The 461,373-nt window shown below is 57.5% G+C and carries 324 protein-coding genes, 1 tRNA gene and 2 pseudogenes (1 of these 327 cut by a window edge); 146 read left to right on the top strand and 181 right to left on the bottom strand.

Features of this window, described 5'->3' with window-relative positions:
* From Poly24_RS15390 to Poly24_RS15380, 3 genes are all read left to right on the top strand, one after another.
* Window positions 1–415, top strand: partial view of an alpha/beta hydrolase gene (locus tag Poly24_RS15390; protein WP_145097062.1) — the final stretch only. It extends 482 nt beyond the left edge of the window; 415 of the gene's 897 nt are visible here — the last part of the coding sequence; its start codon lies off the left edge, out of view; its stop codon occupies window positions 413–415.
* Window positions 416–545: 130 nt separating this feature from the next.
* Window positions 546–3,425, top strand: a complete 2,880-nt coding sequence (locus Poly24_RS15385) for a c-type cytochrome domain-containing protein (protein ID WP_145097060.1) — start codon at window positions 546–548, stop codon at window positions 3,423–3,425.
* A gap of 69 nt (window positions 3,426–3,494) precedes the next feature.
* Entirely contained in the window at window positions 3,495–5,066 is a 1,572-nt protein-coding gene (locus Poly24_RS15380; protein ID WP_145097058.1) for a sulfatase family protein, read from the top strand.
* Window positions 5,067–5,148: 82 nt separating this feature from the next.
* Here Poly24_RS15380 and Poly24_RS15375 read toward each other — a convergent pair whose 3' ends face one another.
* Together Poly24_RS15375 and Poly24_RS15370 are read right to left on the bottom strand one after the other, a co-directional pair.
* Entirely contained in the window at window positions 5,149–5,463 is a 315-nt protein-coding gene (locus Poly24_RS15375; RefSeq protein WP_145097056.1) for a hypothetical protein, read from the bottom strand.
* 5 nt (window positions 5,464–5,468) lie between these two features.
* Entirely contained in the window at window positions 5,469–6,419 is a 951-nt protein-coding gene (locus Poly24_RS15370) for a ferredoxin--NADP reductase (RefSeq protein WP_231753162.1), read from the bottom strand.
* Window positions 6,420–6,815: 396 nt separating this feature from the next.
* Here Poly24_RS15370 and Poly24_RS15365 point away from each other — a divergent pair, with 396 nt between their 5' ends.
* On the top strand, window positions 6,816–7,973 hold the full coding sequence (locus Poly24_RS15365; protein ID WP_145097051.1) for a hypothetical protein: 1,158 nt from the start codon (window positions 6,816–6,818) through the stop codon (window positions 7,971–7,973).
* A gap of 49 nt (window positions 7,974–8,022) precedes the next feature.
* On the opposite strand, the gene Poly24_RS15360 is transcribed toward Poly24_RS15365, so the two are convergent.
* The 3 genes from Poly24_RS15360 to Poly24_RS15355 all read right to left on the bottom strand — a co-directional run bounded on the left by Poly24_RS15360 (window position 8,023) and on the right by Poly24_RS15355 (window position 10,227).
* Window positions 8,023–9,312 (bottom strand): class II aldolase/adducin family protein, encoded by a 1,290-nt coding sequence (locus Poly24_RS15360; RefSeq protein ID WP_145097049.1) that lies wholly within the window; start codon window positions 9,310–9,312, stop codon window positions 8,023–8,025.
* A gap of 137 nt (window positions 9,313–9,449) precedes the next feature.
* Window positions 9,450–9,602, bottom strand: coding sequence for a hypothetical protein (locus tag Poly24_RS27095; protein ID WP_197451931.1), 153 nt, complete (start codon window positions 9,600–9,602; stop codon window positions 9,450–9,452).
* Window positions 9,603–9,651: 49 nt separating this feature from the next.
* The gene (locus Poly24_RS15355; RefSeq protein WP_145097047.1) at window positions 9,652–10,227 is read right to left on the bottom strand and encodes a Dps family protein; all 576 of its coding nucleotides are present in this window, start codon (window positions 10,225–10,227) and stop codon (window positions 9,652–9,654) included.
* Between the two features lie 493 nt (window positions 10,228–10,720).
* Between Poly24_RS15355 and Poly24_RS15350 the strand changes: the two genes are divergently transcribed.
* The 6 genes from Poly24_RS15350 (at window position 10,721) to Poly24_RS15325 (ending at window position 13,770) form a co-directional block, all read left to right on the top strand.
* Complete coding sequence (locus tag Poly24_RS15350) at window positions 10,721–10,927, top strand: CsbD family protein (RefSeq protein WP_145097044.1); 207 nt, start codon at window positions 10,721–10,723, stop codon at window positions 10,925–10,927.
* A 113-nt stretch (window positions 10,928–11,040) separates the two neighbouring features.
* The gene (locus Poly24_RS15345) at window positions 11,041–11,619 is read left to right on the top strand and encodes a PRC-barrel domain-containing protein (RefSeq protein WP_145097042.1); all 579 of its coding nucleotides are present in this window, start codon (window positions 11,041–11,043) and stop codon (window positions 11,617–11,619) included.
* Between the two features lie 336 nt (window positions 11,620–11,955).
* Complete coding sequence (locus Poly24_RS15340) at window positions 11,956–12,393, top strand: CsbD family protein (protein ID WP_145097039.1); 438 nt, start codon at window positions 11,956–11,958, stop codon at window positions 12,391–12,393.
* 137 nt (window positions 12,394–12,530) lie between these two features.
* Window positions 12,531–12,950 carry a hypothetical protein gene (locus Poly24_RS15335; RefSeq protein WP_145097037.1) on the top strand — a complete coding sequence of 140 codons (420 nt, stop codon included), beginning with the start codon at window positions 12,531–12,533 and terminating at the stop codon, window positions 12,948–12,950.
* Window positions 12,947–13,177 carry a hypothetical protein gene (locus Poly24_RS15330; RefSeq protein WP_145097035.1) on the top strand — a complete coding sequence of 77 codons (231 nt, stop codon included), beginning with the start codon at window positions 12,947–12,949 and terminating at the stop codon, window positions 13,175–13,177. The genes Poly24_RS15335 and Poly24_RS15330 overlap by 4 nt, the downstream gene beginning before the upstream one ends.
* Window positions 13,178–13,266: 89 nt before the next feature.
* Window positions 13,267–13,770 carry a phage holin family protein gene (locus tag Poly24_RS15325; RefSeq protein ID WP_145097033.1) on the top strand — a complete coding sequence of 168 codons (504 nt, stop codon included), beginning with the start codon at window positions 13,267–13,269 and terminating at the stop codon, window positions 13,768–13,770.
* 74 nt (window positions 13,771–13,844) lie between these two features.
* Here Poly24_RS15325 and Poly24_RS15320 read toward each other — a convergent pair whose 3' ends face one another.
* Window positions 13,845–14,192 (bottom strand): Hpt domain-containing protein, encoded by a 348-nt coding sequence (locus Poly24_RS15320; RefSeq protein ID WP_145097031.1) that lies wholly within the window; start codon window positions 14,190–14,192, stop codon window positions 13,845–13,847.
* A gap of 626 nt (window positions 14,193–14,818) precedes the next feature.
* Here Poly24_RS15320 and Poly24_RS15315 point away from each other — a divergent pair.
* Window positions 14,819–18,244 carry a WD40 repeat domain-containing serine/threonine protein kinase gene (locus Poly24_RS15315; protein WP_145097029.1) on the top strand — a complete coding sequence of 1,142 codons (3,426 nt, stop codon included), beginning with the start codon at window positions 14,819–14,821 and terminating at the stop codon, window positions 18,242–18,244.
* Window positions 18,245–18,319: 75 nt separating this feature from the next.
* Here Poly24_RS15315 and Poly24_RS15310 read toward each other — a convergent pair whose 3' ends face one another.
* The 4 genes from Poly24_RS15310 to Poly24_RS15295 all read right to left on the bottom strand — a co-directional run bounded on the left by Poly24_RS15310 (window position 18,320) and on the right by Poly24_RS15295 (window position 26,190).
* Complete coding sequence (locus tag Poly24_RS15310) at window positions 18,320–18,763, bottom strand: hypothetical protein (protein WP_145097026.1); 444 nt, start codon at window positions 18,761–18,763, stop codon at window positions 18,320–18,322.
* A gap of 13 nt (window positions 18,764–18,776) precedes the next feature.
* Window positions 18,777–19,775, bottom strand: coding sequence for a DUF1559 domain-containing protein (locus Poly24_RS15305; RefSeq protein WP_145097023.1), 999 nt, complete (start codon window positions 19,773–19,775; stop codon window positions 18,777–18,779).
* Window positions 19,776–19,938: 163 nt separating this feature from the next.
* Window positions 19,939–25,284, bottom strand: coding sequence for a DUF11 domain-containing protein (locus tag Poly24_RS15300; RefSeq protein ID WP_145097020.1), 5,346 nt, complete (start codon window positions 25,282–25,284; stop codon window positions 19,939–19,941).
* A gap of 168 nt (window positions 25,285–25,452) precedes the next feature.
* On the bottom strand, window positions 25,453–26,190 hold the full coding sequence (locus Poly24_RS15295) for a 3-keto-disaccharide hydrolase (RefSeq protein WP_145097017.1): 738 nt from the start codon (window positions 26,188–26,190) through the stop codon (window positions 25,453–25,455).
* Between the two features lie 345 nt (window positions 26,191–26,535).
* Between Poly24_RS15295 and Poly24_RS15290 the strand changes: the two genes are divergently transcribed.
* Both Poly24_RS15290 and Poly24_RS15285 read left to right on the top strand, forming a co-directional pair.
* Window positions 26,536–27,087, top strand: a complete 552-nt coding sequence (locus Poly24_RS15290) for a carboxypeptidase-like regulatory domain-containing protein (protein WP_145097014.1) — start codon at window positions 26,536–26,538, stop codon at window positions 27,085–27,087.
* A 221-nt stretch (window positions 27,088–27,308) separates the two neighbouring features.
* A complete protein-coding gene (locus tag Poly24_RS15285) occupies window positions 27,309–30,113 on the top strand; it encodes a hsp70 family protein (RefSeq protein WP_145097011.1) in 2,805 nt (934 codons plus the stop codon).
* Between the two features lie 18 nt (window positions 30,114–30,131).
* Here the strand turns inward: Poly24_RS15285 and Poly24_RS15280 are convergent, their stop codons facing one another.
* The gene (locus Poly24_RS15280; RefSeq protein ID WP_145097008.1) at window positions 30,132–31,508 is read right to left on the bottom strand and encodes a hypothetical protein; all 1,377 of its coding nucleotides are present in this window, start codon (window positions 31,506–31,508) and stop codon (window positions 30,132–30,134) included.
* Between the two features lie 82 nt (window positions 31,509–31,590).
* Here Poly24_RS15280 and Poly24_RS15275 point away from each other — a divergent pair, with 82 nt between their 5' ends.
* Window positions 31,591–32,709: a saccharopine dehydrogenase family protein gene (locus tag Poly24_RS15275; protein WP_145097005.1), complete on the top strand. Its 1,119-nt coding sequence runs from the start codon at window positions 31,591–31,593 to the stop codon at window positions 32,707–32,709.
* A 65-nt stretch (window positions 32,710–32,774) separates the two neighbouring features.
* Here the strand turns inward: Poly24_RS15275 and Poly24_RS15270 are convergent, their stop codons facing one another.
* The 5 genes from Poly24_RS15270 to Poly24_RS15250 all read right to left on the bottom strand — a co-directional run bounded on the left by Poly24_RS15270 (window position 32,775) and on the right by Poly24_RS15250 (window position 37,861).
* On the bottom strand, window positions 32,775–33,230 hold the full coding sequence (locus tag Poly24_RS15270) for a hypothetical protein (protein ID WP_145097002.1): 456 nt from the start codon (window positions 33,228–33,230) through the stop codon (window positions 32,775–32,777).
* Window positions 33,231–33,407: 177 nt separating this feature from the next.
* Entirely contained in the window at window positions 33,408–34,253 is an 846-nt protein-coding gene (locus Poly24_RS15265; RefSeq protein ID WP_145096999.1) for a tetratricopeptide repeat protein, read from the bottom strand.
* A 143-nt stretch (window positions 34,254–34,396) separates the two neighbouring features.
* Entirely contained in the window at window positions 34,397–35,188 is a 792-nt protein-coding gene (locus Poly24_RS15260; RefSeq protein ID WP_145096996.1) for a glycosyltransferase family 2 protein, read from the bottom strand.
* The gene (locus Poly24_RS15255; protein WP_145096993.1) at window positions 35,181–36,770 is read right to left on the bottom strand and encodes an ArnT family glycosyltransferase; all 1,590 of its coding nucleotides are present in this window, start codon (window positions 36,768–36,770) and stop codon (window positions 35,181–35,183) included. Before Poly24_RS15255 ends, Poly24_RS15260 begins: the two co-directional genes overlap by 8 nt.
* Window positions 36,767–37,861: an NAD-dependent epimerase/dehydratase family protein gene (locus Poly24_RS15250; RefSeq protein ID WP_145096990.1), complete on the bottom strand. Its 1,095-nt coding sequence runs from the start codon at window positions 37,859–37,861 to the stop codon at window positions 36,767–36,769. Before Poly24_RS15250 ends, Poly24_RS15255 begins: the two co-directional genes overlap by 4 nt.
* A gap of 299 nt (window positions 37,862–38,160) precedes the next feature.
* On the opposite strand from Poly24_RS15250, the gene Poly24_RS15245 reads away from it, so the two are divergent.
* Window positions 38,161–40,335, top strand: coding sequence for an alpha-amylase/4-alpha-glucanotransferase domain-containing protein (locus Poly24_RS15245; RefSeq protein ID WP_145096987.1), 2,175 nt, complete (start codon window positions 38,161–38,163; stop codon window positions 40,333–40,335).
* Between the two features lie 79 nt (window positions 40,336–40,414).
* On the opposite strand, the gene Poly24_RS15240 is transcribed toward Poly24_RS15245, so the two are convergent.
* The 5 genes from Poly24_RS15240 to Poly24_RS15220 form a co-directional block, all read right to left on the bottom strand.
* A complete protein-coding gene (locus tag Poly24_RS15240; protein WP_231753647.1) occupies window positions 40,415–41,425 on the bottom strand; it encodes a sigma-54 interaction domain-containing protein in 1,011 nt (336 codons plus the stop codon).
* Window positions 41,426–41,559: 134 nt separating this feature from the next.
* Window positions 41,560–44,079, bottom strand: coding sequence for a hypothetical protein (locus tag Poly24_RS15235; protein ID WP_145096981.1), 2,520 nt, complete (start codon window positions 44,077–44,079; stop codon window positions 41,560–41,562).
* Between the two features lie 205 nt (window positions 44,080–44,284).
* Window positions 44,285–45,661, bottom strand: a complete 1,377-nt coding sequence (argH, locus tag Poly24_RS15230) for an argininosuccinate lyase (RefSeq protein ID WP_145096978.1) — start codon at window positions 45,659–45,661, stop codon at window positions 44,285–44,287.
* A gap of 179 nt (window positions 45,662–45,840) precedes the next feature.
* Entirely contained in the window at window positions 45,841–46,701 is an 861-nt protein-coding gene (gene hisG / locus Poly24_RS15225; RefSeq protein ID WP_145096975.1) for an ATP phosphoribosyltransferase, read from the bottom strand.
* A gap of 175 nt (window positions 46,702–46,876) precedes the next feature.
* Entirely contained in the window at window positions 46,877–47,230 is a 354-nt protein-coding gene (locus Poly24_RS15220; RefSeq protein ID WP_145096972.1) for a phosphoribosyl-ATP diphosphatase, read from the bottom strand.
* Between the two features lie 288 nt (window positions 47,231–47,518).
* Here Poly24_RS15220 and miaA point away from each other — a divergent pair, with 288 nt between their 5' ends.
* The gene (gene miaA / locus Poly24_RS15215; RefSeq protein ID WP_145096969.1) at window positions 47,519–48,565 is read left to right on the top strand and encodes a tRNA (adenosine(37)-N6)-dimethylallyltransferase MiaA; all 1,047 of its coding nucleotides are present in this window, start codon (window positions 47,519–47,521) and stop codon (window positions 48,563–48,565) included.
* A 29-nt stretch (window positions 48,566–48,594) separates the two neighbouring features.
* Here miaA and Poly24_RS15210 read toward each other — a convergent pair whose 3' ends face one another.
* From Poly24_RS15210 to groL (Poly24_RS15165), 10 genes are all read right to left on the bottom strand, one after another.
* The gene (locus Poly24_RS15210) at window positions 48,595–49,419 is read right to left on the bottom strand and encodes a haloacid dehalogenase type II (RefSeq protein ID WP_145096967.1); all 825 of its coding nucleotides are present in this window, start codon (window positions 49,417–49,419) and stop codon (window positions 48,595–48,597) included.
* Between the two features lie 120 nt (window positions 49,420–49,539).
* On the bottom strand, window positions 49,540–50,289 hold the full coding sequence (locus Poly24_RS15205) for an SDR family oxidoreductase (protein WP_145096964.1): 750 nt from the start codon (window positions 50,287–50,289) through the stop codon (window positions 49,540–49,542).
* A 290-nt stretch (window positions 50,290–50,579) separates the two neighbouring features.
* Window positions 50,580–51,149, bottom strand: a complete 570-nt coding sequence (locus Poly24_RS15200) for a carboxymuconolactone decarboxylase family protein (protein ID WP_145096961.1) — start codon at window positions 51,147–51,149, stop codon at window positions 50,580–50,582.
* A gap of 342 nt (window positions 51,150–51,491) precedes the next feature.
* Window positions 51,492–52,538, bottom strand: a complete 1,047-nt coding sequence (locus tag Poly24_RS15195) for a zinc-dependent alcohol dehydrogenase family protein (protein ID WP_231753161.1) — start codon at window positions 52,536–52,538, stop codon at window positions 51,492–51,494.
* Between the two features lie 62 nt (window positions 52,539–52,600).
* Window positions 52,601–52,906, bottom strand: a complete 306-nt coding sequence (locus Poly24_RS15190) for an FmdB family zinc ribbon protein (protein WP_145096958.1) — start codon at window positions 52,904–52,906, stop codon at window positions 52,601–52,603.
* Between the two features lie 119 nt (window positions 52,907–53,025).
* Window positions 53,026–53,604 (bottom strand): nucleotide exchange factor GrpE, encoded by a 579-nt coding sequence (grpE, locus tag Poly24_RS15185; protein ID WP_145096954.1) that lies wholly within the window; start codon window positions 53,602–53,604, stop codon window positions 53,026–53,028.
* Between the two features lie 128 nt (window positions 53,605–53,732).
* Entirely contained in the window at window positions 53,733–54,872 is a 1,140-nt protein-coding gene (gene dnaJ, locus Poly24_RS15180; protein ID WP_145096951.1) for a molecular chaperone DnaJ, read from the bottom strand.
* Window positions 54,873–54,971: 99 nt separating this feature from the next.
* Entirely contained in the window at window positions 54,972–56,591 is a 1,620-nt protein-coding gene (gene groL / locus Poly24_RS15175) for a chaperonin GroEL (protein WP_145096948.1), read from the bottom strand.
* 149 nt (window positions 56,592–56,740) lie between these two features.
* Complete coding sequence (locus Poly24_RS15170) at window positions 56,741–57,037, bottom strand: co-chaperone GroES (protein WP_145096945.1); 297 nt, start codon at window positions 57,035–57,037, stop codon at window positions 56,741–56,743.
* Window positions 57,038–57,149: 112 nt separating this feature from the next.
* A complete protein-coding gene (gene groL / locus Poly24_RS15165; protein WP_145096942.1) occupies window positions 57,150–58,856 on the bottom strand; it encodes a chaperonin GroEL in 1,707 nt (568 codons plus the stop codon).
* Window positions 58,857–59,566: 710 nt separating this feature from the next.
* Between groL (Poly24_RS15165) and Poly24_RS15160 the strand changes: the two genes are divergently transcribed.
* The 6 genes from Poly24_RS15160 (at window position 59,567) to tnpA (ending at window position 69,593) form a co-directional block, all read left to right on the top strand.
* Entirely contained in the window at window positions 59,567–60,232 is a 666-nt protein-coding gene (locus Poly24_RS15160; RefSeq protein WP_231753160.1) for a DUF3467 domain-containing protein, read from the top strand.
* A gap of 16 nt (window positions 60,233–60,248) precedes the next feature.
* Window positions 60,249–60,914, top strand: coding sequence for a Maf family protein (locus Poly24_RS15155; protein WP_145096936.1), 666 nt, complete (start codon window positions 60,249–60,251; stop codon window positions 60,912–60,914).
* 242 nt (window positions 60,915–61,156) lie between these two features.
* Window positions 61,157–64,534 (top strand): DEAD/DEAH box helicase, encoded by a 3,378-nt coding sequence (locus tag Poly24_RS15150; protein WP_145096933.1) that lies wholly within the window; start codon window positions 61,157–61,159, stop codon window positions 64,532–64,534.
* Between the two features lie 5 nt (window positions 64,535–64,539).
* Window positions 64,540–65,883 (top strand): HD domain-containing protein, encoded by a 1,344-nt coding sequence (locus Poly24_RS15145; protein ID WP_145096930.1) that lies wholly within the window; start codon window positions 64,540–64,542, stop codon window positions 65,881–65,883.
* Between the two features lie 262 nt (window positions 65,884–66,145).
* Window positions 66,146–67,888 (top strand): cytochrome c peroxidase, encoded by a 1,743-nt coding sequence (locus tag Poly24_RS15140; protein WP_197451928.1) that lies wholly within the window; start codon window positions 66,146–66,148, stop codon window positions 67,886–67,888.
* Between the two features lie 1,252 nt (window positions 67,889–69,140).
* Window positions 69,141–69,593 (top strand): IS200/IS605 family transposase, encoded by a 453-nt coding sequence (tnpA, locus tag Poly24_RS15135; protein ID WP_145096924.1) that lies wholly within the window; start codon window positions 69,141–69,143, stop codon window positions 69,591–69,593.
* A gap of 332 nt (window positions 69,594–69,925) precedes the next feature.
* Here tnpA and Poly24_RS15130 read toward each other — a convergent pair whose 3' ends face one another.
* A complete protein-coding gene (locus tag Poly24_RS15130; RefSeq protein ID WP_145096921.1) occupies window positions 69,926–70,141 on the bottom strand; it encodes a hypothetical protein in 216 nt (71 codons plus the stop codon).
* 104 nt (window positions 70,142–70,245) lie between these two features.
* On the opposite strand from Poly24_RS15130, the gene Poly24_RS15125 reads away from it, so the two are divergent.
* From Poly24_RS15125 to Poly24_RS15115, 3 genes are all read left to right on the top strand, one after another.
* Window positions 70,246–71,241 (top strand): SMP-30/gluconolactonase/LRE family protein, encoded by a 996-nt coding sequence (locus Poly24_RS15125; protein ID WP_145096917.1) that lies wholly within the window; start codon window positions 70,246–70,248, stop codon window positions 71,239–71,241.
* 21 nt (window positions 71,242–71,262) lie between these two features.
* A complete protein-coding gene (locus tag Poly24_RS15120) occupies window positions 71,263–74,673 on the top strand; it encodes an acyltransferase domain-containing protein (RefSeq protein ID WP_145096914.1) in 3,411 nt (1,136 codons plus the stop codon).
* 223 nt (window positions 74,674–74,896) lie between these two features.
* Window positions 74,897–76,420 carry a protein kinase family protein gene (locus Poly24_RS15115; protein ID WP_145096911.1) on the top strand — a complete coding sequence of 508 codons (1,524 nt, stop codon included), beginning with the start codon at window positions 74,897–74,899 and terminating at the stop codon, window positions 76,418–76,420.
* Between the two features lie 49 nt (window positions 76,421–76,469).
* On the opposite strand, the gene Poly24_RS15110 is transcribed toward Poly24_RS15115, so the two are convergent.
* On the bottom strand, window positions 76,470–77,708 hold the full coding sequence (locus Poly24_RS15110; protein ID WP_145096908.1) for an acyltransferase family protein: 1,239 nt from the start codon (window positions 77,706–77,708) through the stop codon (window positions 76,470–76,472).
* A 508-nt stretch (window positions 77,709–78,216) separates the two neighbouring features.
* Between Poly24_RS15110 and Poly24_RS15105 the strand changes: the two genes are divergently transcribed.
* Window positions 78,217–80,898, top strand: coding sequence for a PSD1 and planctomycete cytochrome C domain-containing protein (locus Poly24_RS15105; RefSeq protein ID WP_231753159.1), 2,682 nt, complete (start codon window positions 78,217–78,219; stop codon window positions 80,896–80,898).
* A gap of 26 nt (window positions 80,899–80,924) precedes the next feature.
* Complete coding sequence (locus tag Poly24_RS15100; RefSeq protein WP_145096905.1) at window positions 80,925–82,277, top strand: DUF1501 domain-containing protein; 1,353 nt, start codon at window positions 80,925–80,927, stop codon at window positions 82,275–82,277.
* Between the two features lie 185 nt (window positions 82,278–82,462).
* Here Poly24_RS15100 and Poly24_RS15095 read toward each other — a convergent pair whose 3' ends face one another.
* Complete coding sequence (locus Poly24_RS15095; protein WP_145096902.1) at window positions 82,463–86,143, bottom strand: protein kinase domain-containing protein; 3,681 nt, start codon at window positions 86,141–86,143, stop codon at window positions 82,463–82,465.
* 512 nt (window positions 86,144–86,655) lie between these two features.
* Here Poly24_RS15095 and Poly24_RS15085 point away from each other — a divergent pair.
* The gene (locus Poly24_RS15085; RefSeq protein WP_145096899.1) at window positions 86,656–87,627 is read left to right on the top strand and encodes a transposase; all 972 of its coding nucleotides are present in this window, start codon (window positions 86,656–86,658) and stop codon (window positions 87,625–87,627) included.
* A gap of 101 nt (window positions 87,628–87,728) precedes the next feature.
* On the opposite strand, the gene Poly24_RS15080 is transcribed toward Poly24_RS15085, so the two are convergent.
* The 3 genes from Poly24_RS15080 to Poly24_RS15070 all read right to left on the bottom strand — a co-directional run bounded on the left by Poly24_RS15080 (window position 87,729) and on the right by Poly24_RS15070 (window position 90,447).
* Entirely contained in the window at window positions 87,729–89,021 is a 1,293-nt protein-coding gene (locus tag Poly24_RS15080; RefSeq protein WP_145095975.1) for an IS4 family transposase, read from the bottom strand.
* Between the two features lie 234 nt (window positions 89,022–89,255).
* Window positions 89,256–89,837 (bottom strand): PD-(D/E)XK nuclease domain-containing protein, encoded by a 582-nt coding sequence (locus Poly24_RS15075; protein WP_145096896.1) that lies wholly within the window; start codon window positions 89,835–89,837, stop codon window positions 89,256–89,258.
* On the bottom strand, window positions 89,827–90,447 hold the full coding sequence (locus Poly24_RS15070) for a DUF5343 domain-containing protein (RefSeq protein ID WP_145096893.1): 621 nt from the start codon (window positions 90,445–90,447) through the stop codon (window positions 89,827–89,829). The genes Poly24_RS15075 and Poly24_RS15070 overlap by 11 nt, the downstream gene beginning before the upstream one ends.
* A gap of 696 nt (window positions 90,448–91,143) precedes the next feature.
* Here Poly24_RS15070 and Poly24_RS15065 point away from each other — a divergent pair.
* Window positions 91,144–91,272 (top strand): annotated as a pseudogene (locus Poly24_RS15065) (DUF1501 domain-containing protein); the annotation flags it as partial.
* A gap of 47 nt (window positions 91,273–91,319) precedes the next feature.
* On the opposite strand, the gene Poly24_RS15060 reads toward Poly24_RS15065, so the two are convergent.
* A complete protein-coding gene (locus Poly24_RS15060; protein ID WP_145096886.1) occupies window positions 91,320–92,042 on the bottom strand; it encodes a YebC/PmpR family DNA-binding transcriptional regulator in 723 nt (240 codons plus the stop codon).
* Window positions 92,043–92,487: 445 nt separating this feature from the next.
* Complete coding sequence (locus Poly24_RS15055; RefSeq protein ID WP_145096882.1) at window positions 92,488–94,044, bottom strand: alkaline phosphatase D family protein; 1,557 nt, start codon at window positions 94,042–94,044, stop codon at window positions 92,488–92,490.
* 486 nt (window positions 94,045–94,530) lie between these two features.
* Here Poly24_RS15055 and Poly24_RS15050 point away from each other — a divergent pair, with 486 nt between their 5' ends.
* Together Poly24_RS15050 and Poly24_RS15045 are read left to right on the top strand one after the other, a co-directional pair.
* Window positions 94,531–94,719, top strand: a complete 189-nt coding sequence (locus Poly24_RS15050; protein ID WP_391556920.1) for a DUF1501 domain-containing protein — start codon at window positions 94,531–94,533, stop codon at window positions 94,717–94,719.
* Window positions 94,720–94,830: 111 nt separating this feature from the next.
* Window positions 94,831–95,583, top strand: coding sequence for an AAA family ATPase (locus tag Poly24_RS15045; protein WP_145096879.1), 753 nt, complete (start codon window positions 94,831–94,833; stop codon window positions 95,581–95,583).
* 22 nt (window positions 95,584–95,605) lie between these two features.
* On the opposite strand, the gene Poly24_RS15040 is transcribed toward Poly24_RS15045, so the two are convergent.
* Window positions 95,606–96,646 (bottom strand): diguanylate cyclase, encoded by a 1,041-nt coding sequence (locus Poly24_RS15040; RefSeq protein WP_145096875.1) that lies wholly within the window; start codon window positions 96,644–96,646, stop codon window positions 95,606–95,608.
* 899 nt (window positions 96,647–97,545) lie between these two features.
* Between Poly24_RS15040 and Poly24_RS15035 the strand changes: the two genes are divergently transcribed.
* From Poly24_RS15035 to Poly24_RS15025, 3 genes are all read left to right on the top strand, one after another.
* The gene (locus tag Poly24_RS15035; RefSeq protein ID WP_197451927.1) at window positions 97,546–105,267 is read left to right on the top strand and encodes a S8 family serine peptidase; all 7,722 of its coding nucleotides are present in this window, start codon (window positions 97,546–97,548) and stop codon (window positions 105,265–105,267) included.
* A gap of 420 nt (window positions 105,268–105,687) precedes the next feature.
* Window positions 105,688–105,882 (top strand): hypothetical protein, encoded by a 195-nt coding sequence (locus tag Poly24_RS15030; RefSeq protein ID WP_145096869.1) that lies wholly within the window; start codon window positions 105,688–105,690, stop codon window positions 105,880–105,882.
* A 76-nt stretch (window positions 105,883–105,958) separates the two neighbouring features.
* Window positions 105,959–106,834, top strand: a complete 876-nt coding sequence (locus tag Poly24_RS15025) for an Lpg1974 family pore-forming outer membrane protein (RefSeq protein WP_145096866.1) — start codon at window positions 105,959–105,961, stop codon at window positions 106,832–106,834.
* A gap of 708 nt (window positions 106,835–107,542) precedes the next feature.
* On the opposite strand, the gene Poly24_RS27090 is transcribed toward Poly24_RS15025, so the two are convergent.
* From Poly24_RS27090 to Poly24_RS15000, 6 genes are all read right to left on the bottom strand, one after another.
* Window positions 107,543–107,704: a hypothetical protein gene (locus Poly24_RS27090; protein WP_197451926.1), complete on the bottom strand. Its 162-nt coding sequence runs from the start codon at window positions 107,702–107,704 to the stop codon at window positions 107,543–107,545.
* Window positions 107,705–107,767: 63 nt separating this feature from the next.
* Entirely contained in the window at window positions 107,768–108,841 is a 1,074-nt protein-coding gene (locus Poly24_RS15020; RefSeq protein WP_145102944.1) for a DUF1559 domain-containing protein, read from the bottom strand.
* A 587-nt stretch (window positions 108,842–109,428) separates the two neighbouring features.
* On the bottom strand, window positions 109,429–110,514 hold the full coding sequence (locus Poly24_RS15015) for a DUF1559 domain-containing protein (protein WP_145102942.1): 1,086 nt from the start codon (window positions 110,512–110,514) through the stop codon (window positions 109,429–109,431).
* 1,696 nt (window positions 110,515–112,210) lie between these two features.
* Complete coding sequence (locus Poly24_RS15010; RefSeq protein ID WP_145096863.1) at window positions 112,211–113,452, bottom strand: DUF1559 domain-containing protein; 1,242 nt, start codon at window positions 113,450–113,452, stop codon at window positions 112,211–112,213.
* A gap of 6 nt (window positions 113,453–113,458) precedes the next feature.
* A complete protein-coding gene (locus tag Poly24_RS15005) occupies window positions 113,459–115,786 on the bottom strand; it encodes a hypothetical protein (RefSeq protein WP_145096860.1) in 2,328 nt (775 codons plus the stop codon).
* Window positions 115,783–116,904: a hypothetical protein gene (locus Poly24_RS15000; protein ID WP_145096857.1), complete on the bottom strand. Its 1,122-nt coding sequence runs from the start codon at window positions 116,902–116,904 to the stop codon at window positions 115,783–115,785. Before Poly24_RS15000 ends, Poly24_RS15005 begins: the two co-directional genes overlap by 4 nt.
* 278 nt (window positions 116,905–117,182) lie before the next feature.
* Between Poly24_RS15000 and Poly24_RS14995 the strand changes: the two genes are divergently transcribed.
* From Poly24_RS14995 to Poly24_RS14980, 4 genes are all read left to right on the top strand, one after another.
* Window positions 117,183–121,283, top strand: coding sequence for a DUF1553 domain-containing protein (locus Poly24_RS14995; protein ID WP_145096854.1), 4,101 nt, complete (start codon window positions 117,183–117,185; stop codon window positions 121,281–121,283).
* The gene (locus tag Poly24_RS14990; protein WP_197451925.1) at window positions 121,273–122,691 is read left to right on the top strand and encodes a DUF1501 domain-containing protein; all 1,419 of its coding nucleotides are present in this window, start codon (window positions 121,273–121,275) and stop codon (window positions 122,689–122,691) included. Before Poly24_RS14995 ends, Poly24_RS14990 begins: the two co-directional genes overlap by 11 nt.
* A 379-nt stretch (window positions 122,692–123,070) precedes the next feature.
* The gene (locus Poly24_RS14985; RefSeq protein WP_145096851.1) at window positions 123,071–124,921 is read left to right on the top strand and encodes a glycoside hydrolase family 97 protein; all 1,851 of its coding nucleotides are present in this window, start codon (window positions 123,071–123,073) and stop codon (window positions 124,919–124,921) included.
* Between the two features lie 488 nt (window positions 124,922–125,409).
* Window positions 125,410–126,120, top strand: coding sequence for a HoxN/HupN/NixA family nickel/cobalt transporter (locus Poly24_RS14980; RefSeq protein ID WP_145096848.1), 711 nt, complete (start codon window positions 125,410–125,412; stop codon window positions 126,118–126,120).
* A 116-nt stretch (window positions 126,121–126,236) separates the two neighbouring features.
* Here the strand turns inward: Poly24_RS14980 and Poly24_RS14975 are convergent, their stop codons facing one another.
* The 5 genes from Poly24_RS14975 to Poly24_RS14960 are packed head-to-tail and all read right to left on the bottom strand — an operon-like array spanning window position 126,237 to window position 129,313.
* Window positions 126,237–126,854, bottom strand: a complete 618-nt coding sequence (locus Poly24_RS14975) for a hypothetical protein (protein ID WP_145096845.1) — start codon at window positions 126,852–126,854, stop codon at window positions 126,237–126,239.
* Window positions 126,851–127,003 (bottom strand): hypothetical protein, encoded by a 153-nt coding sequence (locus Poly24_RS27085; protein ID WP_197451924.1) that lies wholly within the window; start codon window positions 127,001–127,003, stop codon window positions 126,851–126,853. The genes Poly24_RS14975 and Poly24_RS27085 overlap by 4 nt, the downstream gene beginning before the upstream one ends.
* On the bottom strand, window positions 127,003–127,647 hold the full coding sequence (locus tag Poly24_RS14970; RefSeq protein ID WP_231753157.1) for a MerC domain-containing protein: 645 nt from the start codon (window positions 127,645–127,647) through the stop codon (window positions 127,003–127,005). Before Poly24_RS14970 ends, Poly24_RS27085 begins: the two co-directional genes overlap by 1 nt.
* A gap of 2 nt (window positions 127,648–127,649) precedes the next feature.
* Window positions 127,650–128,906, bottom strand: coding sequence for a GTP-binding protein (locus Poly24_RS14965; RefSeq protein ID WP_145096842.1), 1,257 nt, complete (start codon window positions 128,904–128,906; stop codon window positions 127,650–127,652).
* Window positions 128,903–129,313, bottom strand: a complete 411-nt coding sequence (locus Poly24_RS14960) for a hypothetical protein (protein ID WP_145096839.1) — start codon at window positions 129,311–129,313, stop codon at window positions 128,903–128,905. The genes Poly24_RS14965 and Poly24_RS14960 overlap by 4 nt, the downstream gene beginning before the upstream one ends.
* A 619-nt stretch (window positions 129,314–129,932) precedes the next feature.
* Between Poly24_RS14960 and Poly24_RS14955 the strand changes: the two genes are divergently transcribed.
* From Poly24_RS14955 to Poly24_RS14945, 3 genes and pseudogenes are all read left to right on the top strand, one after another.
* Window positions 129,933–130,277, top strand: a complete 345-nt coding sequence (locus Poly24_RS14955) for a Fur family transcriptional regulator (protein WP_231753156.1) — start codon at window positions 129,933–129,935, stop codon at window positions 130,275–130,277.
* Window positions 130,278–130,516: 239 nt separating this feature from the next.
* Complete coding sequence (locus Poly24_RS27860; RefSeq protein WP_145096833.1) at window positions 130,517–130,768, top strand: transposase; 252 nt, start codon at window positions 130,517–130,519, stop codon at window positions 130,766–130,768.
* Window positions 130,678–131,181, top strand: a pseudogene (locus Poly24_RS14945) (IS5 family transposase); the annotation flags it as partial. The gene Poly24_RS27860 and the pseudogene Poly24_RS14945, both read left to right, overlap by 91 nt.
* Before the next feature lie 164 nt (window positions 131,182–131,345).
* On the opposite strand, the gene Poly24_RS14935 reads toward Poly24_RS14945, so the two are convergent.
* Both Poly24_RS14935 and Poly24_RS14930 read right to left on the bottom strand, forming a co-directional pair.
* On the bottom strand, window positions 131,346–132,401 hold the full coding sequence (locus Poly24_RS14935) for a hypothetical protein (RefSeq protein ID WP_197451923.1): 1,056 nt from the start codon (window positions 132,399–132,401) through the stop codon (window positions 131,346–131,348).
* Window positions 132,402–133,088: 687 nt separating this feature from the next.
* Window positions 133,089–133,478, bottom strand: a complete 390-nt coding sequence (locus tag Poly24_RS14930) for a winged helix-turn-helix transcriptional regulator (RefSeq protein ID WP_145096823.1) — start codon at window positions 133,476–133,478, stop codon at window positions 133,089–133,091.
* 228 nt (window positions 133,479–133,706) lie between these two features.
* Between Poly24_RS14930 and Poly24_RS14925 the strand changes: the two genes are divergently transcribed.
* From Poly24_RS14925 to Poly24_RS14915, 3 genes are all read left to right on the top strand, one after another.
* A complete protein-coding gene (locus tag Poly24_RS14925; RefSeq protein WP_145096820.1) occupies window positions 133,707–134,693 on the top strand; it encodes a zinc-dependent alcohol dehydrogenase family protein in 987 nt (328 codons plus the stop codon).
* A gap of 130 nt (window positions 134,694–134,823) precedes the next feature.
* Complete coding sequence (locus tag Poly24_RS14920; RefSeq protein WP_197451922.1) at window positions 134,824–135,900, top strand: NAD(P)H-dependent oxidoreductase; 1,077 nt, start codon at window positions 134,824–134,826, stop codon at window positions 135,898–135,900.
* 522 nt (window positions 135,901–136,422) lie between these two features.
* A complete protein-coding gene (locus Poly24_RS14915) occupies window positions 136,423–137,649 on the top strand; it encodes a hypothetical protein (RefSeq protein ID WP_145096816.1) in 1,227 nt (408 codons plus the stop codon).
* 55 nt (window positions 137,650–137,704) lie between these two features.
* Here the strand turns inward: Poly24_RS14915 and Poly24_RS14910 are convergent, their stop codons facing one another.
* Both Poly24_RS14910 and Poly24_RS14905 read right to left on the bottom strand, forming a co-directional pair.
* Window positions 137,705–138,319: a nitroreductase family protein gene (locus Poly24_RS14910; protein ID WP_145096812.1), complete on the bottom strand. Its 615-nt coding sequence runs from the start codon at window positions 138,317–138,319 to the stop codon at window positions 137,705–137,707.
* Window positions 138,320–138,693: 374 nt separating this feature from the next.
* Window positions 138,694–138,767 (bottom strand) — tRNA-Met (locus Poly24_RS14905).
* 669 nt (window positions 138,768–139,436) lie between these two features.
* On the opposite strand from Poly24_RS14905, the gene Poly24_RS14900 reads away from it, so the two are divergent.
* The gene (locus Poly24_RS14900) at window positions 139,437–141,077 is read left to right on the top strand and encodes a prenyltransferase/squalene oxidase repeat-containing protein (protein ID WP_231753155.1); all 1,641 of its coding nucleotides are present in this window, start codon (window positions 139,437–139,439) and stop codon (window positions 141,075–141,077) included.
* 128 nt (window positions 141,078–141,205) lie between these two features.
* Here Poly24_RS14900 and Poly24_RS14895 read toward each other — a convergent pair whose 3' ends face one another.
* Window positions 141,206–142,657, bottom strand: a complete 1,452-nt coding sequence (locus tag Poly24_RS14895) for a BBP7 family outer membrane beta-barrel protein (RefSeq protein ID WP_145096808.1) — start codon at window positions 142,655–142,657, stop codon at window positions 141,206–141,208.
* Between the two features lie 210 nt (window positions 142,658–142,867).
* Between Poly24_RS14895 and Poly24_RS14890 the strand changes: the two genes are divergently transcribed.
* Together Poly24_RS14890 and Poly24_RS14885 are read left to right on the top strand one after the other, a co-directional pair.
* Window positions 142,868–144,904, top strand: coding sequence for a preprotein translocase subunit SecA (locus tag Poly24_RS14890; RefSeq protein WP_231753154.1), 2,037 nt, complete (start codon window positions 142,868–142,870; stop codon window positions 144,902–144,904).
* Between the two features lie 356 nt (window positions 144,905–145,260).
* Window positions 145,261–149,271 carry a PVC-type heme-binding CxxCH protein gene (locus tag Poly24_RS14885; RefSeq protein WP_145096802.1) on the top strand — a complete coding sequence of 1,337 codons (4,011 nt, stop codon included), beginning with the start codon at window positions 145,261–145,263 and terminating at the stop codon, window positions 149,269–149,271.
* A gap of 363 nt (window positions 149,272–149,634) precedes the next feature.
* Here the strand turns inward: Poly24_RS14885 and Poly24_RS14880 are convergent, their stop codons facing one another.
* On the bottom strand, window positions 149,635–149,910 hold the full coding sequence (locus tag Poly24_RS14880; protein WP_145096799.1) for a hypothetical protein: 276 nt from the start codon (window positions 149,908–149,910) through the stop codon (window positions 149,635–149,637).
* 9 nt (window positions 149,911–149,919) lie between these two features.
* Between Poly24_RS14880 and Poly24_RS14875 the strand changes: the two genes are divergently transcribed.
* Together Poly24_RS14875 and Poly24_RS14870 are read left to right on the top strand one after the other, a co-directional pair.
* Window positions 149,920–151,035: a c-type cytochrome gene (locus tag Poly24_RS14875; protein ID WP_145096796.1), complete on the top strand. Its 1,116-nt coding sequence runs from the start codon at window positions 149,920–149,922 to the stop codon at window positions 151,033–151,035.
* A 222-nt stretch (window positions 151,036–151,257) separates the two neighbouring features.
* The gene (locus tag Poly24_RS14870; RefSeq protein WP_197451921.1) at window positions 151,258–152,745 is read left to right on the top strand and encodes a BBP7 family outer membrane beta-barrel protein; all 1,488 of its coding nucleotides are present in this window, start codon (window positions 151,258–151,260) and stop codon (window positions 152,743–152,745) included.
* A gap of 113 nt (window positions 152,746–152,858) precedes the next feature.
* On the opposite strand, the gene Poly24_RS14865 is transcribed toward Poly24_RS14870, so the two are convergent.
* The 4 genes from Poly24_RS14865 to Poly24_RS14850 all read right to left on the bottom strand — a co-directional run bounded on the left by Poly24_RS14865 (window position 152,859) and on the right by Poly24_RS14850 (window position 155,930).
* A complete protein-coding gene (locus tag Poly24_RS14865; RefSeq protein WP_145096790.1) occupies window positions 152,859–153,512 on the bottom strand; it encodes an ABC transporter ATP-binding protein in 654 nt (217 codons plus the stop codon).
* Window positions 153,509–154,366: an ABC transporter permease gene (locus Poly24_RS14860; RefSeq protein WP_145096787.1), complete on the bottom strand. Its 858-nt coding sequence runs from the start codon at window positions 154,364–154,366 to the stop codon at window positions 153,509–153,511. Before Poly24_RS14860 ends, Poly24_RS14865 begins: the two co-directional genes overlap by 4 nt.
* A gap of 166 nt (window positions 154,367–154,532) precedes the next feature.
* Window positions 154,533–155,429 carry a molybdate ABC transporter substrate-binding protein gene (gene modA / locus Poly24_RS14855; RefSeq protein WP_145096784.1) on the bottom strand — a complete coding sequence of 299 codons (897 nt, stop codon included), beginning with the start codon at window positions 155,427–155,429 and terminating at the stop codon, window positions 154,533–154,535.
* Between the two features lie 102 nt (window positions 155,430–155,531).
* Complete coding sequence (locus tag Poly24_RS14850) at window positions 155,532–155,930, bottom strand: CoA-binding protein (protein ID WP_145096781.1); 399 nt, start codon at window positions 155,928–155,930, stop codon at window positions 155,532–155,534.
* Between the two features lie 310 nt (window positions 155,931–156,240).
* Between Poly24_RS14850 and Poly24_RS14845 the strand changes: the two genes are divergently transcribed.
* Together Poly24_RS14845 and Poly24_RS14840 are read left to right on the top strand one after the other, a co-directional pair.
* Window positions 156,241–157,098, top strand: a complete 858-nt coding sequence (locus tag Poly24_RS14845; RefSeq protein WP_145096778.1) for an SHOCT domain-containing protein — start codon at window positions 156,241–156,243, stop codon at window positions 157,096–157,098.
* 93 nt (window positions 157,099–157,191) lie between these two features.
* Window positions 157,192–158,202, top strand: coding sequence for a 2-hydroxyacid dehydrogenase (locus Poly24_RS14840; protein WP_145096775.1), 1,011 nt, complete (start codon window positions 157,192–157,194; stop codon window positions 158,200–158,202).
* A 4-nt stretch (window positions 158,203–158,206) separates the two neighbouring features.
* On the opposite strand, the gene Poly24_RS14835 is transcribed toward Poly24_RS14840, so the two are convergent.
* Window positions 158,207–158,617 (bottom strand): hypothetical protein, encoded by a 411-nt coding sequence (locus Poly24_RS14835; protein ID WP_145096772.1) that lies wholly within the window; start codon window positions 158,615–158,617, stop codon window positions 158,207–158,209.
* Window positions 158,618–159,036: 419 nt separating this feature from the next.
* Here Poly24_RS14835 and Poly24_RS14830 point away from each other — a divergent pair, with 419 nt between their 5' ends.
* Both Poly24_RS14830 and Poly24_RS14825 read left to right on the top strand, forming a co-directional pair.
* Window positions 159,037–159,813, top strand: coding sequence for an ATP-binding cassette domain-containing protein (locus tag Poly24_RS14830; RefSeq protein ID WP_145096768.1), 777 nt, complete (start codon window positions 159,037–159,039; stop codon window positions 159,811–159,813).
* A 2-nt stretch (window positions 159,814–159,815) separates the two neighbouring features.
* Window positions 159,816–162,134: an ABC transporter permease subunit/CPBP intramembrane protease gene (locus Poly24_RS14825; protein ID WP_231753153.1), complete on the top strand. Its 2,319-nt coding sequence runs from the start codon at window positions 159,816–159,818 to the stop codon at window positions 162,132–162,134.
* Window positions 162,135–162,221: 87 nt separating this feature from the next.
* Here the strand turns inward: Poly24_RS14825 and Poly24_RS14820 are convergent, their stop codons facing one another.
* The gene (locus Poly24_RS14820; RefSeq protein WP_145096765.1) at window positions 162,222–163,637 is read right to left on the bottom strand and encodes a sulfatase family protein; all 1,416 of its coding nucleotides are present in this window, start codon (window positions 163,635–163,637) and stop codon (window positions 162,222–162,224) included.
* 265 nt (window positions 163,638–163,902) lie between these two features.
* On the opposite strand from Poly24_RS14820, the gene Poly24_RS14815 reads away from it, so the two are divergent.
* Complete coding sequence (locus tag Poly24_RS14815) at window positions 163,903–164,388, top strand: GNAT family N-acetyltransferase (protein WP_145096762.1); 486 nt, start codon at window positions 163,903–163,905, stop codon at window positions 164,386–164,388.
* A 17-nt stretch (window positions 164,389–164,405) separates the two neighbouring features.
* On the opposite strand, the gene Poly24_RS14810 is transcribed toward Poly24_RS14815, so the two are convergent.
* From Poly24_RS14810 to Poly24_RS14785, 6 genes are all read right to left on the bottom strand, one after another.
* Window positions 164,406–167,399 (bottom strand): PVC-type heme-binding CxxCH protein, encoded by a 2,994-nt coding sequence (locus tag Poly24_RS14810; RefSeq protein ID WP_145096758.1) that lies wholly within the window; start codon window positions 167,397–167,399, stop codon window positions 164,406–164,408.
* A gap of 79 nt (window positions 167,400–167,478) precedes the next feature.
* A complete protein-coding gene (locus Poly24_RS14805) occupies window positions 167,479–167,922 on the bottom strand; it encodes a hypothetical protein (RefSeq protein WP_145096755.1) in 444 nt (147 codons plus the stop codon).
* Between the two features lie 175 nt (window positions 167,923–168,097).
* Entirely contained in the window at window positions 168,098–169,012 is a 915-nt protein-coding gene (locus Poly24_RS14800; RefSeq protein ID WP_145096752.1) for a dihydrodipicolinate synthase family protein, read from the bottom strand.
* Between the two features lie 93 nt (window positions 169,013–169,105).
* Complete coding sequence (locus Poly24_RS14795; protein WP_197451920.1) at window positions 169,106–169,696, bottom strand: nucleoside deaminase; 591 nt, start codon at window positions 169,694–169,696, stop codon at window positions 169,106–169,108.
* 2 nt (window positions 169,697–169,698) lie between these two features.
* Window positions 169,699–171,552 carry a C45 family autoproteolytic acyltransferase/hydolase gene (locus Poly24_RS14790; protein ID WP_145096749.1) on the bottom strand — a complete coding sequence of 618 codons (1,854 nt, stop codon included), beginning with the start codon at window positions 171,550–171,552 and terminating at the stop codon, window positions 169,699–169,701.
* A 190-nt stretch (window positions 171,553–171,742) separates the two neighbouring features.
* The gene (locus Poly24_RS14785; RefSeq protein WP_145096746.1) at window positions 171,743–173,410 is read right to left on the bottom strand and encodes a BBP7 family outer membrane beta-barrel protein; all 1,668 of its coding nucleotides are present in this window, start codon (window positions 173,408–173,410) and stop codon (window positions 171,743–171,745) included.
* A gap of 370 nt (window positions 173,411–173,780) precedes the next feature.
* On the opposite strand from Poly24_RS14785, the gene Poly24_RS14780 reads away from it, so the two are divergent.
* The 5 genes from Poly24_RS14780 to Poly24_RS14760 all read left to right on the top strand — a co-directional run bounded on the left by Poly24_RS14780 (window position 173,781) and on the right by Poly24_RS14760 (window position 180,513).
* Complete coding sequence (locus Poly24_RS14780) at window positions 173,781–176,456, top strand: peroxiredoxin family protein (protein WP_145096743.1); 2,676 nt, start codon at window positions 173,781–173,783, stop codon at window positions 176,454–176,456.
* Between the two features lie 216 nt (window positions 176,457–176,672).
* Window positions 176,673–178,094: a 30S ribosomal protein S12 methylthiotransferase RimO gene (rimO, locus tag Poly24_RS14775; protein ID WP_145096738.1), complete on the top strand. Its 1,422-nt coding sequence runs from the start codon at window positions 176,673–176,675 to the stop codon at window positions 178,092–178,094.
* Window positions 178,095–178,155: 61 nt separating this feature from the next.
* The gene (gene pgsA, locus Poly24_RS14770; RefSeq protein WP_145096735.1) at window positions 178,156–178,752 is read left to right on the top strand and encodes a CDP-diacylglycerol--glycerol-3-phosphate 3-phosphatidyltransferase; all 597 of its coding nucleotides are present in this window, start codon (window positions 178,156–178,158) and stop codon (window positions 178,750–178,752) included.
* An 88-nt stretch (window positions 178,753–178,840) separates the two neighbouring features.
* Entirely contained in the window at window positions 178,841–179,194 is a 354-nt protein-coding gene (locus tag Poly24_RS14765; RefSeq protein ID WP_145096732.1) for a DUF3302 domain-containing protein, read from the top strand.
* On the top strand, window positions 179,191–180,513 hold the full coding sequence (locus Poly24_RS14760) for an HlyD family secretion protein (RefSeq protein ID WP_145096729.1): 1,323 nt from the start codon (window positions 179,191–179,193) through the stop codon (window positions 180,511–180,513). The genes Poly24_RS14765 and Poly24_RS14760 overlap by 4 nt, the downstream gene beginning before the upstream one ends.
* Window positions 180,514–180,676: 163 nt before the next feature.
* On the opposite strand, the gene Poly24_RS14755 is transcribed toward Poly24_RS14760, so the two are convergent.
* Together Poly24_RS14755 and Poly24_RS14750 are read right to left on the bottom strand one after the other, a co-directional pair.
* Window positions 180,677–183,391, bottom strand: coding sequence for a UvrD-helicase domain-containing protein (locus Poly24_RS14755; protein ID WP_145096726.1), 2,715 nt, complete (start codon window positions 183,389–183,391; stop codon window positions 180,677–180,679).
* Complete coding sequence (locus tag Poly24_RS14750) at window positions 183,388–186,249, bottom strand: PD-(D/E)XK nuclease family protein (RefSeq protein ID WP_145096723.1); 2,862 nt, start codon at window positions 186,247–186,249, stop codon at window positions 183,388–183,390. Before Poly24_RS14750 ends, Poly24_RS14755 begins: the two co-directional genes overlap by 4 nt.
* 208 nt (window positions 186,250–186,457) lie before the next feature.
* Here Poly24_RS14750 and Poly24_RS14745 point away from each other — a divergent pair, with 208 nt between their 5' ends.
* From Poly24_RS14745 to Poly24_RS14735, 3 genes are all read left to right on the top strand, one after another.
* On the top strand, window positions 186,458–186,652 hold the full coding sequence (locus Poly24_RS14745) for a hypothetical protein (protein ID WP_145096720.1): 195 nt from the start codon (window positions 186,458–186,460) through the stop codon (window positions 186,650–186,652).
* A 365-nt stretch (window positions 186,653–187,017) separates the two neighbouring features.
* The gene (locus Poly24_RS14740) at window positions 187,018–188,739 is read left to right on the top strand and encodes an efflux RND transporter periplasmic adaptor subunit (protein ID WP_231753152.1); all 1,722 of its coding nucleotides are present in this window, start codon (window positions 187,018–187,020) and stop codon (window positions 188,737–188,739) included.
* A gap of 5 nt (window positions 188,740–188,744) precedes the next feature.
* Entirely contained in the window at window positions 188,745–192,086 is a 3,342-nt protein-coding gene (locus tag Poly24_RS14735) for an efflux RND transporter permease subunit (protein ID WP_145096717.1), read from the top strand.
* 9 nt (window positions 192,087–192,095) lie between these two features.
* Here the strand turns inward: Poly24_RS14735 and Poly24_RS14730 are convergent, their stop codons facing one another.
* Genes Poly24_RS14730 through Poly24_RS14720 form a run of 3 tightly spaced genes read right to left on the bottom strand, consistent with a single transcriptional unit; the run spans window position 192,096 to window position 193,340 of the window.
* Window positions 192,096–192,434 carry a tRNA-binding protein gene (locus tag Poly24_RS14730; RefSeq protein ID WP_145096715.1) on the bottom strand — a complete coding sequence of 113 codons (339 nt, stop codon included), beginning with the start codon at window positions 192,432–192,434 and terminating at the stop codon, window positions 192,096–192,098.
* A complete protein-coding gene (locus Poly24_RS14725) occupies window positions 192,431–193,063 on the bottom strand; it encodes an HD domain-containing protein (RefSeq protein WP_145096712.1) in 633 nt (210 codons plus the stop codon). Before Poly24_RS14725 ends, Poly24_RS14730 begins: the two co-directional genes overlap by 4 nt.
* A 7-nt stretch (window positions 193,064–193,070) precedes the next feature.
* Complete coding sequence (locus Poly24_RS14720) at window positions 193,071–193,340, bottom strand: FliM/FliN family flagellar motor switch protein (RefSeq protein WP_231753151.1); 270 nt, start codon at window positions 193,338–193,340, stop codon at window positions 193,071–193,073.
* 510 nt (window positions 193,341–193,850) lie between these two features.
* On the opposite strand from Poly24_RS14720, the gene Poly24_RS14715 reads away from it, so the two are divergent.
* From Poly24_RS14715 to Poly24_RS14685, 7 genes are all read left to right on the top strand, one after another.
* The gene (locus tag Poly24_RS14715; protein WP_145096704.1) at window positions 193,851–194,627 is read left to right on the top strand and encodes an NRDE family protein; all 777 of its coding nucleotides are present in this window, start codon (window positions 193,851–193,853) and stop codon (window positions 194,625–194,627) included.
* 178 nt (window positions 194,628–194,805) lie between these two features.
* Complete coding sequence (locus tag Poly24_RS14710; protein WP_145096700.1) at window positions 194,806–195,675, top strand: alpha/beta hydrolase; 870 nt, start codon at window positions 194,806–194,808, stop codon at window positions 195,673–195,675.
* Window positions 195,639–196,916, top strand: a complete 1,278-nt coding sequence (locus tag Poly24_RS14705) for an MFS transporter (RefSeq protein WP_145096696.1) — start codon at window positions 195,639–195,641, stop codon at window positions 196,914–196,916. The genes Poly24_RS14710 and Poly24_RS14705 overlap by 37 nt, the downstream gene beginning before the upstream one ends.
* Before the next feature lie 15 nt (window positions 196,917–196,931).
* The gene (locus tag Poly24_RS14700; protein ID WP_145096693.1) at window positions 196,932–197,255 is read left to right on the top strand and encodes a hypothetical protein; all 324 of its coding nucleotides are present in this window, start codon (window positions 196,932–196,934) and stop codon (window positions 197,253–197,255) included.
* A 122-nt stretch (window positions 197,256–197,377) separates the two neighbouring features.
* The gene (locus Poly24_RS14695; protein ID WP_145096689.1) at window positions 197,378–199,189 is read left to right on the top strand and encodes a hypothetical protein; all 1,812 of its coding nucleotides are present in this window, start codon (window positions 197,378–197,380) and stop codon (window positions 199,187–199,189) included.
* 57 nt (window positions 199,190–199,246) lie between these two features.
* A complete protein-coding gene (locus Poly24_RS14690) occupies window positions 199,247–201,298 on the top strand; it encodes an alpha/beta hydrolase (RefSeq protein ID WP_145096686.1) in 2,052 nt (683 codons plus the stop codon).
* Window positions 201,299–201,721: 423 nt separating this feature from the next.
* Complete coding sequence (locus Poly24_RS14685; protein ID WP_145096682.1) at window positions 201,722–202,087, top strand: hypothetical protein; 366 nt, start codon at window positions 201,722–201,724, stop codon at window positions 202,085–202,087.
* 12 nt (window positions 202,088–202,099) lie between these two features.
* Here the strand turns inward: Poly24_RS14685 and Poly24_RS14680 are convergent, their stop codons facing one another.
* Complete coding sequence (locus tag Poly24_RS14680; RefSeq protein ID WP_145096679.1) at window positions 202,100–202,981, bottom strand: pyruvate kinase; 882 nt, start codon at window positions 202,979–202,981, stop codon at window positions 202,100–202,102.
* 430 nt (window positions 202,982–203,411) lie between these two features.
* Here Poly24_RS14680 and rtcA point away from each other — a divergent pair, with 430 nt between their 5' ends.
* The 3 genes from rtcA (at window position 203,412) to katG (ending at window position 208,674) form a co-directional block, all read left to right on the top strand.
* Window positions 203,412–204,428, top strand: coding sequence for an RNA 3'-terminal phosphate cyclase (gene rtcA / locus Poly24_RS14675; protein WP_145096676.1), 1,017 nt, complete (start codon window positions 203,412–203,414; stop codon window positions 204,426–204,428).
* A 28-nt stretch (window positions 204,429–204,456) separates the two neighbouring features.
* Complete coding sequence (locus Poly24_RS14670) at window positions 204,457–205,857, top strand: RtcB family protein (RefSeq protein WP_231753150.1); 1,401 nt, start codon at window positions 204,457–204,459, stop codon at window positions 205,855–205,857.
* Between the two features lie 453 nt (window positions 205,858–206,310).
* Complete coding sequence (gene katG, locus Poly24_RS14665) at window positions 206,311–208,674, top strand: catalase/peroxidase HPI (protein ID WP_231753149.1); 2,364 nt, start codon at window positions 206,311–206,313, stop codon at window positions 208,672–208,674.
* Window positions 208,675–209,234: 560 nt separating this feature from the next.
* On the opposite strand, the gene Poly24_RS14660 is transcribed toward katG, so the two are convergent.
* Together Poly24_RS14660 and Poly24_RS14655 are read right to left on the bottom strand one after the other, a co-directional pair.
* Window positions 209,235–210,638: a DUF1501 domain-containing protein gene (locus Poly24_RS14660; protein WP_145096673.1), complete on the bottom strand. Its 1,404-nt coding sequence runs from the start codon at window positions 210,636–210,638 to the stop codon at window positions 209,235–209,237.
* Window positions 210,639–210,648: 10 nt separating this feature from the next.
* Window positions 210,649–213,693: a PSD1 and planctomycete cytochrome C domain-containing protein gene (locus tag Poly24_RS14655; RefSeq protein WP_145096669.1), complete on the bottom strand. Its 3,045-nt coding sequence runs from the start codon at window positions 213,691–213,693 to the stop codon at window positions 210,649–210,651.
* A gap of 216 nt (window positions 213,694–213,909) precedes the next feature.
* Here Poly24_RS14655 and Poly24_RS14650 point away from each other — a divergent pair, with 216 nt between their 5' ends.
* A complete protein-coding gene (locus Poly24_RS14650; protein WP_145096665.1) occupies window positions 213,910–214,491 on the top strand; it encodes a TetR/AcrR family transcriptional regulator in 582 nt (193 codons plus the stop codon).
* Between the two features lie 24 nt (window positions 214,492–214,515).
* Here Poly24_RS14650 and Poly24_RS14645 read toward each other — a convergent pair whose 3' ends face one another.
* The 5 genes from Poly24_RS14645 to pstS form a co-directional block, all read right to left on the bottom strand.
* Window positions 214,516–215,007, bottom strand: a complete 492-nt coding sequence (locus Poly24_RS14645) for an HD domain-containing protein (protein WP_145096662.1) — start codon at window positions 215,005–215,007, stop codon at window positions 214,516–214,518.
* A 336-nt stretch (window positions 215,008–215,343) separates the two neighbouring features.
* Window positions 215,344–215,922, bottom strand: a complete 579-nt coding sequence (locus Poly24_RS14640; protein ID WP_145096658.1) for a YdeI/OmpD-associated family protein — start codon at window positions 215,920–215,922, stop codon at window positions 215,344–215,346.
* A 79-nt stretch (window positions 215,923–216,001) separates the two neighbouring features.
* On the bottom strand, window positions 216,002–216,754 hold the full coding sequence (map, locus tag Poly24_RS14635) for a type I methionyl aminopeptidase (protein WP_145096655.1): 753 nt from the start codon (window positions 216,752–216,754) through the stop codon (window positions 216,002–216,004).
* A 109-nt stretch (window positions 216,755–216,863) separates the two neighbouring features.
* The gene (locus tag Poly24_RS14630) at window positions 216,864–217,415 is read right to left on the bottom strand and encodes a DUF1697 domain-containing protein (RefSeq protein WP_145096651.1); all 552 of its coding nucleotides are present in this window, start codon (window positions 217,413–217,415) and stop codon (window positions 216,864–216,866) included.
* Window positions 217,416–217,575: 160 nt separating this feature from the next.
* Entirely contained in the window at window positions 217,576–218,625 is a 1,050-nt protein-coding gene (gene pstS / locus Poly24_RS14625) for a phosphate ABC transporter substrate-binding protein PstS (RefSeq protein ID WP_145096648.1), read from the bottom strand.
* A 431-nt stretch (window positions 218,626–219,056) separates the two neighbouring features.
* Between pstS and Poly24_RS14620 the strand changes: the two genes are divergently transcribed.
* Window positions 219,057–219,809, top strand: coding sequence for a 3-keto-disaccharide hydrolase (locus Poly24_RS14620; RefSeq protein WP_391556894.1), 753 nt, complete (start codon window positions 219,057–219,059; stop codon window positions 219,807–219,809).
* A 90-nt stretch (window positions 219,810–219,899) separates the two neighbouring features.
* Here Poly24_RS14620 and Poly24_RS14615 read toward each other — a convergent pair whose 3' ends face one another.
* On the bottom strand, window positions 219,900–220,898 hold the full coding sequence (locus tag Poly24_RS14615) for a hypothetical protein (RefSeq protein WP_145096640.1): 999 nt from the start codon (window positions 220,896–220,898) through the stop codon (window positions 219,900–219,902).
* 321 nt (window positions 220,899–221,219) lie between these two features.
* Between Poly24_RS14615 and Poly24_RS14610 the strand changes: the two genes are divergently transcribed.
* From Poly24_RS14610 to ilvE, 6 genes are all read left to right on the top strand, one after another.
* The gene (locus Poly24_RS14610; protein WP_197451918.1) at window positions 221,220–223,079 is read left to right on the top strand and encodes a tetratricopeptide repeat protein; all 1,860 of its coding nucleotides are present in this window, start codon (window positions 221,220–221,222) and stop codon (window positions 223,077–223,079) included.
* A complete protein-coding gene (locus Poly24_RS14605; protein WP_231753148.1) occupies window positions 223,063–224,064 on the top strand; it encodes a MotA/TolQ/ExbB proton channel family protein in 1,002 nt (333 codons plus the stop codon). The genes Poly24_RS14610 and Poly24_RS14605 overlap by 17 nt, the downstream gene beginning before the upstream one ends.
* Window positions 224,064–224,474, top strand: a complete 411-nt coding sequence (locus Poly24_RS14600; RefSeq protein ID WP_145096628.1) for an ExbD/TolR family protein — start codon at window positions 224,064–224,066, stop codon at window positions 224,472–224,474. The genes Poly24_RS14605 and Poly24_RS14600 overlap by 1 nt, the downstream gene beginning before the upstream one ends.
* A 32-nt stretch (window positions 224,475–224,506) precedes the next feature.
* Entirely contained in the window at window positions 224,507–226,282 is a 1,776-nt protein-coding gene (locus tag Poly24_RS14595; protein WP_197451917.1) for a squalene--hopene cyclase, read from the top strand.
* Between the two features lie 248 nt (window positions 226,283–226,530).
* Entirely contained in the window at window positions 226,531–228,066 is a 1,536-nt protein-coding gene (locus Poly24_RS14590) for a prenyltransferase/squalene oxidase repeat-containing protein (RefSeq protein ID WP_145096625.1), read from the top strand.
* A gap of 120 nt (window positions 228,067–228,186) precedes the next feature.
* Window positions 228,187–229,044 (top strand): branched-chain-amino-acid transaminase, encoded by an 858-nt coding sequence (gene ilvE / locus Poly24_RS14585; protein WP_145096621.1) that lies wholly within the window; start codon window positions 228,187–228,189, stop codon window positions 229,042–229,044.
* Between the two features lie 72 nt (window positions 229,045–229,116).
* Here ilvE and radC read toward each other — a convergent pair whose 3' ends face one another.
* Entirely contained in the window at window positions 229,117–230,091 is a 975-nt protein-coding gene (gene radC / locus Poly24_RS14580) for a RadC family protein (RefSeq protein ID WP_145096617.1), read from the bottom strand.
* A gap of 327 nt (window positions 230,092–230,418) precedes the next feature.
* On the opposite strand from radC, the gene Poly24_RS14575 reads away from it, so the two are divergent.
* On the top strand, window positions 230,419–230,931 hold the full coding sequence (locus Poly24_RS14575) for a ribonuclease H family protein (RefSeq protein WP_145096614.1): 513 nt from the start codon (window positions 230,419–230,421) through the stop codon (window positions 230,929–230,931).
* Window positions 230,932–231,214: 283 nt separating this feature from the next.
* Window positions 231,215–233,428 carry a 1,4-alpha-glucan branching protein GlgB gene (glgB, locus tag Poly24_RS14570; RefSeq protein WP_145096611.1) on the top strand — a complete coding sequence of 738 codons (2,214 nt, stop codon included), beginning with the start codon at window positions 231,215–231,217 and terminating at the stop codon, window positions 233,426–233,428.
* Between the two features lie 73 nt (window positions 233,429–233,501).
* Here the strand turns inward: glgB and Poly24_RS14565 are convergent, their stop codons facing one another.
* A complete protein-coding gene (locus Poly24_RS14565) occupies window positions 233,502–234,347 on the bottom strand; it encodes a glutaminyl-peptide cyclotransferase (RefSeq protein ID WP_197451916.1) in 846 nt (281 codons plus the stop codon).
* Window positions 234,348–234,661: 314 nt separating this feature from the next.
* Here Poly24_RS14565 and Poly24_RS14560 point away from each other — a divergent pair, with 314 nt between their 5' ends.
* Complete coding sequence (locus Poly24_RS14560) at window positions 234,662–235,144, top strand: hypothetical protein (RefSeq protein ID WP_145096607.1); 483 nt, start codon at window positions 234,662–234,664, stop codon at window positions 235,142–235,144.
* 102 nt (window positions 235,145–235,246) lie between these two features.
* Here Poly24_RS14560 and Poly24_RS14555 read toward each other — a convergent pair whose 3' ends face one another.
* The 8 genes from Poly24_RS14555 to Poly24_RS14520 all read right to left on the bottom strand — a co-directional run bounded on the left by Poly24_RS14555 (window position 235,247) and on the right by Poly24_RS14520 (window position 244,425).
* Window positions 235,247–235,678, bottom strand: a complete 432-nt coding sequence (locus tag Poly24_RS14555; RefSeq protein WP_145096604.1) for a carboxypeptidase regulatory-like domain-containing protein — start codon at window positions 235,676–235,678, stop codon at window positions 235,247–235,249.
* Window positions 235,675–236,694, bottom strand: a complete 1,020-nt coding sequence (locus tag Poly24_RS14550) for a DUF1559 domain-containing protein (RefSeq protein WP_145096600.1) — start codon at window positions 236,692–236,694, stop codon at window positions 235,675–235,677. Before Poly24_RS14550 ends, Poly24_RS14555 begins: the two co-directional genes overlap by 4 nt.
* Before the next feature lie 697 nt (window positions 236,695–237,391).
* On the bottom strand, window positions 237,392–238,960 hold the full coding sequence (locus Poly24_RS14545) for a permease (RefSeq protein ID WP_145096596.1): 1,569 nt from the start codon (window positions 238,958–238,960) through the stop codon (window positions 237,392–237,394).
* Window positions 238,957–239,409 (bottom strand): hypothetical protein, encoded by a 453-nt coding sequence (locus Poly24_RS14540; RefSeq protein WP_231753147.1) that lies wholly within the window; start codon window positions 239,407–239,409, stop codon window positions 238,957–238,959. The genes Poly24_RS14545 and Poly24_RS14540 overlap by 4 nt, the downstream gene beginning before the upstream one ends.
* Window positions 239,409–240,392 carry an AAA family ATPase gene (locus Poly24_RS14535; RefSeq protein WP_145096593.1) on the bottom strand — a complete coding sequence of 328 codons (984 nt, stop codon included), beginning with the start codon at window positions 240,390–240,392 and terminating at the stop codon, window positions 239,409–239,411. The genes Poly24_RS14540 and Poly24_RS14535 overlap by 1 nt, the downstream gene beginning before the upstream one ends.
* A complete protein-coding gene (locus Poly24_RS14530) occupies window positions 240,389–242,623 on the bottom strand; it encodes a transglutaminase-like domain-containing protein (protein WP_145096589.1) in 2,235 nt (744 codons plus the stop codon). The genes Poly24_RS14535 and Poly24_RS14530 overlap by 4 nt, the downstream gene beginning before the upstream one ends.
* Window positions 242,604–243,818 carry a DUF58 domain-containing protein gene (locus tag Poly24_RS14525; RefSeq protein ID WP_145096585.1) on the bottom strand — a complete coding sequence of 405 codons (1,215 nt, stop codon included), beginning with the start codon at window positions 243,816–243,818 and terminating at the stop codon, window positions 242,604–242,606. Before Poly24_RS14525 ends, Poly24_RS14530 begins: the two co-directional genes overlap by 20 nt.
* A gap of 103 nt (window positions 243,819–243,921) precedes the next feature.
* Complete coding sequence (locus Poly24_RS14520; protein WP_197451915.1) at window positions 243,922–244,425, bottom strand: hypothetical protein; 504 nt, start codon at window positions 244,423–244,425, stop codon at window positions 243,922–243,924.
* 348 nt (window positions 244,426–244,773) lie between these two features.
* Here Poly24_RS14520 and Poly24_RS14515 point away from each other — a divergent pair, with 348 nt between their 5' ends.
* The gene (locus tag Poly24_RS14515) at window positions 244,774–245,187 is read left to right on the top strand and encodes a DUF2946 domain-containing protein (RefSeq protein WP_145096578.1); all 414 of its coding nucleotides are present in this window, start codon (window positions 244,774–244,776) and stop codon (window positions 245,185–245,187) included.
* Between the two features lie 1,263 nt (window positions 245,188–246,450).
* On the opposite strand, the gene Poly24_RS14510 is transcribed toward Poly24_RS14515, so the two are convergent.
* The gene (locus Poly24_RS14510) at window positions 246,451–251,007 is read right to left on the bottom strand and encodes a HEAT repeat domain-containing protein (protein ID WP_145096574.1); all 4,557 of its coding nucleotides are present in this window, start codon (window positions 251,005–251,007) and stop codon (window positions 246,451–246,453) included.
* Window positions 251,008–251,795: 788 nt separating this feature from the next.
* On the opposite strand from Poly24_RS14510, the gene Poly24_RS14505 reads away from it, so the two are divergent.
* The 5 genes from Poly24_RS14505 to Poly24_RS14485 all read left to right on the top strand — a co-directional run bounded on the left by Poly24_RS14505 (window position 251,796) and on the right by Poly24_RS14485 (window position 257,294).
* Window positions 251,796–252,335 carry a tetratricopeptide repeat protein gene (locus Poly24_RS14505; RefSeq protein ID WP_145096571.1) on the top strand — a complete coding sequence of 180 codons (540 nt, stop codon included), beginning with the start codon at window positions 251,796–251,798 and terminating at the stop codon, window positions 252,333–252,335.
* Window positions 252,336–252,887: 552 nt separating this feature from the next.
* Window positions 252,888–253,325, top strand: coding sequence for a RidA family protein (locus tag Poly24_RS14500; RefSeq protein ID WP_145096567.1), 438 nt, complete (start codon window positions 252,888–252,890; stop codon window positions 253,323–253,325).
* A 211-nt stretch (window positions 253,326–253,536) separates the two neighbouring features.
* Entirely contained in the window at window positions 253,537–254,829 is a 1,293-nt protein-coding gene (locus Poly24_RS14495) for an MFS transporter (RefSeq protein ID WP_197451914.1), read from the top strand.
* A gap of 131 nt (window positions 254,830–254,960) precedes the next feature.
* The gene (locus tag Poly24_RS14490) at window positions 254,961–256,472 is read left to right on the top strand and encodes a sodium:solute symporter family transporter (RefSeq protein ID WP_145096560.1); all 1,512 of its coding nucleotides are present in this window, start codon (window positions 254,961–254,963) and stop codon (window positions 256,470–256,472) included.
* A gap of 60 nt (window positions 256,473–256,532) precedes the next feature.
* The gene (locus Poly24_RS14485; protein WP_145096556.1) at window positions 256,533–257,294 is read left to right on the top strand and encodes an HpcH/HpaI aldolase family protein; all 762 of its coding nucleotides are present in this window, start codon (window positions 256,533–256,535) and stop codon (window positions 257,292–257,294) included.
* Between the two features lie 194 nt (window positions 257,295–257,488).
* Here the strand turns inward: Poly24_RS14485 and Poly24_RS14480 are convergent, their stop codons facing one another.
* Entirely contained in the window at window positions 257,489–258,334 is an 846-nt protein-coding gene (locus Poly24_RS14480; protein WP_145096552.1) for an amidohydrolase family protein, read from the bottom strand.
* 243 nt (window positions 258,335–258,577) lie between these two features.
* Here Poly24_RS14480 and Poly24_RS14475 point away from each other — a divergent pair, with 243 nt between their 5' ends.
* The 6 genes from Poly24_RS14475 to Poly24_RS14450 all read left to right on the top strand — a co-directional run bounded on the left by Poly24_RS14475 (window position 258,578) and on the right by Poly24_RS14450 (window position 263,716).
* On the top strand, window positions 258,578–259,588 hold the full coding sequence (locus Poly24_RS14475) for a Gfo/Idh/MocA family protein (RefSeq protein ID WP_145096548.1): 1,011 nt from the start codon (window positions 258,578–258,580) through the stop codon (window positions 259,586–259,588).
* Window positions 259,588–260,382, top strand: a complete 795-nt coding sequence (locus tag Poly24_RS14470) for an SDR family NAD(P)-dependent oxidoreductase (protein WP_145096545.1) — start codon at window positions 259,588–259,590, stop codon at window positions 260,380–260,382. Before Poly24_RS14475 ends, Poly24_RS14470 begins: the two co-directional genes overlap by 1 nt.
* Window positions 260,383–260,965: 583 nt before the next feature.
* On the top strand, window positions 260,966–261,832 hold the full coding sequence (locus Poly24_RS14465) for a sugar phosphate isomerase/epimerase family protein (RefSeq protein WP_197451913.1): 867 nt from the start codon (window positions 260,966–260,968) through the stop codon (window positions 261,830–261,832).
* A gap of 322 nt (window positions 261,833–262,154) precedes the next feature.
* Window positions 262,155–262,649, top strand: a complete 495-nt coding sequence (locus Poly24_RS14460) for a thioredoxin family protein (protein ID WP_231753146.1) — start codon at window positions 262,155–262,157, stop codon at window positions 262,647–262,649.
* A 104-nt stretch (window positions 262,650–262,753) separates the two neighbouring features.
* Complete coding sequence (locus Poly24_RS14455; RefSeq protein WP_231753145.1) at window positions 262,754–263,284, top strand: hypothetical protein; 531 nt, start codon at window positions 262,754–262,756, stop codon at window positions 263,282–263,284.
* Window positions 263,285–263,497: 213 nt separating this feature from the next.
* Entirely contained in the window at window positions 263,498–263,716 is a 219-nt protein-coding gene (locus Poly24_RS14450; RefSeq protein WP_145096539.1) for an addiction module protein, read from the top strand.
* A gap of 196 nt (window positions 263,717–263,912) precedes the next feature.
* Here Poly24_RS14450 and Poly24_RS14445 read toward each other — a convergent pair whose 3' ends face one another.
* Window positions 263,913–266,906: an FtsX-like permease family protein gene (locus tag Poly24_RS14445; protein WP_145096536.1), complete on the bottom strand. Its 2,994-nt coding sequence runs from the start codon at window positions 266,904–266,906 to the stop codon at window positions 263,913–263,915.
* Window positions 266,907–267,519: 613 nt separating this feature from the next.
* On the opposite strand from Poly24_RS14445, the gene Poly24_RS14440 reads away from it, so the two are divergent.
* Together Poly24_RS14440 and Poly24_RS14435 are read left to right on the top strand one after the other, a co-directional pair.
* Window positions 267,520–268,293, top strand: a complete 774-nt coding sequence (locus tag Poly24_RS14440) for an ABC transporter ATP-binding protein (RefSeq protein ID WP_231753144.1) — start codon at window positions 267,520–267,522, stop codon at window positions 268,291–268,293.
* Complete coding sequence (locus Poly24_RS14435) at window positions 268,290–271,085, top strand: ABC transporter permease (protein WP_145096533.1); 2,796 nt, start codon at window positions 268,290–268,292, stop codon at window positions 271,083–271,085. Before Poly24_RS14440 ends, Poly24_RS14435 begins: the two co-directional genes overlap by 4 nt.
* Window positions 271,086–271,205: 120 nt before the next feature.
* Here the strand turns inward: Poly24_RS14435 and Poly24_RS14430 are convergent, their stop codons facing one another.
* Together Poly24_RS14430 and Poly24_RS14425 are read right to left on the bottom strand one after the other, a co-directional pair.
* A complete protein-coding gene (locus Poly24_RS14430; RefSeq protein ID WP_145096530.1) occupies window positions 271,206–271,961 on the bottom strand; it encodes a siderophore-interacting protein in 756 nt (251 codons plus the stop codon).
* Entirely contained in the window at window positions 271,954–272,415 is a 462-nt protein-coding gene (locus Poly24_RS14425) for a MarR family winged helix-turn-helix transcriptional regulator (RefSeq protein ID WP_145096527.1), read from the bottom strand. Before Poly24_RS14425 ends, Poly24_RS14430 begins: the two co-directional genes overlap by 8 nt.
* 216 nt (window positions 272,416–272,631) lie before the next feature.
* On the opposite strand from Poly24_RS14425, the gene Poly24_RS14420 reads away from it, so the two are divergent.
* Window positions 272,632–273,840: an alpha/beta hydrolase fold domain-containing protein gene (locus Poly24_RS14420; RefSeq protein WP_231753143.1), complete on the top strand. Its 1,209-nt coding sequence runs from the start codon at window positions 272,632–272,634 to the stop codon at window positions 273,838–273,840.
* A 109-nt stretch (window positions 273,841–273,949) separates the two neighbouring features.
* Here Poly24_RS14420 and Poly24_RS14415 read toward each other — a convergent pair whose 3' ends face one another.
* The 5 genes from Poly24_RS14415 to Poly24_RS14395 form a co-directional block, all read right to left on the bottom strand.
* Window positions 273,950–275,401, bottom strand: coding sequence for a sensor histidine kinase (locus Poly24_RS14415; RefSeq protein WP_197451912.1), 1,452 nt, complete (start codon window positions 275,399–275,401; stop codon window positions 273,950–273,952).
* Between the two features lie 64 nt (window positions 275,402–275,465).
* Complete coding sequence (locus tag Poly24_RS14410) at window positions 275,466–276,119, bottom strand: response regulator transcription factor (protein ID WP_145096521.1); 654 nt, start codon at window positions 276,117–276,119, stop codon at window positions 275,466–275,468.
* A 3-nt stretch (window positions 276,120–276,122) separates the two neighbouring features.
* Complete coding sequence (locus tag Poly24_RS14405) at window positions 276,123–277,283, bottom strand: YHYH protein (RefSeq protein ID WP_145096519.1); 1,161 nt, start codon at window positions 277,281–277,283, stop codon at window positions 276,123–276,125.
* A 107-nt stretch (window positions 277,284–277,390) separates the two neighbouring features.
* Window positions 277,391–278,107 carry a hypothetical protein gene (locus Poly24_RS14400; RefSeq protein ID WP_197451911.1) on the bottom strand — a complete coding sequence of 239 codons (717 nt, stop codon included), beginning with the start codon at window positions 278,105–278,107 and terminating at the stop codon, window positions 277,391–277,393.
* 172 nt (window positions 278,108–278,279) lie between these two features.
* Window positions 278,280–280,700 carry an outer membrane protein assembly factor BamB family protein gene (locus Poly24_RS14395; protein WP_197451910.1) on the bottom strand — a complete coding sequence of 807 codons (2,421 nt, stop codon included), beginning with the start codon at window positions 280,698–280,700 and terminating at the stop codon, window positions 278,280–278,282.
* Window positions 280,701–281,516: 816 nt separating this feature from the next.
* Here Poly24_RS14395 and Poly24_RS14390 point away from each other — a divergent pair.
* The 6 genes from Poly24_RS14390 (at window position 281,517) to Poly24_RS14365 (ending at window position 291,927) form a co-directional block, all read left to right on the top strand.
* Window positions 281,517–282,134 (top strand): SOUL family heme-binding protein, encoded by a 618-nt coding sequence (locus Poly24_RS14390; RefSeq protein ID WP_231753142.1) that lies wholly within the window; start codon window positions 281,517–281,519, stop codon window positions 282,132–282,134.
* Window positions 282,135–282,260: 126 nt separating this feature from the next.
* Window positions 282,261–284,999 carry a phosphoenolpyruvate carboxylase gene (gene ppc / locus Poly24_RS14385; protein WP_145096513.1) on the top strand — a complete coding sequence of 913 codons (2,739 nt, stop codon included), beginning with the start codon at window positions 282,261–282,263 and terminating at the stop codon, window positions 284,997–284,999.
* A gap of 153 nt (window positions 285,000–285,152) precedes the next feature.
* Window positions 285,153–287,306 carry a peptidase domain-containing ABC transporter gene (locus tag Poly24_RS14380; RefSeq protein WP_145096509.1) on the top strand — a complete coding sequence of 718 codons (2,154 nt, stop codon included), beginning with the start codon at window positions 285,153–285,155 and terminating at the stop codon, window positions 287,304–287,306.
* On the top strand, window positions 287,303–288,781 hold the full coding sequence (locus Poly24_RS14375) for an HlyD family secretion protein (protein WP_231753141.1): 1,479 nt from the start codon (window positions 287,303–287,305) through the stop codon (window positions 288,779–288,781). Before Poly24_RS14380 ends, Poly24_RS14375 begins: the two co-directional genes overlap by 4 nt.
* 176 nt (window positions 288,782–288,957) lie before the next feature.
* On the top strand, window positions 288,958–290,766 hold the full coding sequence (locus tag Poly24_RS14370) for a TolC family protein (RefSeq protein ID WP_197451909.1): 1,809 nt from the start codon (window positions 288,958–288,960) through the stop codon (window positions 290,764–290,766).
* 141 nt (window positions 290,767–290,907) lie between these two features.
* Complete coding sequence (locus tag Poly24_RS14365; protein ID WP_145096502.1) at window positions 290,908–291,927, top strand: SDR family NAD(P)-dependent oxidoreductase; 1,020 nt, start codon at window positions 290,908–290,910, stop codon at window positions 291,925–291,927.
* A 283-nt stretch (window positions 291,928–292,210) separates the two neighbouring features.
* On the opposite strand, the gene Poly24_RS14360 is transcribed toward Poly24_RS14365, so the two are convergent.
* Window positions 292,211–292,498, bottom strand: coding sequence for a hypothetical protein (locus Poly24_RS14360; protein ID WP_231753140.1), 288 nt, complete (start codon window positions 292,496–292,498; stop codon window positions 292,211–292,213).
* Window positions 292,499–293,366: 868 nt separating this feature from the next.
* On the opposite strand from Poly24_RS14360, the gene Poly24_RS14355 reads away from it, so the two are divergent.
* The 9 genes from Poly24_RS14355 to Poly24_RS14315 all read left to right on the top strand — a co-directional run bounded on the left by Poly24_RS14355 (window position 293,367) and on the right by Poly24_RS14315 (window position 308,974).
* Window positions 293,367–294,884: a DUF1254 domain-containing protein gene (locus Poly24_RS14355; protein ID WP_197451908.1), complete on the top strand. Its 1,518-nt coding sequence runs from the start codon at window positions 293,367–293,369 to the stop codon at window positions 294,882–294,884.
* 104 nt (window positions 294,885–294,988) lie between these two features.
* Window positions 294,989–296,431 (top strand): DUF1254 domain-containing protein, encoded by a 1,443-nt coding sequence (locus tag Poly24_RS14350; protein ID WP_145096499.1) that lies wholly within the window; start codon window positions 294,989–294,991, stop codon window positions 296,429–296,431.
* A 99-nt stretch (window positions 296,432–296,530) separates the two neighbouring features.
* Window positions 296,531–297,562: a DUF1214 domain-containing protein gene (locus Poly24_RS14345; RefSeq protein WP_145102901.1), complete on the top strand. Its 1,032-nt coding sequence runs from the start codon at window positions 296,531–296,533 to the stop codon at window positions 297,560–297,562.
* Window positions 297,563–297,641: 79 nt separating this feature from the next.
* Window positions 297,642–299,213 carry a DUF1254 domain-containing protein gene (locus tag Poly24_RS14340; protein ID WP_145096496.1) on the top strand — a complete coding sequence of 524 codons (1,572 nt, stop codon included), beginning with the start codon at window positions 297,642–297,644 and terminating at the stop codon, window positions 299,211–299,213.
* A 340-nt stretch (window positions 299,214–299,553) separates the two neighbouring features.
* A complete protein-coding gene (locus tag Poly24_RS14335; RefSeq protein WP_145096493.1) occupies window positions 299,554–302,016 on the top strand; it encodes an arylsulfatase in 2,463 nt (820 codons plus the stop codon).
* A 100-nt stretch (window positions 302,017–302,116) separates the two neighbouring features.
* Window positions 302,117–304,198 (top strand): hypothetical protein, encoded by a 2,082-nt coding sequence (locus Poly24_RS14330; protein ID WP_145096489.1) that lies wholly within the window; start codon window positions 302,117–302,119, stop codon window positions 304,196–304,198.
* A 95-nt stretch (window positions 304,199–304,293) separates the two neighbouring features.
* Complete coding sequence (locus tag Poly24_RS14325) at window positions 304,294–305,691, top strand: DUF1254 domain-containing protein (protein WP_145096484.1); 1,398 nt, start codon at window positions 304,294–304,296, stop codon at window positions 305,689–305,691.
* Window positions 305,692–305,799: 108 nt separating this feature from the next.
* Entirely contained in the window at window positions 305,800–307,332 is a 1,533-nt protein-coding gene (locus Poly24_RS14320; RefSeq protein ID WP_145096481.1) for a DUF1254 domain-containing protein, read from the top strand.
* A gap of 106 nt (window positions 307,333–307,438) precedes the next feature.
* Window positions 307,439–308,974, top strand: coding sequence for a DUF1254 domain-containing protein (locus Poly24_RS14315; protein ID WP_145096478.1), 1,536 nt, complete (start codon window positions 307,439–307,441; stop codon window positions 308,972–308,974).
* Between the two features lie 223 nt (window positions 308,975–309,197).
* Here the strand turns inward: Poly24_RS14315 and Poly24_RS14310 are convergent, their stop codons facing one another.
* Window positions 309,198–310,196 (bottom strand): DUF1593 domain-containing protein, encoded by a 999-nt coding sequence (locus Poly24_RS14310; protein ID WP_197451906.1) that lies wholly within the window; start codon window positions 310,194–310,196, stop codon window positions 309,198–309,200.
* 83 nt (window positions 310,197–310,279) lie between these two features.
* Window positions 310,280–311,701 (bottom strand): sulfatase-like hydrolase/transferase, encoded by a 1,422-nt coding sequence (locus Poly24_RS14305; protein ID WP_145096472.1) that lies wholly within the window; start codon window positions 311,699–311,701, stop codon window positions 310,280–310,282.
* Between the two features lie 427 nt (window positions 311,702–312,128).
* Between Poly24_RS14305 and Poly24_RS14300 the strand changes: the two genes are divergently transcribed.
* The 4 genes from Poly24_RS14300 (at window position 312,129) to Poly24_RS14285 (ending at window position 315,283) form a co-directional block, all read left to right on the top strand.
* Window positions 312,129–313,466, top strand: a complete 1,338-nt coding sequence (locus tag Poly24_RS14300; RefSeq protein WP_145096468.1) for a sugar porter family MFS transporter — start codon at window positions 312,129–312,131, stop codon at window positions 313,464–313,466.
* 75 nt (window positions 313,467–313,541) lie between these two features.
* On the top strand, window positions 313,542–314,102 hold the full coding sequence (locus Poly24_RS14295; protein ID WP_145096465.1) for a protein-tyrosine phosphatase family protein: 561 nt from the start codon (window positions 313,542–313,544) through the stop codon (window positions 314,100–314,102).
* A 70-nt stretch (window positions 314,103–314,172) separates the two neighbouring features.
* Entirely contained in the window at window positions 314,173–314,568 is a 396-nt protein-coding gene (locus tag Poly24_RS14290; protein WP_197451904.1) for a DUF4345 family protein, read from the top strand.
* A complete protein-coding gene (locus Poly24_RS14285) occupies window positions 314,561–315,283 on the top strand; it encodes a phytanoyl-CoA dioxygenase family protein (protein WP_145096459.1) in 723 nt (240 codons plus the stop codon). The genes Poly24_RS14290 and Poly24_RS14285 overlap by 8 nt, the downstream gene beginning before the upstream one ends.
* Before the next feature lie 110 nt (window positions 315,284–315,393).
* Here Poly24_RS14285 and Poly24_RS14280 read toward each other — a convergent pair whose 3' ends face one another.
* The 6 genes from Poly24_RS14280 to Poly24_RS14255 form a co-directional block, all read right to left on the bottom strand.
* On the bottom strand, window positions 315,394–317,181 hold the full coding sequence (locus tag Poly24_RS14280) for a CotH kinase family protein (protein ID WP_145096456.1): 1,788 nt from the start codon (window positions 317,179–317,181) through the stop codon (window positions 315,394–315,396).
* Window positions 317,182–317,227: 46 nt separating this feature from the next.
* Window positions 317,228–317,923 (bottom strand): DUF4956 domain-containing protein, encoded by a 696-nt coding sequence (locus Poly24_RS14275; protein ID WP_145096453.1) that lies wholly within the window; start codon window positions 317,921–317,923, stop codon window positions 317,228–317,230.
* Window positions 317,908–318,633, bottom strand: a complete 726-nt coding sequence (locus Poly24_RS14270) for a VTC domain-containing protein (RefSeq protein WP_145096450.1) — start codon at window positions 318,631–318,633, stop codon at window positions 317,908–317,910. The genes Poly24_RS14275 and Poly24_RS14270 overlap by 16 nt, the downstream gene beginning before the upstream one ends.
* Before the next feature lie 113 nt (window positions 318,634–318,746).
* Complete coding sequence (locus Poly24_RS14265) at window positions 318,747–321,092, bottom strand: serine/threonine-protein kinase (protein ID WP_145096447.1); 2,346 nt, start codon at window positions 321,090–321,092, stop codon at window positions 318,747–318,749.
* A 62-nt stretch (window positions 321,093–321,154) separates the two neighbouring features.
* Window positions 321,155–321,718, bottom strand: a complete 564-nt coding sequence (locus Poly24_RS14260) for an ECF-type sigma factor (RefSeq protein WP_145096444.1) — start codon at window positions 321,716–321,718, stop codon at window positions 321,155–321,157.
* A gap of 276 nt (window positions 321,719–321,994) precedes the next feature.
* A complete protein-coding gene (locus Poly24_RS14255; protein ID WP_145096441.1) occupies window positions 321,995–323,563 on the bottom strand; it encodes a sulfatase in 1,569 nt (522 codons plus the stop codon).
* 332 nt (window positions 323,564–323,895) lie between these two features.
* On the opposite strand from Poly24_RS14255, the gene Poly24_RS14250 reads away from it, so the two are divergent.
* A complete protein-coding gene (locus tag Poly24_RS14250; RefSeq protein WP_197451903.1) occupies window positions 323,896–325,713 on the top strand; it encodes a sulfatase-like hydrolase/transferase in 1,818 nt (605 codons plus the stop codon).
* Between the two features lie 754 nt (window positions 325,714–326,467).
* Here Poly24_RS14250 and mnhG read toward each other — a convergent pair.
* The 8 genes from mnhG to Poly24_RS27440 all read right to left on the bottom strand — a co-directional run bounded on the left by mnhG (window position 326,468) and on the right by Poly24_RS27440 (window position 333,503).
* Entirely contained in the window at window positions 326,468–326,815 is a 348-nt protein-coding gene (gene mnhG / locus Poly24_RS14245) for a monovalent cation/H(+) antiporter subunit G (RefSeq protein ID WP_145096435.1), read from the bottom strand.
* Window positions 326,812–327,141 carry a monovalent cation/H+ antiporter complex subunit F gene (locus Poly24_RS14240; RefSeq protein WP_197451902.1) on the bottom strand — a complete coding sequence of 110 codons (330 nt, stop codon included), beginning with the start codon at window positions 327,139–327,141 and terminating at the stop codon, window positions 326,812–326,814. The genes mnhG and Poly24_RS14240 overlap by 4 nt, the downstream gene beginning before the upstream one ends.
* Window positions 327,138–327,611, bottom strand: coding sequence for a Na+/H+ antiporter subunit E (locus Poly24_RS14235; RefSeq protein ID WP_145096432.1), 474 nt, complete (start codon window positions 327,609–327,611; stop codon window positions 327,138–327,140). Before Poly24_RS14235 ends, Poly24_RS14240 begins: the two co-directional genes overlap by 4 nt.
* Complete coding sequence (locus Poly24_RS14230) at window positions 327,608–329,236, bottom strand: Na+/H+ antiporter subunit D (protein WP_145096429.1); 1,629 nt, start codon at window positions 329,234–329,236, stop codon at window positions 327,608–327,610. The genes Poly24_RS14235 and Poly24_RS14230 overlap by 4 nt, the downstream gene beginning before the upstream one ends.
* Complete coding sequence (locus tag Poly24_RS14225) at window positions 329,233–329,580, bottom strand: Na+/H+ antiporter subunit C (protein WP_145096426.1); 348 nt, start codon at window positions 329,578–329,580, stop codon at window positions 329,233–329,235. Before Poly24_RS14225 ends, Poly24_RS14230 begins: the two co-directional genes overlap by 4 nt.
* A gap of 5 nt (window positions 329,581–329,585) precedes the next feature.
* Entirely contained in the window at window positions 329,586–329,999 is a 414-nt protein-coding gene (locus Poly24_RS14220; RefSeq protein WP_145096423.1) for a Na+/H+ antiporter subunit B, read from the bottom strand.
* 3 nt (window positions 330,000–330,002) lie between these two features.
* Complete coding sequence (locus Poly24_RS14215; RefSeq protein WP_145096420.1) at window positions 330,003–332,360, bottom strand: putative monovalent cation/H+ antiporter subunit A; 2,358 nt, start codon at window positions 332,358–332,360, stop codon at window positions 330,003–330,005.
* 975 nt (window positions 332,361–333,335) lie between these two features.
* Window positions 333,336–333,503: a hypothetical protein gene (locus tag Poly24_RS27440; protein WP_231753139.1), complete on the bottom strand. Its 168-nt coding sequence runs from the start codon at window positions 333,501–333,503 to the stop codon at window positions 333,336–333,338.
* A 65-nt stretch (window positions 333,504–333,568) separates the two neighbouring features.
* Between Poly24_RS27440 and Poly24_RS14210 the strand changes: the two genes are divergently transcribed.
* Entirely contained in the window at window positions 333,569–335,017 is a 1,449-nt protein-coding gene (locus Poly24_RS14210) for a mechanosensitive ion channel family protein (protein WP_145102897.1), read from the top strand.
* A 23-nt stretch (window positions 335,018–335,040) separates the two neighbouring features.
* Here Poly24_RS14210 and Poly24_RS14205 read toward each other — a convergent pair whose 3' ends face one another.
* Window positions 335,041–337,428 carry a heavy metal translocating P-type ATPase gene (locus tag Poly24_RS14205; protein WP_145096417.1) on the bottom strand — a complete coding sequence of 796 codons (2,388 nt, stop codon included), beginning with the start codon at window positions 337,426–337,428 and terminating at the stop codon, window positions 335,041–335,043.
* A gap of 125 nt (window positions 337,429–337,553) precedes the next feature.
* Here Poly24_RS14205 and Poly24_RS14200 point away from each other — a divergent pair, with 125 nt between their 5' ends.
* Window positions 337,554–337,901, top strand: coding sequence for a four-helix bundle copper-binding protein (locus tag Poly24_RS14200; RefSeq protein ID WP_145096413.1), 348 nt, complete (start codon window positions 337,554–337,556; stop codon window positions 337,899–337,901).
* Window positions 337,902–338,206: 305 nt separating this feature from the next.
* Window positions 338,207–338,401, top strand: coding sequence for a hypothetical protein (locus Poly24_RS14195; protein ID WP_145096410.1), 195 nt, complete (start codon window positions 338,207–338,209; stop codon window positions 338,399–338,401).
* Between the two features lie 230 nt (window positions 338,402–338,631).
* On the opposite strand, the gene Poly24_RS14190 is transcribed toward Poly24_RS14195, so the two are convergent.
* From Poly24_RS14190 to Poly24_RS14180, 3 genes are all read right to left on the bottom strand, one after another.
* The gene (locus Poly24_RS14190) at window positions 338,632–339,759 is read right to left on the bottom strand and encodes a hypothetical protein (RefSeq protein WP_145096407.1); all 1,128 of its coding nucleotides are present in this window, start codon (window positions 339,757–339,759) and stop codon (window positions 338,632–338,634) included.
* A gap of 228 nt (window positions 339,760–339,987) precedes the next feature.
* A complete protein-coding gene (locus Poly24_RS14185) occupies window positions 339,988–340,902 on the bottom strand; it encodes a YihY/virulence factor BrkB family protein (protein WP_145096404.1) in 915 nt (304 codons plus the stop codon).
* 249 nt (window positions 340,903–341,151) lie between these two features.
* The gene (locus Poly24_RS14180) at window positions 341,152–341,901 is read right to left on the bottom strand and encodes a DsrE family protein (protein WP_145096401.1); all 750 of its coding nucleotides are present in this window, start codon (window positions 341,899–341,901) and stop codon (window positions 341,152–341,154) included.
* Window positions 341,902–341,904: 3 nt separating this feature from the next.
* On the opposite strand from Poly24_RS14180, the gene Poly24_RS27080 reads away from it, so the two are divergent.
* Window positions 341,905–342,054 (top strand): hypothetical protein, encoded by a 150-nt coding sequence (locus Poly24_RS27080; protein ID WP_197451901.1) that lies wholly within the window; start codon window positions 341,905–341,907, stop codon window positions 342,052–342,054.
* Here the strand turns inward: Poly24_RS27080 and Poly24_RS14175 are convergent.
* From Poly24_RS14175 to trxC, 6 genes are all read right to left on the bottom strand, one after another.
* Window positions 342,051–343,118 carry a cytochrome-c peroxidase gene (locus Poly24_RS14175; protein WP_145096398.1) on the bottom strand — a complete coding sequence of 356 codons (1,068 nt, stop codon included), beginning with the start codon at window positions 343,116–343,118 and terminating at the stop codon, window positions 342,051–342,053. The two genes, Poly24_RS27080 and Poly24_RS14175, sit on opposite strands and share 4 nt — an antisense overlap.
* A 64-nt stretch (window positions 343,119–343,182) precedes the next feature.
* Window positions 343,183–344,367: an NAD(P)/FAD-dependent oxidoreductase gene (locus Poly24_RS14170; protein ID WP_145096395.1), complete on the bottom strand. Its 1,185-nt coding sequence runs from the start codon at window positions 344,365–344,367 to the stop codon at window positions 343,183–343,185.
* Window positions 344,368–344,378: 11 nt separating this feature from the next.
* A complete protein-coding gene (locus Poly24_RS14165; RefSeq protein WP_145096392.1) occupies window positions 344,379–345,131 on the bottom strand; it encodes a DUF1641 domain-containing protein in 753 nt (250 codons plus the stop codon).
* A 100-nt stretch (window positions 345,132–345,231) separates the two neighbouring features.
* Entirely contained in the window at window positions 345,232–346,656 is a 1,425-nt protein-coding gene (locus Poly24_RS14160) for an MBL fold metallo-hydrolase (RefSeq protein WP_145096389.1), read from the bottom strand.
* 33 nt (window positions 346,657–346,689) lie between these two features.
* The gene (locus Poly24_RS14155) at window positions 346,690–347,514 is read right to left on the bottom strand and encodes a sulfite exporter TauE/SafE family protein (RefSeq protein ID WP_145096386.1); all 825 of its coding nucleotides are present in this window, start codon (window positions 347,512–347,514) and stop codon (window positions 346,690–346,692) included.
* A 489-nt stretch (window positions 347,515–348,003) separates the two neighbouring features.
* The gene (trxC, locus tag Poly24_RS14150; RefSeq protein WP_231753137.1) at window positions 348,004–348,420 is read right to left on the bottom strand and encodes a thioredoxin TrxC; all 417 of its coding nucleotides are present in this window, start codon (window positions 348,418–348,420) and stop codon (window positions 348,004–348,006) included.
* Window positions 348,421–348,685: 265 nt separating this feature from the next.
* Here trxC and Poly24_RS14145 point away from each other — a divergent pair, with 265 nt between their 5' ends.
* Window positions 348,686–350,377: an ABC1 kinase family protein gene (locus Poly24_RS14145; protein WP_145096380.1), complete on the top strand. Its 1,692-nt coding sequence runs from the start codon at window positions 348,686–348,688 to the stop codon at window positions 350,375–350,377.
* Window positions 350,378–350,593: 216 nt separating this feature from the next.
* On the opposite strand, the gene Poly24_RS14140 is transcribed toward Poly24_RS14145, so the two are convergent.
* The 8 genes from Poly24_RS14140 to Poly24_RS14105 all read right to left on the bottom strand — a co-directional run bounded on the left by Poly24_RS14140 (window position 350,594) and on the right by Poly24_RS14105 (window position 358,537).
* Entirely contained in the window at window positions 350,594–351,463 is an 870-nt protein-coding gene (locus tag Poly24_RS14140) for a HEAT repeat domain-containing protein (RefSeq protein ID WP_197451900.1), read from the bottom strand.
* A gap of 40 nt (window positions 351,464–351,503) precedes the next feature.
* Window positions 351,504–352,571, bottom strand: coding sequence for a pyridoxal-phosphate dependent enzyme (locus Poly24_RS14135; protein WP_145096374.1), 1,068 nt, complete (start codon window positions 352,569–352,571; stop codon window positions 351,504–351,506).
* A 115-nt stretch (window positions 352,572–352,686) separates the two neighbouring features.
* Window positions 352,687–353,505, bottom strand: coding sequence for an SDR family NAD(P)-dependent oxidoreductase (locus Poly24_RS14130; RefSeq protein ID WP_145096371.1), 819 nt, complete (start codon window positions 353,503–353,505; stop codon window positions 352,687–352,689).
* Complete coding sequence (locus Poly24_RS14125; protein WP_145096368.1) at window positions 353,498–354,415, bottom strand: succinylglutamate desuccinylase/aspartoacylase family protein; 918 nt, start codon at window positions 354,413–354,415, stop codon at window positions 353,498–353,500. The genes Poly24_RS14130 and Poly24_RS14125 overlap by 8 nt, the downstream gene beginning before the upstream one ends.
* A gap of 7 nt (window positions 354,416–354,422) precedes the next feature.
* On the bottom strand, window positions 354,423–355,337 hold the full coding sequence (locus tag Poly24_RS14120; RefSeq protein ID WP_145096365.1) for a dihydrodipicolinate synthase family protein: 915 nt from the start codon (window positions 355,335–355,337) through the stop codon (window positions 354,423–354,425).
* 69 nt (window positions 355,338–355,406) lie between these two features.
* On the bottom strand, window positions 355,407–356,690 hold the full coding sequence (locus tag Poly24_RS14115) for a sialidase family protein (protein ID WP_145096362.1): 1,284 nt from the start codon (window positions 356,688–356,690) through the stop codon (window positions 355,407–355,409).
* Between the two features lie 81 nt (window positions 356,691–356,771).
* Window positions 356,772–357,425, bottom strand: coding sequence for a GntR family transcriptional regulator (locus tag Poly24_RS14110; RefSeq protein ID WP_145096359.1), 654 nt, complete (start codon window positions 357,423–357,425; stop codon window positions 356,772–356,774).
* A complete protein-coding gene (locus Poly24_RS14105) occupies window positions 357,422–358,537 on the bottom strand; it encodes a sialidase family protein (RefSeq protein ID WP_145096356.1) in 1,116 nt (371 codons plus the stop codon). Before Poly24_RS14105 ends, Poly24_RS14110 begins: the two co-directional genes overlap by 4 nt.
* 594 nt (window positions 358,538–359,131) lie before the next feature.
* Between Poly24_RS14105 and Poly24_RS14100 the strand changes: the two genes are divergently transcribed.
* Window positions 359,132–360,226, top strand: a complete 1,095-nt coding sequence (locus Poly24_RS14100; RefSeq protein WP_231753136.1) for a lactonase family protein — start codon at window positions 359,132–359,134, stop codon at window positions 360,224–360,226.
* Window positions 360,227–360,248: 22 nt separating this feature from the next.
* Here the strand turns inward: Poly24_RS14100 and Poly24_RS14095 are convergent, their stop codons facing one another.
* From Poly24_RS14095 to Poly24_RS14075, 5 genes are all read right to left on the bottom strand, one after another.
* On the bottom strand, window positions 360,249–361,241 hold the full coding sequence (locus Poly24_RS14095; RefSeq protein ID WP_145096350.1) for an MDR family oxidoreductase: 993 nt from the start codon (window positions 361,239–361,241) through the stop codon (window positions 360,249–360,251).
* Window positions 361,242–361,285: 44 nt separating this feature from the next.
* Window positions 361,286–361,576: a putative quinol monooxygenase gene (locus tag Poly24_RS14090; protein WP_145096347.1), complete on the bottom strand. Its 291-nt coding sequence runs from the start codon at window positions 361,574–361,576 to the stop codon at window positions 361,286–361,288.
* Window positions 361,577–361,648: 72 nt separating this feature from the next.
* The gene (locus Poly24_RS14085; RefSeq protein ID WP_145096344.1) at window positions 361,649–362,728 is read right to left on the bottom strand and encodes an NADH:flavin oxidoreductase/NADH oxidase; all 1,080 of its coding nucleotides are present in this window, start codon (window positions 362,726–362,728) and stop codon (window positions 361,649–361,651) included.
* A gap of 56 nt (window positions 362,729–362,784) precedes the next feature.
* Window positions 362,785–363,483, bottom strand: a complete 699-nt coding sequence (gene nfsB, locus Poly24_RS14080) for an oxygen-insensitive NAD(P)H nitroreductase (protein ID WP_145096341.1) — start codon at window positions 363,481–363,483, stop codon at window positions 362,785–362,787.
* A gap of 267 nt (window positions 363,484–363,750) precedes the next feature.
* Window positions 363,751–365,088: a sigma-54-dependent transcriptional regulator gene (locus tag Poly24_RS14075; RefSeq protein WP_145096330.1), complete on the bottom strand. Its 1,338-nt coding sequence runs from the start codon at window positions 365,086–365,088 to the stop codon at window positions 363,751–363,753.
* A 179-nt stretch (window positions 365,089–365,267) separates the two neighbouring features.
* Here Poly24_RS14075 and Poly24_RS14070 point away from each other — a divergent pair, with 179 nt between their 5' ends.
* The 3 genes from Poly24_RS14070 to Poly24_RS14060 all read left to right on the top strand — a co-directional run bounded on the left by Poly24_RS14070 (window position 365,268) and on the right by Poly24_RS14060 (window position 369,600).
* Entirely contained in the window at window positions 365,268–366,884 is a 1,617-nt protein-coding gene (locus tag Poly24_RS14070) for a GAF domain-containing protein (RefSeq protein ID WP_145096327.1), read from the top strand.
* Window positions 366,881–367,246 (top strand): response regulator, encoded by a 366-nt coding sequence (locus tag Poly24_RS14065; RefSeq protein WP_145096324.1) that lies wholly within the window; start codon window positions 366,881–366,883, stop codon window positions 367,244–367,246. Before Poly24_RS14070 ends, Poly24_RS14065 begins: the two co-directional genes overlap by 4 nt.
* Before the next feature lie 869 nt (window positions 367,247–368,115).
* Window positions 368,116–369,600, top strand: coding sequence for a sulfatase (locus Poly24_RS14060; RefSeq protein WP_231753135.1), 1,485 nt, complete (start codon window positions 368,116–368,118; stop codon window positions 369,598–369,600).
* Window positions 369,601–369,622: 22 nt separating this feature from the next.
* Here the strand turns inward: Poly24_RS14060 and ccsA are convergent, their stop codons facing one another.
* A complete protein-coding gene (gene ccsA, locus Poly24_RS14055) occupies window positions 369,623–373,219 on the bottom strand; it encodes a cytochrome c biogenesis protein (protein WP_145096321.1) in 3,597 nt (1,198 codons plus the stop codon).
* Between the two features lie 46 nt (window positions 373,220–373,265).
* Window positions 373,266–374,297, bottom strand: a complete 1,032-nt coding sequence (locus Poly24_RS14050) for a hypothetical protein (RefSeq protein ID WP_145096318.1) — start codon at window positions 374,295–374,297, stop codon at window positions 373,266–373,268.
* A 1-nt stretch (window position 374,298) separates the two neighbouring features.
* Between Poly24_RS14050 and Poly24_RS14045 the strand changes: the two genes are divergently transcribed.
* Both Poly24_RS14045 and Poly24_RS14040 read left to right on the top strand, forming a co-directional pair.
* On the top strand, window positions 374,299–374,628 hold the full coding sequence (locus tag Poly24_RS14045; RefSeq protein ID WP_145096315.1) for a hypothetical protein: 330 nt from the start codon (window positions 374,299–374,301) through the stop codon (window positions 374,626–374,628).
* Between the two features lie 475 nt (window positions 374,629–375,103).
* Window positions 375,104–376,183, top strand: coding sequence for a DUF1559 domain-containing protein (locus Poly24_RS14040; protein ID WP_145096312.1), 1,080 nt, complete (start codon window positions 375,104–375,106; stop codon window positions 376,181–376,183).
* Between the two features lie 32 nt (window positions 376,184–376,215).
* Here the strand turns inward: Poly24_RS14040 and Poly24_RS14035 are convergent, their stop codons facing one another.
* Window positions 376,216–377,124 (bottom strand): alpha/beta hydrolase, encoded by a 909-nt coding sequence (locus tag Poly24_RS14035; RefSeq protein WP_145096309.1) that lies wholly within the window; start codon window positions 377,122–377,124, stop codon window positions 376,216–376,218.
* Window positions 377,125–377,514: 390 nt separating this feature from the next.
* On the opposite strand from Poly24_RS14035, the gene Poly24_RS14030 reads away from it, so the two are divergent.
* The 3 genes from Poly24_RS14030 (at window position 377,515) to Poly24_RS14020 (ending at window position 381,563) form a co-directional block, all read left to right on the top strand.
* Complete coding sequence (locus Poly24_RS14030; protein WP_145096306.1) at window positions 377,515–377,835, top strand: co-chaperone GroES; 321 nt, start codon at window positions 377,515–377,517, stop codon at window positions 377,833–377,835.
* A gap of 138 nt (window positions 377,836–377,973) precedes the next feature.
* A complete protein-coding gene (gene groL, locus Poly24_RS14025) occupies window positions 377,974–379,590 on the top strand; it encodes a chaperonin GroEL (protein ID WP_145096303.1) in 1,617 nt (538 codons plus the stop codon).
* 761 nt (window positions 379,591–380,351) lie between these two features.
* Window positions 380,352–381,563, top strand: a complete 1,212-nt coding sequence (locus tag Poly24_RS14020) for a TolC family protein (RefSeq protein WP_231753134.1) — start codon at window positions 380,352–380,354, stop codon at window positions 381,561–381,563.
* A gap of 221 nt (window positions 381,564–381,784) precedes the next feature.
* Here the strand turns inward: Poly24_RS14020 and Poly24_RS14015 are convergent, their stop codons facing one another.
* From Poly24_RS14015 to trpC, 11 genes are all read right to left on the bottom strand, one after another.
* A complete protein-coding gene (locus Poly24_RS14015) occupies window positions 381,785–383,326 on the bottom strand; it encodes an arylsulfatase (RefSeq protein WP_145096297.1) in 1,542 nt (513 codons plus the stop codon).
* 433 nt (window positions 383,327–383,759) lie between these two features.
* The gene (locus Poly24_RS14010) at window positions 383,760–384,404 is read right to left on the bottom strand and encodes a response regulator (protein ID WP_145096295.1); all 645 of its coding nucleotides are present in this window, start codon (window positions 384,402–384,404) and stop codon (window positions 383,760–383,762) included.
* Window positions 384,401–386,245 carry a sensor histidine kinase gene (locus Poly24_RS14005; RefSeq protein ID WP_145096292.1) on the bottom strand — a complete coding sequence of 615 codons (1,845 nt, stop codon included), beginning with the start codon at window positions 386,243–386,245 and terminating at the stop codon, window positions 384,401–384,403. The genes Poly24_RS14010 and Poly24_RS14005 overlap by 4 nt, the downstream gene beginning before the upstream one ends.
* Before the next feature lie 252 nt (window positions 386,246–386,497).
* A complete protein-coding gene (locus Poly24_RS14000) occupies window positions 386,498–387,388 on the bottom strand; it encodes a transglutaminase family protein (RefSeq protein ID WP_145096289.1) in 891 nt (296 codons plus the stop codon).
* Window positions 387,385–389,964 (bottom strand): circularly permuted type 2 ATP-grasp protein, encoded by a 2,580-nt coding sequence (locus Poly24_RS13995; RefSeq protein WP_145096286.1) that lies wholly within the window; start codon window positions 389,962–389,964, stop codon window positions 387,385–387,387. Before Poly24_RS13995 ends, Poly24_RS14000 begins: the two co-directional genes overlap by 4 nt.
* Window positions 389,965–390,133: 169 nt before the next feature.
* Window positions 390,134–390,967, bottom strand: coding sequence for a polyphosphate kinase 2 family protein (locus Poly24_RS13990; RefSeq protein ID WP_145096283.1), 834 nt, complete (start codon window positions 390,965–390,967; stop codon window positions 390,134–390,136).
* Window positions 390,968–390,981: 14 nt separating this feature from the next.
* The gene (locus Poly24_RS13985; RefSeq protein ID WP_145096280.1) at window positions 390,982–392,226 is read right to left on the bottom strand and encodes a competence/damage-inducible protein A; all 1,245 of its coding nucleotides are present in this window, start codon (window positions 392,224–392,226) and stop codon (window positions 390,982–390,984) included.
* 88 nt (window positions 392,227–392,314) lie between these two features.
* On the bottom strand, window positions 392,315–393,778 hold the full coding sequence (locus tag Poly24_RS13980) for a GntP family permease (protein ID WP_145096277.1): 1,464 nt from the start codon (window positions 393,776–393,778) through the stop codon (window positions 392,315–392,317).
* A 474-nt stretch (window positions 393,779–394,252) separates the two neighbouring features.
* Entirely contained in the window at window positions 394,253–396,100 is a 1,848-nt protein-coding gene (locus Poly24_RS13975; protein ID WP_145096274.1) for an FAD-dependent oxidoreductase, read from the bottom strand.
* A gap of 84 nt (window positions 396,101–396,184) precedes the next feature.
* Window positions 396,185–397,072, bottom strand: a complete 888-nt coding sequence (locus Poly24_RS13970; protein ID WP_145096271.1) for a sugar phosphate isomerase/epimerase family protein — start codon at window positions 397,070–397,072, stop codon at window positions 396,185–396,187.
* Between the two features lie 61 nt (window positions 397,073–397,133).
* Window positions 397,134–397,919, bottom strand: coding sequence for an indole-3-glycerol phosphate synthase TrpC (gene trpC, locus Poly24_RS13965; protein WP_145096268.1), 786 nt, complete (start codon window positions 397,917–397,919; stop codon window positions 397,134–397,136).
* Between the two features lie 176 nt (window positions 397,920–398,095).
* On the opposite strand from trpC, the gene Poly24_RS13960 reads away from it, so the two are divergent.
* Entirely contained in the window at window positions 398,096–399,502 is a 1,407-nt protein-coding gene (locus tag Poly24_RS13960) for a hypothetical protein (RefSeq protein ID WP_145096265.1), read from the top strand.
* Window positions 399,503–399,613: 111 nt separating this feature from the next.
* Here the strand turns inward: Poly24_RS13960 and Poly24_RS13955 are convergent, their stop codons facing one another.
* From Poly24_RS13955 to Poly24_RS13935, 5 genes are all read right to left on the bottom strand, one after another.
* The gene (locus Poly24_RS13955) at window positions 399,614–400,138 is read right to left on the bottom strand and encodes a hypothetical protein (RefSeq protein WP_145096262.1); all 525 of its coding nucleotides are present in this window, start codon (window positions 400,136–400,138) and stop codon (window positions 399,614–399,616) included.
* Window positions 400,139–400,368: 230 nt separating this feature from the next.
* The gene (locus Poly24_RS13950) at window positions 400,369–402,276 is read right to left on the bottom strand and encodes a hypothetical protein (RefSeq protein WP_145096259.1); all 1,908 of its coding nucleotides are present in this window, start codon (window positions 402,274–402,276) and stop codon (window positions 400,369–400,371) included.
* A gap of 103 nt (window positions 402,277–402,379) precedes the next feature.
* Window positions 402,380–404,125: a hypothetical protein gene (locus tag Poly24_RS13945; protein ID WP_145096256.1), complete on the bottom strand. Its 1,746-nt coding sequence runs from the start codon at window positions 404,123–404,125 to the stop codon at window positions 402,380–402,382.
* Between the two features lie 127 nt (window positions 404,126–404,252).
* Complete coding sequence (locus Poly24_RS13940; protein ID WP_145096253.1) at window positions 404,253–408,473, bottom strand: serine/threonine-protein kinase; 4,221 nt, start codon at window positions 408,471–408,473, stop codon at window positions 404,253–404,255.
* 288 nt (window positions 408,474–408,761) lie between these two features.
* Complete coding sequence (locus Poly24_RS13935) at window positions 408,762–408,992, bottom strand: hypothetical protein (RefSeq protein ID WP_197451899.1); 231 nt, start codon at window positions 408,990–408,992, stop codon at window positions 408,762–408,764.
* A gap of 74 nt (window positions 408,993–409,066) precedes the next feature.
* Between Poly24_RS13935 and Poly24_RS13930 the strand changes: the two genes are divergently transcribed.
* Both Poly24_RS13930 and Poly24_RS13925 read left to right on the top strand, forming a co-directional pair.
* Window positions 409,067–409,846, top strand: coding sequence for a class I SAM-dependent DNA methyltransferase (locus Poly24_RS13930; RefSeq protein ID WP_145096247.1), 780 nt, complete (start codon window positions 409,067–409,069; stop codon window positions 409,844–409,846).
* Window positions 409,847–410,175: 329 nt separating this feature from the next.
* Window positions 410,176–411,216, top strand: a complete 1,041-nt coding sequence (locus Poly24_RS13925; protein ID WP_145096245.1) for a linear amide C-N hydrolase — start codon at window positions 410,176–410,178, stop codon at window positions 411,214–411,216.
* Window positions 411,217–411,300: 84 nt separating this feature from the next.
* On the opposite strand, the gene Poly24_RS13920 is transcribed toward Poly24_RS13925, so the two are convergent.
* The 3 genes from Poly24_RS13920 to odhB form a co-directional block, all read right to left on the bottom strand.
* Window positions 411,301–412,266 carry a helix-turn-helix domain-containing protein gene (locus Poly24_RS13920; protein ID WP_145096242.1) on the bottom strand — a complete coding sequence of 322 codons (966 nt, stop codon included), beginning with the start codon at window positions 412,264–412,266 and terminating at the stop codon, window positions 411,301–411,303.
* 339 nt (window positions 412,267–412,605) lie between these two features.
* Window positions 412,606–415,302 (bottom strand): FAD-dependent oxidoreductase, encoded by a 2,697-nt coding sequence (locus Poly24_RS13915; protein ID WP_145096239.1) that lies wholly within the window; start codon window positions 415,300–415,302, stop codon window positions 412,606–412,608.
* 98 nt (window positions 415,303–415,400) lie between these two features.
* Window positions 415,401–416,633: a 2-oxoglutarate dehydrogenase complex dihydrolipoyllysine-residue succinyltransferase gene (odhB, locus tag Poly24_RS13910; protein ID WP_145096236.1), complete on the bottom strand. Its 1,233-nt coding sequence runs from the start codon at window positions 416,631–416,633 to the stop codon at window positions 415,401–415,403.
* Window positions 416,634–416,917: 284 nt separating this feature from the next.
* On the opposite strand from odhB, the gene Poly24_RS13905 reads away from it, so the two are divergent.
* Together Poly24_RS13905 and Poly24_RS13900 are read left to right on the top strand one after the other, a co-directional pair.
* A complete protein-coding gene (locus Poly24_RS13905) occupies window positions 416,918–417,952 on the top strand; it encodes an endonuclease/exonuclease/phosphatase family protein (RefSeq protein WP_145096233.1) in 1,035 nt (344 codons plus the stop codon).
* Between the two features lie 111 nt (window positions 417,953–418,063).
* On the top strand, window positions 418,064–418,963 hold the full coding sequence (locus Poly24_RS13900; RefSeq protein ID WP_145096230.1) for an NAD(+)/NADH kinase: 900 nt from the start codon (window positions 418,064–418,066) through the stop codon (window positions 418,961–418,963).
* 173 nt (window positions 418,964–419,136) lie between these two features.
* Here the strand turns inward: Poly24_RS13900 and Poly24_RS13895 are convergent, their stop codons facing one another.
* Entirely contained in the window at window positions 419,137–420,534 is a 1,398-nt protein-coding gene (locus tag Poly24_RS13895; RefSeq protein WP_145096227.1) for a DUF1501 domain-containing protein, read from the bottom strand.
* A gap of 76 nt (window positions 420,535–420,610) precedes the next feature.
* Window positions 420,611–423,286 (bottom strand): PSD1 and planctomycete cytochrome C domain-containing protein, encoded by a 2,676-nt coding sequence (locus Poly24_RS13890; protein WP_231753133.1) that lies wholly within the window; start codon window positions 423,284–423,286, stop codon window positions 420,611–420,613.
* A 4-nt stretch (window positions 423,287–423,290) separates the two neighbouring features.
* On the opposite strand from Poly24_RS13890, the gene Poly24_RS27075 reads away from it, so the two are divergent.
* Window positions 423,291–423,434, top strand: coding sequence for a hypothetical protein (locus tag Poly24_RS27075; protein ID WP_197451898.1), 144 nt, complete (start codon window positions 423,291–423,293; stop codon window positions 423,432–423,434).
* A gap of 50 nt (window positions 423,435–423,484) precedes the next feature.
* The gene (locus tag Poly24_RS13885; protein WP_145096224.1) at window positions 423,485–424,921 is read left to right on the top strand and encodes a sulfatase-like hydrolase/transferase; all 1,437 of its coding nucleotides are present in this window, start codon (window positions 423,485–423,487) and stop codon (window positions 424,919–424,921) included.
* Between the two features lie 444 nt (window positions 424,922–425,365).
* On the opposite strand, the gene Poly24_RS13880 is transcribed toward Poly24_RS13885, so the two are convergent.
* From Poly24_RS13880 to Poly24_RS13870, 3 genes are read right to left on the bottom strand one after another with little or no spacing between them, the layout of a single operon-like run.
* Window positions 425,366–427,270 (bottom strand): IRE (iron responsive element), encoded by a 1,905-nt coding sequence (locus tag Poly24_RS13880; protein WP_145096221.1) that lies wholly within the window; start codon window positions 427,268–427,270, stop codon window positions 425,366–425,368.
* The gene (locus tag Poly24_RS13875; RefSeq protein ID WP_145096218.1) at window positions 427,267–429,153 is read right to left on the bottom strand and encodes an ABC transporter permease; all 1,887 of its coding nucleotides are present in this window, start codon (window positions 429,151–429,153) and stop codon (window positions 427,267–427,269) included. The genes Poly24_RS13880 and Poly24_RS13875 overlap by 4 nt, the downstream gene beginning before the upstream one ends.
* A complete protein-coding gene (locus Poly24_RS13870) occupies window positions 429,153–430,115 on the bottom strand; it encodes an ABC transporter ATP-binding protein (RefSeq protein WP_145096215.1) in 963 nt (320 codons plus the stop codon). The genes Poly24_RS13875 and Poly24_RS13870 overlap by 1 nt, the downstream gene beginning before the upstream one ends.
* A gap of 160 nt (window positions 430,116–430,275) precedes the next feature.
* Between Poly24_RS13870 and Poly24_RS13865 the strand changes: the two genes are divergently transcribed.
* Window positions 430,276–431,688: a bifunctional folylpolyglutamate synthase/dihydrofolate synthase gene (locus tag Poly24_RS13865; protein WP_145096212.1), complete on the top strand. Its 1,413-nt coding sequence runs from the start codon at window positions 430,276–430,278 to the stop codon at window positions 431,686–431,688.
* 67 nt (window positions 431,689–431,755) lie between these two features.
* Entirely contained in the window at window positions 431,756–432,052 is a 297-nt protein-coding gene (locus tag Poly24_RS13860) for a hypothetical protein (RefSeq protein ID WP_145096209.1), read from the top strand.
* Window positions 432,053–432,134: 82 nt separating this feature from the next.
* Here the strand turns inward: Poly24_RS13860 and Poly24_RS13855 are convergent, their stop codons facing one another.
* The 4 genes from Poly24_RS13855 to Poly24_RS13840 all read right to left on the bottom strand — a co-directional run bounded on the left by Poly24_RS13855 (window position 432,135) and on the right by Poly24_RS13840 (window position 437,391).
* The gene (locus Poly24_RS13855) at window positions 432,135–433,433 is read right to left on the bottom strand and encodes a hemolysin family protein (protein ID WP_145096206.1); all 1,299 of its coding nucleotides are present in this window, start codon (window positions 433,431–433,433) and stop codon (window positions 432,135–432,137) included.
* Window positions 433,427–433,921 (bottom strand): rRNA maturation RNase YbeY, encoded by a 495-nt coding sequence (ybeY, locus tag Poly24_RS13850; RefSeq protein WP_197451897.1) that lies wholly within the window; start codon window positions 433,919–433,921, stop codon window positions 433,427–433,429. The genes Poly24_RS13855 and ybeY overlap by 7 nt, the downstream gene beginning before the upstream one ends.
* A gap of 77 nt (window positions 433,922–433,998) precedes the next feature.
* Window positions 433,999–436,350 carry an HD family phosphohydrolase gene (locus Poly24_RS13845; protein ID WP_145096200.1) on the bottom strand — a complete coding sequence of 784 codons (2,352 nt, stop codon included), beginning with the start codon at window positions 436,348–436,350 and terminating at the stop codon, window positions 433,999–434,001.
* Window positions 436,351–436,443: 93 nt separating this feature from the next.
* Window positions 436,444–437,391: a PhoH family protein gene (locus Poly24_RS13840; RefSeq protein WP_145096197.1), complete on the bottom strand. Its 948-nt coding sequence runs from the start codon at window positions 437,389–437,391 to the stop codon at window positions 436,444–436,446.
* A 491-nt stretch (window positions 437,392–437,882) separates the two neighbouring features.
* On the opposite strand from Poly24_RS13840, the gene Poly24_RS27435 reads away from it, so the two are divergent.
* Entirely contained in the window at window positions 437,883–440,681 is a 2,799-nt protein-coding gene (locus Poly24_RS27435) for a sialidase family protein (RefSeq protein ID WP_231753132.1), read from the top strand.
* 140 nt (window positions 440,682–440,821) lie between these two features.
* On the opposite strand, the gene Poly24_RS13825 is transcribed toward Poly24_RS27435, so the two are convergent.
* Together Poly24_RS13825 and Poly24_RS13820 are read right to left on the bottom strand one after the other, a co-directional pair.
* On the bottom strand, window positions 440,822–442,078 hold the full coding sequence (locus tag Poly24_RS13825; RefSeq protein ID WP_145096194.1) for a VWA domain-containing protein: 1,257 nt from the start codon (window positions 442,076–442,078) through the stop codon (window positions 440,822–440,824).
* Window positions 442,079–442,144: 66 nt separating this feature from the next.
* A complete protein-coding gene (locus Poly24_RS13820) occupies window positions 442,145–442,600 on the bottom strand; it encodes a hypothetical protein (RefSeq protein ID WP_145096191.1) in 456 nt (151 codons plus the stop codon).
* Window positions 442,601–443,112: 512 nt separating this feature from the next.
* On the opposite strand from Poly24_RS13820, the gene Poly24_RS13815 reads away from it, so the two are divergent.
* On the top strand, window positions 443,113–443,754 hold the full coding sequence (locus Poly24_RS13815; protein ID WP_145096188.1) for a DNA-3-methyladenine glycosylase family protein: 642 nt from the start codon (window positions 443,113–443,115) through the stop codon (window positions 443,752–443,754).
* A gap of 37 nt (window positions 443,755–443,791) precedes the next feature.
* The gene (locus Poly24_RS13810; RefSeq protein WP_145096185.1) at window positions 443,792–444,322 is read left to right on the top strand and encodes a hypothetical protein; all 531 of its coding nucleotides are present in this window, start codon (window positions 443,792–443,794) and stop codon (window positions 444,320–444,322) included.
* Window positions 444,323–444,348: 26 nt separating this feature from the next.
* Here Poly24_RS13810 and Poly24_RS13805 read toward each other — a convergent pair whose 3' ends face one another.
* A complete protein-coding gene (locus Poly24_RS13805) occupies window positions 444,349–446,343 on the bottom strand; it encodes an SdrD B-like domain-containing protein (protein ID WP_197451896.1) in 1,995 nt (664 codons plus the stop codon).
* Between the two features lie 573 nt (window positions 446,344–446,916).
* Here Poly24_RS13805 and Poly24_RS13800 point away from each other — a divergent pair.
* A complete protein-coding gene (locus tag Poly24_RS13800) occupies window positions 446,917–448,692 on the top strand; it encodes a hypothetical protein (RefSeq protein WP_145096179.1) in 1,776 nt (591 codons plus the stop codon).
* Window positions 448,693–449,023: 331 nt separating this feature from the next.
* Window positions 449,024–450,271 carry a cell surface protein gene (locus Poly24_RS13795; protein WP_145096176.1) on the top strand — a complete coding sequence of 416 codons (1,248 nt, stop codon included), beginning with the start codon at window positions 449,024–449,026 and terminating at the stop codon, window positions 450,269–450,271.
* An 88-nt stretch (window positions 450,272–450,359) separates the two neighbouring features.
* On the opposite strand, the gene Poly24_RS13790 is transcribed toward Poly24_RS13795, so the two are convergent.
* From Poly24_RS13790 to Poly24_RS13775, 4 genes are all read right to left on the bottom strand, one after another.
* A complete protein-coding gene (locus Poly24_RS13790) occupies window positions 450,360–450,989 on the bottom strand; it encodes a response regulator transcription factor (RefSeq protein WP_145096173.1) in 630 nt (209 codons plus the stop codon).
* 60 nt (window positions 450,990–451,049) lie between these two features.
* The gene (locus Poly24_RS13785) at window positions 451,050–452,441 is read right to left on the bottom strand and encodes a sensor histidine kinase (protein ID WP_145096170.1); all 1,392 of its coding nucleotides are present in this window, start codon (window positions 452,439–452,441) and stop codon (window positions 451,050–451,052) included.
* Between the two features lie 13 nt (window positions 452,442–452,454).
* Window positions 452,455–453,195, bottom strand: a complete 741-nt coding sequence (locus Poly24_RS13780) for a UvrB/UvrC motif-containing protein (RefSeq protein ID WP_231753131.1) — start codon at window positions 453,193–453,195, stop codon at window positions 452,455–452,457.
* Window positions 453,196–453,438: 243 nt separating this feature from the next.
* A complete protein-coding gene (locus Poly24_RS13775; protein ID WP_145096164.1) occupies window positions 453,439–461,256 on the bottom strand; it encodes a DUF2341 domain-containing protein in 7,818 nt (2,605 codons plus the stop codon).
* Window positions 461,257–461,373 lie beyond the last annotated feature (117 nt).

Genomic DNA, 461,373 nt, shown 5'->3' with positions numbered 1-461,373 from the left:
CATGCTCGGCTTTTCCGCGGGCGGACATCTGGCCGTGATGGCAGGAACCCACTTCCGCGACGCGACCTACGATCCGGTCGACGAAGCGGACAAATTGAGTGCCCGCCCCGACTTTCTCATCCCGATCTATCCGGCCTATTTGGTCGACACTCAAAACAAGACGCAGCTGGATCCTTTGGTCGCTGTCGATTCCGAAACGCCCCCGACCTTCACCGCGATCACCTACGACGATTCCGATCGTGCGATCGGCGCGGCGCTGTTATTGATCGCGATGAAGCAGAACAAGGTCCCTTGCGAATTGCACGTTTACCATAAAGGAGGGCACGGATATGGTATGCGTCCTTCGGAGAACCCGGTTTCACAATGGCCGCAACGTTGCCAAGCTTGGATGGTTTCGATGGGGCTGCTGCCCTAACGCGTTCGCGTTCCGATGATTTTGTGGTCGGCCTCGTGCCGGCCACGCCTGCCCCCTCCTATTTCGCAGCGAATGCCCGCTGTGGACCTCCCCCCGCCAATGCGCGCTGCCGCGCAGGAGCTTTGGAAAGATGAGACCGGTTGTTTCCGCTGTGATCCTTGGTTGGTTGATGTCGGGTGTCGCGGCGCGTGCCGATGACGCAATCGATTTCAACGCTGAAGTGGTTCCGATTCTGAACAGCTACTGCGTCGGCTGTCACAATGAAAGCGATGCCTCGGGCGAAGTCCGATTGGACGACTGGGATCACTTTCCAGCCGTTGTCGGCGATGCGCCGTTCTTGGTGGGGGAAGATCCCGATGCGAGCCAATTGTTGGCCTTGATGCGCGGCACAACCGAACCACGGATGCCGCCGGCCTCCGAACCACAACCTTCCGAAGCCGAGATCGAAATCATCGAACTGTGGATCGCCGAAGGGGCCAAGCCACCGGGGGCCAAGCCGGCAGGGACCGAACCGATGGCATCGATGTTTCCGAAGGTCGACGCCGTCGCCGGAAGCGATCAACGGATCGATAGCCTCGATTTTGCCGCGGGGAAAAATCTGTTGGCGTTGGCAAAATTTGGCCGCGTCGACTTGGTCGATGCCAATACCGAACAAGTGATCCGCCAGATCGAAGGGCTGCCGGGAAAGGTCAATGCGGTCCGCTTTTCGCACGATGAAAAATATCTGCTTGTCGCCGGCGGGGTTACCGGTGTGGCAGGGCAGGTCGGACTGTGGGACCTCGCGCAATCGCAGTTCGTCAACCGCTGGCAAACACCCAGCGACTCGATCTATGCCGTCGATATCACCCACGACAACCAAACGATTGCGGCGGGCGGTTACGACCGAATCGTGCGGATCTGGAATCGCGACAGCGACAAGCCGACGAAGACGCTCGACGGACACAACGGTCCGATCCATGGGGTTCGCTTCGATCCTTCGGGGCAGGTGTTGGCGACTGCGAGTGGTGACGAGACGATCAAGCTATGGAACGTCGCCTCGGGGGAGCGGCTCGACACGCTGGGGCAGCCTTTGGCCGAGCAGTACTGCGTCCGCTTTTCTAAGGACGGCAAGCAGGTGATCGGGGCGGGCGCGGACAATCGGATTCGAGTTTGGGAATTGGCCAGCCCGACCGAAGCGAAGGTCAGCCCGTTGACGATCGCTCGCTTCGCCCACGAGCGGCCGATCGTCGCGCTGGCGATCAACCCGGCGGGTGACCTGTTGGGGACCGCTGCCGAAGATGGTTCGGTCAAGATTTGGGATCGCGCCGATTGCCGGTTGCTGCACCAATTTCCGACGCTGCAATTGCCCGCGTCGGGGCTGGAGTTCATCGATCAAGGCAAAGTTCTGCTGGCGTCGACTCCCGACGGTCGGTTGCATCGCTTCACGCTTCCCGACGACCTGTCGCAGGACGATGCGGCGGTGAAGGATCCCGTGCCGCCGGCAGGCGTTGACGCCCAGCCCGTGACTTCGCCACCGACGCCGTTGACAGAGGTCGAACCCAACGATTCGCCCAAGCGCGCGCAAGCGATTTCGTGGCCATCGAAAACTTCGGGGGTGATTCGGTTGACCGAGGATGGCGCTGGCGAATCGGATCTGTTCAGGATTCAGGCGTTGGCGGGACAGATGGTGCAGATCGAAATATCGGCCGCCGATCAGAAGTCGCCACTGGATTCGCGGGTCGATGTCTTGGACGTCATCGGCGATCCGGTGCCACGCATGCAATTGCAAGCCGTCCGCGACAGCTACTTCACCTTCCGTGGCAAAAACAGCACGCAAACCGGTGATTTTCGGGTCCATAATTGGCAAGAGATGGAGTTGAACGAATACCTTTACAGCAATGGGGAGGTTGTTCGGTTGTGGTTGTATCCACGTGGTCCCGATTCGGGGTTTGAAGTCTATCCTGGGTTTGGAGATCGCAGGACCTATTTTGGTACCACGGCGATATCGCATGCATTGGGGGAACCGGCCTACATTGTTCGTCCGCTGCCACCGCACGCAAAACCGTTGCCCAACGGCCTGCCCGTCTTCACGGTCAACTACGAGAACGATGATGATCCGCAGCGCCGCCATGGCACCGATTCACGCCTCGACTTTACGGCGCCGACCGATGGTGAGTACTTGATTCGCGTTCGCGATTCCCGTGGGTTCGGTGGCGATGACTTTCGCTATGACCTGACGATCCGCCATCCCGATCCGAGGTTTGAAGTCTCGATCATTTCCAAAGATTTGAAGATCCGTCCCGGGGCTGGCGGCGAATTTGTGGTCCGCGCGACCCGGCACGACGGCTTTGACGGGCCGATCCAAATCGGGATCGAGAACCTACCCGAAGGATTTGTCGCGTCGACGCCATTGTCGATTCAGGCGGGACAATCCGAAGCGGTCGGCACGATCACGGCGCTCCCGACGGTGCATGCTCCGTCGGCGGATCAGGAACCGGTCCAGCTGTTCGCCACCGCGACGATCCTTAACAAGCAGATCCGCGTTCCGGTCGGTGAGCTGGGGAAATTGGAAATCGCCACGGACGACGCTCTAATTGTCCATTTGATGCCTGTCGATTTCAACGCGCCGGTAGCGTGGTTTGCGGATTCGCCGGACGATGCCGATTCTGGTCAGGGACGGCAAGACGACGAAACCCGCGACGATAAAACGATTCGACGGAACGCTCAGCAACCGTTTGAAATCGTGATCCGGCCGGGGGAGACGCGGACGGCGCGGGTCGTCGCCGAACGTGGCGACTTCAAGGGCGTGATCCGTTTTGGCAACGTCGATTCGGGTCGCAACTTGCCTCACGGCGTCTACGTCGACAACCTCGGACTTAATGGACTGATGATCCCCGTAGGGCAGACCGAACGTGAGTTCTTCATCACTGCGGCCCCATGGCTCACCGAAACCGATCGCTTATTCCATCTCCGTGCAACGGTCAAAGGCAACCCCACGACCTGGCCCATCCTGTTGAAGGTCCGCGATTGATATCCGATCGTGGGTTTTGCGTAGGTCGCCCCTGTTTCAAACCTCCCCCCTTATCCAAGAGATCTTTCCATGCGACGAATCCATGCGTTGTGTTTGACGTTGTGCCTGACGGCGATCGCCACCGCAGCTGATCGACCCAACATCCTGTTTATCTTCACCGACGATCACTGCGAACAAGCGCTCAGCGCCTACGATCCCTCGCGGATCAGCACGCCGAACCTGGATCGGATCGCTAACGAAGGGATGCGGTTTGATCGCTGCTATGTGACGAATTCGATTTGTGGTCCCAGTCGGGCGGTGATTCAAACGGGCAAATACAGCCATATCAACGGGTTCTTGCAGAACGGATTTGCCTTCAACGGCGATCAACCGACGTTTCCAAAAATGTTGCGGAAGGCGGGTTATCAAACCGCGATCGTCGGGAAGTGGCACTTGGAATCGACGCCGCAAGGCTTCGACTATTACGACGTGCTCAAAGGGCAAGGCCCTTATTACAATCCGCCCATGCTGACCGCGGGGGAGAACGATCAACCGATCACGCGGCGGCACACCGGATACACCACCGAGATCATCACGGACAAGACACTCACTTGGTTAAAAGAGGCACGCGATCCCGACAAGCCTTTCATGTTGATGTACCAACACAAGGCACCGCATCGGAATTGGATGCCGGCTCCGAAATATTTGAATTGGTTGGATGATGTCACGATTCCCGAACCCGAAACGTTGTGGGACGATTACGCCGGGCGAACACCTTCGGCCAGTCGCCAGACGATGACGATTAAGGAGCATTTAAACGACAACGATCTCAAGCTGTCGGGCTATGGGACGATGAATCCTGAACAACGCAAAGTTTGGGATGCGGCATATGGGCCCAAAAACGAAGCGTTTAAGAAGGCACGCGATTCGATGTCGCCCGAGGAATTGGTGCGTTGGAAGTATCAGCGGTATGTCAAAGATTATCTGCGATGCGTGAAAAGTGTCGACGATGGCGTCGGAGAGGTGCTCGATTACTTGGACGCGGCCGGACTGGCCGACAACACGATCGTGATCTATTCGTCCGACCAAGGCTGGTATCTTGGCGAGCACGGTTGGTATGACAAGCGATGGATGTATGAGGAATCGTTGAAAACGCCGCTTTTGGTCCGCTGGCCCGGTCACGTGAAAGCGAGGACGACCAACGACGACATCGTTTCGAACCTCGATTTCGCCGAAACCTTCTTGGATGTCGCGGGCGTTGCGATTCCCGCGGACATGCAGGGCCGTAGCCTGCGTCCGCTGTTGCAGGCGGAGACGCCTGACGACTGGCGGGAATCTTTCTATTACCACTACTACGAAAACCCTGGGGCCCACAACGTCGCGCGACACTATGGCGTGACGAACGGACGATTCAAATTGATTCACTTCTACGCGTACCAAGGGGCGGCGATCGACGATTGGGAATTGTTCGACCTGCAGAAGGATCCAAATGAATTGCAGAGCGTCTATGGCAAGCCGGAATATGCAGCGGTGCAGGCGGAAATGCTCGCCGAACTGAACCGCTTGCGAACGCTCTACCAAGAGGTCGATGACGATCCGGCGGCGCGGATGAAGAAGAAACCAACGACCAACCGGCAGCGGCTGTTGAAGAAGGCTCCCTAAGGCTTGTGATTTGTCGCGACTCAGCGTGGCACGGCGCGCCCGCTTGTCGTGTGAACGCCGGAGTGTTGGGCACAGGATCGAATTAACGATTCCTGTGCCACCATTTCCATATTGTTGACATGCTGGCCAACAAGCCTGCCATCAACAACGGCATGGAATAGGTGAACATGATGAAGACGATTTGCAACGATCGGTCGGAGCTTTTGCCGCTGCCGGCGCGTTGGCTCATCGATGCCAGTTCGGCATTGATCGCGGGGATCCGTGAAGCGTGAAACAAGCCCGCCGACATGACGCTGAAAACCACGGTTATCAGCAGCATCGTCGACAGACTGATTTGAAACCTTGGCGGAGCAGCTTGAGCAGCCGTTTCGTTCGTTCGTTCAGAATCGGGGTTCATCGCGGCTACCAATACTTTTCAAATCGAATCTGTCCTGGACCATCGCTGCCATGATCATGGAAGCCCCGTTGCCGCAGGATCTGCAACATTCCTGGCGACGTCAACGGCGGAGCGCCAGGAGGTTGGTAGCCGATCATCGCGGGATTGCCACATAAGAAGATGTGGGTTCGTTTGGGATCCAGCTTGAGTCCCGCGGCCGCTTCGAAGAGTCCCGATTCGACCACTTGTTGAAGATGCTGTTTGCCAACAAACCCGTGGAACCCAGGGTTGGTGTTTTCGGCTTCACGTGTCGTAAAGTGCAGGTAGACGTAGTTCGGATATTTGACGGTCAATCGTGTTTGGGCGGCCAGGTAACCCAAGTCGCGTCGCAGTCGAACGCAGGTCGCCGAAACGATCCGTCCACGATGCCCGCGGTGCAGCAGTTCGGCGGACATGGCATTGTGAGGTGCTTCACCCGTCCCGGTTGCAAAAAAGACCACATCGTCATCGGGGCCGACGCCATCGAGCACGTAGGTGCCCACGATCCGTGGGGCCGCAAAAATGCGGTCCCCTTCTTGCATCTGGAACAGCCGCGGAGTGAGTGCTGGCGGGTGTTCGGCGCGGCGGACCAAGGTGACGTAAAACTCGTAGTAGTCTAATTGGCTGCACGGTGCCAATTGTTCCATGCTGTCGAGCATCGGGCAGGAGATCGAGTAGGCGCGTTTGACCACCTTCCGCCATTGTTTCGGTTCCAGCACTTCCGCTTGGGAATTCGACACCCGCGATTCCCAATAACCCAGCCCCAATGTCAGGTACTGCCCCGGTTGAAACGGAACAACTGCCGAATCGGGCTGGATCCGAAACAAAGCCAGTTCCTCGTGAATGTCGATCCGTTGGATGAGCGTCGCGTTGTACGACGTCTGCCGGAGTTCTTCGACTTCGATTTCCGTGGGTGGTAGTTCGACGGTTTTATTCACGCTTCGGATCCCCTTTCGGTTGCCTGTCGTCACGTGCTGTGTGTTCGACATTGCACCACGGCATCGGAACGCCGCCGCGGACAATTTTTCGATGCCGTTTGCATACCCCGATGATGCAAAAATGGACAACACCGTTCGCTGCACATTATCCTACAATACCCATCCAATCGCCATCGGGTGCGGTGATCCGTGAGACGAGTCGGATTAAAATTGTCATCTCGCGGCGGTTGCGATTTCGAAGGCGTGGGCGATTCGGGCGTGGTGTATTCCGCTGTGGCAATCTGTCTGCAAATGGTGGATGATTGTTGTCCGTTAAGTCATTTGGTCGCCGGTCGGATTGTGCCGCGTGTTGGCGTTGTGACAACCTCTATGAAAATTGATATTTGAGAACCAAGCATGATCTTCCGACGATGTGCGTTGATTGCACTATTGGTTATAAGCGGTGTGACGGCGCAGGCCGAAACTTGGACGACGTTGAACGGACAGCAATTTGATGCGGTGTTCCGCGGAATGTGGGGCAACGCGGCGATCTTTGAACGGGCCGATGGGAAGCGGGCCGCGATCACGTTGTTGAACATGCAGGCCGAGAGTCGGATTCGATTGGAGAAGTTGAACCAAGAGGTCGAAGCGCGGCGGGCGCAGCGGGTGAAAGCGCTGCGGCAGCAGGCGACCGCGGCGGCGGTTCCCGACACGACCGCGGATGTGGCTTCCGGCGACGCGGCATCCCTTCCTGCGATGGTAGATTACCAACCGATGTCCGACGCGATGGATCTGAAGCAGACGGTCACCCATTTGTTGAACCAATCGGCCAGCGGACTCATCCGTGCCTATTGGGATGCGCTGCCGGCCAGTTACCAAAGCGACATCGACCAATTGCGTTCGGAGCTGACCGGGAAGATCCCGGCGTCAACATGGGATGCGCGGATCGGTTTGTTGAACAAATTGTTTTTGACCCTTCAGCAAAAGGAAGGACTGTTGATGGGCAGTTCGATGCTGGCGTCGTTCCCCGGACCGACGAAGGATTCCATTCGCGCGGGGCTTTCGCCGTTGGTGGATCAAATGGTCGCCATCTTAGAGCGAGGGCAGTTGTCGCACGCATCGGTCGCGAGTACCGAAATGGCATCTTTGCTTGCGACTGTCTCGCCGGAACTTAGCGGTCCGTTGCGGAACCTCGCTGAGATGAGCAAGGCGTTGGGGGGACCGGTACCCAACATCGATCAAATGCAGATCGAACAGACCGACGACGAACACGGCACGGTTACCGATTCGGCAGCGGGAGAAACCAGCCAATGGTCGCGGGTCGAAACGCGTTGGATTTCTGATGCGATTTCGGCTGACTGGAGTTCGAATCTTCAAGCCACGGGCGGCCAGATCGAGTCGTTCATGGGAGAGGGATTTGATGAGAAAGCGATGCAATTGAGCACGGTGCTCGACGGGCTGATGGCCGCGCAGGATCAGCAGGCGTTTGACGCCGTGATCTTCCAAGTCGTCTTGCAAATGGGCCCGATGTTAAAGCAATTTGGCGTGGCCCCCGCGATGCCCGGGGGATTTTAAAGACCGCTAAATTGGAAAGCGGTCGTCGCAGCGAGCGTGGGCGGCGAAGCTACAGATTAAATGCAGTCCGCAGTTCTTCGATCACTTGGTCGGGCATGGCCGAGACCTTTCCGATCGCGTTCGCGTTGATCACCGCTTCGGCGGTCGATTCGAGCACTTCCAGGCGGTCAAAGGTGTCCAGGACGCTGCCGCCGGTGACCAGCACGCCATCGTTTTCTAAGATTGCCGCAGGGGAGTGCGCCGAAATAGCTTCGGCGATCCGCCCGTCGGTTTGATATTGGATTCCGTAGGCGACGCGCCCCACGTCTCTCAGGAAGACATAGCTTTCAGGGATCGTTCGGACATCCAACGGGGATTCGGTCACACTGAATGCGGTTGCGTTGACAGGGTGGGCGAACACGATCGCTTGCACGTGGGGGTGGCGTTGGTAGATCGCTTGGTGGGCCGCCGCGGCACGGCTTGCCCGTTTGCCCGCTTCGCGTCGCGAACCGTCGACCAAAACGAGGTCTTCCACTTGCAAGGATTCGCGATCGCGCTGCGTTGGAGTGATCAAAAACGCATCGCCGTCGACACGCGCCGAAAAACTTCCCTCGGTGCTAATCAGCAAGCGTTGCCGGCAGCCGCGTCGGACAAAACTGCACAACTGACGTCGCAACTCCTGTTCGACGGGAGTTGCCGCGGGTGGTTCGAACGATTGATAGTCGACGCTGCGATTGGCGGCTTGGTCTAGCTGGGGATCGGTCAGGTAGCGAACCTCGCCCAATTGACTCGCTTTGATCAACGTTTTGCCAGCAAATTCAAATGCCTCAAAACGTTCGAAGGCGTGGGACAACGCCTCTCCACCGACCACGACGCCGTGGTTTTCAAGGATCACACTGTCGCAGCCATCGGCAAATGTCGCCGCGATGCTTTCCCCTAAACGCTCGCTGCCGGGAAGGGCGTACGGGGCAAACCCAACGCGACCGCAGACCGAATGGGCTTGATGAAACAGCCGCGTATTGGGCGTTTGGCGGCACATGCTGAAGGCCACCAAGGCGACGGGATGCGCGTGAACGATCGCGCGGATGTCGGGACGCGCTTGGTAAATCGCTTTATGGAAAGGGAATTCCGACGACGGAGGGTGGGGACCCTCGACGCTGCCATCGGTTCGGACACACGCGATGTCATTGCGGGTCAGGTTGCCTTTGTCGATCCGTGCAGGCGAGATCCAAATATCTCCTGCGTCGTCACGGATCGAAAGGTTGCCGCCGGAAGTTGTCGTCATCCGATAACGATAGATCCGATCCATCGTGTTCATGATTTCATCGCGTGGATGGATCAAGGGGCGTTTATTGGCCATGGGGTGCGTCCGCCGGGGTTCTGATGAGTAGAGGGTCCCCCATCATAGCGTGAATTCACCAGCAGGTGGCCGCGCGCGGACGCCCTACCGTGAACCGGCTCGGTCCCGCGGTCCGATTCCCGTGACCAAGCCAGCGGCTACCACGCGCGGAACAGGGCCAAGACCAATACGCCGAGGACTAACACGACCATGAAGGTGATTGCCGGTAGCAAGAAGGCGAAGCCAGGTTCCTTCTTGTCGATCGGATGGTTCTCCGGTTTCCGCTTTGTTTCGTGAATTGAATCGCTCATTGTCTTTCTCCCGAGTTGGTGTTGAGTGTAAAGTCGCATGTCGTTTGGACTATTCGTTTTCAAGTGGGATCGGCGCGAGATGTTCGGCGATAAACCAGGCTTGAAATTCGTTGACACGTAAAACGTCGCCGACGACCATGTCCTCGGATCCGAGGTCTCCACGCTTCCCGATCGCTTGGGCGATAAATCGAGCGTACGTGCAGATCACTTCGTGGGCTTGCAAAAGTCGGGTCAATTGATCGGTCAACAGTTCACGGCCGCGAGGCGGATTGGGGATCTGCGTCTTCTCGGCGACGTCGGCAGGCATGCCGCGTGCTGCTCCGCCAAGCAATTGGATCCGCTCGGCGATCGTGTCGACGATCTCAACTTGTTCAGCGTAGTGCTTATCCAGCATCAAATGGATCTGGTAGAAGGTGGGCCCGGCGACCTGCCAGTGATGCTTCTTGTACATGTCTTTCAACATGATGCTGTCGGCTAACAACTGGTTCAATTGGTAAACCGTCTTCTCGCGGTCGGCTCGGTCGAGGCCGATGGGTATATCGATCAGTTCCTGGTTTTGCCGTAGCTCGGTTTCCACGTGACTTAGTTTGGGTGTGACATCGATCGATTCGGATGTGGATGACATGGATTTGCCTCTTCAATGGTTGAAAGTCGCGGGAGATCTGTTTGGGAGATCGGTTCCTCGCGAGCGGTGCCTAACCCAGCAGGACACCGATCGTTGGCAGGAAGGGAATGCAAAGATCGGGCCAATGATCGTGAATGCACTCATTCCGTGTGGAGGTGTTGGCGTGGGATCCGGTGTGATCGATGATCGATCAGTGCCTGGAAGATCTTGGCGATCGGAATGCCCGACACCGTCTGAGTTCGGGGGGGGAGTGGTTGCGTTGAATGAAGTGACGGCAAGCCGAAACTCTGTGTTTGCTTAGGCCACTACGTCAACTTTTATAGTCGCGTCGCGAAGGTTTTCGTATGGCCACCGGCTTTGGCACGCCCAATGCATTGAAGCTGCATGGAGCGATGCGACACAGCATCCTCAACAACCATCTCCGTGCTTGGGAGAAACCTGGTTTCGCCATGGCGCGGTTGTTTGTGCGACTCAACTTTCCAACAAGGAGCAAGTGATGAACTGGGATCAAATCGAAGGCAAGTGGAAACAGGTCAAAGGCAAAGCGCAACAGAAGTGGGGCGATTTGACAGATGACGATCTGGACCGAATCGAAGGAAAGCGTGAACAATTGGTCGGAGCCGTGCAAGAACGCTACGGAGTGGCCAAAGACGAAGCGGAAAAGCAGGTTCGCGAGTTTGAAAGCTCTTGCAACTGCTAGGCCGTCGGCGTCACTTCAATCACGCAATCAACCACCGCGGGATCCGACCGCCGTGGTTTCCAAATCGAACGCAGTGTTTTAACGAATCCAATAGAAACAACAGGAATTGAACGATGAAAACTACGAAATTCTTAGCTGGCATCGCAGCCGCAGGCGCTCTTACGCTGGGCACGGGTCTCCCCGTTGCCTCGGCAGACGACAACGCAACCCAAGCGAAACGCATCGGCCAATTGGATGAACGACTGACCGGGACCAATGTCCGTGTCAGCCAACTGATTGGCATGGACATTCAAAATGATCGTGGCGAAGGCGTTGGAGAGATCAACGATGTCGTGATCGATGCAGCGACGGGCAAGATCAAATACGCAGCCGTCACTTACGGCGGGTTCTTGGGATTGGGAGACAAGCTGTTCGCCGTTCCGTTTGACGCGCTACAGGTGAAACGCAACCCCGACGATCCTGGAGACAGAGGTGACCTGGTCTTCATCCTGAACGTGACTCAGAAGCAAATGGAAGGTGCGGTGGGTTTCGATCAATACCACTGGCCTAACTTTGCCGACAAGAACTTCACACGCGATCTGGAGAAACGCTATGAAACGAACCGGCGCGACCGAACTCGTACCGGTGGGGTCGATGTGAATGTCGATCGCAATGGGGTCGATGTCGACGTCCGCCGCGATCGCGACGAATAATCGTAGACGGAGTATCGATCGACTCGTCGTCGCAGCAACCTCTCTCGGCTGCGACACCCCATGGATTACGAAACGCGAGCGCGGCATTTGGCCGGCTCGCGTTTTTTTATGCGCTGATCGCATCGGAAACGGAATTCCGGTGAAGAGCGGGGACTTTATTGATCGGTTGCCGCGCAGCGCGGCGGAACGGGGGCCACACCAAGCGGTTGCAGACGCCGGTTAAGGTCAATTCGAGGGTTTGGCACGGCAAGTGCATCTACGTTGGCTCGGTCCAGCAGCACGCCAAGGGCTGACCGCGAAACAAAACCGTCCACACCATTTAATGGAGTTAGAAAGATGATTACACGCGAAGAACTGAAGGGTCAATGGAACGAGGTCAAAGGTCGTCTGCAAGAGCATTGGGGACAGTTGACTGACGATGATTTGAGCCGCGGACGAGGTTCGGCCGAACAACTGGTGGGCGTTGTGCAACAAAAGACAGGGGCCACGCGACGTGAAGTCGAGGCATTCCTTTCCAATGCGATTCACGAAAGCGATCGGATCGGCGAGAAGGTGGCGGAGACCGCTCAGCAGTATGCCGAAGTTGCGGGACAGTACGCGACGGAGGCCGGTGAATACGTGAAAGATCAGTATCGACGCGCTGCCGAAACGAGCGGAGAGTACGGCGATCGCTTGGCGCACACGGTTCGCACCCGCCCTACCGAATCGCTAGCGATCGCGTTTGGGCTGGGCATTGCCGCTGGAGCGCTGTTCTTCTTCAAGGGGCGACGCTAAGCGACATCGAACGCCGTTGACGTTGCCGCCGCAGGTTGCGTTGCTTAAGCCAGCGACGCACCTAGCGAAGCGGCATCCGCGTCGACGGCCTTTGTTTTTCTAACACCTCCCAATTCATGGAATTAGGATCCGATCACGTGGCCAACACACTTGCGACCCGAAAACAGTCCGAAGCGATACGTCATCAGATGCAGGTGATTCGAACTGCGTTGCCGCGCGATGTCGATGCGGCCCGTTCCCAAGCCCAAGATCTCGTCGACTGGCGATACCACATGCGTAAAAACCCCTGGCCTCTTTTGGCTGCGGCGTCGCTGGTGGGCTATCTGGTCGTGCCGGCGAAAAGTGTCGGTCGGACCTTCAGCTCTGCGGAGCCACGGCAAGCCGAGGTTCCTAAGAAGTCGTTAATGGGAGGCATCGCTGGCGGCTTGATCACGCTTGCCATCCGGTCGGGTGTTTCTATGGCGACGCGGCAGTTGTCGCAGACGCTGATGACACGGGCGAGCGTATTTCACACCGGGCACACCAATCCACCCTTCTCCGATAACGTGACATCATGATTGCACCAGCAAACAACCGATTTCAAAACACCGCAGATCGTCCCTCGCGGGACCAAGCCTGGCAGATTGCATACCAATCGCTGGCCGAAGAGGGGTTGCTTGAAGACTCTTCGCCGACGATCCATCAACGCGCCTCGGCCGCCGTCGGGCAGTATCCATTGCTGTCCGTGACTGTCGCTGTCGCTCTAGGGCTTGCCGTTGGATGCTGGGCGAAGCGTTCCGGTTAACGGTAGGAGTGGCTGCTGTCGGCGGTGCTGCGAGACAGCGCCTGCCGCATGCTTTTCTTTCCCATTTACACGCAAAGCGAATCTCTACGATGACTACCAACCGTCCCTCGGGAATCAGCCGCGTCGCTCGCGACGTGCTGGACTTATGTGAGTTGCAACTGCAACTGCTGTCGGTCGACAGTCAAGAAGCCAAACGGAAAGCAACACGCGCGATGATTTTCCACGCGGTAGCCCTTGCTTTGGGGGGATCCGCAGTGACGACTTTGATGATCGGTGGCGGATTTCTACTGCACGATTGGGCCGGTTGGACGATCGGCGCGTCGCTGGTTACCGTGTCCGGCGTCATGTTGTTGATCGTCGCCGGACTATTGATGAGTGCGATGCGGGCGACATCGGAGGCCTCCGCGGCGATGCATGAAACGAAGTCGGAATTCGTCGAGAATCTGAAATGGTTGAAGGCGGTGCTGATCAATCCAGAGACCTCCGCTAGAAACCAACTGCGAGCCGAATCGTTTGCGTCGAGTAGCTCACAATCCGCTGCGGCGGATTCGGAACGATCTCCCGAGTCGAACTCACGCTTTAGCAGTCGCTAATTGCGAATCGCGTTCGCCCCAAATCGACGGTGGTGGCCCGCACTGAACTGCGTTCTGCCGTAGCGAAGCTGCGGTTATCCGTCGCGCAGGTTCGCAATCTCTTGCAGCAATTCGTGAATCTCTGGGGCGCAGCGGGAGTAGGTGATCCGCGCCTCATCGACCGCCCCGCCGCGAGCCGAGTGAATGACATCCTCCAGCAGCGATACAGGATGTCCCTCTTCGAATGTGCTGCACATGCCTTTCAGCTTGTGTGCTGCCGCAACAATAGCGGTGGTGTCGCCGGCTTGCAGTTGCGTTTCCAATTCGGTCACGATCTCGGGAGCGTCGTCCGACACGATCGACGCCATCGCTGTGAGTAGTTCTGCGTCGCCGGAAAGCCGTTTGAGTGCGTTGGCAAAGCGTAGAGAATGTTCTTCGTTCATTATGAATTCACGTTTCCAGGCGACAAAGTAGGTCGATGAGCGGAATATTTGTATTCTTTTTCTCTGTAAGAGAAGCCAATCGTGAGCCGTTCGTAATCTATTAACACGCGTAAAACGACATCCCCGTGGACCAAGAAAAGCCCCTCGCGAAATGTAGCGAATTCCCTTGTTCGATGGGTGCGGAACTGGCGACTGCTGAAGGTTTTATCGCGTGCTCGGGGCCTGCTCTCCTGCCTAAATTTCGATCAGCCGAAAAGTGCCTCAGGACTTCAAAGCCCTGAATTAACCGAGTAAAGCCTTGTATTTCCTGTCAGTCTCGATCGGGCGACTTTGCAAGATGGCGCGGTTCAACGTGCCTGCCCGGCAAAATGCCTTTCCTTCCGCTCTGCAATCGGCCCCAGTGTGCGGATTCGCCAGACTAATCACAGCAGATCTTGTGCCATCGAGCCACAACGGTTTTCGCTATTAGGCTAGGAAAGTTCCCGGTAGGGGCGATCGACTAGCGATTGTCCAACGAATAACCATTGTCGTGCTACGTGAAGGGTTCTAAACTCGAACTCGATTGGTATCGGAAAATACAGCAATCATGCATTCATCCAATAGTAGGGGTTGGCGGCGGAACATCTATGTCAACGGGCGAAGTCTCATCGGCGGAGGGGAGCGTTTCTTCCCAGGAGCTTGCGCGGCAGGCCCAGTGGTTCCGCCAGCAACTGGCTGACGGGGCTTTCTCGGCGTCGGCCGACGACTTGGTTCTCGATGCTGCGCGGTTGGATACGGTTTTGCTCCGAATCCAACAGAAGACGCAAGCGCTATCGAAAACTCAATCGGTGGGTGAGTCGCAGGACGTCGAGATGCTGGATCCGCCCCCACGGATTGGCCGATTTGCGATCGATCGGATCGTTGGGGTGGGCGGATTTTCGATCGTCTACAAAGCGCATGATGATGTGTTGCTGAGGGATGTGGCTCTAAAGTCGATTCGTCGACGTGTTAAGACGGTAGATGTTCGCGATGAATCGCGATTGCACGAAGCCCGCGCGGCGGCGCAGTTAAGTCATCCTAATCTGGTGCCGCTGTACGAAGTGTTTCAGGATGCCGAGGCGGTCTACTTGGTCTCGGAGCTTTGTTTGGGTTCGACGTTGGGCGATTGGTTGGAAGCCCATCCGGGACCAATCGATCCTCGCATGGCATGCGGAACCTGTTTTGAACTGACCGAGGCGATCATTCACGTTCACGATTGTGGGTTCGTCCATCGCGACATCAAGCCCGGCAACATCATGATCTCTGAATCGGTGGGGACCGATGGGCGTTTGAAATTGACGCCTCGCCTGACCGACTTTGGCTTGGTCCGCGACATCTTCGCCGATTCTGGACTCGTGGATTCCTACCGCCTGGTGGGAACGCTGTTGTATATGGCGCCCGAACAGGTGCTCCAAAACGAACAATGGCATGGAAAGGCGTGCGACATCTTCGCGATTGGGATTTTGTTGTATCGGATGCTGACAGGGAAGCTGCCGCATCAGGGAGACAAAGCGATCGAGCTGTTCCACTCGATTTGCGTTGAACCTCCGATTCCGCCGCGCCAGCTGGTTCCATCGATCCCGCGCGATCTGGAAGCGATCTGTCTGAAGTGTTTGGCGAAAGACCCTGCCCTCCGCTACGCGACCGCCAGCGATTTACGCGACGACCTGTACCGATACCAACGCGGTTTGATGGTCGAGGCGCGACCGCGATCGTTCGCCGAAAGAACGTGGGTGGCGATCCGGCGTTCTCCGTTGGAATCGAGCTTGCTGGCGACCATCATCATCTTATTGGTCGCCGGGACGGTGGTTTTGGGGCATAGCAATCGACGGTTAAACGAAAACCAATCTCAGTTGGAAGTTGCGTTCAGCGAGGTCATCGCCAGTGAACAGCGGGCGGTGAGCGCTCGGAAGCAATATCGTGAGCAACGCGATTTGGCAAAAGTGACCGAACGACAAGCGGTTGGGACGGCGTATGTCTCCGATTTGCGGCATGCCTACGACGCTTTATCGCACAACAATCTCGTTGGCGCGTTGGAGATCTCCGAAGCGATCGAGAAATACGCCTCCGGGATTCTTCCCAACGGGACCGATCTGAACCTCTTGCAAACCCTAGCGCGCAAGAACTGGACCCGGTTGCCAGGTGCTTCGACCCCTATCCGCCAAATCGCGATGTTCCCCGATTCGCTCCGATTTTTGGTTGCGGACGAAGAGGGGCCGATTCGGATCTACCGCAAATCCGATGGTCAGCTGGAACATGTGATACCACAACGCGATGGGACGCGGCGATTTGCCGTCGCGATCTCCCCCGATGGTCAATTACTCGCCGTGGGGAGCCAGGTGCTCCAAGATGGAGATTGGTTAAAGGCGGACAATCAGGTCGAATTCGTTTCGCTGGGCGAACGAGCGGTTCCACCCATGATTCCCGATTTACCAACGACCGTTGAGTCTCTGGCGTTTTCAAACGATGGCAGTTCGTTGGCGGTGGGATGTCGCTACCAATCGGTTCGCGTGGTCGACGTGGAATCGGGGAACTTGGTGCAATCGGTTCGTTCGACCCGCCGCAACCACGAGGTCATTTTTTCCGACGATGCCGAGAAACTAATCGTCTTGAAGGAGAGCACGTTGGTGCGGTGGGTCGATTTGAAAACCAACAAGAAAACCAGAGAAGTGATCAGCGAAGGTTACGTCAACCGGATCGCGTGGTCAGAATCCGCGGCCAGGTTGGCCGCGTGTTATTTGAACGATCACGAAGTGACGGTGACCGATCTGAGTTCTCCACGGCAATCCAAATTTCAATTGCAGCACAACTCTGGACTCGCGACCTGTGTTGCGATTTCTGACGATGGCCAGCGCGTGGTTGCAGGAACCCAGAATGGCGCGGTTTTGAAGTGGGATCTGAGTCAGCTTCCCGATGACGGGAGCAGTGAGCAACCGACGGATTTGCGTTGGCCCGCGGTCGATTCTGCGATCCTGCATGCCGGATATGTCACGGAAATTGCCATCGATTCCCAGGGGCGAATCATCAGTGGTGCCGAAGACGGATCGCTCGTCCTTAGTTCGTTCCAAAACACGCCACCGCCGGCGATTGAACTGGACGCCGAAACCTCTTGCGCAACCTTGACCCCCGATGGTCAAACAGCCTTCGTGGGCTGTCACAGCGGGAAGGTCTTTGTTGTGGACACGACAACCCACGCGGTGACCCGCGTGATACCGAAGGTCTCCGCATCACGTGCGTTGGATGCGGTACCACGTTGCCTTCAGGTGTCCCCCGATGGTCGCTGGTTGGGCGTTGGAACGGTGGGAGGCGATTTGGTGGTGATCGATCTTCACGACCCTCGCGCCAGTTATCGAGCAACGAATCCGGACTATGACGCCCAGCTCGATAACTATGCCAAGGGCATTCACTTCAGTCCCAACGGGGAGCGAGTTGCCTTCTGCACGGGCAACGGATATTACCTTGCTTATTATGCGTTGCCTCACGTTTCGGGCGAATTGAAACTCTTGTCGGGCCAAGAGCTCGCGGTACGCTATCAGGCGATTACGTTGTTGGATGACCAGCGTTGTTTGATGTTTGGCGACTCGATTGGCGAGTTTGTTCTGGGAGGATCCGACGCGACGTTGGTCGGCCGAGGAATGGCCAAGTTTGTCAGCGCGTGTTATGCGCCCGAGGCGGGTGTCATCTATTCCGCTGCGTTTGACAATCGAATCCGCAAACACGATTTGAATGGCGCCATGATCGAAACGAGCGCTCGCTGGAATTCCCCTGGTCGCGCTGTGGCCCAAAATTTTGAAGTCACCGCCCTGGCGGTAACTCCCGACGGCAGGAATCTGTTAACCGGAGGCAGCGACGGATCGATCGGTATTTGGAATGCGCAAGACCTGCGAAACTTGGGCTGTGTGGTCGCGGGAGACGGACTTGCCCCAGTCAGCGAAATCCAATTCTCTCACGATGGCAAGACGTGGATCTATTGTCGAAATGCCGACAGTAGGAGCCAGCTGAAAGCTCCGTTTCAAATCAACACGATCGACTGAAACGCCAGCCTGGCCTCGCGACCAGGCGTTTGGCGTTGGTCTCGTCGCGAAGCGGAGGAGGCTGACTCGGACAGTTCAGTTCGATGGTAGTTCCAACTGGCCCAGGTCGTTGGGCTGGTCGGGACCAATCGTAATCGTCACCGGACTGGTTTCCGCGTCGCTATAGCTTGCATCGATTTTGTTGGGCCCGGTAAACGATCGTGCCACCACGTTATAATCCTTCAGCACGAACGTGACTCGATAGTCTCCCGCCGGGGCACCATCGCCATCGGCATAGGTCGAGACTTTGATTTGCCCCTGAGCGTCGGTGAAGCCTTGCGGGAAATAGTGCTTGGCCGTTTCCTTGACATTGGTGGAATGCAGCGCCACTTGAATGTTCTCTACCGGCTTGCCATCGACCAGCACCGTGCCTGAGAGAGGATAGACCGGCAGTTCGCCGGCATGTTGCTGTTGTCCACAACCGAAGGTTGTGGCGACGCCGATCGCGACGGCGACAAGTACTGGAATGTGAGCGTCCATTGGTGCTCGGGCCTTACGGCGCCACCTCTCCTTTGGCGCGAGTGATTCGAGCGGCAAACGTGAATGCATCGATGGATTCGGAATTGAATTGCACCGATCCATCGGCCATCAGAAACATGGCACCGCCAGGATGAAAGGCGTGAAACCCTTGGCTGCGAAGGTTCGTGCAATTGATCGGACACCCTCCTTCAGGCATCGGGAAAGCGGTCGCGCCACGGACCGAACCACTAAACCAATTTTCACCGTTTAATGGGTCGCCCCAACCGCCGCCATTGGTGTCTCCCACCCCAGCTGGGACGGCAAGAATTTTTCGCCCCGTATAGATTTCCTTTCCGCCTGTCCGTTCGCCCATCAAAAAGGTGTTGCTGGTGCCGTCGAGGATCGATGAAAAACGAGTCGCTGCTGTCTCCAGTGGAGTGACCTTTGCCAATGCCCCTTCCCTTGCGCCACCTTTGTTGTTGTTGTAGGCGATGTCAGCGAAGGTTCCGGTGACTCCACCGATAGGACAGTAATCCGACGGAGCCGCAGTAAAGCTGATCGCTGTTAGGCCTGGTAAAAACGCGCCAGCTGTGGCCGCGTCAATATTGACGTCGAAGACTCGATCAATGCCGCCGGGAGCCGATGGACAGACAAAACCGGCTAATGGCGTGGAGATCACCGAAACGTTTTGTTGTCCGATCGTCCCACCTTCATTGGTCGGCGAAAACCGGCTGTCGTACCGGTCATACAGCGGTTGCTGTTCCATAAACGGCAACAGCCCGACACAACCCCCTTGAATGTTGTAGGGAGGAGCCGGGTAATGCACGTACCACGCTGCGGGAAAGCTCTTAAAGGTGTCGTGGTAGTTGTGAAACGCCAACCCGATCTGTTTGAAATTGTTGCTGCATTGCATCCGGCGAGCGGCCTCGCGAGCCGCTTGGACCGCGGGCAACAACAAACCAACTAAGATGCCGATGATCGCGATCACGACCAACAGCTCGACCAACGTGAAACCTATCCGCCTCGATCTCATTGCCGTCTTCCTTCCAGAATATATCGCTTGAAAAGAGCGGAAATAGCGTCGCGGCAACGTTGCCCGCGACGCCACTCCGGCGATCATCCTAGCACCACACCCATGCGGCGACAACTAAAAGCTCGAACTGGCGGGCGTTTTGTTGCAACAAGTGCGCCGGTTCTCAGCGCGATAGGAACAATCGTTTCGAAAGGTTTCGCGGCGCCTGGATCATCACGCTGGCATAATCGTCTTCGACCAACGACAGGTTTCCTGGCGTGCTGTCGGGATCGAACTGGTCGACCGATTGCACTTCGATGTTGTGCGGACGAATTCCAAACGCATCAACCCGTTCGGTAATTCGAATTGTGCGGGTTTCGCCAACCAGCAATGTGCCCAGCGTCCAAAGTCCCGACGCCGCGTCGAAGGTTCCTTGGCTGACATCCGCCCGGACGAACGTAAAGCCAGCGGGAATTGGCAGCGAAAGGATCACATCGGTTGCCGTGTCGGGACCTGCGTTGCTAACGGTGAAGGTCGTCACCACGCTGTCACCCAGTTCCGGTGTCGGGTTGTCGACTGCCGCGGTCACCGATAGGTCGCTGACTTCGGGAGTCACCGTGACGCTGGCTTGATCGTCTTCGCCCGCGATCCCGTTGTCAGGAGTCGAATCGGGATCGAACTGCGCCACCGCAACGATCTCCGCTGTGTTGGTGCTTGGGTCGGCGCTGTTGATCCGAGCGCGGAGCGTCATCGTGGCCGTTCCGGTATTGGGAATCCCGCCGACGTTCCACAGACCGGTGTTCGAGTCGTATGTTCCTTGTGTTTCAGTCGACGACTGGAACAACAGTCCTGGCGGCAACAGATCTCGCACGACGACGCCGGTCGCGTCGTCGGGGCCGTTGTTGACGACGGTGATCGTGAAGATCACGTCCTCGCTGGCCAGCGGTGTCGAATCGGCAACGATTTTGGTCAAACCCAAGTCGGCGACCGGGGTGACGAAGATGGCGCTGCCGAAGTCGTCTTCGTTAATGTTATTGTTGCCCGGCGTCGAATCGCTGTCGGGTTGATCGGCGGCGGTAATCTCCGCCGTGTTGAGCACCGTTCCCGTCGTATTGACCGTCGCGGTCAATCGCAGCGTCGCCGATGCGCCTTGGACCAGGCTGCCCGCAGTCCAGACGCCCGTCGATGCGTTGAAAGCGCCTTGAGCTACCGCGGCGGAGACAAACGTCATCCCTTCGGGCAACCGGTCGGTGATTTCAATCCCCGTTGCGTCCGACGGGCCATCGTTGGTGACAACCAAAGTGTAAACAACATTTTCGCCCCGGTTGGGTGCGTTGTTGTCGATCGTTTTGGTCAACGAAAGATCGATCAACTGAGGCTCGATCGCAACGGTCGCTTGGTCGTCTTCGGTCGGGTCGTTGTTCCCAGGAGTCGAATCGGGGTCGCGTGTGTCCGAAGCAACGATCTCGGCTTGATTAACCTTCTCGATCACGTTGGTTCCGTTGGCGACGATCTGCAAGGTGGCGGTCCCCTGATTTCCCAACGCTCCGAGATCCCAGATTCCGGTCAGTTCGTTGTAGCTGCCGCGCGAAGCGGTTGCCGAGACGAAGACGACATCGGGTGGCAATTGGTCTTCGACTTGAATTCCCGTCGCGCCGTCGGGGCCCGAATTGGTAACCGTGATCGTGAAGGTCACGTTCTCGCCGACATTCGGGGTTGGATCGTCGACGGTTTTGGTTAATGAAAGATCGGCCGAAAGAGGTGTGATGTCGATGCTGGCGTAGTCGTCTTCGGTCGTGATCCCGTTGTCGGGCGTTGAATCGACGTCCAATTGGTCCGTGGCGGTGATCTCCGCAACGTTCGTCTTCGTATTGGGTGTGTCGACGCGAACGGTAATTGCCAGGGTTGGCGTCGATCCGCGGGCGACCGATCCGACGTTCCAGACTCCGGTCGCGTCGTCATAGTTGCCTAGGCTGGCGATCGCCGAAATGAACGTCACTCCGACCGGCAGCGTGTCGGTCACCGCAACGCCTGTCGCGGTGTCGGTTCCCGTGTTGGTGATCGCCAAGTTGTAGACGACATTTGCACCGACGTTGGGCTGCGCCACGTCGACCCCTTTGGTCAAGGCGAGGTCAACAAGTTGAGGCGTCAGCGAGACGCTGGCTTGATCGTCTTCGGCCGTCAAGTTATTGCCGGGGGTCGAATCGGGATCGGCCACCTCCGACGCACTCACCTGCGCCGTGTTGGTCTTGATCCCTCGTGTATCGACGCGAGCGATGATCTCCAATTGAGCGCCCGAGTTATTCGGAACCGTCCCTACCGACCAAGTGCGACTGGTCGAATCGAAGGTGCCCAGGGTGGCGCTGGCCGAAACGAATGTCATCCCGGTCGGCAGCGTATCGAGAACCTGCACGCCGGTTGCCGCATCGGGGCCGTCGTTGTTGAGATCGATCGTAAAGGTGACGTTATCGCCGACGTTCGGATTGGCGTTGTCGACCGTTTTTGTAAGCGATAGATCGGCCTGCCGCGTCGTGATCGAGGCGACCGCTTGATCGTCTTCGCTGGCGACATTGTTGCCGGGAGTCGAATCGATATCGGGTTGGTCGGCATCGAGGATCTCGACGGTGTTGGTCAATGTCGTCGCAGCATTGACGCGGGCGACCAGCGTCATCGTGACCGATCCAAACGCGGGCACGGTGGGGATCGACCACTGTCGCGTGGTCGTGTTAAAGGTTCCCTGGCTGGGCGTTGCCGACACGAAGGTCAGCCCCGTTGGCAAGCGATCGACGACCACGACATTGGTCGCTGCGTCGGGCCCCGCGTTGTTGACGGTGATCGTAAAGGTGACGTTTTCACCGAGATTCGGTTGCGCCGTATTGACGGTCTTGGCCAGCGAGAGGTCGACGATCTCTGCGTTGAAGGTCACCTCGGCGGTATCGTCCTCGCCCGGGACGCCGTTGCCCGGTGTCGAATCGGGATCCAATTGATCCGAAGCGATGATTTCTGCGCTGTTCGCGTTCAACCCCGCATTCCCCGCCGTCGCGACGATCCGCAGCGTTGCCGTTCCACTGTTGGAGATCGTACCGACGTTCCAAACGCCGGTCCCGCTGTCGTAAACGCCTTGGCTGCCCGAGGAAGAGACGAAGGTCATGCCGGTGGGCAATTCATCGAGAACGCGGACACCTGTCGCTTGGTTGGGGCCGCTGTTGGAAACGGTGAGCGTGAACGTCACGTTTTCACCGACGTTGGGCGAAGCGTCGTTGACCGTCTTGGCCAGCGAGAGGTCGGCGGTTTGCGGAGTCACCGTCACCTCCGCCCGATCATCTTCGGTCGTCGCTCCATTGCCGGGAGTCGAATCGCTGTCGAACTGGTCCGACGCGGTCACTTCGGCAACGTTCGTCTTGGCCCCGACCGAATCGATTCGGCCAGTAAGGATCAACGTTTGGTTGTTGTTGCTGCCGATCGAGCCAACGGTCCAAAGGCCGCTGTTGCTGTCGTAGCTGCCGATGCTCGGCTGAGCCGAAACGAAAGCGATTCCCGATGGCAGCAGATCGACGACTTGAACCCCTGTCGCGGCGCTCGGGCCGGCGTTGTTCAGCGTGATCGTGTAGACAACGTTCTGGCTGACGTTGGGAGAGGTCGAATCGGCGACCTTCGTCAACGACAGATCGGCAACTTGCGGGGTGACGGCAACCGATGCTTGATCGTCTTCGGTCGGGTCGTTGTTGTTGGGCGTGCTGTCGACGTCAGCTTGTCCGGCAGCAGTCACCTGCGCCGAGTTCGTCTTGGTGCCAGCCGAAATCACGCGGGCTGTCAGGTTCAACGTCGCCGTCCCGCCGCTGACCAGATCGCCTACCGTCCAGAGACCTCCGGTGCTGCTGAAATTCCCTTGCGAAGGACTGGCGGAGACAAACGTCAATCCGCCGGGCAACACGTCGGTCACGGCAACGCCCGTGGCGGTGCTGGGGCCAGCATTGTTGATTGTTAGCGTAAACGTCACCTCTTCGCCAACATTGGGAGAGGCGTTGTTAACCGATTTGAGAAGCGACAGGTCGATCAATTGGGGAGCGATCGTCACGCTCGCTTGATCATCCTCGCCGGGAAGACCGTTCCCCGGCGTGCTATCGGGATCGGTCTGATCCGCCCGAATGATCTCTGCGGTATTGGTCTTATCGCCCGCCGTTGCCAGCGTTCCGTTGATCTGCAGCGTCGCCGTCGCGCCGTTAAGGAGGCTGCCAACGGTCCAGATCCCCGTTGCGTTGTTGTAGGTTCCTTGCGATGGCGTGGCGCTGCCAAACGTGATCCCGGTCGGCAATTGGTCGAGCACTTCCACGTTTGTCGCTGAATTCGGACCGCTGTTGGTAACCGAGACGGTAAACGAAACGGTCTGACCGACAACGGGGGCCGCCGTGTTGGAAACCTTCGTCAGACTGAGATCGGCTTGCTCAAAGTTGTCGAAGTCCTGCGTGATGGTCGTCGGGCCAATCGCGCCGACCAGTTCCGCGGTCCCGTTGATGTTGGGGACGCCTGTGATATCCAGCTCGATCGCACCGACCTGCGTGAAATCGGCCGTGCCGATGAACGCGCTGAACGGGATGTATTCGGTGCTGGTTGCCGAACCGCCCGTGTCGGGAATCACCAGCGTCGTCTGGCTCGAACGGTTCGTTGTCGCACCGTTTCCGTCGTCGCTGTAAACGCGTACGATCGCCGTTCCGCCAAGGTTATCCGCACCAATCTGTAAGCGAAAACCGGCGGCGGTACCGCCGGACGTCAGATCGACTCCGCCAAGCCCTGCATCGTTGAGGGTCAACGCGTCGCCATCGATCCCATCCCAAGAGACGTTCCATTGACCGTCCCCCGAAGAAAAACTGTCGAATGCGAGGATGCCGGGCTGCAGCGGATCGTTGATCGAAATCCGCACCAATCCGTTGACCGACGTTTTATTGACGAAGATGTCGCGTTCGCCACCCAAGGTCGCTGCATCGGCCAAGCTGGAAGCGACGCGCACCCCATCGTTTGTGGTGTCGCTGACCAAATCGGTCGTCTCATCGAACGAATCGATCGTGCGGATCAAAATTCCTTCGGCTTGCGCTGCGGTGATCGGGATCGCCTGACTGACCTGCTGGCTCAGGGTATTGCCACCGATCGTTTGGGCGGGCTGTTGGACAAAGTAGCTGCCCGCGGTGAGGCCGGTTAGGGTGTAGCGACCGGTCGCGTCGCTGATGTCGGTTGCCACCGGCGAACCATCGCCAGCCCCCGGTTCGAAGATTCCGTTGCCGTTGTCGCGGTAGACGTTCACCGTCGCCCCGGCGATCTCTTCACCCGCGCTCAGCCCATTGCCATCGATATCGTCGTAGACGATCCCCGAGATGTTGGCCAAGTCGGTTGCAACGGCCAGCAGCCGCCGCGATTCGAGTTGTTCGAAACGCGGCCGATAGCGACTGCTTTGTTTTTCGCGGCGTTTGCTATCGCGGACCCTTCGCTTGGAGAGGCCACGAATTTTCGACACGATATCTTTAGAGCGACCCATACGTCCCTACCACTGCAATTCACCCAGGCTGCATAACACAACTAACTGGCCTAATTTGTCACACGCGAGCCGGTCGAGGGCAAGTCCCTGACCGAAAAAGTGACGAGAATGCAGTGTTTCAGAACGTTTGCCATCGCAGGACGTCTGCGGGCGGCCGTCCCCTCGCGGCTACTTCAGCTCGCGGATGCGAATATCTTTGAACTCGACCCACATTGGTTTGCCTGCATGCAGCTGCAATGCGAGCATTCCATCGAGCAAGGCCAGCTCGGGCGTGGCATCGGTGAAATCGAGCACCAGACGGCCATTCATATAATGACGCAGGCGGTTGCCTTCGGCGATGATCGCGACGTCGTTCCATTGGTCGACGTTGAACAGTTCTTTGTATTCCGCCGCGTCGATCAACTTTCCTTCGACCTTCTTGCCATCTTCGCCCCAAGTCGCCTTTTCGCCGACCAGACAGATGCGACCGCGTTTTCCACCTTCGTCGTAGATGAAACCGGAGACGTTGGGCAGATTCTCTTCGTTGCGGATCTCGTGTTGATACCCACGCATCACCCAGGCGTTGCGGGGTTTGCCGTCGGTGATGTGACGCGAGCGATATTGAACGCCCGAGTTATTTGTCGCATTGCAACGGAAGGACAAACGCAATTCAAAGTCTTTGGTTTTCCCTTCCTGCCAGATTAGAAACGTGTTTCCTTTGGCGACATTCTCCGCTGTCGTTTCGCCGTGGATCACGCCCTCTTTGACCGACCACAGCCGGGGATCGCCATCCCAGCCGGTAAGGTCTTTGCCGTTGAAGATCGAAGTCATCTCGCCCGATTCCGCAGGGAGAGTCGTTGGTTGATCGGCGGACAGGGGGGCGGAGGCGAACAGCAGAGCAAGGGTTGCAGCAAAAATGCAGCGCATGGTGTTGGGGTCCTTTGGGATTTGCGTAACAGAAGACAGGCCCGCGATGTCATCGCGGCGCGATTCGAGATCGCTGCCAGCAGGGCGTGGAGACGCCCTATCGAAATCGTTGCTTCGTAGGATTCAAAATTATAGCGACCGGCGAGCCAAAAGACATGCGACCAGGCAAATGGCGTCGTCTGGTGAATGCCCAAAACCACCAGTCCAGAAAAACCGCACAAAAAATCCAAAATGACTAAAACATTGATGCGATTCGGACGATCACTACAACTGTCACAATCATTCTGAGTCGGGAGTCTCTCCCGCTGGAACGGACCCACCAGATATCCAATTGGAGAGCGATCGATGTTTCAGACCATTCGAGCCAAACGTGCCATTGCCGCCATGTTGTGCGCTGCCGTTTGCATGCAACAAGCTGTCTTCGCAGCTCAACCGCAATTCACCGTCATCGAAGGCGTTAAAGTTTACCGCGGTATTCAAGACCTTGCCTTGGACCAAGCTGGCAATCTGAACGGATCGATCGTCGACGTTGTCGGTCAACCGGTTCAAGGTGCAACCGTGGTCATCGGCCAACAAACCGAGCACGTCACGACTGTCAAGACCAACGAACGCGGCGAGTATTCGGTCGAGGGTTTGAATCCTGGGACCTACCAAGTTGCCAGCTTCGCCGGTCTGCGAACGTTCCGCGTTTGGAACGCCGATTCGGCTCCTGAGGGTGCCCTCAAAGGCGCGATCGACGTCACCGACACCAAGACCTATCGCGGCCAATGCGATGACCGCGGCGGCGACGAAGGCCTGTGCCTTCGCCTGCTGAAGAGCCCCTTGGTTTGGACGGCTGTCATCGCTGCAGCGATCGTGATTCCTTTGGCTTTGGATGACGACGACGACGCCAGCTGATCGACGCGGATGTTGAATTAGCAACGCGGCGACGAACGCCAGGCGATCTATAAATCATTGCGAACAGCCCATCGAATTTATCGATGGGCTGTTTTCGTTTGTAGCCGAACTTGCAGCGCGTCAGCTTCGCGATCCCCAGCGACAACGATACAATGGACGCATCCGGTTCTCTGAGCCCATTGCCCCTTGTTGTATCCCCTTCCCAAGAGTGAATAGCTATCGTGTCGGAGGCAGAAGCGAGTTTCGATCCGTTGGTCGATCGATTGCCCAGTCGGTTTGTGGTTGGTATCGATTTGGGAACGACCAATTGCGCCGTCACCTACATTGATACCCAACAGACGCCTTGGCAGATTCGGGTGTTATCGATTCCGCAATTGGTCGCTGCGGGACAGGTCGAATCGCGCGATACGTTGCCTTCGTTCCACTATCAACCCGCGTCCGGACAAGCCAGTGGCGAATCGCTTCGCCTACCGTGGCATCAAAGCGAAACCGATCACTGCGTCGGGGTGATGGCCCGCGAGGAGGGAGCGCAGACGGCAGGTCGTGGCATTTCGTCCGCAAAGTCGTGGCTGTGCCACGCGGGGGTCGACCGTACGGCGCCGCTGCTGCCGTGGCATGCCGTCGATGACGTCCAACGGATGTCTCCGGTGGAAGCGAGCAGCCACTACCTGACGCACATCCGCAACGCGTGGGATCACCAGTTCCCAGACGCACCGCTTGCCGATCAGGATCTCGTGATTACGTTGCCGGCGTCGTTTGATGAAGTTGCGCGCGAGCTGACCGTTCGCGCGGCGCGCCAAGCAAAACTTCCGCGAGTCGTCTTGATCGAAGAACCCCAAGCCGCGTTTTACGCTTGGGTCTACAAGCATCAAAACGACTGGCAACAGCGCGTCGATGTCGGGCAGACGATCCTGGTTTGTGACATTGGCGGCGGTACCAGCGACTTTACATTGATTCGCGTCCGCGCCAGCCGGACCGAACCCGACCAGATCCAATTCCATCGCGTTGCCGTTGGAGAACACTTGATTTTGGGGGGCGACAATCTGGACCTCGCGCTCGCCAAACATCTCGAGCAAAAACTGACGCCTGGGAAAAAGCTGCCTCCACGGCAATGGGATCTGTTGTTGTCGGCAAGCCGGGCTGCAAAAGAGCAATTGCTGGGCGAAGGGGCATCGCAACAGGTCTCGATCAGCCTGCCGTCGGGCGGTTCGCGGCTGATCGCCAGCAGCCTGCAGACCGAAGTCACGCAAGAGGAAGTTCGCGCGTTGCTTGTCGATGGCTTTCTTCCCGAGTGTGAACTGGCGGATGCACCGACACAACATGCCTCGGGGTTTCAAGAGTTTGGTTTGCCCTACGCTTCGGATTCGGCGATTTCCCGCTACTTGAGTGCCTTCCTGACGGCGCATCGCGAGGACGACGGGGGCGGTTTGCCCGACGTCGTTCTGTTTAACGGCGGCTTCTTTGCATCGCCGGTTCTGCGTGGCGAAGTGCTTCGGCGGTTGGAACATTGGCTTGGGAAAACGCCCACGCTGCTCGATAACGATCGCCTCGACTTGGCCGTTGCGCGGGGCGCGGCCTACTATGGTATGGTTCGGCGAGGCGAAGGGGTCAAGATCGCCGCGTCGCTGGCCCGCAGCTACTACATCGGAGTCGATGCCGATGCGGTCAGCGGGCAACCGCGGGTCGTTTGTCTGGTCCCCGGCGGAGCGCAACCTGGCGAGACGTTCGAACTCGACCAAACCTTCCAACTGACGATCTCGCAACCGGTTGAGTTCCCGTTGTATGTTTCCAGCATTCGTCTGGCCGATCAACTGGGCCAAGTCTTGCCGTTGGACGTGGAGCAGATGACTTCGTTGCCACCGGTGCGGACTGTGTTGCGTTCGAAAAACCGCAAGGAGACGGGAGAGGTCTCGGTCCGTTTGCGGATCGGGCTGACCGAAATCGGGACGATTGATTTGTCCTGCCACGAGATCGGCAGCCATCGCAGCTGGAAGCTGCAGTTCGATGTTCGATCGACCACACAGACCGACGCCGCTGTGCACGTAGCCGTGGGCGAATCCGAAGGGTTCGTCGACGAAGAGACTTGGTCGCTGTGTCGCCACGCGATCGCGGAGGTCTTCGGCGACACAGGAACCGCCAAGCCGGCACGCATCGTCAAGCATCTGGCCGAGATCATGGGCAGCTCACGCAATGCGTGGCCGATGTCGCTGCTGCGGCGGATCTGGGAAGCGTTGATGGATTTTGAAGGGGGCCGCCACAAGAGCGCTGCGCACGAAGCCCGCTGGTTGAATCTGTTGGGTTATTCGCTGCGTCCGGGGTATGGGCTCGCCGTCGATGATTGGCGCGTGGCTCAAACATGGCGGACGCTGCATGGCAAGTTGGCGCACCACGGCGGCAACATTCAGACCGAAAGTTTGATCCTGTGGCGACGGATCGCGGGTGGACTTAGCAGCGGACAGCAGGCGGCGATCGCTGAGAACTGGATCGCTGCGATCCGTGGAATGCATCGCAAATCGATCGGTCGCCCGGTCGGCAACGCTGCTCCGTTGAAGCCCGAAGAATCGGTGGAGGTTTGGCGTCTGCTTGGATCGCTGGAATTGTTGAGCGTGCGAAACAAGATCGATCTGGGGAACATGATCATCGATCTGATGAACCGCAACAGCATGCAATCGCCTCGCGAAGCGATGATTTGGGCATTGGGGCGACTGGGCACGCGTCAACCGTTTTATGGTCCGCTGAATACGGTGGTCTCGGTCGATGCGATCCAGCCATGGATCGCTGCGTTGTTAGCCGTTCGCCAACGCGGCCCCGCCGAACAATTGGCGCTTGTGCAGCTGTGTCGCCGCGTCGATGACCGTTACCGCGATGTTGAATCGTCGACACGCGATGAAGTCGTCGACGCGTTGAGTGACGATCAGGTTTCAGAACACTTGACCACGCTGGTCTCCGACGGAGGCCGGTTCAGCCATGAAGAGCAGGAACAGGTGTTCGGGGAAGCGTTGCCACGCGGCTTGCGGCTGGGGTAGCCTTCGCTTCCCAAGTGATCACGCCGTCGCTGGGTTCCTGGGGTCGGTCCGCTGGATGATGTCGCTGATCCCCGTTTGGTTAAATCCTTTGTAGCCATCGTTGCGTTCGAGAATCTCCAGATGGGAACCGCTGGCCCCCGTTTGTTCGAAGCGTTCGGCTTGGGCAGCGGTGATCACGCCATCGGCGACCGCGTTGCGAAGCACCCACGGATCGACCGGCCAGATCTCTGCGGTCGTAAACGCTTGTCGCAGGAAGGGGAAATCGGTGAACGGTTCCATCGTAGGGACGCCAGCGGACGCCAATTGCGACCGGACGGCATCAAAGGCAAACTGGCATTCCAGGTGATGCATCCCAGCGGCCAGGAACGCTTCGCCATGCAGACGGCACCATAATCCCACGGTCCCCAATTCGGAAAGGTCTGGCAGCGGCTGGTGCGCGAAATCGCCAGCGACTTCGTCGGGCGAGAGATCCACGTCGGCAAACACGATCACCCCCGCTTCGGATTGCTCGAGCACTTGAGCGCCCCACCCCGCCTGGGCTCCCGCATAAAACCGTTCCCGGCAGGTAAAACCAAGCACCTCCAGGGCTTCGATCACACGATGGAAGCAGACGCGGCTGGATCGGTAGGTGTGATGGTCGTGGTTGGCCCAGCCGAGTCCCAAGACATCCTGTCGCTTTTTCTGAACACTCGCCGCATGGTTGCGATTTTGCCAATAAACGCGCTCGGATTGAAAGAACTGGTCGCAAGCCAACCCGCTGCCGAGCTTTTCTACGGCATCTTTTAGCAACGCGATGGTTGTTTCGAAAGCTTGCTGGGATTCGTGCCCATGGACGGGACGGTAACGTTCGTCAAACGCTTTGCGAAACGTGGCGATTCGCGATGCGAGTTCCTGGTCGGAGCAGGCCGATGCCTTGCCGTGGTTCTCGCCGACTGCGAGATCACAGGCGGCGCCGACATAAACCACAGCGCGGCGGCTGCGCAATCCATCGCTAGGTTGCCGGTCGGTGGCGTCGTGGACGATCCCCATCGCAACGCAGAAATCGTCGATTCGATCGGCCTTGATCGTCAAACAAGGTTTCTCGGTCTGCGGTTCAAACCGGACTGTCGGAAACATTCCGTCGCGGTTCCGCAACGTTATCGCATCTTCGCCCAGGCAGGTCTCAAAGCCGACGTTTAACAAATTGTCGCGCAGCGTCCCATCGTCGGGCAAGCGAATTTCGGTAACCCAATCGATCAACCGTGTGCCGGTTTCCGACAGCATCCTCGTGGCGAGACTTTCGATCCATCGTTCGCTGGTTGCCAGGCGATCGACCAAACCTTCGATAGCTTGCCAAGCCTCGGGTTGCGGTTGCCATTGGAAATTGTTGTCGCCGCTGGGATGCGATTGAATCATGGATCGAGCGCCTTGTAGGGATATAATTCCAAAGCCTTGCCATCTTCATTATTTGTTTCTGGGACCCTTTGGAGAATCGGCCATGACAAACGTGTTACTGCTAGGGGCAGGAAAGATCGGCCGAATGATCGCAGGTTTCTTAGCGGAAACCGGGGACTATCAAGTGACCGTCGCCGATTCCCGGCCGGAGACGCTAACGCGGTTCCAATCGATGCCGGCGGTAGACACCTTGCAGATCGACGCGGGGAATCGATCCGAATTGGCCGCGGCCATGGCTTCGCGAGGGATCGTGATTTCTGCCCTCAGCTTTCACTTCAACCCTTTGATCGCCGAAGTCGCCTTGCAAACCGGCAGCAGCTATTTTGATCTCACCGAAGATGTGCAAACGACGCGTGCGGTGCAGGCCGTTGCCCAGAATGCCGCGGCGGGGCAGATCTTCATGCCCCAGTGCGGTTTGGCTCCTGGATTTATCTCCATCATCGCGCGCCATCTAAGCGGAGAGTTTGAACAATTGGAGTCGGTCCGAATGCGCGTCGGAGCGCTGCCGCAATATCCGACCGATGCGCTGAAGTACAACCTGACATGGTCGACCGACGGCTTGATCAACGAATACTGCAACCCGTGCGAAACGATCCATCAAGGGGAACGCATCGATAGCTTGCCGTTGGAAGGTTTGGAACATTTTTCCATCGACGGAGCGCGGTACGAAGCGTTTAACACCAGCGGCGGGCTCGGGACGCTTTGCGATACGCTACGCGATAGCGTGCAGTCGCTCAACTACAAGACGATCCGTTACGTAGGGCATCGCGATTTGGTCGCCTTCCTGGTCAATGATCTTCGCCTCGGTTCGCGTCGCGAATTGCTCAAGGACATCCTCGAGCACGCGGTTCCCGTGACGTTTCAGGATCTTGTGATCACGTTCTGTACCGTGACTGGCCAACGCAACGGGCAATTGGTCCAATTGAGCGATGCGCGAAAGATCTACGCGCGGCAGATCGGTGGCGAGCAGTGGAGTGCGATCCAGATTACCACCGCCGCAGCGATCTGCGCGGTCGTCGATCTGCATGTGGCGGGACTGCTTCCCAGGCAAGGTTTTGTGCGCCAAGAACAGGTCCGCTTTGACCAATTTATTGCCAATCGGTTCGGTAAACACTACCAGACGGGGCAACAGCCCGATATCCGGGAACCGGGGGCGGTGTAGCGTTCCAAATCGGTCGCCGCGAGGCAAACGAAGCGTTTGAAAACACCGCGTCGTAGCGCGGCGGACTACTTTTGCGCCAAGGAGTTTCCTACAGCGATACCCGCCGGATATTCCAGCCACTCGGTAACGAGCAACTGTTCCAGAAAGTCGATGTTCATCGATTTGGAAATCTCTTGTTTCAAGTGATGCTTCAAATCGGTTTGGATCGGATCGGCCAACCAAGCTTTGTCTGCAAGCCGCAATTGTTGTCCAACGACCTCGGTCAGCATCGCGATATTCTGCTCCAATTGCTTCCGACCACGCAGCGATTGGCTCGGTTCCAAGAGGGCAAACAGATGCACTTGGTAGATCGTCGTTTTATCGTCCGCGCGTTGAAAGCGAAATTCGCCCAGATCGACCGCTTGGGATTCTTCGGCTTTGATCTTCACCAGTTCTTTACGAACGTTCACGATGATCAACGCGTGCAGCGCCACCATCACGAGAATCAAACCAAATACCCAAAAACGACGAATGAAATTCACAACGATGCCCAAGTTTCGATGGTGCTGGGCACGGCCGCGAATGCAATGTTTACAGACGAAATGCCCAGCGTCGTGAAAACTATAGGTCACGACCAGTCGACGGCAAGAAAAACGAGGGCATTGTTTCTTGCGAAGGTTTCACTGGGATGTGTGCGGTGAAAACCGCGGCGACGATCCTTAATAGAGTGCCGAGGCCAATTTTCGGCGGTATTCGCCCGTCAATGGCGAATCGTCGGGGAGGGTGCGGAAGATATCGATCATCAGTAAACGAGCCGGATCGCGACGATCGCCCTGCGTGGATTCGACAACAGCCAAAGCGAGGTCGAGCGCGGTTTGGAAATTGCCCGCCGCGGCCTGCATGCGAGCGACTTCAATCTTCAGTTCAGGATTGTTCGGGTCGGCGGCCAGTTGCGCTTCCATTTCCCCAAGATCGCCCGTTGGAAGGGCGGCGGCCAACGACAACCGCGACTTCAATTGTTCGGCTTCGGGCTCCAGAAAACCACGCGATTCCAAATCGTCCAAAACTTGGGTCGCGGTGGACACATCTCCGGCGGCGAGCGATGCGCGGCCTAGACCGATCTTTGCCGGAACGTTTTCAGGATCTTCGGCGAGCATTTTTTGATACGTTGCCAACGCCGCGGCGGGGTTGGAATCTTCGGTCCGCTTGGCCGCGACAAATTCGCCCGCCGAAACCATCCTGCGGAAGAAGACACGCAAGACTTCTTCACTGACCACCCCCTGCAGTCCATCGACGATCGCACCCTCGACGACGCCAAAGATTGCGGGAATTCCAGACACACTAAACTCGGTCGCTGCCTGTTGGCAATGGTCGGTGTTTGCTTTGACCACCGCCACGTCGCCCGCGAATTCTTCCGCCATTTGTTCTAACAGCGGTGCGAGCGCACGGCACGGTTGGCACCAATCGGCCCAGAAATCGATCACCACCGGTACGGTCTGACTCCGCTCCAGTACATCGATTTCAAACGTTCGGTCGGTGGTTTCAATCAGGTTGGATTTGTTCATCCAACCATTGTGACATCATGAGCCGTCGATTACCACAGCCTCCCACGTGGCCGAACGGTCGTGTTGGATCACGCGCCGCGGGAGAACTTCGACATGCGTGCTGCGGTCGATCGCCGATGCCGATCGACCATTCGAACGGGACGCTATTGGCGGAAGATTTCTTCGCCGCTGGCGACTTCGGCAGAGCGTTCGGAACGGACATCGTCGGACATCAGGACACGCTGGAAAAACAACATTAAAAGGGTGCAAAGGTAACGACGCCCCATCTGTCCCATCCGCAAGTTGGTCGCGCCCCAGGTGCGTCCCTCCCAACGAATCGGCACTTCGGCGATGCGATAGCCACCGATCAATGCGCTCAACGACATTTCCAACGTGATGTTAAAGTGGCACGATTTGTAGGGCCCGCACGTCGTGATGACTTCGCGTCGGTAGGCCTTGAACGCGTTGGTCAGGTCGTTCAAATCGGTCCAGAACATCCACCGGATCGTGTTGTTGACTATTCGGTTGACGACAAGCTTCACACGTGGATAGCGATTGACGTGCGCACCGGCGATAAACCGAGATCCAAAGACGCAGTCGTATCCGGATTGGATGGTTTGGTAGTACATCAATGCGTCTTCGGGATGGTCCGATCGGTCTGCCATGTAGATGATGACGACATCTCCCTGGGCATAGTTCAATCCGGTCCGCACCGCGCGGCCAAAGCCCGCCGGAAGCGTGCGGCGAATCAACCGCACGCCTGGCCACCGCGCAGCCCGATTCAACACCTCCGCTTCGGTCGCGTCTTGGCTGTTATCGTTGACGACGATCAGCTCGGTTCGAATCTGGTGTCGGTCGACAAGGCATTCCATCAGATCGTCGATACACGGCCCGATGTTGGCAGCTTCGTTGTGTGCCGGAAGAACGAGCGTTAATTGGGGACGTGGCTCATTCATTCAACAACTCTTGAGGTCGGTAGACTTCGACAAAGCAATTTTGGGGGCGTTCGCGCGTGCCGTACGTTTTCTCGAGCACCGCATCGTATTGTTCGCTCCAATTCGCATCGAGTCCTTCCCAAGCGAGCAAGATCACGGCATAGTCGATCGTCTGGTCTCCCCAATAGAACTCCCGTTCCTGGCAGAGCAGCGTTTCACGACCACTCAAATACACATCAAAAACATAGGATAGATCCGCGAGGAAAAGGCCCTCCTTCGGCAGATCGTCCAAGACCTGAGCAATAAATGTCGGCGCGTGGTACTTCGGGTCTCCCCAATAGCGCACGTACCGATACGACGATGTCAGTCCGGCGCCAGGAAGGGAGATACCAATCAACAGCACGGCACTAATCCAGTAGACGATCCGACGCCGTTTGCGACCGGGGACTTCTCGGTCGCCAGCCGCTTGTGAATTGCGATCCCCATGCACGGTGCCAGCGAACCAATCGACCGTCAGCGCCAGGGCGCCCATGATCCAAAATACGGGATAAACCCAATAGCCTTTGGTCGGATGGATCCCCGCGACGACCGCCGTCAGGTAAACGCTCGACCAACACAAGCCGAGATACGGGACGGCAAATCGACGTGGTTGGGTGGTGAGGATCACAACGGAACCGGCGACCAGTGCGGACGCCAACAACAAGCACTGCCAAACACCTGCGAACTCGAACAACAGCACCGCATGATGCCGCAGCGAATCCCATGGAAACAACATGCGGCTGCCGATTCCTGGACCCGCGCGATCGACAACGTTCGCAAAAAATTGGTTCTCGAATTCCTGCGGGTACATCGCGATCAACGGTGTCCACAGCAACAGGGTAGCACCGGTCGATAGACCGAACACCAGCGACTGTTTCGCCTTGTCGATGATCGAAGATCGCATCGCCACAATCGCAAATCCCACTTGGATTGCAAATACCAACGCAAACGGATGAAACAGCGCGCCCAAACCGCAGAACAGTCCACTGATCGACAGCTGTGATAAACGACCGTCGGCGAAAAAACGAGTCAGCATCAGGATGCACAGCCAGCCACAGACGGCGCACAACAAATCGGGACGCACCACCAATCCTGTAAACATCAACGGTCGACCGATGGCCATCAACGTTGCGGCCAACAACGCTGCGGCATCCGATGTGCCCAAGCGTTTGCACAATCCAAACGTCAAGGGGATCGTCGCCAGGGCGGCGAGAAACAATGGAATCCTCGCGGTGGGATACCCCGCGGGGAAGATGGCGAAAAACGGCGCTTGCAAATAAAACAACGCCGGTGGCAGCGTGAAGAGGCAACGATCGGCATCTTTAAAAAACGTGTCGCGGTTCTGCGTCGGAACATAGGGAATCCGCGGAATCCCTTCTTTCCACACCGTATAGCCCGGGACTGCGAACCAATGTTCATCTTGCCCGCCGGGCATATGGATCAATGCGGGCAGACGCAGCACAACAAATAGAAGTACCGGAATTAACCAAACGTATCGAACGCAAAGCGTTTTGTCGTGAAATCCTCCGGACCTCGATTCGAACTTGTTGCGAAGCGAATTCAATTCGAAGTCTCCAACCAGTCGGGGTTGGCCGTCGCGTGCGCTGCGATTTCGTCAAGGACTTGCGAAACGGAGATCTTCGGTTCCCAATTCCATTGGTCCTTCGCGCGACTCGAATCTAAAACGATCCAAGGCAGATCAAATGCCCGTGTCTCCGTGGATGCCGCGATCGCGTGAGGACCAAACCGATCGTCGCACCACTGGGTCAGTTGGTGAAGAGAGATCGCAGATTCGATTCCGCCACTGACATTCAGCACGGGGGAGCGTGTTGTCGTCGAATCTTCCGTCATTTGCAGATAAAGCAATCGAGCCAGATCCTGGGGGTGGAGGCAATCGCGGACCTGTGTTCCCTGGCCCGCGAAGCCGATGTATTTCAGCGGCCTGCGTCGAAGATGTGAATGGATCCAGTACGCAAAGATCCCTTGATCGGGGCGTCCGAATTGACCGGCGCCGGCAAGGACGCCACAGCGGTTGATCCAAACCGGAAATTGATAAGCCAAGCCATATTCCAGTGCCATCGTTTCGGAGGCAAGCTTCGTGGCACCATACATGGAGATGGGGGAACGTGTCGAAAACGCTTCCGAGATACCCGCGGTCGATGCACCGACCATCGTGACGTCCGGCGACAATTGAAACGCGTTATCGTCGATGTTCAATGGGAGACGGTTCAGTTCCGCAATCGAATAGACTCGGCTGGTGCTCAGCAGAATCAGGCCGCTGCGATGGGTCGCGCACTGTTCCAGTAAGTGCAGCGTTCCCATCAGGTTCGTTTCAACGACTTGTCGACTGCTGTGACGGCCGTCCACACCGGCAACCACCGATGGCAATGCAGCCGCATCGATCACCCAATCACAACGTCCCACCGCGGCAAGATCGCTCGCGACGCGTAGGTCTCCATGAAACAGCTGGACGCCACGCGATTGCAGAGGTCGCCAATTCCGCGCGCTGCCTGTTCGCGCGAGGTTGTCGATCCCGACGACTTGAAGCGAAGGATCGATATCGAGAAGCGTTTTCGCAATCGCCGACCCCACAAAACCGCAGACGCCCGTGATCAGAACTTTAAACTTCAATCCAACCTCACTGTCGCGACGCATGCAGGGCCATTTTCTCGATCCTTAATATAGAGCTTTCCAAAACATGCGGCGAGAGGTGAGGGCTTTTCGCAAGCGAGCCGATATCGGCGTTTTGGTGAACATGCGCAAACACAAATTCGGTAGCGATAGGGGCCCAAGCGGCTGATCGTAGTTACAGAGCGATCGCATGTAGAAAGGTTGTCGGATCGGGTTGTCTTTGCCGATAAGCGAAGAGATAAGGCGCTCGACAAACTTGGTATGGCTGTCATAACTAATTCATTGGACTGCCTGCGAAACCCTTCTACGCTAGCAAGAGACTCATGGTGCCCACCGCTCAACTTTGTTTGGTTCTTCACAACCACCAACCGATCGGAAACTTCGATGGAGTTTTCGAGCAAGCTTATCAAGACAGCTACCTACCGTTTTTGGACGTGTTTGAGCCGTTTGCCGAGCTGCGGATTTCGCTGCACACCAGCGGTCCGTTGATGCTGTGGTTGGCGGAGCGGCATCCGGAGTACCTCGAGCGTTTGCGGCGGCTCGCCGCGCAGCAACGGATCGAGATCATTGGGGGGCCGCTGTATGAACCGATTTTGTCGATGCTGCCAAGTCGCGACCGGATCGGTCAGATCCGCGCTTACAGCCAATGGATCGAAGAACACCTCGACGTAAAAGTCGCGGGGATGTGGACTCCCGAACGCGTTTGGGAATCGCATTTTGCCAGCGACCTGGCGGATGCGGGAATCGGATACACCGTGCTGGACGATTTTCATTTCCACGCCGCCGGATTGCCTAAAGAGCAATTGACGGGTTACTTCATCACCGAAGAGGAAGGGCGTCTGTTGCGGGTCTTCCCCGGAAGTGAACAGCTGCGGTATTTGATCCCTTTCGCGCCGGTGGAGCAGACGATCGACTACATCCGTGGCGCGGCCGAACAGCAGCCCGGCAGCGTGTTTGTCTTCGGCGATGATGGGGAAAAGTTCGGCACCTGGCCCGATACGCAGCAGCATGTCTATGGCGACGGTTGGCTGATTCGGTTCTTCGAAGCGCTGACCGACAACCGCGATTGGTTGGCGACCAATACCTTGGCACAAGCCATCGAAAGCACGCCCGCCAAGGGAAAGGTCTATCTACCCGATTGCAGTTATCGAGAGATGACCGAATGGGCGCTCCCGGTTGCGCAGCAGATTCAATACGACGACGCCACGCGTGCGTTGCGACAAGATTCCGCCCAATGGGATTCGATCCAGCCGTTTGTTCGTGGAGGTTTCTGGCGGAACTTTAAAGTCAAATATCCCGAAGCGAACGAGATGTATGCGCGGATGCTCTCGGTCAGCCGACGTCTTGCGGATATGCAAGGCGAAATCGATCCCGACGTTTGGAAGAAAGCACAAGACCATCTCTACCGTGGTCAATGCAATTGTTCGTATTGGCATGGTGCGTTTGGTGGAATCTATCTTCCGCATCTGCGAAACGCGGTGTACCACGAATTGATCACTGCCGACAACCTCTTGAACCAACAACGCTACGGAGCGACACCTTGGGTGGAAGCGACCGTGGAAGACTACGATTTCGATGGCGATCAGGAGGTGCGGTTGTCGAGCGACAAAATGGTTGCCTGGTTGGCACCGGCGCGCGGCGGGCGGTTGTACGAACTGGATACCCGATCGATCGCGCATAATCTCTTGGCAACGATGCAACGAAAGCCGGAACCTTATCACCGCAAGGTGCTGTCGGGGGCGAGCGGCGAAGGGGATTCGGTCGCCAGCATCCACGACCGGGTCGTGTTTAAGCAGGCGGGCTTGGACCAGATGTTGCAGTACGATCGCTATCCGCGCAAATCGTTGATGGATCACTTTTGGGATGACGACGCGACGCTCGACGCGGTTCGCAGTGGCGACGCCATCGAACGTGGCGACTTTGTCGATTTGGGGTATGAAGCGAAGCTGCGTCGCGCGGCCGACCGAATTCAAGTTCAGATGCGCCGCGATGGAAACGCGTGGGGCATTCCGTTGTCGATCACCAAAGCGGTCACGATGTCGGTGGGGAGCGAGACGTTGGAGATCGCATATCTGATCGAAGATCTTCCCAAGGATCGCCCCTTACACTTTGCCATCGAGCTCAATTTCGCCGGGCTGCCCGCTGGGGCGGACGATCGCTACTTCAGCGATCTCGAAGGGGAACGGTTGGGGCAATTGGGCAAGCGCTTGGACCTCAACGCATCCGCTGGGATTCAAATGACCGACGAGTGGTTGGGGATTGACGTCGCGTTGTCGATCGATCGACCAAGTGGCGTGTGGGCCTTCCCGGTGCAAACGGTCAGCCAAAGCGAAGCCGGGTTTGAATTGGTCCATCAAAGCGTCTGTGTGATGCCGCACTGGATCGTAACGGGAGACGCCGATGGCCGTTGGACGGTGACGATGCGGCTTGCCATCCGCGATCGCGACACGCCGCTAAATCGGAAGCACGCCGATGCAGCGGATCTTTTACGCGTCTGAGACGCTGCCAAAATGAAAACGTCAAGCGGTTCCCAACGGCGGTGCCGCGCGTTGTTTCGCTGGCGAGGTAGGGTGACCGCTAGTCGTCGGAGCCGTTGTCGTCGTCTTTGCCCAACTGATAGTCTTTGATCTTTTTGTGCAACGTATTGCGGTTGATTCCCAATTGCATTGCGGCTTGCTTCTGCACGCCGCCGCACGCTTGCAGGACTTGGTTGATCAATTCACGTTCGACGCGATCGACGATTTTCGAATGCAGGTTCGTTTTATCGTCCCCCAGTTCGGTCAATCCTTGTTCGACGACTTCGATCGTCATCGAATCGAGATCGGCCGGCGCAAAGGACTTTCTGCGGGTGGCACCGTTACGGATTCCGGTAACCTCCGCGGGGAGCAGTTCGACCGTCAATTCGTCCCCTTCGGCCATCACGACGGCGCGTTCGACGTAGTTCTGCAGCTCACGAACATTTCCCGGCCAATGGTAGCTTTGCATCGCTTCGATCGATTCGGGCTGGATATGCGTCACGTAGCGATCATTGGCTTCGCTGTAGATGTTCAGAAAGTGAGCTACCAGGGCGGGGATATCTTCGCGGCGATCGCGCAGTGGCGGGATCTCGATCGGCACGACGTTCAGCCGCCAGTAAAGATCCTCGCGAAATCGCTCGGCGCTCACTTCAGCGGCCAGTTCGCGATTACTGGCTGCGATCACGCGGGTATCGACAGAGATCGTTTGCGTATCGCCGACACGTTCGAATTCACGTTCTTGCAATACACGCAGCAGTTTGACTTGCAGTTCTAACGTCGTGCTGTTGATTTCGTCTAAGAAGATCGTCCCGCTGTGCGCCGCTTCGAATCGACCGGTGCGGTTGTTGACCGCTCCGGTGAACGATCCGCGGACGTGACCAAAGAGTTCGCTTTCCAGCAGGCTTTCGCTAAGGGCGCCACAATTGACTCGGACAAACGGTCCGTTCGCGCGTCGGCTCAAGCGATGGATCGCCGTAGCGATCAATTCTTTCCCGGTTCCGGTTTCCCCCAGCAGTAAAACCGACGCTTTGCTTTGCGCAACGCGACGGGTAATCCGATACACCTGCTGCATCGCAGGCGATGTACCGATCAGCTCGGGGAGCGGCGATCCATCTTCCCCGCTAAGTGAGATTCCAAAGGATGACATTCTTCGCGCCAACCTGGGCAGCAGGTTCGCCTACAGTGGAGATCGGTATACAGCGCAGCTCAGCGAGAAGTTGCATTGGCTCGCTGTTCCATCGCATCCAAAATGACACCTAATGCAGCCCGATCCGAATCTTCGGCCGCTGCGTTGTAACGTTCGTATTGGCGGGCAACCGACTCGCGATCGATCCGCGTGCCAAACCGCTGGACCGACGCTGCAAAAGCTTGGGCTGCAGCTTGTCGGACACTCAATGGTAGCAGCATTGAATCGACCAGGTTCGCAAGCGTGAGCTGCGAATTCGGTGTTCCTAACGTTGACAATAGCGTCAATCCCTCAGTACTGAACCCCCCTGCCTGGATCGCGCTGGTAAGTTCTTGCTCATGAGACCTAAAGTCGTACGGATTGTTGGGTTCGTCGGGATTGGCCACCCTGGCCAACGCCACCATCGCGGCATCAACATACAGTCGGCGTTCGTTGGATGTCATCGCAGGCATCGGTAAACTGCTGTTGAGATCGCGGATCATCTGTCCCAGGCCTTGCGGTGACGTGATTTCTTCCACTACGGCGAGAGGAGCGGGCCAGCGAACGCCCAGACTTTGTTGGATCCGGATTCGCTCCTCCTGAACCGCATGGCGAGCACGCAAGGCCCTGAAGCGTTCCCCCAGCGATGTGTCTTGATAGATCTCGGTTCGGCGAACGCGAGGCAGTCCGGTTTCGTTCGGTTCTTCCGCCGCAGCAATGGCGGATTCGGAGCCAGCAACGTCGACAATAATTTTTTCAGAACGATCCAAAATAGGTTCGCGAAGGTCTTCATCCCAAAGCGTTTTGCTCGGCTGACAGTAGATCAAAATCGGAAATTCACCTCCCAGGGGACGTCTGCGGATCAGGTCGACCGTCTCGGTGATCTGCCGATCGTATGGCTGACTTGTCGCCAGTAGCAGTTGAATGTCGCCGCCGGCTTCGATGCGTCGCAACAAATCGGCGACCGAACCGACCACTTCCACATCGTAACCGAGCGATTCGAGCCAGCTGAGTTTGTCGCGGGTCAGATGCTTGCGGGCCTCGAGAATCAACGCCGTCGGCCGACGTTTCAGTGCCGACATTTCCAACCAGCGGTGCAATAAATCGCTGCTGCCCGAATAGCCGCCGCGATAATTGATTTCCGCCGCGGCAATCCCCGCTTCGTAGCGAACCCGCGGGGTCGAATGCATCGTGGTTTCGACCAGCAACGTAGGCGCCGCGCCGTTGGACAACATCAGCTTCGACGTGGCCGTCTGTTTCAACAATCGAATCGCGGCAATCGCGGCGTATTCATTGCGTTGCTGCGTCGCGGCTGCGAGGGTTTTCTGTAATTGAACGATCTGATCCTGGCTGGGGCCCTGCTTGCCGTAACGGATGGCAAAGTCGGCTTCGGATCCATAGTAGGGATTGGTCATCAAACGGTAGCTGAGATCGGCGAGCTCGGCGGCGACCTGCGCTTCGGGGTCTGAGTCTTTCAGCCGACGGTAGCGTGTCGCGGCGTCAGCAGCTTCGCGAGCCAAAGCGACGTGCTGCGGAACGTCTTGCCATTGCAAAGCCTTCTGAGCTTCGTCCAATTGCCAGATCCGTTGGAGTCTGCCGTCGTTGGTCGCGCGGCTTGCCAAATCGATCGCCCGCTGGAGCCGTTGGCTCAAGTAGATCTCCGCTTCCCGGCTGCTTGGTATGCCGCGCAGTCCGGCGGCGGCGAAGCCTTTCTCGGCAGCAGACCGTTCGGTCTCGTTGGCGTTTTCGCCGTGGTATGCCGAAACCAGGTCGGGCATCGATCCCGAGACGTCCAAAGCAACCAACGCCTGCAACGCATGGCCGCGGGCCGCGGCTTTGCCATACAACGCGAATTGCCGCAGCGCGAGCGGACCTTGATCGTCGAATTGGCCCAGCACGTCGAGCAATTGCGGACGCGCGACCAGCGGTGGATCGGAGACATAGGCGGCGGCGAGTTCAGCGACTGCCGCTAGACCGCCGGAACGAAGCTGGCTGATCGCGTCGAGCCGCTCGCCAGGACTGGTGCTTTCCAGACGTTTGATCTGTGTGCCGATCCGGTTGCGGTCCTCAGCATACTTTCGCGCTCCCGCGATCACTTTGCCGATGACCGCCCGTTGGGCATCGCTGAGTTCGGGGTGTTGTTGGATCCGCAAGAGATAGTTAGCGCGGATCGTGTTGGCGACGACCGCGGCATCGGCGTCCGAGAGCGGCTTGGCGTTCAAAATATCGAGGAACGCGGCCACCTGGTTCCAATCGGAGATTTGAACGGCGCCACGAATCGCCAACGCCAGCTCCTGATTATCCCCTTGAGAATAGCGTTGAAGTTCCAGAACCAATGGATCGGGAAGAGGTTCGATTTCCGGAGCGCCCGAGGCGTCCGCCGCAGCTGCGGGGGCACCAAAGGGAGCGTCTCCCGCGGGCATTGGGGCGGCACCAAAAGCGTCTCCGCCACCAAAAGGATCCGCGCCGCCGGGCGGGGCGGCAAACGGATCTTGAGCGTGAATCGCTGGCGGCGCGACAAAAATCCAGACGATTACAACGATCAAAAAATGACGCTTCATGACACGGCAGACCTTAGGTGGAAAGATATGCTCGTATTCTAGTCCATTTTTACGGAGAATCTCGATCTGTTTTCCAGTCGCCGCCGGAGCGGCGAATTTATCGGACTATTCCGAACGACCGCACGCATCGCGGCCCTGATGTGCCACGATTGAGATCATGCATGCCGCTAAAAACGGGGGCGTCTTACAGCGTCGCCATTGGCTGCTACGACAGCAATGCCGTCCAATACTTCATCTGTTGGCGGACCTGTTCGGGGGCCGACGATCCATAGCTAACGTAGGCTCGCACGGCGTTGGCGGTTCCTAAGACGTCGAAGATCGAATTGTCGACCGATACGCCCGCTTCTTGCATCGCGTCGAGAGGCATCTCGCTGAGCGGGATTTTGCGTTTCATCGCTTCGCCGACCAACGAGCCGACCAGATGATGGGCGGTCCGTTGTGGCAAGCCCTTCTTCATCAGGTATTCCATCAACGTCGTGGCGTCCAGGTACCCGTGTTCCAACCGCGACGCAATCCGGTCGCGTTGCAAGGTGCTGCCCGAAACGATGGGAATCGCCAACTGAAGGCACGCGATCACGGTGTCGAACGAATCGAACAACGGCGGCTTATCCTCTTGCAGGTCGCGGTTGTACGCCAACGGCAATCCCTTGATCAAAACCAACAGGGTCTGCAAATTGCCGACGACCCGCGCGGTCTTGCCTCGCGTCAGTTCCAACACGTCGGGATTGACCTTTTGCGGCATGATGCTGCTGCCGGTACAGAAAGCATGCGGGATCTTCAGGAACCCGAATTCTTCGGTGCTCCACAAAATCCATTCCTCCGACCAACCGCTCAGGTGTTGTGCGATCATCGTCAACACAAACGCCGATTCGACGACAAAGTCGCGATCGCTGGAGGTGTCCAGGCTGTTCCGCGTGACGTCGTCAAAGCCCAGCTTTTCGGCGGTGAACTTGCGATCGATATCCATCGAGGTCCCGGCAACGGCGGCGACGCCCAGGCTGCAAATATTCACGCGACTGCGGCAATCGGCGAGCCGTTGACGATCGCGCGCCAATTTCTCGATGTACGCCAACCAGTAGTGGCTCGCCAAAACCGGTTGGGCCCGTTGCAGGTGCGTGTAGGCTGGCAGGATCACATCAAAGTCGGCTTCGCAGCGTCCCAGGAAGGCGCGTTGAAGATCGGCCAACAGCCCGTCGACCAAATCCAATTGGGCACGGATCCACAGTCGGAAATCGGTGGAGACCTGATCGTTGCGGCTGCGGGCGGTGTGCAGTTTGCGGCCGACATCGCCCAAGCGGTCGATCAAGGCTTGTTCGACGTGCATGTGAACGTCTTCCAATTCCGTTCGCATCGGCAACGTGTCGGCATCCAATTCACCACGAATGGCTTCCAACGCTTCGATGATCTGATCGCATTCTTTTCCCGAGATCAGACCTTGTACCGCAAGCATCTGCGCGTGCGCCGAGGAACCTTCGATGTCGACTTCGTAGAGTCGACGGTCGAAGCTGATGCTTTCGCAAAACTGTTCAAGCCGCGAGTCGGATGCTGAATCAAAAACGCCGCTTCGTGAAGGGCTAGCCAAGGTGTCATTCTCCTGAAGGGTTTCCTGGGGGACACAAGCAACGGCGCGATCGTTGTCGATCGCCGCGCTTGCTGTGATCCGCAATGCAAGCCGTTGCAAGGGGATTCACAAATCGTTCCAAGCCAGCCGATGAAGGGCTGGCCTGATGGATGGTGAGGGGGCGGTGTCGCTGGTCGCGACTACAGCCGGCAATTGGTGATTTCAGTCTCCATGATCGCCGACGCGCCAAGCGTTTCGAGTTGTTCCATCGCGTCGATCACTCCGCTGCGTTTGACCATCACGCGGACGGCGCACCAATCTTGATCTTCCAACGGATTGATCGTGGGCGAATTGAAGCCGGGGGTGATCTTTTCGGCGGCGCTCAGTGCCGATTTTGGAATGTTGTATTCCAGCAACGAGAAGTCGCGGGCGATCACGACCCCTTCGAGTCGCCGAACAATCCGCTCCGCCGTCACGCGATCGCGGCACTTGCCGTTCTGAATCAAGACGGTTTCGTAGGTGCCGATCTCTTCGAGGATCCGTAACTTGTTGGCCGCCAACGTGCTGCCGGTTTCGACAAGGTCGACGATCGCATCGGCGATCCCCAGCGAAATCATGACTTCCACCGATCCGGACAAGTGAACCAAATGGGGCGTGACGCCATATTGCGCCAAGTGATTGCCGGAGATGTTGGGAAAACTGGTCGCGACCCGCGCGCCGGCGAGGTCTTTCCCGGATTCCGCCGGCGAATCCTCGGGGACACAGATCGCCAGGCGGCAGCGGCCGACACCCAACGGCATCCGCACCGAAACGTCGGCTTGGGCTTCGTCCACCAAATCGCTTCCGGTAATCCCCATGTCGATCGCCCCTTCGGCGCACAGCGTTGGGATGTCGTCGGTGCGCAAGAAAATTAGATCGACCGGCAGATCGCTGACCCGCGCGAACAGGCTGCGGTTTTGACGGCGGAAGCGGAGTCCGGCTTGCTTCAATAGATCGCCGGCTAGATCGCTCAATCGCCCTTTGCTGGGCAGGCCGATTCGCAAATTTGTGTTGTTGCCCATGAGTTCGTTCTCGTCGCTAGTCGCTTAAAAAATGGAGGGTTCGCTTTGCCCAAAGGCCGTGGCGTCGATTGCCGTCTGGAAACGAACGTGATCCGATAGTGGGGTGGTACCGAGGGACTACTTTAATTGCCGCGGACCGCGCGGTTTGGCGGTCCCGTCGTCGGACACAAAGATTTCACGCCGGGTTGTCGCCCGGTTGGGTTCGGGAAGCCTTTTCAACCAGCCCGCCGATTCCTTCGCGGCGCCCCAGTTCAGCGGCCACATCGTCCAAAGTCACGCCACGCCAAGCCATCATAACCATCGTGTGGTAAAGCAGGTCTCCGACTTCGTAAGTGAAGTGTTCCTTGCCTTCGGCTCCTTCTTCGGCAGCCGCTTCGACCACTTCGGCCGCTTCCTCGATCACTTTTTTGCCGATCTTTCCCACCCCTCCCTCGATTAACTTGGTCGTGTAAGACCCCGCGGGCCGCTCTTGGGCGCGCGTTTGGATCGTTTCCATCAATCGATTCAAGATCGTTAGTGCTTCGCTCATCAAATTGGCCAAAGGATTTCAAAAAGTGCAGGCGGGACACGGCCCTGTCGGATCGGGGGTGTTTCGAATTCGATGGTAACAATATCGACCATTCGATCTCTTTTTGGCAGGGGGCAAGCTGTGGCGGTTCGCGTTTTCTGTACTTCAACGATCGCCGGCAGCGACCAAGTTGCAGGCTTGGGATTGTTGAACCGTCTGTGCGCTCCAGCTCGCAAGGTTTACGATCATTGCCACAACCACAACGCCGCTTTCTTCCCACATTCCCTCTGGAACTGAATTACCCCACCGATGGGCTCACCGACAACCTTCCCCCCGCTGACCCAACGTGCCTGGTTTTTAACGGGCCCCACGGCTTCGGGCAAATCGACGATTGCCGTCTGTTTGGCGCAGCATCTGGATCTGGAGATCTTGTCGCTTGATTCGATGACGGTCTACCGTCGGATGGATCTGGGGACTGCGAAACCTGCCGCTGCGCTTCAGCAGCAGACCGTGCATCATCTGTTAGATCAGGTCGATCCAGACACGGAATTTAGCGCCGCGCAATACTTGGAGACGGCTCATGCGGCGGTCGATCAGATCGTTGGCCGCGGCAAGTTGCCGCTGTTTGTGGGGGGCACTCCGCTGTACCTGAAGGCCTGTCTCCGCGGGTTCGACGCCGGACCACCAGCCGATTGGGAGTTTCGCAAGGCGATCGAAGAGGAGCTGCGGGAACATGGTGCCGAAGCTTTGCGTGCTCGGTTGCAGCAAGTGGATCCGTTGTCGGCGCATCAGTTGCATCCGAACGATACTCGCCGGATGATCCGAGCTTTGGAGGTGGCCCGATTAACGGGGCAACCGATCAGCCATCGACAAGTTCAATTCGAAGCGTCGCATTCGGCGGATGAAGCCAATGTGTACGCGCTGCATTGGCCACGAAATCTGCTGCACCAACGGATCGATCGACGCGTCGAACAGATGTTTGCGGACGGTTTAGTCGACGAGGTGGCGGCGATCCGACGCGATTTCCCCACGATCAGCCGGACGGCACTGCAGGCGGTGGGATACAAGGAAGTCTTTGAATTCTTGGATGGCACGATCGACCTGAGCACCACGATCGATCAGGTCAAAGCGCATACGAGGCAGTTGGCGCGTCGCCAGGAGACTTGGCTGCGGTCGATGTCGGAGGTGCAGTTCATCGAGATGGATGAGCAGCGAACCCACGAGGACGTCGCCGCCGAGATCTTACAAAGATCGCGCGACCGCAAAGGCCCCGGTACAACGACATCGGAAAATGATCTTCCCACGCCCGATACCGACAGCCAAGACTCGGACGCCGGATCGGCGCCCGACGCTTAAAAACAACCGCCCGACATTGGGATGTCGCGTTATTTGGCCGTTGCAGCGGGACGCGTTTTTTCCAAAGCTTGGACTAACTCCGTCAGATCCTTCACGACGTAGTCGGGCTTGGGAGCAAGGGGATAGAGCGCTTTTCCGGGCCGCGCGACAAAGGCGGTTTGCAGTCCCGCATTGGTAGCCCCCGCAATATCCCACGCGTGGGCGGCGACCATCAAAACCTGTTCGGGTTGAACGCCGAGGTCTTTGAGAACCATCCGGTAGGTGTCGGGATGGGGCTTGTATTTCTTCAAGCTCTCCACCGTGTATCGCTTTTCAAACAGCTCGGTCAGCCCGGCATTCTGGAATTGAGTCTCGACCCCTTTGGCGGATGAATTGGTCAGGCTGACGATCGTGTATCCGGCCTTGGAGAGAGCGGTGATCGCGGCCAAAACGTCGCCGTGCGGCGGCAGCGAGCGGAGCGGCGTCACGATCGACGTTTTGGCTTCCTCATAGCTCAGTTCGATCCCTTGCGTCTGGGCGACCATCATCAGCGCGGCGGTTCCGATCTCGCCGAAGTGATGATAGTTGTCGGTCAGCGTTTCGACCAACGAGTAGTGGAGCATCGTGGAGAACCACAGCGGCAGAAGATCTTCGCGGCCGCCAAGGGCTTTGCCGACGGAGGTCTTCAGTGGCGCAAGATCGAGTAGCGTTTCATTGACATCGAAGATGATCACTTTGGGACGCTGCACGTGATCGCTTTCCTCGCGTGACGTTTTTGGTTGGGATGCGTTTTCGTTGTCTTGGGCCGTTGCGTGGTTGACCGTTAAGGTCGCTGCAAAAATCGTGATGACGAGTGCGGAGAGTGTTCGTTTCATAATGGTGATGTGCAATTGCGTGGTTTAATGGAGTTCGAGACGAGGAGGCGATCGTGGGGCGGGAAGGGGCCCGCGTCGCAGACGCGTGGCCCCAGGGAGTGTGAGGTGCGGTGTCGAGGGTTAGCCGACGCTTTCTTCCTGCTTGTCCGCTTCGACGACGTTTTCAGCAAAGCTTTGGTAGGCTTCACCGATCTGTTGCGCTACCGGATCGGGCCATACGTGGAAGCGAGCTTCTGCCAACGCCTTGAAAATTGCGTTTGCGACCGATGAAGGGGAGGCTGTCTCTTCAAATCCCGCGGCGGTTCCCATATCGGTATCGATAGGGCCCGGATGAACGCTGACGACCTGGGTGCCTTGTTCCCGCAAGGTTTCACGTAGCCCTTGGGTGATCGAATAGCTGGCCGCCTTCGACGCGCAGTAAGTTGCAAAGTTGGGAAAGGTCTTCACCGATGCGACGCTGTTCAGCTGGACGAGCGCTCCGCCGCCATTGGCTTTCAATACGGGAGCGAACGCTTGTGCGACACGCATCAATCCGTAGACGTTGGCGTTCATTTCGAACTGCAACGATTCGATTGCATCGCCAGCGATGGCCGAAGCGGTTTTCAGGACGCCCGCGTTGTTGACGACAACGTCGACGTCGGTTGCCGTTTCTGAGGCCGCTGTGATCGATGCGGGATCATCTAAGTCGATCCGAATCGGCACGACTTTGTCTCCGTGCGCATCGACCAATGGTGCGGCGGAATCAACATTTCGGACCGCCGCATAAACTTTGGCCGCTCCTCGCTGCAACGCTTCTTCTAGAATCGCTTTGCCAATCCCACGGTTGGCACCGGTAACCAGTACCGTCTTGTTCTTCACGTCAAATGTCATCTGTTTTCGCTCCGTTGAAAGGATGTCGTTGGATCGATTGGCGCTCGATCGAGGACGTTGACTATTGGAATACGTTTGACTCTCTTCCAACGTCCGTTTGAAGAGGATCACACTTGCGAAGTGTCATTTGGAGAGGCGTGTCAGCGCCGCTTCGGTTGCGCGGGCTACCTGATTCTGTCACTCCCAGGCAAGCGTCGCTAAACGCTTGCTTTTTAACCCTCCCGGCGTTGCCGGGCGGTTGAATTTGGTCGTCGCAAACGAGGTTGAACGATTACGGATGCGGCTCGTCTTCAATTGGCCCGCTGGGGTTCTGCGTTCCATTCGTTTTTGGCGAAACCTTCATCCAACGGGGTTTGCCCGATGTGGTTGGTGTAGTTCGACAACACCTTGTACGCCGTCCCGACGATCACTTCGAAAACGGTCTGCTTGGTGTATCCAGCGGCTAGTAACGCTTCGATATCATCCTCCGCCACCCAACCACGCTTGGTGTTTACCTGCTCCGCAAAGACGCGCAGGGCTTCCAGCTTCGGGTCTGCAATCGACGTGCCGTCACGAAGCGCGGTGATCACATCTTCGGAAACGTTTGCCGCTTGCATGATCGAAGTGTGCGCGGCCATGCAGTAGGTGCATCCATTCAGCCGGTTGTTGGTCATCGCGATGATTTGCCGTTCGGTCGCGCTAAGCTCCGTTTTCGTGTCGAAGATCGTGGCGACTGTTCGATAAGCTTCCAACAACGCGGGTGACTCAGCCATCACGCCGTGGAGATTGGGCACATATCCATACGCCTTCTGACTCTGTTCTAGTTGTGGCCTGCTCGCGTCGGGAGCGGACTGGATCGTGTGGACGTTGAAGTCGGTCATTTTCCTGGCTCCATAGTTTGGACTGGTCGGTCTAAACCGGCCTTAAAAAAACGAGGATCCCGAGTGGTCTCCTCCCGCTACGACGCGTCACCGTCGGGGCAAACGCGTCTTGCGCTACCAATGCACTCTATTGGGTCTGGACCGAACGGTCAAGACTTTGAGCCGTGGGAAGGGCCACTGGCAACGTGGAACACCGCAAAGGGCATGCCGAGGAAGAGTTCCCTAAAGAATGGCGTTGGGCCGGACACTTTGGTTCTAGACGCAGTCTGGAAGTGCCGGTTTGTAGCGGTACGCTTTGGAGCGATCGGAGCAGAAAAGGTTTGGCGGCGCTGGCAGGCAAAGCTATTCGAAGCGATCGATGATCGTAACGCCGGTTCCTTGATAGCGATCCATTGCGGGAAGTGCCGTAACGGCTTCGGACAATGGAATCGTCGACCCGACAAGCTTTTCCGGTTGCAGTTTTCCTGCCGCGATCATGGCGAGCATCGCTGGATAGCGATGCGCTTGCATCCCATGGCTGCCCAAAATTTCCAATTCTCCGGCGATGACTTTGTCCATCGGTACCGGGGGATGTTGGTGGTCGGCCAACATCAATCCGACCTGCACGTGTTTGCCTCGCTTTCGCAGGCAGGCGACCGATTGGAAGCAGGTGGTCGGGCTGCCCAAGGCGTCGAGCGACAGATCGGCTCCGCCACCGGTGATCGCTTGAATTTCAGCGACCACGTCGTCGACGGTTTGCGCGTTGATTGTTGCTACAGCGCCGACGGTCCGCGCAAAATCCAGCTTTCGATCATCGATATCGATCGCGATCACGTTGGCTCCCAAAGCGCCCGCGATCATGATCGCTGAGAGTCCCACTCCCCCGGACCCATGGACGGCGACCCATTGTCCGGCCCGAACCTGGCCTTGGTCGACGATCGCTCGAAACGCGGTAGCGAACCGACAACCCAGGCTTGCGGCGGTGGTGCAGGCGATCGCATCGGGCAATTCGACAAGATTGGCGTCGGCGTAATCGATCGCAACGTACTGGGCAAAGCTGCCCCAGTGCGTGAACCCCGGTTGGAACTGATGGTCGCAAACCTGTTGCTGACCGGCGGCACATTGCCGGCAGCGGCCGCAACCGCAGACGAAGGGAAGGGTCACGCATTGGCCGGTCCGCCAGGAAGCGACCTCGCTACCAACCGCTTCGATCACTCCCGCCAATTCGTGCCCCGGAACATGCGGCAAGCGGATGTCGGGATCGTGCCCCATCCAACCGTGCCAATCGCTGCGGCACAATCCGGTGGCTTCCACTCGGATCACAACGCCCTGCTTGGTCGGAGTCGGATCGGGCACGTTCTCGATCGCGATGGAACCCTTGAAGTCGCGATAGATTGCCGCAATCATCATCGACCTCGTGGGCTCAAATTACGCATGCGTTAAATAGATCGAGCGTTAAGCGGAAGCTTCCGCTAGTCCGCAGCTTTCTTGGGTTTCGATTCCGATTTGGCAGCGGGTGCCTTGTCGGCGGATTTACTTTCCGACTTCGGCTTGCTGCTCTTTTTGTCCGCTGCGGCTCCCTTCTTGTAGGATTCGCTTCGGTAATCGGTTTGATAGAAACCCGAACCTTTAAAAACAACGGCTGCCCCGGTGCCGAACAAGCGTCGCAACTTCGACTTCTTACATTCGGGGCACTTCTTCAAATGTGGATCATTGATCCCTTGAAAATGCTCAAACTCGTGACCACACGCATCGCACTCGTAATCGTAGGTTGGCATCCATTGGTTCCTGGAAATGGTTCAACATTAAAAAATCATGAAGCACAACAACAGGTTTTGCCTGGCGCTTCAGAGAGGGGCAAGTTTATGGATTGTGGACACCGTGCCTCCACGGCACGTTAGTTCCCGGTACTGACGACCACTTGGCTGGGGCGAACCACGCGATCGTGCAATTGGAAGCCTTGGGTGGCTTCAATCATCACCGTGCCGGCAGCAAATTCATCGCTGGGCATTTGCGAGATCGCTTCGTGGACGTGTGGATCAAAGGTCTCTCCCTTGGCGGGAATTGGTTTGCAGTGGAACTTGCCCAAGGTGTCTTCGAACTGCTTGGCGACCATTTGGACGCCTTCGACAAGTCCGCTCGTCGATTGCGACGTTTCGGCAGCTTCCAGGGCACGACGCAGGTTGTCGAAGACTTCCAACAGTCCATGGATCAGCGGCAGCGACGCATAGCGAATCTGTTCGTCCGCTTCGCGACGGATCCGTTTGCGCACGTTTTCCAGTTCCGCATGCAGTTTCAGGATTTGACCGTTGGCTTCGGCCAATTGCATTTCCAAAGAAGGGCCTTCGCTGCTGCCGCCGATCTCGCCGGCTACCGCGTCGAAAGCTTCGTCGTTCAGATTGGCTTCGGAAGTTGCGTCGAAGCCGGCTTCATCGGCCGAGGTGTCTTCAGGGTTGTTTGATTCTTGATTATTCATAATTAGAGATTCTTTCCTATTTAAGGGATGGCGTGCCCCATGGCCAAGGCACCGTAAAACCAATCCGCAGCTTCCAACGGCCGAATCAGGACGCGCGCTGGCGCGAAACCTGGCCCGGCAACTTTCTGTTAGGCGTCCGATTCCTCGGGTTCAAAAAACGTCTTGATCTTCTCCAAAAATGACTTTCGTTCGGGCATCACGTGCTCTTCGTCCAGTTCGGCCAACTGACGAAGCAATTTTTCCTGCTTCTCGTTCACCTTCTTCGGGACTTCGATAAACGTTTGCACCAACAGGTCGCCGCGTCGTCCGCCGCGAGGGTCGGGCATTCCGCGGCCACGCAGGCGATAGACCTCGCCGCTGCGAGTCCCCTTCTGAATCGTTAGCGATTCGCGACCGTCCAGGGTCGGCACGTCCAATTCGGCACCCAAGACCGCTTGGGAATAACCGATCGGCAACTGCAAAATCAGATTCGCGCCGTCGCGTTGGAACAATGCATGTTCGATGACTTTGACGAAGCAATACGCGTCGCCCGGTGGTCCGCCGTCGGGACTCGCTTCCCCTTCGCCGGTGATTCGAACCCGCATGCCATCGTCGACGCCGCCCGGGATATCGACATCCAAGCTGACGCGCCGTTCTTCCAGTCCCTGACCGCGGCATGTTTGGCAAGGATCGCGGATGACTTTACCTGCGCCGCCGCAATGGGGACACGATGTCTGGACCCGCAAGATGCCTGCCGATTGAATGACTTGTCCCACGCCACCGCACGCGACGCAGGGTTGCGGTTCGCTTCCCTTGGCGGCGCCCGACCCATCGCAACCGGTGCAGGCTACGCGGCGGCGGAACTTGACCTCTTTGCGAACACCGCTGGCCGCTTCTTCCAACGTCAGCGTGACGTCGCATCGGACATCGCCACCGCGTCGGACGCGTTTGCGTCGCCCCCCGCGTCCGCCACCGAACATGTCGCCAAAGACCGACCCGCCGAACATGTCGCCGAAGGCTTCGAAGATGTCTTCGACGTCGTTGAATTGAGGGGCACCGCCGCCAAGGCCGGCGTGGCCGTATTGGTCGTAGCGGGCGCGTTTGTCAGGATCGTTCAAAACCTCGTAGGCTTCGCTGATCTCTTTGAACTGTTCGACGGCGTTTTCGTCATTGCGGTTGGAATCAGGATGGTACTTGATTGCCAACCGACGGTATGCCTTGTCGATTTCGGGTTTGCCGGCGTCTTTGCTGACACCAAGCAATTCGTAATAGTCGCGTTTTTCGGCCATCCGATGAATCCGTCGTCGATGCTGCAATAAACAGGGCCACTGCCGAATGAACGCGGAAGTGGCCCTGTGCTGTCGTAAATAGGGTTAAGTCGTCACGCGTTACGCGATGACGCCTTCAACCGCACGCTTGTCCTTGTCTTCTTGATCGAAGTTGGTAACCAAGGCTTCGGTCGTCAACAACAAGCCAGCGATGCTCGCTGCGTTGGCAAGCGCCGTGCGAGTCACCTTGACGGGATCGATCACACCGTAAGCGAACATGTCGCCATATTCACCGGTGTAAGCGTTGTAGCCGTGGTTCTCTTTCAGTTGTTCGACGTTGTCGACAACGACGCTACCGTCGATCCCGCCATTGTCGGCGATCTGACGCATTGGAGCGTCCAGAGCACGCAAGACGATATCGACACCGATCTTTTCATCGGCTTTCGCACCCTTCTTGCAATCTTCGACCGCTTGCTTGCAGCGTACCAACGCCACACCGCCGCCTGGCAAGATGCCTTCTTCGACGGCAGCACGGGTTGCGTGCAACGCGTCTTCGACACGGGCCTTCTTTTGCTTCATGTCCGCTTCGGTTTCGGCACCAACGCTGACAATCGCCACGCCACCGGCCAACTTGGCCAAGCGCTCTTGGAACTTCTCTTTGTCGTATTCGCTGTCGGTCTGTTCGATCTGAGCACGGATCTGCGAAACGCGTTTGTCGATGTCGGCACGCTTGCCGCCACCTTCCACGATCGTTGTCGAGTTCTTGTCGACGCTGACCTTCTTCGCGCGGCCGAGTTGTTCCAGCGTGACATTTTCAAGCTGAATGCCCAAGTCTTCGCTGATCAACGTACCGCCGGTCAGAACCGCGATGTCGCCCAACATGGCCTTGCGGCGATCGCCGAAGCCTGGAGCCTTGACGGCACAGACGTTCAAAGTGCCACGCAGCTTGTTGACAACCAACAAGGTCAACGCTTCGGCGTCGACGTCTTCGGCGATGATCAACAATGGCTGACCGCTTTGAGCCGACTTTTCAAGGATTGGCACCAAGTCGCGGATGTTGCTGATCTTCTTTTCGTACAACAGCACCAACGCGTTTTCCAAGCTGGCTTCCATCGAGCCTGGATCGGTGATGAAGTAAGGCGAAACGAAGCCCTTGTCGAACTGCATTCCGTCGACGTAGGAGACTTCGGTTTCGCGAGTCTTGCCTTCTTCGACCGTGATCACGCCGTCTTTGCCAACACGCTCCAACGCATCGGCCAACAGGCCGCCGATTTCGTTGTCGTTGTTGGCACTGATCGCGCCAACGCTGGCGACTTGATCCTTGCTGCTGACCGGACGGGCCATTTCGTGCAGCTTGGCCGAAGCCGCTTCGACAGCGCGATCGATACCGCGACGAATCGCCGTTGGGTTGCTGCCGGCAACGATGTTGCGAAGACCTTCTTTGAAGATCGCGTGGGCCAACACGGTGGCCGTCGTGGTGCCGTCGCCAGCCAGGTCGCTGGTCTTTTGAGCGACCTCGACAACCAGCTTGCTGCCCATGTTCTCAAAACGATCTTCCAGATCGACTTCTTTGGCAACCGTTACACCATCTTTGGTAACGGTCGGCCCGCCAAACGATTTGTCGATGATTACGTTGCGACCGGTTGGCCCCATCGTGATCGCGACAGCTTGGGCCAATTTCTCAACGCCTGCGAGCATGCGTGCTCGGGCGTGATCATCAAAAAGCAATTGCTTTGCCACGGTACTGTGTCCTTAAGCGTTGCGGTGAATGTGCGTTTTATGGGGTGGCAGGCATCGGCTGCCTGCCAGGATTTCCGAGTCGCGGATATACCATCCGCGATCGCATTCAAACCGGCGGGCTCACGCCACGCCGGGCTTGGAGATCGGTTCTAGCAAACCTTTGCCAAGATGTCGCTTTCGCGAAGAATCTTCAGCTCTTGGCCGTCGATCTCGATTTCGCTGCCGCCGTAACGGCCGTAGATCACCACGTCGCCAACAGCAACGCACAATTCGCCACGGCTGCCGCTGTCCAACAATTTGCCAGGGCCTACGGCAACGACAGTGCCGCGTTGTGGTTTTTCTTGAGCCGAGTCGGGCAGAACGATGCCGCCTGCGGTGGTTTCTTCCGCCGATGCGGGTTGCACAACAACACGGTCATCCAAAGGACGGATATTGATCTTTGCCATCTGTGTAGCTTCCTAAACTGATACGTTTTTTATTGAATTTTGTATTTGAATTTGAATCGAAACGCCCGGGGGCTCTGCACCGGCAGATCCCCGAACGCAGCAATCTGCCGGATTACATCATGCCAGGCATGCCACCCATGCCGCCCATTCCAGGCATGCCGCCCATGCCACCCATTCCGCCCATGCCACCCATTCCGTGGTCATGGTGATGGTCGTCGCCACCTTCTTCCTCAACAGGAATTTCGGTGATCAACGATTCGGTGGTCAGCAACAGCGATGCCACGCTGGCTGCGTTGGACAGCGAGGTGCGAACGACCTTGGCGGGATCGATGATCCCAGCGGTGATCATGTTGACGTACTTGTCGCTGTTGGCATCGTAGCCTTCGTTCTTGTCCTTCAGGTTGCGGACGCGATTGACGACCACGCCCCCTTCGAGACCGGCATTTTCAGCGATCGCACGCAGAGGTTTGTCCAGCACGTTGCGGATGATGCGAACGCCCAGTTTCTCGTCCCCTTCGGTCGACTCTTCCAACTTCAGAAGATGCTTTTCGCAGCGGATCAAGGCCACGCCGCCACCTGGGACGATGCCTTCTTCCAATGCCGCTTGCGTTGCCGCACGCGCGTCGTCGATCAACGCCTTGCGTTCTTTCATTTCCGTTTCGGTTGCTGCGCCGACGCTGATTTGAGCGACGCCACCGGCCAGTTTGGCCAAGCGTTCCTGCAGCTTTTCACGATCGTAATCGCTATCGGTGTGAGCGATTTCGTTACGGATTTGAGCGACGCGTGCTTCGATCTTGTCCTTCGCTCCGCCACCGCCAACCATCGTGCAGTCTTCGCTGGTGATCTTGACCTTCTTGACCGTTCCCAGGTCGTCCAGCTTGACGTTTTCCAGATCGATGCCCAGATCCTTGAAGATCGGTTGTGCACCGGTCAGGACGGCGATGTCGCCAAGGATTGCCTTGCGGCGATCGCCATAGCCTGGAGCCTTCACGGCACAGACGTTCAAGATGCCGCGCATCTTGTTGACAACCAAAGTCGCCAACGCTTCGCCTTCGACGTCTTCGGCGATGATCAACAATGGCTTCTTGGACTTGCTGATCGCTTCGAGCAGCGGGATCATCTTCTTGTTGCCGCTGATCTTCTCTTCGAAAATCAAAACCGCACAGTTTTCCAATTCGACGGAGACATCGTCTTGATTGGTGACGAAGTGAGGCGACAGGAAACCGCGGTCGAACTGCATCCCTTCGACAACGTCGACGGTCGTTTCGTTGGATCGACCTTCTTCGACCGTGATCACGCCATCTTTGCCAACTTTGGCGAACGCGTCAGCCAATACGCGGCCGATCTCAGGATCGTTGTTACCGGCGATCGTGGCGACTTGACGAATTTCCGCCTTGCTCTTTTCGCTGATCGGTGTCGACAGCTTTTGAATCGCTGCGGTAACCATATCGACAGCCTTGGCGATACCACGGCTGAGTGCCATCGGATCGGCGCCGGAAGCTTCCATCTTCAGCCCTTCGCGGAAGATCGCTTCGGCCAAAACGGTGGCGGTCGTGGTGCCGTCGCCAGCGACATCGTTAGTTTTGCTGGCGGCTTCCTTGATCAATTGAGCACCAAGGTTTTCATTTGCGTCGTCCAGGTCGATGTCTTCAGCAACGGTTACCCCGTCCTTTGTCACCTTGGGCGAACCCCAACCTTTGTCCAGCACTGCGTTGCGACCACGAGGGCCCAACGTACTGCGAACCGCACGCGCCAATTTTGCGGCACCCGCCAATAGCGGTTGCCTCGCATCGTCATCAAACACGATCTGTTTTGCCACGTCGTGTCTCTCCTGTGAACGTCATTGTGTCCGAGCCGCCAGGCGGTGAAGCCCAGCAGACCCATAAAAAATGTGAACGGTGAAATCGCTGCCATGCCAGGCTGCCATACGTCGCACGCAAAACGAAACCGTTCGGTGGCGCAGAGTGGCAGCCCGCCACTGAAGGCTCCCCATAGAGCAAGATGCGTGCCAAACGTATTTGGTTTGTCGCAAGGTCGCTTTGGGTAAGGCTTTACGCTTCCGGGGATCTGGTCACCGCAAGCCTTTGTCTGGCGGCGTTGCCAGTTTGGCAGAGATCGTTCCCGGCGTCAGCCCTCCGCGTTGGCCGATCGGCTTCGCAGCGGCGAACTCGCTGAGTCGCTGCCGCGGTCCGGTCGTTCGGCCAGTCCTGACGCGCCCGGACGACCGCCGATACGGCGTTCGGTTCGTTTCGCCATCGAAAGAAGAAATTGGCTGGACTCCCCTGTCTCGCGGACCGCGAAGGCTCGCTGGAAACGAAGCTCCCGCGCCGGGCGGTCCAAACAAGCAGGGCTGGCGATTTGCCGCTGGGATCCGAGGGGGCATTGTCTACCCATCTGCGACATTTGGGTTACATTAAACCCCGACCGATGGATGGTCGTAGATCCCGCGTCGGCTGCTTCGACGCGACAACACGCTCCGCATGCCTTTGAATGCGGTTCGAATTTCCTTCTCGACAGCGACAGGCTCTGATGAACGATTCACCGTCTGAAGATCAACCCGTTCCCGGCGACAATGCGCACAATCTGCGGGCCCGCATCCCCGACCACGTTGGCGAAGGGGTTTTTTCCACCGGCGCGATTGTCGTTACCGGGCCGAGCGAATTTGTGCTCGATTTTGTGCAAAACATCTCCCGCCCTCATCGGGTGGCAGCCCGCGTGGTCCTGCCGCATCCGGTACTTCCGCAATTCCTGGAAGCGCTTCGCAAGAACCTAGAGATCTATAAAGGCCGCTTTGGCGCCCCTGCCGATCCTCCCAAACCACCTTCGGACGCGCGGCGGCCTTCGCCTCAGGAGATCTATGATGATCTCAAGATGAGCGACTCGCTGCTCAGTGGCGCTTATGCCAATGGCGTCATGATCGGTCATGGCGCGGCCGAATTCAGCATGGACTTCATCACCAGCTTCTTCCCGCAATCGGCCGTCAGTGCACGGGTTTACATGGCAGCCGGGCAGATCCCGCGGCTGATCGAATCGCTCGACAACGCAATGAAACAGCTGCAAATTCGTGGCAATCAAGCGGGCGGACAACTGCCTCCACCTCAGCCCCCCAAGCCGCAGCCGCCATCGACACAGTCCCCCGGCGACGACCTGTTGCCCCCCAACGACAACCGTCCCGATCCCGACGACGTCGAGTAGACCAGGAGCGACTTTGATGACCGACAATGCGTTGCCACAGCCGGAGGGTTTGCCGATCGTATTGGCCAGCGGTTCGCCGCGCCGCCGTGAACTGATGCAGCAAGCTGGCTATTCATTCGATGTGATCGCTCCGGATCCCGCGGTCGAATGTGGCGTCTGCAGTTCCGAATCGCCGGCCGAATTGGTCGGACGGCTCGCGTTTCGCAAGGCCGAAGACGTGATGCGGCGGATCGATTCGGGAATGATCATCGCGGCCGATACGGTGGCTGCGTGTCGGGGCCAGATCCTGGGCAAACCGGTCGACCGCGATCACGCCCGACAGATGTTGACGATGCTGGCCGGAACCGATCATGCCGTCTACACGGGAATCTGTTTGTGGTCGGTGCCCGATCAAAAGGCCTGTCTCGACGTCTGTTGTACCCAGTTGAAAATGGAAGCGATCGACGACGCGACGATCGAAGCCTATCTGGACAGCGAGCGTTGGGTCGGCAAAGCGGGAGCGTTCGGATACCAGGATGGCAACGACTGGTTGCAGATCCTTTCGGGAAGCGCCTCGAATGTCGTAGGGCTGCCGATGGAACGCCTGCATGAGATGCTCTCGCGTTTTTCGGAAACGGCCCAGCCGATCGACGTTTCGGCATCGCCCCCCCCGATCGTCCGGATCGATCGTCCCACATCCTGACCGATCGGTGGGGGATGGCCGGGGCCGGGCTTCAGTCGCTTGCGATGCGGCGATATATTGGTCGGGTCGTAAAATTTGCTCCCGCACGCGTCAGATGCTGCTTCCTTTTTGATTCCTCAGCAACGATCGGCAAACCGCCACCGCGGCCCGATCGATCGTGTACCCGCCGAGGAATGCCATGTCGCTAGTCGCGGCGAATCAATCGGGACGTCGCGCTGCCAAAACAGAAAGGCGTCTGTTCGATGGCTAAAAATAAACGTGGACGCGCCGTCGGTGGCCCCATGCCTCCCTATGCCACGTCGATCCTGAAGCAATTGCTCACCGAATCTCCCGGTTCGGCGTTCCGATCCGATTCCGGCTCGGTTTGGCAGGATGAACAGAATTCTTCCGACCCGCAAAAGCGGCTGGGGGCCGAACGCGTTCGCCAATGGTACGAAGGCTGCCTGGATATTCTGGATTCGTTTCCTGATGATATCGTTGATGCGGACACCTACGAGCCACCGCATGCGTTCCACGTCTCGGCGATCTATTCCGACGGCACGGTCACCGGTCAGTACCGCCAGGGTTCGGAGCGGTACGATGTGATGGTGGCAGTCCCTGATGGCAGCCTCCGAAAACAGTTCGCCTGCAGCTGTCCCACGTCGCTCGGCAAATACTATTGCTCGCACTGCTTCCACTTTGTCGACTACGTCTACGAACAATTGCGTGACTACCGCAGTTGGTTAAATCGTCAGGTCGCCCAAGGGTTGTTCCATTCCGGATCGATGGATCCCAAACGCTTTGATTTCAGTGACAAAGCGCGGATCGAGAGCCTGCTGGATGCCTTGGTCGTTCCCGAGGCAGCAATGGAAATCGACGACGCGCAACTGCCTCCGTTGCAAACCGTCTCGCAAGATCGGATCGCGTGGAACATCTCCACTCGCGGGACCGATCACGAAGTCTTTGCCGTTGTCCAACAGGCGAAGAAGCGTGGCGGGGGATGGACTAAAGGACGCAAAACGGCGCTGACCAACCTCGCCGATTTAGATGTTTCGCTGAGTGAAGCCGATCGCCGCATCAAAGCGTTGATTCAATTCGAGTCGAATTATTACCGCGTCCACGTCAAGCTGGATCCCGTGGCGGCGATTCGCGAAATGGTCGGCCAGCCGAACATCTTGTTTAACAACCATCCGGCCGAAGTGGTTCGCTTCGATGCGACCTTTGCCTTCTGCAAGGATGACGAACATTGTTGGTTGGGACTTGTTGGCAGCAAACAATACAACAACACGTACCTGTTCAACGACAGTTGTCTGATTCACATCCGCAACGATCTCGCCAGCGTGCGCGTTTGCGATATGCACCCCAGCCGGTTGAAGACGATCGTTTCGGTTTTTAGGCTGCCGCGGATTCCGGTCGAATTTGAACAGGATCTACTTCGCCGCGTCGCCGATCTGCAACGCGTGATCAACATCAAAGTTCCCGAGACGATCGCCGGGCAGATCGTTGCCGACGCGTGTCGCCCCGTGGTTCTGTTACGCGCGCACGCCAGCGGTTCGCTCGACTACGGCGTCCGCGTTCGGGACGCGATGGATGTGCTGCACCGTCCGGGTACGGGGCTGATGTTGAAGTCGGGGAACCGCGATGGCCAGCCGGTGCAATTTCAACGCGATGCCGACGCAGAAGTCCGCGCGGCCGAAGAGCTGCTGGGCCGATTGGGGCAGACGGCGCGAACGTTCGACGGCAGCATTCAGGATTTCGAAGCGGCGTTGCAGTTGATCGCCCACTTGCAAGACTTGGAAGCCGATGGAACCGAAGTGCTGTGGGACAAGGGTTCTGAAAAGCCGCTGAAGGTTCTGGGGGCGGTGACGTCCAGCAACGTCAGCGTCGGCATCAACCGCAAGCAGGATTGGTTTCAATTGTCGGGCAGCTGCCAGCTGGGCGAAGAATCGGTCGAATTGGTCGATCTGTTGGGGGCGTTGCAGGAGACGGGCGACGCGAGCGTGCGGGGCGACTTCGTTCGCATCGGCGATAAGGGGTGGACGAAGATCGAGAAGGGCTTGCGAGCCCAATTGACCGGGCTTCGCGATTCGATCACTCAGGACCGGCGCTCGCTGAAGTTTGACGCCACGTCGGCTTCCGCGGTGCGCGACTTCTTGAGTCACGATGTCCAAGTCGAAGCGACCCGTGCCTGGCACCAATGTTTGGTCCGATTGGAGCGGGCCGAGAAATTGGAACCGGTCCTTCCCAGCAACCTGAACGCGACGTTGCGTGATTATCAGACCGACGGTTTCCGGTGGTTGCGACGACTCGCCGAGTGGGGCGTTGGGGGAATCCTGGCCGATGACATGGGCTTGGGCAAGACGCTGCAAACGTTGGCGGTGATCTTGGATCGCAGCAGCGAAGGTCCCACGTTGGTGATCGCTCCGACTTCGGTCGGATTCAATTGGGTGCGCGAAGCCGAACGGTTCGCCCCCGATCTAAGCGTCCACCTTTACCGAGAGACCGAACGTGGCGAATTCCTAAATGGTGTCGGGCCGGGGACGTTGGTTGTGTGCAGCTATGGTCTGGCGCTTCGCGATGCCGAAGCGTTGGCAGGCGTGCAATGGTCGACGTTGGTGTTGGACGAAGCCCAAGCGATCAAGAACAGCCGCAGCAAAACGTCTGCCGCGATCGCTACAATTCCGGCTCAATGGAAGGTCGCGTTGACAGGCACCCCGGTCGAAAATCACCTTGGCGAATTGTGGAGCCTGTTCCACGTGATCTCTCCCGGCGTGTTCGGTGGCTGGGATCAATTTCGCAAACGGTTCGCAGGTCCGATCGAAAAGGATAACAACGAATCGCGTCGGTTGGCGTTGCGAGATCGCTTGCAACCGTTTGTGTTGCGACGCACCAAAACGGAGGTGCTGAAGGATTTGCCGCCGCGCAGTGACATGAACTTGTATGTCGAATTGAGCGATGCCGAGCGCCGAATGTACGATAAGGTGCGGGCATCGGCGATCGGCGAGATCGATCAGATTGCCAATCTCGGCGACGTGAAAGACCAGCGATTTAAGATCTTGGCACTGCTGACACGATTGCGACAGATCGCGTGTAGTCCGCGGATGGTCGATGAATCGTTAACACAGCGATCGTCCAAGTTGCAGTTGTTGCTCGAAACGGTGGCCGAACTCAAGGAGGAAGGCCATCGGGTGTTGATCTTCAGCCAGTTTGTGAAGCATTTGGCGTTGATCCGTGAGATGTTCGACCAGGAGGAAATCCGCTACGAATATCTGGATGGACAGACACCCGCCGATCAACGGCAAGCGGGCGTCGATCGTTTTCAAAACGGGGACGCTACGGCGTTTCTGATCTCACTGAAGGCCGGCGGCACCGGACTCAATCTCACCGCAGCCGACTATGTGATTCATATGGATCCCTGGTGGAACCCCGCCGTCGAAGACCAAGCTACCGATCGGGCCCATCGTATCGGGCAAGAGAATCCGGTGATGGTCTATCGATTGATTTCCGAAGGGACGATCGAGGAAGAGATCCTGAAACTTCACGATGCGAAACGCGATTTGGTTTCGGGAGTGATGGAAGGGACGCACGCGGCGGCCAAGTTGTCGACCAGTGATCTGATCGATCTCGTGCGAGGGACCTAGCCGCGATGAGTCACCGTGCAGCCCTTGCGCAAATTCCTGAATTGCTTTCGATTGCGGCGCCGCCGGGCGTGGTGCGGATCCCTCCCGAATGGAACGTGCCCCTTTCGGATCGTGCCGCGCGGTTGCTCGATGCCGCTCCATTGCGGCGGCTCAGCCAAATCAGTCAGTTGGGGCTAGTCGGGCTCGTTTATCCGGGGGCGACCCATTCGCGTTTGGAGCATTCGCTGGGAGTCTATCGCAACGCCTTGCTTTTCCTGCAGCGGTTGGTGGCGACCGATCGATTCGCCGAAATCGTCGAGCCGCGCGGTGGAGAACGTTTTTTGTTGGCAGCGCTGTTACACGATGTCGGTCATTGGCCGTTCTGTCATCCGACCGAAGACATGCAATTGCCAGGCCTACCGCGACACGAGGTGCGGGCGCGTCGGATCATCACGCAAACGGAAATCGCCGATCGAATCCGCGACGATTGGAATGTGGACCCCGAACGGGTTTGCGACCTGTTGGATGGCAATTGTGATTCGGACGAGACCCAAGTGCTGACAAGCCTTTTGAGCGGGCCGATCGATGTCGACAAGGTGGACTATCTGGTTCGAGACAGTCTGCACGCAGGCGTTCCTTATGGACGCAACTTTGACGTCGGTCGGTTGATCGCGTCGTTGGCGATTCACCCCACGCGGCCGCGTTTGGCGATCACCGATAAGGGGCGCACCGCCGCGGAGATGATGGTCTTCTCACGTTACATCATGTTCAGCGAGGTTTATTGGCATCCGACCGTTCGCGCGGCGACGGCGATGCTGCAACGGGCGGTTTACCAATTGCACGAGCGGTTGGACATGGATGGGATTTGCGAACTGACCGACGCGCCTTGGATTGAGCGTTTATTGATGGCCAGCGCTGGGACGGACGTCCAATGGCTGGCTCAAGGCCTGTTTGGTGCGCAACGGCGATTGTTTAAAGAGATCGCTCAGTTCAGCGTTTTAGATTCGCCGCAGATCCATGCCTCGCTCGCCGGTCGATCCTATCCATGGTTGGTGCGTTGCAGCGAAACGTTTGCGCGGTTGGCCAGTGTGGAGATCGGTCGGAGAGTTGGTCCCACGCATGTCTTGATCGACGCGCCGCCGAAAAAATTGGAGGTCGACATCAACGTCGATGTTGTCGATGAACAAGGATTCGTGCGAACGCTAGGCGATGTTTCGCCAGTCGCCGCGGTTTTGGCCCGTCAGCAGTTCGACAACTATGTCAAACGTGTTCGAATCTTCGTTTTGCCCGAACTGCGCCATAGCCTGTCGCCGAATCAAGCGTGCCAAATCCTGGAGCGGGCGGTCGAGCAAACGCCGCCCGATCGGTGATCGCGGCGACGAAGGACGGTTTCCTTAGAACGCATCCTTTTCCTAACCCGTCGTTTCGTGCCGGTGTCACGTGGGGTAATCCGCTTCGTGGCGAATGAAAAGCGACGAAATGGAAGGTGTCGGGGAGGTTGCCGTATGGCGGGCATCGTTCCTTTGTTAAGATTTAGGTGCACCTCAACAGGAAATTGCCTGCGACGTCGCCCCCGCCTGGAATCGAACTGGAACCTTTGCAATGCTCAACGATTCTAAACTTTCCCGCCTCATGGGTTCTTTGCGCCACGGCTCGCTGGCGTTGGCCGCGTGTTTCGCCTTCGGTGTACCCAACACCGCAAACGCGGTCCAACCGCTTCGGCCGGTCGACGCCTGTTTCGTGGCCGAGGATCAAACGTTGCTCGTTGCATGCCGGCGCAGTGGTGTAATTCTTGCACTCGACAGCGACACGGGCCAGTTGCAATCGAAATTGTCGATCGGCGGTGACGTGGTCGCGGTCGAAGCGTTGCCCGACGCATCGGTGTGGGCGATCGACCAGGCGGGAAATCGTCTCGTTCAAATCCACTTTGTCGACGGCAAATTATCGACCGGCAGCGTGATCGATTGCGTGAAGAGTCCGGCTTCGGTGATCGCCGCGGAAGGCAACCAGTTGCTGGTCGCGGGGCTTTGGAGTCGCAGCGTCACGTGCGTCGTGCCCACTTCGAACGACAGTCCCGCGCATCGCGTATGGACGTGCGACTTAAATTTTTCACCGCAGACGCTGCGGTTGCTTCAGCCAGAAAACGTTGTGTTGGCAGTGGATGCGTTTGGTAGCCAGATCGCGTACTTGGATGCGGCTACCGGGCAACAACTGCGGCAGACCGAATTTTACGGGCATCGGATCCGCGGCATGATCGACGATCCCGACGGCAAGCGGTTGATCGTTTCACATCAAATGCTTAACTCCGCCGCTCAATCGTCTAACAATGACATCCACTGGGGCATGATGGTTTCCAACGATCTGCGTTGGTTGGACCGCGGGCGTGTGATGGAAGCGGACGAAGAGAACTTCTACAAAGACGGGCACATCGATCCGATTGGAATCGTGGGGCAGGGAGGCGCCGATCCGAACGATCTCGTCTGCACCGTCGACGGGATCGTTATCGTTCCATTGGGTGGAGCTAACGAGGTTGCGATTGGACACGAAGAGTTCTACGAATTGGCTCGGCTGCCCGTCGGCATCAATCCCGTTGCGGTCGCTGTCGACAGCCGAGGCAAGACCGGTTGGGTGGTCAATCGTTTGGACGATTCATTGACCAAGATCGACATCGGCGAGCGAAGCGTCTTGAAAACCGTTCGCCTGTCGGAAGGCTGGACTCCGACGACGGCCGAACTCGGCGAACGCCTGTTTCACGACGCGTCGCTGGCGCACGATGGTTGGATGAGTTGTTCCAGCTGTCATCCCGGCGGCCATGCGGTCAATGAGCGCGCGGACAATCTAAGCGACGGAGCGTACACCTCGCCCAAACGAGTGCTCTCGCTGCTGGGCCGCGCCGATACGGCTCCCTTCGGCTGGATCGGTGCCGATGAAAAGTTGGAGGCTCAACTGCAGCGCACCGTCCGCACGACGATGCAGGGGCACAATACGCTCACTAGCGAACAGGTGGTCCAGCTGACTGCGTTTCTGGAATCCTTGGTCCCACCGCCACCAATCGTCGACGCGTCGATTCCCGAAGTCGGCGAGTCGATCGCGCGCGGCCAAGTGATCTTCCAACGCCAAGGGTGCAACGATTGCCACGCCGGCAGCAAATACACCTCGGCGGAATTGTACGACGTCGGGCTCGAGGACGAACTCGGACACACCCTCTTCAACCCGCCATCGCTCCTAGGCGTCGGCCAGCGCGGCCCCCGCTACTTCCACGATCTGCGAGCCGATTCGTTGGAAGCTGTCTTCACCGAGCACAAGCACACCCTCGATCAACCGCTCTCTCAACCCGACCTCGAAGACCTGCTAACCTTCCTGCGCAGCCTGTAGGGTTCCCAATCCCCTATCTCAGCCAGCCCCAGGCCAACACACGATCCGCTGGCGGTGTAAGCCGCCGGTTTGCGGCGATTAGCAAAGTCTCAGGCCGCAGGCCGACACACGATCTGCCGGCGGTGTGAGCCGCCGGTTAGCGGCCGAGCATGAACTCACCCCAGGCCGGAGGCCGGCACACGATCTGCCGGCGGTGTAAGCCGCCGGTTAGCGGCCGAGCAAGAACGAGTCCCCCGGTTTGCCCGTCCACTCCAAACTCAAGGACATGTTTCAGCAACCCCCCAGGCCGGAGGCCGACACACGAACTGCCGGCGGTGTGAGCCGCCGGTTCGCGGCCGAGCAAGAACTCCCCCGAGGCCTGAGGCCGACACATTCTTACATTCCTTGTGTCGGCCTCCGGCCTGGTTCAGTAACCGACCCTGGCTACCGGCGGCTTACACCGCCGGCATTAGTTATGTCGGCCTCCGGCCTAAAAACAGCTCTTGTCTATTGTCCTCAACGAGCGGCACCAACATACCTTCAGCGCACCGAGTCCCTCGGTTTGCCCGACCACTCCCAACTCAAGGACATGTTTCAGCAACCCCCCAGGCCGGAGGCCGACACACGATCTGCCGGCGGTGTAAGCCGCCGGTTAGCGGCCGAGCAAGAACTCCCCCGAGGCCGGAGGCCGACACATTTTTTGCATTCCTTGTGTCGGCCTCCGGCCTGCTCTAGTAACCGACCTTGCCCACCGGCGGCTCACGCCGCCGGCATTAGATTTGTCGGCCTCCGGCCTCGGGGATTATTCCTAGCTTGGCCACCGGCGGCTTACACCGCCGGCATTAGTTATGTCGGCCTCCGGCCTAAATACAGCTCTTGTCTATTGTCCTGAACGAGGGGCACCAACATAGCTTCAGCGCACCGAGTCCCCCGGTTTGCCTGACCACTCCCAACTCAAGGACATGTTTCAGCAATCACCCAGGCCGGAGGCCGACACACGATCTGCCGGCGGTGTAAGCCACCGGTTAGCGGCCGAGCAAGAACTCACCCTAGGCCGGAGGCCGACAAACGATCTGCCGGCGGTGTAAGCCGCCGGTATGTTGAGGACCAAAAAACTCCCTAGGCCGGAGGCCGGCACAATCAAGTGTTGAATCCCGGTAATCGATCAACCAATTTGCCTCAAAAACTCTTAACATTAGGTTGAAGCGGTGTAGGCTGGATTTGTTAAACAATATTGTATTGCGACACCAATCGATTCCGGTGGAGTACCAGCATGTCCACGCACCAACAGTTGCTCTATCACATCGTCTTCAGCGTGAAGGATCGACGCCCGTTGTTGCAAGACGATGCGCTTCGCGACCAAGTCTGGTCGTACATGGCTGGAATCGCAAAAAATCTGGAAGGGTTCGCGATCAAAATTGGCGGCTTCTACGACCACGCGCACGTGCTGGTCCGGATTCCAGCGAAAGTCGCGGTTGCCGATTTTGTAGGAGCGTTGAAATCTAATTCAAGTCGTCAGGTCAACGATGCGCGAGCGGGAAAACTCAAGTTTCATTGGCAAGACGGTTACGGCGCGTTTACGGTTAGCCCTTCTCAAGCCGACAGGGTTGTCAGGTATATCCAAAATCAGTTGACACATCATGCGAAACAGACCTTCCAGGATGAGTATCTCACGCTATTGGCAAAACATGAAATCGAATTCGATCCAGCGCGAGTTTGGGAGTAGTTCGAAGGTTTAGGGAGCTGCATTTAGGCAATCGATTTCTTCTTGTGCCTGCTGGCTCGATGGCATTCCTTGTGGCGGCCTACGGCATTGGTAGGGAACCGACCGGTTGAGAACCGGCGGCTGACACCGCCGGCATTAGTTGTGTCGGCCTCCGGCCTGCAATCCGCTCTTGACGCAGTACCTGACCAAGGTGGGAGAATGAGATATATACGGCTCAATAAATCCCCTGTGCCTCAAAGTATCAGCCGATTGTGTCAACATCCATCAGGCCGCAGGCCGACACACGAACTGCCGGCGGTGTAAGCCGCCGGTACTGGCAGCACCACCAATCCCTAGGCCGGAGGCCGACACATGAACTGCCGGCGGTGTAAGCCGCCGGTATCGGCAGCACCATAAATTCCAAGGCCGGAGGCCGACACATGTGTGTATTCCATGTGCCAGCCTCCGGCCTGGCTGAAGGTCACAGCTTGCCAACCCAGCACCACCGATCGATTGTCTTTGAGGAGATCGCTGGAAATCGAATCGTGATTTTCTGTTTTGGTTCCCATCGACGCGGTGAGTGGTTAAGCTATTCCGCGTGCTCTCCCGCCCCCATAGGCACTGGGTGCGGGAGCGGATTCTTCCCCCAGAAAAACTCTCTCGAGGCTTCATCATGACCTTCGCTCTCCGCTCCCTTGCGCTGGCTGCGATTTTGTTTGGACTGGCCGCTCAACCTTGTTCGGCTCAGGATTCACTTGGCAGGATCGAACGCTTGGATCCCGCGCTAGACAAGCTGTTGGCGAAAGATGCAAAGATCGAAGTCCTTGCGTCGGGCTTCACGTGGTCCGAGGGGCCGCTGTGGGTTCCCGAGGAGGGTGGTTATGTGTTGCTGAGCGATATCCCGCGGAATTCGATTTTCCGTTGGGATGCGAAGCGCGGCGTGTCGTTGTTTATGAGCCCTAGCGGCTACACAGGTAACACTTATTACGGTTTGGAACCGGGAGCCAACGGCTTGGCTTTGGATGCCAAGGGGCAAGTCATGATGTGTGAACATGGCGATCGCCGCGTCAGCGTTTTGACGCGCGATGGCGGCAAGCGAACGCTGGTCGACAATTATCAAGGCAAGCGACTGAACAGCCCCAATGACTTGGTGCTTCATTCCTCCGGAGCGATCTACTTCACCGATCCGCCCTACGGAATGCCAAAGCGATACGACGACCCGCGGCGCGAACTCGACTTCTGTGGCGTCTACCGGTTGGCGACCGATGGTACGCTGACCCTGATCTCCAAGGAACTCGCTCGTCCTAACGGAATCGGTCTCTCGCCCGACGAAAAAACGTTGTACGTCGCTCAGTCGGACCCCAAACACGCAATCTGGGCTCGCTTTGCTTTGAATGACGATGGTACCGCTGGGGCAATGTCGATCCTTTATGATGCAACCGATCAGGTAGGCAAGTTGCCCGGTTTGCCCGATGGATTGGCCGTCGATCCGCAAGGCAACCTGTGGGCCTCGGGCCCCGGCGGGATCTATGTTTTTGAACCCTCGGGAAAACTGATCGGCCGTTTGCTGACGGGCCAACGAACCAGCAACTGCACCCTCGGCGGCCCCGACGGCAAGGACCTATTTATCACCGCCGATTCGTACCTCTGTCGCGTTCGACTGCGATAGCCTCGACTGACTCTGGAACCGATGACCGATACCAACGCAAGCTCCGACCGATTGAAACCGTATGTGATCGCGGCCGAATCGCAACCTCAACTGGTTGCGAACCTGAGAGCGTTGGCTGGTGGGGAATCGGCAACTTCAGATCCGCATGCTCCTGAACGGTTGTTGATCGTCGCCGACAGCGAGGAAACGCTGCGTCTGTTGGCAACTCGCGCCGCCGATCGCTTGGAGCGACGCCCGGACAAACCGATCCACGATGTCGGCGGGATCTATTATTATCCCGAACCGCTGGGACTGTCCGGTGGCATCGCGTGGCTCTTCCCCGGCGAAGGGGCTCAGTACCTGGGAATGCTGCAGGGACTCGATTCCCAGTGGCCCGAAGTCGAATCGGTGCTCCAACAGTGCGACGGTTTTGCCCGTCAGATCGGCCCGCCGTTTCACAGCCTGCGTTACTTTATCGATGGTTGGCAGCAGGACGATCGCGATCGAGCCGAACAGTTGTTGCGTCGGTTAGACAATGCGATGCTGAGCGTCTTGAGTGCGGGCTGGTGCTTGAGCGAAGTTGCCAAGATGTTGGGCGTGCCGATGCAAGCCGCCGCCGGTCACAGCGCCGGTGAATTGGCGGCACTGATGACCGCCGGGTCGATGGAGTTGACGACAGAACTGCCGATGTTCGCCAACGTGATGAACCAGATGGAGGTTCAATCGGGCGGCGGCGACGCGGAACTGCTGGCCGTTGCCGCGGCCGCCGACAAGGTGCAACCTGTCGTCTTCCAAACGTTGTCGATGGCGGGGATGAGCGACCAGGCGATGGTGGCGATGGACAATTGCCCGCATCAATCGATCGTCGTTGGCCGACGCGAAGCGACGCGGCGCGTTCGTGAGGCGATCGAAAAAGCGGGCTGGATCGTCGAGGCGCTTTCGCTGCAGCAGCCCTACCACACGCCGATGTTCGCACCGCTGATGGACCCGCTGCGTGCCGCCTTCGATCGCGTCGGTTTCCGATCGCCCGATGTGCCGTTGTATTCGTGTGCCACCGGCGAACGTTTTCCCGACGACAGCGACCAGATCCGCCAGCTCTCGTTGGCTCATTGGCACAACCCGGTCCGGTTCCAATCGCTGATCCAACAGATGTACGCCGACGGCGTGCGGCTGTTCCTGGAAGTTGGCCCGCGGGGGAATATCAGTTCCTTTGTCGCTGATATCTTGCGGGGCCAGCCGCATGCGGCGATCCCGATGGACACGCCCCGTTTGTCGACCGCCGATCAGATCGTCCACGTCGCGGCTCAGTTGGCCGCGCATCACGTTCCGATCCAGTTGGAGGCGTTGGATCTGCAGTTCCGACAGGCTCAAGGGAATTCCTTTGTTCAGCCGTCGCCGCGCGAAGAGGTTGCCGCAGCGATCGCTCCTGGCAGCGTCTCGGTGATGTCGTCTCATCTGGAAACGATGCAGCAGTTGCTGGCGGAACAGAGCGATGTGATGCAGCAGTTTCTCGTCGCCAAGAACGCGGGGCGGACGATCGGTCCTCGCGGCGGACGACGTGCGACGGCCGGAAATCGATCGCGACGTCGCCTGGCCGCCGCGGCGGCGCTGCCCACCGATGACATTCTGGCGAATGAAAGCCTATGGTCGGGCGAGGAGCATGCGTTTGAGGAAGCGGCGAGCGGCGGCGGAGGAGGATTGCCCCGTCCCGAATTGCCGCTGTTGGGCGAAGTCAGCGAGTTCGAACCGGGAATGCATCTGGTCATGCATCGGCTGCTCGATCCAGCGATCGAACATTACGCGACGCATCATACCGTCGGCGGCCGCGAGGTGAGCGCGATCCGGCCCGAGCAATGTGGGCTGCCGGTGATGCCGATGACGTTTACGCTGGAGATGATGATGGAGGCGGCGCTGCAGCTGGCTCCCGAACGGGTCGTCTGTTCGATCAGCCGAGTCCAGTTGTCGCGATGGTTAGCGTTTTACGAGCGCGATCCGATCACGATCCGGATCGAAGCGACCTTGATGCCATCGGACGACGACGCGACGACGCGCGTGCTGGTCCGTGTGATGGACACCGGGAACCGGGAAGAGCCGTTTGGTGACAAACCGAAGCTGGCGGCTGTTGGCACCGTGACCCTGGCCGCTGCGTATCCGGAAGCTCCGCTCGCCCAGCCGTTGGAACTGACCGACGCCCAGCAGTGCGAGACGACGCTGAAGACGATGTATAACAATTTGTTTCACGGCGAGTTGTTTCAAGGCGTCCGCAGCCTGGCGAAGATCGGCAAACAAGGAATCGAATCAACGATCGAAGTCCTGCCGCGGGATGAGCTGTTCCGCGACGATCGGCCGGTCGAATTCCTTGGCGATCCGGTGCTGTTGGATGTCGCGATGCATCCCAACGCGGCCTGGCATCTGGAACAGCCCGACCAGACGGGGCGGATCATGTTGCCGTTTGAGGTGAAGAGCGTCGAGTTCTTCGGACCGCGGCCCGCAGTGGGAACACGGTTTGAATGCCACGGGAGTTTGGACGAGCAATCGCCGCGGCACTTCACTCATTCGGTCGTTTCGATCGACGGCGAGGGACGCGTTTGGAATCGCATCAACGGCGTGCGACTGTGGCGTTTCTATCTGCCGTTTCACGAAGTCAATTTCCACGGCCCCAAGAACGTCTACCATTTGTCGGAAGAGTTTTCGACGCAGGCTTCGGCGGCGGATGATGCGATCGCCACCGCGAGGTTCGCTTGGTTGGACGACCTGTCGCAACCGACGCTGTTGCGAGCGGCAGCCGAAGTGTTGTTGAGCGAACAGGAATACGAAGACTTCATCGACGCGCAAATCCCTCACGCCGAGAAGGTTCGCTGGGTCTTTGGCCGCGTCGTCGCCAAGGATGCCGTTCGTCGTTTGTGGCATCAACAGCACGGTCAGCGGCTGTACATGTCCGATATCGACACGCGGCACGATGACAACGGCCGACCTTATGCGTTGCCAAGGCGAGCTAAACATCCAAGCGCGGGTGACGTGCCATCGGCCGACGCGGTGATGCCGAACATCTCGGTAGCTCATTGCAACAAAATCAGCTACGCGATTGCATCGACAGCCCGCCGCGTTGGCGTTGCGGTTCAGCCGATCGCCGACTTCGACGAGGCTCAAGTTGCCGAAGCGTTGCTGCCCGAAGAGGTCTCGCTTTTGTCGGCGTGCGAAAACCGTGAGCGCTGCTTCGCTGCGATCCTCGCGACGAAGAAGGCAGTCGCCAAAGCGACCGGCCTGGGGCTGTTGGGTGACTGGAAAAACGTCCGCGTCACCGCCTGTGACGGCGAGGGACAAGCGACCGCCGATACCGCCGGCAACTTGCTTGCCCAGTTGCCAGCGATGGCCGGCCATCGTTGGACCGCGATCCTGACGCGAGATGAAAGCAGACGAATCATTGCCACCGTGATCGACGCGACCGTTTAGGCGAATGGGGAAGCGTCCCGTAATCGGTGAGATTCTATTGGGGAGATCCTTCGGGGATGCCGTATAATGATTTTGCGGTTGGGCGATGGGATGGCGTCGAACGATGTCTTCGCTGTTGATGAAACTTAGGTTCACGCGAGACGTCGCCCTGGAATTTCTCTGATAGCGATCGGTAGGCCGAGCGGTTTTTCCGACGCTTCGAATTCAAGGCGGGAGACGACGGATGAACGTTCCTCAACGGCGACAGTTTTTTAAGTCGGTGGGTGCTGCGGGGGCGGTGCTGACACTAAACGAGCTCGATTTTCTCGGCCGTTTGCCTTCGGTATCGGCAGCGGAAACGCAACTCGGCGCGTCGGCGGTTCAATTTTCGCCCGACATCGAACCGTTGGTCCGGTTGTTGGAAGAGACGCCGCGGGAACAAGTGATCGAGCGGTTTGCAGCGAAGATTCAATCGGGAACCAGTTACCAAGAAGTGCTCGCGGCGCTGTTGTTGGCTGGGGTGCGGAACATCCAACCGCGACCGAGCGTTGGTTTTAAGTTTCACGCCGTTTTGGTTGTCAATTCCGCACACCTCGCCAGCGTCGCCGCTCCCGATAGCGACCGTTGGCTGCCGATCTTTTGGGCGCTGGACTATTTTAAGTCGGCTCAGGCACGCGATGTCCGCGAGGGAGATTGGACCATGGCGGCGGTCGATGAGGCGAAGCTGCCACCGTCGCATCGTGCGAACCAAGCGTTTCGTGAGGCGATGGATGCATGGGATGTCGAAGCGGCCGATGTCGCGATCGCCTCGCTCTGCCGATCGGCTAGCGCTGCGGAAGTCTTCGACCTGTTGGCTCACTACGGTTGCCGCGACTATCGCAGCATTGGTCACAAAGCGATCTACGTGGCCAACGCGTACCGGACGCTGCAATGTATCGGCTGGCGATACGCCGAACCGGTTCTCCGTTCACTCGCCTACGCTATGTTGAATCACAACGGCGAACCGAATCCAGCCGAGCATGACCTTGGACCCGACGCCGCCTGGCGAGTGACGCAGGAAAAGCTTTCGACGCTAGGTGAGGACTGGAATCATGGTCGGATCGATTCCGCGGCGACGTTGTCTTTGTTGGATACGTTGCGCAGCGCGTCGCCCAACGAAGCTGTCGACGCCAGCGTGCAGATGCTTGCCGACGGGATCGCGCCACAATCGATCGCCGATGCGATCTTCTTGTCCGCCGGTGAGATGATCGGCCAACAGCCGGGGATCATCGCGTTGCATTCGGCGACAGCAACCAACGCGATGCAGTACGCTTACCGAACGGCGTTCCGCGATCAAACGCGTCGCGAATTGCTGCTGCAAAATGCGGCCTTTATTCCCTACTTCCGCGAATCGATGCGGTCGCGAGGAAAGATCGCCGATCTGCGGATCGATGCCACACCAGCGGAGGCCGGTGGGAAGACCGAAGCCGATCTTGAGACGATCTTCCGCACGGTCTCGAGCGATCGCGAGCAAGCGGCGACGCAGATGCTCGGTTATTTGAAGGGAGGCGGTCCGCCCGAATCGGTGATCAATGCCGCGCGGCGGTTGGTCTTCTTAAAGGGAAACGATTCGCACGACTACAAATTTAGTTCTGCGGTGCTGGAAGATTTTTACGCGGTCTCCCCCGCCTTTCGCAACGCCTTCCTCGCCAACGCGGCGTTTCTGTTACCGGGTAGCGATGATCGCGACAACGGGCTCGTGACGAAGGTCCACGCCGCGTTGGGATGATCCGTTCGATGCACCAAATCAATTGGTAGCCGTCGCATTTCGTCGAGGCTCAGTTCGCCGGAGCGTTCGTCGGGACGAACGTGCCCGTGGTGGACTGGTTGTTTTTGACAACGGGCACGTCGCTGGATGCCCCGGTGGGAAACCAGCGTTTCAGTTGTAGACAGTGGCGTTCCAACACGTTCCAACTGAGCACCGCCGCCGCATAGGTCAGGACGAACATCACTGCGATGTAGAGCACGTTTGCAAGCAGCGCCCCACCGACCAGCGTTTCAAACGCGGCGACCGAAACGACAGCGGAGGTGAGTGGGATCAATGGATTTTGGAAGACGTACATGGCGTAGCTGTATTTGCCAAGCGTCCGCAAAAATTTGAGGTTGAAGAAGCGAGCCAGTGGCGCGGATCGATTGGCTGTGAGCAACCCAATCAGGATCCCACCCCAAACGATCGGCCAGATCGTCAGCGGTATCGTGAAGAACCGCTTCTCCGTGATTCCGCAAGCAAGCACGAACAGCCCGCCAATTATAGTCGTCACCGGCAGCCAGCGCCGGAGCGGTTCGAGTCCTCGGGGCTGGCGAGCGATCAACGCGATCGCCGCTCCGATCAACAACGCATCGCAGCGGAACAACGTCAGGACATCGGGTGCGACTCCGTTGTCGCTCAGTAGGACAAACGCGATCCGCGAAGTGGCACTGACGATCGCCAAACCGACCGCCGTGCGAAGGGCGACTTTGTTGGAGATCAGGTACAGGACAAACGGCCAGACTAGGTAAAAATGTTCTTCGACCGCCAGCGACCAAAAATGGTCCAGGTATCCAAAACACCACTGATCGGCGAAGCTCATCTTCACGTTGACCAGATAGGTCCAAAGGTAGAATTGATTGTCGATCGCATCGTGAAACATCGTTCGCATCGCGGGAACGAAATGGGCGGCGACGACCAACGCGATCAAGGTTGCGAAGTAGAGCGGGAAGATCCGCAGGCTGCGTCGTGCAATGAAGTTTCGGAAGTAGTGGGGCTGGTCCTTGCCGTCGATCAGGATCCCCGTGATCAAGAATCCAGAGAGGACAAAAAAGAGCTCCACGCCTCGGCTGCCGAAACTCGCCCCCAGGTGCATCAGATGCCCGACCGATGAATCCGTCGGTATCTCTTTGGAGAATCGATACAGCGTCACGATCAAAATTGCAAAGCCCCGCAAACCATCCAGCTCCGCCACATGCTTGCCAACTCGCCAGACGCGGTCCAGACCTGCGGCGCGAGCAGGGGCGGTTGTGGTTGCGAGGGAGGCCATGTTGGATCGCTGGCGGGAACCTTGGAACAAGAGAACGACGCCGAACGGTACCTAGTAAAAGAGAGCATGGCAACCAAAATCGTCCGACTTGGAAAGGCCCCCTGCCGGGCGTTCGCTACAACACAACTATTTGGCATATTCCGAGGATTCTGGCTCGGTTCTGCAGGGTGTTGCACGTTTACCCGCCGCGGTCAACGAATTTTCAATCGACGGGGCTACCGATCGGCTCCGCGGCAACATGGCTGCTCGAAACGAAAGCACCAGGTCGTATTACGCGTGACTTGCGATTTCGCACTCCGTATAATCGGTCTCGCTGTCGGTCGGAAGCTGGAGTAGCGATCGAGAGAAGGCTTGTTCTTCGATGTGGTTTTCATTCCAGCCACCGGCCAAGGCGTGGATACGGAATACCTCCGCATCCTGCGGCGGCAACTTTTGAATTGCGAATTCCCTCGGCCATCGATCCATGGAGTGTTTGCGAGTGCTATCTACGGTTGTTATGCGTGGTGGGTTGATACTCGCAATAGTTACGTTTGCTTCAGCAGCTTCGGCCGATGAAACGGCAAGCTTCTTTCGTGGGCTGAATCTCAATGGCCCCGCCGTACTGATCGATGGGAATCGTTGGGAAGGGAAGGAGTCGGGGAATTACGAGTGCAAGGACAAGGCCTTTGAACAACAAGGTGTCGCACTTGTCCCTGCGACCGATCCGCAGCGGGCGCTGATGATTCGCAGCAGTCGGTGGAACGGGAATCGCGTGCTGCTGAAGAACCTGCCCAACGAAACGTTTACGGTCTTTCTATACGTTTGGGAGGACAACCGAAGTGAAACGTTTGAAATTCGCGTCGATGGTAAAACCGTGGTCTCTCAGTTTTCCAGCGGTGCCGCCGGGCATTGGGAACGTCTTGGGCCGTGGTACGTCGACGTCACCCAAGGGACGATCGAACTGACAAGCCGCGGTGGCGCAGCGAACTTCTCAGGCGTCGAACTTTGGCGCGGCAAACACGACGGTTCGCACGAGGCTCCGATTACGGACGATCAACTGACGTTCTTCGAGACCCGGATCCGACCGCTGTTAGTAAAGCATTGTTACGAATGCCATAGCAGCGAGAGCGATGATCTGCAGGGCGGTTTGTTAGTCGATTCGCGGCCGACGCTGCGACGCGGGGGAACCAATGGACCGGCGGTGGTTCCCGGCGACGTCAATCACAGCCTCCTGATCCAAGCGGTACGGTACGCCGATGGGATGGAGATGCCGCCAGATGAAAAACTATCGTCCGCGGACGTCGCCGATTTGGAACGCTGGGTCGCGATGGGCGCTCCCGACCCGCGAACGACCGCGACGCGATTCGTTCGCAAAAAGATCGATGTCGAAAAGGCGAGGCAGTTCTGGTCGCTTCGACCGTTGTCCGATCCGACGGTTCCAACGCCGTCGTCCGATTGGGCGGTAACCGAGATCGATCGGTTCATTGCGGAGAAGCTCGACAGCCGCGGCCTGGTTCCAACTGGCGATGCCGACAAGCGGACGCTGATCCGCCGGGCGACATTCGATCTGACCGGTTTGCCCCCTTCGCCGCAAGAGATCGAAGCCTTCGTGGCGGATGATTCGGCGGACGCTTTTGCCAAGGTTGTCGAACGGTTGCTCCGATCGCCTCGTTATGGTGAACGATGGGGGCGGCATTGGATGGATCTGGTTCGGTACGCCGACACCGCTGGCGACAACTCCGACTTCCCCATCCCCGAAGCCTACCTGTACCGCAACTACATCATCGATTCGTTTAACGCCGACAAACCGTACGATCGCTTTCTACAAGAACAGATCGCCGGGGATCTGATGCCCGCCGAAAGCGATGTGCAGAAGAACGAGCAGACGATTGCCACCGGCTACCTGGCGAGTTCGCGCCGATTTGGATCGGTCATCAAAAACTACCCGCAGCATTTGACGATCGAGGATACGATCGACAACCTGGGCCGCACGGTGCTCGGGATGACCGTCGCCTGCGCTCGCTGCCACGACCACAAGTTCGATCCGATCTCGCAGGACGACTATTACGGTTTGTATGGCATCTTCGCAAGCACGCGGTATCCGTTTCCGGGGATCGAACTCGATCAGAAGCCACGCGACTTTGTCGCTCTCGTCGACGGCGGCAAACCGGGAAAAGAGTTGGCGTATGCGATGGCTGATGGAAACGCAAATGACGTCCATTTGCAGCAGCGTGGCGAACCCGATCAACCCGGCGATATCGTGCCTCGCAAGTTCTTAGAGGTCCTCGGTGGGCAGATGCTTCCCGAACAGGCGACGCAGTCGAGCGGTCGGTTGCAGTTGGCGCAGTGGATGACTGCCGCCGACAATCCGCTGACCGCAAGAGTGATGGCGAACCGGATCTGGCAATATCATTTCGGCAGCGGACTTGTGAAGACGCCCAGCGACTTCGGGATCCGCGGCGTGGCGCCCAGCCATCCGCAGTTGCTCGACTGGTTGGCGTCTCGGTTCATCGAAGAGGGTTGGTCGATCAAATCGCTTCACCGCCGGATCATGCTCAGCCGCACCTATCAATTGAGTTCGCAAGCCGATGGCAACACGAAAGCTCTGGCGGTCGATCCGAACAACGAACTCCATTGGCGATTTCCCCGACAGCGGATGGAAGCGGAGACGCTGCGCGACACGATGCTGTTGTTAAGCGGCGAGTTGGACTTGCAGATGCTGCGCGACCCCCATCCGTTTCCTCCGGCGGAGAAGTGGAAGTACACGCAACACCATCCGTTCCGCGACAGCTACGATTCGAAAAAGCGGAGCGTCTATCTGATGATGGCGCGGCTGAACGCGCGTCCCTTCTTCACCACATTTGACGGCCCTGATCAGAACGCCAGCACCGCCGCGCGCGATAGCAGCGTGACGACGGTCCAGTCGCTGTATCTGATCAACGACCCGTTTGTGCATGAGCGAGCGGAGAAGTTTGCAGCGCGGTTGATTGCGGAAAAGAAGGACGCCAGCGAACGGTTGCCCTATGCCTTTGAACTAGCTTTTGGGCGTCCGCCATCGCAGTCCGAACGCGATGGCGTGATGGAGTGGTTGCGTTCGCTGGACGATCAATTGCGAGATTCTGTTGATGATGCTGCGAAGCGTGAACAAGAAGCTTGGACCGCGCTTGTCCGATCGCTGTTCCGCACGAACGAATTTTTGTATGTCGATTGAGCCATGGTAGTCAAAGGTTGGATGTGATGAATTTTATCGAACCGACGCGTCGGCAATGCCTTCGTTCGCTGATCGGCAGCTCGATCCTGTTCCCTGCCGTTCTGTCGGACCTGGCGGCGGCGGAGGCTCCCGCCATGGGACCGCTGACACCCAAGTCGCCTCATTTTCCTGCCAAAGCAAAGCGGGTGATCATGGTCTTTGCCACCGGCGGTGTTTCCCACATCGACAGCTTCGATCCCAAGTCGTCGAAAAAGGGACGCGATGGCAGCGGCAAGGACAAGTTGATGGGATGCGTCTTCCCCACTCGGCCAGCCAAGAAGACGGGGACGGTCGTCAGCGATCTGTTCCCTCACCTCCGCGATTCGATGGAAGAGATCTGTCTGATCCGGTCGATGAAGTCGGCTCACTTCGACCATACCGAAGCGGCTGTCGGGATGCATACCGGTTCGCCAACGTTCGCCCGGCCGAGCATGGGATCGTGGCTCAGCTACGGCCTAGGGACGGTCAACCAGAACCTGCCTTCCTTCATCGTGATTGCGCCCCATCTTCCTTATGGCGGCACGCAGGTTTACGCCAGCGATTTTTTACCCGCTTATCATCAAGGAACGCGAGTCATTCCTGGGACCGAACCGATCGCGAATCTGGCGCCGCGAACGACTCGGCAAAAGATCCAGCAGATGGAACTGTCGCTTGTCGATTCGCTGAACCAAAAGCACTTACAAAGCCGCCGCGACGATTCCCAATTGGCCGCTCGGATCAAGAGCTATGAGACCGCGTTTCAAATGCAAACCGCGGGACCTGAAGCGTTTGATTTGAGCAACGAGGATGAACGGGCGCTGTCGATGTATGGGCTGAAGCCAGGGGAAACGAAGAGCTTCGCTTGGCAGTGCATTATCGCGCGTCGATTGGCCGAGCGAGGCGTGCGGTTTATCGAATTGGTCGACAGCGGATCGCGGCCGAACTGGGATTCGCACGGCGACATGAAAGAGCACCAACCGTTGGCCAAGGCCGCGGATCAACCGCTGGCCGCGTTGATCCAAGATCTCAAGCAGCGTGGAATGTTGGATGAGACGTTAATCGTTTGGGCTACCGAGTTCGGCCGCACCCCGACCAAAGAAGGCAAGTTCGGCCGCGGGCACCACGGCGATTGCTTTTCGATCTGGTTGGCCGGCGGTGGCGTCAAAGCAGGCTTTGTGCTCGGCGAGACCGACGAACTGGGACGCAGCATCGTCCGCGACAAGATCGACGTCCACGACTTGCACGCCACAATCCTGCATCAAATGGGGATCGATCACAAACGCTTGACCTACCGCCACGCCGGCCGCGATTTTCGATTGACCGACGTGCATGGCCGTATCGTCAAGGAGATCCTGGCGTAGCCGTGACAGCGTTTGCGAGGCGGTCCCCGTGGGTGCCATCCGATGACGGCACCCACTTTGCGATGTGAGAGCCTGAACAGCGGTTTGTAATCTGGGGAGCATTCCAGCAACAGAGGATAGCAATTCTATGGTCCAGTATCACCATCGTGCATCATCACAGATGCTTTCACCACAGAACTGCTTCATCAATTCCGGTTCTTCCAAAACAGTTCCGCCCAATCACTTGCTTGCTGGCGGACGGTATCGTTGATCGTTTTATCGTCGCGAATCGACGCGCGAAGTTCTTCCAGCGACTTAGCTCGGTCGCGGTGCACTGTCAGGTAGCTGCGGGTATATGCCTGCATTCGCAACTCTGGAGTCCACTGTCGTGCGTCCCACACTCTTAAATTGCAGGATGTATCCGCCGTGATCAGTTGCGTGCCTTCGGAATTGAACGACACATCGTTTAATTGTTTATCAAATCCGTTCAGCGACAGTGTCTCCTGCCATGTTTCCGCGTCCCAAACTTTTACCGATCCATCGCGACTCACCGACGCAATGCGGCTACCGTCTGAACAGAAACTTAATGCGCTGATCCTATCGGTATGGCTGGCCAACGACTGAATCAACTGGCCGCTAGCCTCATCCCAGACTTTTACCAATCCGCGACCATCTGCTGTGATGAGGCGACCTCCGTCGGGCGAATACACTGCGAAAGTGACTTCGATGTCGTGTCCATTGAGCGTGCCAGTCTCTTGCCATGTAGTGGTGTCCCACAACTTCACGGTTTTATCCGTACTGGCGGTTGCTAGCTTCAAACCATCTGGGCGAAACGCAGCGTGTTGAACTATATCGCTGTGTCGTTCGAGTGTGCGGGTATTCTCGCCGGTTACTGCATCCCACACTTTGACTGTTCGGTCTTCGCTTGTTGAGACTAACACCGTCCCATCAGGACTGAACGACACGCTTGTGACTTTGCCGACGTGACCCTTAAGCGTTTGTTTTTCTTGTAGAGAGGAAGGGTCCCAAATCCTCACAAGGCTGTCGTTTCCACCACTCGCTAATCGGGTTCCGTCCGGACTAAATGCCAAACACTTGAGAAGCCCAACATCGTTGCGTATCGCGATTTTTTCCTGGCCCGCGACCGCGTCCCAGACAATCAACTCGTTTCCCCATGTGGTAGATGCCAATAACTTTTCGTCAGGGCTAAAGCAAACAGATCGAACCGATTTCCTTTTACTGTTGCTTAGGATGAGGGACTCTCGACTGGAGCACACGTCCCAAACCTTCGCTGTATGATCCCCACTTGCCGACGCCAAACGCGTTCCGTCGGAACCAAATGAAACGTCGAAGACGGGGCCGCCGTGCCCTCTAAGTGTGAGGAGTTCATCTCCAGTTGCCATGTCCCAGATTTTGATTGCTCGGTCCCAACTCCCCGAGCAGAGCTTCGTGCCGTCAGGGCTGAATGCGAGGCTATGGACAGTGGTGAGGTGGCCGTCCAGCGTGTCCTTTATCTGCCCCGTCGCCGCATCGCGAACTTTCACGGATTCCTCTTCAGCGGTCGCAAGTATCGTGCCGTTGGGACTGAACTTTACGCGATAAATATCTGACGTGTTTGAAAGATTCGTTTGAGTCTCCAGCCCCGTCTCCGCGTCCCAAATCCTCAACGTTCTATCTCTGCTGACCGACGCAAGCTTGTCGCCTAGCCCGAAAGAAGTGTCGTGGACGGGTCCCGTGTGTCCAGTTAGTGAATGGATCAGCTGTCCTGTTTTTGCGTCCCAAACCTTCACCAACTTGTCGTCACCCGCTGACGCAAGGCGAGTCCCGATGGCGTTGTACGAAACGCTGTTTACACGACCTGTGTGCCCCGTCAAAAGCAGGATCTGCTTACCCGTTTCTACATTCCATATCTTCACGGTCTGATCACCGCCACACGACGCAAGCCGCGTCCCGTCCGGACTAAACGATACTCTGTTAGATCCTCCTTTATGTGCAGTAAACTGAAGCAACTGTATTCCCGTTGTCGCATCCCACACTCGCACGGACCAATCTGTACTCGCAGTGGCAATACGCGTGCCATCGGGGCTGTAAGCGACTCCTGTGATGCGATTGTTATGACCACTTAGGGCGAAAATCTCGCAGTTGGCGAGGCGGTTCCAGTACCCCCACTCGAATCCTCTGCCGTCATCGGCGCCGCGATGACGATCAAGCCGTTTGCGCATCATAACCGTGTTCCCTTCGGACCAGGCTTGCCTCAGGAGCAGCATGTCCGAGTAGTAAGCGTTGCGTTCGGCAACCTTCATGTTTTGCACCGCGTTGTCAGCTTCGTGTTTAGCCTCAACCTCCGCAGCACTCGCTTTCAATTCGTTGAACTGTGCAATCTTTCGTTGAGCTGCTTCTTCTTGCCGAGCGACCATTGCTTTAGTCCGTTCTGAGTTGATCCACAGGGCACCCACACTTGAGACGATGGCCACGGCAAGGCTGGCTGCGAGGGTCGCGAATCGCAGTCGACGCAGCTGCTTTTGTTTCGCGTCTCGATCGACGATCGCACTTCCGATTTGCAATCCTAGCGAGGCGTGCTCGGGCTCCCCTTCGTCTAACAACGACGCCGCCAAATCCAAGTCACCACGTTCAAACGCGTGACTTGCAAAAGCAAAGTTTGCCTGCTTCAGTCCGACTGCCGCACGCTCATTTTTCGGCCACTGTTCCAACGCGGTCTCGAACCCGAAGCGTGCGCGACTAAACTCTTCGTAAACGCCGCATTGCTGAGCGCTGTTCAAGCGTTCTGCCGCGTTCGCGGCCAATTCAATGCTCTCCTCATGGGAAAGGTACTCACGAATCGCAGCCTGGAACTCGGGCACCGTCTGGTAGCGATCGGCCGGATCGGTCGCGATGGCCTTGCGAGCGATATCCAGTAACTCGCCTTCCTCCTCGGTCGAGGCGATCACGTTGTTTGCCGCCGCGCGGAAATAGGCCATCAACCGTTCGCGTTGACCTACCGGCTGCGAATTGAGAACATGGGGCGGTTTGCCTGTGACGATCTCAAACAGAATCCCGCCGAGCAAATACACATCGCTGCGAACATCAATAGATGCGATGTTGGTGACCATTTCGGGTGCCATGTAACATGGCGTCCCACCAGCACCAAGCGGCGGGAATGAAGCACGACGCGGATGATCTTTGGTCGGGATCGCCAACCCCCAATCCATCACCAGCACTTCACCGAACGGACCCAGCATGATGTTTGCTGGTTTCAAATCGCGATGAATGATCTCACGGTTGTGTGCAAACGCGATTGCATCACACACACGCAACAGAATCTCCAAATTCTCCGAGACGCTGTTTTCAGCAAAACGTTTTTTCCACTCTACGCCTTCGACCTGCTTCATCGAATAGAACAGCGCATCGTCGGTCTGCTTGCCCACATCGTAAATCGGCACGATGTTGGGATGATCCAAACGGCCCGTGATGATCGCTTCGGAAACGAACGCCAGACGACTACTCTCCGACCGAGCTGAATCGCCCTTGAGTACCTTGATCGCAACGGACCGATCCATCGACTGCTGTCGCGCTGCATACACCGCCCCCATCCCACCGACACCCAACAACGATTTCACCTGATAGTCAGCGTCGGCGATGGCGGACGGATCGGAAACCGTTCCCGAAGCATCGGTCGGCAACACACTGCGCAGTTTTAGCGCGAACGTCTGCTGGAGCGAACCGACTTGCTCACCCGAGATACCCAGCGTTGCCTTGAGCGTATGCCAAGGTTCAGCATCCGACGTCAGCGAACCTTCCCAGTTCTTTGAGATCGTCATCAATACGTCTGGTTCATCGTCCGCCCGGCCGTCGATGGTTTCTTGCTGTGCTTCGTGGTCGCGTTGCATCGAACGTTCTCTCTAAAGTAACTGCTAACGAGTCTTCCATGACAATCCCCCAGTCTAGACTCTACTGACGAAGGCGTCAGTGGTCGTTTGGTCCCGGGCCGGCGGATTGCCCTCGACAGTTGAAACTCGGTGGCGGGATTAAGGTTATGCAGGAGAGAACTCGATAGGGTTAGCCAGAGGCGCAAGCGGGATCACGATCGGATCGATCGCGTCGACCGTCATTGCTTGCTCCTACGCACGAAGGCCAGTTGGCCGATTTCGATCGTTGCTAGTGGGATCGGTGCGATGGTCGCTTGCTTCTTTGCAATGTCGACCGCAGAGATCCTCCCGCCTGGAAGCGATCAATGGGTCTTCAATCAAATCAAAGGTGTCAATCAAATCAAAGGTGTCAGGACCAATACTGTTCGGCACGAAAGTTGCGCATTGAATTTTGCGTGTTTCTGGCACGGCTTTTGCGCACCGGAGAACCAATTGCGGATGGTTCGCCAGTTTGACACACAGCGGATGAGCCAGTGCCAAAGCGACTCCCCAAACGACGAAAGCCAACGCCAGAAAAACGCCCCAGCGATCAGTGCACGGCCGACGAAGCTCAGCTCGATTTCAGGGCCCGGGATCTGCAGGGCCTGAAGTTTTTTAAAAAGATCCGACCGCTGTTAGATTCGCTGCACGAAATCGGCACACAGCGTGACAAGTCCCACAACCGCGACCTGCACATGGACCAGTACGGCGTACTTGTTCTCATGTGGATGTTCAACCCTATCCTGACGTCGCTCAGGGGGCTCCAGCAAGCCAGCACACTCAAGGATGTCCAAAAGAAGTTCGGCGTCGGGCGAGCTTCGCTCGGATCACTCTCGGAGTCGGTGAGCATCTTTGACCCCGAACCGCTGAAGCAAATTGCGGCGCAACTCGCGCACGAAGTCCCATCAGCCGATCCTTCAAAGTTTGACGCGATCGAACACCAACTAACCGCCGTCGACGGAAGCGTGTTCAAGACTGCCGTGCGTGTGGCTTCGCTGGGCTGGTTGCCTAACAAAGCAGGAGGAACCACGAAGGGAAAGTCCGTTGATGGATACCGAATGCACACGCATTTCGAGATACTTCGCGGAGTCCCCGAACGCATGGATGCGACACCGGCCAAACCGAAAGGAAAGGATGACGAGAAGTCGGTCTTGGCATCGGTGCTGCAACCCGATCGCTGCTACGTGACCGATCGTGGATACGCGAAGTTTGAGTTGTTCAATCAAATCAACGCTATTGGCAGCAGTTACATTTGCCGGGCCCGAGACAATAGTACACCGCAAATCCTAAGTGACCGAGAGCTCACGCAAGCTGACCGCGGTCAAATCAAAGGTGTCAGGACCACTACTGTTCGGCACGAAAGTTGCGCATTGAATTTTGCGATCAAATCAAAGGTGTCAGGACCAATACTGTTCGGCCCGGTTGCTGCTGCGTCCAGAGATGATCAGGACTGCAGTTGGCGATGATGATTCCGGATGCGAATTGCCCGGTGAAGGATGGGCGTCAACCACTGACCGCGCAGCAGCGAACGCCGAAGTCACAGGACTTCGGTCGGCGCGCAGTGCTTCTATAGAGCTTTGGGTTTCAGTTTTTCTATATGTGCTTCCAGTTCCTCCAGGTTGGCCCAGCCGAGCAAGTAGAAGCAGATCATCTCGTAGGTGCGTTTGTTCGGTTGGCCGCCGGTGTAGATCAAAATCAACAGACACGCGATGATCGCTAGGTACATCTGGATCTCCACGCCTTCCGGCTTGGTGCTCAGCAGATGTCGACAGCCCAAAAGCTGCTTGATCATTCGAAAAAACAACTCGATCAGCCAGCGAAGCCGATACGCTTCGGCAATCAGTTCGGCGGGAACGTCCATCAGGTTTGTGACCAAACGCAGACGACCGTCGCAGTTGGTGCCTTTGCTTCCGGTGCGCACATGAGGTTGGACTTCGACCTCGATGAAGCGAACTGGATGATCACTTGGAACCGTTTTGCGGTTGCTCGTACACGCGCCTAAGATGACTTCTCGGTCGACGCGAACGCCGGCATCGCGGTCAGCTTGCGTGAGCTCTCGGTCACTTAGGATTTGCGGTGTACTATTATCTCGGGCCCGGCAAATGTAACTGCTGCCAATAGCGTTGATTTGATTGAACAACTCAAACTTCGCGTAACCACGATCGGTCACGTAGCAGCGGTCGGGTTGCAGCACCGATGCCAAGACCGACTTCTCGTCATCCTTTCCTTTCGGTTTGGCCGGTGTCGCATCCATGCGTTCGGGGACTCCGCGAAGTATCTCGAAATGCGTGTGCATTCGGTATCCATCAACGGACTTTCCCTTCGTGGTTCCTCCTGCTTTGTTAGGCAACCAGCCCAGCGAAGCCACACGCACGGCAGTCTTGAACACGCTTCCGTCGACGGCGGTTAGTTGGTGTTCGATCGCGTCAAACTTTGAAGGATCGGCTGATGGGACGTCGTGCGCGAGTTGCGCCGCAATTTGCTTCAGCGGTTCGGGGTCAAAGATGCTCACCGACTCCGAGAGTGATCCGAGCGAAGCTCGCCCGACGCCGAACTTCTTTTGGACATCCTTGAGTGTGCTGGCTTGCTGGAGCCCCCTGAGCGACGTCAGGATAGGGTTGAACATCCACATGAGAACAAGTACGCCGTACTGGTCCATGTGCAGGTCGCGGTTGTGGGACTTGTCACGCTGTGTGCCGATTTCGTGCAGCGAATCTAACAGCGGTCGGATCTTTTTAAAAAACTTCAGGCCCTGCAGATCCCGGGCCCTGAAATCGAGCTGAGCTTCGTCGGCCGTGCACTGATCGCTGGGGCGTTTTTCTGGCGTTGGCTTTCGTCGTTTGGGGAGTCGCTTTGGCACTGGCTCATCCGCTGTGTGTCAAACTGGCGGACCATCCGCAATTGGTTCCCCGGTGCGCAAAAGCCGTGCCAGAAACACGCAAAATTCAATGCGCAACTTTCGTGCCGAACAGTATTGTGTCAGGACTCTTTGATAAACTAAGCCGCTAAAAGAGTCCTGACACCTTTGATCCGTCCCTCCATTTGAAGACGCCCGGACTTCGCGGAACCGGTGCAACGCATTGGTATGTCGCAATCATCGCTGAACGATACAGTGGACTCGCAATTTCCGCCCATTGTGAGCATGATCTCCCTCGACCGCGTTTTTTAAGCCGGTAACCGATTCTATAAATGTTTCTGGATCGTAAATAAAGAAAATCAAATCATCGCAATAAGGATCGTTTTTGTAATCACCAATGTCATCATTTAACTCGGCCTTGATTTGCTTACCATGCGTCTTGTTACGAGTGCGTTTCGCCTCGATCACGATGCGCAATAGCGGCGAACGAAAATCTTGAATAGTGTATTGTCGAGTCGGCCCGGAAACGGGCGTTTCCGGTACGAGGTCTGGAATCGCAGGTTTCAACATGAAGTACAACATGTCCTGTACGCCGTCCTCTGAATCCAGAGGCAATACGATTCGGCCACGTCGGTTGTTTGAGTATCCAGCGCAATCTGGGAATTCATCTAGTAAGTCAAAGACGTCTTGGATATGACGCGCTTTTCTGACGTTGGTCAGTGGGGCGACACTTGCACCACAGACCAGATTTATTTTCCGTTGTGCGTCTGCATTACCGATCGCCAGGCGGGTTAGAGATTCAATTGGTCTATTCGTCATCTACCACGCCCAGAACATATTTCCCAAGGTTTTTGAATATCGCCTCGTAAACCTCGGGCGATTGCTCGCCAGGAATCTGCACCTGGATATTGAACGCAACTTGTGCATCCAGCTGACGGCGCACGCGTCGCTTTTTGCGAGGACCTGGTTTTTCGTCGCTGTCATCGTCTTCCTCATGCTCGATGTCAGGCGTTCCATTGAAGTCAGCGATAGCGCAAAGCGCGGTGAACGTTTGCGCCATGTTTTTTACAGACGCTTCGCCTACCGATGTGTGCGATGCAAACCAGGTTTTAAGTGTTTCGCCGTCTTTCGATTGGGCGTCAGGATAGGTTTTGAATAACTCTCTGTAAGCTATCTTTATCAACGCGGCCAATTCGGAAGGCGCCGTATGTTTGTTGCGCAGCTTTTTGTACGCAGCAGACGGGGCGCCGTTGGACTCCAGAACACCGATGAATTTAAGGACGGTGATTATGGCCCTGTCGTTTTTCGACTTGTAGCCAAGACCTTCTAGATGATTGTTTGTGACTTTGTCAGGCACGCCACGACTGGGAATACCGTTGATGAATTCTTGAAGATTGCCAGTGTTTTGCGTTTGCGTGAAAGTGGCCATTAGATTTTCAGTTTGATGTGGATCGCGGTGTGGCTCAGTGTTTCTTATTCTCAGGCAAGCGAAATAACAATGTTGTTCACCTGCACGTTCCGGGGAAATATTGGATTCTCACCTGTTATTGCGGTTCGCGGCTTTACTGGCGGCTATTGTTGACCGCGTGGGGGGCGGTGTCAACATTTGGCGTCCAGAGGCTTTGCTTCGCATGGGGTGCCAGGAGTTAACTGACAAATTGCGATGCATTGACGGTTGTGTGTCGCAATTCAGCGGTTTCACGGTGGTGTTGCTAGAGTTTGCTATTTACTGCGCGCGGTCGCAGGTTTCCTGTACCGCGCGTTGCTGCGTTCGACGTCGCCTAGTTGTTAAACTCGCCCAACGCCGTGTCGATCAACTCACGCCACTCTTCCTGCGATGTCGGCTCATCGTCGGTTAATGCAGCGTCCACCGCATCGACGGGGATCGAATCCGAGTATCGGTTTGCTGTGGGGGCGGGGTACTGCGTTGCTTTGTCGACTCCCAAGAAACTGGACGACGATTCTTGAACGATCAGCTCAGCCTCTTCGATCGCATCCCGCTGGCTGCTGTCGGCAACGGGGGGCGTGATGGTCTCGCCCGTGCTGCTGCGTAGGCAAGGTCGAAGGCGTCAGGACTCTTTGATAAACGGGGCCGTTAAAAAAGTCCCGACGTCTTTGATTCGCCCACGACTTGCACACCACGATCCTGCATTAAATGGGGATCGATCACAAACGCTTGACCTACCGCCACGCCGGCCGCGATTTCCGGCTGACCGACGTGCATGGCCGGATCGTTAAAGAAATCTTGGTGTGACCGCGACCGCGATTGCGTCGCAACCGCGGCAAGAAACGCGCGATCGACTATTCGGGCAAGATCGCGTTGTGATAGATGTCTTGAACGTCATCGCAGTCGTTCAACATGTTCATAAACTTCTCGAACATCGGCACGTCGTCGGGGCTGATGTCGGTATTGGTTTGCGCGACGAAAGTGATTTCGTCGACATCAAACTCCAGCTCCGGGGTCGCTTCGAGCAACGCCTGCTTCGCGTTGTAGAATTCGGTCGATGGAGCAAACACCGTCACCTGGCCGTTTTCGCATTCGACATCGACGACGTCGACGTCCGCACCCAACAAGATCTCGAGCACCTGGTCGGCGCTCTCGCCTGGAAATCGCAGCACGGCCAAGTGATCGAAGGAGTGGGCGACCGAACCGGGAGCGCCCAGCTTGGAGCTCGTCTTCGTAAAGCAATTGCGGACGTCGGTGATCGTGCGGTTGTTGTTATCGGTCAAGCAATCGACGATGACCGCGCAGCCGCCGGGTCCATAACCTTCGTAGCGTGCTAGTGAAAAGTCCTCGCCGCCGCCGCCAGACGCTTTTTCGAGTGCCTTCTCGATCACATGGGCCGGCACTTGCTCGCGTTTCGCTTTGTCGATCAGGCTGCGCAATGAGGGATTCGCCGCCGGATCGGCTCCGCTGTTTTTCGCAAGAACGTACAACTGCTTGCCATATTTGGAATACAGCTTGGACTTTTGTCCCGCTGTTTTGGCCATCGACACTTTGCGAACTTCAAAGCTTCTTCCCATGTGCTTGGATCTCTCTTCACCGATTGCTTGATTGCTTAGCGATAACTTGACAGCTTGCGCGAACGGTCACGCTTTGTCATACGCTTGGTTTCCCAGAGGGCTCGGTGGCGATCGAGCTCCGGCGATGACAAGCGATCCGTCCGCGGAGACGCGGTATCTGTCAACGACCGACAACGCGAAACCTGCCACATCGGTTGGAGTGCCACTGCGGGGATGTCCCGTCCAGCGGCCGCATCCAATGCGGGCCGAGCCAATTTTCGAAGTTCGGTCGTCGATAGAAACCGCGATCGATCTGTGATTCTAACGCAATCCACGGCCGCTGTAATGAGCGCTTCCCGCGTAGAAAGTGCATGTGGAGCCAGCGGCGCCCGAATCTTTGGAACCGAGCGTCCGATAACGCAAGCAGATGGGCCGTCGGCTCCTACGATCGGCGGCCGAACCAAATTCAGACCCGTTGGGCGCCCGCAACACCCTGTTCGACGACAAAGCTGGCTCGGGTCAGGCAATCCGATTCGGGCTTCGAAACGATCGGAACGACACGGAAATCGCTAGTCCATTGCTGCGGTGTGACTTCGCAGCGGACGTACCCACGCTCCGCGTTGTAGAACTTGACGAACGGATTGTCGGCCAGAACGCCATCGGTGTCTTTGCGTTTTTCACCGCCATCACCCCCCGAAGTGATCGACGTTCCGACAAACTCCGTCGCGACCGCTGCCGCTTGTTCGTCGTCGAAGTCGACTTTGATATCGTTCACCCAGTTGGTGTGGATGTCGCCGGTTAGGACGATCGGGTTGGCGATCTGGCGATCCTGAAGGAACTGGATCAGCCGCTTGCGGCCCGCTTCATAACCGGCCCATTGATCCATGCTGTACGCGACCGCATCGCCTGGGACGCGATCGACACGGGCCATCATCACCTGTTGCGCGAGGATGTTCCAACGCGCCGGCGACGCCTCTAATCCGTCGCACAACCATTTCTCCTGGACGTCCCCCAACAGCGTCGCGTTGGGATCGAAGACTCCCTGACAGGCCGGTTTGTTGCGATCGCCGCAGGGTTGATCGGTGCGATACTGACGTGTGTCGAGGACCGAAAACTGAGCCAGTCGGCCGTAGCTGATGTTTCGGTAGATCTGCATCATGGGGCCGTGAGGCAGCGTCGAACGCCGCAGCGGCATGTGTTCGTAATACGCTTTATATGCGTTGGCTCGCCGGTTCAGGAAATCGGAGACTGCGACGTCTGGCTGTTCGGAGATCTCTCCGGCACAGTTGTTGTCGAATTCGTGATCATCCCAAGTGACGATCCACGGAAAGGCCGCGTGCGCCGCTTGCAGATCGGCGTCGCCGCGATAGAGCGCGTAGCGATTGCGATAGTCGTCCAGCGAGACGATCTCAGCGCTGTTGTGCTGCCGCGGCCGTGGCTTCGACATTCCTCCTTCATAGATGTAATCGCCCAGATGGACGACTGCATGAAGGTCTTCGTTGGCCATGTGCCGTAACGCATTGAAGTACCCTGTCTCGTAGTGCTGACATGATGCAAAGGCGAACCGCAATCGGTCGGGCATCACGTCGGCGGCGGGCGTCGTTCGCGTGCGGCCGATCGAACTGATCTCTCCCGCCGCTTCGAATTGGTACCAATAGGTCCGATCGGGCAGCAGGCCCTGCACCTCGACATGCACCGAATGCGCCCAGTCTTTGTCGGCCGTGGCGACTCCCTTGCGGACAATGTTCTTCATCCCGTCGTCGGTTGCCACTTGCCAACGGACGCGGACGTTCTCCGCTGGCATCCCGCCACCGTTCAATGGATCGGGCGCCAGCCGCGTCCACAGCACGAATCCATCGGGGGCTGGATCGCCCGATGCGATTCCCAGCTGAAACGGATCGTTCGACGTGCGAGTGCGACGGTCCGCCGCTTCGGCGATGCAAATGTTCGCCAACGGCCACAGTGCGGCGGCGGAGGCGGCTGTCAAAAGGGAACGGCGATCAAGCGAAACGTGTTGCGGCATCGGAGGTTTTTCGGCGAGGTGGATTGTTGAAGGGGAATGTGAAACGCACTAGTGTAAGCATTGCAGGCGCTCCGATCCCAGCACGCGACGCCAGCCACTGAGCTGCGTTTCGCTGGGCTCAAATTCACTCCACCGAAAAGTTTAGTTCCCGGTACCGCGGAAAAACGAAGCGATTTCTTCGTCGTGGCACTTTCATCTGATGCGCCGGCAAGCAGAGACGGACCGGGCGAACGTCGATGAATTCACATGAACTTCACGCGGGATGGGCCGTTTGTGGCAGTCTTGAACGACGGCAAAACACGTCGTTTCCGCAAGCAATGCCCACACTGGAGTGAGCTCTTCCCCAACGGGAACAGGAGTCATCGCAAACGCTCTCACGCAACTGCAACGCGGGTGGCACCCGACTCTTATCCCTCGCAAGTCGCATCCTCCGGTTTTGATGATTCCACTCAACATGTTTGATGGTCGACCGCGAACACAACGGAGATTGAAAATACATACCTCAAACGGACGGTGTCTGCGGCTTCGCAGCGGAACGTTCAAAATCAGTATTTCCACGCCACGATCCTGCACTTGCTGGGGATCGACCACGAACAGCTGACCTTTCGCCACGCCGGCCGCGACTACCGGCTGACCGATGTGCATGGGAACGTGGTGCGGGATATTTTGCGTTGAGATGCGTCGCATCGTGCGATTGACTGTCGCTGGAATGGACGATGACGTTTCGTCCGGCGTCACGAAGTACTGGATCTGGCCAGCCGAAAGGGGTTGGGCGACAATGGCGGCATGAAGAAGTTAAAACAGGGTGTGACGCCGGGACCCTTTATCGAATCCGTCGTCCTGGACCGGTCGCGGATCTACGACCCGGAGCACTATGCGTTTCAGCTCCCTGCGATGCGCGGGTTTTCATCGCTGGACCTGCATCCGCAAGTGACCTTCCTGGTTGGTGAAAACGGTTCGGGCAAATCGACGATGCTCGAAGCGATGGCGATCGCCAACGGGTTGAACGCCGAAGGGGGGAGCCGCAACATGTTGTTTGCGACGCGCGAGAGTCATTCCGAATTGCATAAGGCCCTTCGCCTGCGACGGTATCACGCGCTGGTCCCCGACGCTTGGTTCTTACGGGCCGAGAGTCTGTTTAACGTGGCGACGGAGATCGAGAACCTGGGCGTTGGCGACAATTACGGAGCGCGGTCGCTACATGAGCAATCGCATGGCGAAGCGTTCATGAGTTTGATCGAGAGCCGATTTGGACAGGGTTTGTATTTCTTGGATGAGCCCGAGGCGGCGCTTTCTCCTCAGCGACAGCTAGAGTTTTTGGTGTTGCTGCATCAATTGGTGGGGCTCGATTCCCAGTTTGTGATCGCGACGCACTCGCCGATTATCATGAGCTATCCGCGGGCGAAGATCTATGAATTTAGCGAACGCGGAATCGAACCGATCGCGTATGAAGAGACCGAACACTATCGGATAACGAAGTCCTTTCTAGATGCCCCGTCGCGAATGTTGCGTCATCTACTGGAGGACAGCGACGAATAACCGGGGGCAGAAGGGTTGTCGCCTAAACCTGCATGCACTCTTCTTCGATCGCAACTTGATCGCGGCCCATCCCCTTGGCACGGTACAGCATTCCATCGGCTCGCGTGTACCAACTTTTTTCGTCGTCGTTTTCTGTCAATTTAGCAAGTCCCATCGAGATCCGGATGGATCCGATAGGGGTCCGTGCGGGCATGATATTCAGTTGTTGCGTGGCGAAATGTTCACGCATCTGATCGGCAAACTCGACCGCCGCGAGGGCGGAACTGGTTTGAAGGATCACGGCGAACTCGTCGCCTCCCAACCGCGCCAGAGAAACGTTGGGATGCCGGCGGGAAATCTCCATGGCGATAAATCGGATCACTTGATCGCCAGCGTCGTGCCCGTAGGAATCGTTGATGTGCTTAAAGTGGTCGACATCCATCAAAATCAGATAAACGCTGCCGCTGCAGTAGCGAAGGCTTTTCAGCGTTTGTCGGACTTGTGCGTCAAAGTACCGGCGATTTCCAATGCCGGTGAGATGGTCGGTCATCATGCCCCGCCGCGACTGGGCTAATTCCGTCTGGAGTTTGGCGATCTGCGACTGAGCCGCGTCCAGCTTTTGGGATGCCTCATGCAGTTGACGTTTCATCGCGGTCGCTCCTGCGTTGATGACTGCGATACAGTCGGCAGAACTTTGCTGGGATGAATCGTCGGCGTTTAACAGTTTGCTGGCGGTGTCGATCGTCCCTTCGAATTCCGTTCCGGCCGCTTGTTGTTGTGTGATCAGGGATTGAAAACGATCCAGTTCGGCGATCAAGGCTTCGCCCACACTGGCGTTCGTTTCGTCGGCAGCGTTCGCGGTCTGAGAGTGGATCGATTCGAGCATCGCCACGCTGACCGATTGGGCTTCGGTGACCGCGGGCGATAGTTTTCTGATCAGTTCCGTGTCGTGTCCTTCGACGTACCGGTACCAGACGCCGTAGACATTGGGGGTTGGTGGCGTCTTAAACTGGCCGATCAACCGTAGCGCATCTTTGGCGATCGCGAACGCGTCGTTTTCGTTATTAGAGCGATTGTCAGTCATTTACCATGGTCGCAAAACGTGGGCTTCGATTCGGTTGCCGACATTGATTCGATTTAAGAGTTGCATACAAGTCGTCCCGGCAGGACAACAATTTAAATAAAATTTTCTGTATGCAACGACTCTTAATCGTGTCGTTCCGACTACGCGGGCGGTGTTTCCAGCCAGCATTCCGTTTGAGGAGACGATTCCACATAAGCATAGGTCACGGTACGTCGCTGCAGAGTGGTGGCCTGCCCCCCCATGTCTCTGAAGTCCGGTATCGGCATCCTGCAGCGGAATTTCCTTCTTCCCGTTCCCTCTGGACGTGCAACCCGTTGGTTCCCGCTTCAATTCGAGGACAACGGATAGGTAGAGAGGTTGCCAAGTGCAAGAACCTGTTGGCGTTGAGGTCAAATTCCAAAGTGTCGCCCTATTGGAAATCGGCCAGTGTGTGAATCCAGCAGCGTTAGCGAAACGCAACTTAAAGCGATGCACTTGCCACAGTAATACGTCGCAGCCTAAGTCGTTTTTCGTTTTACCCGGCGTAAGGAGTGCCAATCGCTCTCGCGAGAAACGAGTTGAACGAAGCGCCGATCGAGCGCGGCTTTCTGTCGCGTGTCCATGTAGGTCGATGCAATCAGCAAAACAGAAGTATTTGCGATCTAACAATTCTTTCGCAATACACCGCCGTTGAGATGCATTTTCGATCCGAGTCTGGCATAATGCGGATCGTAGCGACTAGGCCGATTGGGTGGCCTGGAGTAGCTGGATGGTCGGTCGGGTTGGTTTTGGCAGAGGATCACAACATGAGCTATCGTAAATTTCTTAGTAGGGCATCTCAGTCGACGTCAAACGCACGGTTCAATTCGCGACGACGATTGCGCCATGAACTGTTAGAAGACAGACGCCTTCTGACTGCGGTGCGCAGCTTGCCTGGGTTTGAGGCAGAGATACTGCCATCCAACGATGACGATTCTTCGCAACTGGTGTCGCTGGGATTCGATATCAACTTTTTTGGCAACAGCTACGACGGGCTCTACATCAATAACAATGGCAACGTGACCTTTGAGGACGCGTTAAACGACTGGACTCCAAGCGAATTGGAGGATCTTGAAATACCCATCCTCGCGCCGTTTTGGGCAGACGTCGATACGCGTGCACCGGGTTCTGGGGAAGTCACCTATGGTGCGGATGTTGTCGATGGCCGGCCTGCGTTTGGGGTGAATTGGATCGACGTTGGATATTTCAGCGAAAACGACACACCGCTGAACAGCTTTCAGTTGATCCTCATCGATCGAACGGATCTTGAACCGGGGGCGTTCGACGTTGAGTTCAATTACGACACGATTCAATGGGAAGCGGGCGAGTTCGACGGAGGGATCGATGGTATTGGCGGGATCACGGCCCGCGCCGGTTACAGTAACGGCAGCAAGTTACAAGGTACCTATTATGAGTTCATCGGGTCGGGCCAAAGCGAAGCGTTTCTCGACGATAGTTCGCTGGGGCTCGTCAATAACTCCCTGATGTCGGACGTAGCCGGACGCTACATTTCTCAATTCCGATCGGGTTCAAGTCTCGACTTTTTGGGGCTTGCCGGCCAGTCGATACCGGTCGGAGAGAACGCGTTCTACCTTGGTGAAGGGATGGATCCACGCGGTGAACGCCCCGACTTCTATGACAATGCGAACAGTTTGGATACCGCAAATGTCGAGTTCCTGCGAAACAATGGCGGCCTCGGAATCGATCTGGATGGAGCTGGGGTCGTGGTCGGCGTTTGGGACAGTTTGAATGTTCGTGAAACGCATCGTGAGTTCGCTGGGAGAGTGGACCTGGGAACCGAGTTGAACACGGCGGCAACGGGACTTTCAAGTCACGCAACTCACGTCACAGGCACGATTTTGGCAACGGGGATCGATGCGGCCGCCGCTGGCTACGCACCTGCCGCACGTGGAATCAATTTCGACAGTGCGAGGGACGTTGATGAGCTGGCGGCAAACAGTGCAACCATCGATCTATCGAACCATTCGTATGGGGCGCGTGCAGGATGGAATCTCGATCTGAACGACAGCAATGAAGATCCGCTGAACGCACCGGGAACCGTTGGAGCGGACCTTTGGTTGGGGGTCTACGACCTGAACAATCAAGAGGATCCACGCTTCGGAAAATATACCGATGATTCTCGAGCATTCGATGAACTGTTGCGAAACAATCCGGAACTGTTGACGGTTGTTTCCGCGGGAAACGATCGGCAAAACAATTACAACGACGAATTGGGCACCGGCCAATATGTAACATTTTTTGAAGGCGGTTTCGGCACGTCGACCGATCGTGGGTGGTACCTGGTTCCCGATGCCGGCGCGACCGCGGCTCCGCCTGAAGATGGCGGCGCGGATGGATTCGATACAATTGGTGGAGATCAGAAGACGGCAAAAAATACGCTCACGGTAGGTAATTACAGTGACGTTCTGGCCGACCCTCAACCCCAGCTGCTTCCCGATGGGGATGCGGGAGGGGACGACGGAAGCTTGGGCTTCGAAGGTTCCTCTTCTTTTGGACCGACCGACGATGGACGGATCAAGCCCGATGTCGTCGCCAACGGCATCCGGTTGTACTCCAGCGATTTGGAAAATGACTCCGATTATGGAATTAAATCGGGAACGTCGATGGCAGCGCCGTCGGTTACCGGGCTCAGTGCTTTATTGTTGCAGCATTACCGTGATCTCCATTCGTCCGATCCACGCAGCGCCACGCTGAAGGCGTTGTTGATTCACACGGCGTCGGACGTTGGGAATCCCGGTCCCGACTACAAAGCCGGATGGGGCTTGGTCAATGGAGCCAAAGCGGCGGAGTTTTTGTCGAATGAAGTGACACCGGTCGACGGCCAAACCCACATGCTTGAAGAAGCGGTACTGGCATCGGGGGCGACGATTCAACGGACGGTCGACGTGAAAGCGGGGGGGCCGTTTCGGGCAACCATCGTATGGACCGATGTCGCCGCCGCAGCCGACGCCGCGGGGGTGGACGTGGGGACGCCACGTTTGATCAACGACTTGGACATTCGAGTGATCGGTCCCGATGGCGTATCGATGCCGTGGGTGCTCGATCCCACCGATCCCGATCGGGATGCAACCACGGGAAGGAACTCGCGGGACAACGTGGAACAAGTCTTCATTGCCGATCCAACGCCGGGTACCTATACGATTCAGGTCTCCCATACCGGAGCCCTTCAAGGGGGACCGCAAGCGTTTTCATTGCTTGCAAGTACGAACTTTCCTCGCACGGTCGTCACCGCTGACGACGACGCTCCCCATAGCGCATCGGGCGATGGGCTCGCGGATGAATTCCGCGTGGTGCAAAACGGCGATAATGTGGAGGTCTACGTTAATGGCAACCTCGTCTTCGACGAACCTGAAGCCGCGATGGAGGGTCTGACAATCCGTGGTTCAAGCGACAACGATACGCTGACCGTTGACGTTCGTGGTGGCTTAATACCGCTGGCCAACAACATCCGTTTTGAGGGACAGGCTGGCTTCGACCGATTGAATGTGGTCGATGCGACAGGAACGTTGTTTACAAATGAAGCCATTCATGTCGGTGCGTTACCGGGGGACGGAACGCACACCTTGGACGGACAAATTGTCGAGTTTTTTGGACTCGAACCGGTCGTCACAAATGTCGTTGCTGTGAGCTTCACGATCGGGGCGCAACCAGGGCTCGCCAGCCTGCTGCAGGACGACAATCAGATCAACTACGAAGTAGGGCAGATCCTCGGAGCGACTGCGGGACGTGTGACGATTGATAACTTCGAACCGATTGAATTCGAAAACAAGACGGCCGTCACGATCAATGCGGGGGCCGGGACGGACACGATCAGTCTAAATCATTCGGCGACGCCAACGGGGTTAAACGGGATGACGATCAACGGTGGCGATCCGACGGCGGGCGATACGGTGATTGTCAGCGGCACGCCTGGGAACGATTCGCTGCGTGTCGCGATCACCAGCGACGACGATGCGGTCGTGCAAAGGCAGATCGCCGATCCGGCTCCGTATACGTTGGCGACGGTGGAGCATTTGATTCTCGATGGACGTGGCGGTAACGACGGTATCGACTACACGACGCCAGCGGGAATCGATTTGGTAACCCACACCCCTTCGCCTCAGCAGTCTTCGGGGACTCTGCTGTCTGCTGCCAACCAGAATGGCGAAGCGCGCATGTCGCTGGAGTATCGCAACGTGGCGGCTGCCACGATCGCGGTACGCGATGCCAGCGGCGACCCGACCGACGTCGTGCGGATTGACGGCACCGATAACGATGATCTCATCCAAGTTGCGCTCGACGGACGGGTTACGGTGCGCGAGCGTGGACTCAATAGCTTGCTTCATTCGACGATTCTGCCGGTCGGCGGGAAAGCTTTGGTTTTGCGTGGTTTCGATGGCGACGATCGTTTTGAAGTTGCCGCAGGGCATCCGTTCCTACGTCCCTTTGATGGCGTCGGCGGATTGTTGGTTGAAGACGGAGGTGGAAACGACGAACTGGTCGTCCGTGGCACGGGCACATTGTTGGATATTGACACCGCCAATCGAACAATCACGGAAGACACCTTCGGATCGATCGCGTTTGGCCGCATCGAAACGGTTGATGTCCTGGCCGGTGGCGGACCGTTAACCGTCACTTTGACCAACGACGATGATCGGCTAACGTATCGCCCCAGCGGTGCCGCTGCAGGTACGTTCCAGAACGAAAACGACAACACCACGTTCCACTTCAGCGACGTGACCGGAGCGTTTACTGTCGATGCGTTGGAGAGCGCGGCCGATCAAGTGATCGTCGAAGGGACCAACAGCCACGATCGGTTGTTGGTCGATTCTCCCAACCGTACGGTCACCGTAACCAATGCCGCAGGCGCTGTCTGGAAAACGGTAACGCTTGGCGACGACGTCGAACAAGTCACCGCGTCGGGGCGGTTGGGCAATGACACCTTCTTGGTCGTTCCATCGCCAACGGTCGGCGGCATCCCCAACGGGAATCTGCAAGTTCATGTCGATGGCGGACAACCAGGGGCGAGCGACGCGTTGGTGATCGCGACGGCAGCGGGTGGAACGTTGCCGGCGAGTGACTTTGCCGTCAACGCCGTGGGACAAACGCCCGGTGAGGGACGCGTTCGCGTCTTCCGTAACGCCGTGGCCATGCCTGATATCAGTTATGCCGAGATCGAAGTCGTCTCGCCCAACGTCGTCGTCAATGGTGGCGTGCCCCAATGGTTGGTGCTAGGGCCGGACGCTTCTGAACCGAACGAGTTCCGTACGACGGCGACCTTCTTGGGCAGTGGCGATTCGATCAATGTCGACAATCTGGCGATCTTTCCGAACTTCGGTGAACACATTGGCGTTCCCGCCGACGTCGACTATTTCCAGATCGTTGCCCAGGATACCGGCACGTTGGATGTCACCGCCTATTTCGAAGTCTATAGCGCCGCACTGCTTCCGCAAGGCGGACAGCTCGGCCTGAACGTTCTCGATTCCGGTGGCAACGTGATCGGCGGCGCGGGAGCTTTCGGTAACCCCGATGGGACGGCGAACGCGCGGGTGCGTATTCCTGCGGTTGCGGGGCAAACCTATTTTGTCACCGTCTTTGGCGCCGCGGCAAACGGAGTGGCGGATCCCGCCGTCGTCAACGGATACGAACTAAAGGTCACTAATGAGGCGCCTCCGGTTCCCTACGATCTGGAACTAAACGACATCTTGCAAGTGGGAACCGTTGCTGCGGCTCCGGCCGCCACCACGACCAGCTTTACCGCTGCGATCGCTCCGGCCAACGGCGTGCTTCCCGCAACAACCTTCGATTACGTCGGTAAAACTGTCGAATTCACCAGCGGCCCCAACGTCGGACGTCGGGCCAGCATCACTTCGTTCAACAGCGGAACTGGGTTGTTTGGTGTCGCCCCGGGCTTGATCGCCGCGCCGGCCGCGGGGGATTCGTTTGTCATCGAAACCACCGATACCGGTCGTTCGCAATTTGACAATGTGACCCGCGACAACACACCGATCATCACCTTCCGCTTGGACGACGACAGTCTTCTTCGCGATCTTCCCGGCGATTCGGTCGCCGGCAATCCAGCGGACGAGGTGATCGTGATTCCGTTCAACGGGTCGCAAGCTACGGGATTGGGAGCCGCGGCGGTTGGTAACGCGGGCTTCCGCGTTGCGGTTTTCCTCGAAGGCAGCCCGCAGCAACAGGGGACGGCACCGCAAACACCGATTGGTTACGCGCGGCAATTGCCCGGCACACCCGGCGTTTACGTCTTCGATTTTGGTCGCGATGCGGTACCTGGCGCCGCTGCGTTGGTGTTGTCCGATGGCAGCCACTTCATCAGCGCTAAAGTCGAAATCATCGATCCATCGATCGATGCGTTTGCCAACGACACCGGTTTCGGGGCCCGCAGCGCATCTCTGGAGATCGTTGTCGACACCGCCGGACCAACGCTCTTCTTTGGCGATCCAGCGATCGTGGGAGACGGCTTGCATCCCGACAGCGATTCGGGAGACTCCGGCCTCCTCGCAACTTTCAACGATGGCATCACCAACGACTTAACGCCGACGTTTTGGGGACACGCGGAAGCCAATGCGATTGTCAAAGCGTATGTCGACGTCGATGGCAGCGGCACACTGACCGCCGCGGATGTTTTGATCGGGCAGACCGTTGCCAGTCCGTTGGACGGCACGAATCAGGAACCGTTTGGTCGCTGGGAATTGACGTCGACCGTCAACATGAACGATACGCAGCGTCTGGCCGCCCTGCCGGTCGATGGTCTGCGAACGATCTTGATCACTGCCGAAGATTCCGCCGGAAATCAGAATCCCGGCGGCGCGGTGGTGCAAACGCTGGATATCTTTATCGATACGAACGGCCCTCAGGTGACCAACGTCTACATCACCAGTTCGCCCGCCCACAATCTGTTTACGCTGAAGCCAAACGATGTTATTCAAGGGCCGACGCCAGCGGTCGATGGATTGACGATCGACCTGCAAGATTTTCCAGCGCGCACCGCAGCCTTCTTGTACGCCGCGGTGTCGAATGTCCCGCCGCTGGCACCGATCGTGTTGCGTGGCGATCACTCGGGAATCATCCCGATCACGCATATCGCCTATACGTCGGATCCGTTGAGCGCTGGAAGCATCGCCACCGGCTCGATTCGTTTGACCTTCGCCGAGCCATTGCCCGACGATCGCTATACGTTGACCTTGCAGGACAACATCATCGATCCGGCGGGGAACGCATTGGATGGCGAAAGCAACGCAGCCGAACCGGTGGGCACGCCTTTCTTCCCGACGGGTGATGCGATTCCCGGCGGTGACTTTGTCGCACGCTTTACTGTCGATAGCCGGCCCGAAGTCGCCACGTGGTCGCAAGGCTTGGTCTACGCCGACATCAATGGCAACTTCGTCTGGGATCCCGAGGGGCAGGACAACGACGCCACCAACCGCGACTTTGTCTACAACTTTGGTAACATCACCGACGCCTACTTCGTTGGCAATTTTGCGGGTGTTGGGGCGGCGACGGCCAGCGGGTTCGATAAGGTCGGATCGTACGGAGCCTTCAACGGCGTCTACCAGTTCTTTCTGGATACCGACGATGATGGCGTGCAAGACTTTGTCAGCAACATGCCGGCTGCGTACCAAGTCAACGGAATCCCGATCGCCGGCGAATTTAACGCGGCCCATCCGGGCGACGAGATCGGTCTGTTTGATGGACAGAATTGGTACCTCGACGTCAATGGTAACAACACCATCGACGTGGGCGAGCGTTTTGCAACGACGCTGCGTGGGCTTCCCGTTGTCGGCGACTTCAACGGCGACGGCGCCGACGATTTGGCCACCTACAACAACGATACGGGCGTCTTCCGGTTCGACCTGAATCGCGATCACACCACGATCAACGACACATTGACCTATGGCTTCAGTGGTTTTAACGAGCGACCGGTGGCGGGCGATTTTAATCTCGACGGTGTCGATGACATTGCGATGTGGGTGCCCGGACGCGAAGGGCAATTGCCCAAGGAAGCGGGTGAGTTCCACTTCTTGATCTCCGACAACGTTCCCGCCGTGCCGCTGGTAACAACGCTCCCAAGCAACGTCTTCGATCCCTTCAGTCCCGCGCCTCTGGGGAACGATCGGATCGCGCAGTTTGGCGACGATTTCGCTCTGCCGCTGCTGGGCAACTTCGATCCGCCCGTCTCGGTCGACAGTGGCGGCCCGACCGTGCTGGGATCTTTGACCAACGCGTCGAATCCTTACGACACCAATGCCGATGGATTCGTGACGCCGTTGGACGTGCTGCATGTACTCAACGCAATCAATCGAGGGACGACCAGCCAGGTCAGCCAGCCGCTTCGGGCGCTCGCTTCTTTCGGCGGCTACTACTTGGATGTCTCCCAAGACGGCCAAGTCACACCGTTGGATGCGCTGCAGATCATCAATGCCTTGGCGAATTTAAATCGCCCGGCAGCGGAAGCCGCGTCCAAGGAGGTTGTGGATTTGGCAAGCTGGTCGGCGACTGTCGATCAAGCCTTCGCCGACGACGAAGAAGAGGAAGACGATTGGTTGGATCTGTTCGTTCTGGAACAGAATTTGGTCAACTAGCCAGGCTCAGTGACACGTAATCCGACTACCGACGCGGAGTACCGGAATGCGGAAGCCCTGAGATTTCACGCCCCAGCGTCCGCGGGAATCCTGCGCACGCTAGGTTCCACTGCGATCTCTTGGTGCGCAAACTTTGGGTCCGGAGAGCCCTTTCGAGAGGTCGATCCTGGCCCACCCGGTAGGTGCTGCAATAGCGCAAACCTATGCGATCAATAAACTTATCGCTTCGCTTTTCTGTTCTGTGGGTGGAAGCTTAGGTGGGATGCGTGGAGTTTGTCGCGATTAATAGCCATAGTGGTGGTAGCAGGTGTAGGTTTCCGATGCAAGTTAGCAGTTAGTTAAGTTGTTTCGAATCAAAGAAAGTTTGTGCATCACGCAGCCGTGAACGACAGACCTTCAAGACCTACAAGGAAGTTCGCGATGGGAAATGGAATCACGGTATCCGGCCTGTTGCTGGTACTCGTCTTTTTAGGGCCGTGGATGGAATCGAGCGCCTACGCTCAGGAGAGGCTTGCTCACGTCTCGGTGATGGATGATCACGATTCACCGATGCAGTGGAACGAGTGGACCCGGGGGAACGATCGGCGATGGTGGCTGTGCCGACACCGGATGTGATGAATCTACAGAGTGCAGTTCGATTCAAGTTGCCGCAAAGAAATGCCCGCCCCCGTGGTGGACCCATCGGACTGGAGTGTTTGGAGAATTCCTGTACCTTCGTCCCGCCGACACCGACATCGTGTATTCGATCGAACAAAACGATACGACGGCCAACGCGTTTCCGACGGGGCCGACCGGGATTGCCGCTGTCGATATGTCCCCGGGCTACCGCGTCGGATTCGCGTTGGCCAGTTCGACGACCAGCAGTCTGGTGGCCAGCTACACGCACTGGGACGGCGATACCCAAGATCGGCTGACTCGTAATCAGGCCAACGTGCTCAATTCACAGATCATCCATCCCAGCACATTCACCACCGGTGGCAACGCTTTGCAATCCACGGCAGCCACGGAGCTCCGCTTTGATTTGATCGATGCGGTTTACCGCCAAACGTTGATTTGTACCGAATCGACCGCCTTTCATTGGTCTGGCGGGTTCCGGTTTGGAAGCATGGAGCAATCTCTGCACGCTCAACAGGAAATTTCGACAGCGACAGGATTGGTGACCGTCGATACCGACATCGACTTCAACGGGTTTGGCCTGTTGTTGGGCTTGGACGCCGAACGTCGCAGCGGCAAGTCGGGCATGCTGTGCTACAGCAAAGGGATGGCATCGTTCCTTGGGGGCGAGTGGACCGGTGACTACCGGCAATCGAATCAATTCAATGGCGGGATGGTGGCCAACCAATACGAAGATTTTCGGATTACCCCCGTCCTTGAAACGGAACTTGGGATTGGTTGGCAGAGTGATTCGGGTTGCTTCCGCGCTACCGTGGGCTATTTGGCATCCTGGTGGTGCAATTCGCTTTCTACACGATCCTATGTCGAGGGTGTTCGCCAAGGAAGCTACTTGGATCTCGATGAATCGATCGCGTTTATCGGTCTCTCGTCGCGAGTCGAAGTTCGATACTAGGGCGCGAACGTCATCGGAATACGCCCCGCATCTAACGAAATCCACGTCACCGCTTGTGAGTCCTTCGCTATCCGCGCTTCAATTGCGAAGTCTCACTGCGGTTTTCGTTAATTTCCGTCGGTCGCGCTTGGGCGGCCGAAGGCATTCTGGTCAATCGACCCGTCAGAGCCGGACAGAAAACAGAGTTCGGTAATACGGCGCCGATCCAGCCAGAACTTTGCTGTCCGCTTCGAAGCCCTAAGGCCGACGCAGCAACTGCCGGAGACATATGCCTCCGTTCCCCAGTAGCCTCCACCCCAATAGGCCAGAGGCCGACACTGACACTGCCGGAGGCGTAAGCCTCAGGTCCCGGTAGGCTTCACGCATAAAAGTCCGGAGGCCGACACATGCTGGCAATTCTTGTGTCGGCCTCTGGCCTGCGGTGCGGAGGCAGCGACATGGCGCTCCCACCAAGCACACAGTTCTTATTGCCGGATATAATGCCGAGTCTCTGAAATGCGGTTCCGGTCCGACCTGAGGTGTACTGTCCGCCTGCAATCCCAATGGCGTCGAAGAATGGCTTCTATCTCAAACAAGATGCGGTAGGCGTTGCTCGCCCCGCGGTCAGAGACGCATTTCGAACACGACCGGAATCGATCCCGTATAGGGACAAAAAAACGCAGCCGGAGCTGCGTTTTCTGTGATTGAAGTTGACGTTCCGTCGATCTTCTAGTGACCCGAGTTGGCTGCAGCTTCTGCAGCCTCATCGATCGGTTCTAAGTCGGTCGTCAGTGCCGGATCGTTAGCATCCCCGACCGATCCCGAGGGAGCGTCGTTGCAACCACACACGGCGAAAAGACTGAGAACCAAAAACCAGCTTGCAATCTTCATTATCAATTCCTACGCTAACATTGAGAGAACAATAAGTAACAAAAACAACCGTTTCGGGAACTTCTACAGCGTCTCGCCATATGCGCGGCTACCAATAGCAATCCAGGTGGCTTGGTCGGTCGTTTCACCAGCAAAGTTCACCGAAGCGTCGGCACGCAGAGTCATACAACCACCGGGATGGGCACTGCTGGCTTCTTTGATCGAGATATCGGTTACCGACGCATCGTTGTCGCAGCTAGGACCCGCGTTGGGGCCACGCAAGGTGGTGATGTAAGGGCCGCGGAACGCACCCCCCCAAGCCCACCAACGATTCTGTTCGTCGCTTTGACCATCCCAACCGGAGCCCGATTGATACATGCCAACGCAGTTGTCGAAGTAGGTATTGATCTCGGTAATGAAAGCGGGTGTGTTGCGGAACGTCGTACTGGTTCCCGAAACCGATTGCCGCAAAGCATTTCCGACGACGACGCGGTAGCTTTCCTCGATGTTAGGATTTGTCGAATCCCATTGGCCTTGATTGCGACCGACCTTCGCTTCAGCCATCGCCAGTGTGTTGGAAGTTCCATCGGTGATGTCGCGGAACCGACAGAAGAAGGCTTTGTCGAACATGCCCGGCTCGCTCCCGTTTCCAACGTCCCAAGAAGTGCAGGGACCGTGCGAGAAACTGTAGCTCGATGGAGCCATGTCGGACGTGTAGGCAACGTCCGACCCTGGATCGCTAGGGCATTGGAAGGCGTCAATACGGGTTCGGCGAATCACGCTGCTGTGTTCGGCGACCCCTGAAATGTTGACACCAAAGTTGTAGCGGAAATCGATTTGATCGTAGAGTGGTCCTTGTTCAATGAACGGCAAGATGCTCGCCAGCCCACTCCACGAGTTCCAACCTTCGATCGTCCCACTTGCATTGGGCAGGCTCACGCCCGCGCTAGCAGGAAACGATTGGTAGGTGTCGTGATAATTGTGCAGCGCCAAACCCAGCTGCTTCATATTGTTCGAACACGACATCCGACGCGCGGCCTCCCGGGCTGCCTGAACCGCTGGCAACAATAGCCCGACCAAAATTCCGATGATGGCAATCACCACCAACAATTCAACAAGAGTGAAACCCTTTGGGCTTCGTTTGACAAAACGATCCATATCAAATCCTCCGATGCAGAAAAGAAAAGTAGACGCACAGTTCGGAACCGAAATGTGTGTATGAATGTCGAGTCGCGGCTCATCGCACGCGCTCTATGATCAGCCGAATGAGTAAATCAACCTTCACGAGACTATGTGGGGGTGTCAAGTTTTAGAGTAGGGTTAAAGCGTGAATCTGCCCCAGAAAACCCCGAATTGCACAGTCTGGATAACCTTAGACTCCGTGCAGGGGGTGTGTCGGTGGTTATTGTGGTCGGTGCGGGCGATCTTTATTGGTGGGGTGTGTGCTGCGTGCAGAGACGGAACCACCGGTCGCGATGGAACGGGACACGCTACCGTTGATTCACGGTGAACCGGGACACGCGGATTGTTCGATTTTTCCCGATATTTGTCTCGGTTTAAGGCGTCGCAATTCAATGCAGTCCAACGTGGCCGAACAAAATCGCACCTCTCATATTTAACGCCGTCTACGAAAAAACCACGCAGCGTTCGCTGCGTGGTTTCGCGAGTTTGTGGTTGTTAAACCTTTAAACGCCGAGGTGGTAATCGCTCGTGAAAACGTGTTGCGTTACCGAGTGCGGGGGGCCCTACGGCAGCTGACTGACTTCGCCAAAGCTGCGACTGCCTGCGGCGATCCAGGTCGCTTGGTCGGTCGTTTCGCCGACAAATGATACCGAAGCGTCGGCACGTAATGCCATCACGCCGCCGGGGTGGTAGCTGCTGGGTTCCTTGATCGACATGTCGGTGACCGACGCGTCGTTGTCACAACTGGGGCCCGAGTTCGGTCCTTTCAGCGTTGTGATAAACGGACCGCGGAACGCGCCACCCCAGCCCCAGTGGCGTCCTTGTTCATCGCTTTGCGTATCCCAACCGGTGCCAGCGTCGTACATGCCCAAGCAGGTGTCGTAATACGTATTGATCGCAGCGATGTGGGCCGCGGTGTTGTAAAAGACGTTGTTCTTGCCACCGAGAGCGTGGGTCAACGCCGTTCCAACGACCACGCGATAACTTTCGTTGCGGTTGGTCGAACCTGTGTTCCATTGCCCTTGATCCATACCGATCTTGGCTTCCGACATGGCCAGCGTATTGGAAGTCCCGTCGGTGATGTCGCGGAACTTGCAGAAGAAGTCTTTGTCGAAAACGCCTGGTTCACTACCGGCACCAAGATCGCGGGCCGCAGCGGGACCGTGTGAGAAGCAGTAGCTGGTCGGAGCCATGTCCGCGTTGTAAGCAACCGACGAACCGGGGTCGCTGGGGCAAACGAAGGCATCGATGCGCACACGTCGGACGACGCTGCTGTGCTCGGCGACCCCCGCGATATTGGCGTCGAAGTTGTAGCTGAAATCGATTTGGTCATACAGCGGCCCCTGCTCAATGAAAGGCAGGATGCTGGCCAAACCGCTCCACGATGCCCATGATTCGTTCACAATGCTAGGTGATCGCGGCAGGGTGACGCCCGCGTTGGCGGGAAAGCACTGATAGGTGTCGTGGTAGTTATGTAGTGCGAGGCCCAGTTGTTTCATGTTGTTGGAGCATTGCATCCGACGGGCTGCTTCCCGCGCCGCTTGCACGGCGGGCAACAATAGACCGACCAAAATGCCGATGATCGCGATCACGACCAACAATTCAACAAGGGTAAAGCCGACACGGCTTTGACGAACATTTCTCAACATTCAGAGACTCCAGGTAAGGGAACAATGGTTTAAAAAATTTGTAGTGCTGTGGGCGTTCAACGCCCACGGAGATCGATGCGGTGCGCCAATAATCAGCAACACGACCGCACCTGCTTCCATGCGTTTTTCCATGTGGGATGCAAGGGTATATGGGGCAGCAAGCCGTTGGTGACCCTCGAATCACACCAAACTGAAACACCCGGCTGTTTAAAAGAGCCCGATGAAATTAACAATTTTTGGACTTCTTTCTCGGCGGCGCCACGATCGGTCTCGTGACGCATCCCAGCAGAGGCGCGCGCGAGTGACGTGCGTACGTTCTGACGTAACGGACCGCTGTCGACACGTCATGGTCGGAGAGACCGTGAGCGTTCGTTCGGTCATCTAACCTGTTGCGGCCGAACTCCTAACACCTAAGCTCAACTTGGACTCACTGGAATCCAATAGCAAGTATGCAAATAGACACGGTGGCTCTCTGTATTCGCATATCGGAGCCGTTGTTGACGGGGCTCCGTTGGCATACCAATCGACTACTTTTGCTTAGCAGCTTGCTCGGCGGCTCCGTCGACTGGCGGCATCGGCTCGTTAAATTTGGGATCATCGGGGCTCACGGAATTTGGATTGCCACAGCCCAGCAGTGGCGTCGTGAGACATATCAAAACAACGATCCATTGAGCGACTTTCATGTACCTCAGTTCTCCAAGTTCAAAACGGTTTTCAGCGGGTGTGGGTTGCGCGACATGCGCCCTAGAAATTTCCACGCCTACACTAATCCAACACGTCTACCGCGTACCGGTATCGCAAGAATTCAACAAACTTTTGACGACCCGCATTTCGAGTCAGGCGAGGTCAACGAGTGGCAACCCGATGGATTGTCCTTCGTTGATGACGTAGGTTGGGTGCGAAAATCTCTCCGACTTAGGCTAAATAGTCAAGCCTTGAGGGGGCGTTAGTTGGAGATCTGGCCGCAGAATGCGGCGAAAACGTCCTTGTGGGGGGGGGCGTCTAAGGAGAGGTGCCATCTCAGATGGTCTGGAGCCGGTTGGAAATCCAGTGTTCGAGACTGCAGGTGCCTAGGTTGAGTGAAGTTCTGAGAATTCGTCGGCTTGCCGTATATTCGCCCATCCGTCGCTTGCAGCGCCTTGCGGGGCTCTAGCCCTGGTTACCGTTCATTATGTGATCACCCATATGGATGGCGTGGTGAGCCATGGTTTCAGGTAGGCAACATTGCCACAGCTTGGGCGAACTCACAGTTACTTGCGGCTCCCACGCACGATCGATTGCACGGCGAGTATATTCAGTTGGGAGGGGACCATTTCACGTAGGAAGCGACCCGAGTCAGCGATGTTTTAGGGCAAACAATGACGTCTGAGTCATTCAATGCTCGCGCAAAAAAAGCCCCTCGCACGCTGTATGTTGCGAGGGGCTACGCACGATTAATTTGAACTTTGGAGGACAGTTCTTCCTATTCAGACGTCATGGATTTTTCAAGGGTCACGTCGACAGGAGCATCTGGATCGGATGCAGGTTCGGGACCTGGTCCGGACACTTGGGGACCACATCCAACAATCGTTGCTGCAGCCAACAGGCACAATAAACGCAAATGTCTCATCTGGGTTGGTATTCCTATATCTAAATGCTAATGAACGGGCGAGGCAAACCGACAGCGTTCCACGAATGCAGGTCGTTGTGTTTGAAGTTAATTCGCAGTTTCACCGCCGCGAATACTACCTAACGCAATCCAAGTTGCTTGGTCGATCGTTTCAGTTTGGAAACCAACCGAAGCGTCGCAACGCAACGTCAAACAACCACCTGGATGATAACTGCTCGGCTCTTTGAGTGCGGCTTCTGTGTATGAAGTATCGAGGTCACAACCGGGGCCAGCATTAGGACCGATGAAAGTAGTGATTTGTGGTCCATGCCCTGTATCGCCCGAATTCCAATAACGACCGTTTTCGTCATTTGAACCGTTAAATACACCGGAGCCGCCTGCATCATACGCAGCAAGGCAGGTGTCGTTGTAATACGCGTTGATGATGTCGATATAGGGCTGTGTATTTCGGAACACACGCGAGTTGCCCGAAAGCGACTGGGTAAACGAGCCTGGAGCTTGGACTATCACGCCTCGCTCGCGGTTCTGCGCCGTCGTGTCCCACATTCCCTGGTTTCTTCCCAAAACGGCCTCCGCCATGGCCAGAGTATTGGACGTACCATCGGTGATGTCTCGCATCCGGTGCCAATTTTCACCATCGGCAAACCCGCCCTCCTGGCCGTTGGTTACGTCCCAGTGCGCTTGCGGTCCGCGCGAAAAACAGTAGGAGGTAGGAGAATGGGAATCGTGGTAACTGAGCGAAGAACCTGGGTCGCTTGGACAGGTAAACGTGCTGTCAAGACGTGTGTCGCGAACCTGCGCGTTTGTTAGACCACCACTTGTCGTGTCACTACTGCCGTTAGAAAAACGAAAGTCGCAGTTGTCGTAAAGCGCCTGCTGTTCGACAAATGGCAGCAAACCCTCCAACCCACTCCAGCGATCCCAGCTATAGATGGTCCCACCATCTGCGTTAAGAACTTCGTTTGTCCCTGGTGCTGACGGAAATGCCTTGTGGGTGTCGTGGTAATTGTGCAGTGCAACCCCTAGCTGCTTTAGGTTGTTCGAACATTGCATTCGACGAGCCGCCTCACGCGCCGCTTGGACCGCAGGCAGCAGCAGTCCCACTAAAATTCCAATGATGGCAATTACCACCAACAACTCCACGAGGGTGAAGCCGGTACGGCTTCTCGATTCTGATCGCATCTTTTGGATCTCCAGCAGAATGACGGATGAATTAAGTATCGAAATTGGAATAAACGTTTCGATACCAGATGGCACCCCGCCTTGTGGCCTGAGCGACTCGGCGAATGGTGCTGCGTCAATGATCCTGTAATTTCGCTGCGATGTCAACTCTCTTTAGGGGGATCGGACGCCAGACGCGGCGTGATAGAGGGCTCCTAGCTTCCCTAGCGGGTGTGTCAAGTTCGATTCGATTGCCTTTTGAAAACTCAACCGCGCGTTGGGGAAGTCCCCCGTCTCAACCATTAAGAACCCGCGATGGAACTGAGCTTCGAGAAGTGAAATGCGATCGTGATGTCGGTCGGTTGCGAGATGTCCGGAGCTGAAATCCAGTGCTTGATAAATGACCTGTGGCGTAGCGTTTCCCATTGTTCCTGCCACGATAAACATGTCTCGTAGGGGGGACTCGCTCATCTTACCTACGATTTGCATCGCTTCATAAAACTCGCCGTTGAGTAACAGCTCTCGAGCCAAATGCTCGACACGATTCGAGCCATCTCTAGATTCGAGTCCCTCGACGGAAACAGAGACCCTGGCACGCAAACTCTGAAGTGCACTGATCGCCGTTTCAATTTGTTGTCGCTGCGGCGGTTGCAGATCGCTCCGGGCGAACAGCTTTTGGCTGTGCGCCAGGGCGCGGGTTTGGTCGATCAACGAGGGGACGCCGGCGTAGCGGAGCGTTCGGTGGGCGCTTTCCAACAATGCCATCGTCCGGGCGTATTCCGTTTCGGTTTGGTCGTCGTCGGGGAGGACGCGAAGGGCGGCGAACGGAAATCGTAGCGCCGACAACACCAAGGAGACCTTTCGCGATTCGGCGGGGCCGCCGAAGGCGATCGTTCGTTCAAAGTAAACGTCGGGGGCGGGTCGAGGAATTTCCAAAATCGACAATAAGCGGGCCGATTCGCGCAGCGGGACGCTGGAGTCGCGATCGTCCGATTGCGCAAAGATCACCCGTCGGCTGTCGATTCCCAATGTCTTCCATGGGGAATCGAGCGAATGATGGCGGATCGTGCTGAGATCGTTTGCATTGACGACGATCAGCTTGGGGTTCCATTCGTCGAACCACTTGCGAAAACCTCCCCACTGTCCATCGCTGCGGACATAGCGATGCTCCCGCCAATTGCTCCAGTCGTTTACGATCGCGGCGTATTGCGGATAGAAATCGCCGTACGTGTCCCAGCGGTCGCTGACAACCAAAGGAAGAGCCCGACGAGTGTCTTGCAATTTCCAGTGGTTCGCCAGGTCGAGGTTCTGCAAGACAACGGGGCCTGCCAGATTCCATTGCTCGGTGTCGACGTTTCGTGCCGAATTCAGCCCCCCCAGTATCTCGTCGCGTTGCAGGCCGACGTGGACCACCAGGAATGCCAACGCCATGCCGATAGCGGCCCCATTCCAACGGCGGATCTGCTTGACTGAAGCGGTTTGCGGCAAAACAAATCGATCGGACGACGCAGTACAGGCGAACGCGATCGATGCGAGCCAAAAGTATCGCCCCGAACCAATCGCCAGCGCGGTGAAGAGGGCCAGCAGCAGGCCGTCGCTCAAACGCGGCGCGCTCGCCATGAACCAACGACGCCAACCGTCGATGATGAATAGTAAGACGACGACATGGGGCCATCCGAAGTCAGGCGTTTGCCAGATGACCTGCATCGACGGCATCAGAGAATCGAGAGGTCGATTCGCGATCGCTGTCACCGGTCGTATCATTGTCGCCAGCAATCCCGGCTGCAGGGCAACCAGTCCGATCAACAACAAGAGCCAGCCGGCGGTGAGCCCGAAGACCAATCCGACCTGCTGGCGATCGGCAAGCGTCTGACGGCAGATCGACACGATGGTTAGGGCCACGATCGCCAATGGGATCGCCATTTCCAGTGTCGTTGCCAATGCGGCACCGCTGATCAATCCGACGATCGCAAATGTCCGAAGGCTTTTGTCGCGCGACGGTTCATCCTCGGCCAGCACGCGGTCGCGCAATCGTACCGCAGCGTAGGTGAGGCAAGCGGCCAAGAAGCCGCCATGCGGATCGATTTGACAAAGGCCAACGACCATCGCGATCGCGCATACCGCCGCCGTGCATCGCCGCGTTCTTTGGGCCACCGCAGCGATCAGAACGGCGATTGCGGCGATCGCCAACCAGGTTGGCCAAACAAACAGAGGCATGAGCGAAGGGAATCGCGAGAGCCACGGATTCCAAGCCTCCCCGCCCGCCAAGAGGCTGTTGTCCGGGGGAGGAATCAAGGCGACCGGCTCGCCGAGCCGCGTCACGTTTGCTGCCAATAAGATGATCACACTGGCAACCCACCAAGTTGCCAACGCACCGAACCATGGCGGCATCCGCGCAAGAAGATGGTTGCGATCCGGAGACGTCGCGGTGGCGGAGGAGCCGGCCAGAGGCTTGGATCCCTTCGACGGATGGCGGCGATGTCGCGAAGGTTCTTTATTCACTTGGACTCCTCGATATCATCCCGCACGCGGATCCAGTGGTCGGTAAAACGAATGTTCGGATTCATTGGGACCGCTGGCATGTGGCACCGCAAACAATCGTCGCGGTTCCCCGCCCCGCAGGTCGTATGCTGGGGCTGTTTCGGATCGTGGCACTGGACGCACTGCCAAATGCCCTTGGAATCCTGAGCCGAGAGTGATTTGTGGGGATCGTGACAGGTCGTGCACCGCATTTCCGATTCGATGAAGCAGGGAGATTGCAGCAGGCCGACCGGTTGAAAGCGAACAATTTCGATATTGTCGGTTCGGATCTCATCGGGCTCGTATTCATCCGCGTTGCGGTGACACTGACCGCATCGGTGAACCGAGTCGATGCGATCGGTTGCCATCCAATCGTCGATGGTTCCTTCCCCTCCGGCGGCGACATGGGCTTGTTGCGGTCCATGGCAGCGTTGGCAATTAATGCTGGTAACCATCCCGTGGAAATCGATCGAAGAATCCTCGGCTGGCAGATGGCTGCTGTGGCAGGAAAAACAGCTGACCGATTTTGCCCCATCGAAGAAAAGCCCAAACGCTCCGTAATGCGTATCGCCCACGTGTTCGGGTTGCCCGGGAGTGCGGGCGAATCGATCGGTGTGATGAAACCACGTCCAACGAAATTCGACCTCGTCGGTGTTCCCCAACAGATCGTCCATCGTCGAAGTCCACGTATGGGCGTGAGTGCCCGAACCAAAACACCAATCGATGCGAATCCGCCGCGTGATCCCGTCACGCTCGGTGACCGCGTGGACTTCGGAATTGGCATCGACCTCGATTTCAAACGCTTCGTCATTGGGCAACGACTGCTTCATCAAACCGGTCAACGTTTCGATCGACTTGGCGTCCGACGCCGGCCGCAACGTTTGAGCGTGCCCTGTTTCGGGATAGGTATCCGCTTCGACATGGCATTCGCTGCAGGTCGATTCATCCGCCCAGCCGGCCGTCGTCAGCACCGCATCGACGGGAAACGGATCCCGGGATGCCGTCACGCTTGCCGCGATCAACAGCAGCGCCGCGATGACGACGGAAAAACGGACCGCCAGCTTGGTGCGCCGGTCTGCGGGTTCGAGTTTTTCGGTCATGCAATCATCCAGAAGTCGGGGGCCGTTTCACGAATCGTAACATGCCGACGGGCGATCTGGCCATTGCGACGGCGGACGCGTCCCGCGTTAAAAATGCATTCGCGATCTTACCGCCAATCGGCTAGAATCGGCGATCACCCCCTGAGCGGAACGAACGGGGACGCCCGCCTAACCCTCCCTTGCATCCCCTGCTAGGTGACGCATCGTGCCGTCGTGGCGTCGTCTCCCCGATCCGCGGCGTCCTTCCCAACCTGCAACCGCACCCACAGGCAAGCTGCATGAACCGCCTTCGATCGATCGCCCTGAGTCTGCTGATCCTGGCGACGGGTACGTCCGCTTCGGCCAACGACGGACTGGCGCCTGCGGACGTCGAATTCTTTGAAGCGAAGATTCGCCCGGTTTTGGTGGAGCACTGTTATGAATGCCACAACAGCGAATCGACGGCCGAAGCGGAGCTGGCGTTGGATTGGCGAAAACCGCTGCGAACGGGAGGCCAGTCGGGCCCTTCGCTCGCCGAGGCAGCCAGCGATAGTTTTCTGTTGAAGGTGATGCGGCATGAGGTCGAAGGGCTGGAGATGCCCGAAGGGGGCGAGAAGCTCAGCGATGCGATCCTTGCCGATTTCGAGACATGGATCGCAAAAGGAGCCGCCGATCCTCGCGACGCTCCGCCATCGGCCGAAGAATTGGCAAAGTCGACGTCGTGGGAAGCGGTTCGAGACAAGCGAGCCAAGTGGTGGAGCTTTCAGCCGATCGCCGAAGTCACGCCTCCCCAGAGCGACAATGGTTGGTCGGACGCTCCGATCGATCGCTTCACGTACGAAAAGATGCAAGCTGCGGGATTGCAGCCCGCCGACCCAGCCGATCGCGTGACCTTGGTTCGCCGGCTCTATTTCGCCTTGACCGGGCTCCCTCCAACGCCTCAGCAAATTGATGCGTTTGTCGGCGATGCGGGCGACGACGCTTATGAAACCCTTGTCGACGAGTTGTTGCAGTCGCCTCATTTTGGCGAGCGTTGGGCCCGGCATTGGATGGATTGGTTCCGGTATGCCCAGTCGCATGGCAGCGAAGGGGATCCGAGGATTGCGGGGGCGACGCGCTACCGCGACTACCTGATCCGAGCCCTCAACCGAGACGTTCCCTACGATCAATTGGTCCGCGAGCACATCGCCGGAGATCGGTTGTCCGAACCACGGATCGATGAAAGTTTGGGGATCAACGAATCCTTGATCGGCACGGCGCATTGGCGAATGGTCTTTCATGGCTTTGCCCCGACCGACGCCTTGGACGAACGGGTCCGATTCACCGACGATGCGATCGATGTCGTCAGTAAAGCGTTTTTAGGACTGACCGTTTCCTGTGCCCGGTGCCACAACCATAAGTTCGACGCGATCAGCCAAGCCGACTACTACGCCTTTGCGGGAATCGTCGGATCGACGCGTCCAGGGCGGGCGGCGATCGATCTGCCCGGTCGGCTGAATCGGCACCGCGAGACCTTAGCGAAACTGAAACCGAAGATCCGCGATGCGATCGTCGCCGATTGGCAACCGGTCGTCGATGGACTGGCGGAGCGTTTGACCTCGTCGCCGGCGAGCGAATCGGACGCGCAGGATCTTCATGCGGTTCTGCGTCCCTGGGCCGCAACGCAGCGGGCGGTTGATGCCGGTGAAAGTTTTGCCACCGCCTGGCAACGGCAGATCGAAGAATTTGAAACGCTGCAAAGTCAACGCGCTGCTTTTGACGAACCTTCTCATCCATACGATTGGCAACTCGGAGAACCGGACGCCGAAGTGGAATGGTTTGCTTACGGCAACGGGTTGGTGGCCGAGTCCGGTCGGGAATCGCAGCGGCAACCGCGTCGCACGTCGGCGGGCGAGTTCGCTATCTCCGAATCGGGGGCCGCATTGCGCGGAATTTATCCGGCGGGAGTGGTTGCCAATTTGATCAGCAACAAGCACGCGGCGGTGTTGACTTCGGAGGACTTCCGCGTCGCCGACGATCAACGCTTGTGGGTCCAGATCGCAGGGGATGGAGCGTCGTCGGCACGGTTTGTGGTGCAGAACTATCCTCGCAACGGGACCGTCTATCCCGTCACCAACCTATCGGGCGAGAAGGCCTCGCGTTGGCATTGGCAGCAGTACGACTTGAGCTACTGGAGCGGCGACGACCTGCATATCGAACTCGCCACCGCGCGGGACGCTCCATTGTTGGTCAAGGACAACGATCGTTCCTGGTTTGGGATTCGACGCGCCGTGGTCACCGATCCCGGTCAGCAACCGCCGGCCGAGTGGCGCGAACACTTGACACCGTTGTTCGCGTCGGCGTTGGAAAAGCCTCCGGCGTCGTTGGACGCATTGGCCGCAAATTATGCGACGGCGATTGGAGATGCGATTCAGGCGTGGCAAGCGGGAACGATGACCGATCCGCAGGCGTTGTTGCTGGACGCATGTGTTCAACAAAATCTATTGCCCAACGGGTTGGATCAACTGCCGTCGGCGAAGCCTTTGATCGATGAATACCGCCGTTTGGAAGCGGAGATCCCGGTGCCACGCCGCGTGCCGACGCTGGCCGAATGGAAGGGGAGCGATCATCCGCTGTACATTCGCGGCGATCATAAACAGCCCGACCAACCGATCCCGCGGCGTTTCTTGGAAGCGTTTGACGCCGAGCCCTACCCGACCGACCTGAGTGGTCGCGAGCAACTGGCGGAGGACTTGGTCCGCGACGACAATCCGTTGACTGCGCGGGTGATCGTGAACCGAATTTGGCATCACTTGTTTGGACGCGGAATCGTCGCGACGACCGACAATTTTGGCCGGCTTGGCGTTCCGCCGACCCATCCGGAATTGTTGGACTACCTGGCCAACAACTTCCGCGACAACGCCTGGTCGATCAAACAACTGATTCGACAGATTGTGACCAGCGAAACGTGGCGACAGCAATCGACGCCCTCCGCCAAGGTACTCGATGTCGATCCCGATAACTTATGGCTCTCGTATCGAACGACGTCGCGATTGGAAGCCGAAGCGATTCGCGATTCGCTGTTATTGGTTTCAGGACGTTTGCAAACGACGCCGCCCGAGGGAGCGGTTCGAGGTGACAGCGATCGCCGGTCGGTCTATGTCAACGTGATTCGCAACTCCTTGGATCCGTTCTTGAGCAGCTTCGACGCACCGGTTCCATTCAGCTGCAAAGGCCGCCGCGACGTCACCAACGTTCCGGCCCAAGCGTTGATGATGCTGAACAATCCCTTTGTGCTCAGCGCCGCTCAACGGTTGTCGCAAGACATTTTGACCGACGAATCGTTGCACGATCCTGCGCAGCGGGTCGGTGCCATCTGGCGTCGCTGTTTCGGACGATCTCCGAGCGATTCGGAACTGAAGGCAGCAACCGGTTTCCTGCAACAGAGCCAAGCGGCAAATGAAGCGATCCGCCAGCAGATCGCTCAATGGGATCGAGAGATCGCCCAGCAGCGAGAACAAATCGACCAGATCACGCTTCCCGCCCGCGACCGCTTGTTGGCAGCGCTTAAAAGTCCGACGCAAACGGCAACCGCGGTCGACGACTCGCTCCCCACGCCGTTGCGGCAGTGGGAGTTCGGTCGGCTCGAATCCGACGCGAAGGTGAAAGAACAGCTGACCCTTCACGGCACCGCACGCATCCAGGACGGCGCATTGATCGTCGATGGCGGCGGTTGGGCGGCGTCCGCTGCGTTGCCTGAATCGATTGGTGCGAAGTCGCTTGAGGTGGTCGTGCAGTTGGATGATTTGGAGCAACACGGCGGTGCGGCGATCTCGCTTCAGACGACCGATGGCGTGCTCTTCGATGCGATTGTGTTTGCCGAACGCGAGCCGCGACGCTGGATGAGTGGCAGCGACCATGGGCGGCGAACCCAGAACTTGCAAGCGGTTGAAGAGGACCTGGCGGACCAGCAGCCGATCCATCTCGTGATCACCTACGGCAAGGATGGCACGGTCGCTTGTTATCGCAACGGACAGATTTACGGAACGCCTTACAAAACGGGCGTGCAATCGTTCCCCGCCGGGCGAACGCAGGTCATTCTTGGAATGCGACACGGCGTGCGAACCACCGGCGGAAGGATGCTGAAGGGGCGAATCTACGACGCGCGGCTGTACGACGTGGCGCTATCGGAAACGGAGGTGCAGGCGTTGGGATCTCGAGCGGTCAACGTGATCACTCGCGAACAGATCATCGCCGCGTTGGAACCCGCCCAGCGCGAACAACTGTCGGTGTTGGAAACGCAACTGGCAACGTTGCAGCGTCAACGCGACGAGACTGCTCCGGCCCCGGGACTGCAGCAACACTGGATCGACTTTGCCCATTCGCTGCTCAATATGAAGGAGTTCCTCTATGTTCGCTAACTCTTCGCACCACGACGTCGCTTCGCGGAGACGCTGGTTGCAAGCATGCAGCAGCGGATTTGGGATGCTTGCTCTATCGAGTTTGCAGCAGCAAGCAACGGCCGCGTCCAAGGTGCCGTTAGTCAACCCGAAAGCCAAGAGCGTGATCTTGTGCTACATGTCCGGGGGCGTTTCGCACGTCGATTCGTTCGATCCGAAACCGCAACTGGTCAAAGACCATGGCAAATCGATGCCGGTCAAGGTCGAACGAACCCAGTTCAACAACAACGGCAAGATCTTTGGAAGCCCTTTCACGTTCAAGCCTCACGGTGAAAGCGGTCTGGAGATCAGCGAGATCTTTCCCGAGATCGGCAGCTGTGCCGATCATCTCGCGGTCGTCCGTTCGGCCACGACCAATGTGAACGAACACGCCCAAGGGAACTTCGCGATCCACACCGGCTTTCCCTTTTTGGGGCATCCCAGCGCCGGCGCCTGGATCAGTTATGGGTTAGGGGCGGCGAACGAGAACCTTCCCAGCTATGTCGTCTTGCAAAGCGGCGGTGCGGTGCCTCCTCATGGCGGCGTGGGACTGTTCAGCAGCGGTTACCTTCCGGCGCAACATCAAGCTTCGATTCTGCAAGCCGACAAACCGGACGCGGTTCCGAACATCCGCCCCTCGCAATCGCTAACGCTGCAGCGACAGCGGCTCGACTTCGTCCGCCAGATCGATTCGCAGTTCGCCGATATGGCGAGGAATCGCCAGGTCGACGCAGCGATCGAAAATTTTGAAACGGCGTTTCGGATGCAGTCGGCGGTGCCGGAGATCTGTGACATCTCCGACGAAACCGATGCGACGATGAACCTGTACGGAATCGATGATCCCGATCCCGCGAAATCCGCCTATGGCCGACAGGCGTTGCTGGCTAGGAAATTGGTGGAACAGGGCGTCCGTTTTGTCGAACTCTCTTGTCTCACGCGCGGGATCGGAGCCGGCGGCGCAGCGAACCCTTGGGATCAACACGGCGATTTGGAGAAAGGGCATCGCGCGATGGCTGGACAAGTCGACCGCCCGATCGCGGCATTGATTAAAGATCTCGAGGCGCGTGGGCTGTTGGATGAGACGTTGATCGTCTTCACGGGTGAGTTTGGTCGAACGCCATTCTCACAAGGTTCCAACGGTCGCGATCACAATCCCTTCGGATTCAGTTTGTGGTTGGCTGGCGGCGGAATCCGTGGCGGCACGACGTACGGTGCGACCGATGAATTGGGCTACCACGCGGTGGAAAAGCCCTGCACGATCTATGACATCTGGGCGACGGTGCTGCATCAGTTAGGCATCGACCATGAAAAACTGACCTTCCGATCGGGGGGCCGCGACTTCCGACTGACCGATGTTCACGGCAATGTGTTGAACGAGATCATCGCCTGATCGGCAGAAGCCTTTTGACGCTCGGCGCCCCCATCTTTCGTAAGCCGATGCGCCGGCGAAGAGTCCAGGATGCACGTGTCTTGGCTGGGCGATGGAGGTTTGCGTCTGGCAGTCATTGCGCCGGCGGAACGGTGCGGGCGCGTGTTGCTTCGCGGACGCGAGGCTCGTCGTTGTCTTGCCGATGCATCCGGTCTACTATGAATTGCGTTTCTATCTATCGCACAAAAGCTGGGGATGCTGTGCCGGCATCGCACAAATAAAGAACTTACCGGCGGGGGCCTGTCCCTCCAAAGGCACGGCATCGATCACTCCATGCGAACGCCCAACAGAACTTTATAAAACCTATTCATTCATGCCATTGGAACTGCGGAATCAACGAATGACTTCAAAATTAGAACAATTGCTCTTACTGATGCTCTGCTTGCTGTCATGGAGCTTGGCGACAAAGACCGTTTCAGCGGCTGAGGTGTTGGTTCAATCGCCTTCGAAAAACCACTCGATTCGTTTTAACTTGATCGATGGAGTGCCCCACTACAGCGTCTCGTATCAGGACACCGTGATTCTCGCCGACTCGCGTCTGTCGCTGGACATCGATGGGGATCCGCGGGCAAAGCAATTTATGGTCGCAGGGAAACGGTCGGCTTCCCATCGCGGCAACTGGGTTCCTGTCGTTGGTTCCAAAGCATCCTATCCCGATGCTTACGACGAACAAGTCGTTGAGCTACGCGAGGCGTCTGGCATGAAGCGACGGCTGGATCTTACTTTCCGTGCGTACGACGAAGGCGTTGCGTTTCGTTACACCCTTCCTGAGCAGGCGGGCTTGGCCGACTTCACGATCAAATCGGAAAACAGCGAGTTCCAATTCACCGATGACCACAACGTCTATTGGGATGATTATCCGCAAGCGAAGTATTCGAAAGTGCGTCTGTCGGAAATGGGGGACCGTGGCATCCGGCCGTTGCTGGTCGAATGTGGTGCTCAATTTGTCGCGATCGCGGAAGCGGGAAGCCTGGAGCATTACGCGCCGATGATGCTGAATCGCTCGGGCGAGAATCGGTTGGTCACCCGATTCCGCCGCGGAACCGTCTCCGGCACGAGCCCTATGTCAACGCCTTGGCGGGTCGTCATGGTTGCCGATACTCCAGGGACCTTGGTGGAGAACCATTACCTGCTGCAAAATCTATCGCCCCCTAGTGTGCTGGGGGACACATCGTGGATCCGACCGGGAAAGGTTTGGCGCAGTAGCCTGACGACTGCGGGAGCCAAAGCGATCATCGACTACGCCGCCGCCAACAACTACCAATACGTGCACTACGACGCCGGTTGGTATGGTCCGGAACGGGATCCCAAATCGAATCCGCTGACCGTGATCGATGGGATCGATATGGCAGAGGTGATTCGTTATGGCGAGGAACATGGGATTGGTCTGATTTGTTATATCAACAAGATCGCGATGTCGGGGTATGACCTCGACAAGACGTTCCAAACCTACAAGGAATGGGGCATCCGGGGCGTCAAGATGGGCTTCGTCGATTGGCAAAGCCAAGCCGATATGGAGTTCCTTTATTCTGCGATTCAGAAAGCGGGCGAAAACCAGCTGGTCGTCGACATCCATGACAACTTCCGCCTTACCGGGATCGAAAGAACCTACCCGCATCTGCTGACGGTCGAAGGGATTCTTGGAAACGAGGAACACGCCGAGAAAGGGAACCCGCCGCAAAATGTCCTGACCACATCGTTCGCCAGGATGATCGCAGGCGCCGGCGATTACACGCCTTGCTACCTGAATGGTCGAGTGGTCAGTCGTTCGTTCCAGTTGGCGTTGGGGGTCGTTTTCTACAGCCCGCTGCAATACCTGCATTGGTACGACCAGGCGAACCAATACGCGGGCAAGTCCTTTCCGGAACTGGAGTTTTGGAAGGAGATGCCAACGACTTGGGACGACTCCAAAGTGCTCCATGGAGCGATTGGTAGCTACATGACCGTCGCAAGAAAGAGCGGCGATCGATGGTTTGTAGGAACCATTGTCAACGAAGCGCGAAGCCTCGACATCCCCCTCGATTTCCTGGGGCCGGGAACTTACACGGCGAAGATCTACGCAGAGGACCCGAAAGACAAAAAGCTTGTCCGCATCGAATCGCGCGAAGTCACCTCCAGTGACACGCTGACGGCAACGATGAGTGCTGGAAGCGGGCAGGCGATTTGGATCTCCGCGAATCCAATTGATTAGGGACTTGTCGCGTGAAGCGTCTCGGACGCATCGGTGTTTGTATTCCTCGTTGGCACTCCTGGAGGCACTGTTTAGGCGCGCGAGCGCCGAGGATGGGGCAAATCGAGGAAGTTGTCGTAACGATGCGTTTCCTGATCCGTTGCGAGGTAGGGGCACACCGTCTCAGGACGTTTGCCGGTCAATTCGCTTCGTTGGGGGAATGGGCCCGTGGATACTGCCGGCATTTGGCCGCAAGGTGAAGTGAGTTGCTCTGCACCGCCTCGAGGAATCACCTGAAACACGCCCACGCCCGATGTGCTCGGAGATCCCTTTGTCACCGTTTGTTGGCTCGGTTGTCGAAGCATAAACATATCCCAGGCCTTTGTGGGGCGTCGACGAGGATCGCAAGTCAACCGGTATCACCATCGCCACGCACTTAGTGAACCGATCGCTTGTTTTTTTCGTAATGTCTCCGAAGCAAACTCTCGTCTTCGGATTCAGGCATCCTCATGCATCAACACACGCACGAATTGACGCTCGGCGTTGCGTTCTTCCTCGGTGCGCTGCACGCACTGGAACCGGGACATGGTAAGACCGCGATGTTGGTCTACCTGTCGGGCGAGCGACGTAGCTATTGGCATCCGTTGGTGATGGGGCTCTCCAGTGGGCTGGCCCATTCGGTCTCCTTGATTGCCATCGCGATGGCCGTCCATTTGACGCATCATTTAGTGACCGGCGATCACCATCATGACAACGAGGCGATGACGGCGACGTTGCAGTGGATCAGTGCCGGTTTGGTTCTCTGCGTAGGAACTTGGATGTTGTGGGGCGCTTACCGCGCCAAACCGGCGAAGAAGTGTGGTTGCCGACATCATCGCGATGAAGATTACGATGCAAAACCACGCTCGGCAAAATCAAGCTACTCGATGAGTGCCCTGCTTGGTGTTGCTTTCGGCTTGCTCCCCTGCCCTTCGGCGCTGGCAGCCTACTTCACTAGCATGTCCACCGGTTCGCCCGTGGCGGCCTATGCCGTGATCGGTCTGTTCGCCGCCGGTATCGCCAGTTCACTCACCTGCGTCGGCATGTTGCTGCAACGATTCGGTGGCAGCTTGATCCGCGAAGAGAGTCGCCTGGCCAAACTGCCCTGGAACTACGTTCGCGCCATCCTGATCTTGGGCGTGGGCGTCTTCTACGCCGCGCGAGTCGCTATGGCGGGCTGAGTTCACGTTCCCTTTCAATCCTTTCTACGCAATGCTCTCGCTGGAACTTCTCGACAGATTCATTCCAGTGAGGAAACCCGGCTACAACCCTGACTGGAAGTTTGGTGGTCGTGCGACTATCGCTCACTTCCTTCTTCCGCACGGTTGCCCGCCGAAATGGGTTGGTCCGCGTTCAAAGAGATCCATGCATCTGGATTGGCAGCGATTGCGATGGTTAGTTCTCGCCACGACGACGCCATTTGTTCCGCCGGCATGAAGGGACGCTTGCCGTTGTTCCATTGGATCAACGTGTTACGGCGGTAATCGATGCCTAGTCGCTTGACGACTTCCAGCTCGTACTGCCGAATCCAATCCAATAGATCGAGCAACAGCATGGCGGTTGGATCGCGTTGTTGGGCGTCCGGAAATTGAAAGTCGGGTAGATCGTTAGTAGACCACGGCGGGCAATCCAAGCGAGACTTTGACGAATACTTCGGCGTGAAACCGTAGCGTTCGATAAACATTCCTCCCCGCAGGTCGTCACCGATGTAGATGCCGAACCCACGGAGCGTGATTCTCGTGCGATCGTTGATTGCCAACGTATAGACGCTGGAACATTCCTTGCGGTGTTCCGGAGGTGTGGTGCGCTCGAATCCGATCTCGAGCAACCAGTTTCCTTCGGGCCGCTTCACGTCTTGTCCCCAACACCAGATCTGTTGACTCAACAAACCGGTTGCCCAAACGCGGTCGATCATGGCGACATCTCATACAGGGGGACCCAATCGGGAATATTTTGCCGGCGCGATGCGTGCTGCTCCGCTGGCGCAGCTGCAATGGCGAACAGCCGACCGACCGCACCGGCACCGATGACAACGAGATCGGATGTGCCCGGTGGTGTTGGCATTATTCGGCTACCTTTGCGGCCGGCTTCGCCTCACAACATCCGCAGAGACATCCGTAGCTTCGGTTCAGCAGGTGAGCGGAGACCAGCAGGATGCCGCCCAGGGGTGTGATCCAAGGGGCGATTCCCGTCAGGAAGTTCGGCGAGACAACCGATGCGGTGACAAAGCTCGGATTGGATGGGTTGTTGCTTTCAGTCTCTGCGGTCGCGTTCACGGTGCAGTGTTCACAGCAGGCAGCCGCGCACGCCGTTGCAGCGACTTCGGTTCCGGCGGGGGACTCGCAAGCCGCACAGCAATCCCCGGCGAATCCGAACGCGGCGAAGGTGATCAGCGAAAGGCCGACGATCGCAATCGCGCCGGGCGTCCAACGACGATGCTTGCGAAAACCGGGCACAAACGCCGCCAGTGCGATCACAAAACAGGCCAACGCCATCCAGCGATGGAAACCTTCATCGGCGAGGAAACTGAGTCCCAAAGCTGGCAGGAACGCAATCACGAAAGGCATCGCGGCGCAGTGGATCGCGCATCCGATCGAGGCGACGATCCCGATCCAATCTCGCCATTCGAAATTGGCTAACGAGCTGTCCGCAAGCCGTGATTCCGATCCGCGCGGGCCGATCGATGTTGTTTGCATTGCATCATCCATGTTTAAACCTCCTCTTCCATCAGTTCTTCACCGGGCTCCAGTTCGATCCCCGGCAACGGGTCTTCAAAATTGGCCCAAAGTTCAGGGCCTTGTGTAAATTCCAGATCGGTCAGCAAGCAGGCGTCCAGAATGTTGGTGATTCGCTGTGGGGCCATCGCGTTTCCGATAAACACCAGTTCTTGATGCCGATCGCCATGTTCGCCGACGAACTTGGAACGAATCTCCGCGACCAACGCTTCGTCATCGGGCCATGCGTCGTCCGGCGCGGCGGCCCACCAGAAACCTGCGGGGTTCATGCGAATCGAGCATCCGGCCTGCGACCAGTCGTAAGCCCAGTCGTGACGCGAAGCGATCCACATCAAACCTTTGCTGCGAAGCACACCGCTGAATAAACCGTCGTCCATGTCCCCATCGAGCGCCTCGGTCAGTCGCTTGGGATGAAACGGTCGCTCGCTGCGGTAGACAAAACTCGAGATACCGTACTCTTCCGTTTCGGTCTCCTCCTGGCCGCGCGGAACGGCCAGCCATTCCGGTTGCGATTCGGCTTCGTCGAGCGAAAACAAGCCGGTCCCCATGATTTCCGCTAGTTCGCATCGGCTTTCGGTCGTGTTCAGGATCTTGGCTTTGGCGTTAAGTTTGCGGAGGATGCGGTTGAGTTGTTCGAGATCGTACGGCGATATCAGATCGGTCTTGTTGACGATAATCACGTTGGCGAATTCGACTTGGTCGACCAGCAGGTCCACGATGTTCCGGGTGTCATCTTCGCTCAGTCCCATCCGCCGGTCGGCCAGATCGTCCCAGGAACCAAAATCCTTCATGAAGTTGCCCGCATCGACAACGGTGACCATCGTGTCGAGTTCGGCGAGCATCGAAAGACTTTCCCCTTCCTCGTCCTCGAAGGTAAACGTCTCGGCGACCGGCAGCGGTTCGCTGATGCCTGTCGATTCGATCAGCAGGTAGTCGAAGCGGCCATCGCAAGCGAGTCGACGGACTTCGACAAGCAGATCTTCGCGAAGCGTGCAGCAGATGCAGCCGTTGGACATCTCGACCAGTTGTTCTTCGGTTCGCGACAGGTTCGCGTCGCCCGATTTGACCAGAGCTGCGTCGATGTTGACTTCGCTCATGTCATTGACGATCACCGCGACTTTAAGGTTGTCGCGGTTGGTCAAAATGTGATTCAACAGCGTCGTCTTGCCAGCCCCGAGAAAGCCGGAAAGTACCGTGACGGGAAGACGTTTGGTGGAAACCGAGGGATTCATTGTTGCGGCCCTGAAAAAAGGTTGGCGAAGCTGGTTTGGGGTGAGGCGTCAGCGATCGCGTTCTCGAGCCCCAAAGGTTGTGACCATGGCTTGCGAAGTTCGACCGGAATCGCGCGTCGTCTTGTCAAGCGTTCGCGGAACATCTGGATGAGTAAAGGTTGGTCGGTGCGGTCAAAGACGATGTGCGTCGCATCGCGCGCCGACAGGGCCCTCGCGTTGACCGTGGCATAGTCGTCTCCGCTGTCCTGGATCAAGACAACGACCCGTGTGCCATGAGGTAGTGGCGGCAGCGATGAAGCCGTCCGCTGATGCGACGCGGCGATCAGCAATGCGGACGGATCATCGCCGCGAAGCTGGGGCCCCAACAGGCAGACGAAAACAGCAGTTAAAATCGAGAGACGAAACACGCGAATTCTCCAAGGATAGAGACCGGGGTAACTACGCCGCAAATGCAATACGGTTGCATGTGCGGTGTGGTTCGGGTGCGGGCGATACTTTCTGACAACTTTCGTTCGTTCAACCGTCTGACGGGATTCCTGTGGCTCGGGACACGTTTCGACTTCCTCTGCGATCCGCCGACCGGGTTCGGCAACACTCGGGCGAGCGTCTCCGCGATGGATCGGATCGATCTTCGTTGGTGGTTTGCGACATGAAAAACGATTCACTGCCATTCAAATGCGAAAAGGATCAATGATCGGCAGCGACAACGTCCAAGTGTGGGCCGGTGCGGATCGCGATGCGACCATCGGCGGCAGCAATCTGCAGACGCACTTAGTGTGCAACTGTGCGGTTGTTGTGGTAAATCATGACGCCATCGCGTCGGTTGTCAACTCCCAGATGCAATCGAATTGCAAACGATATGTTTGGCTCCTTGAATCGCCATCGATTTCGCACGTGCAAAACCGTTGCGAAACCTTAAGGTGGAAGACTCTAAGGAATTTTCATGAGCCAACACGATGAATCGCTTGACTTGGTCAAGCGGTTCGCGATGCGGGGCTGCGAGCCACGCCGGCGCGGATTGCCACTTTGCAACTGCTTCGCCGGTCCTCTCAACCGCTGACCCATTCCGCAGTCGTCGAAGGGATTGCGGACGTAAACGTCGACAAAGCGACAGTCTTTCGCAGCCTCAACGACATGGCCGAGGTGAAGTTGGTGCGTCGAACCCAAGTCGGGGATCACGTGTGGCGATTTGATGCCATCGATCCCAATGACGAACACGACACCGGGCACCCCCATTTTTTGTGCGTCGACTGCGGCACCGTCTCTAGCCTGTCCGACGTCGAGCTGACCGCCCGAAGCCAGCGTGCCAGCGAGGCGGTTGGGGAAGTCACCCAGATTCTGTTGCAGGGGCATTGCAACGACTGCAAGTAGGTGGGAACCCCATTCGCCGTCAGAGCAAACGTATATCGCCCACTCAACGGACGCCCCATCAACTTTCGACATTACCTCGCCCAAGGGCAACGGGCTGAGTAACGATTTCCCACGCGAATTGAATGGTGGTGAACTTGAAGTCACTACTAGGCACGGTTTAACAAACGGATCTGGTCAAACAGAAACGCATTCGGCAACTTCCCGGAGTACCTACCAAAGTGCTCCAAGGAGGAAGAGAAATGCCACGCCATCGTTTCACAGATCGGGAGTTCAAGGCAATCCGTCATCTGCTACCCAAGCAGCAACCCGGTAAGCCGGGGCGACGGTGGAGCAACCATCGCACAATAGTAGATGGGATACTCTGGGTCACGAAGACCGGGGGCCCTGACGAGATCTACCTGAGCAACTGGAGAGATGGCAAACCGTCTACGCGAGATTTCGGCGATGGACCAAGGAGGGACTCTGGGACAGTGTTTATCAAACACTACTAAAGCGACTGGACGCATTGGAGAAAATTGATCGGTCGCTTTGGTGCGTTGACGGCAGCGTCATTCGGGCTCACCACAGCGCTTCGGGAATGAATCCGCAGAGCGAAGTGAACGATGAATTCGTGGCTTTGGGACGTTATCGAGCCGGACACTCGACGAAAATTCATGTGCGAAGCGATGGCGAGGGAACGTTGCTCGGGATCACGGCGACTGGCGGTCAACATCACGAATCGACGGAACTTGAGAATCTCATCGCAAGCCGTGAACTAGGTCGTCATCGCTACGACAGTCGTCCTGAAGTGATCGCAGGAGACAAGGGATACAGCAGTAACGCGATTCGCCAGTTCATCCGCGACCGTCAGATCAAACCGGTCATCGGATCGAAGGCTCACGAATCACGGGGTTGCGAATTTTGATCGCGAAGCTTACCGCCGCTGCAATATCATCGAACGACTGACCGGCTGGCTAAAAGAATCTCGCCCTGTGGCGACGCGATACGATCAACTTGCCTGTTCGTACCTTGCATTCGTTCAACTCGCCGCCATGCGGCGAGTGCTCAAACTGCTTTAATAGACAGTGCCTAGCGGCGAGGCCCTTGGCCAATCGGGGATGCACCGCCGCGCCCCATTCCTCGTCCGCCACCTCGATTGCCTCGTCCACCACTGCCAAAGCGGAAGGAACGCCCACTGACGCCACCGGCAAAGTCGTCTTTCTGAAGCGTGATTTCATACGACTGTTTGATCGCTTTGCAAAACGCGGGTGAGTCGCTGCAGGCGTAGTAGGTTGCCGTGAGTGTAATCGGTTTGGAGGTGTCCGCTCCCTCAATTTCGACCAGGAATTCACGCGGGCCGGTGTCGGTTTCTTGTGATACCCTCGGGGCTTCTCCGCTAGCGGGAGTGATTTTCGCGCCATTGAAATCGGTCAGCTCATACTTCAGAGGATCTGCGAGATTATTCCAATGGGTGTCGTAAAGTGGATCGAGGTGAAACCCGAGATAGATTTGCCCGGTCCCCGATTCGATCACCGAGGGGGCCACCTCGCAACGCAGTTTGGCGTAGAGTGGTTCACTGCTGGGGTGCGCCTTCACGACGACACCGGTGAGCTGTTCTGAAACCTGCACGCGAGGAAGTACCGCATCGGTCCGCTCTCTTTGAATTGTTGGCAGGTTCAAATCCGATGCGAGGGTTGGATTTGCAACCGGACCAACCAGCTTTGACAGTGATTCACGAAGCGTTTTTGAATCGCTCCAAGAGTTGAAATAAACCACCTTGCCTTGTGGATCGAGCACGCATTCCGAATTGGGGAGGTTTCCCATCGCCCAACGCATCTCGTTGTCCATGTTGTCCGCGAGCCAAGGCACGGTTGTCTTCAATTTTTCTTTGGCTTCGGCCACATGCATCAGCCTTTCGTCGAGGGAGAAAGGTTGCACATATCCGTTGTTCTCAGGATGTGCCAATGCACCATAGACGAAATAGAATTTGACGCCTTTGGGTTGATAGTCGCGAGCGACAGCTTCGGTCTCGTGATAGCTTCGCCAAAAGATGGGACAAGTTAAGCAACCGCGTACGAGCACGGTGTAGCTTCCGCTGGTTGCTGATGGAACGATAATCTCCGCTCCATCGTCTGCATACGTCACAGTGTTTGGAAACGGTTGCCCGACTTCGATCAACGGCGCGTGCTGCTGACTTCCTGCTTGACCACCATTCCTTTTTCCCCTGCCTTGCATCCCTCCGCCTCTGCGACCGCCTCGCATTGCTTCGCCCTGGCCTCCGCCAAACGGTCCAGCTTGACCTGCACCCGGGCGATCCGACTGGGCCGAAACCAGAGTTGGCTTGTAGCCGAATCCGAATGTCGCGAGCGCAAGCACAGCGGCAAGAAGATGAGTGGAACTATTTGTCGGCATTGTTCTATCCAATGTTTGATGTGGCAAAGAACTTCACGAAGGAGAGTTACGATTCAACCACGTTAAGCCGTTCGTGTTTCGCATAAAAACTCTCGATTTGAGCACAAACCTTGAAGACCAGTTCTACGGACGATGAGATTCGCTCGATCACGGGAGCCCGATCAAGCTGGAGCGGTACCGCCGTCGTCATTCCGACGCGTCCTGGTAGATGCGTTTGATGTGCCAATGCGTAGTGACGCTAAGACGTACCGTTGGGACGGTGCTTTCAAGACCGATACAAAGCCAGCCTGCTGACCGATGAGGCGTCGTTGTTGGCATGCAGCGGCTACGTGGATTTGAACCCAGTCGGGGCGGTGATGTGCGAAACGGACAGCCCATCAACGGACTGGAAGAGTCGCAGCGTTGCGGCAACCGTCCAAATCATTCGGTTCGTTGTGCAACGACCGCTGACTTCTGACGTTCAGAAATTAGATCCATTGCGTGCTCTTCACCCCATTTCTTCAGCAATTCCAAGATGGGTTGCAGCGACTTGCCATCTTCGGTCAGTTCGTATTCAACTCGCGGCGGCACTTCGGCATAGACGATTCGGTTAACCAAACCGCTGGCTTCGAGTTCGCGAAGCTGCTTGGTCAACATCCGCTGGGTGACGCAACCGATCTTCCGCTTGAGTTCACTGAAACGAAGCCGGCCGTCGAGCAAATAGAAAAGTACGATCCCTTTCCATTTGCCTCCAATCAGTTCCAGCGTCGCTTCAACAGGGCAGGCGGGCAACACGTAACTGGTGTGTCGGGGCTTGTTAGTGGTATCCATTTTGTGCCTACGTGTCCGGAATGTGTGTACTTGTTTGTGAAGTCGTACTCGTATTATTGGCATCGTGATGGCAAAAGGGAAATAGAGGCATTGGTAGTGGACGAGGTTACGAGTCCTTTTTCTGGCCCGGAGCGAAAGGGACTCGTGACCTCGTCCACTACGTCCGGTTGCTGTGAAAAGAGAAGGGACTCGTGACCTCGTCCACTACCTACAACAGGAAAAGTAAAAATGAAAGCGATGCTTATCAACGGCTATGGCGAAAACGCGACGTTCGAAGCGGCGGATGTTGCGAAACCCGAAGTGAAGGCTGGCCACGCGTTGGTCAAGATCGCCGCGTCGAGCGTGAATACGGTCGACACGATGATTCGCAGGATGGGAAAGGATTTGCCTCTATCGCCCGACACGCCCGCGCTGCTTGGGATGGATTTTGCCGGAACGGTGGAGGCCGTCGGCGAAGGGGTGGAAGGTTATTCTGTGGGCGATGAAGTCTATGGATGTGCCGGCGGGTTGGCCGATTTGCCCGGCACGTTAGCGGACTACATCGTGGCCGACAGCAACTTGATTGCTCACAAGGCGAAGAACCTGTCGATGCGAGAAGCCGCGGCATTGCCGTTGGTCGCGATCACCGCTTATGAAGGCTTGAAACGCGCAGGCATCCAACAAGGCCAGAAAGTTCTTGTCCATGGCGGCTCGGGCGGAGTCGGCCATGTCGCGCTGCAACTGGCAAAACATTGGGGCGCCGAAGTCTACTCGACCGGTGGCGGCGAGAAACAACTCGCGCTGATCGAACAACTGGGTGCAACGGGCATCAACTACAAAAGCGAATCGGTGGAACAGTACGTTGCCAAGCATACCGGCGGCGCTGGTTTTGACGTCGTATTCGACTCGGTGGGTGGTGGAAACTTGACGAACTCGTTTGAATCCGCGGCACTCAACGGTCATGTCGCAACAACTGTCTCGATGTGCGAGCTCGATTTAACCCCGGCTCACTTCAAGGGCTTGTCGTTGCACGTCGTGTTCATGCTGATTCCGATGCTGCACAACTTCCGCCGAGAACAACACGCCGAAATCCTCCGCGACTTGACACAGATATGCGAGACGGGAGGCCTCAAGCCTGTTCTGGATGAAGAACAATTTTCGCTCGAACAAGTCGGACAAGCGTATGCCCGTTTAGAGAGTGGGAAAGCGATGGGAAAAGTGGTCGTTGAGGTTTAACCAATGATCCTTTCCCGTGCCAAAGCTTAATCGTCCCACAAGAAACGTGTAACCAAGTCAATGACCGAAAAGGGGGAACCCTGACCGGCATCGACATGCACCAGCGAGGCTGAGTGTTTGCGCAGAGCATTTGCCCCGAGCCAATCGTCCGCGGGAAGGAACGGCCACACGCTGGCCCGTTCATTTTCTTTCACTGATATTCAATCTGCCGTCTTGCCCAGATCTATCGAGATTCCCTATGAAAGTACTCATTGTTCACGCTCACCATGAGCCACAAAGTTTTTCGTCGTCGCTTGCAAAACGCGCTGAGGAGAAACTTCTTTCGCTCGGTCACGAAGTCACCTTCAGCGATCTGTACGCGTTGAAATTTGATCCCGTCTCGGACCGTCGTAACTTCACGACGACCAAGGACTCCGGTTATCTCAAGCAACAGGCCGAAGAAGTTCACGCAACCGAAAACGATGGGTTCGCTCCTGACGTGGAAGCTGAAATGCAAAAGCTCGAAACTGCCGACGCAGTCATCTTCAGCTTTCCACTTTGGTGGTTTGGGATGCCTGCCATCTTGAAAGGTTGGGCCGACCGCGTTTTGGCAGCTGGGCGAATTTACGGAGGTCCCAAGTTGTTCGAAGGCGGCATTGGCGGGGGCATCAAGCGCGGTCTCGTTCTTATGACGACCGGCGGAGGGGAAGCGACGTATGGTGGCTGGGGAGTGAACCCAGCACTCGATCGAATTTTGGCACCTATTCAGCATGGCATTTTTTGGTTCAACGGGTTTCGTCCGCTGGATCCCTTCGTTGCCTGGTCACCCGCTCACATCGGCGATGCGGGCCGCCGAGAGCAATTGCAGGAACTTGATCGAAGGATGGAGTCGCTTTTCGATGAAGCTCTGTTGACGCTCCCGCCCCTTGCGGATTTTCCTGGCTCTAGCGTCGATACGAAAAACCGATTTCAGGTGGTCGTTCGATTCGTCAAACCCTTCGACGAGGAATTTCATCGACTGGTACCCGCCGAACACCAAATGATCGACGTATGGCGACGCGATGGACGGTTGCTCGAGTTTGCTCGTTCGGAAATGGACGATCCGAATCCGCGAGTCTTCATGACGTTGCGTGCAACCGACGCTGCCGAGGTCCAGGACTGGTTCGGACAACTGCCGTTAGCAGACTACCTTGAGGCTGAAGTCACCAAGCTTCACAAGCCGGTATAGCAACACGTTGCAAACGAAGAATATTACATTTGGCACGAAAGACGCGTAAGAATGACGGTGGATTACTGTTCGAGACTTCATCGCGGACCGTCTTGCCCGCCAGCAAAACAGTCACCGGGAGAAAGAGTGAGTACTGACGGCGGAGAGATCGCAAGTCCCGTTTCCTCAAACTCACGAGAGCTTTCCAAATTCTCTGAAATTTCGCCGCGTTTGACCCGAAGCGTCACCAACTCCAGCAATTTCGCCACTCTCTCACTTGAACCGCGGGCTGGCTATAGTCGGGCGCCATTTAACCCTTGCTCCTAAAACCAATCCCTAGCGACCCGAACAAAACGGCGATCGCCCTCAGGATTATGTAGGAGGGAACTCGATAGGGTTAACCATTTTTTGCGTAAACGGCGAACGTATTCGGTACGTACCAACCGCTTCTCGACATTTCGATTCGCTTATAATTCTCTAGCCAACATCGAGTCGTGTGGCAACGCAGCGAACACAAACACGGATCACCAGAAAAACGACAAAATGTTTATCGATAATCCCACCGAAGTCTGGAAGCAACTTCAATCAGATTGGATTGGTATTCGTGACGGAATCGACACCATTCGACAAGAAATCGAAGCGAGCGTTACTCAGTGGCAATATACGGATGACCAATTACTAATCCCTAATCATCCGCTCAACTGGTCCATCGATACGAGTGAATCGGACGGTTATTGGAAGGACCGCAAAACATTGTTTGGTCCCGCACCGAAGCAAGTTTATCGACAAGTAAAACATGGATTCGACCAAGACCATCGAATTGTGATAGCCCAGCGTGAATGGTACAGCTTTCTGGTCATGTACTCGGACACCTTTCATGACATTACAACAGCTCACAAATCAGACGAAGATGCTTACACCGTGAACCCGGAGCGTCCTCGGTTTACGCGGTGTAATTTGGACGAACGCCAGCGAATTATCAGTACCTACAAATATTCGCCTGCCGAGTCTGACCATCTGACAATCGAAATGTTTCAGTGGAACGATGATCGGATCGTAGCCTCATTTCGCCAGTCATTTGAACACAATGGAGAATTGCCAAACTGGGCGAAGGATGATTCCCCGGAAGTGAATGCCGCACGATTCCGGATAGTCACGCCGGAACTTCGCGAATTCATGCCATCCCAAGAGATTTTGACCTATGCCTACGACAAACTTGGGATCCTACAAAGCGTGCAAAGCGAGGCAACGCACAAATCCCGTTCGTCGACGGTTTACACTCGAAATACCAACGACACGATCGAGTCGGTATCGCTGGAGTTACAACCACTACTTGTCAAGCAGATTGCCGCGACGCTTAAGAAGGCAAAGAAAGCACATCCACTTCATCGCGTCGCACTGATCTATTCCGCCGAGCATGCCCATTGCGGCTTACCGACCTCAGTGGCATGTCGGTCGAATTTGGAGTCCGACGCGGACCGATTCGACATCGAAGCATTCCCCGTCGAAGCAGTTTGGCCTCCTGAAAAGCGAACCGGCCAAACACTGCGAACCCTAACAAATCGCCTGCTAATCGCAGTGGACGCTTTGCCCGAGTTCCGGGATGTTGATGCACCACAGCCATTTCGTGAATTGCTTTGGAAGGTGTGCCGCGATCTGCAGTCACAACTTAGTGGCGAAAAATGGATTGATTCTGATTTCGCTATTTATCCACTGGATGACCATGGCGATGTTGATGCAATGGAAGATTTTGAGAAGTCACGAGCATGATTTCACTTGCGTCATGCTCGGTTGAAGCAGCCGTCCTCAAAAATGTCCCGCATTCTTATGGCGTTCTGAAACCGTTTTCAACGACGACTTCGTCGAGCGGGAGTTGGCCAGGCTTTGGCCAGGCTTCTTTGGTGCCTTTGCCGATCGCAACCATTGGTCCCATGACGTGATCATCCGGAAGATTGATGAGCTTGGCGACTTCTTCGATGTCGAAGCCGATCATCGGGCAGGATTGGTAGCCCATGCCTTGGGCGGCCAACATCATGGTTTGCATCGCCAGACCGATCGAGCGTTGGGCTTCGTCACGCTGCAGCCACTCGCGGCCTTCGTGGAATGGCCCCATCCAGTTGACCAACATTTCGGCCACTTCCTTTGGCGCGTTCGCAAAGTAGCGCGACGGCTCTTTCTGCCACGCTTTCATGTCGGCAGTGAACAGGACCAGCAGCGAGGCATCGGTCATCTGGGCTTGGTCGTTGCCAAAGTCTTTACGGATCTTCGCTCGCAGCTCGGGATCACGCAGGATGACGAACCGCCAGTGCTGGATGTTGAAGCTGGTTGGAGCCTGGATGGTAGTTTCAAGCAGTTCTTTTTCCTCGGCAGCCGTCATTTTGTGGTCGGCGTCGAAGTGCTTGATGGCTCGGCGGTTGAAAATGGCGTCTTTGACTTGCATATCGGATGTCTAGATGGTGAGTTGAGATTTTTGGAATCCAGGAAAATGGTTTTGTATCGGACGTTTGCGGCTAGGGCGATTCTAGGAACGTTGACCACTTTCTTCGGATAGCACTCCGGGACTTCATAACCTGGAGGTCAAATAGTACAGAGACACGAGAGGCCTTTGTCCGAGATCTCCCCCGAGACCGCCATCGCCGGACGCCGATAGTACTTTTCCTGAGACAACCGGAGAGAACTTTTGCTGGCCAGCGTCGACGTAAGTCCTTACCAGACTGCGGTAAAGCACGAAAAAAGCCGGCGTCGGTCATGAAGACCAACGTCGGCTTGTTCGTTAACCTGTCGGATTGGTTTCAATCCGACGGGCATTTGGAGTTGCGGGAGCCAGATTCGAACTGACGACCTCGAGGTTATGAGCCTCGCGAGCTACCGGGCTGCTCCATCCCGCACAGGTATCTTCGGCATTCGGCGTGCCAAAGTCAAGGGCTGATGGAAATTTAAATTGGATCGCAACCAAAACTTCATCGTCCATCCTTCGTGCTGCAGTGCGGCGAGCCTGCGGAATCCAAGAATACAAAGGAATTTACTGACTCAAAGTCGAATGCGCGTGCGGCAGCGCGATGTTCGAAAAGCGTTCAGTGGAAGACCGAAATCACGCCGGTCGTTCGCTCTGGGATGGCTTTTGAGGGCACGCATGTCGCGACCGGGGGGCCTGAGAGGGAGATCGTGTTCCGTCGAATGGAGTCTTTTTCCAGTGCGCTGTTGCGGTGTGCCGCCGATCGACCGAGAGCCCCAGAACGTCGGTGCCTGCGAAGCGAGACGACTGGAGCGATGGGGTGCGTCGGTGGCCAGCGTCCTGGCTGAGAATCGGAACGCAGTTGTCGTAGACCGGTCAAAGGTTGACTTTATTCGAAAAATCCGTTCCGTTGTGGATTGAATGTTTTCTCTTGCATTCGCCGTGGATGCTATCTTGCGTAGAATGTAGGAGTTCCCGCTTCGTGTGTGCGCTCGATTCGGTCTGTGGGCGACCGGACCGTGGAGGCTTCCGTCGCGGTCCGTTATTTGCGGCGATCGATGTCGGAATCACTCATCTTCGTATGGTCTATTGAGGTTTTTTTGTGGCTCAGTCCAGCGCATCAAGCGATCCACCGCCGTCTGCGACGCCACCGCCTCCGCCACCGTTACCCAAACCGGTTCCGGTTCGGCAGTCTCCCCCCGTTCGACAGCCCGCTCCGATTGCAGCTCCCGCGTCGGTGGATGCTGTCGGCGGAGCCCGCTGGCGTGGTCAGAACGTGGATGGAAATCCCGTTCCTCCGTCCCCAAATGAAAAAGCCCGCGCCGCAGTGACCGCGTCGAAGCTGCCCGAGGGAAACGCCGAGGAGGAAGCGAAGGATTTCCTGGAGGTGGAAAAATCGGCACCCGCGTGGTTGATCAGCCTGGTCGTGCATTTGGTGGTGTTGCTGCTGCTCGCCCTGTTGACGCTGCCTGGTTCCGCGGGCGTTGGCCGGTTGTTGATCGAATTGGGAGTCTCTGAAGAACAGGAAGAGGTCGACCTGGCTGTGTTTGACCTCGATAGCAACGATGCACCGGAGACGCTCGAAGCGACCGAGATGACGGAATTGGCGGAGGTCCAGGTCGATAACTCGTTTGAACCGATGGAGTTGACCGAACTTGCGGCGCCGGTGGAGATTGGATCGTTCCAAGCCGAGTTGGCTGCCGGGGCGGCCTTGTCGGGACGTACGGGGGCGATGAAGCAAGCGTTGTTAGCGACGCATGGTGGCACCCAAGGAACCCAGGATGCCGTCAAGCTGGGGCTGGAATGGTTGAAACGGAATCAACAACGTGGTGGCTTCTGGAGCCTATCGGGACGCTACAGCGACGGCTCGAGCACCGAGAACAAACCGGCCGCGACCGCGATGGCGTTGTTGGCGCTTCAGGGCGATGGCAACACGCACCTGACGGGCGAATACAAGGAACAGGTCTCCGCCGGGATCAAGTGGCTTGTGGGGCATCAAGATCGCGAGGGAAGCTTTGTCACCAAGTCGCAGGTTCCCAGCCATCAAGCTTTGTACGCACAAGGTCAATGCACGATCGCGATTTGCGAACTGTACGCGATGACCAAGGATTCGTGGCTTCGCGAACCGGCCCAACGCGCCGTTAATTACGCCGTGGAAATCCAATCCAAGGAAGGCGGGTGGCGGTACTATCCTCGCCGCGAATCGGATACGTCGGTGACCGGATGGTTTTTGATGGGGCTGAAGAGCGCCCAGATGGCCGACCTCGAAGTTCCCGGTTCCACCTTTGCCAACATTGGCTATTACTTGGACACCGTGTCGCATTACGACGGTGCGGCCTATTCCTATCAACCGAACACCGCACCGGGCCAAGCGATGACGGCCGAAGGGTTGTTGTGCCGACAGTATTTGGGCTGGAAATCGGATCACCCTGCACTCATCGAAGCGGTATTGACGATCGACGCCAAGTACCCGTTTGTGCTTGAAGAAAAGAACTTCTACTACTGGTACTACGCTACGCAAGTGTTGCACCATTTCGGCGGGCAACCGTGGCGGAATTGGAACGGCGTGATGCGTGAGGCGCTGCCCAAAGCCCAAGTGAAATCGGGACGCGAAGCGGGCAGCTGGGCTCCGCAAGGTTCGCGATGGGGTAGCACCGGAGGTCGGCTTTACACGACCTGTCTGTCGTTATTTTGTTTGGAAGTCTATTACCGGCATATGCCGTTGTACGGCCATCAAAATTGACGCGACGTAAAAAGATGTGACAGCGCATGAAAAAGCGGCCGGATGCATTTGCATCAAGCCGCTTTTTTATTGTTCCAACGACCGGCGTCGCTGGGCTTTGAACCGTCAGTCTCCCGCAAACGTTCCTTTTAGTAAGTGAACGTCAATCCCAAGTCGAGACCGTGCATGAAGAAGCTGTCGGTGTCGAATTCAAAAGTGGGCGTATTGGTTCGCGTCGGGGCGTTGATTCCGGCTTCGGTGCGAGTGCTGTCGATGCGGTTGTCGATGTGGTTGCCTGCCAAAGCGACGTCGGACCACATCATCAGGCTGTAGCCAACATTCACGGTCGCACATTTGCAAACTCGGTAGCCCAGTTTGACGTTTGCTTCGGGAGCAAAGGTGAAGCTGTCGCGTTCGTAAACGCCTTCGTTACCCTGAACCAGCAAGCCGCGGTCGCCAGCGACCAGAGTTGCACCGCCGACAGTTTCGTATCGCGAGCTGCCATCGATCCGAACACGTTGGTTCATATTGCCCAAGTGTACTTTGGTCAGCGAGCTGAACATGAAGCGTCCCTTGACGACTTGGGTCTCGAAACCAATCTGTCCACCGTGGAAGGTGTTTTCCGCTTCGAATGCATCGCTGAAGTCATAGATGTTGGCCGGGGACAGGTTGCCCGCGACGGTATTGTTCACGGTCGAACGTCCCGATAGATGAATCGAATCGTCCAACGAATGGAAGGTGTAACCACCGATCAGGTCGACGCGGAAGTCGGCGGTGCGTGCCATCAGGGCACGTCCGTAAACTTCGCTGCCGATGAAGTCCAATTCACTGGTCGCCGTTACATTGCCGGTAACAACCTGACCGCCACCAAGGTCCAATCCGATCGGCAACAATCCAAACGTGCCGATAGCGATACCCAGAGGGTCTCCACCCAACGGTGGAAGGGCAGCGGTGTCGAAGAAGGGTACGCCGTACGAGGGTCCACTTCCGTTGGAGTTGACGCTGACCGTGTTGGCACCATTCCAAAGGCCATAGATTCGGCCGCCGATTCCGTAGGTGTGATCGTCGTCCAAGTAGCTACCGAAATCGATTCGGTTGCCGACCATCATGTCCGACTGGATCCCGTCTTGGCCACCAAACAGGACGCTGGTTCCGGAGTTGTTGAAGTCAGGTACAACGGGGCGGACACCAAAGTTCTCATTGCTGCTGATCAACGCCGGGCTGTCGCGGTCTTCGGCCCACCACAACAAAGCTTCCACACGGCCCCAGGTTCGGCCCCTCGATTGCCCACCGAACAATCCGGTCAAGCATCCGCTTTTGCCGCCGATGCTGTCGCAACCGTCGTCGTATAATTCATCACAGGCGGTGTCGCATCCGGTGTAATAGCTTTGCGGCACGCTGCTGGCCATCGGTCGTGGTGCGTTGGTCGCTTGCGGTACTGGCGGCGTGTGTGTGTGTTGTGTTTCGGAAAGGTCGCCCACATGGGCTGTATAACCAACAGAGTTCTTGTAACCTTGAGCCTGGCCGGGTTCCCCCGCCCATGCTGAGACTGTTCCGGCGAGAACAGCGGCAACGGTCAGCCAGATGTTTGTACGTTTCATTTTCTTTCGGCTCGCATTTGCGGGATATTTGCCACGACTGGTACCATTGAATCGACAAGCACAAACAGAAATTCCAGATCAATCCGAACGCGAAGAATAGACAACCCAAACAACCCATATTACACGTCGCGTTTGACGCACCTTACCCAGACCACCGCCAGTAACCGGGTTATGATGGCGATTGATATCAGCTAGCTCATGGAAAACGGTATGTCTACCAGCGAAACAGCCCCCGACGATTTGGAAAATGCCAATGATTCGGAACCAACGCCAGTCGCCCAAGATCCGCAAGCGCCCGAGTCGCGCGCCGACAAGGATGTGCCTTTAAAGAGTTGGTTGGGGATGGGGGCATCGACTCGCATCCGCCGTTGGCAGCACAGTTTGCAAAAGATCGCGGAATGGGAACCGCAGCTGATTGACGAATCCAATGAAGCGATCCGCAAGCGCAGTTTGGCGTTGCGGTACCGCGCTAAATCGGGCGAATCGCTCGCATCGCTGATGCCCGAAGCGTATGCGTTGGTGCGTGAAGCCGGGCGTCGAACGCTGGGCATGCGACACTACCAGGTGCAGATGATCGGTGGGATCGCGTTGCACGAAGGCTGTATCTCGGAGATGCAGACGGGCGAAGGAAAGACGTTGACGGCGACACTGCCGCTATACCTGCACTCCTTGCTCGGCAAAGGGTCCCATTTGGCGACCGTCAACGATTACTTGGCCAAACGCGATGCGGAGTGGATGACGCCGTTGTTTCGCACTCTGGGCGTCAGTGTCGGGATCGTGCAAACCGAATGCGATCAAGGTCAGCGTCGGGAGGCCTACGGCAGCGACATCACTTATGGAACGGCCAAAGAGTTCGGTTTTGACTTTCTACGCGACCGCTTGCTGTTGCGAGCTCAAAACCGAGTCCAATCCGACTTCCTCGGCGACGGCGAATCGAATTTCAGCGGCGGTGGTGGCGACAAGCCGGTGATGCGAGGGGTGCATTTCTGTTTGGTCGATGAAGCCGACAGTATTTTGATCGATGAAGCGCGGACTCCTTTGATCATTGGATCGATCGAAGATCAAGTTCGCGAACAGATCGTCCAGGCTTACCAATGGGCGGCACGTCACGCGCCGGAATTTGTCGAGGGGGAACACTACGATATCCATCCCGATTCCAAACAATACGAACTCACCGGTCGTGGCCGTCAGACGGTCCGTTCGCTCCCTCGCCCCGATCTCATCCGCACGGTCGGATTGGTCGATCTTTACGAATTCATGGAACGGGGCGTGAAGGTGCATCAGGAGTTCTTCTTAGACCGGCACTACGTGGTCCGTGATGATGAAATTGTGATCGTCGATGAATTCACCGGACGCTTGGCCGAAGGGCGAAAATGGCGTGACGGCATCCATCAGGCGATCGAGGCCAAAGAGGGGATCGAGATCTCGGTTCCGACCGGTCAAGCGGCGCGGATCACGATCCAAGATCTGTTCCTTCGATACAAATACCTTGCCGGTATGACCGGTACTGCGGCGACGTCGGCCCCAGAGTTGAAGAAGATCTACCGAACTCCGGTCGTCCGCGTGCCGACCAATCGCCCCCCCCAACGGGTTCCGTTGAAAGATCGCGTGTTTGGCGACATGCATTCGAAATTTGTGGCGATCGTCGATGAAGTGGTGGAGATGAACCAATTGGGACGCCCGGTGTTGATCGGCACCCGTTCGATCGACAAATCGGAGTTGTTGTCGCAAATGCTGGACGACAAAGGGATCAAGCACGAAGTCCTCAATGCGAACAAGGTGGCGGAGGAAGCGGCGATCGTTGAACAAGCGGGAAAACGCGGCCGCGTGACGGTGGCCACGAATATGGCTGGCCGTGGTACCGATATCAAAGTTCCCAAAGATGTGGAAGCCGAAGGGGGGATCCATGTGATCTGCACCGAACTGCACGATTCGGCTCGCGTCGATCGCCAGTTAATCGGGCGCTGCGGTCGGCAAGGGGACCAGGGTTCGTACCGCCAGTATCTCTCATTGGATGATGACATCTTGAAGAACGGTTACGGGCCGGTCAAAGCGGCGCGATGGAAGCAGATCGGTGCCGACAGCGGTGGCAGCGTGCAGAGCTATGCCGGGCTATTTCGTAAGGCACAATTGAAGGTCGAGAAGAAACACTTCCGCGACCGGATGGTGCTGCTGCATCACGAACGGGAACGCAAAAAGATGCAGCGTGAAATCGGCCAGGATCCCTATCTGGACACGCCGGATTGATCCCATTTGGGAAACGTCCGAGCGCGTTTGTCAAATCCCCGTTGCCTAAGATCGACGTGCCGCAGGCAACTCGGCCGTAGGGCAATGCGGCTGCAGCTTGGGTGCGAATTTCGCTGCGAGGCTCCTTTCCAATCCGCGCTGCCTGCCAATTCGATAAATTCGTCGGCGGGACGGCTCTGGTTATGGATTCTCCCTTGCATGTCAGGTTACAATCGGGATCCGTATCTGGGCAGTTTGCGGCCCTTGAATAGCCTGGAATGGCTGTTTCCCATCCACCAAACGCCCGCCGGATTTGTACCACGCCCCGTGCGGAAGCCCTCCTTCCCCTTCACTCACACCCCTAGAAGACTTCAGATATGCGAACCCTTAGCCTGCTTTGTCTATTTGCTGTGACTTGGCTTCCGATTGCGGTAGCTCGTGCCGAGGACGACGGTTTCATCTCCATCTTCGATGGCAAGACGCTCGACAACTGGGACGGAAATCCTGCCTTTTGGAGCGTCGAAGATGGAATGATCACCGGTCAAACGACCGCGGAGAATCCGACCAAAGGGAACACGTTTCTGATCTGGCGCGGCGGGGAAGTTGGCGATTTCGAACTGCAACTGGAATACAAGCTGATCGGCGGCAATTCGGGGATCCAGTACCGCAGTTTTGAAGTCGATCCCGAGAAGCAAAAGTGGGTTGTCGGCGGCTACCAAGGGGACTTCGAATCGGGGGACACCTATTCGGGAATCCTGTATGGCGAAAAGTTTCGTGGCATCCTGGCCAATCGCGGACAGAAGACCGAATTGGTTCGCAACGACGGCAAGTTCAAGGTGAACGTTGTCGGTTCGGTCGGCGATTCAAAGACGATCCAATCGAAGATCAAGAAGGAAGACTGGAACACCTACACGATCACCGCCAAGGGGTTTGAGTTCACGCACAAGATCAACGGCGTCCCCACGGCCGAGTGCACCGACAACGACACCAAGGAACGTCGCGCCAGCGGTATCCTGGCGTTACAGCTGCACGCGGGCCCGCCGATGAAGGTCCAGTTCCGCAACATCCGCGTGAAGCATCTCAAGTCGGCGGGCAGCGACGACGTGAGCCACAGCGACGCGAGCGAAAAAAAAAAGATAGTATTCATCGCGGGTAAGCCCAGCCACGGCTATGGTTCGCACGAACACTATGCCGGCTGTCGCTTGTTGGCCAACGCGCTGACCGAAGCGATGCCCGGATACTCCGCCGAAGTGATCCAAAACGGATGGCCCGAAGCGGGAGCCGAAACGCTTCAAGATGCCGACACGATCGTCGTCTATTGCGACGGTGGCGGTCGGCATCTGCTGAATCCTCACATCGACGAACTGGCACCGCTGATGAAAGCCGGTGCCGGTTTGGTCTGCATCCACTACGGCGTCGAAACGTTGGCCGGCAAGCCAGGCGATGCTTTCTTGGATTGGATCGGCGGCTATTTCGAAGCCAATTGGTCGGTCAACCCGCACTGGGTTGCCAAATACGAAACCTTCCCCGATCATCCGATCAGCCGCGGCGTGGAGCCGTTTGAAATCAACGACGAGTGGTACTTCCACATGCGGTTTCGCGACGGCATGGATGGCGTAACGCCGATCCTCTCCGCACATCCTCCAGCCGATACGATGCGCCGTCCCGACGGTCCGCACAGCGGCAACCCGACGGTTCGCAAAGCGGTCGCCAACGGCGAGATTCAACACATGGCTTGGGCGGCCGAACGCGATGGCGGCGGCCGCGGCTTTGGCTTCACCGGCGGCCACTTCCACTGGAACTGGGCCGATCCAAATTTCCGCAAAGTGATGCTCAACGCGATCGTCTGGACTGCGCACGGCGAGGTTCCCGCAGCGGGCGTTTCGACCGACGACCCGACTCAAGAACAGCTGGAAGCCAATCAGGACGAGCCCAATCCGTCGATTGCCAAAAAGGAAAAGAAGGGGAAGAAGATCATGCGAACGGTCGTCGACCGCGAGGTGGCGACCAAGCCGAAGTCCGACGCAAAGCGTCTCTTCCTCAGTGATCCGGTGAGCAAGGAAACGCCGGGGATTTCGGTCGCGATCGATGTGCCGCTGGGAGATGCAAAGCAGCTCTTCTTGGCGGTCACCGACGGAGGCAATGGCTACAGTTGCGATTGGGCCGATTGGGCGGAGCCGCGTTTGGTGGGCCCCGCCGGGGAAATGAAGCTGACCGATCTGAAGTGGAAGCACGCTTCGTCGGGCTTTGGCCAGGTTCGCGTCGGTAAAAACGCTGGCGGTGGACCGCTGCGAATCGATGGCAAAGCGGTTCCCTACGGAATCGGCACCCACGCGCCGTCGGTGATCGGTTTTGATCTACCCCTGGGCTACGACCGGTTTGTCGCTCGCGGCGGTCTGGACAACGGCGGAACCGACCAGGGATCGTGCGGCGGCAGCGCCGAGGTCCGTTTTGCGGTCTACGACAAAATGCCGACGCTGGAAGTTTCCGGTGGCGGATCGCGGGAAGCAGGCGAAGCGTTGGATGGTTTGGATGTGGGAGGCGAGTTGGCAGCCAGTGTGTTTGCCGCCGAACCGCAACTGCTGAGCCCTTCGAATATCGATATCGATCACCGGGGCCGTGTTTGGGTTTGCGAAATCGTCAACTACCGCAAACACAAAGGCAAGCGACCCGAAGGGGATCGGATCCTGATCCTGGAAGATACCGATGGCGACGGGATGGCCGACACCGAGAAGGTCTTCTATCAAGGGGACGACATCGATTCGCCGCACGGCGTCTGCGTGTTGGGCAACAAAGCAATCGTCTCGGCCGGCGACAAGGTGTTCCTGCTCACCGATTCGGATGGCGACGACAAGGCGGATCAAAAAGAGGTGCTGTTCAGCGGCATCTCCGGGGCGCAACACGATCATGGAATCCACGCCTTCACCTTTGGCCCCGATGGCAAGCTCTACTTCAACTTTGGCAACGCCGGTGGGCAGCTGAAGGATAAGGATGGTAAACCGATCGTCGACGCGGCGGGGAACGAAGTCGCGGCGCGACGCAAACCGTACCAGGAAGGAATGGTCTTCCGTTGCAATCTCGACGGCAGCGAATTGGAGACCCTCGGCTGGAACTTCCGCAACAATTGGATGGTCACCGTCGACTCCTACGGCGGGATCTGGCAATCGGACAACGACGACGACGGCAACAAAGCGGTCCGCATCAATTATGTGATGGAGTACGGGAACTACGGCTACAAAGACGAAAAGACCGGTGCGGGTTGGAAAGCCGATCGAACCGGAATGCACACCGACGTTCCGCTCCGCCACTGGCACCTGAACGATCCGGGCGTCGTCCCCAATCTGCTTCAAACCGGAGCCGGTTCGCCGACGGGGATCACCGTCTACGAAGGCGATCTGTTGCCGATGTTTAAAGGGCATCTGCTGCACTGCGATGCGGGCCCCAACGTCTGCCGGGCATATGTGATCAGCGACGACAAAGGGGGCTACACGGCCAAGATCCGTGAGATCTTGACCGGATCGCAGGACAAATGGTTTCGCCCCTCCGACGTGAAGGTCGCTCCCGACGGTTCGTTGATCATCGCCGATTGGTACGACCCAGGGGTGGGCGGCCACGGCATGGGGGATCTCGAGCGCGGGCGTCTGTTCCGTATCACGCCGATCAAACACGATGCGTCGTACAAGGTTCCGAAGTTCGATTTTGAAACCGCGGCGGGAGCGGTCGAAGCGCTCAAGAACCCCAACTATGCGGTTCGCTACATGGCGTGGCAAGCGCTGCACGCGATGGGAGCCGACGCAAACGCTGAGCTGCAAAAATTGGCGGCTTCGAAAAATCCGATCTACCGCGCCCGAGCCCTTTGGTTGTTGGGTAAGACCGACGGCCAAGGGAAGTCGACGGTCGGCAAAGCGATCCAAGATTCCGATCCCAACGTTCGCATGATGGGCGTGCGGCTGGCACGCCAGTTGGATTTGCCGGTCGACGAATTCGTCACGCCGCTGCTTCGCGATCCCTCGCCGCAGGTCCGCCGAGAATTGGCCGTCGCGCTCCGCGAGAGCAAATCGGAGCAGGTGCCACAGCTGTGGACTCAACTGGCCACACAACACGATGGCAAAGACCGTTGGTATCTCGAAGCGTTGGGAGTCGGTTCGGATCTGCAAGCCGATGCCTGTTTCGACGCTTGGATCAAAGCGGTCGGTGACGACTGGAACACCCCCGCCGGACGCGACATCATCTGGCGTTCGCGAGCTCCCGCAGCAACTGCTTATCTGGTCAAGATCTTGCAAACTCCAGAACTCAGCGAAGCCGACCAAGCCCGCTACATGCGCGCCTTCGACTTCCACGAGGGCCCAGAAAAAGAAGCGGCTCTGTTGAAGCTGCTAGGACTGTAACGAAAGCTGCTACCATCTGCCCTCGGTAGCACGTAAGTTCAAAGCCGCGGAGCTCGCGATCGCATAAAGCCTGCGGCGCGAGCCGCAGGATCACTTCGAAGGCCGGAGGCCGACATAAGAACTGCGGAGGCGTAAGCCTTTGGTCCCGAGAAGGCTCCATAGCCGAGAGGCCGAAGGCCGGGACATGCGGGCGATGGATGTGTGTCGGCCCGCGGCCTGTTAGTTTGTTCGCGCACAAGCAACCGGCGGTTCGCGCCGTCGGCACTCGATTTGTCGGCCTCCGGCCTGTGATATGCAGCCAGCGACTGGAGCACTTCAATCATGCATCCAGTTCTTAAAGAGCCGGACAGATATCTGGTATCTTTAGAAGGCGGTGCCGACCCAACCTGTGGTTTTCTGATCGCATCCAAAATCCTTCGTTGCGTCAACTGTCACTTTGAAATGTCGATTCCAGTTGCTCATGTAGCGTGCGATGCTTTTGTTGTACACTTTCATGGGTAAACTGCCTAAACTGACACGTTCCCGCTCGATTTCATTTGCCGAAGTTGAATCTCCTACCTTCTTATCGCGCAGCGCATTTGTTGTCGCGTTAGCACGGTTGCCGCGCCTGCCGCTTTGTTTTCCCTTGGATTCCCACACGGTCTGTTTATGTTTCGTATTCCGCTGTCGATCGTCGTTTGTTTCGCTATGGGGGCGATTGCGTTTGGCCAAGAGCCGACGCCGCTCAGTCCACGCGACAAATTGATCGTCGAAACGGTGTTGCGAATCAAAGACTTTAAGATCGAGTCATCCGCACCGGCCAAAGCGGCGCTGCTTCGCTATCTGCGATCCCAACCGGGGACGGAGCAATATTTTGAACTGATCGAACGCTTCGGGTTAACCGACGTCGCGGGTGAGCTGTCCGAGTTTGCGATCGCGCACGCCGACGAAACTGCGGGCGTGCGGGCGGCAGAATTGCTGTTCAAACTCGACCGCCAGGAGTTGTTGATCGATTTGATCTCGGCGGAAGCGAACGATCACGCGGTCGCTGCGGTCGCGTTGATTGGTCGGGTTGGAGGAACTAAGACGCAGGAGATTCTGATGCCCCTGATCGCGGCGTCGGACAAGTCGGCCGAACTGCGCGCCGCGGCGGTCGCCGGAATCGCGCGTCGCAGCGATGGCCAGCGGGCGTTGCTGAAGATCGTCGCCGATGGCAAACTGCCGGCCGACCTGAACTTCGCCGCTGCCAACGCGTTGTTCGGCTCCGATGACAAATCAATCGTCGCCGAAGCCGCGAAGTACCTACAGCTGCCCGCGACGGCCGACAGCCAACCGCTGCCGCCTATTTCGGAGCTGATCCAAAAGCAAGGTGATCCGGTCGCCGGGGCGATCGTGTTTCGCAAATCGGGAACCTGCATCAACTGTCATAAGGTGAAGGGGGAGGGGAAAGAGGTCGGCCCGGATCTGTCGGAGATCGGAAGCAAGCTGTCGCGCGAAGCGATGTATGTCGCTGTTTTAAACCCCAGCGCGGCGGTCAGCCATAACTTTGAAACCTATTCGCTGCTGACGATCGATGGCGATGCAACGACCGGTCTGTTGGTCAGCGAAACCGATGCCGCGGTGACGCTGCGGAATGCCGAAGGGATCGACAAGACGGTGGCTCGCGATGATATCGAGCTGTTCCAAAAGCAAGCAAAGTCGCTGATGCCTCAGGATTTGCAGCGTTTGATGACCGTTCCCCAATTGATCGATCTGATCGAATACACGCTGACATTGACGAAGTAGTCAAGCATGCGTTTCATTGATCGACCCAACGTGGCGCGGCTGCTAGCAGCCATGGATGGCCTCGACGGGAGGCGTTAGACATGGCGCAACCCGCAAATTCTACCAGGTTTGCTTAATCTGCATTATCGGCATGACCGATACTTCTCTGTACAGGCGACATGCGCTCCGGGGGCGGGTGTCGCGAGAATCGAGTCTTTCAGCCAATGCAGAATGAACATGCCGATGGCCACTATTCCAACCAGTCAACCACGGAAATTCGTCGCTGCAGCCCTCGCTTGGGCCGCGTGCATCGCGATCGTTTTTTCCGCCACCGCGACGGCACAAACGCGGCAACGCGAGACGACCCGTGGAACCTACGCACCTCCCGTGCTGGAATCGGGTACCGCTCCAGCGACCAAGTTGCAAAGCAGCCCGGTCGCCAACAGTCACCGGGCCAGTGAACCCACACGGCAACCGGCGGCTCCCGAAGTCGTTCGGCAGGTCGATTACGAAGTGATTGAATTGTCCCAAGAACCTTCGGTGCTGGACATGGGCCCGGATTATGGTTCGCCGGGGTGTGATTCCGGTGGCTACTGCGATTCGATGGGAGGCGGATGCTGCGGTTCGCCAACGTGCGGTGGCTGCGGACCGACCGTCTGCAATCCCTGCTTCGGGTACGGAATGCCCTGCCAGCGATTGTTTGGTTCGCTCGAATATTCGATGTACTGGCGACGCGGGCAGACCCTGCCGCCATTGGTCACCAGCAGTCCGGGAACGACCGCAGTGGGAGTTGCGGGAGAGCTGGGCCAAGCGACCACAACGATTTTAGTCGGCGGGCTGACGCGCGGCGAAATGACCTCCGGCGGTCGGGCTCAACTGGGCATCTGGATGGATGATTTCCAATGCCGTTCGATCCTGTTGCGTTTCTGGGGCGTCGGTGACGAGACGTTTGATTATTCCTTTGCCGACGATGGATCGGGCGACTATCTTGCTGTGCCATTTAACAACGCAGGATTGAACAACGAAGCCGACGCGTTTTTGATCGTCGAACCAAACGAAACCACGGGCAGCATCAACATCCAAACGCGGTCCGAAGCTTATGGTGGCGATGCGTTGCTGCGTCAGAAATGGCGTACGGGGCTAGGCGGACGGGTCGATGCGTTCTGGGGTTATCAAACCGCTCGGATCAACGAAAGCCTGACGATGTCGGTCGATTCGTTAGGGCTCGACGGCGGGACTCGCGCTGGCCAACGCCTGCAGATCACCGATTCCTTCCAAGCGAAGAACGAGTTCCATGGAGCGACCTTTGGCTTCGACAGCTTCTATCGCGAAGGCTGTTGGTCGTGGACGATGTTAACGAAGATTGGTTTCGGTTCAATGCATCGCGAGGCGGCGATCCGTGGCAACACGGTTCGTACCAGTGGCGGGATCGAGGCGCTTAGCGATGAAGGCTTCTTCGCTCGGAATTCGAACATTGGCGACACCAGCAGCAGCAAGTTTTCCGTGGCCCCCGAATTCGATTTGAAGCTTGGCTATGCCGTTTGCCCAGGCGTCGATCTTTCGATCGGCTACAGTTTTCAGTTGTTTACCAACGTCGTCCAGCCTTCGGGGATCATGGATACGACGACGACCGATCTGAGCACGACGTCGACCAGCCACCCGATCGTCAAGTTTGACGACACGTCGTATTGGATCCAGGCGTTGAACTTCGGTTTGGCTTGGAATTACTAGGAGGGCAAACGCCCGTCCACGTAAGGTTTCGTCGAACGCGATCCGTCTTCGGATCGCGTTTCCGGCATTTGTGGGATTACTCATTCACTCGCTTGCGGTTCGTGTTGGTAGGTTCAACGAATTACCTGCACGCTTGCGACGCCATCCTCCGAAGCGATACAAAAGCGACGGTCCGCCATCGACTGCGCCTCCGATGGATCATGCGTCACATGCAACACCGTGACTCCGGTCTGACGATTGATCTCCCGCAACATTGTTTGTGCGGCTTGACGAGTCGCCGCATCGAGCGCGCTGAGGGGTTCGTCGAGCAATAGGACCGAAGGGCCAAACGTCAGTGCGCGTCCTAGGGCCACTCGTTGAGCCTCGCCGCCGCTGAGGCCTCGGACGTTGCGGCCCAACAACGGACTGATTTGTAAAATATCAGCGATCTCGTCGACACGTTGCTTCATTTTTGTCGCGTCGGTTTTGCGCAGCCGCATCGCAAATTGTAAATGTTGCCGGACGGTCATCGTGGGGAATAGGGCGAGATCTTGCGGCACGTATCCGACGTTGCGATCCGCAGCGGACCATCGGGTGACATCGACGCCAGCGATCTTGATCGTCCCGCTGCGCAGCTTTCTCAAACCGCAGATTGATTCAAGAATCGTCGTCTTGCCGATCCCTGTCTTCCCCATCACGACGGCATATTCGCCCGTCTCCACGCGTAGGTTGATCGCACGCAGTGAAAAGGATCCGGCCGCGATGGTTGCGTCTTCGATTTCGATCATGTCGACAGCCCCGCACCGATCCAACGAAGCGTCACCAAGACGATGATCGCCATCGCGACCATTAACAACGACACGGCAACGGCGGCATCCAATTGCCCGACGCTCAATTCCAAAAAGACAGTTGTCGAGAGGACCTCGGTTCGGAACCGCGTGGAGCCCGCGAAGACAAGGATCGGACCGAATTCGCCAAGCGCCCTCGCCCAGGCGATCGTTCCGGCGGCGATCATTCCCCGCCAAGCTTGCGGCAGCGCAACGTACAAAAACGCTTGCCCGCGAGTGCAACCGAGCGTGCGGGCGACGTCTTCGGCTCGCGGGTCGATCTGGTCAAACGTCACGCGCATCGTCCGCACGGCAAACGCACACGCGACGGCAAACTGCGCCAAGATCACCGCCGGCCAGCGAAACGTCACCTGAAAACCAAGCGATTCCTGCAACCAAGTTTCTAGCCGCCAATCGGAACCGGGGAACAGCCACTGCGAAAACGGAAACGGCTGGTGGAACAGGATCAATAGACTCAGTCCAAGCACCAACGGCGGCAATACGATCGGAATGTCGACGATCGTGTCGATCACCGCGCGGCCGGGAAATCGGTAGCGGGCTAAGGCGTAACCCAGCGGGGTTGCGATCCACAGCGACAGCACCGCAGCGATCGTGCAGCTGGTCATCGTCAATCGAAACGCGGATTGAATCTCCGGCTTCTTCAACGCCGCGATAAACTCCGTCGGCGACGTAAACAACAGGTCGGCGACCAACAGCAACACGATCAGCAGAATGAAATTTGCCGACAGTCCCGCGACCACGAAATAGAAGACGACATCCCTCAATCTTCGAAAACGCGTGCGTTGGAGTGTCATGGGGGCAAGGGAACCTAATACGAAATCTATCGAAACGGGGCCGTTCGAGGAGACCGATCTTCCAACGGAAACCTTCCATCGTCGCTGCGCTGTATTGTTCGGCAGTGTCGGCCAGCGTGACCATGATAGACGACCGCGGCGTCGAGCGATCCGGTCCACATGGAGTTCATCTCTGGGACGCTGGGCCGAACATCGAGCCTGTGGGGACTGACAACTCGGGAACATCCAACCCGGGAGCTCCGTCGGAAACGTGAAACCCATGTTCGCGATAGATCTTCAGGCCTTGATCTCGTGCAGCAACAAAGCGGGCAAAGTGGAGCGTTTTGTCTCGATTTTGTGAGGATTCCAGAACTCCAAGGGACACCTTTCCGATCGCGTTGCGTAACGCATCGATCGCGACAAATTCGAGATCCGGGTAAGAATGCAGTACGGCATCGTAGGCGATCCCCGCATCGGCGGATCCCACCTGAACATCGTTGGTGACTTCGATAACCGTGCCGCGAAACGCAGTTGTCGCCTCGGCGACTGCCGCCCATTGCCCGGTTTGCGTCAGGTGATCGCGGGCGATCTTTCCAGCGGCGGCGGCATCGGGACTCGCTTGTACCAAACGGACGTTATCGGCGAGCAACGATTTCAGTTGGACGATCCCCTTCGGATTGCCTCGCTTCACAACAACGCCTACCTGCATCGTTGCAAGTGGCAGGATCTCTGCTACCAGTCCACGCGCTTTCGCCGTCACCAAATAACTCTCATCCGCAGGCAGGTAGAGATCGCCGTGGTGAGTTAACTCCAACTGAGCGAGCAACGTTTGCGAGGGACCGTATTGAACGCGGATCGAAGTCCCGGTCAATCGCTCGTACGCTTGGCGGATCGGTTCGAGCACCGCCTGATTACTGGCCGCGCAATAAATATGGATAGCCTGCGAAGCCGTCGAGGCAGCGTCGGCGGGCGGCGCGCCAGGATGTGGCGGCGTGCGATTCGAACGGTCTGCGTGAATCAAGGAGCACAACAACGCTGCGACCAAGGCAACCGATCCCAACATCGCAACGACAGCCTTCGACATTACAACGGAACCTGAGTTTTCATGGTCGTCTCTGGGGAACCGGCAAGCTGACTAAAATCACCGCAGCGTAGCGTCCTTCGCACCGTGCTGCGGCTGCGGCGCTTATGCCATCCGTGCCAGCAGTACCAGGATGCAGCTGCCGTCATCGATCACGTTCAGCCCCGCCTCGCGAGCCGCTTGACTGGCTTGTTCGTCTTCGGCACCTGGCTGCATCCAAACATGTTTCACGCCGGCCCGAATCGCATCGTCGACGATCCGCCGCGTCACCTGAGGAGGCGTGATGATCGAGACGGCTTCGGGAACTTCGGCCAGATCGGCGATCGTGGCAAAAGCACGATGCCCTTCGATCGCGTCGGCGACCGGATTCAATGGATAGACCTCGCGTCCGCTGTCCAACAGGGCGCGGAAGACCTTGTTCCCATATTTTTCACGTTTGGACGACGCGCCGGCGACGGCAAAGGTCTGGGCGGACAAAAAGCTTTTTAATTGGTCTTCGTTCATCGAACGGGGCTCCACGTGCGGCATTGCGGGGGCGACGGGCAGCAAATCGCCGCCCTACTTTCATTATCGCGGGAAGTTGGATTTTAGAAAGGTGATCGCCGGGGGATCGGTGGTTGGTCGGATTTGGGGTGTTGGGAGCCCGCTTTTCGTCTCGCGACGCGGTCGTCGACGCCGCGTTACTGTCGAACGCCTTCATGACTATACTGAGGTTGGCCATCCCTCGGTTTGTATGACTGGGGATGTTCCAATTCCGGGGGACGTTGAGTTCGCCAAATCTCACCTTGAACTGTCGTTTGAAACGGAAACTATCGTGCAAAACCTATCGCCCGCGGGTAACGAACTCGTCCAACGCCTGTCGCAACAGCACGGTCTCTCGACCGACGCGGTCACGCATATGCTGATCGCTGTCCATAACGGCAATGGATCGATGGCTCAATTCAACCATCCCGAATTTGGCGGGTCGGGACAATGGATGAGCGGTGGGATGACGATGGTCAGCGATTTGTTCAACAACCAATTGAAGTATCGCGTTAGCAGCCTGTGCGCCGACATTTCCGACGCCCTTTACAACCACCAATTGGTTCCTTTTAGCGGTTCGTTCCAATCGCAATCGCAGGGGGGCAGCAGCAGCCAATCTCAAGCGGCCGGACAAATCGGTTCAACCAACAGCCTGTTTGTTCCGGATCCCACGAAGAATTGGTGGCCCAGCGAAATGGGTTCCCCCAACGCGATCGGTTCGCAGAACAATGTCCGTTATGCCTACTTCGCCAACAGCCATCGGTTGGCCGTCAACACCGGCGGCGGCACATGGGTCTACGATACGTTGAACCATCAAATCGGCGGCTTCAGCCAACAGCAAGGCAGCGGGGGATCGATCACCTTCACCAGTCAATTTGGCGTTGTCAATCTATCGACGCTGCCGGTGATCTCTCGCGACGGCGTTCCTGCCCCACCACAACAGACACACCAACCTGCGCCCAACCCGCCGCAACAACCGGTCGCCAACTCCCACAACGCACCGCAGAACTCGGGCTCCCGGTCCGACGCTGGCACGGCGGGGGTGGATGTGATCGAGACGTTGGATCGATTGGGAGGACTGCTAGAGAAGGGCTACATCAGCCAGCAAGAGTTTGAATCGAAGAAGGCGGATCTGTTGGGGCGTCTGTAGGATTGCGCACCATCTAGCGGTTGTTCCTCACGGTGGATACTTTTAAGTTCGTGCAAGCCTTCCAGAACACGCCGCCAATTCGAGGAGCCCGCCGTGCGTATCGCGTTATTTGCCGCGAAGCCTTACGACCGCCAGTTTTTTGACCAAGCCAATCAGGATGGCGAACACGAGATCCTGTATATCGAAGCCCGCCTGTCACCCCAAACGGTCCAGTTGGCAGAGGGTTTTCCCGCGGTTTGCGTGTTCGTTAACGATGTCGTCGATGCCGAAGTGCTACGGCGTTTGCAAGCCGGTGGCACATCGGTGGTCGCACTCCGTTCGGCTGGTTTCAACAATGTCGACATCCAGACCGCCGACGCCCTGGGGATCCACGTGGTTCGGGTTCCGGCCTATTCGCCGCACTCTGTAGCCGAACATGCCGTTGCGATGATCCTGGCGCTGAATCGCCAAATTCCCCGAGCGTATAACCGCGTTCACGACTGCAATTTCAGTCTCGAAGGTCTATTGGGCTTCGACCTCAACGGCAAGACCTTTGGGCTTGTCGGGACCGGCGAGATCGGCCGCGTGTTGGCCAAGATCATGTCGGGTTTTGGATGCCAGGTCTTGGCGTTTGATCCATTCCCTGACCCGCAGTGGGCGGACACTGCAGGGGTGCAGTATGTCGAATTCGATGCGCTGTTGGAACAATCCGATGTGATCTCGTTGCACTGCCCGCTGACCCCTGAAACGCATCACATGATCGATTCCAAAGCGCTGGGGAAGATGAAGACGGGAGTGATGTTGATCAATACCAGTCGCGGTGCAATTATCGAAACGCAAGCGGTGATCGACGCGCTGAAAAGTTCGAAGCTGGGTTCGTTGGGGATCGATGTCTACGAAGAGGAGGACAAACTGTTCTTCGAAAATTTGTCAGGGCAAGTGATTCAAGACGACGTCTTCATGCGGCTGCTGACATTTCCCAACGTCCTGATCACGGGGCACCAAGCCTTTTTCACGAAGGAAGCGTTGCAGCAGATCGCGTCGACGACGTTGCAGAACATTTCGGATATTGCCCAATCCGGCAGTTGCAAGAATCAATTGCACGCGCCCAAATCACAAGGCTAAGGCACTATCGAGCGAATGGGTTCGATTGAATCCGCGGCGCTTGGTTGCGGGGGGCGGCCGAAGTGGGGCTGGCAGATCGACCGCTGAAAACATCCCCTTTCGCAAAGAAGACATCATGGACTTGCGAAAGCGGGACGCTCTGGATCCGTTGCGTCAACTCGATCGGTTCGGCGGTGGGAAGGGCAACGGAGGGCGGAACCGGATCGAACGTGGGACTTTCCAGTATTGGATGCGTCGCGGCGGGGAACGCTTCGCTAACGTGATTCGCTTTCAGTGCAACCGCTTGTTCCAGCTGCGATGCGACGCTTGTTGGCGGAGTCACGTCGGACGATCCGCCCCACGGATAACGAAGCATCAGTAGCGAAATGCCAGCTGAAGACATCAGGATTGCCAAGGGAACGAGCAAGCGGATCATAGGCTTTCCAACGCGATACGGTTGGACGTGAGAAAACAACATGCGGATTCGCACCTCGCGGCACAAGCAGAGTTTGCTTGTCGCGCGGACGCACAGACTATGAAAATCTAGGTCACGCGAACGGGTTGTCCATTTTTCCTGTTCGCTCAATCCGATCCACGTGCCGCAGGGGGACGACTGGGGGGAGAATTTCGGAAAGACCGATTCTGATTGTTAGCGCGATCGACTTCTTGTCCCAGCGTAGGGCAGTTTCCAAATTCGCGGATGCCCATGCCAGCGGGGATAAGCTAAGGTCTTGTATTGCGGACTGGCCGGAGAGGGAACGATGAACGGCTGGTCGATGATACCCCGCGATCGGTTAGAATCGAGCGGGGTCTGCTTTTTTCCGACTCATACGCGCCTCGGCGTGCTGGAATGCAATGATCGAAGTCAGCGAGCTCACCAAAGCGTACGAAGACCTTCAAAAGGGAAGGTTCATCGCCGTCGATTCGGTCTCCTTTTCGGTTGGTCCCGGTGAGATCTTCGGCCTGTTGGGTCCCAACGGTGCGGGCAAAACCACGGTGTTGCGGATCTTGAGCACCGTCCTGCAAGCGACCTCGGGTATCGCACGCATCCAGGGCTACGACGTCTCCGCCGATCCCGCAGCGGTGCGGCGGCGGATCGGTTTTGTCAGCAACAACACCGCCGTCTACGACCGCATGACCGCATGGGAGATGGTCGAGTACTTTGGCCAATTACATGGCATGCCGCGCGACGTGCTCGATGCGCGCCTGATCGAACTGTTCGCCCAATTGCGGATGGACGACTTCCGCCACGTTCCCGGTGCCAAGCTGTCGACGGGTATGAAACAGAAGGTATCGATCGCCCGCGCCTTGGTTCACGACCCGCCCGTGTTAATCTTCGATGAAGCCACACTTGGGCTGGACGTTCTCGTTGCGAGAAACCTGCTGCAGGTGATTCGTTCCTTAAAAGACGCGGGGAAATGTCTTATCTTTTCGACGCACATCATGCGTGAGGTCGAACGTTTATGCGATCGGATCGCGGTCATGCACCGCGGACGGATTTTGGATACCGGTACGTTGGCCGAATTGCGTGATCGGCACAGCCAGCACGATTTTGAAGAACTCTTCTTCGACTTGTTGAGTCAACACGAAGCGGCGCACGACGACCCTGAATACGATTTGAAAGCGACATAACGGTGCAGCAAGACTCGCAAACACCACGGTTCTCCACGATTCGGCTGATCTACCTGCGCGAGATGCGGGATCAGCTGCGCGATCGTCGTACGATCTTCACGATCGCCATCCTGCCCATGTTGGTCTATCCTTTGGTAGGCATGCTGATGCTGCAGATGGCGCAGTTCACACAGCAGCAACCCATATCGATTTGCATCGTTGGCTCGGAGAACCTGCCCGGCGATCCGGCTTTGGTGATCGATGAGGAGTTGAACCCCGCGCTGTTGAAGCAGCCGGAAACCGTCCGGATCGAATCGCGCAATCCAGCCGATATGGCTCCCGATCAGATCGATGCCACCTGCCAGACGTGGATCCGTGACGGGTTGTTCGATGCGGTGGTGATCATTCCTAGCGGTTTCGACCCTGCAGCCAATGCCGCGACGACTCAAGGGGACGACGGGGCACCGGCTCCCGAAACCAAGGACGCGGTCGCTTCCAATGGGGAGGCTACCGACGAGGAGCATTCCATCAACGACCGGGAATCGTCGGACGTACCGGAGATCGAACTGCTGTACAGCGTGGCATCGGATCAATCGCGCGTCGCGGGGGACCGAATGCAAATGGTCTTGGATCGTTGGCGCAGCTTGTGGGTCAAAGAACGATTGATCCGCGAGGGAGTCGATGCCAACGCGCTGCGGCCTTTCGAGATTGAATCGCGCGACATTGCGCCGGAATCGACGCGGCGGGCCGCATTCTGGTCCAAGCTGCTACCGTTTGTGATGCTTGTCTGGGCGATGACCGGAGCGTTTTATCCGGCGATCGATCTGGTCGCCGGCGAAAAGGAACGGGGAACGCTCGAGACGCTGTTGTGTAGCCCGGCGCTTCGCAGCGAGATCGTTTGGGGCAAGTTGGCCGCCGTGACGACGTTCAGCATCATGACGTCGCTGTTGAATGTGGTCAGCATGCAACTGACAGCGACCTTTGCCTTTCATCAACTGGGGCTTTCCCAAGGGAACGCGGCGATGGGCTCGCCGCCGATCGGCGCGATGCTGTGGTTATTGTTAGCGCTTTTCCCTCTGTCGGCCCTTTTCAGTTCGCTCGCCTTGGCCGTCGCTGCGATGGCCCGCAGCAGCAAAGAAGGGCAATATTATCTGATGCCGTTGATGATGGTCACACTGCCGTTGGTCTTGGTGCCGTTGTTGCCTGGGACAACGCTCAGCTTGGGGACCAGCCTGATCCCGGTGACCGGGATGTTCCTCTTGGTGCGCGCTCTGGTCGAAGGGCAGTACAGCGACGCCTTGTTGCATCTGCCGGTCGTAGCGATGGTCACCTTTGGGTGTCTGTCGTTGGCGGTTCGTTGGGCACAGCGGCAATTCGAAAACGAAGACGTCCTGTTCCGCGATGGCGAGCAATGGGACTTGGGAATGTGGATGCGGCATCTGTGGCGTGATCGGCAACCGGTTGCAACCGTCGGCCAAGCGTTGATGTGCGGCGTGATCGTCCTGATGGGGCTCTTTTTCGGACGGCTGATGGCGTCCCAACCGCACACTTGGAACGACCTCGCAATCGCCGTCCTGCTGCCACAGATCGGGATGATTTTGGCTCCAGCGCTGTTGATGTCGATCGTCCTGACGACCAGCATTCGGACCAGTTTACGGATTCGGTTTCCACAGCGTGGCGCGATGGCCGCGGCGCTGCTGTTAGGCTTTACACTGCATCCGACCTACAGCCAATTGGGCTATTGGATTGGCGAGATCTATCCGATGTCCGAAGCGGCGAAAGAGGCGATTGCACCGCTGATGGAGCTGTTAAACGCGCAACCGCTGTGGGCGGTGATCTTCATGATGGCGTTTGTTCCGGCGATCTGCGAAGAGTTCACGTTCCGCGGATTCATCTTCGGCGGACTCGCTCGAAATCGTGGCGGTTTACGCGCCGTGTTGGTGACCGCAGTGATGTTCGGATTCTCCCATGCGATCTTCCAGCAAAGCCTCGCCGCGACCGTGATGGGATGCGTGTTAGGATGGATCGCGCTGCGAACCGGCAGCGTTTTGCCAGGAATTGTCTTGCACGTTACCAACAACGCGCTGTCGCTGTCGGTCGCCAGGACCACGCTCCATCCGGAGCTGTTTGATTCCTGGCTTGGGTTTTTCTTGCGTCAGGGGGCCGATGGCAACCCGTCATATCAACCCATTTGGATCGTCATTTCCGCCAGTCTCGCCGTCGCCTGTCTGATCTATTTTTCGCTATTCCACGATCAGTATGCCGACGATGACGAGATCCAAAAGAGCGAACGGGAATGGATCAAATCGCAAGAATCGCAGGCCGCGCAAGCCGCTTCCTGATCAAGACTGCGATTCGGGGCGATCGAGCGATAGGGAACCGCTGCGCCGCGTTTTGCGGTCGCAGCCCTTGCGATCGCCCATCCGGGATTATTCGTAGTCCCACTTCATGATCCACGGGTCGCCCGTCTTCTCTTGGAACTGCTTCAGTTCGGCTTGCATCTTTGCCAACCGATCGGCGTATTCCGGATCGTCGGCCAGATTGTTCGTCTCATGCGGATCGGCTTGCAGGTCGAACAGTTCAAACTCGGGACGTTGGATGTAACGCCCGACGGTTCGCTTGCCATACATGGTGTCCGGACCTTGATCGTATTGCGCCTGCCAAGTTGGAGCGGCCCATAGATCCGATGCAAACGGATAGGGGAGCGGATGGGCGATGTTCCAGATCAGCTTGTATTGCCGCTGGCGAACGGTTCGCATCGGATAATACATCTGGATCTCGTGGAACGTGTGCGAGCCATAGACGACGTCCCAATCGGTTGGATCCTGTTCGCCGAGGATCGGCAGGAAGCTGCGTCCGTGGAATTCTTTTTTCGGCGCTTTGACCCCCGCCATGTCGAGGATCGTTGGCGTCATGTCGACCAGGCTGATCATTGCGGAATTGACCGTCCCACGCTCGGGCATCCGCGGGTCGCGGACCAGCATCGGGATCGATAGCCCCGGTTCATATTGCGTGGTCTTGCCACCGGGAAAGGCGATCCCGTGATCGCTGGTGAAGATCACGATCGTGTTCTCCCAGACGCCGGCTTGTTTCAAAACTTCCGCCAAACGACCCATGCCCTGATCGATCCTCGAGACGCTTTGGTAGTACTGAGCCAGTTCGGCGCGACAGATCGGGGTGTCGGGCAGGTAGGGCGGCACGATCACATCGTCGGGCGAATAGAGGACTTCGTCGACGCCAGGATAGCCATTCGGTTTGTTTCCGAACGCGTTGGGATTCAGCGGCAGATCGGGACGCGAGCCGCCACGATGGGGATCGGAGGTGCAGAAGTAGAGAAAGAACGGTTTTTCGTCTGGTTTCACAAACGACTGCACGCGGTTGGCCATCTCGACAGCATTGCGGCTGTTCCCCGTCAGCACTTCGTCGAAATGGTAGACCGATTCGGGCGCGACATGGTATTTGCCGATCCGCCCGGTTCGATAGCCCGCCGCGTTCAACCGGACCGGCAGGCTTTTCGTCTTCGCAAACGAAGTGAAGTGGTGGTAGGCGTGTTCGTGTCCGTAGTGTCCATTCTTGTGGTTGTGAAGACCGGTCAAGATCACCGAACGCGATGCGCTGCAACTGGCCGTGGTGCAGAAGGCGTTGGTAAACCGGACGCCGTCGCTGGCCAAAGCATCGAGGTTCGGTGTTTTGACTGCGTCGTTTCCGTAGCAACCCATATCGGGGCTGAGGTCGTCGGTCACAAATAGGATGATGTTTGGCCGTGTTTCGGCGGCGACACTGATCGGGGAAAAAGTAAAGACCGACACGATGGCCAGTGCGAGGAATCCGATACGCTGCTTCATGATAAACTCTTGTTGTTGCTGGATAACACTTAATGCGATCGATCTTCGAGACGATCCGCGATTGTCGGCTCCGCTCGCCATCCAATGGAATCGAACGCGAACGCTGGGCACGGGGGGCCGGTCGCGTCCAATCCGTTCAATACCGGTGACGGATCGCCGACCGAGAAGTATTGTAAGCAAAGGAACTCTCGCAAGGGAGCCTTAGGTCCCCCTTTCCGTTACCTGTCGCCTCTTCAGTTCCCTTTCCACATCACGCTGAGTCCTCATGCAACGCGCCTGCCTGGAAGACATCCCGAATCTCGTCAAGATGATGGAGATGTTTTATGCGGAGTCGAACTTTCGGCTCGACACCGCTGCCGCCGCCGCAGCGTTCCGCAACTTGCTTGACAACGAGTCTTGGGGGGACGTTTGGAGGATCGACGACAACCATCAAACCGCCGGTTATGCGGTGACAACGTATCGGTTTGCGATGGAATTTGGTGGTTCGATCGCTTGTATCGACGACCTCTACGTCATGCCGACGTTCCGGAATCGAGGGCTCGGACGAATGGCAGTCCACGAAATTCGAGAGCATTGCACGCGCAACGGATTCCGCGGGCTCTGTGTCGAAGTCGATCGCGACAATCAGGCCGCGATGAACATCTATCGAGCGATCGGTCTGGTGCCGCAGGCAGGCCGGCGGATGCTGGCACTGCCGCTGAGTAAAGCGTTGCACCAAGGCGAGTTCAATTCGCCGCCAGCGGCAAATTGAAAGTCCTCGACGCGGGATCAATCTCCCGTCGCAACCCCTGGGATCGCGCCCGAAAGGTAACGCCAGTTCTTGATGTAGGCGATCAGGTCGCGCATCTGCTCGGGGCTGATCTGTTGTTCAAATCCCTCGGGCATCAGCGACACGCTGGTCGTCCGCGCCTGATCGATATCCTCGCGATCGATCGTCGTCATCTTCCCTTCGGCTTGTTTCAACGTGATCGCGTTGGCCGTCTCTTCGACCAACAGCCCGTCGAGCACTTGCCCATCCAGGGTGACCACGGTGTAGCGGAAGTAGTTGGCATCGATCGCCGCCCCTGGATTCAGAATCGAAACCAACAGCTGCTCAGGCGTCTTGGTGCGGCTGTCCGAAATATCGGGTCCAACGGCGTGTCCCTTGCCTTGCATCACGTGACATGCGGCGCATTGTTGGGCGAAGATCAGCTTGCCCGCATTCGAATTGCCTTCGCCGGCCATCGCTTTGCTGTAGCGATCGATCACCGCTTGCCGATCGGCCGACAGCGAAGCCATTAACGTTTGGGCTCGGCCTGCCAGCTTCTTATCGCTGTGATTGCGCAAACGATTGGTCTGCGAAAGGTCCAGTGCGGCGGGAGCCAGTTTGCCGGTTTCCAAAGCGTCGAGCATTGCCGACGTCCATTCAGGCCTTCGCAACAGGGCGGAGACACAGCTGCGCAACAGCGCCGGTGGGAAGCGGCTCGGATCGCGAAGGATTCGGTGGGCGAATTCGGGATCTCCGACAGCGGCCAGTCCGTCGATCGCGGAGCTGCGAACGGCGGTTGGCGCTTCGGATTCGAACAATGCGACGAGCATTTGAGTCGTGTCGTCGGAGCGATCCAACCGAACGATATTCAACGCATCGGTCCGAACGCTGGCCGATGCGGCCTCATCTTCGGCAATCGATTTCGCAAACGTTTGAATGCGGACAAATCCAGGGTGAACCACGCCGTCGCTGGCGATGCTTTGCGACCAATTGCGTCGGCCGCGGACGACCCCTTCGTGCAAACCACGTACGATTTGCATCCCCAGTTGATCGGCACTGACGCGATCCAAAATTTGGCCGATCTCCTGTGTCGACCCATAATAACCGACGCGTCGGGCCAGCTCGATCGCCAACGTATCGATCGATGGGGTTCCGCCAGCAGTCTTCGGTTGCAACAGGTCCAACAACATTGCCGTCTGGACACATTGCCCACCGACCGCGGGGACCATCAAGTAGGCACGCAGCAAGTCGTCCGAACAGGCTGCTTGGATCAGCGCCGCAGGAACGGATATCGGTTTGCCGGACGTCAGCACCAACCGACGCCAGGCGACTGCTTGAAGGACCGGATCGTCGGTCGTCAGCGCAGCTTGTAACGCGGTTGGCAGTTGGGGATTGTCGGCTGACAACAGTTCGACCGCGTGGCGTCGCACGCGGAAATCCTTGTCCTTTTCGATCACATCGACCAACCGTGTTTGGAAGTCTGCGGCAACGGTGGCGTCTTGGCTGGGCAATTTGCTGATCGCGTCGAGCAACCACAGCGCACGGACGCGAGCGGCGGGCGATTCCGCGGTCGTTGCCGCGGTTTGCAGCCCCGCGACGAACGCTGCCGAATCGCTTGCGATCTGTTCCAGGATCAACCGCTGGGCGGTGCTACGATGCCAACGATTGGGATGATCCAACGCGCCGACCAAGGCAGCCGCATCGGCATCGTTCCAGTTCATCGACGCTGCGCTTTCCGCGGTCGGAGTTTTCGTTTTGCTGGACACGCGCCAAATTCGGCCTTTATCGGTTCCCCAGCGTTGATCGGGACGGTTCTTCAATTCTTCCGGGACAAATTGCGGATGCTCGATGACCGCGCGATACATGTCGACGACATACAACGCTCCGTCGGGACCTGAGTTCAGGTTGACCGGACGGAACCAGGCATCGTGGCTGGCCAGGAATTCAACCTCTTCGCGGCCGCGCTTCGCGGCAAAGGTCAGCCCGTCGGGACGCATCACCTGACGCTGGACCAGATACCCCGTTGGTTCGCACGTGAACGCATTGTTCAACATCTCGCCGGGCAATCCGGTGCCGCCAAACACATGGACGCCACACGCGGCAGTGAATTGGCCTGCGTGGAGATTGGATGTGGTCCAGGCTTCTGCCAAGGAGTAGACACGCGACGCTTCACCAGCGATCACGGCATCGTGAACCGCATCGCGTGGCGTCAACCAGGGATCGCTGGCAATGATCTCGCCATCGAGCGCTACGTGAATGCATGGGTTGCGGTTGGTGCACAAGAAGATGTTGCCAAAGTCATCTTCGGAGAATCCAAATTGGCCGTTACCAGGCATCCCAACAAACGTACCGCCAAGCGCATCGAAGGCAAAGTCCTTGCCCTGCAACGGTAACGCGGCGGGTTCTCCCTTGACCGGTTGCCAACGTTTGTCGGTGCTTTGGACCGTGCCGCCGCGAAGTCCGTTGGACACATGGATCTTGTTGTCAACCATGAGGGCCGGATGGTTCGCACGCAGTTGAGTGTTCTCCTGCATGAAACCTTCGAACCAAGTCTCTTGCAGATCGCAGACGTCGTCGCCATCGGTGTCGGCCATGAACATCACTTTGCCCGCTAAGGTGACAATCACGCCACCGCGCCACGGTTGCACGCCCGTGGGGAAAACCAGTTCGTTGGCGAACGTGGTGGCATGTTCATAGAAGCCATCGCCGTCGCGATCGCGAAGCAATTGGATCCGCGATTGCGGCGGCTGTCCGTCGGCGGGGCCTAGCGGATAGTCGCGCATTTCGACGACCCACAAACGCCCCTGATCATCGAAGGCGGTCGCGACCGGATCGACCACTTGCGGTTCACAAGCGACCAATTCGATCTGCACATCGGGATGGATTTCGAACTGGGCTGCGGATTCTTGAGGAGAGAGCGGCTTGTTGCCGCGAATGGGTTCCTGTTGGGCGAGTCCTGTTTGAGCAAGCAACAGCGCAACGGCGAACGGAACAGTTCTGAAGAGGTGGGACATAGGGTAGGCTTGGCGGATTCGAGGTAGGAGACGAACGCAACAATCGCTCCCATAATAACAGCTCAAAACCGCCAGCGAACTAAGGCTTGTCGTTGGGTACACGAATTTCGGTAATCGTCTTCCCTTCCCGATCGATGTATCGGAACTGCTTCTTCGACATCGAAACGATCCGGTCTTTGGTGACCGAAGCCTCTTTGACCAGTTTGGGATCCGATGACTTGGTGATTGTGGTTGTCAGCACTCCCTTGTCGATCGACCACTTCGCCTGCAGCACCAGATTGACTTCTTTGTCGCCCACCTGGGTGATCGATCGCGATGCGGCCAAACCGTTTTTGGCGTAGACGGTCCAACCGATCGATTTGCGTTTCGTCTTGGGATCTTCAAATTCAACCTGCCACTTGCCAAGCAACATCTCCGCCAGTTCGGCGTCGGTGGCTTTTTTGGCGGTCGTTTGCGCCGAGGCCGTCGCAGCCGAGGCCGCGACAAACAAGAGAGCGATGAGGGCAGGTACGATAGTTTTCATTGAGGAAATCCCACAGCCAGTCGATACGCGGGCGTCGACGCAATGGAAAACGAGCCCGCGTTTCGATCGACCGCCAGAATAGTTACCCCCGAGTATAGCCCGTGGAATCGCGGTGGCCAGCCAACGCGCGTTGCAAGAGCCGTTCTGTCGGGGGTGTGGGTTTGCACCGCAAGTGCTATCGGTCGGCCGTCATCAAAGCGGTGGCCGCTTCGCGAATCTCGTCGACGCGCGACGGATCGATTTCGTCCAGCAGCGGGATCTGCGGTCCGGTCTGGGCGATCCCAGCCGACGCAACCGCTTGATGCAGGACGCGGATCGGATTGATTCCGTTTCGCAAATCTTCCAACGGCAGGAACGTCTGACGGATCGATTCGGCGGTTTCCAAATCGTTCGCATACAGGGCTTGTAACATCTGTTGCGATAATCCGGGAGCGACACAGACGCATCCCGACGTGAAACCGGTGATTCCAAATTGCTTCAGATGAACGATCGCCGGTTGTTCCCCGATTCCGCTGACGATTCGTTTGCGGTCGACACATTCGACCAATTTGTCCAAGAACGGATCGACCGAGGGATCCTCGCGCACGATCGCATATTTAATGAACGAGACCAGCCCGTCATCGACCAACTTGGCCGCTCCCTCTGGCGAAATGTAGCCTTCGCGTTTGATGTACAGCACCGCGGGGCGGCCGATCGCTTCGACAAAATGGCGGAAGCCACGCAGCAGACCCGATTCGGTCATCACGGCATCGGCGGGCAGAACCATCACGGTCGGGAACTGCGTCTCGCGGAAGATCTCGGCCTGATCCATCATCAATCCGTAGGAAGGTCCCACTGAGGGAACGACCAACGTTTCGGGCCCCGCAATTTCCGACAGCATGTTCAACAGATCGGCGTATTCGCTGAGTCGGACGTGATAGAGGTTCGCGTTGCCACCGTACAGCAGCGAACGGACCCCGCCCGCTTCGATGTGACGAATCTGTTTCTGGTTCTCCGTCTTGCAGATCTTGTAATCGGCATCGCGGCACAACGGAGGAACGGCAATGATCGAATCGCGTAGGTTTTCGTAGGTTACGGGAGTTGTTTGCATGGCGGTCGGTTCCGTCGATGGGATAGTTGGAGAGTTTGGAAAACTATGAACACGTAACCGCTTTGACGCAACGCCCCATTGTTCATGGGAGTCTTAGATCTCCGGACGGTCTCCGCGGCCGTTGTAGATTCGGCCGCCCGATTCCTTAAATTCCTGAAATCCTCGACTCGCTTCGGCGGCCAGGATGTTTTCGATCACTTCGATCCCGCGGCGACGCAGCTCCGCTTGCCAATCAGGATGGATGGGGCCTTCGTCGAAACCGGTGATCGATTCGATCTGGTCCCCCGAAGCGGCAATCACCAGCGAACGGATTCCCGACCAGGGGATGGCGCCAAAACACATCGCGCAGGGACGGCCGTTGACGACCAATTGGTGCTCCGGTTGGTCAGCGGATCCCAAGTCGTAGGTCCCCAGACTTTGCTGGGCCAATGTCAGCGCAACCATCTCCGCGTGCGCGATCGATGCGTGGCAGGGAACGACCCGGTTGACTCCCAACGCGACCAATCGCCCCGATTGTTTTTCAAAGACGCCGGCGGCAAATGGTCCACCTGTCGCTTTGCGAAAGTTCTGTTGGGAGCATCGGATGACCAGTTCCATCCGTGCTTCCAGGGACGGGAAGTGTGTCGGTTCGGCGGCCAACTGGTCTGAAAGCCACGCGGGCAGCGAGATATTCAGCGGTAGCATCCTTAGCGTTCGGCGACTGTCTTGGAATCACTCGCCGCCCGCTTCAGCAAATCCTTCAAGTCAAACCGCACGTAAGGGCGTTCGGCTGCGGGGTGTTTGTGATCGGCATTGGCCACGTACAGCAAGCCGTTGGCCGGGACAAACAACACGTTGTGAAGGTTCGATGACATCGCCACCGGTCGACTCATCAACCACATCGCTTTCTCGGCGTCGATCTGGCCGTGGTTCTGCTGGACGCGCGAACGCAACGTTTCCAATCGGCCGCCGGCGGACAACAGCAACGCATCGGGGATCCCTTCGCCAAGCAATGGGTGCCCTTCACCAGGGCGAATGAATTGGATCGATTCAGGTGTCGCGGCAACGCCGACTGCTTCGTTGGTCTTGCCATCGGCAAACACGTAATAGTACTCGCAGGTTCGCGGGCTCTCGGACCACAGTTGTTCGACTTCGGGCAATGTCGAACACTCTTCCAAAGCCCGGCGCATCAACGTCGCCATCGGCACGCCGTCCCATTGCCCTTCGCCACGGCCGCCCATCTCGCCCAAGGAGATTGCCCGATCGTTCATTCCGCTGACGCTGCCGGTGAAGGCCGCATAGCCCACGTTCGCAAACGGGATCTTCCCGTTGACCGAAACGATAAATGTCGTCGCGCAATCTTGAAGACCGATTGTTGTCATGTAGTCGAGCACGCGGCCGTGATACAGTTTCCCATCGGTGGTCGCAGAATCGAAGACGGCAAAGCCCGAGCAATGGAACAGTTCCGGGAAGACGTTCAGCGCTTCCAAGGTTTCCGGATCTTGGCCCAAGCTTTGCGCCAAGGCGCGTGTTTCGGTCAGGTGGTCGGCCGGAATGTGGGGTTTCAGCCGAGCGTAGGCTTTTTCCAAATCGTCGCGGAACCAGCGTCCGGTCAACACGGTTTGCACCGTCCCAAAGGCGTACAGCACCGAATCAATGCAACGTTGAGATTCCTCCCGCAGCAGTTGGCCGTGGGCGCGGCCGATCTGTTCGGGCGTTCCCGACAGCAGAACCAGACGTTGGCCGTCGACGTACCGCAATTCTCCATGCTCGACCCGATGGGGATGTTCGGTGGGGGAGGTCAGTTCGGCCGACGGCATCAGGACTTCCACGGCGCGGCGGGCTCCGCGAGCCAAATGAAGTTCCAACTGCTTGCGGTCGATCGCTTCGACACGCATTTCCGGCCAGGCATCGATGGGCAACATCGCCGTGGGGGCTCCCACGCGAACCGCCGCTTGGATGTCTCCCGAGGTCACCTGCAGCCCGTTGGGATCGTTTGCCATCGGATCGATCCGCACGTCACCGCCGATCGTCCAAGCATTATCGAGGCGTTTGATTTCGACAAAGTTCGACAGCAGCGAGAGCGTCGATTTCGCATCGCCGCTGGAGAGCACGGCCAGATAAGGAGCGATCGAACATCCCGATCCGACCAATCGCGCGACGATCGCTTTGGGGACCAGGTGATCGTCGGCATCGACCGTGCCGCTGCCGATATAAACGACCCCGTGTTTCGGCAACGCGAAGGCGGTCGCATCCGGACGACGGCGGATCGAGACCGCGTATTCTGGGTGCGTTGCTTCGAGATCAAACGATTGGTCGTCGTGTCGGGTCAGCCGCAATTGAATCGATTGCACCTTGCCATCGATCGGTAACTGCCCCTCGACCGTTACAGAAAACTGGGACCGACGGGCCGAGAGAATTTCGAATAACGGTTCCAAGCGTTGGGAAAGGCTGCTTGGGTCGGTCGCCGGGGCGGCTTGTGCTTGAACGCTGCTGACGGACAAACAGCACAGGAGACCCAGGACGGCAAAACGCCATCGATCCAGGAGGTAACGCGTCATCGAAACTCCACCAACTTGAAGGGAGGTAATTTGTATGGTAGCGCAGCAGCCTAACGGGCGGGTTTGCAACGGTCAAGTTTATGGGACTTTGCGAGCGGCGCGGGGGCCAGCGAAACGACGGCGGTCGTACGTTTTTGGCTGGTCCCCCGCGATCGCCGCGGTATGACGGTTCGGACGGAGCGAGGCCCATCTAATAATGAAACTCCAACCCAAACGTTCCACCGTGGACGTAGACGCTTTCGGATTCAAAAAGTTGTCCGGGACGCGTGGGCCCCGCATCGGCAACCGCGGCATCCAGCAGGCTGCTGTTGGCGGCTCGATCGATCTGCGCACCGGGGCGAACGGCTTCATTTAGATAAAGGAACTGGTAGCCGACGGTGGCTCGCAGGTGAGACGTCAGCCGATAGCCGACTTCGAATCTCGCTTCGGGTAGGATGGCAAACCTTTGGCGGGACGCTTCGCCCAGGTTCCCTTCCCCCGTCAATAGCCCTCCATTTTCGGTCGCCGCCGCGCCGGCCAACGGCGTGATCGTTCGTTCCCCCGCGGCGTCGATCGCTTGATGGTTCACACCCAAAGCCACCTTGGCTTGCGCTCGCCATCCCAACCGTTTTCCGGTTCGTTGGGCACTGAGTCCCAAGTCGAAACCGTAAAAGTCGTTTTCGGTTTTGAAGAGGTCAAAACTGTCGAGGGTGGTTCCGGCGTCAAGCGTCCCGTACGGACTGGCGTGCGTCGCGCCGACGAGACGTTGATCGCCAATGCGAACCGATTCGGCGAGCCGGAAGTAGCGGAAGCCCGACAACCAATGCAATTCGCGTCCCTTCTCCGGGTTGCTCCACCGCATCCCCACGGTCCGCATCCCCACGCTGCCGGTATACAGTTCGCTGCGGGTGTCGATCGTCATCCGCCCGGCGACCAGCGGATCGAAGGCGACCAGGTCAGCCGCTTCGGCATCGATGCCGGGATTGACGTCGTAGAAGGGGCGAGCCAGGGTGGGATTGCCCGCAGAATCAAAGCGGTAGTTCGCGTCCTCTTGCTTGAGAAAGCTGAATTCGGTTTCCCAGGCGATACCATCGGCACGTTGCAACCAGCGACCGATGTTCAATCGTCCTCCGAAACGTGCTTCCGAATCCAGTTGCTCGCCGCCAAACAAGGAGGTGGTTGTTGGCAAAACCAAACGTCCCGCATCGGCTTGTGGTGTGCCTGGAATACTTGTTGTTAGGAGTGGGGGCAAGGTGTCGCCTTGTAACCAAAGCATCAGCACATCCGCCGCGACCCAACACCGCGGAGGACATGGCGCAGCCAGAATCGTTCCTTTGAGCGATGTCGTTGTTCGAGCGATCGAAACGTCGGTCTCGCTCGAATCGGGGGGCATTTGAATCAATCGAGGCGTCTGACCTTGATTGGGCGACGGACACGTGTTGGACGAACAGGTGTTGGACTTGGCTCCATGGGCGTTGGCAAAGTTGTGGGTGCGACTCGGGGCCAATAATGCTTGAAGCTGGGCTTCGGTTAGCACATAGTTTTCGAGGGTATTGGCTTCCAGTTCGGTGAGGTTGGGGATGGCACCGGCGCTGAAGGGAGCGGGTGGGGGGAGTGATTCATTGCTTGACGCCTGCTCCATCGAGGGGACATCGGAACTCGATTCGATCGGTCCGCCTTGCGGGCTTACGGTTTCGAGTCCGAGAATTTTTGGAGGTGTCTCGGGGGCCGAAGCAAGTGCGATGGGGCCGAGCGTCGATGTGGGGCTTCGTTCCGCATGGTCCCGTTCCACCGCGGTCACGGGCCGCGGCTGGAGGAAACAGAACATCAAAATCAACAACGCCGGGACCCAGACGTGGACAGGTGCAGCAATTACCATCGATCATCTCCAAACAAGATTGTTTCTCGGGGGGCAGCCTCCGTCGCAAGGTAGCTCGCGGCGGCCGTTTTGGGGGACCGTAGCCCCCAAGGATGTTTATCTGCTAGCAAACGCCTGCTAGCACAGAAAAACTAGGCGTCGGCGTGCTGGTGAATTCGGGTCAACGGAATCAATTGGTTCGGCGGGGGCGGTTGCGTGGAAGCTTGCCGGTTGGGGGGCTTTGCTTGGTAGCCAGTGTTGGGACGTTGCCGGATCGTTCCAATTGCACGTCAAACGCTTGCAAATTGCGGTGCCGAGTTCTAATCTGGACGGCTATCCCACCTCCCGCGATGGCCTCCCCGACGCGCGTTTCTGCCAGGAATCTCACCGTATGAAATACTGCCGCTTTCGATCTTTGATCCTGCTCGTGTTGGCAAGCCTATGCGGTCCCAGCAGCTGGGCGGCAGACAGCCAACCTCCGGTGGAATCCGCCGACGACGCGGCGGCTGCGGAAAGCTTGGCCGGTCACAGCTACCACGGTGAATTTCTGAATGAAGGACCGCGCCAGCAGGCCTACCTGATGGGCGGTACCGGCGCGGTCGACTTTCCCATCACGACGAGCGTTCCCGAAGCCCAAGCGTTTTTCGAACAGGGCGTCGGACAGTTCTACGGGTTTTGGTATTTGGAAGCCGAACGTTCGTTCCGGCAAGCCGCCAAGTTGGACCCCGATTGTGCGATGGCCTACTGGGGCGCGGCCTTGGCGACTCGGAAGGTTGAAAAACGCGCCAAAGGCTTTATTGCTGAAGCGGTCAAGCGGAAGGGGAAGGTCAGCAAACGCGAGCAGAAGTATATCGAGGCGCTCGATGCCGATCTGAACTTTGAAACGCGTGAAAAGGAAAAAGCCGAAGCGAAAAAGTCGGACGACAAGTCGGACGAAGAATCCGACGACAAGCCCGACGCGAAAAAGAAGGACAAAGAGCTCGAGGCCAAGCGGAAGGAGAAACGGGCCAAGGAGTACACCGACGCATTGGAAGCGATCGCGATCGAATTTCCGGACGATATCGAAGCCAAAGCACTGCTGGCGTTGCAGCTTTACGACAACAAAGGGGAACTGGCGAATCCGAGTGTGTTGGCGGTGGACGGTTTGATGGACAAGGTCTTCGCGGTCCAACCGATGCATCCGGCGCATCACTTTCGAATCCATCTTTGGGACTATAAGAAGGCGGCTTTCGCACTGGAATCGGCGGCCAAGTGCGGGCCCGCGGCGCCATCGATCGCGCACATGTGGCACATGCCTGGGCACATTTATTCCGGATTGAAACGCTATCGGGATGCCGCCTGGCAACAGGAAGCGTCGGCTCGGGTCGATCATGCGCACATGATCCGCGATGGTTTGCTGCCCGATCAAATCCACAACTTTGCCCACAATAACGAGTGGTTGATCCGCAACCTGAATCACGTGGGGCGTGTCGACGATGCCGTTGATTTGGCGATCAATATGATCCAGCTGCCGCGGCATCCGAAATACAACACGCTGAAGAAAAAGGGGAGCACGCAATACGGGCGGCTGCGGTTGGTCGAAACGCTGACGCAATACGAACGTTGGCAACAGGCGTTCGATCTTTGCCACGGACCGATGTTGGAACCAACCGACGATGAAAAGGAACAACTTGTCCGTCTGCGCCTGTTGGGCGTTGCCAGCTTCATGACGCACCAACCGACGGTTGGCGAAGAGGTGCTGGAAGATTTAAACGCGCGGCTGAGCAAACAGCGCGGCAAGCAAAAAGCAGCGGGGCACAAGGCGGCTGCCGAAGCGACGGAGAAGGCGGTGGATGCCGCGGCAGTGAAAAAGGCAGGGGAAGAGGCACGCCGCGCGGCCGAAGCGGAGCAAGCCAAGCAGGCCGCTGAGGTGCAGCAGGAAACTTCGAAGTCGAAACCCGACGAAGCGGATGACGCGGATGACGCGGATGACGCGGATGACGTCACCGGCGCCGATCCACCGGCGACCGATGCCGCGAAGGATGCGGCGGTGAAAGAGGATTCGTCGGCAACGATCGAAGCCCGTGTTGCCGCTGCGGAGGCGAAGGTCCGCCAACAACAGATCGACAAGGAAAAAAAGGCGATCGACAAAGCGAGGACCGCCGCGCGGAAACCGTTTGCCACACCAATCAACGACCTGGTCAAAGCGATCGCCGAAGTCGAAGGCTTTCGCGAACTGGCCGCAGAAAACTACCCGGCAGCGTTGCCGTTGTTGAAGAAGGCAGGTAGCGATGTCGGGCCCTACCCCTTGGCAATTTGCAGTTTGCGAAGTGGCGATCCCAAGACCGCAATCACGGCACTGAAAAAGGAAGTTGGAAAGAACAAGAACGAAGTGCTGCCGCTGGCTTGGTTGACCCAGATCTATGCCGAATCGGGAGATTGGAAGCTGGCCAAGGAGACGTTTGAGCAATTGCGAGCGATTTCGTCTGATCTGGACCTTGCCGAAGCGCCGTTTGCGCGGCTGCAGTCGATCGCTGCCGATTTGGAATTCCCCGCCGACTGGCGATTGCCTGCGGAACCAAGCGACGATCTTGGAGCGCGTCCCGAGCTCGATTCTTTGGGGCCGTTCCGATGGCACCCATCCCCTGCGGTCTCGTGGCAATTGACCGACGCGCAGGGAGAAACGCGTTCGCTGGAGGAGTTCCGCGGCCGGCCGGTCGTGGTGATTTTCTACCTCGGTTATGCCTGCCTGCACTGTGCCGAGCAATTGCAGGCCTTCGCACCGATGGCCGAAACATTTGCCAAAGCCGGCATCGATTTGGTTGCGATCAGCAGCGATCCCGAATCGGATCTGCAGAAATCGATCAAACTGTACGACGAGAAACCGCTGCCATTCCCTTTGATTTCCGATCCCAATTTGGAAACGTTCAAGGCCTATCGCGCTTTCGACGACTTTGAAGATCAACCGCTGCACGGCACTTTTCTGATCGATGCCCAGGGGCGGATCCGTTGGCAAGATATTGGATTTGAGCCGTTCATGGAGCCGCAGTTTGTGCTCGATGAGGCCGCTCGTTTGCTGAAGCCCTAGAAAACGTCGCCGTTCGCGAGATTCCTTTCCGATCCGGCGTCGCGTCCCATCGGGGGACGGAAAATCTTTCGTTAATCGGCAAACCGAGCGAATCTTCAGCTCTGGGCAGTCTCTGTCTATAAAGACCATAGCCGAAACCAAGATTCTCGGTTAGGCTTTTGGGTTGTCGCTCCATTCGAACCCTAGAACCGCGTCGAAACCACGACGACCGCATCTATGCAATTGCCCATCATTTCCGCACCGACCAATGCAGAACCGCTGACCGCTCCCCAAGCATCGGGTGAAGCACGGGGCAGCTATGCGGTGATCAGTTTGGGGTGTCCGAAAAATACTGTCGACACCGAACAGATGCTGGGCCAGTTGCATGAGTTTGGGTACCGCTTGGTCGACGATCCCGATGGCGCCGACTTTGTTGTCGTCAATACTTGCGGTTTCATCGATTCGGCACGCCAGGAATCGATGGGTGCGATCGATGAAATGCTGGAACTGAAGCAGCAGGGCAAACTGCGGGGTGTGATCGTCACCGGTTGTTTGGCGGAACGGCAACGCGACCAATTGCTGGCCGCGCGTCCCGAGATCGACGGCATGTTGGGCGTTTTTGGCCGCGACGATATCGTCGATGTGGCGAATCGCTTTGTCGATGGAATCGCCGAACAACGGACCGTCTTCCGCCCCGCACCGATCCAAGCGTTGCCCGACAATCGCCGCTTGGGAATCACCCCCGAACACTTCGCATACTTGAAAATCTCCGAGGGCTGCGATCGTTTGTGTACGTTCTGCGCGATCCCGAAGATGCGCGGCAAACATGCCAGCAAGCCGATCGAACAAGTCGTTGCCGAGGCGCGCAGGATGGCCGAAAGCGGCGTCCGCGAGCTGAACGTTGTCGCTCAAGACACCACCTACTACGGTTTGGACCTGTACGGTCAGACGCGGCTGAATGAACTGTTACAAGAACTCGATGCGATCGATGGACTCGATTGGATTCGGTTGATGTATTTCTATCCGATGTACATCGACGACGCGTTGTTGGACACGATCGCTTCGGCCAAGCGGATCGTGCCGTACATCGACATGCCATTGCAGCACGCCAGTGATTCGATGTTGCGACGGATGTCGCGCCGAGTAAACCGGGCTGACACCGAAGTGTTGTTGAACAAGATGCGTTCGCGAATCGACAATCTCGTGATGCGGACCACGTTCATCACCGGTTTTCCGGGGGAAACGGAACAAGATGTCGACCAATTGTATGAGTTCATCGAAGCGCATCAGTTCGAACGCTTGGGGATTTTTACCTATTCGTTAGAGCCCGACACGCCGGCAGCCAAGTTGCCCGACCATGTCCCAGCGGACGTCGCCGAAGCACGGCGAGCGCGGTTGATGCAGCTGCAACAAGAGATGGCCTTCGATTGGAATCAGCAGCGCGTAGGTACCCAAGCCGATGTGTTGATCGATCGTCCGCTGCCCGATCAGCCGGGCGTTTGGATCGGTCGCACCGCAGCCGATGCGCCTGACATCGACGGTTTGGTGTTTGTCTCGGAACAGGAAGCCCCGTTGGACCAAGGTGTGATGGTGCGATCCGAAATCGTGGCGTCACAAGGTTATGATCTGGTGGCGGTACCTACCGACACTCCGCGGTAAATCGATAGCGATTGGATCAATGCCCGATACCAAGCGAGATGTTGAATCTGGAGATGGATCGATGACAACTGCCCCTACGACGTCAAGTGCTGCTCAGCCGTCGATCTACAACGTCCCCAATCTGCTGACGACGATTCGTTTCTTTTTGGCGATCGGTGTCGTGGTGCTGTTGGCATATCAACAGATATGGCCCGCTTTGGTGGCCTTTTCCGTTGCCGCGGGAACCGATTGGATGGATGGTTATTGGGCCCGCAAGTATGGCCAAGTCACCAAGCTGGGACGAATTTTCGACCCCTTCGTCGACAAGATCATCATTTGCGGCACGTTCATCGCATTGGTCGCGATCGACGATTCCAATGTCGCCCCTTGGATGGCGATCGTGATCGTGGCCCGCGAACTATTGGTGACCTCGCTGCGGGGGATGATCGAAGGGGCCGGCGGCGATTTCTCGGCCCGTTGGTCGGGGAAATGGAAGATGGTGCTCCAGTGCGCGGCGATTATCGTCGTCCTGATTTGCCTTGGGATGCTCGACGCGCCGGCTTGGCTTTTGCAGGTTGGCAACGCGACGTTGTGGGCCGCTGTTGCGTTGACGCTCTATTCGGGATGGGAATACATTCTCGCGGCGGCGAGAATGTTGCGTGAGAACGCAAAATCTTAAGCATCCTTCTCTTTCCTCTTTTTCCTAGGTTAGGTATGAAAGGGGAAATTCTCACATACTGTGTGCCTGAATCAGGCAGGGGGAGACGTTGTTTTTAAACTATCTTGCGCTGTGTATGATTTTGATCGTGCTTGTGATCTTGTTCTACACATTCATCTACATTCATGAGCTGCCGTATGAGTCGGCGAAACATCGAAATCATCCTCAACAGGATGCGATCTATGTCGCCTGTTGGTTGAGTCTGTTCACATTGCACGCGATATGGCCGTTGGTTTTCTTGTGGGCGTTGTCGCATAAAGAGGAACCGAAACAAGCAGCTCCCGAAACGGGGGTTGATCCGCACCCGGACCTCTTGGCGCGGCTGGCACAATTGGAAAATCAGATCAAAGAGCTGCAGCAGGATGCCAGCGGAAAAACGACCAAGGGAGGACGTGGGAAATGATTGAATTGATTCTCGGAACCTATGGCGCTGCCTGCTGGTTGATCTTCAAGAAATTCAAATTAGTTCCCATCACCACCTACACCGTTTGCACCGCGGTATTGGGCGGAATGGTTCTGTTGGTGGGACTGTTGATTTTGCTGTCGGTATGCCATCCGGTCAGCCACGATGGAAGGTTCTATTCGACCGTTACCCAGATCGTGCCACAGGTGCGTGGCAAGGTGCTCGAAGTTCCCGTCAAAACGAATGCACCGCTGAAGACCGGCGACGTGTTATTCCGTATCGACCCCAAGCCCTACCAATTGGAAGTCGATCGATTGGAAGCGATGCTGGCCGGAATGAACGCTCAGGTTTCGCAATTGGACGCACGGCTGGCATCGGCTCAAGCGGCGACGGAAGTCGCGCGGTCGAATCTTCTGGTCTCTGAATCGGACTACGACCGGCAGGCGCGGATCTCGTTGGACATTTCCCAAACACAGATCGATCAAACCGAAACGCGCCTAAGTTTGGCGAAGGAGAATTTGAAACGTAGCCAGGAATTGGCTGAATCCGGCGCGGCGTCGCAGCGTGAACTGGACGCCGACCAGGCGCGGGTCGATGCGCTGGAATCCGAACTGTTGCAAGCGAAAAGCGCGGAACAAAAAGCGCAAGAGACGTTGGCTTCGGGGAGCAACCGCTTGAAGGCGGCTCGCGATGAATTGAAGCGTGCCGAAGCCCAGGAACGCGAAGCGCGGGTTGCGTTGGAAGCCGAAAGCGATGGGGTGAACCCCGACGTGCGCCAGGCGATGGCGGAACTGGAGCGGAAGCGTTGGGAGCTGGAACAAACGGTCGTCCGTGCACCGACCGATGGCTATGTGACTCAGGTCACACTGCGTCCGGGGCAAATGGCGACGCCATTCTCTCCCATGTCGGCGATGCTGTTTATCCCCGATGAGAAACAGATGCTGGTCGCCCGGTATCCGCAAAATGCGATCGCTGGGATCGAAACGGGACTGGACGCCGAACTCGCGTTTCAAGCGTATCCCGGGCGCATCTTTCCCGCGAAAGTGGAATATGTTTTCGACATCATTCCCGAAGGACAGTTCCTAGGAATGGGGAAGCTACAAGGCGGAGCCGATGCGAGTGTTGGCGATGATATTCCGGTGAAATTTGTGTTTGGTGAAGATGTGGAAGCTTTAAACCTGCCGACTGGAGCGCACGTCAGCATCGCCGTCTATACGCATAACTTTCACGCCTTGGCGATTGTTCGCAAGATCATTCTGCGAATCAAGAGTTGGGAGAACTATGTGTTCTTCATGAAAAACTTTGACGCCGTCCACTAATGGATTGTCGTTTTCGGTGCGTCCGCGTTGCAGTGATGCGCCGTTGGTTAAATGCGTTGGGCGACTCGCCGTGGATCGCCTATCCGCAGCAACGGGCAACGTGTGAATCGCGGTGATGATGATCGTCCTGTGGCGACACGTTTTGTGACGCCGCAGGCAACTTCTAAAATAGGTCCATCTGTTTGGGATCTTCCACGCTGCGGCGTGGGGAATCGTTGGATGGAACCGTTGGTTTCGTCTGGGGCCTGCGCTCGACGGAGATCTCCGTTTCGCCGGCGTTTGATTTTTCGGGCTTCGGTTCGGCCGAAGGTGTTTCTTGCGGCGCAGGGAGGGCGTTGAACCATTCACGGTCGCCATCGATGTAGAGATCGGTTTCGGGTTCCACGGTGGCGGTGACGCCGAGGGCGTGATACAGCAATGCCGCCGACGTCTTTGCGTTGAAGTTGCTTTTGCCGGCCGGGATGATGTAGATATACAGCGCATGGACCGGGCGTGTCACCGCGACGTACAACGTGCACAGCGATTCGGTCATCGCGGCGGCGATGCTGCGTCCAAACGCCTGCTGCCATTGATCTTCCAGCATGCCCCAAGCTTGATGCTTCACGTAACGTAGGGCTCCAGTCGCTCGAGCGGTTGGGCTGGGGGCGATCGTGACGCATTTCTGTGGTGGTTTGGAGAGCGGCCCGTCGAGTTCGGGCAGGATCACGGCGTCAAACTCCAAACCCTTGGCTTGGTGAATCGTCATCACGCGAATCTGTGCTTCCCGTGGCCGTTGCACACGTCGCTTGGTGACCATTTCCACAAACGCGGACCAGCGAGATTGTGGAGCCCGTGCGTATTGATTGGCCAATCCGATCAACTGACGCAACCGTAACCGATCCGCTTCGCCACATTCGGGCAACAGCGTTTTGGCAAGTTCGGTCACGGTGGCAACGAGCCCTTCGTGTTCCAAGCGGTCACGCAATTCCGACGACAATCGGAGGCTCTCGCGATAGGCGATCTTGCGATCGATGGCCGATGTCAGTTCCAGCGACTTCGCCAACGGAGAGTTGGCAAGATGGAACCGCCAACGCAGATCCCCAGGGTGTTCGGCGATTCGGATCGCAGACAGCACCAATTCGACCGCTGCCGAATCGATCAGTGGGTTGCCACCTTCTTGACTGACATCCAGCCCCAGTTCCCGCAGCAGATAGATCATTCGGCCCACGGTTTGGTTGGTTCGGGTCAGGATGCCGATCGATTTGCCGGGGATCTTGTCGGCGAGTTCCCGTACCTGCGTTGCGACGTACCGTTCGTGCAGTGCACGCTTTTCACTGGCCGAACCCTCTCCCTGCGGCCCCGTCGAAAACTGCACGTAGCCAGGTCGATCGCGGAACGCTGCGTGATGGTCGTGAAACGCATCCTCAAATTCGTGCAACGCGTGACACTTCCACTGTTCGTCCCCGACCGGATGTGGTTCGCGTTCGCTGTAGGCAGGATGTCGATGCAGGTTTTTGAAAATCTTGGTCACGTTGTCGGTGATCACCGGACTGCTGCGGAAGCTGGTGTCCTGTGGTTGCGAATCGACGTTTGGCAGTTCCTGCTGGACCGCGTCGAAGATCTTCGCCTCGCCACCGCGCCAGCCATAGATCGCCTGTTTGGTATCGCCGACGCAGAAGAATGTCCGTTCGGGGGCGCCGACACTTGCGCGTCGCGCGAACGGTCGCAGCACATCCCACTGGACCGGCGCGGTGTCTTGGAACTCATCCAATAGCACGTGATCCAATGACGCATCCATCCGAATCGCCAACCGATCTAGGTCTCCCGAGACTTGATTTGCCTGCAACCGATCGATCCACGCAGCCAGTTGATGGGAGACATCATCGAAGCTGAACCGTCGGGCGTTTTGTTTCAACGAACCGAGATTGCGATCGTACGATTCCAGCAGATCGCCAGTCGCTTCGGTCTGCATTTTCAAACGCATCACAAACTCGTGCCGCGCTTTGGCGTAGATCACTTGCATCGCGGCCACTAAATCGTCGGGAACCGGTTTTTTGTAGTAGGTGACCGGATCGCCGCTATGCTGAGATTCGTCCGCGGCCGCGATCAGTTTGGCTTCCACGATCGCGTCCCATTGTCCGGTCAGGGTCCATTCCCCGTACTTCCGCATCGCTTTGTCGATTCGTTTGTCGCCGCTGGCACTGCTGTCCAATACGCCCACCGCTGCTGTGATCGCCTTGGTCGGCGGCGCTTTGACCGGCGTCAACGTCCTCCAAGCATCGCGGTGGCTGCGACGGAATCCGGCGTAATTGTTCTGCACCACTTGTTGCAAGCGCATTGCCACATTCCGCTCGGCTTGCCCCTTGCTGAGCATGTGAAATAGCGACTGGACCTCGGTCTCGTCGAATTGCTCCAGCATGCGCGTAATGGCCAGATCAACAAACCAACTCTCCTCGATTTCATCCGTCAATTGCCAGCCCGGCGGCAGCCGTAATTCGAATGAAAACGAACGCGCCAATTGGGAAAACAGACTGTCGAGCGTGCAGATCCTCAACCGGTGAATCGATTGCAAAATTCCAAGCAACAACGGTGCAGGGGCGTCGGCCGTTAGGTTGGGATCGCCGATCTGCGTTCGCAATCCATCGAGCGCTTTCGGGTCGGTCGCCGCACGGGCTAGCGAAAGTAGCAAGCGATTGAGAATCTCTCCCGCTGCCTTCCGCGTAAACGTTGTCGCCAAGATGGTCTCGGGAGCGGCCCCGTTCAACAGGATCTGTAGCAAGCGGCCTGTCAATTGATATGTCTTGCCGGTCCCTGCCGAAGCGCGGATCATCAGCGGACGCAGCGCGTCGGCGGTCGGCGTTGCGGCGTCGGTGCGGCGGTTCGATTGGGATGGACTCATGCTTGCGTCTCCTCCAACGCATCCTCGTCTTGATCGGTGAACAAGTGTTCGATGCTACCGGTCTGGCAGATGACGGCGTAGTCGTCGTAATTGGTTGCCGCGTCGGGGTTGGCGATAAAGCGACCTTCGCGGACGCCCCGGACGACGTCGGCTGCGGCGACATCAGCCGATGCGTAGAGTGCAGGTGTAAATTCCGCGATGTTCACGCGGACGTCCGATTCCTTTTCGCCAATATTGAAATAGCCCAGCTGCACTAAATCGCGATCGGCGTGTATCTCCAACGCGGATAACATGTGGCGGTACAGTGGCAGCTGAAGATCGATCCACTCGTCGGTCGACTTTTTGTAATGCTTCTTGAATGGATCATGAGCGTGCGTCTTGTAATCGATCACCGCCCAGCGATCGTCATCGGGGTGGTAGTCAATGCGGTCGATGCGACCTTTCAGTCCAAACGGGGTTCCATCGACCATCAACACGGCGTTGTGCTGAACGTCCACTTGCCGTTCGGCAGCCCACAGCAACCAGCCCTGCTGTGTCCGTTCCACCTGTCGTTTTGCGACCAGCTTCAAACGGTTCAACGCACTGGTGATTTGCAACCGCACCGGAGCCGAGGGGCGATCGCCATAGCGTTGCCGGGCCAAATCCGATGCCGCGTCCAATAAAAAGCCTTCGACCTCGTCGTGGTTCGTCGAATGCTTGGGCCCGTCTTTCCCAAACTCTTCCAACGCATCGTGAATCAAATTGCCAAATTGGTTGGCGGCCAATTCGACCACGGTGTCATCCAACGGACGCAGCTTGGCAATGTGCCGCAGGAAAAAGCGGTAGGGACAGCGCAGGTAATCGCCAAAGGCCGTGACCGAAAGGATGCTTGGCGGATTGTAGTCGCAGGGGACAGGGATCGGCAGGTTCGACGTGGCTTGATCGGTCGACCAGATCGATGCAACGACGGGCCGTGGCGGCAGTTCGTCTAACAATCGCAGCGTTCGCGTCGCCGCCACGTCAGCCGAACAGGCGGCCAGCAAACGGCTGGGGGGCGTTGGCGATCCCTCGGCACTGGCCCGACCAACGATCCATCGGACTGCGGGGCGGCTGTGCATCATCAGACTCAACGCATACGCATCGCGGGCATACCGTTGATCGTTGTCGGCAATCTTCAATCGATGCCTCAGCCCACCGGGAAGGAACGGATCGGCGACGACGCTCTCGGGAACAAACGGTTCGTTTAAACCGACGACACATAACGCTTCGTTGGTGTCGAGCGCCAAATCCAACCAACCGACAAGTTCGATCGTGTCGGGGTTGGCGGGATGATGCAGTCGAACATCGGCGATCTGAGCCAGTAGCATCTCCGCAATGGTTCCACTGGGCAACGACAGCTCCAATGGCTGAGGCACACTGCTTAATCGATCGATTGCTGCATCGATGGCGACCAAGGCCTGCCCCAGTTTCTGTTGCCACGAACCACGAAGGTTTTGGCGACGCTTGGAGTAGACGGTGTCCAGGGTGGTGCGGATTGCATTACACCAATCGGTCAGTTGGATTTCCGCCGCCGATTCGTTGACCAGCAACGGTTCCAACCAACGGTCGACGGTGGTGATCAATCGGCCGACCAATTCGCGATCGGTGGCTGCCACTGGGATCGGATCGGTCGTCCGCAGCGGGAAGTGCTCGCTACGCAGTCGATCCAAACAGACCAACCAGTTCCCATAGGCCGCCGAAGCTTCGCCGTCGGGAGCGGTGGAGGTCAAATCGGCAGTCAGCATCGCGTGCAGGTCCGCGTGTCGCACAAGACTCGACAAGGCGCGATAGCTGCGAGTTTGAATGTAATCCACGATCAGCGACAACAACCGGGCGGGAGCGGAACGGATCAACGGATCGCCAAGTTCCGCGTGGACGTCGATTCCCTGGGTCGCCAATTGTTGGCTGACCGGCGCGATCATCGCCTCGTCGGTGATCCCGATCGTGATCTGATCCAGCTGGAATTGCGCGCGCCAACCCGAGATGATCTGGCCGGTCGCGACGGCTTGGTCTTCGGCGTCGGTGGCGGGAACCAATTGTTCGTCGGTAATCTGCAGCGTTCGTTTCGTCCAAGCCGTTGGAAGTACGCAGCCGTATTGGTCGAAGACGTCCGCTTCGGATTCGGGGGCACCCACTAAGATGGCGACGCGTGGGGCGATCGCTTCGATCATCGTCCGGATACTCTTGTTCAGATCGACCGCCCCGACCACGATCACATCGCCAGGGGCCTGGCACAGATGGCCCGATGTGGCGTGTCGCCGTTGAGAATATGGATCGGATCGGCCCACCGCCTGTAGCGTCGCGTCATACGCGTTCGCTAATTTTTCCAACAGTTCCCATCGCGGGGTTTCTGCCGGCGTCTCCTTCGCCAACGCATTGGCAACGTCGCCGAAACTGAAATGTTCGCTCGCCAGTTCTTCGTGCAGTCGGCGAACGGCACCGGCCAATTCCAACCACGGCGCGATCGGAGTTTGGGGAGGCGGATTGGCAATCAAGGGTTCCAGCGACGCCGACGGAGCCGCGCGCAGCACCTGGCACCAGGCGAGCGTCTGCTCCATCTCATTGGCGATCGGCGCGGTCGGTTGATACAGACGTTCGGGCAAACCGCCGGTGGTGATGATGATTGGCGCCGCCAGCGTGCGGTTCCGCGCCGCGGCGAAACGGGTCAACATGTCGCCAAATTGCCGCGTCGCACGTCGTCCCGGCAAGACAATCGTCAGCGCACTCAAATCCCACTGATCGGTGGGGGGATAGGCATTCCAAAGCCACTCGGCCGCCAACGGCAGCAGCGGCTGATTCCATCCCAAAAAGATCGGTTGTAAGCTCGAACCAGACGCCACAAAGAGACTCCGTTCAATCGGTAAAAGGGGGTGATCGAGGCCAGCAGCAGTCTATCCTGCAATCCCCTTTGGACAAGTCAGGTCCACGCCAAGATCCAATTTGGGGGCGCCTAGGAAGAAATTGCGATAAAAGCTAAGCTAATATAACGGTCCGGGAAACACTTCCGGATTTCCAGCGAGACCGGGTCAAAAAAATGATTGTAGCGCAATGAAACGAATCCAATCGATGTGGCGGGCGACACGAATCCTCTGGGCGATTCTGCTGGTGATCGGGATCATCTTGCCTTGGATCGATCCGATCATGTTTGCGATCTGGCTGATCAATCTACCGATCTGCGTCGGCGTCTTCTTCTATTTCGCTTACGTCCGCTACGACGAAGAAGGGAACGACCTGGAACGCTAGACCGGCAGACAATGTTCGCGTGAAGACGGTCGCCTAAAAGGGGGCCTCGGCGGATGGACGGTCGTGGAATGACGCTACTTCCACGTTCCTTCCAGTGGTACCCGATGGGGTAGGTTGGTTGTTGGGTTTTTTTGTGCCCCGATAGTCAGCCCGTCGATTGGGCGTTATCAATGAGTGCCAAGCCGGCCGGCTTGCCAATTATTCTCATCTGCCCCCGTTGCGCAGGGGCGTTCGTCGAGCATCCAGCTATGAAGGAGCCGAGAGTGCAATCGTGGAAACCGCAGGGGTTGCAAAGGTCGACGCCGTCCCCGATGCATCCGACGGCAATGGGACGCTTTCCATGCGGAATTCTCTGCGTCGCACTCATGATACCCTCCATCGGGTGTCGGAAAGACGCGGTTGAATTGGAGAGTAAGCCACCGCTGCCCGTCTCGTTGCTGACGTTGTCCAAAGCGATTCCGTCGTCGTCTTACACCGGGTCGGGAAGCGTTAAGGCGTGGAAGACCGAACAGATCGGATTTGAAGTTGCTGGCCGGGTCGAATGGGTGCTCGAACCGGGTAAGGATGTCGACGGTCGCATGGTCGATCCCGACGGCAAATTGATCCAAGCCGGAACGCCGTTGGCGCAGCTCGAATCGTCTCGCTACGAAATCGCCGTTGAATCGGCCGAAGCGAATCTCGAGGTCGCGGAATTGCGGAAAGAGGGGATCGAGATCCGATTGAAGGAGGCCCTGCCGGCCGAGCTGGATGCCGAGCGAGCCAACTTGAAACTGGCCGAATTGGAATTCTCTCGTATCGAAACGCTGCAAAAACAGAATGCTGCGTCGCTGTCGGAATTTGATCAAGCGCGTAACGAAGTCCAGGCGCGACAAGCCTCGCTCAGTTCGCTGCTGGCTAGCGAAAAGCAGACGGGCGCGGAGTTTAAATCCGCAGCGGCGGAGATCCGTCGGGCGCAACAGGCATTGCGGGATGCCCGTCGCGATTTGGACAACACCACGTTGTACGGGTCTTACCAAGGACAGATCTCCGAGGTGATGGTGGTTCCCGGGAGTGTCGTTTCGGCGGGATCTCCGGTGTTGACCTTGCAGATGACCAGTCCGATCAAGGTGGAAGTCGAACTGTCGTCGCGGCAGTCGCGGTTGATGCGCAAACGCCGGCATCTCCCCGTCTCGTTCCTTCTGCCCGATGGCAATCCGCGGGTTCAAAACGCGTTTGTTTACCGAATCGCTCCCAGCGCGGATCCCACGACACGGACCTTTGCGATGTCGTTGTTGATGCTGAACGAAAAGATCCACGACCTGCCCGATGAGTCTCCAGGGTCGGCGACGGTGGCCAGATCGGAGGACCTCTGGCCGTTGAAGTTGAAACAGATGATGGTGACCAGCCCCGGTGTGTTGCTGGTCGAAGAAAAATCGATCCTCCGCGACGACCAAGGTCCGTTCATCTATCAAGTGACCAATGCCAAGCTCCGCGATGTCTTGCCGACCGTTTTGAAGGTCCGTCAGCGACGGATTGTCGAGCACGATTTGAGGGTTCCATTTTTGGGCAATTGGACGTTCCGTTCGATCGCGTTTGTCGATTCGGAACCGGTCGATGAAAACACGCTTTATGTCGGCCAGCTGAAGTTCGAGGACAACGACGCTTCGACTTGGGATGGCGAATCGGTCATCCTGGATGCCGGCTCTCAATGGATGTTGCGCCCCGGCGATTTGGTGACGGTCGATCTGTCCAGCAACGTCATCGAGCCTGGGTTTTATGTACCGATCGACGCGATTTACGAAGAATCGGGGGAAACGTCGCTGTTCGTCTACGAGGAGGGCGTTGCCAGGAAATTGCCCGTGCAGGTGGTCCCCGCTGAAAACCTTGACGCCGGATCGTTGATGGAGATCCGGGCGGCGGAACTTACCGATGGGTTGCAGGTGATTGTTGGCGGGGTTCACTATTTACGCGATGGCCAAGCGGTCCGGGTGATCGGACAACAAAGCCTCGATTCGATTGTGCGCGAGGAAGCCGGGGTTAGCGAGGAAGCGTTGTACCGCGAAATCGAATCGGCGGCCGAGGCGACGGTTCCCAAGGAGGAACGGTAACCATCATGTCACTCCCTGCCCTTGCCGCGAAATATCAACCGATCGTGATCTCTTTGGTGCTGTTGGCGATGGCCACCGGCGCGGTCACTTACGTGACGATCCCCCGTCGCGAAGATCCCGAGTTCACGATCCGGGTGTGCGTCGTTTCGACCTCCTGGCCGGGAGCGCCTGCCGAAACGGTCGAGGAGTTGGTGACCGATAAGATCGAACAAAAGTTGATCAGTATCGAAGAGGTTCATCTGACGCGATCGACAACCGTCACGGGGCAGTCGACGGTCTTTGTGGAATTGGAAGACAACGTTCCGCCATCCGATATCCAAAAGGTTTGGGACAAGGTTCGAGCGCGCGTCGATTTGGTACCGATGCCGGCCAGCGATGTCCGTCCGGTGGTCAACGATGAATTTGGAGATACCGCGGTTCTGTTGTTGGCGATTCATCAGACGCCAACGCATGGTCGGCCCGAGATCCGGCCACAGGACGCTTATTCCGCCCGCCAGTTGGAAATCTACGCCGAGGACGTTCAGGACGCATTGCGTTTGCTGCCGGGCGTGGCAAAGGTGGACATGTTTGGCCAGCGGCAGGAGGCGATCTATATCGAGACCGACCTCGCAAATTGGTCGCAGATCGCCTTGACCACTGCCCAGCTGGAATCGCTGGCACGGGAACGGAACATCATCGAAGCCGGTGGCCAACTGGACACCGTGACCGGACACTATTCGGTGAACACGGGGGGCGAATTTAATGCGGTGGATGAGATTCAACAGATCGCCAGCACCGTCCATACCGACGGTGGAGACAACAGTGTCCCGCTGGCGGAGCTTGGACTGACCGTTACGCGAGGACTGGAAGATCCCGCGAATTACCTCTGCCGGTACGGAGACGTCACGCACAGCACACCGGCGGTGATGTTAGGGCTCACGATGAAGTCGGGCTCCAACATTATCGAGGTTTGCAACGCAGCCAATGCACGGGTCAAGGAGATGATGGACGTTGAGCGTCGCCTTCCGCCAGACATCGCCGTCACGGCCGTCTCGGATCAATCGGAAAGCGTCGCCAAAAAAATCCGTGACGTAATGATCAACGTGATCGAAGCTGTCTTGATCGTGGTGATTGTTGTCTATCTTGTTGTTGGCTTTCGCACCGCGTTTGTGATGGCGGCGAATATTCCCATCGTGGTTCTGATCACGTTGGGGATCGTGGCGTTGTTCGGAGTGCAATTGGAACAGATCTCGCTGGCCGCGATGATCATCTCGCTGGGCCTGTTGGTCGATAATGCGGTCCAGGTTTGCGACCAAGCGCGGACCAACCAGATTGCGGGAATGGCCCCCTTTCCCGCCGCGATCGACGGTGCCAATACCTTGGCGATCCCGATGTTGGTTGGAACACTGACGACGATGGCGGCCTTCTTGCCAATGTTGATTTCGCTCGAAGGCGGAGGGAAGGAGTACGTCTACAGCTTGCCGGTGACCGTTTCGACAACGCTCGCACTCAGTTGGTTGTTGGCGATGAGTCTTTGCGTGATCTTGGCTGGCGTTTTCATTCGAGCCCCGCAACCGGACGAATCGGGATCGCCCGTGCTCGCCGGGTTCGCGGTTTTGAGTCGATGGTCCTCGCGGTGGCGCAAGCGGACGGCCGACGGTTCGGAAAGCCGGACAGGCCATCGTTCCACGGAAAATCTGGCATTTCGAACGTATGGCGTGATCGGCCACATCGCCGTTGCCGCCAAATGGACGACGGCGCTGTGTGTGCTGATATTGATGGTCGGGATCATGACATTGCCCGTCAGCAGCGAATTTTTTCCGGAGGCTGACGGGACGCAGTTCGCCGTGAAGATCCTCTTGCCCGAAACCGCGACGATCGATCAAACCGATCAGGTTGCCTTGAAGGTGGAAGCCGCGATTCGAAAACTGGCGACCGAAGGCGATGTCACGGTGCCGCGGTTGCGATCGATGCGAACGATGGTCGGTGGTGGAGGCGCGCGATGGCATCTCGGTTGGGAACCCGAACCGAAGACGCGTTCGTACGCCGAAATATTGGTCCGCACCACCGACAGTTCGGTAACAAAAGAATACGCCGAAAGGGTCCGTGAAGTCTGCCAACGCGGCGATCCGTCGCTGGATATCGATCCGATCGTGGGCGCGCGGATCGTGCCGGTGCAATTGGCACTCGGTCCGCCAGCGGATCCGTTGGTCTTCCGTATCTCAGGCAATGGGTTTGCCGATCCGGTGGTGCTGCGGACGGCCGCCGATCGGCTGAAGGAGATCGTCGATCAACAACCCGAAACCTGGGACGTTAGTGATTCTTGGGGCGTCGATGGGTTGCAGGTTCGTGTCGCTGTCGATCAAGATCGCGCGGTCCTCGCCGGAGTTACGAATTCGCAAGTCGCCCAAACGCTCCATTCCTATTACTCCGGATTGCAATTGACGACGTTCCGCGAAGGGGATCACCAGGTGCCGGTCTACTTCCGGTTGCAGGCTAGCCAGCGTCAATCGATCAGCGGTCTTCAAGAAGCGTTTGTCGAAGGGGACAATGGGAAGATTCCTTTGGCTTCGCTCGCGCGGCTGCATCCCGGTTTTGAATTAGCCCGCGTCGAACGGCGGAATATGAATCGCACCATCGAGGTGAGCTCACGCATGGAACCAGGGGTGACGGGAAACGACGTGGTCGCACGGGTCTTGAAGTCCGATCCGATGCGTGATTTGGAGGCGGGGCTGCCGATAGGCTATTGGATCGAACCAGGGGGATCGTACGAAGAGAGTGCCGAGGCGGGGGGCCAGATGATGACGTCGTTTGGCATCTCCTTCCTTTTGATCGTGCTGTGCCTGATTTTCCAATACAACGGCTGGTCCAAACCGTTGGTGATTCTTTCGACCTTGCCGTTGGCTTTAGTCGGCGCCTGGCTGGGGCTATTCCTTTCCGACAAATCGTTGGGCTTCATGCCTCAGTTGGGGATCTTGGCACTGTTCGGTATCGTGCTCAACACGGCGATTATCTTTATCGAATTCGCCGACATCTTGATCACTCAACGGGCCTTGGCGAAACGCGCAACAGGATCCGCCGAAGGGCCCATCGTGGGGCTAAGCGTTGCCGAATTTCGTGGCTGTTTGGTCGACGCGGGAAAGCAGCGGATGCTGCCGATTTTTCTGACAACTGCGACGACCGTGGGCGGCTTGATACCGCTTGCCCTTAGCGGTGGACCGCTGTGGGAAGGACTCGCCTACTGCATGATCGTTGGCTTGATCCTGACGACCACGTTGACCTTGGTGATCGTGCCCGCCTTTTACGCGATCCTGGTGGAGACCTTTGGCGTGCAACCGGTGAAGCTTCCCGAGCCCCAGGAGGGCTAAGCGTTCGTGTTAGGCGAGCCGTGTTCCATTGTCGACCGATTGGTCGGGCACGGCCAGCACCACCGCTCCATCGCCGCGATGAAAGCCCGTCACCAGACACTCGGACATCACTGGTCCGATCTGCTTGGGCGGGAAGTTGACGACACCGATCACTTGCCGTCCGATCAACTGTTGCGGAGTGTAGAGGTCCGTGATCTGAGCGCTGCTGCGTCGGATGCCGATCTCGGGGCCAAAGTCGACACGAAGCTTGTAGGCGGGCTTCCTGGCTTCGGGAAATGCTTCAGCCGCCACGATCGTGCCGACCCGCAATTCCACACGCTGAAATTCGTCCCAGGTGATCTCGTTCATTGAGCATTCCGTGCTGCGTTCCATTCCCGCAGGTATTGGTCGAGAAACGATTGCATGAAGGCGTGCCGTTGCCTCGCGATGCGGCGGGCTGGGTCGGTGTTCATCAGGTCGGTTAGACGGAACAGTTTTTCGTGGAAGTGATCGATCCCGGTAGGGCGTGGTTCACTCTCGGTTTGCGAACAATGAAACGGCTGGCCGACGGTGGCACCATACTCGATGGTGCGAACGATTCCGACCGCTCCCAATGCGTCCAATCGATCGGCGTCTTGAACGATCTGTGCTTCGAGCGTCAACGTGGACCGATCGGTTCGTTTGCGGAACGAGATTGTTTCGACAATCTCGACCACGCGAGGGATGACGGGCGAGGCCACCGGTTGTTCGGCGAGAATCTGTTGCGTGAACTCCCCGCTGCGTTCGATTCCACCTTGAAATTTGGCGTCCCCAATATCATGCAGCAGGGCAGCCAGTTCGATGACAAACCGATCGCCGCCAACTTCCGCCTGCAGGCTTTGGGCTGCGTGACGAACTCGCAGCACATGATCGAAGTCGTGCCCTGCGGCTTGTCCGGCCATCCGTTGACAAACGATCTGTTCGACCGCCTCGACGCATTGGCATTGTTCGCGATCCATCGGCAACTCAATCGTCGGAATGGTTGGATTCGTACGCCAAATCGCGGACGCGCAGTCCAAACTTGTCTCCCAATTTGACCACTTCACCCGACGCGATCAGCTCCTTGCCAATCATCAGGTTCAACGGCTCGTCGTAAACCTTCTCGAAGGTCAACATCGCACCGGTGGTCAGATTCAAGACGTCTTCCAGCGGAATTTTTTTGGTTGCCAGCACCACCGAGACTTCGGTTTCAATGCCCAACACGCGTCGTTGAAAAGAAGGGTTTGCTGTTCGCACGGTCACACCTGGGGGTAGAGTTCACCGAGCGCGATGTCGGTGGCAGCGAGGAAGGCTTGCTTTGCCTGCGAGCGTTGCGGGAAAACCGGTCACGGGGGGCGATCTTCCCAATAGTGTCATCGGCATCCGCGGGGGCCCCCCTTGATGCGCGATTGAACCGTTTCCAACCACCGAACCCAAACCCACTAACAGATCTCTCTTTTGTAATCTTTGCTTCCGTTGCATCGCGAAAACTGAACCAGATCGTTCAAAACCCCCGTCAATAGGTGTTGAACAAAACGCCTGCGAGATGCGTAACATTTGACCGTGCAATGGTTTAACGATGCAGCGCTGGAAGGAATCCCAATATCGAGAAGGATTTAAATTCCTCAACGGAACCCCCCGGCAGGGGGTGCAACCGCGGGGGGCGAAGCGTTACATTTAGTTGAGCTGGTGCAGGAGACCAGTTCGGCAATTTGCCGAAGTTAAACGATTCTAAGCCTCTGATCTTTGGAAAGTGACCCAACCACGATGTGCTTATTGGCTTTGCAATATCAATTGGTTCCTGAAAGCCCAGTCTTGGTCGCGGCGAACCGTGAAGAATACTTCGACCGCCCCAGTTTGGCCCCCTCGATCCAGTCGGGAAAACCGCGCGTCCTGTGCGGAATCGACCAACGCGGCGGTGGGACTTGGCTGGGTGTGAACCAGAATGGGATGTTTGTAGGAATCTGCAACCGTGCGACCGTGACCCCTTTATTTGGGCAGCGATCTCGTGGCTTGTTGTGTCTGGATCTGTTGCGTTGCGGATCCTCGCGAAAGGCTTTGGAAAAAGCTCAAACCGAATTGAGCAAGACGCGATACGAGGGGTGCAACATCATGATCGCCGATGCCACCGCGGGCTTCGCGATCCATTCCGAAGAAGAACACGAAGTCGTCGATCTTGTCGAGGGGCTGAACATTATCGGTTCGCGCAACTTGAACGATCCAACCGACGAACGTGTCGCGATGGCGCGTCGGCTGTTGACGTTGCAGACGCTTGACTCCCCCGTCAAGTTCCTGGCCGTTGCCAGCAAGGTCTTCGCGCGCACTCCGACTCTGCCCGGCCGACCTTCGATGGTTGTTCGCGGCAACGATTACGGAACCGTCAGCAGCACGCTGTTGTCGTTGGGCGTGAAACCTCGCGATGCGATCTATCAGTTCTCGACGGGAGCTCCGGATCAAGCGAAGTACGAAGACTACTCGCCGCTGTTGCGTGACATCCTCAGCCGAGGTCTGCGTGAGGCGCGAACCAAGGCGCAACGCGCTTAATGTTCGACCGATAGAAATTGGGGTGGTGCGTCCCTGTTGACGCAGCCCCCAGTTCACGCGATCAATGCCCACCCTCACCGCGAGCCGGTGTGAATCTCCCCCCCTCCTTCCCGCCAAAACCGCTTTGACAGTCTCTGGTTCCTTCTTGCGTCCTCCTCTTGCCACCGATGGTGCTTTGATGCCAAGCCTTTGCCGATTCTTGTCGTTTGCGATTTTGATGGGCTTTGCCCCTGCCGCGGTCTGCGTTGCCAAACCAGACGCACCGTCGCACGTCTACAAGTCGGTGGATGGGCGAGATTTGGTGCTTTATGTCACCGAGCCCGCGGGCGAGAAGCCGAAGCAACCGCGTCCGGCGATCGTCTTCTTTCATGGCGGCGGCTGGTTGGGGGGCGAACCGGGGCAGTTCAGTTCGCACAGCGAATATTTTGCCTCGCGCGGCGTGGTCTGTTTCCAAGTGCAATATCGTTTGTTGGATCGCAAATCCAAAACGCCTCCGGTCGATTGCGTCCAGGACGCCAAATCGGCGATGCGTTGGATTCGTGCTCGCAGCGAACAGTTTGGAATCGATCCGAATCGGATCGCGTCGGCCGGTGGATCGGCGGGAGGTCATCTGGCCGCGTTTGTTGGCTGTGTCGACGGCGGGGATGCGGCGACCGATGATCGGTCCGTCTCGGCGAAGAGCCAGGCGATGCTGTTGTTCAACCCCGTTTACGATAACGGCCCCGGTGGCTGGGGAACGGCTCGCGTCGGCGATCGCTATCAGGAGTTTTCCCCAGCGCACAATCTGAGCAAAGACGATCCGCCATCGATCGTCTTTCTGGGCAGCGAAGATCGTTTGATTCCGGTCGCCACGGCGGAAAAGTTCCGCGACGATTCGTTGGCGGTGGGAGTCGATAGCGAACTGCATGTCTACCAGGGGCAAGGGCACGGCTTCTTTAACGTTCGCAACGACGATGGGCGTTGGTATCGCAAGACGGTGGTCGAAGCGGATCGGTTTTTGAACAAGTTGGGATGGATCGACGGTCCGCCGACGTTGCAAAAACCGTGACCGAAGCGACCGAGAAACCGCCGCGTCTATACGACCGCAACTTCATGTTCGCGCTCGCCAGCCAGATGTGCTTTGTGATCGCCAACACTCTGATGGCTCACTACTCTCGCTGGATCGAGTTCCTCGGTGGGGATCTCGGCCAGGTCGGCATGATCATGGGAGCCAGTGCGACGTTGGGGTTGTTCTTGCGACCTTGGATCGCGCAATGGATCAATCGCTTGGGTTCCCGAACGATGTGGTTGTACGGGTACCTTCTGTTTTCATTCTCCGCAGTGGCGAACCTCTGCTTGGATGATCTCAGTCCCATGATCTATGCGATCCGCGCCTGCACGTTGTTAGCCGCTGCGATCGTGTTTGCCAGCGGATTGACCTACATTTCGCAAACCGCGCCGGAGCATCGCCGGACCGAAGCGATTGGCGTCTTGGGGGCGGGGGGATTTGTGGGGATGTTGATCGGTCCCTTGCTGGGCGATCTGATCTTGGGCAACGGTGCCGAAACCGTACTCGTCGCTCGACAGCGTCCCGACTTTGTCTGGTTGTTTCTTGTCGCGGGGGGAATCAGTTTGTTGCCGGCGCTCTTCTTGTTGATGATGCGGACCCCGGCCAGCAATGGGACGTGGCGGTCGGTGAAGCTATCCGATTTCGTAGCGACGACGCTTCAATATTGGCCCGGGGCAATTCTGTTGGTCGATTTTGTCTTTGGCGTTTGCATGACGGCGCCCTTCATCTTTGTCGCTAGTTTTGTCGACAACGCGCCCCTTGCGATCGGCAAGGTCTCGGTGATCGGGATCTTCTTTTTGTGTTACGCCGGTTGGGGCGTGACCGTTCGATTGTGGTTGGGCGATCTTCCCGATCGAATCGGCCCGCATAAAATCTTGATTGTGGGGATGGCGTCGATGGCGATCGGCATGTTCAGCTACAGCCTCGTTAGCTCCTCAAACGCATGGTTGATCGTGGTCCCCGCGCTGCTGACGGGGACCGGCCACGGGATGATGTTCCATACGATGACTTCGTTGACGATCCAGCCTTTTCCAAACGAGGTCCGCGGAACGGGGGCGGCGCTAGCCATGATGATGTTGGATCTGGGGACGCTTGTCGGAGCACCGGTGTTGGGTTACGTCGGGGATCGATTGGGATTCGCCGCGTTGTTTGCAACCGTCGGCGCGATCTGTGTTCTTGGGCTCGGCGTCTATATTTGGCGCGGCGACACGTCGACGCGCATGGCAAGTCTTTCGAATTGACCGGTGGAGGTTCCCGTGCTGCAACGACATCTGGCCCTGACCTTGTTGGACGAGTGCACCGGACGCGATATCTGGCCGGTCGAGCATTGCCGCAGCCGAGGGGTTCCCGAAGCGTGGATCGAAGAACTGGCGGACGCTTTGGAATCGAGCTTCCGCAACGATCGCGATACAATCTATGTCGATGGGACGCCGACAAACCAGTTCCACGGTATCCGCGACGTCGACCTTGCGATCCGCTTAGGGAAAGAACTGGGGATCGACGTGAATCGAGCGACGTCGTTGGCGATTTCTCGCCATGGGATCGTTCAAGCGATTAAGGAAGCTGTCGAAGAGGGATAACGCTGCAGAGGGGTTGGCCGGCAGTGGGGTACTGCGACCGAAAGCGAAGCACACGCCGGGGAGACAGGTGGTAAGATGGTTCCATTCTTATCACTCTCCTCTCTTTATCAGGAGCCCTCAATATGTTCCGTTTCCTTTTCTTGTTGGTGCTGATGGCAGCTGGTCTTCCAGCGATGGCAGCCCCTGGCAGTCGCGATCCCAATGCGTGTTTGAGCGTGCACGGATTGTGTGGCGACAGCAAAGCTTTGGTGGCGAAATGCGAAGCGCTTTGGAAAGCTAATTTCAAGGACGTCGAAGAGATCAATGCGGCGCGGACCAGCGGCCGGATCGAAGAGATCTCACACCAAGTGATTGCCCGCTGCACCTTTGCCGGAACCGAAATAGAGCAACTGGCCGAAGACTTGATCGACATGGGGGAACCGGCCGGTTTTGAGTTGCGGATCCGGGGCAAGAAGATGTGGAGCGAAGCGCATCACGGCGCGGTCTTTTACGAAAGAACAGCACGAGGTCAAAAACTGGAAGCGGCGGCCTTTAAGGCGTTGGAAAGAGGAACGCGGGCGCGCGAGAAAGAGCTGCAGCGGATCAGCGAACTGGCATCCAAAGGCGATTTAGAAGCTGCAGCGGCCGCCTATCGGGCGGCCGAAGAGAAGTTGTGGGACGATCTGCTCTGGATCCATTTCACGAAGCGCGGACCTTATGGTGATCCGTTTGAAACGGTCCGTAATTCGTTTCAGAACGCGTGGCACACTGAACGCAAAGCGGCGTCGGCGGCAAAGTTGAAAGAGATCGTTGCCAGCCAGTCGCCCGATCTGGAAGCGTTCTCCACGGAACTGACCGCGGCGATTGCATCGATCGGTCAAACCGGCAGCTGCGATATCGATGGCGCACCGGCGACGGGCCCCGAAGCGTTTGGAAAGTTCTTCGCGAAGTGGCAGCAGGCCCAGCTAGGACTGGTCCGATGCCAGGGAATCTATTGGGCTCTGCAAAATCTCGACGCGGTCCCCAAACAAGGGCACGGTCCGTGGACGCAAACGGCTGCGGAATGGAACACCAAGTTGTTGGCGATGCTGCCGCAATTGATCGTCGCCGATGCGAGTCGCGCGACGGCGGCCGATGCCGCTGGGCTCTACATGCGTTACTTGGACGTGATCGCACCCCTGGCACGAAGTACCCAGTCGGCAGCCCTTGCACGCGCGGTCCAGCCGCCGCTGGCGCAGCTGTTGAAATCGAATCCGCAAGCCGATGCGTTGGTCGATCGCTACTGGCGCGCCACCGACGATCTGTTGACTTGGCGGGGGCGGTTGGCTGCTGCACAAGCGAAAGAATTGGATTCGAGCTTCCCTGCATTGGCGAGCGTGTTTGCGCAAGCCAACCAAAGCTCCGACGACTATCAAGGTTTGTTTGCGAAGCCGGGCAGCCGGCCGACCACGCCGACGCTGCGGATCAGCTCTCCCGAATTACTCGTCGTTCCCGCGCCGAAACTGCTGGAAGCGCAAGTTCGTGCCAACGATTTGACGCGAATTCCGGGGGGAGGGCGTTTCTTGTTGTCGGGATATCGCGATCGCGTCTTTGCCAACGTTCCCGCTGCGCTCGATTACTCGCCCCAAATCGCTGCGTTGACCAGCGATCTGTTGGTGACCGAATCGCAGCCTCCGTTGACGTTGCGGGCCGCAATGGCATTGGACTCTGCCTCGCAAGTCGATCTGGTCGCCATCGGCGGCACGATCAAAGGCCTTTATCTTGAATCGGTGATCGCCCGTTTTGCTTCCTTGCCGTCCGCGGCTGCCGTGCTGTTCCCGTTGCCCGCAATGCCCAGTGAGGGTGAGAGCCAAGAAGAAATGGTTGGTTTGAATCAAATGATGATGCGATTCGACGTTATGCCCGCCTGGGTGCAACACGACTATTTTGTTGCGGACCTGCGTCAATTAAACTGACCGTTCCTGCCTCTCCCCTCTCCCCTCTCCTACCTTGAAACCCACCGGACGACGAAGATGTTGCTGAACTCCCTTCCGCACCGTGCCTGTCTGTTTGCGCTTACATTGCTTTGGATTGCCCCCGCCGTGGCGGAATATCCTGGCCGCGGTCCGATCGACGCTTATCTGGCTCAGCGGACCGCCACCGTCGAATCGCGATGCTTAACCGAACCGCTGACCGGCGAGCAATGGAACGCCCAGCGGCCTGAACTGGAACGGCAGCTGCGCGACATGTTGGGGTTGAATCCTTGGCCCGAGCGGACCGATCTCAAGCCAACGATTGTCGACCGGACGGAGTACGACGGATACGCGGTGGAACGAATCCATTTCCAGTCCCGTCCAGGATTGTACGTCAGTGCAAATCTGTACCTGCCAAGTGCCGGGGAGGGACCGTTTCCAACGATCCTCTACGTCTGTGGCCACGCGCGGGTGAAAGAGGATGGTGTCAGTTATGGCAACAAGGTCGGGTACCATCACCACGGTGTCTGGTTCGCCCGTCACGGCTATGTCTGCATGATGATCGATACGATCCAGTTGGGCGAGATCGAAGGAATCCATCACGGCACCTATTCCAAAGGGATGTGGTGGTGGGCCTCCCGCGGTTACACGCCCGCGGGTGTTGAAGCCTGGAACTCGATGCGTGCACTCGATTATTTGGAGACGCGTCCCGAAGTGGACGCAAAGCGTTTTGGAGTGACCGGACGCAGTGGCGGCGGATCTTATTCGTGGTGGACCGCGGCGATTGACCAACGCATTAAAGCGGTCGTGCCGGTCGCTGGGATCACCGACATGCGAAACCATGTCGTCGATGGATGCATCGAAGGGCACTGCGATTGCATGTTTATGGTCAATCGTTTCGGATGGGACTTTGCGACCGTCGCCGCGATGATTGCACCACGTGCGCTGCTGTTCGCCAATTCGCATCGCGACCGAATCTTTCCGTTGGATGGTGTGATTCGTACGTACCAGAAGACGACCAAGGTTTACGAAGCCTTGGGAGCGCTCGATAACGTCGCCGTCCACATCACCGAAGGTCCCCATAAGGACACGCAGGCGTTGCGAGTCGGTGCGTTCGCGTGGTTCGAAAAACACCTGAAGAATTCCACCGACGAGATGGAAGAAGTGGCTCGGAAGGTACACGAACCGCAACAGTTGCAAGTCTATGTCGACGGGATTCCGGCCGACCAACGCGTGACCGACGTTCAAGAATGGTTCGTGCCGGCAGCGACCGCTGCCGCATTGCCAACCGACAACGCGGCTTGGGCGAAACGGCAAGCGGAAAGCTTGCAGCGAATCGACGACGTTCCGGGAGCGGTACGTAATGTCGAAGGCTTCGCGCTGCAATCGGTCAACGAAACCAAACGCCAAGTGGTGGGAACGGTGGCGTTTCGTCACCTCGAGATCGATTCAAATTCCCCGTTGAAGAGCTTTGCCATCACTGCGGTTCCACAAACCGATAAGCCGATCGAAGCGTTGAAGGTTTGTATCGGTTCACCGGATGAACAAGGTATTCGCTTCACCATCGATGGCGAAGCGGTCCAGTACAGCACCGCCGACGATGAACTGGTCGGGTTGGAAGCGGTCGCGAAGACGGTGGCGTCTGAGAACCAAGCCGTGGTGTTCTTGATGCTGCAGGGCGATGGAAAGTCGCGATGGATGGAAACAGAGAAAGAGACCACGCATTTGCGACGCCGATTGCATTTGCTGGGGCAATCGTTGGATGGTATTCGCGTGTCGGAAATTCGCAGCCTGTTGGAGTTGCTTGCCGAGTCGGCCAAGGGGCTTCCGGTTGCGAAATCGGTGGAGATCGAAGCGTCGGGGAAAGAAGCGTGCATGGTGATGTTGGCCAGTTTGACCAACGCGGATGTTTCGTTGACGCTGCGGCAATTGCCCGAAAATCTAGCCGACGGGCCGATTCTGTTGGGGTTGAGCAAAGCGATCGATTTGACCGATCTGTTGGCGCTCGCTGCCGCTGGGCATCCCTTGACGCTCGATACTTCTGACAACGAAGCGGTCCGCCAAGTGCGCGCGGTTGCCGAACCGCTGGGGTGGCCGTTGGCGCGCGAGTAACATTCGGTACACCTGCGTTTCCAAATTCGGTCCGCGAACGTGTCGGCACCGACGGCGCTGCGCCGCCCCGATCCTGTGCTTCACTGGTTTGGGGCTCGATGTCCCATTGGCTTTTCCCGCAGGAACAAAAATTGAACGGGAAAAGTCCGAACCGTGGACCTTGCTCTTCTGTCCTGGTAGCAACGTGACGCCGCTTTCCTGGTGACACGAGAGCTTCGCCCGCGGTGGCGAAGCGGGGAATTCCTTGGCGGCGGCGTTGGGGGATCTCGGCCACCAAGGGCTCAGCGCAATGCAACTTTCATTTCGAGAATCAACGATGTGTGTGGCAATCAAAACGAATCGGTGAGCGAACCCGCGGCGGCATCCGACGTGTAGACCCGCTCAACTCACAACCTTTGATTCCATTGGATTGATCGAGAAATTATGAAAGTTGCATCCAAGCCCGCGGCAGCGACCGCTGTGGCGGCACGCGTTGCCGGAGAAGATATTCAGCCGGGGGATTTCGTCACCGTGCTTACCGAACTGGTTGAACTGCCGTCGTTCCTATGGGCCTGTTCCTCCCTGACGCTCCCGGCAGAGGAACCGATCGCATTTCGATTCCGGCCCCAGGAGACAGGCAAACCGTTGAAAGTCTTTACCGTTTGTCTGCCGTTTGTTTATGCCAAGAATGATCGTGGCGCGGTGGTCACGATCGACACGCGACTGAAACAACTAGTGCGGCTGGACCGGCAATGCGCTCGCAAAGTCTGGAAGCAATTGCGTTCCAAAACGCGTCGCAAGCGGAGCTGACGTGGCCCGGCGTTAATTGGCGGACAAGGCCTGCGACAGCTTTTGCACCGTCGTGAAGAACGTTTGAGGATCGTACTGTTTTTTCGCAAGCAGTGTCGCCAAATCGTTGTCGACTTTGTATTCCCGCCCGGGTGGTAACGAGACGACAGCGAACGCATCTTCCGAGGGAATCCCAAACGTGAAACGGTTGCCGTCGACATGCATGACGCGATCTTCGACCAAATGCGGCCGCAACAAGACGACATCGTTGTCGATCGGGGCGTATTCAGGGTGGCCGTATCCGTCCAATGCCCAACAAACGGTACCCACGGTCCCTTGCGGCGAAACCCAAACGAAAAAGCGGACGATTACCTTCTTGTGCTTCCCGTCGCGCAGCATGATCGTTGGGGCATCAAAGATGACTCCATCACGGTATCGGGCCACTTGGACGATGTCGTCCAATGCGCGTTCGTTCGCCGAGAAGACTGCCCCGCCGATCATTCCCAGGTCGGCACCCAATGGTTTGTGGGTGTCGCTTGAAATGACGACGTCGCGTCCGTCGATTTTCGTGGTAAAACCGATCCCGATTTTGTCCAACGTATAGTTGCCTTCGGAATCTTTGGCGACGTTGGCCATGTAGGCGAGGTTGAACAACGCTGCGTAATCACGCACCGTCGACGAAGCGGCATCGACATCTCCCTTGCCCAGCGAACCCTTGACAAACAAGACGAGGTCGGACCAACCCTGAGTCCCTTCGGGTTTAATCTCGGTTCCGGCCGGGATCCGTTCCAATGGGCGGACCTGAAAATCCCGTGAGACCGCCTCCACGGCCTCTGCCGTATCGATGGCGCCCACTGCGCTGCAAAAGATGCCTAGCAAACAGACCGTTCGTAAAATGGATTGTCGAATGCTCATTGCGCTACACCCTCTCTATGAAGATCACTTTTCGGACTAAAGGACCGTAGAACGCCAATCCGGCTCATTCCATCGCGCCGGGCGCAGACTATCAAAATCGCTCTTGCGTGACAATTCGAAGCGACAGCCTTTCTCTCCGGACGATGCGAGTTGGATCGGTTCCAGAGCGGTTGAGTCGTCTGGGAAACGACGCCGTAATGCAAGCATTGGATGGTCTCGTCCGCATGGGGCGGGAAACACCGTTTGAACGCTGGCAACAGTTGAGCGGCGCGTGGCGCTTTCTAAGAGCAAGCACCGTGCCGAACCGAGTTTGCGAGGGACGCTGAAAGCGACAGGATTTCTTGGTTCGGCGCGAGCCTATTTGGCGGAAGCCTGTCCTTAGACGATACGATAGTAATTTTGAGGGGGCGATGGAAATGGGGACGGGGACATGATCGAAGTCGATGGTTCGCGCGGCGAAGGGGGCGGGCAGATCCTGCGGACCGCGTTGGCGCTGTCGATGGTCAATTTGCAACCAGTGAGGTTTGTCAACATCCGCGCCGGCCGCAGTCGTCCCGGTTTGTTGCGACAACATCTGACCGCGGTCAAGGCGGCCGCATCCGTCAGCGGTGCCAAAGTCGAAGGGGATCGATTGGGTTCGATGACCCTTACGTTTGAACCGTCGAAAATCCAAGCGGGCGATTATCACTTTGCGATCGGTTCGGCGGGGAGTTGTCTGTTGGTGCTGCAAACAATTTTGCCAGCTCTGATGATCGCCGACGGTCCGTCGCGCGTTGATTTGGAAGGTGGAACGCACAATCCGTTTGCACCGCCGTTCGAATTCCTGGAGCAGAGCTTTTTGCCGTTGCTGAAAAAGATCGGTCCCGACGTTCGCATGACGCTCGATCGGCCGGGCTTTTATCCGGCGGGTGGTGGACGGTGTAGCGCGGCGATTACGCCAGCGGAAAAGCTGCAACCGATCGAGCTGATCCAACGGGGAAAGCTGTTGAATCGCGAGGCGTTGGCGATCGTTTCCCGTTTGCCAGCGAAGATCGCGGCACGCGAACTGGAGACCGCCGCGCGGACGCTCGGTTGGCCAAAGAGTACCTTAAAAGTCGAACAAGTGACGACGTCACCGGGCCCCGGCAACGCGTTGTTGTTGCGTGTCAGCTATGAAAACGTGACCGAAGTGGTAACCGGATTTGGCGATGTGAAGGTATCGGCCGAACGTGTGGCGAAAGGCGCCGCCGGCGAACTGAAGAAGTATTTGAATGGAACGGCTCCGGTGGGAGTTCATTTGGCCGATCAATTGTTGTTGCCGTTGGCCATGGCTGGCGGCGGCCAGTTTCGCTGCCAACAGACGACGCAGCATACGTTAACGAACATCGAAACGATCAAGATGTTTTTGGATTTGGAGATCGACGTTCAGCCGCAAGAAGATGAATTCGTGTTGATTCGAGTCGGTTGATCGGTGGGATGAGGGATGTGGGAGAAGCATGATGAAGACGCGTGAACTGAACAACTTGGGAATTCCAAAAGGGATCGCGATGCAAGCGGCTGTCGAAGCGGTCCGCAACGCGTCGGCCCAGGGCTTGAAGCGACCTGAACTACGAACGGCGATCGCGGCAATTGTCGAAGACCCCGCGTCGGCGAAGGACGATCCTCTTTGGGGATCGTTGGCCGATGCTTTGCAGACCGTCTTCTCAGCTCAAGACCGTTACATCGGTCGCGACGAACCCGCTCCCTGGCGTCAGTGGGGGGACGGTCTGGAATCGGGTGCCGTGGCACAGATGGTCGACGCCTGCAAGCTGCCGGTAACCGTATCGGGTGCCCTGATGCCCGACGCGCACTTGGGTTACGGCCTGCCGATCGGTGGCGTTCTGGCGACGAAGGACTGCGTGATTCCTTACGCGGTCGGCGTCGACATCGCCTGCCGGATGAAGATGACCGTTTTGGATATGCCTGTCGAAACGCTCGATACCAATCAAGATCGATTGCGAAATGCGATCGAGCGGGAAACGCAGTTCGGGATCGGTGCGAGCTTCCGTAAGCGACGGCAACACGAAGTGATGGATGCCGATTGGCGCGTCTCGCCGATCACATTCCAGAACAAGGATAAGGCGTGGAAACAATTGGGAACCAGCGGCAGCGGAAACCACTTCGTGGAGTTTGGCGTCCTGACGCTGCCGGCGGACGATCTGGGATTGGCAGCCGGAACGTACCTGGCGCTTTTGAGCCACAGCGGGTCGCGGGGAACGGGAGCCTCGGTTTGCGCCCACTACAGCAGTGTGGCCAAAGCGACGCACCCGGAACTGCCACGCGAACTGCAGAACCTTGCCTGGTTGAACTTGGATACGCAGGAGGGCCAAGAGTATTGGAACGCGATGAATTTGATGGGGGAATACGCTGCGGCCAACCACGCCTGCATCCACCGTGAAATCGCAAGCCACTTGGGAGTCGAAGTCTTGTTGGATGTCGAGAACCATCACAACTTTGCCTGGCGAGAATCGCATGGCGGAGAGGATCTGATCGTCCACCGCAAGGGAGCGACGCCCGCGGGCCGAGGCGTGTTGGGAATCATCCCCGGTTCGATGGGGACTCCCGGATACGTGGTCCGCGGAAAAGGTGTCGAAGCGTCGCTGTTAAGCGCGTCGCATGGTGCCGGTCGCAAGATGAGTCGCACCGCTGCGAAGAAGCAGTTCCGATGGAAAGAGGTGAAGAAGTTCCTCGACGATCGCGGCGTGACGTTGATGTCGGCCGGACTGGATGAAGTCCCGATGGCCTACAAAGACATCGACCAAGTGATGGCGTCGCAGCACGATCTGGTCGAAACCGTCGCCCGCTTCGATCCGCGTTTGGTCAAGATGGCCGAAGCGGGAGAACGTCCGGAGGACTGAACCTTTCTCTTCCGTAACGTGGAAGGACACTGCCCACACGGTTCACGTCGTGGGCAGTGTCATCGCCCCCTCACGTCTTCGAACTGCGATGGGGCTGCGGCGTCGATTCGCGGCGGGCAAATCTTCTATCGGCTGCCTGGGACCCGCTGTGCCCCGGGGGGAAGGGCTGCTTCTGCTCGGAGACTTCCCATACGTCGATCGCCTCTGTCAGGTGGGAACGTTGCAATGCTGACCTAGGAAATCTATAGTAAGTGGATGCTGGCAGACGCCGGATCCGCATTCTATAAGAATGTGCTTGGTGCATTGTCGGTATCCATGGAATGCATTGGATGCATGGCGAGAGTTCGCAGATACTTACTTCAGTCAACGGGCCCGCAACCAAGACTGGAGTTCTCGGAGCGTCGGGTCGTATGACAAGGTTCCAACAACCGCCTCAACCTCAGGAGTGATCGAATGACCCAAACCATTTATCTTGCTTGTTTGATGACAAGCTTCGCCATGCTCGGCATGGCAACCACAGGATTCGCCGAGGAATCGGCCTCCGAAGGGGCGTCGGGCGACGGCGCCGCATCGATTCAAAAATGCCCGGTGATGGGGGCGCCGATTCCCCCGTACAATCGGAACGCTTCGGCGGGGGCTCAATCGAATGCCGACTGGTGGCCCAATCAATTGAACCTGCAGATCCTGCATCAGAACTCGGTCAAAAGCAATCCGATGGGGGATGGCTTTGATTACGCGGCGGAGTTCAACAGCTTGGATCTCGACGCGGTCAAGAAGGACATCACCGAGCTGCTGACGACGTCGCAGGATTGGTGGCCAGCCGATTACGGACACTACGGACCGTTGTTCATCCGCATGGCTTGGCACAGTGCGGGGACTTACCGCGTGGCCGATGGTCGCGGCGGTGCCGGTTACGGAACGCAGCGTTTCGCGCCGCTGAACAGCTGGCCCGACAACGCCAGCCTGGACAAGGCTCGCCGTTTGTTGTGGCCGATCAAGCAGAAGTACGGCCAAAAAATCTCTTGGGCCGATCTGATGGTCCTGACCGGGAACTGCGCGCTCGAATCGATGGGCTTGGAAACCATCGGGTTCGCTGGGGGACGTGAAGACGTCTGGGAACCTCAGTTGGACATCAACTGGGGCCCCGAGACGATGTGGTTGGGCGACAAGCGGTACCATGGCGATCGCGAGTTGGAAAATCCTTTGGCTGCGGTTCAGATGGGTTTGATTTACGTGAACCCCGAAGGCCCTAACGGCAAGCCCGATCCGTTGGCCGCGGCTCGCGACATCCGCGAAACATTCGCTCGCATGGCGATGAACGATGAAGAGACCGTCGCCTTGATCGCCGGTGGGCATACGTTTGGCAAAGCGCACGGTGCGGCTGATCCCAGCAAATATGTAGGCCCCGAACCCGAAGCGGCCGGACTGGAAGAACAGGGACTCGGCTGGAAGAACTCCTTCGGCAAGGGGAATGCGGAGGATACGATCACCAGCGGTTTGGAAGGCGCTTGGAGCACGACGCCGACCGAGTGGTCGAACAGCTATTTCGACAACCTGTTCGATTACGAATGGGAGTTGACCAAGAGTCCCGCCGGGGCGCACCAGTGGACGCCGAAGGATAAATCGGCGGAGGGAACGGTTCCCGACGCGCACGATCCTAACAAGTCGCACGCGCCGATCATGTTCACGACCGACCTGTCGTTGAAGCTGGATCCGATCTACGGTCCGATCTCCAAGCGGTTCCACGAAAATCCCGATCAGTTCGAGAAGGCGTTCGCCAACGCTTGGTACAAGTTGACGCATCGCGACATGGGACCCGTTTCGCGCTGCCTGGGACCGTCGGTCGCCCCGCCGCAATTGTGGCAGGATCCGGTTCCCGCGGTCGAGCATGCTTTGATTGGCGAAGCGGAGATCGCGGAATTGAAGAAGAATCTGCTCGACTCCGGACTTTCGATCTCCGAATTGATGGAGACCGCATGGGCCTCTGCCTCCACCTTCCGTGGCAGCGACAAGCGTGGTGGTGCCAACGGCGCTCGAATCCGATTGGCTCCGCAGAAAGATTGGGCGGTCAACCAACCGGCTGAACTCGCCAAGGTTTTGAAGACGTTGGAAAAGGTCCAGCAGGACTTCAACGGAAAGCAATCGGGAGACAAGCGGGTTTCGCTTGCCGATCTGATCGTGTTGGGCGGTGTTGCGGCAGTCGAACAAGCGGCCAAGAACGGCGGATACGAAGTGCAGGTTCCGTTTTATCCGGGCCGCACCGATGCGACCGACGAACAGACCGATGCCGAAGCGTTTGCCGTTCTGGAACCGAAAGCCGATGGCTTCCGCAACTACTACGGTCACACGCTCGACCGCCCCGCGGCCGAACTGTTGGTCGATCGAGCGAACTTGTTGACGCTGACGGCCCCCGAGATGACCGCGTTGGTTGGCGGGATGCGTGTGTTGAACGTCAACGCTGACAATTTGAAGTTGGGCGTGTTTACCAAACAGTCCGATACGTTGTCGAACGATTTCTTCGTGAACCTGTTGGACATGGACACGGTTTGGAAGAAGTCGCCGATGTGCGAACACTTCTTCGAAGGACGCGACCGAGAGAGTGGTGAGCTGCGTTGGCAGGCGAGTGCCGTCGATCTGGTCTTCGGTTCGAACTCGCAACTGCGAGCGATCGCCGAAGTTTACGCCAGCGAAGACGCGAAGCAGAAGTTCGTCCACGACTTCGCCGCTGCTTGGGCCAAGGTGATGAACCTCGATCGATTCGACCTCGATCGCGAACAACGCACTGGAACGCAAGTCGCTCTGGTTGGCGGACAATAATCGCTGTCGATCGAAAACGGTCCGCGCCTCGTGCGCGGACCGTTTTTTTATGCTTCAGACACTGGATGGTTTTGCTTGCTGAACAGTTTGGGGGGAGGACTTGATAAATGCAGTTTGAAGATTGGCAGAATGATGGGGGCAGAATGATGTTGCGCGACGAATCATTCTGCCCCCATCATTCTGTCAGCGTACGCTGTGGCAACGTTATCCGTGTCGCGGATCGCTTTTGGCAGAAAGATTTTCAGAAGATTTGAAGGAAGCAATTTTAAGATTGGCAGAATGATCGGGACAGAATGATGTTGCGCGACGAATTATTCTGCCCCCATCATTCTGCCAGCGTACGCTGTGGCAGCGTCATCCGTGTCGGATAGCTAATGGCGGAAGGCTTTTCAGAAGATTTGAAGGAAGCAATTTTAAGATTGGCAGAATGATCAGGGCAGAATAATGATGCGCGACATATCATTCTGCCAACATCATCCTGCCAACACTCATCCTGAGTCGACGCCGCTTTGCAAACAAATCCAAGTTCTGAATTGGTTGGTAGGTAACGTTATTGGGCGTTAACTCAAAATGTCTTTCACCACATGGGCTTCTTCGACGCCTGTCAGTTTGAAGTCGAGGCCTTGGAATTTATAGGTGAAGCGGTGGTGATCGATTCCTAACATGTGAAGCATCGTGGCGTGGAAGTCGCGGACGTGGACTTTGTTCTCTACTGCGTTGTATCCGAAATCGTCGGTCGCACCGTAAGTCGTTCCGCCGCGGACACCGCCGCCGGCCAGCCAGATCGAAAAGCCTTTGATGTGATGATCGCGGCCGCTCCCCTGCGCCATCGGTGTTCGGCCGAATTCGCCTCCCCAAACGATCAGCGTCTCGTCCAACATCCCTCGCTGCTTCAGGTCTTGCACCAGCGCCGTCGTCCCTTGGTCGACGAGCGATGCCGTCTTGGCGACTCCCGCTTTCACACCACCGTGATGGTCCCAGCCGCGATGGTACAATTGGATAAAGCGGACGCCGCGTTCGGCCAAGCGGCGAGCCAACAAACAATTGCTGCCAAACGATCCATCGCCGGGCGTGCAGCCGTACATCTCGATCGTCTTCTGCGATTCGTCCGACATGTCGGTCAATTCGGGGACCGATGCTTGCATCCGGAACGCCATCTCGTAGGTCTTAATCCGCGTTGCGATCTCGGGATCGTCCAAGACCTCGTTGCGATGTGAATCGATCCGCGCGATCGCGTCGACGATCTCTTTCTGTTGGCTCGGCCCAACCCCTGCCGGGTTGCCAACGTAATGCACCGGATTCCCCGTCGCGTGCAACTGCACTCCCTGGTGCTGGCTCGGCAGAAAACCGGAATGCCACTGCCGGGAACTGATCGGTTGCGATTGACCTCCTCCTTCGCTAGTCAACACGATGTAGCCGGGCAGGTTCTGCGTTTCCGCTCCAAGACCATACAGCACCCACGATCCCATCGACGGCCGCCCGCTGATCGCCGTGCCGGTGTTGAAGAACGTGTGCGCTGGGTCGTGGTTGATCTGTTCGGTATGCATCGATTTGATCACGCACATCTCGTCGGCCAGTTGCCCCATGTGCTTGAAAACCGACGACATCTCCAGTCCCGATTTCCCCTGCCGGACAAACGGATGTTGGGGCCCCATCACCTTGAGCGCCCGGTTTTGCAGCTGAGCGATCGGTTGGCCCGCGGTCAACGACTCCGGCATCGGTTGGCCGTCCAGTCGCGCAAGTTCCGGCTTGTTGTCAAACGTTTCCAGATGGCTCGGTCCACCCGCCATGCATAGATGGATCACCCGTTTGATCCGTGGCCGATGATGAGGCACGTCTGCCAGCGTCGCCGCGCCGGCTTCGCTATCGAGCAACGATGAAAGCGCTACCGAGCCGAGACCGACGCGGCGCAAAAACGTTCGGCGAGCCAGCATGTTGTCGTGGGAACGGAAGGGATGGTTCATAGCTTCGACTCTAATACCGAGTGATTGTTTCGTTGAGGTTTAACAGGACGCGGGCGACGCTGATCCAGGCCGCGAGTTCCGCCGTGTCGAGCTCTTCCGGCGTGGCAGCAGCTCCGTGAGCGACCATCTGTTGGGCCAGGTCGGCGTGGGCGACAAAGTGCTTGTGGTGGCTGGCGTACAACTTTTCAAGCTCTTGTACGACGAAGGGATCGGCGTCGCGGAGCACCGTTTGGCGGTAGGCCCAATCGATGCGATCGCCGACCGATCCGTCAGCTTCCTGCATGATCCGTGCGGCGAAGGCGCGGGCGGCTTCGACAAAACTGGGGTCGTTCAACAGCGTTAACGCTTGCAACGGCGTGTTGGAACGCGAGCGGATCGCCGTGCATTCCTCGCGGCTGGGAGCGTCGAAGGCCTTGAGCATCGGATGCAGGAACGTTCGCTGCCAGTGCGTGTAGACACCTCGCCGATATTGATCGGGGCCATCGTCGGCGACGTACGTTCGGCGCGGGAAATTCAGCTGAGCGTAATAGCCCGCGGGTTGATACGGTTTGCTGCTGGGGCCTCCCACCTTTTCGACCAACAGCCCGCTGATCATTAGGTTGGTGTCGCGAACCATTTCGGCACTGATCCGAAACCGACCTTGGCGAGCAAACAGATCGTTGTAGGGATCTTGGGCACGCAGCGCGGCGGACGGTTTGGACGATTGTCGGTAAGTCGCGCTGCGAGCGATCATCCGCAGCATCTGTTTGATGTCCCAGCCCGATTCGACAAACTCGACCGCCAGGTAGTCCAACAGTTCGGGATGGCTGGGGAACGTTCCCTGGCCGCCGAAGTCGTCGACGCTGGTACAGATTCCGCGGCCGAACATCAGGTACCACAAACGGTTCACCATCGTCCGCGCGGTCGACACGTTCTCCGGCTCGCACATCCAATTGGCCAAGTCGAGACGCGTGGCGCGGCCTTCGGTTTCCAAGGCTCCTAGAAATTCGGGGATCGCCGGTTCGACCACTTCCCCCGATTCGTCCATCCAGTTCCCGCGGTGCAGAATTTTGATCGGCCGAGGCGTTACCGATTTGCTGATCGGCGTCGTCGTAATCGTTTTGGCAAACGCATCACGAGCGGCTGTGGCTCGGTCGACTTTCGCCGACTGTTCGATATGAGCCGGGTGCGTGGCCAGGTAATGTTCACGCAGTTGTTTCGTTTGTTCGTCGCTACGCTCCTCCGCTGGTGTTCGCAGCGCGGCGACGAGGTTAGCATCCAACGCGTCGGTGATTCGCGTCCCTGCGGAGTCCCAATACGCAGTGCCGTCGAACTGAGTAAACGCCATGCCGTTGACGACGTCACCCGGCTTGAATCCGACGTCGGCCGCATCGACTTCCAAACGGATCCACTTCCCCGTTTCAGGCAGTTTCCCCTGGCGACGGTATGCGGGGGAAATCTGTTTGGGATTGTTGCGCCCGTAGGAAATGGAGTCGCTGCCCCAGACGGCGCGGTGGTTCCAATCGCCATCGTTCCATTGAAGCATGATCGCGGCGGGCGGAGTTTCCGGATCCAGATAGACCCATCCGAACAACCGCGTCTTCGCCCGGATCGTGATCGTTTGTTTGGCACTGATGAAATAGTGCTGCGTCAGATTGTTGGCAACTTGCTTCCACGCAACCTCGCCCGAATGAACGGGGTCCGTCGCACCAGTTACCGCGTTCCAATCGCCGCTCAACGTCGCTTCCGGCGGCTGATCGTCGAGCCAAATTTCGACAACCTCTTTCGGTTCGTTCGCCGTCTTCAACGCCTCCGCTTCCCACTCCGCTTGCCCCGCCAAAAGTGAGCTTTGCAGTTTCGCCAGGTCTTGTTGGACGCCATCGATCTGTTGATCCAACGCCGCCAATTGTTGGCTCTCTTCGGCGGTAGGGACTGGGATTTGCGGCGGACGTTGCCGTGCGCCGTATTTGCCTTGCTCTTCCAAGTCGGCGAAAAAAGCCCCCAACGCGTAGAAGTCTTTGGCGGTGTAGGGATCGTATTTATGATCGTGGCACTGAGCGCATCCGACCGTTGCTCCCATGAAAACCTGCGACACATTGCGGACGCGGTCGGCGAAGTAGATCGCCAGGTATTCTTTCGGCTGGGCGCCGCCCTCTTCCGTCGTTTGGTTCAAGCGGTTGTAACCCGACGCAACGATCTGATCGAGCGTGGGATTGGGCAACAGGTCGCCCGCCAGTTGTTCCCGCACAAATTGGTCGTAGGGGAGATTGCGGTTGAAGGCGTTGATGACGTAGTCGCGATAGGGGGACATCGAGACATCTTGGTCGCCGTGGTATCCGACGGTGTCGGCGTAGCGAACCAAGTCCAACCAATAGATCGCCATCCGTTCGCCAAAGCGAGGCGAATCGAGCAGCTGGTCGATCAATTGTTCATACGCTTCGTTCGACGGAGCGCTAACAAACTGTTCGGCTTGCGCCGCTGTAGGTGGCATGCCGGTAAGGTCCAAGGCGAGCCGGCGGACCAATGTCACGGGATCAGCGGCAGGGGACGGCTCCACGCCAACCTCCGCTCGACGCGCAGCGATCCAGCTGTCGATCGCGTTGATGCCCCAGTTGTCGTCCTGAAGCGGAGGAAGTTCCGGGCGACGCAGTGGCGTGTAGGCCCAGTGGACTTCATATTCGGCTCCCTCATCGATCCAACGCTTCAGTAGCGCGATCTGCGATTCGTCGAGCGGCTTGTGCAAAGCAGCTGGCGGCATCCGGAGATCGTCGTCTTCCGAAAGAACGCGGGCGATCACTTCACTCGCCGCCGCATCGCCTGGCACGATCGCAGCCGCGACGGCTTGTTCGCGGACATCCAATCGTAGACCGCCCGCGACCGTTTCGGCATCGGGACCGTGACAGGCGAAGCAGCGATCGGAGAGGATCGGTCGGATGTCTCGATTGAACGAGATCGGACGCGGTTCGGCCGCCCGAGCCTCCGTCGCTACGAACAGAATTGCGAAGCCCATCGTGGCCCAACGCAGGCTGTGCAGGACGGTTCGGAGAGAGTTCGAGCGGTGGCTGCGGTGATTCATCGGAGACTGTCGCAGGGGGAGGCGGGGTCGGAAGGGGGAGCCCATCGCAAGGGCGTCGTGTTTGATTTTATCCTGTTTCCGCGGGGCATGCGCGCTCCGCTGTTGACATTTTCGCTGGGAAACCCGACCTGCGCACGGCGACGTTTTGATTTGACCGATAGGTCCAGACAATGTACATTTGAGTAGTGATCGCTGGTAAGAATCGGGAGGTGGGCCATGCCTTGGGAAAAATCATTCGACGAAGCGGAGGTGCTTGATAAAGCGATGCATGTCTTCTGGGAGAAGGGTTATGCATCGACTTCGATCACCGATCTGACGACGGCGACCGGTATCCAACGGGGCAGTCTCTACAACGCCTTTTCCGGCAAACAGGAACTCTTCGTCCGATCGCTGTTGAAATACGACACCGAGCAACGGCGAACGTTGATCCAGAAATTGGAACGAATGGACGAGCCGGTGAAAGCGTTTGCGTTCCTTTTCGATGCGATCGTCCAGCAGTCGCTCGACGATCCGAAGAAGAAGGGCTGCTTTCTGATCAACACGTCGTTGACGCTGGGGGATCACGACGCGGCCGCTCAGAAAATCGTCGGCACCTCGCTGCGCGAGTTCACTGAATTCTTCGAGCAACAGATCAAGTTGGGGCAGCAGCGAAAGCAGATCCCAAAATCGGTCGATCCCGAACCAACCGCCCGCACGCTCTTCGCTCTCTTGGTCGGAATGCGGGTCATGGCCCGCGGCAGTTTCGATAAACCGGCACTCCAACAAGTTGCCGACCAAGCGATGCGATTGGTGGCTTAGTGGGCCGTTGCCCGCTGGCGACGGTTATTCGCCAGCAATGATCGCATCGATCCGTTGCCACAGATCCTCACACAGCCCGTCGCGGTAGGCCGCCTTGCGGAAGGCCTCGTGTTCTCGACGGTACATTTCCAATTTGCCGCAAGAACCGCGTTGACACTCCAGCAGATTGGCCAGCCGGTCGGCAGCTTTGACGGTCAACGCCAGCGTGTTGTTTGTCGCCGCGAGCTTTGCGTTGGTCTTCGCTTTGCGTGCGCTGCGTGTGTCCCCCTCTTCGTCGGTCAGGAGCGCAACGGTTTCGGCCATCGGCTGGCCGAAACTCGCCTCGATCTCTTCAATCGTCGCCGACGTATCTTCGACGGTATCGTGCAGGTAGGCAGCGACTTGCGCTCGCTCACCGAACGGCTCGAGCAAAGCCGCAACCGCGTCTAAATGGTACGAATACGGATGCTCGCCGTATTGCTGACTTCCATGTGCCCGCAGTGCAAATTCCCGGGCGGCTTGTATGTTGGTGTCCATCGATCTCCTTTCGCAGAGGGTTGTCGTTTGGAATGCGAATTATCGTTGACGGCAGCTTCGACAAGCCCATGGTACAACAAGTCGCCTGTTCGGCGAGGTGTCGGCTGCCAGCACGAATTACTAGCACGCAGTGCTAGCGAGTGAATTCGCGGTGGGATGTAGTGGACGAGGTTACGAGTCCCAGCGATTTGGTCTGATGCATGCAAGAGGACTCGTAACCTCGTCCACTACGCTTCGTGCTGGTATTGCTTCCAATAAAATTCGTTTAACCGTGGGCGGCATGTTGGGGAACGGCAGGGCGCGCGGTGCGTTGCCGACGTGGTGAAACGATTTGCGCTATCGAATCGGTTTGCCCTCTTCTAGCATCCCGACATATTTGACGATTCGTTTTTGCAGCGTCTCGGGGCGTTTGGCGGTTTGCAAATGGAATCCGATTAGATAGAGGCTGGACTTGCTGAGTTTCTCAAACGCTTGGTTCGCTTTGGGGTTGCCGCGGAGCGCTGCCAAGAAATCGTCGTGCATCACCATCTCGCTGGCGGGGGAATAAGCCGCTTCCCAACGACCATCGGCTTGCGCGGCGTGGACGTGTGCCAAGCCAGGTTCTTGCATCCTCCCCTCGGCGATCAAACGTTCGACATGTTCGCAGTTCCGCTTCGACCAATGGCTGCGCGGTCGGCGGGGCGTTACGCGTTGCAGGTAGGCTTTGTCGTCGAGCGACTTTTTGATGCCGTCGATCCAGCCCCAACAAAGCGATTCGATCACGGCTTCGGTCCAATCGATCGACGGTATGCCGGTCGCTTTCTTAAATAGCTTCAACCACAGTTCGGGTTCTGAATCGTGGTTCGCCTGCAACCATGCGCCGTAGGCAGCTGGCGTTTCGAAGGATCGGATGCGTTGAGGATCGGGTTCAGGCATTGGTTTGCGAATGCAAAGAGGCGGCGCCCGGGCGAGCGCGCTAAGGCAAGGAGGCGGGCATTGTTTTTGGCCTCTCGATTTACGACCGAGAAAGCGTCGCAATGATGGGCGCACCACGAGTGACAATGATCGTATGCTCAAATTGCGCGGAGAGGTTTTGGGGATGTCCGACGAGAGTCCAGCCGTCTTGGGCTTCGGAGACAAAGCTGCTGTGGGTCGAAAGAAACGGCTCGATGGCAATGACTTGGCCAGCTGTCAGCTTGCGGGTATCTCGATGATCGTAATAACTGACGATCCCATCGGGCTCTTCGTGGAGGCTGCGTCCGATTCCGTGGCCGGCGAGATTTTTGATGACCTTAAATCCGTGTCGCTTCGCGGTTTTTTGAATTGCCGTTCCGATTCGATTGATCGGCGCCCCGGCTCGAGCTTCGGCGATCGCGCGATGCAAGGCCTCTCCCGTCGCGTCGCACAATCGTGACTTGCGTTTGGCGATCGGTGGAACAACGATCGTACCGGCGGTATCGGCAAAGTAGCCGTCGAGTTCTGCGGAGACATCGACATTCACGATGTCGCCTGCCTGGATCACTCGGGGGCCCGGGATTCCATGGGCGGTCTCTTCATTGATGCTGATGCAGGTAGCACCTGGAAAGTCGTAAACCACGCGCGGTGCCGACTTGGCTCCGAAGCGAGCCAACATTTCGGCTCCCAAAGCATCCAGTTCCGCCGTCGTCATTCCCGGCTCCACGGCGCCGAGCATCGCGTCCCGGACTTGAGCGACAACGCGGCCGGTCTTTAGGATCCCTGCGACATCCTGATCGTTTTCTACTGTCATCAAACTTCCTTCACTCTGTCATGCATTGGATCCCTATCCCCAGCCGAGCGGCGGCGATCAGGGTGAATATAGTTAAAAACGCTTGGCGTCGCTGCAGCTAGACATTGGCTCATCCCATGGATCCGTCGCCGGCAACCATCGAAGCAAGCTTTTCGACGGTCCGGTAGTTGCGTGCCGTCGCCACGACGCCAAGGTGTTTTTCGGCGTTGGTAGCGAGTTTGGAACGACCAATTCCATCGGGAGCGTGCAGGTAAAAGACGTTATCGGCTATTTGGTACCGTTCACTGGCTGATTTTGCGTTTTCGAGCGATTGGATATCGGGATCGGAGGGGGGCGTGGCAAGGAAGAAGAAATGGAGCGTTTTGGGATCGGAAATCGCTTCGGCGAATGGATTCGATACAATCGCCTCCCGTAGTTCGTCCGGCTTGATCAGCAACAGCTGCGGACGAAAACCGTGCTGTTGTTCGATCGCGAGGGAGATCTTGGCGGTCAATGAAGCCGCTGACTTGGCGGCGGAATCGAAGACAACATTTCCGCTTTGAATAGAGGTGCGGATGTTCTTCAGCTGCAGCGCCTCGAGGTCCGATTTCAGCTGGGCCATGGGCAAGATGTTTTTGCCGCCGACATTGATGCCGCGAAAGAGTGCAATCCAAGTCGCCATACGGTCTGCTCGCTATCCGTGCCTGCGTCGGTGGTTAAGAACGCAGGCTACCGGTTGCAACGCATGAAGTCCACCACCATCGCTAGGATGTGCCCAATACAGCAACGATCCATCGAAAACTCGCGGGGGAGAAGGCGCTTGCGGCCGCGCGGCTCGCAAATTATTCGTTCGACACGCGGCGTAACGCCTTCGTCGATGCGGCTAAGACGCTTGGAGAGAGCGGGATGTATCCGAGGGAGTCGCTGTAGTTTTGTCCTGCCTCAAGGCACCACGTAACGAAGTGCTCAACCGCTTCGGCCTTCTCCGCGTCGGCATATTTTTCGTACAGCAAGAGCCAGGTAAGGGTCACGATCGGATACGAATCCTCTCCTTTCGGATCGGGAAAGAAGGCCTGCAAATTTTCTGGAAGATCGGCGTTCTCGAGCGTTTGCATACCACTGTCGCCGTTGGGCGTGATGAACTTGCCAGCTCGATTTTCCAGCGACGCCATCTGCAGCTTGGCGTGCGCTGCGATGCCATACTGGACATACCCGATCGATCCGTGGGACCGCTGGATCTGCCCCGCAACGCCTCCGTTGCCATCGGCTAACATCGTTGAACCGGGCCAATCGATCAACTTGCCCGTCCCAGGACCGTCCGATTTCCAATCGTCGCTGATCGAGCTCAAGTGGTTCGTGAACGCATAGGTTGTCCCGCTGCTATCCTGTCGCGCGACGACAACGATATCCAACTTAGGCAATGGCAGATCGGGATTCTCCGCAGCGATCCGAGGATCGTTCCAACGCTTGATCTTGCCCAAGAAGATGTCGACGTAGACGCGCCGACTCAGCTTCAGCGGTTCGGTTAGATTGGGGAGATTGTACGCGAGTACCAGGACGCCGCCGGTTACCGGAATCGTCACCGCGCCGCGCGTGACCCTTGCCTCCTCGTCGGGCAACAATCCGGCATCGCTGCCGCCAAAGTCGACGGTTTCGGCGATGAATTGGTGCACTCCGTCGCCAGATCCGGTCGCCGCATAAGCGACATGCCGGTCGGGGAACGCGGTTTGATATTCCTCGATCCATTTTTTGTACAACGGCGCCGGAAACGTCGCTCCGGCACCACGGATCCCCAAGGTTTCGCCCACCACCGGTTCGACCGTTGGCTTGCTACAGCCGAACAGCGGAACCAACGTGGCGATCGCCAACAGCAAACGGATTCGGACGCTCATCAATCGGATCCTTCTAACGAGTTGCTAAATCAAACAGAAAACGGGAAGTTTCATCGCAGCGACATCGGTTCGGTTACTCGATCTTGCCAAGCCAACCCGGAGGGACTGCCGCGACAGGTTGAGAAGACGTTGGATGCCGTCGGGATTTCATTCCAAGCAGCATTTCGATTGCCGTTCTGCATTCGCCTATCGCTTATCTGCGATAGACGATATTGCTGCACAAGTCGCTTGTCAACAGAAGTCAATGGAGTGGATCGGCGATTGAATTTGTTTAGACTTCATCGGGCGCGCTACCGTCTGGGTGCGAGGGGATTCGACGCGACTCGCTTTGCGTTTCGTGTGATTCCACAAACCGCGTTCGCCTTGTTTTTTCGAATGCGAATCCGCATTGAACGGGCAGTCGGTGAGTCAGGCCGTCGAAATTGGATGGCATGCGTTTGCAGTCGATCGGCGACCCGATTAGGCTCTGCATCCTACAAACTTCAAGAAAAATTAACCTCAACAGGAAGAGAGTCTCCATGAAATTCCGCCCCCATGTTTCCCTTGCAATCGCCACGCTGTCGACGGTTTCGGCGATGTCGCTTTTGGGTTCCGCTGTGTCTCTGCAGGCGGACGAGCCGCAGTCCAAGTCGGGCGAAGCCGCTTGGGTTTCGTTGTTCGACGGCAAGACGTTGGACGGCTGGGAAAAAGTTGGCTCCGACGGTAGCAAGTGGGAAGTCAAAGAAGGTGTGATCCAGGGCACTGGAACCCCGTCGATGCTAGTCAATACGACCGGGCCGTATAAGAACTTCCGTTACCGCGCCGAGGTGAAGATCAATGATGGTGGCAACTCGGGGCTCTACTTCCGCACGACCCGACGCCCCGGTTTTTCTGACGGCTACGAAGCACAGATCGACAGCACGCACACCGACCCGATCCGCACCGGTTCGCTGTACGGGTTCTGCCACGTTTATAAACAACATGTTCCACCGGGCAAATGGTTCACGTATGAAGTGGAAGTGCGCGACGACATCTGGCGTGGACGTGAGATGACGCGCATCAAGATCACCGTCGATGGCAACGAATTGTACGAATACCTCGACTTTGACAAGACCTACGGTCCTGGGCACTTCGCCTTCCAACAGCACGATCCGGGCAGCATCGTCGAGATCCGCAAAGCGGAAGTGCAACCTCTGGCCGATTGATTGGGCAAGCTTCGATGCGACCTTGCCATCGATGCAAGGTCTTTCCGGTTGGAATGAAAAGTCCGCTGCGCGGTAGCGGACGACTTCTTGTTATGTTTCGTTGAACTGTCGAACGAGCCGCGCGACCTCGGGTTTGGACGTTCCGTAAGAAACGATGGCGACCTCCAGCGGCGATTCACGGTAGAGGAGTGCCGCACGCTGAATCGCGTCGAGGATCCATGCATTGCGGTTCCCAAACACGCCGCCCCCCAACAACGTCAGGTAGAGTTTGTTGGAGCCGGTTTTGGCCCAGTTGATCGTCGCCGCAGCCAGAGTCGCTTCGTAGGCCGCGTCGAGCACAAGCTTCGCAAAATCGGTCCACTCCGCTGCAGGTTGTCGTCCATAAGCGACCGGCAACGCTGAACAGTAGGCTTGCGAAACACGGTGCTCGGCTCCAGCCAACGTCACTGCCGTATCCCATTGCAGCCCAATTCTTAGACTCGCGCGGTAGCGATCGACCGTTTCGGGATCGGCCGCACGGAGCTTCTGGCCGATCGTTTTCAATCCCGAATCGCTTGGGAACAGGTAGCCGTTCTGTAGTTTCCAAAGCCGCCCTTCGACATTCCCCAACTGTGTGCCCAGATCGGCACTGCAATCGATTTGATGGTCGTGCGATTGGCCGATGCGGTCTCCGACGGAAGCGAAGTAGTTGCGATAGATCGTTCCCGCCCCGCAAGCGACGGCGCAAGCGGGGCCCTGAGTATGGTCGTGCTCGTAAATTCCGACGCCCCGCTCGGGAGTCACCGAGGGGGAGGCCATCTCCAGCAGGTTGAATTGCGAAGCGACTTGGAACAACGCTCCCGCATTCCTTGGGTCGGCGTGCAGTTGGCGGACGTCGGCGACGCGTTCGCAAATCGTCAATCGACCGGATGACGGCTTGGTCGCTTCGGCCTTCGACCGTAGTTCGGCAAGCGTCGGCGTCTCCAGCCGTCCGAAAGCGATTCGCCGCGCGTCGGGGCAAACGAGGCAGTCGCCGTCGACACTCAGTTCGGTTCGCACCTGATCCGGTGTCGATTCTTCGATGCCCGTCAATTGTTGAAACCAACTCATATCTTCCGTCACGACGCTCCTTGGGGGCGGTTTGATTCGGGGTGAGTTTATCAGAAGTGGTGGGGCCGTTGGGATTCGAAGAGTTCCCGCCGCGATGTGCCCCGATACTTCTTGCGGGGGCCTCACGGAAAATGACGGATGGATTCGGTGGCATCCGGTGTGCAAGTACGGCAACGCGGCTTAAGAAGGCGGGACATCTGGCTTGCCGTGCTGGCATTTTCTTGCGTACACTCCCCCCGCTTTACCGTTGTGATGGATCACAATCTCTCGGCAGTCCAACACCCTTTCTCGGGGGGAGAGATGCGCAAACAAGCGTTTTTCTTGAATCTACGATCAGTATTTGCAGCGGCGATGTTGTCCGCGTCCGTTTCGGCTTATGGCGAGGATTCGTTTAAAACGGGCCTGGCCGAATTAGCCGCCGGTTCGTTTGAAAAAGCGGCCGCGACGCTGGCGGAGTTTGTCAAAAAGAATCCCGAGCATCCGTCTGCGGCGCAAGCGATGTGTGGATCCGGGCAGGCCCTGTCTGCGATGGGGCGGCATGCCGAAGCACTCGATTTTTTCGAAGCCGCATTGAAGCGAAAAAGTCCCCGACTACGAGAAACGCCGATCCGGCTCAGCTGTGCCAAATGCCAACTGGGCGTCGGTCGCTACTCCGACGCGGCGCAGCATGCCCAGGAAGCGATCAAGGTCTCCAGTTCGCCCGCCGAACGGGAGGTCGCCTATCCGATGCTAATCTCCGCGCTTTGCCAGGATTCGCGCTCCAAAGAAGCTTGGCTGGAACTGAAGAAGGCCGCGGATACCGGCGAACTGAAACCTGCCGTCACCGTCGCCCTGGCGCGTCAGGTGGCGACCGATGCGCTAAAGCAGGGCGAAGCCAATACCGCCCGCGAAGCGTTCAGCTGGCAGATGGAAAACGACCACGACCTGCAGGGGAAACAGGAAGCCGCACTCGGTTACGCCTGGGCGCAAGCTGCCTTGGCGAGCCAACCGACCGAAGCGGCGGTGGCGTTGTTGGAATATGTCGATACCTACCCAAAGGCTCCGGGAGCGGCGAGAGCCCTGTTGGCGGCGGCACGCAAGCAAATCGAAGCCGATCGATCGGCCGAGGCGATCATTCTGCTGCAACGCTTGGCCGCCAATTACCCGGATGCTAGCGAAACCGTCGATGGACTGACGCTACTGATTCAGATCGCTCAGAAAAACGGCGACGAAACACTCCTGCAAGACACCCGTGCCCAACTTGCCCGCGAACACACCCAATCCCCTGCGGCGCGCGGTGTGATCCATCTGGCGATTGCCGACGCCGCAAAATCAAAGGACGAGGGGACGTTCGCATCGGTGTCGGCGGTTGTCTTCAATTCGGGCGATCCTCAACTGGTTCAACAGACCTTGGATCGTTTGAGTGAAACGGCCGGGCATGAAGTCGTTCTGCGGTTCGCCGATGCCGGGTTGCAGCGGATGATCGACCCGGATCAGCATCGCGTGACCGCTGCGATCATCGATTGGTTGTTTGAACATCGACAGTGGTCGGTGATCACCGAAGCGACATCCAAGATGCCGGTGGAGGTTCTCACGCACGACGCGCATCAAGGAACTGTGATTGCAGAGAGTTTGCAGAGACTGGGTAGTTCGAAAGGAGCCTACGATCTTTTTACGCGACTAGCAGAGGGGCCCGAACCGACATTTGTTGTATTGTTGCGACGATCGGAACTGGCGGTACAGGTCGGATCGGTCGATGAAGCTAATCAGGCGATCGCTGCAGCGACAACGGCCGCCGAATCGTCGCGCGATCGTCAGTTCGTCCAAATCGTTGCGGCTCAGTTGGCGATACGCCGCGCCGACTTTGATAGCTCACGCAAGCTGCTCGATTCCGTGGTGCGATCCCCCGCGGCCGATCAACGCCTGCGGGGGCGAGCCCAATGGTTGTTGGGCGAAACCTATTTCATGCAACGAGATTACAGTGCCGCCATCGACGCCTATCGCCGCTGCGAAACGTTGTTCCCCGAATCGGGGTGGGCTGCCGCGTCGTTGCTGCAAGCAGGTAAAGCCTTTGAGAAGATGGGCAACTTTCGCGACGCCGCCGTTTGCTACACCAGTCTCTTGAACAAACATGCCAACTCACCCTACGCACAATTGGCCAGTCGCCGCCTCGGTTGGATCGGCAATGAAAAAACTCGCTAAGTCGATCGTCCGGGCGATCGTCTCGTCGCCCCATGGTCGGCTGCGGAACCGAAGCTGTATACCACCGCGCACTACGGCGCCCTCGCACGCCGCAATCGGCTTAACGCTGGCATTCCTGTTGGGAGCAACGCCTGTCGCGATGGCGCAACAGTTCCGTCAGCCGGGTCAGTCGTTCCAACAGCAAGGCTTTGGGCAGCAGGGCGGCTTTGCACAGCAACCGTCGGCGATCCCGTCGATTCCCGCTGCCGCGCAACCGCAGGGTGTGACCGAAGCGGCTCCGGAAGAAGCGGTCGAAGCTGACTCTTCTTGGGTTCCAGGTTGGGCTTCGAGTTTGAAGGACCAGATTTCTGCGGGCGGCTTGCTGATGCTGCCGCTTGGGATTTGCAGCTTTATCGTGATCGGATTGATTTGCGAGCGTTTGGTTTCGTTGCGCCGCAGTCGCGTGATCCCTCGGCCGTTTGTCCGCCGCTTCCGTGAAAAAGTGGAAGATGGCCAATTGGACATCGAAGAAGCGACCGAAGTTTGCAACGACTTTGATTGCGCCGTTGCCGACGTGTTTATCGCTGCGGTCAAACGTACCGGTCGCCCGATGGTCGAAATCGAAGCGGCCGTGTTCGACGCTTTGGAGCGGACCGCCGATGGCCTGCGACGCTATCTTCGCGTTTTCCATGCGGTCAGCAACGTCGCACCGTTAATCGGTCTGTTGGGGACCGTGTTGGGAATGATCGAAGCGTTCGAAACGATGGCATCCGAAGCAGGGATGGGGCATCCGGAACTGCTAGCGATCGGGATCAGTAAAGCCCTGGTGACGACCGCGGGTGGCCTTTGCGTTGCGATCCCTGCTTATCTGGCGTACATGTATTTCAGCTCACGTGCCGACGGTTACCTGGCCGAGATCGAACGCTTGTCCTTGGGCGTGATCGATGCCGTCTCCGCCGAAAGCGCTGGCGGAGGGGCCAAGACGCGACGAAGGAAGGCGGCGTAATGGCATATCAGCGACGCAGCGGCGAAGAGGCGACGATCAATCTGACCCCGATGATCGATGTCGTGTTCCTGTTGGTGATCTTTTTTATGGTCGGTGCAAAATTCACCGATCAGGAAGGGAACATCAAAGTCAACGTGCCAGGAGTTGGGAATCTACAGTCGATCACACGTGGCCCCGACAAACGGGTGGTTGATGTGCTGGCCGATGGGTCGGTGCTGTTGGACAAGAATCCGATTGCTATCAGTCAATTGCAGCAAACCCTAGCGAGTGCGGCATCGCAATATGCCGATACTAGTGTTGTTGTGCGGGGCGATGGGCAAGGTAATTTCCAGGCAATTGCCGAAGTCCTGCAGGTCGTACGCCAAGCCGGAATCACCGATATGGGAATCGCTGTTCGAATGCAGCGATAGCATCAGCTCTCGTCGTGCATCGCTTCCATTCCATGACCGAATCGTCGCTCGCGCAAACGCCCTGGTTGGCCGTTGTCGCGGTTTCGGCGATGATCTTGATCGCCGTCACATGGTTCCTGTGGCGACGTCGCGGCGGACGTCGTCGCCCCAAGACAGCGATCGCTTGTGCGATCCTTTCGGTCGGGCTGCACAGTTCGCTGTTTCTGTTCATTCCCACGAAAGATCAACCCGGAAAAGGGACCGGCGACGCGCCCGGTTCGGTCGATGGTTCGGCACCTGTGATGGTCACGATGACCGACGTGGAGACGTTTGATCCCGATCAGTCGGCGTCGCCGGATGAATCGCCCGAGACATTCATTCCGCCGCTTGAACTGCCGGTTCCCGAATCGGAACCTCTGCCAGCGGTGGTGACCGCCACGGCGGCGGTGGATCTTCCGATGGAGACGAGCGTTCAGCCACCCGACTTTTCCGCCGAACCGATCGATCTCTCCGAATCCCATGCGCAGATCGATCAATTGATGACCGACCTCTTGTTGGCCGATGCTACGCTCAGCCAAGTGGAGACGCCCCAGCCGGATCCGCTGCCGACACCGCCGCAACCCGCGGCGACCGCTTCGATGCCGCAACCATCCATGCCGCAACCGACGCCCCCTTCGCCCGCCGCTTCGGGCGTTCCGGTGCCGACCCAAACTGTCGCCACACCGGTTGCATCGCCACGCCCCGACGACTTTGCCAATCGCCGCGGTCCGGCGCGACGCAGTGCCTTGATCGCAACCGGTGGTGACGACCGAACCGAAGCCGCCGTGGCGGCGGGACTTCGCTTCATCGCATCGCGTCAGCGCGCTGACGGAATTTGGGATCCGACGACCACCGGCGCGGGCCAAGAGCGGGTCACACTGGGGCACAATCGTGAAGGCGCGGGCAAGCGTGCCGAGACGGGACTCACTGGGCTGGCACTACTGTCTTTGATGGGCAGCGGTCACACTCACTTGGACGGCCCCTACACCGACAATGTCGCCCGGGGGCTGCAAGCGTTGCTGAACCGCCAGGCGGCCGATGGATCCTTGGGGGGGCCAGCGGGAACGTATGCACGCATGTATTGCCACAGCATCGCCACACTTTCGTTGGGCGAAGCGTTTGCGTTGACTCGCGATCCTCGATTGGCTCAGTCGACAGCCGACGCTCTCAGCTATTCCGCTCGGATCCAACATCCGTCGACCGGAGGATGGCGTTACCAGCCGGGCGACACTGGCGACACGAGCCAGTTCGGTTGGCAGGCAATGGCAATGGAAAGTGGCAAGCAGGGGGGGATGAACCTCGATCCGCAAATCGACCAACGGCTGCGAACCTTCCTTTCGACCGTCCGTGCCGGTCGCGGAGGGCTTGCGTCGTACCGTCCCAAGCGACCGCCATCGCGCACGATGACCGCCGAAGCGTTGGCGTCGCGTTTGCTGTTGGGGCATTACGTTCCGCCGGCGGAGGTTGCCGAAGCCGAAGCGTACCTCTTGCAAGAGCTGCCGGGGATGGGCGAGGACAACTTCTATTATTGGTACTACGCGTCGCTGGCACTGCATCAATTGCAGTCGCCCGCATGGACGCGCTGGAACGAGGCGATGAAGCAGCGGTTGCTGGCAACCCAGCGAAGCGACGGCAGCTGGCCTACCACCAGCGTTTGGGGTGGATACGGTGGTGAGGTCTATACTACCGCGATGGGCTGCCTGTGCTTGGAAGTCTATTACCGGCACCTGACGTTGCACCAATCGCCCGAGAAGATCGCCAACGGCGCGCTGCGTCCGTTGGTGCGGTGATCGATTCTAACGGTTCTTCCGGTTCGGAAGAATCGCGTGCACTCGGCTGAGGGCGAGCTATGCTTCGCATGTTTGGGGAATTCCCCAACGCGTCGTTCCCTCGCAAAGATGCCGCACGCGCCACAGGCGGTTTATACTGCAGGGTTCCGAATCGTGTTTCAACCCGCGCGTGCCCAAGTCCGATGAGCCTTCCCTCTTCCCATCCGATCCCGCCCCCCATTGCTGGCTCGGATGCTGCGCGCACCTCCATGCCGCTAGCGCCTCCGGTGGCGGGGGGCAGCGGGATCGCAGCGGCGGCGATCGAAACGAGCGCATCGGACGATCCGCACGAATCCACGCTGCCTCTGCTGAAGCGGTTCCTACGCGACGCCCGCATGCCCAGTTGGTTGGTCAGTGGTTTGTTGCACGGCGGCGTGCTGTTGTTCCTGGCCCTTTGGACGATTGTCGAAACGAAACACGACCTGTTCACGCTCCAGGGGAAATTGGAACGAGAGGATCCGACGCCGATCGAAATCACGCCCCCTATGGATCGGGCCGTGGTGGAGATTCGCGAAACCGAAGCGATGCCCGATCATGCGATCGTCGCGGCACTCGAAGCGGTGGAATTCGAGCAACCCGAAGCGCTCACTGCGACCGCTCCGACACAGCCGCTGGACGCCATCCGTCAAATGATCGACGGTTTGCAGCAGCCCTCTTCTGGCATGCCACCGCTGAGGATGCGCGGGAACGCGGGAGTCGAAGGGCGTGTCGAAGGGAAGCGGCAAGAACTGGCGAAGCAGTATGGTGCGAGCGAAGCGAGCGAGCTGGCCGTCGAAGCGGCATTGGATTGGCTGGTCGCCCATCAACAGAACAACGGCTCGTGGGATTTCGATCTTTCCAAAGCGCCGTGCAACGGGCAGTGTCGCAATCCACGAACGAATCCAGACGGCCAAGCGACACCGAAGACAGCCGCCACCGGATTGGCGCTGCTCCCTTTCCTAGGCGCCGGTTACACGCATCAAAGCGGCAAACACGCCGAAACGATATCCAGAGCGATCTATTACCTGCGCGGTCAGATGCGGGATGCCGCGCAGGGACGTGAGCTGATGCATGGCAGCATGTACGGCCACGGAATCGCCACATTGGCGATCGCCGAGGCGTATGCGATGACCAAAGATGCGGACCTTTACGACATGCTTCGCGATCTGCAGCAGTACATCGTGATGGCGCAACATGAAAAAGGGGGCTGGCGTTACCAACCGGGCCAACCCGGCGACATGACGGTTACCGGCTGGCAAATCATGGCGCTGAAGAGCTGTCAGATCGGCGGGCTACCGTTTCCAACCAACGTCCACGCGCGGGCGGAGGATTTTGTCACCAGCTTGGGCAGCCAGCAGGGGACGCGGTTTGGATACCTCGAACCGGCGGCCGAAGCGACGCCGACAGCGGTTGGATTGTTGCTGCAAATGTATTTGAACAAACCGCCCGGCGACGCGGCGATCATGGAAGGTTGTCATTATCTGTTCGAACTGGGGCCTTCGAAAACGAACGTCTACTTCAACTATTACGCCACGATGACGCTGCACCATGCGCGGTACTACGGGTTCCCCGAATGGAACGCCAAGCTCCGCGATTTCCTTGTCAAAACGCAATCGCAGCGCGGCCATGAACGGGGCAGCTGGCACTTCACCGACCGCTTTGGCAGCGTCGGTGGACGGCTTTACAGCACCGCGATGTGCGCTCTGGTGCTGGAAACCTATTACCGGTACTTGCCGTTGTGGGAGGAAGGGGACTTCCCGTTGTAGTCCAAAAGCAGGGAAGAACCTATACTTTGCAAGCGTTTGGAAATACAATCCCCAGCCCGGCGCTGGTGGTCCAATCGCCGCAGACCCCTCCCTATTTAAACTTCATTCAATACGTCGCTCATGTCGCTGCAAATTTCAATCAACGGACAATTGGTTCCTAAGGAAGACGCCAAGATCAGCGTTTTCGACCACGGGTTGCTCTATGGCGATGGCGTGTTTGAAGGGATGCGAAGCTACGCCGGAAAGATCTTCAAGTTGGACGATCACCTGGATCGGCTGTGGGATTCGGCGCAAGCGATCTGTTTGGAAATCCCGATGCCGCGCGAGGAAATGGCCGAGCATTGCAAAGCCACGCTGGCAGCCAACAACATCATCGATGGCTACATCCGCTTGATCGTGACCCGCGGTGCCGGATCGCTGGGACTGGACCCGAACCGCTGCAGCAATCCGCAAGTCATCATCATCGCCGACAAAATCTCGCTGTACCCGGCCGAGTATTATGAACACGGCTTGCATTTGGTGACCGCATCGACGATTCGCAACCATCCGGCGGCGCTGAACCCACGCATCAAGTCGCTGAACTATCTGAATAACATCATCGCCAAGATGGAAGGGCTACAGGCCGGCTGCGTCGAAGCGCTGATGCTCAATCACAAAGGGGACGTTGCCGAATGCACTGGCGATAACGTCTTTATCGTCAACAAGGGCGTTCTCTCAACGCCGTCGACCGATTCGGGAATCCTGGAAGGGATCACTCGGAATGCCGTGCTAGAAATCGCCGACCAATTGGGAATTCCCACCCGCCAGGCGACGCTGACCCGGCACGATCTGTTTGTCGCCGACGAGTGTTTCCTGACCGGAAGCGCCGCCGAAGTGGTTCCCGTGGTTCAGTTGGACAACCGTACGATCGGCGACGGCAAGCCTGGACCGATCACCAAGCGGCTGTTGGAAGCGTTTCACAAGTTGGTTCGCCAATAAGCTCGATCGAATCGATCCCGCCGACACCGCCGGAGCGCTTGCGTCTCGGGCGGTGTCGCGTTTCCAACGAGTTCATCCGGCCCCCTGTCGGATGCTGACGTGCCCTTGGCGTCCCAGCACGATGTGATCCAGTACGCTAATCCCGATCGTCTCGCCGGCGGATTCCAACCGCCGCGTCACGGCAAAGTCTTCGGGACTAGGGCTCGGGTCGCCCGAAGGGTGATTGTGGACCAAGACGATCGATTGCGCCGCGTCTTTGATCGCGGCGCGAAAGACTTCGCGGGGATGGACCAGACTGGCATCCAACGTGCCGACGGTGATGCAGTGCGTATCGATCACTTGGTTCTTGGTATCCAGCGTGACGATATGGAATTCTTCGCGTCGCATGTCGCTGACCAAACGCGCGAAATGTCGGCGGCAGAAGGCAGCCGCTTCGGCGGTGCTGCAGATCTTCGTCGTCGCCGGTGCTTCGGACATCGCGGCTATCCGCCGTCCCAATTCGATCCCCGCCATGATCTGGCAGTAGGCAGTCTTTTCGACAGCCGGACTGATCGATTTCAGTTCCCCGCGACCGGCCGTAGGCAATCGATCCAGTTTTTCCGCGAACTCGTTGGCTAGACGCTCTCCCGCCATCATCGCCGATTCTCCTGGCCGACCGCTGCGCACGAGAATCGCGAAGAGTTCGGCGGTCCGCAAGTTTTCAGCGCCCTGTGCCAACAACCGCTCTCGCGGTCGATCTTGCTGGGGGGCCAGTTTGATTTGATTGCCAAACAGTTTTTCGTCCAGCCATTTGGCTGCCGAAAACTCGCCCAGCCCCGTGTTCCATCGATACAGCGTCTGATCGGTCGCGGTCGCTTCGCGCAGCAACCAGCCTTGCCCCACCAGTTCGTTAACGACTCGCGTCACAAAGCCTCGTTTTTCCGGATCGCAGGCGCGGTGCACCGCAGCGATTGGAAACGCATCGTGTGCGGAAACCCTTTCAATCACGGGCAGGTAACGTTGGTACCGGCGTGTCGTGGAATCGGATCGCTGTTTCGGAATGGTCATGGTGTTATCGATTGTTACGAATCTACCGCTGGATGCAAGCGAATTCCTTTTGCGAACCGATGGGGTGCGGGTTTTGCGGGATATGCGCTTGTTAGGTTGCGTTTTGCGATCTGGCAAACGTTTCCGAACAAATCGGTTGTATCCGGGGGCGATGCCCCGCCGATCAAATCCTTCGGGAGACCGTCTCGTCGTGCGATGCCAACGCGGTTGCGTTGGAGTGCGAACGGCGGTCGCTCGCGACGGACTTAGGCAGCGAAAGGATTCGATTTCATCGCAGTTGGAACCTGTGTTTCCACTGTGAATCAACCTCCAGATAGGAGAGATGGTATGGTCGCTGCATTACCGGAGTTTCTGTTGGTGTGCGAGACGCGTTTGGATGAAGAGGACCGCCATCATTGGCGGTTCAGTTTGGAGACGATTTTGGGACAGAGTGTCGTTGAAGCGAGTGATCATGAACCGTGTGATCTCAATCGATTGGCGTTGTGGTCTGTCGTTCGCGGACTGGAGGCCCTTGATGGGCCCAGTTGCGTAACGATGATGTGCAGCAACCGCTACGTGATTCATGGACTCCGCAACGGTCTGTCGGGTTGGCGAGAAACGCGTTTCAACTGGGATCATTTTGGCCGCATGGTTTCGATTCCCAATGCCGATTTGTGGCGGCGAATCGACCGAGCGTTGGATATCCATCAGGTCAGTACGTGTTGGTTAAGTGCCGCGTTTTTGTCGCAAGGACGAAATTCAGCGCGGATGCCCGAATCGCGTCCTGCACCGTTGGATCGGATCCGCAAATGGCTCGCAGGCCAAGCGGTTGCCGACACGCCAACGTTTGCCGTCGCCTGATCCTAATGTCGCATCGGCAGCCATTGAGACTTGGAGTGCGGCGCTCGATCGCCGCACTCCGAGAACCGGACGTCGAAAGATCACGCTGAGAATTTACTGTATTTGCAACGCAAGACGACGGTCCGCCCGCTATCAATCGCATCGCAAGGCTGCGCTGCTAAGGGCATTTAATCCGCGGAATCTGGGTTGCAACCTTAACCAAACCCCTTGCAAATTTGACGTGAACGCGTCGAATAGCATTGGATGCCTCTACCCCCCTTTCGTTTAACGCGAGTCACCTTCGATGCACACTCAGGTCCCGCTTGATGGAATCGGACGCCTGGTCGCCGGGCGTCATGAAAACCCTGCTGAACTGCTCGGTCCGCATCCGGTAGAATACCAGGGTCGCAAAGCGATCGCCGTGCGGGCGTTTGTCCCCGACAGCTCCCAGGTCTGGTTGGTCGATCAGCCCGAAGAATCGCCACGGTTGATGCGTCGGTTGCATCCAGCCGGTTTTTACGAAGCCATTTGCCCGCTCGACAACGAAGCCGTTTCCCCAAACTACCGCTTGAAAGTCGCCCATAATTCGGGCGAAGTGACCATCATGCCTGATCCATACGCCGTTGAACCGTTGTTGCAAGAACTCGATCGCTACCTGTTGGGTGAAGGTCGGCATTACGAGCTATACAAGCGTTTGGGAGCTCAGATTCGGACCGTCGGCGGCACCTCGGGTGTGAACTTCAGCGTTTGGGCGCCCAATGCCAAGACGGTTCAGGTGGTTGGCGATTTCAACAATTGGGACGGCGGCAAGCATGCCATGAAGGTCCATCCCAATCTGGGCGTTTGGGAATTGTTTATTCCTGAGGTGAAGGAAGGGGATATCTATAAATTCCGCATCCTCCAGCAGGATGGCGTATGGAACGACAAGAGCGATCCGTTGGGGTTTGCCGCCGAACTACCGCCGCGAACCGCGTCGATTGTGACTCGGTTGGACACCCACAGCTGGCAAGATGATACGTGGATGGAAAGCCGCCGCGAATCCAACCAGCTGGAAAAGCCGTTTAATATCTATGAAGTCCATCTTGGCAGCTGGCAGCAAGGGGGCGATCAGGAGCACGGTTGGTTGAACTACCGCGACCTGGCTCATCGGTTGGTCGACTATTGCAAGGAAATGAACTTCACCCACTTGGAACTGATGCCGATCAGCGAGCATCCGTTCACCGGCAGCTGGGGCTACCAAACGGTCGGTTATTTCGCCGCCACCAGCCGTTACGGTACGCCGGAAGATTTCATGTACTTCGTCGACCATTGCCACCAAAACGGGATCGGCGTGATCTTGGACTGGGTTCCCGCCCACTATCCCAAAGATGGCCACGGGTTGGCCCATTTCGATGGATCGGCGCTGTACGAACATGCCGATCCACGGCAGGGCGAACATCCCGACTGGGGCACAAATATCTTCAATTACGGACGTAATGAAGTCCGCAATTTCCTGATCTCCAACGCCCTGTTCTGGCTCGACAAATACCACATCGACGGGCTTCGCGTCGACGCAGTGGCGTCGATGCTGTACCTGGATTACAGCCGCGAAGCGGGCCAATGGATTCCCAACCAACATGGCGGACGCGAGAACATCGCTGCGATCGACTTCCTGCGTGAATTTAATGTCGTGGTCCACGAGAAGTTCCCCGGAGCGGTCACGATTGCGGAAGAATCGACAGCGTGGGGCGGCGTTTCGCGGCCGACCTATGACGGCGGTTTAGGTTTCACGTTTAAGTGGAACATGGGCTGGATGAACGATACGTTGGATTATTTTCACAACGATCCGATCCACCGCAGCCATCACCACAATGAACTGACGTTCAGTCTGATCTATGCCTTCACCGAAAACTTCACCCTGCCGCTGTCGCACGACGAAGTGGTGCATGGCAAGGGAGCGTTGTTGTCGCAAATGCCCGGCGATCTATGGCAGAAGTTCGCCAACTTGCGGCTGCTGTACTCCTACATGTGGACGCACCCCGGCAAGAAGTTGCTATTCATGGGGGGCGAGTTTGGGCAATGGAACGAATGGAACGAAGATGGTCCGATCCAGTGGGAACTGCTTGATTTCGACACCCATCGCGGCATCCAAAATTTGGTTCGCGATCTGAATAAGCTGGTGATCGAGAATCCCGCCATGCATCACGATGATTTCACCGCCGCCGGCTTTGAATGGGTCGACTGCATGAACGCCAACGACAGCGTCTTGGCCTACGTTCGCAAAGCCGATGGGTATGGCCCCGCGCTGATGGTCTGTGCCAACTTCACCCCCGTTGTCCGTAAGGGCTACCACGTGGGGATCACGCAGAGTGGTCGTTGGACGGAGGTGTTTAATTCGGATGCGGAGGCTTACGGCGGCAGCAACATCGTCAACCCCGGCATGACGCAATCGTTGGGCATCCCGCACCACGGCCGTACCGATTCGATTAAGATCGATCTGCCGCCGTTGGGCATCGTGGTGCTGAAGCACGAAGCGTAAGCGAGCCGGTTCGCCAGTGTCGCCGACGCGTGCTCCCGCGCGTCGGCCCGTAGGAACGCAGGCCGCCCGGGGCTCAATTGCTCTCGACGATCCGCACTTCGTACAGCTTGGGCCAGTTTTTTCCGGTCACAAACAACCGTTTGGCGTCGCGATCGTATGCGATCCCATTGAGCACATGCTCGCGAGTTGGCCGTTGGTTTGCCGGCCAGAGGCTGTGCAAATCGATCCAACCCAAAACGCGACCGTCGACCGGAGAGATTCGGGCGACGGAATCGTTGTACCAGACGTTGGCAAAGATCTCTCCTTCGACGAACTCCAATTCGTTGAGGTCGTCGATTCGGCGTCGGCCATCGTGCACGATCACTTGCCGGATTTCCTTAAACGTTTCCGGATCGAGGAATCGCAGCCGCGATGATCCGTCGCTCATGATCAGATGGGTGCCATCGTGGGTCAGCCCCCAGCCTTCGCCTGCGTAGCGGAGCGTCTTGCGATGTTGGAAGGTTTCGCGGTCGAAGACAAACGCCCGACGCTTCTTCCACGTCAATTGGATGATCGAGTCTTTCCAGACGGTAATCCCTTCACCGAACAGATCGCGGTTCAGGGAGATGCTTTGCAACACGTTCCCCGTCGGTAGATCGACACGACGCAACGAACTGCTGCCATATTGCCCCGTCCCTTCGTACATCCGGCCATCGGCAATCGCCAGACCTTGGGTAAACGCTGCCGCATCGTGCGGGTACGTCGCGACCACTTCAAAACTGGAGATCGGTGTCGCGGTCGTTTGATTAGCGGACAAAAGAATCGCCACACATCCCAACGCCATCAGGCCGACAGCTCCGGTCAGCAGCCAGCGGTAGGCCGACCAGCCTGCCGATGGCAGGGGACGCTTGTTTTCAGAGGGGGCATGGGACTCGGTCACGGGCACAACTTCCTTTCTGATCTTTTTCGCATGATCTATTACATCCGGCAAGCGAAGTAAAGTGAAGCCGGGCAAATTGCGGCACTTGCGTCGCCGATCATCACCGATCCAGCGGCATCGGTCTCGCGTGAACGCTTGGTTGCTCTGCTTTTCTGGTCGAGTGGAACCGCTGCGAAACGGGGGCCGGGAAGTGTGTAGAACCTTTTTCTGAAAAATCATCAAATCTCTGTCCGGCCTGCGGTGGCGATCGGTATCCATGTTTCAGACAGGCTGTTGAAACGCTTGCAACAAAAAAACAACTTGGGAGAGAAACGATGTTTTCGCACACACGCAACTTAGGGCTGATCGCATTGGCCGTGGGCATGATGATCACCGCGGGCGGCTCCGAAGCGGACGCGGACTACGGCTATGGCCAACGGCAGTATTACAGCAGTTGGTCGTACCAGCCAACGCAATCGTACAGCTACACGCGTTACTATTACCGCCCCACGGTTACGTCGAATTCCTACAGCTATCACTACTGCATTTCGTATCCAAGCCAACCTCGGTATGTCTACTACTACAACCCAACAAGCCAAGTGTATTGGGGCCGCTACGATTTGGAAGGCAAGAAAGGAGCCGAGTATTCGTTGCTGGCCGAAGCCGACCGCAAGAAAGACTTGAAAGCGATTCCCGAGTCTGCGTTCCCGACTCCCGGTGCGATGCCCGCGATTCCCGATTCGAAAGATGGCGTATCGATCGAACCGATTCGCACCAAGCCGGGCGACAAGCCTGAGGATCTTCCAGCGACGAATTAGTTGCCGTTGCCACTGTCGGCAATCCGCTAACCGCAGTGTTCTGAATCTCCGTGCTTGAGCTTTTTGCTCCAGCACGTCGTTGCAATAACGATCTCAACGCGTCTACGATTCGTCGTCGGTTTCCAGAATCAGTTCGATCGGTTCGGTTTGCGCTTCGGCAACCTCGACAGAAAGTCCGCTGGTGTAGTAGTCGGCGTAGCGACGGGGAACCGTGTTTCCGTGGGCATGGGCCGATTTTGCGAGGTCTTCGGTCAGCACGATTTGGACGACGACGACTTCGTACGATCCCGGTGGTAGACCGATCTCGCCAGCTTGGTTGACGGGCTGGAATTCGCCACCGGATGAGATGCGACTTGCAAATCGTTCCTTGTCGCTTAGCCTGCGAAATTCGATACTCCCCGACCTAACAGGCTCGCCGTCGTCGAATCGCACGATGCCCGAGGTTGGACCGATCGGGGGCCCGCATCCTATCGACGTGAGCAACAGGATGCAGCCAATCGCGACCAGGAACGCTGCTGACGTGGAAGCCTTCACTGCATCAACTCCACGACGCGTGCGTCCCCGCGGTTGGCCAACGATCCGAGAGTCTTCGTGTCGGTCGTTGGACTGAACATCCGCACGCTGCCATCGACGAGGGCGAAGTGGACGCCGGCGGGATGCCAGCTGCCAAACGAAAACATGTCGGCCAGCACGTCGCGGGGACCGCTGGCCAGTCGCAGACCCGGCCCCGCCAATCGGCAAGAAGCTGGCAGGTGATCGCCATCGTAAGCGGGAGAGTCTTCGGGGAACTGAGCGAGACCGTCGAGTGGGACAAACTTCTCACCAAACAGGAAAGTGCTTGAGGTTCCATCGCTGACCGAGGCCATGCGGATACGATCCGACGGACCTATTGCTTTTCCATCTTTGCAAGTCGGATGGACGCTAATGATGACTCCCGTCCCATTGCCGCCGTAATAGAAGTCGGTTGGAGCACCGGTGGCTCCGGGAGTCAGGTCGCCATGGTTTCCTGCATAATCGCAGAGCGCTCCGGGAACATCGACGGCGACATCATTGGTGCGTGGCGGAATCGGGCAACCGCAGGGCAACCGTCCGCCGCCTCCATCGACCGTCGTCCGCAAGTTCCGCGTCCCGATCGGTTGCGTGCCGGAGCGTCGCGAAGGACATAAGAAAATGTCGGGGACAACCGTCCGTACACTTTCGTCGTGTTCGTGCCACGGTTTGGAAAACTCCCATTGATCGCCGAGCGAGACTTGTTCGATGAATGGCATCACGCGGGCCAACCAAGTTGGCGTTTCCAAACCGCATTGATTCGATGGGGCGGCATCGGGACGCGATTCATAACGCGCCGGCGGAAAGTAGCGGAACACATCGTGGTGCATGTGCGTCGCAACGGCCAATTGCCGCACGCGGTTCGCACAATCGGTACGCCGCGCCGCTTCCCGCGCAGCCTGCACCGCTGGCAACAGCAAGGCAACCAAGATACCGATGATCGAAATCACAACCAGCAGCTCGATGAGGGTAAAGCCGAGGCGCGTATGAGGCGTTTTCATAGATTTGGTCCAGAGCTTCGTTTGCAGAAGGATTCCGGTCCGACCGCAGAACAATATTGTTCACCGATCGCGGCGGTGGGCAAAACCGGCAGATATCGGCGTTTTAAGCAGCGAATAAGTGGATTTCTAGTTTAACCGCAGTACCGTTCAAAGAAGGAGCCTCGGACCATGGAAAGAATTAGCGTTGGGACGTAGTGGACGAGGTTACGAGTCCCAGCGATTGGGGCTGATGCAAAAGGACTCGTAGCCTCGTCCACTACGCTTTGTAGAACGGAGCCTCGGACCGTGGCTAGAATTAGCGTTGGGACGTGGTGGACGAGGTTACGAGTCCCAGCGATTAGGGTTGTTGCAAAAGGACTCGTAACCTCGTCCACTACGCTTCAATGAACGGAGCCTCGGACCGTGGAAAGAATTAGCGTCGGGACGTAGTGGACGAGGTTACGAGTCCCAGCGATTTGGTCTGATGCAAAAGGACTCGTAGCCTCGTCCACTACGCTTTGTAGAACGGAGCCTCGGACCGTGGAAAGAATTAGCATCGGGACGTAGTGGACGAGGTTACGAGTCCCAGCGATTGGGTCTGATGCAAGAGGACTCGTAACCTCGTCTACTACGCTTTGTGAAACGGAGCATAGCCAATACGATCTGCATAATCCGACGAAATCATCCGGAACACTAAACCTTTCTCGCCTCGCAAAACCTACGATGGATCGCGAAAGCTTTGCACCCAACGCGAATTGGTCGCAAAAATTCCCCGCACCACCGCCTTCACCTCTTCCGGCTCGTAGGGATCATGCTCCAATTCGTGTTCCAGCAGCTCCAACTTCTTGCGGATCAGGTATCCCTGCATACTCTGGTATCGCCGAAGTTCACCGCGACGCAGGAACGCTCCCACCTCGAGCCGCCGGCTCCATTCTTCCCAAACCGGCAACCAGAACAACGCATGATCTTTGTCGCCGCTGTTGGCTGCCGACAAACACTCGCTGCGAGCCAACGCGATTTCCTCCAAACATTCTTCGGGCGAGGGATAATAGGCGTAACAGGCGACGACGCTCAGAGCGACCAAACCGGCAAGCATCGTCGCTCCGATGACGCCTCGCGGCACCAGGATGTCGAATCCTCGCGGCGGAGCTGCTTCGGTTGGTTCGGGCGCGGTCGTCACCAAACGTGCCTCATCGATCCCCAATCCCCGCAATATCAATCCGACCATCGCCAGCAGGGCGACAAAGCCAACGGCGATGCTGCCAGCGATATCCAAGTGTTTGTCGACCGCTTCCTTCGCCTTCGCCCAAAGGTTGGCCTGATTGGGAGCAATGGGATTGGCGTAAATATCAAACGCATGGGTATGCCCCGCCGGTTCGACTCCCGGCGGCACGAGCGGTTTGTTGATTCCGTAAGAGATACATAGAACGATCAATAGCAAGCCGGTCATCCACGTGGCGGCCGCCTTCCATCCGTAATGTTTGCCAAACCAATACGGTGTGGCCAGATTCATCCCGGTTCCGAGTATCAGCAACGTAAAGGCGGCGCCGGGACTGTTGGCGTGTTGGAACATCATCCCCAATTGGCTCATCGCCAGCATCGGTGTCGCGTAAACAGGAACGGCGACAAACAACATCGTCAACGGTGCGAAGGGATCATCGCGTTCGACACTGTGTTGCATCGCACCGTAGGGCAACACCACGGCCAACAGGCCAAGGCCCAAGAGTGCCAACAGCGTCAATGCCATCGGTATTCCGGTGGCATCGTGCGACATCTGAACGACCATCGCCGCCAGACGGCGCGGGCCAATCAAACTGAGGTCGCCGCTGTCGGAGGCCGGCGTTGCCTCCTCCGCATGTTTGCGTCGATCCAAGGCATCCCACAACAACCCCAACGCGGTTACGATGATCAACGATCCGACGGCAAACAGGATAATCACCAGCGGGCGACTGAGCGTCAGACCGTATAACAACGACAACGGATTAAAGAGCGGAGCGGACAAAGCGAATGCGGACAACGCTCCCGGTTTGACTCCCGATCGACGCATCTGGATCAGGATCGGCAACACGCCGATCGAACAGACCGGCAGCAACATGCCGATCAACCACGATTGGGGAAGCGAGCGCAGCGAATCGCCGCCAAACAGCCGCCGCGTGCCATCGCGGCCTAGGTAGTAGCGAAGGATCCCCGCGATCAACAACCCAACCAATAAGGTCGGTGCGACCGCGATGAAGCCTTGCGCGATACGAACCAGTCCGCCGACAAACATTGCTGAGGGAGAATTCATAGCGAGGCTCCTTGCGGCGACGGGATGGGGGCGGGAAGTTTTGCGATCGCTTCTTCGATGAGTTCGCAAAAGGCAACGGTTTGCTTGCGATTGGCGTCGGTCAATTCGTTGCCGCTGGATCGAAGATTCGCCATCAGCGATTCCGCTGCATTGTCCAACGGAATCCAGTCCTTTTCCGGCAGATCCGTATCGGCGGCAATCTCAGGAACCCAGCTGACGATATCCGCAATTTCAGCCTCCGCCTGTTTCGCATCGGCCGTTTCGTCGGCGGACGCGTCGAGCCGCTGGCGCAGCTTGACCGCAGCGTCGGCAAAATCGTCGGGCCAATGTTCGGCCACTTCGTGGTCGTGTTCAAAGAGCGACGTCTTGGCGGTTTGTTCGTCGCCACATCCCGCCAACAACAGGAGTCCCGTTAAGACGATGCCGTTGCAAATTGTTTGGAAACGCATCACTTATACTCCGGAGCGGGGACGGAATTCATGATCCGATCGATCGCGTTGTCGACGGTTTCGCCGCGGGTGAGCAAACGGACCGAAAGAACGGGCTGAGCGACATCGGCGACATCGGTCGGGGTGACAAAGTCGCGTCCTTTTAACATCGCCCACGCTTGAGCGATCGCTTGCCAGCACATCATGCCACGCGGGCTAACGCCCAATTCGACCGATTCGTCCGCGCGACTCGCTTCGACCAGGTCGATCAGGTAGTCGGCGACGCGGGGATGTACGGCGACCGATTGGGCCTTCTGCTGCAACCGTTGCAGATCGTTCAGCGAAAGCGGCGAGCTTGCTTTGCGATCCTCGCCGTTGTTCGCTCCATTGGAATCGCGGACCTCGCGTTGCAGGATCTGTCGCTGGGCCTCGCGGTCGGGGTATCCGATCCGCAGCTTGATCGCAAACCGATCCAGCTGAGCTTCGGGCAATGGATAGGCACCGTGGGAATCGATCGGATTCTGAGTGGCGATCACAATAAAGGTGGGGGACAGCGGATGCGGATTCCCGTCGATCGTGACTTGCCGCTCCGCCATCGCTTCCAGCAGCGCACTCTGCGTACGCGGAGTCGTCCGATTCAACTCATCGGCCAACATCACGTCGGCGAACACCGGGCCGGGATGGAATTCGAACTCGCGCGACTTCTGGTTGAACATACTGAAGCCGGTGATATCGGCGGGCATCAAGTCGGGTGTGCATTGCACACGGGATAAACGGCCGTGAATCCCATCAGCGATCGCTTTGGCAAGCGTGGTTTTGCCCGTTCCTGGAAGATCATCCAACAGCAGGTGCCCGCGCGACAGCAGGCATGCAATGACTAGATCGATCCGGTCTTCTTTGCCTAAGAGAACGCTGCGAAGGTAATCGCGTAGCGGCGCAACGTCGGGGGGCGAATCGGGATCGGACGGTTGCGTGGACGGAATCGTATCGGCGGACGCGTTCATGACGTCGCCTCCTTGGATAATGCGGTGATAGTGCGGACGTGAAGAAGATCGACCAACCCGGTCGCATCGTGGTCCGTCGGTTCGTTGCCGTGACCGAAGAACAAGCGGTCGGCGGCATCAAAAAACTTTTCTGTCGCGTGGGCGATCGTTGCGTCGGTGCGTGTCAGTTGCTCCAGCCAGGCTCGCTGAGACCTTCCAACCGGTCGACGCTTACCGGCCAACCGGGCCCGCGCTTCGATGATTCCAATCGCCAAACGAGTTCGATGGCGCGGACGAAGCCAACGACCAAACGTCCAGATCACGGTCAACAGGCAGTCGCCCCAATAGGATCGCGAAAGGTACCCGATCACCAGCGCCAACGCCCCGCCGACGAAGGTGGTCCAATAGGTCGCGGCAAACCGTTGGGCAACTAGCCGCCACGAAGGGCGATAGTGAGGTTGTTGGAAACCGGGGGTCGGTTCGATCTCAAACCACCGACCGTCCTCCAATTGCACTTCCGCCCAAACATGGACATCTTGCGGCAGAACGGAGGAATGACCCGCAGAGATGTCAAACGCATCGGGACGCACGTAGAAACCGGTGACCAGGCGAGTCTGCATACCGATCTGTCGCGCCAGCAGTGCCGCAGTGGTGGCAAAAAGGTGATCGCCGCCGCGACGCGACTGGAGGAAATTCGACAACGATGTTGCGCTCGATTCCCCATCGCGGGCGTAGGTGAATTCGCTGCGAAGGTGCGATACGATCAACTGCAACTTTTCGTACGTGTCGGTTTCGTCGCCGACAATATTTTTAACCAGCCGATCGATCTCGGGGACCACGGCGGCTGGCGGTTCTCGCACTTCAAGGCCGTCTCGGATTTCATCCTCCACCAATCCGAGGCTCGCCACGTGGACAACCGTCAGTGGCGGAACGCGCTCGCGGCCAGGCATGAAGAAACAGCCATCCTCGGAGAGTCCCAAGAAGTCCTGTCGATCGATCTCCTTGATGTGGATTCCGGCAGTCAGCATGGGAACGGGGAGACGCAGCGAATCGAGACGAATCACCTTCAGCAAGCCAACCGAAGCGGCGTCGGGATCGCGCGACAGCACGCCTCGCAACACCGGATCGAAGAACCAGGTCGCCTCGTCGATTACGACAGGCGTCAACTTTTCGTTTTTCAAATCGGCCGTCTGAGACCAATCGCGGCCGTCGAAGGTGTCATAGCGATGCATCGCCAATCGGATGCCAGTGGGACCGTCCCATTGGACCACGCTGGCGTCTTTGGCATCTTTGAAATGATGATGCTTTTTTGGGGGCAGCCGATCAGTCGAGAAGGTCCCGCCACCCTGCTCGCTCTTAGCATTGCGTTCATGCGACTGGATGAAGTTGTCGGGCCCCATCGCCTGGGCCCGTTCCTGCTTTTTGTTTTTCTTCTTTGGCTCGCCGATCATGTCGTTGAACATGTCGAACAGCGACGATTCGGTCGATTCGAGCATGATGTCGCTGTCGACGGCACCAAACGATTCGGCATGATCTTTGGCAGCGATCGCCGCATCGCCTGTTCCCACGCCGCCACGTGCTGCGGGGTCGGACCATTCGCTGCCGCCACTTGTCGGCATCAGACCGAGCGTCAGCCGCTGCAGTCCCGCGCTACTGTCCTTGACCAGATACGCTCCGACAGCCAACACCAACAACGTGACGATCATGATCTTTGGACGCAGCGACCAGGTCCGCTGAACCGAATCGGGCATCGCCAGGTCGAGTCGTTCCCAATGGTTGGCGATCAAGTGCCAAACACAGGCGAGCATCCACAGCAACGGCAAGGCGACGGCATAATCGGAATCCGAGATCGATGCGCTGAACAAGACCAGGAATCCACTGAGGATCAGCGACAGCGAACGCGTTTGATTCGTGCGGGCCGCAATCGCCATTGCGAGCGAAACCGCGCCAAATGTTGTTAAGGCGGACATCTCAAACGCGATCGGCGAACCGATCATGCGGCCGACGATTGCGAAGACCACCGGTAGGACGCCCAACGCGACGGTGGCGGTATCGATCGATCGTCGCGCTCTTATCCCGTTGCCACCGAAAGCGCGCACGCCTTCAGCGACCAGAAAGGCGATCGCTAGCGCTGCCATCTCCGCTGGGAACCACGCCGCCGATTCCACGTAGCAGCGCAGAGGAACGACCGAACTGATTGCTAACACCGCCAAAGCGATCGTCTCGGTGCGTCTACGCGACCAAGTTGACATCGCGCACCTCCGTCCAGAACGAAAGCAACTGCTTCGCCAAGCCGCGATCGCGATGAATCATGCGGTGCGAGTGACCGTCGGCGGAACGGGGATTGACCGCCGGATCGGAAACACAAACGGTAATCTCCGCATCGCGACTCGAAGCGATCGCAATCGTCGCTCGGTTCCGCGATGGATAATGCATGGGAGCGTCGCGCTCTCCTTCGGCGGGGACCTCCGCCAACGCGTCCATAATTTGCACGAACCCATCCCAGCCGCGCCGCACCTGAACCGAATTCTTGCCGATGTGAACGCGCAACGGGACGGCCGATTGGTGCAGGTTCGCAAGTAGACTGGCAGCGACGCGAATCCGATCGGCCAATGGCTCGCGTGCCGATCGCCCGACGTCGACGATCACGTCGACACTTGGGCACTGCGGACCGCTGCGTTCGGTGACAACAAGATCTCCCGACCGCGCCGTCGCGACCCAATTGACCTGTCGTGCGCTATCGCCGTGACGGTATTCGCGAACACCCAGGAAATCACCGCTGCGACCACTGCGGTTGCCGTCCCCCGATTCGGCAGCGCGGCGTCCCGTCATCGCCGTGCTTCCGGCAACCGGATAGACCTTGGGCCAGACGGTGACGGGCGATACGTTTTTCAGCTTCCGCTTGGCGGTCCAAATCCCGAAGGGAAAGGAACATGTCAGCAGGGCGTCTTCGTTGGGATAGCGGCCTCGCAGTTCTGGGCGGATCGAAAACCGATAGGTCGAGATCGCCAGGCCGCGAACAAACGCGAGGGCGACGGTGGGAACTGCCGCTTCGGCGTCGCTGTCGCATCGCCGATCCAAGAAGCCTTCGACCGCTAAGCCCCAGACAGGAATCGGCAACCGGTTCCGTACGGCCAGTTGCAGTTCGCAGGGATCCCCTTCATGGACTTGCGATTGGCTCGGCTTCAGCGAGCTTTCGACCGCGCGGACGGCAACCGCTGGCCAGGCCATCCCGACAACAATCACTGCAGCGAGCGCCGCGGCGAGAGTCCATCCGATGGGAGCGAGGTAGATTCCAACGATCACGCTGATCGCGGTGGCGAGCGCAAACCAGCCCACCGGTTCCTTCAACCAATACAGATATCGATTCGCCCAAGGACAGAAGTCGGTCGTCAGCAATCGCGACAGCCGACTGGGTTCTTGGGACACAACAAGGTCAAACGACATGACGTACGCACCTTCGGTACGAGGATCATTCAGAGCGGATTGTCAGCTTGGAATAAGCCGACACGAGCATTCGCACATCAGCCAAAACAATGGCTGCGCACGTTCACGCGCTCGGAGGTCCTCGGACAGAAAGTCCGTTCAAAGAAAGCGATTCGATCGACACCACGTCGCGGCGAAAACGAAGACGTTCGGTTGCCAGCGGCGTCCAAACGATCGTATCGGCGTTTGCGATCGCGGCAAAACGCGATGCGAAGAAGCTTTGGCAGACACTGCAGCGATCCGAATCGTGTTCGGGGGTCGCATCGGAATCTGGATCGGATTCTTCGTCGGTTGGACCGGAATGGCAATGATGCTGGCAACCGCAAGCATGCGTTGCCGCGGCGGCGGGATCTGCGGAGGCAAGATCCGATGGATGACAGCAGCCGACGTGCAACCAACCGGCGACATTGCTCAGCAGCAGCGCCGCGAGCAGAGCGTAAGTCGTCAGGATCCGCCGAGAAGCCAAGGTGGGTAAACCATCGATGATTAAGAAACAGCGGACGCCAGACACGACGTCGCGCAAATGTTGTTCAACGGTCCGACCAAGGATGTTGTGATTGTTTATCAAACATACGGCTTGTCAGGCAACACGGTTCGGATCCGCGACGGTTTCATGACAGCTTCATCGAAATTTTTGCATCGCAATACGAGTCTCCGTCCCCACACTTGGTGAAGTCTTCCAACGTGCGCAGGTGAAGCCGTCGACATCCAATTTGACCTTGATGTTTTCCGGCGAGCCTGCGGTGGCGAGTCGCGGATCCGAAGCGTTCACGTCGGTTGCTTGCCACCGCTATCGTCCCAAAAACTTTTTCGTCGACTTGACGAACCCGTATTGTTGGTTCATCGTAGGAAACGCAACAGTCTTTGGTCGGACCATTTTGCAACTCACCTCACTCTAGAAAACGAAACGTCCACGATGTATTCGTCGGTCCGGCCTTTCTTATCGAGCATGCTCTGCTGCGTGATTGCCTTTGGGCACACACCGGCATGGATGCACGTGGCCACATGCGACGGCGATTGCAAGGTCGTGGACGCGGCGATTGTTCAAGCCCGTTCGGTTTGTTCGCACGGCTGCGATCATCACGTTGTCGCCCACGAATCGACGGACAACTCCGCCGACTCTCCTTCATCGGCACCGGCTCAAGATCACGATTCCGATACCTGCGTGATCTGCCAGTCGCTAGCCAACTCCTGTGGTCCTGTTTCGCTCGATCTGCAGCTGCTTGCACCTGAATATGCATGCGAGCCAGCCTACGAACTTGCGACCCCATTGCCGATCGACGCTTCGATCGCAATTGCCCAACCCCGTGGACCGCCTGCTGCGGCCTGATCGCTCCCATCGTCTTCGGGCGACTTGAGGTGTCTACCTCGGTTCGCGCGAGCGTGTCTGCTTGGAAGCCGATCCCACGATGATTCTATCCCAATTGGATTAACTGGGCTCGCCTTGCGCGCACCACGACTTTGCATGGGTGCCATGACACTATGTCCCGCCGCGCGCGGCGTGTTCGGTCATACGGTCCGACCAAACCCGATCGGTCTCGTCTGCGCGGTGGGGCGCTTTTGAAATTTGCTGCGAGCCCGATATCGCAATGCTTACGCAGAGCGTGATTGGGCATTTGCAGGAGGGCATTGATTCCTCATCAACTCGAGACACTCCCGAGAGTTCGTCGATGATCGAGCCTCGCCAGCCGACTGCGGTCGGTTGCGGTGCAAGGTTGTCCAGCGAGATTCGGCTCCACGCAGTTTTTCCGGTCGCTGCTGCGTGAAGAACTGGTCACGCGGCACCTACAATTTCTCAACTCGTTTTTCCAACAAAGGGAGAAACAAACATGTCGAAGCGTTCCAATCGATTCGAGCGAGCGACCTCGCCGAACCAACGACTGGGGAACTGAGGCAATTCTATTTTGAACCAGCTGATATTCAAGACGCCTGGATCGCGCGGCCCCAAGACCTGATTGGAAGAGGACTCCGTAGGGGAGTCGAACTCGGTTCGGATTCGCTAGGAAATGCTAACGAAACCGGTAGTGGTGGGAACACCTATGGGAACAGGCTTGCAGAAAGTGATCCCGACACAGCCGAATTAACAACAATTTAGAACAACCTGCCCTCCGCTGATTAGAGAAGTCCTACTCACGGTGGGACGCAGCCTGCAACGCAAGCGAAATGACAACGCCGATGAGAGCGGGGCGTCCACCTAACTTCCAGCGTAGCCTGTTGCTCGATGCAGTGTCCTTCGTGCACAGTGTGATAGCAAACCTGCACGGAGCCGTCCCATAGTGCGTTGTTGCCGGGCGAACCGTTATGACACGATGTCAAACCTGAATGAGGCCTGCCGTATGCCGGCTCTCGTAATAGCGAGTGGCCACGCAACAGGGTTATCGCGCCCGGCCCGCCCTTCCACTGGCACTTTGGAGATACCGTGAGATGCTCCAATCGATGAAATCAGTGCCAGGCCAGGAAACCCCGAAAACAGCCACGGCGTCTCGACCACCGGGGCAGTTTCAGTGCCCGCCGTAGCAGTCATCAACCGAGCCAGGATCAAGGGTACGGAGACCGGTTTCGTCTCGACATCCGCAGTCGGCTTCAATGCATTTCAGTCTTGATCTTTCCATTTTCCGTGAAGCGAGTTCAGATCGTCTTCGTGCTGCTTCGTTCTCTTCTTCAAAGCTTTTGAAACGTATTCTCCCACTATAGGCGGCAGCGCACCTACCGCTTTCACCAACCCGATGGGATCACCCTTCGCGGTAGCGACACCTGGATCAACTAAGCGAACAACACAATCAAGCGTTCCCCAAACTTGAAATAATTTCAAGGAGCTTAGTGTCGTAACGAGTTTGCACGCTTCGGCTTCACGCTGACGCATTCGCAACGCAGACTGTGCTACTGCACAAACTCCCCACTTGGGGTCATTGAAAGCGACTCGACGCAGTTCAGTGTCAGCGACACCGCTAGGAAAATACCCAGCCATGAACGCTGCGGCACGCCTAACACTCCAGCTATCATGATTCAGAAAATCATCAGTTGCCCGCCTGAGGCCGGAAACTTCTCCTGAACCTCTTAACGCACGTGCAACCGAACAGCATACGAACTTGTCGTTTGATTCGCATGCGACACGCAAAAGGTTAGCCAAGGCTCTCTCTGGATCGAGTTCCAGCAGTACCTGGGGAACAGTATCGCGATCACGTCGATCACTCGTTAGTGTTTCCAAACCAATTTCAAATGCGGCATCTGGAGAAATTTTTCCAAGTGATCGCAAGGCTCTCGCTCGCGATCCACCAAAGTGCATTCCATTATCACTCTGTAGCGTCGTTTCCCACAATAATTTCCGATCGGGCTCTAGCTCCGGATCAAGAAGAGCGACTGTGTTGCACATGTGACGGCCACCAGTTTCCAAAAGTTGTTCAACGTGTGATCGCACTAGCGGTCGCGTTGCTTCGTCAGCAGCTAGGAACTCAACGACACGTTGGTCCATGTCGTCTAGTTGTCCTTCCGTCGGCAGTAGCCTTAGGTAGTTTTCCTTGGCCGTTTCGCATCCCGACAAAGCCTTGAGTACAGCAAATTTGTGGTGACCTGACTGGTACTGTGCCACAAGACGATCGAAAATTCGGATGCAGTTACTTGGCAGGTCTTGAAGCGCGATCAGGCAATAATTCGCTAACTCGGAATCGTAAGCACACGCCAACAGCACATTTTCCACCTCGCGACGAAGGTCTTGCCTGCCGCTCAGTCCGATAGCTAGGATTGCGTGCGGGAATTCTTTGTTGTCTGGGGATTTTAGCAACGCGATTGCTGGCGCAAGTTCATCATCATTCATTTGGGGCAGGTCTGCACGTAGAGCACCGATATCAGGTGAAACGCTTAATCCCCACTTGAGAATTCCGTTGACGACTCCCGCGTTTTCCCCCAGGGCAGAAAGGCTATCGATCGCTCGCATCTGGGCCAAATTGAGTCTAGAAGAATCGGGCTCCCATAACTCATCGCTGACCGCAGCATCTGCAAGCAGGCGTCGCGTTTCTGCGCTCGGACGCATTACCGCAAGTTCGCAGCCTTCCATCCTCAGTTGCTGATGTTCCGCTCGTATGAGTTCGTTTGTTAGTGAAGTAAATCCATCGCCCGCAATACGCTTCAATAATTCTATCGCGTGCCCAAATTCGTGATCAACGTAAGTTGAAATCTTTTTGATCCGAGATGTAGCGAACGTTACTAGATTGCCTTCCAACTTGCTGCCTTGCCTAGACCTTAATCCGGCTAGGACCGTTTCGCCGTGCAGTCCTTCGATCAAACCCAGTGGATACCTTGGGTGTGGCTGTGTGGAATCATCGTCCGTAGATAGATGTCGTTCCAAGACATTGTTTAGCCAATCAAGCAGTTCCTCAACCAGAGTCGGAGTGAGGCGGTCGCCGTTATTTGCAACCAAGTCAAAATAATGCTCTGGATTGTCTCCATTCCGAACCAGCGATTCAACGGCAGAACACGTCGCGAGCGGGTGCGACACAAACAATGCGGTACCAATTGCACCGGCCACGCCCCAGAGTCGCTTCGCCGAAATATTTGGTAAGAGCTGGATTGCTCGGGGCGGATCACGATATGCAAGTCCCCGTGCGGATACCGCTCCAACAAATTCGTGTTCCGATGAAGCCCACTCCTCGAGCCGTCCATATTCGTCAACGTCACCAAAGCAGACGATACAGGACACCAAGCACCGACGATTCTCGGACGCAATTGCGGCAATAAGATGGTCCTTTGCCTCTTCCCAAATTTTTTTGGGAGCGCTACCCGGCATGTTCGACAATGTGAAGACCAGCGACGTAAAGCAAGGGTCGCTTGCATCACCAACTTGCAGTTGCTGTTCAACCCAAGCTAGATTTCTCGCGGCAACGGAAGCAAATGCCGTTGACGCCCTGTCTCGACGAATAAAATGCCTACGACTTTCCTTATCGTCCACGATGCAACGCCGATACTCCTCCCAGACTCGATCAATATCCACTAATTTTGGGAAAAAAACGGCCAGCTGCAATCCGAGTTCCTTCAACGCTTCATTTCCATCCGCAACACATTCCCGCGCCACGACTGACATGCGTTCGCCGTCGTCACGACCGATTATCCTTAGCGCGTGTGCTACCCTGTTAATAATTCCACTACGTTCTGCGTCCTCAATCGAACGAACTCGATCCAACAGAAGTGGAATTACGCGAGTCCCAAGGCTTGCCAGTAGATGCGAATACAACGACATGTCGTCGTGTCCGAAGCCATTAGATGCTTCTAATGCAGAAACCAGTTTCCAGAGAAACTTTCGTTCCTTGTTCGGAACCTCTGGATCGAGTAGTAACCAAAGCACGTCCATCGGAACGTAGCCCAGTTGTATGCGTCGGGAATCAGGCACTCTATGACATTTCACCGTAGCCTCGATTAAGCCGTCGAGCGTTAGGACGCCCGATTCAAACAGCGCTACAAGGTGTTTAGCTAATGCCCAACACAGGAAACGTTGATGCCAGATTGCGATGCGGCCATTACCGAGATCGTGTAAAAAGCCACGGTTTACGAGTCTCTCAATCATTTCAGGGCTAAAGCCTGTGTCCAGTAGCGTTTCCGCTAGCCAGGGATATGCGTTTGAATCATCTTTGATCGTCCCTGCAATCTTGCGAATCAACCCGACTTCGACGTTGTTGATTAGCCGACGCCAGGCTGCCTCCATCAAGTCATATTCATTACGAGGCCTGAATGTCGACTGTTCGTCAACGACGTCAGCATAAATCTTTGCAAAGATCGGCCGACGAATGAGTTGACGCACGTCATTCGGAATTGTGCCCCATGACACACCTCTTCGTTTAAGGTATTCGCGTAGTTCACTGTGGTCGAAGTCGTTGGCTGAAACACACAGTTGGTTGTTCTCGATTGCAATTTGCCGACCAATGATCGGGCTTGTGTTGAAGGCTAGCCTGACGCCCCAGCGGGCCCAATCAAGCTGAAGAAGCTTCTTTACATCTTCATTCGATCTGACATCGTCAACGCAAATGAGTGCCCAAGGAGTCTCAATGTCAGGAGTTGACTGCGCGCGTCGGCTTGCAACACTTTCGAGTGTTAGCACAGCGTCTCGTTCGAGACCATAGTTCCAGATTTCCTTCGCAACATACGCGGAGACATCCGCAGGTTCGCGAGCGCTTGGGACCCATATGACGAGGCAGTTAGAGGCGGCCACATCGGTCGCCAGCCCTGCTAGACGCCAAGTTTTCCCTTGCCCGCTCTCGCCTCGGATAGCTGTTATCGTTCGCTCCAAATTAAGCTTGTCCCGAGGATCGTAAGTTTTGTCATACTGTTCCTTGCTTAGTTGCTCGACTAGTCGCTGCTTCATCCTCGCAAGCAGTCGATGCCAGTTTAGGAACGAGTGCACTGGAATACTACACCGCCGCAAGAGTGACTCGGCCGAAACAGATTGCATGCCCTGGGATGCGATTTCGAGAAGGAGCCCACAGAGCTGACGACGTTTCGCATCCACATCTTCAGAGTAATCGACGTGATGACCTAGGAATGCATTTATCCGAACCGCCAAAAGTTCATGGTTCTGCGATTCTACGATCTCAAAACGTGCCAGCAAATGAAACAGCTTGCTTTTTACGACGCCTTCAGGCTCACTCGTTGCGGGTTCGCGTTTCGAAACTTTGGCAACTATGTAGTTGAAGAGTTCATCGTCGTTGTACGTGTATTTCCCGATTTTGTGACGTTTCGTAATGTCCGTAAGGCTAGCAGCGATTCCTTCCGAGGGATGCAACGGCAGTGACTTAAAGAATTCCATCGTGTCACGCCAGTCACCGATCTTGCCTTCCGTGACAAACTGGTATTTGGTGTTTGATTCGAGATCGTCCACTCGAACGGCCATATATAAATCAGTCAGCACGTCTTCGATGATTTTCTTTAGAGCCCAAGTTCCTCCACGAGCCTTCGCTTTCCACTGTTGCACGACTCGGCAAGACTCATCGACTATTTCCAGATCGCCACCGCCACCAGCAGGCTCGATGATCAGTTGAGCTTGGGTAATATCGTCGCCAGTACATTTCGCATATGTGATTGAAGGATTCACAGCCCTGTCAAGTGTTCCAAGGACTTGGTATAGGATTCCGTTGATGTTCGCTGATCCGCCTACGTTCGACATTCCGGCAATTCCTTTCCAAGGCACGATACTGCAAGCCACAACGTGAGGTTGTAACCTTAGCGATACAGGGGATTGTAGCGATTGCCGGCCACAGACCGCTACTGAACTGATGCTGGATGACGCCAGATATGTATTTTTGATTGGACCGTCCACGGCGAACTTGCCGCATTTCAATTTGCGTATGTGAAGATTTGCCAATATTGCTTCGCAATCCGCTTCGCCTATCGCATGACTATGTAATTGATTAAAGAAAAGCGGCACAGATTTGACTCCCTGTCGTTGAAGGGAGCTGTTCCTGAGCGGCGCGCCAATAGCTTGCTCCAGTGCGCGACACCGGAGCAGCCAGAGAGAGATTAGAGTCGTTGAGCAGATTCTTCGGCCGCAGCATGTAGGATCATCCAGAAAGCTGTCTTGATTTTGACGATCTAAATCGGATGTCGCAGTCGGTGAAATTTGGGTCAGAAAACGATAGTGACTCGTTTCCGTCAGAAGTGGGCGAGATCAGTTATGGCTGACTTGCTCGCGAGGGCAAGACGTTACGCTGCCCAATCGACCAGAAACGGCCCAGTGGTTGATTAAACACTCGTCGCGGGCAGGCGGGGTAATGCGCGAGCTTTCCGCCATCTCATAGTGCGTTCTTATTGCCTCCAATACAATTCTGACGCGGCGTCAGAAAACGTTGCTCCAAGGATGGTATGCTGGGCAATGGAAAGCAAAATCGAAGCGGCTTACCGGTTGCAGAGCGATGGCCGATGGGATGAAGCATCAGCGGCGAACGCTCGCTCTGCATGCAGACCGCGAAAACGGTCGCCTCCAAAGGACACGCCGCAGAAGCGGTCAAACTGTACGAACACGTCGAGCAGCTCGATCCGATCGGCGAACCGCTCGATGCCGAATTGGCTCCGCTGTACGCCGATCTTGGCAACCACGATGCAGCGATTCAGCGCTATAATCGGATCGTCCAGCGCTCGCCCGACGACAGCGAGCTGTCCAACAACTTTGCCTGGACGCTGATGGAATCGGGGCGTTTCGATCAAGCGATCGCCGAAGCGACACGCGGACTGCAAAACGACACCGGTAACCGCCGCCTTCAATCAACGCTTGCGATGATCCATTATCGCAAGGGGGACTCCGCGGCGGCGCTGCGACATTTTTCCGAGGCACTCGGTGAATCGGCAGCCCATCACAACCTCGCGGTCTTAGAGATCGACGCCGGAAACGTCGACTCCGCCAGGGCGCATTTGCAACAAGCGATGCAGTCTGCACCGCCGGACGCGCAAACCGAAACTCTCTTGGCGGCGCTCGACACGGCCGCTTCGGCACGGTAGCGCGGATTCTACAACGCGCACTCGGGTAATTGCGGCGGCGACTTGCGGGCAGCAGTATCCGACGACGAACTCGGTGGCCGGTCGACGGTTTGAATTTGGGAACTTGGAAAGCATGGTGGTGCCGCAGCGCGGGAACGCATGCTTCGATCTGTCACCAGCCCTCGAGCGCGAAACGCCCGAGTTGTCGCTTGGCGTTGCCTTCGATTATGAGGCAAGATCTGCTGGAAGGAGTTGTCCGAGGCGGCGCGCGATCGGTTTACCGGAACGACAACTCCGACTCGCATCAGGTATTTAGAGGGTGCGGCCAGCGCGAAGGGCAAACGTAGGGAAGATCATCCAACACCTGGCGTGCCGCAATGGCGTTTCCCATCACGCCGCCGTTCGTGCGGCTTGTTCCGCGGGCCTATTGTCATGGGTTTCGAAGCAGGGCGGACGCAGTGCTTGGATTGGCAAATGATAGCTGGGGCGGTATCCTCTTCGGACAAGTCCTCCGCGGAAATGCGGCCTCGTAGTTCCAATCCCTCCATCCTACTTCATGAAAGAAGTCTCTTTATGTCAGCCCAGCAGAAAGCAACCGACCTCGGAATCGACCTCAGCGATCAGCCCAACGGCTATCTGAATCTCTGCATCAAAAGTGGCAACCAGTTGATCACTTCGGGGCACGTCAGCGACATCAAGGGAATTCTCGGCGGCGGTCTGTCGGTCGAAGAGGGTTACAAAGCTGCCCGTGAGTGCGCCGAAAAGATCCTTCGTTCGGTCCGCAACACGCATGGAACACTGGACGGTTTGAAGGTCGTCAAGCTGCTGGGCTGCGTTTATTCGGCTCCTGATTTCACCGATCAACACTTGGTAATCAATGGTGCGTCGGATCTGTTCCACGAACTGTACGGCAAGGATGGCGATGGGTATCACGCCCGCAGCGCCCTCGGTTTTGCCGCCTTGCCAACCGGTGTCGCGGTCGAAGTCGAAGCGGTTTTCGAAATCCTCTAACGAATGTTTGCTGCCGGCAGACGATGCCGCAACAAATGAAAAAATGAAAAATGCTCGGTCGGTCCATTGGATCGACCTTCGGCCGACCAATCGCATTGGTCGGTTTCCTCCTGCCGCTTCCTGGTTTGGGAACCGCCACCTGGCTCCCCTCCTTTTCCAACCAGGCTCCATTCACAACCGTCGCAGCGACCTTTCCCACGAGCGCGAATCTATGACGATGGAATCCGAGCGCGAGTCCCCCACACGCATTCGCTATCACGTGATCGGAGCGACGACGCTTGCTGCGGTGATGTTGTATCTGGACCGGATCTGCATCGCAGAGATTGCAAAACTGCAAGACTTTCGCCAGGCGCTCCAGTTGTCGGACGAGCAGGTTGGCATGGTGATGTCCGCCTTCTTCTTCTCCTACGCGCTCGCACAGGTCCCCGCCGGTTGGCTGTCGGACCGCTTTGGCGCCCGCCGCATGATGCCGATCTACATCGCAGTCTGGTCGATCTGTACGCTGTTGACCGGGTTTGCCAATGGGTTTGTGATGCTGTTGGTGGTGCGGCTGCTGTTTGGACTTTCCCAGGCGGGATGTTATCCGACCGCTGGCAGTTTGGTGAAACGTTGGATCGAACTTCCACGTCGCGGGACCGCCAGTAGCATCGTGTCGTTTGGTGGCCGGCTCGGTGGCGCGATCGCACCGCTGCTGACCGCCTGGCTGTTGAAAGATTATTTGAGCTGGCAAATCGTGCTGGCGCTTTACGGATTGGCTGGGCTATTTGTGGCGGGCTATTTCTGGCGGATCTTTCGCGAAACGCCGATGGACCATCCCGCTTGCAACGCCGAAGAACGGGAATTGATCACCCGCTTCGACAGTCCGGACGACGGCGGCTCCAGCGCTGCGTTTCCGCCGATCCTGACACTCGTCAGCAGCGGAACGATGTGGATGATGTGCGCCTTGCAGTTTGGGGTCAACATCGGATGGGTTTTCCTGGTCACTTGGCTGCCGACCTATTTGCAGGATGTGAAGCAGGTCGACGCGACGATTGGCGGCTTGATGTCAACGATCGTTTTGTTTGCTGGAATCGGCGGCATGCTGTTAGGCGGTCCGCTGACCGATATCTGTACGCAACGGCTTGGGACGCGATGGGGACGCTCGCTCCCCATCGCCGGTTGTTCTACGGTCGCGCTGTGCGCCTACCTTTCTTGCCTGCACTTGGAATCGGCTTGGTCGTTTGTCATCGCCGCTTCAATCGTGGCGTTTATGACCGACATGAGCGTTCCCGCCGTCTGGGCTTACATGCAAGATGTCGGAGGCAAAAACACGGCGGCCGTCTTCGGTTGGGGAAACATGTGGGGCAACTTTGGTGCCGCAGTCACGCCGCTACTGGTCCCCATCGTGTTAAAGAAGTGGGATCACAACGGCGACTGGCACGAAGCGTTTTATCTCTTTTCAGCGGGCTATCTGGTCGCTGCCCTGTGCGCTTTAGGTATCAACGCCCAACGTAAAATTTCATAGCGGCAGTGCCAACGCGTCGTCGCGATCAATCCGCCCGATTTCACGATCGGTGTCGCATCGACTAGAATCGGGGCCCTCGCCCCCTCTCACCCCACCTATCTCTTCACGCCTCTCTCAACCCACCACAGACAATGGCCATCATCGACTGGATTATTTTGTTTCTCTATGCCACGTCCACGATCGGGCTCGGCTGGTATTACGGTCGCAAGCAGGAGGATACCAGCGAATATTTCGTCGGCTCCGGGCAAATGAACCCCATCCTGATCGGGATCTCGTTGTTTGCGACGCTGTTGAGCACGATCAGCTATCTGGCGATACCGGGCGAAGTGCTCGGCAAAGGGCCGATCTATCTGACCAACTATCTCGCCTACCCGTTTGTCTATCTGTTTGTGGCGTTGGTTCTGCTGCCCGTCTACATGCGGCAACGGGTGACCAGTGCGTACGAATTGCTTGAGAACCAACTGGGGCTCAGCATCCGATTGCTTGGCGCAACGATGTTTGTGTTGCTGCGACTTGTATGGATGTCGTTACTTGTCTTTTTAACCGCCAAAGCGATCGCGATCATGATCGGGGGCGGCGACGACATGGTCCCTTGGATCGTTTTGGTCACCGGAATCTTTGCGGTCACCTACACTTCGTTGGGCGGACTGCAAGCGGTGGTGATCACCGACACGATGCAAACGCTGTTGCTTTACGGCGGGTCGCTATTGGTACTTGGCGTGGTCACCTACCAGATGGGCGGACTCGGATGGTTCCCATCGGAATGGCCCGGTGATGCTTGGGATTCCCAACCGATCTTCAGTCTCGATCCAGCGACCCGAGTGACCGTGTTCGGATCGGCCCTTTCGGTCTTTCTTTGGACGGTCTGCACATCGGCCGGCGATCAAGTTTCTGTGCAACGGTTTATGGCGACCAAAGATGTGAAGGCCGCGCGGCGAGCCATCGCGATCCAATTGATTGTTGCCATGGTGGTCGGAGCCACACTGGGACTCGTGGGAATCGCGTTGCTTGGATATTTCCAGGCGCACCCTGAGTTCATGCCCAAAGACGTGTCGCTCAAAGCACAAGCGGACGGTTTGTTTCCACACTTCATCGCCTCGCATCTGCCGCCGGTCGTCACCGGTTTGGTCGTGTCGGGACTGTTTGCCGCAGCGATGTCCAGTATCGATTCGGGTGTCAATTCGATCACCGCCGTCGTGATGACTGATTATTTGGATCGCTTCGGCCGGAAACCCGCGACGGAGAAGAAACATCTTCTGTATGCCCGATCGTTGGCGGTCGCCATTGGAACCACCGTCGTGTTGATCAGCACCTTCATGGAATACATTCCCGGAAACTTCATGGCGGTGACGAACAAAACCGTCAACTTACTGTCAGTCCCGATTGCGTTACTGTTCTTCTTTGCCCTATTTGTACCTTTCTCAAACGCACTTGGCGTTTGGATCGGCACGGTGGCAAGCGTCGGCGTTGCAGTGACCATTGCATTTTCAGGAGTGATCTTCGGAACCGATCCCGACACGGGATTGGATCCGATCAGCTTCCAGTGGATCGCGCCAGCGTCTCTACTGGCAGGCTTAACAGTGGGCACGACGGCCTGCCTACTTTGTGCACCTCTGTATCCCTCAAAAAGCAACGACAGTTAGTCTTCGGCAACGCAGAATCGGCACCTCTTTTTATAACAACCAATAGAAGCGACACGGACGATGAGAAAAAGTAAAACGCTCGCAAAAATACGCCAAGGCGAAGTGATCAAGACATGTGTTATCGGCCACTATGTGCCGGCTTATGTCTGCCACGCGGCGCGGGCGGGGTACGATTGCATTTGGATCGACTTGGAACATCGGGCGATGACGACACGCGAGGTCGAAGCGCTCCTCGCCTTTTCCCATCTATACGACATCGACTTGATGATCCGCCCTCCGACACTGGAGAAAACCGGGCTGTGTCGGTATCTCGAAGATGGCGCCGCTGGGTTGCTGATCCCTCACGTCTCGACAGCGGAAAAGGCGAAGATGCTGGTCGATGCGGTCAAGTTCCCGCCGATCGGTGATCGCGGAATCGACAACGCTGGCCTGGATGCCGACTTCTATATCCACGATGCCGATGAATATGTCGCCTGGGCGAATCGCGAAACGTTCTTGTGCGTGCAAGTTGAAACGCCCGAAGGGGTTCGCAATGTGGAAGAGATCGCTGCGATCGAAGGGGTCGACATGATCTTCGTGGGCCCCGGTGATCTCGGACTGCGATTGCGTCAGAGCGGAGAGATGACGCTTGACCAGGCGTGGGAAATTGTTGCAGCTGCCTGCCGCAAACATGGCAAGGCGTTTGGCGGTCCGACGCTGCCGACCGCTGAGATGCAAAAGCGGAAGGACCAGGGAGCGCAACTGCTGGTCAACAGCAGCGAATTCCAGAGCTGGTCCGCTGCGCTTGCCCAAGACGGTCAGCGGTTCAACGATCTGACCTAAGCAACACCTGTCGCTTGTTGGCTAAATTTCGGGCGCGGCTTGTTTAATGGCAATGCGGCTCAACGAAGGAGCCTCGTACCGTCGAAGGAACAAGCGGCGGGATGTAGTGGACGAGGTTACGAGTCCCAGCGATTTGGTCTGATGCAAAAGGACTCGTAACCTCGTCCACTACGCTTCGTTAAACGGTATTGTGTTTAACGGATCCCCAAAATCTCAAAGCCGTCTCGATGGATCAGTTGTTCGATCTTTTGATCGTCCAAACGAGGCAAGTTGGTCCCTTCGACCATCGTGTTCAACTTCTGCAATCCCGCGATCGAATCGTTCACGGTCGTGAAGGGGTAGTCCGAACCGAACAGCAGCTTGTCCCAAACGCCATACTCCTGCACCAGCATCAGGCTGTTGTAGAGCTGCCACGGGCGATAGTGCAACGCACTGATGTCGGAATAGACGTTGGGATGTTTGCGAATCGTCGCCACGCACTCTCCCTCGTAGGGATGACTCAGGTGAGCCAACACAAACCGGATCTCCGGATATCGGGTTGCCACCGGATCGATCAATCGGGGCAGGGTGTACTTCAGCGGTGCCTGGCGGATAAACGTGGTCCCGGTATGCAACAGCACCGGCAACGATTTCTGTTGAACATATTTCCACAGCGGTTCCAAACGCTCGTCGTCGACGCCAAACCCGGCATACATCGGCAGCAGCTTGACGCCGCAAAGCCCCAGCTCCTCGTGACCGTGCCGCATTTCGCGTTCCCAGTCCGATTGCGTTGGGTCGATCGAAAGGAAGCCGCGAAGATGTTCGGGATCTGTGGCCACATACTGCGCGACATAGTTGTCGTCGACCCACAGACCGCTCAAGCGAGCTTTGCCGCCGAACACAACGGTCCGCGTTCCCTGCGGTGCTGTGTTGCGGTAGTCTTCCAATCGAATCGTCAGATCGACAACGGCTCCCGCCTTTGCTGCCGAAGCTTGCCGCATGAACTCGTCGTCAAACGCATCGGGGAAGGGCCAGGTATGGCTGTGGATGTCGGTGATCATGGGATTTCCTTATTCACGGCGGGTAACAGCAACACGAAGAACCGGGACGACTTCGGCCGCGTTCTGTTGTCGCCGCAGGTCGGTCGACAGCGCGTCGAACCATCCAGCGGGCGGTCCTCGACGAGCGTCAAAGAGTTGTTTGAACGAGCCGAAGCGGGGCGTCTCGCTCTCTTTTTCAAATCGGTTTATTTATAGGGGCTGCCGCCCCGTGCGTGGTGAAACGATCGAGTACAATCTGCGATTATGACAGAAAACCCAAGCATTCTTGTGATCGGTGCCGGCTCCATCGGAGAACGCCACCTGCGTTGTTTCCAATCGACGGGCCGCTGTAAAATGGCCGTCTGCGAACCGATGGACGACCGACGTCGGGAGGTGTCCGCGCGTTATGGGGTCAACGGTTACCCGTCGTGGGAGCAAGCGTTGGAGAACGAACCGTTCTCGGCAGCCGTGATTGCGTCGCCTGCTCCGATGCACATCCCGATGGCCCGCGGATTGGCCGATCGCGGACTCGATCTGTTGATCGAAAAACCGCTCAGCTTGAAACCTGACGGCATCGCCGAGTTGCTCGAAACGGTCCGCCAGAAAAAGTTGCGCGTTGGCGTCGGGTTCGTCTACCGCGTCCTACCCGCTTTGCAAAACATGCGGGCAGCGGTTCAGTCGGGGCAGTTCGGCCGGATCGTGCAAGTCCAAGTCACTTCCGGCCAAAACTTTCCGTTCTACCGGCCTGCCTATCGAGACATCTATTATGCCGATCCGGCGCAAGGTGGCGGATTGATCCAAGACAGCTTGCCCCATCAATTGAACGCCGTCGAATGGTTTGCGGGGCCTGCCACAAAGGTTGTCGTCGATGCATCGCACGAAGTGCTCGATGGCGTAGAGGTGGAAGACACGCTGAACCTGATCGCCCGGCATGGCAGCGTGATGTCCAGCATCAGCGTCAACCAACACCAATATGTCAATGAGTTTGTGATCACGGTGTTGTGTACTGAAGGGGCTGTTCGCTGGGAGTTAAACGGCCAGCGTTGGCTCGCCGCACGGGAGATCGGCGGCGATTGGACCGAGATGGAATCGTTTGTGCATGAGCGTGATGACTATTACATTCGGCAAGCCGAGGCGTTCTTGGACCTGCTCGACGGTCGGGCCGATCCGTTGTGCTCGTTGGACGATGGTATCAGCACGCTGATGTCGACGCTGGCGATTTTGAAATCACGCAAAACAGGCAGCTGGGAAACGGTACAGCCGGTAAACATTTGATGAACGATCCAACGATTCAAAACCTTTTTGATCTCTCCGGCCGAGTCGCGTTGCTCAGCGGAGCGACCGGTTGGCTTGGCAGCGCGATGGCGCGAGCCCTTGCCGAAGCGGGGGCTTCGGTGATCGTCGCGAGCCGCGATCGAGACAACGGCATGGCCGCCGCTGCGTCGCTGCCATGCGCCGACGGCACGCAACATCACTGCGTCGTGATGGATCAACTGGATGACGATTCGATCGAACGAGGGTTTGCCGACGCGGTCTCATTGGCTGGTGGCGTCGATATCCTGATCAACAACGGCAATGCGGCGGACAGCCACGATTTGACCGACGTCACGGCCGAACAGTTCAATCGTGTGATGCGGAATGTCACCGGCTACTTTTTGCTGTCGCGATTGCTGCGAGACCATTTGGTCGGGCGTGGTGCCTCCGGCAGCATCGTTAACATCGGATCGATGTATGGACTCGTCGGTTCCTACCCCGATACATACGAAGGGATCTGCCCGGCCAGTCCCGCGTCGTACCATACGCTCAAGGGAGGCATCATCCAATTGACGCGGCACCTTGCCGTCTATTGGGCCCGCGACGGTGTCCGCGTTAATTGTCTCAGTCCCGGTCCCTTCCCGACGCAAAAGGCGCCGCCGGAAATGGTCGAGCGGCTGAAGACCAAGTCGCCGATGAACCGGATGGGCTTGCCCCACGAAGTCAAAGGGGCCTTGCTGCTGTTGGCGAGCGATGCAGGCAGCTACATCACCGGCCAAAACCTCACGGTCGATGGTGGCTGGACCGCTTGGTAGTCCAGCCCGCGAACAACGGCTCTCATCGTCAACGCGCAAGCCAAGTCGTTGGTTCCGTTTTGAGGCAGCCTGCGCCGCGCGATAGCCTCCGGTTCTCTTGAACAACGCAGCAGGGGCGCGTGGCCGAAAATTTGCCCGAGCAGGGCTGATCAGTGTTTGTGCTTAGGCAATTTAGCCGCCTCGCGCTAGCGGCTTGTCGTTTTAATGAGCCGTTTGGGCGTTAGCCCCGGTTCCGCCGCCACCCAACCGGGGCTAACGCCCAAACGGCTAATGTAAGGAAGCTGGTTGTGATTAAACCGACAGACCGCTACCGTCCGGTTCTCCAGGTAAACCGGCCGCTAACGCGTGCCGGCTAATACCTCTAATTGAAACACTGAATAGCCCTGTTTGCCCGAGCACGATACTTAACCGCAACGTGTTGATTCGTGCTAAGATGAGCAGCCCCACCTATGGATTCCTTCCGATCGGTGAAACGGTCACAGCGACAATTGCTGCTTCACGATGGCGGCGGTTGTTCCTCTAGATGCCCACATCAAACGATGTTGGCAACGTCACCCCATCTCTCCACAAGAGCGACAGAACGATGAAAAGAAGAGATTTTTTAGCTACAACGACGATTGCCTCCGCAGGCTTGCTTGCATCGCAGCCGCGACTTGCCACAGCGGACGAGAAGACCGACGGAATGAAACTTGGCCTGGTGACCTACAATTGGGGACGCGACTGGGACGTTCCGACGTTGATTCGCAATTGCGAGGAGACCGGATTTCGCGGCATCGAATTGCGCAGCACGCACAAGCATGGCGTTGAAATCTCGCTGGACGCGGGGCAGCGCAGCGAAGTCGCCAAACGTTTCGCCGATTCGGACGTCGAATTGGTCGGACTGGGAAGCGCTTGCGAATATCACTCCCCCGATCCAGCGATCGTGAAAAAGAACATCGATGAAACGAAGCAGTTCATCAAGTTGTGCGCCGACGTTGGCGGCAGCGGAGTCAAAGTGCGTCCCAATGGGATTCCGAAAAATGTTCCCATCGAAAAGACGTTGAATCAGATCGGAATGTCGTTGCGTGAGGTCGCAAAATTTGGGGCCGAACATGGCGTCGTGATTCGGTTGGAGGTGCACGGACGCGACGGCTCTGCGGAGCTGCCCAACATCCATCGGATGATCGAGGTCGCCGATCACCCCAACGCGGTTGTCTGCTGGAACTGCAACAACTCCGATCATTCCGGCCAAGGCCTGCAGCACAACTTCGACTTGGTCAAAGAAAAGATCAACGTCGTCCACATCCACGATCTGCGATCCGATATCTACCCGTGGGAACAGCTCTTCGCAATGTTAAAGCAGGCGAAGTTCACGGGCTGGACCCTGTTGGAAGACGGGAAAGTTCCCAACGACATCGTTGCTGCGATGCACGAGAATCGCAAAGTCTGGGACGGTCTTGTCGCCAGCTGATTCGTTCTGACTCTTCTCGTTAGCAGCAACTTGCGTTGCCTGTAAATCGCCACGCCACTTCCCCTGTCGCGATGAGTGCCGATCGATATCGGCAGGGCTGAGGTGGCTCATTTAGTGGCGGCTGGCGATACCGATCGCCTCGCCCACAGCTCTCGCGTTCGTCAGCTCGGCTGCGGTTTTTCAAAAAAACTGCGCCCTCATCGGTTCCGGTTTGTGCCTTAGGACTGTCCCAGATCTGCTGGACGTCGCCGCCAGCACAGGCTGGTGCGTGTCGCGTCGCACAACTTTCCTACAAGCGCACCCGATGACCCCTGATGATTCCGTGAGTAACGCTTCGTCTCTAACCGATGCTCCGACAAACGCCTCCAGAAAAAGGTTCTTCCACTTTTGGCGGTGCTTCTGGCTGGCGTTTCTTGTCATTTCACTCGGCTACGCTTGGTACTGTTTCTACGTTCCGACAAACCGCGTCGCTTGGGCCGACGATTTTGATACGGCGCAACAACAAGCGGTCGCCGAAGGCAAACCGATGGTTCTCTTTTTCACGAGCCAGTGGTGCGTTCCGTGTCGGATCATGAAACGGACCGTCTGGGCGGACGACCAGGTTTCGGCGGTCGTCAATGAATCGCTGATCCCTGTGACGATCGACGTTCACGATACTCAAGCGGCTGCGACGATCGATCGATACCGCGTGAAAGCGACTCCGGTTACGGTCGTTACCGACTCGAACGGGAATGTGCTGCAGTGGAAGCAGGGAGGCATCTCCAAAGCCGATTTCTTGGATTTGCTTGTTGGGGAGAAACCTTCCACTGACAGCTAGTTGGCGGCCCGGCGGTTTTGCGCGAACGATTGCTGTTGGGATGGTTGGTGCTAGTCGATTACCATCGTTCAACGATGTCAAACAGATAGGATATTTGAGCTTCCATGAGACAGACCGCCCCGAATCCGTCAGATTCCGAGCCGATGCAGCTGTATCTTTACGAGCGGAAACAGCGACATACCGCATTGGTTTTGTTGTTCAATATGGTGGTCCTGTTCGCAATGTATGGTGCCGCTCACAAATGGATCGAACCGGGCGAAGCAAGGGATCAGCTGTTTTATTGGATCAACATCGCGGTCCCCGTGGTCGAAGTTTGTTTATTGCTTTTGGCCATCTACTTTTGGATGAACAATGGCAGATTCCGAATGTCGGTCGACAGGAATCGATTCACGATCGACGACCCGATTTCGAAGACCTATTCGTTTTCGGTGCCGGTGAGTGAGATTGAAGGGATCCGCCAAACATATCGAAATCACACGAACTACACGACGACCGTGATGTATTTGAATACGGGGGAAACGATCCAACTCACTCCAAACTACAGCTACAGTCGCCGAGCGCTCTATGACGCATTAAAAGAGGCGAACCCCACGATCCAATTGCCCGAACATCCGTATCGCTTTAAGCAAGTGTGAGCATCAGAAGCCGTGCAACGACGATTTCGTCCGGGCCACGCAGCGATTCTAAGAAAACGCCGCTATCGACTGACTCGGCGAAGGTGACGCTGTTTGGGGAACGCGGCACGACTGAACGTGGCTGGTCGAGCGTCGTCCGGCAATGGCGTGGCCAGCGAGGCTTGGAATGGAAGGTTGTTCAACCTGCTGTTACAATCTTCCCGGAGGAACGCCATGAACCTTGAAACCATTATTGACGGGCTTTCCCGCGATCAGCAAATCATCGCGATGGAAATGCTCTGGAAACGGCTTTCACAAGGCCCAGACAACACCGCGCCACCGACATGGCACCGTGACATCGTCGCCGAACGTGTCGCGGGGCTGCAAGACGGCACGGAATCGCTTAGCGACTGGGCCGATGTAAAGAAACGCCTCGCCGACCGCTTGCAATGAAGATTCGGATCACCAGGGGGGCCGAACACGATCTTGAACGGGGAGCCGATTTTTACAACCAAATCCGGGCGGGTCTAGGAGTCTTTTTTCACGACTGTCTCGCATCGGGCATTGGTTGATTCTCTGCTTCTCTACGCGGACATGCGGTTTGTTTCACATGGTTTGCCGAAAGTTGACGTTTCTCGCTGACGTCCGCCTACTGCGTCGCCCTTCCCGCTTGAAGCAGGGCCAACGGTTCGGCGCGGCCGGTTCGCATCGCGGGCCATAGGCCGGCCAGCAGGCAGAGGATCAAGGTCAAGGCGAAGCCGAAGCTGAGTTGGCTCCAGGGGATGCGGAACGAAGGGGGCCCGGCGAACCAGCCGCCAAACTGTGCCATCCCAACGCCACACCAACCGGCGACCAGGCCAAAGGTCAGGCTGAGCAGGCAGGCGGCCAGGGCGATTAGCAGCGTTTCGGCAAAGACCAGCCGAATCAATTGACCGCGGGTCACACCGATCGAACGCATCACGCCAAACTCCCACGTTCGCGATCGAACCGAAGCGATGATCGTGTTGACCACCGCCAGCGACATCACCACCAGGGTGATCAACGGCATGTAGCTCATCCCCCAGATCATTCCGTCGGCATGTTTTCTGATGGCCTTGCGGACCGTTTCCGTTGCCGTCATCCGAGCGAACGGCCGGTACGCTTTCACTTCTCCCACACCGGTCGCCTGAAACGTTTCCCCCGCCTGTTCCTCGGCGATCGCTTGGAATCGCGCTTCCATCGTTTTCAGATCCTGCCCCGATTCAAAGTTCACCCAGAAGAATTCGGTCCGCGGCAGGTGAAAGTCGGTTTTGACAGCGGATCGGTCGGTAAACAAGAGGGTGCCGGTACGGACAAAATGTCGACGGACGCCCGAAAACTTGGTCATCCATTGCCATCCAGGCAACGAGACGATCCCAGCGATCTCGTAGCGGACACGCTCCTTTTCGGCGGCGGGTGGAATCAGAGTCACGGTGTCGCCGATCCCCAGCCCCGAAGCCATCGCAAAGTCTTCCGGGATCACACAGTGCCCGCCGTCGGCCAGCAGTTCGATCGCAGAATCGCGGTCCCCCGCGACAAATTCGACGTCGGCGATCGGATGCTCTCCGGCAAAGGCGGCTCGCGGATCGAGTCCAAAGACGATCCCGTTGTCACCTCCCATGCGCAGCCGCTTCGGCGGTCCCACGTCGCCCCAATCGAACTTCGCCTGCTCGATCGCCAGCGGCATCACCTGGTCCGCTTTCACACCGTCGACCTCCGCGACCCGCGATTCCTCTTGCTCGGACAGCCCTACCGGATGAAACGCCACCAACGCGTCGGGCATCCAATCGCCCGGCGTGAACGGGACCAGCATCGAATAGCCCCAAGTCTGAGTCGACGCGAACAGCCCCAATCCGACCGACAGCGCCAACGTCGCACCAACGCCGCGCCACAGGTTGCTGGCCAATTGAGTCTTCATCATCCGTTGGTCCAATCGCAACAGACGCGTGACCAGGGGCGCAAAGATCCGTTCGCACAACACAACGACCGCTGGGGCCAACAGGATCATGCCAATCAACAGCAGAGGGTAGGTAACAAACGAGTAACACCATTTGCGCGCCTCATCCGACAGCGGCATCGCGAAGACGGTGATCGGAGTCGCGGTGACCATCACCAAACCGAGAACTCCCAACGCGAGCCACCAAGAGAAGCGAGGCGACGCGGTGCGCGGCGACATCGCGTCCAACGGTTGAATCCGCATCGCACGCCAAGCTGGCACGATCGCGGCTCCCAGCGCTCCGACCAACACGGTCACTCCCGTCAATAAGACGCAGCCCCACCCCAACACGGCGCCGGAGCTGAACAGGCCGGGAAGCAGGCGGCTGCCCACCAACACCATCAGCCACCCCGCCAACAAACCTCCGCCCCATCCGACCATCGCCAGGACAACGCTTTCGATCGCGATGATCCCAGCGATCTGAGACCGCGTTAGCGCGACGGCACGCAGCATCGCAAACTCTCGGGCCCGCTCGCTCACGCCCATACTGAGCGTCGAAAAGATGATGAAGATCGCGGCAAGTGAAGCCATCCCGGTCGCGGCCCAAGCTTGCGATTGCTGTCCCGAGACGCTGCGACTCGATTCCATCCCGCCGCGGACCGCTTCGAAATCGATCAGTTGCATCGCCGGTCGGTGGGAGGCAAATCGCGTCTGCCAAGCTTCGCGAAACTGATCGACCGTGACGGTGTCGCGCAGCGCGACCTGAAGCACCTCCGGTTTCGCTTCATAACCGTTGACCTTGGCGGCAACCGTCGGGCGAACATAAAGAGCATCGGTTGCAATTCCCGATCCGAAACCGGTCGGCAACTGGATTTGCGATCCATCGGACGTTTGCGTCGGATTCGCGACCCGTCCGCCAGAGCCTGCCGGTCCGTTCGCTTTGCCGCCTGGCGGTTTTGCCGATATATCACCGCCGCGACCGGGACCGCCTTCCACCTTCTCACCGCGGCTGGGTCCACCGCGTTTGCCGCGCCCGCCTGGAGCATTCAATGAAGGTGCCAAGTCGACTTGTTCAACGATCCCGATGACGCTCAGGTTGACTTGATTACCAAAGCTGGTGACCAGGATCTCGTCTCCCACCGCAACTTCTAATTCCTTGGCAACCTGTTCGGCCACCACCACCGTGTTCGCCTCGTTTTCACCATCGAGCCAAACGCCGTCGACCATTTCATAAGGTGCTTCGGCCGCCGGAGTGCTGACCAATTTGGGACCGATCGGCGGGGCTCCATTGACCGGCGGTCGGCTGCCGATCAACAGCCCCAACGGCGTCGTATCCACTTCGTCGTCCGAAGCCTTGGCGACGCGCGTCGCCGTGACGCGATAATTGCTGGTCGGGTTGACCTCCAGAACGCCCGCGTCCTGTTCCAGTTCGTCGATCAGCGCCGGCGGAACCGCTGGCGCCGATGCACCGGGAGGCCCAGCCGGTTTGGCCATCACCAACACGTCGTAACGACCAAGATACTTTCCGGCATTCTCATCGAACTGGCTGACCAACGCGTCGTAACCGCTTGCGACCCAGACGACGGCACATGTCGAAGCGATCACGCCGAGCGTCGTGATGACGGCGCGACCCGGATGGCGACGCAGTTGGGACGAGACGAGTTTGAAGAGGAAACGGAGATTGGTCATGGGGGGCAATCGTTTGCAGATGGGATCATTTCAGGTGGGGGCAGAAGCACCAGGGCAAGCTCGTCTTGCACATCGCGTGCCCAACACCGATGGCTGATCGTTTTTTGCGGCCACCGCGACGGAAAGTCGAACCAGGCCGACAAAATTCCATTGGTGGCCTGCCTTTTGCTACTTGGCGTCTCCACAGTAATGCCGTCCCCTTGGCGACATTCCGTTTTGTCATCCATCCCCAACGCTGGCGACTGTCTGGGGGTGGAAAATCGTGTTTAAACTGCCGGTTGCCCGACCGTGGGCCGCGACGGAATTTCCGCCGCGCGTGGCGGATCTTTCATCGGGGAGGTCGCCTGAAGGTTCGACTTCAACACAACAATCCAATTTGCGCGGAGATCGCCTGAAGGCTCGACTCCAACACGACAATCCAATTTGCGCGGAGATCGCCTGAAGGCTCGACTCCAACACGACTGTCCAATTTGCGCGGAGGTCGCCTGAAGGCTTGACTCCAACACGACTGTACAATTTGCGCTGAGGTCGCCTAAAGGCTTGACTCCAACATGGCGATTCAACCTTCGCTTCCCGCTGTTCCCTCTCCCCATTTAGCCCCTCAAGAAAACACGTGCTTCAAACGAAATCCTCTTCCCAAGCCATCCCGTTGGACGTCCAGCAAGTTGTCAAGAAGTATCCACAAGGAGGGAGCGTCGTGCATGCGTTGGACGGTGTCAGCTTATCCGTCGAGCCCGGTGAATTCGTGGCGATCATGGGAGCAAGCGGTTCGGGCAAAAGCACGCTGCTGCATGCGATGGCCGGTTTGATCGACGTCGATGCGGGGCGCGTTCTGGTCGCCGGCCAGGACCTGTCCCAGCTGGCCGATGGTCCGCTGACCCGGTTCCGCCGCGACAACCTCGGGATCGTCTTTCAGGCTTACAACTTGATCCCCAGCCTCTCGGCGGAGGACAACATTCGATTGCCAGCGCCAAAGAGCTTGGGCAAACAGCTCGACGCCACCGTCGATGAACTCTTCGATCGCTTGGGGATGACCGCGCGACGGCACCATAAACCGGGAGCGCTCTCCGGGGGCGAGCAGCAACGGATCGCGATCGCTCGGGCGCTGATCTGCAATCCAACGATCCTGTTGGCGGACGAACCGACCGGCAGCCTCGATTCGGTCACCGGTACGCAGATTTGTGAATTGCTGCGCGACTTGGTCGACAACCAAGGCCGCTCGATCGTGATGGTCACCCACGAGCCGCACGTTGCGATGTGGGCCGATCGAATCTGCGTGCTCAAAGATGGAACCAACCTCGCCGAGCTGCAGACCGACGGCAGCCGCGATCCACAGACGGTCGCTCGACAGTACCAAGAGGCACTCGGTGCGGAGACGGTTGCATGAACAAGATCCTACAACTCGCCATCGCCTTCTTGCGCGAACGCAAAGCCCGAACGATCCTGACCACGATCGCAACCGCTGCGGCGGTCAGCATGGTGATCTGGGTCACCAGCAGCTACGAAGCACTTCACAAAACCTACGATGAATACGCCAACCTGGCGCTCGGTCGCTACGAACTGGCGATCGCGCCGATCAGTGGTGAACCGACCGATTTCGTTTCTCCCGAATCGATCGCTCCGCTGTTGGATGACCCTGCCGTCCTTGCTGTCGATGCGATGTGGGCCGGACGGATCTCGGTGCTGGAACTAAAAGACCAGCCGCTCCCAGGCGACCAGCCGGGCGGTGGCGGCGGTTCGGGTTCGGGATCGAACAGCCCTCTGCCGTCGCTGATGTTTCTCGCCACCGATGCTCCCGAACCGCCGTTCGAGATGCTGCAAGGCGAATGGAGCGATTTGACGGCAGAGGATGCGAGCGGTGAACTGCCCAGCATCGTTGTTCGCGCCGATGTCGCAAAGCGGCATGGGATTGCCGTCGACGATCGCCTGACGCTCGAACTGCCGCGACCAAACCAAGCGGGAGAAACGACGCTACCGGTTCGCGTCGGTGGGATCGTCAACGCGCCGACGCTCTTCGGCGCTGGCTCGGCGGGCATCCCGATGTTAACGCCTAGCTCGGGGCAAGCATTCCTCTCGGTCCCCCTTGTGGAACGCGTCACCGGTGAGCCGTTTCAAATCAGCTTGTTGGGCGTCGCCGTCGATCCCGAGGCGGACATCACGAAGTTCCGCTTCAGCTGGGGGCCGCGGTTGAGCGACCATTTGGTGCCGCTGCAGTTCCAGCAAGCGTTCGAGATCGAAGAGGCTTTGGACCAAGCATCGGCCGCTCAAAACGTCCGCATGCAATCGTACGCGGCGACCGGCGTCGCGATGTTGGTTGCGATGCTGGTTATCTTTTGCTCGCTGAGCATGGGGGTGACCGAACGAATTCGCCAGTACGCGATCTTGCGAGCTGTCGTGCTGACGCGCGGGCAGGTCGGTCTGCTGATCGTGATCGAAGCGTTTGTGTTGGGCAGCATCGGGCTGGTCGCGGGCATCGCTTTGGGTTGGGGACTGTTGAAGGTCGTCGAAAGCCTGTTCAGCAGTTTGCTGTATCACGGCGTTGGTTTTGGGACGAGCAGTCTGACCCTGGCGGCGGTCGCAGCGATCGGCGGGGCGTTGTTGGCGTCGATCATCCCGGCCTATAACGCGACGCGCGTCAAACCAGTCGACGCGATGGCACCGCGGCAATCGTCGACCGACGCCTCGGCGGTGACGTTACCAAGTCTTGTGATGGGATCGGTGCTGTTGGCGATCGGACCGTTGATTGCGTTTGTCTTTCCGCCGAGCGAAAGCAGGATCTGGTTGGCGATGGCGGCAAGTTTCGCCAGCATCGCGATCGGATTTGTGGTCCTCGCCCCGTCGATCGTCGTCTTCGTCGACCGTTTGCTCGGTCCGCTGCTGGCACGGATCTTCGCTATCGATACGAAGCTCTTGGCCAGCCAAGTCACCAACAATATTTGGCGGACCGTCGGCGCATCGGTCTCGATGGCGTTTGGGCTAGGTCTGTTTGTCGGGATTCAAGTCTGGGGCTTTACGATGCTGGAAGCCTTTGTCCCCGGCGACTGGACGCCCGACGCCATCGCGGTGATCAAGCCAGGGTTGCCGGTCGATCAGGTCGATAAAATCGCCGCCTTGGCCGATGTCGACGCCAACCGGTGCTTGCCGCTGGTCGTCGAGCAACCGCGGTTGGTCGACGACCTCACCGGCAGCGCCGACCGACCGTCGGTGATTCGGCAGGATAATGTCATCATCGTGGGCTTGGATCCCGAAGGCGCGTTTGCCGGCGAAAACCCGCTGCTGCAACTCGATTGGGTCGCAGGAAATCCAGATCAGGCTGTGGCGAGGATGAAGCAGGGGCATGCATGTATCGTCCCCGACCACTTCCTTAAAGAAACCGGTTTGAAGGTCGGCGACACTTTGGCGGTTGATCCCCCTCGCAATGCCGGCGCGACCGCGGTCTATACGATCGCCGGTGCCGTGCGGTTACCCGGCTGGCATTGGCAAACCAAACTGACCGGCTTGAGACCGCGAACCCATCGCGCCGCGGCGCTCATTTTTGCCGACTACGATTCGGTTGCCGACGACTTTGACTTGCCGGTCGCTTCGCACGTCTGGTTTTCTTACACCCGTGGCGAAGCGGATGTGGAAGCTATCGAACGCGCGATCTCGGGGATGGTCGACGCGTTGGAGATTGACCGAACCGGAGACGAAGAAATCAGTGCGCGCGTTGTATCGATCGAAAGCATCCGCGCCCGACTGCTCAACGGTGCTCGACGCTGGTTGTGGATGATCAGCGTGCTGCCACTGGTCACGTTGCTGATCGCCTGCATCGGCGTCTTGAACGTGATCCTGGCATCGGTCCGTGCGCGGCGATGGGAGTTTGGCGTCCTGCGTTCGATCGGCTTCACCAGCAGCGAACTGGCCCGCGCGATCCTTGTCGAAGGGTTGATGATCGCCTTGGTCGCCGGCGTCTTGAGTATCGGCTTCGGCATCCTCAGCGGATGGTGCGGCGCCGCGTTGGCGCAGTACGTCAGCTTCTTCGGCGGACTGCATCCACCGATGGTCATCCCCTGGTTCCCAATCGTCATTGGCGTGTTGATCGTCCAGGTGTTGGGCCTCCTGACCGCCGCTTGGCCCGCGATCACGATTCGCCGAACCCGGCCGATGACCCTGCTGCAAGCCGGCGGCGATTTCGCTTGAGTTGGAGTCGAGCCTTCTTTTGGCGAATTCACCGACGGGCCGCCGCTGATGCGCGACGGCCCGTCGAGGTGTGGTTGTGGGAAGCGAATCGATTCGTATCCGCAAAGCCTTCGACGGGATCTAGGAAACCGCAGCGGCGTCCTGCTCGCTGTCGTTGCGTTTAGCGACTTTGTGTTCGTCTTCGGTTTGGCCGATCTTCCAGTAGCTCGACAGATAGAGATGGGAGTTCGGTAGGTCGGCTCGCTGTTTCAATAGCCGCCTCAGGTTCCGCATGCTGTTGAATTCGCAAGCGGCCCAAACCGCGGGGGTGCCTTCCAGCCATGGCAACGCTTCGACTTTCGACGGCAGGAACTCTCCGTTGGGATCGGGATGCGGGTTGATCTCCCATCGCAGTTCCATCTTTTCGGGATGGTCTAGCGATTGGATGTCGGATTCGCTGGGCACCTCGATCACAGCGTATCCGACCGCGTCGGCGGGCAGCTTGCTCAGGTTGACGCTGATTGCGGGAAGAGCCGACATGTCGCCTGCTAACAGAAACCAATCGGCCTGATGCTGGATCAACTTCTTCGGCCCCGGTCCACCAACCAGAATACGGTCTCCAGGTTGCGCGTTGACCGCCCATGTTAAGGCGGGCCCCTTTGCGTCGTGGATGGCAAAGTCGACATCGATCTCCGTCGGACGTTGATGTCGGATCGTGTAGGTTCTCAGAATGGGACGTTTCCCCTCGCCTTGAGGAAAGATCAATTTGATATAGGCGCTCTCCTGATCCTCCGGAAAGGATGCAAGCGCGTCGCCGCCAAACGTGACCCGCAACATATGTTCGGTGAGCGAAGTCGTGCGGATCACTTCGAGTTCGATTGGAGTAGGTTTAGCCATCGCGTTGAGTTCCTCTCTTGGAAGTGCCGCCGTCATCGGAATTCTCCATCATCGCGGCGGCGATGCGGATGAAGGTTTTGATTTCTTTGCTACTTAGACCGTGGGTCATTTGCGCCGCCGCCTGTTTCTCCACCACTTCGAGTTTCGCAAGGATCTGTTTCCCAGCGGATGTTAGAACCAGGAAGTGGCTGCGGCGATCTTGCGGATTCGCCATCTTGTCGATGAGTGCGGCGTCGGTCAGTTCGTTGAGGAGGCGAGCCAGTTGCCCTTTGTCCTGGTTCATTCGCTGGGCAATCGAACTCGCCGTACACTCGGGAATCCGGCCGATACATTTCAGGACGCGGAGTTGGGTGATCGGAAGCGAAATTTGCTGCGATTCGATGCCTGCGCGGAGCTGCCGTTTGTAGGCATGCATCAAGCGGTGCAGGGTATCGCTGAGCGAGGGTTCAGTCATCTTGGACTCCACGAATAGTTGACACTGTCAACATTGTTGCATGACGGTTGACTTTGTCAACTATCGGGTTCTTGCCTGCGTGGCGGCGATCGCGGCAAAAATGGTGCGCGGTTGTGGTTACTACCGGACTGGGCGTCTTTTCGATCGCACGACATTGGAGGTGCTACAATCGGTTTTCCACCGAAACATTCGCCTTCTTAGAGTGTTGATAGGAATATGAAATACAACTTCGCCCTACTGCTTTGTTCTTCATTGATCGCGTCGGCTGGATTCTGTCAGGAGTCAGAAAGGCCAGCGGGGGCGTCTGCCGATCGCCGGGCGGCTTTGCTGAAACGATTTCCTGAAAGCGATACCAATAAGGATGGCGTCCTGTCGGCTCGCGAATTGGCCGCCCACCTGCAGAAACAGCGGTCTGGACCGGAGGGGAAAGAGCGACTGAAGCAAATGTTGAAGCGATTCCCCAAAGCCGACGCGAACAAAGATGGTGAATTGAGCTGGGAGGAGGTGCGGGAATACCAAGCGGCCAACGCGACCAATCGGTCAACGCAGACGCGTCGCAGTCGCGCCCCCAAGGTTGTCGCCCCGGTTCCCGATGTCGCTTATGGCGATCATCCGTTGCAGCGGTTTGATCTCTGGCCGGTCCCCGATGCCAAAGGACCGACGCCGCTGGTGATCTTCATCCATGGCGGTGGTTTTCGCGGCGGCGACAAATCGCTGATTCGCCCCGACACGATCGACAAGTTTCTCGATGCCGGTGTCGCCGTTGCCGCGATGAATTACCGGCTGTCCGATTCGGGCCCCTATCCGATCATGATGCACGACGCCGCTCGCGGCCTGCAAACAATCCGGCATCGGGCCGACCAATGGAACATCGATCCGCAGCGCGTCGTCTGTTTCGGCGGTTCGGCCGGTGCGGGAATCAGTCTCTGGCTGGCCTTCCACGACGACCTAGCCGACCCCAGCAGCGACGATCCGGTCGCGCGGCAATCGACGCGCATTGTGGCGGCCGGAGCGATGAACGGCCAACCCGCGTACGACATCCACCTGTTTCGCGAATGGTTCGGGCTCCCCGATCTTCAGCCGGGTCCTGCCCTACCCGCCTTTGTCGGAATCGAAGACGACTCGGAATTCGACAAGCCCGAGATCCGCGCGTTGATGAAAGACGCCTCGCCGATTTCGCACCTCTCCGACGATGACACCGCCGCGGTTTACATGTTCTACAGCCGTCCCAACGTTCCGGTGAATCTCGAGACCGAATCGTCGGTCTGGGTGCACCACGTGCGATTGGGACTGGAGCTGCAGAAAGCGATGAAGCCGCTTGGTCTGCAATGCATCGTCACCGCTCCCGACTTCAAAGCCGACAGTCCCTACGACTCCTTGGAAGCCTTCCTGATCGCCAAGGCATTAGGTGCAAGCGAGAGGTAAGCGAGTATTGCAAGGCCGGACGCTCTCCATGGCGTGTTTATTGAACCGAACACACGGATCAACGACGCATCGGGGAGGTGTGGTTTTTACACGCTGGTTCTGGCTTGTCCTAAATTAGATCGACGGGTTCCTTTACAGGATCGCGGGGGCGATTGCTGGCGAGCGGGAGATGGACGGTGACCGTGGTTCCTCGATCCAGTTTTGATGCGATCTGCATCGTGCCGCCGTGGTTGGCGATGATTCCTTGAGCGATGGATAAGCCGAGTCCGCTGCCGCCGTGCACCCGCGACCGCGCTTTGTCGGCTCGATAGAAGCGTTCTGCGACGTGAGCGAGGTCGGATTCGCTGATCCCAATTCCGTTGTCCTGCAGGATCAATTCGACCGACGGTCCAACAACGGCTACGGAAAGCAGCACCTCCCCATGGGGACGGTTATAGGCGACGCTGTTCTTCAGTAGATTGAAGATGACGCGTTCGATTTGCTTTGGATCGCCCACAACGATGGCGGGCACAAGTTCGCTGCGAAGATTCACCTCCGCCTGCTGTGCCACGGGACGCATCAGGTCGATGCACCGCGCGGCGACAAGATCGACTCGTATCGACGTGTGTTCGGTCGGCTGGCTCGAAAAGTCGAGGCGAGCCAAGGTGAGCAGCGATTCGACGAGATCGGACAGCCGTTTGCTTGCGGAGCTACAGGTTGTCAGCGTCTTGACGTATTCTTCGGAGGTCCGCTCCCGTTTCAGTGCGAGTTCGATTTGAGACTGGATCACCGCCAAGGGCGTACGCAATTCGTGCGACGCATCGGCGGCGAACTGACGTTGTTGATCAAACGATCGTTCCACGCGATCGAAGGCTTCGTTGAGGATCGTCGCCAGTTGACCTAGCTCCGACTCGGTCTCCACGACATTGATCCTCGGCGACATGTCGGCTGCGGAAAAACGGGAGGCGGCATCGGACATCGCCGCGATCGGACGAAGCACCGACCGCGCCAGCCACCATCCTCCGCACAGCCCCGCCGCGAGGATCAGCATTGCAAACGCAGCGATCCGCATCGCGAGTCGATTGAGCTCGGCTATCTCTCTGCCGATGTCTCGTCCGACAAGGATCAGCGATCCCGCCGGTCCGACGATTCGGACTTCGCGAAGGATCGCGTTTGGCCCGTGTCGCGCGGGCGCTTCGAGCTGCGTTTCACTCGATTCCAGCGAAAAGCGTTCCGGCAACCGCTCCGATTTCAGTTCCCGACCATCTTCCAGCCAGATGCCGAAGTAGGGTTCCGGTTGGTTGTCGCGTCGGTCCGCAAGCTCCCGGGGAAGGGAGAGCCGCAGATGGTCGTCGGCCGCAAGAAGCTCGCTGATCGGGCGCTCGGTTGTATCGAAGCCCCGCAGATCGAAACCGCGTAGGCTGCCGTCGAGCACGCGCGCTGCGGAGGTGAGTTCGGCATCGATTTCATTCAGCCGCGCGCGACGCGCTTGGAGAAACCACGCCGTGCAAAGTCCCACGACGACGCTAACCAAGATCGCGGCATGCCACATCTGCAGACGCCAGGCGATCGATTGGGTCAACGAACGTCTGGGGGAATCGTGGGCTGGCTGTGGGCGACCGTCGACGGAGAGATCGCGGGGGAGGTTAGGTTTCGATGATATAGCCATGTCCTCGACGTGTGGTCACGAAGTTCTTGCCAAGCTTCTTGCGAATGTTGTAGATGTGCACGTCGACAAGGTTCGAGAGCGAGTCTTCGTTCTCATCGAAGACATGATCATAAACGGTGCTGCGCGACACGAGTTCACCTCGATTGAGGGCCAGTAGTTCAACGAGTGTGTATTCCCGAGCCGTCAGGTCGACGGGGCGTCCCTCTTTTTCAACCGTTCGATTGGCCGTGTTGATGACGACCGAACCGATGACGATTTCGGCCTTCGCTTGACCGTGACTTCGCCGGATCAGAGCTCGAACGCGAGCCGATAGTTCGGAGAGCGAAAAGGGTTTGCACAAATAGTCGTCGGCCCCGCGATCGAGCCCCCGCACGCGGTCCTCCACCGTATCGCGGGCGGTAAGGATGAGCACCGGCGTGGCGTGCGTCTTCCGCAGTTGGGCGAGCAGTTCCCAACCGTCGAACTCCGGCAGCATCAAGTCGAGCACGATCGCATCGTAGCTCCACTGCCTCGCCTTCTGCAGACCGGTCCGTCCGTCGGCGGCTTCGTCGACGGCGTAGTGTTCTTCTCGCAGCGACATCGCAACGGCGTCTCGTAGACCGGGCTCATCTTCGACGACTAGGACTCGCATCAATCAACCCCGGCGTGGAGGCCGACGGTCGTTGGGCCGCGGTGGTGGCGGCCCTCCGCCGCGGCGATCGTCTTGGCGGGGACGTCGCTTGTACGTTTCCGTTCGCGTGTTGCCATCGGGTTCCTTGTAGATGAACTTCCAGGTCTCCGCATCGACGGGCGAATAGGTAACCGTTCCGGTTTGGCCCCGCAGCCGATACGTCAACACGGATTGTTCTTTTGACGTCTTAAAATCGGTGATCGTCGCGCCACGCAACGGTTGCAAAGCGGGACGTAGCGGTGAGTCACGCGGCTGTGGTTCGATCTGATCGCCGCGAACCGTCACGACACCTCGCATCCCGCCGTTGATATAAGGATACGTTGTCGTGGCATGATAATGATATCGCCCCTGGGGATCAAATTGGCCATTGAACTCGTCCAGCTTGCCGACGGGAGAACCATCGGCCTCGGTCAATCCGTAGATCGGAAAGCCATCCAAGGCGAAGGCGATCGGATTGCCGGGGCCCACAATTTTCTGGAGATGAACCGGAGCGACGTGATAGTGGTAGTCGTCGCCTCTGCCGCAGTGGCCGCCAAATTCATCCAGCTCGCCGGCGAGAAAGGCATCGTCGCCGCGGTTGTTGAGTGCATTGAAGATCGGGACTCCGTTGACCGCCAGCGCGATCGCACCTCGATAGAGATTGTCTTTCGCGGAGATCGGTTTATCTGCCAACTTGGGTTGCAGAGGAATCTGCCAGGCGTTGTTGCCGGTGAAAGGTTGCGGCAGTGGCACTTGTTGTTGCCACGATCGGATCCCAACCATCATTCGGTGGTCCGGTAAGCCATTGGATTCGACAAACAGGGTGTTGGCATCCCAGCGAACCTTCAGGTCGTTAAATTTCTTAAAGTGTTGGGCAATTGCTGGCTCGTCGTTTTGGGTGCTCACCAATGTCGTCCCGATCAGAATGTATTGAGGCGATGTATTGATTTGTTCGATCGCCTGTTGAACCTTGGGCTGGGGAGTCTGGGAATGATCGCGTTGATCGGAATGGTTGTCGGAAGCGTGCGAATGCTGGTCCGTTGAATGTTGGTGACTGTGGTGCTGATGCCATTCGTGCGCCGGCACGGAGAGTGGCACAAGCATCGCGAACGCCAGACCAAGCGATAATCGAAACGTCGATATCATGTTGAGTTCTCTTACTTATCGAGGGCGAGTTCAATGGTTCTTTGCGCGCGGCAAGCGTTGCCGAGTGTTCGGTTCACGCGCGGCGGAACGTTGTGGTTGAGATCAAATCAGTTCGATTCAAGGATGGGAAACCGCTTCGGTTGGCTTCCGTCGGGAGGTGAATCGACTGTCAACCGAAAGAGAACGGTGTTATCGAGTTCCAGATCGTCGGCCCAAATGAACTTCGCCCCTTCGAAATCGTATTGGTAGAAGGGACGCTTGGGCCTTACTGTCTGTTCGTCGTACGCTTTAGCCGCCTGCCACGAAGAGTCATCGAAATCGATAGCGAACCAGCTCTCGGGGAGCTCTTCGTGGACGACTCGCGGATTGCGGGTGTCTCGGTCGATCGGTCCGTAAGAGACCGACTTCGCCTTCCAATGCGGTCCGGTCACCGTGCCGTCGGCCAGCTTCAGAATGAACCCGCCATCGCCGATCTGCGTGTTGTTGTATTCCATCCCTGTCTTGGCATCGGCGTTGTCTTTTGCGATCACCGCCAGGGTCATCGGGTACTTTGGGAAGACGTCGACTGAAATCACGTTGTGCGGCATGAACCGGATCGAATCGACAGCGACCAGTTCGCCATTGATGTAAAGCGAGAACCAATTGTCTGCGTAGACGTTCAGTCGCAGCGTGTCTTCGATCTCCGGTTTTTCGCCTCCGCCGGGCCGAGGTGGGCGGCGACCTTCGCCACGCTGTGCCAAACTGGCCCCAGTCGTCCAAAGGACGGTCGTGGCAATGGCGACCAGCAAAAGGGCTGTCGCTGGCTTTCGATACGATTTGTTCATGGGATCACCCAACGCGATGAGGTTTGTTCTGGTCGAGCCTCCGTGGCATCGTTTCAGGTCATCTTAGAACGGCGTACCTGAAGTTGAGATGAAGCGTCGCTGCAAAAATATTTTCACGACACGCTACCAAGACAGAGCCGCAAGCCCATTGGTCCGCCAGTTGGCGTTGCGATCATTGTTCCAGCAAGAACTTCCACATCCGCGGCGATTGCGTCCGCCAACTGACCCAGTCGCTACCGGTGGCGGTGGCTTCGGTCGTGACGTCGTGCCCGCTGTCGGCGAGGATCTTTGCGACATTCACAGCCTGGAGGCCCATGTTCCAGTTCTCCGAAGGATTGCGGAATTCATACCGGCTTCTTTGCACAAGAACCTCGCATCGCTCGTTCGGCAATTGGGCGAGTTGCTGGAACATCGGGTGCATCATTTCAAACGCGAACAGGGAATGGCAGCCCACCGCCCCGATCTGATCGCTTACCGGAAGCGTGGCCATCAGCGCGAGCGACGCACCAAATCCGCCGCTCAGGCTCGCGCGGTCCTTTCGGTCAGCGGAGGTGCGGTATTCGCGATCGATCATCGGAATCAGCTCTTTGGCAAAGAACTCGGCATAGCCCTTCGCTCCTTGCATCGGATAGAACCGCCAGTCGATGAAGACAACGACGGCCGGACGAACCGTTTTCGATTGAATCAAGCGATCGATGATCGCCACTTGGTTGCCACTTTGTATGGCGGATTTGCCATCGTGAACAAAGACGACGGGGTAGCGGTCTTCGGATTGCGAATAGTTGGGGGGCAGATAGATCGAGAGGTCGACCGTCTGGTTCAGTTCGTCGCTTTGCAATGGTGTCTCATCGATCGAGCCAGCGAGTTTGTCGCTCGGGGCATCGACGTCGGTCGATTCGTCATCGACGACGTTCCCTTTGTCGAACCAGGAAAGTTCAAGCGACGATTTGGCCTTCCGGAAGATCGGCTCCATCTCGCCCGCGACCAGACTGCTGGTGACGTGACGATCCGACACCGGATCGAGTACCGGTTGGTAGTCGGCATAAAAGACGTACGAAAGCCGCGTTGCGTCGGGGATGCGGACTCCAAAATAGAACAACTTGGTTCCATCGACGCGTTGCATCACCCGTTCTTGCCGCATTCCAAACAGTTCGCTGGCCACGGCAACGTCGGTGTAGTCGCCTTGCAGGATGAAGTGGACGAAATCGCCGTCGATCAGCGGCAGCGACTTGCCTTTCAAATAGCTGTCGATGACCGCTTGTTTGTTGTCCGATGCGTCGACGGTTTTCAAGAACGATGCGAAACCAGGCGACAGCTGCGACCCTTCGGTGGCGACCGATTCGGCCCGCGTTCCCGGTTGGATATCGATCCGAGCGATCGCGCCGAGGCTGCGCAGATAGATCGAACGCCCCGCGATCGAAGGTAAGGCCCACATCAGTCCATCGGTTCCATCGTCACCCTTTTCAAAGACTTGCACCTTCGTCACTTCATCGTAGCCATCTTCGGAAACGTCGCCGATGTGCAGCGAGCCATCGATCGTGGCAACAACTAACCTTCCGGCGACGGTCGCGAGGAAACCGTTGCTGGGCGAACGGGTTCGCCACTGTTGGTCCCCTGTTTCGGGATCGACGGCGACGAGGAAACGGGAGGAATACGAACAGAGCAGCCCGCCTGACATGACCGGCACACAGTAGGAGTTGCGAATATTGCGTCCCGACCAGCGCTCGGTGGCCCCGTTGGATTGAAGGTTCAGGCTGGTGGAGCCATCTCGCATGTCATTAATAAAGAGTCCTGAACCAGGCAGCGGAACCGGAAGCACAGCCGAGGCTCCGCCGTGCGGTCGGGACCAAATGACTTTTCCTTCGGTTGGTTCGATGGCGAACAGCGTCGTGTTCCCTGCGACGAAAATCACCGATTCTCCATCGAACGGAACCGGCACAGCGGACTGGAACGCGACGCCATCTTTGCCCGCTTTCCATTTGACTTCGCCCGTTGCCGTGTCGAATCCCATCACCGCGCTGTCGTCGGATCCGACGGGGAGGATCAGCATGCCAGCATGCACGATCGGCGACGCACCAAATCCGTAGACGTTTGATGCCGCGGAATATTCCTTCTTCAAGTCGTGCTGCCAAACCACGCTCCCATCTTCCAATGCATACGCCGCCAGGATGCCGTGAGGCGAAAGGTGATACGCGCGAACATCATCTGCGGCAGGCGTCGCCACCGGACCGTCAAACGATCCGTTCGCCCCGATCATGACTTTCCCGGTCGGCGCTTTCCAGAGCGTCTCCCCCGTTTCGGCTGACATCGCAAAGACGTATTCCTGGTCGGCTTCTACATCTGCCATCGCAGACACCAGCAGGCCACCCGATTTCACGACACCGGAATAGCCACTGCCAACCGGCTGTTTCCAAACCACCTTCAATTGCAGCGGTCCACTGGCGAGTTCGGTATCGTCGATTGCCGCGGAACCATCGTGATGGGGCCCGCGAATCGAAGGCCAGTCGGCTGCGATGCTCGCAACGACAAACAGCCCGCATGCGAAGAATCCAACTAGGCAGGGACGTATTAGCTGACTTGTGTCGGGGATCATGAGCAGCGGCCAGTGGGTAAGATGAGTAGAAATTGGTGTGAACCAACCGATGCAAAACCGGACCGGCACCACGTCGTGATTCGTTGACGTGTCCATTGTTTATGTGTCAGCAGGGCAGTGTCAATCCGACGTCGATGTGTCGGCGACCAGGCCGAGGGCCTAATTTCCCAGCGACACGTGGTTTGAATTGCATCACGCGTTGGCCGTCGGATGCTTCAAGCGTTCGACTCGGAGGGGCATTCGTCGCAATGGTTGGCTGAGCCGCGCAGCAATCGCTTCGACGCGTTGAGACTCAGGAGCCCTTGCGGCTCTGTGACGAAGGTTTTGGTTTTGCGTCTTGTCGCAACACGGCTGTTGAGCGTGGCGAAGGGGCGCTCCCTGCTAAGCCGTTCTGTTCGCACGTCGGGGGCGCGTTCCGACCCTAAGTGGTGGATTATTTTTGCCGGCCGGCAAATTTTTTTCTGCTTGATTTGACACGAGACTGGACGGTGGTTCTGTGGTCACCAGAAGAGTGGCTGGCGATCGGTTATTGGCCCCCCACGTAGCAATCATCGCGATGACGTGGTGTCGTCCTGGCTTTCGAACGCATCGTTCGACGAGGCGTACCGACACGCAAGCAATTTTGCGCAAGTGGGATTCTTCCACTTAATCCGAGCCGCAAAGTGGTGTTGGTTTCCGTAGTGAACGATGCCAAGAAACGCTGGTCAACGTCTGAGTCGCGTCTATGATCCTGGCGAGGGGAATCATCTGCATGCTTCACGCCGGGTGAAGTGGGCAGGGGCGTCCGACGATTCGTGTGCGATGAAGGATTTTGAAATGAGAAAAGTGAGCGGGATCGGCCTGGCCGTACTACTGGCGGCATTGTTTTTAGCGGGGAAAGGGCGCGCCGACTACGAAACGGCTGCGTATGATGTTGTCGAGAAAGAGGGCGAATTTGAGATTCGCGACTACCCCGAGCTTGTCTTGGCGAGCACGGCGATGGGGGCTTCTGGAGGCAACGGAAGCTTCATGCGGTTGTTTGGCTACATCAGTGGATCGAATCAAGCAAAACAGAAGGTTTCGATGACAACCCCTGTATTCATGCAACCGTCGGTAGAACAAGACGCTGGAATGATGAGTTTTGTCGTTCCGAAGCAGGTCGCCGAGGACGGAACCCCCGCACCTTCGCGGCAGGATGTGAACATAACCAAGCGACCTGCAGGGCGTTTCGCGGTGATTCGATTCGCCGGTCGAATGAACGACACGATGCGAGAGGAAGCGGAACAGAAACTTCGCGGTTGGATCGAAGCGAAGGGGTTGAAAGCTGGCGATTCGATGGAATATGCCAGTTACGATCCCCCTTTCACCCCGGCTCCGCTGCGTCGAAACGAAGTCTTCTTGCGATTGCAATCGGATAAAGTGGCGACCGAAACGGTTCAAGAACCGTCGCCATAAACGCAGAAGAAAAGAGATGGGAAATTATCGAGAGGGCGGACACTCGATGGATCTCGACTTACCAAAGCCAGAATTGGATTGGCTTGCCTTTTTGATAGACCTTAAGAAAACCAGTTGAAGCTTCGAATGAACCCATCGATAGACAATGTAAAAGATACGCAGCTGCGCGATGAGATCAGTTACCTCGGTGCGATGCTGGGGGAGATCATTCAGGATTTCGAAGGGCAGGACGCGTTCGAGCTGGTGGAAGAGCTACGGCGGCTGGCGTGGGAGCGCCGCGAGGGGAGCGAGTCGGCAGAGCAGGAGATGCTCAATCGGATCGCTCAGCTGGATGAACACCAATCGGCGGTCGTGATCCGAGCGTTCAGTTTGTTCCTGGATCTGATGAACGTGGTCGAGGATCGCGCTCGGGTTCGCGTGCTTAAAGAGCGTTCGGCCAAGCTGTGGCCCAAACCGGTTCCCGAGTCGATCGGCAGTGCGGTCGAAACGCTGCGATCGGGAGGGCGCGATGCCCAAGCGATGCAAACGATCGTGGATCAATTGCATGTCGAACTGGTATTCACCGCCCATCCGACCGAAGCGAAGCGACGATCGCAGCGGACGCATCTCTCGCTGCTGCGGACTCTGATGACGTCGATCGATCACGAGGCGGACCCGCAACAAAAATCGCGATTGGAAGAACAACTGCTTCGCCAAATCGCCTTGGCTTGGCAAACCGATCTGACGCGATCGCGGCGACCAACCGTACTGGAAGAAGTCGCTCGGGGACTTTCCTTTAAACCCGTTCTGTGGCGCGAGATCCCGCGGATCACCGAAGAGTTGAACCAATCGCTTGCTCAGCAGTTCGGCCCGGAGGTTTCCGCGACAAAGCCATTGATCACTTTCGGCACATGGATCGGAGGGGATCGCGACGGGCACCCCGGCGTCACCTCTCCAGTGACCGAATCGACTTTTGAGTGGTTGCGACGCGAGGCACTCGCCTTTCACTCGCGGACCTGCGAGCAATTTTCGTACTCCTTGAGCGTTTCCGAAACGCAGCTCCCCTTGCCGCCAACGCTTCGCGCGGCGATCGACGAAGCGACGCAGCAGTATCCCGAATTGGAAGCGCATTTAGCCTTCCTTCCTTCGACCGAACTCTGTCGATTGTGGCTCAATACGATTGGTTGGCGGTTGAAGCAGACCGAAAAGATGTCGCTGGCTAGCGGCACCGGAGTCCGCGGCGCGTATGCCAATGCAGAGGGTCTGCTCGCCGATGTCTCGCTGCTTGCCGATGCGATTGGTCAGACGGTGGCGGCGAAGTACCTCAGCGAAGACCTGCGAACTTGGGTGACGCAGATCCGCACCTTCGGATTTTATCTGGCTCGGTTGGATGTTCGTCAGAATTCGAAAGTCCACCGCGAAACACTCGACGAATTGTTGGTCGCTACCGGTTTGTGCGACGCTCCGCAAAATTTGACCGAAGCGGACCGCATGGCGTTATTGGAAAAGACACTCTCGCCTCAACTGCAGTTGCCGATTCAAGAGATCTCCGAAACCAGTCAAGAAGTGCTGGCGACGTTTGATGTTTTGCATCGCGTTTCGACCCGATATGGTCAGACCGGGATCGGGGCGCTGATCGTCAGCATGACCTCGACGGCCAGCGACATCCTGACTTTGTTGTGGTTGTGGCGGCATACGTCGAAGCCGTCGGTTGGTTACAAAGTCCCGCCGTTGGTTCCGTTGTTTGAGACGATCAGCGATCTGCAAGCCGCGCCCGAAATCATGGAGAGCCTGCTGCGATGCCGTTCCTATCGCGAGGCTTTGGCGGCGCATGATGATCGCCAATGGATCATGCTCGGCTATTCGGACAGCACGAAAGACGGCGGTTATCTGGCGGCCAGTTGGGATCTCTACAAGGCTCAACAAACGCTGGCCTCGGTCGCCAAAGAACACGATGTGCGGCTTACGTTCTTCCATGGCCGCGGTGGTTCACTAGGCCGCGGCGGCGGACCTGCGGCGCGCAGCATTCTGTCGCTACCACATGGAACGTTCGATGGCACGTTGCGATTGACCGAACAGGGGGAAGTGCTCGCCGACCGGTACGACGATCAAGCGATTGCGCATCGCCATTTGGAGCAGGTTGTCTGGTCGTCGCTGTTGGCGGCTGATCACGCACAACGCTCACCCGAACCGGCATGGATCGAGTGCCTGGACAGTGCGGCAATCGTCTCGTTGGCTCACTACCGCGAACTTTTGGAGGCGGATGAATTCGTCGCCTTCTTCCGCGACACGACTCCGCTGACCGAGATCGAACAACTGCCGATCGGATCGCGTCCCTCGCGTCGTAAGCCGCAGGGAGGCTTGTCCGATCTGCGAGCGATTCCGTGGGTCTTCTCCTGGACCCAAGCACGCTGCCTGTTGCCGGCTTGGTACGGAGTGGGAACGGCATTGGCGAAATTGAACGCCGACGCGCCGGACGTGGCTCGTGAGATGTATCAGCAGTGGTGGTACTTCCGCGATCTGGTCGACAACGCCGAACTGGCGCTCGCCAAATCGGACATGCAAGTCTTCCAGCACTACATGCGTTTGACGGACGGCAGCGAGGGCGAAAAGTGGATCGCCGACCGGATTCAACAGGAATATGAAACCAGTCGCCAACAGATCCTGGCCTTGAGCGGCGGGAGCGAATTGTTGGATGGGACGCCGTGGCTGAAGGAATCGATTCGCGTTCGCAATCGATTCATCGACCCTTTAAATCTGTTGCAGGTGGAATTGTTGCGGCGTCGGCGGCAATCGGATCCCGACGCGGCCTCGGGCGACAAGCAACAGATCCTGCTTCGCTTGACCGTCAACGGAATCGCCGCGGGGTTGCGGACCAGCGGCTAAGCGAAGGAGCAAAAACGATCGGCGACGCTGTCTTAGAAAAGAGAGCGCTTTGACGAGGGAAGATGCCGGAGATCGATTGTAATTTCGGGAGCGGATTGCAGACGATCGTCCGGCGACGGCGCTGAACTTTTTGAAACGACTTTTCACCATCTTATGAAACAACACAAATCACAATGTACCGGCGCTATTTCCATTTTGGAGAAATTGGCCAGCGCAAACCCCGTGCTTGAACGCGATGCGCCGCGCCGAGCAATGTTCGAAGTCGTTGAGGCGTGGCCCGGTGATCCCCATCGTTTGTGGTGGAAATGGTTCAGCGAGGCGACGATTAGTCTGGGCCTGCGAACAAAAACGATCGATGGTACCGTCGCGGAAGTTTGCCGATTGGCAGCGTTACGAGCGCCACTGATCTGCTATCGCGAACAAGCCAACGACGGGAAGGCCGAATGGCTTGGAGTCGTTGGGGCAAACCGTAAGAGGTTTCAAGTCGTGGTGGCAACGGAAGACTCCGATGAGACGCACAGCGTCTCTCCACGGGGCTTGCGTAAAATGCTTCGCAATTATGCCAAGGATGGGAATCTTCGTTGCGTCGTGGTTCAATCGGACAAGTCGCTTTCGATGGAAGCGAGCGGTCCCGGGAAGAAGTTAGAGCCGAACCAGCGTTTGTGGAAATTGCTGCGACCGGAATCGTCCGACATTTGGTTGGTGGTACTGTTTGCGTTTGTCGTTTCGTTGTTGATGCTGGCTTCGCCGATGGCAGTGGAGGCGTTGGTCAACACGGTGGCGTTTGGACGCTTCTTGCAACCGATCGTGATCCTGTCTGCGATCCTGTTGACGTTTCTTAGTTTCCAAGGTGCGATTCGCGCGTTGCAGACCTACGTGGTCGAGATCATCCAACGTCGGCTGTTCGCTCGCGTTGCCGGCGACTTGGCCTTCCGATTACCTCGCGTGGAAACCGAGCCGATCGATGGCGAGTACCTTCCCGAGGTGGTCAACCGCTTCTTCGATGTGACGACGATCCAAAAGGTCGCCGCGCAATTGCTGTTGGATGGCGTCGGGTTGATCCTTAACACCGTTATCGGAATGGCGGTTCTGGCCTTCTATCATCCCTGGCTGCTTGGGTTCGACCTTTTCCTGGTCGCTGCGATTGCAATCATCGTGTTCGTTCTCGGACGCGGTGCCGTCGATAGCGCGATCAAGGAATCGAAGCACAAATATTATATGGCTGGGTGGCTGGAAGACATCGCCCGGTGCCCGACGGCATTTCGTAGCGATGGCGGGGCTGATTTTGCGATGGTGCGGGCCGACCGCATGGTCGCTCAATACCTGACCGCGCGCAGCAGCCATTTTGCGATCGTGATGCGACAGGTGTTGTTCGCTTTGGGCCTTCAAGCGGTCTCCAGCACCGTCCTGCTCGGCTTGGGCGGGTGGTTGGTGGTGGCGGGAGAATTGACCCTAGGCCAGCTGGTGGCGGCGGAGCTGATCGTGACCGTTATCGTTGGATCTTTCGCTAAGTTTGGAAAGCACATGGAAAGTTTCTATGACTTGTTGGCGTCGGTCGACAAGTTGGGTGTGCTGTTCGATTTACAGACGCAGCGCGACGACGGCATGCTGACTTGGGATGGGACACACCCCGCCAGTCTTGAATTGCACGCGTTGACCTACAAATGGGATGGCGCCGTGGCGATCCTGGATTCGTTAGAGGCATCGGTCGAAGGAGGCGAACGGATCGCGATCCATGGCGGTTCCGGGAGCGGGAAGAGCACGTTGTTGGATTTGATCTTTGGGCTTCGAAGTCCGTCGGCCGGCTTCTTGACCATCGATGGCACCGATCCACGCGATTTGCGTCCCGACGTATTGCGGTCCCGAGTGGCGATGGCTCGTCCTGAAGTTTTTCATGCTTCGGTCGAAGAGAATGTCGACCTACGCCGTGACGATGTGACGGCGACCGAGGTTCGCGATGTGTTGCGTTCCTTGGGGCTGTTGGACCCGGTGCTACGATTAAAGGATGGGTGCGATACCGTACTGGCCAGCGATGGCGCTCCGCTATCGACGAATCAGTCGCGGATCCTGACGCTCGCGCGAGCCACGATCGGACAGCCGGGGCTCCTGTTAGTCGACGGGGTCTTGGATGGTTTGGGTGGAACGGAACTTGACCAATGTCTCGAGTATTTGATGGCACCGCACCAATCATGGACGTTAATTGTCGCGACCTGTCGGGAAGACATTGCGGCGCGGTTTACACGAACGATTGATTTGGGGATCCCGACCGCTGCGGACAACGATTTTCAAGGCGGAGTAGCACGATGAAAATAGCTGCAGAAGAACCGACGACGCCGCAAGCGCTTCTGTCACGCCGACCCCGCCGGATGTTGGCGCCGGCGGCATACAGCGAATCCGCCTTTCCGTCGCTGCGACTGGCGAGATCGTCGCGTTTGGCGCGGCGTATCGGAAAGGTGTTGTTGGTCGTGTTGATCGTCGCCACGTTTGTGGTGGCGATCGCGCCGTGGCAACAATCGATCAAAGGGTCTGGCACTGTAATCGCCTATGCGCCGTTCGAACGGCAACAAACGATCCAGACACCCATCAAAGGGCGGATCGTGCGGTTGGGAGACAACATCGTCGAGAACGGTTATGTGCAAAAGGGGGATTTGATCGTCGAGGTTGCCGACATCGATCCAGAATACCTCGTCCGACTTGAGAGTCAGATGGAAGCATCGCAACGTCAGGTCGCCGCGGCGGAGACATTGTGGCGAGCGAGCGAACGCAACCGAGACGCTGCAAAAATGGTCGTCAGTTCGATCGAAGCGCAAGTCAAAGCGTATGAGCTAGTCAAAAAGCAGGTCGTTGCGGCGGCGGAAGCGGATATCGAATCGGCGCGGAATAAGATCCAGGCGGAACAACAGCAGCTGGCCGAACATCAGGCGGCCCTTGCGCAGGTACAAGCCGACTTTGAACGGCAGCGCGTTTTGTATGACGAAAAGATTGCATCTCAATCCAAGTTCCAAGCGGCGCAACGAAAGCTGAAGGAGGCCGAAGCGAAGGTCGAGAAATCGAAAGCCTATGTTCGGTCGGCTGAAAGCGATCTGGAGAGCAAGCAGAGCGATCGGCAAGCGAAGGAACAGAAGGCCCAGGTCGACATCGATTACGCCACCGCAGCGCTCCGCAAGGCGACCGCGGACATCGCCAAATCGGAAAGCGAAGTCGCGAAGGCGGAATCCGATCTGACGAAATCCCAAAAGGACCTGCTCGACAGCGAGACGAAGGTCGCGCGGCAGCGGCGTCAGGAGATCTTGGCTCCTTTCGACGGATTCTTGACGCGAATCACCGCCAATCAAAACAGCCAAGTGCTTAAGGAAGGGGACGTGATCTGCACGATCGTCCCCGATACCACCGACCGCGCGGTGCAAATCTGGCTCGATGGCAACGACGCGCCGTTGGTCGAGGCGGGACGGCACGTGCGATTGCAATTCGAAGGTTGGCCGGCGATCCAATTTTCTGGATGGCCCGCGGTCGCCGTGGGCACCTTCGGCGGCCAGGTGGTCTCGGTCGATGCCACCGATGATGGCAAAGGAAAGTTCCGGATTCTCGTTCAACCGGAGGAGTCGGGGCAGCAGTGGCCCAGCGACCGTTTCCTGCGTCAAGGTGTACGTACCAACGGCTGGGTGCTGCTGGAACGCGTGCCGTTGTGGTACGAGATCTGGCGGAATATGAACGGCTTCCCACCGGTTGTCTCGACCGAAGAGCCGAAGAACAGCAAGCCCCCTAAGCTGCCGAAGCCTTAGCGTGACCGGGTGCCAGCATTCAGGCGAAGTCGCCCAGAACCGGGCGTTAAGCTTTGCCATGCTGGCACAACCGGCAAAACGCGTCCTCGGCTGGGCCTGCAAATCCATGCGTACCGATTGTGACTGTAGTGCGAACTAATTGGTTTCATTGCAAGTTGCGGTTTGGATGGTTTTCAGTGACTCGTCAAGATACCCATCGACAACGAGCCTCGTTGATCACATTGGTGTGTGCCACGTCGATTGTATTCGTGTTTGTTGGCTGCAAAGCTGGCAAGGACGATTCGAATGCATCCAGCAATTTCGCGGCGGTTCCGACGCTCGCCCATTCCACCGACACGGCGACGCTTGCCAGTTCCAAATCGCCCGCAGAAACCCCCGATGACGATTCGACATCGTTTTCGTTGGCATCTCACACGCCCCAACCGCACCCGCGGCAATCTGTCGGCGAACCCATCGCTCGTGCGTCCGACGAAGAGACCATCGCCAACGGTGGTGCGGAATCTCGCGGAGCAAATCTTCATGAAACGCTCCCTTTTCGTTTGACGTTTGATACATCCGACGGCAGCGACGTGGAAACGGATCGGCCGACATCCGACAAAGTGGACGAGACGCTTGCCGAGCCGTTGCCGACTCCCGCTCCCGATTCGGCCGTCGCGGTGTCGCTTAGCGAAGTCGTTACGTCGATCCACGCGACGTTCCCGCTGTTGGAAGTCGCCTATCAGGACTACCAAATCGCCGCGGGCAAGCAGGTTGCAGCGTGGGGCGCTTTCGATACAAAACTAAAGGCATCAAGCGAGAACGGGCCGCTGGGTTATTACGAAACCTATCGGCAGGGCGCTGGGTTTGAGACGCCCGTTTATCGCGGTGGCGAAGTGTTTGGTGGGTACCGCATCGGTCGCGGTGAATTTCAACCTTGGTATCTGGAACGTCAGACGAACGACGGCGGTGAGTTTAAGGCGGGCTTTAACATGCCGTTGCTGAAGGATCGACAGATCGACGCGCGTCGGGCGGAATTGTGGCGTGCCACCTACGATCGCCAATTGGCACTCCCCGAGATCCGATCCCAGCTGATTCAATTTGTCCGGGACGGCAGCGTCACGTACTGGAGCTGGGTCGCTGCGACGCAGCAATACAAAATCGGCGAACAAGCCCTCGAACTCGCGACGACGCGGAACCAACAATTGCAGCGGAAGGTCGAGTTGGGCGATATCGATCCGCCGGTGCTGCAAGACAATCTGCGAGCGATCGCGCAGCGAGAAGCCAAGCTGATTGACCTGCAACGCAAGCAACAGCAGACCGCCGTCAAGTTGTCGATGTTCTATCGGACGCCCGAGGGAATACCGATTGTTGTTGACGAGGCGATCGAAGTCTCGTTTCCTTCCCCCACTGCCGTCGTACGTGAACGGTTCGAAACCGACGTCGCTCAAGCGTTGCTTGAGAGGCCGGAATTCGCCGCTTTGGATTTGCAATCCCGTCGCGCGAGGGTCGATTTGTCGGAGGGACGCAATGAGGGGCTGCCGGCGATCGATGCCCAATTGGTCGGATCGCAAGATGTTGGTGCGCCGACTAGTAGCAAACGAGATAAATCTCCCTTCGAATTGGAGGCGGGACTTTATGTGGAGGCGCCGGCCCAGCGGCGCAAAGCGGCTGGAAAAATGCAAGCGGCACGCGCCAAGCTGACGCAGATCGCTGCCAAACGGCAGTACACGTCCGACAAGGTGCGCGCCGAATTGGAATCGGCCTTCATCGCTTTGGACGCTGCGTACAAACGACTTCAACAGGCGGAAGAGGCGACGCGGTTGTCGGACTACATTGCCGACGTCGAACGTCGTAAATTCAACCTGGGCGAAAGCGACCTGTTGGCCGTGGTATTGCGTGAACAATACGCGATCGAAGCGGCGATCTACGAGATCGATGCCAAGCTGGAATACTACATCGCCAGAGCGGATTACGACGCGGCGATGGCGGTCGACTGGCCTCAATGACCGACACACGGCTTTAACGCCCGATGCGTTGACTGCGGCATCCTCGTTGCGGCGTTACTAGCGTGAGTTCTGTGTTCGGCACGTCGATTGCTCGGTGGTGGATGTGAACCCTTCACACCACACATCCCCAACACGAACTCGATGAATACCTTTTCCAAACTCGCGCTCTCCGCTGCCCTCGGATATACGGGATTAAGAATCACCCGAGCTGTCGCTCGCCGTAAGCGAATCTTCGACTGGAAAGACAAACGGGTCGTTATCACCGGCGGTTCCCGTGGGCTTGGTCTGGTCATCGCGCGACAGCTGGCCGACCAAGGTGCTCGGATCGCGATCACCGCTCGAGGTGAAGAGGATCTTGCCGTTGCGGCTGAGCAATTGCGCGATCGCGGCGCCCAGGTGATGTCAGTGGCGTGCGATGTCCGCAAGCCGGAACAGGTAACTCGCTTTATCGACCAAGTGGTCGATCGGTTGGGAGGCGTCGATGTCCTGATCAACGTCGCCGGGATCATCACGGTGGGCCCCCTCGAAGCGATGGAGTTCGATGACTTCGCCGACTCGATGAACACCAATTGTTGGGGGGCGCTGCACACGTCCAAGGCGGTGCTCCCGCACATGCGAGCCGCTGGCTGGGGAAGGATCGTCAACATCGCTTCACTCGGTGGCAAGCGAGCCGTTCCGCATATGCTTCCTTACGCTGCCAGCAAGTTCGCACTCGTAGGGCTTTCTAATGGAATGCGGGCGGAACTGAAACAGGAGAACATTTTTGTTACCACCGCATGTCCCGGCTTGATGCGAACCGGGAGTCCACGGAACGCGAACTTCAAAGGCCAGCATCGTGAAGAATACGCTTGGTTCAGCATTGGCGATTCACTGCCGTTGATGTCGATGGATGCGGAAGCGGCAGCTTCTCAAATTCTGGTCGCATGCCAGCAAGGACTTGGTGAGGTCTTCATCCACAGCCCATGGAATATGACGATCGCACTGCAAAGCCTTTGCCCCGAACTGACGCAAGAAATACTCGCGTTGGCCGCGTCGGTTCTTCCCAAAATGGGAGGCATTGGCCGGGATTCTGCCAAGGGGCACGCGAGCCAGTCCAGTTGGTCTCCATCGGTTCTTACAACACTCACGCAACGAGCCGCGGCGATGAACAACCAGTTTTAAGTTGTTGGTTTCTACCGAATCCAAATGTGCAGCCCTGTGTCGGCCAGACAATGGCGACGCTCTGCGATCCGATTCGCGAACCGAAACGTCTCGGGCGGCTGGTTCAACCAGCGGCGATTCCAAGCGATGGCCTGGAAAGACTTATCTCGATCGGGCTGTGAGTGCATCGCGTCATTCCATGCACTAAGCACTCGTCCTGCGCGAGAACATCTCGCAAATTTAGACCGTCCTCGCTTTACACGCTCGCCAATACATCAAAGGCTGGCTGGCGAGGGGGAGGGATTTAACGGAGGGCAGGCGGTCCGATCCAAACGGGAGTTCCGAAAACGATCTGCCGTAAAGGTCGAGTCGGCGGTTGCGAACGATTGGATTGGTGAATCAATCGGATCGTGTTCCCATAGATGTGAAACGGTCGCCCCGGGCGTTCGTGAATCGGCATCGCTTGGATTTGGGCGCGATACGCTCCCGTTGGCAGAATCACGGGACTCCAGCCGGTTGGTGATTCCGCGTTCAGCGACACTTGAAAAGCCGAAACGATGAAGAGGAAGGCGAACAATCGATTCACGTTCATTTTTGATCAATACCTTTAACTTCCGTTAGTTATCCGATGCATCCAGAATGGATCGGCCAGTCCGTAAAAAGCCGAGAGCATGCCGGAAGCCCTGATTGAGGCTACTTCGTAAATTCACAGCGAGTCGTCGTGCACCTGAATATATTCATAACCTTGTGGTTGCCAACACGCAAATCTCGGGATTGGCCGATTTGGCAATAGCCTAGTGTCCCTCTTTTAGAATCGCTCTCCTTCATTTTGCGGACGGTTTCCGAACGTTTCAAAAACAAACGTTCCGTCGGCGTTGTGACATGGATCTCGCAACAGAAGGAAGGAATGCGCGCGAACACCGGAGTAGGGGAACGATGACTCCCATCGCGTGGTTTGCCCATCTGCCGACGTGAAGTTTAAATGAATTCAACCGTTGGTTTCGCAGGCCCCGTATCCCTTGGTTTACTGTGTAGTGGTTCGAGGTGGACACACCCAGCTCCGACGGTTGGTGGATTTCTAGCTTGCCATTTTCAGTGCCGCACGCGCCAAGGATATGCTGAATGGGGCTGGCGTTTCGTTGAGTTTCACTTCTGATGCGCAGTGGACGAGTGGTTCGAATGGCGGGTTTGCAAAACAAATTTGCTGGATATGGATAGTCAGAAATTATAGAATCCGAGACCTAATCGCTTTTGGATCCGTCGTGACACTTCGGATGGTTGGGCTTTGTGATGGAAATCGTAAGTATTTTTGAGGCCTCGCTTTCCAACATAGGACACAGTCTCCATAGACTCGGTGTGGGCACACTTTTCCCAACGGGCAAATCCAACTGCGGTCCTCACACGCAACCGCATCATTCCGCGGCGAAATCTCAATCCGTCATCCTCTGAATACGACTTCAATGAAATCTTCTTTTAATCAAGGGCTCCGGACATGCGCCATCTTCGGCGCGATGGCCCTAGCCGGCAGTGGTTCCGCGTTGGCTCAAGTCTCTCAGGAAACGCTGCGAGCGATTGGCATCCCCGACGCTGTCGAGACGCCGATTGGCAATCTGGAGTTTTTTGACGGCGTTCCCAACAACGCGACCATTGATAAGCTTTACGACAATCTTGACCGGATGCGGGCTGTCGAGGTCTACCTCAACAACCAGGGTGCCGCGTCGTTAAATGCGATGTGGAAAGGAAATGCAGGGATCGGTGCGGACGCTTCCAACAAGGTCACGATTACCGAGCAGCTGCTGAAACCGGAGTCGCTCTACCTCACGGGGAACACCTCGACTCTATACGCCCTCACCTATCTCGATCTGAAGACCGACGGACCGTTGGTGGTCGAGCTTCCGCCGGGCATGTTGGGGTTCCTGGACGACGCCTGGTTTCGCTTCGTCGAAAACCTTGGCGTGATCGGTCCGGACCGAGGCAAGGGGGGCAAATATTTGCTGCTTCCCCCGGACTACAGCGGCGCCGAGCCCGAGGGCTTTTTCATCGTCAAGCTTCCCACGTACAACAACCTGATGTTTCTGCGCGGCTCGATCGCGAAGGGCTTGAAACCTGCGGTGGAGAACATCAAGTCGAAGCTGCGGATCTATCCACTCGCCAAAGCGGACGATCCTCCCGCCACCGAGTTCATTAACTTTTCCGGCACCAGTTACAGCACCATCGTCTCTCGCGACATCAGCTTCTTTGAAGACCTCAACGAATTGGTCCAGGCCGAGCCGATCGATGCCATCGGACCGGAGATGCGAGGCCAACTGGCGGCGATCGGGATCGTCAAGGGGAAACCTTTTGAACCCGATGACCGGATGAAAAAGCTATTGAACGAAGCTGCTACGCTCGGCAACGCCACCGCGCGTGCGATCACCTACCAACCGCGTATCGACGGTGTCTTCATCTACCCCGACACCAACAGCGCCTGGACATCGGCATACGCCAACAAGAACACGTCGTTCGAGGCGGACGGCGCGATGGGGCTCGATGCACGACCGCTGTTCTACTTCAACGCGACCGGCGTCACGCCCGCCATGGCGACCAGCCACGCCGGAGCAGGATCCGACTATGCCTTGGCATATTTGGACGCCGACAAAAATGCGTTCGACGGCGCGAAAACGTACAAGCTTCACCTGCCGCCCAGTGTGCCAATCAACAATTTCTGGGCGGTCACGATTTACGACACGCAGACGCGGTCACTGCTGCAAACCAGCCAGACCTTTCCGACCGTCGGCAGCCAGAGCGAAGGCTTCCAGAAAAACGAAGACGGTTCCTACGATGTCTATTTCGGTCCGAAAGCTCCTGTAGGCAAGGAGAGCAATTGGCTCGAAACCATCCCAGGCAAGAGTTGGTTTACGATCCTGCGGATGTACGGTCCCCTGGAAGCATGGATCGAAAAGACCTGGCGGCCTGGAGAGATTGAGCTCGTCGAATAGTTCGGCGATTCGATTTTTGAACACGCAAACCGCGGCGTTGCCAAACGCCCTCGATTGAGAATCAAATACAGTCTTTTCACCCTTTAGTCCCGATAGCGAATCCCATGAAAACCTATTCGATCGCCTACGCGGCTGTCACAGCCGTCGCGGTCACATTCATCGCAAGTGGCCGACACGACGTCGGCGCGGCTGACGCGCCGACGGTTCCTTCTCCTACGGAAACGAAAGCGCTCGCCGAGGAAGGGTTCATCTACGGGCTGCCGATCGTGATGAATTATGCCGTGATGTATGAATACGCTGTCGACAAAGGGGGCAGCCAGTTCAAGGCCCCGTTCAACCAGTTGAAGAATGAGCCGCGTGTTTACACCTACAAGGACACCGCGGTTATCACCCCCAACAGCGACACGCCCTATTCCTTCACATGGCTCGACCTGCGAGCCGAGCCGATCGTGCTGACAGTCCCGGCTGTCGAGAAGGAACGCTATTACGCCGTCATGATGTGCGACGGAAATACCTACAACTACGGCTACATTGGCAGCCGTGCCACCGGCAACGATGCCGGCAGCTACATGGTCGTCGGTCCCGATTGGAAAGGCGAAAAGCCCGAAGGTATCAACGAAGTCTTCACATCCACCACACCGTTTTCGCTCGTCGCGTATCGGACCCAGTTGTTCGATCCCGCAGACATGCCAAACGTGATCAAGGTCCAGGATGGTTACAAGGTGGAGCCGCTTTCCGCCTTCCTCAGCCAGCCCGCACCTGAGGCCGCCCCGGCGATCGACTTCATTCCGGCGACAACCGCCGGTATCAAGGAGAACTTCTGGAGCTATCTGGATGCGGCGCTTCAATATGTTCCCGAGACGGAGATGGACAAGGAGATCCGCACCAAGCTGGCGACGATCGGCATCGGCCCAAACAAAACATTCGAGATGAAAGAACTTTCGCCGGAGCACAAAAAAGCGATCATCGATGGGATGAAGGCGGGGGACGAAAAAATCAGCACCTACCTGGCTTCCGGTATGACCAACGTCAATGGTTGGCAGATCGGATCGCTACCGGGTGACGAAGCTCACTACAACGGCGACTGGTTGATGCGTTCAGGGACCGCAAAAGCCGGACTTTATGGCAACAGCGCCGCGGAGGCCGTTTACCCGCTGACTCGCGTGGATGGCAATGGCGAGACGCTCGACTGCAGCAAAAACAACTACACGATCACCTTCCCTGCGGGGCAGTACCCGCCGGTGAATGCGTTTTGGTCGGTGACGATGTACGACGGCAAGTCCCAGTATCTGATCGAGAACCCGATCAACCGCTACCTGATCAATTCACCGATGATTCCGAACATGAAGAAGGGGGACGATGGATCTCTCACCCTGTACATTCAGAAAGACAATCCCGGCGGCGATCTGGAAGCCAACTGGTTACCGGCACCAAATGACACAGTCTATTTGGTGATGCGGCTCTACTGGCCAACGACCGAAGCACCGTCGGTCCTTCCGCCCGGCAAAGGCAGTTGGAAGCCACCAGGCATCGTGAAGGCGAAGTGATCGCCTTTTGATTCTGATCCAGGCGGGCCGGACATTTCCAGTCCAACCCGCTCACTTAAGCAACCCATGACAATGCAACCTTCATTCCATCCAGTGACCATGAAGACAAACATCCTCGCCATCACATTAACACTTACCGGAGCGCTCACCGCGGCGACCGCCAACGCGCAATCCGATGCTGCCGCATCAATCGTTGTCAATGTCGATAATTTTAACAAAGCGCAGACCGACTTTGAGTTCGAAGGAATCCTCAAGATGTCGGGCATCAACCAGGTTCACAGCAACCGGACGCCGACGCCAATCGACAAGCAAAATGTGATTCGAATGAACCGCGACACGCTTTACAGTATCGGCGTGATCAACATTTCCAAAGGTGCGACGGTAACGCTTCCAGATAGCGGCAAGCGTTACATGTCGTTGATGGTTATCAACAATGACGGATATGTGAACGATGTCTATTACGGCGGCGGCTCACACGAATTGACGTTGGAGAAGTTTCAAACTCCTTACGTCGGCGTGGTGATTCGTACCCTTGCGAACCCGGAAGATCCTTCCGATCTGGCGATCGCCCACAAGCTGCAGGACAAGATTCAGATCGATGCCGGATCGGACGAACCGTTTGTTCTGCCGAATTACGACAAAGCCAGCTACAAGGCGACTCTCGACGCGATCCTTGAATTGGCCAAGGGGCTGAAACGATACACCCAGACATTTGGTTCCAAAGCCGAAGTCAACCCGGTTCACTTCATGATCGGCACCGCATCGGCTTGGGGAGGCCTGCCGGACAAGGCGGCTCAGTACATCAACGTCCAACCGAACCTGCCGGTCGGTGAATACGAAATCGTTGTCAAGGATGTTCCGGTCAAAGGCTTTTGGTCGATCAGCCTCTACAACGAAGCGGGCTACTTCCAACAGAACAAGTACAACGCCTACAGTCTCAATAGCCTGACCGCCAAGCCAAACAGCGATGGTTCCTACACCATCCGCTTCGGCGGAGATCCCGATACGACCGAGAACTGTCTTCCAATCATGGAAGGCTGGAACTACGCCGTCCGCATGTATGAACCGAGCCAAGCGATCATCGACGGCAGCTGGACATTCCCGGGCCCGCCGACCAAACGAAACAAGTGATTCCATTTGTTTCCAACAGAATGAAATCGGCTTGACCTTTACATGTCACCTTCTCACGACTCTTAACACACTGGATTCCATGAAACTCAACATCATCACCCTCACGCTCACCGCAACGCTCGCCGTGGGAACAGCTTACGGACAAGACGATCCTGCCCGTGAAGCTGCGAAAACAAAAGCGGCGTCGATCCCGGACAAAGTCCAGACGGTCGCCGGTGAACTGAAATATTTCGATGGCGTGCCGATCGGCAACACCAACGACCTTGTCTATGACTACCTGACCCGCTCGCGCGCTCTCGGGGTCTACCTGGACAATGTTGGGGCGGTCTCGATCTATAGCGTCCTGGCCGGCATGGCGGAACAGGGGGCCGACGCCCCAAACAAGATCGCCATCTGGGAACAGATGATGGATTCCCGCACGCCGGTGATCACATCAAATACCTCCACGATGTATGCCTACGCTCCCACCGATCTGGCGAAAGATGGCCCGACCGTCATCGAGATTCCACCCGGCATGCTGGGATTCCTTGACGATGCTTGGCAACGCTTCGTCGGCAACATGGGTGTGACAGGTCCAGACAAAGGGAAGGGAGGCAAATACCTGCTGATTCCGCCAGGCTACACCGGGGAAATCCCCGACGGATATTTCATCTTGAAGCCGCTGACGAACCGGAACTTTCTGTTCCTGCGGGGCTCGGTGAAGAATGGTCTCAAAGCGGCGGTCGAGAATTTCAAGACGGGCCTCAAAGTCTATCCGTTGAAGGATGCCGCCAATCCAGCGCCGACGGAACTCGTCAACATGTCGGGTCGCACGTTCAGCACGATCTTCCCGAGCAACCTGGAGTATTTCGAGATCTTGAACAACATCGTCCAGGCGGAGCCGATCGATGCGGTCAACCCGGAAGTGCGTGGGTACATGTCGGCGATCGGCATCGTCAAAGGCAAGCCGTTCAATCCCGATGAGCGGATGAAGAAGCTGCTCATCGAAGCGGCAACGCTCGGCAATGCCGCAGGACGCTCGATCACCTACGATCCTCGCATCGATGGAGTGAAGTTCTATCCCGACACGAAGAGCCAGTGGGTGACGGCTTACGCGAACAAGAACACATCGTTCGAAGCCGACGGAATCATGGGCCTCGATGCGCGGGTGCTGTTCTACTACAACGCCGGCGGCGTGACTCCCGCTATGGCAACGCCTCATGTGGGAGCCGGCTCCGACTACGCATTGGCATTCCTGGATCAAAACGAACAGCCATTTGATGGTTCGAAGACCTACAAGCTGCACCTGCCACCGAACGTGCCAGTCAACAACTTCTGGGCCGTCACCCTCTACGACACCCAGACGCGTTGCCAACTGCAGACCAGCCAGCTGTTCCCCACCGTCGGCAGCCTGGACAAGGGAATCGAGAAGAATGAGGACGGCTCTTACGACGTCTATTTCGCGCCGAAGGCCCCCGAGGGCAAGGAAGGCAACTGGCTTGCCACCAATCCCGGGAAAAGCTGGTTCTGCATCCTTCGGATGTACGGCCCACTTGAACCATGGATCGAGAAAACCTGGCGGCCTGGAGAGGTCGAGCTGGTGAACAAGCCGGTCGGCGAAGGCGGCCTGATCGAGGAGCTGGAAGAGAAACTCGAGAAGGCGATTAAATAAGCCTACTGTTGTGAACCCTCGCGGATTGGCTCTCACGAGTCGATCCGCGTTTTTTTTTGCCTCTCACAAGCCTGGTCCCTCGGGTGACGCGCCGTGACAGAAGCATCGCGCCAGGAGCGTGGACGGACCGCAGCGACCATGGCTCGACAAAATCTGACGTCCGAGCGAGAACTAAGTGCTAAACAGGCTAATCGTCGAGCGCGGCCTTCTCGGAGGGAGCGATCAATTAGATCTTCGCGATTGAATTCCGTTGTCCTAAGCATACGAGTTGGCCCAAGCGTTCAGCAGCGGTATTCCTACATCCCTCTCAATCATCGAACTCCCAACGTCACTCAAATTCATGAATCATCGATTACGCGAATCCTTAAGGGCCCTACTGCTCTTAGTACTTCTTTCGAGCAGTTCCGCCCTGCAGGCACAGCTGCAAACCACCGGTACGCCCGGATCCGCGGATGCAACAACGACCATCAGTGGCAAGCAGCTTCCGGCTCCGCAACCACCCGGCAAAGGTAAAACCGGACCGACGGTTGCCGATTCAAAAACCTGGTGGCCACCACGCGTCGTCCCTAAAAAAGGAGCCCCCAACGTCTTGTTGATCATGACCGACGACGCCGGTTTTGGTGTCAGCGGAACATTTGGCGGTGTGATTCCAACGCCGGCCTTGGACCGAGTGGCTAACAACGGATTGCGTTACACGCAGTTCAACTCCACCTCGCTCTGTTCGCCCACCCGTGCGGCATTGCTCACGGGTCGCAATCACCATTCGGTAGGCTTTGGCGTGATCACCGAACTTTCCACCGGATATCCGGGTTACGACTCGATCATCGGCGTGGACAACGGGACGATCGGTCAAATCCTGAAAGGGAATGGATATGCCACATCCTGGTTCGGGAAAAACCACAATACCCCATCGTTTGCCTACAGCGTGGCGGGGCCGTTTGATCAATGGCCTTCAGGAATGGGGTTTGATTATTTCTACGGCTTCCAAGGTGGCGAAACCGACCAATACACGCCCTACCTTTTCCAGGATCACACTCAAATTTTCCCGTGGAGAGGGAAGCCCGATTACAACTTGTCCACCGATCTGGCGGATGAGGCGATTGCCAGGATGAAAGCGCTCCAGGCCGCGAATTCCGACCAACCCTTCTTTATCTATTACGCACCGGGCGGAACCCATTCACCTCACCAGCCACCCAAGAAATGGATTGAAAAGTTCAAAGGAAAGTTCGATATGGGGTGGAACAAGATGCGGGAACAGATCTTTGCGAATCAAAAGCGATTGGGTTTGATTCCCGCCAACACGCAACTGACACCTTGGCCGGATGACCTTCCCGAATGGGAATCGCTTTCATCCGATGAGAAAAAATTGTTCGCGCGGCAGGCGGAGGTGTTCGCAGCTTTTGCCGCCTATACCGATGATGAGATTGGCCGTGTGATCCAACAGGTCGAGGATATGGGCGAGTTGGACGATACCTTGATCTTCTACATTTGTGGTGATAACGGAACCAGCCCCGAGGGCACACTCTTGGGAACGCCTAACCAATATGCGTCGTTCAACGGTATTCTCGATATCCCCGTAGCGGACCAATTGAAGCTCTATGATGTCTGGGGATCACGGGAAACCTATCCCCACATGGCTGTCGGTTGGGCCTGGGCATTTGACACGCCCTTCAAATACACCAAGCAGGTCGCCTCCCATTTCGGAGGAACTCGTCAGGGTATGGCCATTTCCTGGCCGGGCCATATTGACGATATCGGCGGGATCCGCACCCAGTTCCACCACATGATCGATATCATGCCCACGATCATGGAAGCGGCCGGGGTGAATCAACCTGAGGAAATCAACGGCATCGCGCAAAAGCCAATTCAAGGCACCAGCATGGCATACACCTTTAAGAAGGAGAATGCCAAGACGCCATCCGCGCGCAAGGTTCAATACTTTGAGATGATTGCAAATCGTGGCATCTACAGTGAAGGCTGGTACGCCAATACGGTGCCTCCTCACGGACCATGGATTTTGAATGCAGCCTTCCCTCCGATCGAAGATTACAAATGGGAGCTGTACAACCTGAATGATGATTTCTCTCAAAACCACGACCTCGCCGCGGAAAACCCGGAGAAGCTGAAGGAAATGCAGGCACTCTTCGATCAGGAGGCCAAGAAGAACAACGTGTATCCTCTGGACAACCGTCAGTTCGCTCGTTCGATGGAGCCCAGACCGAGCATGACCGTTGGTAAGACCGAATTCACTTACCAAGGTGTGAATCCTGGGATGTCGGACTCAAACACGGCAAATATCTTGGGACGGTCTTACACGATCACAGCCGAAGTGACGGTGCCGGACGACGGTGGCAACGGCATGATCGTGACTGCCGGAGGACGGTTTGGCGGATGGGGATTTTACATTTTAAAGGGTGTCCCTGTCTTCGGTTACAACATGCTGGGGCTCGCGCAATACAGATGGGCTGCAAAAGAACCGCTCACCGCAGGGAAACACACTCTTGTCTATGACTATGTCTATGATGGTCCGGGGATCGCAAAGGGTGGTACCGGAACTCTGAAGGTGGACGGCGTGGCTGTCGATTCGCACGAACAACCCAATTCAATCGCGTTCATCCAGGTGATGGATGAAACCTTTGATGTGGGAGTGGATACACGGACCGAGATCAATGCGAAGGATTATATCCTACCGTTTGATTTCACCGGATCCATCGATCAGCTTCATATCAAGCTTGGCACCACCCAATTTACTCCAGCCGAACAAAAGCAGATCAAGGATGCTCACGACCGCGTGAACGACTGAACTCATTGACCCATAATTTGAAAAGTTTACCTGGTTCCGGCAGGCCGTCGCGAAGAGCGGGAACGGTTTCAGGGGCGGGCATAAACGAAAGAATCAAACCATGAAAAAAACGAATCGACTAGCCGCGAAATTCGCAGGACTTGCCTTATCGGCCGCACTTCTATCCGTCCCGGCCTTCGCTGCTGATGGCATTACCGGACGAGTCGAGGCCGGTGGCGCTCCGATCTCCGGGGCTGACGTGACCCTTTGGTTGGCGGGGCCGGACGCTCCCCAAAAACTCGCCGAAGCGAAGACCAACGAAGTTGGCAGCTTCGACCTGGCGTTTGTCGACGGGAAGGGCGCCGGTGGCGTGATGTATCTCATCGCGGCGGAGGGGATGTCGAAGCTTTCCTCCGGGAACGGACCGAATCCAGCGACCACCTTGATGGCCACGCTGGGGACCAAAGCTCCCGAGCGCGTGACGATCAACGAGCTGACCACCGTGGCCTCCGCGTGGACCGGTGCGCAGTTTCTGCACGGCACCGTGATGAGTGGCGATGCACTTGGCCTGAGTATCGCTGCTGGAAACGTGCCGAACCTTGTGAATCTCGAAACCGGTGGGCTGGGACCGGTGATCATGGATCCGCTGAACAGCTCGGAGACCACCACCTTGGCCAAGCTGAACACGCTGGGCATCCTGCTGACTGCCTGCGTCACGGAAAAACCGGACGCGTGCGATAAGCTCTTCGCAGCCGCCACACCGCCGGGCGGCGTCGCACCGACCAACACGCTGGCCGCGGCGCAAAACATCGCTCGCTATCCGTGGCACAACGCGGACAAGATCTTCGGATTGCTGGACACATTCTATCCCGTTCCCGCCGGAAAGCGGTGGCGCGAGGTGGATCTAATCCCTTACCTCAACTTCGCTCCCAGTTCGTGGACCCTTTCGCTGGTTTACTCCGGCGGAGGATACAACGGTGTCGGCGGCATCGCCATCGACGGTGAGGGCAACATGTGGTCGGCCAACAACTTCCTTGTCGGTGGGCAAACGACGATTTTTGATTGGGTCGGCGGCGGCATCTCGAAGTTCGCGCCGAACGGCAAACCGCTTTCCCCGATGATCAAAGGCTTTCGCGGCGGCGGCGTCGACAGCGCCGGCTGGGGCATCGCGGTTTCCGGCGATGACAAGGTCTGGGTGACCAGCATTATCGGCAGCACCATTTCCGTGTTCGATCGCGAGACGGGGAAGCCCCTTTCGCCAGAGACCGGCTACAACCTCGACGGAAAACTCGGTGCGATGCAGGGCATCATGGTCGCGCCGAACGGTGACGTCTGGACACTCGACAACGACCACAGTCAGATCGTTCACCTGCCCAAAGGGGACGCCTCGAAAGGCCGCATCTACGGTCAGGTCGTCGACGGCAAACCCGTCGATGGCACCCTCCAACTGAAAAAGCCCTTCGCCCTGGCCATCGACCAAAATGATTATGTCTGGGTCACCAACAGCGGCTCCAACACCGTGACCCGTTTTCCAGCCAACGATCCGGGCAAGGCGGTGGACTTTGAGGTCGGATACAGCCCGCACGGGATTGCCATCGACAGCCAGGGCAACGCCTGGGTCGCCAACTCCATCGGCCACATCGGCATCCGGGAGAAACTGGCCTTCGTCGCGGAGAAGCTCGAAGCGAGGTTTGGGAGTCACGATGGTTCGGCCAGCAAGCGCGCGGCCAAGGAGTGGATCGATCTGTGGGAAATCAGCGACAAGTTTCCCGGTGGCGACGTGTCGATGATACGACCCGATGGAACGGTTCTCGGCCCCTTCAACGCCGGCAAGACGATGAACGGTGCCTGGGGCATTTCCATCGACGGCAATGACAACATCTGGGTCTCGAATTCGATGAGCCACAACCTCTCGCAGTTGTGTGGTGTGCGGACCGAGACCTTCCCGCCGGGACTTAAAACCGGCGATGCGATTTCGCCGCCGGGGGGCTACATCGGCGGTCTGAAAACCATCACGGGCGTCGCCGCCGATCCCGCTGGCAACGTCTGGGTGGCCAACAGCTGGGACCAGACACTTGCCGGCTTCAAACAAGTGCCGGACGAGGCGCTCTCCACCCGCTTTGCCGCCAACACCACGGTGGTCTTCTTCGGCGTGGCCAAACCCGTGCACACGCCCTTGATCGGCCCGGCCAGAGCGGAATAGATCGTCCGTGCGCCAAGCCGAACCAACGTTCCTCTCGATGGCTGCCCTGAACATCGCCCCCAAAAACAACAAAGCTACAATCCCAAAGTGATCCCATGAAACAAAAATTCATCACCACCCTCGTGTCGGCCGTGGCCGTCCTCGCGCTTTCCCCGATCGGGCAGGCACAAGACGTCACGCCGGAAGAAGCTCGCGCTATCGCCAAGGAAGCCTACATCTACGGATTCCCGTTGGTGGATAGCTATCGGATCCAGTATGCCTACTTCGTTGACAAGGACAGCAAGTCCTACAAGGCACCGTGGAACCAGCTGAAGAATATCCCGGAGGTCTACACTCCGGCCGATACCGCAATCCAGACGCCAAATTCGGACACGCCTTACTCTTTCGTGGGCTTGGACCTGCGAGCCGAACCGATCGTGATCAGCGTTCCCGAGATCGAGAAGAGTCGCTACTACAGCGTCCAGTTCATCGACGCCTACACCTTCAACTTCGCCTACGTCGGTTCGCGGGCGACGGGTAACGACGCCGGCAGTTTTCTGATCGCCGGGCCAAGTTGGAAGGGTGAGAAGCCAGCGGGAATCAAGCAGGTGATCCGGTCCGAGACGGACTTCGACATGGTCCTGTTCCGCACCCAGTTGTTCAACCCGGCGGACCTTGAAAACGTCAAGAAGATCCAGGCTCAGTACAAGGTGCAGCCGCTGTCGGCATTCCTTGGAACCTCCGCCCCCGCAGCCGCGCCGGCCGTCGATTGGGTCAAGCCACTGACCGAGGAGGAAGAGAAGAGTTCGCTTGAATTCTTCAACGTCCTCAACTTCGTGCTCGGCTACTGCCCGGTCGATCCCACGGAAGTCGAACTCCGCAAACGCTTCGCCAGGATCGGCGTCGAAGGGGGGAAGACATTCGATCCTTCGAAACTTTCGCCCGAGATGAAGGACGCCATCGAGATGGGCCGGATCGACGCATGGGAAGCCTTTGCCGGCGACGTCAAACTACTCGAAGAAGGAAAGATTACCTCCGGGGATTGCTTCGGCACCCGCGAGTATATGAAGAACAACTACCTCTACCGCTGGGTCGCCACCATCGGAATCTATGGCAACTCGAAACAGGAAGCCATGTATCCGGTCTATCGGGTCGATTCCGCCGGGGAACCGCTCCGCGGTGAAAACCGCTACACCCTGCATTTCGCCAACGGTGAATACCCGCCGGTCAAGGCCTTCTGGTCGCTGACGATGTACGAGCTGCCGCAAAGCCTGCTGGTGGCCAACCCGATCAACCGCTACCTCATCAATTCGCCGATGCTTCCTGAATTGAAAAAGGACGCCGATGGTGGCCTGACAATTTACATCCAGCATGAATCGCCGGGCAAGGAGCTGGAGGCCAATTGGTTGCCCGCACCGAAGGGCCCGTTTGCGATGTACATGCGACTCTACTGGCCAGCCGAAGCAGCGCTCGACGGCTCGTGGACGGCTCCGAAACTGGAGATGATGAAGTAAAATCCATCATCGCTTTTGAACCACGCGGGCCCGTTCACTCGATCCAGCCCGCGGATTGAGCAGTGAGTTTCAACCACCCACCCAACAATCAAGTAAGGAATCCATCCCATGAAAACCAGAACAACGATTGCCGTCGCTCTCGCCCTTACATGCGGTTCCGCATTGGCGCAAAAAACGCCGGGCTATAACGAAAAGATCCCGGTCGAAATCATGACGCCCGACAAAGTCGAGACCAGCATCGGCACGCTCAACTTCGCCGATGGCATCCCCGATGCCGAAACCACACAGAAGCTCTACGACAACCTCGACACGCTCCGCGCGGTCGAGACCTTCCTCAATTTTGTTCCAGCGACATCCCTCGAAGGGATTCGCCAGGGTCATATCTCGCGGGGCGCCACCGAATGCAACCAGATGCTCATTTTCAAGAAATTGATGGATTCCAATCCGCTGTTCCTCACCGGCAACACAGATACCGTCTATTGCTTCGGCTTCCTAAACCTTGATAAGGACGGGCCGACCGTGGTCGAAATCCCGCCCGGTTGCGGACCGGGCACCGTTGATGATGCCTACTTCCGCTTCGTCATCGACATGGGCCCTCCTGGTCCCGATCGGGGCGAAGGCGGCAAGTATCTCATCGTGCCTCCCGGCTATGAGGGTGAATTGCCCAAGGACAAAAAAGACGGAGGCGATTACTACGTCGCTCACTCACGGACCTATGCGCACTGGATGCCTCTTCGCGGGTTCCTCGTCGACGGGAAACCAGACACTGCGGTGAAAATGTTCCAGGACGGGGTGAAAATCTACCCTCTGAGCAAGGCCGACAATCCTCCGGCCATGGAGTTCATCAGCTGCTCGAAAGAATACTTTAACACGATCCACGCCAACACCTACGAGTTCTACGAAGAACTGAACCACGTCATCCAGCGGGAACCCATCGACTTCATTGACCCGGAACTTCGCGGCATCGCCGCCTCCATCGGGATCGTCAAAGGCAAGGAATTCGCCCCCGACGAGCGGATGAAGAAAATCCTAACCGACGGAGTGGCCATTGCTAACGGGACCGCCCGCGCGATCGCTTTCCGGAACCGCGATCCACGCGCGAAAATCTTCGAAGACCGCCAATGGACGAGCGGCTTTATCGGCGGCGACTATCGCTGGCTCGATGGCAACGGTCTTGCCGGCCGTGATCTCGATGCCCGCACCTTTTTCTTCTACCTCGCCACGGTGAACACACCGGCGATGGCCATGAAGATGGTCGGCAAGGGCTCGCAGTACGCGCTCGTATTTGTCGACAAGGATGGGGAACCGTTTGACGGCTCGAAGAACTACAAGCTTCACATTCCAGCGAACGCCCCGGCCAAGAATTTCTGGTCGGTCGTCGTCTACGATCCGCAGACACGCTCCGAACTCCAGACCAGCCAGCCCTTCCCCAGCAAGAACAACACGGGTGACACACTCATCGAGAATGCAGATGGCTCGGTCGATCTTTACTTTGGCCCCAAAGCTCCCGAGGGCAAGGAAGCCAACTGGACCGCCACTGTGCCCAGCAAAGGCTGGTTCGCTTGCTTCCGTCTCTACGGCCCGCTCGAACCATGGTTCGACAAGACCTGGAGACCCGGAGACATCGAACTCGTGAAGTGATCCTCCTTCGCTCTTGAACCACGCGGGCCGGCTCACTCGATCCAGCCCGCGGATTGAGCATCGTATTTCAACCACCCAACCAACAACCAAGTTTGGAATCCATCCCATGAAAAGCAGAACAACGCTTGCGGCAGCCCTTGTCCTAACAACATGCGGTTCCGTTTTTGCCCAGAAAACGCCGGGCTACAACGAAAAGATCCCGGTCGAAATCATGACGCCCGACAAAGTCGAGACGAGCATCGGCACGCTCAGGTTCGACGATGGCAACCCCGATGCCGAAACAACGCAGAAACTCTACGACAACCTCGACACGCTCCGCGCGGTCGAGACCTTCCTCAACTTCATTCCCGCCACTTCCATCGAAGGGCTTCGCCTGGGGCAGATCGCACGCGGCGCGACCGAGTGCAACCAAGTGCTCCTTTTCCAGGACTTGTTGGATTCCAATCCGCTGTTCCTCACCGGCAACACCGACACCGTCTATTGCCTCGGCTTGCTCGATTTAAAGAAGGACGGGCCGACCGTGGTCGAAGTCCCTCCGGGTTGCGGACCGGGGACCTGTGATGATGCCTTCTTTCGCTTCGTCATCGACATGGGGATTCCCGGTCCCGATCGAGGTGCCGGAGGCAAGTATCTCATCGTTCCTCCCGGCTATGAAGGCGAGGTGCCAAAGGACAAGAAGGATGGAGGCGACTACTACGTCGCACACTCACGCAGCTATGTGAACTGGGTGCCGCTTCGCGGATTCCTCGTCGACGGCAAGACCGACGCCGCGGTGAAGATGTTCAAGGAGGGAGTCAAAATCTACCCTTTGAGTAAAGACGATAATCCTCCGGCGATGGAGTTTATCCACTGCTCGAGATCGGATTTCAACACGGTGCACGCCAACAATTTCGAGTTCTACAATGAACTGAATCACGTCATCCAGCGGGAGCCTGTCGACTTCATCGACCCGGAACTTCGCGGGATCGCCGCCTCCATCGGCATCGTCAAAGGCAAGGAATTCGCCCCGGACGCGCGGATGAAGAAAATCCTGACCGACGCCGTCGCCATTGGTAACGGCACCGCGCGGGCGATTGCCTTCCGCAACCGCGATCCACGCTCGAAGATCTATGAAGACAGCCAATGGACGACCGGCTTTATCGGCGACGACTATCGCTGGCTCGATGGCAACGGTCTATCGGGCCGCGATCTCGATGCCCGCACCTACTTCTTCTATCTCGCCACGGTGAACACACCTGCGATGGCCTTGGAGATGGTCGGCAAGGGCTCGCAATACGCGCTCGCATTCGTCGACAAGGAAGGCGCGCCTTTTGACGGTTCGAAAAACTACAAGCTTCACATTCCAGCGAACGCCCCAGCCAAGAATTTTTGGTCGGTCGTCGTCTACGATCCGCAGACGCGATCCGAGCTGCAAACCAGCCAGCCCTTCCCAAGCAAGAACAACAAACGCGATCCACTCGTTGAGAATGCCGATGGCTCGGTCGATCTCTACTTTGGCCCCAAGGCCCCCGAGGGCAAGGCAGCCAACTGGATCGCCACCGAGCCGAGCAAGGGCTGGTTCACCGTCCTCCGCCTGTATGGTCCGCTGGAGTCGTGGTTCGACAAAACCTGGCGTCCGGGGGAAGTCGAACTTGTGAAATAGTCCAGCGCCGACACCAAACTTTAGAGTAGTGGACGAGGTCACGAGTCCTTAGGGTAGTGGACGATGTCACGAGTCCGTTCGCGCCAGAGATTATGGGGACTCGTGACCTCGTCCACTACCATCAGTCCCCAAGGTCAAAGTTTTACAAACCACTCGTCGGTCACGGAATGCGGCCGGATCGAGGATCTGAAAGAGAAGATCGAGAAGGTCATCCAGTAGACGACTAGGGCTTTGTCACGCGATCCATCCGTTGTTTCCAGTCTTCGAGGTACGCGCGGCGCCAGTTACTGACGGTTTTGGCGCCGGCGCGGTTGGCGGTGGACAGTTCGGGATCGGGATTATCGGTCCAATACTGTTTGCCGTGATCGGTCGCTACAAACGCGCCGCCCCAGTGCGATGCCGTGGGGTCGTTGGCATCGCCACGAAGCAAGTACAGCAGCGACGGCGTGTCGCCCATCTTGATGTCGCGTTTCTTTCGGAAGAAGAGATCACCGAGCGCGCCGTGCCCCTTCACGTTTCGCTCGACGAATGGAAGGTTGCCCCACTCTCCATCTTGTATGCCGCCCATGTACATGCCTCGGAAAGTCGTGTCGCTCTCGATCCACCACAAGTCCTTGTGATGCTCGAATAAGTAGTCGCGAGCCGATCGGTCTTGCGCCGTGTTCCAAGATCCGATCGAATAGAGGCGAATGTGTTCTTTGATCGAAGGATCGTCGTGGATCGCCTGAGCCACATCGGTGATGCTGCCCCAGACGAGAATCCACAACGGCCGTTCTTCGGCGGAATGCGCCCGTTCGATGATCCATCGCGAGCCCTCGGTCGGTTCGGACCAGCCTTTCTTTGGTGCCTTGTCGTGAGCCCCCTGCTTCGCGATCCTTCGCAGCGCCTCGGGAGCGGGATAGTCTTTTGAATGGTCTTTGAGGCGCGCATCGTCGTGGGCATACGCATCGATTACTTCAATGATGTCCTTCGTTCGCCCTGCCTGGGGCGGAGAGGCGATGATGCCTTCCAAATCTAAAACGTCAGCGTACAGCAGTAGATGGACTAGCGATTGAAAGTCGTCCGGGTCGGAGCCGCCAATATCGGTCGAGACGATCAACCGCGGACGATCGCCCTCAAGAGCGCCTCCTGACGGTGAAGCGGCCTGCGCTACGCAGTTGCCAATGGCGAAAAGAAACAGAAGAGCCAGCAATGCGGTCGGGAAATACTGGGTGGTCTTCATAACAGGGTCCTCGGTTTGGCGGATTGCCAGATCGACGATGCCAAAAAGGGTAATGCGCTCGGGATCATGCGGCAGGAAGTATTCTATTGCCTGGTCTCGTAGTAGGCATTCATTTCGTTCCACCATCGCAGTAACTGGGACTGCATCTCCGCGGTACGCTGGTCGTGGTTCGCTGCGACGTTGACGGTTTCACCGATATCGTTGGCGAGGTCGAACAGTTTTTGTTCGCTGCCGTCGGGATTACACATCAGTTTCCAGTTGCTCTGCCGCATCGCCAGTTGAGGGCTGATGTTTTCAGCTCTGCCGGGCTTGATGCTGCCATGGACTCCGTATTCCCAGAAGATCGGTCGATCGCGCGAGGCCGGTTCGCCATACAATGCTTCCGACATGTCAACTCCGTCGGATCGTTGTACGCGGTCTTCCAACCCGCAAAGTTTGGCGATCGTTGGCAAGACATCGATCGCGGCCATCACGGATCGATCGTTCGTCACGCCAGCAGGGATTTTGCCCGGCCAGCGGGCGATGAAGGGCATCCGAATCCCGCCTTCGTAGAGACTCCATTTGCGTCCCCGCAGCGGCCCGGTGAAGCCAGGCGGTTGATGGCCGGCTTTGTAGTATCGCGGCCAGTCGGTCGGTCCGTTATCGCTTGTGAACAGGACGAGTGTGTTGTCGGTCAACTCCAACGCGTCGATTGCGCTCAGTAGTCGGCCGATCTGACGATCGGTTTCATCGAGAACCGCAAAAAATTCGATGTCGGGTGGGTTGTCCGAAGTCCCCGCCCACTTCTTTCGCTGTTCGGGCGACGGTTCGTGGCGGTCGTGGACGTCGTTGGGAAAGACGCGCAAATAGAATCGTCGGTCACGATTCGCAGTCATGAAGTCGATCGCATGATCGACATAGGTTTCGGTGGTTTTGTGTTTGGGTAGGTCGAGGATATCGCCACGTCCATGTTTCCAACTCTGTTCTTGGTTGCCCGTCTTCTGCCACAGAATCCGATCGCCGAGCCCTTCAAATGAAACCAACGATTCGTCGAAACCATACGCCTGTGGTAAGGGAGCGTCGCCAACGTCTCTTCCTCCGCCCATGTGCCACTTGCCAAAGTGAGCTGTCGCGTAGCCAGCCGACTTCAAAAGCTTGGCCAGTGTTGGCGCGTTGGGATCGAGCCAGTCGGGCATCTTCCGCTGTCGATTCGATTCTCGCGTCGCCAGATACGAATGGATGCGATAACGTTGTTGATACTGTCCGGTCGTTAGCGCGACGCGTGACGCCGAACAGATCGGCGAGTTGACGTAGAAGTTCGTCAAGCGAATCCCTTCGGCGGCCAGCCGGTCGATGTTGGGCGTCTTCATCGCGGGATTGCCAAAACAACTCGGGTCGGCGTAGCCCATGTCATCGATGAAAACAACGACGACGTTGGGCGGACGTCGGTCAGCAAACGTCGCCGCGCTCCAGAATGCGGTAAGCATGTAAGCACTCGCGCAAGCTAGCCATTGCAATCGATTCATTCTTCAATTTCCCCGGTGCCTGTGGTTTGAAACTGTTTTATGGCGAAGGCCAAACTCCCGTCCGCCGCCTCCATACGATCGCATCGATGGTGGCGGTATCCAACGATGGACTGGAACGCCGTCGGCGGATTTGGCAACGCAAATGTTCGGTTTGCACACAATGAATCCGCGGCCAGTTTCAATGCCAGCGAACAGCATAACATGAACGGTTCGGCGAGGAATGATTTGTTGCGAGCTGGCGAGGGCGAGCCCGGGCTGAAGCGGAGGCTGCTTGTGAAAACGCGCTTCATCGCAGAGCCGTCGAAATATGGAAAACAGAGCTGGTCAGAATTCCTGACGCGACAGCGGTCGAGTCACGATCGACTTACGCGTAGGATATCATGCACCGCCGTCAAACACTCGCACAGCAGACAGGAGCGATTCGCGCATGAACCCACGACTCTTTATCTGGTCCCTAACGTCTGCGTTGGCAGGTTTTCTTTTTGGGTTCGACACGATCGTGATTTCGGGTGCTGAACAAGACATCCAAACGTTGTGGCGTCTGGATGGTATTACGCACGGGATCTGCATGAGTGCTGCGCTTTGGGGAACGGTTCTCGGAGCGGTCTTCGGCGGGGTGCCGACGGAGCGCTTTGGGCGACGGAAAACGTTGCTATGGATCGGATGCCTGTATTTCGTTTCGGCAATCGGTTCTGCACTCGCAGTCGATCCGTACACTTTCATGCTAGCCCGGTTCATTGGGGGCGTCGGCGTCGGCATCGCGACAGTCGCTTCGCCCCTGTATATCGCAGAGATTGCGCCGCCGGGACTGCGTGGTCGGCTGGCCGGTATGTTTCAGTTCAACATCGTCTTTGGGATTCTAGTTGCGTTTGTCTCCAACTATTTGATCGGCAACTATGTCGACGCTGCGATCGCTTGGCGATGGATGTTGGGAGTGGAAGCGATCCCCGCGATAATCTACACCGTGATGTGCTTTACCATTCCTGAAAGCCCGCGTTGGTTGATCACGCACGGCGGTAGAAGCGATGCGGGGAGAGACGTCTTTGCGTCGGTGAATCCCGATTTTTCAACGCAGCAGTTGACGGATCTCGTTGAGTCGGTGCGAACCAGCGGAGGCGAAGCGTCAACGAACGCGGCCTTTTTTACACCACGACTGCGGAAGCCAATTACACTCGCCTTCCTAATCGCCTTTTTTAACCAACTGTCGGGCATCAATGCGATCCTCTACTTCGCTCCGCGCATTTTTGAATGGACCGGGCTGGGCGAGCGCGCGGCGTTGCTGCAATCGGTCGGAATCGGAATCACGAATCTGATCTTCACCTATCTCGGCCTTTGGCTGATCGATCGGCTGGGGCGACGGACGCTTATGTTTATCGGATCGTTCGGCTACATTGGCTCGCTGGGATTGTGTACGTGGGCGTTCTGGACCGAAACGTTTCAGATTGTTCCCGCGTGTATCTTCGCATTCATCGCCGCGCATGCGATCGGACAGGGAGCGGTGATTTGGGTCTTCATCAGTGAGATCTTCCCGAATCGGCATCGCGCCGCCGGCCAGGCCTGGGGGAGCAGTACGCATTGGTTGTTCGCGGCGCTTCTAACCTTGGTCTTTCCAACATTGGCAGCCCGGCTTCCTCCCGCGGCAATCTTTGCCGTCTTCGCCGCAATGATGGTGTTGCAATTGGTCTGGGTGAAGTTTTTCATGCCGGAGACCAAAGGCGTTCCGCTGGAAGAAATGCAGGCGCGGTTGGGGATTGTCGATCCATGATCGCCGTCCCACGTTTCCCCTATAATCGTCAGCCAAAGTCTGATTTCCTAGGACCCGCTTTGCAAAGTGTTGTGTATGCAGATCCCCTCTCGTTTTGTCGCTCCCGTCCAACCGACTCCATGCTCGCGGACATACTGGGTTTTGGACGATCTGTTCCTGGCGGGAGCGTATCCTGGGCGTCCCGAACCGGCAGAACATCAGCAGCGGCTGCAGTCGTTGTGCGATGCGGGCATGCGAACGTTCATCAACCTTCAGGAGGAAGGGGAAACGAACAATTCCGGAAAGCCGTTTGTTCGCTACGACAACGGATTGCGAAAACTGGCGGGGGACCAATTTGCCCACTTGCGTTTCCCGATCCCCGATGGCGGTGTCACTTCGGTCGACCGCATGCGGTCGATCCTCGATGCGATTGACCTATCGCTCGCGGCCGATCGCCCCGTCTACGTCCATTGTTTTGGTGGGATGGGGCGGACGGGCACAACGGTCTGCTGTTGGTTGCTGCGACACGGTCTCGCAACGCGGGATAATGTCCTCGATCTGCTGACACAACTTCGCCAAGCCGACATTGAACGCGCCAGCTGGAAAGCTCCTGAAAACGCGAGCCAAGAAGCGTTTGTTTTATCGTGGACCGAATGAGCCTAGGAGCTGCGGACGTACCGCTGAATTTTGGATGCACGCATTAGAGCCAGCCCAAGGACCTTCGACCATGTCCAGCCGCTTCCCGACCGTCGTGATCCTGATCACCGCCGCTGCGTTTGCCGGTTTTGCGATTTGGTTGACTGTGATGCCCAACGCGTTGTTGGAAGCGTTTGGAATCGCAGAACGCACGCCGCAGATGGCGACCGAAATTCGAGCCTTCTACGGCGGGATCGAGTTCGGTATCGCTGCTGCCATGTTTGTTCTGTGGCTCCGCGGCGATTTGTTTGCTGCGCTGTTGATCGGTGGCTTGCCGTTGGCCGGATCGGCAACCGGGCGTTGCATTGGCATGATGGCAGACGGATTCTTCGGCTTGCACGCGGGGTTTGCCGTTATGGAAGCCATCGCGGCGGTTCTTTGTTTTGTTGGATGTGCGATGGTCTCGCGAGGAAATAGCGATGGATGAATGGGATCTGCGTCGCGACGGATTTTGCTTGCTGCGTCAGGCAGTTTGTCCAGCGTCGGTTGCACGTTTACTGGCCGTATGCCGAACCGCATTCGAAGATGAAACGAAGAGTGTCCGTGCTCGATCCAGTCGTGGTCATGTCTACGCGGCGCGGAACCTGATCGATTCGATCCCCGAGGTGTCAACGGTTTGGCAATGCGAACGGTTGCTGTCGTTTCTACGCCAACAACTGGGAGCCGACCTCGGTCTTGTTCGCGCGTTGTTCTTCGACAAACCGCCCGATCGAACTTGGGGGCTGGCGTGGCATAAAGATATGTCGATCGCTGTCAAAGAGAACACGATCGCGTCGGCAGCCTTCTCGCGACCGACGGTCAAAGCGGGCGTGCCTCATGTGATCGCGTCCGACGATGTTTTGAAACAGCTACTCACGTTGCGGATTCATCTAGACGAAGTGACCGCTGAAAATGGACCGCTGCGTGTCATCCCTGGTTCACACCGTTCGAGCGACACCACGGGCGAATCGATCGAGACCGCGGTCGACATCCACGCTGCCGCCGGGGACGTGTTGGCGATGCGACCGTTGATCAGCCACAGCAGCGGTGCCTCCACGCCGGGCACACGGCGCCATCGACGGATCTTGCATCTGGAATTCGCCCCATCGTCGACGCTGCCCGATGGGGTGCAGTGGCATGATTTCGTAGCTCCTGACGCCTGAAGGCAGGAATCGCTACGAGTAATTGGTAACGGCATTGTTCGCTACGCTGCGGTTGAGGAATGGTGAAGTCGCTCTCGATTCGGAGCGACTTCACGATCGGTTCTGCAGAATCAACGTTCGTACGAAAGCAAGAATTTCGACCGCTCCTCGGCGAACTTGCGCAGCGACATCGGTTGGTCCGCTTTGGGAGCGTCGCTGGTCGTTGCGTTCTGGAACGCTTCGTAGGAAGAGAGCTTCCGCGTGTCGGCTTTGACCAACGGATCGATGAGATTGCGATACTCGTCAACCATCGGCCCCAGTTGATCCCAAGCGACCGAATCGGCGGCGAGCTCACGCACGTATTGCATGTAACGCGTTCGCAGTTCGGGTACCGCTAGCAGTCGGCTGCGCAGTGGCATCCGATCACTGTCGAGTCCGATCAAGGGATCGGTGTCGACGCCACCGCCGCGCGGTCCACGTGCCATGCCTCCTCCAGGACCTCCGGGGCCACCAAAACCTCCGGGGCCGCGGGGGCCTGCAAAACCTTCGGGACCACCAAATCCACGGCGACCTTCCGGACCACCACGCCCCTCGGGGCCTCCGCGGCGTTCGGGATCGAATTCGCGACCGGGACCAAATTCTGGAGGTCCACCGCGGCCGAACTCGTCTCCGCGTCCTGGTCCGCGTCCGGGGCCGTCGCGACCGTCACGTCCCGGTCGTGGACCGCCGTGCCCCGCCAATCCGAAGCCTTCGTTCATGTCGTGCGGGATGACGTGGAATTTCCCATCCTTGCCGCGGAACAGGTTGTAATCGCTGGCGCGCGTCCAGTATCCGTCGCCGTTGAGGAGCACGACGTCCAGAGCCAGGAATTTAAGCGTTTCATCGATATCGAGGATCGGTTCGATCGCAGCGACCAATTGTTCCGGCGGCGTTTCGTTGAGCGTTTTGCACAAATCAATCAACGCCTGCCATTCCTTCTCGCCGTCGTTGGACTTCATCTCGAACCGCGATTTGTACTCGGCCAAATCTTCCCCCAGGTAACGCAGCCCGCCATCGGCGCCGGGGTTGCCGGGAACCTTCCAACGGGTTCCCTTCGACCCGTCGAAGTTCTCCTTCAGAAACGTCTTGTCGAATTGTTGCACGCTGTTGTACAGCCCCCAACTTTCCCCATTAACGACCACGTGGACAAAGTTCGCTTTAGGGGCGGGGATGTATTTGCGAACAATCTGCGAGTAGACAACGCTACTCATCATCGAAGGATCGCCGTGGCAGTTCAACAAGTTCAACGTCTTGTAACCGTCGATCCGTTGGTCTTCGTCGATCGTGTCCAATGAAACGTTGAACGAACGCTTGGATCCACGCGGAACATGCCCGAAGGAAGAGGCGCCGCGAAAGTGTACGCCGACACCTTCGTAGGTCTTTCCATCGACGATCATCGTCGCGGGGACATCGACATCGGTGCCGTGGAATTCATCTAGCTCCGTTTCCCACTCGTTGTTTTCAAATTCCAGGAAGACCGTTCGCAGAACGCTGGGATCGTAGAGCGGCTTGTCGGGATAGACGGCGACATCGGCAACATCTACCTTCGGACCGGGCGTTCCCGGTTCGGCTTGCCCACCGGGACCACGGCCTCTGCCCCCGGGGCCGCCAGGACCACCACGGCCTCGTCGCTCGCCTTCCATCGCGGCATCCGACGCGATCGCTTTGCGAGCGACTTGACGTTCATCGGCGTTGAGCCAACCATTGCCGTCGACATCGTAGTCCTTCACGATCTTTCGCTCTTCGCGGTGGGGGCCTCCTGGCCCGCCGGGACCGCCTGGTCCAAAGCCAAATATGCCGGGACGTTGGGCGTAGACGATGCCGGCGGCAATCGCTCCCAACGGGACCAGAAACAACAGCGAACGAACGATCTTTTTCATGTGGGCACCTGAGGTGTTCATTGGTTGAAGAGGGAAGGGAAGCTAGTTAACGAGCCGGGCGAAGATCGACACTCTGGACTCCTTCGATAAGGTTCAGCCGGTTGAGGACTTCGACGGGATCGACATCGGGACGCATTCGAACCCGGTACTGCAGATCGAGCGACGCTCCCTGTTTGCTTGTCGATCCAGAGCTGAATTCGACCTTGGTCATCAGCGCGTCGAAGACTTCGTGGAACAACAGTTGGGGATCGCGTCCGACCGCCAGTCGAATTTCGAGTTTCGTGTCCTGTGGGGGCGTTGGTCCGCTGGTGCCACCGCGGGGGCGGACCAAGGCGGCGGCCAATCCCATCACGCTGATACCGACCAACGCGACGGTGATCTGGTCGGCACCCACTGCCATCCCGACCAGGACAGCAAAGATCACAAAGGTGATGTCGTAGGTATCGTCGACGACTGTGCGGAAGCGGACGATCGACAGCGCCCCCACCAATCCGAAGGCCCAGGCGACGTTCTGCCCGATCACCAATGGCAGCATCGCACACAGGATCGATAACAGGACCAACGTCGGCGGAAAGGTGGGCAGGAATTTTTCACGTGGTCGCACGCCCCAATAGATCGCGCCGATCGCGCATCCGCACAGGAAGGCGGTCCCCAGTCGCAGCGCCATCTGCAACGCAGTGCTATCGTTCGGCGTGCCGAGCAGCTGAGAGGGATCGACCGATGGGGTTAGCCAAGGTGGCATTGGATGGTTTCCTGGTTGAGTGTGCCGGCTTGGTTTGGGGATGCAACGGGCGTCGTTTTGGTCGATGCGATCTGCTGCTGGGCAAGCGTCAGCAAGGTCGTCGGCGGTACTGGCAACAGCTGGAATTCATACAACAGTCGCTTGAACCGTAGCGGCAGCGCGTCGGTAAACTTCATCCGCAAGATGGTTTCTTGAAGCGAAACCAAATTTGCGTCCGCTGCGATCGCGATACCGGACGTGCCGTCGCCAGCTACCGCGTCGACGCGGATGTTTCGATCCAACGTCAATCGGCAGTTGTCGGACGCTTGAGGGAACAAGACGGTACGCTCGAAGCCAATCTTCAGTCGCGGGCTGAGCTGCTTTTTCACAATCTCTTTATGGAACCACTTGCCGACCCATTTCTTGTCGACGCTCGCCAAATCGAGTTGCCCTAAGTCGTGGGCATCGACATGCGTTTGCCGAAGCGTGGCGACATCATCCTTCCAACGCTTGCACTCCAATGCCGTGGCACCGCAGCAGCCAAAACGACGAATGCGGTACTGACGTAATTTGGACGATGGTCGCTTCGAAGGCTTGCCGACGTAATAACGATCCTCCAAGCAATCGACAGTCGAAAGCGGGGCGCCGTCGCGGCGAACCGCGGCCAGCACCGATTCGCCCACGGCATCGGTCAAGACAAACGTGTATTCAGAACGGGGACTGTATTTCAAACGAATGACTCGCAATGACGAACGGGGTTGAAGCGGGGGACGAATCCCCTTTTCAACATGTAGTGCGTGTCAGATCGCTGCAGTGGGCCAAAGAATCGAAGAAATCGAAGAAATTAGTCGGCGAGCCCGAGAGAGAGGCGGCCGCGTTGCTGAAACGCCTCGAATTGAGGATCGATCTCGGGCGTGGCACCGGTCAACATTTCCGTCGCCTCGCGATGCAGGATCACCATTTCGACGAAATCGATCCACGGCCCGGTGTTGCCCGAACGATTGACCACGTTGTCGGTCATTGTCTGCAGGGCGTCATCAGCCAATGCAAGTTCGGACTGGGCTTGCACGTCGTCACCCAACTGGTGATACACCATCGCACGCAGCGAATGGACCATCGTCCCGCTTGGGCCACGGCCGCGCGACGCCAAGTCCAACCAGTGCAACGCCTGCCTTGGCTGGCCGGCCCGCAACCTTGCCCAACCAGCGATGTATTGCAAGACGCTGCGTGGGGCAAACATCGGCCTCCCTGGACCGTCATCGGGACCGCGAGGCCCGCCAGGTCGCGGGCCGTCTCTCTGGGGGCCATCGGGGCGTCGGCCGCCAGGTTCCGGAGGACCGAAGCCGGGGCCGCCAAAACCGCTCGCTTCCGCTTCGGAAAGTAGCGCCTCGCTGTCGGCAGCCAATCGCTTCGCATCGGCGGCATCGTTCGGGTCGATCAAGCATGAACGGAGCGTATTAAACGTCAGCGGTCGCGCATCGTCGGCCCCCTGCTTCATCAATCGCGAATAGATTTCACGGTAGTCGTCCAAACGTCCGGTCACGTAAAAGAGTGCGGCGGCACCTTCCCACTGGCGGCTGGCAAGAGGCGCTTCCAACCGCATCGCTTTGGAAAAATCGGCGGCAGCTTCGTCCCATAGACTCAACCGCGCTCGCATCATGGCTCGTTGAAACCAGACCAAATAGTAGTTTGGCATCAGGTCGACCGCTTCGTTAAACTTCGCGTTCGCGGCCGCAAACTCGTTGGCGTTTTCGTTAGCGATCGCCTCGCTAACCAACTGATTGGCGTGCTTCAAGTTGTCGGCGAACTGCTCGACCTCTTTGCGTGCTTCGATGGCATCGCGAAGTGCCGATTCCTTTTCGTCCCGTTCGGCCACGGCGCGCGAGGCCTGGTACAAACTGGCCGCCGTCCCCAATAACAGGGCACTGGCGACCAGGGTGACCGTCAACAACGCGGCGCGGTTCCGCGAGGCGAACTTGCGCAGCCGATACGCTTTCGACGGCGGCCGCGCTTCGATCGGTTCGGATTCGAGAAACCGCCGCAAATCATCGCTCATCGCCGACGAAGATTCGTAGCGGCGAGTGCGATCCTTCTCGACAGCTTTCATCACGATCCAGTCCAGATCGGTTGGGATCGCTTCGCGCTGTTTCGCCACCGTCAGATCGACGCGCGGTCGAGGTTGGACCGTTGTGTTGGTGTCGGCCGCTTGAATCGTGGTCAGGCGGATGCTCGGCCGCGGCGGCTGTTCTTCGCGAATGATTCGACGCATCTCATCGTATCCCGCCGTCTCTAACCGGGTGCGGTCGAACGGCGTCGTCCCCGTCAGCAGTTCATACAACAGCACCCCCAGCGAATAGATGTCGCTGCGCGTGTCGACATCCAAACCGCTCATCGCCGCCTGTTCGGGGCTCATGTACAGCGGCGTACCGATCATCGCGTAGAACTGTGTATAGATCGTCTGGTCGGTCAGGTTTTGTCCGATCGCTTTGGCGACGCCGAAATCGATCACCTTCACCACCGGTTTGTCATCGTGCATCGTGACCATGACGTTGGATGGTTTTAAGTCGCGGTGGATGACGCCCTTTTGGTGGGCGTGCTGCGTCGCGGCGCAGACGTCGCGAAACAGTTCCAATCGCTGCCGCAGCGGCATCGCATGTTGGTCGCAGAAGGTGGTGATCGGCAACCCTTTGACCAGTTCCATCACAAAGTAGGGGCGGGCGTCGTCGGTCACTCCCGCGTCGAAGACCCGAGCGATATTGGGATGGTCCATGATCGCAACGGCTTGCCGTTCGGCGTCGAATCGGGCCAGGATCTGCTGCGACGCCATCCCCGGTTTGATGATCTTCAGGGCGACCTTGCGGCGGACCGGCTTTTCTTGCTGCGCGACAAAGACGAGACCAAATCCTCCTTCGCCGATCTGTTCCATCAAGCGGTAGGGACCGATCGTCGTCCCGATGTGGCTGGAGCTTTGAACGGCCGGGGCGTCGAGTGTGTCGTCCATCTGGACGGGCGAAAGGGGCGGTCGATCCAACGCGTTGCCGGGACGATCATGTGCCGCCAACAATGCTTCCACCTCCGACCGCAGCACCGCATCGTCGCCACACGCGTCGCGCAGGTAGGCCGCGCGTTGATCTGGTTCTTCGCGATCGAGCGCTTCCAGGAAGATCGTTTGTTGACTGGGTTGGGGCATAACTTGTAGTGCGTCAAACCCGATCGGAAAGGGCCAGGAATTTTCGGCGAATCTTCGCGTCGCTATTCCGCGTCCATTTGATTGCGAAGCCAGGCTCGGGCGTAGGTCCAATTTCGCTTGACGGTTCGCGACGAAACGCCCAAAACGTTGGCGGTTTCGTCGATCGTCATCCCCGTGAAATAGCGCAGCTCGACCAGCTTGGCCAACCGAGCATCGTGATCTTGCAATTTTATCAACGCTTCGTTGAGCGCCAGCAGCGTTTCGTCGTCCTGAGGGCAAACCGCGGCGTCGTTTTCGCCCAGGTCGGCTCTCACCATCCCGCCACCCCGCTTCTCCGCGTTGCGCCGGCGAGCGCTTTCGATCAAGATCCGTCGCATCGATTCGGCAGCGGCGGCAAAGAAGTGCTCTCGACCGCTCCACTTCTGCCGGTCGGCCCCGCCGACTAACCGCATGAAGGCTTCGTGGACCAATGCCGTCGGTTGCAGCGTGTGCCCCGCCTTCTCACGCGTCATCCGGCTCGCCGCCAAGCGACGCAGTTCCTGATAGACGATCGGCAACAACTGCTCCGTTGCCTGCTGATCTCCGCTGTCGATCGCTTCCAAAATGTTCGTGACGTCGCTGTTCATCCCTCCATCCTAACCGATCTGGTGAATTTGACCTACGCTGGAGGAGACCAGAAGAAGGGCGAACCGCAGATTGCAGTGCCGCAATCCGAAGGCTAACCTGCGCCCATGCTGAGCCGTGACCTCGCCCTCCAACGTGGCCATTGTCACTCGAACTCAGCCTCGCTGTACTCGCCCTCGACCGATCCCCGCCCGTAGGCCATCGCCGTGAACCAGTACGATGATTGAAGCGTGTTAGCGGGGCCATCGCGTTCGAGCTGGACCCTGCGGACCAAAAATCTATTGCAGCCAGGCGCGGACCGAGTCATCGGCTCGCCATTTTTCGATCCGACGATCTAAAGCGTCCCCTTTCCAGCTGTCGCTACCGGCGGGCAGTTTGTCTTCTTTGGGAATCCAGCGGCGGTGCTGGTCGACGATCTCCGCGAAGCCCTCTTTTCCGATCAGGTTCGTCCGTTCGGCGGCATCGCTGCGATGGTCGTAAAGCTCTTCGCTGCCGTCGCGGTAGCGGATGTAACGCCAGTCGTCGCTGCGAACCGCATAGTTCCCGTAATACCAATTGATCAACACCGGGTGCGCTCGCGTTTGACTCGGATCGCGAATCAACGGCAACAGGCTCTCACCATCCAACGCCGGCGCGGCGGGAAGCCCGCAAAGGTCGACAAGCGTCGGGTAGAGATCCAACAGACTGACCGCTTCGGCGGATTGTGTCCCCGGTTTCGAAACGCCGGGAACCTTGAAGGCCAGGGGCACGCGAGTCGCCTCCTCCCACAACGCCTGTTTCCGCCAGTGCTTCTTTTCGCCCAGATGTTGCCCGTGGTCGGACCACAACACGACAATCGTGTTGTCGGCATACGGGCTATTCGCCAACGCATCCAGCACTTTGCCCGCTTGGGCGTCGACAAACGAAACGCAGGCCAAATATCCGTAGACCAATTCGCGCCAATAGGTGTCGCTTAGGTTCACAACCGCGTGGTGATCTCCCGAACGCAGCGTGCCGTAAGCGATCGATTTCCCCATCATCGGGATGTCCGCCATCTCATCGTCGGGGACTTCGGGAACGATGATCTCGTCGAGATCGTAAAGATCGAAGAACTCTTTAGGAGCGGTGTAGGGAACGTGGGGGCGGACAAATCCAACCGCCATGAAGAAGGGCTTGTCGTGCTTTTGCTGCAATTGGTCGACGGCCCATTCGGCGATCAATTCGTCGTACATCTTGCCATCGGGCATGTCGTCGCGATCGAGGGCTCCGTAGCACAAGGAGTTGCCGTCAGCGTACTTCTTGCCGTAACGATCGATGATCTGGCTGCCGTTTTTTGGAAAGGGATAAAACTTCGTTCCGCCGTACCCCTCGCCGCGAGCTCGCAATTTCTTGGAGATCTTGTAGTTTGGGCCGGTGACGTTCCAAAAGTCATCGGTCCGCTCGCGGTAATCCGAGACGCCTTGATGAAACACCTTGCCGACAGCAAGCGTTTCGTAGCCGTTGTCCTTGAAGTGTTGCGGCAGCATCTTGTGATCCCCCATCACCTGATCGTAAGTCCGCCGCATCATCGCGGTGGAGCTGTACCAACCGGTGGTGCTCGGATGCAGGCCACTTAAGATCGAGTTCCTCGAGGCGGTGCAGACCGCTTGAGAGCAGTGCGCGTTAGTGAACAGGATTCCTTGGCGGCAGAGCTTATCCAAGTTGGGCGTCTTCGCCTGGACATTGCCTCCCATCGCTCCGGTCCAATCGTTTAAGTCGTCGATCGAAAGGAACAACACGTTCGGTTGGGAAGCGGGGTCGGCTGCAGTTGCACTGCGAACCGCTGGCGTTAACAACAGCAAGAGCGCCGGGATCAGAATCATACGCATCAAAGGATTCCTAAAAGTTGCCAGCAGGGGCGGGGATAAGTTTCGCAACCGCGAGCTTTTGAGCGAGGCGGAGCGTTCCACATTTTAAACCTGGCCACGCAGAGGTGTGTACGGGCAATCGCCCGGCAGCGCCGAATTATGTTTCCCCCGCGGTGACAGACGCCATGCGATAGCGTCCCCTATTCGTGCGCCGTGGCGCGACGCCGCCCGCTGGCAAAGTCCCATTTGCGAACTCCTGCTCGCCCGCCCGCATGGTAAGATAGGGCCCCTGTGAATCGATAATATGGCCGTCGACGATGTCGATGGCGTGGCGGCATCCTGGAGTCTTCTCGATGAAATATCTAATTGCATGTTGTGTCACCTTCACGCTGGCGCTGGCGACGACGCCGGTGTTTGCGGAATCGGTCCCCACGCCCAAGGGAATCGTTTTTGTTCTGGTCGACGATATCGGTTACGGCGACATCGACGTGCTGTATCCGAGCGTTCTCGAAACACCGAACATCGACGCGCTTTATCGGGAGAGTCTCCGGTTGACCGATTTCCACGTCGGCAGCACGTGCGCCCCGTCGCGCGGCTCGATCATGACTGGCCGGGCGATCAATGCCGGTGGCGTCTGGCACACGATCGCCGGGCGGGAGCTGCTGCGCGAGAACGAACAGACGATGGCGGAGGTGTTTCGCGCCAACGGCTGGCGGACGGCGATCTTTGGAAAATGGCACCTCGGCGACGGCTATCCCTATTCACCTCGCTTCCGCGGCTTTGATCTGGCGGTCGTCCACGGCGGCGGTGGCGTCGGGCAAGGGCCGGACTATTGGATGAACGACTATTACAGCGACGTCGACTTCGATGGCAAACCGACTGCGGCGGACGTCTATTGGGAGAACGGCAAGACGTTCGAGGCCGATAAGTTTTGCACCGACTACTGGTTCGACCGCTCGAAGGAATTCATCAAACAATCGGTCGCCGAAGGCAAACGCTTCTTCTGCTACCTGCCGACCAACGCCGCTCACAGTCCCTTCAACGCGCCGCACGGTTTTAAGAAGGGCTTTGATGGGCTGATCGAAAACGTCGACGAAAACATGGGGCGGATGGACGAGTTCCTCGCCGCCGAGGGGATTCAAGACGATGTGTTGGTGATCTTCAGTACGGACAACGGGACAACGGGGAGCCGCCTGGGCGGACTGCGTCAGCGCAAGGGAAGTCACTACGACGGCGGGCACAACGTTCCGTGCTTCTGGCGGTGGAAGAAAGGCGGCATCGGCGGTTCGTCCGAATCGGCTCGCGATGTCGCGTCGCTGACAGCCGGAATGGATCTGTTGCCAACATTCATGGATCTATGGGGATTGAAGCGTCCCGATGGTGGGCTGCCGCTGCACGGCATCAGCCTCAAGGAGATGCTGCTGAGCGACGACTACACGCCACAACAACGAACGCTGATCATCGACACGCAGCGAGAAGCCGACCTGGTGAAGTGGCGCCGGGCGTGCGTGTTGCGCGACGAAGTCGAAGAGGGCAAGATCACGCACAAGTGGCGACTGATTCAAGGGAAACCGAAGTCGAAGCAGGAGCTTTACGATTTTCTTGTCGATCGCGATACCAACGACAACATCATCGAGGGGAATGATGCCACTGTCGCTTCGCTTGCCGCGAGTTACGACGCTTGGTGGGACGACGTTTCGGCAGGTTGGGAAGCCTTCCCGCCGTTTGTCGTCGACGATCGGAAGGAACCCGAACTGACGTTGTACGCACACAGTTGGATCGGCACTTCGATGACGCCTTGGAACCAGAGCCACATCGTGCAAGGAGCCGCCGGAACGGGGACCCATTCGATCCGTTTTGATTCCTCCGGTCGCTACCAAATTGAACTACGCCGTTGGCCTCGCGAAGATGGCGGTGCGATCGCTGGAAAAAGTTCGACCGGCGCAGGGAAGGTGATTCCGGCAACCAAGGCGCGCGTCGCATTGGGTAAAGTTGGTGAAGCGACCAAAGCAATCAACCCGCAAGACGATGCAGTCGTCTTCGAGATGGAAGTCCCCGCCGGCGAAGCGACGACGCTGACGACTGCGCTGTTGGATGATGACGACAAGGTCCTCAACGGAGCCTTTTACGTCTACATCAAGAAGACGGCTGACGACGGCGATAAAAAGTAGCCAGTTCGATGTGACACTTATTTAGCTGCAATACCAGCACGAAACGTAGTGGACGAGGCTACGAGTCCTCTCGCATGCATCAGACCAAATCGCTGGGACTCGTAACCTCGTCCACTACATCCCGCCGCCAATTCTTGCGACAGTTCGAGGCTCCTTCGTTGAACGGTATTGCCGATGTGCGAATTGACCATGCGGCAATACCAGCACGAAACGTAGTGGACGAGGCTACGAGTCCTCTCGCATGCATCAGACCAAATCGCTGGGACTCGTAACCTCGTCCACTACATCCCGCGGCCAATTCTTGCGGCGATACGAGGCTCCTTCGTTGAACGGTATTGCCGATGTGCGAATTGACCATGCGGCAATACCAGCACGAAGCGTAGTGGACGAGGTTACGAGTCCTCTTGCATGCATCAGACCAAATCGTTGGGACTCGTAACCTCGTCCACTACATCACGCCGCCAATCCTTGCGACGGTGTGTGGTTCCTTCGTTGAACGGTATTGCCGATGTGCGAATTGACCATGCGGCAATACCAGCACGAAGCGTAGTGGACGAGGTTACGAGTCCTCTTGCATGCATCAGACCAAATCGCTGGGACTCGTAACCTCGTCCACTACATCAAGCCGCCAATTCTTGCGGCGGTGCGAGGCTCCTTCGTTGAATGGTATCGCGTTAAACGCGGCGGCAACGCCCCGCGCGTCGTTTCGCGGGGCTACAAAACCTGACGATCGGCTAGCTGATCGTTCTTCGCGCTAGGTGCTTTCTGGTTCCTCGTGAACATCCGCGGGCGGTGTTTCATCGACGACCGTGCCGCTCCATTTTGGGACCTGCAGACAATGGGCGGCGTGACCGATCATGTGAGCAGCCACCGGTGCCGTCAGAAATAGGAACCCGATGATCAATACCGCAACCGTTGCCGTTTCCATGTTCTCGAATCGCACGGCAGCAGCGAGAATGGTGCAACCAACACCGAGGGTCGCACATTTCGTGGCCCCGTGCATCCGCGTATAGAGATCGGGCATGCGCACGATGGCAATCGAAGCCAGCAGCGAGAAGGCCGTGCCGGTGATGAGCAGAATAATCGTCACGTAATCGTTCATTGGCGAGGCCCTCGTTGCAAGTACCAGCAGAAGCCGATCGTGCCGATGAAATTAAACAGTGCAACCACCATGGCGACCCGCAGGAAAATCACTTCCCCGGTTTCCACGGCACTCACGGCGATCAGGCCGACCAACAGCACAGCAACCAGATCGATTGCGACAACGCGATCGGGCATCGACGGCCCCAGGACCAGCCGTAGAAACGCGAGGCAGAGCGCAATCACCAGCACCACCATCGAAACCTGAGCTGTTAAGGCGACCCAAGCTGTCGTTGCCAACACCGGGGCGGCGACGGATCCGAAGTTCACAAGGCAGTCGAGCATCATCGGATCAACTCCAGTAGTCGTCGTTCGAAACCGTTCTTGATGCTGTCCCGGACACTTTCGGGGCTGTCGACGAACATCGCATGCACATACAGAGTGCTTCGGTCTTCGGACAAATTGAGACTCAACGTGCCCGGTGTCAGCGTGATCAAATTGGCCAGGAGCGTGATTTCCTGATCGGTCTTTGCGTCCAATGGAACCGCCACAATTCCCGGTCGCATGTAAAGCGGAGGTGTGATGACATCGTAGGCGACACGGAGATTGGATAGCACCAGTTGCCAGAAGAAGAAAACAACAAACCGCAAAGCGACGGGCAAGCGTCGGAAATAGCGAGTCGGTCCCAACAACGGTTTGGAAAACCACAGGACCGCGTACCCGAGGAGAAAGCCAATCCCTAGGTTCGACAACGAAATTTGTCCGTTTGCCAGAGCCCAGACCAGTGCCAGGAAGATGTTGAAAAAGAAGTAAATCATTGCGATGTCACTCCGCGAGGGCGTGGTCGAAGTTCTTGCGGCTCAATGCGTTGTTCAGAGGCGTTTGAGTTCCCTGCAACCGGGACAATCGGGCCCGGTCGGCTAGCGGTCAGATGATGGTCCGGCAGCACCGCTTCGATGTAAGCATCTTGGTCCAGCAGTTGTTTGGCGGTGGCAATGGAAACATTCATCACCGGTCCGGCTAGTGCACCGATTCCTACGGTGATCGTTGCGAGCAGGAGTATCGGACCGAACAAGCTCGCTCGAACCGAGGTTGAATCATCGAGACCGTACGCGGCAGTCACCGCTTCTTCGGGTGCCGGTTTCCAAAACACTTCGGCCCAAATTTTTGTCATCGAGAACAGTGTCAGTAGACTCACGACAAGTGCCACGGCAACGATGGCGTAACCTTCCGCTTCAAGTCCGCCTTGGATCAACGTTAGTTTTGCGAAGAAGCCCGAAAGTGGCGGCACTCCCGCCAGCGACATGGCGGAGAGAAAGAACAGCGTCGCCAACATGGGAGCGGAACGGTAAAGGCCGCCGACATCTTTCAGTTGCCCGCTATCGAAACGCCGTTCAACAAGACCGCTAATCAAAAACAGATTCGTTTTGACGACGATGTGATGAATGATATAGAAGATCGAACCGGCGAGGGCCAGCGGCGTGAACAACGCCAGCCCCATCAACATGTATCCGATCTGACTCACAATATGAAACGATAGGATGCGGCGAATCTCGTTTTGAGCCATCGCGCCTAACACCCCGGTCACCATGGTCATGCCGGCGATTAGCAACAGTAGGAAGTGAGTGAATTCCAGATCTGTGACGAACAATAGCGTAAACGCGCGAATCAACGAATAGACGCCGACCTTCGTCAGCAGCCCCGCAAAGATTGCGGAAACGGCGACCGGAGGCGTGTGGTACGACGCGGGGAGCCAGAAGAAGAGAGGGAACACGGCGGCTTTGGTTCCAAACGCGATCAAAAACAGCATCGCCAACACGGATACGATCCCTTCATCGGGAAAGCTCCGCAACTTCAGTGCGAGGTCGGCCATGTTCAGCGTTCCAGTGGCTGCATAGATCACTCCGATTGCCGCTAGAAACACCGCAGAAGAAATCAAATTCAACGTGACATACTTGATTGCACCTTCCAGTTGTCCTCGTTCGCCGCCAAGTGTCAGCAGGACAAACGACGCAATCAGCATGACTTCAAACCACACATACAGGTTAAACAGATCGCCTGTTAGGAATGCGCCGCACACACCCATCAGCAATAACTGCATCAGCGGATAGAATCCGTAACTCACGCGACTCGCATCGATCGACGCCAACGAATAGACCGACACCGAAAACCCCATCAGCCCCGCCAACATTACCATGATCGAGCTCAATCGATCCGCGACCAGCGTGATGCCAAAGGGGGCCGGCCAATTTCCCACTTGCAAGACGAGGATCTCATGGCGGTCAACCAGGCACAACAGTATCGCGGCCGACACTGCAAGCAACGTCGAACCGATCAAGCCGATGATTTTCTGAGTCGCGATGGACTTCCACGCAAACAACAGTATCGCCATCGTGGCAAGTGGTAGAGCGATCGGTGCGATCACGGCAACCTGAGCATTCATTTGTCGGTCGCCTTGAGTTGGTCTAGATCATCGGTTTCTAAGGTTTGATAGGTTCGATAGACGAGAACCAACGCAAACGCCAGCACTGCAAAGCTGATCACGATGGCGGTCAGGATCAACGCTTGAGGCAGCTGGTCGGCGACCTCCGCCAGAGGTTGCATTTCTCCGGATGGAACCACCGGCGCGCGACCACGCACGACGCCACCGGCAGTGAATATCAGCAGGTTCGCCGCGTGGCTCAGCAAGCCGAGCCCAATCAGCAACTTTACGACGCTGCGACGCAACATCATATAGATCCCTGCGGCATACAGACCGCCGACGGTGATCGCCAAGACAATATCCATGAGGCCTATTCTTCGAGAAGTGAAAAAACGAAAACGAGGGTGACACCGGTGACTACGCAGAAGACACCGAGGTCGAACAGCAGCGGTGTACCGAGATGGATTTTTCCGAATCCCGTCGTCGTGATCGTGGTCCACATACCGGTGAGGAAAGGACGGCCCAAAAGCAGTGGTAGCAGCCCACTACAGAGCGACATCAACAATCCCGAACCGATCAGTATGCGGTGCGGCACACGCACCACTTGTCGAGCGGCGGCCGCACTGTGAGTGATCGCGTACAATGCGATCGCGCCGCTGGCCATCAGGCCCCCGACAAAACCGCCCCCCGGTTCGTTGTGTCCGCGCAAGAACAGAAACACCGACGACAGCAGAATCAGTGGCATCAGGAATCGAATCGCCGTTTTCAGAATCACCGAATCCATGCTTCAATCCTCCGACTGCGTTGAAATCGGGCACGAACTGTTTGCCACATTGTTGGCTTCGTTGCCGAGGGCAATTCGTTTTGGAGGTCGCAGCATCAACAGCGAATAGACGCCAATCGCCGCGATCGAGAGAACCGTGATCTCCCCCAACGTGTCCAAGGCTCGGAAGTCGACAAGGATCACATTCACCACGTTGCGACCATGGGCTTGGCTAACGCTGTTCGTCGTGTAGTAATCGGATATCGGATGGTCGGTGCGAACGGTCATCGCGAACAGCAATAGCACCGTGATCGTCGCTCCGGCAACAACGGCAATCACTGCGTCGCGGGCACGTGTGCCGGCGGACGTCAAACGACGGAAGTCTGGCAGTCGTGAAAACGCCATCACGAACAGGATGACCGTCAGGGTTTCGATAACAAACTGCGTCATCGCTAGGTCCGGGGCCCCAAACAATACGAAGATGCCTGCGACCGAGTATCCGACAACTCCAAGCGATCCCACCGCCAGCAGCCATGTTTTCGCGCGAACCGCCACCACCGCAGCCACCAGAATCAAGCCCGCCAACAGCAGCTCGTGGATTCGAAAGTCCAGTGGCATCGGTTTCAGGTGCGATCGCACTTCGCCTGACAGCGCCATCCAAACACTGAATACAGTGAGTCCGACCATTGTGAGCAAATAGAATCGCAAGTAACCGTTTTGCAGAATGGCGGTCTGCCAGCGTGCAAACTGCGTGACAGATTTCAACAGCCAACCGTACCCCCACGCCGGTCCATATTGGATGAAGCGATCGGCCGATTTGAAAACGCCCTCCAGCCGATGCCGTTGTGCAAATAACGTCAGCCCACCGGCTAAGGTCAGAAGCGATAACAGCAAGGTCACGTTGACGCCGTGCCACAACGCTAAGTTCACCGGCACAACGCTTCCCGCAATTGCACTACTTCCGGCGGTCAGCAATCCGCTGAACTGCGTCGACATCAACCCTAATGCCAATCCCGTCGTGCCTAGTGCAACAGGCGGTCCCCACATCGCCAGACTTCCTTCGTGCGCTGCTTGCGTCGCGTCGGTTCGACTTCCGAAAAACGGTTTGATGCAAACCAGCCCCACGGCCGCTACCAATCCGATGTTGGAGAGGACCGATGCCGCCAGGAAACCGATGCCAGCGACGTCTCCTCCAACCGCTTCGTACCATGTCTCCTTTGCGATGAATCCAAACGTCGGCATGACTCCCGCCATCGATATACCGCCAAGCAACGCCGCAGCAAACGTGGCGGGCATTGTCAAACGCAATCCGCCCAGTTCACGGACATCGCGTTGATGAATTGCGTGGTCGATGGCTCCGGCCACCATAAACAATCCGCCTTTGTAGAATGCATGCGCGACCAGTATCACCAACGCGGCGATCAACGTGGCTTCGGTTCCAATGCCCAGCAGCATGGTCAGCGTTCCCAACACACTGATGGTGGCGTAAGCCAGAATCTGTTTAAGATCGGTCGCCCGCAACGCCATCGCCGCGCCAAGTATCATTGTGATCGTGCCAACTGGAGCGATCATCCAGAACCACTCCGCTGTCCCACCCAAAATTGGGTGCAGCCGTGCGATGAGATAAATGCCCGCTTTCACCATCGTGGCCGAATGCAAATACGCACTGATCGGAGTGGGAGCGGCCATCGCGTTGGGCAGCCAGAAGTGAAACGGAAATTGAGCCGACTTCGTGAACGCTCCGACCAGAATCATGATCAGGATCGGAACATAGAACGCGTGCTGACGGATTTGTTCGCTGTTCTCAAGCAGCGTGGAGATCTCGAACGACTCTCCCACGCCTCCCAGCAAAATCAGCCCCGGCAACAGCACCAATCCGCCACCGCCCGTCACAAGTAACGCCTGCAAGGCGGAAGCACGCGATTCGGAACGTTCGCTGTTGAAACCGATCAGCAGGTACGACGTGATGCTGGTCAATTCCCAAAAAATGAAGAGCGTCAGCAGGTTATCAGCCAACACAAGTCCCAACATGGCTGCCATAAACAGCAGCAAGAACATCCACAACCGACCGAGCCGATCGTCACCATTTAAGTAGGCTCCGGCATAGATCAGAACCAACGCGCCTATGCCTGTTATCAGCAGCCCGAATATTAAACTTAGTCCATCCAGCCGCATCGAGATCGCAAGATTGAGTGCCGGGACCCATTCGATAGATGACGACAGATTCTGCTGGTTTAGCACCAACGGCCCCTGTTTCATCAGGCACGCAAATACACCGGACGGAAACAGAGCGAGGGCCCATCCACCGCCAGATCCGATGACGCGATTCACTCCACCCGCAAGACTCGCTGCGAGCAGGATAACCAACAGCCACAAAAGCATTTACGTTCCCGAACGAACTATATAAGAAATACAACAGGTCTCCAATTTAAACACAATTCCGTTCAACGAAGCGTCGTGGACGAGGCGACGAGTCCTTCTGCATGCATCAGACCAAATCGCTGGGACTCGTAACCTCGTCCACTACATCCCGCCGCAAATTATTGCGACGGTCCGCGGCTTCTACGTTGAACGGTATTGAATGGAAACATCCAACGACTTGTCGGTTTCCCTCGACTGCCAGAGTCACACCGGCGCATCAAGTGTGACTCCCTTCAACAATTTGCATGGCATCGATTGAATGGCCAACCGAAGCAATCGACTTGCTTAGCCGCCGTCCAAATGCGGCGGTGACACTATTGGGACAACGCCATTGCGCTATGCATTCGCTGCGGGGCGATGTGCCACGCGTGCAGCATCATCGGTCACACGGGACCATTACACATAACTCGCCAAAGGACACCTGTGGATCCCATCCACGGGCATGTGCCTGAACAATTCGGCATCGGCCTGGTTCATGGAGCAGACCGAAATCACATCTATTGCCTATCAATGCGAACTCAATCCGGGGTGTGCGGGAACAACAAACAGCGAGGCATGAACGTTAAGCCTGCCGAGCTCTGCTGCCGTTAAATTGAACGGTTCACCCTACCCGTTGGATTGGCTGATTTCAACCCGCTTCGCAACGCAGTTCGGTGAATTCGATCAGGATATATTTGTGGCATTTTTTTGACGTTCTGCACTTGCGTCGGGGCAGCATTTGTCGACTGGAATGAGCCGGTGCAGGGCAGGCTAACATGCTTTCGCGGCGGGCACAGGGCTTGGTTGCCGGTTTGCGTAAAACATGGCGTTAGTCGTGCCAGGGTTTACCTAATGCGGAAGGTTTCGGACCGTCGCCATTGGCGAGATTCTTTCTGAGTGATGGCGGATCGTCGCCCGTCCTCCCGTATCGTCAGCCAGTGCGATGGTGTAAAGGCTTTAGCCGACGACTGCGCCGAACGGTTCGACCCCAGCCACTGCTTCGTTTGCCGTTCTCGACTTGCCGCTGCGGATCTGGAACGGGATTTGCAACGTGCTTCTACCGCGTCCGCGGCGGCTCTGTTGGTTCAACGGCTCGTTGAACCCTTCGGGGTCGGGAGGACGCATCGAATTTCGTGCTATGTAAATCTCCGCTGCCATCGAACGGGAGCAACGCCAGTGAAGGAATGTCGATGATCAGCCAGCGGCCAGGTAGACGATACATCTCAACCTACGGACTATGGATCACGCTGTTGGTTGGTTCCGTTCCGGCGTTGGCTCAAGAGGGGACGCCGACAGCCGATGATGTGGCAACGGAGGTGACAAAGCAGGCGGCCGATGATGATGCAGCCCCCGCGACGGTCGCCGAAAAGGTCCAGGTCGATCCGGTCAACAGCGACCAGCGAATCGAAAACCGGTTGCAGGAGATTTTGAAAGCGACCGGATGGTTTACCGACAGTGAAGTGCGAGTCGATCGCGGCGTTGCGTTCCTTACCGGGATTGCCGACACGGAAAAACATCAGCAGTGGGCCGAAGCGACCGCGATGAAGACATCGGATGTTGTGGCGGTGGTCAATCGGCTGCAGGTTGCCGATCGTCCATTCTGGAATTTTGCTCCTGCACTGCGATCGATGAAGGATCTCGCGCACGAAGCGACCAGCCTGCTGCCGCTGGTTCTGGTCGCGGCAATCGTCGTGCTCGTAGGCTATTACCTTGCACGGTTGGCAGCTTTGATGACCCGCAAGCTCACCAGCCGCAGCGTCGACAGCCAGTTGCTGCAGCAAGTCGCCGGCAATGTCGTGGGTGTCTTGATATTCATCGTCGCGTTTTACATCGCCCTGCGAGTCTCCGGCCTAACGCGCCTCGCGGTCACCTTGTTGGGCGGCACCGGTCTGGTGGGGCTGGCGATTGGGTTTGCATTCCGTGACATCGCCGAGAACTATCTCGCCAGCATTCTGATCTCGCTGAATCATCCCTTCCGAGTTGGTGACTTAATCGAAGTCGGCGACGTTGGCGGAAAAGGGGCGATGGGGTTTGTCCGCCGCGTCACGATGCGAGGGACGATTCTGAGCACGCTGGAGGGAAACCAAATCCAGTTGCCCAATAGTACGGTCTACAAAGGGATGGTGACCAACTACACCGCGACGCCACTTAGCCGGCTCGACTTCTCGGTCGGGGTAGGTTTTGAGGATTCGATCGGCGAGGCGCAAGACCTGATCATGCAGGTGTTGACGCAACACGAAGCGGTCGTGAGTGAACCGGCACCGATGGTTCTAGTCGAATCGCTCGGTTCGGCGACGGTCAATTTGAAAGTCTATTACTGGTTCGATTTGACGAAGAACTCCGGATTAAAGGTCGGCAGTTCGATCATCCGCCAAGTCAAACAATCGCTCACCGCGGCGGGGATCACGATGCCCGACGAGGCTCGCGAATTGGTCTTCCCTCACGGCGTACCGGTTCAAATCAGCGAAACGCCGGTCGGCGGGGCACCAAATCCGCCTGCGATTCCGCAACCCAAGCCACAGCCGAGCGAAGCGGTGGTGAACCGTGGCGAGGGGGATCTGGAAACCGAACGGACCGATGTGATGAAGGCGACCGATGGAGATGAGACGATCGCGGGTGAAGCGAATTTGATCGAGTAGATCAGATCGTCTCCGCCGGTGCGTTATGAAAGTCTTGCCGTGCGTAACCGCAGCGAGTTGGCGATCACCGAGACGCTGCTCATACTCATCGCGGCGGCCGCAATCATCGGGCTCAACAACATCCCAAAGACCGGGTACAACAAGCCTGCCGCGACCGGAATCCCTAACGCGTTGTAGAAGAAGGCGAAGAAGAGATTCTGGCGGATGTTGCGCATCGTCTTGCGACTCAGGGACCCCGCCGCCGCCACGCCGCGCAAATCGCCGCCGACCAACGTCACGCCCGCCGATTCGATCGCCACGCCGGTCCCCGTTCCCATCGCGATGCCGACGTTTGCTTCGGCGAGTGCGGGCGCGTCGTTGATTCCATCTCCGCACATCGCCACGATCTTTCCATCGCGTTTCAGTTGGCGGATGAATTCGTGTTTGTCGGTCGGCGAAACACCCGCGTGGAATTCGTCGATACCTAGCTTCTTTGCGACCGCTTCGGCTGTCGCTTCCGCATCGCCCGTCAACATGACGACCTTCAAACCCAGTTCGTGTAACGTCTGTAGCGCCGCGGGAGTGCTCTCTTTGATCGGATCGGCGATTGCCATCGTCGCCGCCAACTTGCCGTCGATCGCGACGAAGACGACCGTCGCCCCTTCGGCTTGGTGAGCTCGCGCGTTCTGCCGTCCCAAATCGATATCCGAGACTCCCTGATCGGCCAGTAGGTCCGCGTTGCCAATCAACACCTTCGTGTGATCGACGCGTCCCGAAACACCACCTCCCGTAACGCTTTCGAAATTCGTCGCCTCAGCTACTTTCAAATCGTCCCCCTTCGCCCTGCGAACGACCGCTTGAGCCAACGGGTGTTCGCTTTGAGCTTCCACCGCAGCGGCAAGCTCCAGGACATCGGCGGTCCTCCAATCGCCAAAGGTCTCGACGTGGGTGACTTCCGGCCGTCCCTGCGTCAGCGTGCCCGTTTTGTCGACGACGATCGTGTCGACCTTTTCCATCACCTCCAGAACTTCCGCATTTTTGATCAGCACACCATCCTTCGCCCCGCGTCCGACGCCGACCATCACCGACATCGGTGTCGCCAGTCCCAACGCACAGGGGCAAGCGATGATCAGGACCGCGACCGCTGCGACAAAGGCATGCGCCAGCTGTGGTTCTGGCCCCCAGACGGCCCAGCCGATAAATGCGACGATCGCCGATGCGATCACTGCCGGGACGAAATAGCGGGCAACGACATCGACCAGCTGTTGGATCGGCGCTCGGCTGCGTTGGGCGTCGGCGACCATCTGCACGATCCGATTGAGAACGGTATCACCTCCGACGCCGACAGCTTCCATGACCAGAGCCCCGGTCTGGTTCAACGTCCCGCCGGTGATTTCATCCCCTTCGGCTTTCGGAACGGGAACCGGTTCGCCTGTTAACATCGATTCGTCGACGCGGCTCGCCCCGCTGACAACGCGGCCGTCGACCGGGACCTTCTCTCCCGGACGCACTCGCAATCGGTCCCCCTTGCGGACCGCATCCAAAGCCACTTCCTCGTCTCCGTTCGCGTCGATGCGAGTTGCCGTTTCGGGAGCCAATTCCATCAACTCTCGAATCGCGCTGCCGGTCTGCAGCCGGGCGCGCAGCTCCAGCACTTGGCCGAGCAAAACCAAGGTGATGATCACCGCAGCCGCTTCGAAATAGAGGGGCGGTGCACCGTTTTCATAGAACGCCTCGGGAATCACGCCTGGCAACAAGACGACCACAAGACTAAAGAAGTAGGCGGCCAAGCTGCCGACGGCGATCAGCGCGAACATGTTCAGGTTGAGCGTGCGAAACGACTTCGCTCCGCGAACCAACAACGGCCACCCGCACCACCAAACGACCGGCGTTGCCAACGCGAACTGCAGCCAACCAAACGCGGTTTGGGTCATCCAACTACTGACATTGATGCCGATCATCGGTCCCATCGCAATGATCAGCAATGGCAACGACAACGCGACACCGACCCAGAATCGCCGTCGCATGTCAGCGTATTGCGCTTCCTCCGCACGGTTCTCCCGTTCGACCACTTTCGGTTCCAGATCCATGCCACAGATCGGGCAATCGCCGGGGCCTACCTGTTCGATTTCCGGGTGCATCGGGCAGGTGTAGATCGCATCGGGATTTGACACGGCACCGGTCGACTTGGTCGATGAGCCACCATTGCCACCGCAACAGGAATGTTCACCGCCGGCGCCGAGGACGCGAAGGCCTTGCGATTTTTGCTTCCGCGCAGCGAGGACCCCTGCCGGATCGTTGTCAAACTTTCGTTGGCAACCCTCGCTGCAGAAGAAGTACTCCTCCCCGTTGTATTGGCTGTGCCGCGAGTCGGCGACATCGACCGTCATTCCGCAGACGGGATCGGTCGCGGTGCTGCTCTTCGTTTCCATCGTTTCATCCTTCGCTGTCGTATTGGCATCTGGGCATTATACCGTTCCCTGGTATGCAACTTGCATTCCGGGTTGGCAGCGGCGAAGGGCGTCGCGCCACCACCTTATGCAAAGGAGGAACCCAAATGAGTACGGCAACCGCCAACCGACAAGACTGCATCAAAAACTGTCAACAATGCCAAACCATGTGCGCCGATCAACTGACCAGCCACTGCTTGGTCGAAGGGGGCGAACACCTTCAGCAAGAGCATGTGCAATTGATGCTGGATTGTATCGCTGCATGCAAGGCGTGCATTGACTTCATGAGCCGAAATAGCGAATACCACGCCTTTTACTGCAACGCCTGCGCGGAGGTTTGCAAAGCGTGCGCCGACAATTGCGAAAAGGTTGGTGACATGGATTCGTGTGTCGCGTGTTGCCGCAAATGCGAGCAGAGTTGCTCTGCGATGGCAGCGGCGTCGCTCAACGCCTAACCGATCGTCATCGGTGCAACGCTAGCCTCTTCTATGCAGGACGCGGCACGCGGTCTTGAGAAACAGGCCGCTTCCGCTTTCCGCAGTTAAACGCCCACCGATTTTCCATGCAAGGTGACAGTGCCTGACATGGTGCACGGCCTTGCATCGGTGGCCAATCAGCCCCGGTTGTCGTGAAACCTGTGGCGTCCCACGTGGCGTCCCACGGGGCCGCATCGCGCGAAGTGCGGGGCGGGTTGGCGTTCACGTCGTGCCCAGTGGAACCACGCACGTGACGTTGCCAGTCTCGATGAGGCCTCGCATACATGCTTGGTAAATCGAAAGAGATCGCTCTCTTCGAGTCCTTCGATCGCCACCTGTTCCACAAAATCGAAACCGCAAGCAAGCACTTCCGCTTGGAAGACCTTCTGGTCCGCGCGCATGTGACCGAACAAAAAGATGCGGGACACATCGTGAATATGGTTGAAGTCTATCAGGACCAAGCGGTGGTCCATCTCTGAAATCGGGAGTGATCGATGGGGTTCGATGCGGTGCCGCCACGGGACTGTCCCTTCTTACTGGTGGGGCCGTGGAATTTAGGCTCGAGTAAGCAGCGCCTGAGTCTGCACAAGAAAATCCCCGTTCAGGGAATCGGGAGTGCGATTCCCTGCGGGGATTTCGTGGTGGGGCATATCGTCCATTCAACAGGCAGGAACGTATTCTATCATTGGCCTGCCGGACGAAGCGGACTCTACTTCTTCGCGACGCTGCGTTGGATCGAGTGCTCCTTGCCATCGACGGTCACGTTGCGGGCGATCAACATCAACCGCTCTTTCACGCGTACGGCAGGGCCGCTGACCGTCAACTTGCTATCCTTCTTCACGTCGAACGGAAGGTCGTCCTTCGGTCCCATGTCGACCAACAGTTTTTTATCGCCGTCGGTTTTCAGTTTGGCAAGTTGGTGCGTCTTGCCGCGGACGTCGACGGTCTTGATGTCCGATACCGTCCCGGAGAATTTGCGACCGCTGCGGTCGATCGATCGTTCCTTACCATCGGTGGTTAGCTTGCAAGCTATCAGAAAACGCTTCTCGCCAACCGTCATCGGCGCACCTTCGGCTTGCAGGTCTTGGCCCAAGCGAGGCATCTTGTCGATTTGATCGGCGGGGCCAAGGTCGACGATGACGTTTTCACCCTTCTTACTGTCCTTCAGCACAACGACGATGTTGGTTCCTTGTGGCGTCTTCACCTCCTTGGCTGCTTTGACTTCGCCCGATCGCTTAACGACCTTCGAACGCTTCGACTTTTGTTCGTCTTGCGCCTTGTTTCGACTTTGGCGATCCTGCTTCGCCGCGTTGTCGGCGTCCGATTTTGTAAAGCCGACGTAGTTGTAGGTCTCGTACACGCCGTCCGAATCGGTGTCGCTGTACTCCGCAAACGCATCGTAGACGCCATCGTTATCGTGATCAAAATAGGCGGCTGTGTAATCGAAGTAGCCGTCGCGGTCGTAGTCGCTCGCATCCTGGTATCCCGAATCGTAGTAGTCGTAGAACCAGTCGTTGTCGGCGAATTGGTCATCGTAGTAGCCGTGGCTGTTGGTCGACCAATCGATATCGTTGTCTTGGTCCGAGGAGGTCCGTGCGTCCGCGGCATCATACGTTTCATCGTCCCAGCGACCGATCGCTTCGTCGGTTGGGTTGTAGTCGTTGCCGTCGAACCATTCGCTGACGTCATACCACGCATCGTCTTCGTAATACGGTGTGTTGTCCCCAAACTCTTGATCCGCGGCTCGAACTTGTGGGGCAACGGCGAATGGCGTGAACGTTCCGATGGCGAGCGCGAGTACCCAGCGACGGCGTTTTGTGGTTTGTTGCATCTTCATTTGTGACAGTCCTCCGATAAGAGAAAATAGATGGACGGTCGCTAGAAGTGAGCGACCAACATCGACGTAATGTTGGGGGAGATTCCGTTGCAGCCTGCGTGCCAATTCGCCGAGAAGTCGGAGATTGAATTGGCTTCCAAACCTATGGGGCCGATGGTCCTGTTCTGAGGTGACGGCAATTGCTGGGGTTATTCCACGCGATGCCGGATTTCGAATCGAGCGGCAATGTTACGATCGAGAGGGGCGGACTTGTTCGACCACTTGAACTGCGTGCTTCTCTGGCTGAATCCCGTGGCCGAACCTCGCTGCGTAAACCTGAGTCGCCTCTGCGCCCAGCAGCACGATCATCGCGCTGTAGTAAACCCAGACAAGGATCACTGCCAACGAAGCGGCCGCTGATCCCAACTGAGCTCCGGGTTCGCTGAAGCCAAAATAAATCTGCATGCCATAACGCCCCACCAAAAACAACGCTGTCGTTATTGCCGCGCCGACCATCACGTCGCGCCACCGGACGTCGGCGTCGGGCATGAATCGAAAGATCGCCGCGAAGATGGTGAAGACCACCGCAGCTTGAACGCCGTAGTTGATGGTGCGAGCGACGATGCCGCTGATCCCGATCCACTCTCCCAATTGTTGGCCCGCGCTGGAAAGAACCGATGAGACGACGAGGGAGACGAGCAGCAGGAATCCCAGCCCTAAGATCATCGCAAAGGAGAGCAGGCGTTTGCTGAGGATCGTCCACAGCGTGGAGGCATTGGGATCGGGTTTGACTTCCCACACGCGGTTAAGTGCATCATGCAGCGCTCCGACCACACCCGTCGCACCGACGATGATGCCCAAGAAACTGATCGCCGTCTTCCACCACGTGCCGCTCGATTCGCGGTTCTGCTGCAAAATTGTGGTGATCCCGTCGGCAGCCGCCGGATTCCCAAGCATGTCCGCCGCCTGTTCCTCCAACACCGCTTCCGCTTTTGCGTGGGCCCTGTCGCTTTCGTAGGCGACCGATAAGCCGTAGGTGAGCACCGATAACAGCAGGTACAGCAGCGGTGGCAGGGCAAAGGTTGTGTAGTACGCTAGTGCCGCCGCGAGCGTGGTGCAGCGGTCTTTGGAAAACTCCGAAAAGGTCTGTTTTAGGAAGTCCATGCGATTGCCGAGTTTGGAGTGCGATGCGTGCGTCTGCCGGGCAAAACCCGCAATCGACATTCTCGGCCGCGGATTCGACAGACACTCGGCTCGCAAATCGCATACCGGCCCTGCCAGCAGCGATCGACGCCAAGGCGCTCGGCGATCGCGCTGTCCAATCATCCAACAGGTCGGTCGAAGAACGAACAGCGATCGGCAAAAGCGGAAGGGGCCAAATCGGCTCCGCTCATCCGCTGCGGCTAATCGCAGCTAGCGGTTTCGATCGTTTAGGGCATCAACACTTTTGTCGGCACTGGACGCTGACGTCGCGCGCGCTGCAGGCGCAGGTTTCGGAGTCGCGATCGCAAGTGGAATGTACGCGTAGCCATCGGACTGTAGATTCACAATCGCAGTCAGCGCAGAAACCGCGACGTCGATGAAGTCGGCGACTTCGTCGGGGGCACCGCCTTGACCGTTTAGTGCTTGACCACAGACGAAAAGTTCGACGCCAGCATCATGCAGTTGCCGCAACAGCTTCAGGTTGGGATTGCTCGCCGTTTTGAACTTTGCGGTGTAAGCGTCTTCATTCAACACCGCCAGCGTTGCGCCACCGTGAAAGACGACAGCGATCTTGGCAGCGGCAGGTTTCGCTCCGGCACCAGCGTAGATATTGAGAAACCTCGCGAGCTTCTCGACTCCGGCATTCAATTGAGCGGGATCGCCGCCACCTGTCAGATCGACAACCAGTTTGGTGCCTGTCCGCGGCTGCTGAGCAGCGTCGGGCAAGTGAACGACGCCCCCATGGTTCGCAATGACGGGATAGATCAGCGGCCCCGATCGCCCCACTTTTTCATCGGCGGCCGTTTGGTGCCGCGTCTCTTTGCCATGCTCTAAACCTGCCTCGCGATCACCACCGTCGCCCGATGCAAGTCGTTCGCCCGTCGGCTGCTGTGCTGCTGCGGGTGCGATGGCCAGCAGGCCAACGATCAAAAAAGAAAACAAGGGAATGCTGCGAATCATTTGATGGCTCCATTGGGAGAGGTGGTGGGGAATCTGAAGGCGGTGGAGTTTGAGGTCAGTCGGATCGATGAGCGGTCCAAGCGTCCGACCGCGGAGGGGCGTCAGTTAATGAAGAGCTATCGCGCGGCTGGGAACTCGCGGCGAATAAGCTAACTTTCTTCGCGCTGCCTTTTTTCCGCTGGTGCGCGAATCACCGATTCTCCCGAGCGTGATGGAAGTCGAGGGAAGATGAGTTCGGGAAATTCGCCCTCCAGCGATTCCATGAATGCTGTCAGGTCGGCGACTTCCGCATCGGTCAGCTCGACGTCCAACTGAGTAGCCGCCATGACCCGACACGCTTCGGCCAATGAATTCACACGACCGTTGTGGAAGTAGGGAGCCGTAAGGGTGATATTCCGCAACGTCGGCGTTTTGAAGTGATGATCATCCGCCGAATCCCCCGAGGCATTGGAACGCCCGAGGTCGGCGGTCAATTCGTATTGGGTGACGTAATCGGAATCGGGAATCCGTGGGAACGGTGCGAACTCTGCCTCGCTATCGGGGCGCCAGCCATTCAGTGCCGGGCCGGAGTGACACTCGGTGCACCCGGTCGATTCGAACAGTTCCATGCCACGAATTTGAGCTGAACTCATGGCATCCTTCTGCCTGGCGAGATAGCGGTCCAAGGGAGCGTCCGGCGTGATCAGCACGCGTTCAAACGCAGCGATCGCGTCGACGGCGTTTTCAATCGTGACATCGCTATCGTCCCCATACACTGCTTGGAATTCTTGAATGTAGGCTGGAATGTCCTTGATGCGGCCGATCACTTGGTCGTGAGCGAGCATCCCCATTTCGACGTCGGCAACCATCGGGCCCTTGGCTTGTTCTTCTAGCGTTGCGGCGCGGCCGTCCCAAAACTGGGAGGCTTGAAACGCGGAGTTCCAAACGGTCGGCGCGTTGCGTGGCCCGGTCAGCCCGTCGACGCCCATCGAAGTTGCCCGGCCATCGTCGCCACCTTCCATTACATTGTGACAACTGTTGCAGGAGACCGTTCCCGTGGATGACAGACGAGGATCGAAGAAGAGCTTCTTCCCCAGTTCGATTTTCTCGTTTGTGTCCCCCGGTAAAGCGGCGGTCTTGGGCAGCGGGGCAAAATCTTGGGCATGGACGTCGGCGATTCCAAGTATCAGGATTGCGATCGCGAGTGGTTGGATGCGTGCTCTTGTCGTGTAATTCATGGTCGGTAAATCCAATGGAATGCGAAGGGGATTCGCGGGTGGGAGGGATTGGGTAGGGAGACGATCAGACGCGTCCACGCAGCATGCCGTGCCAGTAGAGTGCGGGAAGACCGAACTTCTTAAGGAGGAACATGCTGAAGCGCTCCTTCGACTGTGCAAACGGAAAGGTTTCCGCCGGCTGCCCGCTGTAGTCGAATTCGGCTAAGACCAAGCTGTCGTAGCCGGTCACCACGGGGCAGGATGTGTAACCATCATAACTTGCAGTCAGCGGTTCCTGTTGGATTAGGGAGAGTAGGTTGTTGACCAGCACGGGAGCTTGCTTGCGAACCGCCGCTCCCGTTTTGGATGTCGGCAAACTCGAAGCATCTCCGATTCCGAAGACGTTGCTAAACCGCGTGTGTTGCAGCGTATGTTTGTCGACATCGACCCAGCCTGCTTCGTCAGCCAATTCACTGTTGGCGACAAAATCGGGGGCACTCATCGGCGGTGTGACGTGGATCATGTCATATTGGATGATTATCTCTTCGTCGGTATCCATGTGCCGATAGACAGCTTCTTTCGTTGCCGATCGGATCTCGACAAGGTTATGTCGAAAACGAGGTTCAACGCCCTTTCGCGCCGCCACCTTTTCGAGCACCTCGCGATACTGATCCACCGCAAACAGACGGGGACCCGCGGTCGTGAAGATGACTTCAACGTCGTCGCGAACTCCATTGCGACGGAAATAGTCCTCCGCCAGATAGCAGATCTTTTGTGGAGCCCCACCGCACTTGACTGCACCGGCAGGCTGCGTGAACAACGCCACCCCCTGTTTCATGTTGCGAATCGATTCCCAAGTGCTGGCCACTGTCTCGATCGAATAATTGCTGCACACCCCCTCCTTGCCGACAGCCTCCTTCAGGCCTTTGACCTTGTCCCAATTGAGCTGAATACCGGGAGCAACGATCAGGTAGTCGTAGCTGATCGTTTCGCCATCGCGAGTCGCCAGATGATTGGATTGCGGCGTGAACGTATCGACAAAGCTCTTGATCCAAGTGACACCGTAAGGGATCAGATCAGCCTCGTCGCGTCCCGATTCTTCGGGCTTGAACATTCCTCCGCCGACCAAAGTCCAAAGCGGTTGATAGTAGTGCTTTTGTGACGGTTCGATGATCGCGATGTCAAGCGACGGGTTCGCGTTTCGCAGTCGCGCGGCAACCGTGATTCCGGCCGTTCCGCCACCGACGATAACGATTTGATGATGACTCATGAAACTTGGCCTCAAGGGTTAGAAGGAGTGGGAGGACATCGATCGCTTGTCGGTTGCTGTTCCAGCACGCCGCCAAAGCATTTCGCGAACTGCAATCCAAACGAAAGAGCGCGTTGCGTGTTGGGATCGCGGATCGCACCCAACAACCCGAATACACCAACGCGATTCGGGACCGGATGCTCACACGTACCGCGATGGCAACTCGAGAGTGCGGATCCGGCCATCCCCACCGTCGATACCGAGTGCTCGCTGAGAACATCGGACTTCAGCAAATAACCGATTCGATCGAGTTCCTCTTTACGGATATGACCGCCCAAGTACAACGCAGCGTGCAGCCCTTGTCGGACGCTTTGTTCCAAGTCGATGCCTTCGGCTTTCACCTGCGTTGCCCATTCGTCGAAGACATCGACGGCGGTTGCGATCAGGTTCGGCAGTTCATCCAACAACGCACTCCCTTCGGCGAGTTTCGGCAACCGAGCGACCAGACGCTCGAGGGCTTCCAAATTCGTCGGTTCAGTGATCTGAAGCAGCAGTTGCATCAACTGCGTTCCACGCTGTTCGATGTCGATTCCCGCCTGCGACGCGTTGCGACTGACCGCATCGAAAACATCGACCGCGATCGCCAGCAGATTCGGCAACTCACCCGCGGCGGATAGCGTCTGATCGAGCGTCTCGGCATGATCCAGCAATCGATGCAGGACTTCCGTCGTGTGCTGATCGTTCAACCGATCGGCCAAAGAAGGTCTTTGAACTGTCGTTTCCATGAATGGTCTTTCCGTTAGGTTCCCAAGCGTAAGTCGTCGACGAGGATCGACGACTTTGAAAACAGGACGCAACTCAATCGCGACTTGCGTTTCTAAGCGTTCAGCTGCTCATCGCGTGTTGCGGTTTTACGCTCGGCAGTCCCGCCGCTTTCCACGCGTTGTAGCCGCCGGTGAGATTGACCACGTCCTTGAAACCAGCGGCTTGCAAAACGCTGACACCGATCGCCGACCGGGCTCCGCTGCGGCATTGCACCACCAATTTTTGGTCGCGGGGCAGTTCCGCAAGCGTGGCGGGCAGGCGACCGAGGAAGCGATGCTCCGCCGCGGCGATATGGCCTTCGTTCCACTCCTCGTCGGAGCGAACATCGATCAGCTTCACATCGCCCGTTTCGATCTTTGCGGCCAGTTCGTCAGGGCTGCACGTCGGGTACGATTCGCTCGCCAAACCTTGCGACCGGACTTCGTTGGTATCGAACGCGCCAAGGATTTCCTCGACGCCGATCTTATGCAACACGCGTGCCGCTTCTTCCAACTGATGTGGTTCGCAGATCAGGTAGGTCGGTTTGTCGTAGTCGAGTAACCATCCAGCCCATGCCGCCAGCATCCCCATCGGGATATTGATCGTTCCGGGGGGATGCGCTTTGCCGTAGTCCGCGGCGGCGGACAAATCGACGACCGTTCCCGCTTGCACCGCGTCGGCGAGTCCCGCGATCGGCAGCATGTTGTGATGATGTCCCGCCCCGAGAACGCGTGGGCCTTCTTTGTTCACCCGCTTCATCACCGCAAAGTACTTTGGCGCTTCGGGTTGGTCGGCCAAGATGTACCGCACGAAAGCCTCTTCGTCATCGAACTGCAGCGCCGGATTGAACAGCTTTTCATAGCCGACAGTCGACGACGGGATCGCTCCCAATCCCTTGCCACAAGCGCTGCCGGCACCGTGGGCTGGCCAAACCTGCAGATAGTCGGGGAGTGCTTTGAATCGCTCGGCCGACTTATAAAGATCGCGCGCTCCCGGTTCCGCGGTCCCCGTCAGTCCCGCCGCTTCTTCCAGAAGGTCGGGGCGTCCGATCGATCCGACGAAAACAAAGTCGCCGGTGAAGATGCCCATCGGCTTGTTCGCGCCACCTCCTTCGTCGGTCAACATGAACGAAATGCTCTCGGGCGTGTGCCCCGGCGTATGCAACACATCCAAACGGATGTTCCCCACCATAAAATGATCGCCATCGTGCAACAGGACGCTCTTGTATCCGTCGAGATACAGATACTTCCAATCGGCGGGGCCTTCATCGCTGACGTAGAGCGTCGCGTCGACGCGATCGGCCAACTCGCGGGCCCCCGAAACGTAGTCGGCGTGGATGTGTGTCTCGACCACTCCGACTAGCTTCAGCCCCTCTTTCGCTGCCATCGCGAGGTACGGCTCGATGTCACGGCCTGGATCGACGACAACGGCGACCTTATCGCGTTGACAACCGACCAGATACGAAGCGTGAGCAAGTTTTTCGTCGTAGAAATATTTGAGCAACATGATTGGGTTCTCCCTTGCTAGAAACCGAGTTCTTTACAACACCACCGATTTGAAAATCACAAAGACCGCGACCAATACGACCGCGATCGAAAACGTTTTTTGCAGCGTCGGACCCTTCAGCCGCTTGGCAACGATCCCGCCGATCCACATCCCCAAAAATCCACCCGCCATGAATTGCAACGTCGTTGTCAGCGACAGTTCGTTTCCACCGGCAATGTGCGACGCGACTCCGCTGATGCTGACCAACACGATCACAAACAGCGAAGTGCCAACGGCTTGATGGATCGCCATCCCGCTGAAGATCACCAGTGCAGGGACGATCACAAATCCGCCGCCGACGCCAAACATCCCCGACAGCACACCGGTCATCAGACCGACAGCGACCAATAGGCGTGCGCAACGAGACGTTAGGATCAGTTTCCCATCGGCATCGCGCTGGCATGCGCTGCGATCGGGGCCCGGTTCGTCTTCCGTCGTGCAAACGCCGCTGGGGAGCGTCGGATTGCATGCCTTGGACCACATCCTTTGAGCGACGACAAACATCAACAATGCGAACATCACCAGTAAGACATTGGCGGGAACCAGCGTCGAGAAATACGATCCGATTGGAGCCCCCAGCATCCCGGCGACAGCAAACAGCAGCCCCGTTCGCAGTTCCACTTCTCCGCGAATCAATCTTGGGATCGCACCAAACAAAGCGGTTCCGCCCACTGCGGCCAGCGATATGCCAACCGCTTCGCGAGGGCTGAACGAGAGTCCGTAGACCAGCAGCGGAACGGCGAAGACTCCTCCGCCTCCGCCGGTCAGTCCCAAAGCAAACCCGACGACGACGCCGAACAAAATCGCTAGCCCCAACATGATCGTTCTCCTTGCAGTGAAACGCCGTCCGGCAGCGGTCGCTGACGTCTTCGTTCTTGGGGATCACATGGTTTGCACATGGCGAGACTCAATGCGTTGGAAAGGAAGCAAATTGCTGTCGCTAAGGAACGTAGGCGCGTTAGGTCGCGATTTAGCGATGTGTTAAGTGTCGCTTTAGGACTCCGGGGACTTCGTGGGAAAAAACGCGAATGAAAAGCTTCAATTCACGCTAGCAAGCCGTAATTGGTCGCGACGCCTCTTTTGAGATCGTTTGCGTAGCCAACAGAACTCTTGCATCAACACATTTAATATATCGTAACGTCACGATATGGCAATGCATTGGTTGTTCTGAATTGGAGGGATTTTTTTTGGGAACGCTGACGCCGGAGACGGAGAACGCGGAAGGACAACATCGCGATAGCAGCGTGCGTTGAACGCGTTGGCGATCGAGGGAATGGTCCCTTAGAGAACATCGCCGCCCGAGAGGCGTTAACGGTTTGCGAACTGGACAATTTGTTGCACGTTCATCGCTCCCGATTGCTGCGCAACCGGAACGCCCGCTTTGAACAAGATCATCGTGGGGATTCCGGAAATGCCGAACTGACCCGCGGTCGCCGGCGCCTGTTCGGTGTTCAGCTTGGCAAGCAGGATTTTGGGGGAAAGTCTCGCAGCGGCTTCCGCAAAGGCGGGCGCCATCATCCGGCAGGGACCACACCACGGCGCCCAGAAGTCGACGAGGACTGGCAGCTCGGTTTTGGCGATGAATTTCGCGAACGAGCTTTCGGTCAGATCGATCGGATGCGATGGCAACAGCGGCTGTTTGCACCGACCACAGATGGGACCGTCGGCCAACTTTGAATCGGGCACTCGGTTCACCGACGCACATGCAGAGCATACAAAATTCACGGTATCGATTCCTGTTGAACCAATCGAGTTGACGGATGGTTTGGAGATGACGTTTGCGTGTTTACGAAAATCAGCCGTTTGCATTCGGAAGCGATTGACTGGCAGTCTGCGACGGCAATGCGTGCCGGCTGATACGATCCTTTGAAATCAAGTTTTGGTCTGGCAGACGCGCGTGGGGCTTTCTATTCCCAACCTTGATTCTGCTAGACTGTCGATCGCCGCGCCGACGCATCGAAGCCCTCCTCGACGGAAAGCAACTATAGATATGGATATTATCGACGTCCCTCAATTGGTCCGCAATGCCGATCGGTTTCGTGAAGTCGTCGCCGTTTTGGCGAAACATGGACTGGCCGACTGGCTCTCCAGCGTTCCGCTCCCCTGGCTCGACCGCTTGCGTCGCAACGCTCCCGTCGAAGAGGAGGAGGATCTAACGACCGAAGAACGGATTCGGCTGGCGTTGACCGAGCTGGGGACCACTTATATCAAGCTTGGGCAAGTGCTGAGCACCCGGCCCGATCTCGTCGGGCAAGCGCTCGCCGACGAGCTGGCACAGCTGCGTGAGAACACACCGGCCGACGAACCGGCGGCGGTGATCGAAGCGATCCAATCGGAACTCGGCGGCAGCGTCGAGGAGCTGTTTGCGGAATTTGAAACCACCGCGATGGCATCGGCTTCGATCGGCCAAGTCCATCGCGCGACAACACATGCTGGCGAACCGGTTGTCGTGAAAGTGCAGCATCCCGGCATCGAACGTCGGATCGTGAACGACCTGGAGATCATGCTCAAGCTTGCTGAACTGGGCGAGCAACAATCGATGCGGCTGCGGCAATATCGCCCGGTCCAAACGACGCGCGAATTTCAGAAGACGCTTCTTCAGGAACTCGACTTCGGCCGCGAAATGCGGAACATGGAAACGTTTCGCAGAAACTTTGAAAAAAATCGGGAAGTGCGATTTGCGAAACCGTATCCCGAACTGAGTTCGCGGCGCGTGCTGACCATGGAGCGTTTCGATGGGATCAGCGTCTCCGATAAGGAGCAGCTGCAACAATCGGGGGCCGACCTTCCAGAGATCGCCCGCCGCGGAGCGAATCTGTTTGTCGAGATGATCTTTCGCGACGGCTTCTACCACGCCGATCCCCATCCAGGCAACATGATCGTCCTGACGGCCTCCGGAACATCAGAACAAACAACCGACGCGGTTTTGGCTGTTCTCGATTGCGGGATGGTCGGAAGAATCGACGAAACGTTGCGAGACCAACTGGAAACGGCGTTGATCGCCGCCGTCGGTCAGGACTCCGCCAAGATCACCAAAGTTGTCGCCCGGATCGGTGAAGTGCCACGCGATTTCGACGAAGCGGCGATGCATGGTGCGATCCAGGAATTGATCGAAGACTACGCCCATCAAACGCTCAACGAATTCGACCTCAGCGGCTGTCTGCATCAAATCGTCGAGATCATTCGCGAGCATCGGATCTACTTGCCCGCCAAGGTGGCGATGCTGTTGAAGGTGCTGATCATGCTCGAAGGGACGTCGCAGCAATTGAGCTCCGATTTCTGCCTTGCTGAAATCATCAAGCCCTACGGACGGCAGGCGATGTTGCATCGCTTCTCCGCCAAGAACCTTTACGGGCGGCTGAAGTCCAACGCCGAGGACTGGCAAAACCTTGTCGAAATGCTCCCTCGGGATGCTGCCGAAATCCTCGACAACTTCAAGCGAGGCAAGTTCGACGTCCATCTGCAACATCGCCGCTTGGAACCGATCGTCAACCGGCTGGTGATGGGGCTCCTGACCGCCGCGTTGTTTGTCGGATCTGCGTCGATGTGCAGTAGCGAGGTCCCGCCGACGATTCGCGGCTTTTCAATACCAGGATTTTTCGGCTGCGCGATCGCGATTGCGATGGGTACCGGGATCTGGCGCGACGTCCGCCGATCTTCGCGTTATTCGAGCGAAGATTAGCGTATTGGCTCGCTGTATCTCCACTGCATCGGCATCGTCTCCATCGTTTTCTTTGACGAGGTTGTGACGACGGAGTCGATCACCTATTGAACGAAGCTGACGACAGCGAGGGAAGGCATGTTGCAATCGCACGAGGCCTTCACTGGTTGAGGCGACGTTGAGGAAGCGAAGGCCTGGGGCGGTTTAGGAGCTTCCTTCGAGGCAGCTGAGCCTGCGTTAAGGCAACGCGTTCGGTTCCAACAATAGGAGCGATTGAGCGGCACGGATCCGCACGTCGAGATCTTCATCGTCGAGCATTGCAAGCAGGGTGTCGCGTGCACCGGCGAGCCTTGCGTGACCGCAAAATTCCGCTGCGAAAACCCGTACCGCGGGATCCTCGCTGTGCAGCGCGGCCTGCAGTTGCTTTCCAGCCGCTTCATCGCCGAGTGTTGCCATCGTGGCGACGAAGAAAATCTGATGCGTCGAGTCGTCGATGGTTTTCAACCGGTCTCGCAGTGCGGGGAGGTCGCTGGCTTGGCCGACGACCGCCAGGATCCATGCCGCGATGCGAGCCGTGTTGTCGTCTTCGTTCGCCAATTGTTGACGCAGCAAAACCAAGGCGGCGGTGTCGCCCGATCGCGCCAAAGCCGCCGCAGCCAACAATTGCTTGATGGAGTGGTCCGTGTTCTGCATGTGTTCACGCAACAATTGGCCATCGCCAGTTTGGGAGATCTTGAACAGCGATTCGCACGCATGCCCATGCCCGTGGGGATCTTCGTCGGCCAAAATTTCCAACAGCACGTTGGCGGCCGATTTGTCCCCAGCGCGAAACAGCTCGCGGGCGATGCCACAACGGTGTTGCGCGTCTTCGGTGGTCGACAATCGTGGGGTGAGCGCCGTGCGAACCTCGTCCCCTTGACCCGCCAACGTCAACGCTTCGGCGGCGTGCATTGAAGGCCAAAACTGGTCGCTGGAGAGTCCCGTCTGCAAGACTTGCACGATCTCCGTTCGGGCTGCTTCCGAAAGCCTCGCCTCACCGGCTTTCACAAGCCCTGCGGAAAGGACGACATAAAGTATTGGCAACCAAGCGGCTGAGTTCGATCGCATGGGGAGCGCTCCTGAGTGGCGAAGGCGGGGAAGAATTCGTCTATTCGTCGTGGGATTGGGATGCACCAAATCCGCGTTCGAAATGTTCGAGCGATATCGTTGGACAGAGGTTAGGACGCAGCATTGCATCGATCGAATCGACGTCTTTGAATCCCGTTCCGGTCACGAGGCAAACGATCGTTTGATCGGGCTGGACGATCCCCTTGTCGATTGCGTCAATCAAGCCAGCCAGCGGGACTGCGCCGGCCGGTTCGCTGAAGATCCCTTCTTTGCGCGCCAGTTCGCGTTGGGCCAGATAAATGGCATCATCCGGCACTAGCACTCCCGTGCCGCCGCTTGCCCGACAGGCGGCGATCACGGCATCGCCGTCGATGACCGTAGGAACTTGCAGCCCGCTGATCTTCGTCGCGCATTGGGTAATCTGGGCGTGATCGCTGCCGTCACGAAGCGGACCTGCAATCGTGTTATTACCGATCGGTTGCACGCAGTGAATTTTTGGCGTGGGAAGCGTGGCATGTTGCTCCATGGCAGCGCTAACGCCACGCGCGACGGCCAGTGTTAAGCCACCACCACCGGCACATGAAAAAATGTGGTCGGCATGTTGTTCCGTCGATGCTAGTTGGTCGATGATCTCACGACCGAGTGATTCGACGCCGCGCATGCCGATCGGACTGTAATGGTAGGCGCTGATTTGCAGTTGAGCATCGGGTTGATTGCCCATTCGTTGCAAGCACTCAAAGGTTGCTTGCGTGATCTGAGCGTCGAGCCCAAATCCACGAACCCTGCAAATTTTCGCACCGTACGCCAACATCTGCCTCAGCTTTCCATCGGGCGCCCCGTCGACAATCGCGATCGTGCATTCCATTCCGGTTGCTGCGCTGTAGGCCGCCAATGCGGATCCTGTGTTGCCGCTGGAGGTTGCGATCACGCGGCGTTTTCCCTGCCGAAGCATGTCGGTCACCGCGGCCGCCGCAAATCGATCCTTATAGGATCCGGTTGGGTTGACGGTTTCCAACTTGAAAAACAAATTCTGCAAGCCCAGCGCTGGGCCGATGCGTTGGGAACGCAGAAGCGGCGTGTTTCCTTGGCTGAGGGTGATCTTTTCCATGGAAGTCTTTCGGAAACCAAATGGGAAATGAAACTGCAAAACGTCGCGTTGGCCACGCCCGTCGCGCGATACTTCGCTCGACGGAATGCTTGAATCCAACGCGTCTCTTGTACTGCTAGGATTCGGGGAACTCTTTGGGGAACTGTTTGTTTTTCAGTCGATAGGGACTCGATTGGTGTGTCCAGCCGCCGTCGATCTCTAGACAAGCACCGGTCATGTAACTGGCGTCGTCACTGGCCAACATCGCGATCGAGCGAGCGATCTCATCGGCACGGCCGAAACGACGCAGTGGGATCATACCCTCTGCAAATTGCCGCAACGCGTCGCTCACGTTCTCGCCATCTTCGCTGACATAATCGGCGCTCATCTCGGTATCGATCGCGCCGAGATTCAGGCTCAGTACACGGACGCCAGCGGGGCCGTAGAGCGTCGCCAGTTCGTAGGTCAACGAATCGAGACCTCCTTTGGCCGCGATGTAGGCGGGGCTGATGCCAGAGGCGAGTTTCGATTGAATGCTGGAAATGTTCAGGATCACGCCTCGCTGCGCGGGTTCCATCTCCGCAGCGCACCATTTGGCGAGGAACGCGGGAACGGTTAAACATACTCGCAAGGTTTGATCCCATTCGTCCACCTGCATCGCTCGCATCGTGCCGATCTTGCGCCACGCGGCGTTGTTGACCAAGACGTCGATGCGGCCCAGTTCTTGCTTGCAACGCGAGACCGCTGATCGAGTGAACTGGAGATCGGCAAGATCCCCCACGCATTGGATTGTGCGACGACCGAGTGTTTCGATCTCGGCAGTAATCGTTTGCAACGCCGTGGCGTTGCGATCGATCAGCAGACAATCGTAACCGCGGTTTGCGAATTCCAGGGCGGTTGCGGCGCCCAAGCCTTGCGCTGCTCCGGTGACAATGACAACGGGCCGGCTATTCATTCGTGGTTCCTGTTTCGGCGGGATCTTCTAATATCACGGCCAGACAATCGCCCGCTTCCACCGGTGGCAAGACGCGACGCGTGAACAAGCGGCCGGTCTGGGTCGAATAAATCGTTGTGGTGTGGGATGTGAACGGATCGTGCAGTCGTCCCAGTTCATCGCCGGGACGAACGGTGCTGTCTAGCGGGAGCGTCGGTTCGTAGAAGCCCGCATGCGGTGCGGGATAGTTGAGCTGCAGATGACCGCTGGTATCGCGATCGTCTTCGATAACGCAGCGATCGACCGGCGCGGCCGCGGCGGGCGAAGGGAGCATCTCGCACTGCGCCATGACTTGCAAACAGCCTGCCGTGTAAGCGGCGACTCCAGCGGCTTGGCAACCTCCGCCACCGCCCCATTCTGCATAGATCGCAGGAACGTTGGCGTCGCGTGCTGCCGAAAGCGAGCGTCCCGGCAGACTTGCCGTGGTGCCCCAGACGATCGGCAAACCGAAGGCCGTTGCCATCTGCCGCTGCTTCTGCAACGTCGACGGATCGGAGACCAACATGTAGCCGACCAGAGGAGAGATCTCCATCGCTAGCCCTCCGGTGTGTAGGTCGATCATCAAATCGGATTGCTGAATCAAGCCGGTGATCGCGTGGGCAACCTGTTGCGTCGGCGTCCCATCGGCTGACCCCGGAAACGTTCGCGCTAGGTCGAGTTGGTCTGTGCCCACTCGACTGTGGCGAAGGTATGCCGAGTGATTGGCGATAGGAACCAACGTCACCTTGCCGGTGAGCTGTTCGCGATCGATCTGGCCCGCCAAACGACGGACCGCCGCGATCGGTTCGTATTCATCGCCATGGATGCCAGCGAGAATCAATATTTTCGGACCGGGATGACGACCAACGATCTCGATAGGATGCAAGTCCATGTTGGAACTATCGTTCGTTGGAGGTGACGGAAGTGCATGCCGCTTCGGTATCGATTAGACGCCGGATCGTCGGTTCGCTCAAGAACGTATCGCGTTCTTCCTGCGACAATTGATAATAGGGCTCGGGAGCCATCAACCCGTCGCAACCGAGCGCGTTGAGTGTCGCGGTTACCGCGCCGAACAAGCTGATTTCGCGAGCGATCGTCAAGTAATTTGAGAGGTCGGCTTGCAACCGCGTCGCTTCTTCCCATTGCCCGGCATCGGCGGCGTCGGCCAACGCGCGGCTCTGTTTCGGGAAGAGTGCAAACAGGCCGTCCAAATTATCGGGAACCTGCATCCGAACCAAATCGGCAACTCGTTCGGGCTGGGCTGGCACCACGCGCGTTCGACTGCCGAAACGATTCCACAACTCGGTCGTCCATTCCCAATCGCGGGTGCATTTCAGCCCATGGATGTTCGGATGGGCCGTCACCTGTTCGACCAACTCCATCGACAACGCGGTGCCCGTCAAAACGGGCAGGTCGTACAGGAAGAGTGGTTTGTTCGCCGCGTCGGCCAACTTCAAATAGTAATGAATCAGCTCGCGCTCGCTGTACTTCATTAAGTAGGGCGTCAGCACGACCAACCCGTCGACAGGCTGTTGTTCCGCGACTTGGATCCGCTCAAGGGTCCGTTGGTAGCTGAGGTCCCCCACGCCGATCCAGATCTCCGAACGTCCCGCGTTGACGCGAACACTCTCTTCGATCAACCGCCGATAGGTCGCATCGGTCTGCAACTGCATCAGCCCCATCGTACCGGCGACCAACAATCCGTTGATTCCAGCGGCCAGCTGCGCCTCGATGTGAGCCGCAAGTCCAAGCTCGTGAAGGCTGCCATCGGGATGCAGCGGGGTACAGATCGCGGAAATCAAACGTGTGGACATATCGGGAACGCTTTTGTTAACGAAGTAGGGTGCGGAACAGATGCAGTTTGAGACGCGACGACGCCGCTATTATGGAGCTTCGTCGGTGGAGGATGGAGCCAAACGAAGCAGCGCATATTCACGCTGGCGATAGGCGTGATGGGCTCGCGTATAGGTCAAGATCATTTCTTTGGTCTCGCGGTCTTCCATCAGGTGGACGTGCGATAGATCCAGGCGTCCGCGAGCTTCATCCTCGGGGTTCTTCTGGTCGACGACGACCACGCTGGAACGGATCAGCTGCAGCGATTGTGGATCGACTTCGGCAATCACCAAGGGGAAACGGGGCAAGTTGCCATCGGGATTTTCTGGGGTGATGTTTCCAACCCAGAAGATGCGCCCGCTGCTGTGACGCATCAGTACCGACATGCTGCTAGGGGAATAGAAGGAGGTGCCGTCGTCATAGGCCCATCGCTTGGGCTCGCTCCATGTTTCTCCCTCGTCGTTGGAAACCGCAAACCATTTGCTCGAGGCAACGGTGGAGTCGTGCGAGTTGCTGCCGCGCATCACCATCAGGATCCGCCCATCGGTCGATTCAGCGATCGTCGGTTCGATCAGCCCACGAACGGTTTTCGCCGGATCCCCTTTGACTCGCGTCGGCATTCGCCAGGTGATGCGATTTTCGGCAGTCCAATTTCCGACCAACACAACCGCTTCGGTATAGGTGTGGGCACGTGGCGGTTGATAGAGTTCGCCCGCTTCGTCGAGAACCGTCATCTGGACTGGCTGCAACACGCGACCACTGTCGGTGACGATCGGCGCACAACCGTTGTCGCCAACATAGATCGCGTTCTTTCCGATCCAGAGATCTTCAAACGGATGTTTTGCGTCGAAGTCACCTTCGCCAACGATCGGATCGTCGCACAACCAGCTGGCACCGCCGTCCGTTGAAACACGATACCGCAAATAGTAGGTCTTCTGCGCGATCGGTGGCTCGTTGATTTTGGGATCCAGGTTCGGCGTGTCCAGTGCGTTGACGATCGCCACGACGCAGTTGCGATTCGGGTCGAGGGTCGAAGTCGTTGGATTGCGGCGGAACCCGGGCGTCAGGCCTCTGGCGAGAGCGTGGTGCGAACGGATCGGACTCCAGTTCTTGCCGTTGTCGTCCGATTGCCAGCTGGAGCTAACCAAGCGGTTCTTCGAAACGTCGCCGTAGATCGCTCGATAGTACGGCGAGATCGCGTCGGTGAGTTCGCGTTTGACGATGGTGACGCAGGGGGGCTGAGCGTCCGCAGCTGTTAGCTTTTGCGTGGACGAAAGAACGACGCTAATCGCCGCAATGATTAGGGAGAAATGTTTGAGGTGGTGAGTTCGCATGAGGTAGGACTTCCTTAAAGTGCGGTGGGGCGAGATGGAATCGAGGGAGGTGCGATGGGTGAAAATTGCCTGTGGGGGAAATCAACCGATAAGTGAAGCGAACATGTGTTTTTCGAGCAACGCGATTGCCGCTTCGGTTTCGCCAGCCATGATCATCCGGCACAGTTCGCGATGGTCGCCGAGGGTTTGCACCCGTTTTTTCCGTACCGTTTGCAGATCTTCGACCGGTGAGAGACTGAAAATCAGCTGGGCCGAGTGCGAATACATCTTCGTCAGTCGCGAGTTCCCCGAGAGGGCAACTAGCGCCTGATGAAACAGGTAATCGGCTTCGCAAAAGCCGAGTTCCATGTCGGCATCATGTAACGTTTGCATCGTTTCGCAGAGGTCCAACAGCGGCTTGAAGGCTTCCTTTTTTAGTCGCCGTTGAGCCGCCATTTTGATCGCGCCCGATTCGAGCACACAGCGAGCGTGCATGAGCTCTTCGAACTCGAAATCGCCGAGCATGGGAGCAAAGAAGCCCCCCTTTTTTCCAAGCGTCAGCAGACCATCGTGCTCCAACAGCACCATCGCCTCGCGAAGCGCACCGCGATGCACTTCCAGCCGTTCCGACCATTCGACTTCCGGCAGTCGCGATCCGGGCGTGATCTGGCCGCAGATCAGCAGTCGTCGCAGCGCGTCGTAGCACTTTTGTCTTGCCGTATTACGCACGTCGTTCGACTTTGCTTCGGCGGTCATTGCGAAACTCCACCGTCGTTTTGATAGAACCAGTCGACGGGAACGCTGACGATTTTGGTTCCGATCTTCAATGGCCGTTTCAGTTGTTCGGTCAACCAATAGGCCAACAGAACGCGATCGTCGACGAAATGGATTGCGGTATAACAGAACCAACCCTTGGGATCGGTTTCGATCGCGGCGTTGTGCGTCCAGGTCGCACCCTCATCGGATGAGAGGGCTACGTTCAAGGGCGTTCGTCGTCCGGTTCCGTCGTTCCACACCAGCAACAGGTCGCCGGTCGATGGGATCCGTTTGATCGACGCTGGCGAGACGGGGCTGCTGAAGTTCCAAGCCTTCATCGGCGAAAAGGTCTCTCCGCCGTCGTCGGAATAGGCGTAAGCTTGCGTGCCAATGTTGGCTCGGCACCACAGCAAGATCCGGCCATCTTTGAGTTCGACGACGCCCGGTTCCTGCGTCTGGTAACGGGTGCCGGATTCGTTGATTCCGTGAAACGTCTGTTTGCCGCGTCGCCATGTTTTGCCGGCATCGTCCGATAAGTAACAGGCGATGTCCGATTCTCGGGTCCACTTGCCGTCGCGAACGTGAATCGCGGCCGGAGCGATCAGCCGTCCGCTTCGTGTCTGAATAACGCGGTCGTTGTTGACGACAAAATAGTTCGTTTCACCCGGCATACAATCGACCGGATCGCTCCACGTTTTCGCTTCGTCACTGCTGGTCCGCATCCGCAATCGGCAATCCATGATCGAGTGCTTCACCAGATAGAACAACGCGATCCGGCCATCGGCGAGCCGCAGCAACGACGCCGACATGTCGTTCTCTTTCCCTTCGCGTGGGAAGATCGGTTCGTCGTGGTTCGTCCAAGTCATTCCGCCGTCATCGGATGTGCAAGCGGTCAGATAACCGTGGGCATCGTCTCCGCCACTGATGCCCATAAATCGCGAGTAGATGTAAAGGATGCGCCCGTCCTTCAACGTCACGAAGCCCCCTTCGGTATTCCGAGGGTTGTCGGGCCCGGTCGGCAGCGTCATCACGGTTTGCGGCGTTTGTGCAAGCAGATGCGTGGAAAACGAACTGCAAGTGAGCAGCAGAAGGATCAGAGTGCGCGCGATCATGAAGGATCTCCAGGTGGGACGGAGGATTCGCAACGAGAAGATGCAAATCGGGGAGGCGTGGTTCTGTCGCCAATATGAGCCTTTCTTTGCCGACAATCAAGCGTCTTTTTGATAAAGCGATAGCAAAGTTTCTCAGTGGGTGGCGTTTTGCAGCGGGATGGACGCGGCACGCAGCTACTTTTGCGGAACGCTCGGGGCACAGTTGGGAGGCGGTTAAACGATGTCGGTGTGTGTCGTCGACTGACGCCTTGAATCCATCGCGAGATCTGTTGAGGCGGCTTAGTCCTTCGTTCCGTTGTCGAAAGAACGCCGTGCGACAAGAAATTGACCGAACGGCACCGTGAGCCAACGCCATCTACTATACTTTTGCAGGGGACCTGATCACTCCGATCGCTCCCCGTCCTCTCGGTACGTAAAACCGACACGCCGCGACGGCTGGTTTCAGCTCGCGGTGGTTGATCGACCGCCCGCCGCCGTCCCACTCGCTCCCTTTGGTTTGGCGCGACGTGGAACTCACCATTTGCCATCCCACGGTGCCCCATGTTCACTGACTTGCGAATCTCCAGAGCCCTGATCCTTGGAAGCCTGCTCCTGATGCTACCCTCCCCCGCCGCCAACGCCGGCCAACCGATTGTTTATATCTCCGCCTTCACCTCCGGCGAACAAGGCGCAATCCACGCCTTCGAACTCGATACCGAAGCTGACCAGCTGAAACCGTTACATCGTGAAGAGACGCTTGAAAATCCGTTTTTCATCGCGATCACACCCGACCATCAGTTCCTCTATTCGATCTTCGCGCCGACCTTTGGTGGCAAGGAGCCCGAACAAGTGGCTGCGTTTAAGATCGATCCGAAAACGGGCAAACTGAGTCCACTGGGACGACGGACGTCGAAGGGAACGGCGTCCTGTTTCTTGGAAGTCGATCCGACGGGGAAGAGCGTTTTACTGGCGAACTACTCCAGCGGTAACGTCGCCTCCTACGCGGTGCAAGACGATGGATCGCTCTCCGAACCGGTTTCGTTTGTGCAGCATGAAGGATCGAGTGTCAACGTCAAGCGCCAGGGAGAGCCGCACGCGCACGGGTTCGCGATCGCGCCAAACAATCGATTCGCCTACGCCGCCGATCTGGGAATCGACAAGGTGATGTGCTACGCCTTTGATCCCGAAACGGCAGAACTGACGCCCAACAGCCAACCGTTTGTCCGAACGCCTCCGGGAGCCGGTCCGCGACATCTGACGTTCCATCCCAACGGGAAGCATTTGTTCGTGATCAACGAATTGCAGAACACGATCACGTCGTATGATTTCCTGGCCGATTCGGGCATCCTTGTCGAACGCCAGACGATTGCGACGCTGCCCGACGACTTCAGCGGCGTCAGCCATACCGCCGACGTCAAGATCACGCCCGACGGCCGCTATCTGTACGGCACCAACCGTGGTCACGACAGTATCGCCGCATATCGCATCGCCGAAGATGGGCAGTTGAGTCTCATCGAGTTTGCCCCCAGCCTTGGCAAGGGGCCCCAAAATCTGGCGATCACCGGCGATGGCAGCCTGCTGATCTGTGCGAACATGCCCGGGGATAACGTCGTGGTATTTCGGATCGATCCGGCAACAGGCAAACTGACCGCGGCGTCGTCGCCGATCGAAATGCCTCGCCCGTCGTGCATCCGCATCATCGAACGCTAACGCCCCGCGGCAGCCGTCGCGGTCAGGCGTTCACGTCGACGACAACGCGTCCTTTGACTTGGCCTTTGAGAATATCGGAGGCCAGTTGCGGGACGTCAGCCAAGTTGGCCGGTTGGATCATCCCTTCGAGCTTGTCCATCGGCAGGTCGGTCGCCAGCCGTTGCCAACCAACCAAACGCCTTTCATAAGGTTGCATCACGCTGTCGATTCCCAACAGATTGACGCCGCGCAGCAGGAAGGGAATCACCGACGCAGGCATCGCTGCGCCACCGGCAAGCCCGACCGCCGCGACCGACGCTCCATATTTCAGTTGGCCCAAAACGCGGGCCAACATTTCACCACCAACCGCGTCGACACATCCCGCCCAGGTTTCGGACTCCAGCGGTTTTTGCGAAATCGTGTCGATCTCGCCCCGCGGAAGGATCCGCGTCGCTCCCAGCGACTTCAAGTAGTCGGCGGTCTCCGGTCGACCGGTGACGGCCGCGACTTGATATCCCAGTTTGGCAAGAACCGCCGTGGCGATCGAACCGACGCCGCCGGCAGCCCCGGTAACCAGCACTTCGCCTTGGTTGGGCGTTAGTCCATGATCCTCCAACGCCAGCACCGCCAGGATCGCGGCGAAACCCGCGGTACCGATCGCCATCGCTTGCCGTGTCGTCAGGCCGTCGGGAAGCGGCACCAACCAATCGGCGTTGACGCGTGCTTTTTGGGAATAGCCACCCCAGTGCGATTCGCCGACACGCCATCCGGTGAGGACCACTTTGTCGCCTGGTTTGTAGCGCGGATCATCCGACGATTCCACCGTGCCGGCGAAATCGATGCCGGGAACAAGGGGATAGTTGCGGACAAAACCGCTGTTCGGCTGCATGCACAACCCGTCCTTGTAATTGACCGTCGTGTATTCGATGGCCACCGTCACGTTCCCCGCGGGCAAACGATCGAGGGTCAAGGACTGCATGGCGACCGAAACGTTTGATTCGTCGGTCTTTTCGACGACCAGGGCGTTGAAGGTCATGGTAGGTCTCCGTGATGCGTAATCGGGCGTTGTTTGGAAGTCGGTTATGCGATCTGCGTCATTTCATGGAGCGCGAACGATTCCACAGCCCCTTCGGACGCGGTGCGATAAGCCTGCACGTGTTGGCTGTTGCTGTGAGCCTGCCACAGTTCACGTGATTCCCAATTTTCAAAGAACATAAAATGGGTCGGGTGATCGTTGTCTTGGTGCAGGTCGTATTGCACGCAGCCTTTTTCAGCACGCGTGGGAGCGACCATCTTTTCGAGCTCCGATTTCACGAAAGCGACTTTGTCGGCCTTGGCGGTGATGTGTGCGACGATGGTGAGGTTAGCCATGTTTCAAAATTCCAAAGGTTGAAGGGACAGGAAGTAAGTGGTTGAGGGAGCGGTCTGTTCGCGCGGGAACGATCACGTTTTGGCGGCTCGCGCGTATTGAATGGGCAGGATCTGTTCGGCCCCCTCGACGCCAAGTTCTTTCGCGGCGTGGTAGGGCCAATAGGGATCGCGAAGCATCTCGCGAGCCAACGAGACGACATCGACCTGCCCATCGGCAACCGCCGCGGCAGCTTGCTTCGGTTCGGTGATCAGCCAGCTGGCGGTCGTGGGGATATCGACCTCCTTGCGGATCCGACCGGCGATGGGCAACATCATTCCGGGGCCCCAGGGGATCTTCGAGATGTCCGGCGTGACGAAGCCGTGACTGACGTCCAGCAGATCCAGTCCGCTCGCTTTCAATTGGCGTGTCAGTTCGATCGATTCGTCGACCGTGACCCCGCCATCGATCCAATCGGTCACCGACAGGCGGACCATCAATGGCAGCCGTTCCGGCCATACTTCGCGAACCGCTTCAAAGGTTTCCAGCATAAAGCGGATCCGATTGTCAAAGCTGCCGCCGTATTGATCGGTTCGTTTGTTCGACAGCGGCGAGTAGAACTCATGCGCCAGGTAGCCGTGCGCGAAGTGCACCTGCAGGCACTCGAAGCCGGCGTCGAGGGCGCGGACCGCGGCTTGGACAAAGTTCATTTTGACGCGTGCGATGTCATCCAGGCTCATCGCTTGGGGGACCTTGGGCAGCGTCCCGCCGAAGGCTTCGGCCGAAGGGGCGATCGTCTCCCAGCCTCCTTGTTCGGGACCGATGTGTTCGTCTCCTTCCCACGGACGGCTGGCACTCGCCTTGCGACCGGCGTGTGCGATCTGAATCCCCGGTACCGCCCCGTGCTGTTTCATGAAGCGGTTGATCTTCGCGTAGGGTTCGACGTGATCGTCGCTGTAGATGCCGGCATCGCCGGGGCTGATCCGCCCCTCGGGCGAGACCGCCGCCGCCTCGACGATCACCATTCCCGCACCGCCGACAGCCCGCGATCCCAAGTGAACAAGATGCCAATCGTTGGGCAGACCGTCGACCGATGAATATTGGCACATCGGCGAGACGACGATACGGTTCCGCATCATGACATCTTTCAATGTGTATTTATCAAACAGTTTCATTTTTGATTCGCTTTGGTTGTGGGGTGCGGCGTCAGGGGGACCCGACGTCGCGAGGATTAAACTTCTGTCAAGATTTCCGAATAGGGGAGTCGCGATTTGGTGAGTTTGGCGTTGTAGTCCGCTTCGGAATCGTGATAGCCGAGCGTCACGACAACCAGACTGCTGTAGCCACGTTCCCGCAGCCCAAACTGTTCGTCCAACACCTTGACTTCGATACCTTCCATCGGCGTCGCATCGATCCCCATCGCCGAGACGCCAAGCAGGAAGGAACCGATGTTCAGATAGACCTGTTTGTCCATCCAATGTTGAACATCTTTCAGGTCCTGTTTGTGGATGTTGATGAACATGTTCCGCCCCGCGTCCATCCGGTCCTTCAACGCCGGATCGGCGGCGAAGCGACCGTCCTTCTCCTCTTGTTCCAGCACGCGTTGCAAATAATCTTGCTCGATGTCCAATTTGCTGCAGAAGACGACAACGTGTGAAGCCTTGCGAATCGAATTGCTGTTAAACGGATAGATCCGGTCGGTCGACTTGGCGATCTTCTCTTTCGCTTCGTCGGACGATGCAAGGATGAAGTGCCACGGTTGGGAATTGACACTCGACGCGCTGTAGCGGAGCAGCTCCTTGATCTTTTCCACGTCTTGATCCGAGATCTTGCGGCTGGGATCGTAAGCTTTCGCGGAATAGCGATTCTTGGCAAAGTGAACGATGTCGTACCCGGCGGCGTTTCCGTTGGTCGATTCGGTTTGAAGCATCTTTTGCGTCCGGTGTGGTTTCTGAAAACAGGGATTCGGTCGAGACGTCCCGCCGTCTAAACCGTAGGTGGGCTGTTGTCGCAACAGGCGTGCCGTTTGAGGATACGGACTGCAGAAAACGCTTTTCCCGGCAATTCACCCGCTGAATGAATCCGTCGATCGGTAAGTCGCCCCGCGAAGTGCCCACATGTGCGCACTCGTTTCGCCTCGATGTCACTGCGTGGACAAACTTGGTCAGCGCGAAGCGTCGGCAATGGGAGGCCGTTGTTAACCCTCGATTCCGTGTTGCTTCATCATCCGGTACAGCTTGCGACGTTCGACCCCAAGAATCCGAGCCGCTGCCGATTTGTTTCCCTTCTCTTGAGCGAGCACCTGGGCGATATGTTCCCGCTGCAACGTCATCAGCGAGCCTTCGTTGCCGGGCGGTTCTGCAGTGCCCGACGCCCCAAGCGACTGGAATTCCTCGGGCAGATCTTCGATCGTGATCACGTCGTCAGCAAGGATCTTTGCGCGTTCGACAATGTTCACCAATTGCCGGATGTTGCCGGGCCAGTCGTACGCCAGCAACGCCCCTCGCGCTTCGGTTTCCAATTCGGGGCCGCCTGCGAGAAAGTGATCGACCAAAACGCCGATATCGTCGCCACGATCGCGCAGCGGTGGGAGGTGGACGGTTAGCAGATTGATTCGATAGTAGAGATCCTCGCGAAATCGCCCTTCGGCCACCTCTTCCTTCAGGCTGCGATTGGTCGCCGCGACGATGCGGACGTCGACACGGCGTTCCTTTTCCGAACCGATGCGCCGCATCGAACCATCTTCCAGCACGCGCAGCAGCTTCGGCTGCAACGCCAACGGCAACTCACCCACCTCGTCGATAAACAACGTGCTCCCATCGGCGACTTCGAACAGCCCCGGCTTGGCCGCCGTCGCACCGGTGAACGAACCCTGTTCATGCCCAAACAACTCGCTCTCCACCAACTGTTCGGGCAACGCGGCACAGTTGACCGTGACCATCGGTCGGTTGCCGCGGGGACTTCCTTGGTGGATCGCTTGGGCGACCAGTTCCTTTCCGGTGCCACTTTCCCCTTCGATCAGCACCGGCTTGTCCGTAGGAGCGACGCGATCGATCAAGCGGATGACTTTTTGCATCGGTTGGGATTCGCCGATCATCCTCGTCGGCGGACGCTTGGCACGGTCGATGACTTCGCGCAGCTGCGAGTTCTCCTTCCGCAACTTACGGCGTTCCAACGCTCCCAGGCAGCGACGTTCCAGCTCCGCCATCGGGAACGGTTTTGAAAGAAAGTCGAAGACGCCACGTCGCATCGATTCAACCGCGTTTTCGATCGTCCCTTCCCCGGTCAGGATGATGATCTCCGTTTCGGCGGCGGCGTCGCGGATCCGCTGCACCAGTTCCAGGCCGCTGAGTCCGGGGAGATTCCAATCGAGGACGGCGATGTCGAAATCAAGCCGCTCGCACTGGGCGACGCCATCCTGCCCGCGCGTCGTGTGCGTTACGCGGTGTCCGTTTTTCTGGAACCAGCGAATACAACCGGCGGCGAAATCGGAATCGTCGTCGACGAACAATATGTCAAACGCTGTTTTGGCCATGGCGGTTATTGTAAGTCACAACGCGATGTCGAACAGGGCAGCCTTGCGCTACGAACAGGTCCCAACGCTGTTGATGCGGAGAGCTCGAAACAAAACCGAGATCTGCCACCGGTGCTACGAAGATCATTGGGACCGCGTAGAATGGACCGACCGATGGCAACGCGATTTGGAAACCGAGGATGATGAGCGAACGAGATCTATTGGAAAGCGATTTACGTGGGCAGACGCGTGTGCTGAAGCGATTGGCTCAAGGGGCTTCGCTGGACGAAGTGCTGCACACGCTTGTCGAAGTTGCCGAGGAATCGCGTCCGGAGATGATCGGGTCGATCATGTTGATCGAAGCGGAAACGGGGATGTTGCGGTTGGCGGCTTCGCGGCGTTTACCCGATCCTTATTGCGAAGCGGTCGACCGTCGGATCCCCGGTCCGCGGTGTGGATCTTGTGGAACCGCAGCTTTCACCGGGCAACGTGTCGTCGTGGAAGAGATCGCCACCGATCCGTTGTGGCACGGATTTCGGGACATTCCCGAACAAGCGGGTCTGCGAGCCTGTTGGTCCGAACCGATCATCGCATCGACGGGGGAAATTCTAGGAACGTTTGCGATGTATTACGCGGTTCCGCGATCGCCGTGCGCGAGCGAATTGGAGTTTGTCTCCAGCATCGCCAGCCTGGCGGCGTTGGCGATCGAGCGGGTTCGTTATCAGAGCGAAGTCGAACGGGAGCGGGCGGTGCTGAAGACGATCGTCAATGGAATCCCCGACGCGCTCTTGATGACCGACTTGGACCGCAAGATCACGCACTTTAGCCGCGGGGCGTGTCGGATGTTCGAGTACCTAGTGGAGGAGGTGTTGGACGAATCGACTTCGATCCTGTACGCCGACCACGCCGACTTTGATCGGATGGCTCGCGAACGTTTTCACGCCGGGGCGGAAGAGCGATTGGACGTTACCGAGATCCCGTGGCGACGCAAATCGGGATCGACCTTTGTCGGCGAGATGGTCGGGAAAGTTATCCGCGACGAACGGGAAAAGCCGCTCGGTTTCCTGGCACTGATCCGCGACGTTACCGATCGCAAGCGGGCCGAAGCTTGCCTGGCGGAGAGCCGCGATAAGCTTGTCCAGGCGGAGCGGTTGGCTGCGATGGGGAAGATGGTTTCGGCGATCGCTCACGAGAGTCGCAATGCCTTGCAGCGGATTCAGGTGGGTGTCGATGTGCTGGAATACGACATCGAACCGGGATCGGAAGCTCGCGACGATTTGGATCGGATCCGCCGAGCGAAGAACGACTTGCAACAGCTTCACGATGAACTGCGCAGTTTTGCCGGGCCGATCCAGTTGGATCCCTCGACAGCAAACTTGGCGGAAGTCTGGCGACAGGCGTGGTCTAATTTGCACGTCTTGCACCAAGGACGCGATGTTCAATTGATCGAAGCGGTTGAGGATACCGATCTTCTCTGCGAATTGGACGTCTTCCGCATCGAGCAGGTCTTCCGCAATCTGTTCGAAAATTCGCTGGCCGCCTGCACCGATCCGGTCCGAATCACCGTCGCCTGTCGCCTGCGCAACGACGATGGTCGACGGGTGCTTTGCGTTTCGGTGCGCGACAATGGGCCGGGGCTTCCCGCTGAACTTAGGGCCCGTGTTTTTGAAGCGTTTTACACGACAAAAGCGAAGGGAACGGGGTTGGGCATGGCGATTGCAGAGAGGTTCATCACGGCGCATCGGGGAACGATCGAAGCGATCGATTTTCCCGGCGGTGCCGAATTCCTGATGACTCTGCCCCAAAGACGCTCATGAAACGCAGCCTGAGAATAGTAATCGCCGACGATGAAGCCGATATTCGGCAGGGCTTTCGGCGGCTTCTGTGCAAACTGGGCTGCGAAGTCGTTGGCGAGGCGGAGAACGGACGCGATTTGATCGCGCTGTGTGCGGCGGAGCGCCCCGATCTGGTGATCACCGATGTTCGGATGCCAGAAATGTCGGGAATCGAAGCGGCCAAAGCGATTTCAAAAAACAGCGCGATCCCCGTGATTGTCGTCTCTTCTTACGAGCGTCCCGACGTCGAAGATTGCGACTTTATCACCGACTTCTTACTGAAGCCGATCTGCATCACCGAACTGCGGGCCGCGATCAGCAAAGCCTACGACGGCGCGTTTTGAATCGCGATCCCACTGTGCACATATGGGCAATCCCGCGCGCTGCCTGCCCATCGGTGGGCAAATCGATCCGAACGTTTTGCCCCTCCCCGAACTTCGCTTCGCTGGTTCGACCCTCCCCTACCAAACTTCGTTTGGGGGAGGGTGAAGCGGAGTTATGCTAACGGGCCACTTCACCCGCCCGGCGAAGCCAGGGAGGGTCGAAACACGAGCGTTTAGCAAGTGTTTCGGGGAGGGCCGTCCGCAGTATCGATCGGCTGCGATTTGCTTGGGATTCCCCTCCCCGAACTTCGCTTCGCTTGTTCGACCCTCCCCTGCCAAACTTCGTTTGGGGGATGGTGAAGCGGAGTTGCGGTAACCAATCCATTTCACCCGCCCGGCGAAGCAGGGAGGGTCGAAACACGAGCGATTAGCAAGTGTTTCGGGGAGGGCCGTCCGCGGTATCGATCGGCTGCGATTTGCTTGGGGCTCCCCTGCCCGAACTTCGCTTCGCTGGTTCGACCCTCCCCTACCAAACTTCGTTTGGGGGAGGGTGAAGCGGAGTTGCGGTAACGAATGCATTTCACCCGCCCGGCGAAGCAGGGAGGGTCGAAACACGAGCGTTTAGCAAGTGTTTCGGGGAGGGCCGTCCGCGGTATCGATCGGGTGCGATTTGCTTGGGACTCCCCTCCCCGAACCTCGCTTCGCTGGTTCGACCCTCCCCTACCAAACTTCGTTTGGGGGAGGGTGAAGCGCGAGTCCATTGCCTTTTATTCGTGGGGTTCTACGGGATTCCCACTACGCCGATTTCAACCGAGATGCCGTTATAATGCTGCGACGTTTGAAAGGTGGATCAAACGACGAAGGTGATAGATTTTTGAAAGAGGTGTGGGATGGTGAACCCATCGAAATCGAGACGCATGTTCCTCGCGGGGCTGTTGGTCGCAACGTGCGCGTCGCTTGTTCCCGCGACGGAAACGGGACTTCGCGATCGGCCGAACGTCTTGTTCATCGCCGTCGATGATTTGGCTTGTACCTTGGGTTGTTATGGCGATCTGGTCGCCAAAACGCCCAACATCGATCGGTTGGCAGCGGAAGGGACCTGCTTTCAGCGAGCTTATAATCAGTTGCCGCTGTGCAATCCGACGCGTGCTTCGGTGATGACCGGACGGCGCCCCGATGAGATCAAAGTCTACGATCTCGATCGCCATTTTCGCGATGAACTGCCCGACGTCGTCACGTTGCCTCAGGCGTTCCAAGCGGCCGGCTACTTTGCCGCGCGCGTCGGTAAGATCTATCACTACAACGTCCCCGCGTCGATCGGGACCGATGGCTTCGACGATCCGCCCTCTTGGAATCGTACGGTCAATCCCAAGGGGCGGGACAAGATCGACGAGGCGTTGGTCTTTAATGCCGAACCGCATCGGAAGATCAGTGGGGCGCTCAGCTGGCTGGCCGCGGATGGAGAGGACGAGGAGCAGACCGATGGGATAATCGCCAGCGAAGCGATCGAGATCATGCGGGAGAAGAGGGACCTGCCGTTCTTCCTGGGCGTCGGATTCTTCCGTCCGCACACGCCGTACGTCGCGCCGAAGAAGTATTTTGAAATGTATCCCCTCGAATCGCTGCGACTTCCCTACGCACCTCCTGGCGATCGCGACGACATCCCCACCGCCGCATTCGCTCACAATTGTCCGGTTCCCAATTACGGGCTCGATCACCAAACGCTACTGCAAGCGACGCAGGCCTATTACGCATGCGTCTCCTTTGTCGATGCCCAAGTCGGCCGGTTGTTGGATGCTGTGGAAGAACTCGGTTTGGCCGAAGAGACGATCGTCGTCTTCTGGAGCGATCACGGTTATCACCTGGGCGAACACGATGGTGTTTGGCAAAAGCGAACGCTGTTCGAACAAGGGGCTCGCGCACCGTTGATCGTCCGCGTCCCGGGGCAGAAGTCGCAAGGAGAGTGCCGGCGGATCGTCGAGTTTGTCGACATCTACCCGACGCTGACCGATCTCGCACAGATTCCATCACCGTCCGGTTTGGCGGGACGCAGTCTGCTTCCGTTGATTGAAAACCGACGGGCCGACTGGGATGGATACGCCGTCACGCAAGTGCTCCGCCCAGCAGACGCTCGATTGTCCGAACCGGTGATGGGCTGCAGCCTTCGCACCGCCCGATACCGCTTCACCGAATGGGGCGAAGGAAAGCATGGGGTGGAACTGTACGATCACCAATCCGATCCGAACGAGTTCCACAATCTTGCGGTCCAACCCGACGCGGCCGCAAGGGCCGTGATCGATCGACTGCGGCCACTGCTGCGATCCAAAGCGTCGGGCAAAACGCCGACCGTCCCCGTCAATCCCGATCGACTGTAGTAACGGTCCGCTGTGCAACCGGCTATGCGTTGCCGCTCGGTTTGGTTGGTTTCAACAGCGAACCGGTAACGCCGATGCCAATGATCACCAATTGGCTGGCGACAAAGGCCAGTAGCATCAATTTCACGCTGTCTTGGCCACCGTAGGAGTGCAGGCCAAATCCAAGTTGATTCGTTCCGAACCAACTCCACGCCGTGATGATGTTCCCCCCGACGGCCAAGGTTGCGAAACCACGTTCCCCGACCATTCCGTCCCAACGTGCGTGCAACATCAAAGCGTTCCAGATCACGATCAACAACGCACCGTTCTCTTTCGGATCCCAACCCCAGAAGCGGCCCCAGCTGTCATCGGCCCACAATCCGCCCAACACGGTGCCGATGAAGCTGAACAAGATTCCAAAGCAGCAGACGCCGTAGATCATCCGGAAGATGTCGCGGCGGTACGCGAAGAGTTTGGGACTGATGCGACTCGAGAAAAACAGGTACAGGATTCCCAGGATGCCCGCCAGGAATGTCGCGGTATACCCCAAGGTGATCGTGACCACATGCGTCGACAACCAGAACTGGGTGTCCAACACCGCTTGCAACACCGGCATCGTATCACCGGAATTCAAGCTGTAGGCGACCAGCAATCCGAACACACCACACATCGCGGCGACCACGTTGCCGATCCCATGGCGGTAGATGCGTTCCAAGCCCAAGCCAAACAGCACGCCCGCCCAGGAGATGAAGACCGCCGACGAATAGAGATTGATCACCGGAGCGCGGCCGGTAATCATCATCCGAACGACGAGGATCATCGTATGGAGTGCCAGCGAACAACCGATCAAATAGAAGGCCGTCTTTTGCGCTCGGGGTGATTTGATCATCAGGCAATACAAGGCAATCAGCAATGCCAGCACGTAGACCGTGAATGCGGCCACGCTGGAATGCGTTCCGACCAGCCAACGTTCCAACCGCACCCGCCAAGGTTGCATGTTGCTGGGATTGGCAGCGTCGACCGAAGCCAACATCACATCGAGCCCCTCGTTGAATGCGGGGGCGTCGTCTTGCTCGTACGCGTTCCGCATGGCATCGAAACCTGCGAGCCCCGGGATGTTTGCATCCGCATCATCCAATTGTGCCGCATAAGCTTCCAACGCGGCCGGTGCGTACATCTTCCACTCGGGCTGTGTCCCTTCGATTTCGCTGTCCGCATTTTCTTGCGGTGGGAAGATCGCCGGTCCGCCCACTTGCATCACCTCCCGAACCTGCATCGTGTTGACACGCAACACCGCCTCGCGAAGATCCCGCAGCGACATTCCCTCGGGGATTTCTTTCTCGCTGAGGTCTTCGACGCGCAACGGTTCGCGGAAGACTTGTTTGACCATCAGGAAGTGGTTCAACCTGCGATACAGTTGCATGATCGCGTTTTCTTTGAAGCTGAGCGATTGAGGCTCTTTATCGCGGGTCGCCTTGGCGATCGTTTCAATCTTAGCAAACGAAGGTTGCAGTTCGCGGAAGCTGTATCGTTTCTCGGTTCGTTCCGACAAACCGACTTCGCTAAGCACTTCCGTCGCATCGATCCGGATCATTGGGAAGTCGAGGATCTCTTCACGGTCTCCAATCGATTCGAAGAACCATTCCATTGCCGAGAGCTTTTTGCCCACGCGATCGACCAGCGCCTTGGGAGCCTTTGCGGTGGGCAGCGAGTCTTTGTTGCTGACCAGCTTCATCGCGTCGCGGGCAAATTGATCCAACGGCAAAACGCGACCGCCCGACATGATCGGGATCGCGCCGGCTTGATACATGTCCATCGCACGCGCCTGGGGATCGCGACTGGACATGCCTTGCCAAACGGTCGGTGGGACCAACATGCTGATTTGATAGAACGCGACGACCGCGACGGTGGCGACAATCGGCCATTGGCTGCCAGTCTTTTCAGGGGCCGGCTTTTTCTTCTCTTCGCGTTCACGGCGGCCGACAAAGCGGTCCAGGGTGCCGATGAAGTGGACCATCATGCCGAGACCGACGATGCCACAGGCGACATAAGGGATCAACCAGCCCTCATTTCGAACGACTTGCAGGACGGTGGCTTTCGATCCGCCGGGGGATTCCAAATATTGCGATTGATAAAACGTCTCGCCGCGATAACGCAGGGGATTGTTCATCCAGATCCGCTCCTGCCGATCTTCCCCCGTTTCGGTGTCGACGATGCGGATGAACGAACTGTAGTCGCGAGGTGTCTCAGTGCCGCTGTAATTGACGCGGCGGACTTCGGACAATTGAATCCAGTACGGTTTGGGAACGCGTGCGTAACGCAAGCCAACGGCATATTCCTTGTCGTGCGCTTCGAGGATGTCGAAGCTGTCCTTAAACGAACCGCCACTGAATAGCTTTTCGGCGTCATTCAGGTACTGCGAAACGAGAAACGTTCCCAAGGGCTCGGTGTTGCCTTTGGCGTAGAAGCGGACGTACGCCGAGACGATGTTGGTCCCTTCGCTGGCACCTCCCACCGGGGCTGCCTCTTTGACAGCCAACCGTTGGCCGAGCCCAGTGTCGGCGGGATTCTCTCCCTCATCGGCGACTTGCGAGTTGGGCATGTAGTCGACGACTTCGATCTCAAACGGCAGCCGCGGGTCGCTGATCCGTGAATCACTTCCTTCGTATGACGAAAGCATCGAATCGGGGATCGCGATCACCTGCGTCTCCCCCTCTTTCGATTTATCCATGAACGCAAGCTCCACTTGGTCCATGTTGATTAAGGTGTTAGAGGATTCGCGTTGCGACAGAATCAGTCGTTGTTCGAGTTGTCGGTCGCCAAAAGCAAATTGGCCGATCATCAACAGGGCCACGCCGAAATGGAGCAGCAAGTTGCCGCCTTGCTGGCCAAAGAGCAATAGGCATCCCACCAACAAGATACTGGCGACGCCCAGTCCCTTGGCCATCTGCCATACGATCCGCAGTCCAGGCTCGCCGATCGTGAATCCCATCAGGATCGCAATCGCACCAGCGCCAAAGAGGATCGCCAACGTTCCGAATGCATACTTCCAACCGCGACGCGGCGCCGAAACGATCCCGGCGATCGATCCCGCCAAAGCCAGGAAGACCATCGCGCAGAGCCCATACCAAACCATCGGGTACGACGGCGGTTGCCCCTGCAATCCCTCGGCGTTAGAAGCACCAAACACGATCGCTAACAGGACGCCCAGGCCGACGGCACAGACAGCGATTCCCGCGATCAAACGGGTGCCGGTTGCACGGATATGGAACCGCGTGATCTTGGCAGCGATTAAGTTGATCAGCAGTGCAAACCCGATAAGTTTGCCGCCGGGGAAGGGGAACCAGGCACCGTCGGGCATCAACGAATTGGCCCCGATGCGATGTTCGTGAAAGTAAAACGGCTGGGGGACAAAATCGTCGATGTAAACTCGGCTCACCCAGCTGGTGAAGTAGGCGTCTTTGACTTGCTGCATGTTCATTTCATCTTGCGCCAACGTGCCGGCCAAGATGATGACAATCGAGAGCGCAAAGAGCGCGACGGTCCATTTCAACGAACCTAAGAACGAAAGTGCCGACATCGTCAGTGCATTGATTCCGATCTCGGAATCGCGATTGCGATCTGCAGTCACCGTTGCCATGGGAGGACCCTTCTGTTGAATTGCTGTCGGCGGAACGTAGGCTGAATCAGCCGTTGGCCGCTGTTTTTATTGTACCGAGGAACTCCGTCAGCGACGGATCCGCCGCTTTCACCGCCGCCGGGGCACCGGTCATCTTGATAAACAAGCTGGATCCGCCCTGCAGCGGAACCATGGTCACATCGATTGCTTTCTCGCCACCCTCTTCTCCGTACAAACGGAAGCGGGTGCCGGTGATTCCCATCACCGTGATCTCTTCGCCCGCCTCAAGAACCGCGGCCGCATCGTCCGGCTTGCTCTTAGGGTTCACCTGGCTGACCCACATTCCGATGTTCGCTTGGGTGTCTCCCCCCGCCTCGATCAACGTCACCTCCGCCGATCCCTCCTCGGTCGCAACGTCAAAGGCTGCCAAACGCATCCCGCCAGCGCGTCCTTCGGTCCAGCCTTCGGGAAGTTCAAATGCGTATTTCGGTTCGGGGGCTTTCGCCGCAGCGGCTGGCGGTGTCGCCGGTGACGGCATGCTCGCGGCACCCGCCATCGGCGGACGGCCTCCCATCGATGGTCCCGACTTGAAGACGCCATCCAAGCTGACCCAAATGGGTTGCGCGTCGGACGGAGGGTTCTCGACTTGCAATGCTTCGCCACCGGCATATTTGTCCGTATCGGGAGGCAACGCCATCTGACCACGCCAGCGGTTCACATTGGCGACGACTTGTTCGTCCCAGTCACCGCTGTTCCCCAGTTCGGCCACACTCATTTCGATCATCCGTTCACCCGCGGGAATCTGGAATTTGGCATGCTGCATCATGCCCGGTGCAATCCGTTTCCAGTCGTCGGGCACATCCAATTGAGGCGCACCGTTTTCGTACTTCAGCTGCTGGATCCACTTTTTAAAACCGTCTTCGATCGCTGCGACCGAGTCGACATCGGCGACCAACTTGTAGAACCAGACCTTTTCGGTTGCCGGAACGATTCCGCCCAACATGCGGTCCTGCTGGACCAACGCCTCAGGGACGGTCGTCGGAATCGTATAGCTGGTGATCTGGTCGCTGCGGCCGCACCCGGCAAGCACGATCGACAAGATGACCATTCCAATGGATGTGCTTCCAAGACGATCCGCGATCGAAGCTCGGATCGATGCCTTGCATGAAGGGGATCGCCAGACGGCGGTCCGATCGGAAGAACGCTTTGGGAGTTTCAGTTTTGGGATCAAGGGAGTACCAAAGTATGCATCGCGGGAGATTGCAACGTCTCGCGAATTTGGATTGGAAGGTTCGGTGCAACCGGAGGTGGGGAGGGTGGCTCGCAATCGGCGACATCCTGTCGGCAGGCTGCCCGGAGGATGCGAGATCCGTCTGCGGCAAGCCTTGGATTGGCGGGTGGGGCGATTGCTTCCGTGCATCTTCAACTAAACACGATCATAACCATAGGGGCACTTCAACGGCAGCAGTCGATCCGTTAAGGACTCGAAATTGCCATATGTGCGTCAAATTGAAGTATAGCTGTCAAATCGGGACTCGGCGACCTGATTCCAGAAGCGTCGCCCAGGTTGATACCGCAATCTATCAGAGCTCCGCTAGATTGGTAAGGGTAAACGCCGCCGCCGCACCGGGGTCAAAGTGTCGCGGCACCGCCAGCATTCAGCCGCCAGTCGCCCCAGCCGCACCATAAATCTGGCGGCGCAGCAGCGTTGACCTCTTGTGCATTTTGGGCAGCACCGAATATTCTAATTGAGACTGATTCGTAATATCAGTGTGAATAGCGACGACGCAGCAAGCCAAGGAAACGACGGTCCTCAGCCAGCCACGCTCGGATTCTTTCGCCACGGTTGATTCACAACCGGTGGCGATCTACCCCGTTTAGCAATCCCTGCAAGGATCCTCTGTGATGGCGACTAGCTTCCTCTTTAACGATCGTTTCAAAACACTCTCCACCGCCAAGCAGCGGAAAACCGCTGGCTTTACCTTGGTCGAACTGCTGGTCGTGATCGCGATCATCGGCATCCTGGTCGGCTTGTTGCTGCCAGCCGTGCAAGCGGCCCGCGAAGCCGCTCGGCGGATGCAGTGCGGCAACAATATGAAGCAGCTCGGCTTGGCGTTGCACAACTACGCGTCGACCTATAACGAAGCCTTCCCGAACAACGGCTGGTCGTATACCGGCGGCTATCCGGCTGACTTCTCTCCGTTTGCCAAGCTGCTGGCTTACGTGGAACAAGAGAACCTGCAGAACCTGATCGATTTCGACATCTACATGGGCCATCCGGCGACCGCAGATCTCCCCCTGGAATTGCGAGCCGCAGCGGCGACGCGCGTCCCCACGTTTGAATGCCCCAGCGATGTCGGAGCCGACCTGCACTCGATGACTCTCCCCTCCGGGACGGTGATCGACGTCGCGGGAACCAGTTATGCGATGAACCAAGGAAGCGGGATGGACGGCGCGTTCCATCCGGGCAACGGGACGCCATCGAACGGATTGTGCTGGATCGGATCGAAGATCAAATTCCGCGACGTAATCGATGGGACCAGCAACACGATCGCGTTTGCCGAGACGACGATCGGAGTCGGGACCGACATCGCTTCGCCAACGCCGATCCAAGACGTCCGCCAATACCGCGCCAACACGTCGACAGTCGACGTCGCGACCGTGAATCTCGCCAATTCGAGCGGACTCAGCGGAGTGCAAGGGAGCATCACGTCGTGGCGTGGAGATCGAAACCACTACTGGCTGCGGGGCAGTGTTCCCAGCGGCCCCGTCATGAACGGCAGCCTGACGCCCAACAGCGAGGTCCCCGACATGGTGGTCGGTTCGTCGAAGATGACAGCGGCTCGCAGCTACCACCCTGGGGTCGCCGTCGTTTGCCTGGTCGACGGAAGCGTCCGCAACGTCAGCGACACAATCGATCTCAATGCATGGCACGCCAGCTGGACTCGCGGCGGTGGCGAGGTCCAAACGGTCTCCAGCCAATAGGCGACCTGGCCCAACCGCGGGCAATGACGGCGTCAATCGGCCGCGGGCGACAGGTGGGATTTCATAAACCTCAGCACATTCGCCCGGGCCCCGGCGTCCATGAACGACAGCAGATGCCCCAGCCCCTCGACGCGGACAAACTCGCTGTCAATCTTTAGTTCGCGTTGGCGTTGGAAAAGCGCTTCGGCCCCAGCAATCGGGACCAACAGATCGCGGGTGCCATGGTAAAAGAGGGTCGGTGGATCGCCAGCACTGGCAAGGACCGCGGGGGATCCGAATTCATACGCATCGGGACGTTGCCGCCGCGTGCCACCGAAGAAATAGGCGAGCATTGTATTGTCAGGGGGGAGATCGCGGAAATCGGTGGGGGTTCCCCCCGCGGCGACCGCGATCGGCCTCGGTTGCTTGCGCCACAGCGGATCGTCGGCGGACAATTGCGTCGTCTTTGCAACGGTTTCGGCGGATTCATCAGCAAGCATCGCGATCATGCAGCTCAGATGGGCTCCGGCGCTGTAGCCGAACATTCCCAACCGCTGCAAATCCCAGCGATTTGCCGCCGCCTGGTCGTGTATCCACGCTAACGCCTTCCGCACGTCGTCCAATTGTGCGGGAAACTTGTCGGTGGGAGCCAATCGGTAATTGATCGAAACCGCAGCGATTCCGTTTTCTGCGAACATCCGTGCATAGGTCCCCGGCAGCGCCTTGTCGCCACTCATCCACGCACCCCCATGAATCACCAGGACGATGGGGCAGCGGTCGGTAAGCTCGGCGGGCTGGTAAACGTCGGCCAACAGGGTGGTTTCCCCGGTGACGTGATAGGGTTGATCGAAGCGAACGGAATAGCGAGACAGCGTGGGAAGGGTTGGCTCCTCCGCCGCTGCAACCTGCGTCCAAAGGGAAAGTGAGAGGACAAGCCGCAAGGTATTTGGGAATCGGTTCATCCATTCAGCCTAGGAAGGCGTCGGCGGAACCGCAACACCGGCGTCTCCGCCGTTGCGGGCGTCTGGCAGCGGACGCCTCCCGAGGCCGTCGATGTCGCGGCCGAGTACGCTGCCAAGATGACAGCAGTCGCCGTGCGGCCGAGTTCGGCTGGCAGGTAAAAATCTTTCCGTCGGCGGCGGAGGGTGAAAAAGTCAACGATTTCCAGTGTCGTTGTGTTTCCAATCGCATCGAGATGCGTTTGGCACAGCGATTGCTTATGGTGGCAGCAAACGCATTTCGAGTGCCAACTGGTACCGGTCTATCCCGAACCCGACGTTTACGGTGGGGAGTAGCCCGAACCATTGACTGATAATGAAATTTGACTCAACCGTTCTGGAGGTGTGACGGAAATGGCAGTAGCAACTAAATCGAAGACAAAGATTGGACTGCAACCGCTCGGCGATCGCTTGGTCGTTCAACGTGAAGTATCCGAAGAGACCACCGCGGGTGGAATCGTGTTGCCGGGTTCGGCACAAGAGAAGCCCGCTCGCGGTACGGTTGTCGCTTTGGGCGATGGCAAGCTGTTGGACGACGGAACCCGTTCGGCACCGCAAGTTGCGGTTGGCGATCGCGTGATCTTCAGCAGCTATGCTGGCGAAACCGTTGAAACCCAAGACCAAGAATATCTGCTGATGCGTGAAGACGACATCTTGGCGGTCATCGAAGGCTAATTTGCCGCCACGGCAATCCACCGACGACTGCGTCAAACGAAGTCGTCAACAAAGTCCGGGGCGACGCACAACGCCGTTCGCCCTTCCCTTTATCAACGAACAACCTAAACACCATCTATTTGGAGCGATTAGATACCGATGGCAAAAATCATCGCATTTGAGCAAGAGGCACGCGAGTCGATTCGTCGCGGCGTGAGCAAGTTGGCGCGAGCCGTTAAAGTGACTTTGGGTCCTAAGGGACGCAACGTCATCATCCAGAAGAGCTTCGGCAGCCCAACCGTCACGAAGGACGGTGTTTCGGTCGCCAAAGAAATCGACCTGGAAGACGTCTATGAGAACATGGGCGCTCGTATGGTTCGCGAAGTTGCCAGCAAGACCAGCGACGTCGCCGGCGATGGTACCACCACCGCGACCGTGATGGCCGAAGCGATCTTCAACGAAGGCCTGAAGGCTGTTGTTGCAGGTGTCAATCCGATCCAGATGAAGCGTGGTATCGAGCAAGCGGTTGCCGACATCACCGAACAACTGAAGAAGATGGCGATCAAGGTCAAGAGCAAGGAAGACATGGCGAACGTCGCCACCGTTGCTTCGAACAACGATCGCGAAATCGGCACCCTGTTGGCCGACGCCATGGAAAAGGTCGGTAAAGACGGCGTGATCACCGTCGACGAAGGCAAGAGCCTGCACACCGAGCAGGAATGGGTCGAAGGTATGCAGTTCGACCGCGGCTACCTGTCGCCATACTTCGTCACCGATTCGACCACCATGCAAGCCGTCCTCGAAGACGCTTACATCCTGGTCTTCGAGAAGAAGATCTCGAACATCAAGGATCTGGTTCCTGTCCTGGAACAAGTCGTTCAACAAAGCAAGCCTCTGTTGATCGTCGCTGAAGACGTCGACGGCGAAGCGTTGGCAACTTTGGTTATCAACCGCCTGCGTGGCACCTTCAACTGCGTTGCAGTGAAGGCTCCCGGCTACGGCGACCGTCGCAAGGCGATGATGGAAGATATCGCGATCCTAACCGGTGGCGAAGCGATTTTCGAAGCCTTGGGTACCAAGCTGGAAAACGTCGGTATCAAGCAATTGGGCCGTGCCAAGAAGGTGATCGTCGACAAGGACAACACCACCGTGATCGAAGGCGCTGGCAAGAGCAGCGAGATCAAGGGACGCATCGATCAGATCCGTCGCGAGATCGAGAACTCGACCAGCGATTACGACAAGGAAAAGCTGGAAGAGCGTTTGGCCAAGTTGGCTGGCGGTGTCGCCAAGGTCAACGTCGGTGCTGCGACCGAAAGCGAAATGAAAGAGAAGAAGGCACGTGTCGAAGATGCGTTGCACGCTACCCGTGCTGCCGTCGAAGAAGGCATCCTGCCAGGTGGTGGCGTTGCCCTGCTGCGTGCTAGCAGCAAGGTTAAGCCAGGCGAAATCTCGCACGACGAAATCGTTGGTTACAACATCGTCGTTCGTGCTTGCCGCGCTCCATTGACCATGATCTCGGAAAACGCCGGCCAAGATGGTGGCGTCGTCTGCGAAAAGGTTCTCGCTTCGAAGGGCAACTACGGCTACAACGCGTTGACCGACGTCTACGAAGACTTGGTTGTCGCCGGTGTCATCGACCCAACCAAGGTGACTCGCACCGCTCTGGGCAACGCAGCCAGCGTCGCTGTCCTGTTGCTGACCAGCGACGCCCTGATCGCTGAAAAGCCTAAGGACGGCAAGTCCGGCGGCCACGGTGGCGACCACGACATGTACTAATGAGCCAGCGGAAACGCTAGCGTCATGAAGTTTGAAACCTCAGCCGTTCGATGGCTGAGGTTTTTTTATGCGCCCACCGGCGTTTTGCAAGCGGCCGGCGTTTTTAATGGCGGGACGCTGGCCAAATGCTTGCATGACATAGCGACGCAATTCTTCCTCCACTTATGGGAATCTATGACGGTCGATTCGGTTCGACGCCCACCACGACCACGGAATGTGGCTCCCGGTCGTAGCGGCCCTCAGGTTTGCAGCGATCGAACCGATAACGCTTACGAAGGCATTCGCAAGGAACATGACGATCGCGACGGACAATGCGTAGTCCGCCGTCGGCGCGTTGATTCAAAGATTACACCTCGACGACTGGCAAGGATGCTATGAGACGATCCCATACCTATTTGACGAGCCTTCTGGCACTTTCGGTTGCAGGCTGCGCAAGCCCTGGCAAAACGCCACGTGTCGCCCTCATCAACCCCGCGCCCGAGAAGACGGTTGTGGCGACGGAAACTGCCCCCCAAGAACGAACGCCAACGTCCTCTGAAATTCGACCGGTGGTCTATCGTCTTGGGGACAGTGATTCCGTGGAAGCGTTGGACGCGGGGCGTGCTGCGCCCATGCCGACTGTTCGCGCGGCGAGCGAGCCCCACGTACCGAGCCCCGTTGCACTGGCGTTGAATCCAGTCCAACGGGCGGATCAAACCCTGCTTATCGGTGAATTGGATATAACGCCCGTACCGGTACCTAGCCCGAACGCGGACGCACCGGTGTATACGCTCGCAGACATCGAACAACTGGCCCTTAGCAACAATCCCGCAATCGCGGCCGCTTACGCGAACACCAGCAAAGCCACGGGGCTGCGCCGCCAGGTCGGCACGCGTCCCAATCCAACGATCGGTTATGCGGGACAGCAATTGGCCGATCAAAAGACGGATCAGCATAGCCTGTTCATCGAACAAGAGTTCGTGCGCGGTGGGAAATTGGAATTGAATCGCTCCATCCTTTCACACACCGCGTCGGCGCAGCGATGGGAAACCGAAACGCAACGCTATCGCGTTTTGACCGATGTCCGAGTGCGATTCTATGAAGCCTTGGCCGCACAACAGCAACTCGAGGCGACACGCGAGTTTCAGTCGGTTGCCGAACGGGGTGTTGAAGTTGCTGAGCAACGACAGAAGGCAGAGGAAGGAACGTTGATCGAGGTGCTGCAGTCCCAGACGATGCTCAGCGAGATCGCCTTGGCGGCCGAACGCACCGAACTCAGTTACCGAGGCGCGTGGCAGGATTTAGCGGCAATCGCCGGCCTGCCATCGACGACTCCGGTCCGCCTGGTCGCGCAACTCGAACCGCCCGCTTACGCTCCTGATTGGGAAACGACCTACGGTGCGATCGTGGCGCAAAGTCCCGAGATGTCGGTGGCGCATGCGTTGGTCTGCGAAAAGGCCGCGATTTTGAAACGTCAGCAAACCCAGATGACTCCCAACGTTACCGGTCAGCTGGGGGCGGGCTTTGACAACGGAACCGATTCGGGAATGTTGAACGTTCAATTGTCCGCTCCGATTCCGGTTTGGAACAAGAACCAAGGGAACATTTCGGCGGCCTACGCCGACTACCGCAACGCGGTCCAAAACGTGCAACGTGTTGAACAATCGATCCGGTCACGTTTGGCGCGGACGGCGCAAGAGTTTGATGCCACGATGGCGACGGTCAAGAAATACGAAGAACAGATCATCCCGCAGGCTACGAAGAGCCTCGAGCTTTCGGAGGAAGGCTACAAAGCGGGAGAGCTTGAGTTCTTGCAAGTGCTGATCGTTCGTCGCAGTTTCTACGACTCGATGATTCGTTTCATTGAAGCCAAGGGGCAACTGGCCCAAGCGAATGCCAAAGTCGACGGTCTTCTGCTTACCGGCGGTCTCAACGCACCACAAGACTACACCGACGGCGACGGTTTCCGCGGTGCGTCGTTCGGCGGTCAATAGAAGGTTTGCCTTGGCAATCGTGTTGGCGTAGCGATGGGTTCTTTGCTCACAACCGACGTGTGTCGACGCGACCTCGTGCGCATGGTGAGTGCCTTTGGAATCCCGTCGCCGACCGCAGATCAACCAATAAAAAAACGCCTTGCGAAGCTGGTCGCAAGGCGTTTTTGTTACCGCGAAGCCAAACGAGGTCGTTGGCTCCGTGAGTCTCATCGGCGTTGACGTTATCGTCCGCCCAAGCTGCCTTCGATCTGTTTCTGGATCTTCTCCAGATTAAACGAACCAGGCGTTTGGCTCGGCGGGAACTCCTTCATCGTCATCAGGAACTTCCCAGCGAATTGCTGCATTGGAGCCAACACATAGACTCGCGACAAGAACCAATCGTTGTAGGTGTTCGAGTTGTGCTGTGCCTTTTCAAACGGATCACGGCGAAGGTTGAACAGCAACGGAACGCGGAGTTCAGTGAACGGTTCCCGCCAAACTTCAAAAGCTACACCACGGTTCTCAAGGAAAACGGCTTTCCAAGCATCGTAGCGAATCGCGACGATTTGACCGTCATCGTTCACATACATGAATTCACGACGCGGTGATTCGTCGACCTTACCGGTTAGGTAGTCGAGTTGGTTGTAACCGTCGATGTGATTCTTGTAGGTGCGCCCGTTAAGTTCAACGCCTTCGAGTAGTTTGCTCTTAATGTCGGTCGACCCCGCAGCTGCGGCAAAGGTTGGCAACCAGTCTTCGTGAGCAACGATTCCGTTGAGCGTGGTGCCTGCGGCGAACTTGCCGGGCCAACGCACATAACAAGGAACGCGATAGGCGCCTTCCCAGTTCGAGTTCTTTTCGCTGCGGAACGGTGTCGTTCCGGCATCGGGCCAAGTGTTGTAGTGGGGGCCGTTGTCGGTGGAGTATTGAACGATCGTGTTGTCGGCGATACCCAGTTCATCCAGGAGATCCAACAATTCGCCAACTTGCATGTCGTGTTCGATCATGCCGTCGGTGTACTCATCGTTTCCTTTGTGTCGGTGTTCCTTCTTCACGTGCGTGCGAAAGTGCATCCGAGTTCCGTTCCACCAGCAGAAGAACGGCTTGCCCGCTTTGTGCTGACGCGTGATGAAGTCCTTCGCCGCAGCGATGGTTTCCTCGTCGATCGTTTCCATCCGCTTCTTGGTCAGCGGTCCCGTATCTTCGATCTTTCCGTCGGCGCTCGCCTTGATCACGCCACGCGGACCAAAGACTTGCAAAAACGTGCGCCCATCGGCCATTTTCATGTCGGCGGGATAGTCTTCGTTTTCGGGTTCTTCCTCAGCGTTCAAGTGATAGAGATTGCCGAGGAACTCATCAAAACCGTGCTGTGTTGGCAGGTGTTCGTCGCGATCGCCTTGGTGGTTTTTGCCAAATTGGCCCGTTGAATAGCCGAGGCTTTTCAAGACGGTCGCCATCGTGACGTCGGTCTTCTGCCAACCTTCTTTTGCGCCCGGAAGACCGACTTTCGTCATTCCGCTGCGGACAGGAACGCTGCCACCGATGAACGCCGCACGACCGGCGGTGCACGATTGTTGGCCATAGTAATCGGTGAAGAAGATGCCTTCTTTCGCGACGCGATCGATGTTAGGCGTCTTGTAGCCCATCATCCCACGGTTGTAGTCGCTGATATTTTCGGTGCCGATATCGTCACCCCAGATGACAAGGATATTCGGCTTGTCCTGAGCGGTGGCCGAAAGGCAAAGCCCCGCCGCCAAGAGGAAACTTGTTAGCTTGATCTTCATAGTTGAGGGTTCTCACAGAACGTTGCGCCCGCGGCAAGCACGTAGCGGTTAAACAAAAGCAAAGCCAAGCAACAAGCTTTGCTACAAATTGTTCAGCCCCAATGGGGGCCAAACTCGAACGGAAACCGATCCGAAACGAAGAGAAGGAGACGTCGCGACTTAGCACCTGCCGGTAAACTAAACAGAACACTGAACCGTCTGCGGGTTTTCAAGAAATCCATACCGCCTCTCCGTCACAATTGCGTCGGATCCACCATTGCCGTGTCGATTAAGACTCTGATATATACCCCACAAACCGCCACGTCGTATGAGTAGAATTACTCAAACAACGCTAGAAAATAGGAAACAAATCCAGGCTAGGTAATCTGCATGCCTAGTCGATGCACGTGTACAAATGGCGCAAAACCAAAACGGCTTCCAGGCACGTTCGGCTCTATTTCCCAGCGATTAGCCCATGGCGAATTGCGTATTGAATGAGATCCGAGGTCGAAGAAACTCCTAAGGCACACATGATACGCGCCTTGTGGTTTTCGGCTGTCCGTTTCGATATTTTCAGAACCTCCGCGACCTGTGGTGCAGTGCGTCCTTCAGCAAACAGTTGCAGAACTTCACGTTGTCGCGGAGTCAGTAATGGTTGTTCCATGTGTTTGTTGGTTCGACGCGACGTCGGGATTGGGTCGATACTCTCGGCGATTCTTTGCGTTACAAACGTTTCGCCTGCGATGGCACAGCGGATCGCGGTCAACAATTCTTCGGTGGCCGAATGTTTCAGCACAAAACCGCTCGCCCCCGAACGGACCGCCCGGGCGGCGTAGGTCGCATCGCGATGCATCGTCAGGAAGACAACCTTGGCTTGGCAACCTGCCGCTCGTATGGCGTCGATCGCATCGAGACCATTCAGCAACGGCATCGTGATGTCAGCGACAATCACATCGGGTTGTTCGCGTAGCGCCACTTCGATCAATTCCCTACCATCTTCGACGATCGCGATCAGATCCAAGGCGGGCTCCAGCAGATTCCGCAACCCTTCGGCAACGATCCGGTGATCGTCCGCTAATAGGACACGTGTGCGTTTCATCGGTCGTCGTCCAACAAAGGAATGCTTAGGGTGATCGTGGTCCCGCTACCACGACGCGCCGCGATGGAGAGATCACCGCCAACAATTCGCGCCCGCTCGTGCAGACTCGCCAGACCGAGACCTCCGTTTTTCAACGCTGCGTCGCTGTCGAATCCGACTCCAAAATCGCGGATCTCCAGGTTCACGGTTTCGGGATCGGCGGTCAACACCACATCGATTCGCTGCGTCTCCGCATGCCGCGCCGCGTTCCACAGCGACTCTTGGGCGACTCGATATAAGCACAGGTTGATCGCGTCACTAAAAGGATCGGGCAACATTCCACATCGAAATTCGACGTCGATTTTATCGCGACGGGCCAAACGATCGCACGCGCTGCGGATCGCATCCTCCAAGCCCAGATCTTCCAAGATCGACGGATGGATTTGATACGACATTTGATGGACATCATCCGAAAGTCCGATCAAGTCTTCTTTCATCTGTTTCAACCTCGCACGAGAATCGGCGTTCCCCAAATCTCCAAGCTCCAACTGTCCTATACCGATCGCCGACGCCGCCAATCGTTGGGAAAGGTCGTCGTGGAGTTCCCGCGCGAGCCGCCGTCGTTCGTCTTCTTGTGCAGAAAGTAAACGCCCGGCCAAATTCCTGGCTTCCCCGCGACTTGCAAACAACGATCGCTCCGCCTTGATCCGACGCGATCGATTCACAATCAAGCCCGCGATGATGAGGGTTTGCAGCGACAATAGCCCGATGCCTAATACAATCTGACTCCGGTACAGATCCCAAATCGAAGCTTCGGCGAACCGGATCTTCGAACCCGTTGGCAGCGCGTCGGTATCGATCTTCCAGCGATTCAATTGCCGCGCGTCGAAAACTGATTGCGTTTCGTGAAGTCCGATTAGCGGAATCTCCGCGACGTCTTCGCCCGCGATGATCCGCGACGCAAGCTGTCCTGCGAGTTCGCCATGCCTTTCGATCGACCAGACATGGCCTCCGACAACTCCCGTCCCAATCAAAGTATCGTAGGTGCCAAACACCGGCACCGGGCAATCGGCGCACAACTGCTTGGAAACGTCGACGGTAAACGGATGGTTGCCGTCGCGATCTTCGTCGCAGGTCAACAACAGCGCCACGCCATCACGATCCGCCTGCGCCATAAACTGCTTCATCTCCACGATGGGAAGCCCTTCCACATCGATGATCTCGATCCCGCGCGAAGCTAGCCGATCATCGAGCGCTCGATGCGCCATGCGACGGTAGTGCCGATCGGTTTCTCCAACACCGCCGATCAGATACAGCTTGCGCATTCTGGGAAACAGCCGCTTGGCGTCTTGGACCGTTCTCCAATAATCGATTTCGAATTCCGTTCCCGTCGCCTCGGCGACCTTGCGAATCCGTGCGGCAAGTTCCGCTTTCGCGGTGCAGCAAACCAGCGGCACGTTCGGAAACAACCGCGTTCGCTGCGCCAGCACGAAATCGATCGCCTGCGTGTAAACGGGGATGACGACATCGATTCGCCGGTTCGCATATTTATGCTCCAGCAAATCGACCAACTGGTCGCGAAAGTCGTCGTCGGAGTAGCGATCCAAATCGAGATACTCCACTTCGATTCGGATGTTTTCAAGTCCCGCGCTGGCCAGACCGTTGCGAATTCCGCGATCCCAGTCGACATTCACCGGCATCACGTGCCGGAAGGAATAGAACACAACGACCGAGGGGGTGGCGTCGCTTTGCGTGTCGCCCGCGGCATTACTTGTTCCCACAATGGAAATGAAGCCAGCCGCAACGAGGGTCGCCCAACGTATGCACCGAAAGACGCTGCCGGTGGAATTTCGCGTTTTCATGATTGATCGCGTTCGGAACTCGGGTTAGATGAGCACGCCAGCGAACCAAATCCCGAAGGCTTCAAACGACGGATGTTTGTAGCGTACCCGCATGACGGCTTGTCGGTTTAGTCACAACGAGTTTCCTCGAATTAGCCGTTTGGGCGTTAGCCCCGGTTTAACGGTGCTTGAACCGGGGCTAACGCCCAAACGGCTGATTAAATCGACAGGCCGATGACAGGTTCACGAGCCTGACACGTCCGGCGTCAACTTTCAAACGTCGGGAGAGATCGTCGCTACGTCGACGCTAACATCCATTCGGTTCTTTCCGCCGCCGATGAAAACGCCTTGGATCGGGCACAGGTCGCTGTAATCTTGTCCCCAGCCAATTGTGATGTGATCGGTCGCGGGGATCATGTTATTGGTGGGGTCGTAGTCGACCCAACCGATCTCGTCGCCACAATAAAGCGCTAACCATGCATGCGATTGGTCGTTGCCGATCAACCGCTCTTTCCCGGGCGGTGGCAGCGTTCGCAGGTATCCGCTGACGTAGCGTGCGGCCAAGCCGATCGATCGTAAGCAAGCGATTTGCAAATGGGCAAAGTCTTGGCAGACGCCCGCGCGGTTCTTGAACACCTCGCCAACGGGGGTGCTGACGGTGGTCGCGCGCGGATCGTATTTAAACCCTTCGAAGATCCGCCGCGTCAGGTCGAGTCCCGCTTCGACGATCGGCCGCCCTTTGGTGAAGCTGGCCAACGCGAATTCGCTGTAGGCCGGGTCGCGTGGTACGATTCGTGAAGCAAACGAAAACTGAAAAGCCGAAAGACTCAGCTCATCGCGGCGTTTAGCGATTCCTTGGGCGACATCCTCCCACGGCGGTGAGGCGGTAAAAGCGGGAGGTCGCGGAATGGGCCGGACTTCCACATTGCTGGTCGCGGTGACCGTCAAGCTGCGATGCGGCTCTTGAATGGAAAAGTAGTCGACGCGATTGCCAAAATAATCCTTTTGACATGTCGATGCGAACGCATCGGGTTTGATCAACAAATGGAAATTCGTCACCGTTTGCTGTGGCAGCGAACGAGCGGCTAAATGAATTTTGTTGTGACAAACGCCAACCGGTTGGCTGTAGTTGTATTTGGTTGTGTGGGTGATCCGATACTTCATGGCTTGCTCATCCGCACTTGGTCGATCGACGTCAGCAGCCGCGATGGGCCGGCGTGCACCATGTATTTGTTGGTGATCGCTTGCGACAGTTGAGGCAGATGCAACTCCAGTTTTTCGAACACTTCGATCAGCTGGGTTCGATCGCCTTGGGCGTGCTTTTCACCGATCGCTTCGATGTCCAACATCCGCACCGCATACAACGCGGCCAACAACATTCGCTGCTCGCTGCTGGTCGGTTGCGATTCGGTTCGCGGCAACCGATCGACATGGTCTTTGATCCGTAACAATTGATAGACAACGCTGCGTGGGTTCGTCTCGTCGGTCAGCAACAAGTCGAGTACCGGGACCTCGTTCAGGTTTGACAAGTAGCGGTAGCGGTAGGTCATCAGGCTGTCGCAGACCTGCAGCAACGCTTCGAGCATCTCGCCGGTGATCTCTTGTCCAACCGAGAAGCAGTTGTTCAAGAGCGCCGTCGTCTGCGTCGCCCGCTCAATTCGCAATCCGAGGTCCATGAAGTGGAACGCTTGCGTGCGAGTCATGCTCTCGGACATCATCCCGATAAAAGCGACCAGGTCGACGATCAGCTCGTTCGACATGTTCAATAGATCGGTGAGATCCCAAGTCCCGGTCGCGGGGGCCCGGAACTGTTCGTCGATCCGAACCAAGACCCGCCAACTGTCTGCCGACAGACGATCGCGGACCCGCGAGGCGGTGCTGTAGGTCGCGGCCAGCATCGAACGCAGCGAACCCGATGCCGTGGCGTCAAAGGTCGAAATCGGAAGGTTTTCTTCGATCGCAGGCAACTGTTGGCGAATCCCTTCGACCACAAACCCCGGCTCGATCTGACCTTGATCGGCCATCGTTCGCAGCAGCATCGGCAGTTCCGATCGCAGATGGCTCGCCGATTCACTGGTCAAACGCATCGTGACGGCGCGCAGCAATCGGGCGGCCGAATCGGCCCGTTCCACTTGGCGACCGAGCCAATAGATATCATCGGCCACGCGGCTGGGCAGATCGTCGCCACTACGCCGCAACTTGACCGGTTCATGCCGGCCTTGGAACAAACTATCGTGCTGCGGTGGCTCCTTGCCCTGGATCCAAATATCTTTGCTCCCCTCTCCGGAAACTAAAGACATCTCCAATGAACCCAGTTCACTGGACGTTCGCGCTAGCCCGCCATGCATCACTTCAAACGAATCGCCCGACGCAATCATGTATGCTCGCATCGCGAGATACGACGCCGAGACGTTGCCGCCGGCCCAGTTCGGCATGGTCGATCGAACGACCCGCTCCTGGCCAACAAATTCGGTTGGGCGTGCCTTGATCCGTTCGGCCAATTGGTCGTTAGGCAATTGCTTCAGCTGCTCGGTCACCTGGCGTTCGTGGCCGCGTTGGCGGAAGGCGCGTTTGACCACCAAACGATCGAGGTTGGCGAGCACATACTCGCGGCCGACCGCATCACCACACCACCACGTTGCCACACTGGATAACTTCAGGTCTTCGCCTAACAAGGTCTTGCACAGAGCCCCGATGTAAGCCATGAAAATTGGCGACTCGACCAATCCGCAGCCCAGCGGATTCGTGATCGCGACGTTTCCTGCTGCGGCTGCGTCGACGAGTCCCGCGATGGCACCGGGGGAAGTTGTCGGCAGTTCTAGCGAGTCGCAGTCGATGGTATTGGGACGCCGCAAAATCACGTCGACCGGATACAAACCACCCAGCGTTTTCAACCAGACACAGCGATCGCGGACCGCCAGATCGGCCCCTTCGACAAGCGTGTAACCGAGGTAACGCGAAAGGTAAGCGTCTTCGAAATAGTTTTCACTCGACGGACCTTGGCTCAACAGCACGATCCGCGGATTGTCTTTATGTCGCGTCGCGATCCGGCGGCAGGTTTCCCGCAGGGCGCGAAAGTAGGGCGCAAGACGTTGGACGTTGCAGGCGCGAAAGCCCTCGGGCAACATCCGCGATTCGACCACGCGATTCTCCAATGCGTATCCGGCTCCCGAGGGGGCTTCGGTCCGATCGGCAAGCAACCACCAATCGCCGTCGGGAGCGCGGCCCAGGTCGGCGGCGTAGCTGTGCAGGTACCGCCCCATGCTCGGCTTCAAATTGTGCAGCGTGGTGTAGAAACCAGGATGCGCGAAAATAATCTCTGGCGGCAGCACGCCGTCGCGAATCAGTTTCTTCGGCCCATACAGATCGGCCAGCGTCAATTCCAAAACCTTGGCGCGCTGCTGCAGACCGGCGGAGAGCTTGTCCCATTCGGGCTGGGGGATCAACAACGGCAACGCGTCCAGCTCCCACGGCCGCGGCTTGTCCAATGGATCACCATAAGCGCCGTAGGTGACACCGTTTTCGTGAATCAGTCGCTTGGCCTGCGTCCAGCGACGCAACATCTCCTCATTCCCCACCCGATTGATTGCCGCCGCAAACCGCTTCCAGTGGGATCGCATCTGTTGGGGGGAGGAAAACAGTTCATCGTAACCACCAACGGGGGGCGAATAACCGGCGAAGACGCTGGTCACGGCGGCCGTTTGTGGATCGGGTAACGAACCTTGCTGCTGCGTTTGCATATTCTTCCAGGTTGCCAAGATGCGAAGGTTCGCGTAAGTCTGAGGTCAAACGACTAGGCTACCAAAACCAGCGGTCAGACAACAGCCTGACCGCCCCGTCGCATCGCAGTTGACACGTGGGTAGGCTGCCCTGGATCAAGAAAATGTGTGCTAATCCGCACGGATGCCGCTATTCTTCCCCCTCTGCCATCCCGTACAAGCGGCGTATCTCCGCTAAATCCTCGGTCACGGGGGGCAATTGCGGATTCATCTCTTCGAGCGTTTTGCGAACGATCTGAGAAACCACGGCATTGCGATACCACTTTCGGTCCGCCGGAATCACGAACCACGGCGCGTGCTTGGGGCTACATTGCTCGAATACGGTTTGGTAAGCCTCGCGGTAATCGTCCCAGCGGTCCCGCTCGTGGTAATCTGCGGCGTTCAACTTCCAGTGTTTTTCAGGCAGATCCAACCGTTCCTTAAACCGCTCCAATTGTTCTTCGGGACTGATGTGCAGATAGAACTTCAGGATCCGAGTCCCCGCCGAGCTCAACAGCGATTCAAAAGAATTGATCAGGTCGTACCGTTCCTTCCAAACGCTTTTGGGAACCAAGTCGTGGACGCGGACGATCAACACGTCTTCGTAATGCGAACGGTTGAAGATCGAAACCTGGCCGCGGGCGGGGACGCAAGGATGCACTCGCCACAGAAAATCGTGCGCGAGTTCCAGTTCGGTCGGCTTCTTAAACGAATGGACGCGGCAGCCTTGCGGGTTCATCTTCCCCAAAACGCGACGGATCAAGCCATCCTTGCCCGCCGCGTCGGGCGCTTGCAGCACGATCAACAGCGACTGCTTCCCTTCGACAAACATCCGGTACTGCAGCTGGCGGATCGCTTCGACGTTCTCCGTGGTCAACTGCTCCGCTTCCTCGCGATCCTTGAACGGTTTGTCCTCGCGTGGATGGATATCCTTCAGCTTCACCTTGCTATCGGGTTTGACGCAATATTCGTCATACAAATCCATCGTTCGCCTCGCAGTTAATTCTCGAGAAGTATCTGACGCAAAAAGTTAAGACCCGCCTTGCCGATCCGCGGCGGCAACACATCGGGATGCCCGCCCATGTGGAATGTGATCGAGCGTGGTGTCGACAGTTTTCGACCGGTCACGACCAGCCGAATGTCGGAGCTGGGATTGGTCTTTCCCTCTCCCGGAACGATCGTCGGATAGCCATCGATCGCCAACGCCCAATCGGCATCAAATCGTTCCATCACCTCCGCCGTCCATTGCTCGGGCGAACCGTTCTGCGGCACGCCGAGCACACTTCGCCAGCGATTCGACGCCCGCTGATCGCTCAACGACAAACCGCCGCGATACAGATCGGGGCGTTCGCACGCGCTCAACCAAGTATCGGCCAGCGAATTAAAACCGTGCTCGACACAACAAAGTGTTTCACCACGCCGGTCCAACAGTTCGATAATCGCATCCTGCAGTTCAAAATCGTCCCCTTCGCCAAAGATGAACTCGCCGACGCGTTGCCGCAGGCTTTCGGTGACGCGATCGATCTGCGATTGGCAGTCGGCTTCGTCGCTCCCCTCGGCAAAGATCCTCAGCGAGATCGTCGCCCGATTGACGGTGATTCCCACTTGCGGCGTCTGCTTGCGATCCAATAGATCAGCGATTCGCGACTCCATGTCGCTCTCGCCGACACCAAAGCACTTGACGACATGTTGGCGTACCACTCGCTGCACGCCAAGCAATTCACGCATCCGGATCGCGACGCCAGCGTTCCACATCTGCCGCATCTCCGCCGGCACGCCCGGCAGGCAGAAGACGTGGCAATCGGAGCGACCGGGGCGTTCGACCGTCAGATCGATTCCCGGCGCGGTGCCGTGCGGGTTGTGGATCAATCGACTCCCCTGGGGGAACTCCGCCTGCAAACGGTTCCGCTCGGGCATCTCGCGGCCGACAAAAAACGATTGGATGTGATCAAGTGCTTCCTGGCGGATCTCGATCAGGCGATCGGTCGCCGCAGCGATCGCTTTGCGCGTCAGATCGTCTTGTGTCGGCCCCAGACCACCGGTCATCACGATGTAGTCGGACCTGCCGATCGCAATCCGAAAGACATCGACACAGGCATCGAAGTCGTCGCCGACGCTGCTGTGATAAAGAGTCCGCACGCCCAGGTCGCCGAACTGAGACGCCAGCCACTGGGAATTGGTATCCAACCGGCTGCCGCTGGTGATCTCGTCGCCGATCGCAATCACTTCTGCACAAATGGTCATTCGTCGGGGTGTCCGTAGGTCGCCGCGATGCAGCGATCGTGCCAATGAAAAGGGAACGCCGACACGTCGCCGAGCCGTTCGCGAAGGATCAATGATTCATCGGCAACAACCACGCCCCCAACACGGTGAAGATCAACGCGGAGATCCCCATCGCGATGCTCATCGGAGCCAGCGTCCGCAAGCCTTCGCTTTCGGTCATCCCACTCATCTTGCAGATCACCCAGAACCCGCTGTCGGCCATCCACATGATCGGCTTGGATCCCGCCCCGATCGCCGTTGCCAGATAAACTGGATGGTACGGCAAGATCTCGGGATTGGCAAAGCCCTGCAGCACGCCGGCGGCGGTGATCATCGCAACCGTCGCCGACCCCTGCAGCGTTCGGATCGATGCGGTCACTAAAAAGGCGAGCGGCAACAGCATCAATCCCGGCAGGCTGCCCGTCATCTCCGCGACCGCTTCGGCGATCCCTGCGTAACGCAGCATCGTCCCAAACGCTCCACCGGCACTGGTGATCAAAATAATCACGCCGCCGCTGGCCAACGCCTTGCCGATCAATTGGTTGCGGTCGCTCGCGACGGGAGCCCATCGCAACAGCCCCATCGCCATCGCCGCAGCGATTCCCAACGCCACGTTTTTATCGCTGGCAAGTTTGACAATCCGTCCCAGCGAATCGGTCCAGGCGGGCGCGGCGCCGGAATCGAAGCTACCGAGCCACATGTTCCAAGCCGTCCCGCCGGCGATCAGCAGCACCGGCAAAGCGATCGGCAACAGAGCCAACCCAAACGGCGGCCCCTCGACTTCATCGATCGACGGTGGTCCGCCGGCCGATGTTTCGTCCGCCGGTGTCTCGTCATCGCGCAGCGGAACGTCGACGAAGCGGTTGATCACAGCGGCGGCCGAAAGCGAAAGGACGCTCGAACAGCAGCAGATCGCCAGTCCGCCGACCATCATGTCAAAGATCTCGATGTGCAATTCCGCCGCGACGGCCAGTGGTCCCGGAGTGGGTGGCACCAGCGAATGCGCTAACGATCCACCGGCGAGGATCGCCAGGATGTAGAGCACATAATCTTTGCCCACCTGTCGCCGCAGCGACTTGGCCAACGGGACCATCAGGTAAAAGACGGTGTCGAAAAAAACGGGGATCCCCAGCAAAAACGAACTGCCCGCCAACGCGTACGAGGCGCGGGCTTCCCCTACGATCGCCAGCATTCGGCGGATGATCACCGCCGCAGCGCCGCTGTGCATCAGACAGCTGCCGACGACGCTAGCCAGCGCGATCAGAATTCCAATCTTCCCCGCGTAATCGCCGAACGATTGAGCCAACCGCTGGGCGCCGGTGCTGCTGACAAACGAAGCGGCCTCCTTCTGAGTCCAAGCCTCTTTGGACTTCTCCATCTGAAGATCGGCGTAATCGACCAACGCGGCGTCGGGAGTCAACACGGCGACCAAAAAGCCGGCCATCGCCAACGCCAGGAAGGCATGTAGCCGCAACCACAATATTGAAAGCAAAACGACCGCAACCGCGATCGCAACAATCCACCAGATACTCACAGCCGCCATGACCTTTTAGGATTTTTGGAATCAAAGAGCGAGCAGTATATACCGACGGTCGCCTCTAACGCCATCTTTGTGGACCTGTCGAGCGCCCAAAACAGAGATTGTCAAATAACAAGCAACACCAAACGCTCGATTGGTAGACCCGCAGGTGCTCCTGTTCCAATGCTTCCGGAGCCCGTTCACCTCCTCTGCGAAGCCCCCTTTGCGCCAAATTGCGATTTCGGTGGCAGGCTTCTACAAGCCGCGCCGCTGCGCGTATGGAAGGTATGCAGAATACCCGGAGTGAATACTCATCGAGGCCACGTTCTGGAGAACTTGTCGATCGACAGAGCGAGTGAGTCGCATCCCCGGCATGTTTGTGGAGAGCTTGGAGAACGCGGCTCCTGCTTCAATCGGCGGTGCAGTCCGAAGCCGCATCCTTGCACAGTCGTCAACGTTGGCCGGCGAAGACACCCGTCCGGGCGAGGACTAGCGATCCCGGTGGTTCCAGGCATGGAGGATCCAGTCTCGACGTGATGACTCTTTTGCGGAGCGTTGCCGCGGGAGATCTTGTTCTTTAGCGAGAAGCTTGCTCCATTGCGACCTCACGGCTTCGGAGGTTGGTTGATCCAGTTCCGCGGCGTGACCAGGAAAGGCTGCGTTGTATTGACTGCCAAGCGATTTCGGACGCGGTTGGTCCGTGGGTGCCAATCCGTGCAAGCCACCTCGCGTGCCCCACCACTGCACGGCGGCAAAGTCTTTGGAATCGGGTGGGACATCGGAAACGTAAATCGTCGCGCTGCCATCGGCGTGCAGTCGGCGCTGTAATTGGGGAACGTCGATCGATTGCACCGGTAGGTCTTGCTCGATCGCGATCGCGGAGGCCCAGCCGGCAGCTTGCCCCAACGAGCTCCAGATCGGTTCGAGTCGCAAGGCGCCAAAGCCGAAGTGACTGGCCGAACAAGCGACCGGGACCAACAGGTTCTCGGTGACCGCCGGTACGATCACGCCGTAAGGAATTTGGTACGGCGGAATCTTCTTGTAGAATTCGCCTTCGTGCTTTCCGTCGTAGCGTGATCCCGTTCGTCCGGTGCCATGGCAATTGTGAACGTAATCGCCAATGGCGATGCTGTCGCGATGCAACACCGCACGGGCGTCCCCTTCGGCTTGTTCGGTATCTCGGCCCGTGAATACGTGTTGGCCGACCATCCGCCGCGCCTCGCGAATGTACAACTGAGGTGGGATGCCTTCGGTTTCGGGGAACTCATCGCGGCAAAAGCCCCACCGCCGCGCGTCCTCGCGAATCGCTGCCGGGACCGCCGCGTCGTGTTGCAGAAAATAGAGCAACCCCAGGTTGTAGGCATAATGCGCCGCGACGATCTTCGCTCGCGTTGCCGGATCGCCATCGGGGTAGGCGTCGTTGATGTCGGGCATCGACAATCGAACCGGTGCGTGGGGCGTGTCGTTAATGTCGGCTTTGCCATTGGGCATGCCGGGGGCGTGCGCGCGGAAGATGCCGCTGTGATCCGAGGCAAAAACATGTTCCAACTTGCCGCTTTCAAACGCCTTCAAAACGTCGATGAAGTCGTCTCGGTCGTAGCCTTTCGGCTCAACCGGCTCGCGCATGTTCGTGGTATCGGTCGTCATGATCAATCGCAGGTTGTAACCTTGCACCTGACCATCGGCTTGGCCTTGCGGATTGCCGGCCATCGGTTCGCCATACTGGCTGCGCGATTCGCGACCGATGTGGTAACACTCCCCTGCCGCCGCCAGCAGGTCGCCTTCGTAGCTGGCGTCGATAAAAACGCGGGCATCGACTTGCAGCGTTTGCCCCTGCGGACCGGCGAAGCGGGCTGAAACGATGCGACGCCGACCGCCAACGCTTTCCGTCGTGGCAACTTCTTCCAGGACCAGATGCTTTTGCGTTGCGATCGACGGATATTCCGCCAGCATCTGCTGCAAGATCCGTAGATTGACCGAGGGCTCGCCGTGAGTGCCCCCGAACGCTGCGACGACTTGTTCGGAATCGGCACCGTAGCGAGAACGATAGTCGGCGTCGACGCGTTTCGAAAACTCAAGGAAGAATCCAGTCAACGCTTCAAACGAGCGGAAGTCGGTGTGGGAAAGCCCGCTGGTCAACATCCCGCCGATTCGGTCGGTCGGTTCAACCAACAGGACGCTGCGACCTGCTTTGGCAGCGCTTACCGCGGCGGCGATCCCCGCCGGCGTGCTGCCGTAGACGCACACATCGGTTTGCCGCGCGGCGTCCGATGCAATCGCAAAGGTGCTCCCGAGGGCGATTAAGGCAACGACAAACAAGCGTGTGATGCGAATCATGAGGCTCTCGGTCGGCGGTTGCGGCGCGGTGTTGAAGGGGAGGCGAGATTTCCGCGAACAAAGGGAATTGGAACGGAGGGCGTTCTAGGCGGGCCAGTATTCCGCAATTTTGCGTTTCAGAAAATCGACGCTTCGCGCCAATTGGTCCATCCCGTCGACTCCGTCTTCGATGCTGATCCAGCCATCGAAACCAACGCGGCGAAGTTCGCTGAAGATCGCGTCATAATCGTTCAGGCCCTTGCCGATCTCGCCGTGGGAGAGTCGCTTGGCATAGCCGGTCGCCCCTCCCTCTTCACGTCGCAAATCGTCCAACGTCCCTTCTTTCAAATACCTATCGCTGGCGTGCATCGTGACGACGCGGTGGGAGACTCGCTTCAATAATTCGATCGGATCCTCGCCCGCGAGGTAGGTGTTGCTGGGATCGTAGTTGACACCAAAATTGGGATGTTCGATTCGATCGACCAGCATACAGAAGACGTCCATTTGCTGTGCGAATTCAGGGAACTCCCAGAAGTCGTCTTTGTAATGGTTTTCGATGATCAGCGTGATCCCGCGGTCCTGAGCGTACGGCAGGCAAGCTTCGATCGAATCGGCCGCCAACTGGACACCTTCATCGATCGTGAGTTCGGGCCGCCGCTGACCGCTGAGCACGCGGCAATACGATCCACCGAGCGCTGCGGTCATGTCGATCCATCGCTTCTGTTTAACGATCTCGGCTTGGCGAAAGGAGGCATCGGGATGGGTGAAGTCGGGGGAACAACACATCATCGGGATCACCATGCCGTGCCCTTCAACTTCGTCGCGGAACCGCGCCCAGTTCGCGTCGTCGGCCATTTCCAGAAAACCCGCGTACCACTCCAGCCCCTGAACGTCCAGCTTCGCCGCCAAATCGATCCACTGAGAAACCTTCATCGTGCCATCCTTGCACAACGCTTGCATGAAGGCTTTCGGAAACGCGGCTAGTTTGGGCATGGTCGACTCGGTGGCAGTAGATTCTTAAAAAGCAGTGGCGTTGGTGTGTCTTGTTGTGGGGCTAGGCGGTCCCCAGCAACGAATGAACGGCTTGCCCGATATCCGCTTGCCGCATCAGCGATTCGCCGACCAAGATCGCTTTGACTCCCGCTGCCCCGAGCATCTTCACATCGTCGTGGGTGCGAATCCCACTCTCACCGACCAGCAGGCGGTCGGTTGGAATTTGCGATCGCATCCGAACGGTGTGCTGGAGATCGGTATGGAAGGTGCGAAGGTCGCGGTTGTTGACTCCGACCAATCGACCATCGGTCGCCAGCACGGCAGGTAAATTTTCGGCGTCGTAGAATTCGATCAATGTCTGTAGTCCCAGTTCACCCGCTTGGCGATGGAGCGTGAGTAATTGTTCGGAGCTTAGGCATTCGGCGATCAGCAACACGCAATCGGCACCCGCCGCACGCGCTTCGAGCAATTGGTAGCGGTCGATGATGAAATCTTTACGCAGAAGCGGGATCTCGACGACAGCACGGATCTGTCGAAGGAATTCCAAAGATCCTTGAAAGAAATTTTCGTCCGTCAGGACGCTGATGCAAGCGGCACCGGATTGAGCGTAGGTCTTGGCGATCGCGACCGGATCGAAGTCCTCGCGAATGATCCCGGCCGATGGGCTCGCCTTCTTCACTTCCGCGATCAACCGCACGTCGGGCGTAGCGGATAGGGCAGCGATAAAGTCGCGCGGGGGCGCCGCTTCGGCAGCCAACGCTTCCAGTTTGTCGATCGGTTGAACCAACTTTGCCGCCGCCACCTCTTGTTGCTTCTTGGCGATGATCGTGTCCAGGATGGTGCTCATACGGGCAATTGTCCAAGGTCCAAAGTGAAATTAGGGGCCGGGAAAGCCGCATTCTAAATCAGCCGGTCCAGACAACAAGCGTGCCGGTCTTTCATTTCCGCAAACGTCCACGATAATTACAGTTAGAAGCAAAATGATTGTGTGATCCCCCACAGGCCGAACAAAGCAGCTGGAAAATGAATCTACCCAAACAAAACCTCTCCGAATGGGCTAGCGAGTTCCTGGAAGAACGGCTTTCGCAAGCTGCGGCAACGATTCGTAAACCCGAACTTGCCAATGAGCTGCGAACCAAGATCGGCGACGTTTTAAATATTTTGCCTGGCGCAGCAGCGCGGGAAGTGGAACGATTGCTCGAGATCGCAAAACAACATGCTGCGTCGCTTGCCGAACGCATCCATCCAGAAAATTCGATCAACACCGTCTCGATCAATGCCAGTGGAACTTTGATGCTAGGCGGTTGTGGCGTCCCGGCGTCGGCGGCGGTCCAGCATCCTTTGATGTTCCACGCAACCCACCAAAACCAACTGGCCGGCAAAGCGGTTCATCGGGCGTTGCAGACGGTGGCGATGTCGCTCTCGGGGCAGCACATTCTGGTGGCCGATAGCATGGAGGCGGCGATCGTTGCGGTGGCGAAGGCGGCGCAACCGACCGTCAAGATCTTGGTGCCGCGGTGTCAGGCGATTGAACTGCCTTCAGGGATCAGTTTGCCCGATCTGCTGCGGTCGGCTGGAAGGACGGTGATCGAAGTCGGTTCGGTCGACGGGTGGTCGATCGATAGCGTCCTCGCCGAACTTCGGGACGAAGCTTCCTCGTCGGTCCTCGTCACCGCAGATCGCATCGTCGACGGGGTGGTTGGCGATGCCGCCGCAACGGGACGTACCGGTCAAACGATGCCCGATATCCGGCATTTATTGCACGTGGCGCCTTATGTTGCCCCACGTCCGTTGGACAACCTTGTTCAGCCGGCGTTACCGACCTTAAAACAACGCTGCCATGATGGTGTCCTGATTACCGCCGGGGACGGCTTGCTGGGCGGACCTGCGTTGGGATTGATCCTTGGTGATAACAGCCGCTTGCAACAGATCGCTCAGACCCGTGACTGGTGTTGGTTGCAAGCCGATCTGACAGCTCAGGCGACGATGATCCTCGCGATGCAAACTTGGGTCGATGGGCCCGTGCCGGAGGGATCGATTCTAGCGATGCTGGAAACCACGCACGCCAACCTCGTCGACCGTGGGATCCGGTTGAAAAACCGGTTGGAATTGGCTGGTTACCACGTGACCGTGAACAGCGATCAAGTGTCCGCTCGACTATGGCCGACTGGACGTTGGGCACTCCCCTCGGTCGAATTAGAAATCCGACGCGGTTCGGATGCTTCCGAATCATCGGAGGCGTTCGCCCAGCGTCTGGAAACGTCTCGGCCGCTCTTGTTCTGCAAGACGCTCGGCGATGCGACGGTGGTCGATCTTCGTTGGGTTGCTCCGGCGCTCGATGCAACGCTTGCCAAAGTTATCATCGGAACCAGCGAAACGCCGCCCGCCGATCCGCCTTCTCCAGAACCGGCGTCGTCGGCGACAATCTGACCTGTCGCCGCGTTGGGATTGCTGTTCGCGGATGCAATTGCGATCGAATTCGCAGATAAAGAATTCGATCCGGGAGGCTACCCGGATCGAAGCAATCAGACGATCTGAAGCCTAGCTGGCGTCGTCTTTGTTGTTGCTGACCGCTATTGGAATCACGATCGCTGCGGCGATGACCAAAGCGATTAACAACGGATGCAGAAGAACCGACAGCGGTTGCTGCCCGCGGGCGATCATCGCGTCTTGGGAGATCAAGATTTGTTTGACGGCGTTGCTGGGGGCGGTTGCGGCGGTACAACACGTTACAAAAGCGGCGGCATCGGCGCTAGCGATTTGGTAATCGCCTGGCTTTTGAATCGTGAACTGGAACCGTCCTTGGGCGTCGGCCGTCGTCTTGGATACGACCTTGCCTTTTTGGCCGAGAACCACGGTTTGTCCCGACGCGGGTTTGCCGTCGCGGGTGATCGATGTGCCTTGCAGCATTCGATCGCCAACGAGAACAACAGCAATGGGGTGGATTTCGGGAGCTGCGGCGATCGCATGCGGCGCTTCTTGAGCGGCCAATTGGGCGATCGGCATGTGCCACGAAACAACGGTTCCAATCAACAAAAAGTGCAGCGCACGCTTTGCGATGTCCATCGGATGCATCCTTGCAAGTTGGTGAGGGCGGATGTCAACCACCGTCGAAAGGGAGGGGGAGGTTTCTACAGGTCCAACGCGATGCCACCGTCCTGGATGGACGAACCAACGCGTCGGCTCCAGTCCATGTTTCTGGAGCTGCCGCAGGTTAATTGACTTTGCCGCACGGAAAAAGATCGATTTGCCAGTAACTGTAAAATTGCTGGCAATTGTTCTTGCTGGCGGCTTCGTTAGGGGCGGCTTCGATCCCCTTGCAAGCCAGCATTCAGCCAGCCGCCCGCAGTTTGAACTTTGACAACGTTCAAAGTCCCCAGTCGGTTGACCGGATCGGGGAGCTTGCTGACCGGAATCGGTTCGAACTTAAATTCCTGAGGCAGTTCCTGCAGCAGGCGTCGCTTCAGTACGTTCATTTGTTGAATGAATCGGCCGCCACGCATCCCCTCGGGGGCTGTGACTTGAACATCTTCGCCACGCACGGCGACAAACATTCCGTCGCGCGGTTCCAGCGTGTATCCAAAACGAACGTTCATCGCGACCAGAGGGGTTTTGTCCAAGAACCAGGTCTGGCCACGCAGGATCATCGAAATCTTGTTGCCTTCAAATTCGACTTCAATCGGACGATCTTCGGCAAAATGGATACCCATTCCTTCGGGGATCTGTTTCTCCTCCTCCTCTGACAGCTTGATGCCCAAGACCTTCAGCTCGCGGCGGATGTTATCGATCTTCCGCCCTGCGTAGATCCGTTGGCAGACGCTGCCGACGGTCGATTCGTGCAGCGTCACCACGATGTCCCCCGTCGCCGTTTGCGGCACCGCGGCGTAGGCGGGCTGGGAAAGTCCTGAATCGAACCGCAACGCTAGCGTCAGTTTGCTGGGGTCGGTGAGAAAGTCGATCGTTTTAGGCTGCACGTTCAACCGCAGCAGAGATCGTTGGACCTCCAGTTCAAAGTCGCTGCGCGCTTCGGCGATCTCTTGAACGATATCTTCATCGAAACGTTTCAAAAACGAATCACTCGACCGGCGGGATAGATCGTGCCGGGCTTGCGGTTGTTCTTTGGCGATTTCATTCCCCGCGATTCGCCGCACCAATTTGCCGATCCCGCCGCGGAACTTGCTGCAAACCTGCTCGGTGCGGAGGTCGGAATTCGCCTGGGCGGTTCCCTTGAGTGTGACGAACTGGTGTTCCGCAAATATCACCGTCTTCTGCGCCGTCAGTACCGTGTCACCACGCAGCGTAAACGAGACCGGTCCTTGCCGGCCGTTCATCGTCGATTGAATGTTCCCTTGAAACCGGACTTCACACTGTCCCGGTGCGTGTCCGCTGACCGGGTGCATCGTCGCCACGCCGGTCAGGACCGCTTGGCCGGTGACTTGGACCTTGTCTTTGTTTTCTCGAATCGGTTCGATTTCGGTCACTTGGCGCGCCGTGATCGTCGCTAACGCCGGGGCTGCAATGTCGACATGCGTGTTGGCGCGGCCAAACCGATCGGCGATGCGACGCAATTCGCCCGGCAATTGTTCGTGTGATTGGAACCACGCGGTCAGTTCCGCTAACCGTCGGTATGGGGCCGCGGTGGTTGCTGCATGCAGCTGGGTGACAAGTTCGGCAAGCTCCGCCTGGCGATCTGCAAACGCCTGCTCCAGCGACATCGGACGCTCGGCGAGCAGTTCGGGATCGTCGGGGAATTGTTCCAGATCCAGCTGGAATTGAGCCAGCTTTTCCGCGGCATCGGCTTGTCGGCGAGCCAACACCAAACCACGGCGCAGGTCGACAAGGTTCGATCGCAACCGTGTCAGGGCGGGGCGTTCGATTCCATCGTGCAGGCCTGCCAATCGATACATCGTTGCCGTGACGGCGGCGATTGCGTCGTCGTCAATTTGGTTGTTGATCAAGGCGTCACGCAACGGATCAAACAACAAGTAGTCTTGCCATGCGGGACCGCTGCCTGCGTACTGCAACATCGATTCGGCGACGCGCAACGCATCGGCGGCGGCCAACCGCCGTTGCTGCAACGTGGCGTCGTCGATCGGTTGGAACGCAGCATTTCGGATTCGATCGGGCAAGTCGTCCGCGGTGACGGATTGCGACAGCATCCAACACAAGCCGATCAACGGCAGGGCGCAGCGAAGTTTCATCATGGTGCAGGTTCAAGTTGGAAAATCAAGTTGTGAAATCAAGTCAGCGATGGCAAGCGACGGATGCATCGCTTGCAGGCACGGGCGTTCCATGCGGCGGCACGAATCAATCGCGGTCGTAGGCACCGATCACGAACGACCATCCCGAATCGGTTAGGTTGCCAATGCTACCGATCATTCCGAAGTACGATTGAACCTCAGCAAAGGGGGGCAGCTTTGCAAAATCGGTGTCCGGCTGGGGGCGATCTTTGTCGGACTTCAGCAGCATCAACAGCATGTTGCCATACATGCTTTCGGCCCGTTTGAGTCCTTCGAGGCCTTCGCTGCGGAGCACCTCGTAGGTATGACGGATATCGCGATCGCCGCGAACGAAACCACGCATAAACGAGCGGTCGGTCGTCCACGGTTGCAGCCGTTGGGTCATCGACGCGAACTCGTCACTTTCACTCAACGGTTTGCCTTGCGTACCCAGTACGGTGTCCTGAACCATCGAAGCGTGTGTCGAAATCCACAACCGGCCGTCGGCAACCATAATGCCCGCGCGGGTGAAGGTGGAGTTGCCCTGTTTGTCTTGCAAGGCGATTTCCCAGAGGTCGAACTTTTGTCGTGGCAACCGCGATCGAACCGCTTTGTTGTCGTTACGCAAGAAGCGATAAATCAACGACGCCACGCGGCGTTCTTGGACTTGGGGATTTTTGATCGGAATCGCGATCAATGTCCGTTCCCGTTTTTGGTCCACCAAGTAATCGCTGTGCGTGACGATTTCGGGTTCCAACATCGGCAGCAATCCATCGATCAGATCGAATCCAAGGTCGTTTTTCCAATCTTCCAACGTTGCCTGCCACGCGCCGGGTGCATCGGTGATGTCATCGTAAACGTCACCGATATTGGCCAACATCGAACGCAGGTTCCAACGGTTGACCATCGCATTGCTGGTGGTGTCGAGAACAAACGGCGGAGGCGTTAAGTCGCCAGCGACGAAGTCGAGCGACTTCAATGCCATTTCGCGAGGCGGCGGAGCATCGATTTGCACATCGTTCAGGTAGTCAAACCCGTCGGCTTTGATCCAACCGAAGCCGCCCATTCCTTGAATTCCTGCAAATCCATGCCGCATCGGAAAGGGAGGGCGGTCGGGATGGGCGCTCGACACGGTCCCTTCCTTCTTGTTCATCACGACGGCCAACCGGATCAGATCGGCATACCAGTGGAATTCGGCGATGCCATCGCGGGGCGGTGCGGCGGCGATCCTTTGGTAGGCGGCAACCGATTGCAGGCTCTTCCAATTTTCCGGATCGGACCAGCCCTTCACGATACGCGTGGCGATCGCCAAGTCGCCGCTGATGAATAGACCGTCATCGGTCGTCGCGTAAAGCACTTGTTGCCCATCGGCAAGGTCATAGATTTTGGCAGCGATCGGAAAGCTTGCGTCGCTGGCTCGCGCGCCATCGGCGACCAATTGCTTGCCCGCTTGCTCGGTCAACTGTTGCGCGCTGTCGGGTGACATCTCGACCAAGAAATTCATCGACAGTTCGTCGGCGGCCGATTCGATCGCTGCGATGGAGAGCCTGCCGGTCGCATACTTCGCCAACTGTTTGTCGTCAAAACCGTAAGCACGCCGCAGCCGGGCCGCAAAATCTTGTTCGCTGTCGGAGAACTCGGTGCGAAAGTTCGCCATCGCGGGGCTATCCCACAACCTGCCAATACTGGTGGCGGCGATCTTTTCTTGAAAGCTCTTAAAGTTGGTAATGGCAACGAACAGCCGCGTGTCGTCGGGAAACTTGGCTGCCGGATCGCCAACGGCGACATTAGCGACCAGCAGTAGGAGCAGCCATTGTTGAACGAATCGCATCATCGGATCAGCACTTTGGGGTGGTTTAGATCAAGGGTCATCAGCAGGGATCACACGACCGATCGTTCATCGAGCGGGCGACGCATCCACTACTTTAGTTGCCGTCGTGGCACAAACCAGTCGGATTCGGCTACGGAACCGGTTTGCGTTGCAGGATGTCGCGGGCCATCTGAAGGTACAAACCGGGGACTTCGTCGGCATGGTCAAAGACGTAGCGTTGCAGGATGCCGCGTCCCAATTCCAGTTTGTCATGGTATTTGATCATCTGGATTGCGAAGACCAACGCCAATCCGGAGCTCAGTTGTTGGTCGTTCAAACGTTGGGCAAGTTCTTCGAACGTCTTCGCATTCCAATCGACGCCCGACCAAGCGCCTACGATAAACTGCATCTCGCGTTGATAGAACTCGCCGTTTTGGAAATGCTCGATCAGCGAGATGCATTGCCGGTACAAAACGTCATCGGTTTCGGGATACTTCTCCAGCGTTTCGTCCCCTTCGTAGGCGATCTGCAAAATCCCCTGGTACAGGATCATGTACAGCGGCAGCAGGAAGACGTCGCGCATCGAATCTTGCCGCAACAATTTCCCTCGTCCGATCTGTCGACCGCGGGGACCGCTGAACACATGCGATGAGATCTTCTCGATCCACTCCGGCGGAATCTTTTCGCTCCGCAGGATGATGTTTAGAAGGACACGGTCATCAACCCCCGACCCGCCCAAGACGGCCTCCATCACACTCCGCATTTCGCCCGGGCGGTAGCCGTCGGACCAACACAACAAGATCGTGTCGGCACTAAATGCTTCAAGAACCATGGGGACGCCGGAGATGCTGGAAAGTTCTTGCGGTGTCGGCCAGCCCTTGTACCAATTCCGGATCCGCCCGTCGAGCCACAGCTTGTAGGCGCCATCGGGATCCCCCTGTTCTTCCAGGATGATTCCCAAGATGCCACACGCTTCGCTGAAATGCGAATAATGAATCCCTTCGATCGGACGCTTCGGATCGACGCGGGCGAGAAACGCTTCGAGGTCGCGCCGCGCAGCCGTCGCGTCCCCTTGGGCGTAGGCGAGCCTCGCCCGATCGATCAGCAGCGGAAGATGGACCGTCGCAATTTGGTCGATGTCGTCGTGCAGCCACGGAGAAATCGCTTGCAACGCTTCATCGTATCGCTTCTCCAAGATCAACATCCAAACGAGATCGCCCAGCATCGCCGTCCGTTCGATCTCGTCCGGCTTGGAAAGTCCGGCGATTTCGTCAAGCAACGACCGAAGTTCGGGGAGCGCCTGCATCCGCGCTTCGTGAGGTGTCAAATGGCGGTCGCAGCGAATCGCGTCGCACCACCGCCAGATCGCCATCCGTCGCCACGTGGGATCTTCACTGAAAAGATCGATCGTTGACCGCAGCGCCTCGGCGTCCCCTTCGGTTAAGAACGCGAGCCGCGACCGCTGTCCCGATTTGACAAGCATTTTGGAAAACTGAAGTTTGTCCGACACGGGGATCAAACGCTGCACATCTTCCATCGAATACAGTGTCTGCAATTTGTCGTGTAAGTAGGACATCCGCACGCGCAATACCGGCGTGTCCGCATAGACCGCCAATAGACGAACCGCCGCGTAGAGGTACCAACGCGACGCGTTTGCATCATCCGAACCGCTCGGAGAATGGTTTTCGATGATCGCTTCGAGCTGTTGGAAATAGGTCTCTGGCGCGTCGTATTCATAGGTCAACGCAAGTTTGAACAGCGCTTCGACATCTTGTGGACGTTTGGCGTAGTGAGTCCGCGCCGAACTGAGATCGTCCGCGGCAAACGCTTCGTCTCCCAATTGAATCTCCCGATCGGTCACCAGTGAAGTGGCATCGGCGACCTGATACTCCAAGACCGGTTTGCCGACGATCGCCGCCGAGGGACAGATCACCCCGAGTTGACCGGCTTGAGCAGGGTTCAGTGGAAACGGATCTTGGAATTCCATCACGTCGCGATCGCCGACCGAAAACGTCAGATGGGTTACCGCTTGACGTCGAGCGCGTAGACGCAGATTCGTGCCCAGTGAGATGGGTTTCTGTCGCAGGATGCTGTCGCCTCGCAGCGGATCTTTGCGAATGATGTACATCCGCACGCGATCCGATTGATTCGATTCGGCCAACGAAATCAGATCGTCCGGCAGATACGACGGGTCGTAGTTCTGATCGGCGACGACAAATTGGTAGGAACTGTCGGCGTGGTCGTTCAGCACCAATCCGATCATCGGCGTCTGAAGCGAGGCTTCGCCGAATTCGATCGAAACCGAAACGTTTCCCTTGGGACTCGCTTGCAGAGGCACAAGCCATTCATCGCTGAACTCGACCGGACCGCGGACCCATTGGTCACCTTCAGACGAAAAAACGTCCGCGGGATATTCTTGGGCAACCAACGGACGCCATTGATGCAAACGTGTCGTCAGACGTTGTTGAATGTCCGCGAGTGTATCAACGACATCGGGTGCTTCAGGCCAGGGGTATTCCTTGCCGATTCGCTGCTGCTGGGAATGGATTTGCTGTTCGATCGAGAGGGTGATCACGCGTTGGTTCAACAACATGTTCAATGGATTGGTCCAGACGTTCAGCAAACGCATCCGCCGCACCGCGTCCTCTGGTGATTCGCCCACGCGTTCTCGTAGCGTTTCGATTTCGACCAATGTATGGTTCAGCGCTTGCGCCAATTCGGGTTCCAGCCGCATTTCCGCCAGCGGCAACGTGGGTTGGCTTTGACGCTTCTCTTCGGCAACGATCTGCTGATCAAAATCTTGTTCGGCTTGCGACAGTGCTAGTTGACTTTGCAGCTCAACGTTGGCGCGTTCGACAGCCCGCTGCGCGGTTTTCGTTTCTTCCAACGCATTTAAAGTGATGACGGACGCCAACGAGGTAGCGATCGCGATCACAAACGTCGACGCGATCAATGCCGCACTCCAGCTGCGGTTCTTTCGCGCCCAACGGCCGACACGCCCCATCAAGGATTCGCGGACAACGGAGACCCGTTCGTCGGCCAGGTAGCGGTCGACGTCGTCGGCCAATTCACGCGCGGACTTATAGCGTTTCTCTCGATCGGGATCCATCGCCGCCAGACAAATCGCCGACAGCGACTTCGGAAGATCTCCACGAATCGATCGGGGCGAGGGGACTTTTCCGCTTCGGACCTGATCCAACAGCTCCTTAATCGACCCGAGCCCTTGATTGGCAAACGGAGCTGCCCCGGTCATCAAATGATACAGTGTCGCCCCGAGACTGTAGACGTCCGCTTGCGGTCCCATTTGCTGCGGATCGCCGGAGGCTTGTTCGGGCGACATGTAATAGGGCGTGCCGATCACGGCGCCGTGCTGTGTCTGCGCCGCACCGGAGCCCGACAGCGGAGTAGGCTGCCCTTCCTTGACCGCATCGCCCACATGATCGCTCGCCTTGGCCAATCCCCAGTCGACGACCAGGTTTTCGCCGTATTCTCCCAACATGATATTGGCCGGCTTCAGATCGCGATGCAGCACACCTCGGCTGTGCGCGTATTCGATCGTGTTGCAGACGCTTTGAAATCGATTCAGCAGACTGCGCAAGCGACCGGAAAAGTGCGCTGCATTTTCAGGGGCGTGCAATGTGGCGATCTCGTCGGCCAGGCTCTTGCCGGTGATGAAACGCATCGCGTAATACGGGCGTCCATCGTCGTACCGTCCCAAAGCGTAGACCGGCACGACCCCGGGGTGTTCCAAACGCCCGGTCACCTCGGCTTCGTATATGAACCGCGATTGGCTGTCCAGGATGTCAGCAAATCGCTCTTTGATCTCCTTGATGGCGACGTCGCGACCAAAGTCGAGGTCTTGCGCCAGCGAGACCATCCCCAAGCCACCTTCGGCGTGTTTGCGGATTTTGCGAAAGCGATCTTGCCCGTGGGACGCGACGTCACGGATCGGTTTTAGATCGGCACTGGGTAGCGTTTGGTACGGGTCGTGTTCGTCGCTGGGAAGGACGGTGCTGAACGATTCCTGTCCCTGCGACTCCAGCTTGACCGAATCTTGCTGTGAATCGTCAACGGTATCGTCGGGGTCGGAATCCGAATGCGAAGCGGTCGGCGGCAAGGTTTGCAGCGCCACGTCGAGCCGTTCCTGGAATTCCTGCTGCGAGGCCGATTCGGGGAGCGTTTCGACCAGCTCGCGGACCACCGAAGCACGCGGTGCATCGATCACGCCATCGGATTCCAACCGCGCCAGAATCGCGTCGATCGATTCCCCGGCTGCTACTGAATCGCGGAGATAATCGTAGTGCGCATCGGTCTCCGCCCCCAATTGCTGAAGGGCAAGCACAATTCGGTCGAGGTCAATCGGGTGGCTCATGTTCGCCAATATAACAACCCAGCCGCCCGTCAGTGAGACTCAACTTCCGGGCAAACCTGCTTTTTGTTGATCGGCAACGGTCTCGTCGGGTGATCCGCTCTTAGGGAACTCGACGAGACGCTGAAGCCGACTGGCGCGGTTCTCGGCAACCTTGCTGTGGTATCCCACAATCGAAGCGTTCAACGGTCGTGAGCCCCTGCTTGCCTGCTTCTCCAAACCTGCGGATGTTCGAACCCGGTAGCATCGATGCTTCACGTCAGGCGGTCAATCGACGCCACGACACGACCGCTAGCGGATCGCTTTCGAACAACCACGCGTGTCGGCCTCTTGATGTGTGGTGACGGCATCGGCGACTGCTAGGTCTTCTGCAAAGTTGCCCCGGATTCCCCGTCGACCCGCGTCGCGTACAATGATGCGGCACAGCGTTGGTTTTTTGGCGTCCGTGTTCGGTCCTGCCAGACCGGTCACCGATGCACTCTCAATCAACACCACCCGCGCGGCGAAGTCGGGCGTTTTCACCACCATTTTCTCGCTGCCGCCGAAAAATTGGAACCGATATGCCATCGATGGCAACTCAACCCTGTACAGGACTCATGCCTCACCGACACAGAATTCAATTCCCGCCTCACGATGCCAACGACCTCGAACAGGATGAGGTGACGTTTCACGTGGTGGAGGGGGACCGCCGTCTCAAGCTCCGTTTTCACGACTACGACCAAATCTATCTGCGTCCGGGACTTTACGAGCAGGTTTTTTATGACCGCCTGAAGTGTACATCGCCCAAAAAGGTCGGCGAACTGCTCAAACGGACACTCGACGGAAGCGAACAGAACTTCACCGAGATGCGGGTTCTGGATCTGGGAGCCGGCAATGGCATGATGGGCGAAATCTTGAAGTCCTACGGCGTCGCCCGGCTGATTGGGGCGGATATCATTCCTGAGGCGAAAGATGCTTGCTTTCGCGATCGTCCCGCGGTCTACGACGAATATTACGTCGCCGATTTCACAAATCTGAAACCGGAAATGGTGGAAGAAATCTCCGATTGGTCGATCGATTGCCTGACTTCGGTCGCCGCGTTGGGGTTCGGCGACATCCCACCGCAAGCGTTCTTCCAATCGTTGCAGTTTGTCGCCAAGGGGGGCTGGGTGGCGTTCAACATCAAAGAAACCTTCCTCGATCGCGCCGACAGTTCGGGATTTTCTCGATTCATCCGCGAGTTGATCTTCTCCAAATATCTCGATATCCATCACATCGAACGCTACCGGCATCGATTATCAATGGAAGGAACTCCGCTGTACTACTTCGCGCTTGTCGCCCAAAAGACAGCCGACATCCCGGACGATTTCCTGCAGGCCAACGCGATCGAGGCGTAGCCCGGATCGACGGTACGCTTCACGCGGACGCCAGCTTTTTGCAGCGACAGCGCGGCGATTCGAATCGCCGCGCTACAGGAACGCCTCGTGCGCGTACGTGCGTAGCATTGAATTCGTCCACACTTCGCAATGGATGCGAGCCGTCGCCGTCACGACAACCGTTGAAAGTGCGTTGTCGCAATGGTCGATGGGGCGTGGTGGGTGTTGGCCGCAACGCGTTTGCAATATAACCATTCGCCACACAGCACAGGGCATCGGGTTCGGACGGATCTGAATACCTAGTTACCCGTGCAATACCGATCGTTCGATAGCTAACTTTGAGGTAACTGATGAGTGGAATTTCGATAGCCTGTCTTGGCTTGTTGGCATTGGTCGTGGCCGCGTCGTCGGTTCAAGCGTGTTCCCGCATTCTTTGGAACAACAATAAACTGGCGGTTGTCGTTTCGCGGACGATGGACTGGCCCACGACGACTGAGCCGGTATTGACCGTACTGCCACGCGGGCTATCGCACGACGGCGGACGGATCGGACCTCAGGTGTTGGTGAAAGAGAACCCGGCCAAGTGGACGTCCAAATATGGCAGCCTGGTAACCACCGTTTACGGGATCGGGACCGCCGACGGGTTCAACGAGAAGGGGCTGGGCGTTCACATGCTCTATCTGACCGCCACAAACTTTGGTGAGCGTGACAACAGCAAGCCTGCGGTTCATGCCGGTCTTTGGGGACAATATCTGTTGGACAACGCGGCCAACGTGGAAGAAGCCCTTGCCCTGCAAGAAGAGATCCAAATCGTGATGGTCGAAGCGAAAGGCCGCATGGCAACGGTCCATCTGGCGATCGAAGACGCCAGCGGCGATTCGGCGATCTTGGAATTCATCGATGGAAAATTAGTGGTCCATCACGGTCGGGAATTCCAAATCATGACCAACGATCCGACTTATGATCAGCAGATCGAATTGCTCGGTAAGCTCGACTTCTCGAATCCGAGCAGCGAAACGCCGCTGCCGGGGAACGTCAAACCGACCGATCGTTTTCAACGCGCCAGCTACTACGCGGCACTTCTGCCCGAACCGAAAGACGAACGCGAAGCGGTTGCGGGTGTACTGGCGATCGCCCGCAACGTTTCCGTTCCCTTCGGTGCCCCATACAAAGGGTTTGGAATCTACAACACCGAATATCGCACCGTCATGAACTTGACCAAGTTGCGTTACTTCTTTGAACTGACGACCAGTCCCAACGTGATCTGGGCCGATCTTTCGAAGATGGATCTCAGCCCTGGTGCTGCCGTGATGACACTGGATCCCGACAACATTAATCTCTCGGGGGACGTATCGTCAAAATTCCAATCGGCCGCCAAAGCGCCGTTTTAGCACGTGGGTGAAGGGCATCGGCGGAGAGTGCCCGCGACAGTGCAGCCGTTGCCGATGCATTGGCATTGACCAATGCATCGTTCGCTATTTTCGGGCGTGCAACGTTTCCGAAGGCAGTTCACCAAATTGGAGCCGATACGCCTGCGCAAACTCGCTCAGATGCCAGAATCCCCACCGACAGGCTTCGGCTGATACCGTCGTCGATTGCGCGGTCCCTTGATTCAGCGCGGCGTGCACTTGATGCAAACGACAGCGCGTCAGGTATTGCATCGGGGAGAGCCCAAGCACACGTTGAAACGCGTATTGCAGCGTCCGCTCGCTGACCCCGGCGTGCTCGCACAAATCGATCAACCGGACCGAAGTTCCCGGGTTGTCGATGATATAGTCTTCCAACTGGTTTACCAACCGATGCGCTTTGGCAATCTGTGGCTGCGGTTTTTCATCGTCCGAGATCGCCAGCGATTGAAGCGGCCGGAGCATCAGTGTCGTTAATTCGTCGATGATTGCCGCCCGATACTCCGCATGCTGAACGCATTCGTCGTTGTTGCTGGCGGCATCCAACAAGGAATCGACACACAATTGGACCCGCCCCGCGATCGCATCGTCGGCGATCAGGCCCGTCTTGTTTTCCGGTGGCAGGCAGAGCGTTTCGCCAGTCAGGGTGCGGTAATAGTCTTCCACATATTGCGACGAAATGAAGGTCGCGGTGCAGCGAAAGCCTTGGTGACGGACACATCCAGCAAAATCGAGGTGCGGCGGCAAGACGACCAACCGATCGCGTTGGATCCGCACATGCGCGAAATTTCCCTCGTGAGAATCATCGAACATCACCGCGGCATAGCGCGATGTCGCCCCGCGACCGCGTGCGGCCACCGCTTGATTGACCGACATCCGAAGCACCTGCAGGCAACCCAAGTCGACGATCTGTTGCGTACTGGAAAAACGTCCCGGTGTCAGCTGGACAATATCGATCGCCGAACCAAATGCCGAACTGTCCCAGTCAGCGATATCCGAGATCGTCTGTTGGCGAAAGAGGGAGGATCCGTTCATGATAGCTTGCGTCCTCTCTTAGCTTTTAGGGTCGATGAGGGGCGCAGAGGTGTCGCATCAAACCAACATTCTACACCTTCTAGTCATGGCACACTTGAGAATCGACCACGGTTTGACGCTAGGCCGGGGCAATGATCTATCCATGCTTGTCGTCTACTCAACGCAAACAACCCCTGTTTGGACCCGCAATCCATAGGAAAAGTCATCGATCGCATGACGTCTGTCGCGAGTCGGCGACCGCAACACAAACATTTCCGGGTGACGTCGCCCAACGCAGTGCATCCTCCGCTCACCTTCTGCACTCCCACCGTTTCGGGCGTGAACAATAAAAAACATCCGTCACTCGGCGGCTTCGATTGCCACCCAATTGATCGCCGTGTTGGACGACGCCGCCGGCTTGCCCAGTTCGACCGAAAGCCGCCCGTCGCGGACCTCGACGATCTTCGTCCGCTCGGCGAACATCCCCGCGACGGTCGACAGGTCCTCGGCGAAACGAACGCCTTCGACGATGACGTTCTGACCGGGCTGGTCGTGTCCCGAATCCCCAATGCAAATGGTGACCGAATACTTTCCGTTGGGGAGTTTGCACTCCCAAAGGTCGCGATCGCGAGTGAACAGGAACGTGTCGCGAGGGCCTTCATAAACGTGACGTCGGCGATGGTGGGAACGCAGATCGCGGCTCCATCCATAACCTCGTTCGCCATCAAACGCGTCGCCGTGATCGGTCGACCAACCTTTCGCTGGCGATCCGCCGGGGCCGCGGAAGTCGATCAAGCGGAGATCGCCCCCGTTTCCGCGGGTCAATTCCGCCGCGGGGATTCCGTCGCTGTCGGGCCCAAGCTTCGGTCGCTCGATCTCGAACACGATCGGTTCGTTAGGCGTGAACAACAGCGGGTCGTCGCGGTCGGCGATTCCATCTCCATCGGCGTCCCGATCGTCAATACGATGGAAGGCTAGACGCGTCCAACCTTGCTGCTGAACCTGATCCCAAAATTGGAGACAGATCTCACCCCGAGTGACCTCTGATTCCGCAGACGGTTCGAATTCAAAACCGCGGTCGTGAAGTTCCCCTAGCCACGCCGCGGTCGCTGGTTCGTCGGCAGCGAAGTCGACCTCGCGCGGACCGATCGGCAACAGCCCAAGCGCGGCCAGGCGATTGATCGCGACGAAGGACTCATGACTGGGATCGAGGTCGCGGAAAGGCCAGATCAACAGTGGCACTCCCTCGGCATTGGGATCACACAATTCGTGGCGGACCGCTTCCAGCAACGCTCGGTCGTAGGGGATCGCTCGCGGATCGATCCCTTCGCGCAACGCAACCACCGCCACAGCGCCGCTCGCTTGGCCGATGTGGATCCGTTGATCGTGCAACCGGATCGCCGCGCTGACGATGCTGCTGAAACCGACATTCCCTTGCGAGCCGATCAGGCCGTCCAGCTCGGCTGGAATCAGACTCCGCAGCGGGAAGACCGATCGATCGCTCATGAAGTTCGTGTGGCGATTTGGTTTGTGGAAATCGATCCACGGTCCGTCATTCCCTTCCGATTTTAGATACGTTCGTCCCGTGCGGTGGAAGTCGTAATGGAACTGCCAAGCGAACAGACCGTCGGGATACATCACGTGGGCGAATCGCTCTTGGGCCAGGTTCTTCGTCACGCCATCGCGATTGCGGCCATCCTGTTCGCGCATCATGTACATCGCCTGCAAACGCAATCCCTCGCGGATGTACGGTTTCGGCGGCAGCCGATCGGGCGTGCAGAATTCATCGCTCAAGTGGAAGCGACGGAAGCTGTTCGTTTTGTCGCCGGCTCGTTGATCGACGAAGTTTTGCAAGTGATACAGCACCCCCAACGCATGCTGCTTCGCATCGTTGAAGATGATCTGCCGCTGCTCTCGATTCATCGTCACGATGTTCTGCGTCGACGCTCCTTCGCCGGTCGCTTCCAACGCGTCGGCCACCGGCGCAGGCAAACGTTCCAGCGGATAGTCCTGGCCGTTCATATAGTTCAACAGGATCGATGTCTTTCCGTCGCGACTGGTCGTTCCATCGACGATGCGCCGGACCGTGTAGACGCTCAACTGACGCGGCGATTCATTTCCCGCATCGGGCCAGTGCGGGATCGCACCGAGCCCCGGATTCGCTTGGTCCCATTGCAGATTGGCAAACGCTTGGCGGCTGAAATGTGTCGCTCGCGGATAGTTGCGATCGTCGAACCGCGGCGGCCGACCGATCGGCGTCTCGCCCTCCGATTCGGCGACGATCATCGCCCAGGTGATCGGATTCATCTCGTTCGCCGGATGACTGCTCAGATCATCCGGGGCGCTCGGTTCGCCGAAACGGGAATTCGGATCGGGGCCGCACAGAAATCCTGCACCCGCGACTTGGATCACCTCGCCCCAATCGGAAGCGTCGATTGTCAGCGGCGCTTCGACCGACAATCGCCCTTCGCCACCATCGGTTGCTGCAAACGTGACGCCATGCAGCCGGGAACCTCTCACGTCGGCAGCGATCGGAAACAGGTTCCAGTGGACGCGGATCTGGCCGCTTTCGATGTAGGGAGCGATCATCTCGCGAAAGATCGCCTCGGCTTCGGCGGGGCGAAACGTCGACGGTCCGTGATAGGGACGCCCGGGCATCGGCGAGCCATACTGTTGCGTGTTGAAAGCTTCGATTCGGTCCATCAACTCCTTGAAGAGTCCCGAGCGATGGAACGATCGCTTCATTGGATGCCAATCGACGCCCCAACCGACGCGGCCGACTCCCTTATCTTCGTCGACGCAGGCCAACGCCTGTTCGGTGAATTGGCCACCAAACCAACGGCCATCATGCACGATCACGATGGAATCGACACCGCCGCGAGCGGCTTGAATCGCCGCGGCCCATCCCGCTTCGGTCGCTCCGACGATCAAGAGATCCGCGCTGGCGACGGTTGTCGCGGCCGGTGCGGCGTGGGAATGGGCAGACCCCAGCGGGGCGAGCAAAAGAAAAAACGCAGCGATGCAAACGTGCAGGCCGCGTAAAAGCGAGAGGTTCAATGCAACGGCTCCGGTGAAGGTTCGTTTGTCGAACCTTCACCTTGGGCGGTTGCGGAAGGGGCCATTACTGCACCCGAAGGGACGACAATCGCCCCATTCTACACTTCCAGGAACAGTCGTGCTGGATCTTCCAAAACGTCTTTGATGACGCGTAGGAAGCTGACCGCTTCGCGGCCGTCGACGACGCGATGGTCGTAGGTCAACGCGACGTACATCATCGGTCGGATCACAACTTCCCCATTGATCGCCATCGGCCGATCTTGGATCGAGTGCAGTCCCAAGATGCCGCTTTGCGGTGGATTGACGATCGGCGTCGACAGCAGCGATCCGTAGATCCCGCCGTTGCTGATCGTGAACGTTCCGCCGTCGAGATCTTGTGGGTTCAAGCGGTTGGCTTGCGCGTCGTCAGCGAAATCGGAGATCGCTCGTTCGACGTCGGCAAACGACATGAATTCGACGTTCCGCAGAATCGGCACAACAAGTCCCTTACCGCCACCGATCGCGATTCCGATGTCATAATAATGGCGATAGACGATGTTGTTGCCGCGAATCTCCGAATTGACGGCGGGGAAGCGACGGAGCGCTTCGACAGCCGCTTTGGCGAAGAACGACATAAAGCCCAGCTTGACGCCGTGCTTCTTCTGGAACGCGTCCTTGTATTTGGATCGCAATTCCTTGACAGGTTCCATGTCGATTTCGTTGAACGTGGTCAACAACGCCGCGTTGTGTTGCGCTTCGACCAACCGTGCGGCGATCGTGCGACGCAGCATGCTCAGCGGTTTGACTTCCTCAGCCCGGTGTTCGCCCGAGGTCATCAGCGATGTCCGTGGACGCTCTTCGCTGGCTTTCGCGGGTGCGGCAGCCGGTTGCTTCGGCGCGGCCGCGGGGACTTTGGAAATCGTCGCGCCGGAGATGTGGTCGACAACATCTTCCTTCAACAGGCGTCCGCCCGGTCCGGTTGCTTTGATGTCGGCCGGGTTGAGGTTATGTTCGGCGATCAATCGGGCAGCCGCTGGCATCACGCGGGCGTCGTCGGCCGATTCGCCAGCCGGTGCCGCCGCGGCGGTCGATGCCGTACCGTTGGCCGAAGGAGCTTCACCCGCTTCGATTTGAGCGATCACGTCGCCCACTTTAGCGAACTCATCCTGCTGCTTGGTGATGTTCCGCAGATAGCCGGCCGAAGGCGAAGGGATTTGAACCGAGGCTTTTTCGGTTTCAATTTCGACCAGATCTTCGTCGGCTTCGACCCATTCGTCTTGTTGCTTCAGCCAACGGCCGATTTGAACTTCGCTGATCGATTCGCCGACGGTGGGTACTTTGACTTCAACCATGAGATGTTTAACTGTAGATAGCGGCAGGAAAGTGTGCGAGTAATGGGAACTCCGCACCGCGCCAATCCGACACGGCTTGGGAAGCCTCCAGGATACCGATCATCGAGCATTTTGTCAGCCTGCCATTAGCCGTTGCCCGCGCTATCGTCAAGATCGTTGCAATCCGCTTCGCTGGCGTTGGGATCGACCGAAGCGGCCGCCGCGACTGACTTCCATTAACCGAAATCGCCGAAAACAAGGAAATCATTAGTGATCGCATGTCCCGGGGCTCGGAGACCGCAAAAATGAAGTTTGTTCTTAATCTGATCGTCGTATCTGTCATTGCGATTATCGCGTTGGTCAAATTCTACGAGATCGAAGGGATCGACGGGCTGCACTTAAAGCGACGCGAATCGAGCGCCGGCGTGGTCCAGGATCTCCGCGCGATGTTCAGCTCCGCCACCGCCGAACCGGGCAGTGGATTCTCCGCTCCGGGATCATCGCTGCCGCCGCTGAGTCTTCCCGGCGTTGGGGTGCAGACGGTTTCCAGCCGGCAAGCGACGCCCGGGACGATCCGATTAGGGACCTTCAACCTGCGGGAATTCAGTCGCGAGAAGGTCAGCGATCCCAAAACGATGGACTTTATCGTGCGGTTGCTGCAGCAGATCGACTTGATCGCCGTGCAGGAAGTCGACGCCGACCGCCGCGAACTGTTTCCACGGATCGTCGAATATCTGAATCGCGACGGCCGGACTTACGATTTCATCGCGGGCCCGCAAGTTGGCCCCGACGGATATCAACAACTGCTCGGGTTCATCTTCGATCGCCAACGGGTGGAAGCCGATCTGAAGCAAACCTACACCGTTACCGACCCCGCGAATCAGATCGCTTACGAACCGTTGGTCGGATGGTTCCGCACCGTTGGCGTCGATCCACACGATGCCTGGACCTTCTCGATGGCCAACGTTTACGTCGATCCCGACAATCCGCAGAAGGAGTTGGAGCTGCTGACGTCGCTGTTCCATTCGATCCAACACGACGGCCGGGGCGAGGACGATGTCATTCTCGCCGGCTGCTTTTTTGCTGGCGATTACGAACTGGCCAAGTACGCATCGGCCGACATTCGATTTGCCCTGGAAGGAACGCCCTCGGACATCCACGCCCAACGCCAGACATCCAATCTGTTGTTCAACCGCAACAATACGACCGAATTCCTTGGCGATTCCGGGGCGATCGACTTTCTTCGGCAATACAACCTGACGATCGCTGAAGCCCAAGCGATCAGCGATCATCTGCCGGTCTGGGCCGAATTCCAGATCCGCGAAGCGGTGCAGTTTTAATCGCACGCTCGGCACTGCAAAACCATGCAGCCCGGCCGCCGCTGGCGTATGATAACGCTTCGTGCTGCGGATCGCGGACAGAAAACACAATCAAACAGTGCCAGGCTCTCCATGTCGCAATCTGAATCGTCCGAAAAACAACGACCGCGCTGGCCGCGAGCCGGGCGAACGCGCCCCGATGTCGTTGTCGTCGGGGCACTGGATCGTCCCAGCGTCGCGTCGGAACTGAATCGCTTGCGGTCGTTGATCGCTGATCGAGCGGAGATCGCGGCGGTCGATCTCGACTTCAGCTATGACTTTGAAAACACCAATCACGATCTCGTGATCGTATTGGGAGGCGACGGATCGATCCTGCAAACGGCGCGGCAGATGGGCGAGAATCAATTGCCGATCTTGGGCGTCAATTGCGGGCACCTCGGTTTCTTGGCGGCGCTCACTCCCGACGCCTTCCTCGATATCTGGGGTACGGTTGCCAACGGCGATTGCGAACTGGTCGATCACCTAATGTTGAGAGCTTCGATCATCCGCGACGGCGAAGAGATCGCGGTCCAACTGGGATTAAACGAAGCAGCGATTCTCGGCGGTCCGCCCTATCGGATCCTCAGCATCGATCTTTCAGTCGATCTCGTCCACGCGACCAGCTACAGTTGTGACGGGTTGATCATCAGCACGCCGATCGGTTCGACCGCGCATAACCTTTCGGCAGGTGGGCCGATCTTGCGGAAGAATCTGCAAGCGTTTGTGATCTCGCCGATCAGCCCCCATACGCTAACGCACCGATCGGTTGTCGATACCGCCGACCGGACGTTTGATCTGTCGGTCGCCAACCCCAACGACTCGACGAGCCTTGTCGTCGATGGCCGCGTCGTCGACGTGATCCAACCGGGCGACCGAGTGCGCGTGCAGCGATCCCCCTACAGTTTCCAAATGGTTGCCGTGCCGGGGCAGAACGACTACCGAACGCTCCGCGAAAAGCTGGGTTGGAGCGGCAATACGATCAGCAAGAACTAAGCTCCCCTGGCCGATCGTTTAGGCCCAATACCGTTCAACGACGGAGCCTCGGACCGTCGCAATAATTAGCGGTGGGATGTAGTGGACGAGGTTACGAGTCCCAGCGGTTTGGTCTGATGCATGCAAAAGGACTCGTAGCCTCGTCCACTACGCTTCGTTGAACGGTATTGCGTTTAGGCCAGAATCTTCTTCATCACGTTGCCATGGACGTCGGTCAGGCGGAAGTCGCGACCGGCGTAGCGGTAGGTCAGCCGCGTGTGATCGAGGCCCAACAGGTGCAGGATCGTGGCGTGCCAGTCGTGGATGTGGCACGGATCGGTAACCGCCGCGTAGCCGTGTTCGTCGGTCTCGCCATAACTGAAGCCCCCTTTCACGCCGCCGCCGGCCATCCAGGTCGTGTAACCTTTGTTGTTATGATCGCGGCCGTCGCCGTTTTGAGCCGCCGGTGTCCGGCCGAACTCGCCACCCCAGATCACCAGCGTGTCTTTCAACAGATCCCGTCGCTTAAGGTCGGCCAGCAGGCCGGCGATCGGCTGATCGATCTCACCGCACCGCTGCGGCAGATCGTTCGACAGGTTTTGGTGATGATCCCAGCCCCCTTTGGTCACTTCAATAAACCGCACGCCCGCTTCGGCCAGCCGCCGCGCCATCAGGCACTGCTTTCCAAACGCGGCAGTGTCGCCACGATCAGCTCCGTACAACGCCAGCGTCTCCGGCGTCTCGTCGCTTAAATCCATCGCGTCGGGCATCGCGTCTTGCATTCGGAATGCCAGCTCAAACGACTCGATCGCTCCTTCGATTCCCGGCGCATGATCGACGCGATCCAGCTTGTCCCGGTTGAGGGCTTGGATCAAATCCAACTGCGTCCGTTGCTGGTTCGTCGAAAGTCGCGTGTTGCGGATATCGGGAACCGTGTCGCCAGCCGAACCGCGTTGCCCACCGGCGCCACCAATTCGCGACGCACGGCCGACCCCGGTGCCGCCGTAGATCGCCGGCAGGAAGGCGCTGCCGATCAATTTAGCCGACCCGGCGGGAGGACTGATCGAAACGAAGCCGGGCAGGCTGTCGTTTTCGGTTCCCAATCCGTACAGCGTCCACGCTCCCAACGACGGCCGGACGAATTGAGCCGTTCCGGTGTGCATCTGGATTTGGGCTCCCGGATGAACCGGTTGGTCGCAGTTCATCGATCGGATCAGGCACAGGTCGTCGGCGTGCCGGGCGACTTCGGGAAACAGATCGGAGATCCACAGTCCGCTCTCGCCGCGCTGACGGAACTCCCACTGACTCTTAAGCAACTGGCCGCCGTAGCGTCCTTGTTTGCCGTGATCCTTGGCCAATTGAGGCTTGTAGTCGAACGTGTCGACATGCGACGGCGCACCGGTCATGCACAGGAAGATCACACGTTTCGCGGTCGCCGGAAAATGGGAAGGCTTCGGCAGCAAAGGATTGTTCGCGGCGGAAACGCCCGCGTCGGCAGCCGCCGCGGCGCTACTGAGTCCAGCAAATGCGAGGTAACCGAAGCCCGAAGAGGCACTCTGCAGCAGCTCGCGTCGCGTCAAGGAATAACTCATCGGTCGAATTCTCTTCAGTACGAGGGAACGGTTTTCAGCGGAAACGAGTGAAGCGGGGGACGGGTCATACGATCGATCAATCGATGTAACGGAAATCTGCCGACGCCAACAACGATTGGCACAGTGCGGTCATCGCCAGCCCGCGGCCGCGTAACGTTTGGACATCTTCAAAGTCCTCCAGGAACTGACGGACTGCGGAGACTTCGGTCGCGTTGGGCGAGCGGCCGAAGCAGAGTTCAAAGGCCCGGTACAAACGAGCCGCTGGCGTGGACGCTTCTTCGACCACGCGACGGGCCAACGCGTCGGCTTGAGCGGTCACAAACGGATTGTTCATCAGGAACAACGCTTGGTTGGGCGTGCTGGACGTTTCGCGTTGACCGACAACCATCGATGGTTCGGCAAAATCGAAGACGGCCAAAGCGCGAGGCACCTCGTCGCGAACGACCGGCAGGTAGACGCTGCGATATTCGGCCGACGCCATGTCCAATCGATCGGTCCCCGGCGTCGGAAGTGTTGCTTGCGCCATCCCGCCTCTCTCGCGATTGCCACCAAACCTGCCGCGTCGTTGGCTGCGGAAGCGATCGCGCATCGATCCGTCCGCCATACCCATCGCCATCCCCGATCCCATGCCGCCTCGTGACGGATTGGCTGCCAAGTCGAAGAGGTTGACGAGATTCCCATCGCGAACGCGCATGTATCCCGATTCGGCGACCAGCGATGCAGGCGGGCGCTGGAGGTCGATCTTGCCACTGACAAACAGCATCGCATCGCGAATCGCTTCGGCATCCAAACGTCGCATGTTCGCTCGCCACAACAGTTTGTTTTCGGGATCTTTTTCGAAGCTTGTTCGGTCGAACGACGAATCGATTCGATAGACACGCGACGTCACGATCTGGCGGATCAGCGATTTGACCGACCATCCCGCTTCGACAAACTCTAACGCCAAATGATCCAATAGTTCCGGATGCGTTGGCGGCGAACCGGTCGATCCAAAGTTTTCGGGAGACCCGACGATTCCTTGTCCCAACAGATGTTGCCAGATCCGGTTCGCCATCACGCGCGCCGTCAACGGATGGTCACGATCGGTGATCCAGCGAGCGAACTCCAACCGCCCCGTCGAGCCCTCGGCGATCGATGCCGGTGCGTCGCTGAGCACTTGCGGAAAGCCTGGGGCCACAACCTGTGCGGGCTGATCGATTTCGCCACGGACCAGCAAACGGACCTCTTTCGGCTGCTCTTTGGCTTGAACGCCCATGCAAAAACTGATCGGTTGTCCCTGGGGATCGTAGCCTCCCAGTTTGGCCGACAGGTATTCAATCTCTCCAGTCATCCGCACGATACGGGAGATCGGAACCTGTGTCGCGCCGGGGCGACGTTGGTTCATTCGCGTTTCCCGTAATTCGGTCGATAACGACGCGAGTCGCTCTCGCATGGTCTCGAGTTCCGTCGCCGAGAGGTCCTTTTCAAACGGGTTGGGATCGTCGATCGGCAGCCGCAACAGGTTGCTCGTCTGTTGCGTTTGCAATCCGCGAGCGATCCCGATCGATGACGCAGGAGCTCCAAAATAGGTCGACATGTTGCCGAAGATGCCAACCAGAGCGTAGTAGTCGGTCTGCGGTATCGGATCGAATTTGTGGTCGTGACAACGGGCACACGCGATCGATGTGCCGATCAAGACGCGGGTGGTGACGTCGATTTGCTCATCGACCAGGTCGGCGGCGAACTGAGTGCCGTTGCGTTGGTTGACATTTTTGGGGCCCATTGCCAAGAAGCTTGTTGCGATCAGATTCTCGGCCCATTGCTGGTCGCTGGAGACGGGCAGCAGGTCGCCGGCAAGCTGTTCTTGGACGAAGCGGTCGTACGGTTTGTCGTTGTTGAACGAATCGATGACGTAGTCGCGATAACGCCAGGCTTGGGGATAGGTCATGTTCACGCCGCGGCCGCTCGATTCGGCGTACCTCGCGACGTCCAACCAATGCCGCCCCCATCGCTCACCAAACTGCGGCGACTGTAGCAATTGATCGGTTGCGGCGGCGATTGCCGCGGTGGGATCGCGGTCCCATGCTTTTTGGAAATCAGCGATTTGTTCCGCGGTGGGAGGGAGTCCGATCAGATCGAAATAGAGCCGCCGCGCGACGGTGTATGCCGACGCGTCCGATGCGGGGGCGAGTTCGTTCTCGGTGAGTTCCGCCTCAATCCAGCGGTCGATATCGGTCAGCGACCAGTCGCCGTCGGTGTTCGGGGCGGGGCGTCGGGCTGGCTTTTGATAAGCCCAGAACTCCGCCTTCGCCTGTTGGATCTGTTCCGCATCGATCGACGATCGGATCTCCGTCACCGCGCCGGTTCGCGGATCGGGCGCTCCCATTTCGATCCACTTGCGGAAATCTTCGATGACCGATTCGGGCAGCATCTCGCTGCGCGGCGGCATCACGAAATCTTGATGCGTGAGGGCGTTGAACAGCAGACTGCCATCGAGATCTCCCGGCACGATCGCCGGTCCACTGCTGCCGCCGATGTGGGTGAGTTCACGGGTATCCAGTCGCAAGCCACCGCGAGCGTTCCCCGATTCGTTGGAGTGGCATCCGTAGCACTGTTTGACCAATACCGGACGAATCTTCGTCTCAAAGAAATCGGCCTGATCCGGCGTCACCTCGGCGGCGTCAGCCGAGCCCCAAAATGCGATCGCCATCACGATCAGGCCGATTTGTGTCTTTCCGTTGTGCACGTCCATCTCTCCAGACTGAGGATTCACCGCGTTGTCCGTCAGTTTGAACCCGACCGAAGTGGCGGAGTTTCGTCGCTTTTTGCAGCTTTTTTCCGAACAAGGTTCGCCGCTGGTCGACGAAGGTTGGCATCGCAACCTGTCGCGGGAGCCCGACGACGGTCTTTCGATCGATTAAGATATCGACTTCCCTTCCCACCTCGTTTGCAATCTACAAAGGCTTACCTAATGCAAAGACGACCGATTCGATGGATGCTACTGAGCTTGTTCTTCACACCATGGCTGGCCGCTGCCGGAGCCGATGATTCCGGCTCCACCAAGCCGAATATCATCCTCGTGATGGCCGACGATCAAGGTTGGGGCGACATGGCTTACAACGGACACCCGATCGTTAAGACGCCGAACTTCGATGACGCGGCGGCGACTGGATTGCGATTCGATCGATTTTATGCGGCCGCTCCCGTCTGCTCGCCTACTCGAGCTAGCGTCTTGACCGGGCGGCATCCCAACCGCAGCGGTGTTTTCCAATGGGGATTTCCTCTACGGCCGCAAGAGATCACGATCGCTGAAGCGTTGAAAAAGGCGGGTTACACGACAGGGCATTTTGGAAAGTGGCATCTTGGATCGGTCCGCAGTGGCAGTCCTGCAAATCCGACAGCCCACGGATTCGACGAATGGTTCAGCGCACCAAACTTCTACGACAACGATGCGATCATGTCCCATCGCGGCAAGGCGGTGAAGACGGTCGGCGAAAGCTCCGCGATCGCTGTCGATGCCGCGATGCAATGGATCGACGACGTGCGAGAGAAGCCGGAGCCGTTTTTGGCTGTCGTTTGGTTCGGATCACCTCACGTACCTCACCAAGCCGCCCCGGAAGACAGTGCACTCTACAAAGACCAGAGCAAACGGATGCGAGAGTTCCTGGGCGAAGTCACTGGAATGGACCGCGCGTTTGGCAAGTTGCGTGATGGGTTGGGAGAGCGTGGGCTGCGCGAGAACACCATCCTTTGGTACTGCAGCGACAACGGAGCGCTTCCCCGGGTGGGATCGTCCGGCGGACATCGGGGACTCAAAGGAAAGGTCTACGACGGCGGATTGTTGGTCCCCGCGATTCTCGAATGGCCAACGAAGATCCCGCGTCCACGAACGACATCGGTTCGTTGCAACACCACCGACATCTATCCGACGCTGTTAGATGTGGCGGGCGTGAAGATGGAGGGGCAACCGGTCGTCGACGGCATCAGCCTGCTGCCGTTGATCGAAGAGAAGGTTACCGAGCGAGTGAAGCCGATGGGATTCTGGAACTACGCGATCAAGGGCATCATCACCCCGTCGGCAGCCTGGATGGGCGAACTGTTTGCGGCTCAACAGGCTGGCGGCGACTTGCCTCCCGATCCCGCAAGTGCCAACGTCGCGACGCTACCTACCGAGCCGATCGTTCACGCCGAAGGCCACTCCGCCTGGATCGATGGCGATTGGAAACTGCACCGCATCGAAACCGATGGCAAGGCAAAATTGGAACTGTACGACCTCGCCACCGACCCGAAAGAGGAAGACGATCTGTATGCCAAGCAGTCCAAGAATCCACGGGTTGTAGAGATGCAACAAGCACTCGAATCCTGGCTCACCTCCGTCGAAGCAAGCTACCTTGGCAAGGACTATTGAAATTCCAGCGTTGCCGCGGGCATCACATTCAAACTGTGGGCGACGCGACCTCGTCGGTCGCCGAGCCCACATGAGCGAAGAACGAACGTCGCTGGTTGGAAGGTTCAAACGATGTCGGCCCGATGCGCGTGGCCAACAATCGTGAATTACGCGACACCGTTTCTGCGGAAGGGAACTCGGATTGCGTTCCCACTCACCCGCGGACCGTGCATAGCGGCAGTGGCGTTTCGCCTTGGAAGCGAATGGAACGTTGGCATCCGCGGCTCTGTCTAACGGTACGATAGGATACTTGCCTCGTGCAGTACCACGCTTCACAAAGCAAAAACCCCACTGCATTCTCAGGGGAACGCAGTGGGGCTGACGTCTTCCGTACGGTAGCGATTTAAGAAGTCGGTGGTTGGCAATCAACCCGTCGAACTCTTGGCCACGCCACCCGATGGTAAGCTATTCGTCCGCAGGCTTTTCATCTGCAGGCTTCTCGTCTGCAGGCTTCTCGTCTGCAGGCTTCTCGTCTGCAGGCTTCTCGTCTGCAGGCTTCTCGTCTGCAGGCTTCTCGTCTGCAGGCTTCTCGTCTGCAGGCTTCTCGTCTGCAGGCTTCTCGTCTGCAGGCTTTTTGTCTGCAGGCTTTTTGTCCTCGGAAGCGTCATCTTTCATGTCCGCGTCGTCAGCCTTGCCGGTATCAGACTTCACAGGCTTGTCTGCAGGTTCTTCCTTCGCTGGATCCGCAGGCTTTTCTTCGCTGGGCTTGTCGGCTTTGTCGGCAGCTCGCTTCTCCTTCCAAGCAGCGTAGCGACGGGAATACTCGTCAGCGTCTTCGTTGTCCTCGTTCTGCAATTCAACAAAAACGGTCAACGGGAAGTCGTCCGGCAAATCCTCTTCGTCCAGCATCCGAGCGTAGCGACGAATCGAAGTCATCAAATCCATCGCACTTTCATCGCTCACCAACAGCGGATGATCTTCGTACACGCTCGCCCAAGCGGCCCAGGCGAGATCGAACTTCTCAATCGCTTGATCCAGTTCGGCTTCGTCCAGCAATTCGTTTGCTTCCATAACAAACCGACGGGCGTCGATTGTGCGGTCGTCTTGTTCGGCGATGCAACGGCCTTCCCAGTAGGGATAGTTGGTCTGGCGACGATAGGCTTCGACCTTCTTCGCATAACGGTCGGCGGTCGCGTATTCTTCCGCCAAACGCAGGCCGGTCAGCTGCTTGCTCTTCTCCAACTCCAAAGCCACCTCTTTCATCGACGCCGCCAATTTGGCGGTGTTTTCAAAGACCATCCTGTATTGCTCGGGGGTCTTTTCCTCGTCGGGAGTATTGAAGGCGTCCTGGACCTCTTGGCTCAATTCACCGAATCGCTGCTTGCGAATTTCTTCGCGGCGATTCCCCGTCAGTTCGTCGAATTGACGTTCGATATCCGCAACACGCAGCCGCGACGTCTCCACCGATCCGAGCTTAATGGTAAAGCCTTCGGTTGTTTCAATATCGCGTTGGCCAAACGAATCCCAATCCTTCTTCGCCGCTTGCCAGGCGAACTTGGCCGATTCATCCAACGTGCCTTCGTCTTCGATCGCATCGGCGAAACGAATCCGCCACTTCGGACCAATGTCGTAGAAGGTCAACGGACTCTTGTTGATCAACGGAACGCCGCTGTCGACCAAGTCGTAGCCGCGATACAACCACAGTCGTCCGACAAGCCAGTTGTCCGGCTTGCCATCGGGACCGCGGGCATCGGGGCCATTGATCCCAATCCCGTCATTCAAGATCTTCTCATGGAAGGCCTCGTCATTTCGGAATAGCTCGCGGAACTGAGTCTTCTCATCGGACATTCCGATCTTCTGACCATAGAACCAACCGGTAAACCAAACCAAACGCGGCTCACGACGATTCAGCTTGACACCACGCGTCAAGAAATCGGTTCCCTGTTTGACCCACTTGTAACGTTGTCGGTAATCGTCGAATTCGACCGAAACGTTGTACGAAAGGTTGTGCGCTTGGTACTCCCACACTTTTTCAAAGTGCGGTTGCAGCAACGCGATTTGGTTCAAGGTTGCACTTAAACGATCCCATTCCTGGTAGCGTTGGTAATCGTGCGACTTCTGCCATAACACGGTTGCGGCAACACCACGCATACCGAGTGTTGCCAGTTTCATCGATTCGCTAGCCGGATCGATCTCGCCCAAGTCGGCAACTGAAAGATTCAGTTCGTCTTGCAAGCGGGCCAAACTGCCTCCCGCCCCACCGGTCGTGCTGCCGGTGGCAGGTTGACCCAACAGGTACAGGGGCAGCAACATCACAACGATGATGCCCAGATAGATCATTTTCCGACGCCAAGCAGCATTGCGGTTCACGCTGCGATCTCCCGTGTTTTAAGGAAGAAGTATGCAATAATGCATGTCATAATGAGATAACACAACGTCGTCGCGACATGCCTGGCTAATAATCCGCCAAGCACATCAAATCCACTTGCCACAAACTCCGCTGTCTGCATCATTTTTGGCAAGTTCGGGAGTGCCGTAGCGATCAGGTCCAAACAGTACATGATCACGCTGTCGACACCTTGAATGATCATCTTGGGAGCCGATTCGACATCCAATTCCGTTGTAAAGGCATCTTGTCGTAACAGCCGCACGACCGATTCAACGGGACCGCCACCCATGCTGCGTCCGACCACCTGGTAGAAACGAGCTTCGTAAATGCTCTCGGCGGAAAACCCGAGCACCACACAGATGAAGGTGGCCAGCATCGCAACCGATCCGTTCAAGAAGGTACTGAACATCACGCCAAAGCTGATGATCAAAACCATCTGCAACCAGATGCTGATAAAGCCTTTGGTCAGGTTCCAAGCGAACGAATTTTCGGCGGGCTTGAGGTACAGATCGCTTTGCGTCATCCCAAGGTATTGACCTGGATCGATACAACGCACAACGATTTTGACCTGGCCGTTTTCATCGACCAGATCCTTGTACAGGCTCAGCGTTCCCGTCTCGGTAATATTCGTCCCTTCCATTTCCAACGGGATGAATTGATCATCAACCTGGAATTCTTTGACTTCAAATCGGAACGGATTGCTTTCGATCGGCTTGGTCGGGTGCTGAACCGTCAACGTCCCTTGCACGCCGGTGATGATGTCTCCTTTAAGCGAACGGAACGCACGGAGCGTGAACTCGATCGGAATCCCTTCGGGATATTTGTCTTCTGTCACGTCGCTAAACGTGTATTCGGCTCGACTCAACGAGGCGCCTTCGACGTAACCGTGCTCAATCCGACGAGCTTGCGTTCCGCCGGTGTTCACCAAACGCGATAGGCCCGCCGATCCAAAACCACCTTTGCGATCTTCGTAGCCCACGTTGATGCCCTTGTCGGCATGCCGTCCCGAACGATCGAAAAACTCCATCTCTCCATACACAGGAACACGGGCACGCAGCATTCCTTGGGCGCTGCCAACGCGAATCGTATCGCCATCACGGATCACCGCGTGTTGATGGCCGCGTTGCGTGTCGGTCGCCCCCAAACCGTCGGAATCGAGGGTGAACGAGTGGCGATGGCCACGTTCGTCGGTCGTTTGACCTACGACCGTATCATCCGACAGCACGGCCGTCGTTTCAATTTCGTGAACGTGATCGAGGTCGCCGGTCACAAAGAAATAACTGGCGATCGCCATCGGCACGATCATCAACGTTCCCACGCCGACAAAACCAAACACGCGTCCGAGAATCACCTCGGTCATTCGTACCGGCTTGGTCACGATGGTGTAGATCGTTTTGTTCTTGATGTCGTTGGGCAAGCTGGCGGTGCTGATGAACAAGGCCAGCATCAACAACAGGTAGTTCGTCGATGTCAACACGAAGCTGATGTAGAGCCGAGCCGGATCGTCGCTTTTGGGATCCAGGTACCAACCGGCGAACATCAGCAGCACGACAAACAAACCGACGACAAACAACACCTTGCGTCGGATCGCTTCCTTGAAAGCAAGCCGCGCGAGCGCGTAGATTCGGCGGGGCGAGGTGCCCGGTGCGTCTTCGCGAACGAAATCGCGGACGATCCGAGCGACACTGTAAAATCCTTCGCTGGGTCCGTAGCGGGCCGCGGCGATCAGGTAACCGATCACCAGGCCGGCGACGATCGCCATTACGATCAGGGCAATTCCTTGCAGCAACGCGCTTTCCAAGAAAGCCCCCGGCCGCAACAACCACTCGGTAAATGACCAGAAGTCTTCCGGCTGCAGCGTCATTACTTGTCTCCTTCCTGCAACTCACGCTCCGAGACGCGTCGCATTCCAGGACGCTCGTCGCTTTCGCGAACGATTTGCAAGAACAGCTCTTCCATCGTGGCGGTGGGATTGTCGATGTAGTCGGTCGTGCCACCGTTGCGTTGGATGACCTCTTGGATCTCCTTCTTCGCTGCATCGGACAGGCCGCGCGCGTGGATTTCGGTGACATCCTTGACCTTCAGCAGTTCGTCAACGCGTCCAAGTTCTTTCAATTCCCCTTGATGAAGGATTGCGACGCGATCGCAAACATCTTGCACATCGGCCAATTGATGGCTGCACAATAAAACGGTCTTCCCTTCGTCGCGAAGACGCAGGATCAGATCCTTCATCTCACGTGTACCGATCGGATCCAGGCCGGTTGTCGGTTCGTCCAACATGATCAGGTCGGGATCGTTGACCAACGCTTGAGCCAGACCGACGCGGCGGGTCATACCCTTGGAGTACTCGCGCAGTTGACGGTGACGGGCTTTGTCCAAGCCGACCATTTTGATCAGTTCGTCGACGCGAGCGGCTCGTTCGGCAGCCGACAGATCGAACAGTCGACCATAAAAATCGAGTGTCTCTTCCGCGTTCAGGAACTTGTAAAGATAGGACTCTTCGGGAAGATATCCGATCCGTTCGTTCTTTTTGGTTTCGGTGGCATCCTGATCAAAGACCAGCACGCGTCCGCTGGTCGGGAACAACAGCCCCAGGATCAGCTTGATCGTCGTCGACTTGCCGCTACCGTTGGGCCCCAGCAGGCCAAAGATCTCGCCTTGCTTGACCTCAATATCCAAGGGCTTGAGGGCCTGGACCTTTTTGCGTCCCCAGAAGTCACGATAGACTTTGCTGAGGCTTCGTGTTTCAATAACAACGCTGGAGGAATCCGATTTTGCATTCGAATCCTCAGTGCCATCGGCGACGGCTGTCGAGTCGATATCCACGTGAGTCTTTCAGATTCTGTATGGGAAAATCAAGTAAAACAAAGCTAAAATGGGCGTTCGCCGGCCGCATTTACGCGCCGAGAACGGGTTCAGTACGTGAAAACCGGACTGGCGGTTCATTCATCATTAACGAACTTCCGGGAATCAGGAACCTTCGCAAGTGACGCAGCACGATACAAACATGCCCGACGACCAACAAGCACTCAGCCGCGACGGTTGGTCGTACAGCCAGTCGCTGGACTATCTGTATGGGCGGATCAATTACGAACGGCTCAGCAAGCCCTCGCCCCAGCATCCGATGAAGCTGGTTCGTATGCACGCGCTGCTCAGTGCGATGGGCAATCCGCAGTCGAACCTGAAGATCGTCCATATCGCTGGAACCAAGGGAAAAGGGAGCACTGCGTCGATGGTTGCCGCGATGGCCACCCAATCGGGGCTTCGCTGTGGCCTGTACACTTCGCCTCATCTGGAAGCGTTGGAAGAGCGGTTTCGCGTGGATGGAGAACCTGCCACCCAGTCGCAGATGATTGCGTTGATCGATTGCGTACGCACCGCCGCCGATACGATCCTTCGCCAAGGGGAAGGGGAGGCAACGTTTTTTGAGCTGACCACGGCGATCGCAATCGAGCATTTCCGCCGCGTGGGCTGTGAAGTCGCAGTCTTAGAAGTTGGCCTGGGCGGTCGTCTGGACAGTACCAACGTCTGTTCCCCAGCGGTCACCGCGATCACCAGTATCGGCCTGGATCACCAACATCTGCTGGGCGATACCGTCCAACAGATCGCGGCCGAAAAAGCCGGAATCATCAAACCGGGAATTCCCGTCGTCAGCGGAGTCCGAAATCCCGAGGCGGCCGCCGTGATTCGGCAGATTGCGGAAGCGCGGCAATCGCCGCTGGTCGAGATCGATCGCGATTTCAGCGTGCAACGCGATCCCAAATCGGCCGACTCGTTGGCTCGTTTTGATTTTCTGCCCAGCGAAACCGCAGCGTTGCCGCTGACCCAACGCACCGCGTGGCCGCTGGCATTGGCCGGGATCCATCAGGTGCGCAATGCCGGGGTCGCCCTGGCAATCGCCGACTGTTGGAACCAAACCGCCGCACGACCGCTACAGTTTCCTGCGCCGGCGTGCCAACGCGCCTTAGGCAGCGTTAGCGTGGCCGGACGGATTGAGTTCTTTCCCGGTCAGCCGACCGTGATTTTGGATACCGCCCACAATCGTGATTCCATCGAAGCCCTCGGCGATGTGCTGGGCGAACGGTTTGAGCCGCAAAATGTCGTCGCCGTATTTGGCACCAGTCACGACAAAGACGTTCACGAGATGCTGTCGATCTTATCGCGTCATGTGAAACAGATCGTACTAACCCGCTATCGGACCAACCCACGCTGGTATCCGCCGCAAGAATTGGCCACGATCGCGTCGCAGGTCGCTGGCCAAAGCTGGGAAGTTGTCGAAAACTCCCACGACGCGTTGCAGGTCGCACGGCATCGCGCCGGTAACGCAGGGGTTGTCGTGATCTGCGGGTCCTTTTTCCTGGCCGCCGAACTGCGTCGTTCGCTTGTCGAAAACAGCTGATCGTTCTCCGAATTCCTATTGCACCTCTTCGCATTCACCTCCCTTCCTCTGAAGTCACCAACATCGCATGAAGTTTCAAACTGGAATCATCGTCGGCGGTCTCGTCGTCGCGCTTGGTCTCACGAATCCAACCAAGGAAGATCACGCCCGCAAGCTGGCCGCCGAAACACTGGCTCCGTATGCTGAAGGAGGCAATGACAGTCCGCTGGTCCGGATCGGAACCGCGTTCGCCGAATCTTTCAGCGATTCGGTGATCGATTACCACAACTACCTACTGTTCTCTACAACAACCCGCGCCGGAAGCGATGAACGGCTGACTCTGGGCTTCTTCCGCTTCGTTCACGTCGAAAAACAGCCCGATTAGAACATGGCGGCTCGGACCTGGCATCGTCGATCGCTGCGTCGCCGCGCTCCGCCACGACGCAGCGGGCGCGATGACGCGAGGTCTAGCCCGCTTCGAGCGCCGAGTTGCCAATGTGCCGCAGTCGCAAACGTTCCAATTGCCGCGACGTGGCTCGAAGGATTTTAATTTCAAGCGGTCCCAGTTCGATCGCTTCATCCTGTCGCGGCATGTAGCCGACGTGATGCAGGACGTAGCCGGCAATCGTTTCGTAGTCGTCCGATTCGGCCAGTTCCCAACCTAGTCGTTCGTTGACCTCATCGACCATGATTCGCCCCGACATATCTGCGGTCTTCTCATCGACGATGTGGAAATCGGTTTGTTCCTCGTCGTCCGATTCATCGACGATCTCGCCAACGATTTCTTCCAGCGAGTCTTCGATCGTGACCACGCCGGAAACCTGATGCCGTTCGTCCAGCACGATCGCCATATGGCTGCGGCTGTGCAGAAATTCTTGCAACAGTTCGTCGACTCGCTTGGAAGCCGGAACGGTCCACGTCCGCCGCAACAGTTTTTCCAACGGCACGTTAGGGTTCTTAAGAATGCTCAGTTCGGTCAACAGATCCTTGACGTAGAGCACCCCGACGACGTTGTCCAAGTTTTCGCGATAGACAGGTAACCGCGTCCGTCCGGATTCCACCACGACCTTGAGGATTTCGGGCCATGGTGTATCGATCTCGATCGCATCGACATCGCTACGCGGCGTCATGATGTGCGAAACACTGTCGTCATGCATGTCCATCACGCCTTGGATCATCTCGCGCACGCCGGGGCCAAAATGGCCATCGCGAGTGCCAGCGGTGATGATGGTGCGGATTTCGTCCTCCAGCAGTTCTTCCTCTTCGGAAGCGTCCTCCTGTTGCCCCGACAATCGGCGGGCAAACCATTCGACCACGACGCCGGGAATTGACAGGGGATGCATCACGACGGCCAATCCGTTCCAGAACGGCCAGGTGCGGTACAAAACCGGTGCCGAAGCGAAACGCGTGACGGCGGCTGGCAACCAAAGATGGGTGAACATCACCAAACTGCTGGCGACCACCATCCACGAGAGCAACCGACTGCCATCGACTCCATTTTCGGTAAGACTGGGCGCGATCAAGGCGATCGTGCCGCAGGACAAGAACAGCACGTTGCCGATGATCCGCAGGTACAACGCGCCGCGCGTGGCATCTTCCTGGCGGTCGAGCACTTCGCCAAACCTGCCTCGACGGCCCTGCAGTCGACAGTAGGCTTCGAGCGATCGACCGATAAATCGCTCCAATAATTCGGCGCCTAATCCGCCGATGGTTCCCATTGCAAATCCGATGATCGCGATCGCCACGACCAACTGAAGATCTAACATTTCTCGCTCGGGTTAGAGTTCGTGGGAAGACCATGCCGTTGGGCACCCTCGATGCCCAAACGCGATAACATTTCGCGTTCTTCGTCACGCATTGCCTGCCGACCTTCGTCGGTGGTGTCTTCCATGCCCATCAGATGCAACATGCCATGAATGGCATATAACAGCAATTCCGATTCGGGCTGCCAATCGAATTGTTGAGCTTCGCGGGAGGCATAGTCGGCGCACAAGATCAATTCGCCGCTGATCGAATTGTCCGATTCCTCATAGACAAAACTCAAACAATCGGTGGTGTAGTCATGCTGCAGGAATTGGTTGTTCAACCGCTGCATGTTTTCGTCGTCGACGACTCCGATGCTGACTTCCCCGGTCTCGATCCCATAAGTATCGGCGACCAAACGGACGGCCGATTCCAAAGCGGCCGGATCGATGAACGATGCGGTGTGTTGGATGTTGATTTCAACCTTCAAGTCTTTGTCCAGATCGTTCACGCAGAGGGGCTCCAGGTCTTCATGCCAGCATGGTCTTCCATGATTTCGTTTTTCGATAACTCGACCATCGCTAGACATCACGCCGTCTGTTGGCCGGGGTATTTGACGCGAGCATGATAGATGGCGGTCAACGATTTCACCAGGCTCTGCTTGACCCGATCGAGCTGCTTGAGCGTCAGCCCCGATTCATCGAATTGGCCATCGGTTAAACGCTTCATCGCGATCTGTTCGACCAAGCTCTTGATACGCGCGGGCGTTGGATCGACCAGCGTTCGGCTGGCGCTTTCGACTCCGTCGGACAACATCAACACTGCCGCTTCCAATGACCGCGGCTTAGGGCCGGGATAACGGAAGTCTTTGTCAGAGACCTCTTCCTTGTTCGGGCTCTCCTCGCTCCGCTCCTTCGCTTCGCGATAGAAATACTCGACCAAGGTCGTTCCGTGGTGCTGCAGAATGAAGTCGATCATCGGTTCGGGCAGATGATGCGAGCGAGCCAAGTCGGCCCCGTCTTTGACATGCGCAATGATCACCAACGTACTCATCGCCGGTTGCAATGAATCGTGTTGGTTCGGCCCGCCGCCTTGGTTTTCGATGAAATAGTCGGGCTTGAAAATCTTCCCGATGTCGTGGAAGTAAGCTCCCACGCGAACCAGCAGTCCATTGCCGCCAATCGCATCGGCCGCCGCTTCGGCAATCGAAGCAACGTTGATCGAGTGGTTGTAGGTGCCGGGAGCTCTTTGCGCCAGTTGTCGCAACAGGGGATGGCTGGCGTCGCCCAGTTCCAACAGACTCAGATCCGTTTGCACGCCAAAGATTTTTTCGACGAACGGCAACAGCCCCGTCATCAACATGCTGGCAACCAATACCAACGTTCCCGCCCAAACCGAGCCCTTGCTCAGTTCGATCATCAAAGCGCCGAGCCCCAGCGATTGATAGATTCCTTCGGTCACGTTGGTCGGTTCGCCCGAACCGAGCGATTGTCCCGCGACTACTCCCACACCGATCACGGTCGCGGCGGTCACCAACGCGGCCCCCGCGCCGATCGTGATCAATCGGGTTCGCGTTCGAATCCGTCCCAACAAGAGAATGCAGCTGAGCGTCGCAGCCGACAGAACGACGAGATCGGGCAAGTCTTGACCGATCAACAGTGTAACGGCCAGCGACGACGCCGCGATCAACAGTAATGCGAGTTCGCGTCCGTAAGCGACCGTGGCGGTTATTGCCGCAAGCACCAAAGGAATCACTTCGGCCTGCCATTTGTCGGCCGACGCATACCAGCACGCCGACACGACCAACACGACCAGCGACAACAAGCGTGTCAACTTGCCGACGTCGGTGATCAAGACCGGATCGTGAACAAAATAGATGTACGAACCGCACAGCAAGTAGAGGGCGGCGAGCATGCCCGCGTAGGCGAGCAAACGCATCATGGCGTCGGTGAACGATCGCGAACCTTGTAGCGCGTTCCATTCCGATTGCAGCAGATCCAATTGCTGTTTTCCCAGCGGTTTGCCCGACGGTGCGATCGATGTCCGACCAGGGTAGTAGGTCGTTAATACGTCGGGAACTTCGTCGGCCGCTTTTTTGCGAGCCTCTTCGCTGCGGGCTTCGTCGTAGTCGAGCGTCACCGGCAAGCGATCGGCTAACCAATCGCCAACGATCTTGGCGGCACGCGGTGATTTTTCAAACTCGAACTGCAGCTTAAATTCTTCGATAATCCGCTGCTTCAGGTCCAACGATGCTTGCGCGATGCGAACACGATCGACCGGCACCAATTGAATGTCCGATGGCTGATTCTCGGGATAGACGCGGATCGAACTGGCGTCCCCTTCCTCGTGTTCCAAGCTTCGCAGCAGGCCCGTTTCGTAAAACGGGAACATGGCCAAGCGGATCGCTTTGTCCAGCTTCTGTAGTTCTTCGTCCTCGGCAAACGTGGCTTTCAGTGCCGCAAAGGTCGCCGGCGCGGTCTCGTCGGGACCGGCCGTCTCATCCCCTTTGAAGAATTGTGCCCAGGCGTCGCGGGCCGAATTGCTTAATTGGTCGAACGAAGGGGCTTCGAGGACCAAGAACATTTGATCCTTCAGTTTCTCGCGCAACTGAGTCAACGGCAGGCTGCGATTGCTGTAAAACGCAATCACGCTGCGACGCTTGAGGTCTTTGGCCGATTGTGTCTTGGCTAGATCGGGAACATCGAATTGAACCCGCGCATACATGTCGCGAGGGGGGATGTAACCGGTGCGATAAGCAAACGGGACCCGCCAACATTGGCAGACCGTCAAGATGATCAGCGCAGCGATCAGCGCGATCGCAAACCGAACCCAAACTTGGCTTTGACGCACCAAGGCGATGAAGCGTTGAAATTTACCCGGAGGCAATTGCAACGAGGCGACGCGTTCGCTGCGCGTTCGATTTTGTGTTGCGGAACTCATCGTATTAGCCGATACAAAACGCGGACCGTCAAAATCGTGGGATCACGGAATACGTGCTCTCAACCATCGACGGTGTCGTGTTCCAGGGTTCGGCTATCCTTTGTCTTCCTCGTAGGCGTTGACAATTTCCTGCACCAAGCGGTGCCGCACAATATCGGTCACTTCCAGCTTTGAGAGTCCGATGCCCTTCACATTGCGGAGCCGACCGATCGCATCGATCAGACCGCTTTGCACACCGCGTGGCAAGTCGACTTGTGTCGAATCCCCCGACACAACCATCTTGCTGCGTTCACCCAAACGGGTCAGGAACATCTTCATCTGCGCCACGGTCGTATTCTGCGCCTCATCCAAAATGATGAAGGCATCGTTCAGCGTTCGACCACGCATGTAGGCTAACGGAATCACTTCGATCACGTCCTGCTCCATCAACGTTCGCGAGTGATCGTAATCGACCATCTCGCCTAACGCATCCAACAGCGGACGTAGGTACGGGTTTAGCTTAGCTCGCAAATCGCCCGGGAGAAAGCCGAGACTCTCGCCAGCCTCCACCGCAGGCCGCACAAGCACGATCTTCCGCACAGCTTCCGCTTTCAAGGCTTCGACGGCCATCGCGACCGCCAAATACGTCTTGCCCGTCCCCGCGGGCCCCAGAGAAAAGCTGAGGTCATGGTTGCGGATCGTCGCCACGTAGCGTGCTTGTCCCTCGGTGCGGGGCTTGATACGTCGGCCGGCATGCCGGATTTGGATTTCTCCGGCACTGCGGACTTTGCCCGGACGCGAGTCACCATCGACGTCGGCAAGCACCGCATCGACATCGTCGTGGCTCAAAACTCCGTTGCGGATCAACATATCTCGCAAATGTTCTAACGCCTGCGTAGCCCGTCGGACTTCGTCTTGCGGACCCGCAACGCGGATGTGCCCATCGCGATGCGTAATCGTGACGTCAAATCGCTCGCGAAGCAGACGCACGTTTTGGTCGCGCGGTCCAAACAACGAAAGGATTTGATTCGGTTGTGAAATCGATAGTGTCGCTTCAGTCATTCATCACCTGCTGCCCCCACGGTCACGATTCAAAACAATCGCAACGCGCGTGTTGGGCGTGTCGCTCGAGCAGGTCAAGTATAGATTACTTTTGCCATAAACCAACCGTCCATGGCAGTGCTCGAATCATTGAAAAGATCACCCAGGAAATAGCGTGCCAAATCCTGTCAAATTGCGTTTCCCACCCCGCTCCATTTCAACAACGGAGCCCTAAACGCAGGCATTTTCCTGGAATTGCAACATCGTTGCAGGATTTCCAGTTGCCCGGCTGGCCATTGAGATGGTTCTTCCGACGCGGTCCGCGCGGCATGGAGTGGTTCATTGGCAGCCAGTCGACGGGCTGAGGACTAGGAGACTCATCACGGCCGAAGGGTTCACCCTGTCACATCGACCAACCATAGTGGGTATGATAACGGCCGGCAACCTGCCCGCAGCGTCAACCCAATTCCCGTGGACTCCCCCGTCTGTTCCCCCCCAACAAACCCACCGCCATGAACTTGCAACGCGTTCCTGTATTCATTCCGTTGTTCTACTTTGCCATCGCGGCAGTCCCGGCTGCTGCTCAAAGGATCGTCCCACCCGATTGGGATCCTGGATTGGCGGGAGATTTGGTGCTGGAACGCCTGGTTAGAGTCACAGGGCCTCAGGTTCTCGGGGCGCACGACGCTGAAATGGCGCTCGCCGGCGGTCACGCATTTATCGTTGCCGAATGTAACGACGAAAAGTCGGGCGAAAGTGCCGCATGGCCACAGATCTACAGCGCCCTGTCGGTCGTTGATCTAAAAACGAACACACTCGAAGACGTGATCCCAATGGCTCACGGGGGGCAGGTGTTCGCCAACCACACGCTTCCCGTCGGCGCTTGTTTTGTACCACGCATCGTTCAGAAAGACGACCAAACGATGCGATGCTACTTCGCCAGCGAATCGCCGGGCAAACGCCAATCGCAAATGTGGTATCGCGACTTTGATCTCGGATCGCGGACGTTTGCCGATTCCATTCACCCGGTCCATTTAAAAACCGAAACGGGCGTTTTCAAGATGCAGCCGCAACATCTGCACGCTTCGGCGGTGGCCCATGGTTTCAAAAAGCCGGCCAAAGATGCGGGACTGTACCTGTTCGATGCGTTCAAAAAGTGGAACGGCCAGACCTACGTTGCGATCAACAATTACATGGCCGGTCAACTGGCGTTGACGACTGTCAACGATGAGTTGGACACGTTTGAAATTGTGGGGCATTTTAACGAACCGCAGTCGAAGCGATTAAGTGAAGCGGCTGTCAACCAATTGCCCGATGGAACGTGGATGGCGATCTGTCGCCAGGACGGCGGCAATCGAAACTATCAATTCACCACCAGCGAAGATGGCAAGAATTGGACGGTTGCCGAAGAGTTGCCTCATGTTCCCAATGGCACCAATTCGAAACCGACGTTCGATAAATTCGGCGACACCTATTATTTGGGCTGGCAGGAAGCGACGCAGATTGGCGGTGCCCATCGCAGCGTCTTCAATATCGATGTTTCTCGCGACGGCAAGTCGTGGCAGCGGAAGTACCGATTTGAAACGCCCAAATCGTTTCAGTATCCCTCGTTTCACGAGCACGATGGGACGGTCTGGTTGTGTGTCACGCAAGGGGATTCGTCCGCCAGTCGGAAAGAACGGATCATGTTTGGGGCGTTGGAAAAGACGGAACAGTTCGCATCACAGCAGGGGATGACGCGGAAGCCGCTTCCGAAACCGAAGGACGAACCAGCGGTAATCAAGCCTGGCGTGAAGCTGTTTACCGACCGCGATTACCGATTGATTGAAGCCCCTGAGTTCCTGATCGGACTCGACTTCCTTCGTACCGGGATCGAAGGCTATGACGTGCAGTGCAAGACGGCTGGTGAGTTGTTCGTGTTGACTCTCAGCAAGTCGCACTCCGCCAACCAAGCCGACGCGCTGCACCGCCAAGGTTTTAAGCGGCTCGATACGAAGGAGTTCCAGTTGTTCGCGGGCGACCTTAACCGTGTCTTCGTATGGCGCAAGCAGGTCAATCCTGGCGACCGATTAAAAATGCGCAAATTGGCGTTGATGGTGCTCGGCGAATCCGTCACCGTCGAAGCGATCAAGCCGGCGGCAGAAAGTAAAACGGATGCTGCAGCAAGGATCGCCGAGATGGAAAAGGTGGCGGATTTGGCACTCGTACCACCAACGATGAACACGTCACCGTTGCCCGAATACGGGTACGACCGTCTGGACTATGGAATGACGATCGGGATCGAACGCACCCCCGGCGGACGTCTTTGGGCTTGTTGGGTCGCCGGTGGGGATAGCCCCGAAGCCTACTTCGTGTTGGCGTCGAGCGACGACGATGGCCAGACGTGGTCCGATCCGCAGTTTGTTCTCGATTCGCACGATCCGGCGCTTCCGATGGATCGCAGTATTTTGGTTGGCAATCTATGGACCGATCCCATCGGGCGTTTGTGGCTGATCTTCGATCAATCGATGCACATGTTTGACGGCCGCGCGGGCGTCTGGGCTATGGTCTGCGAAAATCCCGACGCGGAACAACCGCAGTGGTCCGAGCCGCGACGGATATGGCACGGCGTGACCTTGAATAAGCCGACGGTCCTTTCGGATGGGACGTGGATGCTGCCGATTTCGTTGGATCAACGCAGTGGATTTGGCCCGTTTAAGGGCTGCTTCACCGAACTCGATCCTCTCCGCGGCGCGAACGTGTTCGTTTCACACGACCAAGGCGCGACTTGGCAGCGTCGCGGTGCGGCGACCTTCCCCAACCCCGACTGGCACGAGCACATGATCGTCGAGCGGAAAGACGGTTCGCTGTGGATGTTAGCACGAACGACCAAAGGGATCATGCAAACGACCTCCACCGATGGCGGGAAAACTTGGGCTACGCCTAGCGTTCCGCACGGGATCGCTCAACCCAATGCGCGGTTTCATGTGCGGCGTCTGGCATCGGGAAAGATCCTGTTGATCAAACATGGTGATCAGATCGACAACCACCAGGGACGCGTGCAGTTGAGCGCGTGGCTGTCGGATGACGAAGGCCTCTCGTGGCAGGGAGGGTTGGTCTTGGACGAACGTCAAGGGATTTCGTATCCCGACGGGTTCCAAGCTCCCGACGGTACGATTTACATTTCGTATGATCGTAACCGCGCAATCGATGGCGAAATCTTGATGGCTCGGTTTACCGAACAGGATATCTTGGCGAAGCAGTTTGTCGGTCCCAATTCGAAAGCCAAAATGCTGATCAGTCGACCGCTCGCACCACGCAAGAAGAAGTAGTTTTTTCGTGGAAGCACGCCGCATGGCAGGCGGGCTGTTCCCGTCATCGAGGGACAGACGCAACAGACCGCGCGACTCACGTCGCGCAGTCTCTGGGAACAAGAATGTAAGCGGCGTCGCAGTGGTTGCGCGCGACCCAACTATTCGGTCAACAGCACCGGCAAGTTATTGGCGATCTCTTCGAAGACATCTTTGAGCGCCGTGCCGTCGTCGGCATGGTAGTGGGACCCGCCGCCAATCGTGGCGACATTTTGCATCCGCGTCTTGTCAGCCCCGGAACCAAACGTGACGGTATGGATGGTCAAGTTGTAGGTTGCCACCAGGGACGTCGCGACGGTAACGGGATCGATGCCATAGTTGTGCATTCCATCGGTCATCACCACCATCGTCTTGGCAGCATAGGGTCGCGCAGAAGCGTGTAACAACGCCTCGATGCCCTTCTGCATTCCCATTCCAATCGCTGTGCTTCCGCTGGGGTAGAGTGTGTCCAATTCATCACGCACCTCGTCGTAGTCGTCTTCGAGGTACAGGTCCAACGTCGCGTTGCTTGCGTAACTGGCGATTGAAACATGTTCCTCGGGATGCGTTTCATCCAACACGTCCAAGAAGCCGTCGACCGCCGCGACCAGCGACTTCCATGGCGTCTGCGGATAGGGGCCCAGTTCGTAGTATTCTTCCCAAGCCCATTGTTCGTACATCTCCGATGTCACCCCGGAGGAATAGTAATAGCTCCCCCTGTTCGAATAGATGTATCCGGCCGCCACCCCCGCGATAATTGTCGAGGTGTAGTACGGCGATTTGCCCGAGGGCCATGTGATTGTCAGATAGTCCATCGATCCAGAACGATCCAGAACCAATGAGATATCACGGTCGACCTGCATCGCGACGGATGTCTGAGTGGGGCTGAACGTGTCGGTCGTTAGAAACTTAGGAAACAGCGTCTGGATCGTTCCACCCAGCGATCCAGAGTCGCGACGTCCAAGCACGCGAACGGCGTTGGCTTTCGAACTGCCGTCGGAAACCGATGCGGTTGCGACTTTTGTGAATTGGAAACGCGAATAGGTGCCATCGTTGCTGGTCATCCCGAATTCAATTTCGTTGTCGTCATCCCCAGTTCGCAATTGCAAAGACTCCCCCGCGACCATGTTTTTGGCTGCGGTGGCCTTTGCGGCCGTCTTGGCATCGTCAACGTCTTGCAATTCGCTGAAGGTACGTCCGGCCGCTCGCGTGGCCGCATCGGTCGCAATGAACAATTCGGTGCGGGTCATCTGCATGTAGGAGGCGTTGATTGCAAGCGCCGCCAAGATAAACAGGACCGGGAGCGTGATTGCGACCAAGACGACAATGGAGCCTTTGCGGCAGGAGGGCTTGCAGCGTTGGGGCCGATCGGTACGCATGAGGTTTGCCTTTAAGAAGCGACAGAGGGGGTGAATAGGTACGTGGAGGAGGGAGATTCGAGCGTTCTAGATCGCGGGTTTGTCTTCGTTGTATCGTTCGAGCTTCTTCTTCAATTGGTCCTGGATCGATCCTTCCGGGAATTCGTCGAACTGTTCCAGCTGGACTTCGATCGCATCGACTTGTTCACGCCAGTGAGCGCGGACGGCTCCTGGAGAAGCGGTTTCGATGGGCATCGCATGTTTTTTGTGCAACTTCTCCGCCAGTTTGCGATCGATCTCGTTCGCGTCGTCTAGCAACACGTGCTTCTGCTGTTCGCGTTCAACATCGGCGCGATTGTAGGAGACTTTGGCGGTCCCGTCCGCCGGCAGCGGATGTTGCGAATCGGACGTCAATTGAACGAACTTCTGCGCAACGAAGGCGGAGTAGGCGACGACGCACACGATAATCACCGACCCCAGAACACGCCGTTGGCGCTTTATCTTCGCTTCGTCGAGAAGTTGTTTCGTTTTAGATTTCATCATGGATGGATTGCCCCCAGTTTTCTTGTTGGGCGAATCTCAGCACCACGTGTTGCCGCGGGTATCGAAGCTTCGCCATTCGAAACATAGCTTTTTTTCTTACGGCTCCTCGTCTGAAATTCGCAACTTCCCGTCCGATCGGAGCTGTGCTGGTTCGCACAGGTAGTGGTTCTAACGATCGTAGCGGCGTCGTTTTTGTGACTTCCGTCGCGCCGTGTCTGCGACGCTGAACCGATGCCACTTGCGGCTGGATGCTGCAGGACCGAACTGGTTGGTTCGGTAGGAAGAACGCGATCATCGGGCGATTCCGAGGGGCGATGCTGCGGCAATGAGAAGGATCGCGCATCGTCGGCTTGAACCGCGATCGTGCAATTTTCACGAAGAAGGATTAGACTTTCCAGCAAACGTCGCGCTGGGTTCTCACCCACTCAACGTGGCGTGCCTTTGCCATCCCTGGTGATGCGTCGCAGAGACAAAACCTTGGCGACTACCGCTCGAACTGAATCCCAAAAGCCATGTCAAGAACTGCGAAAATCCAAGCGGCCATCGAGCATTTGCGTGCCGCCGATCCGGTCATGAACGGAATCATCGACGATGTAGGGGCGTTTGCGATGCGGTTGGAGAAGGACCGCTACACGATGTTGGTGCGATCGATCATCTCCCAACAAATCTCGACGGGGGCAGCGCGTTCGATTCGCATGCGGTTAGTCGAATTGGCCGGTCCCGATGGGATCACGCCCACCAATCTCTCCCGCTTGTCCGTGGATGATTTACGGACGGCGGGGATTTCGATGCAGAAAGCGAGATATCTGCTGGACCTGACCGGCAAGGTGATGGCGGAAGAATTGCAATTGAAATCAATCGGTCGGTACTCGGACGCGGAGGTCATCGAACGATTAACGATTGTCAAAGGGATCGGGAAATGGACCGCTCAAATGTTTTTGATCTTCTCGTTGGGAAGGCTGGACGTCTATCCGCATGACGATCTTGGCGTGCGTACGGCAATCCAGCGACGCTACGCTTTGGAAACCTTGCCCGCCCCAAAGACGGGGCACGAGATCGCCGCGTTGTGGCGACCGTATGCGTCGGTTGCCAGTTGGTATTGTTGGCAGTCGTTGGAACACGATAAACGCGCTGCGGCGAATGGCAAGCGGTAACGTGATATTGGAGGGTCGTGACAGAATGGAACGTAAGATGACGAATGCACCGAGGGTGGCGCTGTTGCTGGCAGCCTGTTCGTTTTGCGGCCCGTTGGTGGCCAGTGAGCCGACGTTCACGATCACGCCCAACCGTTCCCGCGATTTCGTTGTCGTTGAATCGATGGGAAACGAAGCCCTGTTTTCTGTCCACAGTGCAACCGGAATCGGCGAAGCGAAGATCCGACGCAACGGCAACCAATGGCCCACGCGCGTCGTGCTACGGTTCTACCTCCGCGGCCTCGAAAACTTACGCCTCAGCAACGGTAAAACCACGTTGCACGCGGAGGTCGCATCGCATGGAGAACCGAGACACTGTACGATCGCAATGGTCGACACGGATCAAAAGGAAACACAACTGGAGCCTTCGAGTCCGTTTTGGATGGCGATCGAGCTGCCCCGCGATAACGTTCCCGCAACGGAACCGAACGCGTTGAAGGGGGCCTATTTCCAGATGCGGTTGCCACCGGGCTTCTTCCGCGACAACCCTTCGGCGATCACGATGAAGTGGATCGACTTCTATCGCTGATCACGCGACGCTACGGGAGAGACGCGTTAGACGAACAGATCTTCAAGGTTGGGTTCCAACCAATCGTCTTCGTCTTCAAACGTATCGGCCGCAAAGAGAGGTTGGGAATAGGAAGGGGCGGCGAACCGGTCCATGCTTGGGTTCGCTTCGCCTTCGGGACGTACTCCGGGAGAAATTGCAATCGCCTCCCCTTCGCCAGTGGGCTCGCCTTCTTCGGGCGATTCGGCTTCGCCGATGGGCGGAAAATCGCCGCCGGGAAGTGGACGGATGGTGCTGATCGAATTCAATTCGTTCACGACGATCAAGGCATCCAAAGGCGTCAGCAGGCCATCGCCGTTGACGTCCAGATAGTAATCCCCCTCAAACGGAACGCTTAAGGGCCGCGGGCCCCCTTCGTTTAGCGAATTCAGAATGATCAAGACATCTTGCGGCGTGATTTGGCCGTCGTCGTTGACGTCCAGACTTTCGGGCAGGTTCTGCCAAGGCGTTGGACTTTCGAGGATGGGGATCGTGACTTCCGATTCGACCGAATACGTGGAATCGGCGGTCTCTGCCGCGGTGATGTGCAGCGTGATCGATGGAAGGCTGGGGTGATAATCGACGGTCTGATCATCCTTCAGCTTTAAGATACCATCGACAACTTCAAATCGTGAATCACTGGTCGTGAACGTATAGGCGTCGTACGGATCGGGGTCGATCACGGAAACCGGACCGACGTGAGCACCGCGCGTCTTCTCTCGCAATTCTCCGCTAACGTTAACTGCCGTCGGCGGATCGTTGACGTTATAGACGGTGATCGTCACGCGATCGGCGACGGGTTCCCCATTCCTTGCCGGATCGTTCACGAACACCGTGAGCACCAAGCCATCATCCTCGGGATAGGAGAGCGATTCCTCGTCGCGCAATTTCAGCAAACTGTCGACGACTTCAAACCGATCGTCGTCGACCTGCACCTGATGCATGTCCCCCGCGTCTTCGTCTTCCACGTAAACGTTTCCAATGACAACGCCCTCCGCGTATTCCGTCGCATTGCCATAAGGTGGCACCTGCAACCACGTAATCGGGTCATCCATGTCGGACAATGGGATCGTGATCTCGCGTTGGATCACTTCAACCTGCGTTTCCAGGTCGACTCCTTGAACGAGAACTTTGATTTCGGGAGCGTTCTCAAAAGCGTTCTCAAAGTTGATCTCCGCCGGTTCCGCCAGAATCAACAGGTTGCCTTCGATGCGGACACGTGAATCCAGCGAAAAGAAGGCAACGTTCCCCTGCAGATCGGGAGAAAGAAGTGCCAGGCGGCCGATCACGGTCCCTTCGGGTGAATTCTCCGGAAGCGGTTCGCCCTCGAACACAACGCCTTGCAACGGTTGACCGTCGGCAACGACGTCGACGGTGAAGGTGAAGGTTTCGGAAACGTCACGACCGTCGTGCAGCACGTAGGTTGCCGTGTCTCGTCCAGCAAACCCTTCGGCAGCGGTATAACGCACGCCGCCTGCGAGATCGATCTCGATCACCCCGTTTTCCGCGTCGGAAGTCTGGATCGCCACGAACCCTTGGTTGAGCGCATCGCGACCATGGTTGAGGACCAAGCCATGGGGTGGGAATAAAAGGAACGAGCGATCTTGCCGGGTTTCGTAAACGACCGGGCCCGTCGTCGGCGCGGCGTTTTCGCCCGTCACGTCGATACCGAAATGGACCACTCCCTCGCTCGCGTCCGTATCCAATATGATCGTCGAATACCCTGCGTCGGGACTTGTAATCCACTGCGTCGTCGTACCGTCATAAAACCGGATCGTGTAACCGGCTGAGGATTCAAGATCCTCGAAAGTGAATTGGCCCGATGAATCGGTGCGACGGAAGGGCTCTGTTGCACCGAGCCGATTGTCGTGGTTCTGATCGATAAAGACGATCCGATCTTCCAGTCCGGCTTCCCCGCTATCCTGGACTCCCGAAGCGTTCGCGTCTTCAAAGACCATGCCGGTGATCGATGCGAGCACCCGCCGCGAGTCCAAACGCTCCATACCCAGCGACAATTTACGTGAAACCCGCCGATTTCGTCGCGATAACTTTTGATTCGATGGATGTCGTAAAAACATTGCGATTCGCATGGATGCCATGGCCTGTAACGTCCGCCCGAACTCCAACTATAACGCGTGTGCCAAATTTAGGGACGATTTCGCACGGATTTTGAAGGAATGGTTGTTAACTGAAAGGAACCGCCCTAAGGGAACACGCGTTGACCGGCACGCGGACAACACTTCAAAAATTTGATGCGTGTGCTTCCGACGCGTCCCCTGAAACGCTTGTCCCCCAATCTAGGATTGGACGCCGACGCTTAGAGGTCGGGAGGCCGCATTTAGTTCCCGACGTTGTTCCTGTTTTTTGCTGGCGCCATGTTCGACTGCCGGACACCGTTGCGGGCAGAGCCAAGGGATCCAAATTGCCTAGTCGACTGAGATGCAAGCATTTCGCAGTGTTCCGGCAATGAATCTGCGGATTTGCTCGACTTTTGGAGTTCAAATCGACATACTGGTTGCCAGCGACCGATCGCGGCGAAATTCTCGCACAACGTCCAAACTTTTCAGGAAAACACGATGCGTTTGCATTCCGCAGGCTTCTGGATTCTCTGTCTTTCATCCTGTGCTTCCATGTTCGGCTGTGGCAGTTCCGAACCGAGTCCAACGGCCAGCGCACCGATCAATTCGGAAGTCGCCATGGCTCCCGATATGGCGTCTGAGACGGCCCCCGACGCAATCGAAGATCCCGCGGCGGAGCCCGCGATGGAGATGTCCCCTACAGAGACGCCTTCGGAGCCGACCAATGAGATGACCGCCGAATCGGAAATGGCAGCCATGGCGATGGAATCACCCGAAGTGATGACGGGCGAGAATCCGGACATGGCGATGGAAATGGCCGCCAACATGTCGGATCCGGCGATGGCGCCCGATCCCTTGGCTGCCGGGATGGAAGCCATGAGTCCTGAAATGATGGAAGAGAGCGCCGCGAATCCCAGGGGGCCGCGGATCGGAATGGAAGGGGAATTGCTGGGCCCCGATAGCTCCCAAGCCGCTGCGGAACCCGAGCCCGAACCGGAACCATTGCCCAGCGATTATCTAGCGCAGTCGAAGCTCGCTTTTGCTGCGGGGATGGAGCAGCGTGCATTCGACCTATTACTAGCGCACTTGGTCGCCGAGCCCGAACTGGCGGCATCGTCTCGATCGTACGAAATGGTCGGCTGGTCCAACGCCACCAAACGTCCCACGTGGGGACTTCGTGTCGGGGTTGGAATTAACAACGCCGCGGTCAAACACTCCGGCAACATGCACCCGGTGCGTAGCGACATGAAGGAACCCAAAGAGGAACCGCGCAAGCGGAACACCGGCGGCGGTCCAGGAGCGGAAGGTCCCGACCTCCAGGCGATGGGAAGCGGTGATGGCATGGGGATGGGGATGCCGGCTGCGGTATCTGGCGATCCATCCGGCGAAATCGAACAGCATGTTGGATTGGTCGGCGAAATCGCGTTGGATCTATTCGCGGAGAACTTCTCCAATGGCGATTTTGGCACGGTCTTCGCAAACGTCTCCGCCGTCGAGCCGGAGCCGGCAAAAACGACCGGACGGGGCCACGAAGCAGCGCCCGGCGAGATGGCGGGGGAGATGCTCGAGGCTGCAGGCGCCAGCGAAGCGATGGAGAACATGTCGGCCGACGGCTCGGAGGGGCTGATGGCTGGAAACCCGGCGGCTGCTGGGGGCGGAATCGCGGGTGGGCTTGGCTTCAGTGACGGCCCGCCGCGCGTCCGACCGGGGCTTGTCTATTTGGGTGTCAATCGGCCGAAGGAATTGCTGGAAAAGGCAAAGCAGGCCGGCTTGGACGCCTTTATGCAAATCGATGTTTCGGTGACCAAAAACGAAGTCAACGGCTGGGTCTACAACGAATCGAGTGTTCGATGGGTCCTGGTGTCGACGGGGCGACCGATCGGACGCGCTTCGAAGAAGATCAACAACAAATCGGTTTACCAAGCGATGGAGAGCCGAAAGCTGGATCCGGTCGAAATGGTCCGCGAAGATTTGGTGGGGGCGTTTAAAGGGGGAATGGATGATCTGCGTCTGAAACCGATGCCATCACTGACTCCTGAAATGGTCAAAGCACGCGTTGGTTCGTTGATCATGAGCCCGCCGGAGAATCCATTGGAAGCGTTGGCCGAAGTGCGCATGTACGCCTCGCAAGGTCTATTGACCGACGAACAGGTCGCCCTCGCGTTCGATCTCATGATGGGAGACGATGGTTTGATCTTATCCAACGGACCGATGGAGCAACGCGTCGAACTGATCGAGCCCAGCACGCCCAAACTGACACGCGGCAATTTCTAGGTTCACGGTGGTGCCGTATGCCGATGGGCGATCAACTTGGTTGCCGCGGAACGTCGCAGGGACACTACCATTCGCGGCGCAGTTTCGATCATTGCGGAAACGTGCGGTGTGCGGTTGCGTGCGATTCAATCATGGCACCGTTTTGCCGATGCGGAATGGAAGGCCCCGCGTAGCCTACGCAATCGCATGGGCGGTGGAACTTCCTTCGGCCAACGCTTTGTTTCGGCGGTCGAAAGTGTTACGCTTTGGAAGGGATGTGTCGTTGCGATACGGCGCGTCTCTAATCAACTTTTCAATTCTTTCCTGAGACTCCTTTTTTGAGAAAGCGGATATGAGCGAAGCAAGCCAACAAGCCCAGGCTCAAGCACCAGCGGGTGCGGAACAGTCCACAACCGCATCGACGGCGACCAGTGGATCGATGCACAAATATCTGGACCGGGCGTTGAACGTGCTCGACAAATTTGGTTTGTCCAAACGCGAAGATACGCCGCAAGAAATGCTGCATCTGCTCGAAAGCGTCAAACACGTCGACGAAGCCCGGGTGTTGGCGATTGCCGAAGTCATTCAGCACATGAGCACGTTCAACCAATTGGTTCGCGAGAACGTTGAGAACATCCAAGTTGGTAACCGCTATCTGGAAATCACTCAGATGTTCGATTCGGTACGCGAGGACAGCAAGATGCTGATCGCACAATTGGACGATGGCCGGATCGGGTTCACCGAGAAGTGGCAAAATTGGTGGATGAAGATCCGTCGCGGAACGCCATCGGACCGATTCGATCAGATCATCGACGTCTATCGCGATGTGGCGACCGATACGAAGGATCAATTGAGCCGTGAAGAAGCGATCATGGATGGCTACATCGATTTTCGCTTTGCGCTCAAGGAAGCCGAAGTGTTGGCAAGCGAACTGCTAGACAAACACGGTCCCACGTTGGCGGCCGCTCAAGAGGCATTGGCCAAAGCACAAACCGCGATCGATGAATTCCAAGGGGAAGACGAAGGGTCGCGTTCGCGGCTTGAATTGGTTCGCGACGAAGCCCGGCAGAAATTCGAAGAAGAGGATCGGACGTTCCAGCTGCTGAAGGACATCTCCGAAAATTTGTCGATCGGTTACGACGTCGGCGAGACCTTGATCACCAAATTGAAGCAGACCCATGATGTGAAGGATCGCGTGTTCCGTCGATCGGTGACCTTCTTCACGACCAACGAACATGTATTCACCATCCTGGGAACGGTTTACACGTCGCAGCAGGGCTTACACGAAGTGACCCAGGCGACCGAAGCGATGAAGGAAGGTGTCAACAAAGGACTCGAGGACGTTGCCGATCTGGGACGCGAACTCGAACGCGCCGCGCTCAAGGCCGGTTACGGTTCGACCGTCGACCCGGAATCGGTTCAGAAACTTGTCGATGCGATCAGCGATTTCCAGATCGAATCGCTGACGATGATCACCGAACTGCGTAAGGAGAGCGAAGAGAGCACGCGACAGATTCGTTCGGTCGTTGAGAAGGGTAAGAAACGCTTCCAAGAAACGCTCGCCCGGCACGCTCAAGAGGCCGAAGCGAAGAAGCTGTAGCTTCCGCAGGGAATTCTCTCATCGCTGGGGCATCCATCCGGCTGCCTCAGCGGCTGAGGGGACCTAACCGCGGAAAACACCGCAACCGCTATTCGCTGCCGGGATCATCGGGAGCCCGCTTCCGCAACTTGCGTTGCAACGATCGACGGTGGATCCCCAATCGCCGCGCGGCTTCGGAAATGTTGCCGCTGCAGTCCGAGAGGACGCGATGGATGTGTTCCCATTCAGCACGTGCGAGCGAAGGTACCGGAAATTCCGAGCCATCGGATGCGTGCGATTGGGGCTGATCGCCTCGCACAAAAGCGTTCAAAATGTCATCGACATCGGCTGGCTTGGAGAGGAAGTTGGTCGCGCCCATGCGAACTGCGTCGATCGCGGTGGCAATGCTGCCAAAGCCAGACAAGATCACGACCTTGGTTTCCGGATGGATCCGTTTGATCGAGATCAGAAGGTCCAAACCGCTGCGTCCAGGCATCCGCAAATCGATCACGGCAAGATCGGTCGGTCGCGAACTGAACCTCGCGATCGCTTCGTCATAATCCCCCGCCTGTTCCACGCGAAAGCCACGTTGTTGGAACGCCAAACTCAATCGGTCACGCAACACAAACGTGTCGTCGACAACGATAATGCTGGACGCTCCTAAGGCTTCCGCATCAAGCCCACACGCCACCGTTTCAACGCTGGAATCGATACTGGCGGAACTCTTTGGCTCGGTCATGACGCTACAGTTTTCCTTCTCGAAAGGGTGCGAATCGAATGGAGTTCGCCGGATGAACGTCTATTCTAAACCATTGAGCGTTATTTGCGATGCGTCGTCGCCGCGGTTTTCAACGCTCAGTTGTTGCCGCCGCGGCAACCGTACGATCACGCGCGTTCCGCGTCCGATCTGGGTGTCGAATTCCAAGGTGCCACCCAAACGCGTGATCACGTTCCGCGTCAGAAACAGCCCCAACCCCATTCCGCTGCCCGGTTGCTTGGTCGTGAAGAACGGTTCGACAGCGCGTTGAGCCACCTCTTCGGGCATGCCTTCCCCCGAATCGATCACCTCCAACGTGAAATGCTCTTCCTCGGTGCTGACTTCCACCAAGACCGACGCATCCGGCGGGCTGGCGTCGAGCGCATTGCCGATCAAATTACGGATCGCTTGGGCAACCGCTTCCATCGGGATCCACAACGTGTAATCGTCGAACCGATCGACATCGTCGGAGATCTCCACGCGATGGGGATCGCGTATCCCTTCGACGATCGTATCGACCAAATCGACAAGCGTGATCCTGTCCCAATGTTCGGCCGCTTGATCCCCCGCGGCGTTTCGCATCCGCGACAGAATCGCTTTGCAATGGTTGACTTCCGAATCGATTAATTTCAGATCTTGCCGGACCGCTTCGGGAACATCCAGCTCCACTGCATGATGGGCCATTTCGCGGACGACGATCGCAATCGTCGATAACGGCGATGCAAGTTCGTGCGCGGCTCCGGCAGCGAGCGTCGTCAAAGCTTCCAGCCGTTGGCTGCGCGCTTGCTGTTGCAGCGCAGTCCGCAACTGGGTTTGACGGACCGTTAGTTCTTCCGCAATCCGTGAGACAAAATACGTCACGACCGCCGCGCACGTGGAGAACGCAATCAACATCCCGTGCTCGCGGATCAGATATCCGGCGGCGTGCGAATCGATTGAAAGCAGTTCGATTGGCGTGCGGAAGTAAGTTAAGAAGGCGAAGCTGGCGATTGACATGCTGGTCAGGACCCAGGCCCAAACCGGACGCAACACGACCCCCGCGACGGCGAGGTTGACGAAGAAAAAGAAAACAAACGGATTGTCGACTCCGCCCGAATAATACAGCATCGCCGCCAACGTCAGCAGATCCAGCGTCATCAACAACGATGCGACTTCTGTCCGATAAAGCGCATCGTCGGACACCGCCGGTTCGGCCGATTCATGCATCCCCAACCAGATCGTGTAGGCAAAGTTGGTGGCCGCGGTGAAACCAATCAAGGTAAACAACGGTTCCAGCGGAAGTTCGATCGGAAAGAACCGAGCGACCGCCGTAATCGTGACCAATTGGCCGACCACGGCGAACCAACGCAACTGCAGCAACCAGGTGGATGTTCCCAGCGGTGCGCGTAGCATCACGCTGGGATGGAACAGACGCGTCAGCGAGGCGAATGGCATCGAAACCTCGGTACTAATTCATCGATCGTTTGGCCAATTCATCCCGCAATCGAGCGGCCAATTCGTATTGCTCGCTTTCGACAGCTTCTTGCAAGCGTTCCTGCAGCGTCCGGCCGACGGAATACTCGCGTCGCAACGACTCACGAAGCTCCCGCAATCGAACCACCAATTCATCGGTCTCAAAATGTTCGATGGCATCGTGTTCGACAAAGATTTGTTCGATCGATTCGAGTCCCGCGTTGATCGCCGATACCGCTTGTTCGGCACCTTCATCCTCAAGTTCCGATAGCGCATGGGCTTGGGTTCGGTGGAACCAGACAAACGGACGGTACTGTTCGTGGGTTGTCGACCAATCTTCATCGGGGGAGTGCAAGCGGGCCGCATCCATCAATTGCAGCGTGTGATCGGCATCCAAGACAGCGCGGCGATAGTGTTGCAGACGCAGCCAACAGATCCGACGGTGGTAGAACTGCATGAATTCGCGGTCGACCTGGTTGCATTGATCGTCGGTGAGCAGGAAGTTGACGTCGTCGAGTTCGAGCTTTCGAATCGCTTCGAGAATCGTGCTGCAACCTTCGGGGTGTTCGCCATCGGGACGGCCGGTCGTCTCCAGCTGCAGGATTCCCATGTCGACACGCATCTGAATCACATCGCGGCCGTCGTCCCCTTTGACCATCCGTACGCTTAGATTTTGCGAGTCGAACGGCCATGTGCGAAGCAACGCATCTAAATCTTGATTTGGTTTTGTCTCCAAAGTGCTATCCAATCTGTTTCCAAGCGGCCCCGCGGTGCAAATTTCGGCGAACATCGAATCGCCCCAATAGAAATATAACCGATTGCCGGCATCAAAGAAGGTCGGCGGAGTTGCCGGGCTGCGGAGTTTTCACGTTTCGCCCGCTGAGAGGGCGATCGGAATCCCGCGTTTTCTGAACGGCCGACGCGCAAGCGTGCCGGCAGTTCGCTCGGTGGAAAACACGACTCTTCCGCCGCTTTGCCGTTAGCCCAGGGCCGATTCGTCGAGGTTTTGTTTCTCGCGGCTGATGATCTGTTGAATCGTCTCCGCGTTGCCCTCGTGGCTCATTCCTGAGATCACGACCAACGGGTCAAAAGATCGCCAGACGGGCATGTTAGCTAACAGTCCGGTAAGGATAAATCCGCTGCGCATCACCCAAGTGATGTAGCCCAAAGCGAAGCTGGAGCTTGTGATACCCACGGTGGTGACGGTGATGGCATTGCCGAACAATTGACCATCAATTTGGCTGCGAAACGCGTCCATCTCTTGCCATGCCGTACCCGGATGGGCAATGAATTCGTATTGCGAATGGAAATGAGAATCGTCATTTCGGACCGCTTGCGGGTCGCTGGCAACGGATTTTTCGACGTCGCGCTGCAGCGTGATCGCTTGGCGTTGCGCTTGAGGTGTCCAGGTGAACTGATCATCGTCTCCCAACACGACCCCCAACATCGCCGTGTCGTCTTCGTCGATCTCGGTCAGGTCTTCCAAGATTTCGATCGCTGCCACTTCGACGCGACGTGGCGCGACGTCGGCGGGCGAATTCGCGGCGGAACTACCCGCCGCAATCGCCGATTCCACGATGCTGATCTTCGTATCGGTCAGTGTGTTGGCGTCGGTGTTGTTTGAGTTGGAATTGTCGCTGGACGACGATCCATTGTCGGTGATCGATCCGGTTCCACTGGCCAAGTTCACTGCCGCGATGTTGATCACGACTTCACGAGGTTCGGAGGCCTCGACGCCATCAAAAGCAATGTAGGTGAAGCGGTCGGTCCCGGCGAATTCCAAATCGGGTTGGTAGATAAACGATCCGTCGGGCAACAGGGTCAACGTCCCGTTGCTAGGCCCGGTTACCAGATTTGCCGTCAGGGAATCGCCGTCGACATCGATGTCGTTCTGCAACAATCCGCTCCCCGTCAAGGTTTCGCCACCGACTCCTTCAAACATATCGCTATTTGCGACCGGTTTGTCGTTCACCGGTGTCACGAGGATGTTGCGCGACACGATCTGACTTTTGGACTGACCATCGTCAATTTCTACAGCCAATACGCGTGGTGTGACCGAGGGAGCTTCGCTGAGATTGCGATAGCGTATCGATTGGATCGCGGCTTGGTAGTTCGCACGGGTATCGGATCCTGTCAACGTCAATGTCGATGTGGCTTCGTTCCAGTGGCCTTGGATCGATGGGGTGTTTGAGAAATCCAACTGGTCTTGATTGGCCGCATAGCCACTGTCGAACCAGATCCGAGCCGATTGCAGCAGGGTGCCGTCGACATCGCTTAAGGTGATCCCATCGAGCAGGGTGGTGGGACCTTGATTTTCGGTATAGCCCAGTGGGGTTGGATTGATTTGCACCGTGGGCGCATCGTTTCGGCCGTGCACGGTGATCGTGACGGTCGCCGTCGAGAAACCGCCATCTCCGTCGCTGATCGTGTACGTAAATGTCTCCACCGCCTGCTCACCCAGAGCAAGCGATTCAAATTGACCATTCGGATCGTAGGCAAACGTCCCGTCGCCACGGTGGATCAAGCTTCCGCGAAGCCCGGCGGTATCGAACGATGCGACAGCGATGGCGTCCAATACATTGGAGTCGCTGTCGTTGGCTAACACATTCCCGGTGATCAACGCAGTGTCTTCGTTGGTGGTGAATGCAACCCCCGTGTCATTTCCGGCCGTCGGGTCGGCGTTGGTGACGATCAGTGTCGTTTGTGAGGTGCTGGACAGCCCCTCGGCATCGGTCACACGAAGCCCCAGGGTATAGACCCCATTGTTGGCGATTCCATGGGCTTGCAGCGCGGGCCAGTCGAGCGTCTGTTGTTCGCCCGTCACATCGCCGTAAATGCCGTCGCCATTGAGATCCCATTCGTAGGAAACGATCGCGTTGTCGACGTCCGACGAAAGCGAACCGTCCAACGCCAAACTGCCTGTTTCCACCATCGTGTACGGGCCGCCAGCGTTTGCCGTTGGCGCGTCGTTGACGGGTGTGATGGCAATCGTCACCGTTGCGACCGAAGAGACGCCGCTGAGATCCGTTACGGTATAAGTAAACGTATCGCTTGTCGCTTCGTTTCCATTGTGGACATAAGTGAAGGAGCCATCGGCGGCTAAACTAAAGGATGCCGCATGCGTTGGGCCACCATGCAAGCTCACCTGAAGCGTTTGCCCTTCCGGGTCGTGGTCGTTCTGCAGTACGCCTCCCGGGCCGGTTTCCACAGGACCTGCGGTTACAAAGCTTCCTAGGCCTTGCAACCGTTCGGCGTTGAGTTCGTCGGCGGTGCGTGCTGAATCGGAAATCCGCAATTCGTCGATCAATCCATCGAAGGCTCGCGACGTGTTCTGCGAGTAGTTGCCGATCGTCATGTCGTTGGACGCATCGGATCGCGCGTTGCCCGAGGGGGATCGCACTTCGGTGAGCGTTTGCAGGACACCATCGATATAGATCTGTGGATCATTCGAAGTTGAACTGGAGTCGAAGACCAAGGCAACATGATGCCATGTATCCAGCTGGATCGACCCAACCTCGGTTCGCCACTCCGCTTCTCCCCCGGTGAAGCCCTGATTGAACAGCAAGAATCCGTCCGTCGTGCCAAGATTCCCCACCTCCAAAGCCCAACCACGTCCGCTGGACGATCCACCGCCAAAAACGCTTGACGCCTTATCGACGATTCGGCCAAAGTTGTTGCCGCCCCAATCTTCGGCGTTGATCCAAACACTGATCGAACCACCTCCATCGAATAGGTTGTTCAACGAAGGATCCTTGCCAAGGGAGACGGTGCTGTTGTTCCCGTTGTACGAAGCCGCACCGCCCACCTGACCGGCAGGCGATGAAAGGGCGGTTCCCGTTCCGTTGTTTTGTAGCGTGGTGGAATCCTGGAAATCATCATCCAGATGCAACACGGCTACGTGTTCGGAGGCCCATGCATCGCCAGGGGTCCCCATCGCGGTGGCGCTGGGATTGTCGTAATACATCCAGATCGAATCGCTCACACTTCCTGCGTCGATCGTCGGAACGCGAACCCAGACGTACGAGTATCCCGATTCATCCCAGGACTGAACTTCGTGCGACAATAAGGTGCCGTCGCTATCGAAGAACCGCAGGTCTTGGCCTTGATCTTGTGTCCGCGCGTAGTCGATGGAAATCGCATCGGAAGCGGACGTGTGCAGTTTAACCAAGACGGTGGTGTCGGTCAGGTCGCTACTGCTGGCAGAATTGTCGAAGGTCAATTCCTGCCGATGATGCCAGTTGGCGTCGTGCCAATCGGCGCGGATGTTTTCCGTCAGCGTTCCTCCTTCAACGACGGTATAGTTGTCATTCCCAGCGACGGGAGCCAGCGTCGGGGTGACATTGACGGTTACCGTCTCGATCGCCGAGATATTCACGCCATCCGAAACGGTCACCTGCAACGCGTACGAAGGGACCGTGTTCCCATCGAGCCCGGATGGGTTCACGAGCGTCAATTCGCCCGTGTTTGCATCCAATTGGAATACGTTGTTGGTGTTGCCATCGACGATCGTCCAGTTTTGCAAGGTCGTTGGCGACGCATCGGAATCGGTCGCCGTCAACGTTCCTACCAGCGTGCCATTGGGAAGCGCTTCGGTCACGGAAAATGTCAGCCCGCCAGCGATGACCGGTAGGCTATCGTTTTCGTCGACGATCGCGATGCTGACATTTTGGACAAGCGATGTGTTCACACCATCGCTGACCGTCACGCTCAACGCATACCCGGTGGTCGTTTCGAAATCGAGGTTGGTGTTGTCTGCGACGGTGATCCGACCATTGGTGGCGTCGATGGCGAAGATCCCCTCGGCATTTCCGTCAACGATCGTCCATTGCCCTAGTACCGCTCCGGCATCGAGATCGGTCGCCGATAGTTGAGCCACCAATGCGCCATTGCTGCTGCTTTCGGAGAGGTGGATCAACGGTGCGTCTGTGATCACCGGCGCGGTGTCATTTGCGTCGGCAATCGCGATGTTTACGATCCGTGGCGTGGCAACGTGGACACCGTCGCTGACCGTTACCTGCAGCGCGTACGACGTGGTGGTTTCAAAGTCGAGATTGGTATTGTTCGCAACCGTGATTTGACCGCTGTTGGCATCGATCGCAAAAACACCGTCGCTATTGCCAGCGACGATTGTCCATTGGCTCAAGGTCGTGCCAGCATCGCCATCGGTGGCGGACAAATGGGTGACAACCGTCCCGTTGCCACTCGATTCCGAAAGACTGACTTCTGGAACGGTGCCAATTACCGGTACGTTATCGTTCGCGTCGTTTACCGTGACGGTGATGGTTTGCGATTGCGAAGCCCCATTGGTGTCGGTGGCAGTCACCTGGACGAGATAGACATTGTTGCCATCGCTGTCGCTGGGATTCTCAAAATCAGGAGCCGCAACGAAGGTTAAGACCCCCGTCGTCGCATTCACTGAAAACCGACTTTGGTCGGCGCCACCGGAAAGACTGAAGCTGATCGCGTCGACGGGATCGGCAGCGGTCACGGTTTGCACGGTGGAAACGTTTTCGTCGATCGTTGCGAAAACACTTGAAGTGAACGTCGGAGCCACATTGGCGACCGTTAACGTGGTGGTCGTTGTGGCAACACCGCCGTTGCCATCGGACACCCTCAGACCGATGGTATAGACTCCATCGTTAGCAATCCCCAACCCCTGCAACACCGTCCACGAAAGGGTGGGCGTTGAGGTCTGCAGCACCGCGGTTTCACCAAACACACCGTCGTTGTTGAGGTCCCATTCGTAAACCAGTAGATCGCCATCGGTGTCGGATGAACCGGATCCGTCGAGCGTCAACGAGTCCCCTTCATCGATGGTGTACGCCCCGCCGGGGTTCGCTACGGGGATGCTATTCAGCTGGTCGTTGAACTGTCGAACGAAGACTCCCGTGCTGTCTCCGGTTCCCGAACCGCTCCAGACGGCGACGTAGTGATCCAGATCAACGACCGCCAAAGAGACTCGATTTTGGGTGTCAGGGGTCGACGTGTTGATCCGAAACTCACCGCCGTTGACGGTTCCGTCGGCATTGTATTTTTGCGCAAAGACACCGCTCGAATCCGACTGTCCCGCAACGGTTCCATTCCCTTCCCATGCCACGATGAAACTGCCGTCATCGGCCAGGTCCACCACGGGATCCTTTTGGGTTCCCGACGTGGACGTATTGACCGTCGTGGCCGTCCCTATGGGATCGCCACTACTGTTGTAACGCAACATCTTGATCGTGGTGTCTGATTCAGTCCAAACGACAACGAAGCTCCCGTCGTGGTGGACTGCGAGATCCGACGTTCCTGCTGTGACGAATGCGTTGTCTTCGGGTCTTAGCATCGAGCCTTGCGTATTACCCGAGGCATCGAATTTTTGTACGCGAATATTTCCGAATTCTTCCCAACCGACGATGAAACCACCACCGCTGAGCATCGTGACATGCGGATTCGTTTGATTGAGTAGCAAAATCCTGGCAACAACGATTTGAGGGTTGCCTACTGGCGTCCCCGTCGCATCAAACTTTTGCGCGACAACGTCTTTAGACAATACGCCTACATCTTCCCAGGCGATTACAAAGTCTCCTGTGGCGCGGTCGACCGCGACGTTCGGCCCCTGTTGAGCTCCCGAACTGGCGGTGTTGACTTGGATCTCGCTGCCAAGCTTTGTTCCCGCCGCGTCGAATCGTTGGGCAAAGATCCCATTGCTGCTGCCATCCTGGCCGGTGCTGATCCAGGTCGCGACAAAGTTACCAGCCGAATCGGAGGCAACCGAAACCGCAAATTGGTCGTTGGAGGTGTGGGTGTTCAGACGGAACTCGTTTTTCAACAGCGTTCCATCGGCTGCGTAGATCGCGCCGTACACGCCCCATCCCGAACCGTCTTGGTTGTCACTGGACCAGACGACCACATAGTTTCCGTTGTCGGCCATCGCGATGGAGTTCACATTGCCGCGATCTAAGCCGGAAGTCTCCTGTGTGCTGCTGACGGTTGTGTTGACACGCGTCTCTCCCACCTCCGAAATCGTGGGGGCTACGCGTTCGACCGCTCCAATATCCGGGGAACCGTCCCGTGCCACACCGCGTTGATCGACCGTTGTCGTACCATGAGGCTGACCGGCGTTGATTGCCGCGCTGCCGGCAACCGGCATGTGGGAAAGGGTCGCCCCGCCATTGTCGGCAAGGCCTGCCAGACGCGGATCGACGCCCGTCAAATCGCCCCCCAACCCCGACGCCGAACCAACCACCTGAATCAGGTTGGAACCATCGCTATTGAAGTCGCCGGCAACGTCTTTGAGTCCCGTAAACGAAGTGTTTCCGGCGATGATAGTATTGTAGATCGTGACCTCATCCCCGTCGGAATAGACCCCGCCGCCGTCTTCGGCGTCGTTTAGGGTGATGGTCGAATTGATGATCGTGATATCCGTATCGGTCCAGATTCCGCCCCCTTCTTCGACGGCAACGTTCCCGCTGATGGTCACGTTCGTCAGCGTGCCCCCTTCGGCTCCGTGGAAGTAGATCGCACCTCCATCCTCCGCCGTGTTGTTCGTAAACAAGGTACCGGTCGCATTCAAGGTTCCGTGCACGTGGGCACCACCCCCACGATCAACTCCACCGTCGTTTCCCTGCACCACCGAATCGATCAGATGGAGCGTGCTCTTCCCGTCGACAAAAATGCCACCGCCGTTGCTGTCTTGGACACCACCTTCGATCGTCACGCCGGAGATTGTTGCAACCGTAGAATTCCCGTCGATATGGAGCACGCGATCGATGCCTCCACCATCGATCACGGTCGTCCCCGCCCCCGCGCCAAGGATCGTGACCGATTGCTTGATGTCCAGGTCTCCCTCCTCGGATTTGTCATCGTTACCGGTAATCGTTAGCGTATACTTCCCCGAGGCCAATTGAATCGTGTCGCCACCGCTGCCAGCGTTCGTGGCAATGATCGCTTCCCGCAGCGACGTCAAGCCATCGCCGGCATCGATGACGTCGGCGGTGGTATCGACCGTGATCACGGCCAATTTCCCTAGCCATTCGTCTTGCAACGCTTCACTGAAAGCGACCTCCGTCTCGATCTTCCCCGTCGCGTATTCCAAGTCCCAGTCGCCGCCATACGCTGCGTTTCCGGTAGCATCATCGCTGGCGGCGACATCGCAACCACACAACGCTGCCAAGGCGTCGATCATCGCGCGGCCGTCGTCGGTTGCCGCTAAATCGCAACCGTAAATCAAGAGGTCCGCGCCTTCAGCCAAGCTGCCGCCCCAGTTGGCGATCTGCCCGGCATAGCCATCCATCGAATCGATTCCAAGCCAAGTGCTCCCCAGCTTGATTTGCCCCTCTTCACCGTGCGAGACGATGTGGATTCCTGCGACTTCCGTTTGCGTCTTCAAGACTTCGCTAATCTGGTCGACACCATCGCGTTCGGCGTCCAAGACAAAGACGGAGAACCGAGCGTTCTCGTCGCCCAAATCGGATAGTAGCGCATCGAGATCGGTCACCGACGAATCGATGAAAACAATCGTTTGCGAAGCGGCCGCTCCGGCTTCGTTGGTTCCGTCGGTCGAATCGATTCCAGGATCGGAGTCCAAGACCTGCGCGACCTGGGACGTTTGCAGTCCCCCGTCGTCACCATCGACAAGTTCGGCAACCGCAGCCAACGGTGTGGCGCTGAACAGCAATCGGTCCTCCAACGCATCCAACGAAGGTGCTTGATGGTCGATGCGCACCGGATGCGTCAGCGCGCCGCCCACCCGCGTCGCCCCTTCATCCAGGAGTAGCCAAGCCCGATCCAATAGCGTACCGAATCCAAATTTCATGCTGGGTCTCGTGTCCCGTCGCCAGTTCGTAGTGTCCACCGTGGCGGACGGCCGAAACCCAACGAGTATCGACCGACCATAGAAACCCTACGTCAGTCGATCACCATGCGCGGGGAA

The sequence above is a fragment of the Rosistilla carotiformis genome (assembly GCF_007753095.1).
In the GTDB taxonomy this organism is placed as follows: domain Bacteria; phylum Planctomycetota; class Planctomycetia; order Pirellulales; family Pirellulaceae; genus Rosistilla; species Rosistilla carotiformis.
Note: the sequence above shows the minus strand (reverse complement) of the source record. Positions and strands in the feature narration are given on the sequence as shown.

Excerpts from the sequence above, each read along its gene's own strand:
- Poly24_RS13860 (WP_145096209.1), top strand. The coding sequence starts at position 431,756 with ATGAAGTTTCAAACTGGAATCATCGTCGGCGGTCTCGTCGTCGCGCTT.
- Poly24_RS14875 (WP_145096796.1), top strand. The coding sequence starts at position 149,920 with ATGTTTCGTATTCCGCTGTCGATCGTCGTTTGTTTCGCTATGGGGGCG.
- Poly24_RS15020 (WP_145102944.1), bottom strand. The coding sequence starts at position 108,841 with ATGGATCGTTTTGTCAAACGAAGCCCAAAGGGTTTCACTCTTGTTGAA.
- Poly24_RS15200 (WP_145096961.1), bottom strand. The coding sequence starts at position 51,149 with ATGACCGACTTCAACGTCCACACGATCCAGTCCGCTCCCGACGCGAGC.
- Poly24_RS15075 (WP_145096896.1), bottom strand. The coding sequence starts at position 89,837 with ATGACGAATAGACCAATTGAATCTCTAACCCGCCTGGCGATCGGTAAT.
- Poly24_RS13840 (WP_145096197.1), bottom strand. The coding sequence starts at position 437,391 with ATGACTGAAGCGACACTATCGATTTCACAACCGAATCAAATCCTTTCG.
- Poly24_RS14795 (WP_197451920.1), bottom strand. The coding sequence starts at position 169,696 with ATGCTACCGCTGAATATCTCGCTGCCCGCGTGGCTTTCAGACCAGTTG.
- Poly24_RS15330 (WP_145097035.1), top strand. The coding sequence starts at position 12,947 with ATGATTGCACCAGCAAACAACCGATTTCAAAACACCGCAGATCGTCCC.
- Poly24_RS14330 (WP_145096489.1), top strand. The coding sequence starts at position 302,117 with ATGAAAAAAACGAATCGACTAGCCGCGAAATTCGCAGGACTTGCCTTA.
- Poly24_RS13920 (WP_145096242.1), bottom strand. The coding sequence starts at position 412,266 with ATGAACGGATCCTCCCTCTTTCGCCAACAGACGATCTCGGATATCGCT.
- Poly24_RS14365 (WP_145096502.1), top strand. The coding sequence starts at position 290,908 with ATGAATACCTTTTCCAAACTCGCGCTCTCCGCTGCCCTCGGATATACG.
- Poly24_RS15070 (WP_145096893.1), bottom strand. The coding sequence starts at position 90,447 with ATGGCCACTTTCACGCAAACGCAAAACACTGGCAATCTTCAAGAATTC.
- Poly24_RS15360 (WP_145097049.1), bottom strand. The coding sequence starts at position 9,312 with ATGGCCAATAAACGCCCCTTGATCCATCCACGCGATGAAATCATGAAC.
- Poly24_RS14740 (WP_231753152.1), top strand. The coding sequence starts at position 187,018 with ATGATACCCTCCATCGGGTGTCGGAAAGACGCGGTTGAATTGGAGAGT.
- Poly24_RS14670 (WP_231753150.1), top strand. The coding sequence starts at position 204,457 with ATGATGAAGACGCGTGAACTGAACAACTTGGGAATTCCAAAAGGGATC.
- Poly24_RS14515 (WP_145096578.1), top strand. The coding sequence starts at position 244,774 with ATGTATTCGTCGGTCCGGCCTTTCTTATCGAGCATGCTCTGCTGCGTG.
- Poly24_RS14235 (WP_145096432.1), bottom strand. The coding sequence starts at position 327,611 with ATGATTTACTTCTTTTTCAACATCTTCCTGGCACTGGTCTGGGCTCTG.
- Poly24_RS13900 (WP_145096230.1), top strand. The coding sequence starts at position 418,064 with ATGTCGCAATCTGAATCGTCCGAAAAACAACGACCGCGCTGGCCGCGA.
- Poly24_RS14005 (WP_145096292.1), bottom strand. The coding sequence starts at position 386,245 with ATGAAAACGCGAAATTCCACCGGCAGCGTCTTTCGGTGCATACGTTGG.
- Poly24_RS14915 (WP_145096816.1), top strand. The coding sequence starts at position 136,423 with ATGTTTATCGATAATCCCACCGAAGTCTGGAAGCAACTTCAATCAGAT.
- Poly24_RS14490 (WP_145096560.1), top strand. The coding sequence starts at position 254,961 with ATGGCCATCATCGACTGGATTATTTTGTTTCTCTATGCCACGTCCACG.
- Poly24_RS14970 (WP_231753157.1), bottom strand. The coding sequence starts at position 127,647 with ATGGATGATGCAATGCAAACAACATCGATCGGCCCGCGCGGATCGGAA.
- Poly24_RS14070 (WP_145096327.1), top strand. The coding sequence starts at position 365,268 with ATGATGAGCGAACGAGATCTATTGGAAAGCGATTTACGTGGGCAGACG.
- Poly24_RS13995 (WP_145096286.1), bottom strand. The coding sequence starts at position 389,964 with ATGCAAACGCAGCAGCAAGGTTCGTTACCCGATCCACAAACGGCCGCC.
- miaA (WP_145096969.1), top strand. The coding sequence starts at position 47,519 with ATGGGCTCACCGACAACCTTCCCCCCGCTGACCCAACGTGCCTGGTTT.
- Poly24_RS15190 (WP_145096958.1), bottom strand. The coding sequence starts at position 52,906 with ATGCCAACCTACGATTACGAGTGCGATGCGTGTGGTCACGAGTTTGAG.
- Poly24_RS14760 (WP_145096729.1), top strand. The coding sequence starts at position 179,191 with ATGATTGAATTGATTCTCGGAACCTATGGCGCTGCCTGCTGGTTGATC.
- Poly24_RS14685 (WP_145096682.1), top strand. The coding sequence starts at position 201,722 with ATGAAAGTTGCATCCAAGCCCGCGGCAGCGACCGCTGTGGCGGCACGC.
- Poly24_RS14100 (WP_231753136.1), top strand. The coding sequence starts at position 359,132 with ATGCTACCCTCCCCCGCCGCCAACGCCGGCCAACCGATTGTTTATATC.
- Poly24_RS15245 (WP_145096987.1), top strand. The coding sequence starts at position 38,161 with ATGGTGCCCACCGCTCAACTTTGTTTGGTTCTTCACAACCACCAACCG.
- Poly24_RS14510 (WP_145096574.1), bottom strand. The coding sequence starts at position 251,007 with ATGTCGAACGTAGGCGGATCAGCGAACATCAACGGAATCCTATACCAA.
- Poly24_RS13785 (WP_145096170.1), bottom strand. The coding sequence starts at position 452,441 with ATGCCATTCGCCTCGCTGACGCGTCTGTTCCATCCCAGCGTGATGCTA.
- ppc (WP_145096513.1), top strand. The coding sequence starts at position 282,261 with ATGAACCCATCGATAGACAATGTAAAAGATACGCAGCTGCGCGATGAG.
- Poly24_RS14615 (WP_145096640.1), bottom strand. The coding sequence starts at position 220,898 with ATGAGTTGGTTTCAACAATTGACGGGCATCGAAGAATCGACACCGGAT.
- Poly24_RS14375 (WP_231753141.1), top strand. The coding sequence starts at position 287,303 with ATGAAAATAGCTGCAGAAGAACCGACGACGCCGCAAGCGCTTCTGTCA.
- Poly24_RS15345 (WP_145097042.1), top strand. The coding sequence starts at position 11,041 with ATGAAAACTACGAAATTCTTAGCTGGCATCGCAGCCGCAGGCGCTCTT.
- Poly24_RS14125 (WP_145096368.1), bottom strand. The coding sequence starts at position 354,415 with ATGGACTTGCATCCTATCGAGATCGTTGGTCGTCATCCCGGTCCGAAA.
- Poly24_RS13815 (WP_145096188.1), top strand. The coding sequence starts at position 443,113 with ATGTCAAGAACTGCGAAAATCCAAGCGGCCATCGAGCATTTGCGTGCC.
- Poly24_RS13800 (WP_145096179.1), top strand. The coding sequence starts at position 446,917 with ATGCGTTTGCATTCCGCAGGCTTCTGGATTCTCTGTCTTTCATCCTGT.
- Poly24_RS14075 (WP_145096330.1), bottom strand. The coding sequence starts at position 365,088 with ATGGCCAAAACAGCGTTTGACATATTGTTCGTCGACGACGATTCCGAT.
- Poly24_RS14405 (WP_145096519.1), bottom strand. The coding sequence starts at position 277,283 with ATGATATCGACGTTTCGATTATCGCTTGGTCTGGCGTTCGCGATGCTT.
- Poly24_RS14230 (WP_145096429.1), bottom strand. The coding sequence starts at position 329,236 with ATGAATGCTCAGGTTGCCGTGATCGCACCGATCGCTCTACCACTTGCC.
- Poly24_RS14090 (WP_145096347.1), bottom strand. The coding sequence starts at position 361,576 with ATGGCTAACCTCACCATCGTCGCACACATCACCGCCAAGGCCGACAAA.
- Poly24_RS14240 (WP_197451902.1), bottom strand. The coding sequence starts at position 327,141 with ATGATGCTCGACTGCCTTGTGAACTTCGGATCCGTCGCCGCCCCGGTG.
- Poly24_RS15110 (WP_145096908.1), bottom strand. The coding sequence starts at position 77,708 with ATGGCCTCCCTCGCAACCACAACCGCCCCTGCTCGCGCCGCAGGTCTG.
- Poly24_RS14145 (WP_145096380.1), top strand. The coding sequence starts at position 348,686 with ATGGATATTATCGACGTCCCTCAATTGGTCCGCAATGCCGATCGGTTT.
- Poly24_RS14810 (WP_145096758.1), bottom strand. The coding sequence starts at position 167,399 with ATGTCCCACCTCTTCAGAACTGTTCCGTTCGCCGTTGCGCTGTTGCTT.
- Poly24_RS14870 (WP_197451921.1), top strand. The coding sequence starts at position 151,258 with ATGGCCACTATTCCAACCAGTCAACCACGGAAATTCGTCGCTGCAGCC.
- Poly24_RS15115 (WP_145096911.1), top strand. The coding sequence starts at position 74,897 with ATGAACGTTCCTCAACGGCGACAGTTTTTTAAGTCGGTGGGTGCTGCG.
- Poly24_RS13945 (WP_145096256.1), bottom strand. The coding sequence starts at position 404,125 with ATGATGCGATTCGTTCAACAATGGCTGCTCCTACTGCTGGTCGCTAAT.
- Poly24_RS13905 (WP_145096233.1), top strand. The coding sequence starts at position 416,918 with ATGAAGTTTGTTCTTAATCTGATCGTCGTATCTGTCATTGCGATTATC.
- Poly24_RS13875 (WP_145096218.1), bottom strand. The coding sequence starts at position 429,153 with ATGACGCTGCAGCCGGAAGACTTCTGGTCATTTACCGAGTGGTTGTTG.
- Poly24_RS13775 (WP_145096164.1), bottom strand. The coding sequence starts at position 461,256 with ATGAAATTTGGATTCGGTACGCTATTGGATCGGGCTTGGCTACTCCTG.
- Poly24_RS15095 (WP_145096902.1), bottom strand. The coding sequence starts at position 86,143 with ATGCAACGCGACCACGAAGCACAGCAAGAAACCATCGACGGCCGGGCG.
- Poly24_RS14035 (WP_145096309.1), bottom strand. The coding sequence starts at position 377,124 with ATGAACCGATTCCCAAATACCTTGCGGCTTGTCCTCTCACTTTCCCTT.
- Poly24_RS14175 (WP_145096398.1), bottom strand. The coding sequence starts at position 343,118 with ATGAATTACACGACAAGAGCACGCATCCAACCACTCGCGATCGCAATC.
- Poly24_RS15320 (WP_145097031.1), bottom strand. The coding sequence starts at position 14,192 with ATGAACGAAGAACATTCTCTACGCTTTGCCAACGCACTCAAACGGCTT.
- Poly24_RS14260 (WP_145096444.1), bottom strand. The coding sequence starts at position 321,718 with ATGAACAGCGACGTCACGAACATTTTGGAAGCGATCGACAGCGGAGAT.
- Poly24_RS15155 (WP_145096936.1), top strand. The coding sequence starts at position 60,249 with ATGACCGACAATGCGTTGCCACAGCCGGAGGGTTTGCCGATCGTATTG.
- Poly24_RS14985 (WP_145096851.1), top strand. The coding sequence starts at position 123,071 with ATGACTTCAAAATTAGAACAATTGCTCTTACTGATGCTCTGCTTGCTG.
- Poly24_RS14645 (WP_145096662.1), bottom strand. The coding sequence starts at position 215,007 with ATGGACACCAACATACAAGCCGCCCGGGAATTTGCACTGCGGGCACAT.
- Poly24_RS14650 (WP_145096665.1), top strand. The coding sequence starts at position 213,910 with ATGCCTTGGGAAAAATCATTCGACGAAGCGGAGGTGCTTGATAAAGCG.
- Poly24_RS14300 (WP_145096468.1), top strand. The coding sequence starts at position 312,129 with ATGAACCCACGACTCTTTATCTGGTCCCTAACGTCTGCGTTGGCAGGT.
- Poly24_RS15340 (WP_145097039.1), top strand. The coding sequence starts at position 11,956 with ATGATTACACGCGAAGAACTGAAGGGTCAATGGAACGAGGTCAAAGGT.
- Poly24_RS14265 (WP_145096447.1), bottom strand. The coding sequence starts at position 321,092 with ATGCCCCAACCCAGTCAACAAACGATCTTCCTGGAAGCGCTCGATCGC.
- Poly24_RS14275 (WP_145096453.1), bottom strand. The coding sequence starts at position 317,923 with ATGCCACCTTGGCTAACCCCATCGGTCGATCCCTCTCAGCTGCTCGGC.
- Poly24_RS15140 (WP_197451928.1), top strand. The coding sequence starts at position 66,146 with ATGGGTTCTTTGCGCCACGGCTCGCTGGCGTTGGCCGCGTGTTTCGCC.
- Poly24_RS15220 (WP_145096972.1), bottom strand. The coding sequence starts at position 47,230 with ATGAGCGAAGCACTAACGATCTTGAATCGATTGATGGAAACGATCCAA.
- Poly24_RS14455 (WP_231753145.1), top strand. The coding sequence starts at position 262,754 with ATGAGACAGACCGCCCCGAATCCGTCAGATTCCGAGCCGATGCAGCTG.
- Poly24_RS14980 (WP_145096848.1), top strand. The coding sequence starts at position 125,410 with ATGCATCAACACACGCACGAATTGACGCTCGGCGTTGCGTTCTTCCTC.
- Poly24_RS15210 (WP_145096967.1), bottom strand. The coding sequence starts at position 49,419 with ATGAAACGAACACTCTCCGCACTCGTCATCACGATTTTTGCAGCGACC.
- Poly24_RS13810 (WP_145096185.1), top strand. The coding sequence starts at position 443,792 with ATGACGAATGCACCGAGGGTGGCGCTGTTGCTGGCAGCCTGTTCGTTT.
- pstS (WP_145096648.1), bottom strand. The coding sequence starts at position 218,625 with ATGAGCGTCCGAATCCGTTTGCTGTTGGCGATCGCCACGTTGGTTCCG.
- Poly24_RS15160 (WP_231753160.1), top strand. The coding sequence starts at position 59,567 with ATGAACGATTCACCGTCTGAAGATCAACCCGTTCCCGGCGACAATGCG.
- Poly24_RS15125 (WP_145096917.1), top strand. The coding sequence starts at position 70,246 with ATGACCTTCGCTCTCCGCTCCCTTGCGCTGGCTGCGATTTTGTTTGGA.
- Poly24_RS14115 (WP_145096362.1), bottom strand. The coding sequence starts at position 356,690 with ATGCGAACTCACCACCTCAAACATTTCTCCCTAATCATTGCGGCGATT.
- Poly24_RS13895 (WP_145096227.1), bottom strand. The coding sequence starts at position 420,534 with ATGAGTTATTCCTTGACGCGACGCGAGCTGCTGCAGAGTGCCTCTTCG.
- pgsA (WP_145096735.1), top strand. The coding sequence starts at position 178,156 with ATGACAACTGCCCCTACGACGTCAAGTGCTGCTCAGCCGTCGATCTAC.
- Poly24_RS14450 (WP_145096539.1), top strand. The coding sequence starts at position 263,498 with ATGAACCTTGAAACCATTATTGACGGGCTTTCCCGCGATCAGCAAATC.
- Poly24_RS15055 (WP_145096882.1), bottom strand. The coding sequence starts at position 94,044 with ATGCCGCAACACGTTTCGCTTGATCGCCGTTCCCTTTTGACAGCCGCC.
- Poly24_RS14535 (WP_145096593.1), bottom strand. The coding sequence starts at position 240,392 with ATGAACGCGTCCGCCGATACGATTCCGTCCACGCAACCGTCCGATCCC.
- Poly24_RS14895 (WP_145096808.1), bottom strand. The coding sequence starts at position 142,657 with ATGAAACGTACAAACATCTGGCTGACCGTTGCCGCTGTTCTCGCCGGA.
- map (WP_145096655.1), bottom strand. The coding sequence starts at position 216,754 with ATGACAGTAGAAAACGATCAGGATGTCGCAGGGATCCTAAAGACCGGC.
- Poly24_RS14350 (WP_145096499.1), top strand. The coding sequence starts at position 294,989 with ATGAAAACCTATTCGATCGCCTACGCGGCTGTCACAGCCGTCGCGGTC.
- Poly24_RS15205 (WP_145096964.1), bottom strand. The coding sequence starts at position 50,289 with ATGACATTTGACGTGAAGAACAAGACGGTACTGGTTACCGGTGCCAAC.
- Poly24_RS14890 (WP_231753154.1), top strand. The coding sequence starts at position 142,868 with ATGTCTACCAGCGAAACAGCCCCCGACGATTTGGAAAATGCCAATGAT.
- Poly24_RS14590 (WP_145096625.1), top strand. The coding sequence starts at position 226,531 with ATGCCGCTAGCGCCTCCGGTGGCGGGGGGCAGCGGGATCGCAGCGGCG.
- Poly24_RS15170 (WP_145096945.1), bottom strand. The coding sequence starts at position 57,037 with ATGGCAAAGATCAATATCCGTCCTTTGGATGACCGTGTTGTTGTGCAA.
- dnaJ (WP_145096951.1), bottom strand. The coding sequence starts at position 54,872 with ATGGCCGAAAAACGCGACTATTACGAATTGCTTGGTGTCAGCAAAGAC.
- Poly24_RS14820 (WP_145096765.1), bottom strand. The coding sequence starts at position 163,637 with ATGAAGCAGCGTATCGGATTCCTCGCACTGGCCATCGTGTCGGTCTTT.
- Poly24_RS14395 (WP_197451910.1), bottom strand. The coding sequence starts at position 280,700 with ATGATCCCCGACACAAGTCAGCTAATACGTCCCTGCCTAGTTGGATTC.
- Poly24_RS14205 (WP_145096417.1), bottom strand. The coding sequence starts at position 337,428 with ATGGAAACGAAGAGCAGCACCGCGACCGATCCCGTCTGCGGAATGACG.
- Poly24_RS13855 (WP_145096206.1), bottom strand. The coding sequence starts at position 433,433 with ATGTTAGATCTTCAGTTGGTCGTGGCGATCGCGATCATCGGATTTGCA.
- Poly24_RS14280 (WP_145096456.1), bottom strand. The coding sequence starts at position 317,181 with ATGAAAAAGATCGTTCGTTCGCTGTTGTTTCTGGTCCCGTTGGGAGCG.
- Poly24_RS14190 (WP_145096407.1), bottom strand. The coding sequence starts at position 339,759 with ATGAAGATGCAACAAACCACAAAACGCCGTCGCTGGGTACTCGCGCTC.
- Poly24_RS13805 (WP_197451896.1), bottom strand. The coding sequence starts at position 446,343 with ATGGAGCGTTTGGACTCGCGGCGGGTGCTCGCATCGATCACCGGCATG.
- Poly24_RS15015 (WP_145102942.1), bottom strand. The coding sequence starts at position 110,514 with ATGTTGAGAAATGTTCGTCAAAGCCGTGTCGGCTTTACCCTTGTTGAA.
- ilvE (WP_145096621.1), top strand. The coding sequence starts at position 228,187 with ATGTCGCTGCAAATTTCAATCAACGGACAATTGGTTCCTAAGGAAGAC.
- Poly24_RS14975 (WP_145096845.1), bottom strand. The coding sequence starts at position 126,854 with ATGATCGACCGCGTTTGGGCAACCGGTTTGTTGAGTCAACAGATCTGG.
- Poly24_RS14105 (WP_145096356.1), bottom strand. The coding sequence starts at position 358,537 with ATGATCGCGCGCACTCTGATCCTTCTGCTGCTCACTTGCAGTTCGTTT.
- Poly24_RS14045 (WP_145096315.1), top strand. The coding sequence starts at position 374,299 with ATGACCATTCCAATGGATGTGCTTCCAAGACGATCCGCGATCGAAGCT.
- Poly24_RS14195 (WP_145096410.1), top strand. The coding sequence starts at position 338,207 with ATGCTTGGTAAATCGAAAGAGATCGCTCTCTTCGAGTCCTTCGATCGC.
- Poly24_RS14250 (WP_197451903.1), top strand. The coding sequence starts at position 323,896 with ATGAAATATCTAATTGCATGTTGTGTCACCTTCACGCTGGCGCTGGCG.
- Poly24_RS14885 (WP_145096802.1), top strand. The coding sequence starts at position 145,261 with ATGCGAACCCTTAGCCTGCTTTGTCTATTTGCTGTGACTTGGCTTCCG.
- Poly24_RS14085 (WP_145096344.1), bottom strand. The coding sequence starts at position 362,728 with ATGAAACTGTTTGATAAATACACATTGAAAGATGTCATGATGCGGAAC.
- mnhG (WP_145096435.1), bottom strand. The coding sequence starts at position 326,815 with ATGAACGATTACGTGACGATTATTCTGCTCATCACCGGCACGGCCTTC.
- Poly24_RS14285 (WP_145096459.1), top strand. The coding sequence starts at position 314,561 with ATGGATGAATGGGATCTGCGTCGCGACGGATTTTGCTTGCTGCGTCAG.
- Poly24_RS14505 (WP_145096571.1), top strand. The coding sequence starts at position 251,796 with ATGCAGACCGCGAAAACGGTCGCCTCCAAAGGACACGCCGCAGAAGCG.
- Poly24_RS14060 (WP_231753135.1), top strand. The coding sequence starts at position 368,116 with ATGGTGAACCCATCGAAATCGAGACGCATGTTCCTCGCGGGGCTGTTG.
- Poly24_RS14000 (WP_145096289.1), bottom strand. The coding sequence starts at position 387,388 with ATGAAGTATCGGATCACCCACACAACCAAATACAACTACAGCCAACCG.
- Poly24_RS15000 (WP_145096857.1), bottom strand. The coding sequence starts at position 116,904 with ATGACCGAAAAACTCGAACCCGCAGACCGGCGCACCAAGCTGGCGGTC.
- Poly24_RS15260 (WP_145096996.1), bottom strand. The coding sequence starts at position 35,188 with ATGAATGAGCCACGTCCCCAATTAACGCTCGTTCTTCCGGCACACAAC.
- Poly24_RS27090 (WP_197451926.1), bottom strand. The coding sequence starts at position 107,704 with ATGAAGATTGCAAGCTGGTTTTTGGTTCTCAGTCTTTTCGCCGTGTGT.
- Poly24_RS27435 (WP_231753132.1), top strand. The coding sequence starts at position 437,883 with ATGAACTTGCAACGCGTTCCTGTATTCATTCCGTTGTTCTACTTTGCC.
- Poly24_RS14225 (WP_145096426.1), bottom strand. The coding sequence starts at position 329,580 with ATGGATATTGTCTTGGCGATCACCGTCGGCGGTCTGTATGCCGCAGGG.
- Poly24_RS14130 (WP_145096371.1), bottom strand. The coding sequence starts at position 353,505 with ATGAATAGCCGGCCCGTTGTCATTGTCACCGGAGCAGCGCAAGGCTTG.
- Poly24_RS14695 (WP_145096689.1), top strand. The coding sequence starts at position 197,378 with ATGTTCCGTTTCCTTTTCTTGTTGGTGCTGATGGCAGCTGGTCTTCCA.
- Poly24_RS14500 (WP_145096567.1), top strand. The coding sequence starts at position 252,888 with ATGTCAGCCCAGCAGAAAGCAACCGACCTCGGAATCGACCTCAGCGAT.
- Poly24_RS15060 (WP_145096886.1), bottom strand. The coding sequence starts at position 92,042 with ATGGGAAGAAGCTTTGAAGTTCGCAAAGTGTCGATGGCCAAAACAGCG.
- Poly24_RS14735 (WP_145096717.1), top strand. The coding sequence starts at position 188,745 with ATGTCACTCCCTGCCCTTGCCGCGAAATATCAACCGATCGTGATCTCT.
- Poly24_RS14925 (WP_145096820.1), top strand. The coding sequence starts at position 133,707 with ATGAAAGCGATGCTTATCAACGGCTATGGCGAAAACGCGACGTTCGAA.
- Poly24_RS27080 (WP_197451901.1), top strand. The coding sequence starts at position 341,905 with ATGGCTCCATTGGGAGAGGTGGTGGGGAATCTGAAGGCGGTGGAGTTT.
- Poly24_RS14910 (WP_145096812.1), bottom strand. The coding sequence starts at position 138,319 with ATGCAAGTCAAAGACGCCATTTTCAACCGCCGAGCCATCAAGCACTTC.
- ccsA (WP_145096321.1), bottom strand. The coding sequence starts at position 373,219 with ATGGCAACGGTGACTGCAGATCGCAATCGCGATTCCGAGATCGGAATC.
- Poly24_RS14255 (WP_145096441.1), bottom strand. The coding sequence starts at position 323,563 with ATGCGTATGATTCTGATCCCGGCGCTCTTGCTGTTGTTAACGCCAGCG.
- Poly24_RS15265 (WP_145096999.1), bottom strand. The coding sequence starts at position 34,253 with ATGAACAAATCCAACCTGATTGAAACCACCGACCGAACGTTTGAAATC.
- Poly24_RS14120 (WP_145096365.1), bottom strand. The coding sequence starts at position 355,337 with ATGTCCACACGTTTGATTTCCGCGATCTGTACCCCGCTGCATCCCGAT.
- Poly24_RS13950 (WP_145096259.1), bottom strand. The coding sequence starts at position 402,276 with ATGATGAAACTTCGCTGCGCCCTGCCGTTGATCGGCTTGTGTTGGATG.
- Poly24_RS27095 (WP_197451931.1), bottom strand. The coding sequence starts at position 9,602 with ATGAGCGATTCAATTCACGAAACAAAGCGGAAACCGGAGAACCATCCG.
- Poly24_RS14305 (WP_145096472.1), bottom strand. The coding sequence starts at position 311,701 with ATGAATCGATTGCAATGGCTAGCTTGCGCGAGTGCTTACATGCTTACC.
- Poly24_RS27860 (WP_145096833.1), top strand. The coding sequence starts at position 130,517 with ATGCCACGCCATCGTTTCACAGATCGGGAGTTCAAGGCAATCCGTCAT.
- Poly24_RS15275 (WP_145097005.1), top strand. The coding sequence starts at position 31,591 with ATGACAAACGTGTTACTGCTAGGGGCAGGAAAGATCGGCCGAATGATC.
- Poly24_RS14830 (WP_145096768.1), top strand. The coding sequence starts at position 159,037 with ATGATCGAAGTCAGCGAGCTCACCAAAGCGTACGAAGACCTTCAAAAG.
- Poly24_RS15130 (WP_145096921.1), bottom strand. The coding sequence starts at position 70,141 with ATGGGAACCAAAACAGAAAATCACGATTCGATTTCCAGCGATCTCCTC.
- Poly24_RS13990 (WP_145096283.1), bottom strand. The coding sequence starts at position 390,967 with ATGGATTTGTATGACGAATATTGCGTCAAACCCGATAGCAAGGTGAAG.
- Poly24_RS27085 (WP_197451924.1), bottom strand. The coding sequence starts at position 127,003 with ATGCCAACACCACCGGGCACATCCGATCTCGTTGTCATCGGTGCCGGT.
- Poly24_RS14745 (WP_145096720.1), top strand. The coding sequence starts at position 186,458 with ATGAAACGAATCCAATCGATGTGGCGGGCGACACGAATCCTCTGGGCG.
- glgB (WP_145096611.1), top strand. The coding sequence starts at position 231,215 with ATGCACACTCAGGTCCCGCTTGATGGAATCGGACGCCTGGTCGCCGGG.
- Poly24_RS14355 (WP_197451908.1), top strand. The coding sequence starts at position 293,367 with ATGAAATCTTCTTTTAATCAAGGGCTCCGGACATGCGCCATCTTCGGC.
- Poly24_RS14530 (WP_145096589.1), bottom strand. The coding sequence starts at position 242,623 with ATGTCAACTTGGTCGCGTAGACGCACCGAGACGATCGCTTTGGCGGTG.
- Poly24_RS14420 (WP_231753143.1), top strand. The coding sequence starts at position 272,632 with ATGAAATACAACTTCGCCCTACTGCTTTGTTCTTCATTGATCGCGTCG.
- Poly24_RS13955 (WP_145096262.1), bottom strand. The coding sequence starts at position 400,138 with ATGGACATCGCAAAGCGTGCGCTGCACTTTTTGTTGATTGGAACCGTT.
- Poly24_RS14525 (WP_145096585.1), bottom strand. The coding sequence starts at position 243,818 with ATGTCGTTTGACCTTGTTGTGTCCCAAGAACCCAGTCGGCTGTCGCGA.
- Poly24_RS14815 (WP_145096762.1), top strand. The coding sequence starts at position 163,903 with ATGCAACGCGCCTGCCTGGAAGACATCCCGAATCTCGTCAAGATGATG.
- Poly24_RS14705 (WP_145096696.1), top strand. The coding sequence starts at position 195,639 with ATGGATCGACGGTCCGCCGACGTTGCAAAAACCGTGACCGAAGCGACC.
- Poly24_RS15195 (WP_231753161.1), bottom strand. The coding sequence starts at position 52,538 with ATGATGATTGCGGCAATCTATCGCGACTTCAAGGGTTCCATCGCGATC.
- Poly24_RS14400 (WP_197451911.1), bottom strand. The coding sequence starts at position 278,107 with ATGAACAAATCGTATCGAAAGCCAGCGACAGCCCTTTTGCTGGTCGCC.
- Poly24_RS14995 (WP_145096854.1), top strand. The coding sequence starts at position 117,183 with ATGAACCGCCTTCGATCGATCGCCCTGAGTCTGCTGATCCTGGCGACG.
- Poly24_RS14475 (WP_145096548.1), top strand. The coding sequence starts at position 258,578 with ATGACAGAAAACCCAAGCATTCTTGTGATCGGTGCCGGCTCCATCGGA.
- Poly24_RS14835 (WP_145096772.1), bottom strand. The coding sequence starts at position 158,617 with ATGATCCGCTTGCTCGTTCCCTTGGCAATCCTGATGTCTTCAGCTGGC.
- Poly24_RS15040 (WP_145096875.1), bottom strand. The coding sequence starts at position 96,646 with ATGACTGACAATCGCTCTAATAACGAAAACGACGCGTTCGCGATCGCC.
- Poly24_RS14785 (WP_145096746.1), bottom strand. The coding sequence starts at position 173,410 with ATGGTAATTGCTGCACCTGTCCACGTCTGGGTCCCGGCGTTGTTGATT.
- Poly24_RS15310 (WP_145097026.1), bottom strand. The coding sequence starts at position 18,763 with ATGGACGCTCACATTCCAGTACTTGTCGCCGTCGCGATCGGCGTCGCC.
- Poly24_RS14325 (WP_145096484.1), top strand. The coding sequence starts at position 304,294 with ATGAAACAAAAATTCATCACCACCCTCGTGTCGGCCGTGGCCGTCCTC.
- Poly24_RS14445 (WP_145096536.1), bottom strand. The coding sequence starts at position 266,906 with ATGACCAATCTCCGTTTCCTCTTCAAACTCGTCTCGTCCCAACTGCGT.
- Poly24_RS14390 (WP_231753142.1), top strand. The coding sequence starts at position 281,517 with ATGAGAAAAGTGAGCGGGATCGGCCTGGCCGTACTACTGGCGGCATTG.
- Poly24_RS14165 (WP_145096392.1), bottom strand. The coding sequence starts at position 345,131 with ATGGAAACGACAGTTCAAAGACCTTCTTTGGCCGATCGGTTGAACGAT.
- Poly24_RS14725 (WP_145096712.1), bottom strand. The coding sequence starts at position 193,063 with ATGGATCGCGAACAATGCCAATGCGTCGAGGCGGTCGAACAGATCGTT.
- Poly24_RS14495 (WP_197451914.1), top strand. The coding sequence starts at position 253,537 with ATGACGATGGAATCCGAGCGCGAGTCCCCCACACGCATTCGCTATCAC.
- Poly24_RS14435 (WP_145096533.1), top strand. The coding sequence starts at position 268,290 with ATGAACAAGATCCTACAACTCGCCATCGCCTTCTTGCGCGAACGCAAA.
- Poly24_RS15030 (WP_145096869.1), top strand. The coding sequence starts at position 105,688 with ATGGGAAATGGAATCACGGTATCCGGCCTGTTGCTGGTACTCGTCTTT.
- Poly24_RS15385 (WP_145097060.1), top strand. The coding sequence starts at position 546 with ATGAGACCGGTTGTTTCCGCTGTGATCCTTGGTTGGTTGATGTCGGGT.
- Poly24_RS14310 (WP_197451906.1), bottom strand. The coding sequence starts at position 310,196 with ATGAAGACCACCCAGTATTTCCCGACCGCATTGCTGGCTCTTCTGTTT.
- Poly24_RS14485 (WP_145096556.1), top strand. The coding sequence starts at position 256,533 with ATGAGAAAAAGTAAAACGCTCGCAAAAATACGCCAAGGCGAAGTGATC.
- Poly24_RS13845 (WP_145096200.1), bottom strand. The coding sequence starts at position 436,350 with ATGAGTTCCGCAACACAAAATCGAACGCGCAGCGAACGCGTCGCCTCG.
- Poly24_RS14180 (WP_145096401.1), bottom strand. The coding sequence starts at position 341,901 with ATGATTCGCAGCATTCCCTTGTTTTCTTTTTTGATCGTTGGCCTGCTG.
- Poly24_RS14470 (WP_145096545.1), top strand. The coding sequence starts at position 259,588 with ATGAACGATCCAACGATTCAAAACCTTTTTGATCTCTCCGGCCGAGTC.
- Poly24_RS14345 (WP_145102901.1), top strand. The coding sequence starts at position 296,531 with ATGAAGACAAACATCCTCGCCATCACATTAACACTTACCGGAGCGCTC.
- Poly24_RS14335 (WP_145096493.1), top strand. The coding sequence starts at position 299,554 with ATGAATCATCGATTACGCGAATCCTTAAGGGCCCTACTGCTCTTAGTA.
- Poly24_RS15240 (WP_231753647.1), bottom strand. The coding sequence starts at position 41,425 with ATGCAGCAGGTGTATCGGATTACCCGTCGCGTTGCGCAAAGCAAAGCG.
- Poly24_RS15300 (WP_145097020.1), bottom strand. The coding sequence starts at position 25,284 with ATGGGTCGCTCTAAAGATATCGTGTCGAAAATTCGTGGCCTCTCCAAG.
- Poly24_RS15375 (WP_145097056.1), bottom strand. The coding sequence starts at position 5,463 with ATGAACCCCGATTCTGAACGAACGAACGAAACGGCTGCTCAAGCTGCT.
- Poly24_RS13940 (WP_145096253.1), bottom strand. The coding sequence starts at position 408,473 with ATGAGCCACCCGATTGACCTCGACCGAATTGTGCTTGCCCTTCAGCAA.
- Poly24_RS14660 (WP_145096673.1), bottom strand. The coding sequence starts at position 210,638 with ATGAACCATCCCTTCCGTTCCCACGACAACATGCTGGCTCGCCGAACG.
- Poly24_RS15045 (WP_145096879.1), top strand. The coding sequence starts at position 94,831 with ATGAAGAAGTTAAAACAGGGTGTGACGCCGGGACCCTTTATCGAATCC.
- Poly24_RS14575 (WP_145096614.1), top strand. The coding sequence starts at position 230,419 with ATGGTCGCTGCATTACCGGAGTTTCTGTTGGTGTGCGAGACGCGTTTG.
- Poly24_RS14425 (WP_145096527.1), bottom strand. The coding sequence starts at position 272,415 with ATGACTGAACCCTCGCTCAGCGATACCCTGCACCGCTTGATGCATGCC.
- Poly24_RS13825 (WP_145096194.1), bottom strand. The coding sequence starts at position 442,078 with ATGCGTACCGATCGGCCCCAACGCTGCAAGCCCTCCTGCCGCAAAGGC.
- Poly24_RS14560 (WP_145096607.1), top strand. The coding sequence starts at position 234,662 with ATGTTTTCGCACACACGCAACTTAGGGCTGATCGCATTGGCCGTGGGC.
- Poly24_RS14605 (WP_231753148.1), top strand. The coding sequence starts at position 223,063 with ATGAAAAAACTCGCTAAGTCGATCGTCCGGGCGATCGTCTCGTCGCCC.
- tnpA (WP_145096924.1), top strand. The coding sequence starts at position 69,141 with ATGTCCACGCACCAACAGTTGCTCTATCACATCGTCTTCAGCGTGAAG.
- Poly24_RS14600 (WP_145096628.1), top strand. The coding sequence starts at position 224,064 with ATGGCATATCAGCGACGCAGCGGCGAAGAGGCGACGATCAATCTGACC.
- rtcA (WP_145096676.1), top strand. The coding sequence starts at position 203,412 with ATGATCGAAGTCGATGGTTCGCGCGGCGAAGGGGGCGGGCAGATCCTG.
- Poly24_RS14215 (WP_145096420.1), bottom strand. The coding sequence starts at position 332,360 with ATGCTTTTGTGGCTGTTGGTTATCCTGCTCGCAGCGAGTCTTGCGGGT.
- Poly24_RS13820 (WP_145096191.1), bottom strand. The coding sequence starts at position 442,600 with ATGATGAAATCTAAAACGAAACAACTTCTCGACGAAGCGAAGATAAAG.
- Poly24_RS15280 (WP_145097008.1), bottom strand. The coding sequence starts at position 31,508 with ATGATTCAATCGCATCCCAGCGGCGACAACAATTTCCAATGGCAACCG.
- Poly24_RS14990 (WP_197451925.1), top strand. The coding sequence starts at position 121,273 with ATGTTCGCTAACTCTTCGCACCACGACGTCGCTTCGCGGAGACGCTGG.
- Poly24_RS14110 (WP_145096359.1), bottom strand. The coding sequence starts at position 357,425 with ATGACCGCCGAAGCAAAGTCGAACGACGTGCGTAATACGGCAAGACAA.
- Poly24_RS14030 (WP_145096306.1), top strand. The coding sequence starts at position 377,515 with ATGGCAGTAGCAACTAAATCGAAGACAAAGATTGGACTGCAACCGCTC.
- Poly24_RS14680 (WP_145096679.1), bottom strand. The coding sequence starts at position 202,981 with ATGAGCATTCGACAATCCATTTTACGAACGGTCTGTTTGCTAGGCATC.
- Poly24_RS14965 (WP_145096842.1), bottom strand. The coding sequence starts at position 128,906 with ATGAATCCCTCGGTTTCCACCAAACGTCTTCCCGTCACGGTACTTTCC.
- rimO (WP_145096738.1), top strand. The coding sequence starts at position 176,673 with ATGCAATTGCCCATCATTTCCGCACCGACCAATGCAGAACCGCTGACC.
- Poly24_RS15250 (WP_145096990.1), bottom strand. The coding sequence starts at position 37,861 with ATGCGTCGCGACAGTGAGGTTGGATTGAAGTTTAAAGTTCTGATCACG.
- Poly24_RS14620 (WP_391556894.1), top strand. The coding sequence starts at position 219,057 with ATGCGTTTGCAGTCGATCGGCGACCCGATTAGGCTCTGCATCCTACAA.
- Poly24_RS15145 (WP_145096930.1), top strand. The coding sequence starts at position 64,540 with ATGAGTCACCGTGCAGCCCTTGCGCAAATTCCTGAATTGCTTTCGATT.
- groL (WP_145096303.1), top strand. The coding sequence starts at position 377,974 with ATGGCAAAAATCATCGCATTTGAGCAAGAGGCACGCGAGTCGATTCGT.
- Poly24_RS14550 (WP_145096600.1), bottom strand. The coding sequence starts at position 236,694 with ATGAAAACGCCTCATACGCGCCTCGGCTTTACCCTCATCGAGCTGCTG.
- Poly24_RS13795 (WP_145096176.1), top strand. The coding sequence starts at position 449,024 with ATGAGCGAAGCAAGCCAACAAGCCCAGGCTCAAGCACCAGCGGGTGCG.
- Poly24_RS14710 (WP_145096700.1), top strand. The coding sequence starts at position 194,806 with ATGCCAAGCCTTTGCCGATTCTTGTCGTTTGCGATTTTGATGGGCTTT.
- Poly24_RS15365 (WP_145097051.1), top strand. The coding sequence starts at position 6,816 with ATGATCTTCCGACGATGTGCGTTGATTGCACTATTGGTTATAAGCGGT.
- Poly24_RS14545 (WP_145096596.1), bottom strand. The coding sequence starts at position 238,960 with ATGAATTCTCCCTCAGCAATGTTTGTCGGCGGACTGGTTCGTATCGCG.
- Poly24_RS14340 (WP_145096496.1), top strand. The coding sequence starts at position 297,642 with ATGAAACTCAACATCATCACCCTCACGCTCACCGCAACGCTCGCCGTG.
- Poly24_RS15120 (WP_145096914.1), top strand. The coding sequence starts at position 71,263 with ATGACCGATACCAACGCAAGCTCCGACCGATTGAAACCGTATGTGATC.
- Poly24_RS14185 (WP_145096404.1), bottom strand. The coding sequence starts at position 340,902 with ATGGACTTCCTAAAACAGACCTTTTCGGAGTTTTCCAAAGACCGCTGC.
- Poly24_RS14465 (WP_197451913.1), top strand. The coding sequence starts at position 260,966 with ATGAAAAGAAGAGATTTTTTAGCTACAACGACGATTGCCTCCGCAGGC.
- Poly24_RS15290 (WP_145097014.1), top strand. The coding sequence starts at position 26,536 with ATGTTTCAGACCATTCGAGCCAAACGTGCCATTGCCGCCATGTTGTGC.
- Poly24_RS13930 (WP_145096247.1), top strand. The coding sequence starts at position 409,067 with ATGCCTCACCGACACAGAATTCAATTCCCGCCTCACGATGCCAACGAC.
- Poly24_RS14320 (WP_145096481.1), top strand. The coding sequence starts at position 305,800 with ATGAAAACCAGAACAACGATTGCCGTCGCTCTCGCCCTTACATGCGGT.
- Poly24_RS14015 (WP_145096297.1), bottom strand. The coding sequence starts at position 383,326 with ATGAAGATCAAGCTAACAAGTTTCCTCTTGGCGGCGGGGCTTTGCCTT.
- Poly24_RS14715 (WP_145096704.1), top strand. The coding sequence starts at position 193,851 with ATGTGCTTATTGGCTTTGCAATATCAATTGGTTCCTGAAAGCCCAGTC.
- Poly24_RS13975 (WP_145096274.1), bottom strand. The coding sequence starts at position 396,100 with ATGATTCGCATCACACGCTTGTTTGTCGTTGCCTTAATCGCCCTCGGG.
- Poly24_RS14860 (WP_145096787.1), bottom strand. The coding sequence starts at position 154,366 with ATGACACTCCAACGCACGCGTTTTCGAAGATTGAGGGATGTCGTCTTC.
- Poly24_RS14930 (WP_145096823.1), bottom strand. The coding sequence starts at position 133,478 with ATGGATACCACTAACAAGCCCCGACACACCAGTTACGTGTTGCCCGCC.
- Poly24_RS14630 (WP_145096651.1), bottom strand. The coding sequence starts at position 217,415 with ATGGCGACTTGGATTGCACTCTTTCGCGGCATCAATGTCGGCGGCAAA.
- Poly24_RS27440 (WP_231753139.1), bottom strand. The coding sequence starts at position 333,503 with ATGCGTCCTCCCGACCCCGAAGGGTTCAACGAGCCGTTGAACCAACAG.
- Poly24_RS14290 (WP_197451904.1), top strand. The coding sequence starts at position 314,173 with ATGTCCAGCCGCTTCCCGACCGTCGTGATCCTGATCACCGCCGCTGCG.
- Poly24_RS14155 (WP_145096386.1), bottom strand. The coding sequence starts at position 347,514 with ATGTTGGGGCTAGCGATTTTGTTCGGCGTCGTCGTCGGGTTTGCTTTG.
- Poly24_RS14430 (WP_145096530.1), bottom strand. The coding sequence starts at position 271,961 with ATGGCTAAACCTACTCCAATCGAACTCGAAGTGATCCGCACGACTTCG.
- Poly24_RS15315 (WP_145097029.1), top strand. The coding sequence starts at position 14,819 with ATGTCAACGGGCGAAGTCTCATCGGCGGAGGGGAGCGTTTCTTCCCAG.
- Poly24_RS13985 (WP_145096280.1), bottom strand. The coding sequence starts at position 392,226 with ATGACCATTTGTGCAGAAGTGATTGCGATCGGCGACGAGATCACCAGC.
- Poly24_RS14640 (WP_145096658.1), bottom strand. The coding sequence starts at position 215,922 with ATGCCTGAACCCGATCCTCAACGCATCCGATCCTTCGAAACGCCAGCT.
- Poly24_RS14065 (WP_145096324.1), top strand. The coding sequence starts at position 366,881 with ATGAAACGCAGCCTGAGAATAGTAATCGCCGACGATGAAGCCGATATT.
- Poly24_RS13790 (WP_145096173.1), bottom strand. The coding sequence starts at position 450,989 with ATGACCGAGCCAAAGAGTTCCGCCAGTATCGATTCCAGCGTTGAAACG.
- Poly24_RS14655 (WP_145096669.1), bottom strand. The coding sequence starts at position 213,693 with ATGAATCACCGCAGCCACCGCTCGAACTCTCTCCGAACCGTCCTGCAC.
- Poly24_RS14220 (WP_145096423.1), bottom strand. The coding sequence starts at position 329,999 with ATGGATTCGGTGATTCTGAAAACGGCGATTCGATTCCTGATGCCACTG.
- Poly24_RS13925 (WP_145096245.1), top strand. The coding sequence starts at position 410,176 with ATGAGTGGAATTTCGATAGCCTGTCTTGGCTTGTTGGCATTGGTCGTG.
- Poly24_RS14315 (WP_145096478.1), top strand. The coding sequence starts at position 307,439 with ATGAAAAGCAGAACAACGCTTGCGGCAGCCCTTGTCCTAACAACATGC.
- Poly24_RS14850 (WP_145096781.1), bottom strand. The coding sequence starts at position 155,930 with ATGAACGAAGACCAATTAAAAAGCTTTTTGTCCGCCCAGACCTTTGCC.
- Poly24_RS14135 (WP_145096374.1), bottom strand. The coding sequence starts at position 352,571 with ATGGAAAAGATCACCCTCAGCCAAGGAAACACGCCGCTTCTGCGTTCC.
- Poly24_RS14160 (WP_145096389.1), bottom strand. The coding sequence starts at position 346,656 with ATGTTGCTCAAATATTTCTACGACGAAAAACTTGCTCACGCTTCGTAT.
- Poly24_RS15380 (WP_145097058.1), top strand. The coding sequence starts at position 3,495 with ATGCGACGAATCCATGCGTTGTGTTTGACGTTGTGCCTGACGGCGATC.
- Poly24_RS14295 (WP_145096465.1), top strand. The coding sequence starts at position 313,542 with ATGCAGATCCCCTCTCGTTTTGTCGCTCCCGTCCAACCGACTCCATGC.
- Poly24_RS14040 (WP_145096312.1), top strand. The coding sequence starts at position 375,104 with ATGGCGACTAGCTTCCTCTTTAACGATCGTTTCAAAACACTCTCCACC.
- Poly24_RS14540 (WP_231753147.1), bottom strand. The coding sequence starts at position 239,409 with ATGCGTTTCCAAACAATTTGCAACGGCATCGTCTTAACGGGACTCCTG.
- Poly24_RS14730 (WP_145096715.1), bottom strand. The coding sequence starts at position 192,434 with ATGAACGAGATCACCTGGGACGAATTTCAGCGTGTGGAATTGCGGGTC.
- nfsB (WP_145096341.1), bottom strand. The coding sequence starts at position 363,483 with ATGCTTCAAACCGAATCGACCAACGGAAACGCCGCCGGGTACGACATC.
- Poly24_RS14380 (WP_145096509.1), top strand. The coding sequence starts at position 285,153 with ATGAAACAACACAAATCACAATGTACCGGCGCTATTTCCATTTTGGAG.
- Poly24_RS14095 (WP_145096350.1), bottom strand. The coding sequence starts at position 361,241 with ATGACCTTCAACGCCCTGGTCGTCGAAAAGACCGACGAATCAAACGTT.
- Poly24_RS14865 (WP_145096790.1), bottom strand. The coding sequence starts at position 153,512 with ATGATCGAAATCGAAGACGCAACCATCGCGGCCGGATCCTTTTCACTG.
- Poly24_RS14595 (WP_197451917.1), top strand. The coding sequence starts at position 224,507 with ATGACCGAATCGTCGCTCGCGCAAACGCCCTGGTTGGCCGTTGTCGCG.
- Poly24_RS15305 (WP_145097023.1), bottom strand. The coding sequence starts at position 19,775 with ATGAGATCGAGGCGGATAGGTTTCACGTTGGTCGAGCTGTTGGTCGTG.
- Poly24_RS14755 (WP_145096726.1), bottom strand. The coding sequence starts at position 183,391 with ATGAGTCCATCCCAATCGAACCGCCGCACCGACGCCGCAACGCCGACC.
- Poly24_RS14410 (WP_145096521.1), bottom strand. The coding sequence starts at position 276,119 with ATGCGAGTCCTAGTCGTCGAAGATGAGCCCGGTCTACGAGACGCCGTT.
- Poly24_RS15295 (WP_145097017.1), bottom strand. The coding sequence starts at position 26,190 with ATGCGCTGCATTTTTGCTGCAACCCTTGCTCTGCTGTTCGCCTCCGCC.
- Poly24_RS13960 (WP_145096265.1), top strand. The coding sequence starts at position 398,096 with ATGAATCTACCCAAACAAAACCTCTCCGAATGGGCTAGCGAGTTCCTG.
- Poly24_RS14800 (WP_145096752.1), bottom strand. The coding sequence starts at position 169,012 with ATGCAAACAACTCCCGTAACCTACGAAAACCTACGCGATTCGATCATT.
- Poly24_RS14200 (WP_145096413.1), top strand. The coding sequence starts at position 337,554 with ATGAGTACGGCAACCGCCAACCGACAAGACTGCATCAAAAACTGTCAA.
- Poly24_RS14170 (WP_145096395.1), bottom strand. The coding sequence starts at position 344,367 with ATGAGTCATCATCAAATCGTTATCGTCGGTGGCGGAACGGCCGGAATC.
- Poly24_RS14140 (WP_197451900.1), bottom strand. The coding sequence starts at position 351,463 with ATGCGATCGAACTCAGCCGCTTGGTTGCCAATACTTTATGTCGTCCTT.
- Poly24_RS14360 (WP_231753140.1), bottom strand. The coding sequence starts at position 292,498 with ATGAACGTGAATCGATTGTTCGCCTTCCTCTTCATCGTTTCGGCTTTT.
- Poly24_RS14210 (WP_145102897.1), top strand. The coding sequence starts at position 333,569 with ATGATCAGCCAGCGGCCAGGTAGACGATACATCTCAACCTACGGACTA.
- Poly24_RS15325 (WP_145097033.1), top strand. The coding sequence starts at position 13,267 with ATGACTACCAACCGTCCCTCGGGAATCAGCCGCGTCGCTCGCGACGTG.
- Poly24_RS15355 (WP_145097047.1), bottom strand. The coding sequence starts at position 10,227 with ATGTCATCCACATCCGAATCGATCGATGTCACACCCAAACTAAGTCAC.
- Poly24_RS15150 (WP_145096933.1), top strand. The coding sequence starts at position 61,157 with ATGGCTAAAAATAAACGTGGACGCGCCGTCGGTGGCCCCATGCCTCCC.
- grpE (WP_145096954.1), bottom strand. The coding sequence starts at position 53,604 with ATGAATAATCAAGAATCAAACAACCCTGAAGACACCTCGGCCGATGAA.
- Poly24_RS14010 (WP_145096295.1), bottom strand. The coding sequence starts at position 384,404 with ATGAAACGCACACGTGTCCTATTAGCGGACGATCACCGGATCGTTGCC.
- Poly24_RS14780 (WP_145096743.1), top strand. The coding sequence starts at position 173,781 with ATGAAATACTGCCGCTTTCGATCTTTGATCCTGCTCGTGTTGGCAAGC.
- Poly24_RS14805 (WP_145096755.1), bottom strand. The coding sequence starts at position 167,922 with ATGAAAACTATCGTACCTGCCCTCATCGCTCTCTTGTTTGTCGCGGCC.
- Poly24_RS14690 (WP_145096686.1), top strand. The coding sequence starts at position 199,247 with ATGTTGCTGAACTCCCTTCCGCACCGTGCCTGTCTGTTTGCGCTTACA.
- hisG (WP_145096975.1), bottom strand. The coding sequence starts at position 46,701 with ATGGGCAACAACACAAATTTGCGAATCGGCCTGCCCAGCAAAGGGCGA.
- modA (WP_145096784.1), bottom strand. The coding sequence starts at position 155,429 with ATGTCGAAGGCTGTCGTTGCGATGTTGGGATCGGTTGCCTTGGTCGCA.
- Poly24_RS13885 (WP_145096224.1), top strand. The coding sequence starts at position 423,485 with ATGCAAAGACGACCGATTCGATGGATGCTACTGAGCTTGTTCTTCACA.
- odhB (WP_145096236.1), bottom strand. The coding sequence starts at position 416,633 with ATGGTTGAAGTCAAAGTACCCACCGTCGGCGAATCGATCAGCGAAGTT.
- Poly24_RS14480 (WP_145096552.1), bottom strand. The coding sequence starts at position 258,334 with ATGATCACCGACATCCACAGCCATACCTGGCCCTTCCCCGATGCGTTT.
- Poly24_RS14790 (WP_145096749.1), bottom strand. The coding sequence starts at position 171,552 with ATGACGCGTTACCTCCTGGATCGATGGCGTTTTGCCGTCCTGGGTCTC.
- Poly24_RS13970 (WP_145096271.1), bottom strand. The coding sequence starts at position 397,072 with ATGCCCAAACTAGCCGCGTTTCCGAAAGCCTTCATGCAAGCGTTGTGC.
- radC (WP_145096617.1), bottom strand. The coding sequence starts at position 230,091 with ATGACCATTCCGAAACAGCGATCCGATTCCACGACACGCCGGTACCAA.
- katG (WP_231753149.1), top strand. The coding sequence starts at position 206,311 with ATGACCCAAACCATTTATCTTGCTTGTTTGATGACAAGCTTCGCCATG.
- Poly24_RS15100 (WP_145096905.1), top strand. The coding sequence starts at position 80,925 with ATGAATTTTATCGAACCGACGCGTCGGCAATGCCTTCGTTCGCTGATC.
- Poly24_RS15235 (WP_145096981.1), bottom strand. The coding sequence starts at position 44,079 with ATGAAGCGTCATTTTTTGATCGTTGTAATCGTCTGGATTTTTGTCGCG.
- trpC (WP_145096268.1), bottom strand. The coding sequence starts at position 397,919 with ATGAGCACCATCCTGGACACGATCATCGCCAAGAAGCAACAAGAGGTG.